This is a genomic window from Microbacterium sp. Nx66 (assembly GCF_904066215.1).
GTDB lineage: Bacteria > Actinomycetota > Actinomycetes > Actinomycetales > Microbacteriaceae > Microbacterium > Microbacterium meiriae.
This window is the reverse complement of sequence record NZ_LR880474.1, coordinates 1,471,459-1,920,006: the sequence shown is the minus strand read 5'-3', so window position 1 is coordinate 1,920,006 and position 448,548 is coordinate 1,471,459. Positions and strand designations below refer to the sequence as shown.

The window sequence follows — 448,548 nt, the reverse complement described above, 5'->3', positions numbered from 1 at the left end:
GCTCCGCCGACCACCGCGTCGTGTGTCCGCTCGCGTAGCTCGACTCGTGGAACGCGTAGTACAGCGGATTGCGTGCGCCGAAGGGCATGGCGTGCTGGAGGTCGTAGCGGAAGGCGTTGGAAGAGGGATCGCGCTCGAGGAGGGACCAGAGCGTCTGCCAACCGTCGTCGGTGCCGAGAGCGGAGCCCACCGAGCGGAGGCGGGAACGCGATACGACCTCGCCGTCGGGGAGGACGAGTTCACCGGCGTCCGCGAGATCGATCAGGCGTCGCATGACGTCGCGGTGCTCCGGGAAGCGCCGGTAGTACCGCTCGGACGCCGTGCGCATCTTGTCGTAGCAGAGGGCGTAGACCTCGTCCGGGTCGCGCTCGACCGTGCTGAGGCCTCCGGTGATGAAGACGTCGTCGAGCGAATCCGCGTGGGTCGACAGGTAGGCCAGCGTCGTGAACCCGCCGAAGGACTGCCCGAGGACGCTCCACGTCGGCACCCCCAGGTGCTCCCGCAGCGCCTCGCAGTCGCGCACGATGGCATCGGCGCGCAGGTGGGTCAGATGCTCGGCGACGGCTTCGGCGCCCCGCACGAGGTCGCCGTCGCCGACCGGGGAGGAGAGGCCGGTGCCGCGCTGGTCCAGGAGGACGAGTCGGTAGTGCGCGAGGGCCTGGTCCAGCCACGCGGGCGCTGTGGAGGAGTGGAAGGGACGCGGGGCTTCGTAGCCGGGCCCGCCCTGCAGGAACACCAGATAGGGGAGCGTCTCGCCCCCGTCGCGTGTCACCACGCGGGCGAACACGTCGATCGTACGGGTGTCTGCCGGGTCGCCCCAGACGAGGGGCACCGTGAGCGTGTGCTCCTCGACGGCGAGGTCGAGCAGGCGGCGGCGGATGACAGTGGTCATGGTCACATCACATTCCCGATGTAGGAGTACTTCACGAAGACCTCGGCGGCGATGCCGGACTCATCGAGGACCCCCTGGACGGCCGTCATCATGTAGTTCGAGTCCCAGCCCATGTAGAGGTAGTGCGTGTCGTCGAGGTCATCCCAGTGCCCCTTCCACGCCTTGTCGCGGTAGATCGGGCCGCCGTGGGTCGCGCAGTAGGCGAGAGCGGCCTCGGTGGTGTCCGTCCAGGCGCGGCGGAACACGCGGTTGAACAGATGCTTGACGTCGTAGACCTCCCATCGCTCGCCGCGGTACTCGACGTAGTCGAACTCGCGCTCCCACCCCGCCGGCCAGCCGCGGCGTCGGACCGCGTCGAGGATCGGGGTGAGTCCGTCGTCGTCGATCTCGGGCAGCGCGGGTCGTGCCCACACGCGGACGAGGTCGGCTGTCAGGCCCACCGTGCGTGCGGTGATGGCCGCCGTGCCCCAGGACTCCTGCGCGGCCAGAGCGCGAGTGGCCGGCACCGCGCTGCGTGCATAGGCCTCATCGCGCTTGACCGGGAACGAGGCGCCGAACACCCGCTCCGTGAGCCCCTGCTCCAGCAGTGTGAGGTTGCCGAGGGTCGGCGCGAGGGCGCGGTGGCTGTTCTGCTCGTCTTCCGAATACTCGCTCCACGGGCGCACGCCGTCGCCGGACCAGGCGTCGCCGGGCACGGCGGGCACGATGTGCTCGACGTCGTAGCCGTCCACGTCATCGACGCCTTCGAGCCGGCCGAGCACGTAGGCCGGATACGGCAGCTCGCTGTACTTGAGCACCGCACTGACCCGTTCGTCCGACGGGGTGATGCGCGCGATGGCGCGGGCGAGGGCGTCGTGTCCGTCGCGACGCGCACGGCAGAGACGGGCGATGAGCCGCTCGGCGGGAAGGTTCACGAGCGCGCGACGAAGGAACATCGCCTGCAGCCACTCGAGCGTCTCGAGGAGCTGGGCCCGGTCGATGAGCCCGCGTGCGTGATCGCTGTACGCGCTCATGACGAGCGGGTACGAGGAACGTCCGAACGTGTTCACGTGCCGCAGCTGACGCGCGATCTCGGGGTCCGGTTCCTTCGTCGGATCGAGGAGGAGGCCGTAGATCTCCGCGTAGTGCCGCCAGGTCTCGGCGTCGGCCTGGAGGTGCGCGACGTCGACGCGCGGGAACGACTGGCGGAACGCGCTGTACACCCCGTGCTCCCCGTTCGCCGCCACCTCTCGCCCCGTCACGAGCACGAGGTAGTGGCGCCAGAACGCTCCGATCGCCTCGCCCGTGTGCTGCTCGATCGGTAGCCAGAACCGCGCCTCCACGTCCATCTGCTCGGCGTGGTTCAGGCCCATGAGGATGTAGTTGTGGATCAGCTCATGGTCCCGCAGCGGTTCGCCGGTGGAGTTCAGGCTCTCGAAGATCTGCTGCGCGTTGGCCTGCGCACCGAGCGTGATCGAGACGTGCTCCAGTCGCTGCAGCCCCTGCCAGATGAGCGGCACCTCGTCGGCATGGATCTGGCTGCGGAAGAAGGCGTAGTTGTCGTCGAAGCGCGACTCGCGATCGAGGTCGTCACGGCGGTCGAGCACGACCGACTCGTAGAGATCGGCCCAGGCATCGTGCGGCCGAAGCTTCGTGCGCTCCGGGTCGTCGGTGCGCACCAGCACGCGGGCGAGGTCGGCGGCGAGCTCCGGGTCCCGGTCGCGCACCGAGTGATGCAGCGCGGCGACGAGGAGCATGAGAGTGGTGAGGCGCTGCTGCCCGTCGATGAGGATGAGGTCGGCGTCCGGGCCGGAGCCGTCCTCGGCGGAGAGGATCGAGCCGATGAAGTGGCGATGCGCGTCGTCTTCCGCGGCCACCGCCCTGACGTCGGAGAGGAGCCGCTCGCAGCCGCCGATGTCCCAGCGGTACTGCCGCTGGTAGACGGGGACGACGATGGTCGTGCGTCCCGCCGCGAGCCATTCGATCGTGTTGACTGCCGTCGCCTCGACGTTGGTCGCGGTGCTCATGCTGGTGTCTCGTCCTCCCGTAGCGACAGGCGCCACGGACGCGCCGGGTGCCCCGCCCAGTCTATTCGCTTATCCACGGTGACCCTCCGGGGGAGGGCCAGGTCCCGCTGTTAGCCTTGCCTTATCAGGGCCTGTTAAAACGTGCTGGCCCCCGATGAAAGGAACATGACTCGATCATGGGATACATCAAGTCCGCAGCGCTGGAGGAGAAGGGCTTCGTCGTCCTCGACAGCTACGACCAGGAGGCCGACCCCAAGGAGTGGCTCGACATCGAGTACGTCGACTGGAAGTCGTCGGGCGACACCCGGTTCGCGCCCCTCGCCAGCGCCTTCGGTGACATCGAGTGCAACGGCTTCTGGAACCACAAGCCGCCGCGCACCGACAAGGACGGCGTCTGGATCGACGAGCAGACCGCCAAGGCCCCGAACCTCACGCGTCGCGCGCAGGAGCCGGGCGCGAACGTCGGTCGCTGCCGCGTCATCGAGCTGCAGCCGACCCCGTACGGCGACTGCCTCTACAACCTGCACCAGGACGACAACAACCGTCTGAACCCGGACGGCACCGGCTGGGTCGTGCGCGGGTTCTTCAACCTGACCGACGACAAGGACAGCTACTTCGTCCTGCGCGAGAACCGCACGGACCCCAGCATCGAGTACCGCATCGCCCTGCCGGCCGGTGCGCAGCTCATCGTCGACACCCAGCGTCTGTGGCACGCGGCCACGCACAACGGCACCGACCCGCGCTACTGCCTCATCACCTCGTGGACGTCCGGTCCCGAGCTCGACGCGTACATCGAGAAGTACCACGGCACCGACGACGTCCCGAACGTCGAGGTTCCGCAGGACGTGCTCGAGTTCGGCTATGCCGAGCAGGCCCGCAAGGACGCCGCCCGCGCGGCCTACTACGCCGCCAAGGGCCAGCAGGTCAAGCAGGCCATGAGCGAGGCCTGAGCCTCCGCACGGTGGGTCGCTGAGCGTCCCCACGGTGGGTCGCTGAGCGTCCCCACGGTGGGTCGCTGAGCGTCCCCACGGTGGGTCGCTGAGCGTCCCCACGGTGGGTCGCTGAGCTCGTCGAAGCGCCCGAAGGCCCCGGTCCGCGGACCGGGGCCTTCGTCGTCGAATCACACGCTTGTGATTTTGCGGGAACTCGGCGAGAATGGGCGCACAACCGCATACTCTCGCCACTTCGTGGTTCAGGTCGTAGGGGAAGACGCACCTGATGAAACGGAGAGATCATGGCGACGGCTTACGCACGCGGAGTGGTGTTCATCCACTCGGCGCCTCGCGCGCTCTGCCCGCACCTGGAATGGGCGGTGGGTCGCGCTATCGGGCGTGCGGTGAACTTCGATTGGACCGAGCAGCCCGTGCTGACCGGCGCCCGCCGCGCCGAGTTCTACTGGGACGGCCCCGTCGGAACCGGCGCTGCCCTCGCGACCGCGATCCGCGGCTGGGAGCACCTGCGGTTCGAAGTGACCGAGGATCCCACTCCGCGCAGTGACGGCGGTCGGTGGCTGCACACCCCCGACCTCGGGATCCACTACGCCCAGACCGACGCCGCCGGCAACATCGTCATCGGCGAGGACCGCATCCGCTACGCGATGGAGATCGCCGCGGGAAACGCCGTCGAGCTGCAGCGTGAGCTCGACGTCGCCCTGGGCTCCGCCTGGGACGAGGAGCTGGAACCCTTCCGTCACGCCAGCGACGACGCGCGTGTCGTCTGGCTCCACAAGGTCGGCTGACCGGCCGCTGAGACCAGGAGCGCGGAGGCGTGAGTATCGGATGCCGGTGAGTGATCCCGGACGCTGAGAAGACGAATCCCCGCTCCGCTCGACGAGGACCCCGCCCCGGGTGACCGGGCGGGGTCCTCGTCTGTGCCGGTCAGATCACTGCGGCGTGAGCAAGGTCGGCGGTGGCGTCCACTCCACCGCCGCGCACGTCCGCCCAGGCCTGCGCCAGGCGCGTCATCGCCTCCGCCGTCCGCTCGGGGGGAAGCGTGATCGGGACCCGGAGGCGGCGCTCCAGCACGCCGCCGGTCGTGAAGCGCGGCCCGGGTGGGAGGATGAGATCCCGTTCCCGTGCGGCGAGGGAGAGCGTGGTCGACAAGGGGGCACCGAGGTCGATCCAGGCGGAGAGGCCGCCGGGCGTCTCCGGCATGCGCATCCCCGGGATATCCGCGATCCCCGCAGCCACCGCGTCCCGCCCCGCCGTGAGGCGGCGTCGGACATGATGGGTGAGCGCCGGGACGTCGTCGAGAAGCTCCACGGCGATGCACTGCTCCAGGAGCGCTGTGCCGAGTTCGAACGAGGGACGGACGGCCAGCAGTCGAGCGATGACCGAGCGCTCGGCGCGCACCCAGCCGATGCGCATGCCTCCCCAGGCGATCTTCGACATCGACCCGACCGTGATGACGTTCGGCCCCTCGGCCGCCATGGGCACCGGAGCCCATCCGCGGTCGATGTCGAGTTCCGCCGTCGTCTCGTCCACGATCAGATGGGTGCCGGTGTTCCGGGCCGTCGTGGCGATCCGGGACCGCTCCTCCTGCGGCAGCGTCGCGCCGGTGGGGTTGTGGAAGTCCGGGATGAGGTAGGCGACGTGCGGCCGAGCGGTCAGCAGCGTGTCGGTGAGGTGCCGGGTGTCCCAGCCGTCGGTGTCGACCGGTGTGGGGACCAGACGGTAGCCGTGACGGTGCAACGCCTCGAGCGCGTGCGGAAAGGTCGGCTGCTCCACGAGGGCGCGTTCGCCCCGGCGGCCGATCGCCGTGAGGATGAGGTTGACGGCGTTCAGGGCGCCGGAGGTGATCATGATCTCGTCCGGCGTGGTGACCGCGCCGCGTTCGGTGAACCGGCCGGCCACGGCCTCACGCAGCTCGGGAAGACCCTGCAGCGAGTAGCCGCTCGTACCGCGCAGAGCAGCGAGTCGGGGGAGGGAGCGCACGGTGGCGTCGTACAGACCGGGGGTCGAGTCCATGGAGGCGATCGAGAGGTCGATCGCCTCGTCGTCCCGGCCCGGGGTGGCTGTCGACGGGCCGTGCGGGAGCGCGACGCGGGTGCTGCCGCCGTGATGCCGGGACACGTAGCCGGCGGCCTCCAGCACGCCGTACGCGCGGGTGATGGTCGACCGGGACCGTCGCAGCTCGAGGGCGCGCTCGCTCGGCAGTCGCTCGCCGACGGTGAGGCGACCGTCGAGGATGAGCGCTCTGATGCGGTCGGCGAGACCGGACGCCGAGGCGTCGTCGAGGTCCTGGATGCCGAGCTGCGTGACGAGACGGGATGCCATGCCTCCAGACTGCCGCAAAGTGGCCTTCCATGTGCAGGCCACTTTTCGCTCAGTGGTCGTCCTCGGAGGTCTTCGCACGGGCCACGATGGAGAGATGCTCTTCCGTGCCGTCTTCCTGCCTTTCACCGCGACCAGCCGTCGGGACCTGGTCGAGCGGCTCGCGCAGCTCGTGGGCGGGCTCTTCCTCTACGGTGTCGCCCTCGGCTTCATGGTGCGGGGCGGCATCGGCGTCGCGCCCTGGGACGTCCTGTCGCTGGGCGTCGGGGGCTGGACGGGACTCGGGTACGGGGTCGTCACGGTGCTCATCTCGATCGTCGTCCTGCTGCTGTGGATCCCGCTCCGTCAGCGGGTGGGCCTCGGCACCCTGCTCAACGCGTTGCTCATCGGCCCGTTCGCGGATCTCACGCTCCTCGTGCTGCCTGCTCCGCCGTCCGTGTGGGTCGGGGCCCCCATGTTCGTGTTCGGACTCGTACTGCTGGCGTTCGCCACCGGTCTCTACATCGCGGCCGACTTCGGTCCCGGACCGCGCGACGGACTCATGACCGGCCTCGTGCGAGTGACCAGGTGGCCGGTCTGGCTGGCCCGGACGGTCATCGAGGGCTCCGTGCTGCTGGTCGGCTTCCTGCTCGGCGGCCCCGTCGGCGTCGGCACCGTGCTGTTCGCATTCGGCGTCGGTCCGCTGATCGGCTGGTTCCTCCCACGCATCGAGCGCCGACGTCGGGAGCGTTCGCAGCGCCTTGCCGTCCGGGCGAGCGCGCCCCTGGGTCCCTGAGCCTGTCGACGGGCCAGAGCGGACCGCGCACGACGAAGGCCCCCGGTTCACATCCCGGGGGCCTTCGTCGTGCATGCGGAAGCGGTCAGTCGACGCCGCCCAGCACGAGCACGGCGTTGTGTCCGCCGAAGCCGAACGAGTTGCTGATGGCGATCTGCGGGCCGTCACCGAGCGGAGCCGCCTCTCCGGACAGACGGAAGGGGACCTCCGGGTCCGGCTCGGTCATGTTGATCGTCGGCGGGGCCACGCGGTCCCGCAGCGCGAGGAGGGAGAAGATCGCCTCCAGCGCTCCTGTGCCGCCCAGCAGGTGTCCGGTCGACGCCTTGGTCGCCGACACCGGGATCTCGTCGATCCGGTCGCCGAAGACGTTCTTCAGCGCGACGTACTCGTTGGGGTCCCCGACCGGGGTCGAGGTCGCGTGGGCGTTGATGTGCGTCACCTGGTCGGGGGTGATGCCGGCCTCCTCGAGTGCCTGGACGACGGCACGCGCCGCACCCTTGCCCTCGGGGTCGTTGCCGGTGATGTGGTAGGCGTCGGCGGTCACACCGCCTCCGAGGATGTAGCCGTAGATCTTCGCGCCGCGGGCCTTGGCATGCTCCTCGGTCTCGAGGATGAGGGCGGCGGCACCCTCGCCCATCACGAAGCCGTCGCGGTCGATCGCGCCGGGTCGCGAGGCGTGGGCCGGGTCGTCGTTACGACGCGACAGCGCCTGCGCGGAGGCGAAGGCGGCCATCGTGATCGGGTGGATCGCCGACTCGGTGCCACCGGCGATGACGACGTCGGCCAGGCCCTCCTGAAGGTGGTGGAACGCGTGGATGATCGACTCGGTGCTGGAGGCGCAGGCACTGACCACGGTCTGCGCGTAGGCCCGGGCTTCGAACTGCAGCGACAGGTTGCCGGCGGCCGCGTTCGGCATCAGCATCGGCACGGTCAGCGGCATGACCCGGCGCGGGCCCTTCTCACGCAACGTGTCCCAGGCGTCCAGCAGCGTCCACAGGCCGCCGATGCCCGTCGCGAAGTCGACGCCGAGGCGCTCGGGAGCGACCTCTGGCGAGCCCGCGTCCGCCCAGGCCTCGCGCGCCGCGATGAGGGCGAACTGCGAAGACGGGTCGAGACGCTTCGCCTCGTGGCGGGGCAGCACCTCTTCCGGACGGACGCTCGCAGAGGCGGCGAACGTGACGGGGAGGTCGTACTCCTGCACCCAGTCGTGCTCGATCGTGCGGGCGCCGGAGGCACCGGCGAGGAGGTTGTCCCAGTTCTCCGGGGCCGTCCCGCCGATGGCGGAGGTGGCGCCGATGCCGGTGACGACGATGCGCTTGGTCATGAGGTGTGGTTCCTTGTCGAAACGAGTTCGTGCGGGGGATGGGCAGGGCCGGAGGATGCCACGCCTCGCGCGGGGCGAGGGTGGCATCCTGCCGGGATTACTCCTGGCCCGCGACGATGAAGTTGACGGCGTCGCCGACGGTCTTCAGGTTCTTGACCTCGTCGTCGGGGATGGTGACGCCGAACTTCTCCTCGGCGTTGACGACGATCGTCATCATCGAGATCGAGTCGATGTCGAGGTCGTCCGTGAACGACTTCTCCAGGGCGACCTCGCTGGCGTTGATGCCGGTCTCGTCGGTGATCAGCTCTGCGAGGCCGGCGAGGACCTCATCGTTGGTGAAAGCCATGGTGGTCTTCCTCTTTCTTACGGGTTGTATTCGGAACCGTGGAACAGTCTAGGGAAGGTCGGCGCGTCTTCAGGGGAGGACGACGACCTGGGCCGCGAAGACGAGGCCGGCGCCGAAGCCGATCTGCAGGGCGAGGCCGCCGGAGAGCTCCGGGTGCTCGGCCATGAGGCGGTGGCTGGCGAGGGGGATCGAGGCGGCCGACGTGTTGCCGGTGGTCTCGATGTCACGGGCGATGACGGTGGTCTCCGGAAGGCCGAGCTGCTTGGCGAACTCGTCGATGATGCGCATGTTCGCCTGGTGCGGGATGAAGGCGGCGAGGTCGGAGGCCTCGATCCCGGCCTTCTCCAGCGCCTCGCGGGCGACCTTCGCCATCTCCCAGACCGCCCAGCGGAAGACCGTCGGACCTTCCTGGCGGAGCGTCGGCCACGGCACCACGCCGTCGCGGAAGTCGGTGAGGGTGCCGTTCATGCCGACGGCGTCGGCCTTGGAGCCGTCGCTGCCCCAGACGGCAGGGGCGATGCCCGGCGTGTCGCTCGGGCCGATGAGAGCCGCGCCAGCGCCGTCGCCGAGGAGGAACGAGATGCTGCGGTCCGTGGGGTCGACGACGTCGGACAGCTTCTCCGTGCCGATCACGAGGGCGTGGCGGGCGGCACCGGCCTTGATGAGCGCGTCGGCCTGCGCCACCGCGTACGCGTAGCCGGCGCAGGCCGCGTTGATGTCGTACGCCGCAGCGGGGTTGGCGCCGACGCGGTCCGCCACGATCGCGGAGACCGACGGCGTCTGCTTCGGGTTGCTGATGGTCGCGACGATGACGAGGTCTACCTGGTCGGCCGGCACACCCGACTTCTCGATGGCCTCGGCCGCCGCCTCGGTCGCGAGGTCGATGGCGTCCGTCGCCTTGTCGGCCCGGACGCGCGTGATGATGCCGGTGCGCTGCCGGATCCACTCGTCACTCGAGTCGATGGGCCCGATGAGGTCTTCGTTGGGCACCGCGTTCTCGCCGCGAGCCGCGCCGAAGGCGTAGATGCGGGTGTAGGCGGGCCCGGCGATCTGGGCGAGGGAGGCGGTCATGCGGCTTCTCCGTTCAGCAGCGCGACGGCGGCTTCGAGGTCTTCGGGGGTCTTCACGGCGACCGTCGGCACGCCGCGCAGGCCGCGCTTGGCGAGACCGACCAGGGCGCCGGCGGGGGCGAGCTCGATGACGCCGGTCACGCCGGCGTCGGCGAAGGAGGTCATGCAGAGGTCCCACCGCACGGGGGAGGAGACCTGATCGACGAGGTAGTCCAGCGCCGTCGCTCCGTCGGTCACGACGGAGCCGTCGCGGTTGGTCCAGAGCGTGATCTCGGGGTCGGCCGGCTGGACATCGGCCACAGCGTCGCGCAGAACCGAGACGGCGGAGGACATGTAGTCGGTGTGGAACGCGCCGGCGACCTGGAGCGGCACCACGCGCGTGCCCTTGACCGGCTCCTCGGCGAGGGCCGCCAGGGCCGGAAGAGGGCCGGCGACGACGATCTGCCCGCCGCCGTTGAAGTTCGCCGGCGCGAGGCCGAGCTCGGCGAGTCGGGCGAGGAGCGTCTCCTCGTCGCCGCCGAGGACCGCGCTCATCCCGGTCGGGGTCTGTGCCGCGGCATCCGCCATCGCCCGCCCACGGATGCCGACGAGGCGCATGCCGGTCGTGGCGTCCAGGACACCGCTGCCGACGAGAGCGGCGATCTCCCCGACGGAGTGCCCGGCGATGCCGTCCGCGCGGCGACCGGCGGCGGCCACGAGAGCGTCACCGGCGACGAGGGAGGCGGCCACGATCAGCGGCTGGGCGACGCGCGTGTCGCGGATGGCGTCCGCGTCCGATTCGGTGCCGTGCATGCGGAGATCCACCTGCGCGGCCTCGGAGTAGGCGGCGAGCCGCTCCTCCACTCCGTCGAGCTCGAGCCAGGGGGCGAGGAATCCGGGGGTCTGCGAGCCCTGTCCAGGGCAGACGACGACAATCACCCACCCAGTCTGCCAACGATCGCGGCAGAACGGTGGATGATCCATCACAAGATTGCGCGGATCCCTTGTGTGTGGCGCACAGGTTCGCCGTCTCGGTCAGCGCGGAGGGCGACGCAGCGGCGAACGGCGCCGGACCTGCTCCGCGGCTCCGATGGAGCCGAGGATGAGCGCGGTCTGCAGGATGAGCGCCTCGCGGGGCCCGGTCGCGTCCCACCCGATGACCTCGCTCACCCGCTTGAGGCGGTAGCGCACGGTATTGGGATGCACGAAGAGCTCGCGGGCCGTCGCCTCGAGGGACCGGCCGTTGTCCAGGTAGCTCCAGAGCGTCGTGACGAGGTCGGTCGAGTGCGCCTGCAACGGGCGGTAGATGCGCTCGATGAGGGTCTGCTTCGCGAGCGGATCGCCGGCGAGGGCGCGCTCGGGGAGCAGGTCGTCGGCCTCGACGGGCCGCGGTGCGCCGCGCCAGGCCCGGGCGACGGCGAATCCGGCCAGGGCCGCACGAGCACTCTGGCTGGCGTCGACGAGGGCGGCGACCGCCGGGCCCAGCACGACGAAGCCCGGGCCGAACGAGGGCTCCAGACGCGTGGCGATCTCCTGGAACCCGAGCTCCTCGTCCTCGCCCTCCTGACCCTCGACGCGCGCGCGTCCGAGCACGAGGACGAGTCGCGAGCCCTGTACCCCGATGAGCACGTCGACCGCGAGCTTGCGCGCGGTGCGGCGCACCAGATCGACGTCGAACTGCGGGGGCGTGGTCCCGACGAGGACAGCGACCTCCCCGTGACCGTGCCACCCGAGCGCGGCGATCCGGCTGGGCAGCTCCTCGTCGGCCTCGCCGGTGAGGATCGAGTCGACGACGAGCGCTTCGAGCCGTGCGTCCCAGAGGCCGCGGGCCTCGGCGGCGCGGGCGTAGACGTCGGCCGCCGCGAACGCCACGTCCCGCGAGTAGAGCAGGATGGCCTCTCGGAGATCCGCGCCCTTGCCCGCGACCCGCTCCTCGGTCACCTCGACGGTGACGCGGATGAGCTGGAGCGTCTGCTGCAGACTCACACTCCGCAGCAGTTCACGGGGAGCGGCGGCGAAGATGTCCGCGGCGATCCATGGGGTGGACGTGGGGTCGTCGTACCACTGGATGAATGACGTGATGCCCGCCTGCGCCACCAGCCCGACCGCGGAGCGGCGGGCCGGTGGCATGTCGGCGTACCAGGGGAGGGTGTCCTCCAGCCGCTTGATCGTCACCGTGGCGATGTCACCGGAGATCCGGCGGAGCCAGGTGAGCGTGGCGGCCTTGTCCATGCCGGCGGCGGAGGCAGCTGTCACCGAGGGCTCAGCTTTCGCCGCCTGCGTTGCCGCTCGTGCCGGCGTTCACGTCGTGCAGGCGGTACTTCTCGATGGCCTGAGCGGAGAGGCCGCGGTCGACCTTGCCCTCCTCAGCCAGTGCCTGCAGCGTGCGCACGACGATCGACGGTCCGTCGATCTTGAAGAAGCGGCGTGCCGCGGCACGGGTGTCCGAGAACCCGAAGCCGTCGGCGCCGAGCGTGGCGAAGCGGTTCGGAACCCACGGGCGGATCTGGTCCTGCACGGCGTGCATGAAGTCGCTGACCGCGACGACGGGACCCTCGGCGCCCTGGAGCTTCTGCGTGAGGTACGCGGTGCGCGGCTCCTGCTCCGGGTGGAGGAAGTTGTGCTCGTCGGCGGCGAGGCCGTCACGGCGCAGCTCGGTCCACGAGGTGACCGACCACACGTCGGCGACGACGCCCCAGTCCTTCTTCAGCAGCTCCTGCGCCTCGAGCGCCCACGGCAGACCGACGCCGGAGGCGAAGAGCTGCGCACGGGGGCCGTCGCCCTCGCCGATGGAGACGCGGTGGATACCGCGGACGATGCCGTCCACGTCCACGTCGGCCGGCTCGGCGGGCTGCACCATCGGCTCGTTGTACACGGTGAGGTAGTACATGACGTTCGGGTCCTCGTGCTGCCCGCCGTACATCCGCTCGAGACCGGAGCGCATGATGTGCGCGATCTCGTAGCCGTACGCGGGGTCGTAGGACACCGTCGCCGGGTTGGTGGAGGAGAGCAGGTGCGAGTGGCCGTCGGCGTGCTGGAGGCCCTCACCCGTCAGGGTCGTGCGTCCGGCGGTGGCGCCGATGATGAAGCCGCGGGCCATCTGGTCGCCGGCCGCCCACTGGGCGTCGCCGGTGCGCTGGAAACCGAACATCGAGTAGAAGATGTAGATCGGGATCAGCGGCTCGCCGTGCGTGGCGTACGAGGTGCCCGCTGCGGTGAACGCCGCGACGGCGCCGGCCTCGTTGATGCCGACGTGGACGATCTGGCCCTGCGGGCTCTCCTTGTAGGCGAGCAGCAGCTCCCGGTCGACCGAGGTGTAGTGCTGGCCGTTGGGGTTGTAGATCTTCGCGGTCGGGAAGTACGCGTCCATGCCGAACGTGCGCGCCTCGTCGGGGATGATCGGCACGATCCGGTGGCCGAACTCCTTCGAGCGCAGCAGGTCCTTCAGCAGGCGGACGAACGCCATGGTCGTGGCGATCTCCTGCGTGCCGGAGCCCTTCTTCGGCAGCGCGTAGGCGTTGTCCTCGGGCAGGGAGAGGCCCACGTGGGTCGAACGGCGCTCCGGGAGGAAGCCGCCGAGGGCCTTACGGCGCTCGAGCATGTACTGGATCGTCTCGTCCTGCGGTCCCGGGTTGTAGTACGGGGGCAGGTAGGGGTTCTCCTCGAGCTGCGCGTCCGTGATCGGGATGTGCATCGCGTCGCGGAACGTCTTGAGGTTGTCCAGCGTCATCTTCTTCATCTGGTGGGTCGCGTTGCGGCCCTCGAACTGCGGGCCGAGCCCGTAGCCCTTGACGGTCTTCGCGAGGATGACGGTCGGCTTGCCCTTGTGCTCGGTCGCGGCCTTGAAGGCGGCGTAGACCTTGCGGTAGTCGTGGCCACCGCGCTTCAGGTTCCAGATGTCGTCGTCGGAGTAGTCCTTGACCAGGGCGGCGGTGCGCTCGTCGCGGCCGAAGAAGTGCTCACGGATGTAGGCGCCGGACTCGGCCTTGTACGTCTGGTAGTCCCCGTCGGGGGTGACGTTCATGAGGTTGAGCAGCGCGCCCTCGGTGTCGCGGGCGAGCAGGTCGTCCCACTCCCGGCCCCAGACGACCTTGATGACGTTCCAGCCCGCGCCGCGGAAGAACGACTCGAGCTCCTGGACGATCTTGCCGTTGCCGCGCACCGGGCCGTCGAGGCGCTGCAGGTTGCAGTTGACGACGAAGGTGAGGTTGTCGAGACCCTCGTTCGCGGCGACCTGGAGCTGACCCCGGCTCTCGACCTCGTCCATCTCGCCGTCGCCGAGGAAGGCCCAGACGTGCGACTGCGAGGTGTCCTTGATGCCCCGGTTCTCGAGGTACTTGTTCGACATCGCCTGGTAGATGGCGTTGATCGGGCCGAGACCCATCGACACCGTCGGGAACTGCCAGTACTCCGGCATGAGGCGCGGGTGCGGGTACGAAGGGATGCCGTTCGGCGCGTGCGACTTCTCCTGGCGGAAGCCGTCGAGCTGGTCCTCGGTCAGGCGACCCTCGAGGAACGAGCGGGCATAGGTGCCGGGGGAGGCGTGGCCCTGGATGAAGATCTGGTCGGCACCACCGGGGTGGTCCGCGCCCTTGAAGAAGTGGTTGAAGCCCACTTCGTACAGCGCCGCGGAGGACGCGTAGGTCGAGATGTGACCGCCGACGCCGATGCCGGGGCGCTGGGCGCGGTGCACCGTGATGGCGGCGTTCCAGCGGATCCAGGCGCGGTAGCGGCGCTCGATCTCCTCGTCGCCGGGGAACTCGGGCTCGTTCTCCGGGGCGATGGTGTTGATGTAGTCGGTGGTCGGAACCATCGGCACGTTCAGGTGCAGTTCCTTGGAGCGCTTGAGCAGGCTGAGCATGATCTCGCGCCCGCGGCCGTGGCCCTTGGCGTCCACCAGCTCGTCGAGCGACTGCTGCCACTCACCGGTCTCTTCCGGATCGCTGTCGAGGGGGCCCTGAGAGTACGGATCCTGGTCGTGGACGGTCACGGGGGAACCTTTCGTCAAGCTGGCAGGTCATGCCAAGGAAACGGGAAGCGACACGGGCAGCCTTGTCGGCCGTGCACAACGCGCGCCGACCTCAGCCTAGCCCTCTTCCACGACACGGGTGCGCATCCGCGCCCGGATAGACTGAGCGCACCAGGGCCTTTAGCTCAGCTGGTAGAGCGCCACGTTTACACCGTGGATGTCGTCGGTTCGATCCCGGCAGGGCCCACCCGTATCGTTTGCAGCGGGGAGCGGCAATGGAGCGACGCATCGTCATCAGTGGGGCATCGGGCCTCATCGGATCCGCGCTCACCGCCGCGCTCCGCGCCGACGGGATCGACGTGAGCACCTTGGTGCGACGGGCCCCGCAGGCGGAGGGCGAGGTCGAGTGGGCGCCGGGCGACGCAGCCCTCGACCCGGATGTTCTCGCCGGCGCCGAGGCCGTCGTGGCCCTCGGCGGTGCGAGCGTCGGACGCCTGCCGTGGACGCGCGGGTATCGACGTCAACTCGTCGAATCGCGGCTCGACGCGACGAACACCCTCACCACCGCGCTGCGCGCCCTGCGCACCGACGCGCCGGCATTCCTCTCCGCCTCGGCCGTGGGGTACTACGGATCGGCGCCGGGCGAGGTGCTCACCGAGCACTCCGGACCCGGCAGCACCTTCCTCGCCGACCTCACCGTGCGGTGGGAGACCGCGGCGCGGCGCGCCGAGGACCACACGCGGGTCGCCCTGCTGCGGACGGCACCGGTGATCCATCGCCGGGGTGTGCTCCGTCCGATGATCACGCTCACGAAGCTCGGCGTCGCCGGCCCTCTGGGGACGGGCACGCAGATCTGGCCGTGGATCTCCTTGGAGGACGAGGTGCGCGGCATCCGCCATGTCCTCGATGAGAAGCTCGCGGGGCCCGTCAATCTCGCCGGACCCACGAGGGCATCAGCCAATGAGATCGGCCGCGCGCTCGCGCAGCGGATGCACCGGCCGTTCTGGCTGCCCGCTCCCCGGTGGGCGTTGCGCCTCGCCCTCGGCGATGCCGCCGAGTCGTTGCTGCTTCCCGACGCCAATGTGCGGCCGGAAGTGCTGGAGCAGTCCGGCTTCCGGTTCACCCATCGGACCGCAGCAGAGGCGGTCGCCGCGGCGGTGTGATGACGCTGCGATTCTCCCGGCGAGACCCCTGCCGTCACAGCGCCCGCGCTGTCAGGATGGGCGCATGGAGATCATCGAGAACTCGAAGCTCACCGTCGTCGGCGCGGGAAGCGTGGGGTCCAGCGTCGCCTACGCCGCGCTCATCCGTGGCTCGGCACGCCACGTCGCCCTGTACGACATCGCGACCGAGAAGGTCGAGGCCGAGGTGCTGGACCTCGCGCACGGCACGCAGTTCACGGGCAGCAGCGACATCATCGGCGGAAGTGACATCTCCGTGGCCGCAGGTTCCCATGTCGTGGTCATCACCGCGGGAGCGAAACAGAACCCTGGACAGACGCGCACCGAGCTCGCCGGGGTGAACGCCGGCATCATCCGGCGCATGATGCCGGAGCTGCTCGCCGTCGCGCCGAACGCCGTCTACGTCATCGTCACGAACCCGTGCGACGTGCTCACGGTCATCGCGCAGCAGGAGACCGGACTGCCGCCGGAGCGCATCTTCGCGTCGGGCACCGTGCTCGACACGTCTCGGCTGCGCTGGAAGCTGGGGGAGCGGGCGGGAGTGTCCACGGCGAGCGTGCACGCCCACATCATCGGAGAGCACGGCGACACCGAGTTCCCGCTCTGGTCGCGGGCGACGATCGGCACGGTCCCGATCCTCGACTGGGAGACCCCGGACCACCCGCGCTTCACCCTGGAGGAGCTGGACGAGATCGCCGTCGACGTCCGCGACGCCGCCTACAAGGTGATCCAGGGGAAGGGCGCCACGAACTATGCGATCGGACTCTCCAGCGCGCGCATCGTGGAGGCGATCCTCCGGGACGAGCATGCGGTGATGCCGGTGAGCACAGTGCTCCACGACTTCCACGGGATCGACGGCGTCGCCCTGTCCGTTCCGTCGATCGTCAGCGCCGCCGGCGCCGTGCCGATCCGCACGACCGCGTTCTCGGATCGGGAGCTCGGACTGCTGCGGGAGTCCGCCGACGCGCTCACCGCGGTCGCCGCATCCCTGCAGGCGTGACGGCGGTGGGGCGGCCGGCCATCCACCGCGTTCACCGACCGTGCGGATCGGTGCGGTTGAGCACCGCGACGACCTCGTCGTAGTCGCCACGAGCCTCGCCGTAGCGGAGGAACTTCACCCGCTCGACCTGGATCTCGGTCGCGTCGGGCTGGGTCTCGATGAGGGACATGACCTCGTCGATGAACGCGTCGAGGGGCAGAGCAGCATCGTTCTCCGCGTGCCCGGGCATGAGATCCGTGCGCACCGCCGGCGGTTCGAGCTCCTGCACCGCGACGGTCGTCCCCGCGAGCTGGAGCCGGAGCGACTCGCTGAGCATGTGGATCGCCGCCTTGCTCGCGTTGTACGTGGGCGTGACCTTCAGGGGCGCGAAGGCGAGACCGGAGGAGACGGTCATGATGGTCGCCGCGGGCTGGGCTCGCAGGTGCTCGATGAAGGCGGCGATGAGACGGATCGGGCCGAGGATGTTCGTCGTGACGGTCTCCTCGGCGGTGGACAGGAAGCCGGCCGGCGTGGTCCAGTCCTCCGCGCGCATGATGCCCGCCATCGTGATGAGCACGTTCAGCGTCGGGTGCGCGACGAGGACCGCGGCCGCGGCCTCGTCGATGCTTCCCGGGTCCGTGGTGTCGATGCGGACGGTGCGGAGTCCGGGATGCTCGGCGGCGATCGCGGCCAGCCGGTCCTCTCGTCGCCCTCCCACGATCACGGTGTTGCCGCGCTCCTGCAGTCGGAGTGCCAGCGCCAGACCGATCCCGCTCGTCGCGCCGGGGATGAAGATGGTGTTTCCGGTGATGTCCATGACCTCAGCCTCGGCGCTGCACCGGCGCCGTTCCAGAGAGGGCTGATCGGGGGATCGGCGGTCCCTGGATCCCGTCCGGTGTCCGGGGGATACTGCACGGATGGATCGCGATGCCCTGGCCGACTTCCTCCTGCGCCGTCGGGAGGCGCTCCGTCCCGCCGATGTGGGGCTGCCTGAGGGGCCGCGTCGGCGGACGGCGGGACTGCGGCGGGAGGAGGTCGCGCAGCTGGCGACCATGTCGACGGACTACTACACACGTCTCGAGCAGCGTCGGGGCCCGCAGCCGAGCGCGCAGATCCTCGCCGCCCTCGCTCGTGCCCTGCGTCTGTCATCCGACGAGCGCGACTACCTGTATCGACTGAGCGGGCTCAGCGCACCCGATCGGACGGTGGTCACCGATTACGTCCGCCCCGGCATCCTCCGCGTGCTCGATCGTCTGCACGACACCCCGGCGTTCGTGGTCTCGCCTCTCGACGAGGTGCTGGTGCAGAACGACGCCTCGCGGGCGTTGATCGGTGACGCGAGCGCCCTGACCGGCCTTGACCGGAGCGGCATCCATCGCTGGTTCGCGCGACCGGACGAGGAGCGACGCCGGTACCGGGAGGTCGATCACCCCCGGCAGTCCCGGGCACTGGTGGCGGCGCTGCGCGCGGCGTACGGAACGATGGGCGCGCGGTCGCGGGCCGGGGAGATCGTGGCCGACCTGTCGGAGCGCAGCCCCGAGTTCGTGCAGCTCTGGGCGGCCCACGAGGTCGCCCGTCGCTTCGAGCAGCACAAGGTGATCGTCCACCCGGAGCTGGGGGAGATCGAGGTGGACTGTCAGGCGCTGTTCACGGAGGACGAGTCACAGGCGCTCATCGTCCTGACGGCGCAGCCGGGCAGCGAGGCCGCCGGAAAGCTGGAGTTCCTGCGCGTCCTCGGCACGCAGAGCGTCTGAGCGGTCGTGACTCAGGATTCTTCGTGCACCGCGGGGTCACCGTCGAACAGGCGCCCGTCTGCGCGTCCGAGCGCCGTGATCGCAGCGACCTCCGCGTCATCGAGCACCACGGCGGCCGCGGCGAGGTTCGCGGCCTGATGCGCCGCGGAGGATGCCTTTGGAATCGCGACGGTCTCTCTGGCCACGTGCCAGGCGAGGACGGCCTGCGCCGGGGTGATGTCGTGAGCGGCGGCCACCTCGCGGACGACATCCTCGTCGAGGAGAGCCTGCGCGCGACCCAGCGGGCTCCAGGCCTCGGTGAGGATGCCGCGTTCGCTGTGATACGCCAGCTGCTCCTCCTGCGGGAAGTACGGGTGCACCTCGATCTGGTTCACGACCGGTCGGACCCCTGTCTCCCGCTCGATGCGCTCGAGATGCTCAGGGAGGAAGTTCGAGACGCCGATCTGGCGGACGACGCCGCGCGCCTGAGCGTCCACGAGAGCCGTCCATGCCTCGACGTACTCGTCCTGGCTCGGGTTCGGCCAGTGGATGAGGTGCAGGTCGGTCGCATCGAGGCCGAGGCGTGAGCGGCTCTCCTCGATGCTGGCTGTCGCCGTCGCGCGGGCGTGGTGCCGTCCGGGGAGCTTCGTCGTCACGATGACCTCGGAGCGGGGGATGCCTGCGGATGCGACGCCGCGCCCGACAGAGCCCTCGTTCTCGTAGTTGAAGGCCGAGTCAACGAGCCGGTATCCGGCACGGAGGGCCTGGGCGACGGCATCCGCTCCGGCGTCGCCGTTCAGGCGGTACGTCCCGAGGCCGAGAGCCGGCAGGGTGAAGCCGTTGTGGGCGCGGAAGGTGGGGACAGTGGTCATCGTTGCTCCTCCGTTGGCGTGCCTCCAGCGTAGAGCGAGTTGGCGGGTCGCGGCCCTCCGCGCGATGCTGGCAGGCATGACCCTGATCGTCGCGCTCTCATGACGGAGTCCGCCCGCTGCCCCTGTGCCTCCGGCGACACCTTCGCCGCCTGTTGCGGACCCCTCCTCGACGGTGCCCCGGCGCCGACCGCCGAGCGGCTGATGCGCTCGCGGTACACGGCGTTCGTACGGGAGGACGGGCCGTACCTGCTCCGCACCTGGCACCCGGATACGCGTCCGGAGGCGATCACCTTCGAGGCGGCCCTGAAATGGCGGCGGCTGGTGATCGTGGATCGCGTGGCGGGCGGCCCTTTCGACACTGTGGGCGTGGTCGAGTTCGAGGCCTTCTGGCGTCAGGGCGGCACGCGCGGATCGCTGCACGAGCGCAGCCGCTTCGTCCGGGAGGACCGGACGTGGTTCTACGTGGACGGCGACATCCGGTGATGCGGCGCTCGGCCCGGCAGCGACTAGATTTGAGAGCGTGAACGCCACCCCGGAGAACCAGCGCACCCTGCTCGACATCGCGGACCTCGACCGGCGCATCGCGCAGGCGGAACGAGCCCGCACCCGGCCGAGCCAGGCGGGCCGGATCGCCGAACTCGTCGCCATCCGGCAGGAGCAGCTCCGTGAGCTCACGGTTCTGACCGGTGCCAGGGATGACGCCCGCACGGAGCTTTCGCGGCTGGAGTCCGATGTCGCGCTCGCCGAGCAGCGCCGCGACCGCGATGCCCAGCGCCTCGCGGCAGCCACCAATCCGAAGGAGGCGCAGGCCCTGGAGCACGAGCTCGCCAGCCTCGCCAAGCGCCTGAGCGACCTCGAGGATGCCGAGCTCGACATCATGGGCCGGGTCGAGGAGGCCGACGCCGCCGTGGCCGCGCAGCAGGCCCTGTTGGACGCGACGACCGCGGAGGGCAGCGCTCTCACCGCCCAGGGCAAGGCCGACGTCGCTGCGGCGACCGAGCTCGGCGCCCAGCTCGCGCGCGACCGGGAGGCCGTCGCCGCCACGGTTCCCGCGCCCCTGCTCGCGGAGTATGATCGCCGCGCCGTGAACAGCGCCGGAGCCGCGCTCCTCACCCGCGGTACGTGCGAGGGGTGCCGGATGATGCTCCCCGGCACCGATCTCAACGACATCCGTCGCGCGCCAGAGGACGAGGTGGTCTCGTGCCCCGAGTGCGGCTGCATCCTCGTGCGCGCTGAGGAGTCGGGACTCTCGTCGTGAGCGCATCCGGCGCGCACCGCCCGTGACGGTGCCGGCGTCGGGCCCGGAGCGACGTCTCGCGCTGATCGGCCTCGGTGCGGGGGAGTACGCCGCGATCGAGCTGGACGAGCATGACGAGGAGCAGCAGCGCACCCTCCTCCCCGCGTCCGAACTCGCCGGCTGGGTGGCTGAGGTCGAAGCCGCCGACACGCCGCGATGGATCATCCGCAGTGCGGCGGAGATCTACGCGCTGCTGCTGAACGCCGGGGTCCGGATCACGCGCAGCCACGACCTCGTCCTCTGCCATGCGATCCTGCGCGACACCGCCATGGTGAACACCCCGCTGCCCCCGGCCGCGGGCTGGGAGCGTCGCGACCCGGTCGACACCACCCCCTCCCTGTTCGACGTCCTCGATGAGGAGTCGGGCGAAGACGCGATCACGGCGGCGCTCGAGCAGTACCGCGCGCAGCGGAACGTGATGGCGGAGGCAACGGACGGCCGCCTGACGTTGCTCTGCGCTGCGGAGTCGGCCGGCGGGCTGATCGCCGAGGAGATGCGCGTCGCGGGGCTGCCCTGGGACGCGGGGGTGCATGACGCGATCCTCACCGAGACGCTGGGTGCGCGTCCGGCAGCGGGCGGGCTGCCCCGACGGATGGTGGAACGCGGCGACGAGGTGCGGGCCCTGCTCGACGACCCCACGCTGCATCTGGACAGTCAGCCGAAGCTGCTGCGGGCCCTGCACCGTGTCGGCGTGTCGGTGGAGTCCACGAGCAAGTGGGAGCTGTCCGCCCACGAGCACCCGGTGATCGAACCGCTCCTCGCCTACAAGAAGCTGTCTCGCCTGCTCAGCGCGAACGGCTGGACCTGGTTGTCGGAATGGGTCCAGGACGGCCGCTTCCGTCCGGTGTACATCCCCGGGGGCGTCGTCACCGGACGGTGGGCATCGGCCGGCGGCGGTGCGCTGCAGCTGCCGCGCAACCTCCGCCCCGCCGTACGCGCGGATCCGGGCTGGGCACTCGTCGTCGCGGACGTCGCCCAGCTCGAGCCGCGGATGCTCGCGGCCATGGCGTCCGACGAGGCGATGGCGGACGCGGCGCGTGGTGGCGACCTCTACGCCGGCGTCGTCGCGTCCGGTGCCGTCGCGACGCGCGAGGAGGCGAAGTACGCGGTGCTGGGAGCGATGTACGGCGCCACCAGCGGCGACAGCGGGCGACTCGTTCCCCGGCTGCGGAAGGTGTACCCGCGCGCGATGGCGCTCGTCGACGACGCGGCGCGCGTGGGGGAGGACGGCGGCATCGTCTCGACCTGGCTCGGTCGCTCCTCGCCGCGTCCGTCCACGGAGTGGATGCGGCTGCAGGCCGACGCCACCGGCGCCGATGCCGACCCCGCCGTGGTCTCCCTCGCCCGCCGCCGCGCGCGGGAGTGGGGGCGCTTCACCCGGAACTTCATCGTCCAGGGCACCGCGGCCGAGTGGTCGCTCATCTGGCTCGCGGAGATCCGCCACCGCCTGGCGCAGCTCCCCGAGGTCTTCGGCGCCGCGGAGGCGTCAGGGCCGTTCGCCCGGGAACCGCACCTGGCGTTCTTCCTGCACGACGAGGTCATCCTGCACACGCCGCAGGAGCACGCGGAGGCCGCGGCCGACGCCGTCCGCGAGGCCGCCGCCGTCGCGACGACCCGCCTGTTCGGCACCTTTCCGATCGACGTGCCCCTCGACCTGCGCATCGCGGACTCCGCGGAGAAGTGAGGCCCCGTAGACTGGAGGGGCGAATGGGTCGACTGGACGGTCGCGTGGCGGGCAACCGCACCGAGGAACGTCCGGGCTCCACAGGGCAGGGCGGTGGGTAACACCCACCCGGAGTGATCCGCGAGATAGTGCCACAGAGAGCAGACCGCCCCGCGAGGGGTAAGGGTGAAAGGGTGGTGTAAGAGACCACCGGGGACCGTGGTGACACGGCCCGCCAGGTAAACCTCGCCCGGAGCAAGGTCAGACAGAGGATGATGACGCGGCTCGCCGAGTCCTCGGGTAGACCGCTGGAGCGGCACGGCAACGTGTCGCCGAGAGAGATGGCCGTCGAAGGGGCGAAGAACCCCGGAACAGAACCCGGCGTACAGGTCGGCCCATTCGCCCCGAACACAGAAGGCCCCGATGACTCCCGTCATCGGGGCCTTCTCTCGTTGGGTCCCTGAGCCCGTCGAAGGGTCAGTCGCCGGCGAGCGAGGCCGCGCCGATGATGCCGGAGTTGTTGCGGTGGATCGCGGGGACGATCGGCGTCTTCAGGTCGAGCAGCGGCAGGAAGTCGCCCGCGTTCTTCGACACGCCGCCGCCGACCACGAACAGGTCGGGGCTGAACAGGAACTCGATGTGGGAGTAGAACGCCTGCAGGCGCTCGGCCCACTCCTCCCAGCTCAGGCCCTCGCGCTCGCGCGCCGAGGTGGCCGCATACGTCTCGACGGACTCGTACTCGCGGAAGTTCAGGTGTCCGAGCTCCGTGTTCGGCAGCAGGACGCCGTCGTACAGGAACGCGGAGCCGATCCCGGTGCCGAGTGTGGTCAGCAGCGTGAAGCCGAGCACGTCGCGCGCCGCGCCGTGGCGGGCCTCCGCGACGCCGGCGGCGTCGGCGTCGTTCACGAAGACGATGTTCCGGCCGAGGCCGTCGCGGAAGAAGCGCTCGGCATCGAAGTCGATCCACTCCTTCGAGACGTTGGCGGCGGACAGCGTCTTCCCGCGCTTGACGATCGCGGGGAACGCCACTCCGAGCGGAAGGGTCGACTCGTGCACGTCCAGCGTCTTCAGGACGGTCTGGACCGCGACCAGGACGTCTTCCGGCGCCGCGCCGGCCGGAGTGGGCACACGTACCCGATCCGAGGCCATGGTGCCGTGTTCGAGGTCGACGATTCCCGCTTTGATGCCCGTGCCGCCGATGTCGACGCCGATCGCTTTTGCCATGGCCGATAGCTTAGCGACCACGGTGCACGCCAGTAGGATCGATGACATCACCCCAACCGCTCGCGGGAAGAAGGAGCAGCCATGACCGACGGCGATCACAAGTACTGGTACAACTCCGCCACGGGCGAGGTCGAGTTCGGCATGCTCTCGCCGTCCATCGACCGCATCGGTCCGTTCGACACGGAGGCCGAGGCGCACCGCGCCCCCGAGGTGCTCAAGGAGCGGTCGCGCGCCTGGGCCGAGGAAGAGGCCGCGGAGCAGGGCTGGGACGCGAAGCCCACCAGCGGCTTCGGTGCGGAGAAGGGCCAGGGCGCAGAGTAGCCATGGACAAGCAGAGGGACTTCGTCCTCCGGACGATCGAGGAGCGCGGCGTCAAGTTCGTGCGCCTGTGGTTCACCGACGTGATCGGCACGCTCAAGTCCGTCGCCATCGCGCCGGCCGAGGTCGAGGGCGCCTTCGCCGAGGGCATCGGTTTCGACGGCTCCGCCATCGAGGGGCTGACCCGCACCTACGAGTCCGATCTGCTCGCCCAGCCCGACCCGACGACCTTCCAGACGCTGCCGTGGCGGGGGGAGATCGACCCGACCGCCCGCATGTTCTGCGACCTCACCACGCCCGACGGGCAGCCCGCGGTGGCCGACCCCCGTCACGTGCTGAAGCGCACGCTCGCGAAGGCCGCCGATGCGGGCTTCACGTTCTACACGCACCCGGAGATCGAGTTCTACCTGCTCAAGTCGTCGTCTTTCGGCCCCGAGGGGCCCGTGCCCGTCGACTCCGCGGGCTACTTCGACAACGTCCCCGGTGGCACCGCGCACGACTTCCGTCGGCGCTCCGTCCGCATGCTGGAGGACCTCGGCATCTCCGTGGAGTTCAGCCACCACGAAGGCGGCCCCGGCCAGAACGAGATCGACCTGCGCTACGCCGACGCCCTCACCACCGCGGACAACGTGATGACCTTCCGGACGGTCATCAAGGAGGTCGCGATCGAGCAGGGCGTGTACGCCACGTTCATGCCGAAGCCGCTCAGCGGTCAGCCCGGCAGCGGCATGCACACGCATATGTCGCTGTTCGAGGGCGACCAGAACGCCTTCTACGAGGAGGGTGCGAAGTACCAGCTCTCCAAGACCGGTCGGCACTTCATCGCGGGTCTGCTCAAGCACGCCAATGAGATCTCCGCGGTGACGAACCAGTTCGTCAACTCCTACAAGCGGCTCTGGGGCGGCGACGAGGCCCCGAGCTTCATCACCTGGGGCCACAACAACCGCTCCGCGCTCGTCCGCGTCCCGATGTACAAGCCCAACAAGGGCCAGTCCTCGCGCGTCGAGTACCGCGCCCTCGACTCCGCGGCGAATCCTTACCTCGCTTACGCGCTCATGCTCGCCGCCGGCCTCAAGGGCATCGAGGAGGGCTACGAGCTTCCGCCGGAGGCGGAGGACAATGTCTGGGCGCTGAGCGACGCCGAGCGTCGGGCGCTGGGATACTCGGCGCTTCCGGCCAGCCTCGACCACGCCCTGGAGTACATGGAGGCCTCCGAGCTGGTCGCGGAGACGCTCGGGGAACAGGTCTTCAACTACGTGCTCCTCAACAAGCGCAAGGAGTGGGAGGCGTATCGCGGTCAGGTCACGCCGCTGGAGCTGAAGAACAACCTCGAGCTCCTCTGAGCACGGCATGGCTCGCCCCGACGCCTCCGTCTCCCTTTCGGCCCTCGCTCGACTCGGATTCGCCGAGCTGAGCGAGGCCGCGGCGTCACTGGCAGAGCTCGAGAGCCTGCTCGACGTACCGCGGACGATGCTGCTCGAGGCGTCTGTCGCTGCAGATCCCGACGCGGCTGTCCGTGGGATGTTGCGGGTGGCACGACGCGACCCGTCCCCGCTGCGGGCCCTTGTCACCGACGAGGAGACGCGCCAACGTGTCTGGCGCGTCTTCGGTGCCTCCGTGGGGCTGGCCGAGTTCTTCCTGCGCCATCCTGAGGAGCTCGACGTGCTTGCGGCGCCCGTCGACGCGCTGCCCGCCGCGGACGTCTGGCGCGATCGGCTGCTCGCCGCCGTCGGGGCCGAGGACGGCTTCGCCGAATCCGCGGAGGACGAGACGATCGTGGCCCTCCGCGTCGCGTATCGGCGGAACCTCGCGGAGATCGCGGCGTTCGACCTCGGCCACCCGCGACCCGAAGACGTCGTCGCCGAGGTCGCCGCCTCCCTTGCGGACCTCGCCGGCGCCGCCCTCGAGACGTCGCTCGCGATCGCCCGCACGCGCCAGGCGCCGTCGGCGGGTCGCGATGCCGTCGCCACGACACAGCTGGCTGTGATCGGCATGGGCAAGGCGGGTGCCAGGGAGCTCAACTACGTCAGCGATGTCGATGTCATCTTCGTCGGGGGCACGTCCGACGAGGAGACGCTGTCCGAGCCGCAGGCGATCGACATCGCGACGCGTCTGGCCAGGGACACCATGCGCTTCCTCAGCGCCATCGAGGTCGAACCGCCACTCTGGGAGGTCGACGCGGCACTGCGCCCCGAGGGCAAGCAGGGAGCGCTCGTGCGCTCCCTCGCCTCCCACGTCGCGTACTACGACCGATGGGCGAAGAGCTGGGAGTTCCAGGCGCTGCTGAAGGCTCGTCCCCTCGCCGGCGATCCTGCACTGGGCGCCGCCTACATCGATGCCGTGCAGCCGCGCGTGTGGTCGAGCGCCGCCAGGGAGGAGTTCGTCGAGAGCGTCCAGCGGATGCGCGAGCGGGTCATGGAGCACATCGACCCGGAGGACGCCCCGTATCAGCTCAAGCTCGGGGCGGGCGGGCTGCGCGACATCGAGTTCACGGTGCAGCTCCTGCAGCTCGTGCACGGTCTCACCGATGCCTCCCTCCGCACCCGCGGCACACTCGAGAGCCTGGACGCGCTGGTCGCGGGCGGCTACATCGGCCGTGCGGATGCGGGCGCCTTCGCGCACGACTACCGCGTGCTGCGGCTCATGGAACACCGTCTCCAGCTGCGTGATCTCAGCCGCACCCACCTCATGCCGAAGACGCCCGCTGGTCTGCGCATCCTGGCGCGCAGCACGAAGCTGGCGGACACGGGGGAGGGCGTCTGGGCCCGGTGGGAGAGTGTCCGGCGCGAGGTGCGCGACATCCACACCCGCCTCTTCTACCGCCCGCTGCTGAGCGCGGTGGCCGGGCTGCCCGAGGAAGAGCGCACCCTTTCCGCGGAGCAGGCCCATGACCGGCTCGCGGCCATCGGCTTCCGCGATCCCGCCGGAGCCCTCCGACACATCGGGGCACTGACGCGCGGGATCAGTCGCAAGGCGACGATCCAGCGACACCTGATGCCCGTGATGGTGCGCTGGTTCGCCGATGGCAGCGACCCCGACTACGGTCTCCTGGCCTTCCGCCGCATCAGCGAGCGGCTGGGCGACACATCGTGGTTCCTGCGCATGCTGCGGGATTCGTCCGGCGCCGCAGAGAGCCTCACCCGGCTGCTGTCGTCGTCGCGCTACATCGGCGAGCTGCTGGAGTGGATCCCGGAGTCGGTGGCCTGGCTGGACAGCGCCGAGCGGCTGCGTCCGCGGAGCGCGCAGGCGCTGGACGAGGAGGCGCGGGCGATCCAGACGCGTCACGAGACGGTCGCCGACGCGCTGCGGGCCGTCCGCGCCCTGCGGCGTCGCGAGCTCCTGCGCACCGCCATGGCCGCGGTGCTCGACGTCGTCACCATCGAGGAGGTGGCCACCGCGCTCACCGACATCACGGATGCGACGATCCAGGCCGGCCTCCGCGCCGTTCTCCGAGAGGTCGTCCCGCCGGAGGACGCAGCGCTCGACTTCGCCGTCATCGGCATGGGGAGGTTCGGCGGTGCGGAGCTCGGCTTCGGGTCCGACGCGGACGTCCTGTACGTGCACGACGCGAACGGTGTCGACTCGGGCAGAGCGGAGAAGCTGGCGACGAGAATCGTGGCGGGGCTCCGCGAGCATCTGACCGACCATCGCCTCCCGCTCGACCTGGACGCGGGTCTGCGGCCGGAGGGGCGCAACGGTCCGATCGTGCGGTCCATCGACGCCTACGCGGCCTACTACCGTCGCTGGTCGCTGTCGTGGGAGGCTCAGGCGCTGCTGCGGGCTCGCGGTGTCGCCGGCAGCGCGAAGCTCATCGGGCGGTTCATGGAACTCGCGGACAGCATCCGGTACCCGGAGGCGGTCGATCTCCAGGGGCTCCGGGAGATCAAGCGGATCAAGGCCAGGGTCGAGGGGGAGCGGCTGCCGCAGGGGACCGACCCGCGTCGTCATCTCAAGCTCGGACCGGGGACTCTCAGCGACGTGGAGTGGCTCGTGCAGCTTCTCCAGCTGCAGCACGCGACCGATGTCCCCGGCCTGCGCACCACGTCGACCCTGCAGGCACTCGACGCCGCGGTCGGCGCCGGGCTCGTCGAGGAGGACGACGCGGAGCGCCTCCGGGCGGCGTGGCTGCTGTCGAGCCGACTCCGTTCAGGCATCACGTTGCTCACGGGTCAGACGAGCGACGTCCTGCCCGCTGACCGCCGTCAGCTGGATGCCCTGGCCCGTCTGCTCGGCTATCCACCCCGGTCGGCGACACCGCTCGAAGAGGACTATCTCGCCGTCACCCGGCGTGCCCGGAGAACCTTCGAGCAGCTCTTCTACGGCTAGACGGCCGGTCGAGTTGCACGATCGTCGTCCGTCGCTCAGAGTGAGCGTATGACCTCTCCTCGCATCGGCGTGATCTGGAACCCGACGAAGTCCGACCGGGATGTCCTCGGCGAGGCCGTCACCATCGCCTTCGGTGAGGAAGCCGACGTGCGCTGGGGCGAGACGACTCCGGATGACCCCGGCCGTGGCGTCGCGGCGAAAGCGGTGGAGGAGGGCTGTGCCCTCGTCATCGCGGTCGGCGGTGACGGCACGATCCGCGCGGTCGCGGAGGCTCTGGTCGGCACCGATGTCGCTCTCGGGATCGTCCCGCAGGGCACAGGCAATCTGCTCGCGCGCAACCTCGGCGTGCCGCTCGAGGGCGTGCTGCCGGCGCTCGAGCACATCCGCGATTCCGAGCCGCACCGCATCGACCTCGGCTGGGTGGAGTTCGACGGCGAGGAGCATGCCTTCTCCGTCATGGTCGGCTTCGGGGTCGACGCGCAGATGCTCGTGGAGACCAACGACGACCTCAAGGATCGCGCCGGCTGGCTCGCCTACGTCGAGGCGATGGGGCGCGCACTGGCCGGTACCGAGATGACGGACATCACGCTGCAGCTCGACGACCACGAGCCGGAGGAGGTGCGCGGTCACACGCTGCTCGTCGGCAACTGCGGCATGCTCCAGGGTGGCATCCGTCTGCTGCCCGATGCCGTCCTCGACGACGGGCTCCTCGACATGTTGCTCATCAGCTCCGACGGCGCGCTGCAGTGGCTCGACACCGTCCGCTCGGTCGTCTGGGACAACGGCATCCGTCGCATGATCGGGAACGTCGATCAGGCGGTCAGCACGGACTCCACCACCCACGTCTCGGCGGAGCGGATCCGCGTGCAGCTCTCCGCGCCGCAGATGTTCGAGATCGACGGCGAGGAGATCGGCGAGATCGACGCGTTCACCGTGCGGGTGCAGCCGGGCGCCGTCCTGGTCCGCTGATCAGGCGACGGTCACCGCCGGCGGCGTTCTCTTCCTGTCCTGATTGGGGAAGACGACCTTCTGCACGATGATGATGATGCTCGCGGCCACCGGGATGGCGACGAGAGCGCCCAGGATTCCGCCGAGCGCTCCACCGGCCACCGCGGCGATGACCACCAGTGCGCCGGGGACGGCGACGGCCTTGTTCATGATCCGCGGGGAGAGCACGTACGCCTCGATCTGCATGTAGATCAGGTAGTAGATGATCGCGATCAGCGCGGTCGTCGGCGAGACGAACAGGCAGATGAGCGAGATGATGATCGATGCCGAGAGCGTTCCGACGAGCGGGATCATCGAGCCGATGAACGCGATCAGTGCGAGCAGCGCCGGCACCGGCGCTCCGATGATGGTGAGGAAGATGAGGCTCAGGACGCCGTTGGTGAGCGCGAGGCTCGCCTGACCGATGACGTAGCGCCCGACAGCACTGGAGACGTCCTCCAGGAGCTCGCTGAAGGTGTCGCGCTGGTAGGCGGGGACGAACCGCGCGGCCACCCGCTTCATGCTGCGCAGCGATGCCATGAAGTAGAGGGTGAGGATGAGCACGATCGTGACGCCCGTCAGGCCGCCGGCGATCCCTGCGCCGACGGCGAAGACGCCGCCACCGATGTCGAGGAAGTTGTCCGGGTTCTGCACGAAGCCGAGCACGCCGTCGACCGCATCCTGGATCGTGCTGCCGAACTGTCCGCTGACGTCCTGGAACCAGGCGCTCTTCGTGAACTCCTTGATCATCTCCGGACCGTCTTTGATGAGGTTCCCGATCTGCTCCACGAGAGTGGGGACGATGGCGAGGATGATCCCGGCGAAGGCGAGGAGCACGCCGATCACGACCACGGCGACCGCCGCCGGGCGCGGGAGCTTGCGTTCGATGAACCGCACGATCGGATCGAGGCCGAGCGCGAGGAACAGGGCGACGCCGATGTAGACCAGCACGGTGGCGAGCTGGCCGACGATGCCGCCGATCATGAGCGCGACGAGCACCCCGAGGGCGCCGAGGAGACCGAACATGAACGGGTTCGCCCTGGCGCCGGCGACCACGCTCGACGGCGACCGTCGCTGTGCGGACACGCTGGGTGCCGGATCCGGCGGTGCGATCAACTTCCTGCGACGCATGGTCCCCTCCCTCTGTCGATAGTCGACACTCGATCTTCCTCCACCAGGTCCCGTGCGCTGCTCAGCGACACCCGTCGGCTCGGCGGGCGTCGGGGGCGTCGGGTCAGTGGCTGCTGTTGCCCTTGCCGTTGTTGCCGTCGCGGCCAGGGCTCTTGCCTCGGTTCTCCTGCGCCTGCGGTGCGGCGTTCTCGGGCAGGCTTCCGTCGATCACCGACTCGGAGACAGGCGTCGTCGGCGCCACCGGGGTCGCAGCCACCGGCTCCACGACGACGGTCTCCGTCGGCGCCGGGTCGGCGACGGTGTCGGCGGGAGCCGGTTCGACGGACACGAGCTCCTCGATGCTCTCGAGCATCCTCGATGCACCGTCGGAGACGGCACCCGAGCTGGCGAGGGCCTGCTCGCCGTGCCCGACCAGTGCTGCGGAGGCGGTGGTCACCGCGCCGAGCACGACCACCGCGGCGATGAGGAGAGACTCGCGACGACGGCGCGTGCGCCGGGCCGGGGACGCCGCGGGGTGCGCCGACGCGACGCGACGACGGGCGCGGGCCTCGGCGCGGGTGCGGGGGAGGGGGAGGGCGCCTGCCGCCGGCGCCGGAAGCGGCACGGTGACATCCGTTGCCACCTCTTCGGTAACGGGGAAATCGAGCAATCGGCGCAGTTCGCTCTCGACCTCCAGAGCGTGTGGCCGCGCTTCGGGGTCGATCGCCGTCATCGCGGTGAGCAGGCCGACCCACTCCGACCCCAGCTCCGCGGGGATCTCGGGGGCGATGTGGAGGCGGGCGAGGGCGGATTCGACGCTGAGGGTGGGAGCGAAGCCGGGCTTGCCGGTGAGCGCCTCCAACAGGACGAGCCCGAGCGCGTAGACGTCGACCGCGGGACGGATGTCGCCGTTGCGCAACTGCTCCGGTGCCATGTAGGTCAGTGTCCCGAGGACGATGCCGGGAGTGGTGACACGCGACATGTCGATGGCGCAGGCGATCCCGAAGTCGGCGAGTTTCGCGCTCCACCGGCCGTTCGTGTCGAGAGGCGGGGTGAGCAGGACGTTCGAGGGCTTGATGTCGCGGTGCACGATGCCGGCGCTGTGCACGGCGTGGAGGGCGGAGGCGATGTCCGCCCCGATCATGGCGATCTCGCGCGCTGGGACCGTCGCGCGTGCCATGCGCTTGCTCAGAGTCGGTCCGGGCACGTACTCCATCACGAGGTACTTCGGTCGTCCGGGCTCGAGGTGCGCGTCGAGGAGGGTGACCAGGCCAGGGTGGTTGAGACCCGCGAGGAGCGCCTTCTCCGAGTGCACCCGCTCCACCGGCACGACGGCGTCGTCGGACTCGCGGAACATCTTCACCGCGACGGTGCGTTCGAGGGTGATGTCCTCCGCGCGGTACACGGTCGCCATCCCGCCCATACCGACGGCCTCTGCCAGACGGTAGCGGCCGTCCAGAAGCGCGGCGGTCGGCGGGGCTTCCTGGGTGATCACGGCGTCCTCCACTGGCGGGACCGGGTATCCCGACGATGTCTTCACCGTATCCGCGCAGAGAAAACGCTGCGTTGGGGTTGACGTGGAGGCCGACACCTGCAACGGGGGATCCATGGGGAGCTGGGAGACTGGACGGATGGCAGGGATTCACCACGTGGAGATCTGGGTCGCCGACCTCGCGTCGTCGCGAGCGGAGTGGGGGTGGCTGCTCGGTGCGGTGGGTTTCGTCCGGGCCGGCGCATGGCCCGAGGGCGAGTCCTGGGAGGCGGGTGGCGCGTATGTCACCCTCACGATATCCCCGAACCTCAGCGGCAGCGCACACGATCGTCGCGCCCCTGGCGTGAACCATCTCGCCTTCGCTGCGGGCCCGCCGAGCCGAGTGGACGCGATCATCGCGGCGGCCCCCGAGCACGGCTGGCGGCCTTTGTACGCGGAGCGCTACCCGCACGCCGGTGGGCCCGATCACTACGCCGGATGGCTGGAGAACTCCGCGGGGTTCAAGGCCGAGATCGTCGCCGACGAGTTCTGACGCGGGCCATGCCCAGCGCCGTTACCGCCAGAGGCGGGCGGCGGTGCTGGCGGTCTCCATGGAGATGGCATTGGCGGTGATGAGTCGGCGGTTGGCTTCGGCGAGGGCGGCCTTCATGCGGCGGATGGCGGTGTCCCAGTCGTGGTGGGCGCGGTCGTATGCCGCCTGCGCCTCACCGGACCATGAGGATCGAAGCCGAGCGGCCTCCGCGTCGAGGGTGTCGAGCGCGTCTTCGAATTGCCGAAGGGTGAGAGCGAGACGCGCGACCGTGTCGCTGACGGCGTCGTGACGGACCGTGACTCTCATCGTTGCTCCGACAGCTCCTGGCCGAGGTCGAGCTCACGGAGGACGTACGTCTGAGCGACGGCGTCGGTGAGGTAGTACGTGAAGAAGATGCCCGCGGCTTCGTCAGCAGTGAACGCCTCGTTCGAGAACACGCGCACCGCACGCGTCTGACTGATCGGGATCAGCGTCGTCCCGTCGGCAGGCTCGGGACGCCTTACCGTGTACAGGTGGGTCTCGCCGTCAGGCGCGGCGAGGCGCACTTCCACGGTCATCTGATCGGCTGAACCGGCCGCCTGGATGAAGGAGTCGGTCAGAGGCTTCTGGATCCGATGATGCTAGACGGGTCCGCGCCACGCCAGATGCTGTACGTGAACTCGCTCACGCCGTCCAAGCGGCCGAGCATGAGGCGCAAGTGATCTGCGACGGGGCGCCTGTTCTCTGTGATCCACCCCATCTGACCGCTCGTGAACTGCTGGCCGTGCGTCCTGCTTGAGGTCACCGCAGTCTCCTCTCTCCCCGAGAACGCAGCGAGCTGTGCGACCGTGTCGGCGATCGCGTCGTGACGGACCGCGACTCTCATGGCGCCTCGTCCTCGGTGGGGTCGGGGACGCTCATGTCAATCTCGCGGAGCGTGTAGGGCTGGGCGACTTTATCGGTGAGGAAGTAGGTGTAGAAGATCACCGCTGCTTCGTCGGCCGTGAACACCTCGTTGGGATACACGGTGGTGGAATGGCGTCCGTCATCCCAGTGGATGACCTCGGTGGGCTCGCCGGACATGTCCGCGCCCGGACGCCCGACGACATACTGATGCGCGATGCCGTCCGGGTCGACATAGCGGACCTCGATCACAAGGGCTTCCGCTGTCCCGGCACACTGGATGTACTCCTCGCTGAAGGGGATGCTGTCCAGAAGGTCCGCGCCCTCCGGGGCGCGCCACAGGCTCCATGCCCATGTTGAGGACCCGTTGAGCTGACGCAGCGAGAACTGGATCTGTTCCTGGTACGGCCGGAAGTAATCGACCAGTGCGCCGCGAGTATCGTCATTGATCTGACGGATATGTGTCGGTTGACTCATTTCACGGTCTCCAGAATTACTCGAGTGATTGTGATTCTCTCCCCATTCAGGGTGGCGGTCGCTGGTCGTTCGGGGCTCACGGTGGCATCGAAGCCACGTTGGGCTGCATCGCGGCTGCCCGTGCCGCCCTTGATCTCGATGCCGGTGTACGTCCCGTCGGCGTTCTCGATGAAGCCATCGTAATAGCGAGCTTGGTCTGAGGTCGCTTGGGGATTGTGGTGATACCCCTGGATGGTCGCGCGGATCTTGTTGCGGATAACGTCCTTGCCGGTGTCCTCGGCGACACGATCGAGTCCGATCTTTTCTGTGTCGACCCAGGGGCGTTGGCCGTCGCCGTTGTACTGGCCGAGCACGTTCCGTCCGCCGTGCGTGGGGTGTGGGGCGGGGCGCTCAGGAGCATTCTGAGCGGACTCGTTCGCCCACCCGGCAGCGTGTCCGGCTGCGGTCAGGCCGGCCGCGGCTACGCGGGCGCCAGCCCAGGCCAGACCACCCCCAGGGACGGTGCCGACGCCGGTTACGGCGACCGCTCCGCTGCCGCCCATCATGGCCCCGCCGCCGATGACCAGGGCGGCTCCGCCGAGGAGTTCGAGGACGATGTCCAGGTGCTCCCGCAGCGTCCGCGCGGAGGCGGCGAGCATGTCCATCGTGGCCTGGAACGGCTGCACGACAGCGAGCGTGAACACCGCCTCGGTGACGGCATGCTGGGCTGCGGTCGCGGCCTCAGCCTCGGTGAGCGGCATGCGCGCGGCCTCTGCGGCCTGGTCCAACCGGACTGCGCAGTCTCGGGCGAAGACATCCAGCGTCGCCCGGGCGTTGAACAGCACCGCTCTGGCCTGTTCATGCGCGGGACCGGACGGGTCGACGAATGGCACCTCCACCTCCGGGTGCCGAAGGCCCTGCCCGACCCGAAGCTCGCGGACGTAAGCGCGGTGCGCGGCCAGTGCCGTGGCGGCCTGCTGCTCGGCCTCGTCCCAGAGAGTGATGGCGCGCGCGGCTTCCTCCTGCGCCCACTCCAGCGCATCCGCCCAGGTGAACAGGGCGTGAGCGCCCTCGCGGAGCCCGTCGCCGGCGTTCGACCAGTGCAGCAACTGACGATCGAAGCGCGTCAGGTACGCGTCGTAGGCCTCGCCCGTCCAGGTGCCCTCATCGGCGAGCGACGCGAGCTGGTCGTGCACCCGTGCCGCAGCCACGCCGTGTGCCTTCCACCCCTCGGCCGTCTGCCTGACCTCGCCGGGTGAGCCAGGGATGAGGGCGGTGGCGGAGCGGGTCTGCCCGAGCCCGATCACTCTTCCCAGATCATCGCGTCGACCTCGGCCTTCGCGGCATCCGTCCCCTCATCGAAGACCCGGGCCGTCGTCGCCAGACGTTCGGTGAAATCGTCGGAGTCCGTCACCCGCGCTGCGAGGCCCGCAGACCAGGTTTCGGCGAACCGCTCAGAGGCTGCGACCACCCACTCGTGGCCGGCGCTCGTCGGCGGGGTGAGGTCGGTCGCCCCGACGTCTGCGATGATGCGCCGCGTCTTCGCCGCCATCGCCCGCAACACATCCGTGTCGACCTCATAATCCTGCGACATGCCGCCCTCTTCCTGCGAGCCCCCCCGGCTGCGGGATCGAGCGTAGGTCAAGACAGGGTCAGAGGATGGCGAAATGTCTGAATATGCGTAGGAAGTAACCCCAAATGAGTACGTGGGGGGGGTAGGGCTGCCGTAGCCGCACGGTCCCCATGCAGCGAAAGAGCCCGCCCCCGGATGGGGACGGACTCTTTCGCGATCTGCGTTCGGCTCAGACTCCGAAGTACAGCTCGTACTCGAACGGGTGCGGGCGCTGAGCGATCGGCAGGATCTCGTTCTCGTACTTGTAGGAGATCCAGGTCTCGATGAGCTCCTCGGTGAACACGCCGCCCTCGAGGAGGAACTGGTGGTCGGCGCGGAGCGCCTCGAGCGAGTCCAGCAGGGAGTTCGGCACCTGCGGGATGTTCTTGGCCTCCTCAGGCGGAAGCTCGTAGAGGTCCTTGTCGACGGGCTCGTGCGGCTCGATGCGGTTCTTGATGCCGTCGAGGCCCGCCATGAGCTGCGCAGCGAAGGCAAGGTACGGGTTGCCCGAGGCGTCGGGCGCGCGGAACTCGATGCGCTTGGCCTTCGGGTTCGAGCCCGTGATCGGGATGCGGATCGCGGCGGAGCGGTTTCCGGCCGAGTAGACCAGGTTGACCGGAGCCTCGAAGCCCTTGACCAGACGGTGGTAGCTGTTCAGCGTCGGGTTGGTGAAGGCGAGCAGCGCCGGCGCGTGGGCCAGGATGCCGCCGATGTACCACCGCGCGATGTCGCTGAGCTGACCGTAGCCGGCCTCGTCGTAGAAGAGCGGCTTGCCGTCGCTCCACAGCGACTGGTGGGTGTGCATGCCCGAGCCGTTGTCGCCGTACAGCGGCTTCGGCATGAAGGTGGCGACCTTGCCCCACTCCTCGGCGGTGTTCTTGACGATGTACTTGAACTTCAGGATGTCGTCGGCCGCGTGCACCATGGTGTCGAAGCGGTAGTTGATCTCCTGCTGGCCGGCCGTTCCCACCTCGTGGTGGGAGCGCTCGAGGATGAAGCCCGCATCGATGAGCTTGAGGGTGATGTCGTCGCGCAGGTCGGCCGTCTTGTCGACCGGGCTGACGGGGAAGTAGCCGCCCTTGTACGGGGTCTTGTTGGCGAGGTTCCCGCCCTCCTCCTCGCGGCCGGTGTTCCACGCGGCCTCCTCGGAGTCGACCTTGTAGAAGCTCTCGCCGGCAGTGACGGAGTAGCGCACGTCGTCGAAGATGTAGAACTCGGCCTCGGGGGCGAAGAACGCGGTGTCGGCGATGCCGGTGGAGGTGAGGTACTTCTCCGCCTTCTTCGCGACCTGACGCGGGTCCTTCGAGTAGATCTCGCCGGTGCGCGGGTTGTAGATGTCGAAGATCATCACGAGGGTGCTCGCCTCGCGGAAGGGGTCGATGTACGCCGTCGTCACATCCGGGATCAGCTGCATGTCCGACTCGTGGATGCTGGCGAAGCCACGGATGGAGGAGCCGTCGAACAGCTGTCCGTCCGTGAAGAAGGCCTCGTCGACCGTCGCCGCAGGGATGTTGAAGTGCTGCTGCACACCAGGGAGGTCGGTGAAACGGATGTCAAGGAATTTGACGTCGTTCTCCTTGATGTAGGCCAGTACCTCGGACGAATCTTTGAACATGTACGACTCCTGTGATGCGGATCGATGGCTTCGGGGCCACTTTGCACAGTACGGACGGGGGATTTCTCCACGGTATCCGCTTTGTTTCGTCCGTGTTACAGCGTGAGCAGGATCGGAGGGCATCCACAGCCTCGGTAGGCTGGAGGGGTGACGGATGCTGTGAACACGTACCCCGGTGAGCGACTCGGACTCCCGGAGTCCGGACCGGGGAGCATCGGTCGCCCTGGACGTCGCATCGGGGCCCTCGCGATCGACTGGACGGCAGCCGTCATCCTCTCCGTCGCGTTCTTCCAGTACGACCCGTTCGCCACGCTGCTCATCTTCGGCGTCGTGCAGATCCTCTTCATCCCGACCGCCGGCGGCAGCCCAGGGCACCGCATCCTCGGCATGCGCGTCGTCCGTCTCGACGGCGGATGGGTCGGTCTGTGGCGCCCGATCGTGCGCACGCTGCTTCTCCTCGTCGTGATCCCGGCCGTCGTGTGGGACCCGGATCAGCGCGGTCTCCACGACAAGGCTGTGGGCACGGTCCTCATCCGCGCCTGAGGCTCAGTCGCGGCCGCGGTTGCGACGGCGTGCTTCGCGGGGTGCCCTGCCGCCGAGGAACGAGCGCGCGGGGTCGACGACGTACCCGCGACGCAACGCTTCGCGGCCGATCAGCATCCGGAAACCCATCTCGTCCCGGTTGCTCAGCGTGACCTCGGCGAGCACCTCTCGGTCGACGAGACGGATCATCAGCTGCACGACGAGACGTTCCTGCGCGTGGCCGGAGGAGCTCCGGACGGCCCGCCGGTCGTGGATGGGGGACTCGACGACGACGGCATCCTCCTGGCTGTCCTGCCAGGGCTTCACACGGAACCGCACCCAGGGCTCGTCATCGCGCTCGAACTCCTGGATGTCGAACGCGTGCAGGGACGAAGTGCGGGCGCCGGTGTCGATCTTGGCTTTGATCCAGTCGACTCCGAGATCGGGCAGGCTCACCCACTCGCGCCACCCCGTAAGGGTGTTTGAATGGGTAGACCTACTCACCTGATACATCCTGGCAGGAAATCCCCCGTGAAGATCGCAGTGCTGTCCCGTGCGCCGCAGGCGTACTCCACCCAACGCCTCCGCGCGGCCGCACTGCAGCGAGGGCACAACGTGAAGGTGCTGAATACCCTGCGCTTCGCGATCGACCTGACCTCCGACGAACCCGACCTGCACTACCGTGGTCGGCAGCTCAGCGACTACGACGCGATCCTGCCACGCATCGGCAACTCGATCACGTACTTCGGTACCGCGGTGGTGCGACAGTTCGAGCAGATGGATGTCTACACCCCGAACACGGCGAACGGCATCTCGAGCGCGCGCGACAAGCTCCGGGCGAACCAGATCCTCTCCCGGCACAACATCGCGATGCCGCCGACGGCCTTCGTCCGCAACCGCGCCGACGTGCGGCCGGCGATCGAGCGCGTCGGCGGCGCTCCCGTGGTGATCAAGCTGCTCGAGGGCACCCAGGGCATCGGCGTCATCCTCGCGCCGCAGGTGAAGGTGGCTGAGGCCATCATCGAGACGCTCCACTCGACCAAGCAGAACGTGCTCATCCAGAAGTTCATCGCCGAGAGCCGGGGCCGCGACATCCGCGCGCTCGTCGTCGGGGACCGCGTCGTCGCCGCGATGCGCCGATCGGCAGCGGGGGACGAGTTCCGTTCCAACGTGCACCGTGGCGGCTCGGTCGAGGCGATCGAGCTCGACCCGGTCTACGAGCGGGCTGCCGTGCGGTCGGCCCAGATCATGGGACTCCGCGTCGCCGGCGTGGACATGCTGGAGGGGGACGAGGGACCCCTGGTGATGGAGGTCAACTCCTCCCCGGGCCTGCAGGGTATCGAGACCGCGACCAAGCTCGACGTCGCGGGCGCGATCATCGACTACATCGCCGGTCAGGTCGCCTTCCCGGAGATCGACGTCCGGCAGCGCCTCACCGTCTCCACCGGCTACGGCGTCGCCGAACTCATGGTCCACGGCGCCGCCGACCTGGTCGGCAAGACGCTGGGGGAGGCGGGCCTGTGGGAGCGCGACATCACGGTGCTCACCCTGCACCGCGGGGTCAGTGTCATCCCGAACCCGCGCAAGCATGTGGTCCTCGAGCCCGACGACCGCCTGTTCTGCTTCGGCAAGCTCGATGAGATGCGCTCGATGATCCCCGAGCGTCGTCGTCGCCGCGCGAAGGTGCGCCGCCTGCCCAAGCAGCCGCTCTCGGAATGAGAGAAGCGCGTCCGCCCTGACCGAGGGCGGCCGCGCTTCGCGGTCCGGGGGAGCGAGTCAGCGCGGACGCTGCGCCCGCACCTTCGTCGGGTCGATCCCCTTCGGGATGGGAAGCGACGACAGCGACTGCGAGACCGAGTCGATGCGGCGGATGACGGCCGCCATCGTGGCCTTGTCGATGGCCTTCGGGAGCTTCTTGATGGTCTTCGCGAGGTCGGCGATGGGCACCTCGTCTTCGCCGTGCCCGACGTAGAGCACCGTGATCGGCACGCCGTGAGCGACGCGCTGCGCACGGCTGCGCTCCTCGTTCACGAGTCGGGTGAGGCGTCCGCGGGCGCCCTCGCCGACGACGACGATGCCGCCGCGGCCGACCGTCCGGTACACCGCCTCCTGCGTCTTCGGGTTGATGCCCACCGGGGTCTCGGAGGCCTGCCACCGGCGACCGAGGCTCGTGCTGAGCACGTGGCCGGTCGCACCGGGCATGCCGTCGATCTTCGTGTACATGGCCGAGGTCGACAGCCGGGTCATGAGGAACAGCGCGCCGAGGACGCCGAGCATCAAGCCCGTGATGGCCCAGAGGACGAGCGTCCACACCTGGAACGGCGGAATCAGGTAGCCGGCCAGGAGGCCGAGCAGCACGCCGCCGATGAGGATCGCGGCCTGCGCCCAGGGGAGCCAGGCATAGGCCTCGCGCGTGAACCGGAAGAGGGACTTGATCTGGGAGAAGAACCCAGGACGCTTCTCGGGTTCAGGAGCACGCTTTGCCATGGAGACCAGCCTACCGAGTCCGAAGGCCGTGCGATGCCGCCGTTCGCGTGCAGCGGAGAGCGTGTGCGCGATCTCTCCTGCACAATCCGACCCGCCACGGGATCTCGTCCCCGAGCAACGAGTTCGGACGGAGCGTCCCGCGGGTCGGGTGGGATGGATCGCATGACACCAGCGCGTGAGAGTGCCCCCCGCGAGCAGGCCGTGCTTCCCCAGGCACACCGTACGATCCGACTCCTCGACTCTGCTGAGGGGCCCTTTCGCGGTGCGCTCGTCACCTCGCCGGACGGTCCGGTCGTGCGCGTCGAGGCCGAGAGCCTCGCTGGTTGGGCGGGCTGTCGATATGCGGGCACCCAGCACATCGCCGCGCCGGTGGACATGATCCGCCGCGCGGACGGACACGACGTCCTTCTGCCCTGGTGCACCGAGCGCCTGGAGGCCTACGTGGATCGGCGGCTCCGGCGGGGCGGGTTGCCATCGGGGGAGGTCAGCACGGTGGTCGTGAGTCTTCTGCGCGGACTGGCGGAGCTGGGGCCCGCGTCGGCGGTGGACATGCACGGGACATGGTGGCTCACCGACGGGGGCCGGCCGGTCTTCGTGCTGGGGCCCGGTCAGGACGCGCCGACCGCCGTCCTGGTGATCGTGGACCGGCTACGCGCGGAGTGCACCGATAAGACGATGGCCCGGGTCCTCGACCGCACCCGCGATCGCGTTCGCTCGGCCGCAGCACAGCGCCGGGTGCCCCGGCGATTGCTCGAGGACGCAGAGAGCGACCTCTTGGAGATCGCAGCACCACGACCACTGGAAGAGGCTGCCGAGGACCGGGCGGCGCCCACGGAAGCCGGTGTCTCCGGTGCGGTGCGACGAGTCCGCACCGAACCCGTCACCCGCGCACGGCTGCGGGAGCGTCGGATGCGGGAAGAGAGTGCGGTCAAAGGGGGCTCGGTACGGGCGTTCGCCGGCCTGCTCGCCCTCCGCGATCGAGTCGTCAGCGGGGCGCGACCTCTCCTCGATCGGCGGACCATCAGGGTACGGCCGCCGGCGGGCGGAGGGGAGACGGGTTCCCGGCGCAGGCGGGTTCTCATCGTGGCCGGCGCGTGCGCGGCGGCGGTGCTCCTCGCGGGGCTGCTGTGGCCGAGCGACGGAGACGATCCCGCGGTCGGGGCAGCGGGGAGCACTCCTCCGTCCGCTGACCGTCCTGAGGGAGCGGGCCCTGCCAGGCGGACTGCGCCGACACCTGCTCCTTCACCGTCCGCGTCCGCGGCGCCGCCGAAGGCCGACGATCCGACAGGCGCTCTCCCGGCACTCCTCGCGCAGATCGTCGAGTGCGAGGCACGCGACGACGCGGTGTGCGCCGCTGCCGTCGCGGCCGGTTCCGCGGGGATCACGCCCGTCGCTGCCGAGATGGCCGGTCGGAAGGATGCGGTTCTCGTGGATCGCTATGGAGACATGGCCGTGATGGAGCTGCCGTCATCGCCCGAGAGCGGCGAAGCGAAGACCGAGGAGGCAGCCATCCTCGTGCTGGTGTGGGCAGATGAAAAATGGCTGGTCCGCGACGCATATCGCGTCGCGGACCAGCCGAAGTGAGGCGAGCCGTCGGTCAGGCGCCGAGCTGGCCGCTGAACTGCGCAGCCTCGAGGCGAGCCTTCACCGCACCGAGGAAGCGTGCCGCGTCGGCACCGTCGATGATGCGGTGGTCGTACGACAGAGCCAGGTACACGTAGGAGCGGACCGCGATCGCGTCCGTGCCGCCGACCTTGACCAGACCCGGGCGCTTGACGACCGTGCCCGTGCCGAGGATCGCCGACTGCGGCAGGAACACCACGGGCGTGTCGAACAGCGCGCCGCGCGAACCGGTGTTGGTCAGCGTGAACGTGCCGCCGGCGAGCTCGTCGGGCTTCAGCTTGTTGTCGCGGGTGCGCGCCGCGAGATCGGCGATCTCGTGGGCGATCTCGGCGATGTTCTTCGACGCAGCGTCGCGGAGCACCGGCGTGAGCAGACCGCGCTCGGTGTCGACCGCGATCGAGACGTTCTCGGACGCCGGGTAGACGATCTGCTCGCCGTCGACCGTCGCGTTGATGATCGGGAAGGCCTGCAGGGCCTCCGCCGCGGCGAGGGCGAAGAACGGCAGGAAGGACAGCTTGTCGCCGGTCTTCTCGAGGAACGACGCCTTGACGCTGTCGCGGTACTCGGCGAGAGCGGTGACGTCCACCTCGACCACCGTGGTGAGCTGGGCCGTCTGCTGCATCGACTCGACCGCACGCTTGGCGAGGACCTTGCGCAGGCGCGACATCGGCTGGGTGGTCCCGCGCAGCGGCGACACCTCCAGGGGGGCCGGAGCCGGCGTTGCAGCGGCTGCCGGTGCGGCGGTGGCGGTCTCTGCGGCCTTGAGGACGTCCTCCTTGCGGATTCGGCCTCCGACGCCGGTGCCCTTGACCGTGGCCAGGTCCACACCCTGCTGCGCAGCCAGACGGCGCACGAGCGGGGTCACGTAGAGGTTGTCGCTCTCGGTCGGCAGCGACAGCTTGGGGGCCTCCGCCTGCGCGGGCTGTGCCGGAGCAGCGGCCTGTGCGGGCGCTGCGGGGGCCTCGGCCTGCGGAGCGGGAGCAGCGGGCGCCTCGGGCTGTGCAGCCGGAGCCTCGGCCTGCGGAGCCGGAGCGGCGGGCGCCTCGGCCTGCGGAGCGGCAGGGGCTTCGGCCTGCGGAGCAGCGGGAGCCTCGGGCTGGGGTGCGGGAGCAGCACCGGATCCGACGCGTGCCAGCACGGCGCCGACCTCGACGGTCTCGTCCTCGCCGGCGACGATCTCCTGCAGCACCCCGGCGACCGGCGACGGGATCTCGGTGTCGACCTTGTCGGTGGAGATCTCGAGGAGCGCCTCGTCGACCTCGACCGAGTCGCCGACCTGCTTGAGCCAGCGGGTGACCGTGCCTTCGGTGACGCTCTCACCGAGCTCGGGGAGCACGATGTCGGTGGCGTCGCCGGAGGGAGCCGCAGGCGCGGACTCGGCGGGAGCGGAGTCGGCTGGTGCCGGCTGCTCGGCCGCGGGAGCCGTGGCGGGCTCCGGAGCGGCGGGGGCGGCGGCCTCAGCCGGGGCGGCTTCAGCCGCAGCAGGGGCATCGTCGGCCGGTGCCGCACCGCTGCCGTCGCCGATGCGGGCCAGCAGAGCACCGACCTCGACGGTCTCGTCCTCGGCCACGAGGATCTCCTCGATCACGCCGGTGACGGGGGAGGGGATCTCGGTGTCGACCTTGTCGGTCGAGATCTCGAGCAGGCCCTCGTCCGCCTGGACGGTGTCTCCCACCTGCTTGAGCCAGCGGGTGACCGTACCCTCTGTGACGCTCTCACCGAGAGCGGGGAGGACCACGGATGTGCTCATGACTGAGTCTCCTTCAGAAGTTGTATGACGCTTGTCTAGCTTAGTGACTCGGGCACCGGTTGGTGCTCAGAGGGCGTGCAGGGGCTTTCCGGCCAGCGCGAGGAAGGCTTCGCCGAGGGCCTCGCTCTGGGTCGGGTGGGCATGGATGAGCGGCGCGATGTCCTCGGGATGGGCCTCCCACGCGACCGCGAGCTGGCCCTCGGTGATGAGCTCGCCGACGCGATCGCCGAGGAGATGCACACCGAGGACGGGACCGTCCTTGAGGCGGACGACCTTGACGAGGCCGCCCGTGCCGATGATCTCGCTCTTCCCGTTCCCCGCGAGGTTGTACTCGTAGGAGTGGACGGCGTCGGCACCGTGCGCGGTGACCGCCGCCTCCTCCGTGAGACCGACCGAGGCGACCTCCGGGCTCGAGTAGGTGACCTTCGGGATCTGCACGTCAGGGACGTTCACGGGGGAGAGGCCCGCGATGCGCTCGGCGACCGCTATGCCCTGCTGGAACCCGCGGTGGGCGAGCTGGAGGCCGGGGACGATGTCGCCGACCGCCCACACGCCGGGGACGCCGGTGCGGAGGTCGCCGTCCACCGTCACGAACCCGCGGTCCAGGCGCACGCCGGCTTCCTCGAATCCCAGGTCGGCGGTGGCGGGGCCGCGGCCGACGGCGACGAGGAGGTAGTCGGCGGTGAACTCCTTGCCGTCCTCAAGCGTGACCGTGACGGACGAGTCGTCCTGGGTGGCGGTCTGGAAGCGCACGCCCAGGGAGTACTGGATGCCCCGGCGGCGGAACGCACGCTCGAGGCCCTTGCTCATCGCGATGTCCTCGTTCGGGACGAGGTGGGGCAGCGCCTCCACGATCGTCACCTCAGCTCCGAAGGAGCGCCACACGCTCGCGAACTCGACGCCGATCACGCCGCCGCCCAGGATGAGCACCCGCTCCGGGATCACGTCCAGGGCGAGTGCCTGCTCGCTGGTCAGGATCCGTCCGCCGATCTCCAGACCAGGCAGGGAGCGGCTGTACGAGCCGGTGGCGAGGATGACGTCGGTGCCGACATAGACATCGTCGCCGACGGTGACGCTCCGGTCCGCGTTCAGGCGGCCGAGCCCGGCGACCGTCGTGATCCCGCGCGCCTTGACGAGCCCCTCGAGGCCCTTGTACTTCTTCGCGACGATGCCCTCGCGATACGTGCGCACGCCCGCCGGGTCGATCCCGCCGAACGAAGCCGTGACGCCGACCGAGGCGGCGTCACGCACGTGGTCCGCCACCTCGGCGGCGTGCAGCAGCGCCTTCGTCGGGATGCACCCGCGGTGGAGGCACGTGCCTCCCACCTTGTCCTTCTCGATCAGTGCGACGGACTTGCCGAGCTCGCTGGCTCGCAGTGCCGCGGCGTACCCGCCGCTGCCGCCGCCCAGGACGACGATGTCGAAGGTGTGGGTTGTCATGGGTGTCATGCCTCCGGGTGGGATGCTGCTTCGGCGAAGGCGATGATCGATCGGACCATCGCCCCCGTGGGGCCCTTCTCTGTGAAGCCGTAGGGGGCGCCGGCGTGTTCACCGGATCCCGCGATGTCGAGGTGCACCCAGGGGATGCGCGGCGCGTCGTCCGCGTCCGAGGTGCGGCCGACGAAGCGCCGGAGGAAGAGACCGGCGAAGGACGCGCCGCCCATCCGATCTCCCATGTTGGCGTTGATCATGTCGGCGATGGGGGAGTCGAGCGTCTCCTCCATGTAGGCGGGCAGCGGCATGTGCCACGCGGGCTCTCCCGTGCGGGCGGCCGCGGCGAGGAACTCCGCGACCGTCTCGTCGTCGCCGAAGACGCCGGTGTGACGGTGGCCGAGGGCTGCGACGATCGCGCCGGTCAGAGTCGCGACGTCGATGATGACGTCGGGGTTCTCCCGGCTCGCGGCGACCAGACCGTCGGCGAGGACGAGGCGCCCCTCCGCGTCGGTGTTCAGCACCTCGACGGTGGTGCCGTCGAGGATGCGGATGACGTCCCCGGGGCGGAGAGCACGACCGGACGGCATGTTGTCGGTGATGCAGAGCCAGGCGGTCACGCGCACGGGGAGGCGGAGGGCCGCGATGGCGCGGAGGGCGGCGAGGGAGGTCGCGGCACCGGCCATGTCGAACTTCATGCCGACCATCGAAGCCGCCGGCTTCAGGGAGAGTCCGCCGGTGTCGAAGGTGATGCCCTTGCCGACGAGGGCGATGTGCCGCTGCGCGTCCGCCGGCGCGTAGTCGAGGCGGACGAGGCGCGGCGGCCGGTCGGATCCCTGGCCGACGCCGAGGATGCCACCGAAACCCTGTTCCGCGAGAGCACCCTCGTCGAGGATCTCCACGGTGACGTCGAGGTCCGCGACGCTGTCGGCGGCGCTCTGCGCCAGCTGCGCGGGGCTCTGCCACTCGGCGGGCACGTTCACGAGGTCCTTGATGAGAGCGACGGCCTCGCCCGTGGCGTGAGCGCGGGCGATCGTCTCGTCGTCGAGCGGGGCGTGGACGACGACCGCCGTCGCCCGCTTCTTCCTGCCGTTCTCGGCGCGGTAGTCGTCGAAGCGGTAGCCGCCGAGGACGGCACCCTCTGCGGCCGCGGCGGCGTGCTCCTCGAGACCGGCGGCGAGGCCGAGCGCGACGGTGTCGAAGCCGGTCAGGGAGCGGAGAGCCGCGCCGGCTGCGCTCCGTACGGAGGCGTCGTCGACGGTGGAGCCGACGCCGACGACGGCGAACGGGAGGGGCGTCACCTCGGGGGCGTAGACCCGAGCGAACGCACCGGCGGCGCCGGTGAAGCCGATGCCCGCCAGAGCGTCGGCGAGACCGGGGTGAGCCGCCAGCGACTCGGCCGACTCGGAGAGATCGGGGACGACGAGCACTGCGGCATCGGCAGCGCTTCCGGGGAACTGATCGGTGGTGTGCGAGAGCACGGGAAGCGTCATGCTCTCCATCCTAGGATCTCCGCCCCGGGGTCGTCGGTCCGCCGGCCGGGGTGTGTTCGCTCTCAGCGAGACACGTCAGAGCCCGGCTCCGGGTGCGGCTCGTAGCATGGAGACATGCCCTTCTCCGGAGAGATCCACGAACGCGTCGCGAACGCCCCCACGGTGCCCCACGGCCTGCCTCTCGTGATGCTGCTCACCGGTTTCACCGACGCGGGCAGTGCGGTGTCGGGGCTCATCGATCATCTGCGGGAGACGACGTCGCCGCAGCCGCTCGCGGTCTTCGACAACGATGTGCTCCTGGACTACCGCGCACGCCGCCCGGTCATCTCCTTCGACCAGGACCACCTTGCCGAGTTCCGCCCGCCCCGTCTGGAGCTCTCCCTCGCCACGGACGCGCTGGGACGCCCGTTCCTGCTGCTCACGGGCTACGAGCCCGACTTCGCGTGGAACGCCTTCGCGGAGACCGTCCTGGATCTCGCTGCGGAGTTCGAGGCCTCGGGGCTGCACTGGGTCCACTCGATCGCGATGCCCGTGCCGCACACGCGCCCCATCGGGACGACGGTGAGCGGGAACCGGCGCGACCTCGTCGTGTCGCACTCCGTGTGGCGTCCGCGCACGCAGGTCCCGGCGACCGCGGGTCACCTGCTCGAGTACCGGTTCGCGGAGCGCGGGGAGCGCGTCGTCGGCTTCGTGCTCCTCGTGCCGCACTACCTCGCGGAGACGGAGAATCCGGAGGCGGTCAGTGCAGCGGCGGAGAAGCTCATGGCCTCGACCGGCCTCGTGCTCATGCTCGACGCAGTGCAGGAGCGCCGTGAGGACTACCTCGCCCGAGTCGACGAGCAGGTCGCAGCGAACGACGAACTGCAGCAGATGGTGCACAACCTCGAGCGCCGGTACGACGCCTACATGGCCGGTCGTGACCCCGAGGACGACTCGTACGACGAGGGCGGATTCAGCGAACGCGACCTGCCCAGCGCCGACGAACTCGCGGCCGAGCTCGAGCGCTACCTCGCATCTCGGCCGTCGGGTGACGAGGACAAGCCGGGACGCGGCTGAATCTCTCGCAGCGGATCGGGCGGGAATGCGTCCTCATCGCCATACGTGTGCGATACTAGGAGTCCGACCCGTTGTCAATCAGTGTTTTCGAGCACTGGACTTGACAAGGGTCTTACTAGTGTCCGAAATGTCCCGGGGTCTCCCAGCGGCCCCGTGAAAGGCGAAACGTGACTCCTGCCACGACGAAGAACACGCGGACGAAGAAGGCCGATCAGATCACCGCGGATCCCGAGGTCGAGGACGTCGAAACGACCGAAGCGGCTCCTGCGCCCAAGCGCGCCGCGGCCAAGCGCGCCCCCGCGAAGAAGAAGAAGTCGGACGACGTCGTCGAGGAAGACGACGCCGCCGCAGCCGAGGGCTCCGAGGACGCCGCGGGCGACGAGGAGGAGGACGACGCGAAGCCGGCCTTCACCGAGCCGCTGCCGACCGGCGCGATCGTCATCTCCTCCAAGGACGACGAAGAGGTCCCGGTCTACTCGACCCAGATCACCGGTGCCACGGCCGACCCGGTCAAGGACTACCTGAAGCAGATCGGAAAGGTCGCGCTGCTGAACGCGGCCGAAGAGGTCGAGCTCGCGATGCGCATCGAGGCGGGTCTGTTCGCGGAGGAGAAGCTCTCCGCGATGTCCCCCGCCGAGAAGACGAGCCAGCTCGGACTCGACCTGCAGTGGGTCGCCCGTGACGGCCAGCGCGCGAAGAGCCACCTCCTCGGCGCGAACCTCCGTCTCGTCGTCTCCCTCGCCAAGCGCTACACCGGTCGCGGCATGCAGTTCCTGGACCTGATCCAGGAGGGCAACCTCGGTCTCATCCGCGCGGTGGAGAAGTTCGACTACACCAAGGGCTTCAAGTTCTCGACCTACGCGACCTGGTGGATCCGTCAGGCCATCACCCGCGCCATGGCCGACCAGGCCCGCACCATCCGCATCCCGGTGCACATGGTCGAGGTCATCAACAAGCTCGCCCGCGTGCAGCGGCAGATGCTGCAGGACCTCGGTCGCGAACCCACCCCGGAAGAGCTGAGCCGCGAGCTCGACATGACTCCGGAGAAGGTCGTCGAGGTGCAGAAGTACGGTCGCGAGCCGATCTCCCTGCACACCCCGCTCGGCGAAGACGGAGACAGCGAGTTCGGTGACCTCATCGAGGACACCGAGGCCGTGGTCCCCGCTGACGCCGTGGGCTTCACGATGCTGCAGCGTCAGCTCGAGCAGCTCCTCGACTCCCTCTCCGAGCGCGAAGCCGGCGTGATCCGGATGCGCTTCGGTCTGGGCGACGGTCAGCCGAAGACGCTCGACCAGATCGGTGACACGTTCGGCGTGACGCGTGAGCGCATCCGTCAGATCGAGTCCAAGACGATGGCCAAGCTGCGCCACCCGAGCCGCTCGCAGTCGCTGCGGGACTACCTCGAGTGATGCAGGCGAACGAGGGCAAGGCGCTCGAGACGAGCGTCGACGGAAAGAGCTACGCGCGGATCCCGCTGCGCACCCGCGTCGTGATGCCGGATGACGACCTCGACGCCATCATCACGGAGTACGCGAAGGATGCCGTCCAGCCGGGCGACCTGCTCTTCGTGACCGAGAAGATCGTCGCGATCACCCAGGGCCGGTCGTACCGCTTGGACGAGATCCAGCCGCGGAAGCTCGCGCTGTTCCTGTCGAAGTACGTCACCCGCACGCCATACGGCATCGGTCTCGGCATGCCCGAGACGATGGAGATGGCGTTGCGGGAGTGCGGTACGCCGCGCATCCTCTTCGCTGCCGCCGTCTCGGCGGTCACCAAGGCCTTCGGGCGCAAGGGCGACTTCTACCGCATCGCGGGGGACAAGGCCCGCGCGATCGACGGACCGACGAAGCACACCATCCCGCCGTACAACGAGGCTGTGGTGCTCGGCCCGAAGGACCCGGACCGCGTCGCGGCGCACCTGAAGACGCTGATCGGAGGCCAGGCCGAGGTGGCGGTGGTCGACATCAACGATCTCGGCGGCAACATCCTCGGCTCCACGCTCGACAAGGCGGGGGAGTTGCGGCTGGTGAAGATCCTCGGTGACAACCCGCTCGGTCAGGGCCTCGAGTCCACGCCGCTCGGCATCGTCCGCGCGGTCTGAACAGCTCGAGCCACCCCTTCACGACCGAACCGGCCCCTTGCGTGTGAACGCAAGGGGCCGGTTCGCATGTAAAGGGGTGGCCCGGCGCTTCGACGGGCTCAGCGACCCATGCGGGGTCCCTGAGCCTGTCGAAGGGTGAGCTGTCGAAAGGTCAGAAGCCGATGACCTCGCGGTAGCGCGGCTTGTGCCCGGTACGGATGCCGGTGACGCTGGGCTTGTTCTCGTAGACGCCCGCGCCCCAGTTCCCCTCGACGAGCACGGGGCCGTCCGGGGTCACGACGACGTCCCATCCGACGTACTGCACCTGCGGCACGACCCGGGCGACCTGATCGATGAAAGCGCGCACCTCGTCCATGTAGGGCAGCTGGAAGTCGGCGATGCGGAAGCCCGAGTCCGGGTGGGTCTCGTGCACGTGCCCGTGCGAGTCATAGCCGGCCCCCACGGCGTGCCCGTTCTCATCGAGCATCGTGTAGAAGCCGCCGAAGGTCATCTGATCGCTCACCGCGCCGCGGCCGAACTTCTGCGCCATTGCGAGGATGTGCGCCTTCTCCCCGTCGAAGAAGGCGGTGATGCGGGTGGTGTTCACGGTTCCGGGGCACACGGCCGCCAGGTCGTCATGCTGGCGGATGACCTCTTCGATCAGCAGCTCGCCGCGGTCGAGGAGACCGCGGTGGAACTCGGTCCAGTCCGTGATGTCGGCGGCGTGATATCGGTGCACACCGGTCCCGGCCTGGCCGACCGGCTCCTTCGTGACGATCGTTCCGAGGCGCTCCGTGAGGGCACGGACCTCGTCGGCGTTGCCCTCCTCGACCACCATCCACTCGCGATGCAGATGTGCGGAGAACTTCCGGTTGAACTCGATCTTGTCCTGGAAGATCCAGCGGAAGTCGGGGTGGTCGTACTTCTGGGAGAGCTGGTTGGACACCGGGTGCGTCATGTACGTCTCGCGCTCGGCACGGTTGAGCATCGCGAAGTCGTAGTCGATGTAGTCCTGGAAGCCCACGTTGTGGCGGGCCGCCGACCAGAGCATGTCGGCGACGATCGTGGGAACGGGACGGTGGTGCTGTGCCGAGGCCTCCTTCGCCCGTTCGAACACCGAACCGACGTCGATGCGGCGGGCACGGCCGAGGAGATAGCGGATGCGGGGCGCGAGAGAAAGACGAGACATGGAGCTCCGGGTCTAGGGATCGACGTCCCAGTCTACGCGGGGAGCCCCCAGGCTCCTGGGAGCGCGGAAGCTAGGCTGGAGGACGTGTGTGACACGAGTTCGAGTGCGCTTCCGCAGGCGATGATCTCGCGTTCGGCCCTTGCTGCCGGCGCGTCCGCGGCGATCCGGGCCGGGGGCCGCCGTGCCGATCTCCGCCGCGACGCATGGGGGCATGGACTGCTCGCCGTGGCCCACGCGGTGACAGCCGCGGGCGTCGAGGAGGTCCTCGTGGACTCGCCAGGCGAAGTCGAGGCCCTGCGCCTCGAAGGCATCAGCGCCACGACCGTCGGTACGCCCGACGTCGACCCCGTCCTCCTCTACGGGCTGCCGTCCGCGGAGGGAATCCCGGCGACACCTCCGGTCATGCGCCTGGTCGGCCGGGTCATGTCCACCAAGCGCCTGCGCGCGGGGGAGGCTGTCTCCTACGGCTACACCTTCCGGGCCGCAGCGGACACGGAGGTCGCGCTCGTGACGGGCGGCTACGCGCAGGGTGTCGTCCGCTCTCTCGGCAATCACGCCGACGTGGAGATCGCCGGCGCGCTGCGTCCCATCGTCGGACGAGTCGCCATGGACGTCTGTGTGATCGACCTCCAGGGCGCCGCGGCCGAGGTGGGAGACACGGTGACGTTCTTCGGCGGGACCGGCCCCGCATCCGACGCGATCGCCCGCTGGGCCGAGGTCACCGGGATGACGCCCGCGGAGCTCGTGGCCGTCCCCGGTGCTCACGCCGTGCGCGGATGGGAGGCATGATGGGTGGGCCGATGCGACCCGAACTCCGCCTGGACAGCGCCGTCTTCCGCGCGAACATCGCGGCCGTGCGCGACCGACTGGGCGACTCCACGTTGATGCTGGTGCTCAAGGACGACGCGTACGGCCACGGACTCCGCTGGGCGGTGGAGACCGCGCTCGAGGCGGGGGTGACGACGTTCGGCAGCTACGACGTGCGCGGGGGCCTCGACGTCCGGCGCCTCGCAGGCGGGACCGCGTCCGTGTTCGCCTGGGCGACCTCGACCGACGAGGAGATCGACGAGGCGCTCGTGCAGGACATCGAGCTCGGCGTCGGCACGATCGAGTACCTGCGCCGCATCGTCACGCGGGCCGATGTGCTCGGTGTGCGTGCCCGGGTGCACCTCAAGATCGACACCGGCCTCCATCGCAATGGCGTGCGTCCGGAGGACTGGGCGGCGGCCGTTGCCGAGGCGAGGGCGGCCGAGAGCGCGGGCACCCTCGCGCTCGTGGGCGTGTGGAGTCACATCGCGGAGGCGAGCGACGCCGAGGACGACGAGGCCCAGTCCGTGTTCCTCGATGCCGTGCAGCACACCGGTCTGTCCGGAGCTGTGCCGGCGGCCCTGCACCTCACAGCGTCGGCGGCATCCTGGTGGCGTCCGGAACTGCGCGGCACGGTGTCACGGATCGGGGCGTTCTGCTACGGCATCCGTTCGGCGGACGGCCCGGATCTCGACGGTGTGCAGCCGGCGGCACGTCTCGTGGCCCCGGTCGTCCGGGTCGACGGCGACGCCGCGGTCGTGGCCGTCGGCAGTCTCGACGGCCTGCCCTCGACGCTGGCCGGCATGACGGTCGGTACCCCGGCAGGCCCCCGCGTGGCGCCCGAGATCGACCTGGCGACGACGACCGTCGAGGGCTGGCCGGGGATGGCTGTCGGCGACGAGGTGACGATCTTCGGGCCGGGCACGCAGGGGGAGGAGACAGCGACGACCCTCGCCGAGCGGATCGCGACGGTGGGCGAGGAGATCCTCACCCGCCTCGGTCCGCGGATTCGGCGGAGGGTCGTGGAGTGAACCGGCTCGGCCGGTTCAGGCGCTGATCAGACCGTCTCGACGAGACGAGCGGTCTCGTCGTGCCAGCTCGTGGCCACGCTGCGCAGCTTCTCTTCGTACTTGCGGCCGTGGTGGGCGCAGAAGAGCAGCTCGGAGCCGTTGACCTCGGCGGCGATGTAGGCCTGCGCTCCACACGAGTCACACCGGTCCATCGCAGTCAGGCGGTACTCGACAGCGGAGGTCTCACGTTCGGTCGTTGCATTCATCTCGGGGCCTCCTCGGGTGTCGGCGTCCTTGTTGGTCGTGCTCAATACAACCACGCTGCACCTGGGGGCATGCCCGGTCGACGGCGTGTTTCGCTCAGCGCGTACGCGCACACGCGCGAAGGCGGTGCCGCGGGGAGTGTCTGCGGGGGGCGGGACCGTCCCGCGAATAGACTCGGAGATTGTGAATGCCGAGTACTCCGCCCATCATCTCCAGGTGCTCGAAGGACTCGAAGCGGTCCGCAAGCGCCCCGGCATGTACATCGGCTCGAACGGTTCGCCCGGGCTCATGCACTGCCTCTGGGAGATCATCGACAACTCCGTCGACGAGGCGGTCGCCGGCAACGGCTCCCGCATCGACGTCATCCTCCACGATGACGGCAGCGTCGAGGTGCACGACCGCGGTCGCGGCATCCCCGTCGACGTGGAGCCACGGACCGGTCTGACCGGCGTCGAGGTCGTCTACACCAAGCTGCACGCCGGAGGGAAGTTCGGCGGCGGCTCCTACGCGGCGTCGGGCGGTCTCCACGGCGTCGGCGCCTCGGTGGTGAACGCGCTCTCCGAGCGCCTCGACGTCGAGGTCGACCGCGGCGGCAAGACCTACGCGATGTCCTTCCACCGCGGCGAGCCCGGCATCTTCCAGGACTCGGGGGAGAAGCGGCCCGATGCGCCCTTCACCCCGTTCGAGGAGAACAGCGAGCTGCGCGTCGTCGGCAAGGCGCCGCGTGGCGTCACCGGCACCCGGGTGCGGTACTGGGCCGACCGCCAGATCTTCACCAAGGACGCCGCGTTCCAGCTCGCCGAGCTCGAGACGCGGGCGCGTCAGACGGCCTTCCTGGTCCCCGGGCTCGAGATCGTGGTGCGCGACGAGCGCGCCGCGAGCGCCGCGGTGGGGGAGGACGGCACTCCGACCGGCCCCGTGGAGACCTCGTACCTCTACGAGGGCGGCATCTCCGAGTTCGTGGAGTACCTGGCGGTCGACCCGCCGGTGACCGACACCTGGCGCATCCAGGGAGAGGGCACGTTCACCGAGACCGTCCCGGTCCTGCAGCCCGACGGCCACATGGTGGCGACCGAGGTCGAGCGCGTATGCGCCGTCGACATCGCCCTCCGCTGGGGCACCGGCTATGACACCCGCATCCGCTCCTTCGTGAACATCATCTCCACGCCGAAGGGCGGCACGCATCAGCAGGGCTTCGAGCAGGAGCTGCTGAAGGTGCTCCGCAGCCAGGTCGAGCAGAACGCGCGTCGGCTCAAGGTCGGCAACGACAAGCTCGAGAAGGACGACGTCCTCGCCGGCCTCACCGCCGTCCTCACGGTCAACGTGCCGGAGCCGCAATTCGAGGGTCAGACGAAGGAGGTGCTCGGCACGCCCGCGGTCCGCCAGATCGTCGCGCAGGTGATGCGCAAGGACCTCCAGCAGCGTTTCACCTCCACCAAGCGCGACGACAAGAGCCAGGCCACGCAGCTGCTCGACAAGATCGTCTCCGAGATGAAGGCGCGTGTGTCCGCACGCGCCCACAAGGAGACGCAGCGCCGCAAGAACGCGCTCGAATCGTCCACCCTGCCGACCAAGCTCGTCGACTGCCGGACGAACGACGTGGAGCGCAGCGAGCTCTTCATCGTCGAGGGCGACTCGGCGCTGGGCACGGCCAAGAACGCCCGCAACAGCGAGTTCCAGGCGCTGCTGCCCATCCGCGGGAAGATCCTCAACGTGCAGAAGGCGTCGGTCGGCGACATGCTGTCCAACGCCGAGTGCGCGTCCATCATCCAGGTGATCGGCGCGGGCTCCGGGCGGACCTTCGACATCGACGCGGCGCGCTACGGGAAGATCATCCTCATGAGCGACGCCGATGTCGACGGAGCGCACATCCGCACGCTCCTGCTCACGCTGTTCTTCCGCTACATGCGGCCGCTCATCGAGCATGGACGCGTGTTCGCCGCCGTGCCGCCGCTGCACCGGATCATCGTCATCAACCCGGGCTCGAAGCCGAACGAGACCATCTACACCTACAGCGAGCAGGAGCTGCACGCCCTGCTCGCCAAGCTCCGCAAGGCCGGCAAGCGCTGGCACGAGCCGATCCAGCGGTACAAGGGTCTCGGGGAGATGGACGCGGAGCAGCTCGCGAACACGACGATGGACCGTTCCGGTCGCCTGCTCCGCCGGGTACGGATGGAGGATGCCGAGGCCGCGGGCCGCGTCTTCGAGCTGCTCATGGGCAACGAGGTCGCCCCGCGGCGGGAGTTCATCATCGACTCCGCGGACCAGCTCTCGCGCGAAGCCATCGACGCCTGAGGGCGGCGGGGACGAAGAAGGGGACCCGGCGAGGCCGGGTCCCCTTTCTTGGCGGACGGGTCAGACGAGGGTCCGGCCGATGCTGCCGATGACGCCGTCGATCGGCTGGCCGGAGGCATCGCGGCGCGCTCCGGGCTCGGGGAGCTTGCGCACCGCGCCGGTGGGGTCTACGGCCAGAGCCGGGCGGGGGCCGACCCAGGCGACCGTGAGGCGGTCCTCGCCCTTCAGGAAGGCGTGGGCGCGGACGCCACCGGTCGCGCGGCCCTTGGACGGGTACTCGGTGAACGCCGAGACCTTCGCGCGGCCCGGATCGGTGCCGGGCAGGATGCTCTCCGCGCCGGAGACCGTGGCGACGACAGCGTCGGTGTCCGGGCTGACGGCACCGAAGAAGAGGACCGCGGCGCCGGAGCCGAGCTTGATGCCCGCCATGCCGCCGGCGGGTGCTCCTTGCGGGCGGACCGCCGTGGCCGAGAACCGCAGAAGCTGGGCGTCGGTCGTCAGGAACACGAGGTCGGCGTCGTCCGCCGCGTCGGCCGCACCGACGACCGAGTCTCCGCTCTTGAGGCCGATGACCTCCAGGTCCGGGCGCACCGGCAGGGTCGACGGCACGATCCGCTTGACGATGCCCTGCGCGGTGCCGAGGGCGACCGGGGTGTCGCTGTCGAATCGGATGAACCCGACGATGCGCTCGCCCTTGGTCGTGACCCCCAGGTAGTCGCGCAGCGGAGTCCCCGCGGCGAGCTGTACGGAGGTGCCGGGCACCGAGGGCAGATCGACGGGGGAGAAGCGGACGACGCGTCCCGTGCTCGTGAGCGCACCGACCTCACCGCGGACCGTCGTCTCGACGGTCGCGAGGATGGCGTCGTGCTTGCTCCGCCGGGCAGGGGCGGTGAGCTCCTGTCCTTCGCCGAGGTCCACGCGCACGGCGCGCCCCGTCGTCGAGAGGACCACGGTGGTCGGAGCGTCGGCGATCTGCAGATCCACCGCGCCCTTCGTCGCGCGGGGCTTCGGCGGGGCCGCGTTCATCAGCAGGGTGCGACGCGGCGTCCCGTAGGCCTCGGCCACGGCGTCCAGCTCCTGGGCGACGGCGGCACGCAGCAGCGCCGGGCTGGCGAGCAGCTCCCGCAGCGACGCGATCTCCGCGAGGAGGGCGTCCCGCTCCGCCTCGAGCTCGATGCGCGAGAACTTCGTCAGGCGGCGCAGCCGCAGCTCGAGGATGTACTCGGCCTGCGGCTCGCTGAGGTCGAACACGGACCGGAGCCGGGTGCGTGCCTGCTCGGTGTCGTCGGACGACCGGATGACCTGGATGACCTCGTCGATGTCGAGGATCGCGATGAGAAGCCCCTCCACCAGGTGCAGGCGCTCCTCCCGACGGGCGAGACGGTGCCGGCTGCGGCGCGTGATGACCTCGATGCGGTGGCCGACGTAGACGCTGAGCATCTCCTTGAGGCCGAGCGTTCGGGGCTGGCCGTCGACGAGCGCGACGTTGTTGATGCTGAAGGAATCCTCCAGCGGCGTGAGCCGGTAGAGCTGCTCCAGGACGGCGTTGGGGTCGAATCCGGTCTTGATGCCGATGGCGACGCGGAGGCCATGGTTGCGGTCGGTGAGGTCGGTGACGTCGCTGATGCCCTGGAGCTTCTTCGCCTGCACCGCGTCGCGGATCTTCTCGATCAGACGCTCCGGGCCGACCATGTACGGGAGCTCGGAGACGATGATGCCCGTACGTCGGGGACCCAGCGGCTCGATCGACGTGCGTCCGCGGACCTTGAGGGCGCCGCGACCGGTCGTGTAGGCGTCCTTGACGCCGTCGAGTCCCATGAGGATCCCGCCCGACGGGAAGTCGGGGCCGGGGACGTACTCCATGAGGTCCTCGGTGGTGGCGTCCGGGTGCTCGAGGAGGTGGGTCGCCGCGGCGACGACCTCGATGAGGTTGTGCGGCGCCATGTTGGTCGCCATGCCCACGGCGATGCCGCTGGCGCCGTTGACGAGCAGGTTCGGGAAGGCCGCAGGCAGCACTGCGGGCTGCTGGAACTGTCCGTCGTAGTTCGGGATGAAGTCGACGACGTCCTCGTCGAGGTTCTCGGTGAGCGACAGCGCGGGGGCGGCGAGGCGCGCCTCCGTGTATCGCGCGGCAGCCGGACCGTCGTCCAGGGATCCGAAGTTGCCGTGACCGTCGACGAGCGGCACCCGCAGCGCCCACTCCTGGGCGAGGCGGACGAGGGCATCGTAGATCGCGGAGTCGCCGTGCGGATGCAGCTTCCCCATGACCTCGCCCACGACGCGGGCGCTCTTGACGTGGCCGCGGTCCGGTCGCAATCCCATCTCCGCCATCTGGAAGAGGATGCGGCGCTGCACCGGCTTCAGGCCGTCCCTGGCATCGGGGAGCGCACGCGAGTAGATGACGGAATACGCGTACTCGAGGAAGGAGCCCTGCATCTCGTGGGAGAGATCGATGTCCTGGATGCGTTCCTCGACAGGCTCGGGCGGCGGGGTTTTCGGCATGGACTTCCTGAGGGCGTACGGGAGCCTGTGTCAGACTGGCTCGGATGTCCTTCATGCTACCGTCCGCGCCGCCGGGCGCCCGGAGCGTCGTCGGGGTGGCGGACGACCTGTGCGCCGCTCTCCGCGGCGAATCCGCCACGCTGCCCCGCGCCGACGCGGTGGTGCTGGTCGTGATCGACGGCCTCGGTGCGATCAGCCTCCGCGGGCATGCCGGTCACGCGCGGTCGCTGACCGCGTCGATGACGAAGAAGGACATCGCGCAAACGGTCTTCCCGACGACGACGGCCGCCGCGCTGACGAGCCTCACCACCGGCGTGTGGCCGGGAGAACACGGCCTCGTCGGGTACCGGGTCAGGGACCCGAAACGGGATGTCCTCGTGAACCAGCTCAGCGGGTGGGAGACGGACGGCCTCGACCCGCTCACCTGGCAGGCGGCGCCCACCGTCTTCGAGCGCGCGGCAGTCGCCGGGCGGGAGACCTTCGCGGTCGGACTCGCGACCTACGCGCACAGCGGCTTCACCCGCGCCACGCTGAGGGGGGCGACGTTCGTGCCCGCTGCGACGCCGGAGGAACGCGTCGAGGTCGCGTACACGCTGGCCGAGGAGCATCCGGGATCGCTCGTCTACTGCTACCTCCCCGAGGTCGACAAGGCGGGGCACAAGCACGGTGTCGCCTCTGCCGAGTGGGTGGCGGCGCTGGAGCGGATCGACGGCGCGCTGTCGCTTCGCGTCCCCCCGCGGGTCGGCGTGGTCGTGACCTCTGACCACGGCATGGTCGACGTCCCGTTCCACCGGCAGGTGGTGCTCGAGGAGCAGCATCTCGGGGGCATCCGTCATGTCGGTGGGGAACCCCGCATGCTGCACCTCTACCGCGAGCCGGACGCCGATGCGGCGCTGGTGACGACGCGTCTGCGCAGCGATCTCGAGGGCGCGGCCGATGTCGTCACCCGAGAGGAGGCGGTCCGGGCGGGCCTCTTCGGTCCGGTCGTGCGCGATGAGGTCCTCGATCGCATCGGCGACGTGCTGGTCATCGCCACCGGAGTGCGCGCGCTCTACGACGGCACCGCCGAGGACCAGCGCAACCGAGGGATGGTGGGACAGCACGGAGCGCTCACGCCTGACGAGACCCGGGTACCGTTCCTGCGGTTCGGGGCCTTCGCCTCCTGACGGGGCCCCGGAACGATCACTCGTCGGTGCGCGCTCCGAAGACGATCTCGTCCCACGACGGCATCGCGTTGCGGCGCCGTCGGCGTCCGCTGCCCTCGCTGTCGCCCGACCCGGGCTGACGCGGTGCGGGTTCCGGAGCCTCGGGCTCGTCGTCCGGCTCCTCGAGCGCGGCGAACAGGGCGATCGGGTCGGAATCCTCCTGGATCTCCTCGACCTCGTGCTCGATCGGCGACGGCTCCCGCTGTCCGCGGCGACGACGCAGGGCCTCGAGGAGGTCCGCGGTCTCCGGGCTCGTCGAGGCGGAGTCGGGAGCGCGGTTGATCGCCGCGTCCTGGACCGCCGGTGCCGAACGCTCGGGCTGCGCCGGCTCCTCCGCCTCCGCGGCGGGCGTCGGCACGAGGCGGGGACCGAAGGCACCCGAATCGAAACGGCTGTCGTCCTTATAGGGCGAGGCGGCACGGTCGGCCTCCACCGCGCGCAGGCGGGGGATGAGTCCCTCCGGGAGTGAACCCTGGCGGGAGAGCTGCGTGGCATCGGCGTTCAGGGGCGAGAGGGCGCTGCGTCGCGGGTCGAAGCTCCAGCGCGCGTCGTGCTCGACGTCGTTGGCGGAGAACTCGAGCTTGATGATCCAGCCGGACTCCTCCTTCCAGCTGGCCCAGCGCTCGGACGATGCGGACACCTCGGCGAGCTTGGCGCGGACCGCAGCTCCGAAGGTGGGCTGCGCGTCCGGCTCGACCTCGCTGCCGATGAGGACGGGCACGGCGAGGGCCTGGCCGATGATGTGCTCGCGCTCGGCGAGGACGGGGCCCTCGAACCGGGCGACGTCGTCGACGCTGATCCCGAGGAGCTCGGCGACCTCCGCGGCGGTGAGACCGGCGCGGATCTGCGCCTGGATATCCCGCGGGCTCGCGGCGAGTTTCTGTGCGGCCGGCTCGGCCTGGCGGGTCGCGCGGCGGATCTCCCGCTGCAGCACCGCGTCGATGGGCAGCGCGAACCGCTCGCCCGCCTCGGTCGCGAGGACGAGCACTCCTGCTTCTGTGCCGACGATGGTGACGTTTTCCATGCGAATGCCCCTCTGATGGGTGTGCGTTCATGGTGTCACGCCGGACGGGCCGGGACAGGGAATACGGCGGGCGTGCCGTGAGTTTGCCCTGTCGCATGGGAGGGCATTTGCGAAACGCCCGCCGGTCATGCAAACTATGGCCGCCGATTACCCGACGGCGCACCCGCCCACTCGCACCATGAAAGTGGAGATTCACCGCATGGCAACCGATTACGACGCTCCCCGAAAGAGTGAAGACGACTCCGAGTCGATCGAAGCCCTCAAGGAGCGTGTGCCGGACAAGCTGTCCGGCACGACCGGAGACGAGGACTCCGACAACCCGTCGAGCTTCGACCTCCCTGGCGCGGACCTCTCCGACCTCGAGCTGGATGTCGTCGTGCTGCCCGCGCAGCAGGACGAGTTCACCTGCATGAGCTGCTTCCTCGTGAAGCACCGCTCGCAGCTCGACCACGAGGGACCCGACGGCCCCATCTGCAAGGAGTGCGCTGCCTGAGCAGCCCTCCGAGCGACGCCCCACGCGCCCCCGACCATCCCGGTCAGGGGCGCGCTGTCGTCTGCGGGGCGGTCAGTCCCGTGCGGCGCGGATGGCCGCGGCGAGGCGGTCGGGGGTGCGGGTCGAGATCGTCCAGGCCACGACGGGGTCGGCCTCATCGGTGTTCGGCACCACGACGACTCCGTCGATGCCGCCGCGGATGAGGTGCCACCCGCGAGCCGGGAGCTCGGGTCCTCTGGCGCTGCGCGCCTCCTCGCCGGTCAGTGCCGTCGGCTCGCCGAGATAGCGCACGTCGATGTGGGCGCGTCCGGCTCGGAGGACGCCGTCCTGCACCGACACCACCGGAGCGAGGGCGAGGGCCGCCACCACGAGGAGCGCCGAGACCGCCGCTCCGAGGAGCAGCGCGAAGGTCGAGCCGACCGGCACGAAGATCAGGGACACCATCGGTCCCGCCAGGGCGATCGTGACCAGCAGCCACAGGCTGGGGGCCAGTCGTTCGTGGTAGCGGGGACGTGCGTCCGTTGCGGGGTTCTGCATTAGCCTCATGGGGTGACCGATTCCGTTGATGTCCCCATTATCGCCGCAGTGGTCCCCGGCTATGCGCATCCGGGCGACGCCGGAGCCGATCTCGTCGCCGCCGAGGCCGTGCGGTTGGAGCCGGGGGATCGGGCTCTCGTGCCCACGGGCGTGCGTATCGCGCTGCCCGACGGCTATGCGGCCTTCGTGGTGCCCCGCAGCGGTCTCGCGGCGAAGCACGGCATCTCGATCGTGAACTCGCCCGGCACCGTCGACGCCGGCTACCGGGGAGAGATCAAGGTGAGCCTGATCAACACGGACATCCACAGCGCGTACGATGTCGCCGTCGGCGATCGCATCGCGCAGCTCATCGTGATGCCCGTCACTCGGGCCCGGTTCCTTCCGGTGGACGAGCTGCCGGACAGCGTTCGCGGCGCCGGCGGGTTCGGATCGACCGGCTATCAGGCACAGACCCCCGAGAACGAAGCAGGACAGGCGAAATGACCGACAGCAACGACACCCCCTCCAAGTCGGCGCCGGAGAACCGCGCCACCGAGGGCCCGTTCGACGACTCCGAGGCGAACCCCGTCCGCCCCTACATCGACCTCGGCGGGATCAAGATCCTGCCGCGCGAGGGCCTGAACCTGCGGCTCGAGGTGGAGGAGCAGAGCAAGCGCATCGTGGCGGTCGGGCTCGACTACGCCGAGTCCTCTCTCCAGGTGCAGCCGTTCGCGGCTCCGCGCAGCGGCGGTCTCTGGGATGAGACGCGGGTCCAGCTGCGCGACCAGGTCAAGGCGCAGGGCGGCCGCGTCGAGGAGCGGGAAGGACCGCTCGGCAAGGAGCTCCTCGCCGAGGTCCCCGCGACGGCCAGCGAGGGCTCCGGCCTGCGTCTCGCGCGCTTCATCGGCATCGACGGTCCCCGTTGGTTCCTGCGCGGCGTGATCAGCGGCGCGGCGGCGTCCGACCCCGAGGCCGCGGCGAAGGTCGAGGACCTGTTCCGCTCGATCGTCGTCGTGCGCGGGGGAGCGCCCATGCCGCCGCGCGACCTCATCCCGCTGAAGATGCCGGCGACGCCGGGCTCCGCGTGACCACGCCGGACCCCGAGGAGCCGCGCACGCAGAGCGCGTCGGAGATCCTCGGAGCAGCCCTCGGCGGTGCGGCGCGCAAGGCTGGGCTCGATCCGTCCGAGAACGCGCAGACGCACAAGGTCGTCTGGTCGGCCATGGGCGGCTGGCGCGGGATCCTGGAGTCGGTGCTGCCGAGCCTCGCGTTCGTGATCCTGTTCACCCTCCGGCCGGAACCCCTGCTGCTGCCCCTCGGAGTGTCGGTCGGTCTGGCCGCCGTGTTCACCCTCGTCCGGCTGGTGCAGAAGTCGCCGCCGTCGGCCGCCCTCGGCGGACTGATCGCCGCCGTGGCCGCCGCCGGGCTCGCGCTTTGGACCGGGCGCGCACAGGACAACTTCGTGCCCGGCTTGATAACGAACGCTGCCTACGGCACTGCGATCCTCGTGTCTGCGCTCATCGGCTGGTCTTTGATCGGTCTTGCCGTCGGATTCCTCATGGGGGAGGGGACGGCATGGCGCGCAGACAGGCGGAAGCGCCGCGCGTTCTTCTGGCTCGCAATTGCTTGGGCCGCCTTGTTCTTCGCCCGTCTTGCGGTGCAGCTTCCGTTGTACCTGGCCGAGCAGACGACGGCGCTCGGAACCCTCAAGCTCGTTATGGGGCTGCCGTTGTTCGCGCCGCTGATCGCCGTGACCTGGCTGGTCGTCCGTGCGCTCTATCCCCGCGAGTCGTCGCACGACGACCCCGCGGCGGCGTGATAGATTTATCTCGACATCAAGATAAATCACGGGCTTTCGCCGGTGACCTGCGCGGAGCAGACTGGTTAGGTCCCCCTTGCTAGCCGCGCGGCCGCACCGGCGAGCAAGATGGAGGCGCCTGTCGCTCCCATCCGAATAGAAGGAGACGGATTCGTGTCCACGGTGAACAGCTTCGGTGCCAAGAGCACCCTGACGGTCGGCAGCACCGACTACGAGATCTTCCGCATCGACACGGTGCCCGGTTTCGACAAGCTCCCCTTCAGCCTCAAGGTCCTCCTGGAGAACCTGCTTCGCACCGAGGACGGCGCGAACGTCACGAAGGCGCAGATCGAGGCGCTCGGGTCGTGGGACGCCAACGCGGAGCCCAACACCGAGATCCAGTTCACGCCGGCGCGCGTGGTCATGCAGGACTTCACCGGTGTGCCCTGCATCGTCGACCTCGCCACCATGCGCGAGGCCGTGACGGCGCTCGGGGGAGACCCGAACAAGATCAACCCGCTCTCGCCGGCCGAGATGGTCATCGACCACTCCGTCATCGCCGACCTGTTCGGCACCGAGAACGCGCTCGAGCGCAACGTCGAGATCGAGTACGAGCGCAACGGCGAGCGGTACCAGTTCCTCCGCTGGGGCCAGACCGCGTTCCAGGACTTCAAGGTCGTACCCCCCGGCACCGGCATCGTCCACCAGGTGAACATCGAGCACCTCGCGAAGGTCATCTACGACCGCACCAACGGCGGCGTCCTCCAGGCCTACCCCGACACCTGTGTCGGCACCGACTCGCACACCACGATGGTCAACGGCCTGGGCGTGCTCGGCTGGGGCGTCGGCGGCATCGAGGCCGAGGCCGCGATGCTCGGCCAGCCCGTGTCGATGCTCATCCCGCGCGTCGTCGGCTTCAAGCTCTCCGGTGAGATCCCCGCCGGTGTGACGGCGACCGACGTCGTGCTCACCATCACCGACATGCTGCGCAAGCACGGCGTCGTCGGCAAGTTCGTCGAGTTCTACGGCGAGGGCGTCGCCTCCGTGCCGCTCGCGAACCGCGCGACGATCGGCAACATGTCGCCCGAATTCGGCTCGACCGCCGCGATCTTCCCGATCGACGACGTCACCCTCGACTACCTGCGTCTCACCGGCCGCAGCGACGAGGCCGTCGCGCTCGTCGAGGCCTACGCCAAGGAGCAGAAGCTCTGGCACGACGCCTCTCACGAGCCCGTCTTCAGCGAGTACATGGAGCTCGACCTCAGCACGGTCGTCCCGTCCATCGCCGGTCCGAAGCGCCCGCAGGACCGCATCCTCCTCTCCGAGGCGAAGACGCAGTTCGAGCAGGACATCCTGAACTACGCCACGGCCTCGACCAGCGACGACATCGTCGACCTCGAGTCCAAGCACTCCTTCCCGGCGTCCGACCCCGGACAGGTCCCGGGGGAGGAGGAGCCGACCACGCGTCCGGTGCACATCAGCAGCGGTGCGCCGGCCAACGTGTCGAACCCCGTGCCGGTCACGACTCCCGAGGGCGAGCAGTACACCCTCGACAACGGCGCCGTCACGCTGGCCGCCATCACGTCGTGCACCAACACGTCCAACCCGTCGGTCATGATCGCCGCCGGTCTCCTCGCCCGCAAGGCGCGGGAGAAGGGCCTCAAGCAGAAGCCGTGGGTGAAGACCACGCTCGGCCCGGGGTCGAAGGTCGTCACGGACTACTACGAGAAGTCCGGCCTGGACAAGGACCTCGAGGGCCTCGGCTTCTACACGGTCGGCTACGGCTGCACCATCTGCATCGGAAACTCCGGTCCGCTGATCGAAGAGGTCTCCGAGGCGATCAACTCGCACGACCTCGCCGTGACGGCCGTCCTCTCGGGCAACCGCAACTTCGAGGGCCGCATCAGCCCGGACGTGAAGATGAACTACCTGGCGAGCCCGCCGCTGGTCATCGCGTACGCCCTCGCCGGCTCGATGCACTTCGACTTCGAGACCGACGCGCTCGGCACGGACGCGGACGGCAACGACGTGTTCCTCAAGGACATCTGGCCCTCGCCGGACGAGGTGCAGGAGATCGTCGACTCGTCGATCTCGCGCGACCAGTTCATCAAGCAGTACGCCACCGTGTTCGACGGTGACGAGCGCTGGCGCAACCTGCCCACGCCGGACGACGACACGTTCCAGTGGGACGAGGACTCGACCTACGTGCGCAAGGCCCCGTACTTCGACGGCATGACGATGGAGCTCACCCCGGTGAAGGACATCGAGGGTGCGCGCGTCATGGCGACGCTGGGCGACTCGGTCACCACCGACCACATCTCGCCCGCCGGAAACATCAAGCCGGGCACGCCCGCGGCCCAGTACCTCACGGAGCACGGCGTCGACCGCAAGGACTTCAACTCCTTCGGCTCGCGTCGCGGCAACCACGAGGTCATGATCCGCGGCACCTTCGCGAACATCCGCCTGAAGAACCTCATGGTCTCGGCCGTGAACGACGGACAGGTCGTCGAGGGCGGTTACACCCGCGACTTCACCCAGCCCGACGGCCCGCAGTCGTACATCTACGACGCGTGCATGAACTACGCCGAGCAGGGCACCCCGCTCGTCGTGTTCGGCGGCAAGGAGTACGGCTCCGGCTCGTCGCGTGACTGGGCGGCCAAGGGCACGAGCCTCCTGGGCGTCAAGGCCGTGATCACGGAGAGCTTCGAGCGCATCCACCGCTCCAACCTCATCGGCATGGGCGTCGTCCCGCTGCAGTTCCCCGCCGGGGAGAGCTGGGAGTCGCTGGGCCTCGACGGCACCGAGATCGTCTCGATCACGGGGCTCGAGGAGCTCAACAACGGCGTCACCCCGAAGACGGTCAAGGTCACCGCCACCCCGAGCGAGCACTCGCCCGAGGGCAAGCAGCCGGTCGAGTTCGACGCGGTCGTCCGCATCGACACCCCCGGTGAGGCGGACTACTACCGCAACGGCGGCATCCTGCAGTACGTGCTGCGCTCGCTCGTCTGAGGCGCATCGATGAAGGGGCCCGTGTCCACCGACACGGGCCCCTTCGGCATGTCAAGGGTCCCCCGCCCTCGGGGGATTCCCGGCTCCGAGCGGTAGGATCGGGAAGACGTCCGCACCCGTTCGGACGCTCCGTCGAGGCCTGTGAGGAGGCGCAGATGCCCATTCTTCCGAGCATCTCTGGACCGCGCGATCTTGATCGGCTCTCTCCGGAGCAACTGGAAGAACTCGCCTCGGAGATCCGCGCGTTCCTCGTCGAGAACGTCTCGCAGACGGGCGGTCACCTCGGGCCGAACCTCGGCGTGGTGGAGCTGACGATCGCCCTGCACCGCGTGTTCTCCTCTCCGGACGACCCCTTCATCTTCGACACCGGCCACCAGTCGTACGTCCACAAGATCCTCACCGGTCGCCAGGACTTCTCGAAGCTGCGCGTCCGGGAGGGGCTTGCCGGCTACCCGCAGCGCGCGGAGAGCCCGCACGACGTCGTCGAGTCGTCTCACGCCTCCAGCTCCCTGAGCTGGGCCGACGGCGTGTCGCGGGCACTCACCGCCACCGGCCGCGCGGACCGACACGTCGTCGCGGTCGTCGGCGACGGCGCGCTGACCGGCGGTATGACATGGGAGGCGCTGAACAACATCTCCGACGACAACGACCGCAACCTCGTCATCGTCGTGAACGACAACGGCCGCTCGTACGCGCCGACCATCGGCGGCATGTCGCGCTTCCTCAACCGGGTCCGCACCGCCGCGGCCTACAAGGACCTCCACCACAAGTCCGATCGCCTCTTCCGTGCGTTCGGGCCGGTGGGACGCGCAGTGTTCCGCGGTGTGCGCGGCGGCACGCACGGCTTCCTCTCGCGGTTCACGAACAACGAGGCGCTGTACTCCAACCTCGACATCAAGTACCTCGGCCCGGTCGACGGTCACGATCTGCCGGCGCTGCTGGAGACGCTGGAGCTCGCGAAGTCCTACGGTGCGCCGGTCATCGTGCACGCGATCACCGAGAAGGGTCGCGGCTACCAGCCGGCCCGCGACGACGAGGCCGACCAGTTCCACGCGGTCGGCAAGATCGACCCGACGACGGGGGAGACCCTGTCCTCAGGCGGCCGAGGGTGGACCGATGTCTTCTCCGACGCTCTCGTGAAGGTCGGGGAGCGACGCTCGGACGTGATCGCCATCACCGCCGCCATGCTCCGGCCCACCGGCCTCGCCCCCTTCGCGGAGCGCTTCCCCGACCGGGTCTACGACGTCGGCATCGCTGAGCAGCACGCGGTGGCCTCGGCTGCCGGACTCGCGTACGGCGGGCTGCACCCGGTCGTCGCCGTCTACGCCACGTTCATGGGACGCGCGTTCGATCAGGTGCTCATGGACGTCGCGTTGCACCGGGCGGGCGTCACGTTCGTGCTCGATCGCGCCGGCGTCACCGGCCCGGACGGACCGAGTCACCACGGCATGTGGGATCTGGCGATGCTGCAGATCGTCCCGCACATCCGCATCGCCGCCCCCCGCGACGGCGCGCGGCTGACCGAGGCACTGGACGAAGCGGTCGCCGTGGAGGACGCCCCGACCGTCATCCGCTTCCCGAAGGGCGATGTCTCCGCCGACCTCCCGGCGCTCGAGCGCCTCGAGGACGGCGTGGACGTGCTCGCACGGGGCGAGGGCGAGGACGTCCTCATCGTCGCGATCGGTCCCTTCGCCGCCCTTGCCGTCGACGTGGCTGAGCGGCTGCGCGCCCAGGGCATCGGCGCCACCGTGATCGACCCGCGCTGGGCGATCCCCGTGCAACCGTCGGTCGTCGAGCTCGCGGCGCAGCATCGACTGGTGATCACGCTGGAGGACGGCATCCGCGTGGGCGGCATCGGCACGCGCGTGCGGCAGGTGCTCCGCGAGGCGGGCATCGACACGGCCGTCGACGAGCTGGGTCTTCCCGACGAGTTCATCGACCACGCGTCGCGCGACCAGATCCTCGCCGATGCCGGTCTCACGGCCTCGAAGATCGCTCAGGACGTCGTGGCGCAGGTGCTCGGTACGCGCATCCCGAAGGCCCGCCACGCCGGGGAGACCGGAGCGATCGAGCTCCCACTCCACGAGCGCCACTGACGGACGTTCCCTGGAGCGGGCTTCCGTCGGTCAGGGGATGTCGACGAGGGTCTCGGCGACGATCCTTTCCACCGCTGGGAGGGCTCTGGCCCGTTCGTCGGGGACCAGCCCGATCCGCGTACGCCGGTCGAGGACATCGGCCGCGGTGAGAGCGCCCTGCGACCGGACAGCGTGCTCGACGACCGGTCGGGAGAGGGCGATGCCGTCCGCAACGGCGTCCTGCGAGCCGTTGTCCGGGGCGGGATCGTCGATCAGTCGCAGGGTCGCGGTGCCGCTGGGTCCGACCCGGAGGCCGCGCTGTCGCACCGCCAGATCCACCGCGTCCTCCGCCATGCGTCGGTAGGTCGTGAGCTTGCCGCCGAGCACGGAGACGACCCCGGACTCGGAGGTGCGGACGAGATGCCGGCGGGAGACGTCCGCCGTCTCGGCCGCTCCGGTGTCGACCAGTGGACGCAGCCCCGCGAACGCGCCGCGGACGCGGTCCCGCGCCAGCGGCACCGCGAGCAGGCGGTTCAGTGTCTCCAGGAGGAAGTCGATCTCGGTCTCGGTGGGCTCGGCGACGGAGGGGATGGGTCCGGGCGCGTCCACGTCGGTGAGTCCGACGATGACACGCCCACCGCGCTGCGGCAGGGCGAACACGTAGCGGCTGATGGAGCCTTCGAGCGGGATGGTGAGCGCAGCGGTCGGATGCCCGAGGTCGGCGGCGTCGAGGACGATGTGGGTGCCGCGGCTCGGGCGCAGCGTGAGGCCGTCGTCCAGAGTCGCCGCCCAGACTCCGGTGGCGTTGACGACCGCCCGTGCACGGATCTCGATGCGTTCCCCGGTGAGCATGTCCGTCGCCGTGGCCCCGTCGGCATGCAGCCGCTCGGCGCGCACCCTGGTCAGGATCCGCGCGCCGAGACCGGCCGCCGTCCGGGCGACGGTCACGACGAGGGCGGCGTCATCGGACAGCTGGCCGTCATACGTGACCATGCCCCCGCGGAGTCCCCAGGGGTTGAGCGCGGGGAACAGGCGCAGCGCCCTCGCCGTCCCGACGGCGTGCGGTCCCGGCAGCACCTTCCCGCTCGTGCGCGCTTGCAGGCGGAGGAGGTCACCCATGGCCATCCCCGCCGCTCCGGCCCCGCGCTGGCGGCCGCTGACGCCGGGCGCGAACGGGAGAAGCTGCCCGAGCGGACGGATGAGGTGGGGCGCGATCACCGTCATCAGCAGATGCCGTTCACGTGCGCTCTCGCGTGCCGTCGCCACGTCCCCCGTCGCGAGATACCGCAGCCCGCCGTGGACGAGTTTCGAGCTGAACCGGCTCGTCCCGAACGCGAGGTCCTCCGCCTCGATCAGGGTCACGCGGAGCCCGCGCGATGCGGCGTCCAGGGCCACGCCCGTTCCGGTGATCCCTCCGCCGACGACGAGGAGGTCGCAGATGTCATCGGCCGCGGCGTCGAGTTCGCGTCGACGGCGGCCCGCGTGGAGGGCGGTCGAGGCAGGGGTCATGGCCGCAGGTGGCCGTCCAGCGCGGCGCGGAGCTCGCGCTCCCAGGCCCGCTCGTCGATGAGGTCGGCCACCGTCGCGTGCGACAGCACAGCGGACTGGGCGATCAGGAGCAGCATGACGGCGATCTCGCCCGGGGCGCCCCCGCGCACCGATCCGTCGGCCTGGCCGGCTGCGATAGCGTCGGACAGCCACCGCAGGATGAGTCGCTGGCTGGACCCCACGCGGTGCAGGGTGTAGCGGGTGAACGCTTCGGGCTCCTCGTCGAGGAGATGGGCGTACACCGGGTCGCCGCGGAACAGCGAGGTGAACCGCAGCACGTCCTCGACGAGAGCGTCTCGCGAGTTGGCTCGCTCGGGGAACCCGTCGAGGAGGTCGGCGACCCGCCGCAGGAGCGCGGAACGGACGACGTCGTCGGCATCCCGCCACGTCCGGTAGATGGTGGGCCGGCTGAGGCCGGAACGCCGCGCGAGGGCGGCGATCGTCACCCCGTGCACGCCGCCGCGGACGAGCAGGTCATCGGCCGCGTCGAGCACGCGCCGCTGCGTGGCGTCCCACGCCGGGGCGAGGGAGTCCGAGGGAAGAGTGGGAGATTGACGTTCTTCCATGATGTGTCACACTGTAACGCATGGAGCAGCGGAACGGCAGCGGAGCCGACAGACCCGAGATGCGCTGGAACGGGTGGGGCGACCCGAGTCGGGCGAAGGATCTCCCGCTCGCCGTCCGCGGGCTGCTGCCGTTGCTGTTGGGCCGCGTGCGGCGCCCTCCGCAGCCGCCCGCGCTGGAGGACGTGCGCGTCCGGCCCTCCCGGCTGACGGCGGACGATGTCGCTGCACTCGAAGATTCCGTGGGCGCCGATGCGGTCGACGTCTCGACCGCGGGACGGCTCCGGCATGCGGGAGGACGTTCCACGCCCGATCTCCTGCGTCGACGGGCTCTCGAGCAGGATGCGCCCGATGCCGTCGTGTCTCCTGCGGACCATGACGCCGTCCGTGCGTGTCTCGCTCTGGCGGGGGAGCGGGGGCTCGCCGTGATCCCCTTCGGCGGGGGAACGAGCGTCGTGGGGGCGCTGGACCCGGAGCCCGGCCCGCATCGCGCCGTGCTCAGCCTGGATCTGCGCCGGCTCTCCGGCCTGCTCCACCTCGACACGCTCAGCGGCGAGGCGACCCTTGCGGCGGGGACGACCGGACCCGATGCCGAAGCGCAGCTCTCCGCACACGGCTTGGAGTTGGGCCACTTCCCGCAGAGCTTCCGGTACGCCACGATCGGAGGGTTCGCGGCTGCACGGTCGTCCGGACAGAACTCCGCGGGCAACGGGCGGTTCGAGGCGATGGTGACGGGGATCCGGGTCGCGACACCGACGGGAGACCTCGACCTCGGACGCGCGCCGGGGTCGGCGGCCGGCCCCGATCTCCTCCGCCTCTTCCTCGGCTCCGAGGGGATCTTCGGCGTCATCACCGAGGTCCGGGTCCGCGTGCACCCGGTGCCGACGGTGCGAATCTTCGAGTCGTGGACCTTCCCCGACTTCGCCGGCGGTGCCGATGCGCTCCGCCGCGTCGTGCAGCAGGGGGCGGGTCCCACGGTCATCCGTCTCTCCGACGAGGCCGAGACCGCCGTGAGCCTCGCCCAGGTCGGCCGGATCGGGAAGGCCCTCGCGAAGGGGGCGAGCGTCGTGACGGTGTTCGAGGGCGACGAGGCCGCGGCGCGCCGGGACCGGACCGCGGCGATCCTCGCCGCGGCGGGCGGTCGCTCTGCGGGCACCGGCGATGCGGAGGAGTGGGCGGCGGGACGATTCGACGGACCCTACCTGCGCGATGCGCTGCTCGACGCCGGGGTGTTCTGCGAGACGCTGGAGACGGCGACGACCTGGTCGAACCTCCGCACTCTGAAAGAGGCCGTCGAGGGGGCGCTGCGGGACGGTTTCGACGCGGTCGACGCGCGTTCGTACGTCATGTGCCACGTCTCGCACGTGTATCCGACGGGCGCCTCCCTCTACTTCACGGTGCTCGCCGGACTGCGACGCGAACCGTTGGGCGCGTGGGCCGAGGTGAAGGGCAGGGTGAACGACACGATCCTCGCGAACGGCGGGACGATCAGCCATCATCACGCCGTGGGTCGCGATCACGCCCCCTGGCTCGCGCAGGAGATCGGTGAGACCGGCGTGCGGATCCTCACCGCCGTCAAGCGGGAGCTGGACCCTCGCGGCATCATGAATCCGGGTGCCGTACTCGTCGATGTCCCGACGAGGGCGACCGTCTGAGATGGGGCACATCGCGGTGCTGTCGAATCCGCTCTCCGGCAAGGGCCGCGGGCAGCGGGTCACCGAGGAGGCGCTCGATCACCTGCGACAGCGGGGCGCGGATGTCCGTGTCTACGCCGGAGGGTCGCCCGCGGAGACGAGGCGGCTCGCGATGCTCGCGCTGGACGCGGCACCGGACGGGCTCGTCCTGGTGGGCGGTGACGGCACCCTCTCGGGCATCCTCGACGTGGTGTGCGCCGCAGGCGTCCCGGTCACGGTGGTCCCCGCCGGCACCGGGAACGACCTGGCGCGAGCGCTCGGGCTGCCGCGCACGGACGTGGCTGCGGCTGTCGAGCTCGCCCTGACCGGTCTGCCCCGCCCCATCGACATCGGCGAGGTGCGGACGTCGACGGGCACGTCGCTGTTCCTCACCGTGGCGGCGCTGGGGTTCGACGCCCGCGTGAGCGATCGCACCAATCGCCTCCGCTGGCCGTCCGGCGCACTGCGGTACTACCTCGCGCTGCTCATCGAGCTCGTCCGGCTGCGTCCGCTCGACTTCACGATCCGCGCCGATGACGGCCCGGTGATCCCCGCCCGCGGCACTCTGGTGGCGGTCGGGAACACGGCCAGCTACGGCGGGGGGATGCCGGTCTGCGTGGGCGCCGTTCCGGATGACGGAACCCTCGACGTGGTCGCCGTGGGGCCCCTGGGCCGCCTCCGCCTGGTGCGCCTGTTCCCCGTGCTCCTGCGCGGGACGCATCTCGCGCGCCCGGAGGTGCACCACCTCCGGGCGCGCACGGTCACCGTCGCCGCGCCCGGTCTCGTGGCCTACGCGGACGGCGAGCGCGTGGGGGAGGAGACCTGCACGATCTCGGTCCGCGCGGCGGCGCTGACCGTCATGACCGACGCGGAGCGGGGGGACGCACATGTTCGATGAGGACGTCGTGATCGTCGGGTCGGGGTTCGGCGGCTCAGTCGCCGCCCTCCGGCTCACCGAGAAGGGTTACCGCGTCCGCGTGTTCGAGGCCGGGCGACGATTCGCCGACGAGGACTTCGCGAAGACGAGCTGGGACGTGCGTCGCTATCTCTGGGCCCCGGCGCTCCGGTGCTTCGGAGTGCAGCGCATCCATCGGCTTCCGCACGTGATGATCCTCGCCGGCGCCGGCGTCGGCGGCGGGTCGCTCAACTACGCGAACACGCTGTACGAGCCGGGCGCGGCGTTCTTCGCCGACCCGCAGTGGTCGTCGATCCGGGACTGGAGCGCGGCTCTGGCCCCGCACTACGCCACGGCCAAGCGCATGCTCGGCGTGGTGGAGCACTATCCTCACGACGGACCCGTCGAGCGGATCATGGCCGGTGCCGCCGAGGACCTCGGGGTGGGCGCCACCTTCCGCCGGGCACCCGTCGGCGTGTGGTTCGGCGTACCCGGTGAGCGAGTCGCTGACCCGTTCTTCGGCGGTGAGGGCCCCGAGCGCACGGGCTGTACGCTCTGCGGCAACTGCATGGTCGGCTGCCGCGTCGGTGCCAAGAACACCCTGATGAAGAACTACCTCGCCCTCGCCGAGCGCCGCGGAGCGGTCATCGAGCCGCTGCGTACCGTGACCGAGGTGCGGGAGCTCCCGAACGGCGGATTCTCCGTCACGACGCGACGCAGCGGCTCCTGGTTCCGACGGCGTCCTCAGACCGTCACGGCACGGGAGGTCGTCCTGGCGGCGGGCACCTGGGGCACCCAGCAGCTCCTCCATCGGATGAAGGCCGCCGGCGCGCTGCCGCACGTCTCCGACGCCGTCGGCCGGCTCACCCGCACCAACTCAGAGGCCCTGGACGGCGCCGTCGCCGTCCGGGTGCCCGAGCGGGTGGAGCTGGCGCGGGGCGTGGCGATCACCACATCGTTCCACGTGGATGACCGCACCCATGTCGAGAACGTCCGCTACGGTCCCGGGTCGAATCTCATGGGAGCACTCGCCACCGTGCTGGTCCCGGGCGACCGCGCGCTTCCGGGCCGCCTGGTCGCGCTCGTGGGCCAGGTGCTGCGCCGCCCCGCCCGGGCCCTGCGCCTCGCGTCCCTCCGGCGGTGGAGCGAGCGCGGGATCATCGCACTCGTCATGCAGACCGCCGACAACTCGCTCACGCTGTCGCTGCGGCGCCGCTTCGGACGGACGAGACTGACGAGCGCGCAGGGTCACGGCGCGCCGAACCCCAGCCACCTCCCCGAGGCGCATCGCGCGGCCCGTGCCATCGCCGCGCGTCTGGAGCGCGAGGGTGGGGTTCCCGCCGAGGCGCGCGGTTCGTGGCCGGAGGTCTTCGGGATCCCGCTCACGGCACACTTCCTCGGCGGAGCCGTGATCTCCGGATCACCGGAGGAGGGTGTCGTGGACGAGTACCAGCGCGTCTGGGGACACCCGGGGTTGCACGTCGTCGACGGGGCCGCTGTGCCCGCCAATCCGGGGGTGAACCCGTCCCTGACCATCACCGCGCTCGCGGAGCATGCCCTGTCGCACTGGCCGCGCCGCGGCGAGCCGGATGCCCGTCCGGCACCGGGGACGACACAGGGGGCCACGCCTACGGCGCGACCCCCTGCGGAGACGTGATCAGCGGCTTTCGATGCCGCGGATCTGCGGGGTGTGGAAGGAACCGCCGAACGCGCGCTCGGACGCCCCCTCGCGATCGAGATACGGCGAGGCCCCACCGTCGATGAACGGCCAGCCTGCCCCGAGGATGAGGCACAGGTCGATGTCCTCGACCTCCGGGACCACGCCCTCGTCGAGCATCAGCTTGATCTCGGTCGCGAGCCCGTCCTGCACGCGCTGCAGGATCGTGGCCGCCGATGCCGGGCTCTTGCCGACGGCGGGCGCCAGGACCTTCTCGGCCTGCTTCGTCCAGCCGACCACACGGCCGCCCTTGTCCTTCTCGACGACCTGGTCGAGCTCGGCGAGGGCGTGGAAGTTCTCGTTGGCGTAGAACCGGTCGGGGAATGCGCGCACCATCGTGTCCTGCACGTGCGCGGCCACCTTCCAGCCGACGAGGTCGATGAGCTGGAAGGGCCCCATCGGCAGGCCGAGCGGCGCGAACGCCTTCTCGACGTCGGCGATCGGAGTGCCCTCGTAGACGGCGCGCGCCGCCTCGCCCATGACCTTCGCGAGCAGGCGGTTCACCACGAAGCCCGGGGCGTCGGCGGTGAGCACCGCGTTCTTGCCCAGGTTCTTGGCGACGACGAATGCGGTGGACAGTGCGGTGTCCGCGGTCATCGGCGTCTTCACGATCTCGATCAGCGGCATGACCGCGACCGGGTTGAAGAAGTGGAAGCCGACGAGCCGTTCGGGGTGGGCGAGCTTCGCGCCGATCTCCTCGACCGACAGCGACGAGGTGTTCGTGGCGAGCACCGCGTCCTCCGCGATGATCTTCTCGATCTCACCGAAGACCTGCTGCTTGACGCCGACCTCCTCGAAGACCGCCTCGATCACGAAGTCGCAGTCCGCGTAGAGAGCCTTGTCGGTGGTGCCCGTGACGAGCCCGCGCAGCTTGTTCGCGGTGTCCGCGTCCACGCGGCCCTTGGCCTCCAGCTTGCCGATCTCCTCGTGGATGTAGGCGACGCCCTTGTCCACGCGTGCCTGGTCCAGGTCGGTGATCAGCACCGGCACCTGGAGCTTGCGCACGAACAGCAGCGCGAACTGGCTGGCCATGAGACCCGCGCCGATGATACCGACCTTGGTGACCTTCTTCGCGAGCTGCTTGTCCGGTGCGCCGACCGGACGCTTCGCACGCTTCTGCACGAGGTCGAAGGCGTACATCGACGCGGCGAACTGGTCCCCGGTCACGAGTTCCGCCAGTGCCTCGTCCTCGCGGGCGAAGCCCTCCGCCTTGGTGCCGCTCTTCGCCTTGTCGAGCAGCTCGAGAGCCGCGTAGGGCGACTTCGGCACGGTGCCGATCTTCGACTCCAGCATGCCGCGTGCCATCTTGATGGCGATCGGCCACTTGGTGAGCCGCTCGATCTTGCCCGGCTCGTTCTTGCGCACGACCTTCTTGCCGCCGAGGACCGCGTCGGCCCACGCGAGCGAGTTCTCGAGGTAGTTCGCGGCGGGGAAGATGGCGTCGAAGATGCCGAGGTCGAAGGCCTGCTGCGGCTTCAGCATGCGGTTCTGCTTGAGCGGGTTGGAGATGACCACCTCGAGGGCGTTCTCGATGCCGATGAGGTTCGGCAGCAGGTACGCCCCGCCCCAGCCGGGGATGATGCCGAGGAAGACCTCGGGCAGCGCCACGGCCGCCGCCGATGCGTCGACCGTGCGGTACGTGGAGTTCAGCGCGATCTCCAGGCCACCGCCCAGTGCGAGTCCGTTCACGAACGCGAACGACGGCACGCCGAGCTCGCTCAGCTTCCCGAGCACCTTGTGGCCGAGCTGGGCGATCAGACGCGCGTTGTCCCGCGAGCCGACCTTGCTGATGTCCGAGAGGTCGGCACCGGCGGCCATGATGTACTGCTTGCCGGTGATGCCGACCGCCTGGATCTCGCCGGCCGCCGCGCGGCTCTTCAGGCCGTCGAGTGTCGCGCCGAGTTCGGTGAGGGTGGCCGGACCGAGGGTGTTCGGGCGGGTGTGGTCCCGACCGTTGTCCAGCGTGATCAGGGCGAGGACCTTGCCCGACGCGAGGCGGATGTCACGCACGGGGGAGTGCGTGATGACCTCTCCCTCGGTGAGCGCCTGGATGGGCGAGAAGTCGACGTCGTCGTAGCTCACTTCTTCTTCTTTCCGTCGTAGTGCGGGTTCTCCCAGATGACCGATCCGCCCTGACCGAGACCGACGCACATCGCCGTCAGGCCGTAGCGCACGTCGGGGCGCTCGGCGAACTGCGCCGCGAGCTGGATCATGAGGCGGACGCCGGATGCGGCCAGCGGGTGGCCCACGGCGATCGCGCCGCCCCACGGGTTCACGCGGGGGTCGTCGTCGTCGATGCCGAAGTGGTCGAGCAGGGAGATGACCTGGATGGCGAACGCCTCGTTGAGCTCGAAGAGTCCGATGTCGGAGATGTCGAGGCCGGCCTTCTTGAGCGCCTTCTCGGTCGACGGGATCGGGCCGATGCCCATGATCTCCGGCTGCACACCGGCGAAGGCGAACGAGACCATGCGCATCTTGGGCGCGAGTCCGAGCTCCTTGACGGCGCCGCCGCCGGCGAGCAGCGACATCGTCGCGCCGTCGGTGAGCGGCGAGGACGTCCCTGCGGTCACGCGACCGTGCGGACGGAACGGCGTCTTGAGGCCGGCGAGGTCCTCCATCGTGGTCTGCGGACGGCGGCCCTCGTCCTCGGTGGCCAGACCCCAGGCGCCGTCGGCGCCCTTGATCGCGACCGACACGAGGTCCGGCTGGATCTTGCCGGCGTCGTAGGCGGCCTGCACCTTCTGCTGGCTGCGCATGCCGTAGCGGTCGGAGCGCTCCTTGGTGAGGTGCGGGAAGCGGTCGAAGATGCGCTCGGCGGTGACGCCCATGTTGAGCGCCCCGGGGTCGACCATCTTCTCCGCCACGAAGCGCGGGTTGGGGTCGGCGTTCGCGCCGATCGGGTGGTGGCCCATGTGCTCGACGCCGCCCGCGAGGGCGAGGTCGTACATGCCCACACCGATCGAGGCGCCCATGGTCGTCACGCTCGTCATCGCGCCGGCGCACATGCGCTCGACCGCGAGTCCGGGGACGGTCTGGGGCAGTCCGGCGAGGATCGCCACCGACCGTCCGAGGGTGAGCCCCTGGTCTCCGGTCTGGCTCGTCGCGGCGATCGCGACATCGTCGATGCGGTCCGCCGGCACGGCCGCGTTGCGCTCCATCAGGCCGATGGTCGCCTTGACGGCGAGGTCATCCGCGCGGGTGTTCCAGTACATGCCCTTTTCGCCGGCGCGCCCGAAGGGGGTGCGCACTCCATCGACGAAGAAGACGTCCGAGATCTCGGCCACTCTGCCTCCAAGTTAGTGCGGTGGCCTCAGTCTATGAACGGCCGGAAACCGGGAGGAATCGGTTGGATCGAACCTACGAAGCGGTCGCGGGCGTGGTGTCGGGCGATTGCGTCGCCTCTACAAAGGCGTCGGCGATCTTCTGTGCAGTCTGTTCAATCTGCCAGGGGCGTGCCCCGAGTGCGGAGAGGGCGGCGCCGATCTCTTCCGCGGTGGCGCCCGGGCCGTCCCACGCGACCCGGCGCAGGTACTCGGGCGTGAGGAGGTTCTCGGTGGGCATGCCCAGCTCCTCCGCGACCGCCTCGACGGCGGGACGGGCGGCCTTCAAGCGGGCGTCGGCCTCCGGGTTGCGGTCGCCCCAGGCGCGGGGCGGGGGGAGCGCGTCGCTCGGCACGCGTTCGCGCGGCAGCGTCTCCGCGGCACGGCCGTCGACGATCGCCTGCCACCAGCGGTCGAGCTGGGTGCGGCTCGCGCGGCCCTGGAACTCCTTGACTCCCGCGAGGGCCTGCTTGGAGGCGGGGTTGGCGAGGACCGCGGCGACGAGGGAACGGTCGGGCACGAGGCGCCCGGGGGAGATGTCCTGCTGCTGCGCGTACATCTCGCGGGCCTCCCACAGGGCGCGGGCGACGGCGAGGTTGCGGGCACCACGGACCTGGTGGAGTCCGCTCAGTCGCCGCCAGGGGTCTTCGCGCGGGGCCTTCGGGGCGCGCGCCAGGGTGGCGGCGAACTCCTGAGCGGCGAAGGCGGTCTTGCCCTGTTCCTCGAGCTCGGCGACGAGGGCGTCGCGGACGTCGACGAGGTGCAGCACGTCGAGCGCGGCATAGTCCAGCCAGGAGTCGGGCAGCGGACGGGTCGACCAGTCGGCGGCCGAGTGCTCCTTCTTCAGGGTGATGCCGAGCGTGTCCTCGACGACGGCGGCCAGACCCACCCGGTCATGACCGAGCAGGCGGGAGGCGAGCTCGGTGTCGAAGATCTCCTTCGGCTCCAGGTGCAACTCGCGCAGAGAGGGCAGATCCTGGCTGGCGGCATGGAGCACCCACTCGACGTCGCCGATGGCCTCCTGCAGCGGGGCGAAGTCGCCGATCGCGGGCGGGTCGAACAGGAACACCCCGGCCTCGCGCCGGAAGACCTGCACCAGATAGGCCCGCTGCGAGTAGCGGAAGCCGGACGCCCGCTCGACATCGACGGCGACCGGGCCGGTGCCGGCGGCGAGCGCAGCACAGGCTGCACGGAACTCCTCGGTTTCGGAGATCACGGAGTATTCAGTCACGTACAGCCTTTCGCGCGCCGATCACGGCGATGCCCTCGGAACCCGGCGGAAGCCCCGCCAGCATTCCGACCAGCTCGGCCCATGCTTCGACGTGCGGTCGGAACGGGCCCTCCGGAGTCCAGGACGCCCGCAATTCTATCTGTGCGCCGTCTCCCTCGTCGGCGAGGCCGCCGAATCCCTTCGACAGCGTCTTCGTCGACGTGCCGGACGGCGAGTGGTAGATCGCCTCCCGGGAGTCCAGGGCGTCCACGAGCCACGACCACGTGACGTCGGCGAGCAGCGGATCCGTGCCGATCTCGGTCTCGAGCGGAGCCTGGGCGAAGATCACGATGCGCCAGGCGCCTCCCCAGGCGTCCGGCTCGTCCGGATCGTGCAGCAGGATGAACCGTCCGGTCCCGTATATCGAGTCGCCGTCCTCGCCCGGGCGGACGTCGGCGGAGAGCGCGATCGCGAAGGGCGCGAGGTTCTGCGGCGTGGGGATCTCGCGGACCGCGATGTCGTCGCGGAACGCGGTCGCGCGCAGTTCGGCGACGGCGGCGTCGAAGGGCGTCCCGGCCTCGGGGTGTGCGGTCACGGCAACAGGCTAGAGTCGGAAGGCGATGAAGAGTCTCAGGCACGCCGTTGCGATCGTTGTCCCCGCGCTCCTCGCCCTGGGCGCCACCGTCGGGATCCTCGTGATCGCGGTGGCGCGTCGGGTCGTCACCCCGTTGCGAAGCCGCGTCCAGGACACGGAGATCCTCGCGATCGACACCGGGGCGCAGACCATCGAACTCCGCCGCACCCTCGACACCGAGCTGCCAGGGCGATACGGCCTCTTCACCACGGGCACGTACGGCTACGTCAAACTCGGGGCGGTTCTCAGCGCGGACAGCACGACGGTGCGGCGCAAGCTCCTCACGAAGATCGAACCCGGTGCCAGGGTGGACCGAGGCGCGTCCTTCAGCGGCAGCTACTACATGTCGCCGAGTGAGCTGCACCTGCGATGGGAGAACGTGCTCATCGGCTCGCCGGCCGGGCCGTGCCCCGCGTGGTTCTTCCCGGGGGACTCCTCTACCTGGGTCATCCAGGTGCACGGTCGCGGCACGACCCGCGCCGAGTGCCTCCGTGCCGTGCCGGTGATGCACGCGGCGGGGCTGCCCACGCTCGTCGTGTCGTACCGCAACGACGGCGAGGCGCCGCGGACCAAGGCGGGCGCCTATGCGCTCGGCGCATCCGAGTGGCGCGATGTCGACGCCGGGATCGCCTATGCGCTGCGTCACGGGGCCGAGCGGATCGTGCTGATGGGCTGGTCCATGGGCGGGGCGGTATCCTTGCAGGCTGCGGTCAACTCCGGCCATCGGGATCGCATCGCTGGCATCATCCTGGAGTCGCCGGTCGTCGACTGGCGCACGGTCCTCCGTTTCCAGGCTCAGGTCGCCCGGGTGCGCGCACCGCTGCCCGCGCTGGCGATGGGAGCGCTGCAGCTGCCGCTCACGGCGAAGCTCAGCGGTGCGGACGAGCCCATCCTGTTCGACCGTCTGGACATGGTCGCTCGGGCTGATGAGCTACGGGCGCCGATTCTCATCCTGCACAGCGACGACGACGGCTTCGTCCCGGCGGACGCCTCGCACGCACTGCAGGAGGCGCGGCCGGACCTGGTCACCATGCCGCGCTTCACCGTCGCCCGGCACACCAAGCTCTGGAACTACGACGAGAAGGGCTGGACCACGGCCATCTCGGAATGGCTCGCGGCACAGGGGCTCAGCGCTTCTGCCTGACCTGGTTCTTGGCCCGCATCAGCATGCCGGTCATGCCGCCGATCCGCAGCGGTGACACGGCCTTGGTGAGCCCGATCGACTGCGGGTAGTCCTCGGGGATCGCCAGCACCTCGTCCGCCGTCAGCCCGGTGAGGCCCTGGACGAGGATGCTCGCGAAGCCCCGGGTCGTCGGTGCCTCCTCAGGGGCCGTGGCGTGCATGGTCACGACGTCGTCGTGGACTTCCACGTAGATGTAGACCGGCGACTGGCATTCCGCGACGCGCTCGCCCATCTCCGGATGCGCCGCGACCTCATCGGAAACGGCGGGCAGCTCGTCGGCGTACTCCAGGAGCAGCAGCAGGCGATCAGATTCCGGGGTCTCCAGGAATCCGTCGCGGATCTCGGCGAGGGTCTCGGGCAGGGCGGAGGCGTTCATCCCCGCCATTCTCCCACCTCAGACGGTGCCGGGCTCCGTGCCCGTGACGATCGGGACGCGCACCGCGCTGCCCCACTCCGTCCACGAGCCGTCGTAGTTGCGGACGTCCTCGAAGCCGAGGAGGTGCTTGAGCACGAACCACGTGTGGCTCGAGCGCTCCCCGATGCGGCAGTAGGCCACGACGTCGTCACCGTCCTGCAGCCCGGCGCCGTCCCGGTAGATGGCGTCGAGCTCGGCGCGGCTCTTGAAGCCGCCGTCCTCGGCGACCGCCTTCGCCCACGGCACGCTCTGCGCGGTGGGGATGTGGCCGGCTCGCAGAGTCCCCTCCTCCGGGTAGGCGGGAGCGGTGGTCCGCTCTCCGCTGTACTCCTCCGGGGAACGGACGTCGATGAGCGGGTTGCCGAGGTGCGCGAGCACGTCTTCCTTGTACGCGCGGATGGCCGTGTCGTCCCGCTCCACCACCGGGTACTCCGTGGCGGGACGGTTCGTCGCCTCGCGGGTCAGCTCGCGGCCCTCCGCGATCCAGCGATCACGGCCGCCGTCGAGGAGGCGGACGTCCTCGTGACCGAAGAGGGAGAAGACCCACAGCGCGTACGCCGCCCACCAGTTGTTCTTGTCGCCGTAGATCACGACCGTGTCGTCGCGGGCGATGCCCTTGCGGCTCAGCAGCTCGGCGAAGCCCTCGCCGTCGACGTAGTCCCGCACGACCGGGTCGTTGAGCTCCGTGTGCCAGTCCACCTTCACCGCTCCGGGAATGTGGCCCGTCTCGTAGAGGAGCACGTCCTCGTCCGACTCGACGACCACGAGGCCGGGCTCTCCCAGGTGGGCGGCGAGCCACTCGGTCGTCACCAGGCGGCCGGGCTCGGCGTACTCGGCGAACTTGGGGGAGGAGGAGTCGAACTCGATGGCCATGGGGTCTCCGTAGCGGTGAGCGGGCGAGCGGGCGGTGCGGACGGCGTAGTGTGGATCCGTCCCTTCGACGATAGATCCTCCGCGCGCCCCCGGGACCCGATCCGTAAGACTTCGACACAGGCCCTTGCCTGATTCAGGACCGTGATGACCGACCCGACCACCCGCACCGGAACCGTCCACCTCACCGAGCGCACGCCGACGGTCAGCGGACCCGAGATGCTCGCGAGCCTGGTGCCGCCGCCGCAGTTCGACGACGCCACGTTCGACAGCTACCGGGCGGATCCCGCCTACCCGTCGCAGGAGGAGGCGAAGCAGACGCTGCTGCGTTTCGCGGGACGCGGTGCTCCCGTCAAGCGGGGCGGTCTGTTCAGTCGGGCGAAGAAGGAGCCGGAACTGAAGCCCGGGGTCTACCTCGACGGCGGCTTCGGCGTGGGCAAGACCCACCTGCTCGCGTCGATCTACCACGCGATGCCCGCCCGGCGGAAGTACTTCGGCTCGTTCATCGAGTACACCGCTCTGGTGGGGGCACTCGGCTACAAGAACACCGTGGACCTCCTCAAGGGCGCCGATCTGCTCTGCATCGACGAGTTCGAGCTCGACGATCCGGGCGACACGATGGTCATGACGCGCCTTCTGGGTGAACTCGTGCCCACCGGCACCCGGCTCGCGGCCACCTCGAACACGCCGCCGAACGCGCTCGGCGAGGGACGCTTCGCCGCGCAGGACTTCCTCCGCGAGATCCACGCGATGTCGGACAGCTTCCAGACGCTGCGCATCGACGGCGTCGACTTCCGGCAGCGGGCGATCGACGGTCACGCCGTGGCGCTGGAAGACGCGGCGTACGAGGCCGCGGTCGAGGCGGCCGCGGCGGACGGCGCTGTGTCGGACGATGCGTTCGACAACCTCATCCGGCATCTCGCCCAGGTGCACCCCTCGCGCTACATCAGGCTCATCGACGGGCTGCACCGCGTGGGGCTGCGCGGCGTGCGCCAGCTCACCGACCAGTCGGAGGCGTTGCGGTTCGTGGCCTTCGTCGACCGGGTCTACGACGCGCAGATCCCGATCCTCGCGACGGGTGTCGGGCTCGACGCCGTGTTCTCCGACGAGATGCTCGCCGGCGGCTACCGCAAGAAGTACCTGCGCGCCATCTCCCGGCTGAACGCGCTCACGCATTCTGCGTAAGCCTGCAGGCCTGCGTAACGCGATGTTCACACCCGGAGCCGTGCTGTAACAGCGGAGAAACAAACCTCACGCATGGGCGAAATCGCCCATGGTCACACTGAAGCTCTCAATTACTTCGGATGTGAGGTTTTCCTATGGATGCTCCCGGCAACATCTCGTGGGCGATCACCGCGACGGCACTGGTGCTGCTCATGACGCCCGGCGTCGCCTTCTTCTACGGCGGTCTCGTCAAGGCGAAGAGCGTCGTCAGCATGATGATGATGAGCTTCGGCTCGATCGGACTCGTCGCCGTGCTGTGGATTCTCTTCGGCTTCTCCATGAGCGCCGTCGACAGCCCCACGGCCTTCGCGGGCAACCCGTTCGCGGACATCGGGCTGTCCAGCCTCGCCTCGGGTGAGGGCTCGAACGTCGCCCTGCTCAGCGTCGCGTACGGCGCCACCTTCGCGATCATCACCGTCGCCCTGATCTCCGGGGCGATCGCCGATCGGGCGAAGTTCGGCAGCTGGCTGATCTTCGCCGGCGTCTTCGCCACGGTCGGCTACTTCCCGGTCGCGGCCTGGGTCTGGGGCGGCGGTTGGATCATGAACCTCGGCACGACCCTGTTCGGCGAGGACAGCGGCATCGGCGTGATCGACTATGCGGGCGGCACGGCGGTGCACATCAACGCGGGTGCCGCGGCGCTGGCCCTCGCCCTCGTGCTCGGCAAGCGCATCGGCTTCCAGAAGGGCATCCTCAAGCCGCACAACGTGCCGCTGACGCTGCTCGGCGCCGCACTGCTGTGGTTCGGCTGGTTCGGCTTCAACGCCGGTGCGGAGTGGCTCGCCGAGGACATGGGCGGCGTCGGCCTCATCGGCCTGAACACGCTCGGTGCGACCGCGGCCGCGATCCTCGGCTGGATCCTCATCGAGCGCATCAAGGACGGCAAGCCCACGTCCGTCGGCGCCGCCTCCGGCGCGGTGGCGGGTCTCGTGGCGATCACCCCTGCATGCGCCAACCTCACCCCCGGATGGTCCCTCCTGCTCGGCGCGGTGGCCGGCATCGTCTGCGCCCTCGCGGTGGAGCTGAAGTTCCGCCTCGGCTTCGACGACTCGCTCGACGTGGTCGGCATCCACCTCGTCGGCGGACTCATCGGCACCGTGTACCTCGGCTTCTTCGCCACCGGCACCGGCCTCTTCGTCGGCGGCGACGCCCGTCAGCTCGCCGTGCAGGTGATCGCCGCCGCCGGCGTGCTGATCTACTCCTTCGTGGTCGCGTGGGTCATCGGCTTCGTGATCCAGAAGACGATCGGGTTCCGCATCACGAACGAGGACGAGATCGCCGGTGTCGACCAGGTCGTGCACGGCGAGGAGGGCTACGCTCTCGCGAACGCGTGACGACGGTTAGGGTGACCGTGTGGGCACGACCAGCAACGGCATCCTGAAGGCACTCGCGGACCTGCTGCGCCGAGCAGTGGGCTCCCCCCGGGCGCCGCGGACCTCTCCCGGTCCGCGGCGCCCGGACGCGCGTCTGCGGACGGCCGAGGAGCGCGAGCGGCGATCCGCGAAAACGCCGGACGCCGGAGTCGAGCCGGGGCAGGTCCGCGGTACCGAGACCGTGCGGCTCGACCCCGGGCGTATGCCGGCCGTCCGCGTGGCCTACGCGCCGCACCGGGACGGCGCTCCCGACGCCGGCGAGGTCGTCTGGACCTGGGTGCCGTACGAGGAGAACGACGGCCGAGGCAAGGACCGGCCGGTGCTGGTGATCGGGCGGCAGTCCTCCGAGCGGGTCTACGCGGTACGGATGACCAGCAGGCCCCACGACGGCGAGCGCGACTACCTCTCGATCGGGAGCGGCGAGTGGGACGGGCAGGGCCGCGAATCGTGGGTGGACATCGAACAGCTCTACAGCGTCCATGAGCGTGGTCTGCGCCGTGAGGCGGCGGCCCTGGATCGTGGCCGGTACGCACGGGTCGCGGCAGCGCTCCAGCGGCGGTACGGATGGGCGCAGAGCTGACCCGGCAGCCGCCTCCCATCCGATGGGCGCAGGGCTCCGAACCTTCTGATGAGTCGCCGCCGGCGGCACCCAAGGAGGAATCATGCGTTTCATCCCGACCAAGGTCCACGGAATTCTCGACTACGTCGTCGGGATCGCTCTGATCGCCGCGCCCTGGCTGTTCGGCTTCGCCGGTATGGGCGGAGCCCCGGTCGTCATCCCGATCGTGCTCGGCGTGGGCCTCATCGTCTACAGCCTCTTCACGAAGTACGAGTGGGGTCCGTTCGGTCTGATCCCCATGCCCGTGCACCTCGTCTTCGACATCGTCGCCAGCCTCTTCCTCGCGCTGTCGCCGTGGCTGTTCGGGTTCGCAGGCGAGGCGCTGAACGTCTGGCTGCCGCACGTCGTGGTGGGTGCTGCCGTCATCGTCGTCGTGCTGTTCTCGCAGCCGCAGCCGCAGAGCACCCGCGGACGGGCTGCGACCGCCTGATCCGCACACGACGAGGGGCGACCGGATATCGATCCGGTCGCCCCTCGTCGTCCGCGCGGACTAGGCCTCGTCGTCGGACTCGGCCTGATGCTCCTGCTGCTGCTCGGTGTCGACCTGTGCGGGAGGCAGGTCCTGCAGGAACTGGCGGTCGCTGTTCGGGTCGCCGCTCCCGTCTCCGGCGAGCGGATCCTGCGCGCTGACGTCGTCGGCGGGGATGTTCTCTCGTCCGATCATGTCCGGTCCTCTCACGCGGGGCGCCGGGTGCGCCCGTTCACAGGTGAGTCTGCCTCCTGCCGGCGCAGCGGGGGATCCCCTGGTGCGATCCTGTGCGCAGTGATAGGCGCGTTCACCCTCGGAGCGCGGCGCTGAGCCAGCGCGCGTATTGATGCCAGGGGTCGCCGTGCCGCTGCAGCGCCGCGATGTGGGCGCGGATCTCCGGTGTCAGGGTGAACCACTCACCGCCTTCGCGAGCGGAGGCGAACTGCCGATGCCGCTGCTGTTCGCGCACCCGATCGCCGTGCTCGAAGGCGAGGAGCTCGTCGTGACGGATGCTCGCGAGACGGCGCCGCGGCTGTCTGCTCGTGCCGATCTTCACGCGGCTGTCGTAGCGGAGGTAGTACACGACGTCGATCCGCGGGAACGGCAGATCGGGGTCGGGGGAGTCCCCGTAGCGCCAGCCGCAGAGCGCGCAGTGCCACGCGTCGTCCGCTCGCAGCCCAGCGAGACCACCGCAGAGGGGACAGGGGCCGGGGAGAAGTCGGGGTTTCGGCACCCGGGCAGGCTACGTCCGCCCTCGGACATCGGCCGCCACCTGCCAGCACCCGGCGCTCCTGTCAACCACTGCCGCCGGGCGTCGTCCCTTGCCAGACTCGGCCTATGGTCTTCATCGGATTCCACGCCTCCCATGAGCAGATCCCACCCAGCGCGCTGCTGGACGCGGTCGTCAGCGCGGAGTGGGCAGGCTTCGACGGGGCGATGTGCTCCGACCACCTGGCCCCGTGGCTCCCCGATCAGGGGGAGTCGGGATTCGCGTTCAGCTGGATCGCTGCGGCGCTGGCCCGTACGAGGTTCCCCATCGGCATGGTCAACGCGCCAGGACAGCGGTACCACCCCGCGATCGTCGCGCAGGCCTTCGGAACGCTGGAGGAGATGTTCCCCGGACGGTTCTGGGCCGCGCTCGGCAGCGGCGAGGCGATGAACGAGCACGTGACCGGCGACGTCTGGCCGGCCAAGGACGTCCGCAACGCGCGGTTGCACGAGAGCGTGGATGTGATCCGACGGCTGCTCGCCGGCGAGGAGGTCGATCACGACGGTCTCGTGCGCGTGCACCGCGCCCGCGTCTGGACCCGGCCGGCGCAGCCGCCGCCGCTCTTCGCCACCGCCGTCAGTCCGGAGACGGCGGAGTGGGCGGCCGGCTGGGCGGACGGCCTCGCGACCGTCGCCCAGGAGCCGTCCGCGCTGCGGAGGGTGGTGGAGGCCTACCGCTCGGCCGGGGGAGAAGGGCCGTGCATCCTGCAGACGCACGTGAGCTGGGGCGAGGACGACGCCGAGGCGTACGCGATCGCGAAGGAGCAGTGGCGGCAGGGCGTGGTCACTCCGCCGCTCGCGTGGAACATCGAGCAGCCGGAGGATTTCGACGCCGCGGTGGGCGAGGTCGATGAAGCAAGGCTGCGCGCGGCCGTCCTCGTCGACCACGACGCCCGGTCGCTCGCGGGACGGTTGGCGGAGCTCGTCGACATCGGCTTCGACCGGATCTACCTGCATCACGTCGGACGAGAGCAGACCCGGTTCCTGAAGGCGGCCGCCGCCGAGATCCTGCCCGCTCTGAGGGAGCGCACATGAAGATCACCGATACGAGCGACCTCTGGTGGAAGACGGCCGTCGTCTACTGCCTCGATGTGGAGACCTTCCTGGACTCGGACGGCGACGGCGTCGGCGACCTCCGCGGCCTCGCGCAGCGGATCGACTACCTCTCACAGGTGGGCGTGACGTGCCTGTGGCTCATGCCCTTCTACCCTTCGCCGGACCTCGACGACGGGTACGACGTCAGCGACTTCTACGGCGTGGACCCGCGTCTCGGCACCCACGGCGACCTCGTGGAGGTGATACGCACGGCCCGTGACCGCGGCATCCGCGTGATCGTCGACCTCGTCGTCAATCACACCTCGGACCGTCATCCGTGGTTCCGCGCGGCGCTCCGCAGCGTCGACTCGCCCTATCGCGACTACTACGTGTGGCGCGACGACGCGCCTCCGAAGGGACAGAAGAACCCGGTCTTCCCCGGGCAGGCCGACGGGATCTGGACCAAGGACGAGAAGTCCGGGCAGTGGTACCAGCACAGTTTCTACGAGCACCAACCCGACCTCAACATCGCCAACCCCGTGGTCCGGGACGAGATCGCGAAGGTCATCGGGTTCTGGCTGCAGCTCGGCGTCTCGGGCTTCCGGGTGGATGCCGTGCCGTTCCTCCTCGAGGTTCCGAAGACGGCGGACATCCCCGATCCGCACGAGCTGCTACGCGACATGCGGCGTTTCCTGCAGCGTCGTTCCAGCGAGGCGATCCTGCTCGGCGAGGTCAATCTGCCGTACGAGGAGCAGCGCGCGTACTTCGGGGGCACCGACGGCGACGAGCTGACCATGCAGTTCGACTTCGTGGCGATGCAGTCGCTGTATCTGTCCCTCGCCCGTCGTGATCCCGCGCCGCTCGTCGCCGCACTCACCGCGCGCCCGGTCCTCGGACCGGAGGTGCAATGGGCGAACTTCCTCCGGAACCACGATGAGCTCACTCTCGACAAGCTGACCGATGCCGAGCGTCAGGAGGTCTTCGAGGCGTTCGCGCCAGACGAGCGGCAGCGCGTGTTCGGCCGCGGGATCACGCGGCGCCTGCCGCCGATGCTGGAAGGCGACCCGCGGAGGATCCGGATGGCGTACAGCCTGCTCTTCACGCTCCCCGGCACCCCCGTTCTGTTCTACGGCGAAGAGATCGGGATGGGCGAGAACATCGCCGTCGAGGGGCGGCAGGCCGTGCGTACGCCGATGCAGTGGTCGGCGGATCGCAACGGGGGCTTCTCCGACGCGCGCCCCTCCCGGCTCGTCGCGCCGCCGCCGACCGACGGGTATGCGCCCACGCACGTGAATGCCGCCGCCCAGCTCGAGGACCACGGCTCGCTGCTGCACTTCCTCCGCGAACTGACCGCGCTCTACCGGGTATCGCCGGAGCTCGGGTGGGGGTCGTTCACCGTCATCGAGCAGCCGCAGGACGCCCTGCTGGTGCACTCCCTGGAGGCCGACGTCGGGCGCACGATCGCCGTGCACAACTTCGCGGAACGTCCGGCGACGACGCGGTTCCGACTGGGGGAGGAGCCCGCGGGCACGACCCTGGTCGACCTCCTCGACGCGCGGCGCGTGCCCCTCGACGACGACGGAGAGGTGGAGTTGGAGCTTCCGGCCTACGGCTACCGGTGGCTGCGGGTCTCCCGCCCGGGAGACGGCAGGATCCTGTGACGGGCGGAAACGCCGAAGGCCCCGGATGACCGGGGCCTTCGGAGGGGATTCGGTGGGCGATACCGGACTCGAACCGATGACCTCTTCCGTGTGAAGGAAGCGCGCTACCAACTGCGCCAATCGCCCATACCCGTGGGGTACGTCAACCGATACTACCCGACCGTCAGGCGCTCCGATGACCAGTCCGGGAGACACGCGCGAGATTCGCTGCGGGTTTGGCGGAGCGCGGATCATCGGCTAATGTTTCATAAGTGCCCGGGACAACCGGGAACGAAATGCGGATGTAGCGCAGTTGGTAGCGCACAACCTTGCCAAGGTTGGGGTCGCGAGTTCGAGTCTCGTCATCCGCTCGAGTGCAGTAGATCTTCTCGAAGATCGGCGGCACGTGGGGTCAATCCACACGGTGGCGTGGCCGAGCGGCTAGGCACCGGCCTGCAAAGCCGTTTACACGGGTTCGAATCCCGTCGCCACCTCACGGGAAAACTGAATAGCCCCAACGGGCGCGATTGGCGCAGCGGTAGCGCGCTTCCCTGACACGGAAGAGGTCACTGGTTCGATCCCAGTATCGCGCACCACCTGAAACCCCCGGTTCGCCGGGGGTTTTTTGTTGCCCCCAGCTCTCCTCCCTGCGCGCGAGGTCGCATATCCGCGCGAGGTCGCAGCCCGATCGCGGAGCTCCGCGACCTCGGTGCGAATCTGCGTGTCGATGCCGTCGACATCGACTTCGAAGATGTGTTCGAATATCGATATCCTGGGCGGGGCCGGAGGAAGGAGCCGGTGTGGGGAACTCGGGTCGCGCGCTCTCTGCGTACAACGACATGCGGTCGCAGCATCAGGCCATCGAGGCCGCCGCGCGCCGGGGCCCCCTGCAGTCCCTGTCCGATCGCGAGCTCGCCTTGCGGGAGTCCGCCGTCACCGTCTATCCGCACGCGCTCCAGCGGCGGGTGCGGGCGTGGGTGCGGTTCGGCCCGGAGGCGATCCGCGTGGAGGCGAAGGTCGTCCGCTCCACCCCGCTCGCAGCGGGCATCGAGTTCCGTGCCGGTGACCGCACGTACCGCTGCTGGGTCTGGGGGAACGCCGTGCAACCCGTGGACGGGTGACCGGGCCGCGGACACCGCTCGCACTCCGGCTCCACGCCGGACGCGACAGACGGGACGCCCCCTCCGTCATGCGAGGAGGGGACGTCCCGACCGGGTGGGGTGAGCGTCAGACGCGCGCCGTGCCCGCGCCGTTCTGCGGGACGCGCGGCTCTCGACTGACGAAGATGCCCAGCAGCACCATGCCGATCGCGAGACCGAGGTGGAGCCAGTTGTCGGCGTTGTTCACCGGCAGGAAGTTCAGCTGCTCGTTGCCGACCGCGATGAGGCCGTACAGCCAGACGACGAGGTACGCGAGCCCGCCGATGATGAGGTAGAGACGGGACGCGCGCGGCGACGCGGCGAGCGCGATGCCCGCGACCGCGAACAGCAGGTGCACGACGTTGTGCAGCACGGACACCTGGAACACGCCGAGGAGCAGGGCCTCGGACGCTGCTCCGGCGCCGCGCAGGTGCTCGGCCGAGTGGGTGACGCCCGGGATGAAACCGGCGATGCCCACGATGAGGAAGACGATGCCGATGATCAGCGCCGTCTTCTGGATCGGTGTGCCGGCGTAGCGGGTGGTGCGGGTGGTGTCGCTCATGATCCCCTCCAGGGTGTGGTGCGGTTGCCCGACCGTAGGACTTCCTGTGCGCGCGCTGAGAGGGCATTGACGCATCAGGAGTCACGCGGTAGCTTCATGCGCCCGTTCCCGGACGCCGCTGCGACGTGGGCGAGAACCGCGGATTGTCAATCCCCCTCGGCAGGAGGGGACCGCTTCGTACGCTCAGGCCATGACCGATGCCGCTCTGGACCGCACCTGCGGCCTCGCCTCGACATCCGATCGCGACGCCGCGACCGGATTGCGACGCATCGACCATCTGGCGCAACTGGCCGCCGTCGTCCGTGCATGCCCCGGTCTGCACGTCCGTTACTCCGAGGGCCCGGATGCGGATGCCCGTCGTTCCAGCGTCGACACGGAGAGCGGCCTCGAGCTGCCCGGTCTCTCCGTGAACCCGCTGGACGCCGAACGCTGGTGGACGCGTCCGCTGGAGGACTGGCTCGCGCGCCAGCTCTGTCAGTACCGGCACCTCGCCGATAAGGACCCGCAGCGCATCGCCTGGATCCTCCGTGGCGAGCACTGCGGCCGGGGGCCCGACTGCGAGCCGCTGCTCCGAGAGGTGGAGCCCATCGCCGTCATCGGCGAACACGTCCTGCTCGAGGCCAGGGAACGGTACGAGCGCAATTTCGATGCGGGGCGCGGACCCGCCGACGACGAGGAGGACCGGGAATGAGCAGAGGGCGGCAGTGGACGGAGGTGGTTCCCGGCTTCTTCGGCATCAGTGTGGCGGACGTGAACTGCTACCTCGTGCAGACCGCGGACGGGCTCACGCTATTCGACGCGGGACTGCCGCGCAGCAGGGGCGTGCTGCGCGACCTGCTCGGCCACCTCGGGGCGAAGGAGACCGACATCGATGCGGTCGTCCTGACGCACGGGCACTTCGACCACGTCGGTGTCGCGCGCGGGCTCCACGAGGAGGGGGTCTCGGTGTTCGTCCACCCTCGCGACGCACAACTGGCCCGTCACCCCTACAGCTACCGTCCGGCCTCACCTCGCGTCCCCTACGTGCTCACCCATCCGCGGGGGATCCCCACCATCACCCGGATGGCTCTTGCCGGAGCGCTCAACGTCCGCGGCGTCGACGCGCAGCCTCGCGTGACGCACGAGCATCCGATCGACGCCCCCGGGACCCCGATCGCCCTGTGGACTCCGGGGCACACGGAAGGGCACTGCGCGTACCTGTTCGAGGAGTCCGGGGTGCTCATCGCCGGCGACGCCCTCGTGACGCTCGACCCGTACACCGGCGAGACCGGTCCGCAGATCGTCGCCAGGGCGGCCACGGCCGATACCGCGGAGGCGATGGAGTCGCTGGATACCCTGGCACGGACGAGCGCGCGGGTCGTCCTGACGGGCCACGGAGACCCCGTCCTGGATGGCGTGGGGCCCGCCGTCGCCGCCGCGCGGCGACGCGGACCCCACTGACTCCTCGGCCTCAGTCGAGGAGCGTCTCCCCGATGTAGCCGCCTTCCGCACATCCCGGAGGGACAGCGAACACGGCGGATCCGATCGGGACCGTCCACTCGTTGAGCAGGTCGAGCTCGTCGAGCCGCTGCTGCATCGGGACGAACTGCCGCGCGACGTCGGCCTGGAACGCGGCGAAGAGCAGCCCGGATTCGGACACGCCGTCTCCGGCCGGGCGCTCGTCGTAGTTATACGCCCGTCGGAAGATGCGCTCCGTCCCGTCTCCGCGAGCGCGCCGGATGTGCGCGAACGCCGGGATGACGGGGAACCCGATGGCCGTCGTCGCGTCGAAGTCCGGCTCGTCGAACTCCGACGTCCCCGTGAGCGGCGCGCCCTCGCGCAGGGTCCTCCCGACGGAGGCCTCGCGGCCCCCGCGATCCAGGCGGTCCCAGGCGTCGAGGTCCATGCGGATGCGGCGCAGGACCATGCCCGTGCCGCCGGCCAGCCAGCCGTCATCACTCCAGACCACGCGCTCGAAGTCGTCGGTCCCCGGCTGCGGGTTGCTCGTGCCGTCGACCTGTCCGAAGAGATTGCGCATGGTCGTCCCCGGTCGCTCGGTGCCGTGTGCGCGGCGGAAGCCCTGCTGGATCCACCGGACGGTCGCGAAGCCGCGCGCGTCCTTCAGGAGCATGCGCTGCGCGTGTGCGACGGTCAGGGGGTCGTCAGCGGCGATCTGGAGGAGCAGGTCTCCGTCCGAGAACTCCGGCTGCAGGCGGTCCACCCGGAAGGCGGGAAGCGGCGCGAGCCACGAGGGCGTGCTGCCGCCGGCCCGTGCCACGAGCGCCGGACCGAAGCCGAATGTGATCGTCAACCGGGCCGGGGCGACGGCGAGCTCCGGCTCCGAGTCCGCGAGCGCCGACCGTCCCTGGGTGAGCCTCGCCGCATCGTCCGTGAGGATCCGTAGGAGCCGGCGGAGCGCGTCGCGGTCGACCTCCGGGCGCAGATCGAGCGCCACGAACGAGCCGTGCGCCTGCGCCGCGGTGTCGATCCCGGCTTGATGGACGCCGTGGAACGGGACGGTGAGGGAGCCGTTGAGCGGTGCGGGGGCCGCGGGAGCCTCCGTGTCCGCTCGCGTGAGGGCGAGATCCGCCCCGACCGCGACGGCGGCCCCGACACCGGCGACAGCCCCTCCGAGGAGGAACTGCCGCCGGGTCGAGCCGGTGCGGCCGGCGCGCGCGCCCGAGACGCGCGGGGACATCAGTGGTCCATGCCCTCGTGGTCGTCGGCGCCGTCGTAGTTCTCGTTCGCGCCGGAGTAGTCCTTCACCGGCGCGGCGAACTCGAACGTGGAGTCGTCCGACAGGGTGACGGTGAACGCGACCTCGTCACCGGCTTTCAGAGGCTCGGAGAGGTCCATCATCATGATGTGATTCCCCCCGGGCTCGAGGGCGAGGGTGCCGCCGGCGGGGACGACGAAGCCCCCGGCGATCTCCCGCATGACCATCTCCCCGGCCTCGTTCTCCACGGTCTCGTGCAGTTCGATCATCGGCGAGGCGGCGGAGGTGACCGACGTCACCGTCACGTCCGCCGCGCCCTCGTTGACGAGTACGCCGAAGCCCGCGGACATGCCGTCATCGGCCGACTTGACCCAGGCGTCGTCGATCCGGAGGACCTCACCGGCGGCGGCGCTGGTCGGCGTCTCGGCTGTGGGTGCGGTGCACCCGGTGAGCGCGACGAGCGAGAGGACGATCGCCGCGCCGAGGCGGGGAAGAGAAGTGCGAGTGTTCATGATGATGCCTTTCAGGAGTTCTCTGCCGTGTCGTCGCCGGATTCCGGCGGCACGGCGGCCGCGCGGCGGCGGCGGAGGATGAGGAGGAGAGTGAAAGCAGCGACGGCGAGTGCCGCGCCCGCCCCGCCGACGAGCAGGACCCGGATCGGGTCGCCCGTCTCGTCTGCGTTCTGATCCGATGCGGTCGACGAGTTTTCCGGGGCGGAGGAGGTCGGCTCCGGGTTCTGTGTCGACTCCAGCGGGACGGCGTCTCCGACGGCGAAGGGGATGACCCCCGCGATCGGGTGCCCGTCCTCGGAGACGACCTGCCAACGCACCTGGTACCCGCCGTCCGGCATGTCCGTCCTGAGAGCGGCCGTGACATTCCGGCCGCGCACCTCCACCTCGCCGGTCGCCCAGTCCTCGCCCTCCGCGTCGACGACGAGGACGACGGCCCCGGCGGTCGACTCGTCGAGGACGAGGAGCTCGCCCGAGAACGTCATGGTGACGCTCGAGGGCGCAGCATCGAGATGCTCACCGTCGCCGGGGTCGCTCTCGAGGAGTTGGTCATGGGCGGTCGCCGGCGCTGCCGTCGCGAGGATCGCGACAGCCGCCAGCACCGCCCCGGCCGCGAATCTGCGGACAGGGGACATGGAAGAGCCTCTCTTCAGACGTCGCCGAGCGACGTGGGTACCTGCGTTCGGACGCGCGTCACCGGGACAGCGCGAGGACGCACCGCACGGCGCGAAGCCGTGGGCGCGGATCAGAGCGCGGGAAGAGAGGGCGGTGCGCGCCCGAGAAGCGGGGTGAGGAGCCGAAGATCATGGGCCGTCCGGACGAGGAAGACCCCGGCCAGGCGACACGGAGAGGTGGCGGAGCGCGGGGCGAGCGTCACGTCCGCACGCCGACGCACCCAGCGGATCAATCGGACGGCGAGATCACGCACGGTGAGGAGCAGCCGCTCGCCGCGGTGGAGCGCCGTCACCGTGAGGAGGGCGGCGAGGGCGTGCCCGAGCCACATCGCGGCGTCCGCGGTCGCGACGACCGCAGCGCCCTCGGCTGCGGGGAGCACGAGCGGTGCGCCGTGCACGTGCCGGATCGCCACGCCGGACGGAGTGACCGTGCCGAGCACGAAGAGCACGTGGAAGAGGAACTGGCTCACAGTCACCGAGAGGGTGAGTCGGGTGAGGGAGAGCTTCCGTCCGGCGAGCAGCACGCTCACCATGAAGGCGAACAGCCAGGGCACGAGGATACCCAAGGTGCCGGGCATCTCTCCGCCGCCGCTCACGTGACCCGCGAGAGCCACGAAGATCGCGAGCGACGAGGTCGCGAAGCCCCGCACGACGGCGGGCTTGCGGGACGGGCTCACGGCCACCAGTCTGCCATGTGCCGGAGTCCGTGACGGGCCGGGGCGCGCGTCAGCCCCGTGGTGCTCCGGTGCGCTTCACGACGTCGTAGGCGGCGAGCGCAGCCTTGCGCGTCTCGCCGAGGTCGACGATCGGCTCAGTGGGGGCGTCCGCAGCCCAGCGCCCGATGTAGTGCCCCTCGCCGTCGAACTTCCTGGCCTGCAGCTCCGGGTTGAACACGCGGAAGTACGGGGCAGCGTCGGCGCCGGAACCCGCGACCCACTGCCAGTTGAACGGATTGCTCGCGTCATCGGCGTCCACCAACGTGTCCCAGAACCACTCCTCGCCGAGGCGCCAGTCGATGAGGAGGTTCTTGACGAGGAACGATGCCGTGACCATCCGCACCCGGTTGTGCATGTACCCGGTGTGCCAGAGCTCGCGCATGCCCGCGTCGACGAGGGGAACTCCGGTTTCGCCGTGCTGCCAGAGCTCCAGACGTGCGGGATCCAGCGGAGGCCACGGGAACGCGTCGAACTCCCGCCGCAGGTTCTTCGTCGCGAGGTCGGGGAAGTGGAACAGCGTGTGCCAGGCGAACTCGCGCCAGCCCAGCTCCGAGAGGAATCCGCCCGCCCCGTCGACCTCGATCGCCTCATGCCACACGGTGAACGGACTGAGCTCGCCCCAGCGCAGTCGCGGAGACAGCCGGGAAGTGGCACCGGCAGCCGGGGCGTCGCGAGCGTGGTCGTACGTGCGGATGTCGTCGGCGAGGAAGTGCTGCAACCGGCGGCGCGCGGCGGGCTCCCCGGGCTCCCATGTCTCGCGGAGCCCGCCCGCCCAGTCCGGGGCGGTGGGCAGCAGCCCCCAGTCGTCCAGCGCGTCGGAGGGGAGCCGCCTGCCGGAGCCACGGAGCTCGCGGGGTTCGGGGAGCGGAGCGCGCGGGGCCGGAAGGGCCAGGCAGGCCCGCCAGAACGGCGTGAAGACCGAATAGTGCGTGCCGCTCCCGGTGGTGACCGTCCACGGCTCGTGCAGGAGCGACCCCGCGAAAGACGCCACCTGGAGACCGTCGTCGCGCAGCGTCGCCTTCAGCCCCGCGTCGATCTCGCGCCCGGCCGCCTCGTAGCGGCGGTTCCAGAAGACCGCTCCGGCGCCCGACTCGGCGACCAGCTCCCGCACGATCCGGTCGGCGGGCCCGCGCCGCAGCACCAGCGTCGTCCCCTTCTCCTGCAGCCGCGCGGCGAGCGAGGCCAGCGAATGGTGCAGCCACCAACGCGCGGCACCGCCCAGCCGACGGATGCCGGGGGACTCCTCATCGAGGACGAAGAGCGCGATGATCGGTTCGTCGCGGTCGACGGCGGCACGCAGCGCGGGGTTGTCGGCCAGGCGGAGATCGTCGCGGAACCAGACGATCGAGGGCGAGGTCATCGGGTCGCCCACAGGGCCCAGGCGATCAGCAGGGGCTGCAGGAACAGGCGGCCGAACCGCCGCCGGTCCGTGTCGAGACCCGGGGTCGATCGGCCGGTGCGCCACTGGTGCCAGTTGCCGGGGAACACCGCGGCGAAGAATCCCGCCGTCGCCCACCCCATCTTGCGGCGTTCCCGCGGCAGTGCCACCAGTCCCGCGGCGAGCGCGACCTCGGCCGCACCCGACGCCAGGACGATCGTGTCCTTGTCCATCCGGGTGAAGCGGGTCGCCCAGTCGGGCACGACGACCCGGAACCCGCGTGTCTGCGTGAAGTGCAGCACGCCCATCGCGCCGAGGGCGAGAGCGAGGAGCCAGCGGGCGATCGTCCGTGTCATGCGCCCACGCTACCGTCCCCGTCGGACGCCGCGGCTGTCACACTGAGGCGATGACCGTGCTGCGCATCACCGTCCTCTTCCTCCTCGCCGCCATCGCCGAGATCGGCGGTGCCTGGCTCATCTGGCAGGCGGTGAAGGAGGACAGGGGGTGGCTGTTCGCCGTCCTCGGGGTGATGGCCCTCGGTGCCTACGGGTTCATCGCGGCGCTGCAGCCGGACGCGAACTTCGGCCGCGTCCTGGCCGCCTACGGCGGGATCTTCATCGCAGGCTCCCTCGCGTGGGGCGTCATCGTCGACGGATTCCGCCCCACCTCGTGGGACGTGATCGGCTCCGTGGTGGCGCTGGCCGGGGCGGCGATCATCATCTTCGCGCCGACGGCCGCGGATCCGCTGTCGGAGACCGCCGCGTGACGGTCGGCGACCGGCGAGCGGACGAGTAGCCTAGATCCAGACCCAGATGGAGTGATCAGTGCCTGAAAACGCCCAGCCGACCGACGGCTTCGCCCTGTTCTCTGACCGAAACGTCGTCGCCATGCGCGTCGGCGGCGTCCTGAAGGACCTCGCTGCGACGGTCACCGAGACCGACGACGTCGAGCCCGTCACGATCGACAGCCCCGACGGCCTGAACATCCTGCGTCACTCGACCGCACATGTGCTCGCGCAGGCGGTGCAGCGGATCAACCCGCAGGCGAACCTCGGCATCGGCCCGCCCATCACCGACGGCTTCTACTACGACTTCGGCGTCGACACCCCGTTCACGCCGGAGGACATGAAAGCGATCTCGAAGGAGATGCAGCGCATCGTCCGCGAGGGACAGCGCTTCGTCCGTCGTGTCGTGACCGACGAGGAGGCTCGTGCGGAGCTCGCGGACGAGCCGTTCAAGCTCGAGCTCATCGGGCTCAAGGGCCCGTCGACGGCCTCCGAGGGCGAGATCGCCGAGGGGGCATCCGTCGAGGTGGGCGAGGGTGAGCTCACGATCTACGACAACACCACCCGCGATGGCGAGGTCGTCTGGAAGGACCTCTGCCGCGGTCCGCACCTGCCCAACACACGCATGATCGGCAATGGCTGGGACCTCACCCGCATCGCCGCCGCGTACTGGCGGGGGAGCGAGAAGAACCCGCAGCTCCAGCGCATCTACGGCACCGCATGGCCGACGAAGGACGAGCTGCGCGCCTACCAGGAGCGCATCGCCGAGGCCGAGCGTCGCGACCACCGCAAGCTCGGCGCCGAGATGGACCTCTTCTCGTTCCCGGACGAGATCGGCTCGGGACTGGCCGTGTTCCATCCCAAGGGCGGCATCATCCGCTACGAGATCGAGGAGAACCTGCGCAAGCACCTGCTGCGCAACGGCTACGACCTCGTCAACAGCCCGCACATCACGAAGAAGGATCTCTTCATGACGTCCGGGCACCTGCAGACCTATGCGGACGGCATGTTCCCCCCGATGCACCTCGACGAGGTCGTCGACGACGAGGGCAACGTCACCCGCCAGGGCCAGGACTACTACCTGAAGCCGATGAACTGCCCGTTCCACAACCTCATCTTCCGTTCGCGCGGGCGCTCCTACCGGGAGCTGCCGCTGCGTCTGGCCGAGTTCGGCACGGTCTACCGCTACGAGAAGTCCGGCACGCTGTCGGGGCTCACCCGCGTGCGCGGTCTGACCCAGGACGACGCGCACATCTACGTCGCCCAGGACCAGGTGAAGGAGGAGCTCACCACCAACCTGAACCTCGTGCTCGACCTGCTCCGGGACTACGGCCTCAACGACTTCTACCTCGAGCTCTCGACGAACGAGGAGGGCAACCCGAAGTTCCTCGGCGAGCCCGAGCAGTGGGCGACGGCGATCGACACGCTGCGCGAGGTCGCGATCGAATCCGGTCTCGAGCTCGTCGCCGACCCGGGTGGCGCGGCCTTCTACGGCCCGAAGATCTCGGTGCAGGCCCGCGACGCCATCGGCCGCACCTGGCAGATGTCGACCATCCAGCTCGACTTCAACCAGCCCGACCGGTTCGAGCTGGAGTACACCGGTCCCGACGGGCAGAAGCACCGGCCTGTGATGATCCACCGGGCGCTCCTCGGCTCCGTCGAGCGCTTCTTCGCGATCCTCCTCGAGCACTACGCCGGCGACTTCCCGCTCTGGCTCGCGCCCAGCCAGGTGGTGGGTGTGCCGGTGGCCGAGCAGTACGGCGACTACCTGGACGACGTCATCGCGCAGCTCCGGGCGGCGGGCGTGCGGGCCGACGTCGACCACTCCGACGACCGGATGCAGAAGAAGATCCGGAATCACACCACCGCGAAGGTGCCGCTGATCCTCATCGTGGGGGAGCAGGATCGTGCCGCGGGGACGGTGTCGTTCCGCTTCCGCGACGGCACGCAGGAGAACGGCGTGCCGGTCGCCGACGCGGTGCGCCGGATCAGCGCCGCCATCGCCTCGCACGCGCTGGTGTTGAAGGCGGGAGACCTCGCATGACGGACGGTGAGGCGGACCTCGAGGACGCCTCCCGTCTCGTCGGGGTGCCCGACGAGTTCCAGCGGCTGTGGACCCCGCACCGGATGGCGTACATCCAGGCCGGGCCGGAGCCGCTGCGCGAGGAATGCCCGTTCTGCGAGGCACCGAAGTACCCGGATGCCGAGCGGCTCATCGTGGCGCGCGGGGAGACCGCGTACGTGCTGCTGAACCTCTTCCCGTACAACTCGGGGCACCTGCTCGTCTGCCCGTACCGGCACATCGCCACCTACGACCAGGCGACGGCCGAGGAGGTCGCCGAGATCGGCGCTCTCACCCAGACCGCGATGCGCGTGCTCCGCGAGGTCTCCGGCTGCGACGGCTTCAACCTCGGCATGAACCAGGGAGCGGTGGCCGGAGCGGGCGTGGACGCGCATCTGCACCAGCACGTGGTGCCGCGGTGGCGCTCGGACGCGAACTTCTTCCCGATCATCGCCAAGACGAAGGCGCTCCCGCAGCTCCTCGGCGAGGTGCGGGAGGCCGTCGCCGAGGCGTGGCCCCCCGCCGACCGCTGAGCCGTCGCGTCGGGGTCCCCGTTCCGGGGACTCAGCGCACCTGGCGTGCGGTGAACTGCATCCGCGGGTTCGCGTAGAACTCCTGCGCCTCGACGAGCTGCAGCTCGCGCTCGCCCGAGTCGAGCGTGGCCTGCAGCAGGTCGTAGACGCTGGAGGCGGTGCGCTCCAGAGCGGTCTGCGCGCTGCCGGTCGCGACGTAGTGCGCGGTGAACAGCGCCGCCGTCACGTCGCCGGAGCCGTTCGCCTTCATCGGCAGGTGCGGGGTCTGCACGAGCCACGCGCCCGCGTCGTCCACGGCGAGCATCTCGATCGTGCCCTCTTCGCGGTCCGGCCGCTCGACGCTCGTGACGAGCACCGTGCGCGGCCCCATCGCCCGCGCGAGGTCGACCGACGCGAGGGTCGACTCGAGCGTGTCGGGCTCGGTCTCGGTGAGGAAGCCCAGCTCGAACTGGTTCGGCGTGATGATGTCGGCCACCGGCACCACGCGTTCGCGGAGCAGGATCGGGATGGCCGGAGCCACGAAGCAGCCGGACTTCGCGTTGCCCATGACCGGGTCGCACGCGTACAGCGCCGTGGGGTTCGCGGCCTTCACCCGGGCGACCGCGTCGATGATGACGTCGCCGATGCCCTCGCTGCCCTGGTAGCCGCTGAGCACGGCGTCGATGGAACCGAACACGCCGCGCTCCTCGATGCCGGTGATGACCTCGCCCACATCGGCGGGGTCGATCAGCGGGCCGCGCCAGGCGCCGTACCCGGTGTGGTTCGAGAAGGTGACGGTGTAGACCGGCAGCACCTCGACGCCGATGCGCTGGAGCGGGAAGACAGCCGCGGAATTGCCGACGTGACCGTATGCGACGGCGGACTGGATGGACAGGATCTTCATACCCGGTCCCTTTCATTCTGGGCGGGCCGGTGCCCGCGTCGGGTGGTCATCGTCCGGCGGCGATGAGGTCGGCGATGAGGGTCTCCGTGTCGTCCTCGGAGAGGTCGTGCACGGTGAGGCGGAGGTGGCGCGAAGGCTCGGCGCGCTCGTCCAGCGCGAAGTCGTCGCCGGTGCGCGCGAGCCAGCCCCGGCGCATGAGGTGGTCGGCGATGGCGCGCGCCGGCTTGGCGAAGCCGACCCACAGGCTCAGGCCGTCCGGGTCCGCGGCGTCGATCCCCTCCGCGCGCAGGCGTTCCGCGAAGGCGGCGTTCCGCGCGGCATAGTGCCGACCTGCTTCCGCGATCTCCTCGCGCACGGCGGGGTCGGTGAGCTGGGCGAGCGTGAGGCGCTGCAGCAGGTGGCTCACCCAGGTGGTGCCGGGGCTGAGCCGCATCGCCAGGCGCTCAGCGGTCTCGGGATCGGTCGCCGCGAGGGCCAGGCACATGTCAGGGCCCAGGAACTTCGACACCGAGCGCACCAGGGCGAACCGTCGGTGCTCCGGGCCGATCAGCGACTCGTAGGGGCGCTGCGAGAGCAGAGAGAAGTGGTCGTCCTCGATCACGAGCACGTACGGGTGGTCGGCGAGCACGGCCCGCAGCGCCTTCGCCCGGGCGGGGGAGAGGCTGACGCCCGTCGGGTTCTGTGCCCGCGGGGTGCAGATGACGGCGCGGACACCCGCGTCCAGAGCGGCACGGAGGCCGTCGACCGTCATGCCCTCCTCGTCCACCGGCACCGTGACGGCCCGGTACCCGCCGAGCCGCACGGTATGGATGCTCGCGAGGAAGCAGGGGTCCTCGAGGGCCACCGCGTCGTCCCGCATCAGGGCCTGGGCGAGCAGCCGTTCGACGGCATCCACGGCCCCGCTGGTGACGGTGACGCGGAAGTCCTGCCCTGGAAGGTCGGCGCCCATCCACTCCCTCGCCCACGCTTCAAGACCGCGGTCGATCACCGGCTCGCCGTAGAGCACGGGGCGGCGGCCGATCGTGCCGAGCGCCTGCGACGGGTCGGGGATCCGAGAAGCGTCGGGGTTTCCCGTCCCGATGTCGCGGAGCACGGTGTCCGGCGCGTAGCCCTCCTGCGGCACGACGTCGACGCCGGCGAGCACGGTGCCCGCGCGCCCTCGCGAATGCACGAGTCCCGCCTGCGCGAGCTGGCGGTAGGCGGCGACCGCGGTGTTCCGGTTGACACCGAGTGTCGCCGCGAGCTCGCGCACCGGAGGAAGGACCTCGCCGGGGCGGAGCGTGCCGCGGTCCCGGAGGGCGCGCACGCTGTCCGCGATCTCGGCCGCGGTGGTTCCCCTGATCTGCTCGCTCATGATCCTCCTCCGAGATTCTAGGCGGAGCGGACAGTGCTACCTTTGATCTAGATCAAAAACCATTTCGGATCATCCGACAGGAGACCCCCATGACCGAGCAGCCCACCACCGGATCCGCAGGCGTGAAGCGCGGTCTCGCCGAGATGCTCAAGGGCGGCGTCATCATGGACGTCGTCACCGCCGAGCAGGCGAAGATCGCCGAGGACGCCGGCGCCGTCGCCGTGATGGCACTGGAGCGGGTCCCCGCGGACATCCGCGCGCAGGGCGGCGTCTCGCGGATGAGCGACCCGGACATGATCGACAGCATCATCGACGCGGTGTCCATCCCCGTCATGGCGAAGGCGCGGATCGGGCACTTCGTAGAGGCGCAGGTGCTGCAGGAGCTCGGCGTCGACTACATCGACGAGTCCGAGGTGCTCTCGCCCGCCGACTACGTGAACCACATCGACAAGTTCGGCTTCACCGTGCCGTTCGTCTGTGGGGCCACGAACCTGGGGGAGGCGCTGCGCCGCATCAACGAGGGCGCGGCGATGATCCGCTCCAAGGGCGAGGCCGGCACGGGTGACGTCTCTGAGGCGATGAAGCACATCCGGAAGATCCGGGGAGAGATCGCCGCGCTGACCGCGCTGCCGAAGGACGAACTGTTCGTGGCGGCGAAGGAGTTGCAGGCGCCCTATGAGCTCGTCGCGGAGATCGCCGAGACCGGGAAGCTCCCCGTGGTGCTGTTCGTCGCCGGTGGGGTCGCGACCCCGGCCGACGCGGCGATGATGATGCAGCTCGGCGCCGACGGCGTGTTCGTCGGCTCCGGCATCTTCAAGTCCGGCAATCCCGCCGAGCGGGCGAAGGCCATCGTCAAGGCCACCACGTTCTTCGACGACCCGAAGGTGATCGCCGAGGTGTCCCGCGGGCTGGGCGAGGCGATGGTCGGCATCAATGTGAGCGACCTGCCCGCGCCGCACCGCCTCGCCGAGCGTGGCTGGTAGTCCGCGCGTCGGCGTCCTCGCGCTCCAGGGGGACGTGCGGGAGCATGCCGCGCTCCTCGAGGCCCTCGGCGCCGACGTCGCTCTGGTCCGTCGGCCCGAGGAACTCGCCCGGGTCGACGGCCTCGTGATCCCTGGCGGCGAATCGACCGTGATCGACAAGCTGGCGCGGCTGTTCGGGCTGCAGCAGCCGATCCGCGACGCGATCGCCGGCGGGATGCCGGTGCTCGGCACCTGCGCGGGGCTGATCCTGCTGGCCGATGAGGTCATCGACGCGATCGATGGGCAGCAGAGCTTCGGCGGACTCGATGCGGTCGTGCGGCGTAACGCGTTCGGGCGGCAGGCCGAGTCGTTCGAGGCCGAGCTGACGGTGCCCGCGTTCGACGAGCCGGTGACGGCGGCGTTCATCCGCGGACCCGTCGTGGAGGCGGTGGGGCCGCGGGCCTCGGTGCTCGCGACGCTGCCGGACGGCCGTGTGGTCGCCGTGGAGCAGGACGGGCTGCTCGGTCTGAGCTTCCACCCGGAGATCTCGAACGAGACGCGGTTCCACCGGCGCTTCCTGGATCGGGTCTCCCGCCGTTGACTTCGCGACTGCGAGTGCAGGCGTGCGCGCGCGAACAGGCGCCTCCGTGCGCAGATGCCTGAACTCGCGCGAACGCCTGTGCCAGCGGAGCCGGAGCGGTGCCGCGGCACGTTTCGATAGACTGGACGACGCCCTGGGCGGCGTTCCGGGGCGCAGACGACGAGCGGAGACTTATGTCCGGGCATTCCAAGTGGGCCACGACCAAGCACAAGAAGGCCGTCATCGACGCGCGCCGTGCGAAGTCCTGGGCCAAGCTCATCAAGAACATCGAGGTCGCGGCCAAGCTGGGCGGCGCCGATCTGCAGGGCAACCCGACGCTCTTCGACGCGGTGCTCAAGGCGAAGAAGACCTCCGTCCCCAAGGACAACATCGACCGTGCCATCAAGCGCGGTGCCGGCATCGGCGGCGAGGCCGTCGAGTACACCTCGATCATGTACGAGGGCTATGGGCCCAACGGCGTCGCGCTCATGATCGAGTGTCTGACCGACAACAAGAACCGCGCCGCGGCCGAGGTGCGCACGGCACTCAGCCGCAACGGCGGCACCCTCGCCGACCCGGGCAGTGTCGCGTACAACTTCAGCCGCAAGGGCGTCATCGTCGTCGGTTCCGAGGGCACCACCGAGGATGACGTGATGATGGCGGCGCTGGAGGCCGGCGCCGAGGAGATCGAGCCGCACGCCGAGGGCTTCGAGGTCATCACCGAGGCGAGCGATCTCGTGGCCGTCCGTTCCGCGTTGCAGGACGCCGGGATCGACTACGAGTCGGCCGACGTCGAGTTCGTGCCGAACCTCAAGGTCGAGATCGACGCCGAGACCGCCCGCAAGGTGTTCCGCCTCATCGATGCGCTCGAAGACAGCGAGGACGTGCAGAACGTCTTCAGCAACTTCGACCTGTCCGCCGAAGTCCAGGCGGAGCTCGAGAACGACGACGCCTAGGCGCGGCGCGAGTCGACGACGGCGCACGCGGCCTAGCCTGATCGGGTGACCACTTCGCTGCGCGTGCTCGGCATCGACCCCGGACTCACCCGGTGCGGTGTCGGGATCGTCGATGTCGACCGTGCCCGCCGCGGCACGCTGGTCCACGTGGGGGTGATCCGCTCCGCCCCGGATGCGGAGATCGGCGACCGCCTCGCCGTCGTCGCGGCGGGCATCCGCGCCGCGATCGCCGAGCACCGCCCCGATGCGGTCGCGGTCGAGAGGGTGTTCGCGCAGCAGAACACGCATACGGTCATGGGCACCGCGCAGGCGAGCGGTGTCGCGCTCCTGATCGCCGCAGAGGCGGGCCTGCCGGCGGCGACCCACACGCCGAGCGAGGTCAAGGCCGCCGTCACCGGGTACGGCTCCGCCGACAAGCGTCAGGTCCAGGCGATGATCGCGCGGATCCTGCGGTTGGATGCCCCTCCGCAGCCGGCCGACGCCGCCGATGCCCTGGCGATCGCCCTGTGTCACGCCTGGCGCCGCGGCGCCCCGGTATCGAGCCGCGCGGGCGGCGGCCTGACCCCCGCGCAGCGCGCATGGGCCGACGCGGAGCGTGTCGCTCGAACATATCTACGAGCCGGCTCCTAGACTGAGAGGATGATCTCCTCTCTGCACGGCACCGTGCTGCACACGACGCCGGACCAGGTCATCATCGACGTCGGCGGCGTGGGCTTCGCGGTCGCGGTCCCGGCCGATGTCGCCCACACCGCGACGGTGGGGGAGAAGCTCCTGCTGCACACGAGCCTCATCGTGCGGGAGGACTCGCTGTCCCTGTTCGGGTTCGCCGACCGCGGAGAGCTGGAGATCTTCAGCCTGCTGCTCAGCGTCACCGGGGTCGGTCCGAAGTCGGCGCTCGGCGTGCTGTCGCACCTCACCGCCGACCAGATCGCCGAGGCGGTGACCGCGGAGGACGACGCTCCGTTCCGTCGGGTCTCCGGCATCGGCCCGAAGACGGCCAAGCTCATCGTCGTGCAGCTCGCCGGCAAGGTGCAGCCCGTGGCTGCGCCGTCGGCTCCTGCGGCGGCCGGAGGCGGGGACGTCGTCACCCAGGTGACGGTGGCGCTCGTCGGGCTCGGCTGGTCGGAGAAGGTCGCAGCCGAGGCGGCGACCCAGACGGCGACGGATGCGACGGACACCGAGCGCGCGTCGGTCGCCCTCCTCCTGCGGCGTACGCTCGCGCTGCTCGGACCCGCGCAGGCAGGCCAGGGCCGTGGCTGACGCCCTCGATCCGACCGAGCCGACGGACGAGTCCGAACTCGCCATCGAGGGCGCCCTCCGCCCCTCGAGCCTCGACGAGTTCGTGGGGCAGCAGAAGGTGCGGGGACAGCTGCAGCTCCTCCTGGAGGCGGCCCGCATCCAATCGCGCCCTGCGGACCACATCCTGCTCGCCGGCCCTCCCGGACTCGGCAAGACGACGCTGGCGATGATCGTGGCGCACGAGAGCGAGCGTCCGCTGCGCATGTCCAGCGGGCCTGCGATCCAGCACGCCGGGGATCTGGCGGCGCTGCTGTCGAGCCTCGTGCCCGGCGAGGTCCTCTTCATCGACGAGATCCATCGCATGGCCCGGTCGGCGGAGGAGATGCTGTACCTCGCCATGGAGGACTACCGGATCGACATCATGGTCGGGAAGGGCGCGGGGGCGACCAGCATCCCGCTGGAGCTGTCTCCGTTCACCCTGGTCGGTGCCACCACGCGTTCCGGGCTGCTGCCCAATCCGCTGCGGGACCGGTTCGGTTTCACCGGGCACCTCGAGTTCTACGATGAGGGGGAGCTGGAGCGGGTGATCGGCCGTTCCGCTGCGGTGCTCGGCGTCGACCTCCCGACGGACTCGCTCTCCGAGATCGCGCGACGCTCCCGCGGGACCCCGCGCATCGCGAACCGGCTGCTGCGCCGCGTGCGCGACTATGCGCTCGTGCACGGTGGCGGCGAGGCGACGCTCAGCGGCGTGCGGGCGGCCCTCGACCTCTACGACGTGGACGCGATCGGACTGGACCGTCTGGACCGCGCGGTGCTGGAGGCCCTGGTGCGTCGGTTCCGCGGCGGACCGGTCGGCCTGAGCACGCTCGCGGTGGCGGTGGGAGAGGAGCCGGAGACGGTCGAGAGCGTGGTCGAGCCCTATCTCGTCCGGATCGGCTTCCTGGGCAGGACGCCCCGAGGGCGGGTCGCGACGCCGGAGGCCTACGACCACCTCGGTGTGGTGCACCCGGACGGGATGCTGAAGTTGGATGACCTATAATCGCTGAAGACTTCCCCGATACCGCTGTGCGCCCAAAGGCTGGTGCGTGCACCTGAGAAAGGCGCCATCCCCATGCCCATGGAATTTGTCCTCTTCGGACTCCTCGCCGTCCTGCTGATCTTCATGATCTTCAACACGCGCAAGCGCACCCGGCAGATGAAGGCCGAGCAGGAGGAGAAGGCGACCAAGACGGTGCCCGGCGCCAAGGTCCTGCTGCAGGGCGGCATCTACGGCACCATCGTCGCGTACGACGCCGAAGACCTCGATTCCCCGGCCCTCGTGGAGATCGCTCCCGGCACCGTCATCGAGGTGCACAGCCAGGCCATCCTCCGTGTCGTGGAGCCCAAGGACGCCATCGTCGACGCGCCTCTCGCCGGCGCGGACGACCACATCGTCGACGAGACCGCCGCTCCCGCGCTGGAGACGCCGGAGGAGACCCGCGCCCGCCTCGAGCGGGACGCCGACGACAAGTAGCACGCGGGCCGTCACGGCCTCCCGGATCACCGTCCTTCCAGAAAGCTGAACACACGTGGCTTCATCCTCTCCCGTCCGCCACGCCTGGCGGGTCCTCCTCGGCCTGCTCCTCGTGACGGGCGTGCTCTTCGGCATCAACGCGCTGGGTGTGTACGTCTTCAAGCAGAGCTCGTGGACACCCGAGCTCGCGCTCGATCTGCAGGGCGGCACCCAGATCGTCCTGAGCGCCGAGACCGAGGACGGAGCCGCGCCGACGCAGGAGCAGCTCGATCAGGCCGCGGCGATCATCCGTCAGCGTGTCGACGCCTCCGGCGTCGCCGAGGCCGACATCACCACCGAGGGCGGGCGCAACATCGTCGTCCAGATCCCCGGCGAGGCTGACGAGCAGACGCGGCAGCGCATCCAGTCCAGCGCTCAGCTCGAGTTCCGTCCGGTGCTCTACACCACGGCGGCGAGCACCGAGTTCGTCGGCGAGGACGGCAACTCCACGCCGTACCCGAGCCCGGACCCGTCGCTGAATGCGGAGCCCACGGCGGAGCCCACGGACGCCAGCGACCTCTCGTGGGTCACCGACAAGCTCGCGGCGGAGTTCCAGGCGTACGACTGCGCCAACCCCGCCAACGACCCGTCGAAGGCCCCGAAGGACGAGCCGGTGATCGCCTGCTCGCCCGATGACACGGCCAAGTTCATCCTGGGCCCGGCTGAGCTGGACGGCCGCGCGATCACCGACGCCACCGCGGGACGCGACCCGCGCTCCGGTGCCTGGATCGTGCAGCTCACCATGAACGGCGAGGGCGCGGACGCCTTCGGCCAGGTCAGCACCCGCCTCAACCAGAACCGCATCGACGGACTGTCGCCGCGCGACCAGTTCGCATTCGTGCTCGACGGCGAGGTCATCAGCGCACCGCGCATGAACGGCGTCATCCTCGACGGCCGTCCCAGCATCTCGGGCAGCTTCACGCAGGAGAGCGCGACGACCCTGGCCGACCAGCTCAAGTTCGGAGCCCTTCCGCTCAGCTTCGAGGTGCAGAGCTCGGACACGATCTCCGCGACCCTCGGCACCCAGCAGCTCCAGATCGGTCTGATCGCGGGCCTCATCGGTCTCGCGCTCGTGGCGGTGTACTCACTGCTGTCGTACCGGGCGCTCGGGACGGTGATCATCGCGTCGATCGCGGTGATGGCGGTGCTCACGTACATCGTCATCTGCATCCTGGCGTGGCGGATCGGCTTCCGGCTGTCGCTCGCCGGCGTCGCCGGCCTGATCGTGTCGATCGGCTTCACCGCGGACTCCTTCATCGTCTACTTCGAGCGCATCCGAGACGAACTGCGCGACGGCAAGTCCATCACCGGTGCCGTCGAGGACGGCTGGGGTCGGGCGAAGCGGACGATCTACATCTCCAAGTCCATCAACGTCCTGGCCGCCGTGGTGCTGTACATCCTCGCCGACTCGACGGTCAAGGGCTTCGCGTTCACCCTCGGCCTCACGACGGTCATCGACGTGCTGATCTTCGTCATCTTCACCCACCCGGTCATGCAGCTGCTCGCTCGTACGCGGTTCTTCGGCGGCGGGCACAAGCTCTCCGGCCTCGACCCCGAGGCCCTGGGTGCCGTGTACCGGAGCCGCTCGCAGTACCGCGAGGTCGCCACGGCGTCCGCGGGGCGCGGGGCGAAGAACGCGCGCTCGCGCGGAGAGGCGGACCGCCGGCAGACCATCGCCGAGCGCAAGCGGGCGGAGGCCCTCGCCGCCGAGAGACAGACCACGGCCGGAAGAGAGGGAGACAACTGATGCCTTCCATGAATGAGTTCGGCAACAACCTCTACACGGGCAAGACCTCCTTCCCGTTCGTCGGCCGCCGCCGCCTCTGGTTCATCATCGCGATCGCTCTGGTCGTCGGCTCGGCCCTCGTGCCGCTGTTCCGCCCGATCCAGTTCTCGATCGAGTTCACCGGCGGCTCGCAGTTCACGGTCGCCGCGCCCGACACCACGGATCAGGACACCGCGACCGAAGCGGTGCAGTCGGTGGTCCCCGGCGCCGCCACCAAGGTCGTCATCGTCAACGACCAGGACGTCCGGGTGCAGACCGATCAGATGACGGAGGCGGAGACACAGCAGGTGGCGGGCGCCCTCGCCGACGCCTACGGCGTCGAGCCCGATGCGGTCGCCTCCTCGTTCATCGGCCCGGCCTGGGGCGAGAGCGTCACCCGGCAGTCGCTGTGGGGCCTGGCGATCTTCCTCGCGCTGACCTTCCTCATCCTCGCCATCTACTTCCGCACCTGGAAGATGTCGGCGGCGGCGATCATCGGTCTGCTCGACGTGCTCGTGATCACGGTCGGCGTGTACGCCCTCGCCGGGTTCGAGATCTCGCCGGCGGCCGTCATCGGCTTCCTGACGATCCTCGCGTACTCCCTGTACGACACCACTGTCGTGTTCGACAAGATCAGGGAGAACACCACGGAGGACGGGGAGAAGACGTCGCGGCTGTTCGGGGAGTCGGTCAACCTCGCGGTGAACCAGACCCTCATCCGGTCGATCAACACCTCCGTGGTGGCGGCGCTGCCGGTCGGTGCGATCCTCTTCATCGGCGCCTTCTGGCTCGGTGCCGAGACGCTGACCGACATCTCGCTGTCGATCTTCGTGGGCATCCTCGTGGCGACGTACTCGACGCTCTTCGTGGCCGCGCCGCTGTACTCGCTGTTCCGCGAGAACGAGCCGCAGATCAAGGAGCGCGACGCCCGCATCCGTGCCGCACGGACCAAAGCGGCTGTCGACGCCTGACGCCCCCGCCGCGGGGCCGACCCCCGCTCAGCGCGCGTAGGATTGTCTGATTCGGAGGTGAGTGGATGGCGGAGCCGCAGACGGCATCGCAGGGTTCGAGTCTGCGACGGCTGGTGCCCCGCATCTTCTCGCGCGCGTCCCGGATCAACGATCTCGACAATCTGATCCGCACCGTCAGGGCCAACCACCCGAAGGGCGACTTCGCTGTCATCTCCCGCGCCTATGCCGTGGCGAAGGAGAAGCACGAGGGTCAGAAGCGGCAGAGCGGTGAGCCGTACATCACGCACCCGCTCGCCGTCGCGCAGATCCTCGCGGAGCTCGGTCTCGGACCGCGCGCGATCGCCGCCGCCCTGCTGCACGACACCGTCGAGGACACCGGTTACGCGCTCACCGATCTGACCGCCGAGTTCGGCGACGAGGTCGCGATGCTCGTCGACGGCGTCACCAAGCTCGACAAGGTCAAGTACGGCGAGAGCGCGCAGGCCGAGACCGTCCGCAAGATGATCGTCGCGATGTCGAAGGACATCCGGGTCCTGCTCATCAAGCTCGCCGACCGGCTTCACAACGCCCGCACCTGGGGCTTCGTCCCGCCGGAGAAGGCGGCGAAGAAGGCCAAGGAGACGCTGGAGATCTACGCGCCGCTGGCCAATCGCCTCGGCATCCAGGCGATCAAGTCGGAGCTCGAAGACCTGTCCTTCGCGGTCCTCCACCCGAAGATCTACAACGAGATCCACAGCCTCATCGCCCAGCGCACCCCGCAGCGCGAGAAGTACCTGAGCCAGGTCATCGAGGAGATCGACGAAGACCTCCGCGACCTGCGCATCCGCGGCAAGGTCGTCGGCCGGCCCAAGCAGCTGTACTCGGTGTATCAGAAGATGGTCATCCGCGGTCGCGAGTTCGACGACATCTACGATCTGATCGGGATCCGCGTCCTCGTCTCGTCCGTGCGCGACTGCTACGCCGTGCTCGGGGCCATCCACGCCCGCTGGACGCCGCTGCCCGGCCGGTTCAAGGACTACATCGCCACCCCGAAGTTCAACCTCTACCAATCGCTGCACACGACCGTGATCGGCCCGGCCGGTCGCACGGTCGAGATCCAGATCCGCACGCACGAGATGCACCACCAGGCGGAGTACGGCGTCGCCGCGCACTGGATGTACAAGGAGCGGATGAACGGCGGAGGCAAGGCCGAGGTCCGCGCCTCCGACACCGACATGGCGTGGCTCGCGCACATCTCCGACTGGCAGGCCGAGACGGCAGACCCCGGGGAGTTCCTCGACTCCCTGCGGTTCGAGATCGGCGCCAAGGAGGTCTACGTCTTCACGCCGAAGGGGCGCGTGATCGGTCTCCCGGCCGGCGCCACCCCGGTCGACTTCGCCTATGCCGTGCACACCGAGATCGGGCACCGCACCATGGGCGCCAAGGTCAACGGACGCCTGGTGCCGCTGGAGTCGGAGCTGAAGAGCGGCGACGTCGTCGAGGTCTTCACCTCCAAGAACCCCGACGCGGGGCCGAGCCAGGACTGGCTCGGGTTCGTCAAGAGCACCCGTGCCAGGAACAAGATCCGCGGCTGGTTCACCAAGGAGCGCCGCGAAGAGGCCATCGAGCAGGGCAAGGAGGCGATCGCCCGCGCGATGCGCCGGCAGAACCTCCCGCTGCAGCGTCTGATGAGCCAGGACTCGTTCACCGAGGTCGCTCACCAGATGCACTACGAGGACGTCTCGGGTCTCTACGCCGCTGTCGGCGAGGGCCACGTCTCGACCCAGTCGGTGCTGGAGAAGGTCACCGCGCTCGTCGCCACCGACGAGCCGACCACCGGGGCGATCGACCTTCCGGGAAGCGTCCAGACGCGAGAGTCGCGGGGCGGCGACTCCGGCGTGCTGGTGCGCGGTGCGAACGACATCCTCGTCAAGCTCGCGAAGTGCTGCACTCCGGTGCCCGGTGATCCCATCGTCGGCTTCGTCACCCGAGGGAGCGGTGTCTCCGTGCACCGGGCGGACTGCGTGAACGTGAAGGCTCTCAGCGGCGAGCAGGACCGCTTCGTCGAGGTCTCCTGGGCGCCGACGAAGAAGAGCGTGTTCCGTGTGCAGATCCAGGTGGAGGCCCTGGACCGCTCCGGCCTCCTCTCGGACGTCACGCGGGTGCTCAGCGAGCATCACGTGAACATCCTGTCGGCGACCGTGTCGACGACGGATGAGCGCCTGGCACTCAGTCGGTTCGTGTTCGAGATGGGTGACGCCGTGCACCTGGACCGCGTCCTGAACGCGGTGCGCCGGATCGACGCCGTCTACGACGTGTACCGCGTCACGTCCTCCTGACGAGCCGCTCCAACGCCGCGACACCACTGACGCTGCCGGGCACTCGGTGCCGGGCCCGGAGGTCGGCGATGGCGCCGTCGAGCGCGGTCGGGTCGACCTGGGCGAGGGCCTGCATCCACGGGAGCACACGGGGATCGCGGTGCAGCGCCGTGGCGAGGTCGCCCATCGTGCGCACCGGCGACGTCACGAAGATCCCGCCGAGGCGAGCCAGGTCCGCCGCGGGGACCAAGGTGTCGTGGAACGACACTCTGGTCTGCACCCGCGGGCGCACCCGGCGCTCCACGCAGCGTCGCACGTGGTGGATCGACGGCGGGGCATCGCGGGCGCCGTGGATCCAGGCGGCACTGGGCCCGCAGGCCGCTGCGCCCTCCTGGACGAGCGCGGCGATGCTCTGCGCCCGCACATCGGGGGACTCCGGCAGATCAGCCGGGATGTAGGCGTCACCGACCTCGACGACATGGCCGTCGAGCCGGGCGGCACTGAGCTCGCCCACGCTCAGGCGCGCGCCGGGCAGATACAGCAGAGCGGGGTGCATACCGCCAGTGTGGCGTGATGCACCCCGCTCATGCGGAGATCAGTGAACCTGTGGAGAGCTCAGCCGCCGAGGGCGTTGAGCCAGGCGCGACGGGCCTCGAGGGCGTCCGCTGCCTCCTTGGCGGCCTTGCTGTCCCCGGCCTTCTCGGCGGCGGCCAGTTCGGCCTCGAGCTTCTCGATGGCCTCGTGGAGCTGCGAGCTCATGTCGTTCGCCCGCGCCTTGGTCTCGGGGTTGTTCTTCTTCCAGTCGACGTCCTCGCGCGCCTTGAGTGCCTGCTCGATGACGCGGAGCTTGTCGTCGAGTGCGCGCTCCTTGTCGCGCGGGAAGATGCGTCCGACCTCGTCCCACTCGCGCTGGATACGCGTGAGCAGGGCGCGGGCGCGCTTGATGTTCGGCTCGTCGGCGACCGCCTTCGCCTGCTCGAGCAGCGCCTGCCGGGCCTCGATCTTCGGAGCCGAGTCGGCCTCCTCCACAGCGGCCTGCTCGGCACGGGCGGCGTAGAGCGCGTCTCCGGCGGCCTTGAACCGTGCCCACAGGGCGTCGTCGGCCTTGCGTCCGGCGCGACCGGCCGTCTTCCACTCGTCCAGGAGGGAGCGGTAGGCGGGGATGCCGTCGACCCCGCGCGGGGCCAGGGCCTCGGCGCGCTCGACCAGTCGGGACTTCGCGTCGCGCGCCGCCTTGTGCGCATCGTCGAGCTCGGAGTAGAACGCCCGGCGGTGCTTGTCGACGACGGCCCTGGCATCGCGGAACCGCTTCCAGAGCTGCTGCGAGACGCCCTTCGACAGGCGCGGACCGTTCTGCTGCTGCGCCTGCCAGGACTCGAACAGCTCGTTGAGCTCGGCGGTCACCTGCTTCCACTGGACCTTGCTCAGGTCGCGGGCGGCGATGGCTTCGGCACGCTCGACGAGGGCGGTGCGCTCGGCGACGGCCTGCTCGACGAGCTCCTTCGCCTGCTGCGCCTCCTGAGCGGTGGCCTCGGACAGCGACGCGGTCAGTGCGGTGAGGCGGTCGCGGAGGCCGGCGAGGTCGCCGACGGCCGCGGCATCCGTAGCTTCGTCGATGAGGTGGGCGGCCTGCTTGGACAGGTCGCTCGCCGAGGCGCCGCCGGCCTGGTGACGCTGCTCGAGGGCGACGACCTTGAAGGCGATGTCGTCGTACTTGCGGACGAAGTAGGCCAGGGCCTCGTCGGGAGTGCCGTCCGGGTACTGACCGACGACGCGCCAGGACTCGCCCTCGCGCACCTCGACAGTGCCGTCTTCGGAGACCCGGCCCCATTCGCCGGCGGAGGAGACCGGGGTCGGCTTCGCCGCGGCCGGCGCGACGGCGGCCGGTGTCGGCGCCTTTCGCGGCAGCGGCACGGCGGGCGGGGTGGGAACGGGCGGGGTCGGCTTCGCGGGCTCGTTGGCAGACACGGTGATTCTCCTTGCGCGGTCACGCCGCGGGAGGCGGAAAGGACGAGGCTCAGCCTAGTACGCCCTCTTCGATCCGCGAGACCCCGTCTTCCCGCCGAGACCCCGTGCTTCGTGCGCGAACGAGGCGGGGTCTCGACGGCGACCCGGGGTCTCGACGAAGTGGGACGTTACCGTTTCGTGAGCAGAACGTTCGACGCAGGAAACACTCCGCGTCATCTCCGGGTAACACGGCGCTCCTATCGTCGCGACCACGACAGTCCCCAGGTCGACAGGAGTTCCATGGACGACAACGCAGCGCGCACAGCGGAGATCGTCGTCGTGGGGGCGGGCGTTGCGGCGCACCGCTTCGTCGCGCGGATGCTGGAGGATCCGGAGCGGGACGTGCGGATCACGGTGTTCGGAGACGAGGGGCGGCTGCCTTATGACCGCTCCGGGCTGGCGCGGGTGGTCGCGGGCGCCGCGGCATCGGGCATCGATCTCGACCGGGCGCCGTTCCGCGACGATCGGGTGCGGTTGATCGACGACGACCGGGTGCTGCGTATCGACAGGGCGGGACGCCGCGTGCGGACCCGTTCGCGCCGCTGGTACGACTACGACGCGCTCGTCCTGGCGACCGGGACCCACGCCCGCCCGCTCGAGGTGCCAGGCATCCGCGCTCGTGGGGCCTTCACCTTCCGCGCGATGGAAGACGCACAGACCCTGCGCGCGTTCCTGGCCATCCGCAGGACGGAGCTGCCACGTGCCCTCCGAGCGGTGGTGGTCGGCGGAGACGAGTCCGGGGTCGACGTTGCGCTCGCTCTGGACGAGGCCGGAGTGCAGACGACCCTCGTCGCCACCGCGGATCGGCTGCTTCCCTCCGTGCTGTCGGCGCCGGCTGCGGCGGCGCTGCGGCGGGTCATGGAGGCACGCGGGATCACCGTGCGGACCCGGACGCGGCTGACGCGCGTCGATCCCGACGAGGCCGGTGCCGTCACCGCGGTCGAGTTCCAGGACGGGACCTTCGCCCGGGCGGACCTCGTCGTGACGACCGGTGCACGGGCCAGAGACGAACTCGCGCGCAACGCCGGTCTCCCGGTGCGCCAGGGCGGAGGCGTGATCGTGGATGCCGCCGGACAGACAGAGGATGAGCGGATCCTCGCCATCGGGGACGTCGCGGTGGGAGTCGGTCAGCTCGAGCGGGGCGTCGAAGCCGCATGCTCCTCCGCGGACCGTGCGGTCGCCGCCCTGTGCGGTGCTCCGCTCACGGACCGAGGACCGCGGCGCTGGTACGGACGGCCCGGTGGCATCGACCTCGCCGTCCTGCGGATCGACGACGTCCGTGGGTCGGCCTTCGCCGTCCCGCTGTCCGCCCTCGACGGACGCCGTTTCGGAGAGATCCTGCTCTCCGCAGATGCGCGTCAGGTGTACGGAACGACGACGATCGGCGAACAGGGTGAGGCATGGCTGGCGCGGTTCTCGCGCGATGACACCGATCGGCGCGCGGAGGTTCGCGTGCTTCTGGCTTCGGCAGCGTCCGACGACCGCGCGGACGAATGCGGCCACGGTCTCCTGACGCTCCCGCTGGACGCGCTGAGTGTCGAGCTGGATCGCCGGGGGATCCGGACGTTCGCCGATGCCCTGGCCGCAGCGGGGGAGAGCCGTGACTGCGGACCCTGCCTCCGCCGTCTGGCGGTTGCGCTGCTGCAGCGTGACCCCGCCCCTGCCGACACCCCCGACCGCCGACCGGGCGTCCGCCTCCGTGGTTCGGCCGCCGCTTCCGTCGTCGACGTCGAGGTCGAGGTCGGGAGGGAGATCGACGCTGCGCTCCTCCTCGTGATCGGCCGCCTGGCCCAGCGTCACGACGCCACGATCGGTCTCGGCGAGGGGACGATCACCGTCGGGGGGATCCGGGGCGGCGACCTCCCGCGAGTGCTGGCGGGCCTCCGGGCCGCAGGCGCGGTGATCCGGACCTCGGAGCCGGAAGCCGGCGGGCGCCACCCGATGACGCCGTTGGTCGGACCCGCGGACGGGGGAACCCGCCGGCGTCGAGACCTGGACCGCAGCGGCACAGGGACGGCGGCGGGAGTGCGGTCCGCAGAGGGGGCGAGATGAGCGCGCCCACCCGCGTGGCCCCGGCACTCGTGGGTTCCCGCATCGCGGTCGCCGAGGTGGCACGGCCGGTGCGGCCCGAGCCCGTCGACGCCGACGCGCTCCTGCACGCCCTCACCGGCAGCGGGGCGGAGGTCGTGCGGATCGTGTCACTGCGGGACGATCAGGCGATCCCCGCCGGCACGAAGCGAACGGCGCACCGCATCGCGACCGGCCAGGTCGACGCTGTGCTGTTCCCCGCCGCCGAAGGCGTGCCAGGCCTCCTGACGATCTTCGAGCGCCTCGGCATGCTCGATGCGGTGCGTGCTCGCGCGCGGGCTTCGCGGTTGCTCCTGGCGACCGCCGACCTCACAGCGACGGCTCAGCTGGCGGAGCTCGGACTGGCCGCGTCCACAGCGTGCGGGCCGACGGCGGAAGACCTCGCCCGCACGGTCATCGATCACTTCGCCCGCGCGGGGCGCGAACGGCGGACGGACGTCGGCGACGTGGCGGTACGCAGCGGGGGCATTCTCATCGACGGCGTGTTCGTCCCGCTCTCCCGCGGAGCCGTGAGCGTCATGGAAGCGCTGTTCGTGGCCGACGGGCGGGTGCTCAGCCGGACGGAGATCGGGCAGGTGCTCCCGGGCGGGCGGCGGAGTCCTCGAGCCGTCGAGGTCGCTGTGGCGCGGCTCCGCGAGGCCCTCGGCGACGTCGACCTCGTGCAGACCGTGGTCAAGCGCGGCTATCGACTCGCGGTGCTCGACGACTGATCCCGCCGGATCGGTTCACTCCGAGGGAGTGGCGGGCGCGGTCGGAGCCTCCGTCGGGGTATCGGTCGGCGCCGGGGACGGTTCGATCGAGGAGGTGGGCGAGGGCGACGGCGTCGGTTCCGGAGCGGTCACCTGCGCATGCACGACCTGGCTGACGATCGCGCCCACGACGATGAGGGCGCCGACGGTGATCGCGATGGCGTTGTCGCGGGTACGTCGGCGGATCTGGTCCTGGTGCCAGCGGGTGCGAGCGGTGTGCAGCCGAGCGCGCTCCGCCTCGGTGCGTGTCTGCGCCTTCTTGGAACCGCGTGCGGCCATGCCCTGCTTCTCCCGTCCGACGCCGGTCCACGACGTCGCCTGAGAGCCTACCGGGGCGCCGGCCTCGCCTCGTGTCCCCGGCCGCCGTTAGCCTGGAGGAATGTCCTCTCCCTCCGCCCTGCTCTCCGGGCAGACACCGCTCGCCGTGCGCATGCGTCCGGTGTCGCTGGAAGAGGTCGCGGGACAGCGCCACCTGCTGCGGGCCGGGTCGCCCATCGTCGCCCTCGCCGATCCGGAGGCCAGCTCGCCCGGTGCGGTGTCGATCATCCTCTGGGGCCCGCCCGGCACCGGGAAGACCACGCTCGCCCAGGCCATCGCCCGGTCCTCCGGCCGCCGGTTCGTCGAGCTCTCGGCCATCACCGCCGGCGTGAAGGACGTGCGGGAGGTCATGCAGGAGGCGATCACCCAGCGCGACCTCTACGGGCAGACGACGATCCTCTTCCTCGACGAGATCCACCGCTTCACCAAGGCCCAGCAGGACGCCCTGCTGCCCGGCGTGGAGAACGGCTGGGTCATCCTCATCGCCGCCACCACGGAGAACCCCTCGTTCTCGGTGATCTCGCCTCTGCTGTCCCGGTCGCTGCTGCTCACCCTGCAGCCGCTCACCGATGACGACATCGGCATGCTCGTGGATCGGGCGGTGTCGGACGCCCGCGGACTCGGAGGCGCGGTCGCGCTCACCGACGAGGCGCGGTCGGCCCTCATCCGCCTCGCGTCGGGGGACGCCCGTCGCGCCCTCACGGGGCTGGAGGCCGCCGCCGCGGTGGCGCTCTCGCACGCGGCGACGGCCGACGACGACAGCGAGGACCAGGAGTCGACCGTCCCCGAGGTCACCGCCGACGATGTGGCGCAGGCCGTCGACAAGGCTCTGCTCCGCTACGACCGGCAGGGCGACGAGCACTATGACGTCATCAGCGCCTTCATCAAGTCGATCCGAGGCTCCGACCCGGACGCCGCGCTGCACTACCTCGCCCGCATGATCGAGGCGGGGGAGGACCCGCGGTTCATCGCCCGGCGGCTCGTCATCTCCGCGTCCGAGGACGTCGGGCTCGCCGACCCCCAGGCGCTCGGCATCGCCGTGGCCGCCGCCGACGCCGTGGCCTTCATCGGGATGCCGGAGGGACGCATCCCGCTCGCGGAGGCCACCGTGTACCTGGCCACGACCGCGAAGTCGAACGCGGCGTATGTCGGCATCGACGCGGCCATCGCCGACATCCGGGCCGGAGGGTTCGGGCGCGTGCCGCTGCACCTCCGCGACGCCCACTACCCGGGGGCCAAGCGCCTGGGCCACGGCCGCGGCTATCGCTACGCGCACGACAGCGAGTTCGGGATCGTGCCGCAGCAGTACCTGCCGGACGAGCTCGACGGACGCCACTACTACGAGCCGAAGAACCTGGGCGCGGAGCGCGACATCAGTGCACGGCTGGAGCGCATCCGCCGGATCCTCGGCGACCGGTGATCCGCGGGCCTCGGGTGTCTGCCGTCGTCTGTTATACTTGAGCGGCTCGAAACCGTGTTTTCGGGCATCTCCTCGTTCACACCCCACCTCGACGGCACCCCGGCGTGCGCCCCGAGGAAGAACGCGGTGATACGTCCGTCGGACGTGAAATCCACGTCCACGTCATCGGAAGGATAACTTCGTGGTCACGAAGTCCCAGGACCGCCGCAAGGTGCGTCTCAGCCGCGCCCTCGGCGTGGCACTCACCCCCAAGGCCGCCCGCTACCTCGAGAAGCGTCCCTACGCTCCGGGCGAGCACGGCCGCACCAAGCGCAAGGCCGACAGCGACTACGCCGTCCGTCTGCGTGAGAAGCAGCGTCTGCGCGAGCAGTACGGCATCCGCGAGAAGCAGCTGCGTATCGCGTTCAACGAGGCCCGTCGCCAGGACGGTCTGACCGGTGAGAACCTCGTCGAGCTCCTCGAGATGCGTCTCGACGCGCTCGTGGTCCGTTCGGGCTTCGCCCGCACCACGGCGCAGGCTCGCCAGCTCGTCGTGCACCGTCACATCCTCGTCGACGGCCAGCTCGTCGACCGCCCGTCGTTCCGTGTGAAGCCGGGTCAGCTCATCCACGTCAAGCCCAAGAGCGAGGGCCTCGAGCCCTTCCAGGTGGCAGCCGCCGGCGGTCACGCCGAGGTCCTGCCCGCCGTTCCGGGTTACCTCGAGGTCGAGCTCGACAAGCTCCAGGCCCGCCTGGTCCGTCGCCCGAAGCGCGCCGAGGTCCCCGTGACCTGTGAAGTGCAGCTCGTCGTCGAGTACTACGCGGCTCGCTGATCCAGCGGAAGAGCATCAGGCAGGAGGCGTCGGGGTTCCCGACGCCTCCTGTCGTTTCCGCCTACGATGGAGAGACCGCGCCTTCGCGGCTCTAGGGCAAGGATGACGACATGAAGAACGTGCTGTGGTTCCTGATCGGCGTGATCGGCGGCTTCGTCGCGGCTCACTTCATGAACAAGGACCCGCGGGGCCACGACATCCTGGCCGACGTCGACGCCCGCCTCAACGGCCTCGCCGCGATCCTCAGCGACGCGTATCGCGCGCAGGAGGCTCGGTTGACCGAGCCGGGCGAGAACTGACCCCCCGCATCTGCGCCTCGGCGCGCCCCCTCACGCAAGGACATCCGGCACTCCTATGAAAACTGCGGAAATCGCGCAGCGCTACCTCTCCTACTTCGAGAAGAACGACCACCTCATCGTCCCCTCGGCATCCCTGGTCAGCGACGACCCCTCGCTGCTGTTCACGGTCGCCGGCATGGTCCCGATGATCCCGTACCTCACGGGCGTGGTCCCGGCGCCGCATCCGCGCATCGCCGACCTGCAGAAGTGCATCCGGACCAACGACATCGAGGAGGTCGGGCGCACCGCGCGTCACGGCACGTTCTTCCAGATGCTCGGCAACTGGTCGTTCGGCGACTACTTCAAGGAAGGCGCGATCCGCTACGCCTGGGAGCTGCTCACGAGCTCGGAGGCCGACGGCGGCCTCGGCTTCGACGAGAAGGATCTCTGGGTCACCGTGTACGAGACCGACGACGAGGCCGAGGCGATCTGGCGCGACATCATCGGACTCAAGCCGGAGCGCATCCAGCGCCTCGGCCGCGCGGACAACTACTGGAACACCGGGCAGCCCGGTCCCGGTGGCCCTGACTCCGAGATCTTCTTCGACCGCGGCCCGGCCTACGGCAAGGACGGCGGCCCCGCTGTCGACGACTCGCGGTTCCTCGAGATCTGGAACCTCGTGTTCATGCAGGACTTCATCGAGAACATCCGCGGCAAGACCGAGTTCGACATCGTCGGCGAACTGCCGATGAAGAACATCGACACCGGCATGGGACTGGAGCGCGTCGCGTTCCTCAAGCAGGGCGTCGAGAACATGTACGAGACCGACCAGGTGCGTCCGGTGCTCGACCGCGCCGTCGAGCTCTCCGGCCGCCGCTATGGTGCGGTCCACGAGGATGACGTCCGCTTCCGGGTGATCGCGGATCACGTGCGCTCCTCGCTCATGCTCCTTTCCGATGGCGTGCGTCCGTCGAACGAGGGCCGCGGCTACATCCTGCGGCGCCTCATGCGCCGGACCGTGCGCGCCATGCGGCTCCTCGGTGTCGACGACCCCGCGTTCCCCGAGCTGTTCGCCGCCTCCCGCGACGCGATGAAGTCGGCGTACCCGGAGCTGGAGCGGGACTGGTCCGTGCTCTCCTCGGCGGCCTTCGCCGAGGAGGAGACCTTCCGGCGCACCCTGGCGCAGGGATCGACCATCCTCGACCTCGCGCTCGACGAGACGAAGAAGGGCGGCGGGAAGACCCTCAGCGGTTCCGAGGCGTTCCTGCTGCACGACACCTACGGCTTCCCGATCGACCTCACCCTGGAGGTCGCCGAAGAGGCCGGGCTGGACGTGGACCGTGCCGCGTTCGACTCCCTCATGCAGGAGCAGCGTCAGCGCGCGAAGGACGACGCCCGCAACCGCAAGCGCCAGCTCGCGGATGTCTCGGTGTACCGCGACCTGCGCGCGCTGGGCGAGACGGGCTTCGACGGCTACACGGCCCTCGAGGTGGAGTCCCGTGTGCTCGGCCTGCTCGTCGACGGCGCGCCGGTGCGCAGCGCCGCCGAGGGCCAGATCGCCGAGGTCGTGCTCGCCGAGACGACGCTGTACGCCGAGTCCGGCGGTCAGGTCGCCGACAAGGGCACCATCGTGGGCCCGGGCTACGAGCTCGAGGTGCTCGACGTCCAGCGTCCGGTCCCCGGGCTGATCAGCCACACGGTCGAAGTCTCCCGCGGCACGGTCGCGGTCGACGACATCGCGACGACGATCGTCGACGCCGCCAACCGCCGCGCCGCCCGCCAGGCGCATTCCGCCACCCACCTCGTGCATGCCGCCCTCCGCGACACGCTCGGCCCGACCGCCACGCAGTCGGGCTCGCTCAACCGCGCCGGCTACATGCGGTTCGACTTCGCCTGGTCGCAGGCACTGTCGACGGACACCCGCACGGAGATCGAGGAGATCACGAACCGCGCCGTGCAGGACGCCCTCGAGGTGACCACCCGCATCGTGACGCTCGACGAGGCCAAGGAAGCGGGCGCCATGGCACTCTTCGGCGAGAAGTACGGCGACGTCGTGCGGATGGTCGACATCGGCGGCCCGTGGTCGCGCGAGCTCTGCGCCGGCACGCACGTGTCGACCAGTGCGGAGATCGGTCTGGTCAGCGTGGTGGGGGAGTCGTCGGTCGGCGCCTCCAACCGCCGGATCGAGGCTCTCGTCGGCGCGGATGCGTTCCGGGAGCTCGCGGCAGAGCGCGCTCTCGTCTCGCAGCTCACCGCCTCTCTGAAGACCCCGCGTGAGCAGCTCCCCGAGCGGATCGCCGATCTCGCCGCGAGCCTCAAGGCCGCGGAGAAGCGCATCGCGCAGTTCGAGGCGAAGGAGCGGGCGGGGCGCATCCCCGCCATCGCCGAGGCCGCGACGCGCGTCGGGGACTTCCGCGTGGCGGCGCAGACGCTGGGCGATGTGGCCTCCGCGGACGATGTGCGCGAGCTCGTCAACGGCGTGCGCGACCGGCTGGGCTCCGACCCCGTGGTCGTCGCGCTCGGTGCGGTCGTCAACGGTCGCCCCGTCGTCGTCGTCGCCACGAACGAGGCCGCGCGCGGTGCCGGTGCGAAGGCGGGTGCGCTCGCGAAGCGCGCCGCCGGTGTGCTCGGCGGAGGCGGCGGCGGTCGGGACGACGTCGCCCAGGGTGGCGGTACCGACGCAGCGGCACTGCCCGCCGCGCTTGAGGCCGTCTCCCAGGGGCTGCGCGGCGCGTGAGCGGTTATCGTCGCGGGGTCCGGCTCGGCATCGACGTCGGCCGGGCCCGCGTGGGCGTGGCGCGGTCCGATCCGGACGGTATGCTGGCCGTCCCCGTCGAGACCGTACCCCGCGATGAGCACTCGCTGACGCGCATCGCGGAGCTGGCTGCGGAGTACGAGCCGCTGGAGATCGTGGTCGGACTTCCGGTGAACATGCAGGGCGCGGACACGCCGTCGACGGTCGATGCGCGGGAGTTCGCGGCCGCACTCCAGGGACGCAGCGGCGTGCCGGTCCGCCTCGTGGACGAGCGTCTGAGCACCGTCTCCGCGCATGCGGCGTTGCGGAGTTCTGGGCGATCACAGAAGAACTCTCGTAGCATTGTGGATCAGGTCGCCGCCGTGGTGCTGCTGCAGCAGGCGATCGACACGGAGAAGAGCACCGGAAACCCGGCCGGTGCCCCGGTCCCCGTTGACGAGGAGCCCGCCTGAACATGTCCGAACGCGAGAGCCGTGCGCCCGAGCACGAGCAGAGCACCCGGTTGGGGGATCTGTTCGAGAACCTCCCCGCTCCGTCCCCGCAGGTCCCGACCGCCGCGGATGACACGCCGGCACCCGGATCCCGCCGCGCGGCGAGGGAGGCCGCGGCCCGCGAGCAGGAGGCTCCGGCCGCCCGGGACGCGACGGCTGCGCCCGATGCCGACGTGCCGGCCCGCCCGGTCTCGGCGTCGGCGGCGAGCATCGCGAATGCGGCCGTGACCGACCACCGGCCGCAGGCGAATGCCGCAGACGCCGAACCGGTCGTGACCCGCGCGATGCCCGTCGCCGCGACGAGCGCGGACGAGGCCCCCGCCCCGGGCCCGCGCCGGTCGACCGGCACCGAAGACCCCGCACCGGCGCTGGGCGGAGGACTCGACGAGATCTTCGCCGCTCAGGACGACGGCCGCGATCACGGCGCTCCGACCAAGAAGAAGCGCCGCAAGGGCTGCCTCACCGCCCTGATCATCGTCCTGGTGATCCTCGGCGGCATCGCCGCCGGCGGCGTCTGGGTCGCGAACACCTTCGGCGACCGCATCGCCGACGCCATGGGGTGGGGCGAGCCGAAGGACTGGGAGCCCGGCCAGGCGACCGGTGAGGTACTCGTCACGATCAAGGAGGGCGATACCGGCGGCCCCGTGTCGACCGCGCTCTACGAGGCGGGCGTCACCAAGACCGAGGACGTCTTCTACGACTACCTCATCGACGAGAACATCGCGGTGACCTTCTATCCCGGCGTCTACCGTCTCCAGGAGAAGATGACCGCCGAGGACGCCCTCGCCGCTCTCCGCAACGAGGAGAACAAGTTGGAGAACTCGGCATCCGTCCCCGAGGGCGCCACCATCGAGTACTTCCTCCCGCAGGTGGCCGAGACGATGGGCATGCCACTCGAGGAGCTCCAAGCGGCTGTGAAGGACCCGTCGGTCTACGGAGTCGAAGCGGACAGCCTGGAGGGATGGCTCTTCCCGGCTGTCTACACGTTCGATCCGGAGACCACGGCAACGCAGGTCATCCAGCGGATGGTCGACCGGACACGCGAGTCGCTGGCAAAGGCCGGTGTTCCGTCCGGCGATGAGCAGCGCATCCTCACCATTGCCTCGATCATCCAGCGCGAAGGTCGCACAGACGACTTCCCCAAGGTCTCTCGCGTGATCGAGAACCGTCTCGCTCCTGGAAACAGCGAGACGAACGGGCTTCTGCAGATGGACTCGACGGCGCAGTACGGTGTCGGAGAGCTGCACGCCGGTGCCGCGGGTTCGTCTGAGAAGGCGCTCACGGACCCGAATCCGTGGAACACGTACATCCACCCGGGGCTGCCGAAGGGGCCGATCGCGACCGCGACCGATGCGGCGATCGACGCGGCGATGCACCCTGCCGACGGTCCTTGGTTCTACTTCGTCACGGTCAACCTCGATACGGGGGAGACGGTGTTCTCGGCGACGTACGCCGAGCAGCAGGAAGCCGAGAAGAGGCTGCACGCATGGTGCAAGGAGAACCCGGATTCCGGGTGCTACGCGGAGTGACGCGTGTGGCTGACGCGGTGAACCGGAGACGGCTGGCGGTCTGGGGCGACCCGATCGGGCACTCCCGTTCGCCGGAGCTGCACGCTGCGGCCTACGCGGTGCTCGGGCTGGACTGGGAGTACGGGCGCCGCCAGGTCGGCGCGGAGGGCTTCGCGGACGCGGTCGAGGCGCTCGACGACACCTGGCGCGGCCTGTCCCTGACGATGCCACTCAAGGAAGAGGCCTACCGATACGCCGCCAGCCGGGATGCCCACGCGGAGCTGACCGGCGCGGTCAACACGCTCCTGCTCTCGGAGACCCCGGCGGGATTCAACACCGACGTCGGCGGGATCGTCGATGCCCTCGGTGATGCCGGGATCCGCGAGATCGGAACGGCACGGATCCTGGGCGCCGGAGCGACGGCAGCCTCGGCCCTCGTCGCCCTCGCCGACCTCGGGGCGACGCGGATCGAGGTCGCCGCCCGTCGGCCGGAACGCGCCGCGGGGCTCGTCCGGATCGGGGAGCGACGCGGCGTCGTGGTCACCCCGCGATCGCTCGACGAGGCGGACGGCGCCGTCGACCTCACGGTGGCGACGCTGCCCTCCGGTACAACGTTGCCGCCGGAGAGTGCCGCCCGCCTGGCCGAGACCGGCGGCACGCTGTTCGACGCCGCCTACGCGCCCTGGCCGTCCACCCTGGCGGCGGCATGGGGCGCAGCGCCGGCGGTCTCCGGACTCGGAATGCTGCTGCATCAGGCGGTCCGGCAGATCCGGATCTTCCTGCACGGCGACCCGGTTTCGCCGCTGCCGGACGAGGACGCGGTCCTCGCCGCGATGCGCGCCACCCTCTGAGCGCCGCCCGACGAAACGCGGCACGGCGCGGGGGGAAACGCATGGGAGACTAGAGCACATGCTCCGCGTGCTCACGGCCGGCGAATCGCACGGCCCAGAACTCATCGCCGTCATGGAGGGTCTGCCCTCCGGCGTCCCGGTGTCGTCCGAGGCCATCCAGGCCGACCTCGCCCGCCGCAAGCTCGGCTATGGACGCGGCTCCCGGATGAAGTTCGAACAGGACGAGCTCACCATCTCCGGCGGTGTCCGGCACGGGAAGACGCTGGGCAGCCCCATCGCCCTGCGCATCGGCAACACCGAGTGGCCGAAGTGGATCGAGGTCATGAACCCGGAGCCCGTGGAGCTCACCGACCGCTCGCGCGGTCGTGGCGCGCCGCTGACCCGGCCGCGTCCGGGCCACGCTGATCTCGTGGGCATGCAGAAGTACGACTTCGACGAGGCCCGTCCGATCCTCGAGCGCGCGAGCGCCCGGGAGACCGCGGCCCGCGTGGCGCTCGGTGCCGTCGCCCGCTCCTTCCTCGGTGAGCTCGGCATCCGGCTCGTCAGCCACACGCTCTCCATCGGCCCGGTGCGCGTGCCGGATGGCGCGGCGCTGCCGACCCCGGACGACGTCGACGCGCTGGACGCCGACCCGCTGCGGTGCTTCGACCCCGCGACCTCGGCACTCATGGTCGCGGAGGTGGACGACGCCAAGAAGGACGGCGACACGCTCGGCGGCATCGTCGAGGTCCTCGCCTATGGCCTGCCCCCGGGCCTCGGGTCCCACGTGCATTGGGACCGTCGCCTGGACGCCCGATTGGCCCAGGCGCTCATGAGCATCCAGGCGATCAAGGGCGTGGAGGTCGGCGACGGCTTCGAGACCACACGTCGCCGGGGTTCGGCCGCCCATGACGAGCTCTTCGCCACCGCCGACGGCATCGCCCGCGGTACGGACCGCGCCGGCGGCACCGAGGGTGGCATGTCCACGGGGACCGTCCTGCGCGTGCGGGCGGGCATGAAGCCGATCGCGACCGTGCCGCACGCGCTGCGCACGATCGACATCGCGACCGGCGACCAGGCGACCGCGCACCACCAGCGTTCCGACGTCTGCGCCGTGCCCGCGGCGGGCGTCGTCGCGGAGGCCATGGTCGCCATCGAGCTGGCCCGCGCCGTGTTGGAGAAGTTCGGCGGCGACAGCATCCGTGAGACGCGCCGCAACCTGGAGGGATACCTCGACGGCATCCCCGCGGAGCTGCGCACGGCCCCCGCGTCCGAGGCGGCGCTCATCGCGCATGACGAACGAGGCTGAGCCGCTGACGCTGGTCCTCGTCGGACCGATGGCGGCAGGCAAGACCAGTGTCGGGCGACGGGTCGCGCGGCGTCTGGGGGTCGCCTTCATCGACACCGACAAGCGCATCGTCGCCGCGCACGGCCCGATCCCGGAGATCTTCGCCACGCACGGCGAGGCGCACTTCCGGGAGCTCGAGCGCACGGCGGTCCGTGAGGCTATCGCCGAGGGCGGCGTGATCTCCCTCGGCGGCGGCGCGGTCACTGACCCGGAGACGCGCGCGCTGCTGCGTGCGCACCCCGTGGTCTTCCTCACCGTGAGCGAGGCCGCGGTGGCCGATCGACTGCGCGGCGGGACGCGCCCGCTGCTGGCGGGCGAGGACCCGGTCGAGAAGTGGAAGCGCATCTTCGCGGAACGGCGAGGATGGTATGACGAGGTGGCGTCGACCACGTTCGACACCTCACGGCGTCCGATGCAGCGCATCGCGGACGAGATCGTGGCATGGAGGAGAGAACAGCGATGAGCACGACGACCATCAGCGTCACCGGGAACGACGCCTACGACATCACGATCGGACGGGGGATCCTCGACCAGGTGTCGGCGGCTCTCGCGCCGGGCGTCCGCAAGATCCTCGTCGTGCACCCGCCGACTCTCGCGGCCCGCGCCGCCGAACTCCGCGACCGACTCCTCGCCGACACCGCCGATGGCCCGCGGGAAGTGCTGCTCGCCGAGATCCCGGATGCCGAGCAGGGCAAGCGCATCGAGGTGGCCGCGTTCTGCTGGCAGGTCATGGGTCAGGCGGACTTCACGCGCACGGACGCCGTCGTCGGCTACGGCGGGGGAGCGGTGACCGACCTCGCCGGCTTCGTCGCGGCGACCTGGCTGCGCGGAATCCAGATCGTCCAGGTGCCCACCACGGTGCTCGGCCTCGTGGACGCCGCCGTGGGCGGAAAGACCGGCGTCAACACCGCGGAGGGCAAGAACCTCGTGGGCGCCTTCTGGGCGCCGCGCGCGGTGATCGGCGACCTCGACGAACTGGGCAGCCTGAGTCCGAACGAGGCCACCGCGGGGTTCGCGGAGGTCGTCAAGGCCGGCTTCATCTGGGCACCGGAGATCCTCGACATCATCGAGGCCGATCCCGCCCGCGCGGTCGACACCACGACGGAGGAGTTCCGGCGGTCCGTCGAACTCGCGATCGACATGAAGGCGCAGGTCGTCTCGGATGACTTCCGCGAGGCCGGACAGCGCGAGATCCTGAACTACGGCCACACCCTCGGCCACGCGATCGAGCATGCCGAGCGGTATCGCTGGCGGCACGGGGCGGCCATCTCGATCGGCATGCTGTATGCCGCGGAGCTGTCCCGGCTGGCGGGGCGCCTCTCGGACGCCGCGGCGGAGCGCCACCGCACGATCCTCGAGTCGCTGGGCCTGCCCACCTCGTACCGTGCCGGAGCCTGGCCGCAGCTGCTCGCCACGATGCAGCGCGACAAGAAGAGCCGCGGCGGCATGCTCCGCTTCATCCTGCTGGACGACATCGCCAAGCCCACCGTGCTCCAGGCGCCGGACGAGTCGCTGCTCTTCGCCGCGTATCAGGAGATCGGCGCATGAGCATCGCCGTCCGGCGCATCACGCCGGAGGACTGGCGGGAGGTGAAGGCGCTGCGGCTGCAGGCCCTCGCCGACCCCGCCGCGCCGATGGCCTTCCTCGACACCGTCGAGCACGCCGCCGCACAGCCCGACCGCTTCTGGCAGGAGCGCGCGGCGAACGCCTCGGGTGACGCGGCCGCGGCGCAGTTCGTCGCGATCGCCGACGACGGCACCTGGACCGGGACGATCACGCTGCTCCCGCATCGCGAGCAGCATGACGCCGGCCTGGTCGTGGGGGTCTACGTGGCGGATGCGCACCGCGGTGCGGGCGTCATCGATGCGCTCCTCGACGCCGCGGCCGCCTGGGCACGTGATCGTGGGCTGCGTGCGCTCGTGCTCGAGGTGCACGTGGACAACTCCCGGGCGCAGGCCGTCTACCGTCGAGCCGGCTTCGTCCCTACCGGCGAGATCGAGACCTCGGGTTTCGGTCGGGAGTGGGTCATGCGCCGCGAACTGGCCGACACGGGGAGCGTGCCCGCATGACCGCTCCGCGTCGGCTGCTGCTCGTCAACGGCCCCAACCTGAACCTCCTCGGCACTCGCGAACCCGAGGTGTACGGCACGGCGACCCTCGCCGACGTCGAGCGGATCACCGCCCAGGCCGCCGCGGCGTTCGGGTTCGAGGTACGGGCGCTGCAGAGCAACCACGAGGGCGTGCTCATCGACGCGATCCACGACGCGCGGGCGGACTGCGCGGGCATCGTCATCAACCCGGGCGGCCTCACCCATACGTCGGTGGCCCTGCGCGACGCGCTCACCGGCGTCGCGTTGCCCTTCGCCGAGGTGCACATCTCCGACGTGTACGCCCGCGAGGAGTTCCGTCACCACTCGTACCTGCACGACGTCGCCGCGGTCCGTGTCGTCGGACACGGCGTCGACGGCTACCCGGAGGCCGTGCGGGAGCTCGTCGCGCACCTCTGACCAGGCGGGATCAGGGTAGGCCGACGAGCAGGACGCAGACGGTGATGCCCACGAGCGTCAGCAGAGCCATGGCGAGGAAGCAGCCGGCGAGCGCACGGAGCCGAGGACGCACAGGCGCCACGGTGAGGCGGATGACCACCATCGCCACCAGGCCCAGCACCAGGACGATCGCCGTGATGAGGCCGACCGTTCCCGCCGCCCCGCCGCTGCGGACGATCCCGATCAGGGGCACGAGGCTGACCGCGGTGAAGATCGCGGCGACGATGAGCCACACCGCCCCGGACGACGTCCGCAGTGCCGGCTGATTCGCCATCCTGGTCGGGTCGCGGTCGCGGTCGTTCTCACTCATGTCGATTCCTCCTGTCCCGCTCCAGGCTGCCGGGGGCGGTCGTCGTCGTCACGGGGCTTCCCCTCGCACCCAGGAGCGTCTATCGTGCCCACGCGGCGGCTGGCGCCGGGCATCCCGTAGAATCGACTGTCGGCCGACCCCGGCCCCCACGGACTCAGGAACGGAACTCCTCGCACATGGCATCCACCGCAGACATCAAGAACGGCGTCGTCCTCAGCATCGACGGGCAGCTCTGGAGCGTCATCGAGTTCCAGCACGTCAAGCCCGGCAAGGGCGGCGCGTTCGTCCGCACGAAGCTGAAGAACGTCGTCTCGGGCAAGACCGTGGACCGCACGTACAACGCCGGTGCGAAGATCGACATCGAGAACGTCGACCGTCGCGACTACACCTACCTCTACACCGACGGTGACGGGTTCGTGTTCATGGACCAGACCGACTTCGACCAGATCACGCTGCCGGCCGCCACGGTCGGCGACGCGAAGAACTTCCTGCTCGAGAACCAGCAGGTCACCATCGCCCTCAACAACGGCAACCCCCTCTACATCGACCTCCCGGCGTCGGTCATCCTCGAGGTGACCTACACCGAGCCCGGCCTGCAGGGCGACCGCTCGTCCGCCGGCACCAAGCCCGCGACGCTCGAGACCGGCTACGAGATCCAGGTCCCGCTGTTCCTGGAGACCGGCACCAAGGTCAAGGTCGACACCCGCACGGGCGAGTACCTCGGCCGCGAGAAGTAAGGCGTGAGCGCCCGCACGAAGGCGCGCAAGCGCGCGCTCGACATCCTGTTCTCCGCCGACGTCCGCGGCGACGACGTCGCGGTGGCCCTCGCCGCCGAGGCGAAGCGTGCCGCGAACGAGCCCGCGCGCGAGGCGTCGTGGCTGTACGCCCGCGAGATCGTCGACGGCATCATCGACCAGCGCGACGAGATCGATGAGCAGATCACGACGCACAGCCGTGACTGGAAGCTCGAGCGGATGCCCGCCGTCGACCGCGCCCTGCTGCGCATCGGCGCGTGGGAGATCCTCTACAACGACGAGGTGCCGACCGCGGTCGCGATCGACGAGGCGGTGGAGCTCGCGAAGGAGTTCTCCACCGATGAGTCGGGCGCGTTCGTGCACGGCGTGCTCGCCCGCGTCGCCCGCTCGGCCTGAGCGCCGCAGCGGCGGTGTCGGCGATGGCGGGCAGGATCATCCCATGATCCGCCCGCCCGTCTCCGCCTCGGGTGCCCCGGGAGACGGGGCGCGGGACTGGCGCGCGCTGTTCGAGGGCGGCGCCGCTCCGGCGGCGACGACCCCGCTGGCCCTCGGGTTCGAGCTGCGCGTCCGCGACGCCCGAGGAGCGAATCCGTGGGCGTCCCGGCCGCAGCGCACCGCGACTCCGCGTGATGTCGCGAAGGCGACCGGAGAGATCCTCCTCGGCATCCGTCCGCTGGAGCGGAGCGCGGCGACGGGGTCCTGGGTGCTCGGCTCCGCCACCTGGGACGCGGTCCGCCGCGCGCCGGACCAGTACGGTCGGGAGCAGTCGCGGTGGTTCGCCGATCTGCTGAGCATCGCGCGCGACGCGCTGCTCTCCGGCACGGCGGGGGACTGGCTCGTCGCCGACCTGATCGAGTCGCGGCTCCTCTGGGGGCATCTGCGGTCGGCGACCGACCTTGGCATCCCGCTCGTGGCGGCCCAGCGGTCGACGACGCTCGTCCTCGCTGACAGCGCAGAACTGGCGGCGACCGTGTCCCGTGACGACGACGGCGGCCTCGTCGTCCGTCCGGTCGTGACCCTGGACGGGCGCGAGACGCTGCCGGGCAGCATCCGCGCCCTCGGGCGCTCCGGCGTGTACGAGGTCGCGCAGAGCGGGTCGCGCCTGCAGGTGACGCTCGCGGAGCTTCCGCTCGCGGGGCCCGCGCCGTCGCTGCTCCGGGCCGGGATGCTCGTCGTCCCCGCAGCGGAGGAGGCGGCCTTCCTCCAGGACGCCTATCCGCTCCTCGCGCGTCGCCTCTCCGTCCGCGCGGTCGGCCGCGTCTCGCTGCCGGACCTCCCGCCGCCCCGTGCCGTGCTGCGGGTGGCGTTCCGTCGCGGCGACACCGTGGAGTACGCCGTCGAGTGGGACTATCGCGGCTTCGGGCGGGTGCCGTTCACGCCGGGTCCGGAGGCCGTGCGCGATCCGGAGGCCGAGGCCGGGGTGACGGAGCGGATCCGGAACGTCTGGCAGGAGCACGGTGTCGCGTTCGCCCCCGCGGGCGCGTTCCACGACGTGGAAGCCGCGGAGTTCATGACCCGCGTCGTCCCCGCCGTGGAGGCGGAGGGCGTCGAGGTGGAGGTGTCGGGCCGCCGCAAGACGTATCGCGAGCTCGCCGGGGAGCCGGAGATCACGGTCTCGACCGTGGAGAGCACCGACCCGGACTGGTTCGACCTCGGCGTCATCGTCCGCATCGACGGTCGGAGCATCCCGTTCGAGCCGCTCTTCACCGCCCTGAGCGCGGGGAGACGGAAGCTCCTGCTCGTCGACGGCAGCTACTTCTCCCTGAACCACCCGGCGCTCGACCGTCTGCGTGACCTGCTCGACGAGGCCGGAGACCTCGACGAGTGGGAGACGGGCCCACGGATCAGTCGTCATCAGACGGATCTGTGGGAGGAGTTCGAGGATCTGGCGGACGAAGCCCTTCCCGCGGTGAGCTGGCGCGCCACGGCCGAGGGACTGCGCAGCGCCACTGCGGTGCCGTCGGTGCCGATCCCGCCGGGGCTCACCGCACACCTTCGGCCGTACCAGAAGGAGGGCCTCGACTGGCTCGCGTTCCTCTGGACGCACCGCCTCGGCGGCATCCTCGCCGATGACATGGGGCTCGGGAAGACCGTCCAGTTGCTCGCGCTCATCCTGCATGCCAGGGCGGCGGGGGAGGAGCGCCCCTTCCTCGTCGTGGTCCCGACGTCCGTGCTGGCCACGTGGCGCACCGAAGCCGCGCGATTCGCTCCCGGCCTCCGCGTGGTCACCCGGGACTCCACGGCCGGACCGTCGGCGAGTGTCGCGGCTCGCGAGGCCGACGTCGTGCTGACGACCTACGCCGTCGCCCGGCTCGATGAAGAGGGGTTCGCAGGCGTCACCTGGGCCGGATTGTTCCTCGACGAGGCCCAGTTCGTGAAGAATCCGGCGACGAAGCTGCACCGTGCCGTCGCCCGCTTCCCAGCCGACGTCACCATCGCGGTCACGGGCACGCCGCTGGAGAACAGCCTGGAGGAGCTCTGGGCGCTGCTGAAGCTCACGGCGCCCGGCCTGTTCGCCTCGGCGCGGAAGTTCCGCGAGCACTACATCCAGCCGATCGAGCAGGGGAAGGTCCCGGAGAACGCGGAGGGCGGACCCTACCGGCAGCGCCGCCTCGCGCAGCTTCGACGGCGCATCCGTCCCCTCGTGCTCCGCCGCACCAAGGAGCTCGTCGCCCCCGATCTTCCGCCGAAGCAGGAGCAGGTGCTGGAGGTCGAGCTGAGCGCGGGGCATCGCGAGCTCTACGAGACGGTGCTGCAACGCGAGCGGCAGAAGGTGCTCGGCCTGCTGGAGGATCTCGATCGGAACCGCTTCATCGTGTTCCGGTCGCTGACTCTGCTGCGCATGCTGAGCCTCGCTCCGGCGCTGATCGACCCGGCCGATGCGCGCCTCGGCTCCCGCAAGCTCGACGAGCTCCTGGAACGGATCGTCGAGCTGCAGGCGGAGGGGCACCGCGCGCTCGTGTTCAGCCAGTTCACGTCCTTCCTCGACATGGCGGCCGCGCGTCTGGACGCCGCCGGCATCCCGTACGCGCACCTCGACGGCTCGACGCGGCATCGCGAGCGGGTGGTCACGGACTTCGCGGAGGGGGAGCAGCCCGTCTTCCTCATCAGCCTGAAGGCCGGCGGATTCGGACTCACCCTGACCGAGGCCGACTACGTCTTCCTCCTCGACCCGTGGTGGAACCCCGCCGCCGAGGCGCAGGCCGTCGACCGCACGCACCGCATCGGCCAGCGCAGCCAGGTGTTCGTGTACCGCATGATCGCGACCGGCACGATCGAGGAGAAGGTCCTCGCGCTGCAACGCCGCAAGGCGCGGCTGTTCACGGCCGTGCTCGACGACGACGCGCTCTTCGCCCAGGCGCTCACCGCCGACGACATCCGCGGTCTCTTCGACGACTAGACCGTTTTCCCCGGCCCGTCCCGCCGGCTGCTCAGGGAGCCGTCGGTACAATCGAACGGTTCATCTTCGAGAGGAATGCAATGCGGATCACGGGACTCGGCCACGCCGGCATGTTCATCGAGACGGTGGGCGGCAACATCATCTGCGACCCGGTGCTCGGCCCGTCCTTCTTCGGGTCCTGGTTCCCGTTCCCGGACAACCGCGCGCTCGACTGGGAGCGGTACGGACGGGAAGCCGACTTCCTCTACATCTCGCACCGGCACCGCGACCACTTCGACCCGGCGCTGCTGGAGCGGTACATCCGCAAGGACATCGAGGTGCTCCTCCCGGAGTACCCGATCGACGACCTGGAGCAGGACATCCGGGCGCTCGGCTACACGAACATCACCTACGCGCCCGCCGGTGAGATCATCGAGCGCGGGGCGCTCAAGATGATGATCACCCCGCTGCGCGCTCCGAGCGACGGCCCGATCGGCGATTCGTCGCTCAGCGTGGACGACGGCACGGGGTCGATGCTGAACCAGAACGACTCGCACCCGCTCGATCTCGACAAGCTGCTGCACTTCGGGAAGCCCGACGCCTACTTCACCCAGGTCTCCGGAGCGATCTGGTGGCCCATGGTCTACGACCTGCCGCTGGACGCCAAGCAGAACTTCGCCCGTCTCAAGCGCGAGGCGCAGAACAAGCGGGCGATGTACTACATCGAGAAGGTCGACGCGCCGCACGTCTTCCCGATGGCGGGGCCGCCCATGTTCCTCCGCGACGACCTCTTCGACTTCAACGGGATGGGCCGCAACGGCGAGTCCATCTTCACGGACCAGAAGCAGTTCATCGCGCACATGAAGGAGCTGGCGCCGAAGTACGACGGGCAGCTCTTCGTCCCCGGCACGCTCGTCACGATCGACGGCGGTGCGGTGACCACCGAGCAGACGCTCTACACCGAGGCCGAGCTCGCCCACATCTTCGACGAGAAGTGGGAGTACCTGGAGGAGCAGCGCGCGACCCGCCAGCAGGAGATCCGCGACGAGGAGGCGTCTCGCGCCGAGATCATCCCGCCCGACGAGATGCTGGCGGCGATCAAGGAGTGGTGGGAGCCGCTGCTGAAGAAGTCGCGCACCATCCGCCTCGGTGTCGGCGGGCACGTCCGCTTCCGGATCGGGGAGCTGGACATGGTGGTCGACTTCCCGCGCGCCAAGGTCCGCGAGTACGCGGGCGAGGAGTGCGTGTACTGGTACACGATCCCGGCCGACCTCGTGTCGACGAACATCCGCGACCACGAGATCGACTGGTCGAACTCGATCTTCCTGTCGATGCAGTTCTCGGTCGGGCGCAGCGGCAAGTTCAACGAGTTCCTCACCACCTTCCTCAAGTGCCTCTCGGTCGACCGGATCGAGTACGTCGAGAACTGGTACCAGGAGCAGACCGACCAGACCGAGGATGCGGAGATCGGCGACTGGGTCGTCCAGCGCCGCTGCCCGCACCTTCGTGCCGACCTCACCAAGACGGGGAAGGTCGACGAGGACGGCATCCTGACGTGCAGCATGCACGACTGGAAGTGGGACCTGAAGACCGGGCGCTGCCTCTCCACGAGCGGCCACCCGATCCGGTCGTCCAAGATCGACGATGTGACGGATCCCGTGCTCCGCGAGGCGAGCTGACCGGGCGGACCATCGCGGGTCCGATAGACTGGGCGCACTAGCAACCTTTAACACCGTCCTGTGAGGCGGAGAAGGGAGCGGCTGATGAGTGTGCGCACTGTGCTGCACCAAGCCGACATCTCACGAGCGCTGACCCGGATCGCGCACGAGATCCTCGAGTCCAATCGCGGGGCCGACGACCTCGTCCTGCTGGGTATCCCGACCCGCGGCGTCACGCTGGGTCACCGGCTCGCCGCCCTGATCAGCGAGATCGCCCAGGTCTCCGTCCCGGTCGGCTCCCTCGACGTGACGCTGTTCCGCGACGACCTCGCCAAGCACCCGACGCGGTCGCCGCAGCCGACGGAGATCCCCCCGGGCGGCATCGACGGGAAGACGGTCGTCCTCGTCGACGACGTCCTGTTCTCCGGCCGGAGCATCCGCGCCGCGCTCGACGCCCTGCAGTCGATCGGCCGTCCCGCCGTCGTGCGGCTCGCGATCCTCATCGACCGCGGACACCGGGAGCTTCCCATCCGCCCGGACTTCGTGGGCAAGAACATCCCCTCCGCGCGCACCGAGCGCGTCAACGTGCGTCTGTTCGAGAACGACGGCGCCGAGGAGGTGACGATCGGCGAATGAGGCACCTCCTCGACACCCGCACGCTCGACAGAGCCACCGCCCTGCGCATCCTCGACGTCGCCGAGGACATGGCTGACACGCAGTCCCGCGAGGTCAAGAAGCTCCCCACGCTCCGTGGCAAGACGGTCGTGAACCTCTTCTTCGAGGACTCCACGCGCACCCGTATCTCCTTCGAGGCCGCGGCGAAGCGTTTGTCCGCCGACGTCATCAACTTCGCCGCGAAGGGCTCCAGCGTCTCGAAGGGCGAGAGCCTGAAGGACACCGCGCAGACGCTCGAGGCCATTGGCGCCGACGCGGTCGTCGTGCGTCACCCCGGCTCCGGCGCCCCGCAGACCCTGGCCACGAGTGGCTGGATCTCCGCCGGGGTCGTGAACGCCGGCGACGGGACGCACGAGCATCCCACCCAGGCACTTCTCGACGCCTTCACCATCCGCAAGCGCCGGTTCGGAGCGGACAGCCGCGGACGCGATCTGTCCGGTCTCCGAGTGACGATCGTCGGCGACGTGCTGCACTCGCGGGTGGCGCGCTCCAACGTCTGGCTGCTCACGACGCTCGGCGCCGAGGTCACGCTCGTCTCGCCGCCGACCCTGGTTCCGCAGAACGTGTCCCTGTGGCCGGTCCGCGTGGTCTACGACCTGGACGAAGCCCTCGCGGAGGGGCCGGACGCCGTGATGATGCTGCGCATCCAGCTCGAGCGGATGAACGCGGCGTATTTCCCGACTGAGCGGGAGTATTCGCGGAGGTGGGGCCTGGACGCACGGCGCGTGGCGGCGCTGCCGGGCGGTAGCATTGTCCTGCACCCCGGACCCATGAACCGGGGACTGGAGATCTCCTCCGAAGCTGCCGATTCCCCCCGTTCGACGGTGCTGGAACAGGTGTCGAACGGGGTCTCCGTGCGCATGGCGGTGCTGTACCTGCTGCTGGCAGGGGAACGAGACGACGAACGAGGGGGAGACCTGTGAGCGAGACCCTCGTCATCACCGGTGCACAGCTGCTCGGCGCGACGAGCGCCGACATCATCATCGAGGACGGCGTGATCGCCCAGGTTGGGACGGGGCTCACCCGCACCGGCGCGCGCGTGATCGACGCCGCGGGCCTGGTCGCGCTGCCGGGTCTCGTCGATCTGCACACCCATCTGCGCGAACCCGGGTTCGAGGCCTCCGAGACGATCCTCACCGGCACCAGAGCGGCCGCCGCCGGCGGGTTCACCGCCGTGTTCGCGATGCCGAACACCTCCCCGGTCGCCGACACGGCGGGCGTGGTCGAGCAGGAGCTCGCCCTCGGCGAGGCGGCCGGCTACGCGACCGTGCAGCCGATCGGCGCCGTCACCGTGGGCCAGAAGGGCGAGCGCCTCGCGGAACTCGGCGCCATGGCCACCTCGCGTGCCCAGGTGCGGGTCTTCAGCGACGACGGCTTCTGCGTCTGGGACCCGCTGATCATGCGCCGGGCTCTGGAGTACGTGAAGTCCTTCGACGGCGTCATCGCCCAGCATGCGCAGGACCCGCGGCTCACCGAGGGCGCCCAGATGAACGAGGGCACCGTCTCGGCCGAGCTCGGGCTGGCCGGGTGGCCGGCGGTCGCCGAGGAATCGATCATCGCCCGTGACGTGCTCCTCGCCGAGCACGTCGGCTCGCGGCTGCACGTGTGTCATCTCTCGACGGCCGGCTCGGTCGACATCATCCGCTGGGCCAAGAAGCGAGGCGTCGACGTCACGGCGGAGGTCACGCCGCACCACCTACTGCTCACCGACGAACTCGTCCGCGGCTACGACGCGCGGTTCAAGGTCAACCCGCCGCTGCGCCGCGAGGAGGACGTCCTCGCGGTCCGGGAGGGTCTCGCCGACGGCACGATCGACATCGTCGCGACCGACCACGCACCGCACCCCAGCGAGCACAAGGCGTGCGAGTGGCAGGCCGCCGCGAACGGCATGGTCGGTCTGGAGAGCGCCCTGCGCGTCGTGCACCAGTCGATGGTGCAGACCGGTCTGCTCGGCTGGGCCGACGTCGCCCGCGTCATGAGCTCGACGCCCGCCCGCATCGGCCGGCTCTCCGGCCACGGCACGCCGCTCGCAGCCGGGCAGCCCGCGCACATCACGCTGTACGACCCCGCGGTCGACGGTGTGTTCACCGCCGCGGACCTGCACGGGCGCAGCGTGAACTCGCCCTACCTGGGCCGCGCCCTGCCCGGGCGCGTGGAGTACACGGTGCACGGCGGCGTCCTCACGGTCGACGGCGGCACCGTCGTCGAGGAGCTCGGCGCATGAGCGCACGGGACCTCGCGGTCGCGATCATCATCGCCGTCGCGCTGCTCATCCTGCTGTCGATGCTGTTCGCCTGGCGACGACGAGTGCGGCGCGATGCCGCGTACACGGCCCCGCTCGGGGTGCCGGAGCACGCGGAGGTGACGCGCCGCGACGAGGTGCTCTACGTGTCCACCACTCGGCACGAGCAGCCCCTCGAACGGCTCGCGATCACCCCGCTGGCGTTCCGTGCACGCGGCGAGCTGGCCGTGACCGACCGCGGCATCGCGCTGGCCCTGGACGGTGCCCCCACCGTCTTCCTCGCCGCCGACCGCCTGGTCTCCGTCGACCGCGCGACCGTCACCATCGATCGCGTCGTGGAGCCCGGCGGGCTCGTGCGCATCGCGTGGCACGTCGACGACGCGACCGTCGTCGACAGCTATGTGCGCCTCACCGGCGGCGACCTCCCGACCCTCATCTCCGACCTGCAGCGGCTCATCCCCGCCGCCCCTGACACAGGAGCCACGTCATGACCCTCTCGACTTCCTCCCCGCAGGCCTCCGCGGCCCGCCTCCCCGATCCCGCCGTCCTCGTGCTCGAGGACGGCACCCGACACCGCGGACGCGCCTACGGCGCGCGCGGACGCACCCTCGGCGAGGTCGTGTTCGCCACCGGCATGTCGGGATACCAGGAGACCATCACCGACCCGTCCTACGCCGGACAGATCGTCCTGCAGACGGCCCCGCACATCGGCAACACCGGCATGAACGACGAGGACACCGAATCCCGCCGCATCTGGGTCGCCGGCTACATCGTGCGCGACCCCTCGCGCGTCGTCTCGAACTGGCGTGCGACCGCGTCCCTCGACGAGGTCCTCGTCGAGGACGGCATCGTCGGCATCAGTGGCATCGACACGCGTGCGGTCACCCGTCACATCCGCTCCGCCGGCTCCATGCGCGGCGGCATCTTCTCGGGTGCGGACGCGGAGCTCGACCCGGAGGAGCAGCTGCGCATCGTCCGCGAGGCTCCGGAGATGACCGGCCTCAACCTCTCTGCCCAGGTGTCCGTCGAGAACGCGACCGTGACCCCGGCGGTGGGGGAGCGCATCGGCAACCTCGCCGTGCTCGACCTGGGTGTGAAGCAGGCCACGATCGACAACCTCGCCGCCCGCGGCTTCGACGTGCACGTCCTCCCGCAGGACGTGAGCATCGACGAGATCCGGGCGATCGAGCCTGTCGCCGTCTTCTACTCGAACGGCCCCGGGGACCCCGCGGCGTCGGGCGACCACGTCGAACTGCTGCGCGCGGTCCTCGACGACGGGCTGCCCTTCTTCGGTATCTGCTTCGGCAACCAGCTCCTCGGCCGCGCCCTGGGTCTCGGCACGTACAAGCTGCCGTTCGGCCACCGCGGCATCAACCAGCCGGTGCTGGACAAGCAGACGGGCAAGGTGGAGATCACCGCGCACAACCACGGCTTCGCCGTCGAGGCGCCCCTGGAGGGCTCGTTCGACAGCCCGCACGGCTACGGCAAGGTCGAGGTCAGCCACGTCGGCCTCAACGACAACGTCGTGGAGGGCCTGCGCGCCCTCGACATCCCCGCCTTCTCGGTGCAGTACCACCCCGAGGCCGCGGCGGGACCGCACGACGCCAACTACCTCTTCGACCGCTTCCGCGACATGGTCATCGCGACCCTTCGACCCGCTCAGGGACCCACCCAGGGAGATGCAAAGTAATGCCCAAGCGCGACGACATCCACTCCGTCCTCGTCATCGGCTCCGGCCCGATCGTCATCGGCCAGGCCTGCGAGTTCGACTACTCCGGCACCCAGGCGTGCCGCGTCCTCCGCGAGGAGGGCGTCCGGGTCATCCTCGTCAACTCGAACCCGGCGACGATCATGACCGACCCCGACTTCGCCGACGCGACGTACATCGAGCCGATCACCCCCGCGGTGATCGAGACGATCATCGCGAAGGAGAAGCCCGACGCGATCCTGCCGACGCTCGGCGGTCAGACGGCGCTGAACGCCGCGATGGCGCTGCACGAGCAGGGCATCCTCGAGAAGTACGACGTCGAGCTCATCGGCGCGAAGGTGGACGCCATCAAGAAGGGCGAGGACCGTCAGGTCTTCAAGGAGCTCGTCCTCGAAGCGGGCGCGGACGTCGCCAAGAGCGTCATCGCGCACACCATGGACGACCTCCTCGCCGGTGCCGAGCAGCTCGGCTACCCGCTCGTGGTGCGCCCCTCCTTCACGATGGGTGGGCTGGGCTCCGGCTTCGCCTACGACGAGGAGGACCTGCGCCGTATCGGCGGTGCCGGCCTGCGCGACTCGCCGACGACCGAGGTGCTCCTGGAGGAGTCGATCCTCGGCTGGAAGGAGTACGAGCTCGAGCTCATGCGCGACACCGCCGACAACACGGTCGTCGTCTGCTCCATCGAGAACGTCGACCCGGTCGGCGTGCACACGGGCGACTCGATCACCGTGGCCCCGGCGCTGACCCTCACCGACCGCGAGTACCAGAAGCTCCGCGACATCGGCATCGACATCATCCGTGCGGTGGGCGTGGACACGGGTGGCTGCAACATCCAGTTCGCGGTCAACCCGGAGAACGGGCGCATCATCGTCATCGAGATGAACCCGCGCGTGTCCCGGTCGAGCGCCCTGGCGTCGAAGGCCACCGGCTTCCCGATCGCCAAGCTCGCGGCCAAGCTCGCCCTCGGGTACCGCCTCGACGAGATCCCGAACGACATCACCGGCGTGACCCCGGCGAGCTTCGAGCCGACGCTCGACTACGTCGTCGTCAAGGTCCCGCGGTTCGCGTTCGAGAAGTTCCCGGCCGCCGACGCCACGCTCACCACGACCATGAAGTCGGTCGGCGAGGCGATGGCGATCGGCCGCAACTACGCCACCGCACTGCAGAAGGCGCTGCGGTCGCTCGAGAAGCGGGGCTCCAGCTTCCACTGGGGCGAGGAGTCGCGCAGCGTCGAGGAACTGCTCGAGATCGCGAAGACGCCGACCGACGGCCGGATCGTCACCCTGCAGCAGGCGCTGCGCAAGGGCGCGACCATCGAGCAGGCGTTCGAGGCCACGGCCATCGACCCCTGGTTCCTCGACCAGATCGTCCTCATCAACGAGGTCGCCGAGGTCGTGCGCACCGCCGGCGAGCTGGACGACGCGACGCTGCGCTACGCCAAGGAGCACGGCTTCTCCGACGCGCAGATCGCCCAGCTCCGCGGCGAGAGCGAGGCCGAGATCCGCGGCGTGCGCCACGGCCTGGGAATCCGCCCCGTCTACAAGACGGTCGACACCTGCGCGGGGGAGTTCCCCGCGCTGACGCCGTACCACTACTCGAGCTACGACGCCGAGACCGAGGTCGCGCCGTCGGACCGCACCAAGGTCGTCATCATCGGCTCCGGCCCGAACCGCATCGGTCAGGGCGTCGAGTTCGACTACTCCTGCGTGCACGCCTCGTTCGCGCTGTCGGACGCGGGCTTCGAGACCGTGATGATCAACTGCAACCCGGAGACCGTGTCGACCGACTACGACACGTCCGACCGGCTGTACTTCGAGCCGCTGACGCTCGAGGACGTCCTGGAGGTCCTGGACGCGGAGGCGGCGAGCGGCACCATCCTCGGCGTCGTCTGCCAGCTCGGTGGCCAGACCCCGCTCGGGCTCGCGAAGGGCATCGAGGCGGCCGGCTACACGGTCCTGGGGACGAGCCCGGAGGCCATCGACCTGGCCGAGGAGCGCGAGCTGTTCTCGCGACTGCTCGACGAGGCCGGGCTGCTGGCGCCGCGCAACGGCACGGCGATCGACGTGGAGGGCGCGGTGCGCATCGCCGAGGAGATCGGCTACCCCGTGCTCGTGCGCCCGAGCTTCGTGCTCGGCGGTCGCGGCATGGAGATCGTCTACGGCACCGATGCGCTGCGCGACTACTTCGTGCGGACGGCCGGCGAGGTCGTGATCGAGGAGGGCAAGCCGCTCCTGGTCGACCGGTTCCTCGACGACGCGATCGAGCTCGATGTGGACGCCCTGTACGACGGCACCGACCTCTTCATCGGCGGCGTCATGGAGCACCTGGAGGAAGCCGGCATCCACTCCGGCGACTCGAGCTGCACGCTGCCGCCGGTCTCGCTCGGTCGCAGCGACGTGGACCGCGTCCGCGAGGCCACCCTCGCCATCGCACAGGGCGTCGGCGTGCGTGGTCTGCTGAACGTGCAGTTCGCGATCAGCGCCGGCGTGCTCTACGTCATCGAGGCGAATCCCCGGGCGAGCCGCACGGTACCGTTCGTCTCGAAGGCGCTGGGCATCCCGATGGCGAAGGCCGCCAGCCGCATCATGGCCGGCTCGACGATCGCCGAGCTCCGCGCCGAGGGGATGCTGCCCGAACAGGACGGCTCGCGCGTCCCGCTGGACGCCCCGGTCTCGGTCAAGGAGGCCGTGCTGCCCTTCAAGCGGTTCCGCACCGCCGACGGCAAGACCGTCGACTCGGTCCTCGGCCCGGAGATGCGCTCGACCGGCGAGGTCATGGGCATCGACCGGGACTTCCCGACCGCGTTCGCGAAGTCCCAGGCCGCGGCCTACGGCGGCATGCCGACGTCGGGAACCGTGTTCATCTCGGTCGCCGACTCCGACAAGCGTGCGGTGATCCTCCCGGCGCACCGCCTCCAGCAGCTCGGCTTCACGATCGTGGCGACCGAGGGCACGGCGGAGATCCTGTCGCGCAACGGCATCGCCGTCACGGTGGTCGAGAAGTACAGCGAGACGCAGGAGTCCGGAGCCCGGAACATCGTCGACCTCATCAACGACGGGGAGATCGACATCGTCGTGAACACCCCGTCGGGTGGTGCCGCTCGCGCGGACGGCTACGAGATCCGCGCCGCCGCGGTGGCCGCGGACAAGGCGCTCTTCACGACCATCGCCGTGCTCGGTGCGGCGGTGAGCGGGATGGACGCGGCGCACGAGGGCTTCCAGGTCAAGAGCCTGCAGGAGTACGCGCAGGACCGGATGGCCGCGGTATGACGGAACGCTTCGGCGAGCGGGCCCGTGTCGCCCTGGAGGCGCACGGCCCGCTCTGTGTCGGCATCGACCCCCACGCCGCTCTGCTGGCGGCGTGGGGGCTGACCGCCGATGCTGCGGGAGTCCGGGAGTTCGGGCTCCGTACCGTCGAGGCGGCCGCCGGTCGCGCCGGTCTCGTGAAGCCGCAGGTGTCGTTCTTCGAGCGGTACGGCGCGGCCGGGTTCGCCGCCCTCGAGGAGGTGCTGGCGGCCGCGCGCGCGGCCGGACTGCTGGTGATCGCCGACGCCAAGCGCGGCGACATCGGGTCGACGATGGCGGATTACGCCCAGGCCTGGCTCCCCGCGGGCGCGCCGCTGGAGGCGGACGCCCTGACGGTGAACCCGTACCTCGGCGTCGGTGCGCTGGAGGGTGCGTTCGCCCTCGCGGAGGAGCACGGCAAGGGGCTCTTCGTCCTCGCCGCGACCAGCAACCCGGAGGCGACCGTGCTGCAGCGGGCGAGGACCGCGGACGGCGAGACCGTATCCGCGGCCGTGGTCGCCGAGGTGTCGCGCCGGAACGCCACCACGACGCCCGAGGGGGAGTGGGGCAGCTTCGGCTTCGTCATCGGCGCCACAGTGGACGCGGTGGAAGCGGGGCTGACTCCGTTCGCGCCCGTCGCCCCGATCCTCGCCCCCGGCTTCGGCGCACAGGGCGCCACTCCCGTGGATCTCGTCCGCCGCTTCGGCTCCCAGGCCGGCTCGGTGATCGCGAGCGAGAGCCGCAGCCTCCTCTCCGCGGGCCCGGCGGCCCTCGCCGAGACGATCGCCGACCGTGCCGCCCAGTATCGAGAGGTCAGCCGTGGCTGAGGAACGCCGCACCGTCCCCGAGGTCGACAGGGCCGCCGCCGCACGTCGAGCGGTCGAGCGACGACGCGCCAGGGCCTCGCTCAAGCGCGACCTCACCATGCGCGTCGTCACCCCGCAGGCCGTGCTGCATCGCGCGACGGAGGACCCCGACTCGGTCGAGGGCTCCATGCGCATCACCGACTTCCTCCTCGCCCTCCCCGCGATCGGCGCGGGCAAGCGCGACCGGGTGCTGGAGCAGCTCCACATCTCGCCGGTCAAGCGCCTCGGCGGACTCGGCGCCCGTCAACGCCGAGTGCTGGAGGAGTGGCTCGACGAGCGCTTCCCCGTTCCGACCCCCCGTGGGACACGCAGCCGGCTCCTCGTCCTCGCCGGCCCCACGGCGGTGGGCAAGGGGACCGTCGCCGCGCACATCCGCGAGAACAACCCGGAGATCCACCTGTCCGTCTCGGCGACCACCCGGCCGCCGCGCCCGGGCGAGATCGACGGTGTGCACTACTACTTCGTGGACGACGCCGAGTTCGACCGCCTGGTCGCCGACGGCGAGCTGCTGGAGTATGCGGTGGTCCACAACCGCTCGCGCTACGGCACCCCGCGCGCCCCGATCGACGCCGCACTGGCGGAGGGGAAGACCGTCCTGCTGGAGATCGACCTGCAGGGCGCGCGCCAGGTGCGCGATGCGGAGCCGTCCGCGACGCTGATCTTCCTCCTGCCGCCGAGCTGGGACGAGCTGGTGCACAGGCTGGTCGGCCGCGGCACCGAGGACGCCGAGGAACGGGCCCGGCGGCTGCGCACCGCGAAGGTCGAGCTGGCGGCGCAGAACGAGTTCGACCACCTCATCGTGAACGAGGACGTCGCCACCGCCGCCCGCGAGGTCGTAGACTTGTCTACAAGCTCTGCGCGCTGACCTGATTCCAGGGTCGAGCACCACGCCGGTCCCTGAGCTCGTCGAAGGGTCGCGCGCCCGCAGCATCGTCTTCGCGGCGAATCCCGTCGCCTGATCAGGAGGTCCACCCATGGCCGGACGCAACAACGGCATCATCGATCCCCCCATCGACAACCTGCTGGAGCGCGTCGACTCCAAGTACGAGCTCGTCATCTACGCCGCCAAGCGCGCCCGTCAGATCAACGACTACTACTCCGACCTGCACGAGGGCAACCTCTTCGACAACGTGGGCCCGCTCGTCGACTCCTCGGTCGAGGACAAGCCGCTCACCATCGCCCTGCACGAGATCAACGAGGACAAGCTCCGCCTGCGTCACGCGGAGTGACTCGACGACCGCGCCGCCGCGACGTCGGTGGCGCGGTCCAGAATGGGTGCCACACCCTCCCACCGTCCGTCCCCGTTCTGGAGCATCGATGAGCGCGCTGCGTCTGTTCACGTCCGAGTCCGTCACCGAAGGGCATCCGGACAAGATCTGCGACCAGATCTCGGACAGCATCCTCGATGGACTGCTCGCGAAGGACCCGGGCTCCCGGGTCGCGGTCGAGACGCTCGTCACGACCGGGCTCGTGCACGTCGCCGGGGAGATCCGCACGGACGCCTACGTCGACATCCCGACGATCGTCCGGCAGGTCGTGAACGGCATCGGCTACACGTCCTCCGACACCGGCTTCGACGGCGACTCGTGCGGCGTCAGCGTCTCGGTGGGGGAGCAGTCCACCGACATCGCCCACGGTGTCGACAACGCGCAGGAGCACCGCGACGGCTCGTCCGTGGATCCGCTCGACGGTCTCGGCGCCGGAGACCAGGGCATCATGTTCGGGTTCGCCACCAACGAGACCCCGCAGCTCATGCCGATGGCCGCATGGACCGCGCACCGCATCGCCGAACGGCTGACGGAGGTGCGCCGCAGCGGGCTGCTGCCCTTCCTGCGCCCCGACGGCAAGACGCAGGTCACCCTCGGCTATGACGGCTTCACCCCGAAGACCGTCGACGCCGTCGTGCTGTCCACGCAGCACAACCCGGACATCGCCCAGGACGACCTGAAGGCGCAGATCCGCGAGCACGTCATCGATCCGGTCCTCGCCACGACCGGCCTCGACCTCCACGACGTCACCTACTACATCAACCCCGCGGGGCCCTTCGTCACGGGCGGCCCGAAGGGGGATGCCGGGCTCACCGGACGCAAGATCATCATCGACACCTACGGGGGAGCCGCACGGCACGGGGGCGGTGCCTTCAGCGGCAAGGACCCGTCGAAGGTCGACCGCTCGGGTGCGTACGCGACCCGCTGGGTCGCCAAGAACGCGGTCGCCGCGGGCCTCGCCGACCGCCTCGAGGTGCAGGTCGCCTACGCGATCGGTGTCGCGCGCCCCGTCGGCCTGTATGTGGAGACCTTCGGCACGGGGCGCGTGTCCGACGAGGTCATCACGCGGGCCATCGACGAGGTGTTCGATCTGCGGCCGCAGGCCATCATCGAGCAGCTCGACCTGCTGCGGCCGATCTACGCCCAGACGGCGGCCTACGGGCACTTCGGTCGGGAGCTGCCGGACTTCACGTGGGAGCGGACGGACCGGGCCGAGGAGCTGCGGCGCGCTGCCGGGCTCTGACGAGGCCGCGGTGCTGATCTCTCCGGAGAGCCGGCGCATCGCCCGGGTGCTCCTGGAATCCCCGCTGCCGCAGCTCGACCGCCTGTTCGACTACGCCCTTCCTCCCGAGCTCGGTGACGTCGAGCCCGGGGTCCGGGTGCGTGTCCCCCTGCGGACCGCCGGCCGCGTGGTCGACGGGTTCGTGGTGGAACTGGACGTCGAGGACGACGCCGATCGGCCGCTCTCCGAGGTCGAGAGCATCGTGTCGAGCGTCCCCGTGCTGCCGGATCGTCTGTACCGACTGGCTCGGCGGGTCGCCGATCGCGCGGCGGGGTCGGCGTCCGACGTGCTGCGGCTGGTCATCCCGAAGCGGCAGGTGCGCGTCGAGAAGGCCTGGACCGCCGATTCTCCGATCCCGCAGCCGGAGCCCGACGCCCGAGACGCGGCTGCGTCCGTCGTCGGGCTGTACGACGGGCTGCAGGCGGTGCTCGACGAGAGCGGTCGTGCGGCGGTCGAGGCCATCCCGCAGCTGACCGACGACGCACCCGGTTGGGCGCGCATGCTGGCTGCAGCCGCCGCGACGACGCTCGCGGCGGGGAAGTCGAGCATCCTCGTCGTCCCGGACCACCGCGACCTCGATCGGCTTCTGGCGGCCCTCGACGGGTTCGTCCCCCCGGAGGCGATCGCGCGGCATGACTCCCGACAGACCAACCCGGACCGCTACCGCTCCTTCCTCCGCACGCTCGAGGACGCGCCCTGCATCGTCGTCGGGAACAGGTCCGCGGTGTACGCCCCCGTCGTCGCCGGTCTCGTGGTGGTGTGGGACGACGGCGACAGCCTGCTGGGCGAGCCGCTCGCTCCCTACGTCCACGCCCGGGATGCGGCGCTGCTGCGGCAGGAGGCGGAGGGATCGGCACTGCTCTTCGCCGGTCATACGCGGACGACCGAGGTGGAGCGGCTCGTGGCGCGCGGCTGGCTGCAGGACATCCGCGCGGCCCGGCGCGTGCTGCCGCGTGTGGTGCTCAGCACGCCCCAGGAGATGGAGCAGCCGACGCCGCAGCGCATGCCGTCGTCGGCCTTCCTCGCCGCCCGGAACGCGGCCGCGGAGGGGCCCGTGCTCATCCAGGTCTCGCGGCCCGGCTTCGCGCCGTCCCTCGTCTGCGCCGACTGCCGAGCCCCCGCCCGATGCCCGCACTGCGGCGGCCCCCTCGGCGCCCGCCATCGCGGCGCGGTCCCGGTATGCGGGTGGTGCGGGCGCGGTGCCAGGGCATGGACGTGCCCGGCGTGTTCCTCGACCCGTCTCCGGCTCGCCTCGTCGGGAAGCGAACGGACCGCCGATGAGCTGGGCCGCGCGTTCCCCGGCGTCCGCGTCATCGTCGCGGACGGCAGCCACCCCGTCGAGCGCGTCGACGCGCGTCCGGCGCTGGTGGTGGCCACCCGCGGCGCCGAGCCGCTCGCGGAGGGCGGCTACCGTGCCGTCGTCCTGCTCGACGGGCCGCGCATGCTGCAGGCGCCGGATCTGCGCATCGGCGAAGCCTGCCTGCGGTGGTGGTCGAACGCGGCCGCTCTGGCCGCTCCCGGCGCTCCCGTCCACCTCGTCGGTGTGGACGGCGCCGTCGCCAAGGCCCTGGCGACCTGGAACCACGTTGCCTACGCGCGCACCGAGCTGGAGCAGCGAGCGCCGCTGCACATGCCGCCGACCGCCCGCGTCGCGCTCGTGGAGGGATCCGCCGCCGCGGTCGCCCGTGCTCTGGAGGCGCTCTCCGAGCTCTCGCTGCCCGGGGACGCGGTCCTCGGTCCCGTCCCCGTCGAATCGGACGACGTCCCCCCGCGGGTCCGGGCTCTCGTACGCTTCGACTACGGCGCGGGAAGCCGCGTCGCGACCACCCTCCGTGCGGCCGTCGTGGCCGAGGCGGTGAGCGGTCGCCGCGGTCGGACCAAGGCCGCCCGCAGCACGCTCTCGGTCCGCCTCGATATCCTCGATCCAGAACTCTGACCCTTCCGGAGACCCTTCATGCGCCTCGTCTTCGCCGGCACTCCCGCCGCCGCGGTCCCCACTCTGCGTCGCCTCGCCGCCGAGCACGACATCGCCGCCGTCGTGACGCGCCCCGACGCTCCCCTCGGGCGCAAGCGTGTGCTCACTCCCTCGCCCGTCGCCCAGGCCGCGGCCGAACTCGGCCTGCCCGTCATCCACGCCGCGCGCCTCGACGAGGCGGTGACGGAGGAGATCGCTGCCCTGCGCCCCGAGCTCGGCGTGATCGTCGCGTACGGCGGGCTCGTCCGCGAGCCTCTGCTGTCCACGCCGGAGGCCGGGTGGATCAACCTGCACTTCTCGCTCCTGCCGGCCTGGCGCGGCGCCGCGCCGGTGCAGCGCGCCCTGATCGCCGGAGATCCGGTCCTCGGCGCGAGCGTCTTCCAGCTCGTCCCGGAGCTCGATGCCGGCGACGTGTTCGCGACGCGCGCCGTCGAACTGCCGGGCACATCGACGGCGGGGGAGGCACTGGAGGCCCTGGCCCTCGACGGCGCGGCTCTCACCGCGGACGTGGTCGCGGCGATCGCGGACGGGACTGCCCACGCGGTGCCGCAGGAGGGCGAGCCGACGTTCGCCGCCAAGCTGACGCTCGAGGACGGTCTCCTCGACTTCCGCGAGCCGTTCGACGTCGTGTACGCCCGGTTCCGCGGGGTCACTCCGGAGCCGGGGGCGCACACGACGATCGACGGCCAGCGGCTCAAGATCCTCGAGGCACGACCCGCCGATTCCGGGGCGGAGGACCTGCCTCCGGGTGCCATGGCGGGCACGCGAGCGGAGGTCCTGATCGGGACGGCCACGTCTCCGCTGGCCGTCACGCGTCTGCAGCCGGCGGGTAAGGGCCCCATGAACGCTGCCGACTGGTGGCGCGGCCTGCAGGGCACGACCCCGGTGGCCGGCTCGTGAACGACCGGCGACGCCCCGGCAACGGCCCGCAGCGCGAGGACCGGACGCGGAACGGCCGCGGCCCCGACCGGACGGTACAGCCGGCGCGCCGCGTGGCCTACGACGTGATCAGGGCGGTGTCGGACTCCGACGCCTACGCGAACCTGCTGCTGCCGACCGCGATCGCCGAGGCCAGGCTGGACCCGCAGGACGCGGCCTTGGCGACGGAACTGACCTACGGCACACTCCGTCGCCGCGGCACGTACGACGCGATCATCGCCGCGGCCGCGGATCGCCCGGCCGACGCGATCGACCCCGCGGTGCTCGACGCGCTCCGGCTCGCCGTGCACCAGCTCCTCGCGACGCGGGTGGCCCCGCACGCGGCCGTGAACGAGTCGGTGAACCTCGTCGCGCTCGACGCCGGTCGCGGGGCGTCCAGCTTCGCGAACGCGGTGCTCCGGCGGATCGCCCGGGAGTCGCCCCAGGAGTGGCTCGCGCGCATCGAGGCGGCGGCACGGTCGGACGACGAACGGCTGGCGCTCCGTGCTGCGCACCCGGTGTGGATCATCCGGGCGCTGCGTCGCGCCCTCGCCGCCGAGGGGCGTGTCGAGGAACTGGACGCCCTGCTGGAGGCCGACAACGTCTCGCCCGAGGTCACGCTCGTCGCCCTCCCCGGGCTCGCGGAGCCGCAGGAGCCTCGTCGGCCCTACGCCGCCACGGCATTCGCGTCTCCGGGGGGCGATCCGCGTCTCGCGCTGACCGCCTCCGAGGGCGCGGTCCGCGTGCAGGACGAAGGGTCGCAGCTCGTCGCGCTCGCGCTGACCGCGGCGACCCCGGTCCGTCAGGGGGAGCGGTGGCTCGACCTGTGCGCGGGCCCCGGCGGGAAGACCGCTCTGCTCGCCGCCGTCGCCCGGGAGAACGACGCCGTGCTGGAGGCCAACGAGGTCGTGCCCACCAGGGCCCGACTCGTGCGCAACGCCCTGCGAGCCGTCCCGGGCGACGTCACCGTCCACGAGCGCGACGGCCGGGAGCTGGCCGCCGAGCGACCCGGCGCGTTCGACCGGATCCTGGTCGACGCCCCCTGCACCGGCCTCGGCGCCCTCCGTCGGCGCCCGGAGGCCCGGTGGCGCAAGTCCCCGGCGGACGTCGCCGAGCTCGTGCCGCTGCAGGTCGGTCTGCTGACGGCGGCCGTGGAGGCTCTGGCTCCCGGAGGCATCGTCGCGTACGTCACCTGCTCGCCCCACCTCGCGGAGACGACGGCGGTGGTCGAGGAGGTGCGGCGCCTGCGTCCTGAGCTCGTCGAACTCGACGCCCGCGCCGTGCTGCGCGGCGTGGCCCGGTCGCCGATCGACCTCGCCGACGACGGCCGCTCGCAGACCGGCAGCGCACAGCTCTGGCCGCATCGCCACGGCACCGACGCGATGTTCCTCGCACTCCTGCAGCGCCCCGGCGATGCGACAGAAGCCCCGAAGGAAGGTTGAGACCATGGATCTGCCCCGCGCCCCGCGCATCAACCCCAGCATCCTCGCCGCGGACTTCGTCAACATGCAGGCGGAACTCGCGCGCATCGCGACGGCCGACTTCGCGCACGTCGATGTCATGGACAACCACTTCGTCCCGAACCTCACGTTCGGTCCGCAGATGGTCCAGCGCATCCAGGAGACCAGCCCGGTCCCGCTGGACGTGCATCTCATGATCACGGATCCGGATCGTTGGGCCCCCGGCTACGCCGAACTCGGTGCCGCGAGCGTGACCTTCCACCTGGAGGCGGCGGGGGAGCCGGTGGCGCTCGCGCGTCGACTGCGCGACATCGGCGCCCGTGCGGGGGTGGCGGTCAAGCCCGCGACGCCCGTCGAGGGACTCTTCGAGCTGCTGGACGAGTTCGACCAGATCCTCGTGATGACCGTGGAGCCCGGCTTCGGAGGCCAGGGATTCATGCCGGAGACCATGCCGAAGCTGCAGGCGCTGTCCGCGGAGGCCCGGCGGCGCGGTTCGTCCGTCTGGCTCCAGGTCGACGGCGGGATCTCCGACGCGACGATCGCCCAGGCTGCCGAAGCGGGGGCGGACACCTTCGTCGCCGGCTCCGCGGTCTACGGTGCGGACGACGTGGAGGCGGCCGTCACCCGGCTCAGGGACCTCGCGCGAGCCGGTAGCCTGGAGGGGTGAAGACTTTCGACGAGCTGTTCGCCGAGCTCAGCGTCAAGGCCGAGACCCGCCCCGAGGGATCGGGCACCGTCGCGGAGCTCGACGGCGGCGTGCATGCGATCGGCAAGAAGATCGTCGAAGAGGCCGCCGAGGTCTGGATGGCGGCGGAGTACGAGTCGGACGCCGCCGCAGCCGAGGAGATCTCGCAGCTCCTCTACCACCTGCAGGTGATGATGCTCGCGAAGGGCCTCACGCTGCAGGACGTCTATCGACATCTGTGATGCGCTCCGGTCCCACTCCTTCGAACTGAAAGCCGTTCATGCTGCGCATCGCCGTTCCCAACAAGGGCTCGCTCTCCGAGACCGCCGCCGAGATGCTCGCGGAGGCGGGCTACGCCGGCCGCCGCGACCCCAAGACCCTGCATGTCATCGACGCCGAGAACGACGTCGAGTTCTTCTTCCTCCGCCCCCGTGACATCGCCACGTACGTGGCCTCCGGTGCCCTCGACGTCGGCATCACCGGTCGCGACCTCCTCCTGGATGTGCAGCAGCCGGCGCGCGAGATCGAGCAGCTCGGATTCGGGGCGTCCACGTTCCGCTTCGCCGGTCCTCCCGGACGCTTCACCTCGGTCCAGGACCTCGACGGCGTCCGCGTCGCCTCCGCCTACCCGGGTCTGGTGGGCTCCTTCCTCCGCGACCAGGGTGTGAACGCCGAGCTCGTGCAGCTCGACGGCGCGGTCGAGTCCGCGGTGCGCCTCGGCGTCGCCGATGCGGTCGCCGACGTCGTGTCCACCGGCACCACCCTGCGGCAGGCGGGGCTGGAGATCTTCGGCCCCGTGATCCTGGAGTCCGAGGCCGTGCTCATCAGCCGTCCCGGCGAGGCCGACGGCGTGGACACGCTGCTGCGCCGGCTCCGCGGCGTGATGGTCGCGCGCCGTTACGTGCTCCTCGACTACGACCTCCCCACCGAACTCGTCGATCAGGCCGTGGCCATCGCCCCCGGTCGGGAGTCCGCGACCATCTCGCCGCTCCGCGACCCGTCCTGGGTGGCCGTCCGCGTGATGATCCCGCGGCGCCGCGTCAACCAGGTGATGGACGATCTCTACGCCCTCGGTGCCCGGGCCATCCTCGTCACGGCGATCCACGCGGCGAGGCTCTGATGACCCTCGCGAGTCGCGTCATCCCGTGCCTGGACGTCGCCGACGGCCGCGTCGTCAAGGGCGTCAACTTCGAGAACCTCCGCGACATGGGTGATCCGGTGGAGCTCGCCCGTCACTACGCGGCCCAGGGCGCCGACGAGATCACGTTCCTCGACGTCACCGCGACGGTGGATGCGCGGGCGACGACCTACGACGTCGTGCAGCGCACCGCAGAGCAGGTCTTCGTTCCGCTGACGGTGGGCGGCGGCGTGCGCAGCGTCGACGACGTCGCGCGGCTCCTCTCGGTCGGTGCGGACAAGGTCGGCGTGAACTCCGCGGCGATCGCCCGTCCCGAGCTCATCGGCGAGATCGCGGATCGCTTCGGCGCCCAGGTGCTCGTGCTCTCGCTCGACGTCAAGCGCACCGACACCACCCGTTCCGGCTTCGTTGTGACCACGCACGGCGGTCGTACGCAGACCACGCTGGACGCGCTCGACTGGGCGCGCGAGGCCGCGGAGCGCGGGGCGGGGGAGCTGCTCGTGAACTCGATCGACGCCGACGGCACGCGCGACGGCTTCGATCTCGAGCTCGTCCGCCTCATGCGCGAAGTGGCGCCGATCCCGGTGATCGCCTCCGGCGGTGCGGGGCGGGCGACCGACTTCGCGCCGGCCATCAAGGCGGGGGCGGACGCGGTGCTCGCGGCCAGCGTGTTCCACACCGGAGCCCTGACCGTCGGTGACGTGAAGGATGCGCTGCGCGCGGAAGGAGTGCTCGTCCGATGACCGACACGCCGAAGCAGGACGAGGTCTCCATCGACGACCGCATCGCCCAGGTCGCGTTCAACGCGGACGGGCTCGCCCCGATCATCGTGCAGCAGTGGGATTCGCTCGAGGTGCTCATGCTCGCCTGGGTCGACGCCGAGGCCCTGCGCCGCACGCTCACCTCGGGCCGCGCGACCTACTGGTCCCGCTCCCGCCAGGAGTACTGGCGCAAGGGTGACACCTCCGGGCATATCCAGGTCGTGCGGGAGGCCCGCCTCGACTGCGACGGTGACGCGCTCCTGCTCCTCGTCGACCAGACCGGCCCCGCGTGCCACACCGGGACGCGGACGTGCTTCGACACCACCGACCTGGACGCCGTCGACGGGGCGGCGGCCTCGTGAGCATCGCGCAGCGCGGCCGATCCCTCTCCGTGACGGGCTTCCTGCTGGCCGGCGCCATCGGGATCATCTCCTCCACGCAGACCTGGTTCACCGTGCAGCGGGCGGACGCGGGGGAGGACATCCTCGTCCCCGGCGCCTCCGCTCTCGTGCTGCTCGCGCCGCTGAGCCTCGCCGTGCTCGCGCTGGGTGCGGCTCTCGCGATCGCCGGCCGGGCCGTGCGTCTCGTCTTCGGGGTGCTGGCCGCCGCGGCCGCCGTGTTCCTGGGCTGGTCCACGCTGCAGGTCCTCCTCGGCGACGCGTACGGTGCGGTGGCCGCGACCGTCACCGAGACGACGGGACTCGCCGGAAGCGGAGCGGTCCACGAGGTCGCGGCGAGCATCATCCCGTCCGTCTGGCCGTACCTCGCCCTCGGCGGCTGGGTGATCCTGCTCGCCGCCGCCGTCCTCGTGCTGACCACCTGGCGGCGCTGGAAGGTCGGCGGCCGTCGCTACCGCACCGACGCGCCGACCGATGCGCCGCACGACGGCCCCGTCGACGCGGTCGATTCCTGGGACGAGCTGTCCCGGGGGTCCGACCCGACGCGCTGACCCCGATAGACTGAACCCAGATCCCCACGTCGTCCCCGGAGGAGAACATGACCAACCCGATCGCTGACCCCGGCCACGGACACTCGCCTGCGGCCTGGACCGCCGTCGTGATCATGCTCGTCGGCTTCGCCGCCGCGACCGTCGCGTTCTGCTTCGAGCAGCCGACCCTGGTGTGGATCTCCGCCGCGCTGATCCCGATCGGGGCGATCGTCGGCTGGGTGCTCGCGAAGGCGGGCTACGGCGTGAAGGGTCCCAAGTACGCTCCGAAGGCGCACTAGTGGTCCTCGCCGACCTGACGGCCGGCGCTGTCGCAGACGCCGAGCGTCGTTCTGAGTCCCGCCCGCTCGCGGTCGTCGAGCGTGACGCTCTTTCGCGCCCCGCGGCGAAGGACGCACTGTCGTTCCTCGCTCCCGCCGATCGGGTGAAGATCATCGCCGAGGTGAAGCGGGCGAGCCCGTCCCGCGGCCCCCTCGCCGAGATCCCGGATCCCGCGCACCAGGCCGCGCTCTACGAGACCGGCGGCGCCTCCGCGATCAGCGTCCTCACCGAGGAACGTCGTTTCGGAGGCAGCCTCGCCGATCTGGAGGCGGTCACCGCCCGGGTCTCGCTTCCCGTGCTGCGCAAGGACTTCATCGCCACGCGTTACCAGGTGCTGGAGGCCCGCGCCGCCGGTGCCGACCTCGTCCTGCTCATCGTCGCCGGCCTGGAGCCGGACATCCTGCGCGACCTGTACGGGTTCATCCTCGAGCTCGGAATGACTCCGCTCGTCGAGACCCACTCGGCGGAGGAGCTGGAGGCCGCGATCGACCTCGGCGCCGATCTGATCGGCGTGAACGCCCGCAACCTGAAGACCCTCGAACTCGATCGCGATCTGTTCGGTCGGCTCGTGGACCGCATCCCGGATTCGGCGATCAAGATCGCGGAGTCCGCGGTGCTCACGCCCGCCGACGTCGCGCACTACCGTTCGGCCGGCGCCGACGTCGTGCTGATCGGCGAGGCCCTGGTGACCGGAGACCCGGTGGCCACTCTCGAGAGCTTCCTGGAGGCGAAGTGAGTCTGCGCGACCAGCACGGTCCGTTCTTCGGCGATTTCGGCGGGCGGTACATGCCGGAATCCCTGGTCGCCGCGATCGACGAGCTGACGGTCGCCTACGAGGAGGCCATCGCCGACCCGGAGTTCCGAGCCGAGCTGGCCCATCTGCTGTCCTCCTACGCCGGGCGCCCCTCCGCGCTCACCGAGGTGCCGCGGTTCGCCGAGCACGCGGGCGGCGCGCGGGTCTTCCTCAAGCGCGAGGACCTCAACCACACGGGTTCGCACAAGATCAACAACGTGCTGGGCCAGGCCCTGCTCACCAAGCGCCTCGGCAAGACACGGGTCATCGCCGAGACCGGGGCCGGGCAGCACGGCGTCGCGACGGCGACGGCCGCCGCCCTGTTCGGGCTCGACTGCACCATCTACATGGGCGAGGTCGACACCGAGCGTCAGGCGCTCAACGTCGCCCGGATGCGCCTGCTGGGCGCCGAGGTCGTCGCGGTGACCTCGGGGTCGCGCACGTTGAAGGACGCGATCAACGACGCCTACCGCGACTGGGTCGCCTCGGTCGAGACGACCAACTACATCTTCGGCACGGCTGCGGGACCGCATCCGTTCCCGGCGATGGTGCGCGACTTCCAGAAGATCATCGGCGAAGAGGCCCGTGCCCAGATCCTCGACGAGGTCGGCCGGCTCCCTGATGCCGTGGTCGCCTGCGTCGGCGGCGGGTCCAACGCGATCGGCATGTTCGACGCGTTCCTGGACGACGAGGGCGTGCGGCTGTACGGCGTGGAGGCTGCCGGCGACGGTGTCGACACCGACAAGCACGCGGCGTCGATCGAGCGCGGCCGCCCCGGCGTGCTGCACGGCGCGAAGACGTACGTGCTGCAGGACGAGGACGGCCAGACCGTCGAATCGCACTCCATCTCCGCCGGTCTCGACTACCCCGGCGTGGGTCCAGAGCACTCCTGGCTGGCCGACATCGGTCGGGCCGAGTACATCCCGGCGACGGACGACGAGGCGATGCAGGCTCTGCGGCTGCTGAGCCGGACCGAGGGGATCATCCCCGCGATCGAGTCGGCGCATGCCCTCGCCGGTGCGCTGCGGATCGGCCGCGAGCTCGGCCCCGACGGCCTGATCGCGATCTGCCTCTCGGGCCGTGGCGACAAGGACATGGACACCGCCGCCCGGTACTTCGAGCTCTACGACGAGGACGCCCTCGCGCACGACGTGTCCGAGGAGAGCGCCGCCGAGGACGCGGCCTCGAAGGGAGAGCCGCAGCTGTGAGCCGCGTCGAACAGGCCATCCAGCGCGCGCACGACGCCGGCCGCAGCGCCTTCGTCGGCTACCTGCCCGTCGGTTTCCCCGACCTGGAGACGAGCATCCAGGCGGCGATCGCCCTCGCCGAGAACGGCGTGGACATCATCGAGCTCGGGCCTCCCTACAGCGATCCCGTCATGGACGGCGCGATCATCCAGGAGGCGACGACCAAGGCCCTCGCCGCGGGCTTCCGGATGAAGGACCTCTTCACCGCCATCCGCGCGATCACCGCCGCGACCGACGTCCCGGTCCTCGTGATGACCTACTGGAACCCGGTGCTGCAGTACGGGGTGGACCGCTATGCCGAGGACCTGCTCGCCGCGGGCGGCGCCGGCCTCATCACTCCGGACATCACCCCGGAAGCGGCCGGCGAGTGGATCGCAGCCAGCGAGCGCCTCGGTCTCGACCGGGTCTTCCTCGCGGCTCCGACCTCGTCGGACGAGCGTCTCGATCTCGTCGTGCGGTCCTCGACGGGCTTCGTCTACACCGTCTCCACCATGGGCATCACGGGGGAGCGGGCCGAGCTCGACCGCGCAGCCCGTACCCTCGTGTCGCGACTGCGCGACCACGGCGCCCGCCGCGCCTGCGTGGGCATCGGCATCTCGACCCCGGAGCAGATCGCCGGCGTCTCCGAGTACGCCGACGGCGCCATCGTCGGCACCGCCCTTGTCCGCGCCCTCCGCGACGGCGGTGTCCCCGCCCTCGCCGAAGTCACCCGAACCCTGGCCGCCGGCACCGCGTCGGCGCGCTTCGTCTCAGAGAAGTAGGATCGCACTCATGTCCTCCGCGCTCCACAGCACCGCCGCCGGCGTGCTCGCCAGCATCCCGAGCCCGCCCGTGTCGTACTTCGATCTCGGCCCGCTCCGGATCCACTTCTACGCGCTCTGCATCATCGCCGGCATCATCGTCGCCGTGCTGATGACGAACCACCGCCTCACCAAGCGCGGGGCGGAGCCGTGGGTGGTCATCGACATCGCGATCCTGGCGGTGCCGCTCGCGATCATCGGCGCGCGCATCTTCCACGTGCTCACCCACCCGAATTTCTACTTCGGCGAAGGCAAGAACACCTGGAACCCCTTCGAGCCCGGTTCCGTCTGGGCGATCTGGGAGGGTGGCATCGCCATCTTCGGTGCACTCATCGGCGGCGCCGTCGGGGCGTACCTCGGCTGCCGGTGGACCGGCATCCGCTTCTGGACGTTCGCGGACGCGCTGGCTCCCGGCCTGCTGCTCGCCCAGGCGATGGGCCGGTTCGGCAACTGGTTCAACCACGAGCTCTTCGGCCTGCCCACCTCGCTGCCGTGGGGCCTGGAGATCGAGTCGACGAACTCGGCCTTCCCTCCCGGGCTTCCCGAGGGCACCCTGTTCCACCCGACGTTCCTCTACGAGGTCATCTGGAACGGGCTCGGCGTCCTCGTGCTCCTGTGGCTCGGTCGCAAGCTGTTCTTCCAGTGGGGTCGCCTCTTCGCGATCTACCTGATCTGGTACAGCGCCGGACGCATCCTGTGGGAGTCGATCCGGATCGACCCGAGCGAGATCATCCTCGGCCTGCGCAGCAACGTCTGGGCCGCCATCATCGGCGTCGTCGTCGGACTCGTCATCCTGGTCGTGCAGACCCGCCGTCACCCCGGTCTCGAGCCCTCGCCGTACCAGCCGGGCCGCGGACGGAAGGACGAGGACGCTGATGTACAATCGCAGGACAATCCCTCTGATTTCGTGGACGTGAGCGAGCCTCCGGCCGAAGAAGTCGCCGCCGGAGCCACTGCCACAAGCGCTGCTCCCTCGAGCGGGGACGGCTCCCGATAACGCCGACTCGCGGCGGGAGAACCATTGCACTGAACGAGCGGGCCGACGACGTCCCCGGGTTTCACTGAAGATCTGAGGACGGTAACTGGTGTACTTCCAGCCCCCTTACGGCGCCTCCGGCGCATACCCCCCGAAGCAGGGCATGTACAACCCGGCGTTCGAGAAGGACGCCTGCGGCCTGGCCATGGTCGCAACGCTGCGCGGCGAAGCCGGGCACGACATCATCGCGCTGGCCCTCGAGGCCCTGCGCAACCTGGAGCACCGCGGGGCCATCGGGTCCGACGCGGGCACCGGGGACGGAGCCGGCATCCTCACCCAGATGCCGGACGACTTCCTCCGCGCGGTCACCGGCTTCGAACTGCCGCCCGTGGGGGAGTACGCGGCCGGGCTGGCCTTCCTGCCTCGCGATTCGAGCGAGCGCCGCCAGCAGAAGGCCGGGATCGAGAAGATCGCCCGCGCGGAGGGCCTCCGCGTCCTCGGCTGGCGCGAGGTCCCCACCGCCAACGAGAACCTCGGCAAGCTCGCCGACGAGGCCCGCCCCGCGTTCGAGCAGCTCTTCGTGAGCGCCGGCGGCGCCACCCTGGCCGATGCGCCGCTGACCGGCATCGCGCTCGACCGCGTCGCCTATCGCCTGCGCAAGCGCGCGGGCCACGAGCTCGGCGCCTACTTCGTCTCCCTGTCCAGCCGCACGCTCGGCTACAAGGGCATGGTCACCACGCTGCAGCTCGAGCCGTTCTACCCGGATCTGCAGGACGAGCGCTTCGCCTCCGAGCTCGCCGTCGTGCACTCACGGTATTCCACCAACACCTTCCCGTCCTGGCCGCTCGCGCAGCCGCTGCGGATGCTCGCCCACAACGGCGAGATCAACACGGTCGGCGGCAACCGCAACTGGATGCGCGCCCGCCAGTCGCAGCTCGAGTCCGAGCTCCTCGGCGACATCTCGCCCCTGCTGCCTATCTGCACCGACGGCGCCAGCGACTCGGCGTCGTTCGACGAGGTGCTGGAGCTGCTGACCCTCACGGGCCGCAGCCTTCCGCACGCGATCATGATGATGGTGCCGGAGGCCTACGAGAAGCAGGCCGACATCTCGCCGGAGCTGCGCGCGTTCTACGAGTACCACTCCAACCAGATGGAGCCGTGGGACGGCCCGGCCGCCCTCATCTTCACCGACGGCACCCTGGTCGGCGCGACGCTGGACCGCAACGGCCTGCGCCCCGGCCGCTGGACGGAGACCACCGACGGCCTCGTGGTCATCGGCTCCGAGACCGGCGTCCTGCACTTCGAGCCGGAGCGCATCAAGCGCCGCGGCCGGCTCCAGCCCGGCAAGATGTTCCTCGTCGACACCGCCCAGCGTCGGATCGTCGAAGACGAGGAGATCAAGCACGACCTCGCGACGATGCACCCCTGGCAGGAGTGGCTCGACGCGGGTTCCGTCCGTCTGGCCGACCTTCCGGAACGCGAGCACATCGTGCACCCGCCGGCCTCCATCACGCGCCGGCAGCGCACCTTCGGGTACACCGAGGAGGAGGTCCGCATCCTCCTCACCCCGATGGGCCAGACGGGAGTCGAGCCGCTGGGTGCCATGGGGTCGGACACGCCGATCGCCGTCCTCAGCAAGCGCCCGCGCCTGCTCTTCGACTACTTCACGCAGCAGTTCGCGCAGGTGACCAACCCGCCGCTGGACTCGATCCGCGAAGAGGTCGTCACGAGCCTCAAGCTCGGCCTCGGTCCCGAGGTCAACCTCCTGACCTGGGGGCCCGAGCACACCCGCACGGTGTCGCTCGACTTCCCGGTCATCGACAACGACGAGCTCGCGAAGATCCGTCACATCGACAAGGCCCTGCCCGGGCGCTCGAGTGCCACCATCCGCGGCCTCTACCACTTCGACGCCGGACCCCACACCCTCGCGGAGCGTCTCACCGAGATGTGCGCCGAGGTGGATCAGGCCATCGAGGACGGCGCGGAGTTCATCATCCTGTCCGACCGGGACTCGAACAAGGACCTCGTCCCGATCCCCTCGCTGCTCATGGTGTCGGCGATCCATCACCACCTCATCCGGCGCGAGAACCGGATGAAGGTCGGTCTGATCGTCGAGGCCGGCGATGTGCGCGAGGTGCACCACGTCGCGACCCTCATCGGCTACGGTGCCTCCGCGATCAACCCGTACCTCGCCATGGAGACGGTCGAGCACCTCGTGCGCACCGGCTACATCACGGGCATCTCCCCGGAGAAGGCGGTCAAGAACCTCATCTACGCGCTCGGCAAGGGCGTGCTGAAGATCATGTCGAAGATGGGCATCTCCACGGTGTCGTCCTACGCGGGCGCGCAGGTGTTCGAGGCCGTGGGCCTCAGCCCGGAGTTCATCGACGCCTACTTCACGCGCACCGAGTCGAAGCTGGGCGGTATCGGGATCGAGGAGATCTTCGCCGAGAACCAGGCCCGCCACGACTACGCCTACCCGGAGGACGCCGCGGCACGCGCCCACGAGCGACTGTGGACCGGAGGCGAGTACCAGTGGCGTCGCGACGGCTCTCCGCACCTCTTCAACCCGGAGACGGTGTTCAAGCTGCAGCACTCCACGCGGACCCGCCGCTACGACATCTTCCGCGAGTACACCAAGCTCGTCGACGACCAGGCGGCCGAGCTGAAGACCCTGCGCGGCCTCTTCTCGCTGCGGACCGGGACGCGCAAGCCCGTGCCGCTGGACGAGGTCGAGCCCGTCTCCGCCATCGTCAAGCGCTTCTCCACCGGCGCGATGAGCTACGGCTCCATCTCCAAGGAGGCGCACGAGACCCTCGCCGTCGCGATGAACCGCATCGGCGGCAAGTCGAACACGGGCGAGGGCGGGGAGGACCCTGACCGGCTCGTCGATCCCGAACGGCGCAGCGCCATCAAGCAGGTGGCGTCCGGCCGGTTCGGTGTCACGAGCCTCTACCTCACCGAGGCCGACGACATCCAGATCAAGCTCGCCCAGGGTGCCAAGCCCGGTGAGGGCGGTCAGCTCCCGCCGACCAAGGTGTACCCGTGGGTCGCGCGCACCCGACACGCCACGGCGGGCGTCGGGCTCATCTCGCCGCCTCCGCATCACGACATCTACTCGATCGAAGACCTCAAGCAGCTCATCTTCGACCTGAAGCGGGCGAACCCCGAGGCGCGCATCCACACGAAGCTCGTCAGCCAGTCCGGCATCGGCGCGGTCTCGGCCGGTGTCGCCAAGGCGCTCAGCGACGTCATCCTCGTGTCCGGTCACGACGGCGGCACGGGCGCGAGCCCGCTGAACTCGCTGAAGCACGCCGGAACACCGTGGGAGCTCGGCCTCGCCGAGACGCAGCAGACGCTCATGCTCAACGGCATGCGCGACCGCGTGGTCGTGCAGGTCGACGGTCAGCTCAAGACCGGTCGAGATGTCATCATCGGCGCCCTGCTCGGTGCCGAGGAGTTCGGCTTCGCCACCGCGCCCCTCGTCGTCAGCGGCTGCATCATGATGCGCGTCTGCCACCTCGACACCTGCCCGGTGGGCGTCGCGACGCAGAACCCCGTCCTGCGCGACCGCTTCACTGGCAAGCCCGAGTTCGTCGTCAACTTCATGGAGTTCATCGCGGAGGAGGTGCGCGAGCTGCTCGCGGAGCTCGGCTACCGCTCGATCGACGAGATCGTGGGCCGCACCGAGCTGCTGGAGACCAACGCGGCGATCGCGCACTGGAAGGCCGAAGGGCTCGACCTCAGCCCCGTGCTGGAGGGCCCGGCGTTCCCGGCCGGCGAACCGCGTCGCAGCGGGCGCGCCCAGGACCACGAGCTCGACAAGCACTTCGACGTGCAGCTCATCGACATCGCGAAGGCGGCGCTGCTGAACGGCGACCCCGTCGTGGTGGAGCTTCCGATCGCCAACACGGAGCGCGCGGTCGGCACGATGCTCGGGCATCAGGTGACCTCGCGTCACGGCGCCACCGGCCTGCCGAAGGAGACGATCGACGTCACCCTCACCGGCACCGCGGGGCAGTCGCTCGGCGCGTTCCTGCCGCCGGGGATCATCCTCCGGCTGGAGGGCGACGCCAACGATTACGTGGGCAAGGGCCTCTCTGGTGGGGACATCACGATCCGGCCGCCGCGCGGCTCCGCGATCGCCCCGCACGAGAACGTCATCGCGGGCAACGTGATCGGCTACGGCGCCACATCGGGGACCATGTTCATCTCGGGCGTGGTGGGCGAGCGCTTCCTCGTCCGCAACTCCGGCGCGACCGCTGTGGTCGAGGGCGTCGGCGACCACGCTCTCGAGTACATGACCGGTGGCCTCGCGGTCATCCTCGGGTCGACCGGCCGGAACTTCGGCGCCGGGATGTCCGGGGGAGTGGCCTACGTGCACGCCCTGGACACCGGCAAGGTCAACGCGCAGTCGCTCGGCAGCGGCGAGCTCCGGCTCGAGCCGCTGGACCGCGCCGACCTCGAAGTGCTCCGCGGCCTGCTCGTGGAACACGTGGAGCGCACGGCGTCTCCGCGTGCCGCCGCTCTGCTGGAGGACTTCGACGCGAGCGCGGCGGAGTTCGTGAAGGTGCTCCCGCGGGACTACGCTGCCGTGCGCAGCATGCGCGAGGAGGCACTGGCCGAGGGGATCGACCCCGACGGCGACATCGTCTGGAACCGCATCCTGGAGGTGACCGGTGGCTGACCCCAAAGGCTTTCTGAAGGTGACCGAGCGGGAACTTCCCGCTCGCCGCCCCGTCCCTGTCCGGATCATGGACTGGAAAGAGGTGTACGAGCCCGGTGACAAGGCCGTGCTGCGTCGTCAGGCCGGCCGCTGCATGGATTGCGGTGTGCCGTTCTGCCACTCCGGCTGCCCGCTGGGCAACCTCATCCCGGAATGGAACGACCTCACCTGGCGCGGGGAGGGTCGCGCGGCGATCGAGCGCCTGCACGCGACGAACAACTTCCCGGAGTTCACCGGGCGGCTCTGCCCTGCCCCGTGCGAGAGCTCTTGCGTGCTCGGCATCAACCAGCCCGCCGTCACGATCAAGCAGGTCGAGGTCTCCATCATCGACGAGGCGTTCGCCAAGGGCTGGGTCGAGCCGGAGCCGCCGGAGCGTCTGACGGGCAAGACCGTGGCCGTCGTGGGCTCGGGTCCCGCCGGTCTCGCGGCCGCCCAGCAGCTGACCCGGGCGGGGCACACCGTCGCCGTGTTCGAGCGCGACGACCGCATCGGCGGCCTGCTCCGCTACGGCATCCCGGACTTCAAGATGGAGAAGAGCCAGCTCGAGGCCCGCCTCCGCCAGATGCAGGAGGAGGGCACGCGCTTCCGCGCCGGCGTCGAGATCGGCAAGGACATCTCGTGGGCCGACCTGCGCGCCCGGTACGACGCGGTCGTGATCGCCACCGGCGCCACCGTCCCGCGCGACCTGCCGATCCCCGGTCGCGACCTCGACGGCGTGCACTTCGCGATGGAGTACCTCGTCGAGTCGAACCACGCGGTGGCCGGCGACTCCGTCCCCGGCCAGATCACCGCCGAGGGCAAGCACGTCATCGTCATCGGCGGCGGCGACACCGGGGCCGACTGCATCGGCACCGCGCACCGCCAGGGCGCCCTGAGCGTGACCAACCTCGCCATCGGCAAGCAGCCGAGCGAGACGCGGCCGGATCATCAGCCCTGGCCGATGATGCCGACGATCTTCGAGGTGGCCTCGGCTCACGAGGAGGGTGGGGAGCGGATGTTCCTCGCGTCGACCGTGGAGTTCCTGTCCAACGACGTCGGCGAGGTCCGCGCGCTGCGCGTGGCCGAGACCGAGTACATCGACGGCCGCCGCGTGCCCAAGAGCGGCACGGAGCGCGAGATCCCCGCGGACCTGGTGCTCATCGCGATGGGCTTCACCGGGCCGGAGCAGGACGGCTACACCGAGGACACCCGGCCGGAGGTCACCGAGCGCGGCGCCTTCCGTCGTGCCGCGAGCTACGAGTCGTCGATCCCCGGTGTGTTCGTGGCGGGTGACGCGGGTCGCGGTCAGTCGCTCATCGTCTGGGCGATCGCGGAGGGCCGGGCGGCGGCGGCGAACGTCGACCGCTTCCTCATGGGCACCACCGTGCTGCCGGAGCCGGTGCGCCCCAGCGATGTCGCGATCGGCCTCCAGCCCGCGTAGGCTGAGGCCGGCAGTGTCGCCTGTACGTAATCCCCCACTTCTACCCTGGAGACATGTTGAGACGCGCGAAAATCGTCGCCACCCTGGGCCCCGCCACTTCCACGTATGAGACGGTGCGCGCACTGATCGATGCGGGTGTGGACGTCGCCCGACTGAACCTCAGCCACGGTGACTACTCCGTGCACGAGAACAACTACGCGAACGTGCGTCGCGCGGCGGAGGACTCCGGTCGCGCCGTCGCCATCCTCGTCGACCTCCAGGGCCCGAAGATCCGTCTGGGCCGCTTCGAGGACGGACCGTACGAGCTCGCCAAGGGCGACATCTTCAAGATCACCACCGAGGACATCATCGGCAACAAGGAGATCTGCGGCACGACGTTCAAGGGCCTTCCCCAGGACGTCAAGCCCGGCGACTTCCTGTTGATCGACGACGGCAAGGTCCGGGTCGAGGTCGTCGAGACCGACGGCGTCACCGTCACCACGCGCGTCGTCGTCGCGGGCGCCGTCTCGAACAACAAGGGCATCAACCTGCCCGGTGTCGCCGTGAACGTCCCCGCGCTGAGCGAGAAGGACGAGGACGACCTCCGCTGGGGCCTCCGGACGGGTGCCGACCTCATCGCGCTCTCGTTCGTCCGCAACGCCTCCGACGTGACCCGCGTGCACGAGATCATGGCCGAGGAGGGCGTCCGCGTCCCCGTCATCGCCAAGATCGAGAAGCCGCAGGCCGTGGATGCGCTCGAGGAGATCGTCGACGCGTTCGACGGCATCATGGTCGCCCGCGGCGACCTCGGCGTGGAGCTGCCCCTCGAGGCCGTCCCGATCGTGCAGAAGCGCGCCGTCGAGCTGGCCCGCCGCAACGCCAAGCCCGTCATCGTGGCGACGCAGATGCTCGAGTCGATGATCAACAGCCCGGTGCCGACCCGCGCCGAGACCTCCGACGTCGCCAACGCCGTCCTCGACGGCGCCGACGCGGTCATGCTCTCCGGCGAGACCAGCGTGGGCGACTACCCGGTCGTCGTCGTCGAGACGATGGCCCGGATCATCGAGTCGACGGAGGAGCACGGTCTGGAGCGCATCCTGCCGCTCACCACGAAGCCCCGCACGCAGGGCGGTGCCATCACCCTCGCCGCCCTCGAGGTCGCGGAGTTCGTGGACGCCAAGTTCCTCTGCGTCTTCACGCAGTCGGGCGACTCGGCGCGCCGCCTGTCCCGCCTGCGCTCCCGCATCCCGATGCTGGCCTTCACGCCGGAGCCCGGCATCCGTCGTCGCATGGCGCTGACCTGGGGTCTGCGCTCCACGCTCGTCGACATGGTGCAGCACACCGACCTCATGTACCACCAGGTGGACGAGTACCTCCTCGAGAACGGCCTGGCCGTCGAGGGGGACAAGGTCGTCGTCATCTCCGGTTCCCCTCCCGGGATCATCGGTTCCACGAACGACCTGCGCGTGCACAAGGTCGGCGACGCGCTCCGTGGCGCGGCACCGATCTACAAGGCCGGCGTCTGACGCAGACGTTCCGAGAGGGGCGGGGCTTCGGCCTCGCCCCTCTCTGTCATCTCCGGGCCGGGGCGTCAAGCCTCTCGGCCGTGACCGCGGCCTCGGCTAGCGTGCTGCCATGGTCTTCCGTCGCCTCCTCGTCACCTCCGGGCTGACGTTCCGCATCCTGGAGAGTCCGCGGCCGGCCGGCAGCACGGCCCCGACCGTGGTCCTCGTGCACGGGATCGGGATGTCGCACCGGTATCTGTCGCGGCTGCACGCCGTGCTCGCCGACACGACTCGGGTGGTCTCCGTCGACCTTCCGGGCTTCGGCGGCCTGCCCAAACCGCGGTTCGACGTCTCCATCCCGCAGATGGCCGCGGGTCTCGCCCAGGTAGTGGCGAGCCTCGACGACGACCGGGTCGTGCTCGTCGGACACTCGATGGGCGTGCAGTGGGCGGTGGAGACGGCGCTCCGGCATCCCGAGTACGTCCGTACGGTCGTCACGATCGGCCCCGTCGCGGACGACGCCCACCGGACGCTCGGTGCACAGGCGCGCGCACTGGCCATCGACACGTTCGGCGAGACCCCCGCGATCAACACCGTCGTCTTCACCGACTACCTGCGCTGCGGCGTGCGGTGGTATCTCCGTCAGGTCCGGCACATGCTCGCGTATCCCCTGGAGGAGAAGATCGCCGCGCTCTCCATGCCGGTGCTTGTCGTGCGGGGGAGTGAGGATCCCATCGCAGGACGCGCGTGGTGCCGGCGCCTGCGCGACGCGGCGGCCGTCTCGCGACTGGTGGAGATCCCCGGTCACCACCATGTCGCGCAGCAGTCCGCGCCCCGGGCGGTGGCTTCCGCGATCCTGGCCCACACGACGGGAGCATGGCCGACGGCGGTGCCGGCCGCAGCCAGCCGGCGGGGGAGGGCCCCATCGACGTCCTGAGGATGCTGGGCTGGTGGGCTGCGGACTACGCGTACGCCGGGTTCTGGCAGGTCCGCTCGTTCTTCGGCCGCGACCAGGCGGACGACTTCGCCACCGGAGACCGCGCCCCGATCGTCGTCCTCGCCGGCGTCTACGAGACCTGGCGCTTCCTGGAGCCGCTCATCGTCGCGCTGCACGAGCGGGGCCATCCGGTGCACGTCGTGGACGCGCTGCGCCGCAACCAGTTCCCGGTGCAGGATGAGGCCGACCAGGTGGCCGACTACCTGCGAGCGCACGACCTCTCCGGCGTCTTCCTCGTCGCCCACAGCAAGGGCGGTCTCGCCGGGAAGCTGGTGATGACCGGCCCCGAGGGCGGACGGATCCGCGGGATGCTCGCCATCGCGACGCCCTTCGGGGGCTCACGATATGCGCGGTTGCTGCCCGGTCGGGTGCTGCGCGCGTTCTCGCCGGACGACCCCTCTATCGTCGCCCTGGGGCGGGAGCTCGACGTCAACGCCCGCATCGTCTCGATCTACGCCGCGTTCGATCCGCATATCCCCGAGGGGAGCGAGCTCGCCGGGGCCAAGAACGTGGTGCTGGAGACGGGAGGGCACTTCCGGATCCTCGCCCACCCCCGCGTGATGGCCGAACTCGCCGCCCTCGCCGAGTGACGGGACGAGCGGTTCGCGATGCTGGTGCCGGCGGTGGGACTCGAACCCACACGCCCTTTCGGACAAAGCATTTTGAGTGCTCCGCGTCTGCCATTCCGCCACGCCGGCCCGTGTCTCGCGACTTCGACTGTAGCGCAGACGGCGGACGCTTCCTCGCGTGCCCGCTGTCTTCAGCCGGTGGTGAGGACCTCTCCGTTAGGATGGAGGGGTGACCGAGCAAGAACAGGCTGAGCAGCCCACGGCATCCGCACCCCGACGCGTCGTCGTCGCCGAAGACGAATCGCTGATCCGTCTCGACATCGTCGAGATCCTCCGCGACAACGGCTTCGATGTCGTCGGCGAGGCCGGCGACGGCGAGACGGCGGTGGCCCTCGCCACCGAGCTGCGTCCCGACCTCGTCATCATGGACGTGAAGATGCCCCAGCTCGACGGCATCAGCGCCGCCGAGAAGCTGCACAAGGGCAACATCGCCCCCGTCGTGCTGCTGACCGCGTTCAGCCAGAAGGAGCTCGTGGAGCGGGCGAGCGAGGCCGGAGCCCTGGCCTACGTCGTGAAGCCCTTCACCCCGAACGACCTCCTTCCCGCGATCGAGATCGCTCTGGCCCGCCACGAGCAGATCATCACTCTCGAGGCCGAGGTCGCCGACATGGTCGAGCGCTTCGAGACCCGCAAGCTCGTCGACCGGGCCAAGGGGCTCCTCAACGAGAAGATGGGCCTGAGCGAGCCCGAGGCGTTCCGCTGGATCCAGAAGGCGTCGATGGATCGCCGGCTGACGATGCAGGACGTCGCCAAGGCGATCATCGAGCAGCTCGCTCCCAAGAAGTAAGGCACTCCGGTGCTCCGGCTGGACGCAGAGCATGTTCTGCGGCCGGTCCGTGCCGGGGACGGAGCCGCACTCGCGCGTGCGTACCGGGCGAACAGGGAGCATCTCGCCCCCTGGGAGCCGGTGCGCTCCGAGGCGTTCTTCACCGAGGAGTGGCAGGAGCAGAACGCCCAGCAGTGCGTCGCCGAAGCCGCGCTCGGCCGGAGCTCCCGGTTCGTGATCCTCTCGGACGACGGCGAGATCCGCGGCCGGATGAACCTGAACACCATCGTGCGCGGCGCGTTCTGGAGCGCTGATCTCGGCTACTGGATCGATTCCACCCGGCTGCGCCGCGGCCTCGCAGGTCGCGCGGTGGCCCTCATCGCGGAGCACGCGCGGGACGAGCTGCGGCTGCACCGGCTCCAGGCCTCGACGCTGCTGCACAACGTGGCCTCCCAGCGGGTGCTCGCCGCCAACGGCTTCGAGCGCATCGGCATCGCCCCGAAGTACCTGCGGATCGCGGGGGAGTGGCAGGACCACATCCTCTTCCAGCTGCTGCTGGAGGAGCCGCTCAGCGCCCGGCGGGAGCGTCCTTGATCATGTTGGTGATGCGGATCGTGGAGCAGCGCCGGCCCTGATCGTCGGTCACGACGATCTCGTGCACCGTGATGCTCCGGCCCAGGTGCACGGGCGTGCAGACCCCGGTGACCACGCCCGAGGTGGCCGACCGGGTGTGCGTGGCGTTGATGTCGACCCCGACCGCCAGGCGGCCCGCTCCCGCATGCAGATTGGCCGCCATCGAGCCGAGCGATTCGCCTAGCACGACGTAGGCGCCGCCGTGCATGAGACCGACCGGCTGGGTGTTGCCCTCCACCGGCATCGTCGCCACGCACCGGTCGACGCCGAACTCGACGAACTCCATGCCCATCTTCTCGGCCAGGGCTCCCATGCCGCGGGCGGCCGCCCACTCGAGTCCTTCGCTGGTGGCGACCTCGCTCATGCATCCTCCTCTGCGGGTGTCCGTGCTCCTCGTTAGGCTGACAGGGTGACGGACTCCGCAAAGCCTACCCTCATGGTCGTCGACGGCCACTCGCTCGCCTACCGGGCCTTCTTCGCCCTCCCGGTGGACAACTTCACCACCAAGGACAACCAGCACACGAACGCCATCTACGGGTTCCTGTCCATGCTGGTCAACCTCATCAAGGCCGAGCAGCCCACCCACCTCGCGATCGCGTTCGACACCTCCCGCCACTCGTTCCGCACCGACGAGTACCCGGAGTACAAGGCCACCCGATCCGAGACGCCGCAGGAGTTCAAGGGCCAGATCCCGCTGCTGCAGGACTGCCTCGCCGCGATGTCGATCCCGGTGCTGACGCAGGAGGGCATCGAGGCCGACGACATCCTCGCCACCCTCTCCACCCAGGGCGCCGCCCAGGGCTACGACGTGCTCGTGGTCTCCGGAGACCGCGACACCATCCAGCTCGTCACCGACGACGTCACGCTGCTGTATCCGTCCGTGCAGGGTGTCTCGCAGCTCAAGCGCTACGACCCGACGACGGTGCAGGAGCGCTACGGCGTCCGTCCCGAGCAGTACCCCGACATCGCCGCCCTCGTCGGTGAGACCAGCGACAACCTCCCCGGTGTGCCGAAGGTGGGGGAGAAGACGGCCGTCAAGTGGCTCACGCAGTTCGGCTCCCTCGACGAGCTGCTCGAGCGTGCCGGCGAGATCAAGGGCGTGGTCGGCGGCAACCTCCGCGATCACATCGAAGACGTCCGCCGCAACCGCAAGCTCAACCGCCTGCTCACCGACGTGGAGCTGCCGGTGGCACCGGCCGATCTCGCGGTCGCCCCGATCGATGCCGAGGCCGTCCGCGACATCTTCGCCCGACTCGAGTTCCGCACGCTGCTGCCGCGAGTCTTCGAGGCCGTCGGTGCGGGCGAGGTGGCCGACGACCCGGCCTCCGTCGTCGAGATGCCGGCGCCGGCACAGGTGTCCGCCTCCGATCTGGCCACCTGGGCCGCGGCTCAGAGCGGAGATATCGCTCTCCGGGTCGTGGTGCAGTCCGGCGCCCCCGTGCGCGTCGGCGTCGCCACCGGGAGCGAGCTGCGCGAGCTCGACTGGTCGGAGGAGGCGGCCGCGGCGCTGCGCACGTGGCTGGAGTCCGACGCGCCGAAGGTGCTGCACGACGCCAAGCCGCAGGTGAAGGCGCTGCTCCGTCACGGGATCCGTCTCTGCGGGCTCGCCTACGACACGAGCCTCGCCGGCTGGCTGCTGCGTCCGAGCTTCCCGGACAAGACGCTGTCCGACCTCGTCCAGCGCTACCTGGGGGAGAAGCTCCCCGAGGCCGATCCGTCGCAGCTCGTGCCGGAGACCGAGGGTGCCACCCCGTCGCAGGAGGCGTGGTTCATCCTCCGCGTGGCCGAGGCCCTGCGAAACGATCTGCCCGAGCCGGTCGACGCCGTGCTCCGCGACATCGAGCTGCCGACGCTCCGCACCCTCGCCGACATGGAGCTCGCCGGCGTCGCCGTCTCGCACGAGGTTCTGTCGACGTTCTCGGCCGAGCTCGCGACACGCGCGGATGCGCTGGCCCAGGAGGCGTTCTCGGTTGTCGGCCGCGAGTTCAACCTCGGGTCGCCGAAGCAGCTCCAGGAGGTGCTGTTCGAAGACCTGCAGCTTCCGAAGACGCGCAAGACGAAGACCGGGTACTCGACCGATGCGGCCGTGCTCGCCGACCTCCAGGAGTCGCACCCGCACCCCTTCCTGAGCCTGCTGCTGCAGCACCGAGAGGCGACGAAGCTGCGGCAGATCATCGAGTCCCTCGACACCGCGATCCGCGAGGACAATCGGGTGCACACGACCTATGTGCAGACCGGCAGTCAGACCGGGCGCCTGTCCAGCACCGACCCGAACCTCCAGAACATCCCGGTCCGCACCGAGGAGTCACGGCGCATCCGCAGCGCCTTCGAGGTCGGCGAGGGGTACGAGACCCTGCTCACCGCCGACTACTCGCAGATCGAGATGCGGATCATGGCGCACCTCTCGGGTGATGAGGGGTTGATCGAGGCCTTCAACAGCGGTGAAGACCTGCACCGTTTCGTCGGCGCCCGCGTGTTCGGCGTCGATCCGTCCGAGGTCACGCCGGCGATGCGCACCAAGGTGAAGGCGATGTCGTACGGCCTCGTCTACGGACTCTCCGCGTTCGGGCTGTCCAAGCAGCTGCGCATCGAGCAGTCGGAGGCCAAGCAGCTCATGGTGGAGTACTTCGCACGGTTCGGTGCGGTCCGCGACTACCTGCGGGCCTCGGTGATGAAGGCCAAGGAGGTCGGCTACACCGAGACGATCTTCGGACGTCGGCGGCCGTTCCCCGATCTCGCGAGCCCCAACCGCGTGCTGCGCGAGAACGCCGAGCGGGCCGCGCTCAACGCCCCGATCCAGGGGAGCGCGGCCGACATCATGAAGATCGCGCTGTTCCACATCCACGACGACCTCCACGCCGCGAAGCTGGAGTCGCGGGTGCTGCTGCAGATCCACGATGAACTCGTCGTCGAGGTCGCTGCGGGGGAGTGGGACGCGGTGGAGCAGATCGTCCGCACGCGGATGGGTGACGCCGCGCAGCTCTCCGTGCCGCTCGACGTGCAGGTCGGCCGCGGTCGGGACTGGAACGAAGCCGCGCACTGATCCCGGTGGCCGGAGGGGGCGGGGATTAGGCTGGAAGGTATGACTTCCGCACCCCGCACCCCCTCCGCCATCGACAGGGTCGCCGATGAATGGGTCGACACGATCGCCGTGCTGGCGCCGACTCTCGGCACGTACATCGGCCGCTCCGAGGTCAACGACCGATTCGGCGACCTGAGTCCGGAAGGTCACGAGGAGATCGCCGCGGCGACGCGGGCCACACTGGACAAGCTGGCCGCGCTGGAGCCGGTCGACGCGATCGACGAGGTCACCAAGACCGATCTCAGCGCCGAGCTGCGCCTCGACCTCGAGTTGCACGACGCGAAGTGGCACCTGCGTGATCTGAACGTCATCGCATCCGCCGCGCAGGACGTCCGCTCCGCCTTCGACCTGATGCCCACCGCGACGGTCGAGGACTGGGAGGTCGTCTCCACCCGACTCTCTGCCGTGCCGGGGGCGCTGCGCGGGTACATCGAGACGCTCCGTCTGGGCATCGCCGAGGGCGTCACTCCCGCCCGTCGCCAGGTCGCGGAGGTCGCGACGCAGATCGACCGCTACATCGCCGACGACGGCTTCTTCGCGGCGTTCGTCGCGCACGCCGATCCCGAGGAAGGTCAGCTTCCCGCCTCGCTCGCCCGCACGCTGGCGGACAACTCCGCGGCTGCCCGGGTCGCCTACGGCGAGCTGCGGCGCTTCCTGGGCGAGGAGCTGGCCCCCGAAGCCGGTGAGACGGACGCCGTGGGGCGCGAGCTCTACGCCCTCAACTCCCGGCGTTTCCTCGGCGCGACCATCGACCTCGACGAGACCTACGAGTGGGGCCGGGAAGAGCTCGCCCGCATGGTGGCCGAGCAGACGGCGATCGCGAACGAGATCCTTCCCGGAGCCTCCGTCGAGGAGGCCGTCGCGCATCTGGAGTCGGACCCCGCCCGTAAGCTCGTCGGCGCCGAGGCGCTCCAGCGGTGGATGCAGGAGACCAGCGATCGAGCGGTCGCCGAGCTGGGTGCCTCGCACTTCGACATCCCGGAGGCGATCCGCACGCTGGAGTGCATGATCGCGCCGACGCAGGAGGGCGGGATCTACTACACCGGTCCCACCGACGACTTCTCGCGCCCCGGTCGCATGTGGTGGTCGGTCCCCGAGGGCGTCACCGAGTTCGACACGTGGCGCGAGCTCACCACCGTGTACCACGAGGGTGTGCCGGGGCATCACCTGCAGATCGCCCAGGCCGTCTACAACCGCGCCGAGCTGAACTCGTGGCGACGACTGCTCGCCGGAACGTCCGGCCACGCGGAGGGCTGGGCGCTGTATGCGGAGCGACTGATGGAGCAGCTCGGTTACCTCGATGACCCGGCGGATCGTCTCGGCATGCTGGATGGGCAGCGGATGCGGGCGGCGCGCGTGGTCCTCGACATCGGCGTGCACCTCGGCAAGCCCCGACTCGAGGGCGAGGGCGTCTGGGATGCCGAGTACGCGCTCGACTTCCTCCGCCGCAACGTGAACATGTCGGACCAGTTCGTGCAGTTCGAGGTCAACCGGTACCTCGGCTGGCCGGGTCAGGCTCCGTCGTACAAGGTCGGTCAACGCATCTGGGAGCAGGTCCGCGACGCCGTGCAGCAGGCGGAGGGCGACGCGTTCAGCTTCAAGGGCTTCCACAAGCGCGCCCTCGATCTCGGCGGCGTCGGACTCGACACGCTGCGCAGCGCGCTGCTCCCTCGGTGACGGGAATGCCGGCCCGAGTCCGCGTGTTCCATTCACCTGAATAGGAAGGTGTGACATGGGCATCGAATTCGGGCTGGACACGTTCGGCGACATCACCCGGGATCAGGACGGCGAGCTGCTCAGCGGCGCGCAGACCATCCGGAACGTCGTCGCGCAGGCGGAGCTGGCCGACACCGTCGGCGTCGACTTCTTCGGGGTGGGGGAGCACCACCGGCGCGAGTTCGCGGTCTCGTCCCCGGAGATGGTGCTCGCGGCGATCGCGGCGCGCACCGAGCGCATCCGGCTGGGCACCGCCGTGACCGTGCTGTCCTCGGACGACCCGGTGCGTGTGTTCGAACGCTTCTCCACCCTCGACGCCCTGTCCGGCGGCCGGGCGGAGGTCGTCCTCGGGCGCGGTTCGTTCATCGAGTCCTTCCCGCTGTTCGGCTACGACCTGCGCGACTACGACCGGCTCTTCGAGGAGAAGCTCGAGCTGTTCGTCGAGCTCCTCAAGGAAGAGCCCGTCACGTGGTCCGGCTCGCTGCGGCCGTCTCTCGACAACGCGGACGTCTTCCCGAAGACCGAGAAGGGCCTGCGCACGTGGGTCGGCGTGGGGGGCAGCCCGGAGTCCGTCGTGCGTGTCGCGCGTCACGGTCTCGGCCTGATGCTGGCGATCATCGGCGGCCCGGCCGGGCGGTTCAAGCCGTTCGTCGACCTCTACCACCGCTCGGTCGCCTCCTTCGGGACGACCGCCCACCCGGTGGCCGTGCACTCACCCGGTCACATCGCGCCCACCGACGCGGAGGCGTGGGACGAGGCCTACCCGGGCTTCGAGGCGATGAACAACACCATCGGTCGCGAGCGCGGCTGGCCGCCTTACAGCCGCGCGCGCTTTCAGAACGACATCGGTCCGGAGGGCTCGCTCTATGCCGGTTCGCCGGAGCGCGTCGCGGCGAAGATCGCCGACACGATCACGACCCTCGGGCTCGGCCGCTTCGACCTCAAGTACGCGACCGGCACCCTGTCGCACGAGTCGATGATGCGCAGCATCGAGCTGTACGGCACCGAGGTGATCCCTCGGGTGCGGAAGCTCCTCGCCGACCGCGACTGAGCCGGCGTCATCTCGCGGCTCGGCGGGACGGGCGGCCCTACGATGAGAATCATGGCCGATACCGCCCTGCCGAGCCGCACCTCGCTCGCCGAGCGCCTCGACGTCCTCCCGTTCACCCGCCGGCACCTGCGCCTGCTCACGGGCTCCGGCGTCGGCTGGGCGCTCGACGCGATGGACGTCGGACTCATCTCCTTCATCATCGCGGCGCTCTCACAGCAGTGGGATCTCACGAAGGGGGAGGCCGGCTGGATCGCCTCGCTCGGCTTCGTCGGCATGGCGGTCGGCGCGACCCTCGGCGGTCTTCTCGCTGACCGCTTCGGCCGCCGGCAGGTGTTCGCCCTCACGCTGCTCATCTATGGCGTGGCCACCGGAGCGAGTGCGCTGGTCGGATCAGTGGCGGCGCTGCTCGTGCTGCGGTTCTTCGTCGGCCTCGGCCTGGGAGCGGAGCTGCCGGTCGCCTCGACCTACGTGAGCGAGTTCGCGCCCGCGCGCATCCGGGGACGGCTGATCGTCATCCTCGAAGCCTTCTGGGCTGTGGGCTGGACGGCGTCTGCCGTCATCGGGTTCTTCGTCATCCCCGCCTCTGAGGCAGGCTGGCGGTGGGCCTTCGCGCTCGGCGCGATCCCCGCGGTCTACGCCCTCGTCGTGCGGTGGGGTCTGCCGGAATCGCCGCGGTGGCTGGCGTCCCGCGGACGAATCGCGGAAGCCGACCGCATCGTCGCCGCGTTCGAGGCCGATGCCGGTGTCGAGCACACCCCGCAGATCCGGAAGGAGCCGGCGTCGCGGGCGATCGCGATGACGGCGCGTGCCCGGCTCGCTGCGCTCTGGAGCGTCGAGTTCCGGATGCGGACCGCCTGCCTCTGGCTGGTGTGGCTTGCCGTCAACTTCGCCTACTACGGGGCGTTCATCTGGATCCCGAGCATCCTCGTCGACGCGGGATTCGACCTCGTCCGCTCGTTCGGCTTCACCCTCATCATCACGCTCGCGCAACTCCCGGGCTATGCCGTGGCCGCCTGGCTCATCGAAGTGTGGGGCCGCCGGGTCACGCTCTCCGTCTTCCTGCTGGGGGCGACCGCCTCGGCCGTGGTCTTCGGCACCGCCACGACCGTGCCGATGATCATCGGCGCAGGCATGGCCCTGTCGTTCTTCACCCTCGGTGCGTGGGGCGCGCTGTACGCGGTGACGCCGGAGATCTACCCGACCTCGCTGCGAGGCACGGGGGCCGGCTGGGCCGCCGGGGTGGGCCGCATCGCCTCCATCGTGGCGCCCCTCGCCGTTCCCGTCCTCCTCGGGGCCGGCGGCGCGCCCCTGCTGTTCGTCGTGTTCGCGGCCTGCTTCCTCCTCGCCGCCGCGGCGGCCTGGGGTCTCGTCGATCGGAGCGGAGCGGCGCTGGACGACCGGTGACGTCCGGGACCGGGAATAGGCTGGGCGCGTGGCTGATGTACGTTTCGTCGCGATAGGCGACTCCTTCACCGAAGGCGTGGGCGATGTGCTCCCCGATGGGCGCGAGCGCGGCTGGGCCGACATCGCCGCGCAGGGATGGGCGGATGCTGCGGGGCACCCCATCCAGTACGCGAACCTCGCGATCCGGGGGAAGCTGGCGTGGCCGATCGTCGAGGAGCAGCTCGAGCCCGCGTTGGCTCTGCGTCCCACGCACCTGTCGTTCAACGGCGGGGGCAACGACATGCTGCGGCCGCGGACAGACGTCGAGCACATCGCCGACGCGTTCAGCCGCGTGCTGCGGCGGTGCGACGAGGAGGGTGTGACGATGATCCTGCTCTCCGGTGCCAACCCCAGCGGGCAGCTTCCGATGGGATCGCTCGTGCAACGCCGCGGCGATCTGCTCTCCGAGGCGGTCCTGCGGCGCATCGAGGACCGGCCCGACGTCATCCGTGCCCTCAACTGGCCGGACACGGAGCTGTCGAAACCCGCGTACTGGTCGGAGGACCGGCTGCACATGAACGCGGCGGGCCACCACCGCGTCGCGGCCCGCGTGCTGCACGGGCTCGGCTTCGAGCCGCCAGCAGCCTGGTGGGCGCCGCTCGACCGCTGGACTGCAGGGCCCGGGGGCCTGGCGTACTACCGGGAGTTCGTCGGCCCGTGGGTGCGACGGCGCGTGACGAGGACCTCATCCGGGGACGGCCGCGCAGCGAAGTATCCGACCTGGGTCGAGCGGACCCCGGCATGAGCGCCGCCACGCCCCGCGGATGAGCGACATCGAACTCGTCCGTCTCCCCGCCGGGACTGTCACGCTGCACGACGCCCGGCGCCGCACCCGCCGGACCGTCGAACTCGAGCCGTTCTCCCTCGCCGCCTTCCCGGTGACGGAGGAACAGGTCACCGAAGTCCTGGGCACACCATCACGGCATCCTCGTCGCCCGGTCGCCGACGTGAGCTGGCTGCGGGCCATCCACTTCTGCAACGCCGCCTCGGAGTGGGAGGGACTCGATCCCGTGTACCACTTCGAGGGTGAGGACGTGGCCTGGGACACCACAGCGGACGGCTACCGCCTTCCGACCGAGGCCGAGTGGGAGTACGCCTGCCGAGCAGGCTCCACCGGGCCACACTATGCGCCGCTGGCGGAGGCCGCCTGGACCGCGGCCGACGGAGTGGGCACGCCGCAGGACGTGGGCGGGAAGCTCCCGAACCTGCACGGGCTCTTCGACACGCTCGGCAACGTGTGGGAGTGGTGCTGGGATCTCCTCGACCCCGCGCGGTACGACGACTATCGGGTCTTTCGCGGCGGAGGATTCGCCGACGACGCCTGGAGCGTGCGCGCGTCCGTTCGCCGCGGGGGAGCGCCGCGCATGCACCATGAGGACGTCGGTTTCCGCGTTGCTCGGGGCGCCTTCGACACCGAGGAGGAGGCGCAGGGCTGGTCGGCGGCCGCGGACCGGGAGCGGGCCTTCGTCGACGGCGGTCTGCCCTCGGGCTGGACCCCACGCCGACGGTAGCCCGCGCCGGGCGGTTTTGGTCGCCCACTCTGCGCGGTGGGAGACTGAAGGGATGACCACGCCGTTCGCGCTCATCCTCAACCAGGGTCGCGTCGCCGACCGCACGGACGGAGCCCTCGTCGGGGCACGCCGCGTCGCCGACGCGCTGTCCGCGCTCCTGCAGCGGGAGCCCGTCGTGGTCGGTACCCCGGAGCCGGGCCGGATGGACGACTGGTCGGTCGCGCTGCCTGAAGCTGCGGAGACGCTCACGGGCCTGCGTGACGCGGTGCAGGAGGCGATCGCCGCGGATGCGACGCCGCTCCTCGTGACGAACACCTGTGCGGCGAGCCTCGGAACGCTGCCGAGTGTCGCCGAGCACCACCCCGACGCAGTGGTGCTGTGGATCGACGCGCACGGCGACTTCAACACGCCAGACACCACCGACTCCGGCTACCTCGGCGGCATGGTCCTCGCCGCCGCCTGCGGGCTGTGGGACAGCGGCCACGGGGCGGGCATCGACCCCAAGCAGGTCATCGTCGTGGGCGGTCGCGACATCGATCCCGCCGAGGGGGAGCTGCTCGCCGGTGCAGGAGTGACCGTCCTCAGCCCCGCGGAGAGCACCCCGGAGCGGCTCAGCGCGCTCATCGCCGGGCGACCGGTGTGGATCCATGTCGACTGGGACGTCTTGGAGCCCGGTTACATCCCTGCGGCCTATCGCGTCGGCGACGGTCTGCTCCCGCACCACGTGGCCGCGCTGTTCGCCGCGATCCCGTCGGCGGACGTCCGCGGCGTGGAACTCGCCGAGTTCGAGGCGGGCGACGCGGAGGTGCCCGAGCGCGTCAGCGTCGAGTTGATCGTGGAGACCGTCCAGCACCTGCTGCGCTGACGGGCGCTCAGCGACGCCGGTCGGGCTCCAGCCCCATGCGGATCCGCGTCCGCTTGCGTTCGATCAGGATGAACACGACTCCGATGACCCAGAGCGGGATCAGGGTGAGGAACGCGACACGGAACGCGTCGAGCGTGTAGGTGTCCGGGGTGCCGGCGCCCTGGGCGTCGAGGAGGAGACCGATCACGAACACGGCGATCAGGGCAGCGATGAAGCCGCCCGCGTTCGTCACGCCGGTCGCCGTGCTGAGGCGATGCACGGGGTTGTGCGTGCGGGCGTGGTCGAAGGCGATCATCGACGCGGGGCCGCCGGTCGCCAGAGCGACCGCCAGGACCCAGAGCAGCCAGTCCGGGGCGGGGCCGGGGAGGGCGATGACCGCGATCCAGGCCGCCATCTGCACGCCGACCGCGGGGAGGACGAGGGCGAGCGAGCGGTGGTTCGGCAGGCGGCGGGAGAGATCGCCGATGATCGGGCCGAGGATCATGCCCGCGACCACGTAGATCGAGATGATCCCCGCCGCGTGGGCGGTGGTCAGGCCCTCGCCGGCCGTGAGGAACGGCATGCCCCACAGCAGCACGAACACCGTGCCGGCGAACGGTGTGGTGAAGTGCGACCAGAACGCGAGCCGTGTGCCGGGATGTGCCCAGGCCGCCCGGATGCCGACGCCCGTGTCGATAGCCGACGTCACGACACGCACGACTCCGGTGTCCGTGTTCACCGAGACGTCCGGACCGCTCTCGGCGGGGTTGTTGCGCACGATGAGCCACACGAGGATCGTGAAGAGCAGGCCGAGACCGGCGATGCTGCCGAACGTGATCGACCAGGTGGTGGCGTGCAGCAGGGCGGCGACCGGCACCAGCGCGATCAGCTGCCCCGCCTGCCCGATGATCCCGGTGAACTGGACCATGACGGGGCCGCGCTGCGCGGGGAACCATGTGGCCACCAGCCGCAGCACGGCGGGGAACACGGCGGCGTCGCCGGCTCCGAGGAGGACACGCGCGACGATCGCGATGCCGATGCTGGGGGAGAGGGCCATGGTGAGCTGTCCGGCCGCCATGAGCAGCATCCCCGCCGTGATGATCGGACGGGATCCGTAGCGATCGAGGAGGACGCCGACCGGAATCTGCATCCCGCCGTACACCGCGAGCTGCACGACGGCGAACAATGCGAGCGTCGAGGCGTCCGCCTGGAAGCGGTCGGCGGCCTCGACACCGACGGCACCCAGCGATGTGCGGTTCGTGATGGCGAGCACGTAGGCCGCGACGCCGACGGACCAGATCGCCCAGGCCCGCCACCCCGGCGTGGAGACGGGGGAGTGGGAGACCTGAGGCACCCTTCCACGCTACTCCTGCGTGGAGCGCGGGCACGCACAGCGGTTGGAGCGAACTTTTCGCGGAATCGTCGCCCTCACGCGGGTGCGGCGAACCGGACGATCTCCTCGGCCACGGCCTGTGGCATGGAAATGTACGGTGAGTGGCTCGCCGACAGTGTGCGCGAGTCGCTGGCGGCCGGATCCTACAGGAGCCGTATGCGTTCCCCGGTGGCCGGCGCCTCCACTTCGCCGACCCGCGCGGCAACGAGCTCGGCGTCTGGTCCTCCCACTAGGCGCTGCAGATCATAGCGCGGGGGCGGAGGAGTGCCAGACTGCGAGGATGAGTCACGTGCCCCGCATCCCGGAGATGGACACCTCGCGCCTCCGCCTGCGCAGGCAGGCGATCGAGGACGCGGTCGTGTTCCGCCACCTGTGGACCGAACGCGACGAACGGGTCCCCGCGCACCGGCGGCTCGACGCGGACGGCCGCCCCGATCTGGACGACATCCGAGCGCATATCCGCGATGCCGAGGAGTCGTCGCTGCTCACCGTGGAACGCATCGACACCGGGGATCCGATCGGGTACTGCGGTCTCGTCTACGGCGGCGAGGGGGTGGCCACCGAACCGGAGCTCGCGTTCGAGCTGCTGCGCGCCGAGCACAACCGGGGGCATGCCACCGAAGCTGCTCAAGCCGTCCTTGCATGGGCAGACGGGGCGGGCTTCGACCGCGTCTGGGCCGGCGTCTGGGAATGGAACCTCCCGTCCCGGCGGGTGCTCGAGAAGCTCGGCTTCGTCGAGTCCGGACGGGAACGCCCGTCCTCCGCCCACGGTCGAAACATCCTGACCGTCAGGACTCTCTTCGCCGAGTGAGAGGGCGGGCTCCGAGCCGGCGCTCTGCCTCACGTGACTGAGGACCCCACCGGCAGCGCCTCACCGTCACCCGGGGGCTCCTGCACGAGGTGAAGGGCATCCGATTTCGTCAGATGGTTGGGGTACAGCATCCGTGAGAACCTTCCCCGCGGATCGTCTTTGTCGCGGGGGAGATCGATGTGGGTTCGCTCGATCGCCGCGATGAGGACTTCCGTCTGCTCATCGGTCAACACGAGGAGCCCTCGTTCTCGCAAGCCCACCACTGCTCGCGAGTCATCCGATGCCGTGAGGACGACCGCGATACTCCGGGCTGTGGCGTCCGGCTCCCAGGGGTGCGCGATAACCATGGCCGTCGTGATGGTCGCGGTCGGGATCTCCTTCGTGCCGACGAGCAGACGGGTGGCGTCGCGTGAGATGCGCGGCGGTCGCGAACGTCGCCGCACGACGGCGCTGACGATGATCGCCACGACCGCCAGCAGCACAGCCCCGAGCGGCCACGTCCATGCGCCGAGCGGTCCCGCCGCCACGGGGATGAGGAACGCGCCGATCATCATCGCAAGGAGAAGCGGCTGTCCGGAGAAGACGTGAAGAGCCCACCAGGGGAAGAGAGCCCGCGAACGAGAGGGCCCCAACGGCATCCACTCCTGCACGTCGACGTTCGGCTCGCTCTCCGGGCGATCGGACGAGTGCACCGGTTGAGGCTGCCGCCGCACTCCTCTGATGATCAGCGTCATGCCCACCACACCGAACACGGTGGACAGCACCCATCCGCGCAGCGGGTCGTCGGTCTCGTTCTGATCCGTCCCCGCCAGTGTGACAACCCCACCCACGGAGATGAGGAGAAGGAAGACTCCGTAGAGCAAGACGACCCGACGGGAGCGGCGGGCCGTCCAGGGCTTCGGCTCCGTGCCTGGAGGCCACGAGGGGTCGCCCCAGGTCCTTCGCCTGGTGAGCAGGAGGCCGGCCGCCGCTCCGACGCATCCGAAAGACAGCGTCATTGCCGCCAGAACGCCGATTCGAGGATCCGCGATCAGGAATGTCGAAGCCACCGCCACCGCTGCGCTGAACATCGCCAGCGCCACGCCCACCACGATGGGCGTCAGCAGCCCTTCGCCCTTCTCATCGCCAGCGCCCATCCGCTCGCCCCACCTCTCCCCAGACTGCAGGCGGAGGATCAGGCCCCATCGATCCAGCCGCGGCCCAAATGTGCCTGTCCCTGAGGATGAGAGTAGCGCGAGTGCGCTCCCAGCGAAGGCGTGCACCTCGTAGGATCGCGATATGACCTCCCCTCGCCGTGTCCCTGCAGACCTGCGGAAACGCGGGGGCTTTCGAGGAGCGGATGAATCGACCGCCTCGCTCATCCTCGGCCAGTTCTTCGTCGGTGGCTTTTTCCTGTTCATCGTGGCTTTCTTCCTCGCACTCGGTGCTGCGGATGAGTACGACGGGGTGACGTCCTTCATCGGGGCGAGCATCATGGCCGTCGTGCTGTCCGTCGTGTCGATGATCACCGCCCTGGTGGTCGGCCTGCCCCTTCGCCTCGTCTCGGCGCTGCGCGCGCGGTGGCTCGCCCATGGCGAGATCACCGTCCTCGGGGTCGTCGTCGGACTCGGCGCCTGCATCGTGTCGGTCGTGCTGGCGGGCGGAAGCGGGGGAGCGGCGTCCCCATGGTGGGCGTTCGTCATCTCGTGGACGGTCCTCGCCTTCTCGGTCGCGCATTTCGTCTGGCCAGGGCGACGCCGGCCGCGAGAGTCCCGAGCACCCCGAGACGACGACCAGGCCGCGTGAGCACACGCGGGGAGGGTCAGCATCCGGAGGACCCGGGAGCACGGGACGCCGATGAGCACGTCCCGACGCAGACGCGGCGGGGATTCCTCATCGCTGCCGGAACCGGCGTCGCGGTGACCGGCGTCGGCATCTGGCTCTCCGCGAACTCCGGGGGAGAGGCAGACGACACCGGACGCCGCCCGGACAATCCCCGAGGGTTGCCCGAGTATGAGCCGGTCTACGACCGCGCGGTCACGGGTCTCGAGGTACCGCTCGGTTTCGAGGACTGTGCCGATCCCACGGTTCGCGCCGACCGCAGCATCGCGGGGAGTGATCGCCGAACCGTGAGCCCTGTCATCGACCGCTTCATCATCCACCACACCGGCACGACTTCCGACCAGTTGGAGTTCTTCTCCCGCTGCAACCGGAGATCATCGGCTCCCACCTTCTATCTGCGACACGACGGATCGGTCATCGAGACCATCCGCCCGGGAGCGAAGCCGTCGTCCACCGGCGCGGACTGGAACTGGCGGTCCGTGGCGGTGGAGACGCTGGATTTCACCGGAGCCCCGGAGTACACGGTGACCACCGCGCAGGTGGAGGAGATCGCGCAGATGATCGCGTGGCTCGCAGGCTTCGACGGCCGGACCCTGGACGGCGTTCCGGTGCGCTTCCGGATCGACCGAGAGCACGTCATCACCCACCAGGAGACATGGTCGGGAACGGAGTGTCCCGGTCCGTTCCTCCAATCGCGAGTGGATGACATCGTGGCGCGGGCGGAGGAGATCCGGAGGGAGTCACGGTGACGGCACGGGAGCGGGCTAGTTGTAGTTGAAGCACCGACTCGAGTCCGGCGTCGACTCCGGCTCACCCTTGTAGAGGATGAACCAGTTTGCCGCCGTCGCCTCGTCGACGTGCACATCCAGGAGCATGCAGGTATAGAGGACGCTGTCTTCGCTTCGGAAACCGGCGTAGATCCAGGTCGTCCCGCACGGTGAATCCGGATCCGTGGCCAGCGTGATCTCATTCAGAGCGCCGCCTGAACCCTCTTCCCAGGTCCCGGAGAAGTCAACGGCATCTGCCCCGCGCAGCTCCACCGCGGTGCGCGGCGGACTCCCACCGCACCCCACATCCCGTGGCCACGCAGTCGCCTGGAAGGTACCGTCCTCAGCGAGCTCGAGCGTCGTCGGCAGGTCGCTTCCCGCCCGCCATGTCCCGTACGCATCGGCCTCCGTCAGGCTGTAGTCCGACGTCCCGCACGCCGCCAACGAGAGCGTGAATGCGGTCAAGAACGCGAGCGCACCGACGCGGCCGCGATTCCGAGGGGATGGACGGGTGGGCACAGGCCCATCATGCAGCATCCACCCGTGTCACCGCGGCCGGCGACTCAGGAGAGGGCCACTTTCCTCTACTGGTTACACGGCTTATTCGAGACCGGCGTAATCGTTGTCTGACGTCAGCGTTTGCGAAGCCGAGCGCTGCCACTCGAGTCGCCATGACCTTCCCTCCTGCCCGGACACACCGCCATAGCCTTGCACTCGCGTCCCCAGTTCCCCGCTCATCGGGTACTCGAGAACCGAGTAAACTGCCGAGCGGAGCGACGCGCCCCCTCGCTCAGATATGGACCGCAGAGCGGCGGCTGACCCTAGGTTGGAGAATGGAGCTGCGGCTCGCAGCGTTGAAACTCGCTAGCATCAGCACCATGTTGGACAGCAACTCTCTGCGGCCGTCACTGGAGTCACTATGCATAGGTCACATCACGGACTCTGCGCTACGTCGGCGGGTTCAAGACTCGGCCACCAGAACCGAGTGCTCATTCTGTGGCCTCGTTGGATCCGCCAGAGATGCGCCATTCGCCGTGCCGATCGATGCTGTCGTTCAGCAGGTGTATCGGGCCGCCCTAAATCACTTCCAGAGTTTCGACGGGGCTTCATTTTTTGAAGGCGAGGCGTACGAAACTGAGCTGGAGACCTCGGAGGTTGTCGCCGATATCGCTGACGGTGCGTTCGAACACTCGGTAAGCGAGCGGGCTCTGGCGGCGATTAGCAGAGCAATCGTCTGGCCAGAGTCCTGGTTCGAGAAAGACGCCCAGACGCAGTTCGCGTACTCGTGGGAGCAGTTCACAGAAACCGTTCGTCACGAAGCGCGATTCGTCTTCGTTGCCAACGCCCGGGATGGTGGCGAGCACGAGCCGCCCGCTCGTCTCTCTAGGTTCTTGGATGGGTTGCTTGCCTACGCAGACAAGAGCACGCGAATGCTGCACGTGTTGGAGGTCGGTTCGAAACTATATCGGGGTCGGATGACGGCCGATCTAGACAAGCTGGTGGCCGAGGCCGTCGCGGCCCCCAGCAAAGTATTGGGATCCGCGCCGCCCGACCGCGCCGCTGCTGGCCGAATGAGCGGCGAAGGAGTACCACTGTTCTACGGCGCAGACGACCTTCATACTGCGGTGGCGGAGATTGCGCTGCATTCGCCGTATGACGTGGCAGTCATCGGAGAGTTCGTCGTTCAGCGTCCGCTGACTATCCTCGATTTCACCCGCACCCCGCGGCTACCTAGCGTGTTCGACATTATGCGACAGGAGCGTCGAGCCTTCGCTGAGTTCGCCGACGATTTCGTGAAAGCCTTGACCCGGCCGATAGCTCTTGACGGGAGAGAGCGAGTGGACTATATACCGACACAGGTCGTCACCGAGTACCTACGCTGGGTTCCTGACCGACGGATTGACGGAATTGCATTTCCATCCCGTGCCAGCAAAGGCGGCAAGAATGTCGTTCTTTTTGTTCCTCCGGGTGCTGACGTGGTGTCCTCGCCTCCCACGCCAGACGAACGTCGGGACCTCGCCATGTCAGCCAAGCTTGGCGGTAGCCAACGCGCGACACTCACCATCACCCCGGAGGCTGTGTCGGCGCACGCCGTGGTGCGTAGCGTTCGGGTGCAGCAAATCAGGCTCCAGCCGCGATAGTCGGTAGATCGCACCAGCAGGGCACGAGCGCCCGCGCAGCTCGAACTTGCCAGCAGGGACCGAGGCAATGGGGCCGTCAAACAGCGTTCGACGAGTCGCGACGCCGCCACCAGCCCGGGCCCTGCGGAAATGAGTTCCGGCGCGTTCTTGGGCGGGCGCCACGCGAGCGAGTTGAGCTCTGCCGACGACGAGTCGGCAACATGCTCCAGCTCTGCGGTTCGGCATCTCGTCGCCTGAACAATGTGGACGACGACTTCACCCGCGTTGTGTGTCAGCGAGGGAACGGTGCACCAGTTCGTCAGCGATAACCGCGTCGACTCTCTTGCCGACTTCTCGAATGTTCCCCGCATGCTCAGCAAGAGAGCGGAGCATGTCCTCGAAATCGACGCCGGCGACAAGGGCCAGTTCGTCAGGCTCCAACTCGCCCAGCCGCCGGGTGATCTGGCGCTCCACCACCGTGATCGCCTCATGTCTGGACAGGTGCGTGAACTGAATCATTGCATCGAAACGCGAAGACAGCGCCTCCCCAAGGGCCCGGCGGATTTCCGCCTCTGAATCATAGTTCGACGTGCAGATGATGATAGCCCGACCGACGTCAGCTCGATAGTTTTTATCCGTAAAGACACCTTCATCGAACAACTCGTAGAAGGCGCTGTGGAACACGCTTGCCGCTTTGTCGAACTCGTCGATAAGGATGACACCAGAATCTCGATCGATGAGTTCGTGGGCAAATGAGCGTTCGGAGTGCTTACCCCCAAACAGGTAGGAGGCGAATGAGTCGTTCTGGAACATTGAGAACTGAGTCCGCATCAGAGAACCTTGCAGCAGGTCGTTGATAAACTTTGCCGTCTCTGTCTTGCCGACACCGGACGGGCCGTAGAACATCACGACAACCGGCCTGTTGCGCCTCGCTCTAGTCAGAGGGTACATCGCGCGGAGCATTGCGTCCCGGACCTGCGCTTGACCGACCAGGTGTTCTCCGAAGTGGTCCCGGAAAGCGCGCAGGGTCTCCAATGTCACCATGGGGTAGGAGTACCGCTCTACGCGGAAGGAGTTCGGGAATGTTTTTTCGAGTTGCGCTTTGACTTGTTCAGGCGGGTTGTGGAGATGTAACTCTTTCGGGTTCAGTGCTCTAGCCAGCCACGAGAAATTTGTTATGACATGCTCGTTGAGACTGGCGTAGTCACCTGAGTCCGCTACGAGCCGCTGGGGTCGCTTCCTCTTCTTCGGCTTGACCCGCGGAGGCTCCTGACCAGGTACGTGGTGGATGTGAACAGTTTGATTCCTCTCGTCGTCATGAGCGTTAACTGCCTCCCGCAAGCTCTCTTTGCGTGTTGGCTTGACCCGTTCGCCAAACCACTCGCTCGGTCCGTAATAGGCCGTCACCGCCACGTCAGCTCCCATGCATGACCCCCGCGAGGATGACGTCGTAGACGTCCAGCTCGGCCGTGTCGTTGATCTCGGCTCTACCCACGAGTCGTTCAACGGATGGCAGCGTTGAGGCATCGCTAGGCGCCATCTCGGCTTCCATCGTGAGACTTCCCTCGCTGGCGCTGCCGACCCGCACTGCGTCGAAGACAAGATTCATTCGGGCCAGATCGACGAGTCCATAACTGTTGCGGAACGCGTTGATGTTGAAGCGGAGGATTCGCGCCGTCCCATGGTTGTCTCGAGCGAGCAGCTCATAGTAGCCTTTGGCCGTCGCCAGCATCTCGCTTAGTCCGTTGAGGCTAATCGGTGCGTCCTCTAGCTTGAGCATGGACATGTAGGGGGCGTACATCTTCATGTACGCCGCTGACTTGTTGCTCGCCGTTACGCGCAGTCCCTCGAGACGCGCGACACCCTCGATGTCGACACTCTTGTCGAGGTAGTCGGTAAGAATGGTGTTCGAGATTGTCTTGTTCAAGATGTTTCGCCCGACTGCCGACCCCTTCACGCCAGCCGCGACCTCGGCAGATGCACCGAAGAACGAGAGCCATTTCAACCTCGCCGATAGCGCCGCATCCGCATTTGCGTGTGCTTCCTTTGCACGTTCCTGGATGTGCTCGGTTGAGGAGACCTCCCGGCCGCCTGCTGTGATGTCAAGCAGGTCAGATGCTGACTCTTCGTCGAAGTAGACGATCTTCACGAGGCGTGCGGGTCGCAGACTCTTCGACATAGTTTCCTCTCGATGCGTGATGTAGCGCGGATACCCGGCCGCAGGCAGTCGAATGCGAGACGATCACCGCATCCGGCCCTTGCCACCTACCTTGCCAGGTGTTGCGGCCTCCTGGTTCTGTACGATGCTTGTTCTTCGTTGTGCACACTTCTGCTCACTCCGATTGCGCAGCGACGGCACTCGGAGGAGGGCTTCCCACCGATGGTGGCTGAACGCGTCCGTTGGCAATCCCGCCGCGCCGAATTTCGCTCGTCGTTGTGGTGCGCTCCTAGATCGGGCGTCGTGAGCCCGCATCCACACCTCCGTCTGCCGCCGCTCCGACCATCGAGATCGCCAGCCGTCCGCCACCGGCACCTGCGAGTTCCGCTAGATTTCGGTCTATGAAGACTGATGAGCCCGGTGCTGACGTCAACCCCGACACCGTAGATGCAGCTACACGGGAAGAGCGGGTGCGGTCACTCGATCAGCGCTTCTGGGTCACGGGAACTGAGTTCACTGACAGATTCGACGCACTGCGGGAGACTCACACCGAGCTTTCGAAAGCTGCTGCCAATCTCGACCACTTTGGCTCAATCTGGGACAACCTGCCGGCTGGCGTCGAGATCAGCAGTGAAGACAAGCAACGCGTTGTAGCCCGTATCCGCTCGATACCCAAGGATGCGTTCACCGCTCGCAAGTTGCTCGACGCACTTTGGGACGTCACCTCTGATGATGCCTGGGGGCCCGCCTTTGCCACCGCAACGATGGCTAAGTTCTACCGGCCTCGACGAGAACCGATCTTCCATGGCGCGCTGCTGATCAGCGCCGTTGCCAGCCTGGAAGCTCATCTCGGGCAGCTAGCCGAGAACTACTACCGCGCGGCGCCAGCAGCGCTGCATGACGTCCCTAAAGAGGCGCTCAAAGAGTTTTCTTTGAAGGACCTTCAGACGCTGGGTTCGATCGATCAGGCGATCGAAGCCGCTATCGACTCACGAGTTAACAAGCTCAGCTTCGGCAGCCTCTCCGACTGGCGAAAATTCTTCAAAGACCGGATGAGCATAGATCTGGCCGATCAAGGCACCACATGGGAGCAGTTGTTGGAGATCTTTGAGCGACGCCACTGCCTTGTGCACAGCGAAGGCCAAGCGTCGCACCGATACGTCAAGGTCACGGGCTCCTCTGAAATCAAGTCGGACTTGCGGCCGGATCGCGACTATGTAACACACGCCATCGATGCTCTGGAAGTCATGGGGACACTTCTGCAAGCGTCGGTCTGGCACAAGTTCACCAAGAACGCGGATGACATATTCACACAGCTTCAGAGGGTCGCGTTCGGAGCACTCAGCACAGGGCGGTGGGCCTTCGCGTTGCCGCTCTTCGAACGGTGTGGAGAATTGCCTCTGTCGAACGAGAAGCGCCTAATCACCCTCGTCAACACTTGGCTCGCTCAGAAAGGCCTGTTCGGTCTGGACGCAATTCGCCGAGACGTGGAGGAGTGGGACGTCACTGGTGTCGACGAGCTCTATGTTTTTGCGAAAGCATGCATCCTCGGAGACCTAGATGCCGCGTTCGCTCAGCTTCCAGGTCTCGTAGAACGTGACAAGTTGTCTGGTGCCGCGCTGGCGACATGGCCGCTGACCGCTCCCTTGAGGACTGACCCGCGTATCCGAGAGTACGGCGACCTGGTTCGCGGCTTCTTGTCCACCGAGATCGAGGAATCTGAGCTCGAAGCCGAGATCGAAGACTCGGACCCAGCAGCATGATGCCGGCGTTGTTGACCAGGACACCAGCCCCTCCGAGCTCATCCTGGACGCGGGCGGCAGCCGCGACGATGGAGTCGCGGTCGGTGACGTCGGCTTCGATCGCGATCGCGCCGCAGCTGAGTTCCTCCGCGAGGGCGGTGATGCGGTTCAGGCGGCGGGCGACGAGGGCGACGGTGTAGCCGGCTGCAGCGAGTTCGCATAATCCGCGATGTAACGCAACTCAGGACCATCTGATCACTCGTTTATGAGTAAACCTTGCCTTCTCATGGAGTCCGCGTAGCATGACGACTGCAACCTCACCCTGTGGTCGTCGACGTGGTCGATCCCGTGCTGGCTCCGGACTCGCGGGGAGTGTGATGAGACCGGCCAGTTCGCGTATTGCGAGAATATGTCGTCCTCAATCTGACATAATGTGCATTATCGGATAATCCGTATACGGGATCTGGCAGGACGAGAGAGGGTGGGAAAGGCGCCCCCGTGGCCCTCGATCATGCGTTGACGTACGCCGCGAGATGTTCGCCCGTCAACGTCGACCCGTCAGCGACGGGCTCGGACGGCGTTCCCAGGACACGCGGGCCTCGGACACCGGAAGGTAGAGCACCTCGGTGATGTCCTTGCCGCCGAGCTTGGGCTCAGCCGCTCAGCTCGAATCCGCTTCTGTGGTCGAGAGGTCACGACCAGACGCTTCTCGGAACGCGCGAGCGATAACCCACGCAGCACGGGCTGCGCGGCCGACGCCACCGTATGTCATACGAGAGGCGCCGCAGTGAACGGCGCTCGATCCGCGAACTGGAACGCCCGTCCGAAGAGCGTGGAGCCACTCGTGGGAGAGCCGGGATCTCGGGGCACCACGCCTGTAGCGGCCCAGAGCATTTCGCGCAGCCACTGCGCGCCTCCATAGACTCGAAAGTTACCGACGCGTTCAGCCGTGTGGTCAGCGCGCTCCAGCACGACGTGGATGCGTGACAACTCCTCGATCTCGTGGGAGTACACGGTCCACTCTTCGTTGGCTTCTCCGTACTCGAGCGGGTCGAACTCTGAGGATGAGTCCGAGGCGAAGTTCTCGAGTTCTTCGGAGCTCGCACGCTGACGCAGCAGCTGCGGTGCGCGCAGCGTGAAGGCGACGATCGCGAGTTCGGGATCCACGAACTCATCGATCAGATCCTCGCCGTACCGATCAAGATCCAGTGGCGTAGCGCCTAGTGAGACGAGGAAGGAGGCTACGTCGTCCACCAGAGGCATGGCGGGCACGTTGTAGTGTTCGCGCGCTGACTCCAGAAGCTGGTCGTAGGTCGTCATGTGTTCTCCAGCAGTGCTTGGGTCGGCGCCTGAGTTCTTTCGAGAGAGGATGGAGATTCCGCCACCGCGGCCCTCGATCATGCGTTGACGTACGCCGCGAGATGCTCACCCGTCAGCGTCGACCCGTCTGCGACGAGCTCGGCAGGCGTTCCCTGGAACACGATGCGACCACCGTCGTGGCCGGCTCCCGGTCCGACGTCGATGATCCAATCGGCGTGCGCCATGACCGCCTGATGATGCTCGATCACCACCACCGTCTTGCCCGCGTCGACAAGTCGATCCAACAGACCGAGGATCGTGTCCACGTCGGCGAGATGCAGGCCGGTCGTCGGCTCGTCCAACACGTAGACGTCGCCCTTCTCGCCCATCTGGATCGCGAGTTTGATGCGCTGGCGCTCACCGCCCGACAGGGTCGACAACGGCTGTCCGAGCGACAGGTAGCCGAGCCCCACGTCCTCCAGGCGTCCGAGGATGGCCGCCGCGGCCGGGAGCTTCGCCTCGCCCTCGCTGAAGAACACGCGGGCCTCGGACACCGGAAGGTCGAGCACCTCGGTGATGTCCTTGCCGCCGAGCTTGTACTCCAGCACCGCCGCCTGGAAGCGCTTACCGCCGCAGTCCTCACAGGGGGTCTCGATCGTGTCCATGAACCCGAGCTCGGTGATGATGACACCGGCGCCCTTGCACGTGGGACACGCGCCCTCGGAGTTCGCGCTGAACAGGGCGGGCTTCACTCCGTTCGCCTTCGCGAAGGCCTTGCGGATGGGCTCGAGCAGCCCCGTGTAGGTCGCGGGATTGCTGCGACGCGAGCCCTTGATGGCGGACTGGTCGATCGCGACCACGCCCTCGCGTCCGGTCACTGAACCGTGGATGAGCGAGCTCTTCCCGGATCCCGCGACGCCGGTGACCACGGTCAGGACACCGGTCGGAATGTCGACGTCCACGTTCTGGAGGTTGTTCGTGGAGGCGCCGCGGACTTCGATCGCGCCGGTGCGGTCACGCACGGCGTCCTTGAGCTGCGCGCGGTCGTCGAGGTGCTGCCCCGTCAGCGTTCCGCTGGCCGTGAGGCCTTCGACGCTCCCCTGATAGCAGATCTCTCCCCCGGCGCTTCCGGCACCCGGCCCCAGATCCACGACATGATCGCCGATCGCGATGGTCTCCGGCTTGTGCTCGACGACGAGCACCGTGTTCCCCTTGTCGCGGAGTCGGAGCAGCAGGCCATTCATCCGCTGGATGTCGTGCGGGTGCAACCCGATCGTCGGCTCGTCGAACACGTACGTGACGTCGGTCAGCGAGGAGCCGAGGTGCCGCAGCATCTTGATCCGCTGCGCCTCTCCCCCGGACAGCGTCCCTGAGGGCCGATCCAGGCTCAGGTACCCCAGGCCGAGGGTCACGAAGGCGTCGAGGTTGGCGCTCAGCGCCTGGAGCAGGGGCCCCGCACCGGGGAGGTCGAGACCCCTGACCCACGCGGCGAGGTCCGTCACCTGCATGCGGCAGGCATCGGCGATGCTCACACCGTCGATCTTGGACGATCGTGCGCCTTCGGTGAGGCGCGAGCCGTAGCACTCCGGGCACACCGCGAAGGTGGCCACCCGCTCGACGAACGCGCGGATGTGCGGCTGCAGCGCGTCGAGGTCTTTCGAGAGCATGGACTTCGTGATCTTCGGGATCAGGCCCTCGTAGGTCATGTTGATACCGGAGATCTTGACCTTCGTGACCTCGCCGTAGAGGAAGAGGTGACGCTGCTTGTCGGTGAACGACGCGATGGGCTTGTCCGGCGGGTAGAACCCGGACTGCGAGAACCCCTTCACCATCCAGCCGTCGGCGGTGTATCCGGGCACCATGATCGCGCCCTCGTCGAGGGACTTCGACTCATCGACGATCTGCGAGAGGTCGAGATCGGACACCACTCCCCTGCCCTCACATCGCGGGCACATGCCGCCGAGGTAGATCGCGTCCTTCACGATCTTCTTCTCCCCGCCCGGCCCGGTCATCACTCCGCTGGCCTTCTGCGTCGGGATGTTGAACGAGAACGCCGTCGGCCCGCCGATGTAGGGCTGTCCGAGCTTGCTGAACAGGATGCGGAGCATCGCATTGGCATCCGTCACCGTGCCGACGGTGGACCGCGGATTCGCGCCGAGGCGCTCCTGGTCCACGATGATCGCCGTGGTGAGGCCTTCCAGCACGTCGACGTCGGGTCGAGGGACGGACGGCATGAAGCCCTGCACGAAGGCGCTGTACGTCTCGTCGATCATCCGGCGCGATTCGGCGGCGATCGTGTCGAAGACGAGAGAGCTCTTTCCGGAACCCGAGACCCCGGTGAACACCGTGAGGCGTCGTTTCGGGATGTCGACGCTCACGTCCTTGAGGTTGTTCTCGCGCGCGCCCTGCACACGGATGAGATCGTGGGTGTCCGCGGGGTGCTCGGCAGCGGTCATGCGGCGTCCTTCGTGGTGGTGGGGCCGTCAGGCGGCCTGGTTGATGCGGAGCAGGTTGCCCGCGGGGTCGCGGAACGCGCAGTCGCGCACACCGTAGGGCTGATCCATGGGTTCCTGGACCACGTCCGCCCCCTCCGCGACCAGACGGTCGAACAGGGCGTCCAGGTCGTCGCTCGCGAGTGTCAGAGCGCCATAGCTGCCCTTCGCGATGAGCTCCAGGATCGTCTGCCGTTCGGCGTCGGTGATGCCGGGGTCCGTGGCCGGCGGGTGGAGCACGATCGAGGTCTCCGGCTGGCTTGCGGGGCCGACCGTGAGCCAGCGGAGACCGTCATAGCCGACGTCGTTGCGCACCTCGAAGCCGAGGGCGTCGCGGTAGAAGCCGAGCGCCGCTTCGGCGTCGGTGTGCGGGAGGAAGGCGTAGTGGATGCTGATGTTCATGATGCTCACGTTAGGTGCGCCTCGGGGCGCGGCGCTTCTCGATTCCTGATCGGTCGGGTGACCTGCTTCGCCTGGAACGAGGGGATGCCCTCGACGTTCGCGGCGCGTTCACGGTACACGCTGGGTGGGACACCGACCAGCTCGGAGAACCGCGTGCTGAAGGTTCCCAGCGAGGAACAGCCCACGGCGAAGCACACCTCGGTGACGCTGAGGTCGCCGCGACGCAGCAGCGCCATGGCGCGTTCCATGCGGCGGGTCATGAGATAGGAGTACGGGGATTCGCCGTAGGTCTCGCGGAACCGCCGACTGAGGTGGCCGGCGGACATGTGCACGTCCCGCGCCAGGGCCTCGACGTCCAGGGGCTTCGCGTACTCCCGATCGATGCGGTCGCGTACCTTCCGCATCACGACCAGCTCCCGCAGTCGAGCGTCATCCACCGGTATCACGTGATGATCCTGCCATGACGCCGGAAGACGGGGAATGACCATCCGCGACGCGCGGAACCACTCCTCCCCCGCTGTCGGACTTCCGGCGCTACCCTGGGGGCATCCTCACAGGATTCTCTCAGAAGGGGTTCCCCGTCATGTCTGAAGCAGTCGCAGAAACGAAGTCTTTCTTCAAGTCCATCCGCGTCGCTCTCGCGGTCTCCGGCGTGCTCGCGCTGCTCGCGGGTATCGCGTTGCTCGTCTGGCCGGTGAAGTCCGCCGTCATCGTGACGGCGATCTTCGCGTCGTATCTGATCGTCGCGGGAGTCGTCTACATCGGCCTCGGCATCTTCTCCCGCGCCAAGGGCGGCTGGTCTCGCGTCGGCCACATCGTCCTCGGCCTGCTCTACATCGTCGCCGGCGTCATCGCGTTCTTCAACCTGAACGTCGCCGCCGCCACCCTCGCGCTGGTCGTCGTGATCTTCATCGGCGTGAGCTGGATCGTCGACGGCGTCGTGGCGCTCTCGCTGCTCGGCAGCGATGGGTCGCGAGTGTGGACCGTGATCTACGCCATCCTCAGCATCATCGCCGGAATCATCGTCCTCTTCTCGCCGGTCATCGCCGGATTCGCGCTATGGCTGCTCCTGGGCATGTCGCTCGTCGTGCTCGGTATCGTGCAGATCATCCGCGCGATCACGCTGGGCAAGGATGAGAAAGCGTTCACCACCGGCGCTGCCGCCGTCTGATCTCGGATACGCACGACGCCCCGGACCTGCCGAGCAGGTCCGGGGCGTCGTGGCGTCGGACGACTATTCCGCGGCGAAGGCGCTCACGTCGCCGACGAGGCGGGTGTTGTCCGCGGGGACGGGGTCGATGACCGCCTTGGCGACCTCGGCGGCGAACTCGGACACGTTGTAGAGACGGCCGGCGGATTCGCGGCGCTCGGCGATCGCCCCGGGGTTCGCGCGCTCGAGCAGCGTCGCGGTGATCGTGCCCTCGATCATGTCGCCGGAGACGACGGTGAAGCCGATCCCCTTCTCTGCGAGGCCGGGGATCAGTTCCCGCAGCGCGTCCTCGCCGGCCCGCTTGGACAGCGCGACGGGCTCGTACTCCGGCATCGTCGGCGTCGTGCGGATGAAGTGCGCCTGGTGGCTGGTGACGAACACGACGCGTGCGCCGTCCGACAGCAACGGGGTCGCGGCGTTGAGGACGTTGAGCTGCGCGTCCCGGTTGAGCGTCAGGGCGTAGTCCTCGGCCATCCCCGACTCCATGCCACCCGAGGCGTTGAGGACGAGGACGTCGAGACGCCCGTACTCGGCGCGGACGGCGGCGAACATCTCGGCGATCGACGCCGGGTCGGTGAGGTCCGCGCCGACGACGAGCGCCCGGCGGCCCAGCTCGCGCAGCTGCGCTGCGAGCTTCTCCGCGCGCGGCGCCTTGTTCCGGTAGTTGATGACGACGTCGGCGCCGGCCTCGGCGAGGTACCGCACGGTGTCGGCGCCGATCCCCCGCGATGAGCCGGTGACGAGGGCCACCTTGCCGTCGAGGGATCCTGCGGGAAGAACGTCGGTCACGGGTGACTCCTCATGGTGCGTGGAACGCCGTGAGCGCACGGCCCTCACAGATTACCAAGGGGGCGCGGTGGCGGCCGGTCGGGCGTCGCCACGCGTGGTACGTTGACGGCAAAGGAGGCCGCATGGACAACTTCTCGACGTTCGTCACGTTCATCGACCACTGGGCATGGATCGGGTGGCTCGTCCTCATCGCCGTCTTCCTCGTCATCGAGATGCTCTCCCTCGACTTCACCTTCCTGATGCTGAGCTTCGGCAGCGTGATCGGTCTCGTCACCGACTTCGTCGGGCTCCCGGTCTGGATCCAGATCCTCATCGCCGCTTTGGCATCCGCCCTCTTCATCCTCTTCCTGCGGCCGCCCCTCTTGCGCCGACTGCACCGCGGTGCCGACCCCACCCGCTCGAACGTCGAGGCCCTCGTCGACCTCCGCGGCATCGCGCTCAGCGAGATCACGCAGATCTCCGGCCAGGCGAAGCTCGCGAACGGCGACACCTGGACCGCCCGAACCACCACCCCGATGGCGATCCCCGCGGGGGCGCCTGTCGCCGTCAGCGCGATCAACGGCGCGACCGCCATCGTCCGACCCCTCAACGACTAGGAGCACGCGTGGACGACGCATCGATCATCCCGACCGTGATCATCTGGATCCTGGTGATCGCGGTCATCATCTTCGTGATCGTCACGATCGCGCGGGCGATCCGCATCATCCCGCAGGCGACCGCCGGCGTGGTGGAACGGCTCGGCCGGTATCACAAGACCCTCTCCCCCGGCCTCAACATCCTCGTGCCCTTCATCGACCGTCTGCGGCCGCTGATCGACATGCGCGAGCAGGTGGTCTCCTTCCCGCCGCAGCCCGTGATCACCGAGGACAACCTCGTCGTCTCCATCGACACGGTCGTCTACTTCCAGGTGACCGACGCCCGTGCCGCCACCTACGAGATCGCGAACTACCTCGGCGCCGTGGAGCAGCTCACCACCACGACGCTCCGCAACGTCGTCGGCGGTCTGAACCTCGAAGAGGCGCTCACGAGCCGCGACAACATCAACGGCCAGCTCCGCGTGGTCCTCGACGAGGCGACCGGCAAGTGGGGCATCCGCGTGGGCCGTGTCGAGCTCAAGGCGATCGACCCGCCCGTCTCGATCCAGGACTCGATGGAGAAGCAGATGCGCGCGGAGCGGGACCGCCGTGCGGCGATCCTGACCGCCGAGGGGACGAAGCAGTCCGCGATCCTCGAGGCGGAGGGCCTTCGTCAGGCGGAGATCCTCCGGGCCGAGGGCGACAAGCAGGCAGCGGTCCTTCGCGCCCAGGGTGAGGCGGAGGCGATCCAGAGCGTCTTCACCGCGATCCACCAAGGCGCTCCGGACGACAAGCTCCTCGCCTACCAGTACCTGCAGATGCTCCCGAAGATCAGCGAGAGCCCGTCCAGCAAGCTGTGGATCATCCCGAGCGAGCTGACCGAGGCGCTCAAGGGCATCGGCACCGCCTTCACCCCGAAGGCCGGGCCGGGTTCGACCACTCCCCCCGCTGGCGCGTGACCCACCCGTACTTCGTCAAGGCCGAGCAGCCCCGGATCCTGGCCCATCGGGGTCTCGTGACCGTCGAAGGGCGGGAGTCCGGGGTCTGGGAGAACACGGCGGCCGCCTTCGCCGCTGCTCATGCCGCCGGGGCCGAGTACATCGAGACGGACTGCCAGGTCACCGCAGACGGCGACGTCGTGCTCTTCCACGATCACGACCTCCGGCGTCTGGTGGACGATCCGCGCGCCGTCCACGAGGTCCGGACCAGGGAGCTGAGCGCGCTCTTCGCGGAGCACGGCGGTCTGCTCACCGTGGCCGAGGCGCTCTCCTCGTTTCCGGAGACGCGCTTCAACATCGACGTGAAGACGCCGACCGCTGCGGCTCCCCTGGGGCCCGTCCTGGCCGCGCACACGCACCGTGTCCTGGTCACCAGCTTCTCGGACGCCAACCGGCGCGCGACGGTGGAGGCCGTGCGACAGACCGGCACCGGGCTCCGGCCCGCCACCTCGGGCGGGAGCCGGACGATCGCGGCGCTCCGGACGCTGTCCGCGATGCGCCTCTCCCCCGGCCGGCTGCTGCGGGAGATCGATGCCGTGCAGATCCCGGAGCGCCACGGGGCGCTCACAGTGCTGACGCCGGCCCTCCTCCGCGCCGCCCACCGCGTCGGCACCGAGGTCCACGTGTGGACGGTGAACGAGGCGGAGGACATGCGCCGCCTCGTCGACGCCGGTGTGGACGGCGTCGTGACCGACCGCGCCGACCTCGCCGTCGCCACGCTCCGGAAGCCCTGAGCGCCCTTTATCCTCCGGCGCTGGGATTCCGCTGTGAATACCGGGCAGAACGCCCCCACGTGGATGAAGCGCACAGGCTCGAACGTTATACCTGACAGCGACGAGAGGACCACACAATGGCAGATCGCAGCCTGCGCGGCATCCGACTCGGCGCCCAGAGCCTACAGAGCGAAGAGGGCGTCGTTTTCATGGAGCGCCGTGAGACCACCTACACCTGTGACACCTGCGGACACGACACCACGCTCATGTTCGCAGCCGATGCCGAACCGCCTCAGACCTGGGAGTGCCGTTCCTGCGGAGCGGAAGCCCGCCTGAAGGTCGACGGCGAAGCCGTCACCCTCGAGGTCACCGACGAGAAGGCCGCCCGCACCCACTGGGACATGCTCATGGAGCGTCGTACCCGCGCGGAGCTGGAGGAGCTTCTCGAAGAGCGCCTCGCCTACATCCGAGCCCGGCGCGGTGCCGGCGAGGACCCCACCCGAGAGAAGATCGGCGCCTAGCGCCGACGGGCGCGCCACCACCCGAGACCGAGCGCACCCAGACTGCCCCAGAGCAGCACCTGCTGCAGCCAGGGGCCCAGGACGATTCCCGCCGTGAGGCCGGAGCGGAGTTCGACATCTTCGAGCATCGCTCCGGCCTCATCCGCGTCCAGGCTGGTGACCGTGCGCCCGTCCGGGAGGATGACCTGGCTCGTGCCGACCGTGGAGATGTTGACGACGCTCCGGCCCGTCTCGATGGCGCGCATCCGAGCGAAGGCGAGCTGCTGCAGATTCTCGTCCGTGCCGCGGAAGTCGGCGTTGTTCGTCTGGAAGACCAGGACCTCGGCGCCGTCGTACAGCCCCTCCGTGATCACGTCGTCGTAGATCACGTCGAAGCAGATCGCGAGCCCCACCCGGACGTCGTCGACCTCGACGATCGGCGGGTTGGTCCCCGGCGTGTACTCGCGCTGGATCAGCCCGATGAGGTCGGGGACGAGGGCATTGAAGAACGCACGATCCGGCACATACTCGCCGAAGGGCACGGGATGCCGCTTGTCGTGCTTCTGAGGCGCCGTGCCGTCCGGCAGCCACAGCATCGACGTGTTGTAGAAGAGGTTGCCCCGACCGGTGGCGGCATTGGCGAGCAGCGGCGCATCGATGCGGTTCGCCACGAGGGTCATCCGCCGCGCGATCGCGGAGTTCGCGAACGGATCCGTGTCCAGCCCGCCCTCCGGCCAGACGAGAAGATCGACGTCCTCGCCGTAGAGGGGCTCGGTCGCCTCCGTCTGCGCCTGGACGACGGCGAAGGGTTCGCGCTCGTCGAAGTAGCCGGTCGGCCCGTTCCCCTGCACCGCAGCGATGCGCATCGATCCGGACGGCGTGGTCGGGAAGAGCGGGGTGAAGAAGAGGATCAGGACCAGTGCGACCGGCGCGAGGAGGGTGACCGGCCGCCGCCACAGCCCCGTGCGGACGATCTCGATCACCATGGCCACGAGGAAGACCATGAGGAAGCTCAGCCCGCTCACACCCAGCCAGGACGAGATGGCGGCGAGGGGGCTCTCCGCCTGGCTCATCCCGAGACGAGCCCACGGGAAGCCGCCGTATGGCCACCAGCCGAGGAACAGCTCCCTCCCTACCCACAGCGCCGCAACGACCGACGGGAGGGTCAGCAGGCGACCCGCGGTGCCCGGCCAGGCCCGGGGCAGCCACCGGTAGGCAAGGGACAGCGGGATCAGCGCCACGGCCGTGAGCGCGCCCTCGACCACGCTCAGGGCAGCCCAGGGCAGCGGCCCCAGATATCGAGACGTCCAGGACACGAGCAGGGCGAAGAACACGATGCCGTAGACCAGTCCCACGAGCAGTGCGCCACCGGCCCGTCGGCCGATCAGCGCGAGCAGCAGCAGCCCCGTGGCGGGGAAAGCCAGGATCCAGATCGCCGCTTCGGGAAACGCGAGGTCCATGAGCAGCGCAGCCAGGGCGGCGACGGGTACGGCGGCCCACAGGGGCAGGAGGGCGCGTCGGCGAACGGGAGCTTCGGTCATGCGGGCGGATCTCACATCGAGGAGTAGGCGACGATGCCACGGCGCACACCGTCGAGGGCTGCCCGGGCGGTGCGTGCGAGTGCGGCGTCCTCCGCGACGATGGACAGCTGATCGAGGAGGTCGATGGTCTGCTTCGCCCATCGCACGAAATCACCGGCCGCCATGTCCGCGTCGATGAGCACGCGATCGAGCATGCCGCCCCGCGCCCACGCGTGCATCGCACCCGCGAGTCCCGCGGCCAGCGGCTCGCTTCCCGGCAGCTGGTGGTCCTGCTCCAGGTCGTCGAGCTCGGCCCACAACGCGGTCGTCTTCTCGTATGCCGCTCGGAAGGCACCCCGCGGGAGGCCCCGCTCCCCCGCGTTGGCTTCGTCCCGACGCGGCTCGTACACGAGGGAGCACGCCATCGCCGCGAGTGACGGGGCGTCCAGTCCCTTCCAGAGCCCCTGACGCAGCGACTCGGCCACGAGTAGATCGCGCTCACCGTAGATCCGCCGCATCGTGCGGCCGGCGTCGGTCAGGTGCATCCCGTCCTCATCGCGACGCACATAGTCCAGCGTCTCCAGCACCTCGACGACACGGTCGAAGACGCGAGCCACCGTTCCCGTCCTGGTCTCGATCTGACGCCGCGTACGGTCTGTCTGTCGCTTGAGCTTCCAGTAGCGCTCGGCCCAGCGAGCGTGCTTCTCGCGGTCGGGGCACCGATGGCACGGGTGGCGCTGCATCCGCGTGCGGAGCGTCTGGATGCGCTTCATCCGCTTGTCCCGGGCGGCACGGGGAGCCTGGGTGTCCTGTCGATTCTTCTTCTCGAGATCGCTCAGCTCGCGGCGGATGGCGGCGTACTCCGGGAAGTCGCCGTGCTCGCACGCCATCGCCGACTGGTAGCCGGCCAGCGACTCCTCGGCCTCCCGCACCTGTCGGGCCAGGCCGACCACGGCGCGGTCGGCCTGGAACTGGGCGAACGACGACTCCAGGATCTGCCGCGCCCTGGCCTGCCCGAACAGATCGATCAGGTTGACGGCCATGTTGTACGTCGGCCGGAAGCTGGAGTTGAGCGGATAGGTCCGCCGCGATGCGAGGGCGGCGACGGCCTGCGGGTCCATGCCCTCGGTCCACTGCACGACCGCGTGCCCCTCGACATCGATGCCGCGGCGCCCGGCGCGGCCCGTGAGCTGCGTGTATTCGCCGGAGGTGATCGCGACGCGCGCCTCTCCGTTGAACTTCTCCATCTTCTCCAGCACGACCGTGCGCGCCGGCATGTTGATGCCGAGGGCCAGCGTCTCGGTCGCGAAGACGACTTTGAGCAGTTTGCGCCGGAACAGCTCTTCGACGACCTCCTTGAAGGCAGGGAGGAGGCCGGCATGGTGGGCGGCCACGCCCCGTTCGAGGTTGTCCAGCCACTCCCAGTAGCCGAGCACCCCGAGATCCTCGTCCTGCAGCGTGCGGGTGCGTTCCTCGACGAGGGCCCGGATCTCCGCGCGCTCCTCCGACGAGGTCAGGCGCAGGCCGGAGCGCCGCACCTGCTGCACCGCGGCATCGCAGCCCACGCGGCTGAAGATGAAGAAGATGGCGGGAAGGAGATTCGACCGTTCCAGCAGCTCGACCACGTCAGGGCGGTCCATACGCTCGATCCGGTGCGCGTTCGCGGCGCGCACGGGGCGGCGGCCACCCCGGGGCGGTCGCGCGGCCTGGCGCCCGGCGTGGCGATTGCTGCGATACGACTGCGCCTGGCGGTTGCTCTCGTAGGTGGAACCCGTGAACGAACGGATGCGCATGAGCTCCTGGTTCACCTGGGCCGTGGCGATGCCCGCCCGGTCGTCGAAGAGCGGCAGCAGGTCGTCGCGTACGAGCACGTGCTGCTCCAGCGGCACCGGACGGATCTCGGAGACGATGACCTCGGTGTCTCCGCGCACGGTGTCGAGCCAGTCGCCGAACTCCTCGGCGTTCGACACGGTCGCGCTCAGCGAGACCAGCCGCACGCGGGGCGGGAGGTGGATGATGACCTCTTCCCACACGGCACCACGGAAGCGGTCGGCCAGATAGTGGACCTCGTCCATCACGACGTAGCGCAGGTCGCGCAGCGCCGCGGAGTCGGCATAGATCATGTTCCGCAGCACCTCGGTCGTCATGACCACGATGCGGGCGTTGCCGTTGATGTTCGTGTCGCCCGTCAGCAGACCGACGTCGTCCGCGCCGTAGACGTCGACGAGCTCACGGAACTTCTGATTCGAGAGCGCCTTCATCGGCGTGGTGTAGAAGGCTTTGTCCGTCGCGGTCTGCATCGCCAGGTGGATGGCGAACTCCCCCACGATCGTCTTCCCGGCACCCGTGGGGGCTGCCACGAGAACGCTGCGTCCGTTCTCCAGCGCGTGGCATCCGGCGAGCTGGAACGGGTCGAGCTGGAAGCGCTGGCGCGAGGCGAATGCTGCGGTCTCCGGGTGCGCCGCGCTCTCCTGCGCCTGCGCGTATCGCTCGGACGGCGAACTCATGGGGCGTCCGGGATGAGTCCGGCGGCGGTGTCCTGCTTGCGCTTGCGCCGGTCGAAGAGGAGGGAGAGCCCTGCCGCTGCGAAGAAGAGGACGATGAGGATGCCGGCCAGCATCAGCATGCTCACGACGTCCGCCGCGGGCGTGGCCAGTGCGGCGAAGATCGTCGCGATGAGGATGGCCACCCGCCACCCCTTCAGGATCGCTCGGCCCGACATCACCCCTGCGAGGTTGAGCGCGACGAGGAAGACGGGGAGGACGAACGAGATGCCGATGACGATCATCAGCTTGAACACGAAGTCGTAGTACTCCTGAGCGGAGTAGAAGTTCGTGGCGCCCTCCGGCGTGAAGCCCCACATGAGCTCGATGACGTGCGGCATGATCTGCACCCCGAGGTAGCACCCCGCGAAGAACAGCGGCACGGCGGCGACCACGAAGCCGACCGTGTAGCGGATCTCCTTGCGGGTGAGCCCGGGCATGATGAAGGCCCAGATCTGCCAGAGCCACACCGGTGCGGACAGGAACAGCCCGATGGTCAGGGCGATGCGCATGCGCATGTCGAACGCGGACGTCACTGTCCCGAAGTTCAGAGCGCTGAAGTCATCACCACGCTTGTCGGCGATGATGCGGATCGGCTCGGTGATGAAGTGGATCACCGGGTCCGCGATGAGGAACGCCACGATCATGCCGACGACGAGAGCGATCGCCGCGTACATCAGGCGCTTGCGCAGTTCGACGAGATGCGCGCCGAGCGACATCCGCCGATCCCGATCCGCCGTCGGCGTCACGGTCGGTTCGATGGCTGCCACGGCCGGTCAGGCGCGAGGCGGAGTCTCAGGGTCGGTGCCCGAGTCCTTCACCGTCGTCGGCTCTGCGGGCGCCGACTCGGCACGACTCGCGTCCTCTTCCTTCATGGCCTTCATCTCGCCCTTGAACACGCGAGCGGACTGACCCATGCTCTTCGCGAGTGCCGGCAGCTTGGCAGCGCCGAAGAGGAGGAGGATAACGGCCAGCACGATGAGCAGGTGCCAGCCTTGCATTCCAGCGAACATATCGACATTCCCGTCGTAGGGGGGCTTTCCGCCCCAGTCTACAGATCAAACCTCGGCATCAGGCCGGTGGTAGAGCGCGAGTCCGGCAGCTGCCCACTCGCGGGTCGCGGTGCGCGCGATCCCCGGGTCGGTGACCTCCATCGCCCCGCCGAAGCGCGCGGCGAGACGCTTGATGCCTCGAGGGTCCGCGAGGTGGAGCTGCGTCGTCACCATTCCGTCGCCGATACGGAGGGTCTCGGTCGGCACGAAACCGCTGAGCAGCGGCGCGAGGCGCTCCGGGACGCGGACGGTGACCTCGCGCTCCTCCTCCAGCCCGGCGAACGCCTCGGGCACCCGCTCGCCGCCGTGGGCGCTCGGGATGTCGGTGAGAGTGGGGGCGCTGACGCGGTCGAGGTGGAACGTCCGCATCGCCTCGCGCATGTGGCACCAGCCCTGCAGATACCACTGCCCGTTCGTGATGAGGATCTGCACCGGGTCCACGGTCCTCGTCGTCGGAGCCGCATCGGGGGCCTGGTAGGTGAACGAGACGGCCACGCCCTTCTGCAGGCCGCGCGCGACAACCTCCCGTACTTCGTCGACGGCGCTCGGGGCGACGACGACGTCGGCGGGAGCGTCGGCCGCTCCGCGCGAGAGCTTGGAGATGAGGCCGGCGACGAGGCCGGAATCGGACACGGCGGGTACGGCGGCGACCATCTGCAGGCCGGCGAGCAGGGCCGCGGCCTCACGCGCCGTGAAGCGCGGGACGCGGCGCAGCGCCACGTCGTTCGTGATCTCGATGATGTCCTCGTGGTCGAGGAGATCCCAGTTGATGTCGAACATCTCCTGCGGCTGCTGCCAGTAGCCGGCTTCACCCGGCAGGCCGATCACGGTGAGCTTCTCGACCATCGCCCGCATCTCCCGCGGGGTCACGCCGAACTCCTCGGCGGCCTCGGCGAGGGAGACCTGCCCGTGCTCCAGCAGGTACGGGACGAGCGTGAGGTAGAGACGCACGCGCTCTGCGGCGAGGAGGGGCTTGGGCGCGGCGCTCATGCGGGCACCTCCGTATCCGTGTGGGCCTCGACCACGGCGCGCAGGCGGCTGATCACCGCGTCCCTGAGCGATGCCGGCTCCACGACTCGGACCTCGGGTCCATAAGAGGCGAGCTCATCGGCCAGGATGTGCAGATCGACGAAGGGCACGTGGATGCCCTGGGCGGCGGGGGTCGCCCGTCGGCCCAGGCGCAGTGCGGCTTCGGTTCCGGGTGTGACCTCCAGCAACGCCGAGTTCTCCGCGGCGACGCGCTCGAGACCGCTCAGCGCCCGCTCCCCCGCGCCCTCGCGCAGCGCGGGGTCGAACGTCGTGGCACTGACCACGACCTCGCCGACGATGCGGCTCAGCAGGAACGTCCGGTCCTCTTCGATGTCGACGTCGACGCCGTACACGTGCCAGCGCGCCTCGTAGTCCACCAGCGCGAGCGGGCGGATACGACGCCGACGAGGGGCGTCCTCTCCCGGCTTCAGATAGTCGAAGGTGACCACTCTGCGGCGTTCGATGGCGTCCTGGAGCGGGCCGAAGGCGGCATCGCGTGCGGTAATGCGCGGCGCGAAGCCGATGATCGGCTCGTCGCCGTCGATGCCGAGGGCGCGGATCTTCCGCACTCCGGACTGCGCGTCTCCCGAGACGGACTCCGCGCTCCAGACACTTCCCGCGAGGCGCAGGACAGCCAGCTCCGCCGGGGAGAACTCGATGTCTCCTGGCAGGTCGTATTCCGCCTGCGGGATGCGGTACCTGGCCTCGCGGAGGTCGTTCGGGTCCGCGGCGTCGCCGATCGTCTCGATCGGGACGCCGAGCGCACGGAGCTCGTCCTTGTCCCGTTCGAACATCTTCTCCAGGGCATCCGAGCGTGTCCCGGCATCCGCGCGCTGGCGATAGCCGGAGACGTTGTCGAGGATCTGCTGCTTGGTGAGCCCGATCTCCGTCGCCATCAGCGCCACGACGAGGTTCGTCAGGCGCTCTTCGGCAGGGATCCGGGCAGCCATCAGGGTGCGGAGACCGGGGACACGCCGAGGATGTCGACCACGACGGCCATCGCGGAGGAGGTCTCGGTCTTGGGGAGCACGACGAGGACCTGGGAGCCGACGGGCTGCCCGACGAGCGCGTCAGCCACCGGCGCCGCGATCTGTCGGATGCCGTCGGTGGCGGACTGTCCCCAGGTGCTCTGCAGGACGGACTTGTCGTCCCAGCTCACCGCGGTGAAGTGGACGAGCGGCGTCTGGTCCGCGGTCAGCTTCTCGCCGTCTCCACGGATCAGCGTCTGGACGACCTGCTCGTCCGGGGCGGCGCTGTCGGGGATGATGATGCCCGGGGTGCCGTCGTCGGCGCGCACGACGGTCGGCATCCCCTTCGCGTCGTTGAACTGCAGGGTGCCCTCTGCCTTCGGGAGGAAGGCGTCGACGACGTCGATGACGAACACCGCGATGTCGTCCTGGCCCATGCCGAAGCCGCTGAGGTTCGCCTCGCCGAAGTCTTCCGGGGTCAGACCCGCCACGATGCGGGTGCCGCCGGTCGCGCATTCCATGGCGTCGGCGAGCCCGGGAGACTGCGTGGCCCAGGAGCCGATCGTCGACGCGCGGGTGCTCTCCTCGTCGTACGTCGTCTGGAAGATCTGCTCGCCGGTCGCACCGTTGTAGATGGAGATCTGGGCGATGAGTGGCTGGGCGTCGTCGACGAGCGCATGACCGTCCCCCGTCACGACGTCGGCGTAGGACGTCTCCGTCAGGCGGACGGGCGCGAAGATCTCGACCTCCGGCTCGGACCCGACATCGCCGGTGACGGTGACGGCACTGTCGATGCCGTTGGCGTGCCCGTCGCGATCGCACGAGGCGTCAGCGGACGATGCGGTCACGCTGCACCCCGTCAGGGCGAGGGCGGCGAGGCTGAGAGAGGCCAGAACGGCGGACGTTTTACGCACGCGCTCCAGTCTATTCCGTCGTGTGCTCGGATTCGCGCGATGCCGCGGCCAACCGCGCGCCTTCGGCAGCCTTCCCGGCCTCCCTGGCACGTTTGCGGAGGTTCTTGTCCGTGATCTCGCGATCACCCACCGCGCCCGGCGTCCACAGTTCGACGTCCTCGTCGCCGTAGCTGCTCTTCGAGGCGCGACGCTTCACCGACGGAGCCACGGCGCCGGGAGCGAGCCGGCGAGCCGTGAGCAGGAAGCCGGTGTGCGCGACCATGCGGTGGTCCGGCCGGACGGCGAGCCCCTCCACGTGCCAGCCGCGCACCATCGTCTCGGATGCCTCCGGGTCGGTGAAGAGGCCGGTGCCCCGGATGAACTCGGCAACGCGGGAGAGCTGTGTGGCAGTGGCGATATAGCAGAGCACGACACCGCCGGGGGTCAGCGCGTCCGCGACCGCCTCGATGCACTCCCACGGCGCGAGCATGTCGAGGACGACCCGGTCGACGGTGCCGGACTCGACTTCCTCGGGCAGCGCGGCGACGAGGTCTCCGACGACGACCCGCCAGGAGTCGGGGCGCTCCCCGAAGAAGGTCTCGACGTTCGCCTGGGCGACCTCGGCGAAATCCTCGCGGCGTTCGAAGGAGAGCAGGCGTCCCGCCGAGCCGACGGCTCGCAGCAGCGACAGCGACAGGGCGCCCGAACCGACTCCGGCCTCGACCACGGTGGCGCCGGGGAAGATATCGGCCTGCATGACGATCTGCGCCGCGTCCTTCGGGTAGACGATCGCGGCGCCGCGCGGCATCGACATCGCGAAGTCCCGCAGCAGCGGCCGCAGCGCCAGGTACTCGTGTCCGGAGCTGTTCGCAACGACTGAGCCATCGGGGAGCCCGATGAGGTCTCGGTGCCGGAGGACCCCGTGGTGCGTGTGCAGCTCGCCGTCCTCCCGGAGGGTCACGGTGTGCAGACGGCCTTTCGGGCCCGTGAGCTGCACGCGGTCGCCCTCACGGAAGGGGCCGCTGGGGCGCGGGGCGGGAGTGGTGGTCATCGGGTGGCCTCCGTGATCGCGGCGCGGGAGCCGAAGAGCTCCACGAGGTCGGCGGCACCACGGCCGTCGAGGGTCGGCCACAGCTCATGGGCACCGAGGCCGTCGAGCGGGACGATGTGGGGCACGCCGAGCGTCAGAGCGCCGGAGGCGAGGCCCGCGCGGAGACCGGTCGGGGAATCCTCGATGACCACGACCTCGGCGATGTCTACGTCGAGGAGCGCGGCGGCCTGGAGGTACGGCTCCGGGTGCGGCTTGGGGTTGTCGACGTCGTCTCCGGCGACGACGATGTCGAAGGCCTCGAACTCGATCAGCCCGACCACGTCGAGAGCCATCCGACGCAGCGACATCGTCACCAGCCCGGTCGGGATGCCGGCGGTACGGAGGTCACGGAGAAGCTCCTGGGCGCCGGGCCGGAAGGGCACGCCCTGGGCCCGCAGCGACTCCTGCACGGCACTCGTCAGGTGGGAGACGATCGCCTCCGGGGCCATGTCGACCCCCGCGCCCTGGAGGATGATCGCGCTGTCGATGAGGCCGCTGCCCACGAGCTGCAGGGCGTCCTCATGGGACCACCTGCCGCCGAACGACTCCACCAGCGCGGTCTCGGCCGCCATCCAATACGGCTCGGTGTCGACCAGTGTTCCATCCATGTCCCAGAGGACCGCGCGGGGCTTGTTGCTCACTGAACCCATGCTAGCCGGGCCCGCCCACATCCCCTCGACGCGGGCTAGCCTGGGGGGATCGAATCCTCGACCTCGAAGGGAGCACGGCATGGACGTTCTCGGTTCACGCATCATCATCGCCGCCTTCGACGGCTGGAACGACGCCGGTGAGGCCGCGACCGGAGCCGTCGGCGCGCTACAGGCGGCGGGCGGCTACGACCTCGTGCACTCGGTCGATCCGGAACTCTACTTCGACTACCAGTACACCCGGCCGGCGACCCGACTCGATGCCGAGGGACGCCGTCAGATGACGTGGCCCGAGGCCGGGCTGTGGCGCCCGCGTGATCCGGGCCCCGGCCCCGAGTTCTGGCTGCTCACCGGTGCCGAGCCCGCGCGCACCTGGCAGGCGTTCGCGTCCGAGTTCATCGATGTCGCCCTGCGCGACGACATCACCGGCTTCGTGACCCTCGGCGCCATGCTCTCCGACGTCCCGCACACCCGCCCGATCTCGATCTTCGCGTCGAGCCAGAACGAGCAGGTCCGCGAGGCACACGCCCTGGAGCGGTCGGTGTACGAGGGACCCGTCGGCATCCTCACCGTGCTCGAGCACTTCGCCGAGAACGCGGGGATCCCCTCCGTGAGCCTCTGGGCGAGCGTCCCGCACTACGTCGCCTCGGCCGCCCCGTCGCCGAAGGTCACCCTGGCCCTCCTCGACCGGCTCGAGGAGCTGACCGGTGTGGATGTGGACCGCCGGCACCTCCGTACGGAAGCCGCGGCCTGGGAGGCGTCTATCGATGCCGCCGCGTCCGAGGACGAGGACATGGCGGAGTACATCCGGCAGCTGGAGCGCACGCGCGACACGTGGGACTCCCCCGACGCCTCGGGAGACGCGATCGCCCAGGCCTTCGAGCGCTATCTGCGGCGCCGCGACGACGGCCGCGGCGACCGCAAGCGCTGAACGGCGCGCGCCTCAGGCCGAGGCGGGGATGACGCCCATCGCGAGCAGCACGAGCAGCACGCCGCCGAGCAGGATCCGGTAGATCACGAACGGCAGGAAGCTGCGCTTCGAGATCCAGTTCATGAAGAACGCGATCACACCCAGTGCGACGACGAAGGCGACGCCCGTGGCGGCCACCGTGTCGCCGAGCGAGAAGAAGGACGGCTCGCCCCAGCTCTTGAACAGCTGGTAGAAGCCGCTGCCGAACACGGCAGGGATGGCGAGCAGGAAGGCGTACCGGGCGGCGGCGGCGCGCTCGTAGCCGAGGAAGAGACCCATGGTGATCGTGCCGCCGGACCGCGAGACGCCGGGGATGAGGGCGAGTGCCTGGGCGAGCCCGAAGGCGATGCCGTGCGGGTAGGTCAGGTCGTCGAGCTTGCGGCGCTTGGCCCCGACGTGGTCGGCGATGCCCAGGAGGATGCCGAACACGATGAGCATGATCGCCACGATCCAGAGTGACCGGAAGACGGTCTCGATCTGATCCTGGAAGAGCAGCCCGAGCAGCACGATCGGGATGCTGCCGATGATGATGAGCCAGCCCATGCGCGCGTCCGGATCGTTCCGCGGCACCTTGCCGGCGAGGGATCGGAACCACTGGGAGATGATGCGGACGATGTCCCGCCAGAAGAATACGACGACCGCGGCCTCGGTGCCGATCTGCGTGATGGCGGTGAACGCCGCGCCCGGATCTTCTCCGGACGGCAGGAACGTCCCGACGACACGCAGATGGGCGCTGGAGGAGATCGGCAGGAACTCGGTGAGACCCTGGACGATTCCCAGGATCAGTGCTTCGAGCAGGTGCATGGAGAGGCCTTCGTCTTTCGGGACGGCACGGAGCGCGTGGACGCCGCTCAGTACGTGCGCAGCAGATCGGCCAGCACCCGCTGACCGAAGACAAGTGAGTCTACGGGCACCCGCTCGTCGACTCCGTGGAACATCCCGGTGAAGTCGAGATCGGCCGGCAGACGCAGCGGGGCGAAGCCGTAACCGGTGATGCCGAGAGTGGCCAGCGCCTTGTTGTCGGTCCCGGCTCCCAGGAGGTACGGGATGACCGGTACGCCGGGGTCGTGCCGACCCAGGGCTGCCACCATCGCGTCGACGAGCTCCCCCGCGAACGGCGTCTCCATGCCGATGTCGCGCACCACGGTCTCTATCCGGATGTCGTCGCCGACGATGCGCTGGAGCTCGGCGAGCACGTCGTCCTCGGTCCCGGGGATCACCCGGACGTCGATCAGCGCCTCAGCGCGCTCCGGGATGACGTTGTGCTTGTAGCCGGCGGTGAGGGCCGTCGGGTTGGTCGTCGTGCGGAACGTCGACCGCAGGAAGGCTTCTGCTGGACCGGCCGCGGCGGCGAGGGCATCAGGGTCATCGGCGCTCCGGCCGCTCAACGCGCTCAGACCCTCGAGCAGCGCCTCCGTCGTCGGCGTGAGCCGGACCGGCCACCGCGTGCGGCCGATGGCGGCCACCGCCTCGGCGAGCTTCGTGACGGCGTTGTCGTCGTGCAGGCGACTGCCGTGTCCCGCTCGGCCGGTGGCGACGAGGCGGATCCAGATCAGGGCCTTCTCCCCCACCTGCAGCAGGTACGCCCGGCGGTCGTCCACGGAGATCGAGTAGCCGCCGACCTCGCTGATGGCCGCCGTCGCGCCGACGAACCACTCCGGACGATCCTTCACGACGAGCGCGGAGCCCTCCACGCCGCCGTTCTCCTCATCGGCGAAGAAGGCCAGGATGAGGTCACGCTCCGGCTGCTCCCCCGCGCGCAGGATGTCCGCCACGGCGGTGAGGATCATCGCGTCCATGTTCTTCATGTCGACCGCGCCGCGGCCCCACAGCATGCCGTCCTGCACCGTGCCGGCGAACGGATCCACCGTCCAGTCCTCGGCGACCGCGGGCACGACGTCCAGGTGGCCGTGCACGACGAGAGCCGGCTTGGTGCGATCGCGCCCCGGGACACGTGCCATGACGTTCGTGCGCCGCGGGATGGGCTCGTAGTACTCGACCTCGAGTCCCAGCTCCTCCAGGTACGCGCCGACGTACTCGGCGGCTTCCCGCTCCCCCTTCGCGTTGCCGCCGCCGTAGTTGGAGGTGTCGAAGCGGATGAGGTCGCTCGCGACGCGGGCGACCTCCGGCAGGGAGGATTCGGTCATGGACTCAGGCTATCGAAACCGCATGCCACGCCCGGGCGTCACGCTCGGTTCGAGACGCCTCCGAGAACGTGCTAATCTCATTCTTCGGTCGGCAACGATCAAATCCAACACCTGCGCGGGTGGCGGAATGGTAGACGCGCTAGCTTGAGGTGCTAGTGCCCGATAGGGCGTGGGGGTTCAAGTCCCCCTCCGCGCACAGAGAGCGAAGGCCCCGGATCCACGGATCCGGGGCCTTCGTCGTTTCCCGTGCGTCGCGGTGGGGCGCTGTGGTCCCGCACGCGGCGGGACCACAGCGCCGTCACACCGCGCCGACGCCGAAGAGCAGGCCCAGCGCGTAGGTCACCGCCGCTGCGCCGAACCCGATGGCGAGCTGCCGAAGGGCGCGACGGAGGGGCGGGCCACCGGAGAGCACGCCGACCATCGCTCCCGTGCTGAGCAGAGCGATGCCGACCAGCACGAGCGCGAGGACGATCGCCGCGGTGCCCTCCATGCCGAAGATCCACGGCAGGACGGGGATGATCGCGCCGGAGGCGAAGAGGAGGAAGCTGGAGATCGCGGCCGTCCAGTCGCTGCCGACGACCTCGTGCGCGTCCGCACCCTGGACGCTCACGGGCCCCGTGGCCGCCCGTCTGACACCCTCCTGCGCCGCCTGGACGATGCGGCGGGCCCTGGCCAGCGACTCGCCCTGGTCCATGCCGCGGGCGCGGTACACGAGCGCGAGCTCGTTCTCGTCGATGTCGAGGTCGGCGGCGGCCGCCGCCGCATCCTCGTTCGCCTCGGTCGCGGTGAGGAGTTCCCGCTGCGACCGCACCGACACGAACTCCCCCGCACCCATGGACAGCGCACCGGCGAGGAGCCCGGCGATGCCGCTGAACAGGACGAAGCCCGAGCTCACGCCGGTGGCGCCGATGCCGAGCACGAGCGCGAGGTTGCTGACCAGGCCGTCGTTCGCGCCGAAGACGGCAGCGCGGAAGGAACCGGAGAGGCGCCGACGCCCGCGTGCGGCGAGACCGCGGACGACCTCGTGGTGGACCTTCTCGTCTGCCCGCATGGCAGGGGTGGCCCAGCGCTCGGCGTCGTACGGAGAGCGGGCCTCGGCGCTCTGGGCGAGGGCGAGGACGAAGATCGAGCCGAAGCGTCCGGCCATCCACCCCAGGAGGCGCGAGCGGACCCCCGCCCGCGGCAGGCGGGTCGGTTCTCCGCCCAGCAGATCGAGCCAGTGCTTCTCATGCCGGCGCTCGGCCTCGGCGAGCCCGAGCAGGATCGCCCGCTCCTCCCCCGACCGGCGGGACGCGAGGCGCTGGTACACGGCGCCCTCCGCCCGTTCCTCGACGAGATAGCGAGCCCAGCGCCGTCGATCGGCGGCCGTGGAATCGGCTGCGGCAGGGGCTGTCATGGAACCTCCAGGTGTCACCGTGCCCGGCGTCCGGGCAACCGTTCCACGCTATCCGCGCGGTGTCGCACAGTCCGCGTCCTGGCACGGATTGCCAGCATTTCGGGGATCCGAAGCAGCGACCGGACCTCGCTCAGGAGCGGACGCGTTTGCGCAGCACCTCGATGCGGGACTGCAGCTGCGTCACGGTCGCCTGCGCCACCGCCGGTCCGCCGCAGATGCGACGGAGTTCGGCATGCACAGCACCGTGCGGCTGGCCCGACTGCCGCGCGTAGAGGCCCACCAGGCTGTTCAGGAGCTGGCGCTGTTCGCGCAGGGTGCGATGCAGCGGCGCAGGGAGCGTCGTCGTCTGCGTCGGCTCTGCCTGGGCCTCCCGCACTTCGCGGTGCCGGGACTGCCGCGCCTGCCGCTGCATGAGGAGCTCGTGGACGTGCTCGGGTTCGAGGAGACCCGGGAAGCCGATGAACTCCTCCTCCTCCGGCGTGTTCGGCTCCGCGAGCTGGCCGAACTCCTTGCCGTCGAACACCATGCGATCGAAGTGGGCGACGGAGGAGATCGCCTGGTAGCTGAACTCCTGGGTCAGCGCGTCGGAGGCCTCGTCCTCACGGTTCGCGCTCTCCAGGAGTGAATCCTCGAGACCGTCGTCATCCTTGGACTGCCGATCCAGCGCGTGGTCGCGCTGCTTCTCCATCTCGTTCGCGAGCTTCATCAGCACGGGGACGTGCGGGAGGAAGACGCTCGCCGCCTCACCTCGACGACGGGCGCGGACGAAGCGACCGATGGCCTGGGCGAAGAACAGCGGAGTGGACGAGGAGGTCGCGTAGACGCCCACCGCGAGCCGCGGCACGTCGACGCCCTCCGACACCATGCGCACCGCGACCATCCACCGGGCGGTGCCTTCGGAGAACTTCTCGATCCGCTCGGAGGCGGTGGCGTCGTCGGACAGCACGATCGTCGGCTGCTCGCGCGTGATGCTGTGCAGGATCTTGGCGTAGGCCCTGGCGACGGTCTGATCCGTCGCCAGCACGAGTCCGCCGGCATCCGGGATGTGGTGTCTGATCTCGGTCAGACGGCGGTCGGCCGCCGAGAGCACCGCCGGCATCCAGTCGCCCTCGGGATCCAGCGCCGTGCGCCAGGCCTGCGACGTGACGTCCTTCGTGTTGTCCTGTCCCAGATGGGTCTCGAGCTCGTCGCCGGCACTCGTCCGCCACCGCATCTTCCCCGCGTACATGTGGAAGAGCACGGGGCGGACGACGCCGTCTGCGAGGGCACGCCCGTAACCATAGGCGTAGTCGGTGCTGGAGACCCGTGCCCCGGACTCATCAGGGAGGTACTCCACGAAGGGGATCGGCGCCGTGTCGCTCCGGAACGGGGTCCCGGACAGCAGCAGTCGACGCTTCGCCGGCCCGTAGGCGTCGCGGATCGCGTCACCCCAGCTCAGCGCGTCGCCGCCGTGGTGCACCTCATCGAGGATGACCAGGGTCTTCGCATCCTCCGTGAGGTGGCGGTGCACCGAGGACTTCGCGGCGACCTGCGCGTACGTGACCACGACGCCGTGATAGTGCCGCGCCGGTGCCCAGTCGCTGTTGCGGAAGCGCGGGTCGAGCCGGATGTGCACGCGGGCGGCGGCGTCGGCCCACTGGGTCTTGAGGTGCTCCGTCGGAGCCACGACGATGACCCGGTTCACCTCCCCCATGCGCATCAGCTCGACCGCGAGGGTGAGCGCGAAGGTGGTCTTGCCGGCGCCCGGTGTGGCGGCCACGAGGAAGTCGCGCTGGTCGGCCTGGAAGTACGCATCCAGAGCCTCCTGCTGCCATGCCCGCAGCTTGTTCGCCGTTCCCCACGGGGCGCGCTGAGGGAAGGACGGAGAGAGCATCGACTCCACGATAATCGCTCCCACCGACACCGGGGCATCCGCCGGGGCGCCGCGCGCGTCCTCCCTCGGGAGCGGCGGCACGGGTAGGCTCGGTCACTGCGCGGCGGTCACCACCGTGCGCGCACGCGTTGGCGAAGGAGAGTCGGATGAGCGATCAGGAATCGACCAGGACCCCGTACGTCGCGAACGAGACCCCGCACCCGTGGCGACGGTTCGTCGCGATCGGCGACTCGTTCACGGAGGGCATCGGCGACCCGGACCCGGCGGCCCCGGGTGGACACCGCGGCTGGGCCGACCGCGTCGCGGAGGTGCTCGCCCAGCAGGTGGACGACTTCGCCTACGCCAACCTCGCCGTCCGAGGGAAGCTCATCGCGCAGATCGTCACCGATCAGATCGAACCCGCCGTCGCGCTCCGCCCCGACCTCATCTCGATCTGCGCCGGCGGCAACGACGTCATCCGCCCCGGCACCGACCCGGACGCCATCGCCGCGCAGCTCGAAGACGCGGTGGCACGGCTGTCCTCCACCGGTGCAGCCGTGATCCTCTTCACGGGCATCGACACCGGATTCACGCCGGTGTTCCGTCCGTTCCGCGGCAAGGTCGCGATCTACAACGAGAACATCCGCGCGATCGCGGAGCGGCACGACTGCATCGTCGCGGACCAGTGGGCGCTGAAGGTCGTGCAGGACGCACGCTTCTTCGACGATGACCGCCTGCACTACAACGCCCTCGGCCACCACGAGGTCGCGCGGATGGTGCTCCGCGCCCTCAACGTGCCGAACGACCTCGAGGCCATGCAGCCGGAACCGCTGCCGCTGCGTACCTGGCGTGCCGCCCGCGGCGAAGACCTCGGCTGGGCGCGGGAGCACCTCGTGCCCTGGGTGCTCCGCCGTCTGCGGCACCAGTCGTCGGGGGATCACATCGCGGCGAAGCGCCCAGAGCCCTCTCCGGTCATCTTCCCCGGCAAGGAGTGACACGCGCCCTCACTGCGCGGGAGCGAGGGCCCACAGTGCCACGGCGGCCGCCGAGGCCACGTTGAGCGAATCCACGCCGCCGGCCATCGGGATCGTGACCACGGTGTCCGCGCTGTCGAGAGCAGTCGGCGTGAGTCCGTCTCCTTCGGCGCCGAGGAGCAGCGCCACCTTCTCCGGCCGCTGCGCTGCGTAGACCCGGAGATCCACCGCCGCGTCGCTGAGAGCGAGGGCGGCGATGTCGAAACCCTCGTCACGGAGGGCGCCCACGGCCGCATCCCAGTCGTCGATCCGGGTCCAGGGCACCTGGAAGACCGTGCCCATGCTCACCCGCACGCTCCGCCGGTACAGCGGGTCGGCGCAGCGCGGCGACACCAGCACCGCATCGGCCCCCAACCCGGCGGCGGCACGGAAGGCCGCACCGACGTTGGTGTGATCGCCGAGGTCCTCCAGCATCAGCACCAGACGTGCGTCGCGTACCACCTCCGCGACCGGCGCCAGAGTCGGGCGGTGCATCGCGGCGAGGGCCCCACGGTGCACTTGATAGCCGGTGACCTGTTCCGCGACCTCCTCCGGCACCACGAGCACCGGCACGCCGCGCTTCCCGATGATCCGGCCGACCTCGTCGACGCGCCGGGCCGAGACGAGCACCGATCGGGCTTCGTGTCCGGCGGTCAGCGCGCGCTCGATCACCTTGGCGGTCTCGGCGATGTAGAGTCCCTCCGCGGGCTCTCGCACGGCGCGGAGGGCGGTATCGGTGAGGCCGCGATAATCGTCCAGCCGCGGGTCGTCGATGTCGATCACATGCTGGAGGTCCACCGCTCCACTCTGCCATCCCCGTTCCCCTCCGCCCCACGCCCCGTAGACTCGATCGAGGAGGTCCTGTGAGCGTGACGAACACCGCCGAGCCGTCGGCAGAGCTCTCCCACGCCGCCGACCTGCTGCGCGGCAAGCGGATCGCCCTCCTCACGGGAGCCGGCATCTCCACCGACTCGGGCATCCCCGCCTACCGCGGCGAGGGCGCGCGCACGCGCAGCAACCCCATGACGATCCAGACGTACCTCGGCGACGAAGCCGCCCGACGCCGCTACTGGGTCGGCGGTCATCTCGGCTGGCGGGCGTTCGCGCAGGCGGCGCCCAATCCCGGCCACCGCGCCCTCGCGGAGATGGAGTCCAGAGGCGTCGTCTCGGGCGTCATCACGCAGAACGTCGACGGCCTGCACCTCCGCGCGGGAAGCTCACACGTCATCGAAGTGCACGGCACCATGCGCCGGGTGCTCTGCCTGCACTGCGGCCAGGTGTTCGATCGTCGCGACATCGCCGTGCAGATCGAGGAGCGCAATCCCTGGATCACCGTCCCCGAGAACGTGGCCCTGGCCCCGGACGGCGACGTGCTGCCGGAGAGCACCGAGGGCTTCCTCGTCCCGACCTGCACGGTCTGTGACGGCATGCTCAAGCCCGACGTGGTGTTCTTCGGCGAGTACGTGCCGCAGGACCGCTTCCGCGCCGCGGAGTCGCTGCTCCGCTCCAGCGATGCGCTCATCGTCGCCGGCTCCTCGCTCGTCGTGAATTCCGGCGTGCGCCTCGTGAACCGTGCGCGTCGGCGTGGCATCCCTCTGATCATCGTCAATCGCGAGCCGACCCGCGCGGACGCCTGGGCCGATGTCACCATCGCCGCCGGCACCAGCGACGTGCTCCCCGCCCTCCAGGAGATGCTCTCGTGACCTATCTCACTCTCATCCGCCACGGTCAGACCGACTGGAACCTCGCCCGCCGCATCCAGGGGTCGACCGACATCCCGCTGAACGAGACGGGGCGCGAGGACGCACGGTGGGCGGCGGAGAAGCTCGCCGGCACGACGCACCATGCCGTCTACACGAGCCCGCTCGTGCGAGCGAGCGAGACCGCCGGCATCATCGCGGAGCGCCTGGGGCTGGAGATCGCGGGCGTGGTCCCCGACATCCGGGAACGGGAGTTCGGCGACGGCGAGGGCATGCTCGTTCCCGACTACATCTCGACCTACGGCGACTGGCACGCGGAGGTGCCCGGGGCGGAATCGCTGCACGAGGTCGGCGTCCGTGCCATCGCCGCGCTGCACCGGATCGCACGGGACGCGCGACGGAGGTCGGCGCCGCAGGCCGAGTCCGTGCTCGTCGTGACCCACGGGGGCGTGATCCGCGCCGTCATCGACCACGTCTCCGGCGGCACGCTCCCCCGCGACGGTGAGGTGCTGCGCAACGGCTCCGCGCACCGGTTCGTCGCCGCACCCGGCTACCTCCGCCTGCTGGAGGAGACGCCCGTCCTCTGACGGGACGGTCAGCCGGCGCGGGAGACCACGGCGCGCGCGTGGCGCAGGACGGGCTCGTCCACCATGCGCCCCTGGAAGCGGAACACACCCCGTTCCTCCGCCGCTGCCGCGAGGACCGCATGTGCCCAGGCCACGATCTCGGGGTCCGGTGCGTACGCGGCTCGGATCACCTCGACCTGACTCGGATGGATGCAGGCCGTCGCACGGAACCCCGAGGCTGCAGCGTCCCTCGCCTCCTGCTCCAGCCCTGCCGTGTCGGCGATGTCGACATGCACGGCGTCGATCGCCGCCTTGCCGTACGCGCCGGCCTCCAGCAGCACCCGGGAACGGGCGTAGCGGGCGATGTCCCGGTACCCGCCCTCGTCGTTCCGGGATGACGTGCCGCCGAGCGAGGCCACCAGATCCTCCGCTCCCCACATCAGTCCGGCGACCGCCGGGTGCGCGGCGATGTCGGGCGCCGCATGGATCCCACGCGCCGTCTCGCACAGCGCGAGGAGCGAGTGCTCCGCGCCGAAGGCGTCCAGACTCTCCGCGCTCTCCGTTTTCGCCACCATCACGGTCCGGAAGGGCGACCGTGCCAGGGCTTCGAGGTCGTCCGCGAAGGCCGCGGAGTCCGGGGCGTTCACCCGCACGATGACCCGCGCGGGATCGAGGTCAGCGGCGACGACGTTCTTCCGGGCCTCGGCCTTCGCAGCCGGCAGGACGGCGTCCTCCAGGTCGAGGATCACGGCATCGGCCCGCTCCTGCGCCTTCGCGAAGCGCTCGGGGCGGTCCGCCGGGCAGAAAAGCAGGGCAGGACCGAGCTCGAAGGTCATACCGCCTCCCCTTCCGGTCGGCAGCGCACGAGCACCGTGCGGACGGCCGTCGCGACCACCGTGCCGTCCTGATTGCGTCCGGTGTGCGTGATCTGCACGACACCCTGGCCGGGGCGGGACGACGAGAGCCGCTTGTCGACGACGACGCTCTCGGTCGTGAGCGTGTCACCGGCGAACAGCGGATGCGGGAAGGCGATGTCGCCGAGGCCGAGCTGCGCCACCAGCGTCCCCTGCGTGAGCTGGGCGACGGAGGAGCCCACCATCGTCGACAGCGTCCACATGGAGTTCATGAGGCGCGCGTGGAAGGGGTCCTGAGCTTCGGCGAAGGCCGCGTCCAGATGCAGCGCCTGGGTGTTCATCGTCAGCGTCGTGAAGAGGATGTTGTCCGCCTCCGATGCCGTGCGTCCGGGGCGGTGCACGTACCGGACGTCGGTCTCGAACTCCTCGTAGTACAGGCCGCGCTGCACGATCTCGCGCATGGTCATGCCTCCACGCTACCGGGCGAGTCCGAGCGCCCTGGCGATCACGAGGAGCTGGACCTCGGTGGTCCCCTCGCCGATCTCCAGGATCTTGGAGTCGCGGTAGTGGCGCGCCACCGGGAACTCGTTCATGAAGCCGTTGCCTCCGAAGATCTGCGTGGCGTCGCGGGCGTTGTCCATCGCGGCCTCCCCGGCGACGAGCTTCGCGATCGCCGCCTGCTCGGCGAACGCCTCTCCCGCGTCGCGGAGACGGGCGGCGTGGTGCCAGGCGAGTCGTGCCGTGTGGACGCGGGCTCGCATGCGCGCCAGGGTGAACTGGGCGTTCTGCCGCGTGCTGAGGGCGCTGCCGAAGATGGTGCGGCTCTTGGCGTAGTCGACCGCGGCCTCCAGGCAGCCCTCCGCGGCGCCGGTCGAGAGGGCGGCGATCGCGATGCGCCCCTCGTCCAGGATGCTGAGGAAGTTCCGGAAGCCGCTCCCCCGCTCGCCGAGGAGGTTGCCCGCCGGCACCCGCGCCCCGTCGAACGTCAGCGGATGTGTGTCCGAGGCGTTCCAGCCGACCTTGTCGTAGGGCGGCTCGACCGTGAACCCCGGCGTTCCGTTCGGGACGATGATCGTGGAGATCTCTTTGCGCCCCTCGTTCTGACCGGTGACGGCGGTGACCGTCACGAACCGTGTGATCGGGGTGCCCGAGTTCGTGATGAACTGCTTGGAGCCGTCGATCACCCATTCGTCGCCGTCGAGCCGCGCTGTCGTCCGCGTCGCCCCGGCATCGCTCCCCGCCTCGGGTTCCGTGAGTCCGAACCCGGCGAGGGCACGACCGGCGAGGAGATCCGGCAGCAGCTCGCGCTTCTGCTCCTCGGTGCCGAAGCGGAAGACGGGCATCGCCCCGAGGCTCACGCCGGCCTCGAGGGTGATCGCGATCGACTGGTCGACTCGTCCCAGAGCCTCGATGGCGAGGCCGAGCGCCATGTAGTCGCCGCCCTGCCCGCCGTACTCCTCCGGGAAGGGCAGCCCGAAGAGGCCGAGCTCGCCCATCTGCCGCACGACGTCCATCGAGAGCGTGTGGGTGCGATCCGCCTCGTAGGACTGCGGGGCGACCACCGTGTCGGCGAATTCGCGTGCCATCGCGGCGAGTTCGCGCTCCTCTTCGGTGAGATCGTGCATCATCGGTCCTCCTCCGTCATCGACACGCGGGCGACCGGTTGATCGCGCCGCACCTGATCGCCCACCGCGACCAGCATCCGCACCACGCCGTCGTGCGGCGCGACCACGGGGTGCTCCATCTTCATCGCCTCGATCGATACGAGAGGCTCTCCCGCGCGGACGGCCGCCCCGTCCTCGACATGGACCGCCACGACACCGCCCGGCATGGGGGCGCGCGCCTCGGGCTCGGTGGCGCGGGCCTCCCGCCCCGCGGCGGCGAGTCGCCTCCGCATCCGGCTGCGGCGATCCAGGGGGCGGAGCCGCAGCGTCCGCCCGTCTTCGCAGACCCATATCGCGCCCTCGGCATCGCGGGCAGCGCACACGCGGTCGGACGGGGGCAGCGTCGGTGTCGTGCGTACGATCTCGTCGTCGTCGGTGAGCAGGGTGAACGGTTCGGGCGCGTGCGGTGCTGCCCCCAGACGCCACCCGGGGAGGGACCGCCACAGCGGTCCGGCGCCGCCCGGTGATGCGGCGGTCTCGCGACGAGCGTCCACCAGTCCGGCAGCTGCCGCGACCTGCGCCGCCGACGGGCTCATCGGCTCGAGCGGGAGCAGGGTGTCGATGAGACCGGTGTCGAGGTCGCCCTCGAGCACGCGACGGTCCCGGAGGAGCCGGCGCAGGAACGCGATGTTCGTCTCCACTCCCAGCACCACGGTGCGGGCGAGGGCATCGTCGAGTCGCTGCAGCGCTGTCGCCCTGTCCTCCGCCCACGCGATGATCTTCGCGATCATCGGGTCGTAGAACCCGCTCACCACGCTCCCGGATTCCACGGCCGCGTCCACGCGGACACCGGAAGGCGGGTCGAAGAGCAGCACGGTGCCGGTCGACGGCAGGAACCCGCGCTCCGGCGACTCGGCGTACACACGGGCCTCGACGGCATGCCCGGTCGTCCGGGGTGCGACGTCGAGCGGCTGTCCGTCGGCCATGCGGAGCTGGAGTGCGACGAGGTCGAGTCCGGTGACCTCCTCGGTCACCGGGTGCTCCACCTGCAGCCGGGTGTTCATCTCGATGAAGAAGACGTCGTCGGGAGCATCGGCGTCGACGAGGAACTCCACGGTCCCCGCTCCGACGTAGGCGACGCTCTCCGCGGCGCGCACGGCTGCCGCGAGCAGCCGGTCGCGGGTCGCGGGCGGGATCCCGGCGGACGGCGCCTCCTCGATCACCTTCTGGTGACGACGCTGGAGCGTGCACTCGCGCTCGCCGAGCGCCACGACGGTGCCGTGCGCATCGCCGAACACCTGCACCTCGATGTGTCGCGGTCGGCGGATGAGACGCTCCAGGATGAGCGCATCGTCGCCGAAGGCGGATGCCGCGACGCGTCGGGCTGAGCTGAGCGCGCCGGGAAGACCCGCGCTGTCGACGACGACCTCCATACCCTTCCCACCCCCGCCGGCACTCGGCTTGACGAGGAGCGGGAACCCGACCGCCTCCGCCTCCTCGCGGATCTCCGCATCCGAGAGGCCCCTGGCGTCGAACCCCGGCACCACCGGCACGCCGCTGCGGCTCACATGCTCACGGGCTCGCGCCTTGTCTCCCATGATCTGGAGTGCTTCGACCGTCGGGCCGATGAACACGATGCCGCTCTCCGCACAGGCCTCCGCGAGCCCGACGCTCTCGGAGAGGAATCCGTAGCCGGGATGCACGGCCTCCGCTCCGGAAGCGCGGGCAGCGGCGATGACGGCGTCGATGTCGAGGTAGGACTCCGCCGCCGGCGCGGGCCCGATCCGCACGGCGGCGTCCGCCTCGCGGACGTGCGGCGCGTCGACGTCTGCATCGCTGTAGACCGCGATGCTGCGGATGCCGAGGTCGCGGAGGGTCCGGATGATGCGGCGCGCGATCTCGCCGCGGTTCGCGACGAGGACCGTGGAGAACGAGAGAGACGGCGAAGGAGTCATGGGGCTCACATCCGGAAGACGCCGAAGCGCGGCTCGGGCAGGGGGCTGCGGGCGACGACGTCCAGGGCGAGACCGAGGAGGTCACGGGTCTGCTCCGGGTCGACGATGCCGTCGTCCCACAGCCGTGCGGTCGCGTAGTACGGCTCGCCCTGCTCCTCGTACTGCGCCCGGATCGGCTCCTCGAACGCCGCACGCTCCTCGGCGGTCCATGACTCCCCCCGCGCCGCGAGCTGGTCGTCCTTCACCGTGGCGAGCACCGAGGCGGCCTGAGGCCCGCCCATCACCGAGATCCGGCTCGCCGGCCAGGTCCAGAGGAATCGCGGCGAGTAGGCGCGCCCGCACATCGAGTAGTTGCCCGCACCGAAGGAGCCGCCGATGATGACGGTGAGCTTGGGGACCCGGGTGGTCGCCACCGCCGTGACCATCTTGGCCCCGTCCTTCGCGATCCCTCCCGCCTCCGCATCGGAGCCGACCATGAACCCGGTGATGTTCTGCAGGAAGAGCAGTGGGATGCCGCGCTGATCGCAGAGCTCGATGAAGTGCGCGCCCTTGAGCGCCGACTCGCTGAACAGCACGCCGTTGTTCGCGACGATGCCCACGGGGTGGCCGTGCAGCCGCGCGAAACCCGTCACCAGGGTGGTGCCGTACTCCGCCTTGAACTCGTGGAAGGTGTCGCCGTCGACAAGGCGTGCGATGACCTCGCGCACGTCGTAGGAGGCGTTGACGTCCACCGGTACCACGTCGTACAGGGACCCCGCCTCTGCGGGCGCGCAGCTCTCCCGGACGTCCCAGGAGGGACTGAGCGGCGGTGGAAGGGTGGCGACGATGTCGCGGAGGATCTCCAGCGCGTGCTCGTCGTCGTCGGCGAGGTGATCCACGACGCCGCTGCGCCGGGCGTGCAGCTCCCCTCCGCCGAGCTCCTCCGCCGTGACCACCTCGCCGATCGCCGCCTTCACCAGCGGCGGCCCGCCGAGGAAGATCGTGCCCTGTCCACGGACGATGACGGTCTCGTCGCTCATCGCGGGAACGTAGGCGCCACCCGCCGTACACGATCCGAGGACCGCCGCGAGCTGCGGTATTCCCTGCGCGGACAGCCGGGCCTGGTTGAAGAAGATGCGTCCGAAGTGCTCGCGGTCTGGGAAGACCTCGTCCTGTCGAGGAAGGAAGGCGCCGCCCGAGTCCACGAGGTAGAGGCACGGCAGACGGTTCTCGAGGGCGATCTCCTGCGCCCGCAGGTGCTTCTTCACGGTGAGCGGATAGTACGTTCCGCCTTTCACGGTGGCGTCGTTGCAGACGACCATGACGTGCCGGCCGTGGACCAGGCCGATGCCGGCGATGACACCGGCCCCCGGCGCCTCCCCGCCGTACAGACCGTCGGCCGCGAGCGGGGCGATCTCGAGGAACGGGCTGTCCTCGTCGAGGAGACGGGTGACGCGGTCGCGCGGGAGGAGCTTCCCGCGGGCGACATGTCGCTCGCGGGAAGCCGCGGGGCCACCCTGCGCTGCGGTCGCGAGACGGTCACGGAGCCGCTGGGCGAGCGCTTCCTGGGTTGCCGGCATCGCGACGTCCTCCTCGACCCACGTCGCGCCGGGCGGGGAACCTGGCGCGCTGCATGCATTCTCGGTTAGTGTTCACTAACCCGTTGATTCAGGTTAGCGAGGATTAACTGAGATGACAAGCCCCGCCACCGCCCGTGACCGCGCCAAGGCAGAACGCTCCGACGCCCTTCTGCATGCCGCGGCTCGGCTCTTCGCCGCGCGCGGGTACAGCGGGGTGAGCCTGGAGGACATCGGCGCCGCCGTCGGTGTGTCCGGGCCCGCGGTGTACCGCCACTTCGCCGGGAAGCAGGCCCTTCTCGGAGCGGTCCTGGTGAAGGTCAGCCAGGACCTCGTCGCGGGCGGACGACGCGTGTCCGACGAGACGAGCGCACCCGACGAGCGCATGCGCGGGCTCATCCGCTTCCATGTGGAGTTCGCGCTCGGCAATGCCGAGGTCATCCAGGTGCAGGATCGCGATCTCGCCTTCCTCGACGAGGACGATCGCGCCGAGGTCCGCCGACTGCAACGCGCCTACATCGAGCTCTGGATGGACGCTCTCGCCGCGCTCGAGCGTCCGGAACCGTTCGACCGGGACGAACTCCGGCTCCGCGTGCAGGCGTGCTTCGGTCTCATCAACTCGACCCCGCACAGCACGCGGGCCGCGACGAGACGGCACACGGCCACCGCGACCGTGCTGGTCGCGATGGCCGAGGCTGCACTGCGCGCCGCTAGCTGAGCAGCATCGCCCGTCCCGGATCCTCGAGGATGTCGGCCACGTCCTTGAGGAACGTCGCGCCCTCGGCCCCGTCGACGAGGCGATGATCGAAGGACAGACTCAGCGTCATGAGCTGACGGAGTGCGATCTCACCGCGGTACTCCCACGGCTGCCGCCGCACCGCGCCGACCGCGAGGATCCCGGACTGCCCTGGCGGGAGGATCGGCGTTCCGGCCTCCACCCCGAACACCCCGATGTTCGACAGGGAGAACGTGCCCCCGGCGAGCTCGGCCGGGGAGGTCTTCCCTGCGCGAGCGGTGTCGGCGAGCCGCCTGACCGCGGTCGACAGCTCCACCAGGTTCATCCGCTCCGCATCCCGGATCATCGGCACGATGAGACCCCGATCGGTCGCCGCGGCGATCCCCAGGTCGACATAGCTGTAGTGGACGATCTCGCCGGACTCCTCATCCCAGCGCGCATTCAGGCCGGGCGCCCGGCGCAGAGCGAGACAGACGGCCTTCGCGACGACGGCGAGCGGGCCGATCCGGTGCTCCGCAAGCGCTCGGTCCTCGCGGAGACGTGCCAGCATCTCCATGGTCGCGGTCACATCGACCGTGTGGAAGACCGTGACGTGCGGGGCGGTGAACGCGCTCTGCACCATCGCCGCTGCCGTGTGCTTGCGGACCCCGCGGATCGGGACGCGCGTCTCCCGCGGCCTCCCCTCCGCGCGCGGAAGGGTGCCGGAGGCCGCGGTGGTCTCGCGCTCAGGCGTCCCGGCGGGCCGTGACGGCTCCGCTCCGATACGCTCCGCGTACGCATCCACGTCTGCCCTCGTGATCACTCGGTCACCGACTTCCGCAGCGACGAGGACGAGGTCGACGCCCCGTCGCTTGGCGTAGGCGCGCACCGGAGGGGTGGACCGTGGTCGCTCCAGAACGGGCTCGACCGCGACCGATGGCGTCGCGTCGTGCGGCGCTGCCTCGAGAACGGCGGTGTCGGCCGCCGAGGCCACCTGGGCGGCACTCCGGCGCCGCGCCCGGCGCGCGGGGCGTCCACTCGATGTCGGGGCGGCTCCGTAGCCCACGAGGTTCGGCTGCGCCTTCTCCGCGGAGGCCTCTTCCTCGCCACCGGACGGCGCCGCCGGAGGATCGTCCCCCTCGATGTCGAAGGCGATCAGCGGTGCTCCCACGGCGACGGTCTCTCCCGCGTCCGCGTGCAGGGTCGACACCGTGCCTTCATAGGGCGACGGCAGCTCGACGACGGCCTTCGCCGTCTCGACCTCCGCGAGGGTCTGATTCAGCGCGACGCTGTCGCCGGGCGCGACGAGCCATTGCACGACCTCCGCCTCGGTGAGTCCTTCGCCGAGGTCGGGGAGACGGAATTCGGCGATCATGCGTCCGCTCCCGTCAGGCTGTGCGGGCGATCCATCACGCGATCGACCGCATCGAGGATCCGGTCGAGATCCGGCAGGTGGTACTTCTCGAGCTTGGCGGGCGGGTACGGCACGTCATGCCCGGTGACCCGCAGCGGAGGGGATTCGAGGTACTGGAAGCAGAGCTCGGTCACGCTCGCGATGACCTCCGCGGCGAGGCCGGCTTCCCGGGAGGCCTCATGCGCCACGATCACACGCCCGGTCTTCCGCACCGAGGCGGCGATGGAGTCGTAGTCCACCGGAGAGAGCGATCGCAGGTCGATGACCTCCAGGGCGACGCCCTCGTCTTCCGCGGCCTCCGCCGCCTGCAGCGCGGTGCTCACCATGGCTCCGTAGGTGAGGACCGTGACGTCCGTCCCGGAGCGCACGACCCGGGCGAGTCCCATCGGCGGCGCATCCGCGAGCGGTGCCTCGAGGTCGACCTCGCCCTTGTGGTGATAGAGCCGCTTCGGCTCGAAGAACACGACGGGGTCGTCCGACGCGATCGCCTGCCGGAGGCTCCGATAGGCGTCCTCCGGGTTCGAGACGGCGACGACACGGAGGCCCGCCGTGTGGGCGAAGTAGGCCTCCGGCGACTCCGAATGATGCTCGGCGGCACCGATTCCGCCGGCCCACGGGATCCGGATCGTGATCGGCATCTTCACCCGCCCCTGGGTGCGGTAGTGCAGCTTGGCGACCTGCGAGACGATCTGGTCGAAGGCGGGGTAGACGAACCCGTCGAACTGGATCTCGACGACCGGGCGGTAGCCGCGGAACGCGAGACCGACGGCCGTGCCGACGATCCCGGACTCCGCGAGCGGTGTGTCGATGACCCTGGCCGCCCCGAACTCGTCGAGGAGGCCGTCGGTGATCCGGAAGACGCCGCCGAGCTTGCCGATGTCCTCGCCCAGGAGCACCACCTTCTCGTCGTCGCGCATCGCCTGACGGAGGCCGGCGCCCAGCGCCTTGCCGAGAGTGAGTTCGGTCATGGTCACGCCTCGCCCTCGAACGACGCGAGGTATGCCGCGTACTCGTCGCGCTGCCGCTCCAGGCCCGTGTGCGGCTCGGCATAGACGCCGTCGAACACCGCCAGCGGCGGACGGGTGACCATGCCGAGGCAGGTCGCGCGCATCTCCTTGGCGACCGCGTCCGCAGCCGCCTGCGTCTCGGCGAGATGCTCCTCGGTGAGGTCCCCGGTCGCACGGAGGTACGCCTCCAGTCGCGTGATGGGGTCGCGGCGGCGCCAGGACTCCAGCTCGGCCTCGTCCCGGTACCGGGTGGGGTCGTCCGCGGTGGTGTGCGGGCCCATCCGATATGTCACGGCCTCGATGTAGGCCGGGCCCTTCCCGGAGCGCGCGTGGTCCAACGCCCAGCGCATCGCCGCCAGGCAGGCGAGGACGTCGTTCCCGTCCACACGGAGGCTCGGGATCCCGAACCCGGGCGCGCGCCCGGCGATCGGATACTGCGACTGCACGGCGACCGGCTCGGAGATGGCCCAGTGGTTGTTCTGACAGACGAAGACGACCGGCGCCTGATACGACGCGGCGAAGATCATCGCCTCGTTCACATCCCCCTGGCTGGTCGCCCCATCACCGAAGTAGGTCACGGCGACCTCCGATGCCTTCTCATGCTGGATACCGAGCGCGTACCCGACCGCGTGCAGGGTCTGGGCGCCGATGATGATCTGCAACGGAGCGACGCGGAGGGTGGCGGGATCGTAGGCCGCCCCTTCTTCACCGCGCCACATCCGCACGTAGTCCCCCGGCTGCGCGCCGCGCGCGTAGATCACGCCGGTCTCCCGGTAGCTCGGGAAGACGTAGTCCTGCGGATCGAGCGCTCTGGCCGTACCGATCTGCGTGGCTTCCTGGCCCTGGCACGGCGCCCAGAGTCCCAGCTGCCCCTGGCGCTGCAGGGCCACGCCCTCGGCATCGATGCGGCGGAGGATGACCATGTCGCGGTGCAGTGCCCGCAGCTGCGCGGCGTCGACATCGGTGACGAACGGGTCGAGGCGGTCGTTGACGACACGGGTCCCGTCCGGAGCGAGGATGCGCTCCGACAGCTCCAGATCCTGGGCGGTGTCCGCAATGGGGGTGGTCTGCGGCGACATCATCGTCCTCCTCGTCCCTGGCGGCCCTCGTGGGGCGACGCGCAATGGTGCCGGCGTCATCACCGGCATGGTCTGAGGGTACGTCCGGTGAACACCTCGCTCAAGCAACTCAACCTGGATTGAGCATGTTGCTCATTTTTCTCGGGCCGCGTGCTGCTAGGGTTTGGCACTATGCCTGGACTGGACCGGATCGACCTGGAGCTTCTCGCCGCGCTCGCCGACGACCCGCGCGTGACCATCGTCGCTCTCGCCGAGCGCATGAGCCTGTCGCGGAACACCATCCAGGCGCGGATGGCGCGGTTGGAGCAGAGCGGCGTGTTCCTCTCCTACGAGCGCGCCTTCTCCCCCGATGTCCTGGGGTTCCCGCTGCAGGCGTTCGTCAGCATCGGCGTCCGCCAGACCGAGCTTCCCCGGATCATCAACGAGCTCGCGCGCATCCCGGAGGTCGTCCAGGCGCACGGCCTGAGCGGCTCCATCGACCTGTTGGCGCGCGTGGCATGCCGCGACGCGCGTCACCTGTTCGACACGGACGCCCGGATCCTCTCGATCGAGGGCGTGGAGCGCACGGAGACCTCGCTCGCGATGGGCGAGGTGATCCCGTTCCGGGTGGCCGGACTCATCGGCCTCGCGCGACGGGAATCCTGAGGAACCGACGGACCGCTCCGGCCGCCTCGGCCGGGGTCTCGTAGTGGATCAGGTGACCCACGTGCGCGATCTCGACGAGGGACGCGTCCGGGAAGAGAGTGACCAGCGCGCGCTCCGCCTCGATCGGGGTGATGTCGTCCTTCTGGGCGGCGATCAGGAGCGTGGGAACGTCGATCGACGGCGCGAACTCCCTGACGTCGTGGGAGACGCTCGCGACGAACGCGTCGTGCAGGACCTCCCGGTCGGAGAACCGCGAGAAGTAGGTGTCGTGCTGGTCGTGGATGAAGCGACGCAGCTCCGGATCCCGCGTCTTCGCCATGGTCACGCTCATGACACGGACGATCACCCGGTTGCGCAGGAGCGCGGTGCCGATCCGCGGCGGAAGCTTGGCACCGAGAGCGTAGTACAGCACCGCCAGTCGGGTCATGATGCCCTTCGGTCCCTCCAGCGCGGGCGCGCCGATGGGGTTCACGAGGATCAGCCGCGGGGTCTCCAGCCCCCCGGCGACGGCGGCGGCGGTCACGATGGAACCGAACGAATGGCCAAGGATCACGGCACCAGGTGCCGTGGCCGCCGTGAAGTCGGTGAGCCATCCCGCGTACTCCGCCAGATCGTGGCGGCGACCGGGCAACGGCGCGGACTCCCCGAATCCGGGGAGGTCGGGAGCCAGCACCCGGAGTTCAGGCAGGAAGGCCAGGACCGACTCGAGACCGTGGTGCTCGCCCCGGAAGCCGTGGACCGCGATGACGGTCGTCTCGGCGTCGTCCGGACCGTACGCCCAGTACGCCGTCGATCCGCCGCGGACCTCCACCTCATGGCGCTGCACCGGAATCCGGCTCAATCGCTCCGCATACGGGGAAGGCACACTCATGATCCGAGTCTACGAGGCCCCGACCGCGCGGCCCGCCCGCGGGCCCGCGGAGCATCCCCACCGTGCTGTCAGTGGCATGGGCTACTGTCCAAGAAGCCCCGGCCGCCCGGAAGAGGGCGCAGCAAGGAGTGTCGGTGCAGTTCACATCCACGGACATCGAGCAGGTGGAGACCACCTGGCAGCAGTTCGTGCCCTCGGCGACCCTGCAGGACGTGGACCCGCGCCGGTTCCGCTTCGATTGGCGCTCGGTGGAGGCACCCTCGATGTCGCTGGTCCGTTACCAGCTCGCCGCCCAGGTGCACTCCCGCGCCGAGCCCGAGGATCAGCTGTTGGTGTGCCGCGTGGATGCCGCCGATGCCCGGATCTGGTCGGGGCGCCAGGGACTGGACGCCGCCCAGCCGTGGCTGACGGACGGCGTCCGCGTGGAAGCGAAATGGAATCAGGTGGCCCGGGTCCGGGCCCTCGTGTTCGATCGGACCGCAGCGCGCGACTCGATCAGGCAGATCACCGGCGACGACCGCCTCGAGCTCCGGGCCACCGGGCTCGCTCCGCATACGCGGGAGGACGGAGCGCGGTGGGAGCAGATGTTCTCCTATATCGACGGCTCGTTCGGACCGGACGGCGCCGCCCCTCTCATCGCCGCAGAACTCGAACGCCACGCCCTCCTGCTGACGATGTCGGCGTTCCCCACCACGTTCAGCGAGTCGCTGCACCGTCCCGCGCAGCGCTCTGCGGCACCGGCCTCGGTGCGTCGTGCCCTGGCGTACATCGAGGACAACGCACATCTGCCGATCACGGTCGACGACGTCGCCGCGGCCGCGTACATGTCCACGCGTGGCCTGCAGTATGCGTTCCGCCGCGCACTCGACATCACACCGAACGAGGCCCTGAGGCGTGCTCGGCTCGATGGCGCGCATCGGGATCTGCGACACGGCAAGGGAGCCTCCGTGTCGGCCGTCGCCCGCCGATGGGGTTTCAGCAATGTCTCCCGGTTCGCCACCGCCTATCGCGAGGCGTACGGGAATCGGCCCGTCCTGGCGGCCCTGTGACGCCGGACTGACACCGCGCGCATACTCTGTTCGCGCCCGACGGCGAGTCCCGGCGATGCGCACGATGTCGTGCGCAAATTGGGTAGAGTCCAAGTATCCCCGGGAGCGGTCTGCCGTCTTCCCCCTGCACGTTCCGAAGGAGCGCCATGAACACCCCCGCCTCCCGCGCGAAGGTCGGCTGACGATGGGCAGCCTGTACTACGGCGACACCCAGACGCCGATCCAGATCGAAGACCGCGCACTCGCGCACCTCAAGGTCGTCATCGCCACCAAGCTGCGGCGCAACGAGAGCTTCACCCTCTCCTGGCGCCACCCCGAGGGCGACGCCCCCGGCCGCTCCACGCTGTGGCTGCACCCGTCCATCCCGCTCCGGTTCGTCTTCGACGAGGCCGAGACGCCCGAGCTGAGCCGTCGCTGGATCGAGGAACTCGCGCACTCCGCGAACTCGAGCGGAGGCATCACCCTCGTCGAGGAACATCTCGAAGGCGCAGACGTCGTCTGACGAGAAGGGCCGCGGGTTTCCCCGCGGCCCTTCTCGTTTCCGAATGGGTCAGCTCAGAGGCCCTCGTCCGAACTGGAGCTGACCGAACGCCGGGTCGTGGGCTCCCCCGTCGCCGGGTCGACGTACGTGCGCGACACGGTCTCCGTACGACGTCGGCGGGCGAGCAGCACGATGCCGATGAGGAAGATGATCACGCCGGCACCCATGAGGATGTAGCCGACCATGTCCAGGTTGACCCACGGCACGTCGACGTTGATCGCGAACACGAGGATCGCTCCGATGACGAAGAGCGCGATTCCGCTGCCGATGCTCATTGTCTCTCCCGTTCCGCGGCGCGGTGCCGCTCTCGGGGAGCATGGCAGCACCTCGTGGCGTCGAGGAGGGGCTTGACACGGCCACGCTCAGGTCTCCGGGACTCTCAGGCCGCGCCGGACTCCGGGCGCCGGGCCCAGAGGTCAGGGCCGAAGACCTCGTAGTCGATACGGTCCGGCGCGATCCCGCGGGCCGTCAGTGCGCCCCGAACGGCTTGCATGAACGACAGCGGCCCGCAGAGGAAGACGCGTGCCGTCGGCGGAAGGTCGATGCCGGCGAGATCCATCCGGCCGGACCGCACCGACGGCCCCTCCTCCACGCCCGCCGTGTACCAGGTCAGGGCGCGGACGTCGCTCAGATGCTGCGCACGACCGCGCACGGCAGAGACGAGGGCGTGCGTGTCCGGCTCCCGGTCCACATGGAACAGGTGCACCGGCCGGTCGGGACGCCGCTGTGCGAGGTCGTCCACCATCGCCGCGACGGGAGTGATGCCGATTCCCGCCGAGATCAGGACCAGCGCGTCATCGGAGTCGTCGAGCAGCAGGTCGCCGGCGGGCTGGGAGACATCGAGTACCGTACCGACCTGCGCGTTCTCGTGCAGCCAGGTCGACACCTGACCGTCCGGTGCGCCGTCCACACCACGCACACGCTTCACGGTGACGCGCAGCGCTGCCCCGGGTGCAGACGAGGAGATCGTGTACTGCCGGGGCTGGCGCGTGCCGTCCGGGAGGTCGACGGCGACGGCCACGTACTGCCCGGTCCGATGGGGCGCCCGCTGACCGTCCACCGGCTCCAGGACGAGGGAGATGACGTCGCGGGCCTCCTCCACCCGCTCGATGACGCGGTGCGGCCGCCACGGGTGGTCCGGGTCTGTGCCCGCCTCGGCGTAGAGCCGCGCCTCCTCCGCGATGAGCGAGCAGCCGAAGAGCCAGTACACCTCATCCCACGCGGCGTGCACCGCCGGTGTGACCGCCTCGCCGAGGACCTCATCGACGGCGGCCAGGAGATAGCGGCCCACGATCGTGTACTGACGGGCCGACACCCCCAGCGAGACGTGGCGGTGGGCGATACGTCGCATCACCGGGGAGAAATCCGGCGCGTCGGGATCGATGAGGTGGACGGCGAACGCCACGACGGACGCCGCCAGTGCCTTGGGCTGATCGCCCTGCGCCTGGTGCGCGCGGTTGAAGACGTTCAACAGCTCCGGATGCGCCTCGAACATGCGCCGATAGAACAGGGTGGTGATCTCGTCGGCGTGTGAGGCGACGACGCCGGCGGTGGCGCGGACGATGGCTTCGGAATCCGTGGAGAGCTGCATGGCTGCCTTTCGGTCGGTGTCCGTTCAGCCTCTCGACGACGAGCGCGCCACGTCGCCGCGGATACCGTGGAAAACAGGACTCTGCCCCGCTTTCACCTCACGTAGCCGTAGGACTCGACCCGCGGGAACGCGAGGCCATCGCCTTCGCCCGTCCACACGCCGCTGAAGCGCAGCACGACATCGTCTCCGGCGTCGAGCGGCCCGTTCCACGTGACGGCGTTCTCCGCCGCGGAAGGGCGGCCGGAGGTCGCTTCCAGCGTCGACGCTGCCCAGGTCGAGTCGTCGAGGAGGCCGTCCAGGCGGAACGTGAGCGCGCTCTTCGTGGAGTCCACCTCGCCGTTGTTGAGGAACTGCATGGTGTACGTCACGGTGCCCCCCACCTGGGGATCGGTCGGGCTCATGTTGAACGTGTACTGGAAGAAGAGACAGGCAGGCCCGACGCGCTGCGCGAGCACGCCCGTGCTCAGCGGCTTCGACACGGCCGGGTCCGCAGGTGTCGCCTCCGCGTGAGCGGCGGGAGCGAGCGTCGCTCCACCGAGCGAAAGAGCGGCCGCGACGCCGAGGGCGGCAGAGGCACGGGCAATGAGCGTCTTGTTCATGAGAGATGCCTTTCTCCGACGCGCTGCGGCGTCGGCGTGGTCGTCGAGGGAAACTCCTCGACGACCACTAGACGCCGAATGGCACGATCGATCACGCGACGACGAAGAAGTCGTCGCGCGATCGATCTGCCTGGCCTCTCCTAGTCCTCAATCACCGACGCGACCCGCCACCCGATGGCGGACGCCGAGCGCTGTCAGTCCCGCAAGCAGCAGCAGCGCTCCCAGGGCGAACGGGACGGCGGGTCCCTCGGATCCGGTCAGGGCGAGCTCACCACCCGGAGGGGGCGGCGGAGTGACGGCGGTCTCGTTGGTGAGTACCACCCCGACCGTCGCGCCTTCGGAGATCGTGAGCGTCGCGCCGTCGTCGCCGACGTCGACTCCTGCGCCGGTGAAGCGCGGGCTCTTCCACGTGACGCCCTCCACGGCGCTCGGCGCTTTCTCGCGGAGCGTGACGACAGTACCCACCGGCAGATCCGCGAGCCCCTCGCTCTCCCCGGCGCGGAGCGTGAGTTCACCGCGGACGGGCTGCCCCGCGAGCTCGTACGAGTACGCCACGGTGAAGGTCTGGTGCGCGGGGACGAGGGAGGCCCCCGCCCCCGTGACCTTCTTGGTCACCGTGAAGCCCCCGACCGGCGGCGGCGTGACCGTCGTCGGGTTGGTGAGCGTCACCGCGACCGTCGCGCCCCGTGCGATGGTGATGGTGGCGCCGCCATCGGTGATCGCGACACCGGTGCCGGAGAAGACCGGCGCCTGCCAGGTCACGCCGTCGACGTCCGCCGGCGTGATCTCAGACAGGGTGACGACCGTGCCCGCCGGCAGATCCTTCAGACCATCGGTCTGTCCGGATCGCAAGGCGAGCTCGCCCTCCACCGTCTGTCCTGCGCGCTGATACGAGTAGGCCACCCGGAACTCGCGATCGTCGGGCACCAGAGCCGCCCCCGGACCGCTGAGCGTCTTGGTCACCGTGAACCCGCCGACCGGAATCACCCCCTCGCCGTCTCCCCCACCCTGCGAGTAGATGACCGGCGTGCTCTCGGCGACCCACCGGGAGCCGGTCACGGTGTTGTGGAATGCATCATCGGGACGGACGTCGGCCGGCAGTGCGGTCTTGTACCGGAGCACGTAGATCGCGTCGGCGACGATCGGCGCGTCCACCGTCACAGTGAACGACTCGGAGCTGACCTCCGTGACGGTGAAGTCGCTGCCCGACTGCAGCCCGGTCGACACGGTGTACTTGCCTCCCGCCCAGTCCTTCGCGAGCACGTACGCCACGGTGACGGAGGCGGGATCGAGCACGAGGCCGGCCGTGAACGTGTCGGTGAGCGTCGGGGCCTCCCCGGCCAGCGCGGATGACGGGATGTTCACGCCCCACGCGATGTTCCGACCGTCGAGCGTCACGTCGCCCCACTTGGTCGGGGTCGTCGGCGCCGGGAACTCCGGGACCGGCCCGATCCCGCCGGGAACGTCGACCGGGACGACGGTTCCGCCGCCCGTCGTGAACGGGATCTCCGTCAGTGTGGTCTCCTCGTCCGCCCTGGCGCGGAAGTGCAGGGTGCCGCTGACGTCGGTGTGGCTGTCCACGTAGTCCGTGAGCGTGCACACGAGCTCACCGGTCGACACCTCGCACGTTCCGACGGTCTGGCCATCCGGCGCCGTCAGGGCGAAGGAATCCCGCACCCCGGTCAGGCTCGGGCTCGTCGGGAAGGCGAGGCGGAACGTGTCTCCCGCGGTCGCCGTGTCCGGCACTGCCCAGGTCGCTTCGAACGCGATCCGGTCCCAGACCTTGATCTGGTCGGTGGGTTCGGTGATGGTCAACGAGGTGATCCCCGCGACCTCCGCAGCGCGGGCCGTGGCCGGCGTCGCGATGACGGCCGCCAGGGCCGCCAGACAGATCGCGAGCAGAGCACCCACGAACGTCGTCAGGCGCGTTCCCCGCGCGCCCGATCTGATTGCATGCTGAATGACTGGCACTTTCGACTCCCCAGATGATCGATGAACTCGCGCATTTGGCTTCTTCCGCGCGAGTGATGTCCCCAGGAAGGGATGCAGAACGGCACGTTCTGTTACGCGGTTCGGCCGAACGGGTTTCTCGCGGCACACGCAATATGCCGTGATCCTGCGGAAAAGGCGTCATGAAACGGTCACCTCGTCATCTCTCCTGTGACGGATCGCTTCCCCTTCCGACGCGTCCGTCCGTCTGTAGAGGCATTCGCCGTCTACCTGGTGCCGGGGGCATCGTTGTCTCTCCCCGCTCCCGGCACCTCCTTTCGCAGCGCATCGATGCTCCACCGGTAGCGCTTCAGCCCCGCGAGCAGGATCGCGGCGGCCGTGAAGACGAAGACCGGGTATCGGAACGGCGCAAGCGGTCCGAGGAAGACGAGCATCGTCACGCCGAACGTCACCGTGAGCAGCGCGGCGACTCCCGCCGCGAGCCGGGTCCACAGCCCGACGGCCAGCAGCAGAGCGAGGACGGTCTCCAGAGCCGTCGCCAGCACGGCCGCCGTGTCCACCACCAGGTCGACGGAGACAGGGACGAGCTGCGCCGTGTACGCACGGAAGATCGTCCACGATCCCCACGACACGCCATCAGCCCCCGGGCCGCCGAGGAGCCCGAAGCGGTCGGCGACGGCGAGGGCGAAACTCGCCGCGATCGCGAGACGCAACGCGATCTGCCCCACGTCCTCGATCCGACGACGGGTCTCCGCGTTCGGCACATTCGTGGTCGTCATGGCTCCTGCTCCGATCCGGAGGCTGACGGGCGTCGAGACCTCCAGAGGAGAGACGGGAGAACGCGGCGACGATTACGACGGACGAGACGGGTAGTAGGGCGGGTCGGACTTGAACCGACGATCGTTGGGTTATGAGCCCACTGCCTTAACCAGCTTGGCCACCGCCCCGTACCGCCCAGCCTAGCGGGGCAGGGCCTTACGCTTCCGTTGCGCGGACGTGCGTCGCCGCGTGCTCCAGGTAGATCGCCGCGTTCGCCACCAGAGAGGCACGCTCGTCGTCCGACAGCGCCCTGCGCACCTTCGCGGGAACACCGGCGACCAGGGAACCCGGCGGCACCTCGGTCCCGCCGAGCACCACGGCTCCGCCGGCGATCAGGCAGCCCTCTCCGATCACGGCACCGCTGAGGACGACGGCCCCCATGCCGATGAGAGAGCCGTCACCGATCGTGCAGCCGTGCACCACCGCGTTATGGCCTATGGACACCTGGGAGCCGACGACGACGGGATGCCCGGCGTCGACGTGGATCGACACGTTGTCCTGGACGTTGCTGCCCGGACCGATGATGATGGGCGCCGAGTCACCGCGGAGCACGGCGTTGTACCAGACGCTCGCACCGGGTCCGAGGGAGACCGCGCCCACGATGCGGGCGCCGTCCGCGACGAAGGCCGTGTCGTCGAGCTCGGGGATGCGATCCGGGAGGGCGAGGATGGAAGCTCCGGCAGCGATGCTCATGAGGCGAGACTACCCTCACTCCCCCGGAATCACGCGGAAGTGAGTGGAGCCTCAGCTTCCTTGCGGAATGTCTGAGGCTGAGTAGCGTTGTACTCGTCAGTCAGAGAACTTCATTCGGAGGAGCACAAGATGAGCAAGGCCCAGACCGTTTCCACCACCGCCATCGACCCGACTGTCGCCGCCGGTGCGGCGCAGTTCCTCTCCCCCGTCGTCCTCGGTCTCCAGGCGCTGACCGTCAACGGCAAGCAGGCGCACTGGCACGTCCGCGGTGCCAACTTCGTCGGCGTGCACGAGCTGCTCGACACGATCGTCGCCCACGCCGGTGACTTCGCCGACACCGCCGCCGAGCGCATCGTCGCTCTGGGCCTCCCGATCGACGCGCGTGTGAACGCCGTCGCCGAGAAGGCCGGCGCCACCGGCGTTCCGGCCGGCTTCGCGCAGTCGGACGAGCTGATCCGCGCCGTGATCGCCGACATCGACGCGATCCTCGTCGATGTGAAGGCAGCTGTGGAAGGCCTCGACGAGGTCGACCTCACGAGCCAGGATGTGGCGATCGAGATCCAGCGCGGCCTCGAGAAGGACCGCTGGTTCCTCGTGTCGCACATCGCGGCCTGACACCACGTTCACGACGAAGGGCGGCTCCGATACGGGGCCGCCCTTCGTCGTGTGCGCGCCGCCTCAGGCGACGTGCGTGAGGCGGCCGCCGAGCAGCGTCGTGGTGACGGGCATCGTCCGGAGCCCCGCAGCATCAGCGGTGCGAGGATCCCTCCCGAGGATCACGATGTCGGCGCTCTGACCGGGACGGAGAGATGTGCGGACACTCGCTTCGAGCGCCTGCTCCAGCGTCAGCCGCTCCTCCGGATGCCAGGCAGCACGGTCGTCGTCAGTCCGCCAGACGGCCGCGGAGATCGCGTGCCAGGGGTCGAGCGGGGCGACCGGCGCGTCGGACCCGAAGCGCACCTCCGCGCCTGCCGCCCGCAGCGAAGCGAGCGGATAGCCGATGGCCGTCTGACCGGCCCAGTGGTGCTCGACCAGGTCGCGGTCGTCCACCGCATGCTGGGGTTGGACGCTCGCGCGCACCCCGAGCCGGGCGAATCGAGCCAGATCCGCGTGCCGCACCAGTTGCGCGTGCTCCATCGACCCCGTGGCCCCGGAAGCGCCGAAGGCGTCGAGGGCCGCCGTCACGGCGCGATCGCCGATCGCGTGCACGGCGACCTCGATCCCGGCTCCCGCCGCAGTGGTCAGCAGCGCCGTGAGTTCGTCCGGAGGTACCGTCAGCACCCCGTAGTTCGCGGGGTCGCCGGGGTAGGAATGTGAGCAGGCCGCGGTACGGGTGCCGAGCGAGCCGTCGCTGATGATTTTCAACGACCCGACCCGCACGAGGGATCCGACCAGCCCGGTCGGATCCGACACCCCAAGGCGCTCCCCCGTGCGGAGGCCCGCGGTGATCGCCCGATCGAGATCCGCCCGATAGAACGCGAACTCGACACGGTGCGCGGAGAAGCCCGCGAGGATCCGTCGCGGCCAGGCATCGGCGTTCCACGCCATGTCGAAGTCGACCAGACCGGTCACGCCACGCGCTGCGGCCGCCGCCCCCGCACGGATGACCGCCTCATCGCTGTGGGCAGGGTCGACGGCATTCAGGCGGCGGGAGATCTCGAACGCGTCCTCCTCGCGGAGCAGACCGTCGTCTCCGCGGAAGCCCTCGCGCGCCAAGGCCGCCGAGTTCAGCCAGACGCTGTGCACGTCCGCGTTGATCAGGTAGGTCGGCACGACGCCGGTTTCGGCATCGAGCGCGGCCACGGATGGCCGATCAGGCCACAGCGCGTCCCGGAACCCCGTGCCGATCCGTCTTCCGTCGGGGAGGACCGGAGCGTCGCGCATCAGTCTCGCGGCCGCTGCGGCCGAGTCCGCCTCGTCCAAGGGCACGCGCTCCGCCGCCAGAGCCCACTGCACGGTGTGCACGTGGTTGTCCCACAGCCCGGGGACCGCCCAGGCACCGTCCGCTTCGATGACCTCGCCGCGCGCCGGCAGGGCCCCGGTCGGCGCGATGTCGACGATGCGTCCGTGGGCGAGGTGGAGGTCGACCGGCTCATCGTCCAGCAGGAACTCCCGCCCCGGACCCACGGGGCGGACGGCACGGACCGTTCCGACCTCGACTCCGAGGGCGCTCACGCCCCGCCACCCGTCCGTGCGTCCTGTGCACGACGCATCTCCGCGGCGAGGGCGGCGTTCTCGTACGGCCCTTCGGCGTGCAGCGCCGCGATCACCGCCTCGATGGTCTCCGCCGGCTTGTTCTGGCTCAGCTTCCGCTTGGCGACGACCTTCGTCGGGGTGAGGCGGAAGCCGACCGTTCCGGATTCGAGTCTCTCGATGAAGCCCGCGTCGTTCGGACGCTCCCACATCAGGCGCGGGTCGGGCAGGCGCGACTCGAACCGCGCGACGAGGGCATCGAGCACACGGAGGTTCTCCGCGGTGCTGAGGATCTCGGGAACGCCCGACAGGTGCACCGCGGTGTAGTTCCAGGTGGGGACCGCGGGGGCGTCGCCGTACCAGCCCGGCGAGACGTACCCGTGCGGCCCTTGGAAGGCAAGCAGGATCTCCCTGTGCCCCAGGCCGTGGATGGCGTCGTCCGGGCGGCCCACGTGCCCCACGACCGTCAGATCATCGCGGTCGTCGTCGAGGAGGACGGCATAGTGCGAGGCGACCAGACCATCCTCAGGCGCACTCACCACCGTCGCCCACGGGTTGGCGTCGATGACGCGGCGGATCTCGGCCACATCGGCGAGCGTGAAGCTCGGATTCTGTCGCATGGATCCCAGCCTAGAGCGGCGGAAGCCTCGGGGATCCCGCCCTCAGGCCTGACAGCGCGGGCACCAGTACAGCTTGCGGGCGCCGATCTCCTCCAGGGCGATCTCGGTCCCGCACACCCGGCACGGTAGGCCGGCGCGGTGGTAGACCCAGTGGCGGTCGTCGCGGCTGGCCATCGCGGCGCGGTACTGCTCAGGAGACAGTCCGTCCATGGTCATCATCTGACCGGTCTCCACACCGATGGCCAGCAGCCGCACCCAGTCGTGCCAGAGCGCCCTGACGACATCCTCCGGGACGTCGCGGCCCGGCGTGTGCGGGTTCAGCCGCTGCCGGTAGAGCATCTCGGCGCGGTACACGTTGCCGATGCCGCTGACGACCGCCTGGTCCATCAGCAGCAGCGCGATCGGGGTCGGCTTCTTCCGCACGGCGCGGACGAACCGCTCCTCGTTCTCCGCCGGATCGCCGACGAGCGGATCGGGGCCGAGCTTGGCCACGGTCGCCAGCATCTCCTCCGGCGTCTGCAGCACGCACGCGGTGGGACCGCGCAGGTCGGCCACCGTGATGTCGGTCATGAGGCGCAGCCGCACCTGACCCACCACGGGCGGCGGCCATTCGTCGATCTCGTCGGTCAGGCCCTTGGTCTGCTCGGACATCCGCACGTGGACCCTGGCGCGCCGCGGGGCCCCGATCGAGGCGAGCGAGTTCTCCCCCGCATCGTCGAGGATCGCCTCGTCGAGAGTGGTGCCGCGCTGATTTGTCTGTCCCATCCGGCCGTTGGCCGACGCGATGGTGGGATCGACGAGGATCTCCCCCGCGAAGTCCCACGCGCCGTAGAGGCCGAGGTGCACACGCAGCCAGAGGTCGCCCTCCGCTTCGAGGAACATCTGCTTGCCCACGGCCTGCACGCTCACGGCCTGGCGTCCGTCGAGCACGGCGGCGCCCTCGGCGAATCGTCCCTGCGGGCTGGAGGCGCTCATCGTCTTGCCGACGAAGTTGCGATCGAACTGCCGCGCGATGCGGTGGACGGAATGTCCTTCGGGCATATCAGGCCCGAGGGTCCGGGAGGAGCGAGCCGTCCCGCTCGAAGTCGGCGATCTGGCCGATCCGGCGGACGTGACGCTCGTCGCCCGAGAACGGCGTCGCGATGAACCGGTCGATGAAGGCCGTGACCTCGTCGTAGGTGTGCTGGCGAGCTCCGATGGCGATGACGTTCGCGTCGTTGTGCTCGCGCGCGAGCTCGGCCGTGGACAGGTTCCAGACGAGGGCTGCGCGGACGCCGGCGACCTTGTTCGCCGCGATCTGCTCGCCGTTGCCCGAGCCGCCGAAGACGACGCCGAGCGCCGGCACCCCTGTCGCCTGATCGACGACGACGGCCTGCGCCGCCCGGATGCAGAAGGCGGGGTAGTCGTCGAGCGCGTCGTACTCCACCGGACCGTGGTCGATCACCTCGTGACCCGCGGCGCGGAGGTGCTCCTGCAGCTGGGTCGAGAACTCGAGTCCGGCGTGATCGGTGGCGATGTGGATGCGCATGGTGTCCATCCTAGGATCCGGTGTCCGCGACTCAGGGGGCGATGCCGGCCGCCGCGGGCTTGAACCCCGCGCGCACGTTCTCGCAGCACCCGGGACGGCAGACGTCGAACGCGCCGGGCAGATCGGTGACGTGCGGACGCTCCGCGTTCGGGCGACCCTGCAGGCGCTCCTCGATGAGGTCGACGATGCCCTCCACGAACGCCGCGCGGACACCGGGCGTCGGCGTGCGGACGAAGGCGAGGCCCGCCTCCTCCGCGGCTTCGGCGGCCTCGGTGTCGAGATCCCAGAGGACCTCCATGTGGTCGCTCATGAAGCCGACGGGGACCACGATGACCGCCTTGCGGCCGCGCGCTGGGAGCCCCGCGATCACGTCGCAGACGTCGGGCTCCAGCCAGGGCTGCGACGCGGGGCCGGAACGCGACTGGTAGACGAGCTCCCAGGGCACGTCGGCGGCTCCCGGGATGGCGGCCCGTACCTGCCCCATCGTCCACTCCGACACGGCGAGGTGCTGCGCGGCGTAGGCCCCACCCTCGCCCCACTCGATGTCCCTGGCACCGGAGCGCTCGGCGTCAGCCGTCGGGATGCTGTGCGTGGAGAAGAGGACCTGGATCTCGGTCGGCGCGAAGCCCTGGTCGAGATAGCCCTGCACCGACTCCCGCACGCCCGCCTCGAAGGCCTCGACGAAGCCGGGGTGGTCGTAGAAGGGACGGATCTTGTCGATGGTGACCGTCTCGCCGAGGCCGGTGTCCGTCAGCACGCGAGCGAAGTCCTCGCGGTACTGGCGGCAGCTGGAGAACGAGCTGTACGCGCTCGTGGCGAAGGCGAGGAGGGTGGTGTGACCGTTCGCGGACGCCTCGGGCAGCACGTCCTCCAGGTACGGACCCCAGTTGCGGTTGCCCCAGTACACGGGGAGGTCGATCCCCCGGGCCACGAGCGCCTTCTCCAGCGCGTCCTTGAGCACACGGTTCTGGCCGTTGATCGGGCTCACCCCGCCGAAGTGACGGTAGTGGTGCGCGACCTCCTCCAGACGCTCATCCGGGATGCCCCGACCGCGCGTCACGTTCCGGAGGAAGGGGATCACGTCCTCCTGGCCCTCCGGGCCGCCGAAGCTCGCCAAGAGGATGGCGTCGTAGGCGACGGGCGTGGTCACATAGGGGTCGCCGCCGGCAGCGGCGGGCGAGGCAAAGGGAACGACATTCGGCTCGATCGCGGTCACCCCTCCATCTTCCCACCTCCGCGGACGACGAGCGTCCGCACGACCGTGACTATCCCCGGTCCGTGAGGATCGACGGCGCGCGCGTCGCTCTGGCGTAGGCTGTCATGGTTGCCGTCGGCGCCAACTGCGCCGACCCCCGGTTACATCCCCTCACCCCTGGGAGTACAGCTTTGCCTGGAGAGAACCTCACCCGAATCGAAGCGCAGGAGCGCCGCGACGTCGTCGACACGCACTCCTATGAGGTCGCCCTCGATCTGACCAAGGGCGCCGAGGTCTTCGGCTCCCGGAGCGTCGTGCGCTTCTCCGCGTCCCCCGACAGCTTCACCTTCATCGACCTCATCGCCCGTGACGTGCGCGAGATCTCGCTCAACGGAGAGCAGCTCGACCCGCGCGAGGTCTTCGCAGACTCCCGGATCGCGCTCGCCGGACTGCAGGAGGAGAACGTCCTCGTCGTCGACGCCGACTGCCTCTACACCAACACCGGCGAGGGCCTGCACCGCTTCGTCGACCCGGTGGACGGCGAGGTGTACCTCTACTCGCAGTTCGAGGTGCCCGACTCCCGTCGCGTGTTCGCCGTCTTCGAGCAGCCCGACCTCAAGGCCACCTTCCAGTTCACGGTGACCGCCCCCGCGGAGTGGAAGGTCGTCTCCAACTCCCCCACCCCCGAGCCCATCGTCCACGACGACGGAGTCTCGGCCACCTGGGGCTTCGAGCCCACGCCCCGGATCTCCTCCTACATCACGGCTCTCGTCGCGGGCCCGTACGAGGCCACCTTCTCCGAGCTCACCAGCGCCTCGGGACGCGTGATCCCGCTCGGCGTCTACGGACGCAAGAGCCTCTGGCAGCACCTGGACGCCGACTACATCTTCGACAAGACCCGTGAGGGCTTCGCCTACTTCGAGTCCAAGTTCGGCGTGCCGTACCCGTTCGCCAAGTACGACCAGCTCTTCGTCCCGGAGTTCAATGCGGGCGCGATGGAGAACGCGGGAGCGGTGACCTTCACCGAGACGTACGTCTTCCGCAGCAAGGTCACCGACGCCGTCAAGGAGCGTCGCGTCGTCACGATCCTGCACGAGCTCGCCCACATGTGGTTCGGCGACCTCGTCACCATGAAGTGGTGGAACGACCTCTGGCTCAACGAGTCGTTCGCGGAGTGGGCGTCCACCATCGCGACGGCCGAGGCGACGGAGTGGACCGAGGCCTGGACGACCTTCAACGCGATGGAGAAGACCTGGGCCTACCGCCAGGACCAGCTCCCCTCGACCCACCCGATCGTCGCCGAGATCAACGACCTCGAAGACGTGCAGGTGAACTTCGATGGGATCACCTACGCCAAGGGCGGCTCCGTCCTGAAGCAGCTGGCCGCCTGGGTCGGCATCGAGGCGTTCTTCTCGGGCGTCTCGCAGTACTTCCAGAAGCACTCCTGGGGCAACACCGAGCTCAGCGACCTGCTCACCGAGCTCGAGGCCACCAGCGGTCGCGACCTCGGCACGTGGTCCAAGAAGTGGCTGGAGACGGCCGGCGTCAACACTCTCGAGCCGGTCGTGGCCGAGGACGACAACGGGAAGATCTCGCGTTTCGCCATCACTCAGACGGCTCCGGCCGACTACCCGACCATCCGTCCGCACCGTCTCGGCATCGGCTTCTACTCGCTGCAGGACGGCGCACTCACGCGCACCCACCACATCGAGGTGGACGTGGACGGTGACCGCACCGAGGTGCCCGAGCTCCAGGGCCTGGCTCGCCCCGATCTCATCCTCCTCAACGACGACGACCTCGCGTACGCGAAGATCCGTCTCGACGAGAAGTCGCTCGCGACCGCGATCGCCCACCTCGCCGACATCCACGACCCCCTCGCACGCTCGCTCGTGTGGGGTGCGGCCTGGGACCAGACCCGCGACGCGGAGACGCCCGCATCCGACTACATCGACCTCGTCCTCGGCAACATCGGTCGGGAGACCGAGTCCACCACGGTCCGGACCACGCTCGCGCAGCTGCGGACGGCCGCGACGCTCTACGTCGCTCCGGCGGAGCGCGAAACCGCACGGCTCAAGGTGGCCGACGGTCTCTGGGCGCTCGCCGAGTCGGCGGAGGCCGGCAGCGACAGCCAGCTCCAGTTCGTCACCGCCTTCGCGAACAACCTGGTGACGCCGGAGCACGCCGGCATCGTCGGCCGTCTGCGCTCGGGCGAGGAGACGCTCCCCGGACTCGACGTGGACGCCGACCTGAGCTGGCAGCTCCTCGTCGGCCTTGCGACGATCGGTGCGACCGACGCCGGTGCCATCGACGCCGCGCTGGCCGCCGACAACACGGCCAAGGGCGCGGAGTTCGCCGCGCAGGCGCGCGCGGCTCTTCCGGACGCCGCAGCGAAGCAGCAGGCCTGGGACGCGCTGATCGCGCGCGACGACGCCCCGAACACGATCGTCCGCTCCGCAGCCCTCGGTTTCGTCCACCCGGCGGGTGCCGAGGTGCTCGGTGCCTTCGTGTCGCAGTACTTCGACATGCTCCTGCCGGTGTGGGAGTCGCGGACCTACCAGATCGCCCAGTACCTGGTCGTCGGGCTGTTCCCCACCGCGCTCGCGGACGTCGCCCTGCGCGACGCGACGCGCGGATGGCTCTCCGAGCACCAGGACGCGCCGCCCGCGCTGCGCCGTCTCGTTCTGGAGAACCTCGCGGACGTGGAGCGCGCTCTCGCAGCGCAGTCCCGCGACGCCGAGGACTGACCCTCCGCCACCGACACGACACGGGCCTCTGCCGCCGCTCTTCCAGCCGGCGCAGAGGCCCGCTCGGTACCATCGAGACGATGCTGATTTCCGCCGAGACGACCCCCGCGCCGACGCCCGCCGAACTCCCGCCGTGGGTGCAGGACATGCTCGCCGTGCTGACCACGGTCGGCGGCAAGCTCCTCCAGATCGCGATGATCATCGGCGCCTGCGTCCTCATCGCGCTCGTGCTGCGCCGGGTGATCACCCGCGTCGTGCACCGCATCGTGGACACCGCCAAGAACAAGGCCGCCGTCGACGACACGCAGGCGCTGGAACGCTCCCCGCTCGCGGACATGCGCCTCGTGCAGCGCACCCGAACGCTCGGCACCATCCTGCAGAACATCGTGAACGTGATGCTCGTCATCATCGCGATCATCCTCATCGTCAACGCGATCGACAACGCTCTTCTCGGATCGCTCACCCTCCTCACGGCAGCGGTCGGCGCCGGCCTGGGTTTCGGCGCCCAGAACATCGTCAAGGACGTGCTGAACGGGATCTTCCTCGTCGCCGAGGACCAGATCGGCATCGGAGACGTCGTCGACCTCGGGCTGGCGAGCGGCGTCGTCGAATACGTCAGCGTGCGCGTGACCCAGGTGCGGGACGTGAACGGGACGCTCTGGTACGTCCGCAACGGCGAGGTCACCCGCATCGGGAACATGTCGCAGGGCTGGGCGCGGGCGATCGTCGACATCGGTGTCGCCCCGGATTCCGACCTCGAGCAGGTCGAGCAGATCCTTCTGGAGACCGCGCAGGGACTGGCGAAGGACCCGAAGTGGCGCACGCGCATCGTGGAGAAGCCGGAGCTGTGGGGCCTCGAGTCCATCGACGGGGATGCGCTCGTCGTCCGGGCCGTCATCAAGACCAGGGCGAACGCGCGGGACGACGTGGCACAGGAGCTCCGACGCCGCCTCCGGGCCGCTCTGCTGGAGAAGGAGATCGACGTGCCGCGTCTCGCGGACGTCGTGCCCACAGGACTGGAGGGCGCGCGCCGCGTCCGGGGCGCCAACCCGCCGAAGACGCGCCCCAACGCCGTCACCGGGGTGCCCGTCATCCCCGACCGCGGCATCTGGCGACGCAAGAAGAACACCGGCGGCGACGGGAGTGCAGACAAGTGACGTTCTACGACGAGGTCGGCGGCCGCGAGACGTTCGCGAAGATCGTCTCGGTGTTCTATCGCGAGGTCGCCCTCGATCCCGTGCTCAAGCCCATGTACCCGGAGGAAGACCTCGGTCCGGCGGAGGAGCGGCTGCTGCTGTTCCTCGAGCAGTACTGGGGCGGGCCGACGACCTACGGCGAGACCCGCGGTCACCCCCGCCTGCGGATGCGCCATATGCCGTTCCGGGTCGATCCCGACGCCCGGGATCGTTGGCTTCGTCATATGCGCACCGCCGTGGACGAGGCGCAGCTGTCCCCGTTGCACGAAACCACTCTCTGGGACTACCTGGAGCGCGCCGCCTATGCCATGGTGAACACATTCGAGCCGTCCGGTATCGGTACGGCACCTCAGGGCCGCACGACCCTGGAGACCCGCTCCCGTCAGGAATCAACGGAGAACCCATGACGACGACACCCCCGACCGCAGACGTCCTGGTGATCGGTTGGGGGTTGGCGGGGCTCGTGGCCGCCGCGGAAGCCCTCGAGGCCGGACGTCGCGTCGTCATCGTCGACCAGGAGCCCCGCACGAACCTCGGCGGGCAGGCGTGGTGGTCGTTCGGCGGCCTGTTCCTCGTGGACTCCCCCGAGCAGCGCCGCCTCGGCATCAGCGACTCGCTCGAACTCGCGACCCAGGACTGGTTCGGCACCGCGGGGTTCGATCGGCCGGAGGACGAGTGGCCACGGCGATGGGCAGAGGCCTACCTGCAGTTCGCGGCCGGCGAGAAGCGCTCCTGGCTCCGCGCCCGCGGCGTCGGCTTCTTCCCGGTGGTCGGATGGGCCGAGCGCGGCGGCTACGGGGCCCTCGGGCCCGGGAACTCTGTTCCTCGCTTCCACATCACCTGGGGCACCGGTCCGGGTATCGTCGCCCCGTTCGCGGCCGCCGTCGAGCAGGGTGAGCGCGAGGGACGGCTGACCGTTCTGGCCCGACACCGCGTCGAGGAACTCATCCTCACCGACGGACGTGTGTCCGGTGCTCGCGGGACCGTGCTGGCATCGGACGGCGCCGCCCGTGGCGTCCCCTCCTCGCGCGAGGTCATCGGCGGCTTCGAGATCGACGCGACGGCGACGATCGTGGCCTCGGGGGGCATCGGCGGAAACCACGACCTCGTCCGCGCGGCCTGGCCCCCGCGCCTCGGCACTCCCCCGGCGCACATGCTCTCCGGCGTGCCCGCCTATGTCGACGGCTCGATGCAGGCCGTGAGCGCCACCGCCGGCGCCCGCCTCATCAACGGCGACCGGATGTGGCACTACGTGGAGGGCATCACGAACTGGAACCCGGTGTGGCCGCAGCACGGCATCCGCATCCTGCCAGGGCCGTCGTCGCTGTGGCTCGACGCGACCGGACACCGGCTCCCCGTTCCGCTCTTCCCCGGCTTCGACACCCTCGGCACGCTCGAGCACCTGCGGCGGACGGGCCACGACCACTCCTGGTTCGTGACCTCGCGGCAGATCGTGGAGAAGGAGTTCGCGCTGTCCGGCAGCGAGCAGAACCCCGACCTCACCGGCAAGGATGTGGCGCTGCTGCTCAAGTCCCGCCTCGCGAAGGGGCCGACGGGACCGGTGCAGTCATTCCTCGACGAGGGCGAGGACTTCATCGTCGAGAACGACCTGGAGTCCTTGCTGGAGCAGATGGCGGCTCATCCCGGCGGGGAGCTCCTGGACGTCGATGCCGTGCGCCGGGAAGTGGTCGCTCGCGATCGCGAGATGGCGAACGACTTCAGCAAGGATGCGCAGATCGGCATGCTGCGCTCGATGCGGGCCTATCGCGGGGACAAGCTCATCCGCACCGCGGCGCCGCACCGGCTGCAGGATCCCTCCGCAGGACCGCTGATCGCGGTCAAGCTGCACGTGCTGACCAGGAAGTCCCTCGGCGGAATCAACACGGATCTCGACGGTCGTGCCCTGGACGGAGGCGGCGCACCGATTCCTGGCCTCTTCGCCGCCGGTGAGGCCAGCGGCTTCGGCGGCGGGGGCGCGCACGGCTACCGCGCCCTGGAGGGGACGTTCCTCGGCGGGTGCCTGTTCTCCGGCCGTCAGGCGGGACGCGCGGCGGCTGCCCTCGGCTGAACCGGCACTGTTCCCTGGTCCTGCCTGCGGTCACGTCAGGCGGTGGAGCCGGTGGCCCGCACCCCCGTCAGTCCGGTGGCGACGGGGCCCCGTGCGAGGACGTGGCCGCGGCGGAAGGCGAGCCGCGTCCAGCGGCCGGACCGCGTGACGGTCACGTCCTCTTCACCGGAGATGAAGCCCAGCGCGTCCGCGGCGAACGCCACGCCCCGCGGCAATCCGCCGAGGTCGTCGTCCGGCTCGCCCCAGATGGCCGCACGAAGCGCGCGCACGGCCTCCTCACCCGACCCCGGCCCCGCACCGTGGGCGACCGCGGAGATGCCCCACTGTGCGCGCTGCGCGATGGTGGAGGCGGGCAGGACGGACTCCGCGAGCCAGCCCTGCCGCGGGGGCGCGACGCCGGCCCATGCGGGCGAGAGGGCGGTCTCGGGCAGCCCGAGGCGCTGCGGGTCGTCCGTCGGGCTCAGGGCGTCGATCACGAGGTCGCACTCGAGCTCCGGATCGGCACGGACGATGCGCATGGCGAGGATCGTCGGCGTCTGGTCGAAGAGCCCCTGGGGTGCGAGGACCGCCGTCGTGAGCGCCAGGACGCCGCGATGGGCCTGCAGGCGAACCCCTTCGTCAGACACCCGGGCCGCGCGGCCCGTGAACGTGAGGACATCCTTCGCCGTGTCCGGATCGGCGAGCAGGAGCTGAGGGGTCACGCGTTCTAAACTACCAACGAGCGGCGACCCGGGGCCGCGGAGGGGAACACATGAGCGCCGACGAGCACGCCATCCAGACCGTGGAGCGTCTTCTCGACGTCCTCGACCTCGACGCCACCCAGGCGCGGACCACCGAGGACATCTTCACCGGTTCGTCGCACCCGATGCCGAGCGGCCGCATCTACGGCGGTCAGGTGCTCGCGCAGACCCTCGTGGCCGCGGAGCGCACGCTGCCGCAGGACCGGGCCGTCCACTCGATGCACGGGTACTTCCTCCGCCCGGGCGACGCGAGTCAGGGCATCACCATCGCCGTCGATCGCATCCATGACGGCCGCTCGTTCTCCACCCGTCGGACTCAGGCATACCAGAACGGCGTCCCGATCTTCTCGATGATCGCCTCGTTCCAGGACGCCGACCCCGGAGTGGAGCATGCCGAGCCCATGCCCGCCGGTATCCCTGTCCCGGAGGACCTCGTCCCCGATGAGGACCGGGTGCCGGGCCTCGCCGGCGGTGCACGGCGCATGCTGAGCGAGCGCGCCGCGGACATCCGCCACGTCGACTCCCCGCTCTATCTGCCGAACGATGATGAGAGGGTTCCGCGGCAGGCGGTGTGGATGCGGCTGCGTGCCCCGCTCCCCGACGACCAGCGGCTGCATCGGGCCGCGCTCGCCTACCTCAGCGACATGACGATCCAGGAGTCGATCCTGCGCGCTCACGGAGTGTCATGGTCGCTGCCCGGGTTGAAGGTCGCGAGCCTGGACCACGCGATGTGGTGGCATCGTCCGGCCCGCGTGGACGAATGGCTCCTCTACGTGCAGGAGTCGCCGAGCGCCCGGGGCGGTCGCGGTCTGGCCACGGGGCGGGTGTACACCCGTGAGGGCGCGCTGGTCGCGAGCGTCGCGCAGGAGATCATGATCCGCGTCCCGGAGGATCGCTGACCTGCGCTCAGCGGTGGGCGTACTCGATGGAGGGGCCGACGTACGGCTCCCATGCCTCGCGCATCTCCGCGGTCAGCCGCGTCGGCCGCCCGGTCCCCGCGTCGACGAGCACGATGACGGCCGTGGACCGCGCGTAGAGTTCACGCGGCTCGGCGGCCGGGTCGTTGTGCACCTCGTAGCAGACCTCGACGCTCGATCCACCGAGCTTCCCGAACCACATCTGCACCTCCAACGGGCGGCGCTGATACGGCACCGGAGCGAGGTACTCGATCTCCTGCCGCGCGATGAGCGTCAGGATGCCTTCCTCGATCCCGGAGTCGAGGACGGCCGTGGACGGCGCCTGCTCGCCGGGTCCCGCCCGCCAGAACGCGCGGACGCGCGCCTCCTCGAGCAGCTTCAGCATCGAGGTGTTGTTGACGTGGTTGAACGCATCCAGATCGCCCCAGCGGAGCTGGATCGGGATGTGCAGGCGGGAACCCGGCGAGTCGGTGCTCATGACCGGCTCAGTCGCGCGTGAGCTTGCGGTGGGTCGAGCGGTGGGGCTTGGCCGCGTCCGGCCCGAGGCGCTCGATCTTGTTCTGCTCGTAGGCCTCGAAGTTGCCCTCGAACCAGTACCACTGGTCGGGCTTCTCGTCCGTGCCCTCGTACGCGAGGATGTGCGTCGCGATCCGATCGAGGAACCACCGGTCGTGGGTGATGACCACGGCGCAGCCGGGGAACTCGAGCAGCGCGTTCTCCAGGGAGCTCAGGGTCTCGACGTCGAGGTCGTTGGTCGGCTCGTCGAGGAGGAGCAGGTTGCCGCCCTCCTTGAGGGTGAGCGCGAGGTTCAGACGGTTGCGCTCACCACCGGAGAGCACGCCGGCCTTCTTCTGCTGGTCCGGACCCTTGAACCCGAACTTGGACACGTAGGCACGGGACGGGATCTCGGTCTTGCCGACCGTGATGAAGTCGAGTCCGTCGGACACGACCTCCCACAGGGTCTTGTTCGGGTCGATCGACGAACGCGACTGGTCGACGTAGCTGATCTTGACGGTCTCGCCGATCTTCAGGTCTCCGCCGTCCAGGGGCTCGAGACCGACGATGGTCTTGAACAGGGTCGTCTTTCCGACGCCGTTCGGACCGATGACGCCGACGATGCCGTTCGGCGGGAGGCTGAAGCTCAGGCCGTCGATGAGCGAGCGCCCGTCGAAGCCCTTCTTGAGGTTCTTCGCCTCGATGACCACGTTGCCGAGTCGAGGACCGGCAGGGATCTGGATCTCCTCGAAGTCCAGCTTCCTCGTCCGCTCCGCCTCGGCCGCCATCTCCTCGTACCGGGCCAAACGGGCCTTCGACTTGGTCTGGCGGCCCTTCGCGCTGGAGCGGACCCAGTCGAGCTCGTCCTTGAGGCGCTTCGCGAGCTTGGCGTCCTTCTTGCCCTGGATGTCGAGGCGCTCGGCCTTCTTCTCCAGGTACGTCGAGTAGTTGCCCTCGTAGCCGATGAGGCGGCCGCGGTCGACCTCAGCGATCCACTCGGCCACGTGGTCGAGGAAGTACCGGTCGTGGGTGATCGCGATCACGGCGCCCTTGTACGACTGGAGGTGCTGCTCGAGCCAGAGCACGCTCTCCGCGTCGAGGTGGTTGGTGGGCTCGTCGAGGAGCAGCAGGTCGGGCTTCTGCAGCAGCAGCTTGGCCAGCGCCACACGGCGCTTCTCGCCACCGGAGAGCGGAGCGATGGCCGCGTCGCCGGGCGGGGTGCGCAGGGCGTCCATCGCCTGCTCGAGCTGGGAATCGAGGTCCCAGCCGTCCGCCGCGTCGATCTCCTCCTGCAGCGTACCCATCTCCGCGAGCAGCGCATCGAAGTCGGCGTCCGGGTCGGCCATCAGCGCGGAGATCTCGTTGAACCGGTCGACCTTGGCCTTGATGGCGATGCCGTCCTGGATGTTCTCCAGGACCGTCTTCGACTCGTCGAGCTCGGGCTCCTGCATGAGGATGCCCACGGAGTAGCCCGGCGAGAGCTTGGCCTCACCGTTGGAGGGCGTGTCGAGCCCCGCCATGATCTTGAGGATCGTCGACTTTCCGGCGCCGTTGGGGCCGACCATGCCGATCTTCGCGCCCGGCAGGAACGCCATCGTGACGTCGTCCAGGATGAGCTTCTCACCCACCGCCTTGCGGGCACGAACCATGGAGTAGATGTACTCAGCCACCGAAAACCGCTCCTTCTGTTGGCGTCGAAGATCGACACTCCAGCCTACCGGCCGTGAGCGGGCTTATCTGTGTACGCGGGTCACCAGTCGATCGGCCGCGTCACGCCCACGAGACAGCGCCCGCCGGCGAGCTGCGGCATGACGGTGGTCACGACGGCGCCGGTGGAGGGCCCGACCTGTCCGATCAGGCACTCCTCCTCGCCCCAGCGGACCGAGAACTGGATGCTCTCCGCCGGGTTCCCGACCGTGGACTGGTCCGGCGTGAGCTGCATGGCGTCCCGATCGAACCCCGCCGCGACGAGACCGTCGACGTATGCCCGCCCCTCCGCGCGCTGCTCCGTGCCCCACACCTGTTCGGCCACTGCGGTGAACACGGGAAGGTTGTCTGCGGCGCTCCCGCCCGGCACCAGAGCAGGCGCGGCCGGCGGTGTCGGCGTGGCACTGGCCGTCCCGGTCGGGGTCGGCGTCACCTCCGGCTCCGGGGCGCACCCGGCGAGGACGGCTGCCGAGAGACCGGCGACGAGCACGAGCGTCGCAGCGCGGGAGTTCAGGACCGATCGGAGCACGAGCAGAGTCTAGGCCGCCTCGCCCTCCGCCGGCTGCTCCCACGCATCGCGCCCTTCCTCATCGGTCGTCGGGACGTCCCCGCTCACCTCCACATCCGTGGGAGACGGACGGGTGCTCGGTCGGTACGCGGTGGTCCCCCACCGCAGATCGTGTCCGATCGTGTCGGCGTCGATGTCGACGCTCGTCCCCTGCTTGCCATTGCTCTCCCACGGTCGTACGCGCAGTCGTCCCGAGACGATGACGCTGTCGCCGACCCTGAGCGATGCGCGCGCATGCTCCGCGAGCTGGCGGAAGGCTGCGATCGAGAACCAGTTGGTCCCCGCATCCACCCACGAGCCGCTCGCTGCGTCGAAGCGCCGGTGCGTGCTCGCCAGCCGGAAGTTCGTGACGGGCACCCCCGCACTCGTCCGCCCCGGGGTGGGCTCCGTCGCGACTCTCCCCACGATGGTCACGGTGTCGATCATGCGTTCGTCCTCTCGCTGCCGGCTCAGCGGCCGGATGCCCTCCAGCGTGCACCTCGCGGAGCAGGTTGCAGGGGCACGATCGCGCGATCTGTGGACGGGCTAAGGCAACCGTCATCCGTGCAGAAGAAGCCAGGTCACCGCCGGATATCGATGCGCGGGCCAATGTCGGTGGTCGGTCGTATGTTCGAACCATGGAAGGAGAGACCATGACCGCCACCACCACCGCTTCGATCCCTGCTCCCGGAATCCCCCTCGTGGCCCCGCCGCTCGCGTCCCGGCGAGAGCACCTCGTCCGTGCCGCCGATCACCTGTGGCGCGTACAGGACAGCCGCGAGCACGTCCTCGGCCACCTGCGCGTGGTGGCCGATCCTCTCGGCCTCCGGTACCGGGCGGAGCGGCTCCATCTGGCGACGGGCGGCTTCCGGCTGATCGGCGAGTTCTGGCGCGCGGACGACGCCGTCGACGCGCTGCGACACTGCTGACCTCCGGTCGACGTGACCGGCGATCACTGGCGCCCCCGGCAGGATTCGAACCTGCGACCAAGAGATTAGAAGGCTCCTGCTCTATCCCCTGAGCTACGGAGGCGGACATCTCTACCGTACCGCGCTCCCCCGGCGGATGTCGGGGCCGTCGATAGGATGGCGACATGGTGACTGCTTCCGAGAACGACCGCCTCGTCTGGATCGACTGTGAGATGACGGGACTCGATCTCGCCATCGATGAACTGGTCGAGATCGCGGTGGTGGTCACCGACTTCGAGCTGCGTCCGCTCGACCCCGGCTTCCAGGTCGTCATCCGTCCGAGCGCGGACGCCCTCGCGCACATGAACGACTTCGTCACCGCGATGCACGAGACCTCCGGGCTCATCGAGGAGATCCCGCAGGGGATCAGCCTCGAGGAGGCGGAGGAACAGACGCTGGCCTACATCCGCCGCTTCGTCCCGCTGGAGCGCCGCGCGCCCCTCGCCGGCAACACGATCGGCACCGACCGGATGTTCCTCGCGAAGTACATGCCACAGGTCGACCAGTGGCTGCACTACCGGAACGTCGACGTCTCCAGCATCAAGGAGCTTTCCCGCCGCTGGTACCCGCGGGTGTTCTTCCAGGCACCTGCCAAGGACGGCGGGCACCGCGCGCTGGCGGACATCCTCGAGTCGATCCGCGAGCTGCGTTACTACCGCGAAGCCGTCTTCGTCGACGAACCGGGACCTTCCAGCGATGATGCGAAGGAGATCGCCGCCCGCACGGTGTCGGAGTTCACCTCGAACATGTAATAGACTCGTGGGGTTGCCTGTTTCGGCGGGCGCATGGTGGGTATAGCTCAGCTGGTAGAGCGCCTGGTTGTGGTCCAGGAGGTCGCGGGTTCAAGCCCCGTTACTCACCCCAGCTCGAAGAGGCTCGGACCGTTCGGTCCGAGCCTCTTCGCCTTTCGGCCGGTCCGGCCCCGTGGTCGCGCGGCCCTAGACTGTCCTGGTGTCACTGGCGGTCTGGTTCTCCCTTCTCACCGCATCCGTGGTGATCAGCTTCACGCCGGGAGCCGGCGCGATCAACACGATGTCCAACTCCCTCACCCAGGGCTGGAAGCGCTCGATCTGGGGCATCATCGGCCAACAGATCGCGCTCATCGTCCATGTGGTGATCGTCGCCGCTGGAGTCGGGCTCCTCGTCTCACGCTCGGATCTCCTGTTCAACGTCATCCGGTACGCCGGCGCCGCCTACCTCGTCTACCTCGGGATCCGGTTGATCCTGACCCGGCCCGCGCCGGCACTCGACGACGCGCCGGATCCTGTGGACGCCCGGGAGAGCCACTGGTCGATGATGCGCCGCGGGTTCTGGGTGAACCTGCTGAACCCGAAGGCGATCGTGTTCTTCCTCGCGTTCATCCCGCAGTTCATCCGACTGGACCAGCCACCGCTCCCCCAGTACCTGGCACTCGTCGCGACGGTCGTGGTCGTCGACGTCCTGGTGATGTGGGGGTTCTTCGCCACGGCGGCGCGTCCCTTCCGGCGTCTCACGCGCTCCCCGCAGGGACAGCGGATCCTCAATACGGTGTTCGGAACCCTCTTCATCGGCGTGGCAGCCCTCCTCGTCCTTCTGCACTGAGCACCCGGCCGTCGCCGTAGGCTGGAGGCGATGGACATGGACGCCGCGGCCTTCGAGGCCCTCGTGATCGACGAGCTCGACCAGCTGCCTGACGAGATGGTCGAGCAGCTCGAGAACGTCGTCTTCGTCGTGGAGGACCGTCCGGAGGACGGCGGTCTCGACCTGCTCGGCCTCTACGACGGCCTGGCGCTGACGGAGCGCACGCAATACGGGATGGGCGAGCTGCCCGACCGCATCATCGTCTACCGGGAGCCGCACCTCGCACAGTGCGACGACATCGACCAACTCCGTGACGAGATTCACACCACGCTCGTCCATGAGATCGCGCACTTCCACGGCATCGACGACGCGCAGTTGCATGAGCTCGGGTGGGCATGATCATGTCGACCGCTCTTCCCGAGGTCGAGGAGACCACAGACCTGTTCGCTGCTCCGCTGGAGCCCTGGGAGGTCGTCGTATGGAACGACCCCGTGAATCTGATGAGCTACGTCGTGCGCGTCTTCCGCACCTACTTCGGCTACACGACCGAACACGCCACCCGCCTCATGCTCGCCGTTCATCACGACGGCCACGCGATCGTCGCCACCGGCCCGCGAGAGACCATGGAGGTGCACGCTCAGGCGATGCACGACTACGGACTCTGGGCGACCGTCAGGAAGGCCGCATGAACACCACGCCGATCACCGTCTCCGTCGCCACGATCGAGGGGATGCACCTGGCCCGACTCGTCGATGACTTCATGGAGGTGCTGCGGGACTCCGAACAGGACGACCCGGGGGTGGCCCGGCTGACCCCGAACGCCTACCCGGACGACGACGATGCGTCGGCCGCATTCGCCTCCGCCACGCGCGCGGACCTCCTCGACCGGCGGTTGCACGACGCCCGCACGGTTCGCGCATCGCTGCAGATGTTCGACCCCGACGCCGAGGTGACCGATGCCGATGCCCGGATCCCTCGCGATGTCGTGGTGCGCCGTGACCACGTGGACGCCTGGCTGCGCACCCTCACCGCCATCCGCCTCGTGATCGCGACGCGCCTCGGCATCACCGACGACGAGCCCGACGTCGGGGGCGATGGCCAAGCGGTGTACGACTGGCTGGGATACCGCCTCGAACTCCTCATCGAAGCCGTGGACGAGAGCGACGCCGACGCCCTCCGCTGAGTGAGCTCAGGGAACCTCGACGACTCGGGTGGCGAGTTCGCGGGGGTGGTCCCGCTCGACGTGACGGCGCTCCTGCGCCGCCCAGCGGTCCCAGTGCGGGCGGTAGGTGTCTCCGTCCCGGGCGAGCGCCCGTGACTTGCGTGACTGTTCCCCGGACTCCACCCAGACGCGGACATCCGCCAGCCGTGCCGTGGACGGACGCAGGATCCCGCTGCCCTCGACGATGACCCCGAGTGCGGGATCCACGGCGTGGGTCTCCGCCTCCTCGCCGCGCTCCCAATCCCAGCGACGCCAGGCGCCGAGCAGGCCGCGTCCGTGCGGGCGGAGGATGCCCTCCAGCGCCTTCTCCGCGCCCCCGTCGAGTCCGTCCCAGCCCGGGTACAGCGAATCCAGCGCGATGACCTGCACGCGGCCGGCAACCGGCCAGGCATGTGCCACACGCGCAGCCAGAGAGGTCTTGCCGGCGCCGCTTCCCCCGTCGATGATCACGACAGGATTGGACGCCGCGAGTGCGCGGACGTCCTCGACGATCAGTGTCGCGGCGTGCGAGAGAGCAGCTGCGACCGCGTCGTCACTTCTTGAGGGCACGGATGATGCGCGTGAGTGCCCGACCTGTGACCCAGACGAAGGGCACGGCCACGACCAGGAGCGTCACGATGTTCGGCTCGAAGCGCAGTCCCTCTTCGCGACGGACGTAGACGCCGACCGGGACCGACACGCCGCCGCCCCCGCCGCCTTCTCCTCCGTCGCCGCTGGCGCCGCCGAAGCCCGCGTAGGTGAACGCCACCGGAGTGACGGTGACACCGTCGATCTCCTGCGGCTCCCCGTATGCGCTCTTCACGCCGAAGGACGCGACCTGATTCCCGAGTTCCAGTGCAATGTTCGGCATGTTCCCACGGTAGCCGACGGCGGCCTCCGGCGCGCGGTCAATCGACGCCGTGATCCTTCGGATGGCGAGCGGCACCTCGTCCTTCACCTCGTCCGATGTGGCGCGCTCTGCTGATCGTCGCCGAACCGAACCGTGCCATGGCCTCGTCGACCGCCCCCTCGACCTTGCGCCAGCCCTCGTCGTCATCCCAGAGCGCCAGCGCGCTACCTCCCGCAGGCCGGAGGTTCTCGGCGCGGACTCCCACGAGGCGGATCGGGTCGCGACGCTCGATGAGCGCGAACAGACCCTGCGCCGCCTCGCCGATGCGCTGTCCGACCGCGGTGGGTTCGCTCAGCGTCTGCGATCGGTTGACGGTCCGGAAGTCGTCGAAGCGGATCTTGATCGCGACCGTGGAGGTCTCCCACCCGGCCCGACGCAGGCGGGCGCCCACGCGATCGGCGAGCCGGAGCAGTTCGGCGCGGAGGAACGCTCGATCCGTGATGTCCTGGTCGAACGTCTCCTCGTGGCCGATGCTCTTCTCCACGCGCTCGGTGTCGACGGCGCGGGGGTCCTCTCCCCGGGCGAGCTGCGCGAGCCGCGTGCTGAGCGCCGGCCCGACAGCCCGGTCCAGCATCTCCGGCGGCGCCGTGCGCAGGTCGTCGATCGTGCGGAGGCCGCGGGCTTCCAGAGCTTCCGCCGCCTTCGGCCCCACTCCCCACAGCGCCCGTACCGGGCGCGGCGCGAGGAACGCGAGAGTGTCGTGCTCGGCGACTACGAGCATTCCGTCGGGCTTTGCCATGGTCGATGCCATCTTCGCGACGTGCTTGGTCGCGGCCACGCCGACGCTGCAGGTGATGCCGACCTCCGCGAGGACGCGCTCGCGGATCTGGGCGGCGATCCGGGCGGGACTCCCCCAGAGCCGGCGCACACCCTGCACGTCGAGGAAGGCCTCGTCCACCGACAAGGGTTCCACGAGCGGCGTGAACGACTCGAAGATCGCCATCACCTGCCGCGAGACCTCTTGATACCGAGAGAAGTGCGGCGGGACGATACGTGCGGTGGGACACAACCGCAGAGCCTGCGACACGGGCATGGCGGAGCGCACGCCGTAGCGCCGTGCTTCGTAGGAAGCACTGGAGACGACCGATCGTCCGTCCGGGGATCCGATGATCAGCGGCAGCCCGCGAAGACCCGGATCATCCAGCACCTCGACGGCGGCGTAGAACGCATCCATGTCGACGTGGAGGATCCGCGTCCCGGAATCGTCGGCGTCGGCGGAGGACACCATGCGGCCTCTGCCATCACCGTGTCCCATGAGTCCATTGTCCCCCGGGCCTCCGACACGGAGGCCCGGGGGCGAGAATCACTGCGCGGCGCGCTCGAGGATGAGTTCGCGGACGCGTGCGGCGTCGGCCTGGCCCTTCATGGCCTTCATGACCGCGCCGATGATGGCACCGGCCGCCTGGACCTTGCCATCCTGGATCTTGGCCATCACGTCGGGCTGCGCGGCGAGAGCCTCGTCGATCGCCGCGATGAGGGCGCCGTCGTCCGAGACCACGGCGAGACCACGGGCGTCGACGACCTCTTGCGGCGTGCCTTCCCCGGCGATCACGCCCTCCAGCACCTGGCGCGCGAGCTTGTCGGTCAGCGTGCCGGCATCGACGAGCTGCTGCAGTGCGGCGACGCTCTCCGGGCTGACCAGGTCGACCGCGTCCTTCTCCTGCGCGTTGGCGAGGCGGGTGATCTCCCCCGTCCACCACTTCCGTGCCGCGGCGGGCGTGGCCCCGGCGGCGATCGTGGCCTCGACGACGTCGAGCAGACCGCCGTTGCGCACGTCCTGGAACTCCAGCGGGGTGAAGCCCCACTCGTCCATGAGCCGGCGACGGCGGGCGACGGGCTGCTCGGGCAGCGTCGCACGCAGCTCCTCGATCAGCTCGCGGGGAGGCTGCACCGGAAGCAGGTCGGGCTCGGGGAAGTACCGGTAGTCGTCGGCATCCGACTTCGGACGGCCGGGAGAGGTGGTCCCGGTGTCCTCGTGCCAGTGCCGCGTCTCCTGGGTGATGGTGCCGCCGTCGGCGAGGATCTGCGCCTGGCGCTGGATCTCGTACCGCACCGCACGCTCCACCGAGCGCATCGAGTTGACGTTCTTCGTCTCCGTGCGCGTGCCGAGCTTCTCCTCGCCACGAGGACGGAGAGACACGTTGGCGTCGCAACGGAGGTTGCCGCGCTCGAGGCGAGCCTCGGAGATCCCGAGCCCGCGGACGATGTCGCGGATCGCGGCGACGTAGGCCTTGGCGACCTCGGGGGCCCGGTGATCGGTGCCGAAGATGGTCTTCGTCACGATCTCGACGAGCGGGACACCGGCACGGTTGTAGTCGACGAGCGAGTACTCGGCACCCTGGATACGCCCGGTCGAGCCGCCCATGTGCGTGAGCTTGCCGGCGTCCTCCTCCATGTGCGCGCGCTCGATCGGGATCGTCACCATCGTGCCGTCCTCGAGCTCCACCTCCACCGAGCCCTCGAAGGCGATCGGCTCGTCGTACTGGGAGATCTGATAGTTCTTGCCGAGGTCCGGGTAGAAGTAGTTCTTCCGGGCGAAACGGCTGGACTCGGCGATCGAGCAGCCGAGCGCGAGGCCGAGGCTGATCGAGGATCGGATGGCCGTCTCGTTGACGACCGGCAGCGAACCGGGCAGACCCAGGTCGACCGGCGCGATCAGGGTGTTCGGCTCCGCCGCGTGGTACGCCTCGTTCGCGGGGTTGGGCGCGTCGGAGAACATCTTCGTGTTCGTGTTGAGCTCGACGTGCACCTCGAATCCGAGGACCGGCTCGAACATCTCGAGCGCCTTGTCGAAGTCCATGAGCTTGGCAGCGGCCATCAGCGCGCGCCTCCTTCCAGCTGGGGGGCACGGGACAGCAGCGGCGCGCCCCAGGAGTCCACGAGCAGCGTCTCGAGGGCGGCGCCCACGCGGTACAGACGAGCGTCCTCCCGCGCCGGGGCGAGGAACTGGATGCCGACGGGCAGGCCGTCGTCGTCCGCAAGACCACTCGGGATCGAGATGCCGGGGACACCGGCGAGGTTCGCCGGGATCGTCGTGATGTCGTTGAGGTACATCTGCAGCGGGTCGTCGATCTTCTCACCGAGCTTGAACGCGGTGGTCGGGGCCGACGGGGTCGCGATGACGTCGACATCGGCGAAGGCCGCGGCGAAGTCCTGCTGGATCAGCGTGCGGACCTTCTGCGCGCTGCCGTAGTACGCGTCGTAGTAGCCCGCCGACAGCGCGTAGGTGCCGAGGATGATGCGGCGCTTGACCTCGTCGCCGAAGCCGGCGTCGCGCGTGGCGGACATCACGTCCTCGACGGTGGGGTTCCCGGCCGGGGTGACGCGGAGACCGAAGCGCACCGAGTCGAACTTGGCCAGGTTGCTCGAGGCCTCCGCCGGCAGGATCAGGTAGTAGGCGGCCACGCCGTACTCGAAGTGCGGCGCACCGATCTCCACGATCTCCGCGCCCTGCGCCTCGAGCAGCGCCAGCGCGCTGCGGAACGACGCCGCGACGCCCGGCTGGAAACCGCTGTCGGGGAGCTCGCGGATGACGCCGACGCGCAGACCCTTGAGGCCGTCGCCGCGCGCACCCTCGCGTGCGGCCGCCGCGAAGGACGGCCACTGCTCGTCGAGCGACGTGGAGTCCTTCGGGTCATGGCCGCCGATCGCGTCGTGCAGCAGACCGGCATCGAGCACCGTGCGGGTGACCGGGCCGACCTGGTCGAGGCTCGACGCCAACGCGATGGCGCCGTATCGGCTGACACCGCCGTACGTCGGCTTCACGCCGACCGTGCCGGTCACGTGCGCAGGCTGACGGATCGATCCGCCGGTGTCGGAGCCGAGGGCGAGCGGGGCCTCGAAGGCGGCGACGGCGGCGGCAGAGCCCCCACCCGAGCCCCCGGGGATCCGGTCGAGATCCCAGGGGTTGCGGGTCGGGCCGTAGGCGGAGTGCTCCGTCGACGAGCCCATCGCGAACTCGTCCATGTTCGTCTTGCCGAGCGGGATGAGTCCGGCGGAACGGGAGCGGGCCACGACCGTCGCGTCATACGGCGAGCGGTAGCCCTCGAGGATCCGCGAGCCGCTCGTGGTCGGCTGATCGGTCGTGACGAGGACGTCCTTGATCGCGAGCGGGACACCGGCGATCGGCCCGAGGTCCTCCCCCGCGGCACGGCGGGCGTCGATGTCGGCCGCGGCCTCGAGCGCGTGCTCGTTGACGTGCAGGAACGCGTGCACGGCGCCGTCGACCTGGGCGATGCGGTCGAGGTGCGCCTGCGTGGCCTCGACGCTGGAGACCTCGCGCGTCGTGAGCTTGTCGGCGAGCTCCGCCGCCGTCAGTCGGATGATGTCGCTCACTGCTCTTCTCCCAGGATCGCGGTGACGCGGAACCGGCCGTCGGCCTGGTCCGGGGCGTTCTGCAGCACCTGCTCGTGCGTCAGCGTCTCGCCGACCACGTCGGGACGGAACACGTTACTCAGCGGGATCGGGTGGCTGGTCGCGGCGACATCGGCGGTCGCGACCTCGGACACCTTGGCGATGTTGTCGACGATGGCGTCGAGCTGGCCGGTGAGCCGCGTCACCTCGTCGTCGTTCAGCTGGATGCGCGCGAGCACGCCGAGATGGCGCACAAGATCAGGGGTGATTTCAGACACGCTCCCCAGTCTAGTTGGCGAGCCGCCCGCCGCTCGGTGCGGCGCGGCCCGCCTAAGCTGGGCGCGTGAGCACGTTCCAGCCCCCTCGCCCGTGGATCGCCAGCTACGCCGACGGCGTTCCGGAGGACCTCGCCCCCGTCAGCGGCTCCCTCGTGGACATCGTCGCCGCGTCGGCGCGGGACTATCCCGATGCCCCGGCCCTGCAGTTCTTCGGCAGGGAGACCACCTACGCACAGCTGCAGGAGGCGATCGATCGCGCCGCCGCGGGTCTCCGGGATCTCGGCGTGCGCGCCGGCGACCCGGTCGCCATCGTCCTGCCGAACTGCCCCCAGCACATCGTGGCGTTCTACGCCGTGCTGCGACTCGGAGCGGTCGTGGTCGAGCACAACCCGCTCTACACCCCCCGCGAGCTGCGCAAGCAGTTCGAGGACCACGGCGCCAAGCACGCGATCGTCTGGAACAAGGTCGTGGCGACGGTTCAGGAGTTCCCGAGCGACCTGGCCGTCTCGACGCTCGTGTCCGTCGACGTCACTCGCGCCATGCCCGCACTCACCCGCTTCGCGCTCCGGCTGCCGGTGGCGAAGGCGAGGGAATCGCGGGCGGCGCTGACCGAGCGCGTCCGCGGCACCGTCCTCTGGGAGTCGGTGGTCGCCGGTGCCCCGATCCCCGCCTCGCATCCGCAGCCCGGCACGGACGACCTGGCGATCATCCAGTACACGTCGGGGACCACGGGCACGCCGAAGGGCGCCGCCCTCACCCACCGCAACCTCCTCGCCAATGCGGCACAGTCCCAGGCCTGGGTCCCATCCATCCAGCGCGGCAAGGGCTGCGTCGTGTACGCCGTGCTGCCCATGTTCCACGCCTACGGCCTGACCCTCTGCCTCACCTTCGCGATGTCGATGGGGGCGCGCCTCGTGCTGTTCCCGAAGTTCGATCCCGATCTCGTGCTGGACGTGGTCAAGAAGCACCCGGCGACGTTCCTGCCGCTCGTGCCGCCCATCGCCGACCGGCTGCTCGCGGCCGCCAACGCCAAGGGCGTCTCCCTCGACGGCATCGAAGTGGCGATCTCCGGCGCCATGGCGCTGCCGCACGAACTCGTCGTCCCGTTCGAAGCCGCGACGCACGGCTATCTCGTCGAGGGCTACGGTCTGAGCGAGTGCTCCCCCGTCCTCATGGCGAACCCGGTGGCCGACAACCGTGTCCCCGGCACGGTGGGCCTCCCGCTCCCCGGGACGGAGTGCCGCGTCGTCGATCCGGAGAACCCCACCGAGGACGTCCCGGCCGGTTCCGCCGGCGAGCTCGTCGTGCGCGGCCCTCAGGTCTTCTCCGGGTATTACGGAAAGCCCGAGGAGACGGAGGCCGTGTTCGTCGACGGCTGGTACCGGACGGGCGACATCGTCACGATCGACGACGCCGGATTCGTGCGGATCGTCGACCGGATCAAGGAGCTCATCATCACGGGCGGCTTCAACGTCGCCCCCACCGAGGTCGAGAACGCGCTGCGCCAGCATCCGTCGGTCGTCGACGCTGCGGTCGTCGGACTGCCCAGCGACCACTCGGGCGAGGAGGTCGTGGCGGCGATCGTCGTCGACCCCGGGGCCGATGTCGATGTCGAGGCGATCCGCGAGTACGCCCGCAGCATCCTCACGCCGTACAAGGTGCCGCGCCGCGTCTTCGTCGTCGACGAGCTGCCGACGTCGCTGATCGGCAAGGTGCTCCGCCGGCAGGTTAAGGAGAAGCTGCTCGCCCTCACCTCGGGCGTCTGACCCGGTCGCACAGGAAGCGGGTCGCCGGGCGCGCTACCCTTGGGAAGTGACCCCTGAAGAAGTGACCCCCACCGACGCCCCTGACGAGTCCCCCGCAACCCCCGGATTCGAGGACCTCGGCATCACCGGGCCGGTCCTCAAGGCCATCAAGGATCTCGGTTACGAGACCCCCTCGCCCATCCAGGCCGCGACCATCCCGACGCTGCTCGCCGGCCGCGATGTGGTCGGCATGGCGCAGACCGGCACCGGCAAGACCGCCGCCTTCGCCCTCCCCGTGCTGGAGCGGCTCGACGTCACGCAGAAGACGCCGCAGGCCCTCGTCCTCGCCCCGACCCGCGAGCTCGCGCTGCAGGTCTGCGAGGCTTTCGAGTCCTACGCGTCGCGCATGAAGGGCGTGCACGTGCTCCCCGTCTACGGCGGTCAGGGCTACGGGGTGCAGTTGTCCGCGCTCCGCCGTGGCGTGCACGTCGTCGTGGGAACCCCCGGCCGCATCATGGACCACCTCGCCAAGGGCACGCTCGACCTCTCCGAGCTGCAGTACCTCGTGCTGGACGAAGCCGACGAGATGCTGAAGATGGGCTTCGCCGAAGACGTCGAGCAGATCCTCGCGCAGACGCCGGAGGAGAAGCAGGTCGCCCTGTTCTCGGCGACGATGCCCGCGCAGATCCGCCGCCTCGCGCAGCAGTACCTCCGCGACCCGGAGGAGATCACGGTCAAGTCCAAGACCGCGACCAACACGAACATCACCCAGCGCTACCTCGTCGTCTCCTACGCGCAGAAGGTGGACGCTCTGACCCGCATCCTCGAGGTGGAGAACTTCGACGGGATGATCGTCTTCGTCCGCACGAAGAACGAGACCGAGACCCTGGCCGAGAAGCTCCGCGCCCGCGGATACTCCGCCGCCGCGATCAACGGCGACGTGCCGCAGGTGCAGCGCGAGCGCAGCGTCAACCAGCTCAAGGACGGCAAGCTCGACATCCTCGTCGCCACGGACGTCGCCGCCCGCGGCCTCGACGTCGAGCGCATCAGCCACGTGGTCAACTTCGACATCCCCACCGACACCGAGTCGTACGTCCACCGCATCGGACGGACCGGGCGGGCCGGCCGGACGGGTGACGCGATCAGCTTCATCACCCCGCGCGAGCGCTACCTGCTCAAGCACATCGAGAAGGCCACGCGTCAGCAGCCCACGCAGATGCAGCTCCCGAGCACCGAGGACGTGAACACGACGCGGCTCGCCCGCTTCGACGACGCCATCACGACCGCGCTCTCGGAGACGACGCGCATCGACGCGTTCCGCGACATCATCGCCCACTACGTGCGGCATCACGATGTGCCGGAAGGCGACGTCGCGGCCGCTCTCGCCGTGGTCGCCCAGGGCGCCACGCCGCTGCTCCTCGACCCCGCCCAGGACGCCCTGTCGCAGGCGGTGGCCGCCGACAACCGCCCGCCGCGCGAGCGGCAGACGCGGGAGCCGCGCGAACCCCGGGAGCGTCGCGGCCGCGGCGACTACACGCCGTACCGCATCGAGGTGGGTCGCCGGCACCGCGTCGAGCCGCGACAGATCGTGGGCGCGCTCGCGAACGAGGGCGGTCTGGGCCGCGACGACTTCGGGGCGATCAACATCCGTCCCGACTTCTCGATCGTCGAGCTTCCGGCGAACCTCGACCCCGCCGTCCTCGACAAGCTCCGCAACACCCGTATCTCGGGACGACTGATCGAGATCGCTCCCGACCGTGGCCCCGGGGCGCGACGCGGGTCGTCCTCGCGCGACGGCGACGGCCGTGGTCGCCCGACCCGCTACGACAAGCGCGACCGCGACGAGCGCCCGGCGCACGGCGACCGCGAGGAGAAGCCCTTCCGGAAGCCCCGTCACAAGGCCTGAGCGGACCGACGATGCGCATCGACCGCGCCGGCAGGGAGGATCTCCCCGCGCTCGCCCAGCTCAAGTGGCAGGACGTGCCGAGGGACTTGACGGCCGGTCGATCGCTCGACACGTACACCGCGGAACTCGGCGACTGGTGGCAGGCGCACGCCCGCACCCACGTCGCCTTCGTCGCGCGCGCCGAGGAGGATGACCGTATCGTCGGTGCCGCCTGGGTCGCCCTCGTGCCGCGTGTGCCGCGGCCCGGGGCGGTCGATCGCATCTCCGCGGACATCCAGAGCGTCTTCGTCCTCCCGGAGCATCGAGGGCGCGGAGCGGGCCGCGGCCTCGTCGCCGCCGCCTGCGCGCACGCCGTGTCCGTCGGTGCCGAGCGGATCACCGTGCATTCGAGCGAGGCCGCCGTGGGTCTCTACCAGAAGCTGGGATTCGCGGACTCACCGCGGCTGCGACAGTTCCTCGCGCCCACCACGGCGGCCCCGGAGAGCGCCTGAGCCTCACTCCAGCGCCGCAGGGCCCTCCGTGACCAGCACGTGGAACTGCGCGGCGTCGAGGATGCGGACGCCGAGCTCCTCCGCCTTCGCGAGCTTGGAGCCGGCGCCGGGACCCGCGGCCACGAAGTCGGTCTTCTTGGAGACGCTCGAGGCCGCCTTGCCGCCGGCCTTGATGATCGCCTCCTGCGCGCCCTCACGGGTGTAGCCGTCGAGAGATCCCGTCGCGACCACCGTGAGGCCTTCCAGCACTCCCCCGGCGGCGACAGCTGCTCCCGGCCCGGGGTGGCCCGGCGTCGCCCACTGCACGCCCGCATCCGTCCACTGCCGGACGATGTCCTGGTGCCAGTCGACGTCGAACCACGCGAGCAAGGAGTCGGCGATGATGCCGCCCACGCCCTCGACCGCGGCGAGCTCTTCCCGCGATGCCTCCCGGATCGCGTCGAGCGACCCGAACCACTGCGCGAGCGCCCGCGCCGCGACCGGTCCGACGTGGCGGATGTTGAGGGCGACGAGCAGCCGCCAGAGGTCTTTGGTCTTCGCCTTCTCCAGCTCCGCGAGCAGTGTCAGCGCCTGCGAGGACGGCTGCGGACCTTCCAGACCCGACTTCTTCTCGGCGGCGGTCGGGTTCCGTCGGAACGGCGCGCGCGTCTTCACGAGGCCGTCCTCGTCCTCGCGCGGCAGACCCGTCTCCGCATCACGTACGACGACCTCGATCGGCACGAGCTGCTCCAGCGTGAGGGCGAACAGCCCCGCCTCCGTGCTCAGAGGGGGCTCGGCCGGAGTCGTGGGCTGGGTCAGGGCCGCCGCGGTGACCTCGCCCAGGGCCTCGACATCGAGGGCGCCGCGGGAACCGATGTGCTCGACGCGTCCGCGCACCTGCGCAGGGCACGACCGCGCGTTCGGGCAGCGGAGGTCGATGTCGCCCTCCTTCATGGCGCGCAACGGCGTGCCGCACTCGGGGCAGTCGGCCGGCATGACGAACTCCCGCTCCGTCCCGTCCCGCTTCTCGACCACGGGGCCGAGCACCTCGGGGATCACGTCGCCCGCCTTCCGGAGCACCACGGTGTCGCCGATGAGCACGCCCTTGGCCTTGACCACGTCCTTGTTGTGGAGCGTGGCCTGACGGACCACGGATCCGGCGACGTGAGCCGGTGCCATGACCGCGAAGGGAGTGGCGCGACCGGTGCGCCCGACGGAGACGACGATGTCGAGGAGCTTCGTCTGCACCTCCTCCGGCGGGTACTTGTAGGCGATCGCCCAGCGGGGGGCCCGGCTCGTGGCCCCGAGCTCGTCGTGCAGGTCGAGCTCGTCGACCTTGACCACGATGCCGTCCAGTTCGTGCTCGATGTCGTGCCGATGCTCCCCGTAGTGCTCGACGAAGGCGACGACGTCGTCGATGCTGCGGCACACCTTGGTGTGCGGGCTCGTCGGCAGCCCCCAGGCGGCCAGCAGCTCGTAGACCTGGCTCTGCGCCGCGACCGGCGGGTTCGTCCAGGCGCCGATGCCGTGCACGTAGAGCGCGAGCGACTCGATGCGCAGCAGGCCCGCTTCGAGCTCCAGGCCGTCCTTCTTGTCGATCTGCTGACGCAGGCCGCCGCTGGCGGCGTTGCGGGGATTGGCGAAGGCCGGGAAGCGCCGCGCCGCCGCGGTGCGCGCCTTCTCCTCATCGAACGGCCTCTTCGCGCCGCCCCTGGCCTCCCACCGCGCGAGGGCGTCGGCATACGCGCGGTCGCGGAAAGCCGCCTGCGCCGCGTTCAGGCGCTCGAACGCGGCGACGGGGATGAAGACCTCTCCGCGGACCTCGACGATCGGCGGGTGTCCCTCCCCGGCGAGCCGCTCCGGGATCTCGGGGAGCCGGAGCGCGTTCTCGGTGACGATCTCGCCGACCCGCCCGTCGCCGCGGGTCGCGGCCGACGTCAGGACGCCGTGCTCGTATCGCAGATTGATCGCGAGCCCGTCGATCTTGAGTTCGGTCAGCCAATCGACGTCGCGCCCTGCGGCCGCTCGCGTCTTCTGCGCCCACTCCCGCAGCTCCTCGATCGAGAAGACGTTGTCGAGGCTGAGCATGCGCTCGGCGTGCTCGATGGTCGCGAGCCCTGTCGCCTCTGCCGCGCCGACCATCTGCGTCGGCGAGTCCTGACCCTGGAGCTCGGGGTGCAGACGCTCGAGCTCTTCGAGACGCCGCATCCAGCCGTCGTACGTCGCGTCGTCGACGAGCGACGTATCGCGCCCGTAGTACGCCTCCTTCGCCGCGAGGATGCGGGTGGTCAGCTCCTCCGCCTCGCTGCGGGCGTCTTCCAGTGAGATGTTCTCCGGCACCCCGCCAGTCTAGGAGCGGGGACCGACATCCACCCGGATCAGACGCCGACCGGAACGGCGGAGACGGTCGTATCGATCGTGAACTGCCCGAGCACACGTGTGCCGACGTAGAGCACGGCGGTCTGTCCCGGGGCGACGCCGTCGAGCGGAGTCTGCGGCACCACCCGGACGCCCTCCGCGGTCACGGTGGCCGTGGCGGGCACCGGCTCGGCGTGCGCGCGGATCTGCACATCGCACGCGAACGTCGACGCGGCAGGTGCGGCGCCGGCCCAGCTGAAACGCTCCCCCGCGATCTCGGCGATCGCCAGGGCCTCCTTGGGGCCGACGACCACCGTGTTCGACACGGGGCGCACCTCGAGGACGAAGCGGGGCTTGCCGTCCGCCGCCGGGACACCGAGCTTGAGCCCGCGCCGCTGGCCGACGGTGAACGCGTGCGCGCCCTCGTGCGCGCCGACGACCGCGCCCGTGCGATCGACGATCTCGCCGGTGGCCGTGCCGACCTTCTCGGCCAGCCACCCCCGGGTGTCGCCGTCGGGGATGAAGCAGATGTCGTGACTGTCCGGCTTCTGGGCCACGCTGAGACCGCGCTGCTCCGCCTCCGCCCGCACGAGGGCCTTCGACGGCGTGGTCCCGAGCGGGAAATAGGTGTGCGCGAGCTGGTCGGCCGTCAGGACACCGAGCACGTAGGACTGGTCCTTCGCGTTGTCCGAGGCCCGGTGCAGCTCGAGACCCTCAGGACCATCCACCAGGGTCGCGTAGTGTCCGGTGCAGACGGCGTCGAAGCCGAGCTCCAGGGCGCGCTCCAGCAGGGCCGCGAACTTGATCTTCTCGTTGCACCGCATGCACGGGTTCGGAGTACGACCGGCGCGGTACTCCGCGACGAAGTCGTCGATCACGTCATCCCGGAAACGCTCGGAGAAGTCCCACACGTAGAAGGGGATGCCCAGGAGGTCGGCGGCCCGGCGGGCGTCCAGCGCGTCCTCGATCGTGCAGCAGCCTCGACTGCCGGTGCGCAGGGTCCCCCCGGCGCGGGAGAGCGCCAGGTGCACGCCCACCACATCGTGCCCCGCCTCGACGGCCCTGGCGGCCGCGACGGCGGAGTCCACACCGCCGCTCATGGCCGCAAGGATTCGCATGGGTCCAGTCTACGAGCGCTCGGCTGCACGGGCCCCGGATGCCCGGGCATAGGCATCGCCGATCGCCCCGAGCACCGCGTCGACGTCGGCGTCCGTCGAGGTCCGGCCGAGAGAGAATCGCAGCACGCTCCTGGCGTCCGACTCGCTGCGCCCCATCGCCATCACGACGTGCGAGGGCTCGGCGACCCCCGCCTGACAGGCGGATCCCGTGGAGGCCGAGACCCCGGCCACGTCCAGCAGGAACAGCAGGCTCTCCCCCACGGCACCGGGGAAGAGCAGATGCGCGGTCCCGGGAAGACGGTGATCGGGGTCGCCCAGGAGCTCCGCCGCCGGCACCCGCGCACGGACCCCCTCGACGAGACGGTCGCGCAAGCGGCCCACCCGGACGGTCTCGGCGGCCCGCTCCCGTTCGGCGAGCTCGAGCGCGGTCGCCAGTGCCGCGGCTCCCGGCACATCCTGCGTACCCGCACGCAGACCCCGCTGCTGGCCCCCGCCCCGCAGAAGCGGGGTCAGTCGGGCGGACCGAGCGACCACCAGCGCACCGACGCCCACGGGCGCGCCGACCTTGTGACCGGCGACGCTGAGCGCCACCAGGCCCGCCCCCTCGTCCGCACCGCCCCTCAGCTCCCGGAACGACAGCGGGAGGTGCCCGAGCGCGGCGACCGCGTCGAGGTGCAGCGGCACTCCGGCATCGGCGGCGGCCGCGGTCAGAGCCGCCGCGTCGTTGACCGTCCCGGTCTCGTTGTTCGCGACGAGCGCGGTCGCGAACGCCGCACCGGGCAGGGCCGACGCGAAGCGGCTTCCGTCGATGCGCGCCTGGGCAGAGAGAGGAACAGCGCGCACCTCGGCTCCGTCGGAGACGAGGGCGGCGACCGTGTCCATCGTCGCGTGATGCTCACCGTCCGGCACGACGACCGCCGAAGAGCCCGGACGACGCGAGCGCCACAGGCCCTGGAGAGCGAGGTTGATGGACTCGGTCCCGCCGGAGGTCAGCACCACCTCGATCGGGTCGGCCCCGAGAACCGCGGCCACGCGTTCCCTGGACTCCTCCAGCACCCGGCGCGCATCCTGCCCCGCCCCGTGCGTCGACGAGGCGTTGCCGACGATGACGGACGCCTCCAGCCACGCGTCCCTGGCCTCCGGGCGCAGCGGGGTCGTCGCCGCGTGGTCGAGATAGTGCCGCATACGTCGATTCTCCCCGATCCGCGCGGCGGACGCTCCGTCTGCGCGTGAGACCGGGTGCGTCCTGTCATGAGACTGAAATGCAACACGTTTAGGGTGTATCCATGCCTTCGTCCCCCGCCTCCGTCGTGCCCGGTGGGGCGACCCTCGACGATCTCGGCGTTCGCCTGCACGACGGCGTCGGCACGATCCGGGTCTGGTCGCAGAACGCCTCGGCCGTCGAGCTCGTCGTGTTCGACGCCACGGACCTCGACTGGGTGGTCGACCAGGCAGCGCTGGAAAGGCGGCCCGGAGGGGTCTGGGAGGTCACGACGCCGTTGCTCCAGCCGGGCGTGCGGTATGCCCTCCGGGTCGAGGGACCGCACGGCCCCGGCAACACGTTCAACCCGGAGACGCTGCTCCTCGACCCGTACGCGCGTGGTCTCGCCCAGGGCCACGGCTACCAGGAGTGGCGCGGCGTGGTCATCGAGGACGGCTTCGACTGGGGCGACTCCACCAAGCCGCGGGTCCCGGCCGACCGGACCGTGATCTACGAGGGCCACCTGAAAGGGCTGACCAAGCGTCACCCCGACATCCCGCCGGCGCTGCACGGGACGTATGCAGGCCTCGCGCATCCCGCCATGATCGCGCACCTCCGCACGCTCGGGGTGACCTCGGTGGAGCTGCTCCCCGTCCACGCATTCGTCCCGGAACCCCGACTCCTCGAGCGTGGTCTGACCAACTACTGGGGCTACAACACCCTGAACTTCTTCACACCGCACGCCGCGTACGCCACCGAGGGCGCGCGCAAGGCCGGGCCCGAGGCGATCATCGCCGAGTTCAAGGGCATGGTGCGGCTGCTGCACGAAGCGGGTCTCGAGGTGATCCTCGACGTCGTGTACAACCACACATCCGAGGAGGGGATCGGCGGCCCGCGCTCCAGCCTCCGCGGCCTCGACAACGCCCGGTACTACCGGCAGGACGACGCGGGCGTCTACATCGACACCACCGGATGCGGCAACACGCTCAACACCGCCACCGAGGCCGGGGCGCGCCTCGTCGTGGACTCCCTCCGGTACTGGGCCGAGGAGATGCAGATCGACGGATTCCGTTTCGATCTGGCCACGGCGATCGCCCGCGACGGCGCGCACACCTACACCCCCGACCATCCCCTTCTGCAGGCGATCGCCGCCGACCCCGTGCTCGCGGAGACCAAGCTCATCGCGGAACCCTGGGACGTCGGTCTGGGCGGCTGGCAGACCGGGAACTTCCCCTCGGGCTGGCATGAGTGGAACGACCGTTACCGCGACCGGGTGCGCAACTTCTGGCTCAGCGACATCGACTACGCCCGGCGGGCCTCGGCACCGGTGGGGATCGGCGGTTTCGCGACACGTCTGGCCGGCTCGTCCAACACCTTCAGCGAGGATCGGGGACCGCTCGCGAGCATCAATTTCGTCACCGCGCACGATGGCTTCACACTCCACGACCTCGTGTCGTACGACGTGAAGCACAACGAGGCCAACGGCGAGCAGAACCGCGACGGCGCGGATCTGAACCGGTCCTTCAACCACGGCGTGGAGGGCCCCACCGACGATCCGATGATCCTCGCCGCCAGGCGGAAGGCGATGCGCAACCTGCTCGGCACCCTGCTGCTCTCGGCCGGCATCCCGATGCTCACCGCCGGGGATGAAGTGGGACGGACGCAGCGGGGCAACAACAACGCCTACGCGCAGGACTCTCCGTTGTCCTGGCTCTCCTGGGAGTTCGAGCCGTGGCAGGAGGACCTCCGCGCCCACGTCGCGCGCCTCCTCCGGCTCCGTGAGGAGAACCCCGCGCTGCGCCCGAGCCGGTACGCGCGCCTCGGCGAGCACATCCCGAACGCGTCGGTCATGGACTGGTACGACCAGGACGGCGCGACGATGGAGCCGGCCCAGTGGACGGACCCCGGCAACCGCACCCTGCAGTACGTCGCCGCGTCCACGCCGGACAAGGAAGCCGCGAACCGGATCCTGCTGATCGTGCACGGCACGGAGGCTCCGATCGACGTCCGGCTCCCGGAGGACATCGACGGCGCCACCCGGTTCGTCTCGCTCTGGTCGAGCGCGGATGAGCGGCCGTCGGACGCCGAGGAGACCTTCGTACCGGGCGAGGTGCTGCCGATCCCCGGCACCTCGATGCGCCTGTTCCGCGTCGAGTGATAGCACGGTTCGCCGCCCTGGTCGAGCGGTAGGTTCCCGCACGCCCGACCGGTAGATTCGGCATGTGACTGCTCGTGCTGGAACCCGGCCCACGGCTCTGCGGAGCCCCGTTCAGATCCCGACGCGCGCCGCCGACGCGGACCGCCCCGGAGCGCTGCGCACGACGCGGATCCCGCTGCTCGACGGGAGCCCCGCGGTCCCCGGTGGCTTCCCGGCCAAGGCCTTCGCCGGCGAGGTCGTGCCGTTCCGCGTGGTCGCCTTCCGGGAAGGTCACGACCTCATCGGCGTGCACGTGCGGCTGACGTCCCCGACCGGCGAGGAGAGCCTGCACCGGCTCACCGCCCTCGCGGACGGCACCGACCGCTGGGAGGCGGAGATCGCCCTCGACGCGGAGGGCGTCTGGCACTTCCACTTCGAGGCGTTCTCCGACGACTTCGCCACCTGGGCGCACGCCGCGCACGTCAAGGTCGCCGCAGGCGTCGATGTGGAGGTGATGGCCGCGCTCGGCGCGGAGCTGCTGCGGCGGGCCGCGGCGGAGAAGGATCGCCCCGCGGCACAGCGCACGCGCCTGCGCGTCCGAGCCGATGAGCTCCAGGCCGGCGACGCCACCACCACTGCGGCGATGGCCGTCGACCCCGAACTCGCAACGATCTTCCGCGACCGCCCGATCGCGACCCTCCGCTCCCTCTCCGCGGAGCAGGTCCTCCGCGTCGAGCGCACCCGTGCGGGCGTGGGCGCCTGGTACGAGTTCTTCCCACGCTCCGAAGGTGCCAGACGGCTCAAGGACGGCACGGTGCGCAGCGGCACGTTCCGCACGGCGGCGAAGCGCCTGCCCGAGGTCGCCGGGATGGGCTTCGATGTGATCTACCTCGTCCCGATCCACCCCATCGGCAGCACCAATCGCAAGGGGCGCAACAACACGCTCGTCGCCGAGGCGGGAGACCCGGGCTCGCCGTACGCGATCGGCGCCACTGAAGGAGGGCACGACGCCATCCATCCCGACCTCGGCACCCCGCAGGACTTCCGCGCGTTCGTGCGCGCCGCGCGGAAGGAGGGGCTGGAGGTCGCCCTGGATCTCGCGCTGCAGGCATCCCCCGACCACCCGTGGGTCCGCGAACACCCCGAGTGGTTCACCACCCTCCCGGACGGCAGCATCGCGTACGCGGAGAACCCGCCCAAGAAGTATCAGGACATCTATCCGCTGAACTTCGACAACGACCCGGAGGGCATCGCGGCCGAGATGCTCCGGATCGTCCGGCACTGGGTGGCCGAGGGTGTGCGGATCTTCCGCGTGGACAACCCGCACACCAAGCCGCTCCAGTTCTGGGAGTGGCTGATCGCGACGGTCAACGCGACGGATCCCGACGTCATCTTCCTCGCCGAGGCCTTCACCCGGCCCGCCGTGATGCGCGCGCTCGCCGCCGTGGGCTTCCAGCAGAGCTACAGCTACTTCACCTGGCGCAACACCAAATCCGAGCTGGAGGAGTTCCTCACCTCCATCTCCCACGAGACGGCCGACTACATGCGTCCGAACCTCTTCGTGAACACCCACGACATCCTCACCGAGTACCTCCAGTTCGGCGGACGCGCGGCGTATCGCATCCGCGCCTGCATCGCCGCGACGGCAGGGCCCGTGTACGGGGTCTACGCGGGGTACGAGCTCGTCGAGAACGTGGCTCGCCCGGGTTCCGAGGAGAACATCGACAACGAGAAGTACGAGTACAAGTTCCGCGACTGGGCGGGAGCCGAGGAACGCGGGGAGTCGCTGGCCCCGCTGCTCCGGCGGCTCAACGAGATCCGTGCGGCGCATCCCGCGCTGCGCCAGCTCCGCAACCTCGAGCTGCACTGGAGCGACGACGACGCCATCCTCGTGTTCAGCAAGCATCTCGACGCCGCCTTCACCGGTACCGGGAGACCGGACACCCTCATCGTCGTCGCGAACGTCGACCCGCACTCGGTGCGCGAGACCACCGTCCACCTCGACACCACGCGCTGGGGAGTCCCCCTGGGCGAGACCTTCGAGGTGGAGGATCTCCTGACCGGCGCTGTCTGGACCTGGAGCGATCACAACTACGTCCGGCTCGACGCCTTCGCCGAGCCCGTCCACATCCTGAAGGTGAGGGAGCGCGCATGAGCCGCATCGAGGACACCCCGAACGCCGAGTGGGAGGCCGTCGCGGCCGGTCAGCATCACGACCCGCATTCCCTGCTCGGCGCGCACCCCGCCAAGGATGCCGCCGACCGTACCGTCACCGCCATCCGCGTCCGCCGACCGCTCGCCGAGAGCGTCGAGGCCGTGTTCAGCGATGGAAGCCGACTCGCCCTGTCCCACGTCGCGCACGGCCTCTGGGAGGGCACGCACCCAGGGCCGCCGCTCCCCTACCGCATCGCGACGCGCTACCGCGGCGAGGAGGAGATCGTCTCCGGCGACCCGTACCGGCATGCACCGACACTGGGCGAACTCGACCTGCACCTCATCGCCGAGGGGCGGCACGAGCGTCTGTGGGAGGCGCTGGGGGCGCATCCCCGTACGCAGGGCGACGAACAGGGCGTGTCCTTCGCGGTCTGGGCCCCCGATGCCTCGGCCGTCCGGGTCGTGGGCGATCACAACGGCTGGAACGGCGAGAGCCACGCCATGCGCTCGCTCGGCGCCAGCGGCGTCTGGGAGATCTTCATCCCCGACCTGCCCGTCGGCACCCGCTACAAGTACCAGATCCGCACCCGGAGCGGCGCCTGGATCCTCAAGGCCGACCCGATGGCGCTGGCGGCGCAGGTGCCGCCGGAGACCGCGTCGGTCGTCACCGCCTCGTCCTACGCCTGGCAGGACGGCGCGTGGATGACCCGTCGCGCCGCCACCCATGCCGTCGCGCAGCCGCTGTCGGTGTACGAGGTGCACGTCGGCTCCTGGCGCGAGGGGCTGGGCTACCGCGAGATGGCCGATCCGCTGATCGCACACGTGCAGGAGACGGGGTTCACCCACGTCGAGTTCATGCCGCTGGCCGAGCATCCGTTCGGCGGCTCGTGGGGCTACCAGGTCAGTGGATACTACGCACCGACGAGCCGGTACGGCTCCCCCGACGACCTGCGCTACCTCATCGACCGCCTGCACCAGGCCGGCATCGGCGTCATCATGGACTGGGTCCCCGGGCACTTCCCCAAGGACGCCTTCGCGCTGGCCCGCTTCGACGGCCAGCCGCTGTACGAGCACCCCGATCCCCGCCGCGGCGAGCATCAGGACTGGGGCACACTCATCTTCGACTACGGCCGGCCCGAGGTACGCGGCTTCCTCGTCGCCAACGCCCTCTACTGGCTGGACGAGTTCCACGTCGACGGCCTGCGGGTCGACGCCGTGGCGTCGATGCTCTACCTCGACTACTCGCGCCGGGAGGGCGAGTGGGAGCCGAACATCCACGGCGGACGCGAGAACCTCGAGGCGATCCGCTTCCTCCAGGAGGTCAACGCCACCGCCTACCGGCTCCACCCCGGCATCCTGATGATCGCCGAGGAGTCCACGAGCTTCCCCGGCGTCACGGCACCGACGGATCACGCCGGCCTCGGGTTCGGTTTCAAGTGGAACATGGGCTGGATGAACGACTCGCTCCAGTACATCGGACGCGATCCGATGTACCGCGCGCACCACGAGGGCGAGATGACGTTCTCGTTCGTGTACGCGTTCGGCGAGAACTACGTCCTGCCCATCAGTCACGACGAGGTGGTGCACGGCAAGGGCAGCCTGTTGTCCAAGATGCCGGGCGACCACTGGCACAAGCTGGCGAACGTCCGTGCCTACCTCGCCTACATGTGGGGGCATCCCGGGAAGAAGCTGCTGTTCATGGGACAGGAGTTTGGTCAGCTCGCGGAGTGGTCGGAGGGTCGGGAGCTGGACTGGTGGCTCCGTGACCAGCCCTCCCACGCCCAGCTGCAGGACTTCGTCGCCGCGATGAACGGGGTGTACCGGTCGCAAGCCCCCCTCTGGGAGCGCGACAACGACGGCTCCGGGTTCACCCGCCTCGGCGCCCCGAGTTGGGACCCGTCGGTCATCGCCTTCGAACGACGGGACGCGCACGGCGGGCGCCTCGTCGTCGTCAGCAACTTCGCCGGAGTGGAACGCACCGGCTACCGTCTCGGGCTGCCCAGAGAGGGCGTGTGGCAGGAGATCCTGAACTCCGATGCCGTCGCCTACGGCGGACGGGGGTCGGGCAACCTCGGGATGGTGATCGCCGAGCCCGCGGACGCCGGCGCCCCCACGGCGTCGATCACGCTGCCCGCGCTGTCGACGCTCTGGCTCCGCCACCAGCCCGAGCCGCACGTGCCGACGGTGAACAACGGCTGACGGACGGCCGGCGACGATCGGTCTGCGCGGAGGAACGATCCCCGCGCAGGCCGATCAGAAGAGCAGCGAGGAGAGTCGGTTCCGAGCCGCGATCACGCGCGGGTCGCTGGCGCCGATGAGGCCGAAGAGCTCGACGAGACGCTCCCGGACGGGAGTGCGCTGGTCGGACGGCAGCTGAGCGAACAGGTCGAGGAGCCGGCCGAAGGCGTCGTCGACATGTCCACCGGCGAGGTCGAGGTCCGCGACGTCGAACTGGGCCTGCACGTCCAGCGGAGCCGCTGCGGCCGCGGCTCGGGCGGTCTGGAGGTCGAGCCCCTGCACACGGTCGAGCAGGCGGACCTGGCCCAGGCCGGCGATGGCGTCCTCGTCGCGCGGGTTCTCCGCGAGTGCCTTCTCATAGGCGGTGATGGCCGCACGGTAGTCGCCGCGCTCGATGGCGGCGAACGCCTCCGCGTGCAGCGGCGGCAGCTCGGGCTCGGCAGCGGCTTCGGCTTCCCCGGTCTCGGCGTCGCCGACGGGGAGCGTTCCCGAGACGCCGTTCTGCGCCGCCACCTGGAGCAGCTGCGCGAAGACCTCACGCACCTGCTGCTCCGGTACGGCGCCCGTGAACATCGGCACCGGCTGGCCGGCGATGAGGGCGACGACCATCGGGATGGACTGCGCGCGGAAGCTCTGCGCGAGCTGCGGGTTCGCATCCACGTCGACCTTCGCCAGGAGCACGCGGCCGCCGAGCTCCCGAGTGACCTTCTCGATGATCGGGCTCAGCTGCTTGCACGGCCCGCACCACTCGGCCCACAGGTCGACGACCACCGGGACGGTGCGCGACAGCTCCAGGACCTGACCGAAGTTCTCGTCGGTCGCGTCGACGACGACGTCAGCCACCGGTGCGGTCGCGGGCGCCGCTGCACCACCCGCCGGCGGGGACGGACGGTTGCGCAGGCTGGACAGATCGACGGCGCCACGCAGGGCCGCGGGAGACATCTCACTCACTTGATCACCTTCACGGACACGAGATCCTGACGGGACGCCAGGAGACGGATCGGTTCGCTCGACCCCTGGGACGGGACGGCGAAGAACAGCTGGAACTCATAGGTCGTCTGGGCGCCCTTCGCGGACTCGTTGGCCCCGGTGAGCGCCTTGGCCTCCTTGTTGTCACCGAAGCGGATGACGACATCGGAGGACGTGGGCGTGATGGTCTCGACATCGAGGACGGAGACGGCGACGATGGCGCCGCTGTCCAGCGTCGTCATCGAGACGGGCTCCGCCGTCGTCGGCTTCATGTCGAACGCGGCCTTGGAGGTCTTCGCAGCCCCGGCGTCGGCGAGTCCCTTCACCAGGCTCTGTCGGCTGTCCCTGATCGATGTGGCCAGGTTCAGCGCCAGATCGTCGAACTGCCCGTAGGAGGCGCTCTTCTCACCGTTGTCGACGACGTCGGCGAAAGCCGCGGCGACCTCGTTCGGCGGCACCGACAGGAAGGCCGAATCCGCCGGGACCAGCGAGGTCCCCAGCCAGCTGGCCGCCACCTCGGGGAACGCCGCGTCCGCCGACATCTCCGCCATGTTCGTGACCTTGTAGTTGGACCAGGGGTCCGCCTGCGTCATGGTCAGCACCACCGGCGGCACGGTGTCGTCGCCGGTGCTCTTCGAGAGCATGAGGACGGTGCGTGGCCAGCGGTCCGTCGCCTCGGGGAGGACCACCTCGACGTCGTCCGTCGGGATCGCGGCGGGCGCGGCCCGATCCGGCAGCTTCGCGCGCAGGGCGTAGTCGGTGGTCCTCGTCGTGAGAGGTGCGCCGTCGAGACGGGTGGCCGCGAGGTCCAGATCCTTCGCCTCATCGGCCTGCACCAGGGTCTCGGAGACCTCCCGGAGGATCCGCTCGGCCTGCGTCTCGGTGACCGCCGGCGGCTTCTGGTTCTCGGGGGCGATCACGGTCGGGGTCGGAGACGGCGATGCGGAGGGGGCCCCGAATTCCGGCCAGGACTCCGCCGTGCAGCCGGAGGCCAGCAGGGCGGTCAGGCCTAGGGCGGGGAGGGCGAGCAGGCGCCGACGACGCCTCGGGCGCTCAGCGCGCATCGTGCTCTTCCCGTCCTGCTCCTTCTCGTCGACGATCTCCGCGTCCTCCACGTCGTCCTTCCTCGCCGGTGTCGGCGCCTGCTCGCCGTCCGTGGCCTCCAGGGCCTCGCGCTCGGACGGCGGAAGGGCCGCCACGTCGATCGGCTGCGTCGTGGGAAGCGGCCCGGGCCCCTTCCGGCGCGGGCCGCGGCCACGGCGCTGGTGACGGATCGCGAGCACGTACAGGACCAGGCCCACGAGGAGCACCAACCCGCCTGCCGCCATGAGCGGGCCCGCCAGCGGCGTCCGCGTGTCCAGCGGCCAGGAGACCACGATGTCGTCCGGCGCGTCCTTGGTGCCGTCGTAGGCGATCAGCACGCTGGTCCCTTCCGGGAGCTGCATCTTGTCAGTGGCGAGGAAGTTCTCCTCGCTGAAGGAGTCGAGCCACAGATCGGAGCCGGCAGGGTTCCGGCCCGCGGGCGCCTCGCCGTCCTCCTCCGGCGCCGGGGTCGCGGTCGTCTCGGGCGCCGGCGTCTCGGCGGACCCCTCGTCGTCCGCTGCGGCGACATGCTCGACGACGAGCTCGTCCTCGTCCCCGACGGTCACGTGGTTGTACTCGGAGTCGGAGAGCCAGGCCTCCATGTCGGCCGTGCGCCCGTAGCTGGTGAAGATCTCCCCTTCGCCGCGGATGAGCAGCTTCTGCGCGCCGGCGTTGATCCGCAGGACGTCGCCGTCCAGGAGAACGAAGGGCGCGGGCTCCTCGATGTCGACGCGGGCCTCCTCGGACGAAGGGCCGACGAAGATGGTGCGTTGGGCGATCCCCGCACCGATCAGCACGGCAGCCAGCACGAAGGCCACCACGGCCCATACGAAACGCACGAATAGTCTCCTCACGCATCGCGGCTTCCCGCCCACGACGCCACACTCGACATTCCAGACTAGCGAACCCACCTGTGTGTTGACCACGAGGGCCCTCCCTCGTCCGTCGCCCGGCACGTCGGCGGCGCGTCGAGCCGCGGCATGGGTAGCCTTGCTGCAGCCGTACCGAGGAGTCTGCATGAAGATCCACAACCCGTTCCGCACCGCCCTCGTGGCGACACTCGGCGTGGGGCTCGGGATCGTCCTGATCAGCAGCGTCCAGACGCTGTCGACCGTGCTGCTCTACATCGGCACCGCCCTCTTCCTCAGCCTCGGCCTCGACCCTCTCGTCACCTTCCTCGAGCGTCGACGCCTGCCCCGCTGGCTCGCGGTCCTCGTGACGATCGTCGCCGTGCTGGCCGTCTTCGTCGGGATCATCCTCATCGTGCTGCCCGTGCTGGTCGACCAGATCTCGCAGCTCATCGCCCAGATCACGGCGATCGTGCAGCGCGGAACCGCCATCGAGGATCTGAGGAGCTGGATCCAGGAGACATTCCCGAACCTCCTCGTCGACGACGTCTTCGCGTATGTGGAGGACTGGCTGACGACCAATCTCGCGGAGATCGGCGGGTCTATCGGTCAGGGCGTGCTGATCGCCAGCGGCGCCGTGCTCAGCGGCGTGTTCGGCGCCTTCATCGTCCTCATCCTGACCATCTATCTCACGGCTTCGACGCCCTCGCTCAAGCGCGCGGTGTACCAGCTCGTCCCGGCGTCCAAGCGGGATCGCTTCATCGATCTGTCCGAGCAGATCACCGACTCGGTCGGCTACTACGTCATGGGCCAGGTCAGCCAGGGCGTCATCAACGGCGTCCTCAGCGCGATCTACCTGACGATCATCGACGCGCCGTTCCCCGCCGTTCTCGCGGTCGTCGCGTTCTTCTTCTCGCTCATCCCGCTGGTGGGCACCCTGACCGGCTCGACGATCATCGTCCTCGTCTGCCTCATCCCGGGCCTCGGCTCCCCCGGCACGGCTCTCGCGGCGGCGATCTACTACCTGATCTACATGCAGATCGAGGCGTACGTCATCTCGCCGCGCATCATGAGCCGCGCCGTCTCCGTGCCCGGCGCCGTCGTCGTGGTGGCAGCCCTCGCGGGAGGAAGCCTGCTGGGCCTGCTCGGGGCGCTCATCGCGATCCCCGTGGCGGCCAGCATCCTGATCCTCTACCGGCAGGTGCTCATCCCGCGCATGAACGAGCGGTGACCGGGGCGGGCCTCGCCGTCAGTCCGCTGCCGGCCAGTGGGTCGGCAGCGGCAGCGCCGACGGATTGACGGCGGCGACGATCTCGGTGAGCACCCGGCGCGTCTGCGTCTCCCCCACCCACAGGTGCTTGCCCCCTTCGACGGCGATCAGCTGCGCCTGCGGGATCGTCGCGAAGCGCTCCCGCGCTTCCGCCGGGCGCAGGTAGTCGTCGAACTCGGGCACGAGGATGACCACGCGGTGGCCGGTCTCCCCCCAGGCGGCAACCTCCTCCGCCGTCGCGCGGTGCAGCGGCGGCGAGAGGAGGATGATGCCCTCGATGTCGTGGTCGGCACCGTACTTGAGGGCGAGTTCCGTCCCGAACGACCACCCGACGAGCCAGGGGCGCGGCAGCGCGCGGTCGCGGACGACGTGCATGGCGGCCGCGACGTCCAACTGCTCTGCAGCGCCGCCGTCGAACGTCCCTTCACTGGTGCCGCGCGGCGAGGTGGTGCCACGGGTGTTGAACCGCAGCACCGCGAGATCGGCCAGGGCGGGAAGACGCGCGGACGCCTTGCGGATGATGTGCGAATCCATGAAGCCACCGGCGGTCGGCAACGGGTGCAGCGTGACCAGCGTCGCCACCGGGACTGCGGCTTCCGGCGTCGCGAGCTCGCCGACGAGCGTCAGGCCGTCCGCGGTGTGCAGCTCGATGTCCTCGCGGCGCGCCGGGAGCTCCAGCGGTCCCCGGATCTCCATGGTCATGCGATCCTCCAACAGTGGTTGTGCCAGTGTCTGCGGTCAGCCAGGGCTGCGGCATCGCCGAGCACGCCGTCGGCGCGCCAGGCCACGAGATGGGCGGTACCCGGTTCGACGGATCGTCCGCAGCCCGGGCAGATGTACGCCTTCTGCGCCTGGAGCGCGGAGACGGGCTGCACCGTCCACTCCACGCCCCGGCGGACCTCGGTGCGCTTCCAGCCGGCGAGGAGACGGTCGAACGAGTCCTCGCCCTCAGGGCGCGCGGAAGGACGTCGGCGTGAGCGGGGCATGGTGCCGGCTCACCACCAGTGGTTGGTGACCCAGAAGTTGTACGCGCCGGCCCAGCTGCCGTAGCGACCCGTGGCGTATCCGGTCGCCCAGCGGAGGTTGTCGACCGGGTTGTAGCCGTTCCCCGGCACCTTGCTGCAGGGCAGGGCCTGGACGAGGCCGCAGGCACCGGAGGAGGAGTTCGTCGCGTTGGGGTTCCAGCCGCTCTCCCGCGAGACGATGTAGTCGACGTACTGCCAGTCGCCCTGCGCGATCCCGGCGGCCGCCATCCACTCCGCAGGTGCGCCTCCGCCGCTGTACGGCGGGAGTCCGCCGCCCCCGGACGACCCGCCCTGCGAGCCCTCGGACGACGACGAGGAGGTGGTCACCGGGGCCGGCTTCGGCTTGGGCTTCGGCTTGGGTTTGACGTAGACGTCGAAGGAGCCGCGCTCGACGGGAGTGATCGCCGCGCCCTCCACCGTGACCGTGAGGTTCTGGGTGTCCGCCAGGGCCACCGCATACACGGAGTCCGGGGCCTCCGTGGCGACGGGCTGAGCGAGCGCGACGCCGGTGGGCGCGACCATCGCGGCCGCGAATGCGACGACCGCGAGCGAGCTGAAGACGCCCACGACACCGCGGCGGCGCGACCAGCGGCGCGTGCCGCGGGAGGCTGATGCAGCCGTGGCTGCGGGTACCAGCACGGCGTCGCTTCGTTCGGGAATCATGTCGTTTCGGGAGTTCACGATGGAGGACAGTTTACGCATACCTGCCTGAAGAGGCCATCAGACGGCTCAGCGGACCGCCAGGATCACGTCGATGGTGGCATCCAGGAGCGCGTCGACCTGCTCCTCGCGGTAGCCGCCACGCTGCATGCGGAACGCTGCGGACCGCAGCTGCTCAGCGGACAGCGCGTCGCCGTCCCGCAGGTAGCGGACGATCCGGGAGGTGACGTGGTCGACCTCGTCGACGCGGTACCCGAACGTGAGGAAGCCGGTACGGGCGAACCGGTGGCGACGCGGACGCGCCAGATGGTCCAGGATGACCTGCGCGTCGGCTCTGGCCTGCTCCACCCAGGCGCCCGCTCCGAGAGACCGCACGGCGCGTTCCCGCTCTCGGGCGGCGAAAGCGTCCTCGACCCGTCCGAGGGCCGCGTCGACGTCAGCCACCACGTACCCCTCCTTGACGAGGGGGAAGGAGACGGTGCGGACGTCATCGGCCGTGAGATCGTCAGCGCCGCTCTCGAACGCCCGCCGCGCCGAGGCGAGGAATCCGTCCACCGCCGCACGGTGGTACCCCTTCGTGCGTCCGGTCGTGAGCGCGAAGGCCGGCGTGGCCGCGCGTTGCGTGGCGACCTCGCGACGGTCGTCGTTCATCACAGCACCACTGTCGTTCATCACAGCACCAACCAGGGAGAGAGGAGGAAGTACAGGCAGAGGGCCGGGACGGTCGACGGCAGGATGCTGTCCAGCCGATCGAGGAGCCCACCGTGCCCGGGGAGCCAGGAGCTCATGTCCTTGATCCCGAGATCCCGCTTCAGCATCGACTCGCCGAGGTCTCCGAGCGTGGCGGACAGCAGGATCGCGGCCCCGAAGATCACACCGCCCCACCAGGGCAGGTCGAGCAGGAACATCGCCAGGAGGACGCCCGCCGCGAGCGACGCCACCACCGCACCGCCGAAGCCCTCCCAGGTCTTCTTGGGGCTGATCCGCGGCGCCATCGGGTGTCGCCCGAACGCGAGCCCCGCGGCGTAAGCGCCGGTGTCGGCCGCCACGGCGATCGCGATGAAGCTGAGCACCCACCACTGGCCACCCTCCTGCTCGAGCAGGATGAGGGCCACACCCGCGAGGAATGGCACGTACACCTGCACGAACCCGCCGATCACGGCGTCGGTGAGCACATCGCCGTACGTGCGCCCATCCTTCGCGACCATCTGGGCGAGCAGGCGCCAGACGATGACGAACGCCACGGAGACGAACAGCATGACCCAGCTCAGCCAGGGCTCCGCGAAGTACGCGGAGAGCACGAGGAAGGTCGCCGCTATCAACTGCGGGATCACGTCGACGCGACGCCCGGCGGCGCGCAGCGCGCGCGAGAGCTCGTAGACGCCGAGGAGCGCCGCGGCCAACGCGAACGGGACGAACAGCGCCTTGATGAAGAGCAGCGAGCCGAGGAGCGCCGCACCGAAGGCGAGGCCGATCAGGATCGCGAGGACGAGGTCACGTCCGGTGCGCTGCTTGATGCGTTCGTTCGCCTGGTCGAGCTGATCCCGCGCATGCGACACGTGCGTGCCGAACTCGTCCCGCGCCTGGCGCCACTGCTCGCGGATCGCATTGTGATCCGCGGTGTCCAGCCGGTCGGCGGTCACCGGCGCTGCACCCGGCGTCGCCGGAAGCGGCGGTCGCGGGGGCACGCGGTCGGCGTCGAAGGCCGGGAAGGCCGCGTCGCCGAGCGGCACGCCGCCGTCGGGGCCGACCTCCGGCCGCGCCACCGGAGCGCCCTCGTCGGTGCCTCGCGATTCGTCGGACATGCGGACTACACCTCGAGGAGTTCTGCCTCTTTGCGCTTCAGCGCGTCGTCGATGAGGTCGACGTGCTGACGGGTCAGCGCGTCGAGTTCCTTCTCACCACGGGAGATCTCGTCCTCGCCGAGCTCGCTCTTCAGCCCGTCGAGCTCGTCCTTCGCCTTCCGGCGGATGCCGCGGACGTGGACCTTGGCGTCCTCCGCCTTCGACTTCACGAGCTTGACGTACTCCTTACGGCGCTCCGCCGTGAGCTCCGGCATCGTGACGCGCACGAGGTTGCCGTCGTTCGTCGGGTTCGCGCCGAGGTTCGGCATGTCGCGGATGGCCTGCTCGATCGCCTTCAGCGCCGACTTGTCGTACGGCGTGATGATGAGCGTGCGCGCCTCCTGGTTCGCGAGCGACGCGAGCTGAGCGAGCGGCGTCGGCGTGCCGTAGTAGTCGACCAGCACCTTCTGGAAGAGCTGCGGGTTCGCACGACCCGTGCGCACCGTGGAGAAGTCCTCCTTGGCAGCCTCGACGGCCCGGGACATGCGGGTGGTGGTTTCAGCGAGGACGTCCGCGATCACGGTGGCTCCTATCGTCGGGGTGTTCTGGAAATTCTATCGGGAGCGGGCCCCCGTCCCGTGCAGGCGCTCAGGCGGTGACGAGCGTGCCGATGGGCTCGCCCAGGAGAGCGCGGGTGACGTTGCCCGCCGGCTCCATGCCGAAGACGCGCATGTCCATGTTGTTGTCCATGCACAGGCTGAACGCCGTCGAGTCGACGACCTTGAGGCCCTGCTGGAGCGCATCGCGGTAGGTCACGCGCTCGATGCGCTCGGCGTCGGCGTGCTTGTTCGGGTCGGCGGTGTAGATCGCGTCGACGCCGTTCTTGGCGACGAGGACCTCCTGCGCACCGATCTCCAGTGCGCGCTGCGCGGCGACCGTGTCGGTGGAGAAGTACGGCAGGCCCGCACCGGCACCGAAGATGACCACGCGGCCCTTCTCCATGTGCCGCTCCGCGCGACGCGGGATGTAGGGCTCGGCGACCTGGGTCATCGAGATCGCCGACTGCACGCGCGTCGCCGCGCCCGCCTGCTCCAGGAAGTCCTGCAGCGCGAGCGCGTTCATCACGGTGCCGAGCATGCCCATGTAGTCGGCCCGCCCCCGGTCCATGCCCCGCTGGCTGAGTTCGGCCCCGCGGAAGAAGTTGCCGCCGCCGACGACGACCGCCACCTCGACCCGGTCGACCGCAGCGGCGATCTCGCGCGCCATCTGGCTGACCACGTCGGGGTTGACGCCGAGCTGCCCGGCGCCGAACGCCTCTCCGGAGAGCTTGAGGAGGACGCGACGGCGTCCGGTGCGTTCAGTCATGGGGGATGTCCTCTCGTCCCGATTCAAGATAGTGCCTGGTGGGCATGAAGAAGGGGTTCGGATCGAGCGATCCGAACCCCTTCGACAGTGCTACGCGCCGACCTTGAAGCGCGCGAAGTCCGTCACGGTGATACCGGCGTCCTTCGCCACCTGGGCGACGGAGAGCTTGTTGTCCTTCGCGTAGTCCTGCTCGAGCAGGGCGACCTGCTTGATGAACGCGGAGACACGGCCCTCGACGATCTTCGGCAGAGCGGCCTCGGGCTTGCCCTCGTTGCGGGAGATCTCGGTGACGATCTCGCGCTCCTTCTCGACCGCATCCGCCGGCACGTCCTCGCGGGACAGGTACGACGGGTTGGCGAACGAGATGTGCTGGGCGATGCTGCGCGCAGTCTCGGCGTCGTCACCCGTGTAGGCGACGACGACACCGATCTGCGGCGGCAGGTCCTTGCTCGTGCGGTGCAGGTAGACCTCGACGCTGTCACCGGTGACGGTGCGCACGCGACGGAGCTCGACCTTCTCGCCGATGATGGCGGCCTCTTCCGAGATGAGCTGCTCGACGGTCTTGTCGCCCGCCGGAGCGGCCAGAGCGGCCTCGACCGAGTCGGCCTTCACGGCGGCGACGGCGTCGGCGACCTTGTCGGCCAGCGCGATGAAGCGCTCGTTCTTCGCGACGAAGTCGGTCTCGCAGGCGAGCTCGACGAGCGTCACGGCGCCGTCCTGCTCGCGAGCGACGACGAGGCCCTCGCTGGTCGAACGGTCGGCGCGCTTGGCGTTGCCCTTCGCACCCTTCAGGCGCAGGATCTCGGTGGCCTTCTCGACGTCGCCGTCGGCCTCCTCGAGTGCCTTCTTGGTGTCGACCATTCCCGTGCCGAGCTGCTCACGCAGCGCCTTGAGGTCGGCGATGGTGAAGTTGGCCATGTGTGGTGGCTCCTTGCTTCGTTGTGTGGGTGTACGAGGGATTACTTGGCGTCTGCGGCCTCGGTGGCGGCGACCTCGGCGGTCTCCTCACCGGAAGCGGCGGCGATCGCCTCGTCGTGCGCCTCGGCACCGGCCTCGTCGGCGGCGGTGGCGTCGGCGGCAGGGGTCTCGACGACAGCGGCCTCGTCGTCGGCGGTCACGACCTCGGCGGCGTCAGCGGACTCCTGGACGGGAGCCTCGAGGAGCTCCTTCTCCCACTCGGCCAGCGGCTCGGCGTCGCCCGACTCCGGGTTGTGCTTCTGCTGCAGGCCCTCGGCGGCGGCGTCGGCGATGATGCGCGTCAGCAGCGACACCGAACGGATGGCGTCGTCGTTGCCGGGGATCGGGTACTGGAAGTCGTCCGGGTCGGCGTTGGTGTCGAGGATGCCGATCACCGGGATGCCGAGCTTCTTGGCCTCGTCGATGGCGAGGTGCTCACGCTTGGCGTCGACCACCCAGAGGGCGGACGGCGTCTTGGTGAGGTTACGGATACCGCCGAGCGACTTGTGGAGCTTGTCCAGCTCGCGCTTCTTGAGCAGCAGCTCCTTCTTCGTGAAGCCGGAGGCGGAGGGGTTCTCGTAGTCGAGCTCCTCGAGCTCCTTCATGCGGGCGAGACGCTTCGCGATGGTGGAGAAGTTGGTGAGGAGGCCGCCGAGCCAGCGCTGGTTCACGTAGGGCTGGCCGACGCGCGTGGCCTGCTCCGCGAGGATCTCCTGCGCCTGCTTCTTGGTGCCGACGAAGAGGATCGTGCCGCCGTGCGCCACGGTCTCCTTGACGAAGTCGTACGCCTTGTCGATGTAGCCGAGCGACTGCTGGAGGTCGATGATGTGGATGCCGCTGCGCTCGGTGAGGATGAAGCGCTTCACCTTCGGGTTCCACCGACGGGTCTGGTGTCCGAAGTGCACGCCGCTGTCGAGCAGCTGGCGGATGGTGACCACAGCCATGGTCGTCTCCTGATTCTGGCGCGGAGCGCCGTTGAGGTTGTCATGCCGACCGGACGGTCGGACATCCTGGTGCCCGGCTCACGCCCACCCGTTCGGAACGGGACCTGCGGGAGTGGATGCCACGACGGAGTCGCTCTGGGCACGCGTAGTCACCCCGAGATCGAGGTGCTCGTCCAGCATACAGGATCATGCGCCGCCGGCTCGTCCTGCACAGGAGCGCGATCCTCGCCCTTCTCCCCCGCTACAGGGTTCTTCCCCCGGGCGTCCGGTCCGCGCGATCGCCCCCGGCGCACACTCACCGCATGACTTCTCCCTCCGGTTCCCCTCACCTTGTCCGTTCACACTCGTCTCGTGCCGCTCGCGTCGCGATCACGGCGGCGCTCGCCTGTCTCGTGCTTCTGGGCGGCGGCGGCGCCCCACTCGCCGCCCCTGCGTCCGTACACACGGCGACGGCACCCCGCTCCGGCCCGTCCCCGGCCGACAGTTCCGCCTCGGAGGGTGCATGGCGATGGCCCGTCGACGGTGGCCGCCATGTGAGCGCCGCGTATCGCGCACCGGCGCACGCCTACGGTCCCGGACACCGGGGCATGGACGTCACCGCCGCCGTCGGTACCGCTGTCGGCGCTCCGGCGGACGGAGTGGTCGCGTTCCAGGGCGTGGTCGTCGATCGTCCCGTGCTGACCATCCGACACGCAGACGGCCTGGTGAGCTCGTTCGAGCCGCTGGAGTCGACGCTCCGGGCGGGCGACACGGTCAGCCGGGGTCAGGAGATCGGTCGGGTTTCCACAGGTGGGCACACGGCTCCTGGCGCGCTGCATGTCGGTGTGCGGCGCGATGGGGAGTACATCAACCCGATGCTGCTGTTCGGCGCCGTCCTGCGGGCCCGTCTCCTGCCCTGCTGCGGGACCTGATCTCCGACCGAGCGGCAGCCGCTCAGGCGCGAGGATGCGCCAGCCGGTACGTCGTCGTCAGCCGCTCCGCCGAGACATGCGTATAGATCTGCGTCGTGCCGAGGCTCGCGTGCCCCAGGATCTCCTGCACGGCGCGCAGGTCGGCGCCGCCGTCGAGCAGATGCGTCGCCGCCGTGTGGCGGACGGCGTGCGGCCCGACGGTCTCCGCGCCGACGACGGGTGCGAGCGCACGGGCGACCACCTCGTAGACCGTCCGCGGTCCCAGCCGGGCGCCGCGGCTCCCGAGGAAGACGGCAGGCGATGCACCCGCAGCCCTGCTGAGGAGAGCCGGGCGAGCGCGGCGCAGGTACGCACCGAGCGCATCCCTGGCCGGGGCACCGAATGGCACGACGCGCTCCTTGTCGCCCTTGCCCCGCACAAGAGCCGTCCCGCGGTCGAGATCGAGGTCGTCGATGTCGAGACCGCAGAGCTCGGAGACGCGGACCGCGGCGCCGTAGAGAAGCTCCAGGACGGCGTGGTCACGGAGGGCGACGGGCTCGCCCGAGGATGCGGCCTGCCGATGGCGTTCCAACAGCTCGGACATCGCGTCCTTCGAAGCCACGGTCGGCAGCGTCTTGGCCCGTTTCGGCGCCACGAGCCGAAGACTCGGGTCGATGGGGATGATGTCCTGCTCGCGCGCCCAGCCGAAGAACGCTCGCGCGGTGGCCGCACGTCGGGCCAGCGTCGCTCGCGCGTCGCCGCGCTGGGTCGCCTGCCACAGCCATTCGCGCAGCATCTCCAGGTCGATCCGGTCCACCGGACCGCCCGCCACGCTCGCCCCGAGGTCCCGCAGGTCGGAGCGATACGCCTTCACGGTCGCGGGCGACAGCCGGCGCACCTTCTCCAGGTGGTCGGCGAACGCCTCGACAGCGACCGCGAAGTCCATAGCTCCACCCTGGCCCTCCCCCGCCCCCCGAGCCGCGCGCCCCGCCGCGAGCCGTCCTATGACGTACGTGCCGCGCCGATCCCGCGCCAGCCGTCCTCGTCCCGCCGCGCAAGGCCGTCGAGATCGAGGAGGCCGAGCAGTGCCCTGGTCCGCTCGACGGTGAGATCCGCGCGCTGCGCGAGCTCCGCCTCCGTCCGAGCGGTCCGGGTGCTCAGGGCACGGAGGAGCAGGACCCGCCCCTCCTCCGTGGCATCGTGTGCGTGCGGCGACCGCGCGTCGGTCGGGAGCATCTCCGCCACCTCCGCCGCGGAAGTGACGCACACCGCGTCGTACTCGCGGAGCAACCGATGACAGCCGGCCGACGAGGCGGAGGTGACGGGACCGGGCACCGCGCCGAGTGGCCTGCCCAGCGTTGCCGCGTGTCCCGCCGTGTTGAGGGAGCCACTGCGCCACCCGGCCTCGACGACCACCGTCGCCTGCCCCAGGGCCGCGATCAGTCGGTTGCGGGCGAGGAATCGCCACCGGGTCGGCGCCGTCCCGCAGGGCACCTCGCTGACCACGACCCCGTCGACCGCGATCCGCGTGAGAAGGTTGCGGTGCCCGGCGGGGTACGGGCGGTCCACGCCTCCGGCGAGAACCGCGATCGTCCCCCCACCGACAGTCAACGCGGCGCGGTGGGCTGCCCCGTCGATGCCGTACGCGCCGCCCGACACGACAGCCGTCCCCGCGGCGGCCAGGTCGCCGGAGAGGTCGGCGGCGACGCGCTCCCCGTAGGCGGTGGCCGCCCTGGCGCCCACGATGGCGACGCGTGCCGCGCTGGTCAGGAGCTCCGGGCGCCCGCGCGCCCACAGCACCACCGGAGCCTCCGTATCGAGATCGTCGACGGCGAGCGGCCAGTCGGGATCTCCCGGAAGGAGCAGATGGGCGCCCGCCGTCTGCGCCCGCCGGAGGGCATCGATCACAGCCGCCGGATCGGCACGCTGTCGCCACCGCACCCGCGCCTCGTCGAGCGCCCGTCGTGCGCCCGCGGCGCGGACCATCGGCCATGACCGTCCCCGCGCGTCGAGAGCGAAACGCATGCCGTCGGCCGGTCCGAACTCGCGCACGAGGGTCGCGGCGACGGCGTCCCCGGGATCGGCGATGACGGACCAGGCGACACGTGCGAGCGCCTCCGCCACGTCGTCGGTGCCGCGCAGTCTCCGAGCGGCGTCGAGCGCATCCTGCTGAGAGACGAGTTCGTCGATCACCGCGCCACCCCCGTCCGCAGAAGGAGCGCGCGGCCGATCTCGTCCGTTCCGGGGAGGTCGAGTCCGGCGAGGTCGGCCATGGTCCAGGCCACCCGGAGGACGCGGTCGTATCCGCGGAGCGTCAACGCCCCTCGTTCCAGTGCCCGATCGAGACCGGCCCGCGCGTCTGGCGGGAGGCGGAATCCGCCGTGCCGGAGCAGGGTCCCGGGAACCTCCGCATTGCGTCGCCAGGGCGTGCCACGCCATCGCCGCTCCGCTCGAGCGCGCGCCTCGCCGACGCGGCGCCGGGCCTCGACGGTGGTCACCCCGGAGCGCTCCCCCGCGAGCGAGCGTGAGGCGGCGACGCGCGAGACCGGCAGATCGATGTCGAGACGATCGCGTAATGGCCCGGAGAGGCGAGTCGCGTAGCGTCGCAGCGCCTGCGGTGGGCAGATGCAGTCGCCGTCACGCACCCCCCGGTTCCCGCACGGACACGGGTTCATCGCCAGGAGCAGCTGGAACCGCGCCGGGAACCGCACGACGAAGCCGGATCGATGCACGTCGACGAAGCCGGTCTCGAGTGGCTGACGGAGCGCGTCCAAGGCCACCCGGGGGAACTCGGCCGCTTCGTCGAGGAAGAGCACGCCCCGATGAGCCCGTGCGACCGCGCCGGGGCGCGCCGTCCGCGACCCGCCTCCGACCATCGCCGCCACCGAGGCGCTGTGGTGCGGAGCGACCAGCGGAGGCTGGTGGTCGAGCCCGGTCACGGCCTCGCCGCAGAGGGAGCGCACGGAAGCGACCTCGATGGCCTCCTGCTCGGTCAGCGGCGGCATGATCCCGGGCAGTCGCCCGGCGAGCATCGTCTTGCCTGCTCCCGGCGGACCGCTCAGGAGCATGTTGTGGCCGCCCGCGGCCGCGACGATGAGGGCCTCGACGGCTTCCTCCTGCCCGAGGACATCGCTCAAGTCGCGGTCGTCCGACCCTTCCTCCGGCGGTTGCGGTCCCGGGACCGGCTCGACATCCGGCACCTCCACCTCGGCCCCGTGCCAGACTGCCACCTCGGCGAGCGACGCGGCGGCACGCACCTCGACGCCGGCGACGAGACCGGCTTCCGTCGCGTTGCCGTGCGGCACGATCACGCGCTCGAAGCCGGCGCGTGCAGCGGCGAAGACCGCGGGAAGCACACCGGGGACGGGCCGCAGACGGCCATCCAGCCCGACCTCCCCCAGGTGCACCGTCTGCCGCACGGCACGACGAGCGAGCATGTCGCTCGCGGCGAGGGAGGCGACCGCGATCGCGAGGTCGAAGGCGGACCCGTGCTTGGGCAGACTCGCCGGCGAGAGGTTCACCGTCAGACGCCGCCGGGGCAGCGAGAGCCCGGAGTTCACGCAGGCGTTGTGCACGCGCTGCACCGCCTCGCCCAGAGACTTGTCGGGGAGGCCGATGATGCGGAACTCCGGCGTCTGCGGCGAGAGGTCGGCCTCGACCTCGACGACATGCCCCTCCGCCCCGGTGAGGGCCACCGACCACGTCCGAGCGGTGCTCACGCGATGTCCTCGAGGTGCTCGATGGACGCGGTCTCCGGAACCGCCCCCACGATGCCGACCGCCTCCACCCGCAGCACCCGTCCCCTTGCCAGATCCGGATGCGCAGCCCGCCACGCATAGGCGAGCTGCCACAGCCGCCGGCGCTTCCGGTCGTCGATGGCGTCGAACGGGTGCCCGAAGGACGCCGACCGCCGTGTCTTCACCTCGACCACGGACAGATGCCGACCGACGACGGCGACGATGTCCAGTTCGCCCTGCGGACACCGCCAGTTTCGATCGACGATGCGATACCCGCGCTTCGTCAGGTAGTCCGCTGCCTGCTGTTCCCCGGCTCGCCCGAGGTCGTCTTTCGCTGCCATCCCCACAGGATTCCCGGGACCACCCCGTGACCTCCGCGGTCCGGAGCAGACGGCCCGGCCGCTGTGGAAACAGTGGAGAACGTGACTGTTGTGCAGGAACGGCGGCTGGAGTCACTCCCCGTCGAGCGAGAGCTCCTGCGGCAGTTCGAACTCGCGGCGTTGCAGCTCCTCGACGTTCACGTCCTTGAACGTGAGCACCCGAACGGCCTTCACGAACCGGTCCGCACGGTAGATGTCCCACACCCACACATCGCTCATGGAGATCTCGAAGTAGAAGTCGTGCTCGGTGTCCCGGCGCACGACGTTGACCTCGTTGGCCAGGTAGAAGCGACGCTCGGTCTCCACGACGTACTGGAACTGAGAGACGACGTCGCGGTACTCGCGGAACAGCGCGAGCTCGAGCTCACGGTCGTAGTCGTCGAAGGCTTCCTCATCCATGATGAGTCCATCCTATGGTCGGCGGGCGCCGGTCGCGGCATCCCGGCCGCGACCGCTCAGAAGAGCGTCGGTGCGTCGGCGATCGCCCACGACGAACGGTGGAACGGTGAGAGGCCGAACGACCGGATGGCCTCCCTGTGCTCCGGACTCGCGTACCCCTTGTTGCGGTCCCACTGGTAATCGCGGTGATCCTCGTGGAGCTCGGCCATGTAGCCGTCCCTGGCGACCTTCGCGATCACCGACGCCGCCGACACCGAGGCGCAGTCGCGGTCCGCTTTGACGACCGGCCGGACGTTCAAGGGCCCAGGATGCACGCGCGAGACGTAGTCGTGGTTGCCGTCGAGGAGGACCAGAGCGTTCTCGACCGTGGCACCCTGCGCCACCACCGCCAGCACGGCGCGGGAGGCGGCAAGGCCCAGCGCCCGCATGATCCCGACCTCGTCGACCTCCGCGGCGGTCGCCCAGCCGACGCCCGAGGCCTGCACCCACGCAGCCGCGCGGGCGGCGACGTCGGGGCGCCGGCGCTCGGGGACGAGCTTCGAGTCGCGCAGCCCCTCCGGCACGCGGCGACGAGCCCCCTTGGCGTCCATCACCGCCGCCCCGACGGCCACCGGCCCGGCCAGCGCCCCGCGACCGACCTCGTCGAGGGCGATGATCAGGTCGCACTCCCCCAGGAGCTTCCGCTCCAGGGTCAGTCGAGGCGTGATGACAGTCATTCGGGGTCCGGCACTCCGTTGAAGATCTCGTGGTGGCCGTCGATCGGTCCGAAGCGGTCGAGCGGCCAGGTCGTCAGGAACGCCTTGCCCACGATGTTGGACACCGGGACGAAACCGCCGCTGGGCAGCTCCTGGTGTGCACGGGCGTCGCGGGAGCGGTCCCGGTTGTCGCCGAGGAGCCACACGGAGTCCTCGGGCACGACGACGTCGAAAGGTTCGTTGGAGGCCGCGGTGTCGCCCTCGGGGAGGTTCAGGTAGCTCAGCTCATCGATCGGGGCACCGTTGATCGTGATCTGCCCCAGCGCGTTGCAGCACACCACATGGTCACCTTCGACGCCGATCACCCGCTTGACCAGATGGTCCTGGGTGTCGGTTGCCGAGATGCCGACAAATGTGAGCACCCAGTCGATGGCCTGGACCAGCGGCGGCTGTGCAGGTGTCTGCGGCATCGGGTCGAGCCAGCCGCCCGGATCCTTGAAGACGACGATGTCACCGCGCTCATAGCCGGTCCAGCGCGGGGTGAGCTCGTCGACGAGGATGCGGTCGTCGATCAGCAGCGTGCGCTCCATGGAGGCCGACGGGATGTAGAACGATCGGACCACGAACGTCTTGATGACGAAGGACACCAGCGCGGCGATGACGACGATGACCAGCACGTCACGGAGGAAGACCAGGAACCCGCGCCGCCGTCGTGTCGGGCGTGCGGACGGAGAGTCAGTCATCTGGTTCCTTCTCGAAGAATGCACCGTGAGCGCACGGCAATAACAAGGTTCGCACACCGGGGACAGAACGAAAGCACCCCGGGACATCGTGTCCCGGGGTGCTGTGAAGAAGCTTCGCGTCAGTTGTTGACGCGCTTCTCCTTGATCTTCGCCTTCTTGCCGCGCAGCTCGCGCAGGTAGTAGAGCTTGGCGCGACGCACGTCACCGCGGGTGACGACCTCGATGTGGTCGATCACCGGGGAGTGCACGGGGAAAGTACGCTCGACACCCACCTGGAAGCTGATCTTCCGGACGGTGAAGGTCTCGCGGACGCTGTCACCCTGGCGGCCGATGACGACGCCCTGGAAGACCTGGATACGAGAACGGTTGCCCTCGGTGATGTTCACGTGCACCTTGACGGTGTCACCGGGGAAGAACTCGGGGATGTCGGAACGGAGCGAAGCCGCGTCGACGGCGTCGAGGATCTGCATGATCGTCTCTCTCTGCACTCGCCTCAGGTCGGATGCACGGATTAGGAAGGAACAAGAATGGGAGTGTGCCGAACGGCGCTGACGCGTCCGCGGGCTCCCCTGGGGCAGAGCCGGTCACGGCACAAAGAACCATTCTGCCACGGATGGCATGTCCCACCAAAACGAGCGGTCAGGGCCGGTCGTCGGTCTCCCGCACCACGATCACCTCGTGCACGCTGGTCTGCGTCGTCTCCGCACGGGGCGGGGTCATCGTCGACCAGGAGATGGTCTCGCGAATCCGCGCTCCACTCCCCCGCGCTTCGTTCCAGAGCTGCCACAGCTGCAGCCACACCAGTCCGATGCCCACCACGATGGCGGCGGCGAGGAGCCAACCGAAAGCGCCATCGATGAAGAAGCCGACCGCGATCGTCAGCGCGTGCCAGAGACCGAACCCGGCGACGTCCCACCACGACAGGGCGCGCTCGGCGCGGACAGACGGCCGGGAACGCGTCAGCAGCGTGAGCAGGAGCTGTCCCACGAAGACCGAGGGCATCGCGATGAGCAGCACCCAGAGGATGGACCAGCCACCCTGGAAGACGGCCCAGCCGATGAGAAGCCACAGCGGCAGGAGGAACGCCGACGGCAGCAGCCAGCGGAAGAAGGCCTGTCGGATCCACATGCTCCGATGCTACGGCGAGGTCGGGCCTCCGTCACGGGTGTTCGCTGAGAGCGGCAGGCGCCGGGCACCCCGTCCGATCAGGGAGAATGGTCGGGACGAGAGGACACTGATGATCGAACTGCGCACCCCTGCCGAGATCGATGAGATGCGCGCGGCAGGCCGGTTCGTCGCCGAGACGCTGGCGACCCTGCGCGACGAGACGAAGGTCGGCACCAACCTCCTGGCGATCGACCGCCGGGCCCACGACATGATCCGCAAGGCGGGCGCCGAGTCCTGCTACATCGACTACCACCCGTCGTTCGGCGCGAGCCCGTTCGGCAAGGTCATCTGCACCTCGGTGAACGACGCGGTGCTGCACGGTCTCCCCCATGACTACACACTCAAGGACGGCGACCTCGTCACCCTCGACTTCGCCGTCTCGGTCGACGGCTGGGTCGCGGATTCCGCGGTCTCCTTCGTCGTGGGCACGCCGCGGGATGAGGACCTGCGTCTCATCGACACCACCGAGCGCGCGCTGACCGCGGCGATCGAGACCTCGGTGGTCGGGCACCGCATCGGTGACATCTCCGCTGCCATCGCAGAGATCGCGCACGGCGAGGGGTACTCCATCAACACCGACTTCGGCGGGCATGGCGTGGGCCGCACGATGCACGGCGACCCTCACGTCGCGAACGACGGCCGCGCGGGCCGCGGGTTCCCGCTCCGCGCCGGCCTCGTGCTCGCGCTGGAGCCCTGGTTCCTCGCGACCACGGACGAGCTGGTCACCGACCCCGACGGGTGGACGCTGCGCAGCGCGGACGGGTCCCGAGGGGCGCACTCCGAGCACACCATCGCGATCACCGATGACGGGCCGATCATCCTGACGGATCGCTCGTTCCTCGGGGTGGACTGACCTCGGCCGCCGGGTCGGCGCGTTCCCAGGATGCGACCGGCCCCGGCACGACGGTGAACAGCGGGTGCGCCTTCGGGAGCGCCACATCCCCGTGCCGCTGAAGCACCTCAGGACTGCGCTCGGCGAGCTTCGCACGCAGGTGCTCCCATTCCCGCGCGAGCTGCCCCGCGGTGACCGGCATCGTCGGAACGGCAGGCTCCCGGCGCCGAATGCGCGTGCGGTCGAAACGGTAGCCGCGGGCGTCCGCCTCGTCGGCGACAGCGACGAGGTACGCGCCCACCGCGGCCAGCGGATCCGCTGCCTCCCGGAAGCGCTCGAGCTGCGGGTGTCGCTGATACCCCTTCGTGGCGTCGGCGAGCACCGCCTGCGCGAGCAGCGTCTCCCGCCAGCAGGCGACGAGACCCTGACGGTCGAGGTACTCAGGGTGCAGCGACCAGATCCTCATACGCGGCGGTAGCGGAACACATCGGTGAGATGGGGGAGGTCGAACTCCGCCTTCCCGCGCGTCTCGTCCGCGCCGTCCAGCACCGCCTCCAGGGCCGCCACCATCCCTGCACGCTCCGCGTCGTCAGCCACGAGGAGACTGCTCACCGTGCCCCAGCGTCGGAGGTAGACCTCGCGGCTGATCCGCTCCGTCCAGCGCACCTCCTCGTGGGCTTCCAGGACGAAGCCGGGGATGTCGGTCGCCGATGCGGAGGTATCGTCGTCCGCGCCGACCGCGGGATGCGCCACCCGATGGCAGGCGAGATCCCACGCACAGGCGGGGTCGGCGCGATTCCAGAGCAGCCCGAGCGTCCCGTCGGCGACGAGTGCGCGGGCGATCTCGGCCGCCGCCGTATCCCGGTCGAACCAGTGGAACGCCTGCGCGACGCTGACGACATCGACGGAACCGTCCGGCACGGGGATGCTCTCCGCGGTCCCCGGCCGCGCCTCGACCGTCGGCAGCGTCCGGGCGAGGACGGCGAGCATCGGCGCGGAAGGCTCGACGGCGATCACCCGCGCCGCACGCTCGACGAGCAGGCTGGTGAACTTCCCGGTGCCGGCGCCGAGGTCGAGCGCCGTGGCCACCGGCGCCGGAACGATGATGTCGGCCGCACGCTCCGGGAAGCCCGGTCGGTAGCGGTCGTACTCCTCGCCGATGCCTTCGAACGATCGCGCGCGTGTCACATCCACCATGTCTCGACGCTAACAGCAGTCGTTGCCGCAGACGGTCGCGGTGCGGTCAGTCGTCGGTCGGCGCGTCCGGAAGCAGATCGGGGCGGCGCAGCCGCGTGCGGACGAGCTGCTGCTCGCGCCGCCATGCCGCGATCGCCCCGTGGTTGCCGCTGAGGAGCACATCCGGTACCGCACGCTCACGCCAGACGGAGGGCTTCGTGTACGACGGGTACTCGAGGAGGCCGTCCTCGTGCGACTCCTCGACCAGGCTCTCCGGATTGCCGACGACCCCGGGGATGAGACGGCCGATGGCCTCGATCATCGCCATCGTCGCGACCTCGCCGCCGTTGAGCACGTAGTCGCCGAGGCTCAGCAGCCGGACCTCGCCACGCTCGGCGGCGTACTCGAAGACGCGCTCGTCGATGCCCTCGTAGCGCCCGCAGCCGAACACGAGGTGGTCGCGCCCCGCGAGCTCCCGCGCGGTCGCCTGGGTGAAGACCTCGCCCGCCGGCGACGGGAAGATGATGGTCGGCGGCGCGGCGGTATCCGCGGTGAGCTCGTCGAGGGCGAGCCCCCACGGCTCGGGCTTCATGACCATGCCCGCTCCTCCGCCGTACGGAGTGTCGTCGACGGTGCGATGGCGGTCGTGCGTCCAGTCGCGAAGATCATGCACCTGGAGGTCGAGCAGACCCGAGCCGCGGGCCTTGCCGAGCAGGGAGAGCGTCAGTCCGTCGAAGTACGAGGGGAAGATGGAGACGACGTCGATGCGCACGGGGGAACCGTATCAGCGGTCACTCGGCAGCGTCGGAGGCGGTGGTCTCGTCCTCCGACTCGGGAAGCTCCTCGAAGAGCCCGGCGGGAGGGGTGACGATGACCCGTCCGGCCGCGACGTCGACGGTGGGGACGATGGCCTCGACGAACGGGACCATCACCTCGTCCGTGCTCCCGCCCGACGACGGCTTCACGATCAGGAGGTCATGCGCCGGCAGGTGCTCGACGCGGACCACGCGGCCGACGACGACCTCGTCCCGCACGACGTCCAGGCCGACGAGCTGGTGGTCGAACCAGGCGTTGTCCTCGGTCTCGTCCTCGTCCTGGTCCATCCAGAGGATGGCGCGGACGAGGCTCTCGGCGGCGGTGCGATCGTCCACGTCCTCGAAGAAGACGACGGGGTTGCCGTTCATCACGCGGTACTCGCGGACGACGATCTCCTTGCCGTGCCACGGAGATGCCTCTGGCACCTGCAACGTGAACGCGGCCCCGGGGACGAAGCGCCGCTCCGGATTGTCGGTGTAGAGCTCGAGCTTCAGCGCGCCCTTGAGCCCATGAGCCTTGACCAGGCGCCCGACGCGCAGCTGGTTACGGCCTTGGGTGCGGTCCTGCGACACCACGTCAGTCGTCCGCGACATCGACGCGGACACGACGCCCGTCGGCGAGTGCACTCACGAGGGTGCGCAGGGCCTTGGCCGTGCGGCCGCCGCGCCCGATCACGCGTCCACGGTCGTCGGGGTGCACACGCACCTCGAGCAGGTCGCCACGGGGCGACGAGGATTCGTGGATGCGCACATCTTCGGGGTGATCGACGATCCCCTTGACGATGTGTTCGAGCGCGGCGGCGAGCACGATGGATTACTCGGCGTCGGCGGCGGGAGCCTCAGCGGCCTCCGCGTCGGCGTCAGCGGCGGGGGCCTCCGCAGCGGGGGCCTCCTCCTTCTTCTCCGCCTTGGGCTTCACGACGGACTTCTTGGAGGCGTCGACCTCGAAGGCGGCCTTCGGCTCGGCGACCTTGAGGGTGGACTTGGCGTCCTTGTCGCCCTTGAAGGTGCCCCAGTCGCCCGTGATCTTGAGGATGGCGGTGACCTGCTCGGTCGGCTGCGCGCCGACGGAGAGCCAGTACTGCGCACGCTCGGAGTCGACCTCGATGAAGGAGGGCTCCTCGGTGGGGTGGTACTTGCCGATCTCCTCGATCACGCGACCGTCGCGCTTGGTGCGCGAGTCGGCGACGACGATGCGGTAGTACGGCGCGCGGATCTTGCCCATGCGCTTGAGACGAATCTTGACAGCCACGATTCTCCTGAATGGTGTGGAAGGAAACGAACCGGTCGCCTGGAGCGTGGGGTGCACACCCGGCGGAAGCTCAAATGAGGAGGACGAGTGCTGGATAGAGGGTCGAGCACGTCGTCCGACCCTCTATTCTGCCAGATGCGCGCGCCGGGCGCGAAACCCGGCGACACGGCGTTGCGGAGTCGGCCCCGGGCCGTGTCAGACTGTCCCCGTGCAGCTCGACTTCGCCGCTTCGGCCCGCTCCACCGTCGGTCTCGAGTGGGAGATCATGCTCGCCGATCCCGAGACCGGTGATCTCGTCGGTCGCGCACCGGAGCTCCTCGCCGCGCTGGAGGCGGAGAGCGAGGACGAGCGCCACACCGTCACCGGCGAGCTGCTCACGAACACCATCGAGGTGACCAGCGGGATCGGCGATTCCGTCGCGCACGCCGTCGATGACATCGCGAACGCGATCGCGGCGGTGCGGTCGGCCACCGATCCGGCCGGTATCGAGCTGCTCTCCGCCGGAAGCCACCCCTTCGCCCAGTGGTACGACCAGTCGGTGACAGACAAGACCCGCTATCACAGCCTCATCGAGCGCACCCAGTGGTGGGGGCGCAACATGATGATCTGGGGCATCCACGTGCACGTGGGCGTCGACGAGCAGCGCAAGGTCTTCCCCATCATCAACGCGCTGTCGGCGTATCTTCCCCATCTCCAGGCGCTGTCGGCGTCCAGTCCGTTCTGGGCCGGGGAGCGCACGGGGTACGCCTCCAACCGCGCGCTCGTCTTCCAGCAGCTGCCGACGGCGGGCTTGCCCTGGCCGCTCCGGGACTGGTCGGAGTTCGAGCGGTATCTGGACGACATGGTCCGCACCGGCGTGATGGCCGATGCCACCGAGGTGCGCTGGGACATCCGCCCCGCTCCGCGCTGGGGCACGATCGAGGTCCGCGCGTGCGACGGCCTCTCGACGCTCTCCGAGATGGCCGCGGTGGCCGCGCTCGTACAGGTCCTCGTCGAGCACTTCTCCCGACTTCTCGACGAAGGCGCGGCGCTGCCCGATCTTCCGGCCTGGTTCCACCGCGAGAACAAGTGGCGCGCGGCCCGATACGGCCTGGACGCGCGCGTCATCGTCGACACGATCGGCACGCAGCGCCCCGTTCGCGAGCACCTGACCGAGAAGATCGAGGAACTGGCCCCGGTCGCCGTCGAGCTCGGGTGCGTCCGGGAGTTCGGCAGCATCGCGTCGATCCTCGACGGCGGGGCGAGCTATGCGCGTCAGCTCGCGGTCGCCGACGCCACGGACGGCGATCTCCGCGCCGTGGTCCAGCACCTCATCCGGGAGTTCCGGACCGGACCGCAGTCCTCGATCGAAGGCGAGTGACGCGGACGCGACTCAGTCCTCGACGAGTCGACGTGCGAGACCCTCGTCGAGCACCACATCCGTGATCAGCTCGGCGGCTATCGCCGCCCGCAGACTCGCGAGCTTGGGCACACCCGAGACGACGCACACGCGACGCGGCACCCGCCGCAGCCGGTCGAGTCCCGGCCCCGTCGCCCGCGCGTTGAGCCGGATGTCGCGCCAGGAGCCGTCGGCACGGAAGAAGACCGTCGCCACGTCGCCGATCGCATGGTCCTCCCGCAGACTGCGGTAGTCCTCCCGCCCGAGGTAACCGCCGACGTAGACGCGGCTGGGCACCTCCGCCGCCGGAGACCCGAGGCTGAACACGGCGATGTCCATCTTCGCCTGCAGATCGAGCACGCGGCGGGTGCTGCGCTCGCGCCACATAGCCTCCCGGGTGGCGGGGTCGTCGAAGAAGGCGGGCACGGGGAACTGCTGCACCTGCGCACCGAACGCGCTCCCGAAGCGCTGCAGGATGTCGCTGGAGTACTCCACACCGCTGGTCTGGGTGTTCCCGGCGCCGTTGAGCTGCACGAACGTCGTGTTGTGCGTCTCCTTCTGGGTGAGACCGCGACTGACCGCGCTGATCGTCGATCCCCACGCCACGCCGACGATCATGTTGGAGTCGACGAACTGGGACAGGAGGCGTCCTGCGGTCAGCGCCACGCGCTCCAGTCGCTCGACCTCGCTCACGATCTCCGCCATCGGCACGACGTGCGCCACCACGCGGTGCCGATCCCTGATGCGCTGCTCGAGCATTCCCAGACGCTCCAGGGGGGAGTTGATCCGGATGTCGACGAGGCCGCTCTCCCGCGCGAAGCTGAGCAACCGTGACACGGACGACCGGGAGGTGCCGAGCTCCTGCGCGATGACCTCCATGGTCTTGTCCTGCATGTAGTACAGCTGCGCGGCCGTGAGCGCGGCGATCAGCTTCCCGTCGCGCGACGGTGCTCCGGATCCCGCCATGATGACCTCCTCTCCCTCGATCCTTGCACATATGTGCAGCCAGCTTGCGCGCGGCGTCACGGAGGTCGATGCTGGTGGCAAGCAAGGAAGAGAGGGTCGAGGATGATCGATTCCACCCACACGTCCCCGGAGCGGGACGCGGTCCGCGCGCTCCGGGAGTCCGGGCGCACCAGCGTCCTCGTCATCGGCGGCGGCATCAACGGCATCTCGACGTTCCGTGATCTGGCCCTGCAGGGTGTGGACGTCGTCCTGGTCGAACGCGGCGACTTCGCCTCCGGTGCCTCCGCGGCCTCGAGCCACATGATCCACGGCGGCATCCGCTACCTCGAGAACGGCGAGTTCCGCCTCGTCCGGGAGTCGGTGGAAGAGCGCAACGGCCTGCTCAAGATCGCCCCGCACTACGTCAAGCCGCTGCAGACGACGATCCCGATCTACTCCACGTTCTCGGGGATCCTCTCCGCTCCCCTCCGGTTCCTCACCCACAAGAGCGGGAAGCCGAAGGAGCGCGGCGCCTTCCTCATCAAGGTCGGCCTCACCATCTACGACACGTTCTCCCGCGACGGCGGCACCGTGCCCCGCCACCGCTTCCTCGGACGCAAGAAGTCCCTTGCCGAGCTGCCGTCGATGGACCCGAAGATCAAGTACACGGCCACGTACTACGACGCCTCGATGCACGATCCGGAGCGCCTGGCGCTCGACGTGCTGCAGGACGGCCGCGCGAGCCACCCGGGTGCGGTGGCTCTCAACTACGTCGAGGCGATCGGCCGCGACGGCGAGCAGATCACCCTCCGTGACCGCGAGAGCGGCACCGAGTTCACCGTGACCGCGGATGTCGTCGTGAACGCCTCCGGCCCGTGGACCGACCTCACGAACGACGCGCTCGGCACCGACACCCATTTCATGGGCGGCACCAAGGGCTCGCACATCGTGCTCGACCACCCGGAGCTGCTCGAGGCGACGCGAGGTCGCGAGATCTTCTTCGAGCACTCCGACGGCCGTATCGTGCTGATCTACCCGCTCAAGGGGCGCGTCCTCGTGGGCACCACCGACATCGACGCCGACCCGCGCGAGGTGCCGGTGTGCACGGAGGAGGAGATCGACTACTTCTTCGACCTCATCCACCACGTGTTCCCGTCGATCTCGGTGACCCGCGAGCAGATCGTCTACAACTTCTCCGGCATCCGGCCGCTCCCCCGCCACGAGGACACCGCTCCCGGATTCGTCTCGCGCGACTACCGCGTCGAGGTCGACCGCAAGGGCGCCGTCCCGCTGGTGAGCCTCGTGGGCGGCAAGTGGACCACGTTCCGCGCCCTGGGAGAGTCGCTCTCCGACACCGTGCTCGGCCTCCTCGGCCGCACGCGCACCGTCTCCACCGCCGGACGCGCGATCGGCGGCGGACGCGAGTTCCCGCGCACCGAGAAGGCGAAGCGGATCTGGATCCAGGAGAACCTCGCCGGCGCGGGCGCTCGGGCCGATCAGCTCCTCGCCCGTTACGGCACCGGAGCGGCGGCCGTCTGGGCGTTCGTCGAGCAGGGAGACGACGCCCCCCTCGCCGGCGGCGACCTGTCGACCCGTGAGCTGGAGTGGATGGTCAACGAGGAGATGGTCGCCCGTCTCGAGGACGTCATCCTCCGCCGCACCAGCATCGCCTTCACCGGTGGAGCGCAGGCAGAAGTCCTCGACGAGATCGCCGACGCCCTGGCACCGCTCCTCGGATGGGACCGAGAGCGTCACGACGCCGAGGTGGAGCAGACGCGCCTGCTGCTGAACGAGCGACACGGACTCGACATCCCGTCCCGCACCCGCGGCTGACGGGGCCCCGACCACCGCGCCCTCCTCGCGGTGCTACCCCATAAGGGGTCGGGGCAGAGGGGCCCCGACCCGCAAGAAAGGTCAACGAAGACATGACTGACGTCAATCTCGGTCTCTACTTCCTCTCGGAGCTCGTCGGCACAGCGATGCTGGTCCTGCTCGGCTGCGGTGTGGTGGCGAACGTCGCCCTGGCGAAGAACAAGGGCTTCGGCGGCGGCTTCCTGATGGTCAACTGGGGATGGGGTCTCGCGGTGTTCGCGGGTGTGCTCGTCTCGGCGTACTCCGGTGCCATCCTGAACCCGGCCGTCGGTATCGGCCTCTGGGTGCAGAACCTGCTGGATCCCGCCAAGGGCATCGACTTCACGATGTTCCTCACCGCGACCGGGGCGGAACTCCTCGGCGCGATCATCGGTGCCATCGTCGTCTGGCTCGCCTACAAGCAGCACTTCGACCAGGAGCCGGAGGCCGCCAACAAGCTCGGCGTCTTCTCCACCGGCCCCGCCATCCGCTCGTACGGCTGGAACCTCGTCACGGAGATCATCGGCACCTTCGTCCTCGTCTTCGTCATCTTCGCGTTCGCGGACTACGGCGACATCGAGGTCGGCACGCCCGGTGGCCTCGGCCCGCTCACCGCTCTTCCGGTCGCCCTGCTGGTGGTCGCGATCGGTGCATCGCTCGGTGGTCCGACCGGATACGCCATCAACCCGGCGCGTGACCTCGGTCCCCGCATCGCCCACGCGATCCTCCCGATCCAGGGCAAGGGTTCCAGCGACTGGTCCTACTCGTGGGTGCCCGTCGTCGGTCCGCTCATCGGTGGTGTCATCGCCGCCCTCGCCGCCCCCGGCCTTCTCAGCCTCGCCGGCTGATCCCCCTCAACCGCTCGGGAATTCAAAGGAGAACACATGGCTGACTACATCATCGCGATCGACCAGGGCACCACGTCGAGCCGCGCGATCATCTTCGACAAGAAGGGCAGCATCGTCGCCACCGGTCAGAAGGAGCACGAGCAGATCCTTCCCAAGGCCGGATGGGTCGAGCACGACGCCGCCGAGATCTGGCGCAATGTCCAGGAGGTGATCGGTCTGGCCCTCGGTCGCGCCGATCTCACCCGCCACGACATCGCCGCCGTGGGCATCACGAATCAGCGCGAGACCGCGGTCGTGTGGGACAAGACCACGGGCAAGCCGGTCTACAACGCCATCGTCTGGCAGGACACCCGCACGCAGGAGATCGTCAACCGCCTCGCGGGCGACGAGGGCGTCGACCGGTTCAAGTCGATCGTCGGGCTCCCCCTGGCGACGTACTTCTCCGGCACCAAGATCACCTGGATCCTGGAGAACGTCGAAGGCGCCCGCGAGAAGGCCGAGGCCGGAGACCTGCTCTTCGGCACGACCGACTCCTGGGTCCTGTGGAACCTCACGGGCGGCATCGACGGCGGCGTGCACGCGACCGACGTCACCAACGCCTCGCGCACGATGTTCATGGACCTCGAGACGCTGGAATGGCGCGACGACATCCTCGAGGCGTTCGGCGTGCCGCGCTCGATGATGCCGGAGATCCGCTCCTCCTCCGAGGTCTACGGTGCCGCCGAGAGCTCGTCGCTGTTGCGCGAGACGCCGATCGCCGGCATCCTCGGCGACCAGCAGGCGGCGACGTTCGGGCAGGCCGCCTTCCAGAAGGGCGAGAGCAAGAACACCTACGGCACGGGCTGCTTCCTCATCTTCAACACGGGCGAGGAGATCGTCCGCTCGAAGAACGGACTGCTCACCACCGTCGGCTACAAGCTCGGCGACCAGCCCACGCACTACGCGCTGGAGGGGTCGATCGCCGTCACCGGCTCGCTCATCCAGTGGCTGCGCGACCAGCTCGGCATCATCTCCTCCGCCCCTGAGGTCGAGGAGCTGGCCGAGAAGGTCGAGGACAACGGCGGCGTGTACATCGTCCCCGCGTTCTCGGGTCTCTTCGCGCCGTACTGGCGTCCGGACGCCCGCGGCGCGATCGTCGGCCTCACCCGCTACGCGAACAAGAACCACATCGCGCGCGCCGCCCTGGAGGCCGTGGCCTTCCAGACCCGTGACGTGCTCGACGCGGTCAACGCGGACGCCGGAGTGGATCTCAGCGAGCTCAAGGTCGACGGCGGCATGGTCGCCAACGACGCGCTCATGCAGTTCCAGGCCGACATCCTCGGTGTCCCGGTCGTGCGTCCGGTCGTGGCGGAGACCACGGCGCTCGGTGCGGCCTACGCGGCCGGTCTCGCGGTCGGCTTCTGGAGCGGTCTCGACGACCTGTCCGCGAACTGGCAGGAGGACCGCCGCTGGGAGCCCTCGCTCGACGCGGATGAGCGCGACCGTCAGCTGCGCCTGTGGCGCAAGGCCGTCACCAAGTCGATGGACTGGGTCGACGACGACGTGCGCTGATCACCGCATGACGAGGCGGGTCCGGGTTCTTCCCGGGCCCGCTTCGTCGTCTCCGGGCCGCCATCCGCCCGTTCACCTGCACGATCCGAATACGGTTGCCCACCCGTTCCGGCGGTTCCGTCGTGCATCCGTTCCGGGGTCGTGCAGCCGGAACAGGGTCTCAGGAGGCTGCCGCGACGATGTCGAGGAAGGCGCGTGCGGCGCTGCGGGGTGCGGCAGCGTCCCAGGCCAGATGTTCGACGCGGACCGGCCCGTCGCGGAGCGGCACCGTGTCGACGGCCTCCCGGGACCCCCGGACCACCCCGGGCGCGAGCAGGGTGACGGCGAGGCCCGCAGCGACCAGACCGATCAGACTCGCGGCCGTGTCGGATTCGAAAGCCACATCACGCCGCACCCGCGCGGCCAGGAAAGCGGCGTCGCTCTGCGCACGCCCCGACGTACCCGCGGGGAAGTCGGCGAACGCGGTGTCCGCGAGGTCGCTCAGCTGCACCTCCCTCGCCCGGCCCAGCTCATGCCCGCGGGGCACCACGGCCACCAGCGGTTCCCGGGACAGCGCGCGGGAGGCGACCCCCTCGGGCTCGACGCCCTCCCGGAGCCCGAGGAATGCGGCGTCGAGATCGCCCTGACGAATCGTCGCCACGAGCGCATCGCTGTTCCCCTCACGGAGCTCCACGCGGGCGGCTGGATGCGCGGCGCGATAGGCCACGAGGAGCGCCGGGACGTCGACAGCGCTCACCGTGGGGATGACGCCCAGTCGCAGCGTGCCCACCACCTTCCCGCTCGCCGCCGCCGCATCCTCCCGGGCCTGGTCTGCGGCGCGGACCGCCAGACGCGCGGGGCGGAGGAACGCCTCTCCGGCCTCGGTCGCGCGGACGCTGCGACTGGTGCGCGCGAACAGCCGCACGCCCAACTCGCGTTCGAGAGCGGCGACCTGGTGGCTGAGCGCCGACTGCGTGACATGACAGCGCTCCGCCGCGCGGGTGAACGAACCGGTGTCCGCCACCGCGACGACATACCGCAGATGCTGGAGCTCCATCCACTCATGATCTCGCTTCATAGATCATGTGACAAGAATGCGTTGGACTCATACCCCGGATGCGCGCACCCTGGAGACATGAACCGCCTCACCCTCACCCTCGTCACGGCTCTCGCCCCTGCGTCGTGGGGTACGACGTACCTGGTGACGACGGAGCTGCTCCCCGCCGGACATCCGCTCCTCGCCGGCCTCCTCCGCTCGCTTCCTGCGGGTCTCCTCGCGGTGCTGCTGGCCCGCCGTCTGCCGCACGGGTCCTGGTGGGGCAAGGTGCTCGTGCTCGGGGCCCTGAACATCGGCGCGTTCTTCCCGCTGCTGTTCCTTGCGGCCGAACGCCTCCCCGGTGGGGTTGCCGCCGCCGTCGCCGGAGCGCAGCCGCTGATCGTGCTAGGTCTCGGAGCGCTCGTGCTCGGGGAACGTGTCCGACCGGTATCCGCCGCCGCCGCCGTCGCCGGGGCAGCGGGGGTCGCCCTCGTCGTCCTCGGCCCTGCCGCCGCGCTGGACTTCTGGGGCGTCGTCGCGGCTCTCGGCGGCGTGACCGCCACCGGCCTCGGGATGATCCTCACCAAGCGCTGGGGCCGCCCCTCCGGCGTCGGTCCCGTGGCCTACGCGGGGTGGCAGCTCACGGCGGGAGGGCTGTTGCTCCTCCCCCTCACCTTCGTGGTCGAGGGCCCGCCTCCTGCCCTCGACGCGGGTGCGCTCCTCGGCTACCTCTGGCTCACGACAGCGGGAGGGATCATCGCCTACACGCTCTGGTTCCGCGGTATCCAGCGCCTGCCCGTGATCGTGCCGGGCCTCCTCGCACTGCTCTCGCCGATCGTCGCGACGCTGCTCGGCGTGCTCATCGCCGGCGAGAGCTTCACCATGGTCCAGGTGGCGGGCATCCTGATCACGCTCGCCGCCCTCGTCGGCGGGCAGTTCGCGGCGCGGCCGCGAGGAACGCCGGCGACCGCGGTCGAGCAATCGGCCGCGCCCGTCGCCGTGCGCTGAGGTCCCGGCCGCTCAGCCCTTGCCGAACAGCTTCTGGATCTCGGCGAGGTCGGCCTCCGACGGTGCCTCCGCTCCCCCGCCGAGGCCGAAGCCCGAGCCGGTGGGTGCCGTGGAAGCCGCGAGGCCGGCGTTCTCCGCAGCGCGCTTCGCCGGGTTGCCGGAGCGGGAGCGGTTTCCGCCGCCGCCCTTGCCCTTCTTGCCGCGCTTCGACGAGGCCCCGGGCTTGCCCATTCCGGGCACCGGACCCATGCCCGGGATGTTCGGCGTGCCGCCACGAGCGACGGTCTTCATCATCTTCGCGGCCTGCTCGAAGCGCTGCACGAGCTGGTTGACGTCGGTGACGGTCATGCCGGAGCCGCGCGCGATGCGCAGACGACGGGAACCGTTGAGGATCTTGGGGTTGCGACGCTCGACCGGCGTCATGGAGCGGATGATGGCCTCGGTACGGTCGATCTCGCGCTCGTCGAAGTCCTCGAGCTGCTGCTTCATCTGCCCCATGCCCGGGAGCATCCCGAGCATCTTCTTCATCGAGCCCATCTTCTTCATCTGCTGAAGCTGCTCGAGGAAGTCCTCCAGGGTGAAGGCCTCGTTCGCGAGCTTCTCGGCGACCTTGCGCGCCTCGTCCTCGTCGAAAGCCTGCTGCGCCTGCTCGATGAGGGTGAGGATGTCACCGAGGTCGAGGATGCGGCTGGCCATACGATCGGGGTGGAACGGCTCGAGGTCCTCCAGCCGCTCGCCCGTCGAGGCGAAGATGATCGGACGCCCCGTGACCGAGGCGACCGAGAGCGCCGCTCCGCCTCGGGCGTCGCCGTCGAGCTTCGAGAGGACGACGCCGGTGAAGTCCACTCCCTCCTGGAAGGCCTTAGCGGTGTTGACCGCGTCCTGACCGATCATCGCGTCGATGACGAAGAGCACCTCGTCCGGGTCGACGGCCTTGCGGATGTCGGCGGCCTGCTTCATGAGCTCGGCGTCGACGCCGAGGCGGCCGGCGGTGTCGATGATGACCACGTCATGCTGCTGACGGCGGGCGTGCTCGACGCCGTCGCGCGACACCTTGACGGGGTCGCCGACGCCGTTGCCCGGCTCGGGCGCGTACACGGTGGCTCCGGCCTGCTCGGCGACCACCTGGAGCTGGTTCACCGCGTTCGGGCGCTGGAGGTCGGCGGCGACGAGCAGAGGCGTGTGCCCTTCTCCTTCGAGCTGCTTGGCCAGCTTGCCGGCGAACGTCGTCTTTCCCGAGCCCTGAAGGCCCGCGAGCATGATCACGGTCGGCGCGGTCTTGGCGAACTGCAGGCGCCGCTGCTCCCCGCCGAGGATCTGGACCAGCTCCTCGTTGACGATCTGCACCACCTGCTGCGCGGGGTTCAGCGCCTTGTTGACCTCGTCGCCGAGAGCACGCTCGCGCACCTTGGCGGTGAAGTCCTTGACGACCGCGAGCGCGACGTCGGCGTCGAGCAGAGCACGACGGATCTCGCGCACCGTGCCGTCGACGTCGGCGGCGGTGAGCTTTCCCTTCGTGCGCAGGTTGCGGAAGGTGTCGGTGAGCCGATCGGAGAGCGTGCCAAAGGTAGCCATGGTGCCTACGATTCTACGCGAGCGGAGCCTCCACGCTCAGCGCGGCACGGAGCAGTGTCTTGGCCCGCTGGTGACGCCCCCGGACCGTGGACGCGGGGACCCCGAGCAGTGCGGCCGCATCGGTCAGGCTGAATCCGTCCCAGTGCACCAGGCGGATGACCTCCGCGAGGTCGGGATCCAGGCGGGCGATGGCGTCGCGCACCTCCGCGCCCCCGTCCGCCGGCGGTGCCTGCAGCCGGGATCCCTCTCCCTCTCCCCGCACCCGTTCGTGCAGGGCGCGCCGACGCCTCTCACCGCGGGCGTGGTTGAGCAGGGTCTTGCGAGCGACTCCGAACAGCCACATCCGCGCCCGTTCGGGGTCGTCGGGCAGATGCCGGACGCGCCGCCAGGCGACGACCATCGTCTCGCCGAGCAGGTCGCCGGCGTCATCCGCCCCGACCCGACGCGCGAGGTAGGCCAGGAGATCCGGGGCGCACGCCTCGAACGCGCCGATCAGCGCCGCGTCGTCGGCACGGCTGCTCACTCGCCGCTCCAGGCTTCGTCGTCGCAATGCACCTGGGAGTGGGAGTCGGCTCCGGGGATCGGACCGAACCCGTGCTCCTCGAGTTCGGCGTGGAGCGCCTCGTTCAACGCGCCCTCATGAGCCATCCAGGCGCGGGTGTCCGCCGCATTCTGATCCGTCGTCGGAACACCCGCGGCCTCGTCGCCCTGCTCGAGCATCCGCAGTTGGCCGTCCACGTAGGGCGCGGCCTCCGCCTCCACATCCGCCGAGGCGAACCATTGATCGATCACACGATCGACATCGGCCTGGATCAGCGGGTTGTGCGTGTCCAGGCGGCTGAAGCGGATCTCGCACTCTCCCCAGGTCGGCGCGGTGAACCGGTAGCTCCGCGCGGGATCCTCGAGGCCGTCGCCCCAGAGCCAGTCGGAGGAGGCGGTGGCCACCCCGGCGCCGCCCACCAGGACCACCGCCGTGACCGCGGCGATCACACCGCGCGACCGGAGGCGGGGCCGAGCGCGCCCACGGGACGCGTCGATCATCGCCCGCAGCTCGTGTCCAGCGACGGCGGGGGTGGGCGGCGCCGAGCCGTCCAGCAGGTCGTCCAGCGGATCCGTGGTCATGGTGTCCTCCTCGTCAGGGATGCCTTCATCACTGACGTGTCCGGCCGACACCGATCCGTCCGCGCGTCACTCCCCCAGGGCAGATCGTGCACGCGGGCGAGCGCCTCGCGGAGCACGGACTCCGGTGTGCCGCGGCCTGCCCCCTCCTCGGCCCAGACGCGCAGGGCGGACAGGACGGCGGCCGCCTGCGCCGCTCCCAGCACGTCCGCACGCATCACATCGATACCCGCCGCGCACGCCGCACGGGAGACCGCGGCGGCGAGGCGGGCCAGACGGACACCCGTCTCCCGCACCAGCTCCACCTCGAGCGCCATGGCCTCCGCATTCCGCAGCGCCAACGCCAACGGATCCGGGGCGAAATCGTCCACGATCCCCTGCAGGATCCCGCGCACCCGCGCCCCCGTGGCCTCGCGGCCGAGGTCGTCCAGCGCGGCGATCGCGACGCCGATGCGCTCGTCGATGCCGGACCACAGCACGTCGCTCTTCGACGTGAAGTAGTTGAAGAAGCTCGAACGGCTGACCCCCGCCCGCTGGGTAATGTCGGCGATGGAGGTGGCCTCGTACCCGCGCTCCAGGAAGAGCTCGCAGGCGGCCTCTGCGAGGGTCTCGCGCGAGGAAGCCTTCGGGCGGCCGGCGCGACCAGTCCGGTTCATGACTTCACGGTACCGCGCGGGACGCCGCGGCCCGGACGAGGATGTATTGTTGGACGCAATCCATGTATTCGAGGGAAGCGACGACGCATGCTCGACATCCTCACTCCCGGCTTCATGCCGACCCCCGTCCCCTATGAAGAGGGCTGGGCCCTGCAGCGCCGCGTGCACGCGGACGTGGTCTCCGGCGCCCGCCCGGACACCCTCATCCTGCTCGAGCACGCGGCCGTGTACACCGCGGGGAAGCGCACGGAGGATCACGAGCGCCCCCAGGACGGGACCCCGGTCATCGACGTCGACCGCGGCGGGAAGATCACCTGGCATGGGCCGGGGCAACTCGTCGGCTACCCGATCTTCCGGCTGCCGGAGCCGATGGACGTGGTCGCGCACGTGCGGCGGCTGGAGCGGATCCTCATCGAGGTGCTGCGCCCGTTCGGGGTCGACGGTCACCAGGTCGAGGGGCGGAGCGGGGTGTGGGTGCGTCGACCGCTGTCGGAGGACAAGGTGGCCGCGATCGGCGTGCGCGTGCAGCAGGGCGTCACCATGCACGGCTTCGCCATCAACTGCGACAACAGCCTCGCGCCCTTCCGCGACATCATCCCCTGCGGCATCACCGACGCCGGCGTCACCACGGTGAGCGAGGTGTCCGGCCGCGTGGTCGGCCCGCTCGACCTCGTCGACGCCGTGCAGGACGCCTTCCGCACCGCCCACGCACCCGACCTGACAGGAGTCCCGGCATGACCGCCGCACCCGAGGGGCGCAAGCTCCTCCGCCTCGAGATCCGCAACGCCGAGACCCCGATCGAGCGCAAGCCCGAGTGGATCAAGACCAAGGCCAAGATGGGACCGGAGTACTCGGCGCTGCATTCCCTCGTGAAGAGCGAGGACCTGCACACGGTGTGCCAGGAGGCCGGCTGCCCGAACATCTACGAGTGCTGGGAAGACCGCGAGGCGACCTTCCTCATCGGCGGGTCGCAGTGCACGCGCCGCTGCGACTTCTGCCAGATCGACACCGGCAAGCCCGCGGACTACGACACCGACGAGCCACGACGCGTCGCCGAGAGCGTGCAGCGGATGAACCTCCGCTACGCGACCGTGACGAGCGTGGCCCGCGACGACCTCCCCGACACCGGAGCCTGGCTCAATGCCGAGACGGTGCGGAAGATCCACGAGCTCAACCCGAACACCGGAGTGGAGCTGCTGGCGAACGAGCACAACGCCGACCCCGCCTTCCTCGGCCAGATCTTCGATGCACGCCCCGAGGTGTTCGCGCACAACGTGGAGACCGTGCCCCGCATCTTCAAGCGCATCCGCCCCGCGTTCCGCTACGAGCGCTCGCTGAACGTGCTCACGCAGGCTCGCGATGCCGGACTCATCACGAAGTCGAACCTCATCCTCGGCATGGGCGAGGAGCCGGAGGAGGTCGTCCAGGCGCTGCAGGACCTCCACGACGCCGGCTGCGACATCATCACCATCACCCAGTACCTCCGCCCGACGCCGCGGCACCTTCCGGTCTCCCGGTGGGTGAAGCCCGCCGAGTTCGTCGAGTTCAAGGAGGAGGCGGAGCGGATCGGCTTCCTCGGGGTGCTCGCCGGTCCTCTCGTGCGCTCCTCGTACCGCGCCGGGCGGCTCTGGGCGCAGTCGATGACCTCGAAGGGACGGGAGATCCCCGCTCATCTCGCGCACATCGCGGACAGCGCCGACCTCGGGTTCGCGCAGGCCGTCTGACGGGCGGCGGTCAGTCGGCGCTCATCACCGACTGCACGCTGCCGTCGGAACCGAGGTTCACGAGCAGCACGTCGTCGGTGGCGCTGTCATCGAGCGCGTACTCCAGGACGGCGAACGGCTCGGAGCCGCCGTGCTCGTCGGCGAGGATCGTCATGCTCATCAGGCGCAGCGACCGGATGATGTCCACGGCCGCGTCCCCGGACACGTCGATGAGGACGTCGGGGAGGTCGTCGCCGAACACCTCCTGCTGCTGCAGGATGTACTCGGTCACCTCACTCGTGCGGTCGTCCACCTCGGCGAGCATTCCGCGGCGCGCGGTCGCGTCCACGTTCTCCAGACCGGCGATGAGTCCGGCGGCGATGTCGAGGGCGTCGGCGGAGACGTCGTCCTGGTCCGGAGCCGTCAGGTCCACGGTCACGCTCTGGTCGCCGAGTTCGACCGTCTCCGACCAGAAGATCGAGCCGTCGGGGCCCGACGACAGCAGTCCGAAGTAGTCGTGTTCGATCGCCATAACGCTATGAAACCAGCCTGGTGCTCGGGGCGGAAGCCCTGTGTCAGCCGACCAGCGCCTGCACGAACACGTGCGGCGTGAAACCGGTCAGATCGTCGATGCCCTCGCCCTGTCCGAGGAGTTTGACCGGGATGCCCGTCCGCTCCTGCACGGCGAGCACGAAGCCGCCCTTGGCCGAGCCGTCGAGCTTGGTGAGCACGAGCCCCGTCACGCCCGCGTGCTGCAGGAAGGTCTCCGCCTGCATCACCCCGTTCTGTCCCGTCGTGGCGTCGAGGACGAGGAGCACCTCGCTGATCGGGGCCTGCTTCTCGACGACGCGGCGGATCTTGCCCAGCTCGTCCATGAGACCGCCCTTGGTGTGCAGCCGCCCCGCCGTGTCGATGATCGCGATCTCCATGCCCTCGCGCTTGGCGTATTCGACGGTCTGGAAGGCGACGGATGCCGGGTCCTGCCCCTCCTGCTGCGGGCGGACGATCGCCGCTCCCCCGCGCTGGGCCCAGGTGGCGAGCTGGTCGACGGCGGCCGCACGGAAGGTGTCGGCAGCCCCCACCACCACGCTCCGCTGGTAGCCGCGAAGGAACTTCGTGAACTTCCCGATCGTCGTCGTCTTGCCCACGCCGTTCACACCCACGACGAGGACCACGGCGGGCCGCTCGGTGAGCTTCAGAGTGGTGTCGAACTTCGCGAAGTGCTCCTCCAGGGTCTCCCGCAACATGCGCTGGAGGTCCTTGGGGTCGGTGGTGCGGTACTTCGCGACCTTGTCGCGCAGCTCTTCGACGATGCGTTCGCTGATGTCGGGGCCGAAGTCCGCCGTGATGAGCGCCGTCTCCAGGTCTTCCCACGTCGTCTCGTCGATGGTGGGCTTCACGAACATGCCGCGCAGCGCGCGACCGAGAGACCAGGACTTCTCTGCCATGCGTCCAGCCTACGGGTAGCATCCAGGGATGCACCGCGCGCCGCTCCCGCACCGGGTGTTCCTGCACGGTGCCGGGAGACGCGGCACCACCGCGTGGCCCTCGCAGGATCCGGAGTCGGGGACCTTCCTCAGCTTCCCGCCGGAGTCGTCCGTCGAAGCGCAGGCGGGCGCTCTCGTCGAGGGAGAGCGTGACCGGACGCCGCTCGTGTTCGCGCACTCGATCGGCGCGGTGACCGCCGTGCGCGCCATCGCCGACGGCCTGCGGGTGTCCGGCCTCGTCCTCGTCGAGCCCGCCCTGTACGACATCGCCCGCGGTGAAGCTCCGATCGAGCGGCATATCGCGGTGGTGACGGAGGCACGGGCGAGGGTGACGCAGGGCGACCTCTTCGGCTTCTGGTCCATCCTGCGCCCGCTCATGTTCCGAGGCCCGTCCACCCGGGAGCGCTGGGAGGACGAGCGCGCGGTCGCGCAGCGGTGGGCGACCACGAACCTCCCCTGGGGTCACGGCATCCGGGAGCGTTGTCTCGCCGGCGTGCCGACCCTCGTGGTCACCGGCGGATGGAACGAGGAGTACGAGATCATCGCCAGCAGGCTCGTCGACGTCGGAGCCGACCACATGATGCTCCCCGGCTACGCTCACCGCCCGCAGGACCATCCCGACTTCCCGACTGTGATCACGGGCTTCGAACGCTCCCTCGCGATCTGACCCGGCCCCGTCCGTCCGGTCACAGCTTCGGAGACCGCGGGCGACACGCCGGATCCGACCATCGACACGCCGGATGAGGGCCATGATCTCCGAAGCTGTGCGCGCCGAGGGAGGGCGGCAGGACTCAGACGGCGGCGGCGGCGCGGTCGCCGACGCGCTGACCCACCACGGCCGAGACGCCGTCCTGACGCATCGACACGCCGTAGAGCGCGTCGGCGATCTCCATCGTCCGCTTCTGGTGCGTGATGACGAGGAGCTGGGAGCTCTCCCGCAGCTGCTCGAAGACGGTGAGGAGCCGGCCCAGGTTCGCGTCATCAAGGGCGGCCTCGACCTCGTCGAGGATGTAGAACGGGCTGGGACGCGCCTTGAAGATCGCCACCAGGAGCGCCACCGCGGCCAGCGACCGTTCTCCGCCGGACAGCAACGAGAGCCGCTCGATCTTCTTCCCGACGGGACGGACCGAGACCTCGATGCCCGTCGTCAGCATGTTGTCCGGATCGGTCAGCGAGATGCTGCCGGTGCCGCCGGGGAACAGCAGCGGGAAGACCTGGCCGAACGCCTCCTTGGTGTCCTCGAACGCGCTGGCGAAGATCGTCTGCATGCGCTCGTCGAGGTCGGCGATGATGGTCAGCAGATCCTGCCGGGTCTGCGTCAGGTCCGTGAGCTGCGTGGTGAGGAACGCGTGACGCTGCTCCAGGGCGGCGAACTCCTCCAGTGCCAGCGGGTTGACCCGCCCGAGCTGCGCGAGCTTCCGCTCCGCGTCCGCGAGACGCCGCTGCTGGATGCGGCGGTCGAACGGGATCGCGGTGTCGTCGAGCAGCTCGCCATCGGCCGGCTCCGCCCCGGGATCCCGCGGCACGAGCTGGTCCGGCCCATACTCGGCGACGAGCACGTCCTCGTCGAGCGCGAGTTCCGAGGAGACGCGCTCCAACAGGCTGTTCAGGTGGAGCTTCTTCTCGTGGATCTGCAGTTCCAGGCCGTGAACGCTCTCCGTGAGCCCGGCCAGACGCTCCCGCAGCGACGACTCCTGGGCGCGCAGCGCGACGAGCTCCTCGTTCTGCGCCGACCGGGCGGCTTCCGCCTCCGCGAGAGCGACGCGGGCTTCGGTCACGGAGCGGTCGAGGGAGTCGAGGATGCGCGGCAGCTCGTCCACGACTCCGGATGCCGCCTCGCGCTGCGCCCGGCGGATGACGGCGCGTCGGGCGGCCTCTGCCGCGGCGTCCCGCTCCTGCTCGCGCTGCCGCTCCAATGCGGTCACCCGGGACTGCGCCGCCCGGACCCGCTCCCGCAGGGTCTCGACCTCCAGACGAGCCCGGACCTCGCCCTCGCGGGCGCTCTCCAGTGCCTCCAACAGACCGTCGCGCGCCGAGGCGTCGAGCACCGGACGCGGCGCGGCGACCGCGGCATCGAGCTCCGCCTTCGCCGCCTCCGCCTTCGCCTCCGCGTCGGCCACGGCGGCCTGCGCCTGGGCGAGTCCGGTCTCCAGGCGATCGCATTCGGCGACAGCGGCCTCGTGACGCACGGTCACCTTGTTGAGCTGCTCCGCGTGCGTCGCGAGGGCGGCGTCGTGCTCGCGCAACGCGCGCAGCGCGTCCTTCGCCTGACGCCGCGTCTCCTCCACGGCCTCGTCGGCGTCGATACGCGCCTCGCGGAGGGAGTCGACGACGACCTGGATCTCGGTGAGCCGCTCGGTCGCGGTGTCCCGCTCCGCCGCGAGTTCGAGGCGCGAACGCTCCCCTCCGGAACCCGTGCGCAGGGTCTGAGCGGTGATGACGTCGCCGCCGGTGGTCACGATCGTGGTCGAGGTGTCGCCTCTCGCGTCGAGAACGCGCCGCGCGGCACGCGCCGCATCGAGGTCGTCGGCGATGAGAACGTGCGCCAGGATGCCGAGGATCCCGTCCGGCGCGGTCACCGTCTCCGTCGCGGCGATCACGCCGTCGACGGCCGGGGGTGTCGGCTGCTCCCTCGGGGCATCGGCGACCACGAAGTCGACCACGCCCCGGCGGCGCTCTGCGGCCTCCGCCGCGAGGATGAACGCATCCTCCGCGGAACCGACCAGCACACCCTCGGCCAGCGGACCGAGGACGGCCGCGATCGCGGCTTCGTATCCCGCCCGCACCTGCACGGCATCACCGACGAGACCGCGGACCCCTGGACCCCCCTCGGCGACGATCTCGGCGGCGCCTCCCGACAGCGACAGGGCACTGCTCAGGGCGGCAGCCTTCGCGGTGAGGGCGTCGACCTCGCGCTCGGCGGCATGCAGCCGTTCGCGCAGGCTCTCCCGTTCCGCCTCCGCCGCCGTCGCCGCACGCTGAGCGCTCTCGTAGGCCGCGGCGTACTCGACGGCCGTGCCCTCGGGGGCCTCGGCGTCGTCGATCGCCTCCAGGGCTTCTTCGGCCTCTCGTCGCCGGGCGTGCGCGGCTTCGAGGGCGTTCTCCTGGCGGAGCACGGCGCCGCGGACGGCGGCCAGGGCCGACGCCGCCGCATCGGCGTTCCCGCGGAGCGAGGACAGTCGCATGTCGTACTCGGAGACGAGCGCGCTCTGCTCCGCGATGTCCACGTCGAGCGTGTCGAGCTCGGCGCGGGCGTTCACGACCTCGCGACTCGCCGCAGCCGCGGCGTCCTGCGCATCGCCGAGGCCGGACGAGATCGTCTCGATGTCCTCCTTCGCCTCGTCGATCGTCGCCTGTGTGACGGTCACCGCGGTCACGGCCGCGTCGTCCTCCTCGGACCCGAGAAGCGCGAGGCGCTGGTTGGCGAGCGTGTAGAGCCCGCGCACCCGCTCCTGCACCTGCTCGAGCCCGAAGGCGACGCTGCGCGCCTCGTCGACGGCGATCGAGTTCTGGTTCTTCTCCAGCCGAGCGATCCCGGCGCGCACGGTCTCGGCCTGGTCGGACAGCACCAGGCGCTCGGTGTGCCGCTCCTGCTCGGTCCGGGTGTGGTCGGCGAGGGCTGTGCGCAGCGCAACGACGTCGTCGGCGAACAGTCGGGCCTTGGCATCGCGGACGACGGCGGCGATGGTCTGCGCCTCGCGCGCGATCTCGGCCTGGCGGCCGAGCGGCTTGAGCTGGCGGCGGATCTCCCCCGCGAGATCGCTCAGACGCGTGAGGTTGGCCTCCATCGCGTCGAGCTTGCGCAGCGTCTTCTCCTTGCGCCGACGGTGCTTGAGGATGCCCGCCGCCTCCTCGATGAAGCCGCGTCGATCCTCCGGCGAGGCCTGGAGCACCGTGTCGAGCCGTCCTTGACCCACGATGACGTGCATCTCGCGGCCGAGGCCGGAGTCGCTGAGCAGCTCTTGCACATCGAGGAGACGGCAGCCCTCCCCATTGATCGCGTATTCGCTGGAGCCGTTGCGGAACAGCGTGCGGCTGATGGTCACCTCGGCGTATTCGATGGGCAGCGCGCCGTCCGCATTGTCGATGGTGAGCTGCACCTCGGCACGCCCGAGGGGGCCGCGGGTCGACGTGCCGGCGAAGATGACGTCCTCCATCTTCCCGCCGCGGAGCGTCTTCGCTCCCTGCTCCCCCATCACCCAGGCGAGGGCGTCGACGACGTTGGACTTGCCGGAGCCGTTCGGTCCGACGATGCACGTGACGCCGGGCTCGAACACGAAGGTCGTCGGCTGTGCGAACGACTTGAACCCCTTGAGCGTCAGGCTCTTCAGGTGCATGGGGCGACCGCTCGTCCGGGGAGATTCACGCCGCTACGCTACCGGAATCCCGCGGAACGGCCGGTATCCCGCGCGGTCGTCACGGACCCCGGCTCGATCGCGACACGCCGGTGCTAGCACGAAATGCTTGACGATCTCCTGTGAGTTTCGCTACGGTGGCCTCCGGATCGCCACACGAAAGGAGGTTACCGATGATGATCACTCAGCACACCGCAGAGGTCTTTGGCCTCGCCGCGCCTGCGCACTCTGCGCCGCGCCACGCGGCATCGGTGACCGCCGGCGTCCGTCACGGCTCGCTCGGCTAGAACCGCAGCCTGGGAACGCAGACCCGATCCGGGTCTTCTCCCGCCTGTTCTGTCGCGTCCCACCCTCTGATCCCCTCGGATCATGGATCCCCGCCTCCGGCCTCCGCATTCCGCGGCTCCACAGGCGCTGCTCTCGTCCGCACCCGTCGCGGCCGACGACTCGGTCCTGACGTGGTGCTTCCGCACCCCATCCATCCCTTTCGAAGGAACCATCGTGAACATCACGCTGTCACGCAGCACCACCCATCCGCCCGATACCGAGGACCGCGAGGTCCTCCAGATCCCCCGCGACGACGAGCTGCGTCAGCTCGGCATCGCGGACCGCCTCTCGCTCCGGATCGGCCTCTGGCTGTTCCAGCGGGCGCAGCGGCCCCGGCGTCCGCGCCGGTCGTGGACCGTCGATCCCGGCGACCTGTTCCTCGTCGGAGAGCAGCGTCACCGCTCGGCTGCGGAGGCGCACGCCCTCCTCATGCACGACATGCAGCGCGGAATGCGCTGACAGACGATGACGACCGCATCGACGCCGACCCGGCGTCCGTCCGTACAGCTGCGGACGGACGCCGGGCCACCCGGCACCTCCTCCTCCCTCCGACACGAAGGACCCGACATGACGACCGCCGCACTGACGATCACGCCGCTGATCGTCCCGGCCACCCTCGCCGATGCGAACGCCGCGGACTTCCGCGCCTACGGCGCCCTCAATCGACAGATCTGCGACGAGCAGGTCGGCCTCCCCGACCTCGCCCCGGACGCCGCGCAGATGCTGCCCAACTGGCAGGACGACTCCGATGCGCTGGACCTCGGATTCGTGGCGCGCGAGGGGGACGACATCATCGGCATGGTGACGGTGTCCTTCGCACAGGAGGAGGACGCGCACGCCGCCGAGCTCGACCTCCTCGTCCCGGCCGCCCACACCGGGCGTGGTGTCGAGGACGCGCTGCTCGACCGCGCCGAGACCGAGGCCAGGGAGCGCGGCCGGAGCGTCCTGCAGATCTGGACCCTCCACCGCCCCGAGGAGGCCGACCGCATGCTCCAACCGCGCACGGGATGGGGGCGCATCCCGGCGACAGCGCTGAGCGACGTGGTCGAAGCCCGCGGCTTCACGCTGGAGCAGGTGGAGCGCAACAGCGAGCTCGACCTGCGTGCCGACCCGGAGCCCCTGCGCCGCGCGTTGGGCGCGGCGCTCACGGCGGCGGGTCCGGACTACCGCGTGGTCGAGTGGGAGCTGCCCACCCCGCCGGAGTTCCGCGACGGATACGCCGCGGTGCTCGCCCGACTGTCGACCGACGCCCCCAGTGGCGACATGGACTTCGTCGCCGAGGTCTACGACGCCGATCGGGTCGTCCGCCGCGATGCTCGTCTCACGGGCGCCGGCCAGACGGTGTCCGTGGTCGCCGTGGAGCATGTCCCGTCCGGCACCCTCGTCGCGTACAACGAGCTGCTGATCGGTGCGGAGAAGACCGGGACCACCCACCAGTTCGGGACGCTGGTCGCCAAGGACCACCGCGGCCATCGCCTCGGAACGATCGTGAAGTGCGCCAACCTCCTGCGGTGGCGGGAGCTCGTCCCGGATTCGGACGTGGTCTCCACGTTCAACGCCGAGGAGAACCGGCCGATGCTCGACATCAACGAGGCGATCGGCTTCGTCCCCGTGTCGTACGCGGGCGCGTGGCAGAAGAAGATCTGAGGACGAGCGGTAGCCGTCATCCTCTCGGATGACGGCTACCGCTCAGCTTCATCCGCCTGACCGACGACACCGGCACAGGTCTCCGGCGAGGCTGGGAACATGAACACTCCCGTGATCGAAGCCCACGCCCTCGTGAAGACCTACGGCGTCACACACGCCCTCGCCGGAGTCGACCTCACCGTGCACCGCGGCGAGTCCGTCGCCATCATGGGAGCGTCGGGGTCGGGCAAGACCACACTCCTGCACGTGCTGGCGGGCATCACCGCCCCGGACAGCGGGCGCGTGGTCTTCCACCCGTCCACCGGAACGCCCATCGAGGTGACCGCGCTCGGCGAGGCGGCGCGCTCCCGGCTGCGTCGCGAGCGATTCGGGTTCGTCTTCCAGCAGGGACTGCTGATCCCCGAGCTGACGGCAGTGGAGAACGTCGCCCTCGCCTCGATGATCAACGGTGTCGCGAAGAAGGACGCACTCCCCCACGCGGCGTCGTGGCTCGCGGCACTGGGTCTCGGCGGCATGGAGGAACGGCGCATCGGCGAGCTGTCGGGAGGACAGGCCCAGCGCGTGGCCATCGCCAGAGCCCAGGCCACGGGTGCGGACCTCGTCTTCGCCGACGAGCCGACCGGCGCCCTGGACTCGCACACCTCCGCCGAGGTCATGGACGCGCTCCTGTGGTCCACGACCGGACAGGGCCGCACCCTCATCGTCGTCACGCACGACGCCGACGTCGCCGCCCGCTGCACCCGCACGGTCGCTGTCCGGGACGGCCGCATCCTCGGTTCGGCGGTGAACGCGTGAACCTCTCCGTCCTCGGCCTGCTCCTGCGTCCCGCTCCCGGACAGCGGAGCGTCCTCGCGCTCCCGATCGTCGCCTTCGCGGTCGTCACGACCCTCGTCCTCACCGTCGTCGGCGGGGCCCAGGCCTTCTGGACCTGGACCGACGACGAGGCCGTCCTGTACCAGGCGCTCGCCGCCATCGCCCTGGTCCTCCTGGTCGTGCCGCTGGCCTCGCTCGGCGGCGCCGCCGCCCGCTTGTCCGCCCGACGCCGCGACGAACGTCTCTCCACTCTGCGTCTGCTCGGGGTGACTCCGGGCGGGGTGACGACGGCGACCGTCGTCGAGTCCGTCCTCGTCGCCGCCACCGGCGCGATCATCGGTGTCGGCGGCCATCTGGCCCTGAGCCCGCTCATCGGTCTGATCCCGTTCCGTGGCGAGCCGCTCGGCCTGCCTGCGGTCGTGCTCCCTCCGGTGATGATCGCCGCTGTCGTGGCCGGCGTGCTCGTGCTCGCCGCCGGAAGTGCCGTCGTGGGGCTGCGCCGCGTCGTCATCTCGCCACTCGGAGTCCGAACGCGCACGGCGCCGACGAACGTGCACTGGGTCCGGGCCGTCATCGCGGTGGTGGGCATCGCCTTCGCGTTCGTGCTCGTCAAGGTCTTCCCGATGATCGGCGGGATCGTGGCGACGATCGCGGTGCTCGCGGCGACGTTCGCGCTCGCCCTCACGGTCCTGAACGTGCTCGGCCCATGGGTGCTGAAGGTGTCGGCGGGACGTCAGCTTCGGCGGGCGGAGCGTCCCGAACGGCTGCTGGCCGCACGCCTCGTGCTCGACGCTCCGAAGGCGGCCTGGCGTCAGGTCGGCGGGATCGCGATGGCGAGCTTCATGGCCGTCTTCGCCGGCACAGGCGTCGCCCTCCTCGACACGATCGGGGCCGGTGACGATCCCTCCAGCATCGCGCTCGCGGAGGACATCCGCACCGGGCTCATCATCACCCTCGTCGGCTCGTTCCTCATGGTTGCCGCCTCCGTCGGTGTGAATCAGGCCTCGGACGTGCTCGACAAGAGCGACCTGCACCGGAGCCTGCACCACCTGGGTATGCCCGTCGAGACCGTGGACCGCGCGCGCCGTCGCGCGATCATGTCGCCGCTGCTCGTCACGGCGGTGGGATCCGCGCTGTGCGCTGCGGTGCTCGTGTTCCCGCTGGTGGGGATCGCGCTGATCGTCGCGCCCCTCTCGCTGATGACGATCGCGACCGTCGTCGCCGTCGGCATCGGAGTCGTGTGGGCGAGCACCTGGGCGACCCGTCCGCTGCTGGATCGTGCTTTCGCTCCGGCGTGATGCGGTCGCGGGCCGGGGATACCGGCCCGGGTCAGCGCCTCCGCTGGCAGCGCGGGCAGAAGTGCGAGGAGCGGTTCATGAAGGCGGCACGGGTGATCGGCGTGCCGCAGCGCGGGCAGGGCTTCCCACCACGACCGTAGGCGTTCAAGGAGTGCGCGAAGTAGCCGGCCTGCCCGTTGACGTTGACGTACTGGGCATCGAAGCTCGTGCCGCCCTCGGCGAGAGCCTTCTGCAGCACGGATCGCACTTCGGCGAGCAGGCGATTCACCGCCCGGGTCGGCAGGGCGTCGGCCGGTGTCTCCGGATGGATGCGGGCCGCCCACAGCGACTCGTCGGCGTAGATGTTGCCGATGCCGCTCACGACACCCTGGTCCAGCAGCACCCGCTTGATCGCGCTGTGCCGCCGGGCGAGGGCGGCCCGGAAGACCGCGTCGTCGAAGAACGGGTCGAGCGGGTCGCGTGCGATGTGCGCGACCTGTGTCGGGATGCGGGAGGGGCCGTCGGGGACGAGGGCGTCGACGGCCAGCGATCCGAAGGTGCGCTGATCGGCGAACACGATCGCGAGCTCGCCGTGTCGCGGGTGCTCGATACTCAGACGGATCCGCTCGTGCCGCTCGGATGGAGCGTCCGGCGCGCGGAGCAGCATCTGGCCGCTCATGCCCAGATGCGCGATCAGAGCGGAGTCGTCGGAATCGAGCGGCAACCAGAGGAACTTGCCCCGCCGCGCGGCCGCGGTGAAGCGGCGACCCTCCAGACGCTGGACGAAGTCCGCGGCTCCGGCAGTGTGCCGGGTGAGCGCGCGTTCGTCGAAGACGCTGACGCCGGTGATGACGGCGTCCACCGCGGCCGGGGCGAGGCCCGAGCGGACGACCTCGACCTCGGGGAGCTCAGGCACGTTCGCTGAGGGTGCGCCAGGCGCTGAGTGCCGCCGCCATCTCCGCCGTCTTCTTGCTGCTGCCGGCACCCGTCATGCGAACGTCGCCCACGGCCACGGTCGCGGTGAAGCGCCGGTCGTGGTCGGGGCCGCTGGCCTCGACCGAGTACTGCGGCGGCGTGGCGCCGAGGCGTGCCGCGAGCTCCTGCAGGCTGGTCTTCGGGTCCATCGCCGCGCCGTACCGCTCGGGATCGGCGAGCAACGGCTCGGTCAGACGCAGGACGAGCGCCGTCGCGGCCTCGGGCCCGGCGGACAGGTAGGTGGCGCCGATGACGGCCTCCATGGTGTCCGCGAGGATCGAGTCCTTGTCGCGACCACCGGTCTGCTCCTCACCGCGTCCGAGCAGCAGGTGACTGCCCAGATCGATGCCGCGAGCGACCTCCGCCAGGGCGACCGTCGACACGACGCTCGCCCGACGCTTCGCCAGCTCCCCCTCGTCGAGCTCGGGGTGCCGTGTGAACAGCATGACCGTGACGGCCTGCCCCAGCACCGAGTCGCCGAGGAACTCGAGACGCTCGTTGTGCGGGATGCCGCCGTGCTCGTACGCGTAGGAGCGGTGGGTGAGGGCCAACTCCAGAAGCTCCGCGTCGATATCGACGCGGAGCTTGTCTGGGAGAGGCCTCGTCCCCCCGGGGACCTCCGTCACGGTTCGCGACTCAGACGTCGGCGACCTTGCGGCCCTTGTACTCGAGGAAGAGCTCGGTGCCCTGCGAGTCGGTGACGACCTTCGCCTGGTGCGGACGGCTGTAGACGACCTTGCCGTTCTCGATGGTCTTGACGAGCGCGGGGGCCTCCGCCTTCCACTGCGCGCGGCGCGAGCGGGTGTTCGAACGGGAGACCTTGCGCTTCGGGGGGTTACCAGCCATGACTAGCTCTCTTCTTTCTCGGCGGCACCGCGTTCTGCCGTGCCGTCCTGGTCTGTGATCTGCTGGAGCGCGCTCCACCGAGGATCGATGGGAGCGGCCTGCTCCGTTCCGGTGCTCTCGGTCAGCCTCTCGCCTGTGACCGGGTCGAGCCCGAGGCAATCCGGCTGACACACCGGCTGAAAAGGAAGGGCCAAAACGGCCGCATCCCTGACGAGAGTTTCAAGATCCACGTGGTCGTCTTGAACCTCGAAGTCAGTTTCTTCCTCACCAGGATACGCGAAAAGCTCCTGGAACTCGACTTCGACGGGCCGGGCGATGTCGGTGAGGCATCGACCGCACACGCCGACGTACTCGCCCTCCGCCTCTCCGGTGACGAGGATGCCCTCGTGGACGGACTCCAGGCGCACGTCGAGATCGAGCTCCGAGCCCGCTTCGAAGGAGACGATCCCCTCCCCCCACTGCTCCGTCAGGGGCACCGAGAAGGAGTGCTCGCGCATCTCCCCCGGGCGCCGGACGATGTCACGGACGGGGAGGACGAAAGGGCTGTTGAGTCGGGAACGCACCCCGCCATGCTACCCGGGTCACCGGAGAGGAGGGCCGGGAGACCGCCGGGAGCGGGACGCGGATCAGATCCCGCGCGCGCCGGTGTCGAGGAACGAGGCGACCGCCGGCGGCACGAACGGCGACACGTCTCCACCGAGGCTCGCGACCTGCCGCACCAGGGAGCTCGAGACCATCGCATGCGCGGGGTCGGGGAGCAGGAAGACGGTCTCGATGTCGGCGAGGTGCCGGTTGACGATCGCCATCGGCGACTCGTACGCCACGTCGACCTGCGAGCGGATCCCCTTCACGAGCACGCCGGCGTTCACATCGCGCGCGTAGTCGACGAGCAGACCCATGCTCCAGGACCCGATGACGATGTCGCCCGCCATGCCGTCCTCGGCGATCGAGCGCTCCAGGAGTGCCAGCCGCTGCGCGATCGGCAGCATCGCCTCTTTGCCCGGGTTGTGCACGACGAGCACGTGCAGCTCGTCGTAGAGGGCGGCCGCACGCCGGATCACGTCGAGGTGACCCAGGGTCGGCGGATCGAAGGAACCCGGGACGACGGCGATCCGGCTGCTCATGGCATCCAGCCTAGGGCACCCGGAACGGCGATCAGTTCTTCGCGAGCGCCGCGCGATCCTCGTCGGTGACGCGCCGTCCGATGGCCTCCCGGAGCCCGGGATGCGCCGCCAGCTCGGGGTCGATGGCGAGGATGTCCTCCGCGAGCTCGCGAGCCCGCGTGATGAGGGCGGCGTCCTTGACGACGCGCAGCAGCTTGAGGGACGACCGCACGCCGGCCTGTGCCGCGCCCAGCACGTCGCCCTCGCCGCGGAGTTCGAGGTCGACCTCGGCCAGCGCGAAGCCGTCGAGGGTGGCGGCGACCGCGTCGACACGCTCACGGGCCACCGATCCGGCCTCGGCCTCGGTCACAAGCAGGCAGAGTCCCGGGACGCCGCCTCGCCCCACCCGACCGCGGAGCTGGTGCAGCTGGGAGACCCCGAAGCGGTCCGCGTCCAGCACGATCATCGTCGAGGCGTTGGGGACGTCCACGCCCACCTCGATCACGGTCGTCGCGAGGAGGAGGTCGATCTCCCCGCGAGCGAAGGCCTGCATGACGGCGTCCTTCTCCTCGGAGGGCATCTTCCCGTGGAGCACCGCCCGCCGGAGCCCGCCGAGGGTCGGATGGGTGGCCAAGGCCTCGTCGAGCTGGACCACGCCCCAGCGGGGGCCCTTGCCGCCCTCGGGGGCGAGCAGCGCCTGCTCCCCCGCCTCGGCCGTCTTCGCTGCGGTGTCGATGGCCGCGCAGACGGCGAACACCTGCCGGCCCTGCGCGATCTCCTCCGCTGCCCGTTCCCACACCCGGTTGAACCAGCCGGGATGCTCGGCCAACGGCGCGACGTACGACTCGATGCCGGCGCGGCCGGCCGGCATCGTGCGGATGACCGAGGTGTCGAGGTCGCCGAAGACCGTCATCGCGACCGTCCGCGGGATGGGCGTCGCGGTGAGGACGAGCGCGTGCGGGCTGGATCCCTTCGCACGCAGCGCCTCCCGCTGCTCGACCCCGAACCGATGCTGCTCGTCGACCACGACCAGCCCGAGGTCGGCGAACGTGGTCTTCTCCCCGAGGAGCGCATGGGTGCCGACCACGATCAGCGCCTGGCCGGAGGCGACGCGCAGCGCGGCCTTGCGACGGTCGGCAGCCGGCATCTGCCCGGTGAGCAGGGTCGGCATCAGCAGGGGGGCGAGCTGCGGACCGAGCATCTTCGTGATCGAACGCAGATGCTGCCCCGCGAGGACCTCCGTCGGCGCGATCAGAGCCGCCTGTCCCCCGCTCTCGGCGACCTGCAGCATCGCCCGCAGGGCCACCAGCGTCTTTCCCGAACCGACCTCGCCCTGCACCAGTCGGTTCATCGGCCAGGAGCCGACGAGGTCGTCTGCGATCTGCGCACCGACCGTCTCCTGGTCGGGCGTGAGCGTATAGGGCAGGGCGGCGTCGAAGCGTTCCAGGAGGCCGCCTGGGGTCGCCGGCCGCGAGGTGGCGGCCAGAGCCCGCACCGCGTCACGCTGCTGGAGCAGGGCCGTCTGCAGGGTCAGCGCCTCGTGCATGCGCAATGTGCGCACCGCGGGATCGATGTCGTTGCGGGAGCGCGGGCGGTGGATCGCCTCCAGCGCCTCCCGCGCCGTCAGCAGCTCCTCGCGGGTGCGGATCTCCGGGGTCAGCGGGTCCGGCACGGTCGGGAGGTCGTCCAGGACACGACCGACGAGCCGGGCGATCTGCCACGTCTGGATCGCGGAGGTGGCCGGGTAGATCGGGATCGGCACGGCCGCCCTGGCATCGGCACGCCGCCGCGCCGCGTCCTCGTCGTCGAACAGTTCGTACTCCGGGTGGGCGAACTGGGTCATCCCGTTGAATTCGCCGACCTTGCCGGAGAACACGCCACGGCGTCCGACCGCCAGATCCTTGGAGCGCCATTCCGCTGCGCCGACGTTCTTCGCGAAGAAGGTCAACGACATGCGACCGACGCCGTCGCCGATGACGACGTCGACCATGGCTCCCGGCCGGTTGCGCATCCGACGGAAGCTCGACGAGAGGACCTCCGCGACGATGGTGACGGTCTCTCCGATGGGGAGGTCGCGGATGGGGGTGAGCTCGCCGGGGTCGGCGTACCGACGCGGATAGTGCGCGAGCAGATCGCCGACGGTCTTCATGCCGAAGGCGCGGTCGAGCGTCTTGGCCGACGCCGCACCGAGGGCCTCCTCCAGCGAGGATTCGAGCGTGAGCGACATGCTCCGAGTCTAGGGAACCGCACGGACACGACCGCCCGCGCCCTGTCGTATCGTGAACGGGTGACGAGGATCATCGCCGGAACGGCACGCGGCACCCGGCTCGACGTCCCCGGTGCCGGGACACGGCCGACGAGCGATCGCGTGCGCGAGTCGCTGTTCGGCGCCCTGGAGTCGCTCGACGCGATCGCGGGTGCCAGGGTGCTCGACCTCTACGCGGGCTCCGGCGCGCTCGGGCTCGAGGCCCTGAGCCGCGGCGCCCGAAGCGCCGACCTCGTGGAGCGCAACCGGCAGGCGGCAGCCGTCGTACGCCGCAACGTCGCGGCAGTGACGAAGGCGTCCGGCGCCGCGTCCGCGCAGGTCCAGGAGGCGACCGTCCGGGCGTTCCTCGGCCGAGCGTCCGGGTCGTACGACCTCGTGTTCACGGATCCGCCGTACGACATCGACGACGAGGCGATGGACGGTGACCTGGCCGCCCTCGCTCCACTGCTCAGCGACGACGCCGTCGTGGTCGTCGAGCGTGCCCGCCGTTCCCCGACCCCCGACTTCACGGCGGCCGGGCTCCGCGTGTTCCGGGAGAAGACCTACGGCGACACCACCCTCTGGTGGGCCGAGCCGGACCGCGACGAGCCGGCGTCCGCGACCGTTCAGCCGGAGACGGAGTCCCAGTCCCGGTAGGGATCCCAGCCGCTCACATCCACAGGACGGTCGTCGCAGAGCAGGTCCTCGTCGCCGCGCGACCGCACGACACCGATCGCGCGGAACCCCGGCGGCAGCACGCCGTCCGGGAACGTCGCGAGCAGCGCATGGTCCTCACCGCCCGCGAGCGCCCGCTCCGGGTTCGCACCGAGCGCCGCGCCGTCCAGCGCGAGGGTGACGCCGGAGGCCTCCGCAAGGCGACGCGCATCGAGGGCGAGGCCGTCCGAGACGTCCATCATCGCGGTCGCGCCGGCGGCCGCCGCGGCGACGCCGAGGCCGATGGGCGGGGATGGTCGCAGCTGCGCGGCGACCGCGGCGCTCTCCCCCGCCGCGAGGGCCGGAGGATCGACCGGCACCGGCGTCTCGCCGTCCCGGAAGCGTCCGAACAGCACCGCCAGTCCGTGCGCGGCATGGCCCAGCTCCCCCGCCACGGCGACGACGTCGCCCGGTCGCGCCCCCGCCCTGGTCACCGGAGGGCGGCCTTCGAGGTCGCCCAGTGCCGTCACGGCGACCGTGAGCACCTCGGACACCGTGAGGTCGCCGCCGACGACCGCGCACCCGGGGGCGAGCGCCGCGCAGGCCTCGCGGAAGCCGTCAGCCAGGCGCTCCACGAAGGACAACCGGAGCTCACGCGGCACGGCGAGAGCCACGAGCAGGGCGGTGGGACGCGCGCCCATGGCGGCGATGTCGGCGAGGTTGACCGCCGCCGCCTTCCACCCGAGGTCGTAGCCGCTCGTCCAGGCGAGGCGGAAGTCCGGCCCGTGCACGAGGGTGTCGGTCGTCGCGACGACGGAGGCGGAGGGAGCCGCGATGACGGCGGCGTCGTCACCCGGCCCGAGGAGCGTGTGCGCGGCGGGCGCGGTGCGCTGGAGGATGGCGCGGAGGATGCGGCCCTCCGAGAGATCTCCCAGGCGCGGATCGTCGGAGTCGGGTCGGGAGGGCATGTCGTCAAAGGTAGCCTGGATGCATGCTTCGTTCCCGCCGCCTCGCTGCCGTCGCGGGGTCGATCGCCCTCGCCGCCGGACTCGCCGGATGCTCCACCACCGTGCACCTCGAGCCTGCGGAGGACGCGAACGACCCGGCCTGCGCGAACGTCTCCGTGCTCCTGCCGGACACCGTCGGCGGCTACGAGCGGGTGTGGACCGACGCGCAGGCGACAGGCGCGTGGGGCGATCCCACGGTCGTCCTGCGTTGCGGCGTGGAGCCCCCCGCCCCGTCCGACCTCGTCTGCACCACCCTCGGTGGCGTCGACTGGTTGGTCCTGGAGCAGGAAGACGAGCGCCAGCGCCTCGTCACCTACGGTCGGGAGCCGGCCATCGAGGTCATCATCCGCCGCGGCGAGCAGGTCGACTTCCAGTCGATCGTCGACAGCCTCTCGTCGAACATCCAGTCCGGACTCGCACCGGCCACCGCGCAGTGCACGGACCGGGTGGAGTTCCCCGCGAGCTGAGCGCCCGCAGGGAACGCCGATGTCAGCGGCGCAGACCCGCCTCGACCAGTTCGGTGATGAGATCGCCGTAGCTCAGCCCTGACGCGACCCAGCACTTCGGGAACATCGAGATGGGCGTGAATCCGGGCATGGTGTTGAGCTCGTTGACGACGAGCTCGCCGTCCGGGGTGAGGAACATGTCGACGCGGGCGAGGCCACGACCGTCCACCGCCTGGAAGGCACGCACGCCGGCTTCCTGGACGGCCGCCACCTCCGCCTCGCTCAGCTCCGCGGGGCACACCACATCGACGCCGTCGCCACCGAGGTACTTGCCCTCGAAGTCGTAGAAGCCGCGGTCGGTCAGCACGATCTCCCCCGGAAGGGAGGCGCGGACGCCGTCGGCGGTCTCCAGGACCGCGACCTCGATCTCCCGCCCGGTGATCCCGGCCTCGATGAGGACCTTGTCGTCCTCGGCGAAGGCGATGGCGAGGGCGGCATCGAGTTCCTCCGGAGCCGTCACCTTCGAGACGCCGACGCTCGATCCGGCGCGCGCCGGCTTGACGAAGACGGGCAGGCCGAGCTCGACAGCACGGCGGCGCACGGCCGCAGGGTCGACGTCCCACTCGCGGCGGCGCACGGTCACGCCCGGTGCCACCGAGATGCCGGCGGCCCGCAGCGCGATCTTCATGAAGTGCTTGTCCATGCACAGCGCCGAGTCGAGCACGCCGCCGCCGGCATAGGGCACTTCGAGCGTGTCGAAGTAGCCCTGGATGGTGCCGTCCTCGCCGTGGGGTCCGTGCAGGATCGGCAGGACCACGTCGATCTCGCCCAGCCCCTCGGTCGCGCCGCTGGGGTGCACGACGCGCAGAGTGCGGTCGCCGCCGGGCTCCGGCCAGAGCACCCGGGTGCCGTTGTCCACGACCTCGGGCAGGTGCGCGGCGTCCAGCGGGAACTTCGCCGGATCGTCGTCCTCCAGGACGAAGGCGCCCTCGCGGGTGATCCCCACCGGGATCACGGCATACCGGTCACGATCGATCGCGCCCAGCACTCCCCCCGCCGTTGCGGAACTGATCGAATGCTCGCTGGAGCGCCCTCCGAAGAGCACCACCACCGTCTGCTTGTCCATGGTTGGTCCTCTCCCCCTGCGGGGTGTCGTCGTCCGTCGTCAGATGCGGGGCGATGTCCCGGGGATCCATCTTGCCGTCGAGCACCATCTTCACCTGCTCCACGATCGGCATGTGCACATCGGCTTCGCGGGCGAGCTGCAGCACGGGGGCGACCGAGGCCAGACCCTCCGCGGTCTGCTGCATCTGCTTCACCACATCCTGGAAGCTGTATCCCTGTCCGAGCAGCCGCCCGGCGGTGTTGTTGCGGCTCAGCGGCGACTGACACGTCGCGATGAGGTCGCCGAGCCCCGCCAGTCCCTGCAGGGTCTCCGGCTGGGCACCGTTCGCCACCGCGAAGTCGGTCATCTCGACGAGGCCGCGGGTGATGATCGAGGCCTTCGTGTTCTCGCCGTAGCCCACGCCGTCGACGATCCCGATGGCGACGGCGATGAGGTTCTTGAGCACCCCGCCGAACTCCGTGCCGATGACGTCGGTGTTCACGAACGTGCGGAAGTAGGAGTTGCGCGCGGCGCGGGCCACGACGTCCGCCGTCTCCTGGCTGCGCGACGAGATCACGGCCGCGGTCGGTTGCTCCCGCGCGATCTCCAGCGCGAGGTTGGGACCGGAGGCGACGGCGACCCGGTCGGGATCGCACTGCAGCTCCTGCTGGATCACCTGGCTCATGCGCAGTCCGGTGCCACGCTCGACGCCCTTCATGAGGCTGACGATCTTCGCGTCGCCCGAAGCGATCAGCGGGCGCAGCGCCTTGAGGTTCTCCCGCAGCGACTGACTCGGCACGGACAGGTAGACCTGGTCGACGCCCTCGAGGGCGGTCGCCAGCTCATGCGTGGCCGCCATCGTGCGGGGCAGGTTGATGCCGGGCAGGTAGCGCGAGTTGCGCTTCGCCTCATGGATCTCGTGCGCCAGCTCCGCACGGCGCGCCCACATCGTCACGTGAGCGCCGCCGTCGGCGAGGATCTTGCCGAACGTGGTGCCCCAGCTGCCGGCGCCGATCACGGCGACGCGGGGTCCGGCCGGCGCGGTTCTCTTAGGGGTCAAGGCGTCCGGTCTCCTTCTGGCCGTGGCTCGCCGGATTCCAGCGCTCCGCGGGGGCCTTCTCGCCGCGCACCTGCTCCAGCAGCGCGGTGATCGCGTTCATGAGGCGGTTGGTGGCCTCCGTCAGCGCCGCCGGCTCGCCGGCGCGACCGCGGAGGTCGGACACGTCGACGGGGTCGCCGATGATCACGGTGACGGGCTTCCGGAGCGGCCAGAGGCTGAGCCCCTTCTGGTAGCGGCCCATGATCGCCTGAGTCCCCCACTGGGCCATCGGGATCAGCGGGATGCCGTCGGCGAGGGCGAGCCGCACCGCTCCCGACTTGCCGCGCATCGGCCACATGTCGGGGTCTCGGGTGAGCGTGCCCTCCGGGTACACGATGACACCGCGACCGTGCTCCACGAGAGCCGCCGACTGGGCCATCGTCTGCTTCGCGGAGGACGCCGAGGACGTGCGCGCGACCGGGATCATCCCCGTCTTGCGCAGGAACCATCCGAGCACGGGCACCCGGAAGAGGCTCTCCTTGGCCATGAACCGCGGGGCGCGCCCGATCCGCCAGACCGCCATGGCGACGATCAGCGGATCGAACTCCGAGTAGTGGTTCGGCGCGAGGACGAATGAGCCCTCGCGCGGCAGCTTCTCCGCACCGACGATCCGGATCTTCGCGATCAGCGACACCACCGGGACGACGATCGCCGCGAGCGGCCAGAAGACGCTCGGACGCGTCTTCTCCGGAGACCGGGACGCCATCGGGCTCACCGGATGACGTCGAAGTCGGCGCCGAGCGCGTCGAGCTTGGCGAGGAACTTCTCGTATCCGCGGCTCAGGATGTCGACCCCCGACACCTTCGACTCGCCCGTGGCCGTCAGCGCCGCGATCACGTGGCTGTAGCCGCCGCGCAGATCGGGGACGACGATGTCGGCGCCGTGGAGCGGCGTCGGGCCCGTGATGACGGCGGCCTGCTCCAGGTCACGACGCGGCACGCGCCGCGGGCCGTCCTGCAGCCCGCGCGGGTGCACGACGATGTCGGCGCCCATCTTGACGAGCGCCTCGGTGAAGCCCATGCGGTTCTCGTACACGGTCTCGTGCACGACGGAGCGGCCGTGCGCCTGGGTGAGCGCGACCACGAGCGGCTGCTGCCAGTCGGTCATGAAGCCGGGGTGCACGTCGGTCTCGATCACGACCGGCTTGATGTCGCCGTCGCGACGGAAGAGGATGCCGTCCTCCTGGATGTCGAACCAGCCGCCCGCCTTCCGGAAGACGTTGAGGAAGGTGAGCATCTCCTGCTGCTTCGCGCCGCCGACGAAGATCTCGCCGTCGGTGGCCAGAGCGGCCGAGGCCCACGAGGCCGCCTCGTTGCGATCGAAGATCGACCGGTGGTCGTAGCCGCGGAGCTTCTCGACGCCCTCGATGAGGATGACGCGGTTGGGCTCGTAGGAGATGATCGCGCCCATCTTCTGCAGGACGGCGATGAGGTCCATGATCTCGGGCTCGATCGCCGCGTTGCGCAGCTCGGTGATGCCCTCCGCCCGTACAGCGGTGAGGAGCACCTGCTCCGTGGCGCCGACGCTCGGGTACGGGAGGTGGATGTTGGCACCGTGCAGACGGGCCCCGCCGGTCGAGAGGCGGATGCCGCTGGGGAGCTTCTCGACGACCGCGCCGAACTTCCGCAGCGCGTCCAGGTGGAAGTCGATCGGCCGGTCGCCGATGCGGCAGCCGCCGAGGTCGGGGATGAACGCCTGGCCGAGGCGGTGCAGGAGCGGACCGCAGAACAGGATCGGGATCCGGGAGGCGCCCGCATGCGCGTCGATCTCCTCGAAGTGGGCCGACTCGACGTCGCTGGGGTCGAACACCAGGGAGCCGGGCTCGTCACCCTCCGACACGCGGACGCCGTGCACCTCGAGCAGCGAGCGCACCACGGCGACGTCGCTGATGGCCGGCACGTCGCGCAGGACGCTCGTGGTCTCCCCGAGCAGAGACGCGACCATCGCCTTGGTGGCGAGGTTCTTCGCGCCCTTGACGTCGACGCGTCCGCGCAGCGGACGGCCTCCGCGGATGGCGAGGACGTCTCCGGTCAGCGCGGGGACGTCGTCGGAGAGAGCGTCGCGCACGGGTGTCGTCATTCGGGGCCTCACTTCATTCATCGGGGGCGGGGTTACCCCTGGCTCCCCCGCCCCTTCCGTCTCACTGGACGGGAAGGGTCCGCGGCCGCCACGACTCGCGACGGGCCTCGAACTGCGCGATCTTGTCTTCGTTGCGCAGCGTGAGCCCGATGTCATCGAGCCCTTCGAGGAGCCGCCATCTAGTGTAATCGTCGATCCCGATGTCGGCCTGGAAGCCGGCCTCCGCGCCCCCGGTCGGGTCGCCGATGGAGGCGGTGCGCGCGTCGAGGTCGACCGTCATCCGCGCGCCGGGATCGGCGTCCATGACGGCCCAGAACCGCTCCAGATCCGCCTCCGAGATTGTCGCGGCGAGGAGTCCCTGCTTGCCCGCGTTCCCGCGGAAGATGTCGGCGAAGCGGGGGCTCAGCACGACCTTGAAGCCGAAGTCGCGAAGGGCCCAGACGGCGTGCTCACGGCTGGAACCGGTACCGAAGTCCGGCCCGGCGACGAGGACGGAGGCCCCCTGATACGGCGCCTGGTTGAGCACGAACTCCGGGTCCTGCCGCCAGCCGTGGAACAGCGCGTCCTCGAAGCCCGTCTTGGTGACGCGCTTGAGGAACACCGCGGGGATGATCTGGTCGGTGTCGACGTTCGACCGCTTCAGCGGCGCGGCGATGCCCGTGTGGGTGATGAACTTCTCCATGGTCAGGCCTCCAGGTCGCTCGGGCTGGACAGGGTGCCGCGGATGGCGGTCGCCGCGGCGACGAGCGGGGACACGAGGTGCGTGCGGCCCCCCTTGCCCTGGCGTCCTTCGAAGTTGCGGTTCGAGGTGGAAGCGCAGCGCTCCCCCGGGGCGAGCTGATCGGGGTTCATGCCCAGGCACATCGAGCACCCCGCGAAGCGCCACTCCGCCCCGAAGTCCTTGATGATCCGGTCCAGGCCCTCGGCCTCGGCCTCCAGTCGCACGCGGGCTGAGCCGGGAACGACCATCACCCGCACACCGTCGGCCTTCTTCTTGCCCTGGATGATGGAGGCGAAGGCGCGGAGGTCCTCGATGCGGCTGTTCGTGCACGAGCCCATGAACACCGCGTCGACCGGGACCTCCTTGAGGGGGGTACCCGGCGTCAGGTCCATGTATTCCAGCGCACGCTCGGCGGCTGCCCGCTCGTTGGGGTCGGCGATCTCCGCGGGGTTCGGCACCGCGGCGGAGAGCGAGCTGCCCTGCCCGGGGTTCGTCCCCCACGTCACGAACGGCTCCAGCTCGTCGGCGTCGATGAAGACCTCGGCGTCGAAGGTGGCACCTTCATCGGTCGGCAGGGTGCGCCAGTAGGCGACCGCGTCGTCCCAGTCCTGCCCCTTCGGCGCGTGCGGACGCCCCTCGAGGTAGGCGAAGGTCGTCTCGTCCGGAGCCACCATGCCCGCGCGGGCCCCCGCCTCGATCGACATGTTGCAGATCGTCATGCGGCCCTCCATGGAGAGCGCGCGGATCGCGCTGCCGCGGTACTCGAGCACGTAGCCCTGACCGCCGCCGGTCCCGATCTTGGCGATCACGGCGAGGATGATGTCCTTCGCGGTGACGCCGGGACGCAGCGTGCCCTCGACGGTGATCGCCATCGTCTTGAACGGCTTCAACGGCAGGGTCTGGGTCGCCATGACGTGCTCGACCTCGCTGGTGCCGATGCCGAACGCCATCGCGCCGAACGCGCCGTGCGTCGAGGTGTGCGAGTCGCCGCAGACCACGGTGATCCCGGGCATGGTGAGGCCGAGCTGCGGGCCGACGACGTGGACGATCCCCTGCTCCGCGTCCCCCAGCGAGTGCAGGCGCACGCCGAACTCGGCGGCGTTGCGGCGCAGCGTCTCGATCTGCGTGCGGCTGGTGAGATCGGCGATGGGTTTGTCGATCTCCCACGTGGGCGTGTTGTGGTCCTCCGTGGCGATCGTCAGGTCGAGCCGCCGGAGCGGCCGCCCCTCGCTGCGGAGGCCGTCGAAGGCCTGCGGGCTGGTGACCTCATGCACGAGATGCAGGTCGATGTAGATGAGGTCGGGCTGGCCGTCCTCGCCCTTGACGACGAGGTGGTCGTCCCAGACCTTCTCGGCGAGCGTCCTGGGGCGTGCGGAATCCGCACCGGCGGTGGTGGTCATGGCGTGTCTCCTGTGGATGGCGGTTCGGCCCACGATGGACTCCGCGACGAGGAGGGGCTCAGATCGAGGTCTCGCCGCGGCCGCTAAGAAGGAGCACGGTCCGCATGACGTCAGGTTACCACCGCTCGGACACGCCGAGACACGCCGTGACACTCTGTTGCTCACCCGCCGACCGAGAGGCCCCGCATGACCGTCGACACCGCCCGCTTCGCCACCCGCGCCGTCCACGCCGCGAGAGGCCGGGCCGCTGCCGCCTCCCGCGTGACGCCGATCTACCTGACGGCCGGTTTCGAGTTCGACGACTTCGATCACGCCGCCGACCACTTCGGCACCGGTACCGGATTCGGGTACACGCGCACCGGCAATCCGACGGTGCACGCGGTGGAGCGGCAGCTGGCGAGCCTGGAATCCGGTGCGGACGCCGTACTCGTGGCCAGCGGACAGGCCGCCGTGACGACCGCCCTGCTCTCGGTCGTGGGGGCGGGCGATCACATCGTCTCCTCGACCCACATCTACGAGGGCACCCGCGGGCTGTTCCTGGACAACCTCGCCAGACTCGGCATCGAGACGACGTTCGTGGACGACATCGCGGACCCGGATGCCTGGCGCAACGCCGTGCGCCCGACGACCAGGGCGCTGTTCGCGGAATCGCTCGCGAACGCGCGGAACGACATCCTCGACGTCGCGGCGGTGAGCGCGGTGGCCGACGAGATCGCCGTTCCGCTGATCGTCGACAACACCCTGGCCACCCCGGCTCTCCTCCGGCCGCTGGAGCACGGCGCGGCCATCGTGGTGCACTCGGCGTCGAAGTTCCTCGCGGGTCAGGGCGCGGTTCTCGGCGGCGTGGTGATCGATGACGGCCGATTCGATGCCGACCGCGCCGGGCACAACGCCCCGCACCTCGTGCTGCCGGGACGGGGCGGCGCCCCCAGCGTCTTCGCCCGGCACGGCGGCCGCGCGCGCATCGGGTACGCCAGAGAGTCGGTGGCTCCGCGGTTCGGTGCCTCGCCCTCGCCCCTCAACGCGTTCCTGATCGGCCAGGGCACCGAGACGCTCGGCCTGCGCGTGGAGCGGCAGTCGCAGAACGCCCTCGCCGTCGCACGCTGGCTCGCCGCGCATGACGCCGTGGAGAGCGTGGACTACGTCGGCCTGCCCACGCACCCGCACCACGAGACCGCGGTGCGTTACCTCGACGGCGGCTTCGGTTCGATCTTCACCTTCACGTTGCGCGGGGGTCTCCCCGCGGCCCGTCGCTTCGTGGAGGAGGTGTCCGTCTTCACGCACATGACCCACATCGGCGACGTGCGGTCGCTCGTGCTGCACCCGGGCACCACCAGCCATGCGCAGCGCACCGACGAGGAGCGCCGGATCCTCGGTGTGGGCCCCGGCACCCTCCGACTGTCGATCGGCATCGAGGACGTGGACGACCTGATCGGCGATCTGGCGCGGGTGCTCGAGAGCGTCCGGGAGACGGTGGCATGAGCCGCCTGCAGCACTTCGGGTGGTTCCTCGCCCGGGGCTTCGGCCCTCAGGGGTGGGGCTATCCATCCCTGGACTGGGACTACGACTGGACACGACCGGAGATCTACCAGGAGGCCGCGCGCACCCTCGAGCAGGCCGGATTCGACCTCGTGATCGTCGAGGACAGCCCCTCCCTCGGCTCAGCGGACACGATCGATCTGCGCGTGCGTCACGCGTTCGGCGGCCCGAAGCACGATCCCCTGCTGCTCGCGCCGTACCTCTTCCAGGCGACCCGTCACCTCGGGGTCGTGCCGACCGTGAATCCGGCGGCCTCGCTGCCGTACACGTCGGCGCGCCAGTTCGCGACGCTGCAGCATCTGAGCGGGCACCGGCTCGGCCTCAACGTGGTCACCGACACCGGCAGCGCCCGTCACTTCTCCGCGGCCCCGCAGCTCGGCCACGACGAGGCGTACGACCGTGCCGAGGAATGGCTCGCCGGCATCCGCGCGCTCTGGCGGAGCTGGGACGAGGGCGCCCTGGTCGCCGACCCCGCCTCCGGCGTCTATGCGGACGGCACCCGCATGCGCCCGGTGCAGCACCGCGGGGCGCACTACGACTTCGACGGCCCCTTGAACGCCCTGCCCTTCACGGACGGGGAGCCGACCATCGTCTCCCCCGGCGGCTCGGGGCGCGGCCTGGCGTTCGCGGGTGCCAACTCGGACGTCCAGCTCGCGCTCGCACCGCTGCACGAGAAGGCGGTACGGGAGTATCGGCAGCGCGTGCACGACGCCGCGATCGCCCGGGGACGCCGTGCCGAGGACGTCAAGATCCTCTTCGCGATCCAGCCCGTGATCACGGCGTCCGCCGAGGAGGCCGACCGGATCGTGGCCGCCTCCGCACGCCCGGACGACGCCGCACTCGCGCAGATCGCCCGGAAGCAGTCGAGTGATCTGGAGACCGATCTCACGGCCCTCGATCTGGACCGTCCCCTCGCCCCTTCGGTCTTCGGAGCCCATGTCTCCCGCGGGAGCATCCAGCGGCTGATCGGCGACCGCGGAGAGGATGCCCCGCTCCGCGCGCACCTCACCGCACTCGCCCGCACCGGCCGGCTGCACGACCGCAGCGGTTTCGTGGGCACCGCAGAGGAGTTCGCCGATCTCGTCGAGGAGCTCGGTGAGTGGGGCAACGACGGCGTGCTGCTCTGGGGCGACTTCCACCCCGTGACCCTGCACCGCACGCTCGACGAGCTGGTGCCGATCCTCCGCCGCCGCGGGCTGCTCCGGCGCGAGTACGCGGACGGCGGCCTGCAGGCCAACCTGCAGGCGTTCTGACCCGCTCCGCGCGGACTCAGTCTCCGACGTGAGCGACGCGCTTCTCCGCTCGCTTCTCCCTGGACGACGCGATCAGGCTCGCGATCGTCGCGACCGTCATCGACACGAGGATCACGCCGAGCGACACCATGTTGTCGATGTCGGGCACCCACTCCACGTGCTCGCCGCCGTTGATGAACGGGAGCTCGTTGACGTGCAGCGCGTGCAGGATCAGCTTGATGCCGATGAACCCGAGGATGACGGCGATGCCGTAGTGCAGGTAGCGGAGGCGGTCCAGGAGGTCGCCGAGGAGGAAGTAGAGCTGGCGCAGCCCCATGAGGGCGAAGATGTTCGCGGCGAAGACGAGGAAGCCGTTGGTCGTGATCTCGAAGATCGCGGGGATCGAGTCGATCGCGAAGATGAGGTCCGTGACGCCGATCGTGATGAACACGATGATCATGGGCGTCCACATGCGCGTCCCGTCGACGGTCGTGCGGATCTTCGAGCCGTCGTAGGTCTCGCTGATGTCGATCCGACGGCGGAGCAGCCGGACGATGAAGTTCTCGCGCTTGACGTCGTCCTCGTGCTCGCCCTCCGGCATCGCCTGCCGGATGGCGGTGTAGACGAGGAAGGCGCCGAACAGGTAGAAGATCGGCGAGAAGTTCTCGATGATCGTCACGCCCACGAGGATGAAGAGCCCGCGCAGGACCAGCGCGATGATGATCCCGACCATCAGCACCTGCTGCTGCAGACGTCGCGGCACCGCGAACTGCGCCATGATCAGCACGAAGACGAACAGGTTGTCGACGGAGAGGCTGTACTCCAGCGCCCACCCGGTGATGAAGTCCCCGGCGTTCTGCCATCCGCCCACATTGCCCAGCAGCACCGCGAAGAGCAGCGCGAGGCCCACGTAGAACACGACCCACAGCGTCGACTCCTTGGTGGAGGGGATGTGCGGGCGCAGCCGGATGAGGAGCAGGTCGCCGATCAGGATGATCGTGAGGACGACCATCGACGTGATCTCGAACCAGACGGGGATGTCCACGGGCGCTGTGCACCTTTCGCGAGGGGTCGGGAATGAGTCGAAAGTCTCTCCCCCGCAGATGTGCGGCGCGCGCCCGGAGCAGCGGTGTCGATGCTCGTGATGACGTTACGCGCGGATTCGGGATACTCCCTCTCGCCCGGGCCATGCTACCGGAGGTGGGAGCCGCGCGGACGAGGAAGTCGACGCACGCTGCGGATCCGATGCCGTGCTGAGACGATGGGTCATCCGCCGACACTCTCCAGGGAGAGACACCGAACGGAATCAGGATGCCCGCGCAGACGAGTGACCAGCGATGGGCCGCCCAGGCGGCGGCCGGCGATCAGAGCGCCTTCCGCGCGCTGTACCGCGCCCACGTGCGCCCCGTGTACTGGATCGCCCACGGGATCCTGGGCTCCCCCGCCGACGCGGAGGACGTGGCGCAGGAGACCTTCGTGGTCGCCTGGCGGAAGCTTCCGGATCTGGAGCTGCAGGGAGAGTCGATCCTCCCCTGGCTCGCGACGATCTGCCGCTTCCAGTCCGCGAACCGGCTGCGCCAGCGCCGTCGCGACCAGGCGCACACGACGGACGCGGCGGACGATCAGCTCCCGGACGTCGTCAGCGTCGAGGAGCAGGTGATCACGGCGGCGCTCGCCGCGAGGATCGCCGCGGAGGTGGGCACCCTGAGCGAGCTCGACCGGGAGATCTTCCGGCTGTGCGCGTCCGAGGGCTACGCGTACCAGGCCGCCGCCGACGAGCTCGGCGTGACGCACGCCGTCGTCCGGAACCGTCTCTCACGCGTGCGCACCCAGCTGCGCGGCGCCGTCAAGGAAGTGAGGGACGCATGAACCACCAGACCCCGCAGGAGAGCCTCCCGCCGCTGTCGGACGCGACCGTCGCCCGGATCGAGGAGGCCGTCTTCACCGAGATCCGCAGCGAGCGGCGCCCGCTGTCTCCGCGAACCGAACGCGCCCGGAACCGTCGACGCCGATGGCTCACCGCCGGAGGGATCGCGGCGGCCTTCGTCGTCGGGGTCCTGGTGACCCCGCCGATCCTCGGCGCCGTCGGAGGCGGCGGCTCGTCCGTATCCACAGCGGACGGCACCGCGGGCTGGTCGACCGACGAGGCGGGCTCGGCCGTGCCGGACCGCGCCGTCGAAGGGGCGACCCTTCCCGGCACCGTCGGATCGGACGCCGCGGCGTCTGCCGAGGACGCCCGTGACATCGTCGCCACCGCCCAGGCGTCGGTGCAGGTGCGGGACGTCGCCGACGCCGCATCCGCCATCGGCGATCTCGCCGTCGAGCACGGCGGCTACGTTGAGAGCACCGAGGTCGGCCGAGCGGTCTCGTCGGATGCCCCCGCCGAAGCGGCTCCCGCGGATTCCGGGTACGGCTGGATCACGATCCGCATCCCCGCCGACGATCTGACCACGGTGATCGCCGCCCTCGGCGACACCGGTGAGGTGTTGTCGTCCTCCGTCACGAAGCAGGACGTCACCGCCACGGCGATCGACCTCCGCGCCCGCGTGGAGTCGACCCGTGCGTCGGTGCAGCGGCTCACGGAACTCATGGGGCAGTCGGGCACTGTCGCCGATCTCATCGAGGCCGAAGTCGCGCTCACCGATCGCCAGGCGCAGCTCGAGTCGTACGAACAGCAGCTCGCCGCGCTGGAGGACCAGGTGGCCCTGTCGTCGCTCACCGTGGAGCTGTCCCGCAGCGGCACCGCGGCGTCGGCAGACCCCGCCGGCTTCGGCGACGGTCTGCTGGCCGGGTGGAACGGGCTCGTGGTCTCACTCAACGCCCTGGTGATCGCGGTCGGCTTCCTCCTCCCCTGGCTCGCGGTGGTCGCTGTCGTCGTGCTGGTCGTCTGGCTCGTCCGCCGCAGCCGCCGGCGCCGGGAAGCGGCGTCCGCTTCGCCTCGCACGGAGGAATAGCGCGCAGTTCCGGGGTATACAAGAAGTCTTGTGCGTCTCCGCACCGCTGCATAGCCTTCGGAGCGTGGAAGACATCTCCGTGATCACCGCCGTGCATCACCCGCTGCGGCGCCGCATCTACGACTATCTGCTGCTGTACGGCACCTCGCAGGTGACCGCCCTCGCCCGTGCGCTCGACAGCCAGGTCGGCAGCATCAGCCACCACCTCAGGATGCTCGAGCGGGCCGGGATCGTCGAGCGTGCCGCCGATCCGACCGGTGACCGGCGCACGAGCTGGTGGACCGTCGCCCGGCGCAGCCTCACCTGGTCGGTGGAGGACTTCGTCGACTCCCCCGCCGATGCCCTTCTCGCCCGGGAAGCACAGCGGCAGGGCATCCGCATGCAGATCGACCGCCTCCAGCGCTGGCACCGACGCCGAGGGGAGCCCGCCGTCGCGGCCTACGACGCCTCCAACACGGAGACCACCGCGTGGGCGACCCCGGAGGAACTGCGCGACCTCTCCGCGCGCGTGCTGGACGTGGTGCGGGACTGGCAGGCCTCGATCGACGAAGGCGACGGCCAGGCGCGCACGCCCGTCTTCTTCTTCGCTCACGCGTTCCCCACGGAGCCGTGATGACCGCGCTCACCCCGCCCCTCGAGCTCACCAGTCCTCCTCCGTTCCGGCGTGACCGGATGGTGCACGCGTGGATCGGCGTGAAGGCTCTGTCCGACGCCGGCGACGCCGTGTGGACGATCGCGTTGGCGTGGACGGCCGTGCAGATCGCCTCCCCCGCCGTCGCCGGACTCATCGTCGCCGCCGGCACGGTTCCGCGCGCGATGGTGCTGCTCTTCGGCGGGGTCATCGCGGATCGTGCCGACGCCCGCCGGGTGATGATCGTCTGCAATGCGGTGCGTGTGGGGGTGCTCGTCGCCGCCGCCGTGTGGACGGTCTCGCATGCGCCCACCGTGCCCGTCCTTCTCGCCGCCGCCGTGGCGTTCGGGGTGTGCGACGCGTTCTACGAACCCTCCGCCGGCACCATCGGGCGACAGCTGGTACGCACCGACGATCTCCCCTCCTACGCGGCCGTCATCCAGACGGCGTCGCGCCTCGGCACGATGGGGGGCGCCGCGCTGGGCGGCCTGCTCGTCGCCCAAGCCGGTCTCGCGGGGAGCGCATCCGCGAACGCGGTGACCTTCGCCCTGGTCGTCGGGTTCCTGGCGATCGTCCTGCGCCCGCGGTTCCGGCTCGCCCGGGCCCCGCGCACCTCGTCCCTGCGCGCGATCGGCGCGGCGTTCGCCCACCTCGGAGCGAACCACACGACGCGCACTCTCGTCATCGCCCTCTCCGGACTCAATCTCGCCGTGGGCCCCGCCATCGGCATCGGCCTGGCTCTGCGGGCGCACCACGAGGGTTGGGGGGCTCCCGCGGTCGGCCTCTTCGAGGGCCTCCTCGGCCTCGGCGCCGCCGTGGGGGCTGCCGCGGTCGCGAGATGGCGGCCGCGCCACGAGGCGCGGAGCGGGTTCGGCGCGCTCCTCGTCCAGGGAGCGGGAATCGTCGCGCTCGGGTTCGGCCCCGTCTGGACGGTGGCCGTCGCCGCCACCGTCGTCGGCGCCACCGCGGGCTACGCCTCCGTGCTGCTGAGCGCGACCTTCGCCGCGACGGTGGACACCGCCTTCCTCGGTCGGATGGGGTCCCTCACCCGGCTCGGCGACGACTGCCTGATGCCGCTCGCGATGGCGGGCTTCGGCGCGCTCGCGACCGTCACCGCCGTCTGGGTGCCGTTCGTCGTGGCCGGTGGAGCGATGATGGCGCTCATGCTCGTACCGCTCCGGGCTCGTGCGTTCCGGACCCTGTCGCTGGGCGCGGACGACTGACGCGCACGCTCGGGAACGGCGAAAGCCCCCCGGAGAACCGGAGGGCTTTCGTCGTGTTGTGTGACCCCAGCGGGATTCGAACCCGCGTTACCGCCGTGAGAGGGCGGCGTACTAGGCCGCTATACGATGGGGCCGTCTTGCGGAGCTTTTCCGTTCCGCGACAACCGTTCAAGTATGCCACGGCGATTCTCACTGCGCCAAATCGAGGCCAGTCCACCCGAGATCCCGGGCGTGGCGCGCCGATTTCCGTTTGCCGCAGACCCCGGGAAGGAGTTGACTCGTCTCATGCGCGTCACCAAGTTCGAACATGCCACCCTCCGCCTGGACCAGAACGACGACACCCTCCTGATCGATCCGGGATCCTTCACAGCCCCGCTGCACGACCTCAGCGGACTGGTCGCCATCGTGCTCACGCACGAGCACCCCGACCACTGGACGCCGGAGCACCTCGACCGGATCCTCCGCGCGGCCCCCGGGACCCCGATCTTCGGGCCGGAGGGCGTGGCGAAGGCGGCGGAGGGCTACGAGGTCACGGTCGTCTCCCCCGGCGACACCGTGGAGGTCGGCGCCTTCACTCTGCGCTTCTTCGGTGGCACGCACGCAGTGATCCACTCCTCGATCCCGACGATCGACAACGTGGGCGTGCTCGTCAACGACACGTTCTACTACCCCGGCGACTCGTATGCGGTGCCGGAAGGCGTCGAGGTCGGCACCCTCGCCGCGCCGCTCGGAGCCCCGTGGCTCAAGATCGGGGACGCCATCGACTACGTCCTGGCCGTGAAGCCCCGACGGGCGTTCGGCACGCACGACATGACCCTGTCCGTGATCGGCAAGAACATGCACCGGCAGCGGCTGCAGTGGGCGACCGAGCAGGGCGGCGGCGAGTTCCTCGTGCTCGAGCCCGGCGACACCATCGATCTGTGAGCGGACCACGCCGCCTCCTGCCCGCCCCGACCCCGCGACTCGCCTTCCGGGAGATGATCGCGGACGATCTCGACGACATGGCGGCGCTCCTGGGTGATCCGGAGGTCATGGCGTATTACCCCGCGCCCAAGTCGCGAGCGGAAGCCGCCGAGTGGATCGCGCGGATGCAGCAGCGCTACCGCGAGGACGGCCACGGTCTCTGGATCATCGAGACGCACGACGGCGAGTTCCTCGGCGACTGCGGCCTCACCTGGCAGTCGGTGAACGGCGCTCCCGTGCGCGAAGTCGGCTACCACGTCCGCGCCGATCGCCAGCGCCGAGGCTATGCCACCGAGGCCGCACGCGCCTGTGTCGACCTCGTCGCGCGGACCTTCGCTCCCACGCTCCTCACCGCCATCATCCACCCCGCGAACGAGGCGTCCCGCGGTGTGGCGGAGAAGCTCGGCATGACCCACATCGATGACGATCGCGCCCATCCGTGGATCGTGCGCACGGTGATGGGGATGACCGTGGAGGCCGCGACCTAGCCCTGAGCGCCACGCACCCGCAGGTCACGCGCGAGGTGGTCGCGCTGCTCGATGAGGAGTCGTCGCAGCGCCGCCGGGGCCTCGGGGCTGGCCGACAGCCAGGAATCGACGAGATCCAGCGACGAACGGGCGGGGAACAGCCCGATCACCAGCCGACGAGCGATCTCGATGCTCCGGTCCGTCCACGCGGTCCCGATCCGCGCGAAGTACTCCTCGTCGTAGGACTCGATGAGGTCACGGCGGCCACCGGCGCGGAAGCCGCCGATCTCGGCATCGAGGTGATCGTTCGTCAGCGACTGGTCTTCCCACGCGGCGGTCCAGGCGGCCGCGCGTACCGCCGCGTCGGGGACGGAGGCGCGGGCGCGGCGGGCGGCGGTGCGTCCGTCGCCGGTGTCGTCCCTCTCCTCCTCGGCCGCGATGTCCGAGGCGTCGGCGTGACCGGTCGTGACGAGGGCTGTGAGGAGCTGCCAGCGCAGATCGGGATCCACGACGAGGCCCTCCGGCACGTCGCCGTCGAGCAGGGCCCGGACCTCCGCGTGGTGGACGTCATCGAACGCCGAGGCGGCTGCCAGCGCACGCGCCCAGGAGAGCTGGGCGTCGCTGCCGGCGTCCGCCTGCTGCAGTGCCGCCCACGTCGTCTCGGTCCAGGCGCGCTGCTCCGCGGCGCGTCGGTCATCGGGGACGAAGTGCCGCAGCGCGAACGCGGCGTCGAGGAGGGCCGCAGCCAGCAGACCGCCGTTCGACTCCCGCGGTGCGTGCGCGCGCACGATCGCGACGAAACGGGCGGCATCGAGCTCGCCGTCCCGGGTGGCGTTCCACAACGACGACCACACGAGCGCCCGGGCGAGCGGGTCCTCGATGTCCGAGAGGGATTCCTCGACGGTGCGGAGCGACCGCTCGTCCAGGCGCGCCTTCGCGTAGGTGAGGTCGTCGTCGTTGAGCAGCACGAGATCGGCCTCGGGGAGCTCGATCTCGACCCGCTCCCCGATCAGGTCCAGCTCCCGCTGCTCCCGACGCACGATCCGGTCGTCCACGCGGTCGTACAGTCCGATCCGCAGGCGGTGCGGACGGACGTCGTCCTGGACGAGGTGCTGTGCGCCGTCGGCGTCGGTCTCCACCCAGATGGTCGAGACGCCCGTCGTCTGCAGCCAGGCGCCCGCCCAATCGGTCATGTCCCTGCCGGACACCGCGCTGAGCTCGACGAGGAAGTCGTCGAGGGTGGTGTTGCCGAACGCGTTGGCCGCGAAGTACCGCCGGGCGCCTTCGAAGAACGCCTCGTCGCCCACGAACGCGACGAGCTGCTTCAGCACCGAGGCGCCCTTGGCGTAGGTGATGCCGTCGAAGTTCAGCTTCGCGGCCTCCAGGTCGGGGATGTCGGCGACGATGGGGTGCGTCGTCGGCAGCTGGTCCTGCTGATAGGCCCAGGCCTTGCGCCGCATGGCGAACGTCACCCACGCGTCGTGGAACCGGGTGGCCACCGCCGAGGCGTGCGATCCCATGTAGTCGGCGAAGGACTCCTTGAGCCAGAGGTCGTCCCACCACGTCATCGTGACGAGGTCGCCGAACCACATGTGCGCCATCTCGTGCAGGATCGTGTTGGCCCTGCCGGCCCGCTGCGCCTCGGTGGCAGCACCACGCGAGAGGTAGCCTTCCGTGAAGGTGACCAGGCCGGGGTTCTCCATCGCGCCGAGGTTGTACTCGGGGACGAAGATCTGGTCGTACTTGCCCCACGGGTAGGGATAGGCGAAGGCGTCGGTGAAGAAGTCGAGCCCCTGCCGGGTGACCTCGAGGATCTCGTCGGCCTCGAGGTGCTCGACGAGCGAGCGGCGGACGAGCACGCCGAGGGCCACTCGCTGCTCGTCTCTGGTCCACTCCCCGTCGACACGGGCGTACGGGCCGGCCGCGACCGCCGTGATGTAGCTGGAGATCGGCAGCGTGGGGGCGAACTGCACGCGCTGGACGCCGACGCCGAGGTCGACGTGGGCCGGCGACTGGTTCGAGAGCACCTCCCACCCGGACGGCGCGTCAATGACGAAGGTGTACTCCGCCTTCATGTCCGGCTGCTCGAAGCAGGCCATCACGCGACGGGAGTCCGCGGGCTCGTACTGCGTGTAGAGGTAGGTGCGGTCGTCAGCCGGGTCGTGGAACCGGTGCAGGCCCTCCCCCGACCGGCTGTAGGCGCCGACCGCTTCGATGCGCACGACGTTCGACGCCGCGAGGTCGTCGATCGTGAGGCGCGCCCCGTCGTAGACGACGTCCCGCTCCTCCCCGTTCACCTCGACGCGCCGGACCTCCTCGCCGATGAAGTCCAGCCACGTGCTCTGGACCGTCGCATCGAACTCCAGGACCGTCGTCGTCGGGAAGCCCGTGCGCGCCCGCTCCGGGGCCCCGGTCAGGTCCAGCTCGACGCGGATGCGGTGCAGGGTGATCGCGGCGGATCGCGCCGCGGTCTCCTCACGGGTCAGGTTCGCGGTGTGCATCCCTCCATCCTGGCATCTTCCCGAGGTCAGCCGGGGAGCTCCCGCGGCCTCATCCGCGCCGCCCGGCACCGCGCCGGTTGACCTTCCGCGACGTTTCGGGCCCGCCCAGCAGCCGCCGGATCGCCGTCTCCGGGGTCACGTCGAGGTCGAGCGTCCTCCCCCGGCCGTACTGCCGGAACACCCGAGGGTCGATGTAGCTGTTGCGGGCGACGGCAGTCGTGTTGCCCAGGGCGGTCGCCGCCGCCTGCACCGCGAGGCGCTCGGCCTGGTTCCGCTGTCCGCGGCGGTCGAGGACGCCGATGCGGGCCAGGGCGTCTGCGGCGATGATCGTGCCGTGGAGGGTGCGGAAGTCCTTGGCGGAGAAGCTGGCCCCCAGCACGTCCTTGAGGTACGTGTTGACCTCGGCGGGCGTGATCTTCACCCGCCGCCGGCCTTTCCGGTAGGCCAGGAGGAAGGCGGTGGAGGCGCCGCTCGCGAAATCCGTGAGGGCTTCGGCGAGGGGTTCGTCGGTGATCTCGATCGCGGCGGTCTGTCCGCTCTTCGCCGGGAAGGACAGGGCGACGTCGCCGCCGTCGATGCGGACGTCGCGGCGGCGGAGCGTGGTCAGGCCGCGGCTGCCGTGGCGCGCCAGGTAGCGTTCCGAACCGATCCGCAGCGCGGCGTCGTCGAGCATGCGGAAGGCGATCGCGAGGGCTCGCTCCTTCGTCTGGCCGTCCTCCTTGAGAGCCTTGGTGACCTGCGCGCGGGCGCTGGGCAGGGCCGCGGCGAGGTCCAGTGCGCGGACGAACTTGCGACGGTCGCGGGAGACCCGCCAGAGCGGGTGGTAGAGGTACTGCTTGCGACCGGCGGTGTCGATCCCCACGGCCTGGATGTGCGCGAGCGGGTCGGCCGCGATCCACACGTCCTGCCACGCCGGCGGGATCACCAGGTCGCTGATGCGTTCGCGATCCGCCTCGGGCGCAGGCTCCCCCATCGGATCGACGTACCGGAATCCCGAGCTCGTCCGCTTCCGCGTGAAGCCCGGGTCCTGACCGGGTACCACTCGCACCAGTCGCGCCATGCGTCTCTCCTCCCGCCGTGCAGCTCCTCCGAGTGTGGAGTGACCCCGGTCTCGGCGGGAAGGGAGTGGCGTCTCACCCCGCCGGCGTGCTATCCGCGTCGGCGTCCTTCGCGAAGACCGCCCGCATGTGGTCGCTGGTGAGGAAGTCAGCGATGCCGATCATGATCAGGCTGAAGACGATCTGCTCGGTGACCATCCAGACCGGATAGAGACCGGGGATCGCCGCCATGACGAGCGTGATGACCGGGAAGATCTGCGCGAACAGCCGCAGTCGGAGGTAGGCCCAACGCCATCCGCGGCGCGCACGCCACGCGAAGTAGAACAGCGTCGCGGTCATCGCCAGCACCACGAGCGTGCGCATCCACACGGCGAAGGGCACGCTGTCCCCGTCCGCGGCGAGCACGAGCGCGACCACGACAGCGCCCACCCCGAGCACCAGCTCGGCGACGAGGAGCCAGAGGATCCAGGTGAAGGCACGGACCGTCCTGGGGTGAGTGCGGCCGGCGTCGCTGATCAGCACGCCGGCCTGCCGCCCACCCGCGATCCGGTCGAGACGGAGGAAGAGCGGTTCGAGGGCCATGCTCGGAGCCTAGACCGGCGGCGTCCGCTCGACCTCGTCCGTTCGATGGACCTCGACGCCGCCGTTGGCCGCTTCCGGGAGCACCCGCTCCAGCACCATCGCCAGCACGCCGACGGCGAGACTGCCCGCCACCATGACCGCGATGAACCACCCGCTGACGCCGACGCCGAGGAGCACCCCCGCGACGAGCGGGCCGAGGATCGCTCCGCCCTGGAAAGCGGCGGAGTTGAGGGCGTTGTAGCGGCCGCGAGTGCGGTCGGTCGCGAGATCGTTGTAGATGGCGGGGATCGTCGGCTGCATCATGGTCTCCCCGAACGCGAAGACGCCCATGAACGCGATCACCGCGATCGCGGCCGTGACCGAGTCGGGGAGCAGACCCGCGGCACCGAGCATGACCCAGGAGACGGCCCAGATGAGCGCCATGACCTGCATGACCCTGGTGCGGCGGCGACCGTTGATGAGGCGGAGGACGGCGAACTGCAGCAGCACGATGACAGCCGTGTTCACCGCGAACGAGATGCCGACCACGGCGGTCGACACCTGGGCGATCTGACGGGCGTAGGCGGGGAAGCCCGCCTCGATCTGTCCGTACCCGATGAAGACGGAGAAGAAGGTCAACAGCGTCATCCACAGCACCGCCGGTCGACGGAGGATCTCCCGGTAGCCGCCCTCGGTGGTCACCGCCGGGTCGGGCTCCGCCTGCGTGCGCACGTGCCGGAGCGGACCCAGGAGCAGTGCCAGCGGGATGAGGCTCGTGGCCGCGTCGATGAGGAAGATCGTGGTGAAGGTCGACGGCTCCGTCACGTCGACGAAGAAGCCGCCGATGATGCCGCCCACGCCGATGCCGAGGTTGACGAGGGCGAAGTTCACGCCGAAGTACTGCTGGCGGACCTCGCCGTCGACCACCGAGGCGATGAGCGCGTTGAAGCCGGGCCAGGACACCCCGAAGTTGACCCCGATGAGCACGACCGCGACGGTCGCGACGGCGGGATGCGTGGCGTAGGCGAGGAGCGTGCACCCCGCGATCATCGAGAGCAGGCCCACGATCAGCACACGGCGGGCGCCGAAGCGGTCGATGAGCGTACCGCCGGGGCCCGTGACGAAGAGCCCCGTGATCGCGATGAGGCTCATGAGCGCCCCGGAGAACCCGAGGTCGAAGCCGCGGACCTCGTGGAGGTAGATGATGGTGAACGGCAGCGTCATCCCCCGCCCGAGCGTCTGGATCGCCACGGTCGACAGCAGCCAGCGCCCCTCGGTGGGCAACGCGTTCCAGAAAGACCTCATACCGATCACCTCGTCATTGTTCCAGGAGCCGCGGACATCGGATGACCGCCGGGCTCCCGGGAACAAAGCCGATATTCTGCGAACATGCCCGTGTCGTTCGAAGACTTCCGCTCCGCCCTGCTCCACGCACCGACCCGTGAGGCCTGGGGCCTCGTGCTCACCGATGCCGAGGCGCAGCAGGTCGCCGCGGACGAGCAGGCGAGCCGGGCCTGGTACGACTACTGGCTCGCCACCACGGCGCCGGCGACGCCCGCCCCCGCGGCGGCAGGGCTCGGCGGACACGAACTCCCCATCGCCGCAGCGCCCGGGTTCGCTGCGGCGCCGCCGCCTGCACCGGCCGCGCAGGGACCCGTCTCCTCCGGTGGGCCGGAGATCGCGTTCCCCGCTTCGGAGAGCACCGGGAGGAAGAGCCGGGTCGGCCTCTGGGTGACGCTGGGCATCGTGGGCGCGCTGCTGCTGATCGCCGCGATCGTCACGGTGTTCGCGTTCACGACCGCACGCCACTGGACCAAGGTCGACGTGCCGGAGAAGCCCGAGACCTTCCACAGCGAGGAGTACGAGACCGGCAAGTACCTCGTCGCCGACGACGGCGTGAGCCCGTGCGCGGTGGACCAGGACTGGACGGACTGCATCGGCCTCATGGAGGCCGAGTACGCGGGCGCCTGCGCCGGGGTCGACCTCGTCCCCGCCGCCGCGGACCTGTGCGCCCAGCACCGCGCCGAGATCGACCGGATGATCGCGGAGGACGCGGACGGGATGTACGTGGCCTCCCTCGGCGATTTCGGACACCTCACCCGGACGCCCGAGACGGCGACGCGCCAGGTCTCGAACGACGATGCTGAGCCGGCCGTCACCCACGAGGCCGTGTGCTATCTGGGGTTCCTCGGGGAGTGCGAGTAGCCGGTTCACCATCCGCGGGTCTCGCCGGGGAGGCCGACCGAGCGTATCGTCGGGCACAGACCTGATCGGGTCGGGGACGAGGTGTCGACATGTGTCGGTGGCTGGCGTATGTGGGAGAACCGCTGCACCCGTCGGAGGTGATCCTCGACGCGCGACATTCGCTCGTGGCGCAGTCCCTGGACTCGCCACTCGGTGCGGAGACCGTGAACGGAGACGGCTTCGGCCTCGGCTGGTATCCGGTGTCGAACCGTGAGGACTCGGGGCAGCCGCCGGGGCCCGCGCTGTTCCGGAGCATGGAGCCCGCCTGGAACGATCTGAACCTGCGCGAGATCTCCCGCATGATCCGCAGCCCGCTGTTCTTCAGCCATGTGAGAGCCGCCGCCGGGCCGCCGGTCCAGCAGACCAACTGCCACCCGTTCCGGCACGCGAACTGGCTCTTCATGCACAACGGCGGCCTGACGGACTTCCTGACGGTGAAACGCGACCTCACTCTCGCCGTCGATCCCTCCCTCTACCCGGAGATCCAGGGCACCACCGACTCCGAGGTGCTGTTCCACCTCGCCCTGACACTCGGCCTGCAGGACGATCCGATCGCGGGGATGCGGGCGGCCATCCGGGAGGCCGAGCGAGTGGGCCACGAGCATGGCATCCGCTTCCCGGTGCAGGGCACCTTCGCGGTCTCCGACGGCGCCACCGTGTGGGCGATCCGCTATTCGACCGCCGGACGCTCCCGCTCCCTCTTCCACTCCACCGACATCGAGACTCTTCGTCGGATGTACCCCGATGCGGAACGTCTTCGCGTCTTCGGTCGCCGGGCGCACGTGATCGTCTCCGAGCCGCTGAACGATCTGCCCGGTGCGTTCGAAGAGGTCCCCGAATCCACGGTCTCGATCCTCGACGAGGCGGGCTACCGGTACGAGCCCTTCCTCGAAGCTGCGTGAGCACTGACGTTCCTGCCGGGGGAACGAGAAAACCCCCGCCGGAGCGGGGGTTTTCGAAGTGCTGGGGTACCTGGACTCGAACCAAGAACAACTGAACCAGAATCAGCCGTGTTGCCAATTACACCATACCCCAAGGGCGAAACCGGAGCCTCGCACCGAGAGTCAAGCTTACCCGAGCGGCGACCGATCACCAAAACCACCGGTGCCGTGTCGCCGCTCGGGCGCGTCGCGGATCAGTTCGCGAGGAACGCCGAGAGCGCGCGCAGGCGGCGCAGCGACTCGTCCTTGCCCAGCAGCTCCATCGACTCGAACAGGGGCGGCGAGACGCGGCGGCCGGTGATGGCCACGCGCGGCGGCCCGTAGGCCACGCGCGGCTTGAGCTCGAGGTTCTCCACGAGCGCCGTCGAGAGCGCCTCCTGGATCTTCTCCGGGGTGAAGTCGGCGACCGGCTCCAGCGCGGTGACGCAGGCGTCCAGCACCGCGGCGGCGTTGGCCGGCAGCCCCTTGAGCGCATCCGCGTCGTACGACACCTCGTCGCGGAACAGGAAGCCGAGCATGCCCGGCACCTCGCCCAGCAGCTGCACGCGCTCCTGCACCAGCGGCGCCGCGCGGAAGGCGAGGACGAGCTGCTCGTGGGTCGGCTCGTCGAACAGACCGGCCGCGGCGAGGTACGGCACCGTGCGCTCGGCGAAGTCCTTCACGTCGAGCATGCGGATGTGGTCGCCGTTGATCGACTCGGCCTTCTTCTGGTCGAAGCGGGCCGGGTTGGGGTTCACGTTCTCGATGTCGAACGCGGCGATGAACTCGTCGAGCGAGAACACGTCGCGGTCCGGGCCGATCGACCAGCCCAGGAGCGCGAGGTAGTTCAGGAGGCCCTCATGGATGAAGCCGCGCTCCCGGTGCAGGAACAGATCGGCCTGGGGGTCACGCTTGGAGAGCTTCTTGTTGCCGGTCTCCCCCAGCACGAGCGGCATGTGGGCGAACCGCGGCACGAACGTCGTCACACCCGCGTCGATGAGAGCGGCGTAGAGCGAGAGCTGGCGCGCGGTGGAGGGCATGAGGTCTTCGCCGCGGAGCACGTGCGTGATGCCCATCAGCGCGTCGTCGACGGGGTTCACGAAGGTGTACAGCGGCACCCCGTTCGGGCGCACGACGACGAAGTCCGGGAAGGAGCCCGCGGGGAAGGTGACCTCGCCGCGGATGAGGTCGACGTACGTGAGGTCCTCGTCCGGCACCCGCAGGCGGAGGGCGGGCTGCCGGCCCTCGGCGCGGAAGGCGGCCTTCTGCTCGTCGGTGAGGTCACGGTCGAAGTTGTCGTAGCCGAGCTGCTTCGCGCGGCCGTTGGTCTCGTTGCGGGCGTCGATCTCCTCGGCCGTCGAGTAGCTCTCGTAGAGCGCGCCCGTCGCGAGGAGCTTGTCGATCACCTCGCGGTAGATGTCGTGCCGCTCGGACTGCCGGTACGAGGCGTGCGGGCCGCCGACCTCGACACCCTCGTCCCAGTCGATCTTCAGCCACGTGAGCGCGTCGACGAGCTGGCGGAAGCTCTCCTCGCTGTCGCGCGCGGCGTCGGTGTCCTCGATGCGGAACACCATCTTCCCGCCGTTGTGACGGGCATAGGCCCAGTTGTACAGAGCCGTGCGGACCATGCCGACGTGCGGCAGCCCCGTCGGAGAGGGGCAGAAGCGGACGCGGACGTCGGCGCCGCTGGCGGTCGTGGTGAGGGGATGCGGAGTAGCCATAGCCCTTCGATTCTACGGGTGCGGGCGGGTCAGCCCCGGCGCGAGACCGCCACCGCCGCGCGGTGCTCCAGGGGCAGCACTGTTCCCACCCGATGCGCCGCGACCGTCTCCTCGAACCCCGCGCGGAACCGGCGGCGCTCGGCCGTGGAGAGCAGGGCGTACTGGGCGCCGGCGCCGGCCACACCCCCTTCGACGGAGGTCCACAGCGCGCCGGGGTCGGCCTCCCACGTCCAGGTGTGCTCGGTGACCACGACCTCCGGGAGCCCGGCGTCGGTGAGCACGTCCGCGAAGCCGTCCGGGGTGCGTGCGAAGTCCTCTTCGGCGGGGAGCCTCTCCCCCGCGTACGGCGGCAACCCCGCGCGTTCGACGACCTCCGCCCAGAACCACGACGGCGAACGGGTCCAGATCGTCGCGGCGACCGGACCACGCGCGACCCGACCCAGCTCGCGGGCGGCGGTCCGCGGGGAGGAGACGTGGTTCAGCACGAAGTTCGCCACGGCGGCATCGAAGGACCCGTCGCCGAAGGGCAGCGTCGGCAGCCCGCCCTCGACGATGCGCAGCGTCGGGTGCTCCCGGTGGGCGACGGCACGCATCGTCGGCTCGGGCTCGCAGGCTGTGACGTCCCATCCCCGGCGTGCGAAGCGGGACGTGAGACGGCCTTCCCCCGCGCCGACGTCCAGCAGGCCACGACCCTCCGCCGGGCCGAGTGCGGCGGTGAGAGGCTCGAAGGTCCCGGCGCACAGGGCGGCGTACGAAGCGGCATAGGCCTCTCCGACGCCGTCCCAGGCCTTCACCGCGCGCTGCTCCGGGCGAGCGGTGACAGCGCGACGATCGCGAGGACGAGCACCGAGGCCGCGATGCCGAGCCCGGCGTACTGGAAGTTCGACAGCACGATGCCGGCGAGGACGGACCCGGCGGCGGCGGACAGGCTCATCAGCGAGTCGCTGCGTCCCTGACGACGAGTGCGCACCTCGGGCGCGGAGGCTTCGGTGAGCAGCGCGGCACCGGCGACCGTCGCGGCACTCCAGCCGAGGCCGAGGAGGATGAGGGCGACCATGACGCCCCACGCCTCGGTGCCCGCGAAGACGGCGAAGGCCAGGGCGCCGCCGAGCAGAGCCTGCCCGAGCAGCACCACGCGCAGCCGCCCCCAGCGGTCGGCCAGCACGCCGAACACCGGCGAGAGCGCGTACATGCCGCCGACGTGCAGCGCGATGGTGATGCCGACGAGCGCTGAGACGTCCGCCGGTGTCGCCGCCGCACCGTGAGCGCCGTGGGCCATGTGCGAGAGATGCACCGGGGTCATCGCCATGACCGACGCCATCACCACGTGCGACCCCGCGATGGCGAAGATCGCGTAGCGGGCCACGCGCGGGCGGTCCGCCACGACGGCGCTCGTCGTCGCGGCGGCGGCCTGAGCGAGTCGCTGCGCGGCCAGCAGCGGATCGGGGCGGAGGGCGACGAGGTAGAGCGCGAGCGCCGCGCACTGCGCGACGAACGAGAAGACGTAGGAACCCGTCTGCGGAGGCATCCCGATCGCCTGTCCGACGATCTCCCCCGGGCCGAGCAGCAGCGGTCCCGCCACGCCGCCGATCGTGGTGGACCAGACGACGATCGAGAGGTCACGCCCGCGGTGCTGCGGCGCCGCGAGGTCCGTGGCCGCGAACCGGGATTGCAGGTTGCCCGCGTTCCCCGCACCGATCAGCAGGATGCCGACGAGCAGGAGCGGGAAGACGCGCACCGACGCCGCGAGGATCACCACGGCGATGCCGACGAGGGCGAAGAGATTGCCGAGGGTGAGGGCGCGGCGGCGTCCGAGCCGTGCGGCCATCCGGGCGAGCGGGATCGCGCAGAGCGCGGCGCCCAGGGTCACCGATGCCGTCGCGAGCCCGGAGAGCGCGTCGCTGCCGGAGATGTCCGCGGCGAGCAGCGCACCGAGCGACACGGTGGCGCCGAAGGCGATGCCGCCCAGCACCTGCCCCAGCGACAGCACGAGCACGGTGCGGCGCTGGACCGCCTGCTGCTGCGTCGCCGTGAGGGCGACGTCGGTCATGACGCGGGAGCGGCGTCGCGCACGGGGTTGCGCAGGATGCCGAGTCCGGAGATCTCCACCTCGACGGTGTCGCCCGCCTCGAACGTGCCGACGCCCGCGGGTGTCCCCGTCATGATGACGTCGCCCGGAAGGAGCGTGAACACCGCGGAGGCGTACTCGATGATCGCGGCGACCGAGTGGATCATGTCGGTGAGCGGCGCGTGCTGGCGGACCTCGCCGTTGACCCGCGTCTCGATCGTGGCCTGCGCGGGGTCGAAGTCCGTCTCGATCACGGGTCCGAGCGGGCAGAACGTGTCGAAGCCCTTCGCCCGCGACCACTGCCCGTCCTTGCGCTGCAGGTCGCGTGCGGTGACGTCGTTGCCGATCGTGTAGCCGAGCACGTGGTCGAGGGCGTTCTCCGCCTTCACGTTCTTCGCGATCCGTCCGATCACGACCACGAGCTCGCCCTCGTACTCCGTGCGCTCGGACAGCGCGGTGGGACGCACGATCGCGTCATCCGGGCCGATCACGGCGGTGTTCGGCTTGAGGAACAGCAGCGGCTCCTCGGGGGCCACTCCGCCCATCTCGGCGGCGTGATCGTGGTAGTTCTTGCCGACGCACACGACCTTGGAGCGCGGGATGACGGGCGCGAGCAGCGTGACCTCGGTCAGCGGGACGCGGGCGCCGGTGGTCTCATACCCCGAGAACATCGGGTCCCCGGCGAGGACCACGAGCTCGCGGTCGTCGATGATCCCGTACATGATGGCGTCGTCGTGGCTGAACCGGGCGATCTTCATGCCTCCAGCCTAGATCCCCCTCTTTGTCGTCGAGACCCCGGTTTGTCGTCGAGACCCCGGTTCGCTTGCGCGGGAGAGGCGGGGTCTCGACGGAAGCCCGGGGCCTCGGCGGAACTCATCCGGGAGGACGGACGCCGAACGCGCCCAGCCGTCGTCCGAGGTCCTCGGGGGTGCGGATGTGCCGGGAGCCCCAGCGCACCACCCGCCAGCCGGTCACCCCGCGGATCTCGTCCTCGCGGTGCTTCTCCGCCATCACCGCATCGGCCGCCGTGGGCATCGTCCGCAGCTCCGCATCCCGGTACTTGTCCTCCCCGTCGAACTCCCCGAGGGCCTGCGACCGCGGGAACCCGAAGTCGGCGAAGTACCGAGCACCGTCGGAGCCCACGAGGGGGACCTGCAGATCGATGTCTCGGAACCCGAGTCGATGCAACTGGAGGCGACTCACGCTCTCGCCCGGGAGCTGCGCCCGTCCATCCGCGAAGGCTCCGATCCATCGCGCGCGCCGCACACCCCGGAGTCCCGCCGCGCACAGGCCTTCGACTTCGGCCCGCCAGGCGGCGACGGCATCCTGGTCCACCTCGTGCCCGTCGACCGAGACCAGCCGCAGTGCCGCATCCCCCGCGGCGACGACGGCCTCCGGTCGCAGCAGTCGGGCGAGATCGAACACGGTGCGGGCCAGCGACGTGCACCGGAGCCCGTGCCGCCGGACGACATCGCCCTCGTCGAGCATCATCTGGTGTCGGACGACCCCGGCCTCGGTCCTGGTGTGCCGACGGCTGCGGATCGCGGTGTGCACGTCGTCCCGGATCGGCCCCACGAGCGGCAGCCCCCAGAGCGCGGCGGCGGAGAGGTGCGAGAACACGGGACCCCCGCCCGGACTGGCCCTGCGGACGGCGCACACCCGCACGAGCTGCCGCCCCTCCGGCCACAGCTCGTCCCAGACATCCGCGTCGACGTACGCCCCGCGGTGCACGCGCCGTAGCCTGCCGTGCGCGACCGCCGCCGCCAGCTCCCGTTCCGTGACGCCCGCATCGAGGACCTCCTCCCGCGACCGCACGAGATCCCAGGCATCGGAGAACGAGAGGCGCCGCGACATCCCCCCACTCTCCCCCGCTCACCCTCTCCTCCCCCCGTTCTCCACACCCCCCACCCCTCATCCCCCACTCCCCCCGCACTGTGCAGGAACGACCCCGGCGCGCGAGACCCCGGGTACACGACGAGACCCCGCCTACCACGCGTCGACACGGCGGGGTGTCGGCGGGAAGACGGGGTCTCGGGGAATGGAATCAGGCGTCGAGGCGGAGGAGCCAGCCGTGCTTGTCCTCGCGGCGGCCGTACTGGATGTCGGTGAGCTCCTCGCGGAGCGACAGCGCCAGCTCGCCCAGCGGCTGCGGCTCGTCGAAACCCTCGCCCACGAGCGCGCCGATCGGCGTCACGACCGCGGCCGTGCCACAGGCGAACACCTCGACGATGTCGCCGGAGGCCACGCCCTCGCGCCACTCGTCGATCGAGATCGGTCGCTTCTCGACCGTGTAGCCGCGGTCCTCGGCGAGCTGCAGCAGCGAATCCCGCGTGATGCCCTCGAGGATGCTGTCGGACTCCGGCGTGACGACACGACCGTCCTTGAAGACGAACACAACGTTCATGCCACCGAGCTCCTCGACGTCGCGGTTCTCGTTGAGGAACACGACCTGGTCGCAGCCCTTCGCGCTGGCCTCGGCCTGCGGCAGGAGGCTGGAGGCGTAGTTGCCCCCCGTCTTCGCCTTGCCGGTGCCACCGCGGCCGGCGCGGGCGTAGTCCTCGGAGAGCCAGATGCGCACCGGCTTCACGCCTCCGGTGAAGTAGGCGCCCGCGGGGCTGGCGATCACGTAGTAGGCGACCTTCTGCGCCGCTCGCACGCCGAGGAAGGCCTCCTTGGCGAACATGAACGGTCGCAGGTACAGGCTCTGGTCGGCACCGGACGGCACCCACCGGCCGTCGACGGCGATGAGCTCCCGCAGCGACTGGATGAAGTACTCCGTCGGCAGCTCCGGCAGCGCCAGGCGGCGGGCGCTCGCCTGCAGGCGCGCGGCGTTGCGGTCGGGACGGAAGGTGTGGATCGAGCCGTCGGCGTGCCGGTAGGCCTTGATGCCCTCGAAGATCTCCTGTGCGTAGTGCAGCACGGACGCCGCGGGGTCGAGCGGGATCGGGCCGTAGGGCTGCACACGCGGACGGTGCCAGCCGCCCTTGACCGACCAGCAGATGTCGACCATGTGGTCGGTGAAGACGACCCCGAAACCGGGGTTCTCCAGCACTTCGGCGACGCGTGCCGGCGAGGCCGCGTTCAGGTTCTTCGTCACGGCGAACTCCAGGGGAGCCACGCTCGTCTCGGCGTCGATCGTCGTCATGTCGTCATCCAATCCTCGTGGGGTGGGCGCATCCTCGCGCCCTGTCAGCCTACGCCCGCCGTTCAGAGACGGGCAGTGATCGCGGAGCCGATCTCCGCGGTGGTGCGGGCACCGCTGCGGGCGGCGATGTCCGCCTCGACCGCGGCGCTCACACGCGCCGACTCGGCCGTCAGGCCGAGGTGGTCGAGCAGCAGCGCGATGGAGAGGATCGCGGCGGTCGGGTCGGCCTTCTGCTGACCCGCGATGTCCGGAGCCGAGCCGTGCACGGGCTCGAACATCGACGGGAAGTTGCCATCGGGATTGATGTTCCCGGAGGCGGCGAGGCCGATGCCGCCCGTGACGGCGCCGGCGAGGTCGGTGAGGATGTCACCGAAGAGATTGTCCGTCACGATCACGTCGAAGCGCGAGGGATCGGTGACGAGGAAGATGGTGGCGGCGTCGACGTGCAGATAGTCGACGGCGACGTCGGGGTGCTCGGCGGCGACCTCGTTCACGATGCGCTGCCAGATCGCGCCGGCGTGCACGAGCACGTTGGTCTTGTGCACCAGGGTGAGCTTCTGACGGCGGCGCTCCGCGAGGGCGAACGCATAGCGGACGACCCGCTCGACACCGAACGCCGTGTTCACGGAGGTCTCGTTCGCCACCTCCTGCGGCGTCCCCTTCCGGATCGCTCCGCCGTTGCCGACGTAGGGACCTTCCGTCCCCTCGCGGACGACGACGAAGTCGACCTCGCCCGGGTCCGACAGCGGACCGGGAGCTCCGGTGAAGAGCTTCGAGGGACGCAGGTTCACGTAGTGGTCGAGCGTGAACCGGAGCTTCAGCAGCAGCCCGCGCTCGATGTTCGCGTCCTTCAGCCGCGGGTCGCCCGGCGTCCCGCCGACCGCGCCGAGGAGGATCGCGTCGTGTGCGGCGATCGCGGCGAGGTCGTCGTCCGTGAGCGTGTCGCCCGTCTCGAGGTACCGGCCGGCACCGAGCGAGAAGCGGGTCTTGTCGAACGTCACGTCGCTGTCGGCCGTGACGGTGTCGAGCACCTTCTCCGCCTCGGCGATGACCTCGGGACCGATGCCGTCACCCGGGATGACGGCCAGCTTCACGACACGCGACATGAGACTCCTTGCGCACTGCACGGGGGTGGACCGGCCGCGGCGCGACCGCGGGTCGAACGGGCCGGTCCCCCCAGCGTAGTGGTCAGTGCGTGGGTGCCTTGCGCAGTGTGACGGCCGCGATGACCGCCGCGACGACGACGAGGCCCGCGCCGATGAGCGAGGTCACGGTGACGCCGGAGCCGAACGCGTCGGCCGCTGCCTGCCACAGGGCGTCGCCGAGCGCGGCCGGGAGCTCGTGGGCGGCGGTGTACGCGCCGGCCAGCGTCTCCTGCGCAGCGCGGGCCACCTCGGCCGGAAGCCCCTCGGGCAGCACCAGCGCGCCGCGGTAGAACGCGGTGATGATGCCGCCCAGGATCGCGGTCCCCAGCACGGCACCGAGCTCGTACGCCGTCTCGGACACCGCGCTCGCGGCACCGGCCTTCGCCGCGGGGGCGCTGGAGAGGATGAGCTCGTTCGAGATGGTCTCGGCCGCGCCGATGCCGATGCCGAGGACGACGAAGGCGAGGATGAGCGGTGCCACGCCGTGCTCGTGCGTCGTGAAGGCGACGATGAGGTACCCCGCGACGGAGAACACCAGCGCCGCCGGGATGAGCACGTGCGGCGGCACCCGCCGCGAGATCGGCACCACCGTGAGTCCGGCGACGATCATCGCCGCCATCCCCGGCACGAGCGCGAGGCCCGCGACCATCGGCGAGAGCCCCAGCACGAGCTGCAGGTGCTGCGAGACGAAGTACAGGAACCCGACGAGGGCCACGACGCTGAGCAGGTTCACCAGGATCGCCCCCGAGAACGACCCGCGGCGGAACAGGGCCATGTCGAGCATCGGGGTGTCGGCACGGAGCTGACGGCGCACGAACAACGTCCCCATCACGAGGCCGAGCAGCGCCCATCCCCCGGCGTACAGCGACGGGCCGTCGACCGCGAAGGACTTGATGGCGTAGACGACCGGGATCATCGCGGCCATCGAGAGCACGATGCTGAGCGGGTCGATGCGGCCGGGATTCGGGTCACGGCTCTCCGGCACGAGCAGCGGCGCGGCGATGAGCAGCGGGATGAGGACGGGGACGGCGATGAGGAACACCGAGCCCCACGCGAAGTGCTCGAGGAGGAAGCCGCCGACGATGGGGCCGAGCGCGGATCCGGCGGAGAACGCAGACGCCCAGACCGCGATGGCCATGCGGCGCTGGTCGCGGTTCTGGAAGATCGACCGCAGCAGCGAGAGAGTCGAGGGCATGAGCATGGCGCCGAAGAAGCCGAGCAGGGCGCGCGCCGCGATGAGAAGGCCCGCGGTCGGCGCGAAGGCGGCCAGAGCGGAGACCACGGCGAACCCCGTGGCTCCGATGAGGAGCAGGCGGCGGCGCCCGAAGCGGTCGCCCAGCGTCCCCATGGTCACCAGGAGTCCGGCGAGCACGAGCGGATAGACGTCGATGATCCACAGCTGCTCGGCCCCGCTCGGCGCGAGCGAGATCGAGATCTCGGGCAGCGCGAAGCTCAGCACCGTGTTGTCCACCGACACCAGCAGCACCGGGAGCATGAGGACGACGAGCGCCGCCCACCCCCGAGCCCCGACGCGGGGAGCTTCCGTCTCTGTCGTCGGGATCGACGCAGTACGGGTCATGGAACACCTTTCCTTCCTGTGGACCGCTCGTTACTAAACCGTCCGGCTGGTATAGTAACAGATGCAGCCCTCCCGATCCCGCTCAGAGGATGACCGATGCCCCGCCCTCCCCTCGCCCGTGAGAAGGTCCTCGACGCCTTCGAGGCGATCCTCATCGACGACGGCGAACGCGCCGCGACGCTCGAGGCCACGGCGAAGGCCGCCGGCGTGTCGAAGGGCGGCCTGCTCTACCACTTCCGCTCCAAGGACGACCTGGAGACCGGGCTCCTGGAGCGCCTGGACCACCTGACCACCCTCGACCTGGAGCGCATGCGCGCCGCCGAGGAGGGCCCCGTCGCGTACTACGTGCGGACCTCGGTGATGGAGGACGACGCCCTCGATCGGGCGCTCATCGCCACGACCCGGCTGGCCCAGGGCGGCTCGACCGCCGCGTCCGACATGCTCCGGGATACCCGGCGTCGCTGGGCGGAGACGATCCGTCCGCACGTCCGCGACACCGCCAGCCTCGACCTCGTGATGCTCGTGAGCGACGGCCTCTACTTCAACAACTCGCTCGACGTGCACGGGCCGGAGCGCCTGGTCCCGCGCAGCGACGAGCTCGCCGATCTCATCGCCCTCGTGCTGCGCGCCACCGCCTGACGCCGGACAAGGCTGCGGGTACGGAGAAGGGCGGGAGCCTCGCGCTCCCGCCCTTCTCCCCCGCTCTGCGGTGTCAGACCTCGGTGATCTCGATCTGACGGAAGAGGTCGGCGTCGATGGCACCGCGCACGTCGTCCAGCAGCTCCTCGGACACGGGCGAGTCGAGCGTCAGCACGCTGAGCGCCTGATCGCCCGCCGCGAGCCGCGAGATCTGCATGCCGGCGATGTTGATCCCGGCCTCGCCGAACTTCTGCCCGTAGACGGCGACGATGCCGGGACGGTCGGTGTAGAGCATCACGACGTGGTGCTTCTCGATCGGCAGCTCCAGGGCGTGGTCGTTGATGCCGACGAGCTTCTCGGCCTGCTTCGGTCCGGTCAGCGTGCCCGACACCGAGAGCTGCGTTCCGTCGGACAGCGCCCCCGTGAGGGTGATGACGTTCCGGTACTCCTCGCTCACGTCGTCCTTGAGCAGGCGCACCGCGATGCCGCGCTGCTCCGCCAGGAGGGGCGCGTTCACGTACGACACGGTCTCGCTCACGATGTTCGTGAAGACACCCTTGAGGGCGGCGAGCTTGAGCACGCTCACGTCGTAGTCGTTGAGCTCGCCGTGCACCTCGACGTCGAGGCTCGTGAGCGGCGACGTGGCCAGTGCGGCGAAGATCTGACCGAGCTTCTCCACGAGCGAGATGCCGGGACGCACGTACGGGTCGATGACGCCGCCCGCGACGTTGACCGCATCCGGGACGAGGTCACCGCCGAGCGCGAGCCGCACCGAGCGCGCGACCGAGACGCCGGCCTTCTCCTGTGCCTCTTCCGTGCTCGCACCGAGGTGCGGCGTGACGACGACGTTCGGGAGGTCGAGCAGGGCACGGGCGCTGCCTCCCTCGGCCGGGGGCTCGGAAGTGAAGACGTCCAGACCCGCACCGGCGATCTCACCGGCGACGAGAGCTTCGTGCAGCGCCTCCTCGTCGATGAGCCCGCCGCGGGCGACGTTCACGACGAAGGCGGTCGGCTTCATGGCGGCGAACTGCTCGGCGCCGATCATGCCCGTCGTCTCCGGGGTCTTGGGCATGTGGATCGTGAGGAAGTCGGCTTCGGCGACGAGCTCGTCCAGCGAGAGGAGCTGCACGCCGAGCTGCTGGGCGCGCGCCGAGGTGACGTAGGGGTCGTACGCGACGACGCGCATGTCGAAGGCGGCCAGGCGAGCGGCGACGAGGGCGCCGATCCGGCCGAGTCCGACGATGCCGACGGTCTTCTCGAAGAGCTCGGCACCGGTGAAGGAGCTGCGCTTCCACTGGCCGGCGGAGAGCGAGGCGTGCGCGGCCGGGATCCGGCGGGCGAGGCTGAGGATGTGGCCGACCGTCAGCTCGGCGGCGGAGACGATGTTCGACGTCGGGGCGTTGACGACCATGACGCCGGCCGCGGTCGCAGCCTTGATGTCGACGTTGTCGAGGCCGACACCGGCCCGCGCGACGACCTTGAGCTTCGGCGCGTGCGACAGCGCCTCCTCGTCGATGCGGGTCGCGGAGCGGATGAGCACCGCGTCCGACTCCGCGAGGGCGGCGAAGAGCGCCTCGCGATCGGTGCCGTCGACGTGGCGGACGTCGAAGTCGGGGCCGAGCGCCTCGATCGTGGCGGGAGAGAGTACTTCGGCGATGAGCACGACAGGCTTCGGCACAGTGGATCCTTCGGGGCAGCGCGACAGGCGGGAGGGGCCGATGCGCCGCACACCGTCGGGGGCGCGATCGCGACAACTCTACCGGAGCCCCGGGGGCGCTCCGTGCCGTGTGACGGCGCGACGGATCCGGCTCAGGCGCTGGGCAGCGTCAGACTCAGCGCGAGCAGGCTCATCCAGAACACCGCGACGATGCCGAGTCCGGCGAGGAAGGTCAGGGCGAGCTCCCCCACACGACGGCGTCGGCCGATGGCGAAGGCGAACCCGAACACGATCACGGGGAACACCACGCCGAACAGCAGCGTCGCCCATCCGGCGCCGGTGAGGCCGGTCTGGGCCATGGTGATGAGGTGCGCGACCGCGTTCCACACCGCATACGCGTAGAAGAGCCCGGCGAGGGCGATGACGGTCCACACGAGCCAGCGCGGCGAACCGGTCGCCACGGCGGACGGTGCCTTCGGAGCGGTCATGAGCCGATCACCCCCACGGTCACGAACGGCCACGGCACGAGCAGCACGACGCCGGCCAGGAGCACGGCGGCGCGGATCCAGGAGGCCCGGCCCCGCGTCAGCACCCACGTCGCGAGGAACCAGAGCGCGGGGGCGGCGATCGCCAGCACGAACCAGGGCAGGAACATGAAATCCGCGACGAGGAACGAGGCGAGCGGCTGCAGGCGGAGACCGCCGGCGATCCACCCCACGGTGTAGAGCAGATAGACGCCCCCGACGACGCCGACGAGGACCAGCATCGCATTGCTGAGACCGGAGGGCGCTGCGGTCTCCTCGTCCACCGACGCGGGTGCGGACGCCGAGGGTGCGACGGCCTCGGCCGGCATCGGTTCCGGAGCAGGCGTGGAACGCCGTGCGGCGTCCCGGGGGCGCTGCTCCGCGCTGTCGTCGCCGTCCCAGCTCAGGGCGTCGTCCGAATCGGATGTCATCTCTCCAGAGTAGGACACCCCGACCACTAGGCTCGGGGATGCCTCGGCGGGGTCGCCGGGGACTTTCGGGGGAAAGGACAACCATGGCCGAGAACGAGCCCACGTCGTCTGCTGCGCCGCGTCGTTCCACGGCCGGCGCCACGACCGGCGAACCGCCCGCGGGCTGGACGCCGAGCCCGGAGGCCAAGGCCTCCGCGACGCGCTTCCGCATCATCGCCGCGGTCCTCTGGGCGCTCGTGATCGCGGGCGAGGCCGTCGGCATCTTCTGGCTCCTGCGCCAGCGCGAGTTCGTCGACGAGGGCGGCGCGCTGCTCCGCGATCCGGACACCGGCCTCCTGGAAGAGCAGGGAGCGACGGCGCAGTTCCCCCAGTGGGCGTTCGTCGCCCTGCTCGTCCTGCTGGTCGTGATCGCGGCGCTGTCGATCATCGGCTCGATCCTGTGGAAGAAGGCCAACACTCTCGACCCCGCGCGCCGCGCCGACAAGACGCGGTTCTTCATCCAGAACCAGCTCGGCGCGATCATCGCGGTCGTGGCCTTCCTCCCCCTGGTCATCCTCATCTTCCTGAACAAGGACATGGACAAGGGGCAGAAGGCGACCGCCGGCATCGTCGGCATCGTCCTGGCCGTCCTCGCCGCGATCGTCGGGACGAGCTTCGCCCCGCCGTCCGTCGAGCAGTACACCGCGGATCAGTCGGCCGTGATCCAGCTCCTCGGGGCCGATGAGGTCGTGTGGGTCGACGGCGGCAAGGTCTATCACGTCTGCGACGAGGTGCCCGCGATCCAGACCGGCAGCGAGATCCGCACCGGCACCACCTCCGAGGCCATCGAGGCGGGGAAGATCCGGCTCACCCTGCAGTTCGCGTCCGAGCTGCGCACCTGCGGCCTGGCGGTACCCGAGAACGCCGACGAGATCACCGAGGCCCTCCGCGCGATCCAGGCCGGCCAGGTCGACACGCCTCTCCCCGCTCCTGTCTGGGCCGACCCGACGGATGCCCCGACCCAGATCGAGGACGCCCCGGCCGACGAAGGCTGACGTCAGGAGGCGCTCAGGGCCTCGACGAGACGGTCCTCCGCCGAGGCGAGGTGGGCATGCAGCACCGCGGCCGCGCGCTCCGCGTCGCCGGCGGCGACGGCCTCGAGCATCTCGGCGTGCTGGGCGGCGATGAGGTCGGCATCCAGGAGACGCCGACCCTGCACCTGCGCCATGCACAGCCGCACCTCGTCCAGCACGCTCCGGTACATGCGGCTGGTCCGCTCGCTGCCCAGGGCGTCGATGAGCGCCATGTGGAAACGGAGGTCGGGATCGACCGTCGCGGGATCGGGGCCAGGTGCCATCGCCTGCAGCTCGGCGTTCGCCGCCACGGCGGCCGCCGGCACGGCGGCGCTCTCCGCCAGCTCGCGTAGTGCCGCGCTCTCCAGCCGGATCCGCGTGCGGTAGACGTCGCGGACGGTCTCCGCCTCGATGCCGACCACGCGCGCCGTGCGATGCGCCGTCCGCACGAGCAGCCCGCTGGCCACGAGCTGCTCGATGGCCGCTTTGGCGCTGGGACGGGCGACGCCGTAGGTCTGGGAGACGGCCGCCTCGGTCAGAGGCTCCCCCGAGCGGATCTCGCCGGAGAGGATCCGGCTGCGCAGCTGTCCGGTCACGGCGTCGACCACGCCGACCACGCCGAGGGGGCGCTCCGCGATCGAGGTCATGCGGAACAGTCTAGTGAGGCGTCCGTCGTTCAGTACACTTGTCTGACAATCTTCGAGCGGAGCAGAGGAGCACCGTGCCCACCACCCTCGACCACCCCCTCGATCCCGCACTGCTGGGGCCCGAGACGCAGGTCCACGCCCGATCCATCGACCGCTTCGCCCGCGCCCACGACGCCTCGCATTACCTGCTCGTCCCGGACGCGGTGCTGTCCCCCGCGGACGCCGAGGGCGTCGCCCGCGCGTTCTCGGCGGTCCGGGCGGCCGGACGCACGCTCACGTTCCGCTCCGGCGGCACCAGCCTCTCCGGACAGGGCATCAGCGGCGATATCCTCGTCGACACGCGCAGCCACTTCCGCGACATCCACATCGAGGACGACGGCGCCGCGGTCAGGGTCGGCCCCGGGGCCACCGTCCGGCAGGTGAACACGCGGCTGGCCCGGTATCGCCGCAAGCTCGGGCCGGATCCGGCCAGCGAGATCGCCTGCACGATCGGCGGCGTCGTCGCGAACAACTCCAGCGGCATGGCCTGCGGCATCACGGAGAACTCGTACCAGACGATCACGTCGATGGTCGTCGTACTGCCCAGCGGCACCGTCCTGGACACCGGACGCGCGGACGCCGCGGACGTGCTCCGCGCCGCGGAACCCGCCCTGTTCGCCGGACTGTCGTCGCTCCGGGAGCGTCTGCTCGCCTCGCCCGGGAACGTCGCCTTCCTGCGGCAGCAGTTCTCGATGAAGAACACGATGGGCTACGGCCTGAACGCCCTGCTCGACTTCGACGACCCGGTGCGGATCCTGGAGCACCTCCTCATCGGATCGGAAGGGACCCTCGGCTTCGTCGCGGAGGCCCGTTTCCGCACCATCGAGGTGCGCCCCGCGATCGCCACCGGTCTGCTCGTCTTCGAGACGCTGTCGGCGGCGATGACCGCGCTCCCCGCTCTCACGGAGCTCGGACTCGCGACGATCGAGCTCCTGGACGCCGCCTCACTGCGCGTCGCCCAGGGCCTGAGCGACGTCCCCGCCGCGATCTCCGAGATCGACGTCCAGGGCCACGCCGCCCTCCTGGTCGAGGTGCACGCCGTGGATGACGACGCCCTCGCCGTCGCGAGCGCATCAGCGCAGGCGCACTTCGATGCCCTCCCCCTCGCCGTCGCCCCACGCCTGACGACCGATGCCGCCGAGCGCGCCGCACTGTGGCACGTCCGCAAGGGCCTCTACACCGCTGTCGCCGGGGCGCGGCCGTCCGGGACGACCGCGCTCCTCGAAGACATCGTCGTCCCCGTCCCCCGGCTGCTGGCCACCTGCGAGCGACTGATCGAGCTGTTCGCGGAGCACGGCTACGAGGGCTCCGTGATCTTCGGGCACGCGAAGGACGGCAACGTCCACTTCCTGCTGAACGAGCGCTTCGACGACCCCGAGAGCGTGGCGCGGTACCGCCGCTTCACGGACGACCTCGTCGAGCTCGTCCTCGCACAGGAGGGATCCCTCAAGGCCGAGCACGGTACCGGACGCATCATGGCGCCGTTCGTGCGGCGTCAGTACGGCGACGAGCTCACCGACATGATGTGGGAGATCAAGCGGCTGTTCGATCCGGACGGGATCCTCAACCCCGGCGTCGTGCTGTCCGACGACCCGGACTCGTACCTCCGGGATCTCAAGCGCGTGCCCACGGTGGAGCGCGAGGTGGACCGCTGCGTGGAGTGCGGCTACTGCGAGCCGACCTGCCCGAGCAAGAGCATCACGCTCACCCCGCGGCAGCGCATCGTGCTGCGCCGGGACATGGCCTGGGCCGAGGAGCAGGGCGACACGGCGCTGCTGCGGGACCTGCGCGCGGACTACGACTACGACGGCGTGCAGACCTGCGCGGTCGACGGCATGTGCGGCGTCGCGTGTCCGGTGGACATCAACACCGGCGACCTCGTCCGCCGCCTCCGGGCCGAGCAGGAGAACGCGGTGGAGGGTGCGGCCTGGGGGACGGCGGCGAAGCACTGGAGCACCGTCACTCGCGCCGGCGGCGTCGCCCTCACGGTCGCCGATGCTCTCCCCGTCCCGCTCGTGCGCGGCGCGACGCGGGTCGGACGGGCGGTGCTCGGCGCCGATACCGTCCCCCTCTACGACGGGGGTCTCCCCCGCGGCGGCACCGCGCCGCCTCGACCGGTCTCGCCTCCCGACGCCCAGGCCGTCTTCTTCGGCGCCTGCATCGGCACGATGTTCGGTCCGGAGGACGAGGGTCCCGGCTCCCGCGACGCCCTGCGCGCCCTGCTCGACCGCGCCGGGATCCCCGTCGTGGTCCCGGAGGAGAACGGCGGGCTCTGCTGCGGGACACCGTGGAAGTCCAAGGGGCACCTCGACGGCTATCGCCTCATGTCCGACCGGGTGCTGGCCTCGCTCTGGGACGCCAGCCGCCACGGGGAGCTCCCGGTCGTCTGCGACGCGGCCTCCTGCACCGAGGGCCTCGACGTCATGCTCACCCAGGCCGTCGCCGCCCATCCGGAGTACGCCGGTCTGCGCATCGAGGACGCCACCACGTTCGTCGCGCGGGAGGTGCTGCCGCGCCTCTCCGTCGATGCGAAGCTCCCCTCGATCGCCGTGCACCCGACCTGTTCGACGACCGCGCTCGGCGCGACCGGGGCGCTGACAGCGATCGCCGCCGCCGTCGCTGACGAGGTCTTCGTGCCCGACGGCTGGGGCTGCTGCGCGTTCGCCGGTGACCGCGGCATGCTGCACCCCGAGCTCACCGCGAGCGCGACAGCCCAGGAATCGGCCGAAGTCTCCGCGGCCGATACGGCCCGCGGCGGCTTCGACGCCTTCGTGTCGGCCAACCGCACGTGCGAGATCGGCATGACCCGCGCCACCGGCCGCCCGTACCGCCACGTGATCGAGGTTCTCGAGGAGCGCACGCGCCCCTAGCTCAGCGACGAAGGGCCCCCGTCGGATCCGACGGGGGCCCTTCTGCGGAGCCTGTGTCAGGCGCCGTGCGCGGTGAGCACGGCGACCGGAGCCTCGCGGAGACCGGCCGGGATCACGATGCGGGTCGAACCGCCGTCTGCGGACACCTCCGCCGGGGTCCCGTCGGCCCACGACAGCGCAGCGGCCGTGAGCTCGGACGGCAGCTCGAACTCGCCGTCCGCCGGGTCGAGCGCATGCACGTGCACCGCGTCGGTGGACGTGGTGTAGCGGCGAGGAGCCCCCGTGCGCTCCCCCATCCGCGTCCAGGGCCGCGTGCCGTAGATCGCCGCACCGTTCACGGCCAGCCAGCTGCCGAGCTCCTGCATCGCCTTCCGCTGCAGCGCCGGAATGGATCCGTCCGCCGCGGGGCCGACGTTGATGAGCAGGTTGCCGTTCTTCGCGACGACGTCGACGAGGAGCCGGATCAGGGCCGCCCCGGACAGCGAGTGGCGCTCGTCCTCCGCCTGGTTGAACCCGAACGAGTAGCCGAGCCCGCGGGTCGACTCCCACGGCTCGGGGATGATGTCCGGGATGTCCGTGTATTCGCGGGTGAGGAACCCGTGGTACGGCACACCCCAGCGGTCGTTGACCACACCGTCCGGGACGGCGTCGAAGTACCGCTGCAGGAGTGCGGCCACGGCGTACTCCTCCGTGCCCTTGCCGCCGTCCGGCCACTCGATGTCGTTCCAGAGCACGTCGGGCGCGAACCGCTCCACGAGCTCCTCGAGCTGCGCGGCGGCGTAGCGGGAGAAGTGGGCGTCGTTGCGACGGAACCGGAACAGGTCGGTGTCCGACTCGATCGGCGGGAAGTCGCTGACGTGCCAGTCGAGCGCTCCGGAGTAGTACACGCCGAACTTGGCTCCCGCCCGCCGCGTGGCGTCGTGGAACTCGGAGATGAGGTCACGGCGAGGGCCGCGCGCGACGGCGTTGAATCCGGTCGTGGCGGTGTCCCACAGACAGAACCCCTCGTGGTGCTTGGTCGTGGGCACGACATAGCGCGCTCCGGCCGCGACGAGTTCACCGACGAAGGCCTCGGCATCGAAGGCGTCGGCGTCCCACTGGTCGGCGAGGTCCTCGTACGAGGTCCCAGGACCGTAGGTGCGCTGGTGGCGCTCCCACGTCGGGCTGCCCGGGATGCGCACCGTGTTGCCGTACCACTCCGCGTACTGGTGCCACGCATAGGCATCCTCGGTGGGGATGTTCACGCCCTCCCCGTGCTGCACGGCCCACGCCGGCACGGAGTACAGCCCCCAGTGCACGAAGAAGCCGAGCTTGGCGTCGCGGTACCAGTCCGGCACGCCGTTCGCGGGGTAGACCGGGGACGCCGCACCGAAGTCGGGGCCGGTGCGCTTCTCGAAGTTCATCATGATGCCGTGTCCTCCTCGTCGGCCCCGCGGCGCACGACCACCGCGGTCAGATCGGGGTCGCCTGTCGTGTCGAACGGGAACACCCCGGGGCGCAGGCGATGGTGTCCGAGGCGGAGCAGGTCCTGGTCCACCCCGCCCGGGGTGAGCGCCAGCGTCCATCCCGCTGCCAGCTCGTACAGCTCCGGCTCCAGGTAGCCGATCTTCACGACCACGATGTCGGCCGTCGTCGGCTCGAGCCCCAGCATCCGGAAGTCGGAGAGGTGGTGGAAGGGCTTGCGGCGCTCGGTCACGATGGCGTGCAGCCCGCCGACCGCGAGCACCACCTGGGTGCCGGCGTCCGGGTCGCCGTCGGTGACGGAGAACACCGTTCCGGTGATCTCGACCGGTCCGTGGGGCCCGGAATCGACCGCGGCTCCGGCTGACAGCGTGACCGTCGCACCGACGCCCGCCTCCACGGCTTCGGCGACGGCCCGCGGATCGAAGATCGAGGCGACCAGCGTCGTGTGCGTGCCGTCGGTGAGCTCGGGTCGCTGCAGCAGGTGGGCGAGGGACCAGGTCACATCGCCCGCTCCCCCGGCCGTCGGGTTGTCCCCGGAGTCGGAGATCACGTACGGACGCGGGGCACCGAGGGCCAGCGCCTCCTCCAGCGCGTCGTCGAGGCTTCCCGTCTTCGCGACGAAGACGAAGTCCTCCCGTGCCTCCCAGAACATCCGGGCCACGCGCTCCGCCTCACGGGCGATGACCTCCCTGTCGTCCCCGGTGACCACGACGTACGCCTGGCAGCGCGGCTCGTCGGCCCATGCGTAGCCGATCCACACCGACGCGTCCACGACGCCCGGCAGCGCCTCGATCTCGGGGAGCTCGGCATAGATGCTCCGCGCGGGTTCCAACCGCGTGCTGGTCTTCTCCCCCGGCAGCAGCACGGGTACGGGCACCCAGGCGGTGAAGGGCCGCCGCGCCTGCACGTCGCCGCCGTGCGGTCCACGGAGACGGTCGAGCAGGTTCCACACCGCCCGCTCCTTCGTGTTCAGCCAGTCCTCATGCGGCGCCATCCGGTAGCAGGTGAGCAGATCCACCGCGTCGCGCAGAGTCTCCGAGACGTTGCCGTGCAGGTCCATCGATGTGGAGACGAGGGTGTCCGGGCCCAGGGCGTCCCGCACCGCGAGAGCGAGGTCGCCCTCGGCATCGTCCATCCCGACGACGCTCATCGCGCCGTGGATGTCGAAGAAGAATCCGTCGAACGGCCCCTGCGTGCGGATCCCCTCGACGATCGCGTCCTTCATCCGGCGGTAGGTGTCCGGGTCCACGGCACCGCCGGGCAGCGAACGGCCGTGCGTGAGCGGGACCCACTCCGCGGCCTCGGCGAGCTCGCGTCCGGCGTCGAGGAACGGGTAGTACGCCCGCAGTGCATCGCCGGTGCGGATCGTGAAGGCCTCGTCCCCGGAGATATGCGGGGAGAAGGTGCTCGACTCGATGGAGATGCCGCCGATGCCGATCCGGGGCCGCGCGAGCCCGCCCTCGGCGAGCGGCGGCAGCGGACCCATCCAGATCTCGTGGGCTTCCGGGCGTGCGGTCACGGTGGTGTTCTCCTCTGCGGTCGCAGTCGTGGTCAGGAAACGGGGGCGAGGGCGCGTCGTGCGCTCTCGATGGCGCCGAGCGCGACGGCGTCGGCTCCGAGGACGGCGGGGACGACGCGCAGCGCGATGCCCGACACCGGGGCATCGGTACCGAGCGTCCGCTCGATCGACGGCTCCAGGAGGTCCCAGGCGGCCGTGACCCCGCCGCCGACGATGGCGATCGGCAGGTCGAGGAGCGTCGCGGCACTGGCGCAGGCGAGAGCGAGCGCCCGTCCGGCGGCGTCGAACACGGCGCGGGCGTCGGCGTCGCCGGCCCGTGCGGCCTCCGCGACCTCCCTGGCATCGTTCACCGGACGACCGGTGCGCTCCTCGAACCGCCGGGCGATCGACGTCCCGGACGCCAGGGTCTCCAGGTGACCGGTCTGCCCGCAGGTGCAGACGAGGTCGCTGTAACCGGGCGTGTGCCCGATCTCGCCGGCCGCGCCGTGGGGGCCGTGGTGCAGCTCCCCGCCGATGACCAGCGCGCCGCCGACGCCCGTGCCGAGCATCACACCGAGCACATCGGGAACGCTCGGACCCGCCGCGGCGGCTTCTCCGAGGAGGAAGGCGTTCACGTCGTTCTCCACCCGCACCGGGACGCCGACGCGCTGCGCCAGCTCCGGGCCGAGCGGAAAGCCCGCCCAGTCTGCGAACAGGGCGGATGCGGCACGGATGGTGCCGCTCTCATGGTCGATGACGCCTGCGGCACCCACCCCCACCGCAGCGACGGCGACACCGGCCTCGGCCGCCAGCCGCGCGACGAGGCCGGCCGCGGCGTCCGCCATCGCCGAGCCGCCGACGCTCGCGGGCGCCGGGACGCTTCCGCGTGCGAGGACGTCTCCGAAGGCGTCCACGACGAGGGCCGCGATCTTCGTGCCCCCGATGTCCACCCCCGCCAGAGCGAAGTCGGACCCGGGGCCCGTGGTCGTTCGTCGAGGGTCGTCCGTCTGCTGCCCGACCGCGTTCATCGTCCGCCCAGTCCGGCCATCGCGATGCCCTTGACCAGGTGCTTCTGCAGCACGATCACGAGCAGGGTGGTCGGAATCATCGAGATGATGGCGGCGGCCATCTGCAGGTCCCACCGGGTGCCGGTGAGACCGGCGAAGCTCGCCAGACCGACCGGCAGCGTGCCGTGCGCGTTGTAGTCGACCGTGACGATGAGGGGCCAGAGGTAGCTGTTCCAGAAGGACAGGAACGTGAAGACCGCGAGTACCGCGACCGCGGACTTCGACAGCGGCAGGATGATCTGCAGGAAGGACCGGACAGGGCCGGCGCCGTCGACACGGGCCGCCTCCTCCAGCTCGTAGGGGATGCCGCGGAAGAACTGCCGCATCAGGAACGTGCCGAAGGCGCCGAACGCGAAGGGCAGGATGAGCGCTTGATAGGTGTCGACCCAGTTGAACCACTGCATGACCTGGAACATGGGGATGACGAGCACCTCGGCGGGCACCATCAGCGTGGCCAGGAAGAGGACGAAGACCGCGTCGCGGCCCTTCCAGCGCAGGCGCCCGAACGCGTATCCGGCGGTCGTGGACACCACGAGCACGACCAGGGTGCCGCCGATCGCCACGATGAACGAGTTCATGATGTACGTGAGGAACGGTCCGTAGGCGAAGACGTCGACGAAGTTGCTCCAGCGGAGCTCGGAGCCCACGAGCGTCGGCGGCATCGAGAACATCTCGGAGTTCGGCTTGAGGGCCGAGAAGAACGCGTAGACGAGCGGCGCGATGAAGATGAGCGCCGCGACGTAGATGGTGACGTGCGCGAGGATCAGCCGGGCGCGCGCGCCCGGCGTGGTCGCCGCACCACGCGCCTTCTCCCGCTCGCGCTGACGCCGCGGGGCGGTGCCGGTGGGCCGGACGAGGGTCTCAGTGCTCATAGTGCACCCACTTCTTCTGTGCGGCGAACTGGATGCCCGTGATCGCGATGATGATCGCGAACAGGATCCACGCGGCGGCGGCGGCGAGTCCGAGATCGCCGAAGGTGAAGCCCTGCTCCCAGATGTACATCACGAGGGGCTTGGTGGCGTTGCCGGGGCCGCCTCCGGTGAGCATCTGCGGCTGGACGAAGACCTGGAGCGAGGTGATCATCGTCATGATCGTCGCGAAGAAGATCGACGGGGAGATCATCGGGATGATGATGCTCCACACACGCCGGATGCCCTGTGCGCCATCGATACTGGCCGCTTCCAGGACGCTCTCCGGGAGCTGCTCGAGGGCGGCGGAGAAGATCAGCATGTTGTAGCCGAGTCCCTGCCAGACGCTCATCACGACGACCATGATCATCGCCCAGTTGGGGTCGGCGAGGAAGTTCGGCAGCTCGATGCCGAACCAGGTGACCGAGAGGCCGTTGAAGAGCCCCTGGGGCTGCAGCATCATCTTCCACACCAGGACGTTCGCGACCATCGGGGTCACGACGGGGATGAAGAAGAGGACGCGCAGGGCACCGCGGCCGCGGATGCGGGGGCCGAGGCCGAGGGCGAGCACGAGCGAGAGAGCGACGCTCAACGGCACGTACAGCAGCGTGTACACCGCCGAGTTGCGCAGCGCGGGCCAGAAGTCCGGGCTGCTGGTGAACAGCTTGACGTAGTTGTCCACCCCGTTGAAGGTGCGTTCGCCGAAGGTCGGCCAGTCGAAGACGCTCATCACGATCGAGAGCCCCACGGGCACGATCGTGAACAGGGCGAGGCCCACCAGGGCTGGGCTTGCGAAACCCAGCGCCTGGCGGCCCTCGACCTTGGCGAGCGATCCTCGACGTCTCGTCGTGATCGTCATCTCGTTGTCTTTCTCTGTTACTGCTGTGCGGGCCGGATCCGGCTCACTCGCCGAACTGCGCCTGGGCGTTCGACAGCAGCTCCTCCATCGTCATCTGGCCGTTGTAGACGCTGACGAGGTTGGGCTGGATGTAGCTGTCGAGCTTCTGCCAGTTCTTGGTCATGTACAGCGGCACCGTGTCGCCGAACGCGGCCTCGAACACCGACTGGACCTGGTCGCGGTACTGCTCGTCGATCGACTCGAAGTACAGCGGCTGCGACGAGATGCGGGCCGGGTAGGAGCGGCCGGACGACGCGATGTAGTCCTGCGCGTCCTCGCCGACGAGGGAGCCGAGCACCTTCAGCGCGGCCTCCGGGTTCTTGCAGTTCTCGGCGATGCCGTAGCCGGAACCGAGGATGGGACCGGGGTTGCCGTCCACGCCCGCGGGCAGCGGCACCATGCCGGCGGCGAAGCCGGACTCGTTGTTGAGGTAGCTGACGGCGTTCCAGGTGCCGTCGACGGCCATGGCCGCGTTGCCACCCGTGTACTGGTTCTCGCCCCAGCCGGTGTCGGAGGCGGAGGCGACCGGAGCCGCGACCTTCTTCTCCGTGACCAGGCCGGCGTACCAGGACGCGGCGTCGACGAAGTCCTCGTCGTCGATGTGCAGCGTGCCGTCCTCGGAGGCGGGCTGCGTGGCGGAGTACGCGATCGGCATCGACATCCACTGGTAGCCGCCCATGCCCATGCCGAAGCCGTACTTGCCGTCCTTCGTGGCGTCGGCGGCGATCGTGTCGAAGTCGTCGAACGTCCAGCCGATCTCCGGCGTGGCGGCACCGGCGGCGCTGAGCATGTCCTGGTTGTAGTAGACGAGCATCGTGGCGACGTCGAACGGCACGCCGTAGACCTTGCCCTCGAAGCTGAGGATGCCGTCGGCGCTCGGGTTGAACTCCGACCAGTCGATGCCCGCGGTCTTGAGATCCTCGTCGCTGAGCTCGCGGAAGCCGGCCGTGTAGCCGCCGAGCTGCGCGCCGCTCATGCCGGTGATGCACGCCATGTTGCCGCTGGCCATGTTGGTCGTGAGCTTGGTGAAGAAGTCACTCCACGGCGACGTCTGCAGCTTGATCTTGATGTCCGGGTTCTGCTTCTGCGCGAACTCGATCTGCGCCTCCAGCGCATCGACGTCCGACTCGCTGCCGGCCCACATGTCCACCACGATGGTGTCGCCGTCGGCCGAGCCCCCGGATCCCCCGCTGCTCGCACAGCCGGTCATCGCCACGGCCACGCCCGCGACAGCGGCGACAGCCCCCACACGCAACTTCTTCATTGAATGCCTCCTGAGAAGGGATAGGTTATTTCGACGCTCGAACTAACCAATTAGGATTTCGTATGAAGTTACGCTGTCATAGTTCGCAAGGTGCCGCAAGCTGAACATCCGATGTTTATAGGGTGGTGATACTTCGTCACTCGCCTGAAACACGCGGCACCCCCGCTACGCTGACGATGCCTCGAGACGAAGGGCCTTCATGACGAACCCCGCCGACACCACCGTCGACGACCCGCACACGCGGCGCATCCTCGACTTCGTCGCCCGCGGACAGGCGCGCTCCCGCTCCGAACTCGCCTCCGCCCTCGGCGTGGCCGCGTCGACCGTCGGCCTGCGCGTACAGGCGCTCCTCGATGCCGGCGTGCTGGAGGAGGCGGGGGCCGGCACCTCCCGCGGCGGACGACGGCCGCGCGTGCTGCGGATCGCCGGCGACGGCATCGTGCTGTCCGCCGATCTCGGCGGACGCCATGCCCGCATCGGACGGCACGACCTCAGCGGCGGCCTGCTCCACTCGGAGACCATCGCGATCGACGTCGCGGACGGCCCGGAAGCGACGCTGGAGAGAGTGTCGGAGGTCTTCGAGCGCCTGCTCGCCGAGACACGGGTCCACGCGATCGGCGTGAGCCTGCCCGGCCCCGTCGACGTCGCGACCGGCTCCGTGGATCAGCCCTCGCGGATGCCGGGGTGGCCCGGATTCCGCGTCGGCGAGCACCTCGCGGAGCGCCACGGCGTCCCCGTCGTCGTCGACAACGACGCCAACCTCGCCGCGCTCGGCGAGCACCGTCGCCAGCTCGGGCACACCCAGCACAGCATCACCGTCAAGGCGGGCACCGCGATCGGCAGCGGGATCATCGTGGACGGGCACATCCATCGGGGAGCGACCGCCGCAGCCGGCGACATCACGCATACGCGGATCGACGGCAGCGGCGACATCCCCTGCTCCTGCGGCAACACCGGCTGCCTGGAGACCGTGGCCAGCGGCGCGAGCCTCGTCCGCCAGATGCGCGAGCGCGGCAACACCGAGGTCCGCACCACGGCCGACGTCCTCACGCTGGCGCGGGACGCGGACCCCCTCGCCACGACCCTCGTCCGCACCGCGGGGACCCACCTGGGTCAGGCACTGTCCGGCGTCGTGAACTTCTTCAACCCGCACGCCCTGTTCCTCACCGGGAGCATGAGCGCCTCCGAGCCGTTCATCGCCGCGGTGCGCAGCCGGGTCTACGAGGCCTGCCACCCGCTCGCGACCCAGCGCCTGCGGATCGAGGCCGCGGCCACCGGCGCGGACGCGATCCTGCACGGCGCCGCCCGCCTCGCGCTCGAGGGCATGGACATCCCGGTGGCGACGGCCTGAGCCGCCGCCACCGTCAGCCTCACTCCCCCGTGAGGCGCAGTTCGATGACCGGCATCAGCACGTCGGGACGCCGTACCGGAAGATGCACCGTGAGCGTCCCCTCGGCCTCGCCCGCCGGCGTCATCAGGTCGGCCTGCTGGTCCGGGTCGCTGACGCTCGTACGCAGCCAGGAGCCGTCGTTCAGCAGCCGCGCATACGAGACCTTGCCCGCAAGACCGGGCAGATGCACGAAGCCCAGCGGCCAGCTGAACAGGCTCAGGTAGAGCCGGTCGCCGCGGAGCGTGTACACGCCCTCACGGGGCGGCGTGAACGGCGCGTGACCGGCCCCGATCACGGCGCGGTCGTGCAGGCGCATCCACTCCCCGATCTCGGCGAGGGTCTCCGCATCCCGGGGCGCGATCGCCCCACGCCCGTCCGGGCCGATGTTCAGGAGCATGTTGCCGCCCATCGACACCGAGTCGACGAGCATCTGCGCGAGCAGCACCGGCGACTTCTGGTCGGTGTTGTCCCGGTGGTACCCCCAGGAGCCGTTGAGCGTCTGGCATGCCTCCCACACGAGGGGCACGCCGTCGCGGACGATGGGAGCCGTCGGCTGATACTGCTCGGGCGTCACGAAGTCCGCGGGGATGCCGAGCCGGTCGTTGACGAGCATCTCCGGCTGCAGCTCCCGACACAGCGCGAGCAGCGCCTCGGCGTCCCAGTCCTGCGGCCCCTTCCCCTCCCAGCCGTCCTTGGACTCCGGGTAGGTGAAGTCGAAGAACAGGTAGTCGATGTCGCCGTACCCGGTGAGCAGCTCGCGGACCTGACCGTGCAGGTACTCGCGGTAGCGGGCCATGTCGCGCCCCTCGTTCAGGGCGTGCGCGTTCTCGTCGTCGCGTCGCGGGTGGTTCCAGTCCACCGTGAAGTCGGGGTGATGCCAGTCGATGACCGAGTGGTAGAGGCCGACCCGGATCCCCTCGGCACGGAGGGCGTCGACGTACTCGCGCACCAGGTCGCGCCCGACCGCCGCGACGGAGGTGAAGTCGGTCAGCTTCGAGTCCCAGAGGCAGAAGCCGTCGTGGTGCTTCGTCGTGAGCACGACGTAGCCCATCCCCGTCTCCTTGGCGGTCTTCGCCAGGGCCGCGGCATCGAAGAGGTCGGGATCGAAGTTGTCGAAGTACGGGCGGTACTCCTCGTCGGTGAGGCGTTCGTAGTTCTGCACCCACTCGTGCCGCGCGGCCCCGCTGTAGAGGCCGAAGTGGACGAACATGCCGAAGCGGGCGTCATCAAACCATTCCTGTCGCATGCGTCCATCCTGGCACAGACATCGGATGTCTGCGCCGCGGAATGCCGTACGGAACGCCGAACGGGCGCCCCCGGAGGGACGCCCGTTCGTTCGCGAGTCGAATCAGCGCGCGGCGCTACCGTCGACGTAGTCCTCGTCCTGCTGCTTCCAGGCGAAGAGCGAACGCAGCTCCTTGCCGGTCGCCTCGATCGGGTGCTGCTCCTCCTTGGCGCGGAGGGCGAGGAATTCCTCGGCCCCGTTGTCCTGGTCCTCGATGAAGCGCTTCGCGAACGCGCCGGACTGGATGTCGGACAGGACGCCCTTCATGCTCTCCTTGACGCGCTCGTCGATCACGCGCGGGCCGGACACGTAGTCACCGAACTCGGCGGTGTCGGAGATCGACCAGCGCTGCTTGGCGATGCCGCCCTCCCACATGAGGTCGACGATGAGCTTGAGCTCGTGCAGCACCTCGAAGTAGGCGATCTGCGGCTGGTAGCCCGCCTCGACGAGGGTCTCGAAGCCCGCCTGGACGAGGTGGCTCATGCCGCCGCAGAGCACGGCCTGCTCGCCGAACAGGTCGGTCTCGGTCTCCTCGGTGAAGGTCGTCTTGATGACGCCGGCACGGGTGCCGCCGATGGCCTTCGCGTACGACAGCGCGAGGTCCCAGGCCTGGCCGGAGGCGTCACGCTCGACGGCGATGATGTCGGGGATGCCGCGGCCGGCGACGAACTCGCGACGCACGGTGTGGCCGGGAGCCTTCGGCGCGACGAGGATCACGTCGACGCCCTCGGGCGCGTCGATGTAGCCGAAGCGGATGTTGAAGCCGTGCGCGAAGGCCAGGGTCTTGCCCGCCGTCAGGTTCGGGGCGATGGACTCGCTGTAGATCGTGCGCTGGTGCTGGTCCGGCGCGAGGATCATGATGACGTCGGCCCACTCGGTCGCCTCGGCGACGGTCTTCACGGGGAAGCCGGCCTCCTCGGCCTTCGCGGCGGACTTCGAGCCCTCCTTGAGGGCGATCGCGACCTCGACACCCGAGTCGCGCAGGTTCTGGGCGTGGGCGTGGCCCTGCGAGCCGTAGCCGACGATCGCGACCTTCTTGCCCTGGATCAGGGACAGGTCGGCGTCGTCGTCGTAGAAGATCTCGGTGCTCACTGGTTTCTCTCCTTGGTTGTGGTTGTGCGGGACGCGCGGTCCCAGAGTCTGTCGAAGGGTCAGCCGCGCAGGACGCGCTCGGTGATGCTCTTGCCGCCGCGGCCGATCGCGAGGAGGCCGGACTGGGCGATCTCCTTGATGCCGAAGGGCTCCAGAGCGCGCAGCAGCGCCTCGACCTTGCCCTTGTCGCCGGTGACCTCGATGACGAGGGCGTCGGCGGCGTAGTCGACGACCGACGCGCGGAAGAGGTTGACGACCTCGATCACGTTCGAGCGGCTGGCGTTGTCCGTGCGCACCTTCACGAGCATGTGCTCGCGCTGCACGGACGACGCCGGGTCGAGCTCGACGATCTTGATGACGTTGATCAGCTTGTTGAGCTGCTTGGTCACCTGCTCGAGCGGCAGTTCCTCCACATCGACGACGACCGTGATGCGGGAGATCCCCGGCACCTCGGTCACGCCGACGGCGAGGGAGTCGATGTTGAAGCCGCGGCGCGCGAACAGGCCGGCGACGCGGGTCAGAAGGCCGGGGGTGTTCTCCACCAGCAGGCTCAGGACGTGGGTCGACATGGCTCAGTCCTCCTCGTCGAACGCGGGCGCGTGGTCGCGCGCGTACTGGACATAGCTGTTGCTGACCCCCTGCGGCACCATCGGCCACACCATGGAGTCGGCGCTCACCACGAAGTCGATCACCACGGGGCGGTCGTTCGTCTCCAGCGCGAGCTGGATGGCGGCGTCGACCTCCTCCTCCTTCTCCACGCGGATCGCGAGACAGCCGTACGCCTCCGCGAGCTTCACGAAGTCGGGGATGCGGATCGTGCCGTGTCCGGTGTTCAGGTCGGTGTTGGAGTGGCGGCCGTCGTAGAACAGCGTCTGCCACTGCCGGACCATGCCCAGCGACGAGTTGTTGATGATCGCGACCTTGATCGGGATGTTGTTGATCGCGCAGGTGGCGAGCTCCTGATTGGTCATCTGGAAGCAGCCGTCGCCGTCGATCGCCCAGACCTGGCGCTCCGGCTCGGCGACCTTCGCTCCCATGGCCGCCGGCACCGAGTAGCCCATCGTGCCCGCACCGCCGGAGTTCAGCCAGGCGTTCGGACGCTCGTACTTGATGAACTGCGCGGCCCACATCTGGTGCTGCCCCACACCGGAGGCGAAGATGCCCTCCGGTCCGGTCAGCTCGCCGATGCGCTGGATCACGTACTGGGGCGCGAGCAGGCCGTCGGTCGTCGGCGCGTACCCGAGGGGGAACTCGTTCCGGAGGCCGTCGAGGTACGACCACCACTCCTCGATGTCGGGCTTCGTGTCGGCCGTCGCTCCGCGGAAGGCCGCGTCGAGATCGGTGAGCACGTCGCGCACGTCTCCGACGATCGGCACGTCGGCCGTGCGGATCTTGGAGATCTCCGCCGGGTCGATGTCGACGTGCACCACCTTCGCGTGCGGCGCGAACAGTGCCGCCTTGCCCGTGACGCGGTCGTCGAACCGTGCGCCCAGCGAGACGAGAAGGTCGGCCTCCTGCAGCGCCAGCACGGCGGGGACCGTGCCGTGCATGCCCGGCATTCCCAGGTGCTGCGGATGCGAGTCGGGGAAAGCACCTCGCGCCATCAGCGTCGTCACGACGGGCGCACCGGTCGACTCGGCCAGTTCGAGCAGCTCGGCCGCGGCCCGGCCGCGGATGACGCCTCCGCCCACGTACAGCACCGGCTTCTTCGCCTCCGCGAGGAGGGCGGCCGCCGCCTGGATCTGCTTGCCGTGCGCCTTCGTCACCGGGCGGTACCCGGGGAGCTCGATCTTCGGCGGCCACACGAAGGGCGCGGTCGCCTGCTGCGCATCCTTGGTGATGTCCACCAGCACCGGACCGGGGCGACCGGTGCCGGCGATCTCGTAGGCCGCCGCGATGGCGCCGGGGATGTCCGCGGCGTCCTTCACGAGGAACGAGTGCTTCGTGATCGGCATCGTGATCCCCACGATGTCGGCCTCCTGGAACGCGTCCGTCCCCATCAGCGTCGAGAACACCTGGCCGGTGATCGCGAGCAGCGGCACCGAGTCCATGTAGGCGTCGGCGATCGCCGTGACGAGGTTGGTCGCTCCGGGACCGGAGGTGGCGATGCACACGCCGACCTTGCCGGATGCGGACGCGTAGCCCTCGGCCGCGTGACCCGCGCCCTGCTCGTGCCGCACGAGGATGTGGCGCAGCTGCGAGGCGTCCATGAGCGGGTCGTAGACCGGGAGGATCGCTCCGCCGGGAAGGCCGAAGACGTCCGTGACACCGAGAAGCTCGAGCGAGCGGACGACGGCCTCCGCACCGGTGATCTCCGGAGCGGATGGGCGGGCGGGCGGCCTCGGCACGGCCGAGACGGAGTCAGCAGTCATGACTTTCCTTCTGATGAACTGTGCGGGACACCGGCGCTCCGATCGAGCGGTTCCTGAGCCGGTCGATGGATCAGCCGGTCGTCGCTCCCTCGGCGGCGGACCGCACGAGGCGCGAGTACTTGGCAAGAACGCCTCGGGTGTAGCGCGGGGGAAGCGGCTCCCAGCCAGAGCGGCGGGAGGCGAGCTCCGCCTCGTCGACGAGTAGGTCGAGAGAGCGAGCTGCGATATCGACCCGTATCAGATCACCATCGCGCACGAAGGCGATAGGACCTGCGTCCACCGCTTCGGGTGCTATATGTCCGATGCACAGGCCGGTTGTGCCGCCTGAGAATCGTCCGTCCGTCAAGAGTAGTACATCTTTTCCGAGCCCCGCGCCCTTGATGGCCGCGGTGATGGCGAGCATCTCGCGCATACCCGGTCCGCCCTTGGGGCCCTCGTACCGGATGACGATGACCGTCCCCGGCTCGATGGTCCCCTCGGCGACCGCGTCCATGGCGGCGCGCTCGCGCTCGAAGACCCGCGCGGGACCCTCGAAGACGGCCGCGTCGAAGCCGGCGGTCTTGACCACGGCACCCTCCGGAGCGAGCGACCCGTGCAGGATCGTCAGGCCGCCGGTGGCGTGGATGGGGTTGTCGAAGGTGTGGATGACCTCGCCGTCGATCGGCTGCGGGTCGAGCTCGGCGAGGTTCTCGGCGAGCGTCTTGCCCGTGACGGTGAGCGCGTCGCCGTGCAGGAGGCCCTCGTCGAGCATCGCCTTCATGATGACGGGGATGCCGCCGTGCCGGTCGACGTCGTTCATGACGTACTTGCCGAACGGCTTCATGTCGGCCACGTGCGGGACCTTGTCGCCGATGCGGTTGAAGTCGTGCAAGCTCAGCTCGACCTCGGCCTCCCGGGCGATCGCGAGGAGGTGGAGCACGACGTTGGTCGAGCCGCCGAGGGCCATCGCGAGAGCGATCGCGTTCTCGAACGCCTCCTTGGTGAGGATGTCGCGCGTCGTGATGCCCTGACGGAGCAGGTTGACGACGGCCTCGCCCGACCGGTGCGCGAAATAGTCGCGGCGGCGGTCGGCAGCGGGCGGCGCGGCGGAGCCCGGCAGGCTGAGCCCGAGCGCCTCGGCGACGGAGGCCATGGTGTTGGCGGTGTACATGCCGCCGCACGCGCCCTCACCGGGAGCGATGGCGCACTCGATGCGCTTGAGGTCCTCCTCGCTCATGAGGCCGGCACGGCAGGCGCCGACCGCCTCGAACGAGTCGATGATCGTGACGTCCTTCTCGGTGCCGTCGGAGAGCTTGACCCAGCCCGGCGCGATCGACCCGGCGTAGAGGAAGACGCTCGACAGGTCGAGGCGCGCGCTGGCCATGAGCATGCCGGGGATCGACTTGTCGCAGCCCGCGAGCAGGACGGAGCCGTCGAGGCGCTCGGCCATCATCACAGTCTCGACCGAGTCGGCGATGACCTCGCGCGACACGAGCGAGAAGTGCATCCCCTCATGGCCCATCGAGATGCCGTCCGAGACGGAGATGGTGCCGAACTGCAGCGGGTAGCCACCGCCGGAGTGCACGCCCTCCTTCGCCCCCTGCGCCAACCGGTCGAGGCTCAGGTTGCAGGGTGTGATCTCGTTCCAGCTGGACGCGATGCCGATCTGCGGCTTGTCCCAGTCGGCGTCCCCCATCCCGACCGCGCGGAGCATGCCGCGGGAGGTCGTGGCCTCGATGCCGTCGGTGACGACGCGACTGCGGGGCTTGATGTCGATGGGCGCGCTGGTGGAGGGATCATGCGAGGACATGACGAGAGTCTATTCCTGCGCGACGGCCCTCTCGTTCGCGAGCGTCTCCAGAAGCGCGGCGATCTGTTGTGGAGAGTCCACACGGAGGGTCGCGGCGCTCTCCCCCGGTCCGACGCGCACACCGAGGTCGCCCTCCTGCAGCACACGCATCGCATCCTCGTCGGTCACGTCGTCACCGGCGAAGAGGATGCCCGTCGCGTCGAAGCGCTCCCGAAGGGCGATCATCGCGGCGTCCTTGCCCTCGTTCCGCGACGAGAACTCCAGCACCCGATGGCCGGCGCGCCGGCGCCACTGCGGGAAGCGCTCGGCGACGAGGGCGTCGATCTCGGCGAAGACCCTCTCCTCCGTCTCCCGATCCGCGCGACGGGTGTGCACGCCCATGCCGAAGGTCTTCGGCTCCAGCTCCGCGCCCTCGTAGCGGTCGATGATCGGCTGCGCGGCGGCCCACAGCTCCTCGCGCGCCCCGAGCTCGGTCGTGTCCCCCGGGGCGTCGGCGGCACCCTCACCGGGGAACCAGTACTGCGCGCCGTGGGAGCCGGCGAGGACGACCACGGAGTCGTCGGTGTGCTCGGTGATCTCTCTGAGGTCGTGCATGCTGCGACCGGAGACGTAGGCGACGATCGTGTCGGGCATCGCCGCGAGACGGGCCATCTGCACGGCGACCTCCGGCAGCGCCCGCGCGGCCATCGGGTCCGCGACGAGCGGGGACGCGGTGCCGTCGAAGTCGAGGGCCACGACCAGGCGCGGCGTCGTCGCGAGGGCGGTGAGGTCGGCGTCGGCGGTTCCGGGGATCCAGGGGCGCGTCACGGTGTCTCCGATCGAGAAGAAGAAGGGTGTGCAGGGAGTGCGGTCAGCGGCGGCGGACGTCGGCCAGAGCGTCGAGGAAGGATGACGACCAGGCGTTCACATCGTTGTCCAGCACCCGGCGGCGGAGGGAGCGCATGCGCCGCGCCTGCTCGGCGGGGGACATCTCCACCGCCTCCATGATCGCGTCCTTGAGGCCCGCGATGTCGTGCGGGTTGACGCGCACGGCCTGGCGGAGCTCGTCCGCCGCGCCGGTGAACTCGCTGAGCACGAGGACGCCGCGGTTGTCGGTCCGGGTGGCCACGTACTCCTTCGCCACCAGGTTCATGCCGTCACGCAGCGCTGTCACGAGCATGACGTCGGCCGCGAGGTACAGGGCGACCATCTCCTCGCGCGGGTACCCCTGGTGGAGGTAGCGGATGGCGGAGTGACCGACCGTGTCGTGGTCGCCGTTGATGCGGGCCACCGCGAGCTCGATCTCGTCCCGGAGGTGCGCGTAGGCGTCCACCCGCTCCCGGCTCGGGCTCGCCACCTGGATGAGGGTGACGTCCTCCACGTCCAGGCGGCCGTCTTCGAGGAGCTCGCCGTATGCCTTGATCCGGTGCCCGATGCCCTTGGTGTAGTCCAGGCGGTCGACGCCGAGGAGGATGCGCTTGGGGTTGCCGAGGCTGGCGCGGATCTCCGCGGCCCGCGCCCTGACGTCTTCGCGGGCGGCGAGTTCGAGGTACGGGGCGGTGTCGATGGAGATCGGGAAGGCCTTGGCGATGGCCGTCCGCGAGCCCCCCTCATCCGGGACCGCGATACTCGACCCCTTCACCTCGTAGCGCAGCCGGCGCCGGACCGCGGTGAGGAAGTAGGTCGCGTCCTGCGCCCGCTGGAAGCCGATGACGTCGGCGCCGAGCAGTCCGCGCAGCACCTGGTCCCGCCAGGGAAGCTGGGCATAGAGGCCGTGGGCCGGGAAGGGGATGTGGTGGAAGTAGCCGATGGTGACGTCGGGGCGCAGCTCGCGGACCATCTGGGGCACCAGCTGGAGTTGATAGTCGTGCACCCAGACGGTGCCGTCCTGCGCGGCCGCGGCCGCGGCCGCCTCCGCGAAGCGACGGTTCACCCGCACGTACGCGTCCCACCACTCGCGGTGATACTGCGGCGGCGCGATGACGTCGTGGTACAGCGGCCAGATCGTGTCGTTGGCGAAGCCCTCGTAGTAGTCCGCGACCTCGTCGGAGCTCAACGCCACCGGGATCAGGTGGATGCCGTCGGCATCGAAGGCCTCGAGCTCCACGTCGGGCTGGCCCGGCCAGCCGACCCAGGCACCGTGTACACGGCGCATCATGGGCTCGAGGGCGGCGACGAGGCCGCCGGGCGACGTCCGCCAGGTCTCCTCGCCGTCGGGGCCCACGACCCGGTCCACCGGGAGGCGGTTGGCGACGACGACGAAATCAGCAGCGGTCACAGGGGCACTCCTCGGTCCAGTAGCTTCCAACCTATCGAGGATGCGCGCCGACCGCCGGTCCTCCCTCAGGCCTTGACAGCGGACGCCGCGCGGTGCACACCGCTGAGAGCCCAGTTCCCGAGGCCCGCCGCGAACGCGATGCCGGCCGCGATCATCGGGAGGACGAGCGCAGCGGAGGTGCCGAGGCTCTCCGCGATCTCCCCCGCCACCGCGGCGCCGATCGACTGACCGACGATCACGCCGGAGCCGAGCATCGTCATCACCGTCGCCGACCGGCCACGGGGGCTTCGAGCGGCTCCGAAGCTGTACTGGGTGACGAGGGTCGGACCGATGCCGATGCCCATGATGGCCAGGGCCAGCATCATGCCCCCCGGGGAGTCGACGATGCCGAGGAGCAGCGATCCGGCGAGCAGGATCCCCGAGAACACGAGCCAGCGCGCGCGCAGGGAGAACCGGACGGGGAGCCAGGCGACGCCGAGGGCCAACAGCGCGGAGCCGACGCCCATCACGCCGTACAGCAGCCCCGCCTGCTCCGGGGCTCCGAGGTCGGCCATGAACGAGGTGAGCGAGGTGAGCATGGTGCCGAAGAAGATCCCGACGCCGAGGATGCCGAGGACGACGATGAGGAGCTGCGGACGGAACAGCTCGGACACGGCGGACGGTGCCCGACCGTCGTCAGTGCGGTCCTGGGAGACGTGCCGCCCGCTCGGGTGCAGGGCGAAGGCTCCGACGAACACCAGGGTCAGCGCGGCGGCCCCGACCAGCGGGGCCCACGGCGCGAGCGCCGAGGCGAGCACACCCACGAGGAAGGGCCCGAAGACGAAGACGGTCTCGTCCGCGGCCGACTCGTACGCCATCGTGCCGGAGACGGTGCGCGCGCGGCGCTCCGCGGGCATCCGCTCGCCGATGATCGTCACCAGCCGGGAGCGCGAGAGCGGCGCCACCTGGGGCGCGGTCGCGCCGATGCCGATCGCGGCGAGGAGCACGAACCCATCAGCGGCCGGGCCGTAGACGACCGCCGTGAAGAGCAGGAGCATCGCCGCGTTGCCCACGGCGAGCGCGAGGAGGACCGTGCGCTGACCGAAGCGGTCGGCGGCGGCGCCCAGGAGCGGTCCGAAGCAGGCGGTACCGAGACCGACCGCAGCCGAAGTGAGTCCGCCGAGGGAGAGCGACCCCCGCGCCGACACGACGACGGTGAGGACGCCGACCACCATCATGGCGAACGGCAGTCGCGCGATGAACGCGATGAGGAAGTACGGCAGGCCGGCGAGGCGGAAGAGGCTCGGCTCGGCGGTGTCAGGCGTGGTGCTGGTGTGTGTCATGGCTCTCGCGCGTCGATGACGCGTGTCGGGTGCCGCCGCTGTCCGCCGGAGACGCCGACGGCCGGTAGATACACGGTTTCTGCGGCCGCGGGTGAACCGCGACCCTCCCATGATATCCGGTGGCCCTGGACGGACGCCCTGCCAGCCTCTCCCCCGGCTTGTCAAGGCTCCGGCCCCCGCGCCCCGGCTGCGGGTACCGTAGGGGCATGCGCTACCTCTTCAGCACCGGACTCGTCGCCGCGATCTCGGCTGGGATCTCGCTGCTGCGCGGCACCCGCAATGAACCCATCACCTGGCGCTCGCTCCTGTCGTGGGTGAGCTGGGGCATCACGATGGCGCTCGCGGTCGGCGCGGTCGTCGACATGCGCCGCGAACGCCACGGCGTGCCGGTGGACGCCGACTCCCCGCAGTCGGTGAAGAAGTCCAAGAAGGCGCAGCGTCTGCAGTTCCGTTCGCAGAAGGCCCTCGCCGATGCGCAGGGGCACGCCCAGGACAAGCGGTCCTGACGCACCCCCGCGCCTCCCGCGTCAACGGGTGAGGATCAGCGCCTCGCCCTGACCGCCGCCGCCGCACAGGCCGACCGCCGCGGTTCCGCCACCCCGGCGGGCCAGCTCGTGCGCGACGTGCACCACGAGACGGTTGCCGGAGGCGCCGATCGGATGACCGATCGCGATGCCGCCGCCGTGCACGTTGACGATGTCGCCGTGCAGCCCGAGCTCGGTCTGCGAGCGCGCGACTACGGCCCCGAACGCCTCGTTGATCTCCACGAGATCCAGATCCTGCGGCGTGATGCCCTGTTTCCGGCACGCCTGCTCGATCGCCCGCGCCGGCTGCGCCTGGAGCGAGTTGTCCGGGCCGGCGGTCTGGCCGCTCGCCCCGACGGTCACGAGCACCGGCCAGCCTTTGGCCTCGGCCGTCCCGCGCGTCGTGACGACGACGGCGGAGGCGCCGTCCGAGATCTGGGACGAGTTGCCTGCGGTGATCGACCCACCCTCGGCGAAGGCGGCACGCAGTCCCGCGAGGGTCTCCACGGTGGTCTCGGGGCGCACCCCCTCGTCTCGGGTCACCCGCACGGGCTCGCCCCGGCGCTGCGGCACCTCGACGGCGACGATCTCCGCGTCCAGCACCCCGCTCTCCTGGGCGGCGGCGGCCCGCTGATGCGAGAGCGCCGCCACCTGGTCCTGCATCTCTCTGGTGAGCTCGTATCGCGCGTTGTGCCGTTCCGTCGACGCGCCCATGCTCTCCCGGTCGTAGGCGTCCGTCAGCCCGTCGTAGGCCATGTGGTCGAGGACCTCGACGGTGCCGTAGGTCCAGCCGTCGCGCGATCCCATGAGCAGGTGCGGCGCGCGGGTCATGGACTCCATGCCGGCGGCGACGACCACCTCGGCGTCCCCGGTCCGGATCATGCGCGCCGCATCGATCACCGCGGTGAGCCCGGACAGGCACACCTTGTTCACGGAGTGCGCGGGCACGTCCCAGCCGATCCCTGCGCCGATCGCCGCCTGACGGGCGGCGTTCTGCCCGGATCCGGCGGCGAGCACCTGTCCCACGATCACCGCGTCGACGTCTGCCGGATCCACTCCCCCCTGCTCCAGGGCGCCGCGGATCGCGAACGATCCGAGCTGCGGCGCGGTGAAGGCGGCGAGCTGTCCTTTCAGCCGGCCCTGCGGGGTGCGCGCCGCGGCGACGATGACGACATCGTTCTCACTCATTGCTCGGTCCTTCCATTCTCCAGTTCCGGGGCGAGGCGGAGGGGCGGCTCCGTGGCCTCCCGTACCTGCTGCACCGTGACATCGGGCGCGACCTCGACCAGCACGAGGCCCTCCCGCGTCACGTCGATCACCGCGAGGTCCGTGATGATCCGGTCCACGACGCCGCGACCGGTCAGCGGCAGCGTACAGGCGTCGACGATCTTCGCCGAGCCGTCCTTGGCGACGTGCTCCATCAGCACGATCACCCGTCCGGCGCCGTGCACGAGGTCCATGGCGCCCCCGGGGCCCTTGACCATCTTGCCCGGGATCATCCAGTTCGCGAGGTCGCCGGAGGCGGAGACCTGCATCGCCCCGAGGATGGCGGCATCGATCTTCCCGCCGCGGATCATGCCGAAGCTGAGGGCGGAGTCGAAGAACGCCGCTCCGGGGAGCGTGGTCACCGTCTCCTTCCCCGCGTTGATGAGATCCGGGTCGACCTCGTCCTCCCGCGGGTAGGGCCCGACCCCGAGGATGCCGTTCTCCGACTGCAGCACCACGGTCACGTCGGACGGGACGTGGTTCGGGACGAGCGTGGGCAGGCCGATGCCGAGGTTCACGTACGCGCCGTCCGGGAGCTCGACCGCAGCGCGCGCGGCCATCTGATCTCTGGTGAGCGCCATGTCAGGCTCCTTCCGCGGCGACGGTCCGCCGCTCGATGCGCTTGGGGATGTCCTCGCCGACCTCGACGATCCGGTGCACGAAGACCCCGGGCAGGTGGATCGTGTCCGGATCCAGCTCCCCCGGTTCCACGAGCCGCTCCACCTGCGCGATGCACACGCGTCCGGCCATCGCGGCGAGCGGGTTGAAGTTCCGGGCTGCCTTCCGGAACACGAGGTTGCCGTGCCGGTCGCCGCGCGCCGCATGCACCAGGGCGAAGTCGGTGGTGATGGCCTCCTCCAGCACGAACTCGCGGGGCTCGCCGTGCACCGCGAACGTGCGCACGTCCTTGGGCGGTGAGCCCACCGCGATCGATCCGTCGGGGTGATACCGGCGGGGCAGGCCCCCGTCGGCCACCTGGGTGCCCACGCCCGTCTGGGTGTAGAACGCGGCGATCCCGGATCCTCCCGCTCGCAGCTTCTCGGCGAGCGTGCCCTGCGGCGTCAGCTCCAGCTCGAGCTCCCCGGACAGGAACTGCCGCTCGAACTCCTTGTTCTCCCCCACGTACGACGAGGTCATCTTGCGGATGCGCTGCGCGGCGAGCAGCACGCCGAGCCCCCAGCCGTCCACCCCGCAGTTGTTGCTCACTACGCTCAGGTCGGTCGTGCCCTGCGCGAGGAGCGCTTCGATGAGCGCGATCGGGTTCCCGGAGAGTCCGAAGCCTCCGACGGCGAGCGAAGCGCCGTCCGGGATGTCGGCGACGGCGGCCTCCGCGGATTCCCACTGCTTGTCGATCACGTCTGCTCCTTCGGTTCCGTGTCCCCACCAGCCTCCCGCCCCGGCGGAGTCACGGCCAGCACCCTCTTGCGATGTGGACGCCCGCGCCACTAGCGTCCACGATGTGGACACTGCGACGAACCCCGTCCCCGGCACTCAGGCTGTCGCGCGGGCGGCGCGGCTCCTGCGACTGGTGACGGCCGCCGGCACCGACGGCGCCACCCTGCAGGAACTCGCCGGCAGCGCCGGTCTCTCCCGCCCCACGACGCATCGCCTGCTCAGCGCCCTGCGCGTGGAGGGGCTCGTGGACCGGGACGGCGACAGCAGCCGCTGGATGCCGGGACCCGAGCTCTTCCTCATGGGATCCGTGGCCGCCGCTCGATACGACGTGACGGCCCTGGCCCGGGACATCGTGCGGTCGCTCGCCGTGAAGACCGAGGAGAGCGCCTTCTTCTCCGTCCGGCGCGCGGACGAGACGGTCTGCCTGCTGCGCGAGGAGGGCTCGTTCCCCATCCGCTCCTTCGTGCTGAGCGAGGGGGTGCGCTTCCCGCTCGGAGTGGCGAGCGCCGGCCTCGCGATCCTCGCGTTCCTCCCCGACCATGATGTGGATGCCTATCTGGAGCGCCATCCTGAGCTCGTCGAGAGCTGGGGGCGTGCTCATGGCGAGCGCCCGCTGCGGAAGCGCCTCGCCGAGACGAAGGAACGCGGATTCGCCGTCAACCCCGGCCTGATCGTCGAGGGGAGCTGGGGCCTCGGCGCGGCGGTGTTCGACCGTGCAGGGCGCCCGGAATGGGCGCTCAGCCTCACCGGCGTCGCCTTCCGCTTCAGCCCGGAGCGTCAGGCCGAGCTGGGCCGGATCCTCCTCGCCCACGCCCATCAGCTCTCGGCGAGGATCGCCCACGCTCGGCGGTGACCTCGATACATATCAGTAGGTATATACTTTCTGGTATGAATCGCTCGGAGGTCATCCCGTCGCTCGTCCTGTCGGGGTACGCGCTGGGTCGCATCGCCGCCCAGGACGCGGGGAACGACGCCCCCGCGGCGCAGTGGCGGGTGCTCAGCCTGCTCGATCAGTCCGGTCCCCGCCGTGTCGGCGAGCTCGCCGCAGCAGCTCGCACCACGCAGCCCGGGATGACCCGGCTGCTCGGCACGCTCGAACGCGAGGGTCTCGTGCATCGCTCCCCCGATGCCGACGACTCCCGTGCCACCGTCGTCGCCGTGACCCCGGACGGGACGGCGGCCCTGACTGCCTGGCGCTCCGAGTTCCGGGAGACGATCGCGCCGCGGTTCACCGGCCTCGACGACGATGACTGGCACGCCCTCACCCGTGCGGCAGAGATCCTCGCCGCCCGCACCTCCGCAGACCGGACAGGAGAGATCCGTTGAACACCGCCCCCGCATCCCGCACCCCGTCGGTCTGGAAGCAGCCCGCCCAGGTGTGGGCCGTCGCCTTCGCGTGCGTCGTCGCCTTCATGGGCATCGGCCTCGTCGATCCGATCCTCCCGGCGATCGCGGAGTCCCTCGAAGCGACGCCGGTCGAGACGGAGCTCCTCTTCACCAGCTACCTCCTGGTCACCGGCCTCGCGATGCTCGTCACGAGCTGGATCTCCAGCCGGATCGGCGCCAAGGCCACGCTGCTGGTCGGACTCGGACTGATCGTGGTGTTCGCCTTCCTCTGCGCGATCAGCGGCAGCGTCGACGCCGTCATCGGATTCCGGGCCGGCTGGGGTCTGGGCAACGCGCTGTTCATCTCGACCGCGCTGGCCACCATCGTCGGCGCGGCATCCGGCGGCAGCAGCGCGGCGATCGTGCTGTATGAGGCTGCTCTCGGCCTCGGCATCGCCGTGGGCCCGCTGCTCGGCGGCATCCTCGGCGAGCAGAGCTGGCGCGGACCGTTCTTTGGCGTCGTCGCCCTGATGGCCATCGCGTTCATCGCCGTCCTGGTGCTGCTGCGAGGGCCGGGCGAGAAGCGCACCCCCGTGAAGTTCTCCGCCCCCTTCACCGCTCTGCGCCGTCCCGCTCTCGCGATCCTCGCCGTGGCCGCCCTGTTCTACAACATCGGCTTCTTCGTGCTGCTGGCGTTCTCGCCGTTCCCCCTGGGCTTCGGGGCCATGGGCATCGGCCTGACGTTCTTCGGCTGGGGCGTCGCCCTCGCGGTCACCAGCGTGTGGGTCGCGCCCGTGCTGATGCGCCGGATGCCGAGGACCCACGTCATCCTCGCCGTGCTGCCGCTGCTCGCCGTCGACCTCGTCGTCGCGGGGCTGGTGGTCGCCGAACCTGCCGCTCTCGTCGTGTGCATCATCGTGGGCGGCCTGCTGCTCGGCGTCATGAACACCGTGCTGACCGAAGCCGTGATGGAGGCGACCGACCTCCCCCGCTCCGTCGCCTCCTCGGCCTACTCCGCGGTCCGCTTCCTCGGCGGCGCGATGGCCCCGCCGATCGCGGCGCTCCTGTGGCACCTGTTCAGCGCGACCGTGCCGTACCTCTTCGCCGCCGCCGCCGTCCTTCTGGCAGCACTGACGATCCTCCTCGGCCGGAAGGTCCTCGCGCACATCGACGACGAACCTGCCGACGCGACCGCGGAGGACGCGGCGGCGATCCTCGTCGGTGACGCCGGCTGACACGCTCGACTACCGTGGGGGCATGAGCGACCCCTCTTCCCTCCCCGAGCGCAGCCGACGGGTGCAGGAGCACCTCCTTGCGGCCGGTGTCGAGACCGAGATCCGGGTCCTGCCGGACTCGGCACGCACCGCTGCGGAGGCGGCCGCCGCCATCGACTGCGACGTCGCCGCGATCGCCAACAGTCTCGTCTTCCTCGCCGACGGCCGCCCCGTCCTCGTCATGACCAGCGGCGGGCACCGGGCGGATCTCGCCGTTCTCGCGCGGAGCATCGGGGCGCGTGCGGTGGCCATGGCGCCACCCGCCGTCGTCCGTGAGGCCACAGGACAGGCGATCGGCGGAGTGGCGCCCGTCGGCCATCCCGCACCCCTCCCCACCTTCATCGACCGCGCCCTGCAGCAGCACGACGCGATCTGGGCCGCGGCGGGCCATCCGCACACCGTCATGCCGCTGACCTTCGCCCAGCTGTCGAGCCTCACCGCCGGCACGGTGATCGAGGTCGTCTGACCGGATGTCCGCGCCATGCCCCATGATGGAGGCGATACCGGCCGCGGTCGGGTGACCGACGACAGGGAGGCGACGACATGTGCGGACGATTCGCGAACGACGCGACGACGGACGAGCTGATCCGGGAGTTCGTCGCCGAGGGCGGCCGACCGGAGGACTGGTGGAAGTCCTGGCACGGCGCCTACTCGATCGCGCCCACCGAGAGCGCCCCCATCGTCCGGGACCGGGGTGAGGGCCGCATCCTCGAACTCGTGCGGTGGGACTGGCAGAGTCCCCCCAACCGTCCCCAGCGCGCCCCGCTGATCAATGCACGGATGGAGAAGCTCGCCGCCGGATTCTGGGCGCCGGCGTTTTCTGCGGCCCGCTGCCTCGTCCCGATGCGCGGGTACTTCGAGTGGACAGGTGAGAAGGGGCACAAGACGCCGCATTTCCTCCACGGGGACGGCCTGCTCGCCGCCGCCGGCCTCACCTGGTCGATGGATCACGAGGGCGAGAAGGTGCGCTGCTTCGTCGTCGTCACCAGGGAGGCGCGCGACGCCGGCGGCGAGGTGCACGACCGGATGCCCGCCTTCCTGACCCCCGACACGTGGGACGCCTGGCTCACACCGGAGAAGCTCACCGGGCAGACCAAGTTGGACACGCTGGCAATGCTCGATCACACCTCCGCCGACGTCGCGGCGACGCTCCGCGGCCACGTCGTGGACCGCAAGGTGAGCAACACCCGCACCGTCGACCCGTCCGATCCCACGCTTCTCGATCCGGTGGCCTGAAACGGGGAGACACGCGACGACGCACGACACCCCGGTCGGGTAGGAGAACGGGCAGAAGTGTGAAACGCTGAGCACACCCCACACCAGCGGTCATCGCGTCCGCGCCTCTTGGCACAGGTTCCCGTGGCGAGAAGGGAATCTTGCAATGGGCAAGTTCATCTACGAGAACAGCGTCAAGGTCGATATCGAAGACCGCGCTCTCACTCACATCCAGCTGGTCATGACCGCGAAGCTCCGCCGTGGCGAGCCCTTCGGCTTCACGTGGAAGGACGACGTCAGCATGGGCGGCGGCCGGACGACGGTCTGGATCCATGCCGGCAGCTCGCTCGTGTACAAGTACCACGGCAGCCGTCAGCCCAGCGTGAACCGCGCCTGGATCGAGGCTCTCGCATTCACGGCGAACGCCCCGAGCGGGCTGTATCTCGTCCCCGAGCCCGCGGAGCAGCAGCAGCCGGATGAGCGCGAGAGCGCTCTCACGCGCTCCTAACACGCCGACGGAGCGGGTTCAACCCCCCTTCGTATCGGTCCTGTCCCTTCGTACCGTGGAGCCATGGGGAACCATACGGGAATGACGACGACGCACATCGAGATCGATGGGCACGACTTCCTCCTGCCTCGCAGCACGGACGTCGCGGACCTCATGTCTCGGATCGAAGCGGCCGCCCGCTCGCAACCGACCTTCGTCGACTTGGCGACGGGCGATGCGCTGACGAGCGTGCTCATCACCGCCCAATCCCGGGTGGTCGTCTACCTCATCCGCGAGGACACGGGGCAGGATGCCCCCATCGACGCCCGTTCGACGCTCGACTGGGATCTCTGAGGAGCACGGCCCGCTCGTAGACTGGACCGATGCTCGTCGCTCTCATCCGCCCCCGAGGATCCATGACCATCGACGTCACCGGGACATCCCTCGAAGACGTCCACACGCAGCTCGATGCTCATCGCGAGCCGGGCTACGCGCTCACGTCCGCCCCGGTGCGCATGCTCAAGGGCGAGGCGAAGATGGAGGCGACGGGAACGTTCCATCGCATCGACGGCGTCGAGCAGATCGAGGCCGACGACATGGCAGGCATCGAGGCCAAAGTGCCCGAGGGCTGGCAGTTGCTGTCGGTCCGTCGCGCCTGACGCGCGACCCGCCCACCCGAGCGCACGTTTCCCACCCTCTCGCGCAGGTCGACCCGCACGCACCGTGCGGGCTCGAAAAGGCTCCTGCCCTAGCCTGCAGAGGTGCGGTTTCGATCCCGCTAAGAGCACCCTGGCGGCCGGCATGGACGCGACCGTGGATGCAGCGAGCGTCTCGTTCGTACAGACAAAAGAAAAAGCCTCGGAGATGGCGAGATCTCTGAGGCTTGTTCCGTGCACCCCCAGGGACTTGAACCCTGAACCCACTGATTAAGAGTCAGTTGCTCTGCCGATTGAGCTAGAGGTGCGTGGCTCGGGATAACCCCGACCGAGGAATTACATTACCAGCGGTTGGCGCCGAGACGAAATCCACGGCGACCCGGGCGTGGCTCGGGCGTTTCGCCCGCCGATCCTGGCCGATGGTCTCTGCGGCTGCGTCGATGACGGCGACTATTCTGAGAGCGTGACCGCCACTTCCGACGCCGCTGACCTGCGCGCCGATCTCCAGCTCGCCCTTCGCCTCGCCGACGCCGCGGACGCGCAGTCGCTCCCCCGGTTCGACGCTGCCGATCTGGTGATCTCCACGAAGGCGGATCACTCCCACGTGACCGACGCCGACCTCGCCACGGAGCGCGCGATCCGCCGACTCCTCGAGGAGGAACGTCCCGACGACGGCATCTTCGGCGAGGAGTTCGGCGCCCAGGGCAGCACCGCGCGGCAGTGGATCATCGATCCGATCGACGGCACGGCGAACTTCCTCCGGGGCGTCCCGCTGTGGGGCACGATGATCGCTCTCGCGATCGACGGTGTGCCACGGGTCGGCGTGGTCAGCATGCCGGCGCTCGGTCGACGGTGGTGGGCGGCGACGGGACACGGCGCCTGGACCGTCGATGACCGCACGGAGCGACGCCTCGCCACCTCCTCCGTCTCGGCGCTGGATGAGGCCAGCGTGAGTTTCCAGAGCATCGCCCAGTGGCGCGACGCCGGGCAGCTGGACGCCCTGCTGCGTCTGAGCGAGCACGTCTGGCGCGATCGGGCGTACGGCGATGTCTATGCGTACATGCTCCTGGCGGAGGGACGATTGGAAGCCGTCGCCGAGTTCGATGTGAAGGAATACGACATCGCCGCCGCCGTGGCCATCGTCAACGAGGCGGGTGGGCGCATGACGGCTTTCGACGGTTCCGAGACGATCTCGGCGCGCTCGACGCTCGCCACCAACGGCATCCTTCACGACGACTTCCTCCGTCTTCTACACGACTGATACCTCCGAGGCACCATGAACTCCCGACGACTCGCGGCTCTGACCGGCCTCGTACTGATCGGGGCGCTCCTCACGGCGTGTACTGACGGCGGCACACCCGACCCGTCGCCCTCGCCGGAGCCCACATCCGCCGCGGGTGACGCCGCGGCGACGCCGGCGGCCACGGATGAGCTGACGTGCGAGTCGATGATCTCGGAGGGCACGGTCGCCGCCCTCACCGAAGCCGGGTGGACCGCCGAGCCGCGGGAATTCCGCGTCGGCGGCGTCGAGCTCTCGGAGGGACTCCTGTGCTTCTGGGCGGACTTCACCGTCCCGTCCGATCACGGTCAGATGTACGGCTGGTCTGCGCTCTCCCCCGCCGACGCCGAACGGGCGCGGGAGGGCCTCGAGGACGAGGGCTGGCGGAGCGAGGAGAGCGCCCAGGGCGTCTACGTCACGGAGGATCCTCAGTACGCGATGAGCACCGACGAGGACGGCTACGGCATGACGTACCTCTTCGGCGACGGCTGGGTGAAGGTCGCCGACACCAAACAGGGGCTGCTTCTGGTCGAAGGCCGGGACTGAGCAGCGCATCATCCCGACGACGTTGTCAAGCGTCTGGGCTCCTCTCCGCGGAGAGAGCATGCTGGAGGTATTCGTCGAGGAAAGGAACGCGCATGGCTAACGACAGCGACCGCAACGACATCAGCACCGAGCCCTCCCCCGGCCCGGAGGAGAACGACAACCTCGGCGCCGAGGACAACAAGGGCGAGCCGCGAACGGTTCCGCCCACGGATGGGTCCGACGATGACGGGGACGACGTCCTCGCGGAGGATCCGGACCGCTCGCACTGAGCCTGTCGAACACAGGAGCCCCGCCTCATGACGAGGCGGGGCTCCTGTCGTCTCGTCCGGGCGTCGACCCCTGGACGATCTCGTCGACGAGGTGGATCCCCCCAGTCGAGTTGGCCGACTGCATCAGATCCTCGATCCACTGCGGATTCAGTTTCGGCGGCTCCCGACCTTCGAACGTGAAGCGCAGCGGGATCGCCGGATGCAGCCAGATCGTAGAGCGACCGTAGGCCTCTCCCTCGGGGTGGGTCCAGGACACCGTGAAGCTCTCGTTGCGTCGGAGCTTCGTCGCGATCACGACCTTGAGGTGCGCGAGCGCTCGGTCTTCGATGTGGAGCTGGCTCGTGCCGTCGTACATGATGAACCCCATGTGCGAATCGTAGGCCCGCGTTCCATCCGTCACCAGAGGCAGTCAGGTCCTCTGGAGTTCATGGCCGCCGGGATCTGAGCGCGAGCATGTCTGTATGAGCGCCCACCGCTGAGTGACGTCCCCCGAAGAGGGGACAGACGGCTCCTGGCATACGTCGATACTCTGGCCGGATCAGGGGACTCGTGCGAGATGCGAGAGGTGCGAGCGTCGATGGCCGGTCACGCCGATCATCGCCCGGCGCTCATGATCGGAAGGACTTCTCATGACGATCGATGTCGTTGCGGAGCCGCTGGTGGCAGCAGTCCGCGAGGCGTGGGCCAGGGCGCGGGGAACGATCCTCATGCCCTCGGGATTCCAGCTGACGGAGGTGACGGTCGATGCCGGATCGTTGACTGCTCAGGTGGCCGACCCCGCCGGCTCGCGATTCGGCATGCGCGTGGCGCTTCCGAATGCCGCGCGGTGGGAGGGTCGTGTCCAGGGCGGAGAGGGGACATCAGAGCACTGGGCGCTGTGGAGCGTCATCGTCCCCCTCATGGAGGAGCTGGAGACGGACGCCGCGCACCGCTTCCCTCCGGACGCCGACGGCGTCCGCTGGGTGGCCTCATAGGAGAAGCCCCGGTGTCCCGGACGAGAGTCCGAGCCACCGGGGCTCCTTTCTGGTGACAGCGACCTGGTGGAGCTGGGGGGAATCGAACCCCCGTCCAACGCTGAGTCTCCACGCCTTCTCCGGGCGCAGTCTGTGGAAGCGTTCTGCTCGGCTCCGACCTTTGTCACAGACACCTAAGTCGACGAGCCCAGCCTGGGAAGAGTCCCACGTGACGTCCAGACGCCGTCACGCAGCAAGATTCCTAGATGACGCCAGGATCCGTATCGGAATCACATACGGTCTGACGGACTATCGGGCTCGCTTAGGCAGCGAGGGCGAAGTCGTTGCGCTTGGTTTCGGCAACTATTGTTTTGCAGAGAGCGTTTACGAGATAACTCTGCATCCTCGGCCCGCTTCTCGTGGATTCACAGGCGCTGTCGAAACCGATCAGCCCCGTGGTCCTTCTCTCGAAGGAGCCGCTGTCACACTGTGGAATTGTCACTCCCGGGCGACGAGCACCCGAGCATCTCAGACTACAACGTTCGCGCCTCGGCCGCCATTCCCCGCCGCCGATACCCGTCGCGTAGAGTCGGCCCATGAGCGATGTGACAGTCACCGTCCGCGGCGAACACGAGGCGCGTCTGTCGCCGGAACGGGCGACCATCCGCGTCACGGTGCGCGCAGAGGGTCCGGAGCGCGCGACCGTCGTCGACCACGTTCTGCGTCTGACCGAACCCGTCCGCAGCAGCATCGTGGGACGTGTGGATGCCGGCACCGCCCTCGACTGGAGCAGCACGCGACTCTCGGTGCGTGCCGAGCGCCCGTGGAACGCCGAGGGGAAGCGTCTCGCCCCGGTGTACTACGCGAGCATCGACGTGACCGCGACCTTCGCGGAGGCCTCGGAGCTTTCCCTCTGGATCTCCGACATCTCCGCGTGGGACGGTGTCGAGATCGGTTGGGTCGACTGGCATCTCACCCCGGAGACCCGCGTCCGCGTGGAACGAGAGGTCGCCGCACAGGCCGTCGGCGTGGCCGTGACGAGGGCCGAGGCCTACGCCGCTGCTCTCGGTCTCGCCCAGGTGACTCCCGTGGAGATCGCTGACACCGGCCTGCTCTCCTCCACGACGCCGGCGCCGGGCGCTCCGCTCGGGAAGGCACGCGGCGCCGTCGCCTTCGCGGCCGATGCCGCCCCCGCCATGGAGTACGAGCCGCAGGATATCGTGCTCACGGCAACCGTCGAGGCGCGGTTCCTCGCTCGCTGACCCGCGCCCTCAGTCGGCGACGACGAAGGGGGCGAGGTCGGCGGCGAGGCGCTCCGACACGTGCGCGTGGACGGCGGTACCCGCCTCCTCGTGCTCGACCGACAGCAGCATCCCGGTCTCGTGGATCGCGGCGACAAGGTCTCCACGGTCGTAAGGGATCACGGCGTGGAGCTCGACCGCGGGCTTCGGCAGGGCCTCCTCGATCGCTGCACGGAGTTCGGCGATGCCCTCACCCGACCGCGACGACACGAAGTGCGCCCGCGGCTCCAGGCCGCGGAGAACCAGCCGCTCGTCTTCGGGGATCAGATCGGCCTTGTTGAAGACGACGAGCTCCGGCATGTCACGCACACCGACGTCGCCCATCACGTCACGCACGGTCTGCAGCTGTCCGGCCGGATCGGGGTGCGAGCCGTCGACCACGTGGAGGACGACGTCTGCGTCCCCGACCTCCTCCAGCGTCGAACGGAAGGCTTCGACGAGCTGGTGCGGCAGGTTGCGCACGAAGCCGACGGTGTCGGTCAGCGTGTACACGCGGCCGTCCTCGGTCTCCGAGCGCCGCACGGTCGCGTCGAGGGTGGCGAACAGCGCGTTCTCCACGAGGACGCCCGCGCTCGTCAGCGCATTGAGCAGACTGGACTTTCCGGCGTTCGTGTATCCGGCGATGGCGACAGACGGGATCGTGTTCCGCTTGCGCTCGGCGCGCTTCGCCTCACGTGCCGGGGCGAAGTCGCGGATCTGCTTGCGCAGCAGCGCCATCTTCGTCCGGATGCGTCGACGGTCGAGCTCGATCTTCGTCTCACCAGGACCGCGCGAACCCATACCGGCGCCGCCGGCGCCGACCTGTCCACCGGCCTGACGGCTCATCGATTCACCCCAACCACGCAGGCGCGGCAGCAGGTACTCGAGCTGTGCGAGCTCGACCTGGGCCTTGCCCTCCCGGCTTTTGGCATGCTGGCTGAAGATGTCGAGGATCACAGTGGTCCGGTCGATCACCTTGACCTTCACGACGTCCTCGAGCGCTCGTCGCTGGCTGGGCGCCAGCTCGGTGTCGGCGATGACCGTGTCGGCGCCGACCGCCGCGACGATGTCCTTCAGCTCCTGGGCCTTGCCTCGCCCGAGGTAGGTGGCGGCATCCGGGTGCGGGCGGCGCTGCAGCACGCCGTCGAGCACGACCGCGCCCGCTGTCTCCGCGAGCGCCGCGAGTTCGCGCAGCGAATTCTCCGCGTCCTCCTGGGCACCCTGCGGGTACACCCCGACGAGCACGACGTTCTCCAGCCGGAGCTGGCGGTACTCGACCTCGGTGACGTCCTCGAGTTCGGTGGACAGACCACCCACGCGCCGCAGCGCGTGCCGATCTTCGAGGTCCCACTGTTCGCCGTCGGCCGTCGAATGCGCGGCCGTCGCTTCGTCCTGGAGTGCCTGCGCGGCGCCGAACGTGCGCACCTCGGAGCGCTTCTCTGCGTTCGCCAGCACGCGGTCGACCGTCTGGTCGTCGGTGGAGGGTGTCTTCGTCTCCGTCATCCGTTCCTGTCTCTGGTTTCCTCGCGAGCCTTAACCTTAGCCCGCGCTGTCCGGTACGCTCACCGTATGGGGTCCGACCACTATTTCACTGCGGCCCCGGCTAGCCCCGAGAACCTGCGCAAGATCCGCGTATCCCTTGCAGGCCGTGAGCTCGAAGTGACCACCGCGGGTGGTGTCTTCAGCCCGGATCGACTCGACGCCGGCACCGCAGTGCTCCTCGCCAACATGCCTCCCGTTCCTCCCGGAGGTCATCTTCTCGACCTCGGGAGCGGTTGGGGGCCGATCTCCCTGTCGATGGCACTGGCCTCGCCGCACGCGACCGTCTGGGCGGTGGACGTGAACGAGCGGGCCTTGGATCTCGTACGTCGCAACGCGGCTGCCCTTGGCCTCACCAATATCAACACCTCCCTGCCCGAAGATGTTCCCGACGACGTGACCTTCCGCACGATCCGGTCCAATCCGCCGATCCGCGTCGGGAAGAACGAACTGCACGGGCTGCTGGAGAAGTGGATCCCGCGGCTCGACGAACGCAGCGACGCGTGGCTCGTCGTCCAGCGCAATCTCGGCGCCGACTCTCTGCAGCGCTGGATCGCTGCGACCTTCCACCCCGGTTTCAGCGTCTTCCGCACGGCGACGGGCAAGGGCTACCGCATCCTCAAGGTGAGGAAGCACGGGACGCCGCCGACGGAACCGATCGACGTCGTCTGAGCCCCCCTCACCCCTCAGACCAGATCGACTTCGCCCTGGTAGACGAGCTGAGCAGGTCCGGACAGCGCGACGTGCTCCCCGTCCTCGGCGGGGAACATCCGGACTCCGAGCGTGCCACCCGGAACCTCGACCTTCCAGTTGTCAGGCGCCTGGGCACCGGCCCAGTAGCGCACGGCGAGTGCGGTGGCGGCCACGCCCGTGCCGCAGCTCAGGGTCTCGCCGACGCCGCGTTCGAACACACGCATCCGCACGTGGCCGACGCCGTCGCGCACGAGGGGCTCGCCGGGCACCACGAACTCGACGTTCGCCCCGGCGGGCGGAGCCGGTTCCAACTCGGGCGCGCGCGTGAGTTCCAGCAGGCCGAGCTCGGCGTCGGAGGCGAGCGCCACCACGACGTGCGGGTTCCCGACGTCGATGCCCAGTCCGGGCCGGGTCACGGTCAGCCCGTCCGCGCGCACCAGCGGGTCGACGCCCGACAGGCGCCACGCGCCCAGGTCGACCTGGTAACCGCTCACGCCGCGCGTGACGTCACGGACGCCAGCCCTGGTGCCGATGGGGAGAGTACTGCCGGCCTCGATGTCGGCGAGACCGGAGCGCACGAGGTAGTGTGCGAAGACTCGGATCCCGTTGCCGCACATCTCGGCGACCGAGCCGTCCGCGTTGCGGTAGTCCATGAACCACTCGGCATCCGGCTCCTCCGCCAGGGCCGCTGCCCCCTCCGCGATCGCGGACGAACGCACGACTCGGAGAACGCCGTCGGCCCCGATGCCGAAATGGCGATCGCAGAGCACCGCGACCTGCTCCGCGGTCAGCTCCAGCTGGCCGTCGGGATCGGCGATGATGATGAAGTCGTTGCCGGTACCGTGCCCCTTGGTGAATGCGACCATGGGACCAGTCTAGGGAGCCGTCGAGCCGGCGCTCCGCCCCGCGACGCGGTAACGCCCGCAGAGGAAGCTGCGGTTGCGGGCCACCTCGATCAGATCCAGGTCGAGACGCCGGGGCAACAGTGGGGCACCGCCCCCGAGGGTCACCGGGGCGTATTGGACCCAGACCTCGTCCAGGAGGCCCGCGTCTGCGAACTGTGCTGCCACGTCTCCCCCGCCGACGACCCAGAGGTCCTTTCCTTCCGCCGCCTCGTGCATCGCGGCATGGACGTCGGGGATCGCCGCGCTCGTCACACGGACGTCCGCCCCGGTCGGCACGGCGAGCTCACGATGCGAGAGCACCCACGTGGGCTGCTCATACGCCCACCGGCCCTCCTCGTGGCGCATGACCCATTCGTACGTCGATGACCCCATCACGAGCGCCCCGATACTCTTCTCGAACGCCGGATAGGCCATGGGACCTTCCATGTCGATGTCCTGCGTCAGAAGCCAATCCAACGAATGCTCCGTCGTGGCGATGTACCCGTCAAGGCTGGACGCGGTGAAGTAATGAGTGGCCATGCGCGCATCGTCGCACGGGCCACCGACATCAGGTCAGGGCGCCAGCAGGTCGGCGACGGCCACCGGCGGCGCCATCCATTCGAGCTCCGGATAGCGCTTGAACCACGACACCTGACGACGCGCGTAGCGCCGGGTGAGTGCCTGCGTCTCCGCGATCGCCTCCTCGGCGGTGGAGCGTCCCTCCAGCTGTGCGAGCGCCTGCGCGTACCCGATGGCCCGGGGAGCCGTCGTCCCGCGCTCCAGACCCTCGTCGCGCAGCCGCGCGACCTCGGCCACGAGGCCGTGCTCCCACATCCGCCGGACACGAGCATCCAGCCGGGCGACGAGATCGGAGCGATCCACGTGCAGACCGATCAGCCGGGTGCGCGGATGCCAGAGCGTCGGCTTCACGGGCAGTGTCGCGCCGTGCGTCGCGCTCCCCTGTTCGACGACTTCGAGAGCACGGATCACTCGTCTGCCGTTGCGCGGGTCCACCCTGGCTGCGGCTTCCGGATCGCGCACACGCAGCCGCTGCAGGAGAGACTCGACGCCGTCCCGATCCAGCTCCTGCTCGAGACGTTCGCGGATCACGGGGTCTCGAGGCGGGAAGTGGAACTCGTAGACGACACCGGACACGTAGAGTCCGGATCCGCCGACGAGGATGGCGTCGCCGCCCCCCGCGTGAATCCTCTGCACGGCCTCGCGTGCGAGCGGCTGATACCAGGCCACAGCGGCATCCTGCGTCACCTCTCGCACGTCGAAGAGATGGTGCGGAATGCCGCGTCGTTCGGAGACGGGCAGCTTGGCCGTTCCGATGTCCATGCCGCGGTAGAGCTGCATCGCATCCGCGTTGACGATCTCCGCCGGGTTGCCGCGACGCCGGAGCTCCTCCGCGAGATCGAGCGCCAGATCGCTCTTCCCGGTACCTGTCGCGCCGACGACGGCCCAGAGCCGAGGTGTGGTCACACTCCGACGCGGAGGGTCGGCAGGCCGAGGGAGACGGCGCGCGATGCCCCGTCGCTCGGAGCCGGCACGGCGCACGACTCCGCCTGTCCCCGATCCCAGGCATCTCCACCGCGCGTACGGCGGATGCGCAGCGGCGCGCCGGTCGGATCGTCGGCGAGGAGGTGGAACGGTGCGGCGTGGGTCACCCTCACGGTGACGACGTCACCCGGACGCGGCAGCTCCGAACCCGGGGTCACCTCGAAGTGCACGAGCCGGTTGTCCTGAGCTCGTCCGGTCAGTCGACGGGTCTCCGTGTCCTTCTTGCCTTCACCCGTGGAGACGAGCACCTCGACCTCCCGGCCGACCTGCTTCCGGTTCTCCTCCAACGAGATGCGCTCCTGGAGCGCGATCAGCCGGTCGTAGCGGGCCTGCACGACCTCCTTGGGCACCTGATCCGGCATGGTGGCCGCGGGGGTCCCTTCGCGGATCGAGTACTGGAAGGTGAAGGCTCCGGAGAATCGGGACTGCTCGACGACGCGCATCGTGTCCTCGAAGTCCTCCTCGGTCTCGCCGGGGAAGCCCACGATGATGTCGGTCGTGATGGCCGCGTGCGGGATGCGTTCCCGAACGCGGTCCAGGATGCCGAGGAAGCGCTCGCTGCGGTACGAGCGCCGCATCGCCTTGAGGATCCGATCGCTTCCGGACTGCAGCGGCATGTGGAGCTGCGGCATGACCGCGGGGGTCTCCGCCATCGCGTCGATCACGTCGTCGGTGAAGGCAGCGGGGTGCGGGCTCGTGAAGCGGATGCGCTCGAGGCCCTCGATCTCACCGGCCGCACGGAGAAGCTTGCCGAACGCCTGACGGTCCCCGAACTCCACCCCGTAGGAGTTGACGTTCTGCCCGAGGAGTGTGACCTCGATGGCGCCGTCCTCGACGAGAAGACGGATCTCGTTGAGGATGTCGCCCGGTCGACGGTCCTTCTCCTTGCCGCGGAGACTGGGGACGATGCAGAACGTGCAGGTGTTGTTGCAGCCGACGGAGATCGACACCCAGCCGCTGTGCGCGGAGTCGCGCTTGGTGGGGAGCGTCGAGGGGAACACCTCGAGGGATTCGAGGATCTCGAGCTCCGCGTCGCCGTTGTGACGGGCGCGCTCGAGCAGACCGGGCAAGGAGCCCATGTTGTGGGTACCGAAGACCACGTCGACCCAGGGCGCCTTGTCGAGCACGGCCTGCTTGTCCATCTGCGCGAGGCAGCCGCCGACCGCGATCTGCATACCGGCCTTGCGCCGCTTCACGGCAGCTAGATGGCCGAGCGTTCCGTAGAGTTTGCCGGCAGCGTTGTCCCGCACGGCGCAGGTGTTGATGATCACCACATCGGCCTCGGTCCCGGCGTCGGCACGGATGTAGCCGGCACTCTCCAGAGACCCTGACAGGCGCTCGGAGTCGTGCACGTTCATCTGACAACCGAACGTGCGCACTTCGTACGATCGCTGGCGCCCGTCATCGTCGACGGCCGCTGACGACGCGCTGATGATCGTCGGTTCGCTGCGGGGGATAGTCATGATGTTCCCATTGTACGAGCGTCACCGAGAGGCGACCGCGTGCGGCTGTCAGTCGGAATCCACGAACCGGACGCCGGAGACGCCGCTACCGAAAGACGCCTCCCGCAGCGCCGTCTTCGCGGCGTTCATGGCGACGGAACCGGCGTACCCGCGGCGCGACAGCTGCCCGACCAATCGCCGTAGTGCCGCGTCGGGATCGAGGCGGCTCATCGAGCGCGCTTTGGTCCGTGCGAACTCCAGCGCCCGCTCCGCGTCATCGTCCGGGAGCTCGTCGAGAGCGGCATCGATGACCTCACGAGGAATGCCCCGCTGTGCCAGCGCCCGGGACAGCGCGACCCGGCCCTGGCCCTTGCGCTCGACCCCGGCCGTGACGAGGAGCTCGGCGAGTACCGCATCGTCGAGATAGCCTCGCCGCATGAAGTCGTCGATGACGTCTTCGATCGCGTCTGCGGCGAGCCCATGGCCCTTCAGCACCAGCCGCGCTTCGGAGACGGACAGCGATCGCGTACGGAGCTTCCGCACCAACGACTCCTCCGCCGTGGTGCGGACCTCCTCCGCGGAGGGCGCGCTCTCGCCGGCCTCTCCCCCACCGTCCGACCGGGACGTGTCACCCACTGCACGCAGCCTGGTCTTCTTCGCACCCGCGGTCCCGCGTGCGGGATGACGTGCGCTGGGAGAACCGTCGTCGTCAGCAGTCCGCTTCCCGGCTGTCGCGGGATCGTCCCAGGTCGACCGCCAGAGTCCCGCAGCGTCCGTAGACGGCGCCGACCGGCCGTGCCGACCGGGCGACGCGCCGCTCGCACCGCCATCCGCCGGGCGCTCGGCACGCGCGGGGCCGCCGAAGAGAGGGATGATGGGGGCGATCCGCTCGGAATCGCCCCCACGCTGATCACTCATCAGGCCGGGCGACGCTCGGCCAGCTCATCAGCACCCGGAGCCGCGGCCGGGCCGCCGATACCGAGCTTCTGCTTGATCTGGCTCTCGATCGCCAACGCGATGTCCGCGTTGTTGAGCAGGAACGTCCGCGCGTTCTCCTTGCCCTGGCCCAGCTGATCGCCGTCGTAGGTGTACCACGACCCGGACTTCTTGACGATGCCGTGCTCGACGCCGAAGTCGATCAGACTGCCCTCGCGGGAGATGCCGACGCCGTAGAGGATGTCGAACTCCGCCTGCTTGAAGGGCGGGGCCATCTTGTTCTTCACGACCTTGACCCTGGTGCGGTTTCCGACGGCGTCGGTTCCGTCCTTCAGCGTCTCGATACGACGGATGTCCATGCGGACCGACGCGTAGAACTTCAGCGCCTTACCACCGGCGGTGGTCTCGGGAGAACCGAAGAAGACGCCGATCTTCTCGCGCAGCTGGTTGATGAAGATCATGGTGGTGTTGGTCTGGTTCAGCCCACCGGTGAGCTTACGAAGGGCCTGCGACATGAGTCGCGCCTGCAGACCCACGTGCGAGTCACCCATCTCGCCCTCGATCTCGGCACGGGGCACGAGCGCTGCCACCGAGTCGATGACGATGAGGTCGATGGCTCCGGAGCGCACCAGCATGTCGGCGATCTCCAGCGCCTGCTCACCCGTGTCGGGCTGCGAGACGAGAAGGGCGTCGATGTCGACGCCGAGCTTCGCGGCGTAGTCGGGGTCGAGGGCGTGCTCGGCGTCGATGAACGCCGCGATGCCGCCGGCCCGCTGGGCGTTCGCGATGGCGTGCAGCGTCAGCGTCGTCTTACCCGAGGACTCCGGGCCGTAGATCTCGACGATGCGTCCACGCGGCAGACCTCCCACGCCGAGAGCGACGTCGAGGGCGATGGAGCCGGTGGGGATGACGGCCACAGGGGCGCGCTCATCGCTGCCCAGCCGCATGACCGAGCCCTTTCCGAACTGGCGGTCGATCTGAGCGAGGGCTGTCTCGAGGGACTTCTCGCGGTCGGCGGGTGATGGCATGGTGTGCTCCTTCTGCGCGTGTGCTGCCGCCTGTAGGCTGTCGCGGCTCTTCCGGCTGGAAGGAACTCTCCGACAAGGCGTATGGCTTTTCAGCCTGGCCCTCACGGTACGGCGGGCCTCCGACATTCGGTCGCAGGAGCCGGGGATCGTGGGGATCAGATCCGTCTGACCACTTGTGCAGAAGACTACGCCCGCTTCGAACAGATTTTCGACACCACGCCGGGACCGGCGTGTCGGACATCCGCACACCGGGACGTGACCGTCATCGCCCTCGCGGCTCCAGGCGCCCGACGCCGTGACGGCGCGACTCCGGGACGTCCATGTCCGCGCAGAGCGCCAACCAGATGTCCCGCGGCGGCACCCCGGCGTCGAGCGCTTCGAGCGCGGTGCGCCCGTCCATCCCGGACAGCACGAGGTCGTTCACCAGAGACGATGCTCGGGCGTGGAACTCGGCGTCGACGGCGCGCAGGAACTCACTGCGTCGCATAGAGGGGATCTCCGGGACTCAGCGGAGCGAGAGCTCGGGTTCCACGGACGCGACCAGGTCGTCCGGAACGACGTCCGGGAAGACCTGGATACCCTCGAGGACCGAGATGCGGTCCCCGACCTCGCGCATGATCGTGGAGATGGGGACGTCGAGCGCCTCCGCCACCGAGGCGAGGATCTCGCTCGAGGCCTCCTTCTGACCGCGCTCGACCTCACTGAGGTAACCGAGAGCGACCGAAGCCTTGCTCGCGACCTGGCGGAGCGTCCGCCCCTTCTGCAGACGGAAGTCCCTCAGCACGTCGCCGATCTCCTGTCGTACAAGAATCATCGGAACCTCCTCCGCAGTTCATGGATCGGGGTCTCCCCCGAAGAGACGGCCAGTCTAGTCCTCCTGGCTTGCACAGAATCTACCCTTGCACTCTGTGGTTTGAATGTGAGCACATCCGTATCAACATGACGCTGCACGTCCCTATTCCCGCAGTGCGGCGGCCATCACGTCGAGGACGGCCGCGACCGTCTGCGCCCGCACCGCGTCGCGGTCGCCTCCGAAGCGGAACTGCTCGGTGCGGCTCATGGTCGGCGTCACCACTCCGATGTGGACGGTACCCACAGGTTGGCCGTCCGGGGACTCCGGCCCCGCGATCCCGGTGGTGGACACTCCGACGTCGGCAGGGCGCCCGTCGACCGCGACGGCCTCTCGCACACCGGCGGCCATCTGCCGCGCGACCTCCGCGTGCACCGGCCCGTATCGTTCCAGAAGCTCGGCATCGACCGCGAGCAGGGTGTGCTTGACCGGGGTCGCGTAGGCGACGACGCCGCCGAGAAGCACCGCCGAGGCGCCGGGGACCGCGACGAGCGCCGCAGACACCGCACCGCCGGTGAGGGACTCCGCGACGCCGAGCGTCCAGCCCCGCCCCCGCAGAGCGGTCAGCGCCTCGGTCGGCGTCGTCCCGCTCATCGGCTCTGACGGGCGCCGCGGACCTGCGCGACGATGTAGTCGATGCCGCTGACCACGGTGAGCACCAGAACGATGAACATCAGAACGGTGGTCACGACGGTCCAGGGCCCGAGACCGATGAACACATGCAACGGCAGGAGGGCCCACCCGAGAGCGACGCCCTGGAACGCTGTCTTGATCTTGCCCATCCAGGCGGCCGCCACCACGTGCTCGCTCGCGACGACCAGGCGATGGATGGTGATCCCCCACTCGCGGACGAGGATGACCGCGACGATCCACCAGGAGACCTCGCCGAGGATCGCCAGCCCTACGAATCCCGCGCCGGTGAGGAGCTTGTCCGCGATCGGATCCCACAGCTTCCCGAAGTCGCTGACGATGTCGTACCGGCGGGCGAGATAGCCGTCGACCCAGTCGGTGGAGATGGCCACGATGAAGAGGACGGCGGCGATCCAGCGCACGGTGAGGTCGGTGAGACCGTATGTCCCGCCGACGAGCAGGAGGACGAAGAACACCACGGCGAGCGGGATGCGCGCCACGGTGATCGCGTTGGGGAGCTGTCGGGGAATCGCCATCAGTCGCGTCCCGTCAGGCCCCAGGCGTCTTCGTCGCCCTCTGCTTCGACGACCGGCAGGCCGTCGTACTGCGCCTCCAGCGGATCGCGTTCGGCCGGTGGCGCCGCGGCGGCGGGCGCAGCCGGTGCCGCGGGAGCCGACGGCACGTCCTCGCCACGGAGCTTCGCCATGACCTGCGGCAGCTGCTCGGGGGTCGCGAGCACATCCCGGGCCTTCGATCCCTCCGAGGGGCCGACGACCTCTCGCGACTCGAGGAGATCCATCAGGCGTCCGGCCTTGGCGAACCCGACCCGCAGTTTGCGCTGGAGCATGGACGTCGATCCGAACTGCGAGGAGACGATGAGCTCGGCCGCCGCGAGCAGGAGCTCGAGGTCGTCGCCGATGTCCTCGTCGACCTCCTTCTTCTTCGCCGGCTCCATCGCCTCCTGGACGTCCGCGCGGTACTCGGGACGCGCCTGACGCGTGACGTGCTTGACGACCGCGTCGATCTCCTTCTCGTCGACCCACGCGCCCTGCAGGCGGAACGGCTTCGACGATCCCATGGGCGAGAACAGGGCATCACCCTGGCCGATGAGCTTGTCGGCGCCGGGGCTGTCGAGGATCACGCGGCTGTCCGTGACGCTCGTCACCGCGAACGCGAGGCGGGACGGCACGTTCGCCTTGATGAGGCCGGTGACCACGTCGACGCTCGGGCGCTGCGTGGCGAGCACCAGGTGGATGCCGGAGGCACGGGCGAGCTGCGTGATGCGGACGATCGAGTCCTCGACGTCCCGCGGCGCGACCATCATGAGGTCCGCGAGCTCGTCGACCACGACGAGGAGGTACGGGTACGGCTTGAGCACGCGCTCGCTGCCCGGGGGCACCTCCACCTCCCCCGCTCGCACGGCGCGGTTGAAGTCGTCGATGTGGCGGAAGCCGAACGACGCGAGGTCGTCGTACCGCATGTCCATCTCCTTCACGACCCACTGCAGCGCCTCTGCGGCCTTCTTCGGGTTCGTGATGATGGGGGTGATCAGGTGCGGGACACCCGCGTAGCTGGTGAGCTCCACGCGCTTCGGGTCGATGAGGACCATGCGCACGTCCGAGGGGCGGGCCCGCATGAGGAGGCTCGTGATCATCGAGTTCACGAAGCTCGACTTACCGGACCCCGTCGAGCCCGCCACCAGGAGGTGCGGCATCTTCGCGAGGTTGGCGACGACGAAGTTACCGCCCACGTCCTTGCCGACGCCGATCGTGAGCGGGTGCGTGCTCTTCTGCGCTGCACCCGAGCGCAGCACATCGCCGAGGGCGACCGTCTCGCGGTCGGTGTTCGGGATCTCGATGCCGATCGCACTCTTGCCGGGGATCGGCGAGAGGATGCGCACGTCGTTGGAGGCGACGGCATAGGCGAAGTTGTTGCTCAGCTGCAGGATCTTCTCGACCTTGACGCCGTGGCCGACCTCCACCTCGTACTGCGTGACCGTCGGGCCGCGGGAGAAGCCGGTGACCTTGGCATCGACCTTGAACTGGTCCAGGACGCTGGTGATCTGCTCGACGATGCGGTCGTTCGCCTCGGACCGCGCGACCGATGGCGGACCCTCGGACAGCACTCCCGGCGACGGGAGGATGTACGGGGCCACCGGCGCCTGCGGACCGCGGTCGCCGGGTCCCTCAGTGCCGAATCCGTCGAGCCCGGGGAGCTCCGGCATCTCGCCGGTGTCGGACTCATCGTCCAGCAGCGCGGTCGTCTGCTGCTCCGCGAGCGTGTCGGTGACGGAGCGGACGTCGCTCAGCACCTCGGTCGCGGCATCGTACGGGTTCGCCACCGTCACCGCCTGGTCGTACGCCGGGGTGGCCTCCGTGGTGGACAGGAGCGCCGTGATGTCGTCGGACGCGAGCGTGCCCTCGTCAGGATCTTCCTCGCGGCCGGTCTTGTTGCGCCGCCACCAGGGCAGCACGTCGGGGTCGTCGACCTTGTCGGCCTCGTCGACCGTGGCCGAGGCGTCCTTCGCCGGCTTCTCCGGGCGCTCGGCGTCGAACATCCAGGCGTAGAGGTCTCCGAGCCGCGCACCGATGCGGTTCGGCGGTGTCTTCGTGAGGATCAGGATGCTGAGGGCGGCGAGGAGCCCGAGGACGATGTAGGCGGGGATGTCGGTGAGGTACGTGAGCGGCTGCCCCACAAGCCAGCCGAGCAGACCGCCGGACTCGCTCAGCGCGGGCATGCCCTGGTTGGGGTGGGGACGGGGACCGGCGACGTGGAAGATCCCCGCGAGGGCGAGGACGAACATGCCGAAGCCGATCCCGATGCGGCCGTTGTCGTGCACCGACGACGGGTGCCGGAACAGCCAGCCCGCCAAGAGCAGCAGAAGCACGGGCATGATGAACGCCACGCGGCCCACGAAGAGGCCCACGGAGTAGGCACTGATGTTCGACGCGACCTCGTTGCCGATGAAGAACCACTCGTTGACGGCACCGAGGGCCGCCAGGATGACCAGGAGCAACGGGAATCCGTCCCTCCGGTCGTCCTTCTGCAGCGTCTCCGGTCCGAATGCGCGGAAGAGTCCGCCGACGCCGTGCGCGAGCCCGGTCCAGGCGCGCGCGGCGACAGACGGCTTGTCCGCCTCATCGATGTACTTCTTGGGGGCGGGCTGCGCCTTGGGAGCCGCCTGCCGCTTGGGGCGCGACGGCGCGCTCGTCGAGGCGCGCTCGGTCTTGGTGCTGCTCCTGGCCATGCCTCCACGGTACGACCCGCGACCGACATCTCCGCGTCACCACGCGGAATTCGCCGATACGGCGCGCGACAGCACGCCGTATCGGAGGGTCAGGCCTCGATGACGAGAGGTACGATCATCGGACGGCGGCGCAGCTTCTGGTTCACCCAACGACCGATCGTCCGGCGGACGACCTGGGACAGCGCATGCGTGTCACGCACCCCGTTGCCCGACGCCTCCTTGAGCGCGGCGACGATCTTCGGCGCGACGTCGTCGAAGACCGCGTCGTCCTCCGCCACACCTCGGGCGTGGATCTCGGGACCCGAGATGATGCGTCCGGTCGTGGCATCCACGACGACGATGACCGAGATGAAGCCCTCTTCTCCGAGGATGCGGCGGTCCTTGAGGTCGGCATCGGTGATCTCGCCGACGGTCGAGCCGTCGACGTAGACGAAGCCGAGGTCGAGCTGGCCCGCGACCTTCGCGATGCCGCCTTTGAGGTCGATCACGGTGCCGTTCGAGGCGATGATCGTGTTGTCCTCCGGCACCCCGGTGTCCTGTGCAAGCTTGGCATTGGCGATGAGGTGCCGGTACTCGCCGTGGACCGGCAGGACGTTCTTCGGCTTGAGGATGTTGTAGCAGTAGATGAGCTCACCCGCGGCGGCGTGTCCGGAGACATGCACCTTCGCGTTCGCCTTGTGCACGACGTTGGCGCCGAGCTTGGTCAAGCCGTCGATGACGCGGTAGACCGCGTTCTCGTTGCCCGGGATGAGGCTGGAGGCGAGGATGACGGTGTCGCCCTCGCTGATCTCGATCGCGTGGTCCATGTTCGCCATCCGGCTCAGCACGGCCATCGGCTCGCCCTGCGACCCTGTCGACATGTAGACGATCTGCTCGTCCGGGAGGTCGCGTGCCTTCTTGAAGTCGATCAGCACGCCCGACGGCACCTTCAGATAGCCGAGCTGCTCGGCGATCGTCATGTTCCGCACCATGCTGCGTCCGAGGAACGCGACGCGGCGCCCGTTGGCGTGTGCGGCATCGATCACCTGCTGCACGCGATGGACGTGGCTGGAGAAGCTCGCGACGATGACGCGACGCGGCGCCTTCGCGATGACCTGGTCGAGCACGGGGCCGATGGAGCGTTCCGTCGGGGTGAAACCGGGAACGTCGGCGTTGGTCGAGTCGACGAGGAACAGGTCGACGCCCTCTTCCCCGAGGCGGGCGAACGCGCGCAGGTCGGTGATCCGACCGTCCAGCGGCAGCTGGTCCATCTTGAAGTCGCCGGTGGCGAGGACCATGCCGGCAGGGCTGCGGATGGCCACCGCCAAGGCGTCCGGGATGGAGTGGTTGACCGCGACGAACTCCAGGTCGAACGGACCGACCCGCTCCTCCTGACCCTCCTTCACGGTGAGGGTGAAGGCCTTGATGCGGTGCTCCTTGAGCTTCGCCTCGACCAGCGCGAGCGTGAGCCCGGAGCCGATCAGGGGGATGTCGCTCTTCAGACGCAGGAGGTAGGGCACGGCACCGATGTGGTCCTCGTGACCGTGTGTGAGCACCACGCCGACGATGTCATCGAGGCGATCACGGATCGGCTCGAAGTCCGGGAGGATCAGGTCGACCCCCGGCTGGTGCTCCTCCGGGAAGAGCACGCCGCAGTCGACGATCAGGATCTTCCCGTCGTACTCGAACATGGTCATGTTGCGACCGATCTCCCCCAGGCCGCCGATCGGGATGACCCGGAGCGTCCCTTCGTCGAGAGCGGACGGTTCGGCCAGGGGAATGGACATGCTGTCTCCTCAGTCGGACACTCCACGCGTCCGTTCGTTCATGGTGACGCGGCTCAGCGCGTCGTGCCGTGCACCTTCGGCAGGGCGCCGCCCGCGGCCGCGTTGCGGTCGGGCCGGAAGTTCGAGAAGTCCGCCCCCGGCACGCCGCTGACGAGGTCGAGCTCGTCCTCGATGAGGGCGGCCTCCCACTCTTCCGGGCCGACGAGGGGAAGGCGGACGCGCGGGCTGGAGATGCGACCCAGCCCGTGCAGGATGTACTTCGCGGCGACGGTGCCGGGGACGTGCGTCATGACAGCGCGGACCAGCGGCTCCAGGCGCTTGTGCTCCGCAGTCGCCGTGGCGAGGTCGCCGCGGTTCACGGCGTCGATGATCGTGCGGTAGGGCGCGGACGCCACGTTCGCGGTCACGCCGATGAGGCCGGTCGCACCGATCGACAGGTGCGGAAGCACATTCGCGTCATCACCGGAGAAGTACATGAGGTCGGTCTGATTGAGCACGCGGCTCACCTCGGAGAAGTCGCCCTTGGCGTCCTTCACCGCGAGGATGTTCGGGTGCTTGGCGAGCCGGAGGATCGTCTCGTACTTGATCGGCACACCGGTGCGCCCGGGGATGTCGTACAGGATGACCGGCAGATCGGTCGCGTCGGCGACGAGCCGGAAGTGGGTGAGGATGCCGGCCTGCGTCGGCTTGTTGTAGTACGGCGTGACGATCATGATGCCGTCGGCGCCGGCCTTCTCGCTGGCCTTGTACAGCTCGATGGCGTGCGCGGTCTCGTTCGATCCGCCGCCCGTGATGATCTTCGCCCGGCCGGCGGAGACGGACTTCCCGACCTCGACGAGCTTGAGCTTCTCGGGGTCCGTCAGGGTCGAGGTCTCGCCGGTCGTTCCCGTCACGACGATGCCGTCCGCGCCTGCGGTGATCACGTCATCGATGTGCTTCTCGACGGCGGGCCAGTCGACTTCGCCGTCGGCCGTCATCGGAGTGACGAGCGCGACGAGAACCTGTCCGAAAGGGTTGCCCGAGTGCGTCATGCGTCCAGCGTATCGGGTCGGATGCCGCTGCCGCGGACGGTGACGGGAACCGTCAGACCCGACCCCGACGCGCGACCGCCGCGGTGAGGGATCGGGGCAGCACCTTCGTCACGGCGACGACGGCCTTGTAACGCAGCGAGGGGATGGACACGGACTTCCCGCGCGCGGCGTCCCGGAGGCCTTCGCGCACGACGTCTCGGGCATCGAGCCACAGGAACGACGGCACGCCCTCCTCGCCGACCGCGAGACCCATCCGCTCGTGGAACGACGTGTGCGTGAAGCCGGGGCAGAGCGCGGTGACGCTCACGCCGTCCGGACCGTAGGCCGTGTTCGCCCAGCGGCTGAAGTCGATGAGCCAGGCCTTGCACGCGGAGTACGTCGATCGAGAGATGAAACCTGCGACCGAGGCGACGTTGATGATCCGGCCGCCCCGCCCCCGCATGGTCTGCAGGGCCGCGTGCATGAGGCGCATGGAGGCCTCGACGTGCAGGCGCAGATGCCGCACCTCGTCCTCGATGTCATTGTCGGCGAACTGCAGCGGCAGCCCGAAGCCGGCGTTGTTCACGAGCAGGTCGATCGGGTCGTCCCGGTCGCGGAGCCGTGCCGCGACGCGTTCGACGCCGTCCTCCTCGGACAGGTCGGCCGGAAGCACCTCGACGGCCACTCCCCACTCGCCGCGCAGCTCCGTCGCAAGAGCCGACAGCGACTCCTCCGAGCGGGCCACGAGCACGAGATCGGCGCGCCGACGAGCCAGCTGACGGGCGAACTCGGCTCCCAGCCCGGCGCTGGCTCCGGTGATCAGTGCGGTGGGCATCAGCGCTCGTACCTCACGAAGCGATACCGGACGCCGGTACGGGACGTCAGCCAGTCCCCCTCGTCGACCACGCGCCACCCGGTCTTGGGCGGAGCGAACGTGTCGCCGGCGACCTCGAGGTCGAGCTCGGTGACCTCGAGCCGGTCAGCGTCGGCGATCACCTGACGGAAGATCTCCGCCCCGCCGATGATCCACACCTTCTCCTGGCCGCGGACGGCCTCGGACACCGTGGCCGCACGGCGGGCGCCGTCGGCCGCCCAGTCCTGCTGGCGGGTCACGACGATGTTGTCGCGCCCGGGGAGCGGCCGGAACCGTTCCGGCAGCGAATCCCAGGTCTTCCGTCCCATGACGACAGGTGCGCCCTGCGTGGTCTCCTTGAAGTGCGCCAGGTCCTCCGGCACATACCAGGGCATACCGCCCTCAGCACCGATGACGCCTCCGGCGGCCTCGGCCCAGATGAGTCCCACCCAGGTCATACCGCCACCGCCGCCCGGATCGGTGCATGGTGCTGGTAGTCCTCGACGACGAAGTCCTCGAACCGGTAGTCGAAGATCGAGTCCGGCTTCCGCGCGAACCGCAGCGTCGGGTACGGGTAGGCCTCTCGCGTGAGCTGCTCACGCACCTGCTCGACGTGGTTGTCGTAGACGTGGCAGTCCCCGCCGGTCCAGACGAAGTCGCCCGGCTCCAGCCCCACCTGCTGCGCGATCATCATCGTCAGCAACGCGTAGGAGGCGATGTTGAAGGGCACGCCGAGGAACATGTCCGCGCTGCGCTGGTAGAGCTGACAGGAGAGCTTGCCGTCGGCGACGTAGAACTGGAACAGCGCGTGGCACGGTGCGAGGGCCATGTCCGGGATGTCCGCGGGGTTCCAGGCGGACACGAGAAGGCGCCGCGAGTCCGGCGACGTCCGGATCTGCTCGATGACCTCGGCCAGCTGATCGATGCTGCCGCCGTCGGGAGTCGGCCAGGATCGCCACTGGACGCCGTACACGGGGCCGAGGTCGCCGTCCTCGTCCGCCCACTCGTCCCAGATCGAGACGCCGTTCTCCTGCAGCCAGCGGACATTGGAATCGCCGCGCAGGAACCAGAGCAGCTCATACGCGATGGACTTGAAGTGGACGCGCTTCGTGGTGATGAGCGGGAAGCCCTCCGCGAGATCGAAGCGGATCTGCCGCCCGAACACGCTCGTGGTCCCGGTCCCTGTGCGATCGCTCTTGTGCGTGCCCGTCTCGAGCACGTCGCGGAGCAGGTCTTCGTACGGAGTCGGGACAGCGGCGCTCATGGTTGTCAGGATACCCGCCTCGGTCGCCCCGAAGGCGGTGTCATCGGCGCGATGTTCTCGTCACGGATGGACACATCGCGGCACCCCTGGTCCTCCGGCCGTACGCTCGACGTGTGTCCCCCGCACTCGCCCTCGCCGCCGTGGCCGCGCTTCTCGCACTCGCCACCCTCGTCGGTCTCGCGCTTCGTCGGCGTGAGGGTCGTCGACGCAACGGCGGCGACCTGAGGTTCGAGCCGGCGGATGCGGCGGGCGCAGCCTTCGGCGCGAGCGCGACCCTCGTGCAGTTCAGCACCGAGATGTGCACCCGGTGTCCGCAGGTGCGCCGGCTGCTCGGCGCGTACGCTGCCGAGACGACAGGGCTCGCACACATCGAGGTCGACCTCACGCACCGACCCGACCTCTCCGCCCGGTACCGGGTGTTGCAGACCCCCACCACGTTCCTCGTCGACGCCTCGGGTGTCGTCCGAGCCCGATTCGGGGGCGTGCCCGCCCGGGATGCCCTGGCCACAGCCGTCGCCACCCTCGTCTGAAGCGCAGTCTGGAGAACCCGATGACGACATCCGCTGGGATCGACCCGCGAGGCCCCCGTTTCGCCGCCGCGATCACCGCATTCCTCCTCGCCGTTGCGACGTTCCTCGCACTCATCGGCATCTCCACGACTCCCGCCGGCGCAGAGCGCGCCGGCTGGTTCGCCGTCCAGCCGCAGAGCGGCTCCGTCTTCGTACCGGGGGGCGCGTGGGCACTGCCCTCAGTAGAGCCCGTCGCGCGCGTGCTCGACCCGGGCTTCCTCCTTGCGACGCTGATCGCGCTGCTGTTCCTCTGGGGAGTGGTCTCGCCGGCCACCGCACCGTGGGGCGTGCTCTACCGCCGCCTCGTCCGTCCGCGCCTGGCGCCGCCCGTCGAACTGGAGGATCCCCGCCCCCCGCGGTTCGCCCAAGGCGTGGGCCTCGTCGTGGTGGGGCTCGGCCTCCTGCTCCACCTCGCCGGCGTGCCGTGGGCCCTTCCGATCGCCACAGCCGCGGCGTTCCTCGCCGCTTTCCTCAACGCCGTGTTCGCATTCTGTCTCGGCTGCCAGCTCTACCTCCTGCTGCAGCGCGTCGGGCTGACCGGGAGAACGCGCCGCACCGCGTGATCCCGGTTCCCGGCGGCCGTCTCGCTCGGTAGGCTGGCGACCAAGCGACGCCGCTCCCCCGGTGGCGTCAGAACCGGAGGAATCATGCCCGTCACCAGTGAAGCCGCCGCCACCTGGACCGGATCCCTCACGGAAGGCTCCGGCACGGTCGCCTTCTCCTCCTCGCATCTGGGGACGTTCCCGATCGACTGGAAGTCCCGCAGCGAGGGCAGCGACACCACCACGACGCCGGAAGAGCTCATCGCCGCGGCCCACGCCTCCTGCTTCAGCATGGCGCTCTCGCACGCCCTGGCCGAGTACGGCACCCCGCCGGAGCGCGTCGACACCAGCGCCTCGGTCACTTTCAAGCCAGGTGTCGGCATCACCGGCAGCCACCTCAACGTCAACGCCACGGTTCCGGGCCTGACTCCGGAGAAGTTCCAGGAGATCGCCGAGGGCGCCAAGACCGGGTGCCCGGTGTCCCAGGCTCTCGCAGGCATCGAGATCACCCTCGAGGCGACGCTCGCCTGAGCTCCGTGGACGTCAGGCGCGGGACAGGCTGATCGCCTGCCGGATGCTCGCCCTGGCGTCCTTCCTGCGCCCCGCGGCATCCTGCACGACGCCGAGCCGGTAGCGCGCACGCCAGTCCGTGGGTGCCGCCTCCGCTTCCGCCGTGTAGCGCGCGACGAGCGCGTCCGCGTCCTTCCTGGCGATGCGGCCACTGGGCGTGAGCTCGGTCTCGACCGGCGGCATTCCGCCTTCGGCGTCGAGCAGACGCCCCAGACGATCCGCTCCGAAACCGAAGAGCATCTCGCGAACCAGGGCCCATCCGCCGACGGGGGCGAGCACGAGGAGGGTGACGCCCATCCCGATGGAGACCGGCGTCCCGACGGCCAGGAACATGACCGCGAGCCAGCCCGCGACCGCGAGGTACAGCAGGAGGGCCGCCGCCATCAGTGCGACCCCGATCCGCGACATCACGAGCGGATGCCGATGTCGAGCATGTTCTCCAGACCGACCACGACTCCGGACGCGGTGGCCGCATACGGCACAGCCAGCCGGATCCCCGGCGCGTAGGCCAGCGCCGGGTCGGTGGTGTCATGCGTGAACGTGAGCGACTCCCCCGGCCCGGACAGGATCACCTCCTGCTTCGCGATCACCCCGGGCCGCCGGAGGGAGTGGATGGGCACGCTGCCGACCTGCTGCCCCCGCGCGCGCTGATCCGCATGCGGGGCGCTGACGGGGCCCTGGGACGCCCTCGCGGCGGCGATCAACTCCGCCGTGCGGACGGCGGTACCGCTCGGGGAGTCGACCTTGGTCTCCCGATGCGCCTCGACGATCTCCGCGGAGCCGAAGTACGGCGCGGCGGCCGCGGCGAGGGCCGAACCGAGCACGGAGCCGAGGGAGAAGTTGGGGATGAAGACCGCTCCGGTGTCAGCGGCCTCGACCAGCGGCCGCACGAGCGCGATCCGCTCGGCCGACCAGCCGGAGGTGGCGACGAGGATGTTGAGGCCGTGCTCGACGGCGGTGCGGACCACATCGATGCTGATCTGCGGAGTGGACGCGTCGATCACGAGGTCCGCTCCCGCGAGCTCCGAAAGGTCACTCGCCGAGGTCAGCACCCGGCTCACCTCGAAGCCTTCCAGCTCGCCGATCACCGCGCCGATGATCGTTCCGAGCTTTCCGGTCCCGCCGACGAGGGCTACCTTCGTGGTCATGCGTCCAGTCTATTTTCCGGGCGTCGAGCGGAGGCCGCGGCGCGCGGATACGGTGATCACACCAACAGCGCGTCGGGAATCCCCGTCCGCAACTCCATCGGCAGGTGGCCGGTGTCGTTGTGCGTGAGCAGGGTCCACGGCCGACCCTGCTTCTGGGCGATCACCGTCAGTCCGCAGTGCGACTGGTTCAGCGTCATCCACCGCCAGTCGGGTGCGGCGAGCACCTCGCGCACGAACCACGAGATCACGAAGTTGTGTGTGATGAGCACCTCGTGCACGTCTCCGGTCTTCCGCACGAGGAACTCGTTGACGGCGTCGGACATCTGGGCGCGACCGGCCTCGATCTCGGCTTCGGTCACCGAGCCGAAGAAGGGTTCGAACACCGCCGGGGTCTCCTCTGTCATCCCCGTGGGGACGCAGTCGAACAGCAGAGCGGACGGCGCGGGGTCCACGGACGGGAGGCGACCGGCGATCGATCGCGCCGTCTCGGCCGCGCGGAGCAGCGGCGAATGCCACACGGCGTCGAGCGGGAGCCCGGACAGCCGATCCGCGATCAGCTCCGCCTGCCGCTGGCCGCGCGGCGAAAGGGGTCCGTCGGCGAGACCGTGCTCGGCATCCTGATGTTCACCGTGTCTGACCAGATATATGTAGTGCGTCACAACTCGCTCGCTCGCCTCATCGCCAGCATCCGCCGGTCTTCCTCTTCCACCCTATGTCACGGGCAGCGGAAGCTCAGGCGCCCGCGCGGGTGAGGTCGGCCACCTGCGCCCGGGACAGCGTCACACCGGCGCCCTGCATGAGCTCGTCGACATGGTCGGTCGCGAATGTGTTCACGATCGGCGCGGCGACCGTGCGCTGCGCGAGCAGCCAGGCGATGGACACAGCGGCCACCGGCACTGCCAGTTCGGCGGCCACCTGATCCAGCGCGCGCAGCACCTTCGTACCGCGGCGGTTGAGATTCCCTCGCAACTGCTCTCCGCGGACGCCTCGTGACGCGAGCGCCTTGGTGCGGTGGCGCCCGGACAGGAACCCGTGCTCCAGCGCATGGGACGGCGTGACCGCGAGGTTCTGCGCGCCGGCCACGAGCCGCAGATCGCCTTCGAACGGCTGCCGCCGCACGAGGTTGTAGGGCGTGTCGATCACAGTGATCCGCGGGTACCCTGCGGACGCGAGGATGCGGGCCTCCACCAGCCGCTCCGGGGTGAAGCCGTACGCGCCGAGCGCGCCGATCTTCCCGGCCTCGACGAGCCACTCGACCGTGGCCAGCGTGTCTTCGAGGTTGGTGGTCGCATCCAGCGTGGCGTCCAGGTACAGCACGTCGATGCGCTCGACGCCGAGCCGGGTGAGCGACCCCTCGACGGCGCGGACGAGGTTGACCGACCCCAGACCGGGGTTGTCGGCATGCGCTCCGATGCGGACGCTGAGGACGACGCGCTCCCGTTGGTCGCGCGACCGCAGCCACTGCCCGAGGATGTGCTCGCTCCGACCGCCGGAGAATCCGTCCGCCGTATGGATGGCGTTGCCGCCGAACTCCACGTAGCGATCGAGGATGCCGTGGCTCGTCTCGAGATCGACGTTCCACCCGAACTCCGCGGCGCCGAGCATCAACGGGAACGTCTCGTATCCGGTCTCGCCGATGGCGGTGCGGATGGACTCCCCCACACCGGGGCCGACGATGGGGATCGGGGCGGAGGGATGATCCTCGTGCTCGAGCGCGACGCGTTCCGCGTCGGGACCTGCGCCTACGCCGAACAACCGCATACTCTCACCCCCGCTGCGATCGGCTGGACCGATCGACATCACTGCTTCTCCGGCACCCCCCGGTGCGTACTTCGAGGGTATGCGACGTGCGCGAGCGTCCCGGCCAATCCGGGGAACGGCGCGCAAACTTCCCATAACGTTTCGATCACGGATCAAACGACGGAACCCGGGCCCCTCCCGACGGAGGGACCCGGGTTCCGTGCCGACCGTGTCCTACTCGGCGGCGGCGTCCTCGGCCGGAGCCTCGTCCGCGGCGGGTGCGTCGTCGAGCACGGGCTCGAGCGACAGCTTGCCGCGGTCGTCGATCTTCGTGATCTTGACGAGGATCTTCTGGCCGACGGAGAGCACGTCCTCGACGTTCTCCACACGCTTGCCACCGGCGAGCTTGCGCACCTCGGTGACGTGCAGCAGGCCGTCCTTGCCCGGCAGCAGCGAGATGAAGGCGCCGAAGGTGGCGATCTTCACGACGGTGCCGAGGAACTGCTCGCCGACCTCCGGGTTGGTCGGGTTGGCGATCGCGTTGACCTGGGCGCGGGCGGCCTCGGCCGAGGGGCCGTCGGTCGCGCCGATGTAGACGGTGCCGTCCTCCTCGATGGAGATCTGCGCACCGGTCTCGTCCTGGATCGCGTTGATCGTCTTGCCCTTCGGGCCGATCAGCTCACCGATCTTGTCGACCGGGATCTGGACGCTGATGACGCGCGGCGCGGTGGGCGCCATCTCGTCAGGCGCGTCGATCGCGGCGTTGAGGACGTTGAGGATGGTCAGACGAGCATCCTTGGCCTGGGTCAGCGCGCCCGCGAGCACCGACGACGGGATGCCGTCGAGCTTCGTGTCGAGCTGGATGGCGGTGACGAACTCGCTGGTACCGGCGACCTTGAAGTCCATGTCACCCAGCGCGTCCTCGGCACCCAGGATGTCGGTCAGCGCCGCGTAACGGGTCTCGCCGTTCACCTCGTCGGAGACCAGACCCATCGCGATGCCGGCGACGGGAGCGCGCAGCGGCACACCCGCGTTCAGCAGCGACAGGGTCGAGGCGCACACCGAACCCATCGACGTGGAGCCGTTGGAGCTGAGCGCCTCGGACACCTGACGGATCGCGTACGGGAACTCCTCGCGGCTCGGCAGCACCGGCACGAGCGCGCGCTCGGCGAGGAAGCCGTGCCCGATCTCGCGACGCTTCGGCGAACCCACGCGGCCGGTCTCACCGGTCGAGTAGGGCGGGAAGTTGTAGTGGTGCATGTAGCGCTTGCTCGTCGTGGGCGACAGCGAGTCGATCTGCTGCTCCATCTTGAGCATGTTCAGCGTGGTGACGCCCAGGATCTGGGTCTCGCCGCGCTGGAAGATCGCGGAGCCGTGCACGCGCGGGATGACCTGCACCTCGGCGTCGAGCGGACGGATGTCCGCCAGGCCGCGGCCGTCGATGCGGGTGCCCTCGGTGAGGATGCGACCGCGGACGATCTTCTTCGTGACGGACTTGTACGCCGCGGAGAACTCCAGCGGTGCCGCAGCCGGGAGCGAGCCCGCCTCGGTGGCCTCGATGAGCTCGGCCTTGACGCGATCCTTGATCGCGTCGTCGGCGTTCTGACGCTCGGTCTTGTCGGCGATCTGGTACACGTCGCTCAGCTCGGCGAAAGCACGCTCGGACACGAAGTCATAGACCTCGTCGCTGTACGCGGGGAAGACCGGGTAGACGCCCGGCTCCTTCGACGCGGTGGCGGCGAGCTCGGCCTGCGCCTTGACGAGCTGGGCGATGAACGGCTTCGAGGCCTCGAGGCCCTGGGCCACGATGGTCTCGTCGGGCTTGGTGGCGCCGGCCTTGATCAGGTTCCAGCTGCCCTCGGTCGCCTCGGCCTCGACCATCATGATCGCGACGTCTTCGGAGCCGTCGGCCTTGGTGACCACGCGACCGGCGACGATCAGGTCGAACACGGCCTCGGAGACCTGCTCGGCGGTCGGGAACGCGACCCACTGGTCCTCGTGCTGGCCGTGACCGGGGATGAACGCGAGGCGCACACCGGCGACGGGGCCCGAGAACGGCAGACCCGAGATCTGCGTCGATGCGGAGGCGGCGTTGATCGCGAGGGCGTCGTAGAACTCGCCCGGGGCGATCGAGAGGACCGTGATGACGATCTGGACCTCGTTGCGCAGACCGTCGACGAACGACGGACGCAGCGGACGGTCGATCAGACGGCAGACCAGGATCGCCTCGGTCGAGGGGCGACCCTCACGACGGAAGAACGAGCCGGGGATCTTGCCGGCGGCGTAGGAGCGCTCCTCGACGTCGACCGTCAGCGGGAAGAAGTCGAAGCCCTCACGCGGGTGCTTGCCCGCGCTCGTGGCCGAGAGCAGCATGGTCTCGCCGTCCAGGTAGGCGGCGACGGCGCCCTGAGCCTGCTGCGCGAGGCGGCCGGTCTCGAAGCGGATGGTGCGGGTGCCGAAGCGGCCGTTGTCGAGAACGGCCTCGGTGGCGGTGATTTCAGGACCTTCCAAGAGGTCTCTCCTTCTTTGTTTAGACTCGCGAATCCGTGTGACGCGCGAGCATGTTCAAAGGAGCGGAACGGAAGGGTTCGGGCGCGCGGGCACTCCCGCGAATCTCGCCTGCGCTGGCCACCAGTAGAAAGCCACCCGACGTGTGCCGAGGAACCCACCACAGGGGACCAGCTTCTCCGCCGATCGCTCCATGAGTCGATATGAAATTGTCGGATGACCGGGGTCACCCTCGACCACACTACCAGCGTGCGCCCTCAGTCCCGAGGGTTCCCCACGCGGTTCGGTCACGACACCGCACCGTCACCCGACGTTCACCGCCCGTCCGCCGGGGCGAGGGACGGGTCGGCTGTGCTGGGCGCATGCGGATGTCGGTGATCGGTTGCGGGTATCTGGGAGCGGTGCACGCTGCGGCGATGGCCTCGCTCGGTCACGACGTCGTGGGCATCGACGTGGACGAGCGCAAGGTGGCCGACCTCGCCGCAGGCGCCGCGCCCTTCTTCGAGCCGGGCCTCGACGAGCTCCTCGACGCGGGGCTGCGATCCGGGCGGTTGCGCTTCGCCTCGGATGCCGCGGCCGCTTCCGGGGCGGATGTGCACTTCCTCGCCGTCGGCACCCCGCAGTCCGCCTCCGGTCCCGCGGCCGACCTCCGCTACATCGACGCGGCGATCGACGGGCTGCTCCCCCACCTGCGGCCGGGCGCGGTGGTGGCCGGGAAGTCGACGGTCCCCGTGGGCACGGCCGCGCGCCTCGCCCGTCGGATCGAGCAGACCGGGGCGACGCTCGCCTGGAACCCCGAGTTCCTCCGGGAAGGCTGGGCCGTCCACGACACGCTCACCCCCGACCGCCTGGTGGTGGGGGCCGATGACACCCCGGAGGGCGCCGCCGCCGTCGACCTGCTCCGCCGCGTATACGCCGCGGCGATCGATGCGGGCTCCCCGTTCCTGGTCACGGACCTCGCCACCGCGGAGCTCGTCAAGGGCGCCGCCAACGCCTTCCTCGCGACGAAGATCTCCTTCATCAACGCCATGGCCGAGGTCGCCGAAGCCGCCGGTGCCGACGTCACCCTCCTCGCCGAAGCCCTCGGCCACGACTCACGCATCGGCCGCCGCTATCTCGGCTCCGGGATCGGGTTCGGAGGCGGCTGCCTCCCGAAGGACATCCGCGCGTTCGCCGCCCGCGCCGAGGAGCTCGGCCGCGGCGAGGCCGTCGCCTTCCTGCACGAGGTGGACGCCATCAATCTCCGCCGGCGTGATCGCGCCGTGCGTCTGGTCGTCGATGCCCTGGACGGCCTGGTCTCCGGACGGAGGATCGCCGTCCTCGGCGCGGCCTTCAAACCCTTCAGCGACGACGTCCGCGATTCTCCCGCGCTGGAGGTGGCCGTGCGGCTGCGCGGACTCGGCGCGGATGTCGTCGTGACGGACCCGGCGGCGATCGAGAACGCCCGTGCGCGGCATCCGCAGCTCGGATACACGTCGTCCAGGGATGAGGCCCTGCGGGACGCGGACGCTGTCGTCGTCGTCACGGAGTGGGACGAGTACCGCCGCGAGCTCAGTCCGCAGCACGCCGGCGGGCTCGTGCGGGGCCGGATCGTGATCGACGGACGGAACTGTCTGGACGCCGCCGCCTGGCGAGCCGCCGGCTGGACGTACCGCGGTATGGGGCGACGCTGAGGGCTGCCGTCCCTCAGACCACGCTGGCGTCACGCTCGACGGAGGAGCGTCCCACGTAGACGTAGTCGTCGTGCTTCGCCCGACGGCCGTCTCCCGCGGCACGGCCGTGGAGTCGCCGCCACACCCACGGCAGCGCGTGCCGCCGCCACCAGGCCGCGCGGCCGATCGGCTCGTTCTCGTGCAGGGCCGCATCCAGCAGCCCGAGCGCGTCCGCGTGCGGCACCCCGAGCACCTCGGCGACCCGATAGGCGAGGAAGCGGTGTCCGCGACTGCTGAGGTGCACCAGGTCCTCGCCCCAGTGCTGCCGCTCCGCCAGCACCGGATGCAGATCCGTGTCGATGAGGATCGCACCGGTCCGCGCCGCGATCCCCGCGAGGGCCGTGGCGAAGGCGGAGAAGCGCCGGGTGTACAGCGCCGCCGCGCGTCGGTCCGGGAGGAACGGGGTGACCAGGACCACGTCGGCGCCGGTCGCGCGCACTCGCCGCACGGCGGCCTCCAGACTCGCGGCGAGCGCCGGCACGGCGGCACGGTGCTTCACGAGATCGTTGGCGCCCACCAGCACGGTGACCAGATCGGGTCGGAGCTCCAGTGCGCGCTCCAGTTGCGGGCCGCACACGTCGGCCACGCGCTTCGAGCGGACCGCGAGGTTGGCGTAGTGGAGGCCGCCCCGCGCGGCGAGGAGCAGGGCGAGCCGGTCCGCCCACCCGCGGAGTGCACCGTCCGGCCCTGGGTCGCACAGTCCCTCGGTCAAGGAGTCGCCGAGCGCGACCACCCGCCGCCACCGTCGCGACGGGGCGGGCGCGGCCGGTTCCGGTCGGACGAGGCGGCGAGCGCGCAGACGGCTGTCCACGGCGTGCAGCGCCCGCGCCTCCTCGAAGTGCCCCAGGAGCTGATCCCCGAGGTGCTCCCAGCTTCGTCCCTGCACAGCGCTCCAGCCTGCTTGCCCGAACGCTCGGCGGGTCTGCTCGTCCCCGGCGAGAGCGGTCACGCGTCGCCGGAGGTCGGCGAGGTCCCCGGGGCGGTAGAGCCAGCCGTCCACGCCGGCCCTCACCAGATCGAGCGGCCCTCCGCGACCGGTGGCGACCACGGGCACCCCGCTCGCGTGGGCCTCCTGCAGCGTCTGGCCGAACGTCTCGCTCTCTCCCGGATGCACGAACACGTCGAAGGAGGCCAGCACGGTGGCGAGCGCATCCCCGTCGAGCCTCCCGAGGAACAGAGCGTCGGGAAGCTGTTCCTGCAGCCGGTCCCGCCGTGGCCCGTCGCCGACGATGACCAGACGGGCGCCGGGGATGCCGTGCAGCGCGGCGAGATCCTCCACCTGCTTCTCCGCGGCGAGGCGTCCGACGTAGCCGATGACGATCTCCGCTCCCCATTCCGCTCGGAGCGCGTCGCTGCGCCGGGAGGGGTGGAAGCGCTCCGCGTCCACCCCTCTCCCCCAGGATCGGAGTCGGTCGACGCCGAGGCGACCGAGCTGGTGCGCGGATTCGGAGGACGGCGTGAGTGTGAGGGTCGCTCGCCGGTGGAGCCGTGCGATATGGGCGTGGGCCATGCCGGTCGTCGCGGCGACGCGATACCTCTCCGTGTATGCGGCCACATCGGTCTGGTAGGCCGCGACCGTCCCGATGCCGCCGCGTTCTGCGGCGAGCAGCCCGCGCCACCCGAGGGCGAACGGCGACGCCAGGTGGACGACATCGGGGCGGAAGCGGCCGAGCTCGGTTCCGATCCGACGGGTCGTCGCCGCGCCGACGCGGACATCCCGGTATCCGGGGAGCGGCACGCTGCGGATCGCCGTGACGGGGGCACCGTGCAACCGCTCCGGGATGCCCGTGGCGGCGGGAGCGAGCACACAGGCCTCGTGCCCTCGCCGCTCCAGATGGCGGAGGATCTGCATCACGGATCCGGTCACGCCGTTCATGTGCGGAAGGAAGGACTCGGTGACGATCGCGACTCTCACCCCCTCAGGATGACGGTGCACCTCGCCCCCGCTGCGAGAAACCGGCGTCGAGCACCGGATGTTCACCGGATGCTGGATCACGGGTCACCGGCTATCCGCGCGTTGGTTCCCGTTCACCGTCCCAGGGCAGGGTGGCGGTGTGTCGACAGACCTGCTCGCTGACGTCCTCGCCGGTCCCTGGAGCCTGGCCGCGATGAGCCTGCTCGTGCTCGGGGACGCGTTCTTCGTCGTCGTCCCCGGGGAGATCGCCGTGACAGCCCTCGGCGCGGTCGCGATGACGACCGGAACGCCCGCGCTCTGGGCGGTGGTGCTCTGCGCGGCGGGGGCGGCAGCGCTCGGTGACGCCTGCTGCTATCTGATCGGGTGCGTCGTCGGCACCGAGCGCTGGGGCTGGATGAGAGGCCGCCGCATGCGGCAGGCCCTCGGCTGGGCACGCGACCGGCTGGACCGCGGCACGGCCACGGTGCTGTTCACCGCTCGTTTCGTCCCGTTCGCCCGGCTCGCCGTGAACCTCGTGGCGGGCGCCTCCCGGATCCACCCGCCCCGCTATCTGGCTCTCGTGACGCTCGCCGCGACCGGGTGGGCGGCATACCAGGCCGCGATCGGCGCGCTCGTCGGCGCGGTGCTGGCCGGCGGCCCCCTCGTCGCGGTCCCGGTGTCGGTCGCCCTGGCCGTCGGTATCGGGCTCGGGGTCGACCGGCTCACGCGAGGGCGGGAGCGGTGACACTCGCCGCTGCTCCTGCCGTGCCCTAGGCTCGGGAGCATGAGCACCGAAGAAGGCGCCGGCTCCTCCTCGGAGGACATGAAGCGCAAGTTCAAGGAAGCGCTCGAGAAGAAGAACGCGCACCACCGGCAGGGCGAGGCCCACCTCGACGGCGATTCCGCCGTGCACGCCGCCAACGCCCCGCAGACGCGGCGCGAGTTCCGACGCAAGAGCGGTTGACCGTGCGGATGCGGGAGCCGGTCCACGGCTCCCGCATCCCTCTCCGCAGACACGGACACGCCCCGCGCCGAAAGGCACGGGGCATGTCGCTCTCGAGAGGCCCCCTGTCACCCTCCGGCGAGACCGCCGAGCATGTGGCCGAACGAGCGCCCCTCACCCAGGTAGGTCGCGGGATCGAAAGGGTCGACGACGGTGGCAGCCTCCCGGCGCGCGACCGCATCGGCGAGTTCCCTCGCCCCCTTCTCGACGCGCTTCGCCAACGGTGCGACATCGTCTCCGGCGCCGCCCCAGTCGCTCGACGCCGCGAAGACCCCTGTGGAGACGGCCTCGGCGTGCAGGTAGGCGAACAGCGGACGGATCGCGTAGTCGATCGCGAGCGAGTGCCGCGGTGTCCCCGCGTTCGCCCCGATCAGCACGGGCTTCCCCGTGAGCGCGTCCGGGTCGAGCACATCGATGAACGACTTGAACAACCCGGAGTAGCTCGTGGAGAAGATCGGCGTCACCGCGATCAGCGCGTCGGCCGAGACGACGGTGTTGATCGCCGTCTCGAGTGCAGGCGGCGCGAAGCCGGTCAGCATGTTGTTCGTGATGTCGTGCGCGTGGTCGCGCAGCTCGATCACGTCGACCGTGGCCTCGATGTCGCGCTCCGCGAGCGCCTTCACGGTCTCCGCCGCCAGTCGGTCGGCGAGCATCCGGGTGGACGACGGGTTGGAGAGACCCGCCGAGACGACGGCGATGCGACGCGTGGTCATGTCAGGCCTCCTTCCGGCCGAGTCCGAACGCGGCTCCCGCGGGAGCCGGCGTGTCCTGGTAGGGCGAGTCCCCGGTGAGGTTGTCGCCGCGGTTCGCGCCGGGACGCGCCTGCCGGGTGGGTCCGTCTCCGTAGGTCGCCTGCACGCGCGCGGCGTGGGTCGGCGCGTCGGGCACCGTGGACGGGCGGTCCTTCGCCAGCTCCTTGCGGAGCACCGGCACGACCTCGGAACCGAGGATGTCCAGCTGCTCGAGCACCGTCTTCAGAGGCAGGCCGGCGTGGTCGATGAGGAACAGCTGACGCTGGTAGTCGCCGTAGTGCTCCCGCATCGCCGCATAGCGGTCGATCACCTGCTGCGGCGATCCCACGGTGAGCGGGGTCATCTCGGTGAAGTCCTCCATGCTGGGACCGTGACCGTAGACCGGGGCGTTGTCGAAGTACGGGCGGAACTGGTTCACCGCGTCCTGCGACTTCGCCGCCATGAACACCTGGCCGCCGAGACCGACGATCGCCTGCTCCCGCGTGCCGTGACCGTAGTGCTCGAAGCGCTGACGGTACAGCTCGATGAGGCGCTGGTAGTGCTCCTTCGGCCAGAAGATGTTGTTCGCGAAGAACCCGTCACCGTAGTAGGCGGCCTGCTCGGCGATCTCGGGTGTGCGGATGGAGCCGTGCCACACGAACGGCGCGATGCCGTCGAGGGGACGCGGGGTCGAGGTGAAGCCCTGCAGCGGGGTGCGGAACTTGCCCTCCCAGTCCACGACGTCCTCGCGCCACAGCTTGTGCAGGAGCGCGTAGTTCTCGATCGCCAGCGGAAGCCCCTGGCGGATGTCCTGGCCGAACCAGGGGTACACCGGGCCGGTGTTGCCGCGACCGAGCATGAGGTCCATGCGGCCGTCCGAGACGTGCTGCAGCATCGCGTACTCCTCCGCGATGCGCACCGGGTCGTTCGTCGTGATCAGCGTCGTCGAGGTCGAGACGATGAGCCGCTCGGTCTGTGCGGCGAGCGCGGCGAGGAACGTGGTGGGACTGGACGACCAGAACGGCGGGTTGTGGTGCTCGCCGATCGCGAAGACGTCGAGTCCGACCTCCTCGGCATGCGTCGCGATGGCCAGCGTCGCCTTGATCCGCTCCTGCTCGCTGGGGGTGACTCCCGTGGTGGGGTCGCGGGTGATGTCGCTGACCGACATGATGCCGAACTGCATCGCCTGCGCGCCTGACTGCTCGCTCATGATTGCTCCGTGTTCTCCGAATCGGATGCTCGACATCCGGTTCTATTCATTTGAATGTAATTGGGTCAACGCGTGCAGGGCAACTTTATTCCCGGCCGGTAGCCTCGGAGAATGAGCACCACCGGAGTCGGGACGACGGGGTCCAGCACAGGGCCGGTCGACCGCAAACGCCGACGCGTGCCCTTCTGGGACAACGCGCGGTACGCCTGCATCGTCCTCGTGGTCCTGGGGCACGCGATCCAGCGCCTCATCTACGACTCGGACATCGCCTTCGCCCTCTACCTGGCGCTGTACGCCTTCCACATGCCGGCGTTCGCCATCATCTCGGGTTACTTCTCCAAGTCGGGCTCCCCCACCCGGACGCAGATGGCCCGCGTCATCACCGACATCATCCTCCCCTACGTCATCTTCGAGGCGCTCTGGACGCTCACCAAGTGGCTCGTGGAGGGAGAGACCACCCCGAACCCGACGCAGCCCAGCTGGACGCTCTGGTTCCTGCTCGCGCTCGGGATCTTCCGCCTCGTCCTCCCCTACCTCGCCCTGCTGCGCTGGCCGTTGCTGTGGACGGTGGTCATCTCCGTCGGCGCGGGCTATCTCCCGAACGTCGACAGCACCTTCTCGCTCTCGCGCACCCTGGGCCTGCTGCCCTTCTTCGCCCTCGGCTGGTGGCTCAGGGAGCGGAACATCGTCGACCGCCTGCGTCTCCTCGACTTCCGCCCGTGGTGGGTCCGGATCACCGCCGTCGCCGTCCTCGGCACCGCCGGGTGGGCTGCGTGGAACTGGCTCCCCGTCTGGCAGGCCACGGATCTGCGGCATTGGCTGTTCTACGAGGCCTCCTACTCCGACCTCGTCGGGGACCAGTGGTGGGCCGGCGGCATCCGTTTCGCGCTCCTGCTCCTCGCCGTCGTCCTCTGCGCCGCGTTCTTCGTCCTCATCCCCCGCAGGTCCTACTGGTGGACCACCTTCGGCCAGTACACGATGTACGTCTATCTGCTGCACTCGTTCGTGCTCTACCCGTTCCGGGAGAGCGGCGTGCTGCGCGACCTCGAGCCGACCTGGTTCTGGCTCCCTGCGGTCACGGCGCTCTCGGTGGTCCTCGCACTGCTGCTCGCGACCACGCCCGTGCGGCGGGTGTTCCGTCCGCTCGTGGAGCCGCGGCCGCGGTGGCTGTTCGCCGATCCCGAGCTCGCGTCGCGGGAAGGCCGCCGCAACGATCCGACCGGATCCCGGCGTCCGCGATGACAGCCGCCCACCCCGCGTCCGAGGTCAGGGATCGGCTCGTCGCCATCGCCGACTCCCAGGGTTTCGCCGCGCACGGGCTCCACGTGCGCATCGGCGAGGACACCGCAGGTCACCGCTGGGCACCCGACGTCCGGGAGGACGTGCACTCGATCGCGAAGGGCGTCTGCGTGCTGGCCACGGCCCTCGCCGCCGACGACGGACTGATCCGCCTGGACGACACCGTCGCCACCCTCCTCCCGGACCACGAGCTCGGCGACGGTGTCGCTCAGGTCACCCTGCGTCACCTGCTGTCGATGTCGAGCGGCATCGACCTTCCGTGGTCCGAGACGCTGATGACGGACTGGCCGGATCTGGCCCGCGAGTTCCTGCGACGGCCCTCGCGCGGGCGTGTGTTCCAGTACTCCAACGCGAGCACCTATACCGCGATGACCGCCCTCGCGACCCGCGTGGGCGACATCGGCGACTACCTCTCGACGCGCCTCTTCGCCCCGCTCGGCATCGAGGACGTGGTCTGGTCGCGATGCCCGAACGGACGCATCGAGGCGGGTGGCGGCCTGCCGCTCCGCACCGAGGAGGTCGCGCGCCTGGGGCTGCTCATCCGCGATCGCGGCTCCTGGCAGGGTCGTCGACTGGTCGCCCCGGAGTGGATCGACGCCATGCACGAGGACGGCGTCGTCGCGGGCGTCAACCCGGGCTACGACCGCTATGCGCTCGCGGGCTGGCAGGGTCCGGGGCGGGCGTGGCGGCTGCACGGGGCTCACGGCCAGCTGCTGCTGTTCCTCGGCGACGCGGTGGTGACGGTGACCGCTCACGATCACGCCGGAGCGGATGCGTTCGCCGCGGACGCCGTCGCCGTCCTCGAAGACGTCGCCGCCGGCTGAGTCCTGCTCAGGCGAACAGCTCCGCCCCCACGTACGAACCCGGTCGCGCGCCCGGCGGGATCGCCCAGATGCCTGAGCCCACGTGACGGATGTACTCGTTGAGACGGTCGGTCGACAGTCGGCGCTGCAGACTGATGAACTGGGCGGGATCACGCTGGTAGGACAGGAACAACAGCCCGGCGTCGAGTCGCCCGAGGGCGTTGTTGCCGTCGACGTAGTTGTACCCACGGCGCAGGATGCGGATGCCGTCGTTCTGCTCGGGATGCGCGAGCCGGACGTGACTGTTCGCATCGATCTTCGTGCCGCGGAAGTCCGGGGCCGTGAACTCGTCACCGCCGGAGAGCGGCGCCCCCACGCCCTTGTCCCGTCCGATGATCGTGTCCTGCTCGGCCAGCCGCACCCGGTCCCAGGTCTCGATGAGCATGGCGATCTTCCGCGCGACGAGGTACGAACCGCCGGCCATCCAGGACGGCTCGTCGTCGGTCGAGACCCAGACGTGGTCCGCGAGCGCCGTGGCGTCGTCGGCGAGGATGTTGGCCGTGCCGTCCTTGAAGCCGAAGAGGTTGCGCGGCGTCGCCTGGCCGGCCGTGGTACGAGAGGTCTTGCCGAATCCGAGCTGCGACCAGCGCAGGCGCGCCCGCCCGAACGCGATGCGGCTGAGGTTGCGGATCGCGTGGACCGCGACCTGGGGGTCGTCGGCACAGGCCTGGATGCACAGGTCGCCGTGCGACGCCTCGGGATCGAGGTCGTCCCCGAGGAAGGCCGGAAGCCGCTCGAGACCGGGTGGCCGCTGGGCGGCGAGACCGTAGCGATCGCCGTCCTCGTTCTCGAACAGTCCAGGACCGAACCCGAACGTGAGGGTCAGACCCGCGGCGGGGAGCCCCAGCGCCTCCCCCGTGTCATCCGGGGGCGCTTCGGCGGGACCGTTCACCGCGCCGCTCGCACTCACCTCCAGGCCCTGCGTCATCCGCGCCGCGGCGTACGACCAGTCCTGCAACAGGGAGATGAGGTCGTCCCGGTCGGTGCGGGGCATCATGTCGAAGCTCGCGAAGTGCAGGTGGTCCTGCACGGGCGTCGTGATGCCCGCCTGGTGCGCACCGAAGAACTCGTACCGCGACTCGGCGTCTTCCGCGGCTCGCGCCCGTCCGAGCGCCACGCCGCCGGCCGTCCCGGCCCCGAGGCCGACGGCCAGGCCCGCGACCCCGCCGCCGACGGCCAGCCCGAGCAGCCCGCGGCGGCTGAGACCGCCGCCGGAGGGCGCAGTAGGCACCCCCGCCGATGCCTCGTGGGCCTCCGGTTCCGACTCGTTCACGTCCATGCCTGCCCGTGCACCGTCGTCAGTCGAGCACCGTGCCGGTGAGCTGCGAGAGCGGCTCCGCCAGGGCGTTGATGAGATCGGTGAACTCCCGCTTGTCCGCTTCGGTCAGCTCGCCGTACCCCACGAAGCCCTCTGCGAGCGAGCCGTGCGCGGCGAGGGACTCCTCGAGGGCGGTGTATCCGGTCTCGATCTCGGAGACGAGGGCCTCGCCGTCGTCTCCCTGCGCCGCGGCGAAGTCCTGCACCAGCGAGAAGGCCATCTTGGAGCCCTCGACGTTCGCGGCGAAGTCGAAGAGATCCGTGCCGGACCACCAGTCCTCCTCGCCGGAGATCTTGCCGGTGGCCACCTCGTCGAGCAGGGCGATCGCGCCGTTGGAGATGCCGCCGATCCCCTGGTCGTCCAGTGCGGTGGTGAAGTCGTCCGAGTGCACGTAGTCGTACAGCTCCTGCACGTCGGCCAGGAGCAGGTCGCCGTAATCGGCGCGCTCCGCGGGCGTGGACGGCGCCCAGTCCTGCCATGCCGGGGTCTCTCCGTCGGCGTTCAACGCGTCCTTCGCCGGCACCCAGAGGTCCTTCTCGATGCGGTGGAAGCCGGTCCAGTCCAGGCCCTCGGCCACCGCATCGACCTCTCGATAGTCGATCCGCGGGTCGAGGTCCCCGAGCGCCTCGGCGACGGGCTCGATGCGCTCGTAGAACGCCCTCGTCTGTGGGAAGAGCGTGCGGGCGGTCTCGTCGTCGCCGGACTCGTAGGCGGCCACGAGGTCTTCCACGGCCGGCACGAGCTGCCCGACCTGATCCTTCACGAACGCCCCGTAGAGATCGACGGCCTTCTGCTTCTGCTCGGCGTCGGGGCCGTCCACCGCCACGCGGTCTCCGGTCACCGTGAACGAGGCCCGGCCGACACCGTCGCCGACCATGCCCGGCTTGCAGAGCGTGAAGTACTCGCCCGGCTGGGCGACCACCGTGAGGGTGCGGGACGCAGCCGGGGCGATGTTCTCGACCTCGCCGACGATCCGCAGACCGTCCTCGGCCAGCAGGTAGAACTCGGAGACCTGGTCGGTGTCGTTCTTCACATCGAACGTCAGCGTCCCGCTCTTCGCGGTGGACGCGGAGACGGCGCAGTCCGTGGCGGTGGATGAGACGTCGAACGCCGCGGTCGCCTGGGCATCGCTCTTCGCGACGCAGCCGCTCAGGAGGAGGACGGCGGTGCCCGCGGCGGCTGCCGCGGCGAGGACCCGGTGCGAGGTGATCATGCTGCTCCTTGCTGTGTGAGGGAGGACGTCGAGGTGGCGGCGGAGGCGCCGCGCGTCGAAGGGCGTGCCGAGCGGAGGCCGCGGAGGTAGAGCCCGCCCACGACGAGGATGTAGAGGCCCCAGGCGAGCACCTGCAGCCAGGTCATGGCGGGCATGAAGCCGACCGTGGCCTGCAGGACGGAGGCCAGCGCGCCGCCGGGAGCGATCGCCGCCGACACGTCGAACGCCCAGCCGAACGGGAAGCCGGCCGCGCCCACGGCGACGGCGCCGGTGACCGGGTCGAGCGGAGCGGCGGCGGTGAAGGGACCGGGAAGTGCTCCCGCCTCCTGCAGATCCATCAGGGCGTAGGCGAGGACACCGGCCGCGACGATCACGAGGAAGCCACCCGTCCAGGCGAAGAAGCGCCGCAGGTCCAGGCGCAGCGCCCCGCGGGAGATGAGCCAGCCGAGCAGGACGGCCACGGAGAGTCCCAGGAGCGCGCCGAGGAGGGCCGAGGGGGCATCGCCGAAGGACTGCACCATCGACCACAGCAGCAGCGTCGTCTCGATCCCCTCCCGGGCGACGGAGACGAAGCCGATCGCGATGAGCGCCCAGAGACCGCCCACCGTCAGCGCGCGGTCGATGCCGCCCTCGAGGGTCGCCTTCATGGTGCGGCCGGCACGCTGCATCCAGAAGATCATCCACGTCACCATCGCCACCGCGACGAGGGACAGCCCGCCGCCGATCAGCTCCTGCGCCTGGAACGTGAGTTCGTAGGCCCCGAAGGTGAGGATCGCGCCGATGCCCAGAGCGAGTGCGACCGCAAGGCCGACCCCGGCCCACATCTTCGGCAGCGCGTCACGGCGACCGAGACGGCGGAGGTAAGCGACGAGGATGCCGACGACGAGCGCGGCTTCGAGACCCTCGCGGAGTCCGATGAGGAAGGTGGCGAGCACGGGAGACACTCTCTGGCAGGCGACTGAGGTAAGGCATCCCTTACCGACGAGACTCTAGCACCGTGCTCGGCGCCCGCCCGACACCGGCCACCGAAGTAATGGAGTGCAACAGAGCATCCTCGGGCCTCATCCGCGACATAGCCTCGGTCCATGGCTGAACTCTCGCTCCCCATCCTCGACCTGTCCCAGCTCGACGACGGCCCCGAGGCCGCGGCGCGTTTCCGCGACGACCTCCGCGCGGCCACGCACGATGTCGGCTTCTTCTACCTGACCGGCACCGGCATCTCTCCCGAACTGGAAGCGCGGCTGCATCAGGCCGCCCTCGACTTCTTCGCTCTGCCGGAGGAGGACAAGCTCGCGATCGAGAACGTCAACAGCCCGCACTTCCGCGGCTACACCCGGGTCGGCGGGGAGCGGACGCAGGGCAAGGTCGACTGGCGCGAGCAGATCGACATCGGCCCCGAACGCGAGCCGGTCGAAGGGGGCCCCGCCTTCAACCGCCTCACCGGACCGAACCTCTGGCCCGCCGCGCAGCCGGAGCTCAAGGAGGTCGTCACGGAGTGGCACGACACCCTCACGGAGATCGCCCGCAAGCTCCTGCGCGCCTGGGCCCTCACCCTCGGTGCGGAGGAGAACTACTTCGACGAGCCGTTCCGCGATCCGTCCACCCTGATCAAGATCGTGCGATACCCGGGAACGAACGAGCCGGAACCGCAGCAGGGCGTCGGTGCGCACAAGGACTCCGGTGTGCTCACACTGCTCTGGGTGGAGCCGGGCAAGGGCGGACTCCAGGTCGAGCGTGACGGCGAGTGGGTGTCGGCTCCCCCGGTGCCGGGCGCCTTCGTCGTCAACATCGGCGAGCTGCTCGAGTACGCCACCGGCGGCTACCTCAAGGCGACGAACCACCGGGTGATCTCGCCGCGGGCGCCCGAGGAGCGCATCTCGATTCCGTTCTTCTTCAACCCGGCGCTCGATCAGCAGCTCCCGTTGCTCGAACTCCCTGCCGACCTCGCCGCCGAGGCGACCGGAGTCACCGAGGACCCGAGCAATCCGATCCACGCGACCTACGGCGAGAACGCCATGAAGTCCCGACTGCGCGCACACCCCGACGTGGCGGCCATCCACCACCCTGATCTCGTGGGTGCCACCGCCTGACGGGGTCTCAGAACGACGTCTTGCCGCCCAGGGCGACGATCTCCCGCAGCGCCTGGAGGTGCGCAGCGAAGGCGTCTCGGCCCGTGCTCGTCGACCGCACCCACGTGCGCGAGCGCCCGCCGACGGTCCCCTTGCGCGCGGTCACGTATCCCGCCGCCTGCAGATGGGTGATCGCCTTGCTCAGGGGCGAGTCGCCACACTGCAGCATCTCGCGCAGCGCCGCGAAGTCGAGTTCCATCCAGTCTCCCAAGCCCGCCATGAGCGAGAAGCGGATCGGGGACGCGAAGTTGTCATCCAACCGCGTTCGCGGGTGCGGGACGGCATGGGAGTCAGTCACGTTCCGCACGCCCCGGGATGCAGGTGACCACCGCGAAGCACACGATCACGGCAACCCCACCCCAGACTCCGGCCCGCCCCGCATCGCCGAGCACTCCCGCACCCAAGACGAGTGCCACCGGAACGCACGCGGCGAGCAAGAAGACGAGCACATGCGGCCACCGCCACGACGCGCCGATCGCCGGCAGCCCGACCTCCGAGGTCGAGGCCGCTATCCACGCCACCAGGCAGAGCATCACGAGCAGCGAGATCGCGCTTCGCAGCACATCGTCCGGCGATCCCGCCAGCATGGTCAGCACTCCGATCGCGATGCCGACCAGGGCGGTGCCCCAACGACGTGTGCCCGTAAGAGCGACGGGACCCGGGCGGGAACGGTGCGAGTCGTTCGACGCTCGGAGGAGCTGCACGACTCCGTGCCCCCCGATGCCGACGAGCACCACGGCGGCGGGAAGGAGTACCACGGCTTCGGGGAGCCGCGTGTCCAGGGCGGCGAAGCCGAACACCACGAGTGCGCCGATGAGAACCGCTCCCCCTCCGAGCAGGAACGGCAATCGTGAACGCGTCATCCGCCACTGCAGCCCGGTGCGCTGCGCCATCCCGCTGGACAACTGCCCCCACACGAGGAAGGTGAACAGGACGATCTGCGACGCCAGCACATCGCCGCGCCGGAGAACGAGTGCGAAGGCGACGAGGTAGGCGGCCGTCACCACCGCGTTGCCGATCTCCAGCCGCGCGAGGGCACGCCGGTCGACCGCGCGATCGCGGCGCTCGACCACCGCCTGGGCCGCTGCCAGGTACTGACTGGCGGTCTCGGAGTCCGGCGGGGCCAGAGGGCCCTGACCGGCGATCGGCTTCTGCTCCATCGTGGCCTCCCCGACTTTCCTGGTGGAAAGCTCTAGAACTTTCCTACCGGAAAGTGATGGCCAGGACAAGCCCGGACATGACGAAGGCCGCCCCACACCGTGGGGCGGCCTTCTCAAGAATGTTCTGCGCGATTGAACGCGGGGTCCGTGGTGCCTTATCGGCGAAGACCAAGGCGTGCGATCAGCGAGCGGTAACGCTCGATGTCGACGCTCTGGAGGTAGCCGAGCAGACGACGGCGCTGACCCACGAGCAGGAACAGACCACGACGCGAGTGGTGGTCGTGCTTGTGCTCCTTCAGGTGCTCGGTGAGGTCCTTGATGCGCTGCGTCAGCATCGCGGCCTGCACCTCGGGGGATCCGGTGTCACCGGGGTGCGTCGCGTACTCTTCGATGATCGCCTTCTTGACGTCTGCTTCCAGTGCCATAGATTCGATCCCCTCTCTGCTTGTTGCGCGGCGCCCGACGCCTGATGCGTGAGCTCTCTTTATCCGCGGCCGATCGAACGGCAACCTGACGAGTCTACCAGCCCGGACGACCACGGCGGGACACGGCGCCGGGGACGAGGCGCGTGGGGTCAACTAGGCTCGGGATGTGCAGAAGAAGACCGCCCTGTGAGCTCCCGACGCGGCCATCTGATCGACCTGACTCCGCTGAAGGCGAGCCCGGCCTTCGCCCGGATGTGGATCGGCTCGACACTCGCCGGCATCGGCGGTCAGCTCACCATCGTGACCGTGATGCTGCATGTGTTCGATCTGACCGCGAGCACGTTCGCCGTCTCGATGATCGCCGTCGCGGGCCTCCTCCCGATGATCCTCGCCGGCCTCTACGGCGGGATGCTCGCCGACGCGTTCGACCGGCGGCGGGTCGCGCTCATCGCCGCCACCGTGACCTTCGCCTCCACGGGGCTGCTCGCGGCGCTCACCTGGACCGGCACGGAGACGATCTGGTGGCTGTACGCGCTGAGCATCGTGAACTCGGCGGCGAACTCCGTCGGCATGGCCACGCGGACCGCGATCGTCCCCCGGCTCATCCCCCGCAGCATGCTCGCGGCCGCGTCCGCGCTCAACGGCGTCGCGTTCGGGCTCACGGTCATGGCGGGTCCGGCCCTCGCCGGGCTCCTGGTGGCGCTCACCGGATACGGCTGGACGTACACGATCGACGTCGTGCTCATGCTGTCGATGTTCCTCGGCCTGTGGACGCTCCCCGCCCTGCGACCCGAAGGCGACATCGTGCGCCCCGGCCTCGCCTCGCTCGTCGACGGCTGGCGCTTCCTCCGCCGCGCGGGCAACATCCGGATGCAGTACGTCATGGACATCATCGCGATGACGTTCGGACAGCCGCTCGTGCTCTTCCCGGCACTCGGCACGGTCATCCTCGGCGGCGGGGCCTTCACCACCGGCATCCTCACGGCGGCGGTCGCCGTCGGCACCTTCTCCTCGAGCCTGTTCTCCGGGCGCGTGGTGCAGTACCGGTGGCACGGCCGCGGCATCGCCCGCGCGGTGGAGGCCTACGGCGCCGCCATCGCCTTGTTCGGCCTCGTCCTCCTGATCGGCGCGTTCTCCGCGACGCCTGCCGGAGAGGACCGGCCGCACGTCGCACTGATCGTCGCCGCCTGCGTGGCGCTGGCCCTCTCCGGCGCGTCGGACAACGTCAGCTCGATCTACCGCAACACCATGATGCAGGCGGCGGTGCCGGACGCCATGCGCGGACGCCTGCAGGGCCTGTTCGTCGTGGTGGTGACCGGCGGTCCCCGTGTCGGCGCCCTCTACGCCGGGACGCTCGCGACGCTGACGTCACTGTGGTTCCCGCCGCTGCTCGGCGGGATCATCGTGATCGCCCTCGTCGCGGTCCTCGCCCGGCGGCATCCTCGTTTCCGCGATTACGACGCAGAGAACCCCGAGCCCTGACGGGCCCGGGGTTCACAGGGTCTGCGCGTCAGTCCTGCTGCAGCGCACCCTGGAGGTCGAGCGTGATCGTGACGTCCTTGCCGACGAGCACGCCGCCGGTCTCCAGCGCGGCGTTCCAGGTGAGGCCGAAGTCCTCGCGGTTGATGACGGTCTTGGCGGAGGCGCCGGCCTTGTAGTTGCCCCACGGGTCGCTGCCGAAGCCGCCGAAGTCGAGTTCGAAGGTGACCGGCTTCGTGATGCCGCGGATGGTGAGGTCGCCGTCGACGAGGAAGTCGCCGCCCTCGACGCGGGCGCCGGTCGAGACGAACTCCATGGTCGGGAAGTTCTCAGTGTCGAAGAAGTCGGCGGAGCGGAGGTGCTGGTCGCGACCCTCGTCCTTAGTGTCGACGGAGGTCACGTCGACGGAGGCCTCGACCTTGGCTTCGAGGGGGTTCTCCGGAGCCACGAGCGTCGCGCTCTTCACACCGAAGGTGCCGCGCACCTTCGAGATCATCATGTGGCGGACACTGAACGTCACCTCGCTGTGGGACGGGTCGAGGACCCAGGTGCCGGGGCGGTAACCGGGGATGTCGATGCTGCTCATGATTGCTCCTCAGGAGACGTCGGCCGCGGCGGCGGCGAAGGGATGGCACCGCGATCGTCCGCGGCACCCTTCCGACAACATACATTCACTCGCATGTATTCCCGTGACGAACAGAAATGTCTCGACATGCAGAAGCGCCCCGCACCACGGGGTGCAGGGCGCTTCGGAGCGACGATGTCAGCCGACGGCGACGAGATCGATGATGAAGATCAGCGTCTTGCCGGAGAGGAAGTGTCCTCCCCCGGCCGGGCCGTACGCGAGGTGCGGCGGGATGATCAGCTCGCGGCGGCCACCGACCTTCATTCCGGGGATGCCGTCCTGCCAGCCCTGGATCAGGCCGCGGAGCGGGAACTGGATGGTCTCCCCGCGACCCCACGACGAGTCGAACTCCTCGCCGGACTCGAACTCCACACCGGCGTAGTGGACGGTCACGGTGTCGCCGGGCTTGGCCTCGGCGCCGTCACCCTCGATGATGTCGCGGATGACCAGTTCTGCGGGGGCAGGGCCGGTCGGGGCGTCGAACTCGGGCTTTGTGCGATCAGTCATGGCTCCATCCAACCCGACCGTCGCGCGGCCGGTCAACGCGACGGCACCTGCTCACAGCGAACACCTCACCGAGCGACTCCGCTCCGAAGTCCCTCGGGGCTCTTGACAGTTCGCGGGACGCGGGTGCACCCTGGTGGCAGATCAACTCAGCGCCCGGGAGACATGCAGGCATCGCCGCAGCACCGGGCGCTGAGTCTGTCTGCGGGGGCGCCGCTCAGTAGGCCAGCAGCGCGGCGCGTGCCGCCCTGGTCCGGATCAACAGGGCACGCTCGTCCTCGATGGCGAGCGGGTCTCGTCCGGTGATCGCCCGCTGACGGACCGCGGCCAGAGCCGTCGCATCCTTGATGAACTCGCGCATCAGCGGCCGGCGGTCGCCGCGCAGCTGCGCGGCCCAGGCGAGCCCCACCTTGCGCCCGGCCGGCGTGGCCAGCATCGTGACCTCCTCCGGCGTGAACCAGCCGGCGGCCGCATACTCGGCCAGGCGGGCCCGGGTGAGCCGCGCCTCCTCCCTGCGCAAGGCGATGATCCCGAGGATGAAGCCGATGAACAGCGGCACCTGCAGGGTGAAGTAGAGGCCGAAGAAGTCCGCGAATGTGGCCGATCCGTTCCACAGCGCGTGCAGGAGGATCGCCCCGACCATGCCGAGCAGGCCGGCCCCGGCGGCCGCTCCGGCGGAGGCGTGCCGGCGTGCCACGAGGCCGATCGCGAATCCGGTCAGCGAGGTGAACATCGCGTGCGCGAACGGCGACAGCACCGCCCGCACGATGAATGTGACGCCGAGCTGCTCTCCGCCGCCCTCGATGAGGCTGATGGCGAAGTACTGGATGTTCTCGGTGAACGCGAAGCCTGCACCGACGAGCGCCCCGTAGACGACGCCGTCGACCGGCCCGTCGAAGGACCGCCGCGCGAGCAGGAAGATGAGGAAGACCCCGAGGCCCTTCCAGAACTCCTCGACGATGGGGGCCTGGACCACCGCCGAGAACTCCTCGGACCGGATGCCCAGCAGCATCGTGAGCCCGATGTCGACGAGGAGCGTGAGGCCGACGGCGGCGACCGCACCCCAGGCGATGGCGAACGCGACGAGGCGCTTGGGCTCGGGCTCCCAACGGTCGATCATGCGCACTCCGAGGAAGACGATCGTGAGCGGGATCACAGCCAGGACGAGACCGATCACCGAGGCGGTCGGGCCGAGGGTCCAGCCGAAGTAGCCGATGAGTGCGAGCAGCAGGAAGCCGAGGAAGCCGAAGAGCCACAGCGAGATCGTGCGGCCCTTCTTGTTCGGCACCGGGAGAGCCGGCAGCGACTCCGCGGGCGACGGCGCGACCGGCGCCGGCGGTGTGTAGGGCGTGGGTTGCGCGAGAGCCGACGCATAGCCCGGCTGCTGTCCGTAGGACGGTGGCAGGTAGGGCGATTTCGCGTACTGCGCGGCGGAGTACGCCGAGGGCTGTGGTGGTGTCCCCGCCGGGGGCGTGTATCGCGCGGGCTGCTGGGGGTCGGACGGTCCTCCGAAGGTCATGGTCAAAGCTTATGGGGCACAAGCATCCGCGCCGGGCTCTGGGGGCTTCCTCCACCCGACCGGCCGCAGGCACCCGGTAGCGTAGAACCATGCGGTTCGCTCACCTGCGCCGTCCAGACTCCTCCCGTGCGGTTCTCGCCGTGGTGGAGGGCTCGGACGCCATCCTCGTCTCCGATCTCCTGTCCGACGCGCCTGCCACCGTGCAGCAGCTGATCGAGCGAGGGGACGCCGGACTCGACGAGCTCCGCGCCGCCCTCCGCGACGGCACGGCCCCGCGCCACCCGCTGACCGGCTGGGGTTTCGCCTCCGCGGTCATCGCGCCGCCGGCGGTGCTCGCCGTCGGGCTCAACTATGCCGCCCACTCCAGCGAGCTCGGCCTCAAGACCGACGCCGCGCCGACCGTGTTCACCCTGTGGCCCAACTCGCTCACCGGTCACGATCAGACGACCTCCTGGCCGCGGAGCCTCAGCGAGGCCGTCGACTACGAGGCCGAGCTGGGCGTGCTCATCGGCACCCCCGCGAAGGACGTCCCGGAGGCGGACGCCCTCGCGCACGTCTGGGGTTACACCGTGGTCAACGACATCACCGCCCGGAACATCCAGTTCTCCGAGGCGCAGTGGTCCCGTTGCAAGTCGTTCGACGGCTTCACCCCCACCGGCCCGTTCGCGGTGACCGCCGACGAGATCGCCGACCCGCAGGACCTCCACATCTGGACCGTCGTCGACGGGCACACCGTGCAGGACGCCAGCACCGACCAGATGGTGCGTTCGGTGGCGAAGCTCATCGCGCACCTCTCCCAGTCGCTCACGCTGCTGCCCGGCACCCTGATCTCGACGGGCAGCCCGGGTGGCGCCGGCTACTCCCGCGACCCGCAGATCTTCCTCCGCGACCGCTCGACCGTCACGGTCGGCATCGACGGGATCGGCGAGCTCACGACGCACTGCCGCATTCTGGACTGACACCAGGACGCGACGAAGGGGACGGGAGCTCGAGCTCCCGTCCCCTTCCCGTATCCGGTCGACGCTCAGATCTGGATGAGGTCGTCCGGGGTGACGATCGGGATGGCCGCGGTGACCGCCTCCAGGCCCGACAGGCGGGCAGGAGAGAGCTGCTTGGTCACCTCGTCGCGGGACATGAGCCCGGCCTCGACCACCAGGTCGGCGACGTTGCGGTTGGTCAGCAGAGCCGTCTTGGCCAGAGCCGCGGCCGCCGCGTAGCCGATGAAGGGCGTGAGCGCCGTGATGACGCCGACCGACGCGCCGACCATCGCGCCCAGACGGTCGCGGTTGGCGGTGATGCCCTCGACGCAGTTCACGCGCAGCGTCCACATGGCCTGACGCATCCAGGTGATCGACTGGAAGATCGAGTGCGCGATGACGGGTTCGAAGGCGTTGAGCTGGAGCTGCCCGCCCTCGACGGCCATGGTCACCGTCATGTCGGCGCCGACGACCGCGAAGGCCACCTGGTTCACGACCTCCGGGATCACCGGGTTGACCTTCCCGGGCATGATGCTGGAACCGGCCTGCCGTGCGGGCAGGTTGATCTCGCCGAGGCCCGCCTGCGGACCGGACGACAGCAGCCGCAGGTCGTTGCAGATCTTCGAGAGCTTGATGGCGTTGCGCTTGAGCGACGACGAGAACGACATGAAGGCGCCCGTGTCGCTCGTGGACTCGACGAGGTCGGTGGCCGTCTCGAGGTCG

436 protein-coding genes, 13 tRNA genes, 2 other RNA genes and 2 pseudogenes (2 of these 453 cut by a window edge) are annotated in these 448,548 nt (G+C 69.9%); 212 read left to right on the top strand and 241 right to left on the bottom strand.

What is annotated here, in order from left to right:
* Both MICNX66_RS09110 and MICNX66_RS09105 read right to left on the bottom strand, forming a co-directional pair.
* On the bottom strand, nt 1-898 hold the 5' portion of the coding sequence (locus tag MICNX66_RS09110; RefSeq protein ID WP_197971838.1) for an alpha/beta fold hydrolase. It extends 359 nt beyond the left edge of the window; 898 of the gene's 1,257 nt are visible here — the first part of the coding sequence; its start codon is at nt 896-898; the stop codon falls past the left edge of the window.
* Nucleotides 895-2,898 (bottom strand): DUF262 domain-containing protein, encoded by a 2,004-nt coding sequence (locus tag MICNX66_RS09105; protein WP_187661608.1) that lies wholly within the window; start codon nt 2,896-2,898, stop codon nt 895-897. Before MICNX66_RS09105 ends, MICNX66_RS09110 begins: the two co-directional genes overlap by 4 nt.
* A gap of 176 nt (nt 2,899-3,074) precedes the next feature.
* Between MICNX66_RS09105 and MICNX66_RS09100 the strand changes: the two genes are divergently transcribed.
* Entirely contained in the window at nt 3,075-3,848 is a 774-nt protein-coding gene (locus MICNX66_RS09100; RefSeq protein WP_025103622.1) for a hypothetical protein, read from the top strand.
* A gap of 284 nt (nt 3,849-4,132) precedes the next feature.
* On the top strand, nt 4,133-4,636 hold the full coding sequence (locus tag MICNX66_RS09095; RefSeq protein WP_187661607.1) for a DUF3145 domain-containing protein: 504 nt from the start codon (nt 4,133-4,135) through the stop codon (nt 4,634-4,636).
* A gap of 139 nt (nt 4,637-4,775) precedes the next feature.
* Here MICNX66_RS09095 and yczR read toward each other — a convergent pair whose 3' ends face one another.
* Nucleotides 4,776-6,173, bottom strand: a complete 1,398-nt coding sequence (yczR, locus tag MICNX66_RS09090; protein ID WP_187661606.1) for a MocR-like transcription factor YczR — start codon at nt 6,171-6,173, stop codon at nt 4,776-4,778.
* 94 nt (nt 6,174-6,267) lie between these two features.
* Here yczR and yczE point away from each other — a divergent pair, with 94 nt between their 5' ends.
* Nucleotides 6,268-6,945 carry a membrane protein YczE gene (gene yczE, locus MICNX66_RS09085; RefSeq protein ID WP_187661605.1) on the top strand — a complete coding sequence of 226 codons (678 nt, stop codon included), beginning with the start codon at nt 6,268-6,270 and terminating at the stop codon, nt 6,943-6,945.
* 85 nt (nt 6,946-7,030) lie between these two features.
* Here yczE and MICNX66_RS09080 read toward each other — a convergent pair whose 3' ends face one another.
* The 6 genes from MICNX66_RS09080 to aceE form a co-directional block, all read right to left on the bottom strand.
* Nucleotides 7,031-8,269, bottom strand: a complete 1,239-nt coding sequence (locus MICNX66_RS09080; RefSeq protein ID WP_187661604.1) for a beta-ketoacyl-[acyl-carrier-protein] synthase family protein — start codon at nt 8,267-8,269, stop codon at nt 7,031-7,033.
* 97 nt (nt 8,270-8,366) lie between these two features.
* The gene (locus MICNX66_RS09075; protein ID WP_017202249.1) at nt 8,367-8,615 is read right to left on the bottom strand and encodes an acyl carrier protein; all 249 of its coding nucleotides are present in this window, start codon (nt 8,613-8,615) and stop codon (nt 8,367-8,369) included.
* Between the two features lie 69 nt (nt 8,616-8,684).
* The gene (locus MICNX66_RS09070) at nt 8,685-9,686 is read right to left on the bottom strand and encodes a beta-ketoacyl-ACP synthase III (protein ID WP_187661603.1); all 1,002 of its coding nucleotides are present in this window, start codon (nt 9,684-9,686) and stop codon (nt 8,685-8,687) included.
* On the bottom strand, nt 9,683-10,603 hold the full coding sequence (locus tag MICNX66_RS09065) for an ACP S-malonyltransferase (protein WP_187661602.1): 921 nt from the start codon (nt 10,601-10,603) through the stop codon (nt 9,683-9,685). Before MICNX66_RS09065 ends, MICNX66_RS09070 begins: the two co-directional genes overlap by 4 nt.
* 96 nt (nt 10,604-10,699) lie before the next feature.
* Nucleotides 10,700-11,896: a PucR family transcriptional regulator gene (locus MICNX66_RS09060; RefSeq protein ID WP_187664166.1), complete on the bottom strand. Its 1,197-nt coding sequence runs from the start codon at nt 11,894-11,896 to the stop codon at nt 10,700-10,702.
* A gap of 31 nt (nt 11,897-11,927) precedes the next feature.
* A complete protein-coding gene (gene aceE, locus MICNX66_RS09055; RefSeq protein WP_187661601.1) occupies nt 11,928-14,654 on the bottom strand; it encodes a pyruvate dehydrogenase (acetyl-transferring), homodimeric type in 2,727 nt (908 codons plus the stop codon).
* Nucleotides 14,655-14,807: 153 nt separating this feature from the next.
* Here aceE and MICNX66_RS09050 point away from each other — a divergent pair.
* From MICNX66_RS09050 to MICNX66_RS09040, 3 genes are all read left to right on the top strand, one after another.
* Nucleotides 14,808-14,880, top strand: a tRNA-Val gene (locus MICNX66_RS09050).
* A gap of 28 nt (nt 14,881-14,908) precedes the next feature.
* Nucleotides 14,909-15,796 carry a TIGR01777 family oxidoreductase gene (locus tag MICNX66_RS09045; protein WP_187661600.1) on the top strand — a complete coding sequence of 296 codons (888 nt, stop codon included), beginning with the start codon at nt 14,909-14,911 and terminating at the stop codon, nt 15,794-15,796.
* Between the two features lie 64 nt (nt 15,797-15,860).
* Complete coding sequence (locus MICNX66_RS09040; RefSeq protein WP_187661599.1) at nt 15,861-16,814, top strand: L-lactate dehydrogenase; 954 nt, start codon at nt 15,861-15,863, stop codon at nt 16,812-16,814.
* A gap of 31 nt (nt 16,815-16,845) precedes the next feature.
* On the opposite strand, the gene MICNX66_RS09035 is transcribed toward MICNX66_RS09040, so the two are convergent.
* Nucleotides 16,846-17,610, bottom strand: a complete 765-nt coding sequence (locus MICNX66_RS09035; protein ID WP_187661598.1) for an SDR family oxidoreductase — start codon at nt 17,608-17,610, stop codon at nt 16,846-16,848.
* Nucleotides 17,611-17,710: 100 nt separating this feature from the next.
* Here MICNX66_RS09035 and MICNX66_RS09030 point away from each other — a divergent pair, with 100 nt between their 5' ends.
* The gene (locus tag MICNX66_RS09030) at nt 17,711-18,547 is read left to right on the top strand and encodes a helix-turn-helix transcriptional regulator (RefSeq protein WP_187661597.1); all 837 of its coding nucleotides are present in this window, start codon (nt 17,711-17,713) and stop codon (nt 18,545-18,547) included.
* Between the two features lie 11 nt (nt 18,548-18,558).
* Here MICNX66_RS09030 and MICNX66_RS09025 read toward each other — a convergent pair whose 3' ends face one another.
* Entirely contained in the window at nt 18,559-19,398 is an 840-nt protein-coding gene (locus MICNX66_RS09025; protein ID WP_187661596.1) for an aldo/keto reductase, read from the bottom strand.
* A 99-nt stretch (nt 19,399-19,497) separates the two neighbouring features.
* On the opposite strand from MICNX66_RS09025, the gene MICNX66_RS09020 reads away from it, so the two are divergent.
* The 4 genes from MICNX66_RS09020 to rnpB all read left to right on the top strand — a co-directional run bounded on the left by MICNX66_RS09020 (nt 19,498) and on the right by rnpB (nt 22,760).
* A complete protein-coding gene (locus MICNX66_RS09020; RefSeq protein ID WP_187661595.1) occupies nt 19,498-19,881 on the top strand; it encodes a YchJ family protein in 384 nt (127 codons plus the stop codon).
* Between the two features lie 37 nt (nt 19,882-19,918).
* Entirely contained in the window at nt 19,919-20,656 is a 738-nt protein-coding gene (locus MICNX66_RS09015; protein ID WP_187661594.1) for a zinc ribbon domain-containing protein, read from the top strand.
* Between the two features lie 22 nt (nt 20,657-20,678).
* Nucleotides 20,679-22,379, top strand: coding sequence for a bifunctional 3'-5' exonuclease/DNA polymerase (locus MICNX66_RS09010; RefSeq protein ID WP_187661593.1), 1,701 nt, complete (start codon nt 20,679-20,681; stop codon nt 22,377-22,379).
* A 24-nt stretch (nt 22,380-22,403) separates the two neighbouring features.
* An RNA gene (rnpB, locus tag MICNX66_RS09005) (RNase P RNA component class A) lies at nt 22,404-22,760 on the top strand.
* 75 nt (nt 22,761-22,835) lie between these two features.
* Here rnpB and ppgK read toward each other — a convergent pair.
* Entirely contained in the window at nt 22,836-23,582 is a 747-nt protein-coding gene (gene ppgK / locus MICNX66_RS09000) for a polyphosphate--glucose phosphotransferase (protein WP_025103605.1), read from the bottom strand.
* Nucleotides 23,583-23,663: 81 nt separating this feature from the next.
* Here ppgK and MICNX66_RS08995 point away from each other — a divergent pair, with 81 nt between their 5' ends.
* The 4 genes from MICNX66_RS08995 to MICNX66_RS08980 are packed head-to-tail and all read left to right on the top strand — an operon-like array spanning nt 23,664 to nt 29,195.
* Nucleotides 23,664-23,903 (top strand): SPOR domain-containing protein, encoded by a 240-nt coding sequence (locus MICNX66_RS08995; protein WP_187661592.1) that lies wholly within the window; start codon nt 23,664-23,666, stop codon nt 23,901-23,903.
* Nucleotides 23,904-23,905: 2 nt separating this feature from the next.
* On the top strand, nt 23,906-25,243 hold the full coding sequence (gene glnA / locus MICNX66_RS08990; protein ID WP_071329447.1) for a type I glutamate--ammonia ligase: 1,338 nt from the start codon (nt 23,906-23,908) through the stop codon (nt 25,241-25,243).
* A 7-nt stretch (nt 25,244-25,250) separates the two neighbouring features.
* Complete coding sequence (locus MICNX66_RS08985; protein ID WP_187661591.1) at nt 25,251-28,226, top strand: bifunctional [glutamine synthetase] adenylyltransferase/[glutamine synthetase]-adenylyl-L-tyrosine phosphorylase; 2,976 nt, start codon at nt 25,251-25,253, stop codon at nt 28,224-28,226.
* 48 nt (nt 28,227-28,274) lie between these two features.
* Complete coding sequence (locus MICNX66_RS08980) at nt 28,275-29,195, top strand: diacylglycerol/lipid kinase family protein (RefSeq protein WP_187661590.1); 921 nt, start codon at nt 28,275-28,277, stop codon at nt 29,193-29,195.
* Here MICNX66_RS08980 and MICNX66_RS08975 read toward each other — a convergent pair whose 3' ends face one another.
* Both MICNX66_RS08975 and MICNX66_RS08970 read right to left on the bottom strand, forming a co-directional pair.
* A complete protein-coding gene (locus MICNX66_RS08975) occupies nt 29,196-30,344 on the bottom strand; it encodes an AI-2E family transporter (protein WP_187661589.1) in 1,149 nt (382 codons plus the stop codon).
* Between the two features lie 103 nt (nt 30,345-30,447).
* Nucleotides 30,448-31,818 carry a serine/threonine-protein kinase gene (locus MICNX66_RS08970; RefSeq protein WP_187661588.1) on the bottom strand — a complete coding sequence of 457 codons (1,371 nt, stop codon included), beginning with the start codon at nt 31,816-31,818 and terminating at the stop codon, nt 30,448-30,450.
* 136 nt (nt 31,819-31,954) lie between these two features.
* Here MICNX66_RS08970 and MICNX66_RS08965 point away from each other — a divergent pair, with 136 nt between their 5' ends.
* Nucleotides 31,955-32,347 carry a VOC family protein gene (locus MICNX66_RS08965; protein WP_187661587.1) on the top strand — a complete coding sequence of 131 codons (393 nt, stop codon included), beginning with the start codon at nt 31,955-31,957 and terminating at the stop codon, nt 32,345-32,347.
* 21 nt (nt 32,348-32,368) lie between these two features.
* Here MICNX66_RS08965 and MICNX66_RS08960 read toward each other — a convergent pair whose 3' ends face one another.
* The 7 genes from MICNX66_RS08960 to glnA (MICNX66_RS08930) form a co-directional block, all read right to left on the bottom strand.
* Complete coding sequence (locus tag MICNX66_RS08960; protein WP_187661586.1) at nt 32,369-32,653, bottom strand: WXG100 family type VII secretion target; 285 nt, start codon at nt 32,651-32,653, stop codon at nt 32,369-32,371.
* Complete coding sequence (locus tag MICNX66_RS08955; RefSeq protein ID WP_187661585.1) at nt 32,650-32,904, bottom strand: hypothetical protein; 255 nt, start codon at nt 32,902-32,904, stop codon at nt 32,650-32,652. Before MICNX66_RS08955 ends, MICNX66_RS08960 begins: the two co-directional genes overlap by 4 nt.
* 38 nt (nt 32,905-32,942) lie before the next feature.
* A complete protein-coding gene (locus tag MICNX66_RS08950; protein WP_187661584.1) occupies nt 32,943-33,212 on the bottom strand; it encodes a hypothetical protein in 270 nt (89 codons plus the stop codon).
* Nucleotides 33,209-33,706: a hypothetical protein gene (locus MICNX66_RS08945; protein ID WP_187661583.1), complete on the bottom strand. Its 498-nt coding sequence runs from the start codon at nt 33,704-33,706 to the stop codon at nt 33,209-33,211. The genes MICNX66_RS08950 and MICNX66_RS08945 overlap by 4 nt, the downstream gene beginning before the upstream one ends.
* Complete coding sequence (locus MICNX66_RS08940) at nt 33,703-34,992, bottom strand: putative T7SS-secreted protein (protein WP_332107621.1); 1,290 nt, start codon at nt 34,990-34,992, stop codon at nt 33,703-33,705. Before MICNX66_RS08940 ends, MICNX66_RS08945 begins: the two co-directional genes overlap by 4 nt.
* On the bottom strand, nt 34,989-35,279 hold the full coding sequence (locus MICNX66_RS08935) for a hypothetical protein (RefSeq protein WP_187661581.1): 291 nt from the start codon (nt 35,277-35,279) through the stop codon (nt 34,989-34,991). The genes MICNX66_RS08940 and MICNX66_RS08935 overlap by 4 nt, the downstream gene beginning before the upstream one ends.
* A gap of 208 nt (nt 35,280-35,487) precedes the next feature.
* Nucleotides 35,488-36,912, bottom strand: a complete 1,425-nt coding sequence (glnA, locus tag MICNX66_RS08930) for a type I glutamate--ammonia ligase (protein ID WP_187661580.1) — start codon at nt 36,910-36,912, stop codon at nt 35,488-35,490.
* 147 nt (nt 36,913-37,059) lie between these two features.
* On the opposite strand from glnA (MICNX66_RS08930), the gene MICNX66_RS08925 reads away from it, so the two are divergent.
* Nucleotides 37,060-37,455 (top strand): RDD family protein, encoded by a 396-nt coding sequence (locus MICNX66_RS08925; protein ID WP_232089029.1) that lies wholly within the window; start codon nt 37,060-37,062, stop codon nt 37,453-37,455.
* 3 nt (nt 37,456-37,458) lie between these two features.
* Here the strand turns inward: MICNX66_RS08925 and MICNX66_RS08920 are convergent, their stop codons facing one another.
* The gene (locus MICNX66_RS08920) at nt 37,459-37,947 is read right to left on the bottom strand and encodes an ATP-dependent zinc protease family protein (RefSeq protein ID WP_187661579.1); all 489 of its coding nucleotides are present in this window, start codon (nt 37,945-37,947) and stop codon (nt 37,459-37,461) included.
* 18 nt (nt 37,948-37,965) lie between these two features.
* Between MICNX66_RS08920 and MICNX66_RS08915 the strand changes: the two genes are divergently transcribed.
* Nucleotides 37,966-39,153, top strand: a complete 1,188-nt coding sequence (locus tag MICNX66_RS08915; protein WP_060923121.1) for a RimK family alpha-L-glutamate ligase — start codon at nt 37,966-37,968, stop codon at nt 39,151-39,153.
* A gap of 57 nt (nt 39,154-39,210) precedes the next feature.
* Here the strand turns inward: MICNX66_RS08915 and MICNX66_RS08910 are convergent, their stop codons facing one another.
* Nucleotides 39,211-39,921 (bottom strand): DUF4191 family protein, encoded by a 711-nt coding sequence (locus tag MICNX66_RS08910; RefSeq protein ID WP_187661578.1) that lies wholly within the window; start codon nt 39,919-39,921, stop codon nt 39,211-39,213.
* 294 nt (nt 39,922-40,215) lie between these two features.
* Between MICNX66_RS08910 and MICNX66_RS08905 the strand changes: the two genes are divergently transcribed.
* Nucleotides 40,216-41,505: a hypothetical protein gene (locus MICNX66_RS08905; RefSeq protein WP_187661577.1), complete on the top strand. Its 1,290-nt coding sequence runs from the start codon at nt 40,216-40,218 to the stop codon at nt 41,503-41,505.
* Nucleotides 41,506-41,518: 13 nt separating this feature from the next.
* Here MICNX66_RS08905 and sucB read toward each other — a convergent pair whose 3' ends face one another.
* The 3 genes from sucB to MICNX66_RS08890 form a co-directional block, all read right to left on the bottom strand.
* The gene (gene sucB, locus MICNX66_RS08900; RefSeq protein WP_187661576.1) at nt 41,519-43,294 is read right to left on the bottom strand and encodes a 2-oxoglutarate dehydrogenase, E2 component, dihydrolipoamide succinyltransferase; all 1,776 of its coding nucleotides are present in this window, start codon (nt 43,292-43,294) and stop codon (nt 41,519-41,521) included.
* Nucleotides 43,295-43,360: 66 nt separating this feature from the next.
* Nucleotides 43,361-44,734, bottom strand: coding sequence for a dihydrolipoyl dehydrogenase (gene lpdA, locus MICNX66_RS08895; RefSeq protein WP_187661575.1), 1,374 nt, complete (start codon nt 44,732-44,734; stop codon nt 43,361-43,363).
* A 5-nt stretch (nt 44,735-44,739) separates the two neighbouring features.
* A complete protein-coding gene (locus MICNX66_RS08890; protein WP_187661574.1) occupies nt 44,740-46,218 on the bottom strand; it encodes a leucyl aminopeptidase in 1,479 nt (492 codons plus the stop codon).
* A 114-nt stretch (nt 46,219-46,332) separates the two neighbouring features.
* Between MICNX66_RS08890 and MICNX66_RS08885 the strand changes: the two genes are divergently transcribed.
* The 3 genes from MICNX66_RS08885 to MICNX66_RS08875 all read left to right on the top strand — a co-directional run bounded on the left by MICNX66_RS08885 (nt 46,333) and on the right by MICNX66_RS08875 (nt 49,375).
* Nucleotides 46,333-47,274: a proteasome assembly chaperone family protein gene (locus MICNX66_RS08885; RefSeq protein WP_187661573.1), complete on the top strand. Its 942-nt coding sequence runs from the start codon at nt 46,333-46,335 to the stop codon at nt 47,272-47,274.
* Between the two features lie 167 nt (nt 47,275-47,441).
* On the top strand, nt 47,442-48,683 hold the full coding sequence (locus tag MICNX66_RS08880) for an RNA polymerase sigma factor (protein WP_187661572.1): 1,242 nt from the start codon (nt 47,442-47,444) through the stop codon (nt 48,681-48,683).
* Nucleotides 48,683-49,375 carry a coenzyme F420-0:L-glutamate ligase gene (locus tag MICNX66_RS08875; RefSeq protein WP_187661571.1) on the top strand — a complete coding sequence of 231 codons (693 nt, stop codon included), beginning with the start codon at nt 48,683-48,685 and terminating at the stop codon, nt 49,373-49,375. Before MICNX66_RS08880 ends, MICNX66_RS08875 begins: the two co-directional genes overlap by 1 nt.
* A 151-nt stretch (nt 49,376-49,526) precedes the next feature.
* On the opposite strand, the gene MICNX66_RS08870 is transcribed toward MICNX66_RS08875, so the two are convergent.
* Complete coding sequence (locus MICNX66_RS08870; RefSeq protein WP_025103580.1) at nt 49,527-50,543, bottom strand: sugar-transfer associated ATP-grasp domain-containing protein; 1,017 nt, start codon at nt 50,541-50,543, stop codon at nt 49,527-49,529.
* Nucleotides 50,544-50,627: 84 nt separating this feature from the next.
* Here MICNX66_RS08870 and MICNX66_RS08865 point away from each other — a divergent pair, with 84 nt between their 5' ends.
* Together MICNX66_RS08865 and MICNX66_RS08860 are read left to right on the top strand one after the other, a co-directional pair.
* Entirely contained in the window at nt 50,628-51,332 is a 705-nt protein-coding gene (locus tag MICNX66_RS08865) for an alanine racemase (protein ID WP_232089028.1), read from the top strand.
* Nucleotides 51,333-51,343: 11 nt separating this feature from the next.
* Nucleotides 51,344-52,381 (top strand): alanine racemase, encoded by a 1,038-nt coding sequence (locus MICNX66_RS08860; protein WP_187661570.1) that lies wholly within the window; start codon nt 51,344-51,346, stop codon nt 52,379-52,381.
* 26 nt (nt 52,382-52,407) lie between these two features.
* Here the strand turns inward: MICNX66_RS08860 and MICNX66_RS08855 are convergent, their stop codons facing one another.
* Nucleotides 52,408-52,626: a DUF7455 domain-containing protein gene (locus MICNX66_RS08855; protein WP_187661569.1), complete on the bottom strand. Its 219-nt coding sequence runs from the start codon at nt 52,624-52,626 to the stop codon at nt 52,408-52,410.
* 181 nt (nt 52,627-52,807) lie between these two features.
* Here MICNX66_RS08855 and MICNX66_RS08850 point away from each other — a divergent pair, with 181 nt between their 5' ends.
* On the top strand, nt 52,808-54,919 hold the full coding sequence (locus MICNX66_RS08850) for a DNA gyrase/topoisomerase IV subunit B (RefSeq protein WP_442922882.1): 2,112 nt from the start codon (nt 52,808-52,810) through the stop codon (nt 54,917-54,919).
* A gap of 60 nt (nt 54,920-54,979) precedes the next feature.
* On the opposite strand, the gene MICNX66_RS08845 is transcribed toward MICNX66_RS08850, so the two are convergent.
* Nucleotides 54,980-57,421 (bottom strand): DNA gyrase/topoisomerase IV subunit A, encoded by a 2,442-nt coding sequence (locus MICNX66_RS08845; RefSeq protein ID WP_187661568.1) that lies wholly within the window; start codon nt 57,419-57,421, stop codon nt 54,980-54,982.
* Nucleotides 57,422-57,465: 44 nt separating this feature from the next.
* Here MICNX66_RS08845 and MICNX66_RS08840 point away from each other — a divergent pair, with 44 nt between their 5' ends.
* Nucleotides 57,466-58,587, top strand: a complete 1,122-nt coding sequence (locus MICNX66_RS08840) for an alkaline phosphatase family protein (protein ID WP_187661567.1) — start codon at nt 57,466-57,468, stop codon at nt 58,585-58,587.
* 16 nt (nt 58,588-58,603) lie between these two features.
* Here the strand turns inward: MICNX66_RS08840 and sepH are convergent, their stop codons facing one another.
* Entirely contained in the window at nt 58,604-59,650 is a 1,047-nt protein-coding gene (sepH, locus tag MICNX66_RS08835) for a septation protein SepH (protein WP_187661566.1), read from the bottom strand.
* 199 nt (nt 59,651-59,849) lie between these two features.
* On the opposite strand from sepH, the gene MICNX66_RS08830 reads away from it, so the two are divergent.
* Nucleotides 59,850-60,143, top strand: a complete 294-nt coding sequence (locus MICNX66_RS08830) for a DUF4193 domain-containing protein (RefSeq protein WP_060921810.1) — start codon at nt 59,850-59,852, stop codon at nt 60,141-60,143.
* 72 nt (nt 60,144-60,215) lie between these two features.
* Here the strand turns inward: MICNX66_RS08830 and MICNX66_RS08825 are convergent, their stop codons facing one another.
* Nucleotides 60,216-60,680: a DUF3093 family protein gene (locus MICNX66_RS08825; RefSeq protein WP_187661565.1), complete on the bottom strand. Its 465-nt coding sequence runs from the start codon at nt 60,678-60,680 to the stop codon at nt 60,216-60,218.
* A gap of 12 nt (nt 60,681-60,692) precedes the next feature.
* Between MICNX66_RS08825 and dut the strand changes: the two genes are divergently transcribed.
* The 5 genes from dut (at nt 60,693) to dxs (ending at nt 67,562) form a co-directional block, all read left to right on the top strand.
* On the top strand, nt 60,693-61,163 hold the full coding sequence (gene dut, locus MICNX66_RS08820) for a dUTP diphosphatase (RefSeq protein WP_187661564.1): 471 nt from the start codon (nt 60,693-60,695) through the stop codon (nt 61,161-61,163).
* Nucleotides 61,160-61,747, top strand: a complete 588-nt coding sequence (locus MICNX66_RS08815) for a DUF3710 domain-containing protein (RefSeq protein WP_187661563.1) — start codon at nt 61,160-61,162, stop codon at nt 61,745-61,747. Before dut ends, MICNX66_RS08815 begins: the two co-directional genes overlap by 4 nt.
* On the top strand, nt 61,744-62,478 hold the full coding sequence (locus tag MICNX66_RS08810) for a DUF3159 domain-containing protein (RefSeq protein ID WP_187661562.1): 735 nt from the start codon (nt 61,744-61,746) through the stop codon (nt 62,476-62,478). Before MICNX66_RS08815 ends, MICNX66_RS08810 begins: the two co-directional genes overlap by 4 nt.
* Before the next feature lie 108 nt (nt 62,479-62,586).
* Complete coding sequence (locus tag MICNX66_RS08805) at nt 62,587-65,466, top strand: aconitate hydratase (RefSeq protein ID WP_187661561.1); 2,880 nt, start codon at nt 62,587-62,589, stop codon at nt 65,464-65,466.
* Between the two features lie 155 nt (nt 65,467-65,621).
* On the top strand, nt 65,622-67,562 hold the full coding sequence (gene dxs / locus MICNX66_RS08800) for a 1-deoxy-D-xylulose-5-phosphate synthase (protein WP_187661560.1): 1,941 nt from the start codon (nt 65,622-65,624) through the stop codon (nt 67,560-67,562).
* Between the two features lie 30 nt (nt 67,563-67,592).
* On the opposite strand, the gene MICNX66_RS08795 is transcribed toward dxs, so the two are convergent.
* A complete protein-coding gene (locus MICNX66_RS08795) occupies nt 67,593-69,050 on the bottom strand; it encodes a glycerol-3-phosphate dehydrogenase/oxidase (protein ID WP_187661559.1) in 1,458 nt (485 codons plus the stop codon).
* On the bottom strand, nt 69,047-69,655 hold the full coding sequence (locus MICNX66_RS08790) for a TetR/AcrR family transcriptional regulator (RefSeq protein ID WP_187661558.1): 609 nt from the start codon (nt 69,653-69,655) through the stop codon (nt 69,047-69,049). Before MICNX66_RS08790 ends, MICNX66_RS08795 begins: the two co-directional genes overlap by 4 nt.
* Before the next feature lie 20 nt (nt 69,656-69,675).
* Between MICNX66_RS08790 and MICNX66_RS08785 the strand changes: the two genes are divergently transcribed.
* The 3 genes from MICNX66_RS08785 to MICNX66_RS08775 are packed head-to-tail and all read left to right on the top strand — an operon-like array spanning nt 69,676 to nt 73,877.
* Nucleotides 69,676-71,307, top strand: a complete 1,632-nt coding sequence (locus MICNX66_RS08785) for an FAD-binding oxidoreductase (RefSeq protein ID WP_232089027.1) — start codon at nt 69,676-69,678, stop codon at nt 71,305-71,307.
* 1 nt (nt 71,308) lies between these two features.
* Nucleotides 71,309-72,223: a YegS/Rv2252/BmrU family lipid kinase gene (locus MICNX66_RS08780; RefSeq protein WP_187661557.1), complete on the top strand. Its 915-nt coding sequence runs from the start codon at nt 71,309-71,311 to the stop codon at nt 72,221-72,223.
* Complete coding sequence (locus MICNX66_RS08775; RefSeq protein ID WP_187661556.1) at nt 72,213-73,877, top strand: GMC oxidoreductase; 1,665 nt, start codon at nt 72,213-72,215, stop codon at nt 73,875-73,877. Before MICNX66_RS08780 ends, MICNX66_RS08775 begins: the two co-directional genes overlap by 11 nt.
* Here MICNX66_RS08775 and MICNX66_RS08770 read toward each other — a convergent pair whose 3' ends face one another.
* From MICNX66_RS08770 to MICNX66_RS08755, 4 genes are all read right to left on the bottom strand, one after another.
* Nucleotides 73,878-76,019, bottom strand: coding sequence for a 3-hydroxyacyl-CoA dehydrogenase NAD-binding domain-containing protein (locus MICNX66_RS08770; protein ID WP_187661555.1), 2,142 nt, complete (start codon nt 76,017-76,019; stop codon nt 73,878-73,880).
* Nucleotides 76,016-77,221: a thiolase family protein gene (locus MICNX66_RS08765; RefSeq protein WP_187661554.1), complete on the bottom strand. Its 1,206-nt coding sequence runs from the start codon at nt 77,219-77,221 to the stop codon at nt 76,016-76,018. Before MICNX66_RS08765 ends, MICNX66_RS08770 begins: the two co-directional genes overlap by 4 nt.
* A 73-nt stretch (nt 77,222-77,294) precedes the next feature.
* Complete coding sequence (locus MICNX66_RS08760; protein WP_187661553.1) at nt 77,295-78,488, bottom strand: ribonuclease D; 1,194 nt, start codon at nt 78,486-78,488, stop codon at nt 77,295-77,297.
* A complete protein-coding gene (locus tag MICNX66_RS08755) occupies nt 78,481-79,062 on the bottom strand; it encodes a DUF3000 domain-containing protein (protein ID WP_187661552.1) in 582 nt (193 codons plus the stop codon). The genes MICNX66_RS08760 and MICNX66_RS08755 overlap by 8 nt, the downstream gene beginning before the upstream one ends.
* Nucleotides 79,063-79,087: 25 nt before the next feature.
* Between MICNX66_RS08755 and MICNX66_RS08750 the strand changes: the two genes are divergently transcribed.
* Nucleotides 79,088-80,245 carry an alpha/beta hydrolase family protein gene (locus MICNX66_RS08750; RefSeq protein ID WP_187661551.1) on the top strand — a complete coding sequence of 386 codons (1,158 nt, stop codon included), beginning with the start codon at nt 79,088-79,090 and terminating at the stop codon, nt 80,243-80,245.
* Here MICNX66_RS08750 and MICNX66_RS08745 read toward each other — a convergent pair.
* Both MICNX66_RS08745 and MICNX66_RS08740 read right to left on the bottom strand, forming a co-directional pair.
* Nucleotides 80,229-80,660, bottom strand: a complete 432-nt coding sequence (locus MICNX66_RS08745) for a SufE family protein (RefSeq protein ID WP_187661550.1) — start codon at nt 80,658-80,660, stop codon at nt 80,229-80,231. The two genes, MICNX66_RS08750 and MICNX66_RS08745, sit on opposite strands and share 17 nt — an antisense overlap.
* A gap of 18 nt (nt 80,661-80,678) precedes the next feature.
* Nucleotides 80,679-81,572: a sulfurtransferase gene (locus MICNX66_RS08740; protein ID WP_187661549.1), complete on the bottom strand. Its 894-nt coding sequence runs from the start codon at nt 81,570-81,572 to the stop codon at nt 80,679-80,681.
* A gap of 144 nt (nt 81,573-81,716) precedes the next feature.
* Between MICNX66_RS08740 and zapE the strand changes: the two genes are divergently transcribed.
* The 4 genes from zapE (at nt 81,717) to MICNX66_RS08720 (ending at nt 85,215) form a co-directional block, all read left to right on the top strand.
* Nucleotides 81,717-82,754 (top strand): cell division protein ZapE, encoded by a 1,038-nt coding sequence (gene zapE / locus MICNX66_RS08735; RefSeq protein ID WP_187661548.1) that lies wholly within the window; start codon nt 81,717-81,719, stop codon nt 82,752-82,754.
* Between the two features lie 134 nt (nt 82,755-82,888).
* A complete protein-coding gene (locus MICNX66_RS08730) occupies nt 82,889-84,127 on the top strand; it encodes an ammonium transporter (RefSeq protein WP_025103552.1) in 1,239 nt (412 codons plus the stop codon).
* 19 nt (nt 84,128-84,146) lie between these two features.
* Entirely contained in the window at nt 84,147-84,746 is a 600-nt protein-coding gene (locus MICNX66_RS08725; RefSeq protein WP_187661547.1) for a type II toxin-antitoxin system PemK/MazF family toxin, read from the top strand.
* An 82-nt stretch (nt 84,747-84,828) separates the two neighbouring features.
* Complete coding sequence (locus MICNX66_RS08720) at nt 84,829-85,215, top strand: SPW repeat domain-containing protein (protein WP_187661546.1); 387 nt, start codon at nt 84,829-84,831, stop codon at nt 85,213-85,215.
* A 60-nt stretch (nt 85,216-85,275) separates the two neighbouring features.
* Here the strand turns inward: MICNX66_RS08720 and MICNX66_RS08715 are convergent, their stop codons facing one another.
* Nucleotides 85,276-85,449, bottom strand: a complete 174-nt coding sequence (locus tag MICNX66_RS08715) for a hypothetical protein (RefSeq protein ID WP_187661545.1) — start codon at nt 85,447-85,449, stop codon at nt 85,276-85,278.
* Between the two features lie 112 nt (nt 85,450-85,561).
* Nucleotides 85,562-85,837, bottom strand: a complete 276-nt coding sequence (locus tag MICNX66_RS16890; RefSeq protein WP_232089026.1) for a GIY-YIG nuclease family protein — start codon at nt 85,835-85,837, stop codon at nt 85,562-85,564.
* A 254-nt stretch (nt 85,838-86,091) separates the two neighbouring features.
* Between MICNX66_RS16890 and MICNX66_RS08705 the strand changes: the two genes are divergently transcribed.
* Nucleotides 86,092-87,057, top strand: coding sequence for a TIGR03885 family FMN-dependent LLM class oxidoreductase (locus MICNX66_RS08705; protein ID WP_187661543.1), 966 nt, complete (start codon nt 86,092-86,094; stop codon nt 87,055-87,057).
* On the top strand, nt 87,054-88,718 hold the full coding sequence (locus tag MICNX66_RS08700) for an alpha-amylase family protein (RefSeq protein ID WP_187661542.1): 1,665 nt from the start codon (nt 87,054-87,056) through the stop codon (nt 88,716-88,718). The genes MICNX66_RS08705 and MICNX66_RS08700 overlap by 4 nt, the downstream gene beginning before the upstream one ends.
* 53 nt (nt 88,719-88,771) lie before the next feature.
* Here MICNX66_RS08700 and MICNX66_RS08695 read toward each other — a convergent pair.
* Nucleotides 88,772-88,844, bottom strand: a tRNA-Val gene (locus MICNX66_RS08695).
* 151 nt (nt 88,845-88,995) lie between these two features.
* On the opposite strand from MICNX66_RS08695, the gene MICNX66_RS08690 reads away from it, so the two are divergent.
* The 4 genes from MICNX66_RS08690 (at nt 88,996) to MICNX66_RS08675 (ending at nt 89,818) form a co-directional block, all read left to right on the top strand.
* Nucleotides 88,996-89,068 (top strand) — tRNA-Gly (locus MICNX66_RS08690).
* 52 nt (nt 89,069-89,120) lie between these two features.
* Nucleotides 89,121-89,191 (top strand) — tRNA-Cys (locus MICNX66_RS08685).
* A 27-nt stretch (nt 89,192-89,218) separates the two neighbouring features.
* A tRNA-Val gene (locus MICNX66_RS08680) sits at nt 89,219-89,293 on the top strand.
* 204 nt (nt 89,294-89,497) lie between these two features.
* Nucleotides 89,498-89,818: a hypothetical protein gene (locus MICNX66_RS08675; RefSeq protein ID WP_232089025.1), complete on the top strand. Its 321-nt coding sequence runs from the start codon at nt 89,498-89,500 to the stop codon at nt 89,816-89,818.
* 106 nt (nt 89,819-89,924) lie between these two features.
* Here MICNX66_RS08675 and MICNX66_RS08670 read toward each other — a convergent pair whose 3' ends face one another.
* A complete protein-coding gene (locus MICNX66_RS08670) occupies nt 89,925-90,398 on the bottom strand; it encodes a DUF4383 domain-containing protein (RefSeq protein WP_187661541.1) in 474 nt (157 codons plus the stop codon).
* 190 nt (nt 90,399-90,588) lie between these two features.
* Between MICNX66_RS08670 and MICNX66_RS08665 the strand changes: the two genes are divergently transcribed.
* Nucleotides 90,589-91,089, top strand: coding sequence for a DUF6098 family protein (locus MICNX66_RS08665; RefSeq protein ID WP_232089024.1), 501 nt, complete (start codon nt 90,589-90,591; stop codon nt 91,087-91,089).
* Nucleotides 91,086-91,838 carry an MBL fold metallo-hydrolase gene (locus MICNX66_RS08660; protein ID WP_187661540.1) on the top strand — a complete coding sequence of 251 codons (753 nt, stop codon included), beginning with the start codon at nt 91,086-91,088 and terminating at the stop codon, nt 91,836-91,838. The genes MICNX66_RS08665 and MICNX66_RS08660 overlap by 4 nt, the downstream gene beginning before the upstream one ends.
* Nucleotides 91,839-91,848: 10 nt before the next feature.
* On the opposite strand, the gene MICNX66_RS08655 is transcribed toward MICNX66_RS08660, so the two are convergent.
* From MICNX66_RS08655 to MICNX66_RS08630, 6 genes are all read right to left on the bottom strand, one after another.
* Nucleotides 91,849-93,075, bottom strand: coding sequence for a Dyp-type peroxidase (locus MICNX66_RS08655; protein ID WP_187661539.1), 1,227 nt, complete (start codon nt 93,073-93,075; stop codon nt 91,849-91,851).
* Entirely contained in the window at nt 93,075-93,605 is a 531-nt protein-coding gene (locus tag MICNX66_RS08650) for a copper chaperone PCu(A)C (protein ID WP_187661538.1), read from the bottom strand. Before MICNX66_RS08650 ends, MICNX66_RS08655 begins: the two co-directional genes overlap by 1 nt.
* An 11-nt stretch (nt 93,606-93,616) precedes the next feature.
* Nucleotides 93,617-94,237: a copper resistance CopC family protein gene (locus MICNX66_RS08645; RefSeq protein WP_232089023.1), complete on the bottom strand. Its 621-nt coding sequence runs from the start codon at nt 94,235-94,237 to the stop codon at nt 93,617-93,619.
* Between the two features lie 110 nt (nt 94,238-94,347).
* A complete protein-coding gene (locus MICNX66_RS08640; RefSeq protein ID WP_187661537.1) occupies nt 94,348-94,953 on the bottom strand; it encodes a hypothetical protein in 606 nt (201 codons plus the stop codon).
* 49 nt (nt 94,954-95,002) lie between these two features.
* Nucleotides 95,003-96,352, bottom strand: coding sequence for a cryptochrome/photolyase family protein (locus tag MICNX66_RS08635; RefSeq protein ID WP_187661536.1), 1,350 nt, complete (start codon nt 96,350-96,352; stop codon nt 95,003-95,005).
* Entirely contained in the window at nt 96,349-96,726 is a 378-nt protein-coding gene (locus MICNX66_RS08630) for a DoxX family protein (RefSeq protein WP_187661535.1), read from the bottom strand. The genes MICNX66_RS08635 and MICNX66_RS08630 overlap by 4 nt, the downstream gene beginning before the upstream one ends.
* Before the next feature lie 50 nt (nt 96,727-96,776).
* Between MICNX66_RS08630 and MICNX66_RS08625 the strand changes: the two genes are divergently transcribed.
* The 3 genes from MICNX66_RS08625 (at nt 96,777) to MICNX66_RS08615 (ending at nt 99,749) form a co-directional block, all read left to right on the top strand.
* Nucleotides 96,777-97,136, top strand: a complete 360-nt coding sequence (locus tag MICNX66_RS08625) for a YnfA family protein (RefSeq protein ID WP_187661534.1) — start codon at nt 96,777-96,779, stop codon at nt 97,134-97,136.
* Nucleotides 97,137-97,257: 121 nt separating this feature from the next.
* Entirely contained in the window at nt 97,258-99,198 is a 1,941-nt protein-coding gene (gene thrS, locus MICNX66_RS08620) for a threonine--tRNA ligase (RefSeq protein ID WP_232089239.1), read from the top strand.
* Nucleotides 99,195-99,749, top strand: coding sequence for an HIT family protein (locus tag MICNX66_RS08615; protein WP_187661532.1), 555 nt, complete (start codon nt 99,195-99,197; stop codon nt 99,747-99,749). The genes thrS and MICNX66_RS08615 overlap by 4 nt, the downstream gene beginning before the upstream one ends.
* A gap of 31 nt (nt 99,750-99,780) precedes the next feature.
* On the opposite strand, the gene pdxY is transcribed toward MICNX66_RS08615, so the two are convergent.
* Both pdxY and MICNX66_RS08605 read right to left on the bottom strand, forming a co-directional pair.
* Nucleotides 99,781-100,632 carry a pyridoxal kinase PdxY gene (pdxY, locus tag MICNX66_RS08610; protein ID WP_187661531.1) on the bottom strand — a complete coding sequence of 284 codons (852 nt, stop codon included), beginning with the start codon at nt 100,630-100,632 and terminating at the stop codon, nt 99,781-99,783.
* A gap of 46 nt (nt 100,633-100,678) precedes the next feature.
* Nucleotides 100,679-101,986, bottom strand: coding sequence for an aminotransferase class I/II-fold pyridoxal phosphate-dependent enzyme (locus MICNX66_RS08605; protein ID WP_187661530.1), 1,308 nt, complete (start codon nt 101,984-101,986; stop codon nt 100,679-100,681).
* 89 nt (nt 101,987-102,075) lie between these two features.
* On the opposite strand from MICNX66_RS08605, the gene pdxS reads away from it, so the two are divergent.
* From pdxS to MICNX66_RS08555, 10 genes are all read left to right on the top strand, one after another.
* Nucleotides 102,076-102,969: a pyridoxal 5'-phosphate synthase lyase subunit PdxS gene (pdxS, locus tag MICNX66_RS08600; RefSeq protein ID WP_187661529.1), complete on the top strand. Its 894-nt coding sequence runs from the start codon at nt 102,076-102,078 to the stop codon at nt 102,967-102,969.
* Complete coding sequence (pdxT, locus tag MICNX66_RS08595) at nt 102,959-103,549, top strand: pyridoxal 5'-phosphate synthase glutaminase subunit PdxT (RefSeq protein WP_187661528.1); 591 nt, start codon at nt 102,959-102,961, stop codon at nt 103,547-103,549. Before pdxS ends, pdxT begins: the two co-directional genes overlap by 11 nt.
* Before the next feature lie 173 nt (nt 103,550-103,722).
* Nucleotides 103,723-104,484, top strand: coding sequence for a YebC/PmpR family DNA-binding transcriptional regulator (locus tag MICNX66_RS08590; RefSeq protein ID WP_187661527.1), 762 nt, complete (start codon nt 103,723-103,725; stop codon nt 104,482-104,484).
* Between the two features lie 45 nt (nt 104,485-104,529).
* Nucleotides 104,530-105,114 carry a crossover junction endodeoxyribonuclease RuvC gene (ruvC, locus tag MICNX66_RS08585; protein WP_187661526.1) on the top strand — a complete coding sequence of 195 codons (585 nt, stop codon included), beginning with the start codon at nt 104,530-104,532 and terminating at the stop codon, nt 105,112-105,114.
* Nucleotides 105,115-105,123: 9 nt separating this feature from the next.
* On the top strand, nt 105,124-105,744 hold the full coding sequence (gene ruvA / locus MICNX66_RS08580) for a Holliday junction branch migration protein RuvA (protein WP_187661525.1): 621 nt from the start codon (nt 105,124-105,126) through the stop codon (nt 105,742-105,744).
* Nucleotides 105,737-106,762 carry a Holliday junction branch migration DNA helicase RuvB gene (gene ruvB / locus MICNX66_RS08575; RefSeq protein ID WP_187661524.1) on the top strand — a complete coding sequence of 342 codons (1,026 nt, stop codon included), beginning with the start codon at nt 105,737-105,739 and terminating at the stop codon, nt 106,760-106,762. The genes ruvA and ruvB overlap by 8 nt, the downstream gene beginning before the upstream one ends.
* Nucleotides 106,763-106,834: 72 nt before the next feature.
* Complete coding sequence (locus MICNX66_RS08570; RefSeq protein ID WP_327036709.1) at nt 106,835-107,236, top strand: preprotein translocase subunit YajC; 402 nt, start codon at nt 106,835-106,837, stop codon at nt 107,234-107,236.
* 55 nt (nt 107,237-107,291) lie between these two features.
* A complete protein-coding gene (gene secD, locus MICNX66_RS08565; RefSeq protein WP_187661523.1) occupies nt 107,292-109,022 on the top strand; it encodes a protein translocase subunit SecD in 1,731 nt (576 codons plus the stop codon).
* Nucleotides 109,022-110,011 (top strand): protein translocase subunit SecF, encoded by a 990-nt coding sequence (gene secF / locus MICNX66_RS08560; RefSeq protein ID WP_187661522.1) that lies wholly within the window; start codon nt 109,022-109,024, stop codon nt 110,009-110,011. The genes secD and secF overlap by 1 nt, the downstream gene beginning before the upstream one ends.
* Nucleotides 110,012-110,076: 65 nt before the next feature.
* Complete coding sequence (locus tag MICNX66_RS08555; protein WP_187661521.1) at nt 110,077-112,329, top strand: RelA/SpoT family protein; 2,253 nt, start codon at nt 110,077-110,079, stop codon at nt 112,327-112,329.
* Here MICNX66_RS08555 and MICNX66_RS08550 read toward each other — a convergent pair.
* Both MICNX66_RS08550 and MICNX66_RS08545 read right to left on the bottom strand, forming a co-directional pair.
* A complete protein-coding gene (locus MICNX66_RS08550) occupies nt 112,316-112,864 on the bottom strand; it encodes a type IV toxin-antitoxin system AbiEi family antitoxin (protein ID WP_187661520.1) in 549 nt (182 codons plus the stop codon). The two genes, MICNX66_RS08555 and MICNX66_RS08550, sit on opposite strands and share 14 nt — an antisense overlap.
* 59 nt (nt 112,865-112,923) lie before the next feature.
* A complete protein-coding gene (locus MICNX66_RS08545) occupies nt 112,924-114,276 on the bottom strand; it encodes a DUF349 domain-containing protein (RefSeq protein ID WP_187661519.1) in 1,353 nt (450 codons plus the stop codon).
* Between the two features lie 279 nt (nt 114,277-114,555).
* On the opposite strand from MICNX66_RS08545, the gene MICNX66_RS08540 reads away from it, so the two are divergent.
* Both MICNX66_RS08540 and MICNX66_RS08535 read left to right on the top strand, forming a co-directional pair.
* Nucleotides 114,556-116,367: an NAD(P)/FAD-dependent oxidoreductase gene (locus MICNX66_RS08540; RefSeq protein ID WP_187661518.1), complete on the top strand. Its 1,812-nt coding sequence runs from the start codon at nt 114,556-114,558 to the stop codon at nt 116,365-116,367.
* Entirely contained in the window at nt 116,364-117,113 is a 750-nt protein-coding gene (locus MICNX66_RS08535; protein ID WP_187661517.1) for a winged helix-turn-helix domain-containing protein, read from the top strand. Before MICNX66_RS08540 ends, MICNX66_RS08535 begins: the two co-directional genes overlap by 4 nt.
* A gap of 15 nt (nt 117,114-117,128) precedes the next feature.
* Here MICNX66_RS08535 and MICNX66_RS08530 read toward each other — a convergent pair whose 3' ends face one another.
* Nucleotides 117,129-117,431 carry a hypothetical protein gene (locus MICNX66_RS08530; RefSeq protein ID WP_187661516.1) on the bottom strand — a complete coding sequence of 101 codons (303 nt, stop codon included), beginning with the start codon at nt 117,429-117,431 and terminating at the stop codon, nt 117,129-117,131.
* 100 nt (nt 117,432-117,531) lie between these two features.
* Between MICNX66_RS08530 and MICNX66_RS08525 the strand changes: the two genes are divergently transcribed.
* From MICNX66_RS08525 to aroQ, 12 genes are all read left to right on the top strand, one after another.
* A complete protein-coding gene (locus MICNX66_RS08525; protein WP_187661515.1) occupies nt 117,532-118,890 on the top strand; it encodes a replication-associated recombination protein A in 1,359 nt (452 codons plus the stop codon).
* 181 nt (nt 118,891-119,071) lie between these two features.
* Nucleotides 119,072-119,701: a 30S ribosomal protein S4 gene (gene rpsD, locus MICNX66_RS08520; protein ID WP_187661514.1), complete on the top strand. Its 630-nt coding sequence runs from the start codon at nt 119,072-119,074 to the stop codon at nt 119,699-119,701.
* A gap of 110 nt (nt 119,702-119,811) precedes the next feature.
* Nucleotides 119,812-120,000 carry a hypothetical protein gene (locus tag MICNX66_RS08515; protein ID WP_025103513.1) on the top strand — a complete coding sequence of 63 codons (189 nt, stop codon included), beginning with the start codon at nt 119,812-119,814 and terminating at the stop codon, nt 119,998-120,000.
* 55 nt (nt 120,001-120,055) lie between these two features.
* Nucleotides 120,056-122,716 carry an alanine--tRNA ligase gene (gene alaS / locus MICNX66_RS08510; protein WP_187661513.1) on the top strand — a complete coding sequence of 887 codons (2,661 nt, stop codon included), beginning with the start codon at nt 120,056-120,058 and terminating at the stop codon, nt 122,714-122,716.
* Nucleotides 122,713-123,186, top strand: coding sequence for a Holliday junction resolvase RuvX (ruvX, locus tag MICNX66_RS08505; RefSeq protein ID WP_187661512.1), 474 nt, complete (start codon nt 122,713-122,715; stop codon nt 123,184-123,186). Before alaS ends, ruvX begins: the two co-directional genes overlap by 4 nt.
* Before the next feature lie 2 nt (nt 123,187-123,188).
* A complete protein-coding gene (mltG, locus tag MICNX66_RS08500; protein WP_187661511.1) occupies nt 123,189-124,754 on the top strand; it encodes an endolytic transglycosylase MltG in 1,566 nt (521 codons plus the stop codon).
* A gap of 5 nt (nt 124,755-124,759) precedes the next feature.
* On the top strand, nt 124,760-125,584 hold the full coding sequence (locus MICNX66_RS08495; protein ID WP_232089022.1) for a shikimate dehydrogenase: 825 nt from the start codon (nt 124,760-124,762) through the stop codon (nt 125,582-125,584).
* A gap of 58 nt (nt 125,585-125,642) precedes the next feature.
* A complete protein-coding gene (gene aroC / locus MICNX66_RS08490) occupies nt 125,643-126,872 on the top strand; it encodes a chorismate synthase (RefSeq protein ID WP_187661509.1) in 1,230 nt (409 codons plus the stop codon).
* Complete coding sequence (locus MICNX66_RS08485; protein WP_187661508.1) at nt 126,856-127,374, top strand: shikimate kinase; 519 nt, start codon at nt 126,856-126,858, stop codon at nt 127,372-127,374. Before aroC ends, MICNX66_RS08485 begins: the two co-directional genes overlap by 17 nt.
* Complete coding sequence (gene aroB, locus MICNX66_RS08480; RefSeq protein WP_101845666.1) at nt 127,371-128,459, top strand: 3-dehydroquinate synthase; 1,089 nt, start codon at nt 127,371-127,373, stop codon at nt 128,457-128,459. Before MICNX66_RS08485 ends, aroB begins: the two co-directional genes overlap by 4 nt.
* Nucleotides 128,456-128,980 (top strand): GNAT family N-acetyltransferase, encoded by a 525-nt coding sequence (locus MICNX66_RS08475; RefSeq protein WP_187661507.1) that lies wholly within the window; start codon nt 128,456-128,458, stop codon nt 128,978-128,980. The genes aroB and MICNX66_RS08475 overlap by 4 nt, the downstream gene beginning before the upstream one ends.
* Nucleotides 128,977-129,417, top strand: coding sequence for a type II 3-dehydroquinate dehydratase (gene aroQ / locus MICNX66_RS08470; protein WP_187661506.1), 441 nt, complete (start codon nt 128,977-128,979; stop codon nt 129,415-129,417). Before MICNX66_RS08475 ends, aroQ begins: the two co-directional genes overlap by 4 nt.
* A 10-nt stretch (nt 129,418-129,427) precedes the next feature.
* On the opposite strand, the gene MICNX66_RS08465 is transcribed toward aroQ, so the two are convergent.
* Nucleotides 129,428-129,766, bottom strand: a complete 339-nt coding sequence (locus MICNX66_RS08465) for a hypothetical protein (protein WP_187661505.1) — start codon at nt 129,764-129,766, stop codon at nt 129,428-129,430.
* Nucleotides 129,767-129,942: 176 nt separating this feature from the next.
* Between MICNX66_RS08465 and efp the strand changes: the two genes are divergently transcribed.
* From efp to MICNX66_RS08300, 33 genes are all read left to right on the top strand, one after another.
* On the top strand, nt 129,943-130,503 hold the full coding sequence (efp, locus tag MICNX66_RS08460) for an elongation factor P (RefSeq protein WP_025103502.1): 561 nt from the start codon (nt 129,943-129,945) through the stop codon (nt 130,501-130,503).
* A gap of 3 nt (nt 130,504-130,506) precedes the next feature.
* On the top strand, nt 130,507-130,917 hold the full coding sequence (nusB, locus tag MICNX66_RS08455) for a transcription antitermination factor NusB (protein ID WP_101845674.1): 411 nt from the start codon (nt 130,507-130,509) through the stop codon (nt 130,915-130,917).
* 43 nt (nt 130,918-130,960) lie between these two features.
* A complete protein-coding gene (locus tag MICNX66_RS08450; RefSeq protein WP_187661504.1) occupies nt 130,961-133,921 on the top strand; it encodes a DEAD/DEAH box helicase in 2,961 nt (986 codons plus the stop codon).
* Nucleotides 133,922-134,001: 80 nt separating this feature from the next.
* The gene (locus MICNX66_RS08445; protein WP_025103499.1) at nt 134,002-135,579 is read left to right on the top strand and encodes a Rieske 2Fe-2S domain-containing protein; all 1,578 of its coding nucleotides are present in this window, start codon (nt 134,002-134,004) and stop codon (nt 135,577-135,579) included.
* 84 nt (nt 135,580-135,663) lie between these two features.
* Nucleotides 135,664-136,194 carry a bifunctional pyr operon transcriptional regulator/uracil phosphoribosyltransferase PyrR gene (gene pyrR / locus MICNX66_RS08440; RefSeq protein WP_071328635.1) on the top strand — a complete coding sequence of 177 codons (531 nt, stop codon included), beginning with the start codon at nt 135,664-135,666 and terminating at the stop codon, nt 136,192-136,194.
* Nucleotides 136,191-137,156 (top strand): aspartate carbamoyltransferase catalytic subunit, encoded by a 966-nt coding sequence (locus MICNX66_RS08435; protein WP_062634500.1) that lies wholly within the window; start codon nt 136,191-136,193, stop codon nt 137,154-137,156. Before pyrR ends, MICNX66_RS08435 begins: the two co-directional genes overlap by 4 nt.
* A complete protein-coding gene (locus MICNX66_RS08430) occupies nt 137,153-138,457 on the top strand; it encodes a dihydroorotase (protein WP_187661503.1) in 1,305 nt (434 codons plus the stop codon). Before MICNX66_RS08435 ends, MICNX66_RS08430 begins: the two co-directional genes overlap by 4 nt.
* Nucleotides 138,454-138,966, top strand: a complete 513-nt coding sequence (locus tag MICNX66_RS08425; protein WP_187661502.1) for a PH-like domain-containing protein — start codon at nt 138,454-138,456, stop codon at nt 138,964-138,966. The genes MICNX66_RS08430 and MICNX66_RS08425 overlap by 4 nt, the downstream gene beginning before the upstream one ends.
* Entirely contained in the window at nt 138,963-140,165 is a 1,203-nt protein-coding gene (gene carA / locus MICNX66_RS08420) for a glutamine-hydrolyzing carbamoyl-phosphate synthase small subunit (protein WP_187661501.1), read from the top strand. The genes MICNX66_RS08425 and carA overlap by 4 nt, the downstream gene beginning before the upstream one ends.
* The gene (gene carB, locus MICNX66_RS08415; RefSeq protein WP_187661500.1) at nt 140,165-143,452 is read left to right on the top strand and encodes a carbamoyl-phosphate synthase large subunit; all 3,288 of its coding nucleotides are present in this window, start codon (nt 140,165-140,167) and stop codon (nt 143,450-143,452) included. The genes carA and carB overlap by 1 nt, the downstream gene beginning before the upstream one ends.
* Nucleotides 143,449-144,294 (top strand): orotidine-5'-phosphate decarboxylase, encoded by an 846-nt coding sequence (pyrF, locus tag MICNX66_RS08410; protein ID WP_187661499.1) that lies wholly within the window; start codon nt 143,449-143,451, stop codon nt 144,292-144,294. The genes carB and pyrF overlap by 4 nt, the downstream gene beginning before the upstream one ends.
* A complete protein-coding gene (gene gmk / locus MICNX66_RS08405) occupies nt 144,287-145,198 on the top strand; it encodes a guanylate kinase (protein WP_187661498.1) in 912 nt (303 codons plus the stop codon). The genes pyrF and gmk overlap by 8 nt, the downstream gene beginning before the upstream one ends.
* Before the next feature lie 109 nt (nt 145,199-145,307).
* Nucleotides 145,308-145,562 (top strand): DNA-directed RNA polymerase subunit omega, encoded by a 255-nt coding sequence (gene rpoZ / locus MICNX66_RS08400; RefSeq protein WP_025103490.1) that lies wholly within the window; start codon nt 145,308-145,310, stop codon nt 145,560-145,562.
* Between the two features lie 88 nt (nt 145,563-145,650).
* On the top strand, nt 145,651-146,844 hold the full coding sequence (gene metK, locus MICNX66_RS08395) for a methionine adenosyltransferase (protein ID WP_187661497.1): 1,194 nt from the start codon (nt 145,651-145,653) through the stop codon (nt 146,842-146,844).
* A 16-nt stretch (nt 146,845-146,860) separates the two neighbouring features.
* Complete coding sequence (locus MICNX66_RS08390; protein ID WP_187664157.1) at nt 146,861-148,819, top strand: primosomal protein N'; 1,959 nt, start codon at nt 146,861-146,863, stop codon at nt 148,817-148,819.
* 18 nt (nt 148,820-148,837) lie between these two features.
* Nucleotides 148,838-149,758 carry a methionyl-tRNA formyltransferase gene (locus tag MICNX66_RS08385; RefSeq protein WP_187661496.1) on the top strand — a complete coding sequence of 307 codons (921 nt, stop codon included), beginning with the start codon at nt 148,838-148,840 and terminating at the stop codon, nt 149,756-149,758.
* A 92-nt stretch (nt 149,759-149,850) separates the two neighbouring features.
* Nucleotides 149,851-151,218, top strand: coding sequence for an RsmB/NOP family class I SAM-dependent RNA methyltransferase (locus tag MICNX66_RS08380; RefSeq protein WP_232089238.1), 1,368 nt, complete (start codon nt 149,851-149,853; stop codon nt 151,216-151,218).
* Nucleotides 151,219-151,222: 4 nt separating this feature from the next.
* Nucleotides 151,223-151,903, top strand: coding sequence for a ribulose-phosphate 3-epimerase (rpe, locus tag MICNX66_RS08375; RefSeq protein ID WP_187661495.1), 681 nt, complete (start codon nt 151,223-151,225; stop codon nt 151,901-151,903).
* The gene (locus MICNX66_RS08370; RefSeq protein WP_025103484.1) at nt 151,900-152,163 is read left to right on the top strand and encodes a phosphoribosyl-ATP diphosphatase; all 264 of its coding nucleotides are present in this window, start codon (nt 151,900-151,902) and stop codon (nt 152,161-152,163) included. Before rpe ends, MICNX66_RS08370 begins: the two co-directional genes overlap by 4 nt.
* Before the next feature lie 38 nt (nt 152,164-152,201).
* On the top strand, nt 152,202-153,041 hold the full coding sequence (gene hisG / locus MICNX66_RS08365) for an ATP phosphoribosyltransferase (protein WP_187661494.1): 840 nt from the start codon (nt 152,202-152,204) through the stop codon (nt 153,039-153,041).
* On the top strand, nt 153,041-153,802 hold the full coding sequence (hisF, locus tag MICNX66_RS08360; protein ID WP_187661493.1) for an imidazole glycerol phosphate synthase subunit HisF: 762 nt from the start codon (nt 153,041-153,043) through the stop codon (nt 153,800-153,802). The genes hisG and hisF overlap by 1 nt, the downstream gene beginning before the upstream one ends.
* Nucleotides 153,799-154,182, top strand: coding sequence for a phosphoribosyl-AMP cyclohydrolase (hisI, locus tag MICNX66_RS08355; protein WP_187661492.1), 384 nt, complete (start codon nt 153,799-153,801; stop codon nt 154,180-154,182). The genes hisF and hisI overlap by 4 nt, the downstream gene beginning before the upstream one ends.
* Nucleotides 154,179-154,769 carry a Trp biosynthesis-associated membrane protein gene (locus MICNX66_RS08350; protein ID WP_187661491.1) on the top strand — a complete coding sequence of 197 codons (591 nt, stop codon included), beginning with the start codon at nt 154,179-154,181 and terminating at the stop codon, nt 154,767-154,769. Before hisI ends, MICNX66_RS08350 begins: the two co-directional genes overlap by 4 nt.
* A gap of 47 nt (nt 154,770-154,816) precedes the next feature.
* A complete protein-coding gene (locus MICNX66_RS08345; protein WP_071328620.1) occupies nt 154,817-155,047 on the top strand; it encodes an HGxxPAAW family protein in 231 nt (76 codons plus the stop codon).
* Nucleotides 155,047-155,823, top strand: coding sequence for an indole-3-glycerol phosphate synthase TrpC (trpC, locus tag MICNX66_RS08340; protein ID WP_187661490.1), 777 nt, complete (start codon nt 155,047-155,049; stop codon nt 155,821-155,823). Before MICNX66_RS08345 ends, trpC begins: the two co-directional genes overlap by 1 nt.
* Nucleotides 155,820-157,088 carry a tryptophan synthase subunit beta gene (trpB, locus tag MICNX66_RS08335; protein WP_062634529.1) on the top strand — a complete coding sequence of 423 codons (1,269 nt, stop codon included), beginning with the start codon at nt 155,820-155,822 and terminating at the stop codon, nt 157,086-157,088. Before trpC ends, trpB begins: the two co-directional genes overlap by 4 nt.
* Nucleotides 157,085-157,888 carry a tryptophan synthase subunit alpha gene (trpA, locus tag MICNX66_RS08330; RefSeq protein WP_083370860.1) on the top strand — a complete coding sequence of 268 codons (804 nt, stop codon included), beginning with the start codon at nt 157,085-157,087 and terminating at the stop codon, nt 157,886-157,888. Before trpB ends, trpA begins: the two co-directional genes overlap by 4 nt.
* A 10-nt stretch (nt 157,889-157,898) precedes the next feature.
* Complete coding sequence (lgt, locus tag MICNX66_RS08325; RefSeq protein WP_187661489.1) at nt 157,899-158,924, top strand: prolipoprotein diacylglyceryl transferase; 1,026 nt, start codon at nt 157,899-157,901, stop codon at nt 158,922-158,924.
* A 142-nt stretch (nt 158,925-159,066) separates the two neighbouring features.
* The gene (gltB, locus tag MICNX66_RS08320) at nt 159,067-163,590 is read left to right on the top strand and encodes a glutamate synthase large subunit (RefSeq protein ID WP_187664155.1); all 4,524 of its coding nucleotides are present in this window, start codon (nt 159,067-159,069) and stop codon (nt 163,588-163,590) included.
* Nucleotides 163,583-165,049, top strand: a complete 1,467-nt coding sequence (locus tag MICNX66_RS08315) for a glutamate synthase subunit beta (protein WP_187661488.1) — start codon at nt 163,583-163,585, stop codon at nt 165,047-165,049. The genes gltB and MICNX66_RS08315 overlap by 8 nt, the downstream gene beginning before the upstream one ends.
* Nucleotides 165,050-165,105: 56 nt before the next feature.
* The gene (gene pyk / locus MICNX66_RS08310) at nt 165,106-166,554 is read left to right on the top strand and encodes a pyruvate kinase (protein ID WP_136052871.1); all 1,449 of its coding nucleotides are present in this window, start codon (nt 165,106-165,108) and stop codon (nt 166,552-166,554) included.
* 109 nt (nt 166,555-166,663) lie between these two features.
* The gene (locus MICNX66_RS08305) at nt 166,664-167,470 is read left to right on the top strand and encodes an alpha/beta fold hydrolase (protein WP_187661487.1); all 807 of its coding nucleotides are present in this window, start codon (nt 166,664-166,666) and stop codon (nt 167,468-167,470) included.
* The gene (locus MICNX66_RS08300) at nt 167,410-168,120 is read left to right on the top strand and encodes an esterase/lipase family protein (RefSeq protein ID WP_232089021.1); all 711 of its coding nucleotides are present in this window, start codon (nt 167,410-167,412) and stop codon (nt 168,118-168,120) included. The genes MICNX66_RS08305 and MICNX66_RS08300 overlap by 61 nt, the downstream gene beginning before the upstream one ends.
* A gap of 22 nt (nt 168,121-168,142) precedes the next feature.
* On the opposite strand, the gene MICNX66_RS08295 is transcribed toward MICNX66_RS08300, so the two are convergent.
* Nucleotides 168,143-168,228 (bottom strand) — tRNA-Leu (locus MICNX66_RS08295).
* Nucleotides 168,229-168,328: 100 nt separating this feature from the next.
* Between MICNX66_RS08295 and MICNX66_RS08290 the strand changes: the two genes are divergently transcribed.
* Together MICNX66_RS08290 and MICNX66_RS08285 are read left to right on the top strand one after the other, a co-directional pair.
* Nucleotides 168,329-168,946: an ANTAR domain-containing response regulator gene (locus tag MICNX66_RS08290; RefSeq protein ID WP_025103469.1), complete on the top strand. Its 618-nt coding sequence runs from the start codon at nt 168,329-168,331 to the stop codon at nt 168,944-168,946.
* Nucleotides 168,947-168,955: 9 nt separating this feature from the next.
* Nucleotides 168,956-169,519, top strand: coding sequence for a GNAT family N-acetyltransferase (locus MICNX66_RS08285; RefSeq protein ID WP_187661486.1), 564 nt, complete (start codon nt 168,956-168,958; stop codon nt 169,517-169,519).
* On the opposite strand, the gene MICNX66_RS08280 is transcribed toward MICNX66_RS08285, so the two are convergent.
* A complete protein-coding gene (locus tag MICNX66_RS08280; protein WP_060921657.1) occupies nt 169,494-169,922 on the bottom strand; it encodes a hotdog fold thioesterase in 429 nt (142 codons plus the stop codon). The two genes, MICNX66_RS08285 and MICNX66_RS08280, sit on opposite strands and share 26 nt — an antisense overlap.
* Before the next feature lie 45 nt (nt 169,923-169,967).
* On the opposite strand from MICNX66_RS08280, the gene polA reads away from it, so the two are divergent.
* From polA to MICNX66_RS08245, 7 genes are read left to right on the top strand one after another with little or no spacing between them, the layout of a single operon-like run.
* The gene (gene polA, locus MICNX66_RS08275) at nt 169,968-172,601 is read left to right on the top strand and encodes a DNA polymerase I (protein WP_187661485.1); all 2,634 of its coding nucleotides are present in this window, start codon (nt 169,968-169,970) and stop codon (nt 172,599-172,601) included.
* 39 nt (nt 172,602-172,640) lie between these two features.
* Entirely contained in the window at nt 172,641-174,317 is a 1,677-nt protein-coding gene (locus MICNX66_RS08270) for a DUF885 domain-containing protein (RefSeq protein ID WP_187661484.1), read from the top strand.
* Nucleotides 174,318-174,372: 55 nt separating this feature from the next.
* The gene (locus tag MICNX66_RS08265) at nt 174,373-175,407 is read left to right on the top strand and encodes an LLM class flavin-dependent oxidoreductase (RefSeq protein WP_187661483.1); all 1,035 of its coding nucleotides are present in this window, start codon (nt 174,373-174,375) and stop codon (nt 175,405-175,407) included.
* A gap of 51 nt (nt 175,408-175,458) precedes the next feature.
* Complete coding sequence (locus tag MICNX66_RS08260) at nt 175,459-176,811, top strand: MFS transporter (protein WP_187661482.1); 1,353 nt, start codon at nt 175,459-175,461, stop codon at nt 176,809-176,811.
* Nucleotides 176,812-176,839: 28 nt separating this feature from the next.
* A complete protein-coding gene (locus tag MICNX66_RS08255; protein WP_101845740.1) occupies nt 176,840-177,595 on the top strand; it encodes an SGNH/GDSL hydrolase family protein in 756 nt (251 codons plus the stop codon).
* 19 nt (nt 177,596-177,614) lie between these two features.
* Nucleotides 177,615-178,361 (top strand): formylglycine-generating enzyme family protein, encoded by a 747-nt coding sequence (locus MICNX66_RS08250; protein ID WP_187661481.1) that lies wholly within the window; start codon nt 177,615-177,617, stop codon nt 178,359-178,361.
* Nucleotides 178,362-178,413: 52 nt separating this feature from the next.
* A complete protein-coding gene (locus tag MICNX66_RS08245; protein ID WP_187661480.1) occupies nt 178,414-179,226 on the top strand; it encodes an arginase family protein in 813 nt (270 codons plus the stop codon).
* A 7-nt stretch (nt 179,227-179,233) separates the two neighbouring features.
* On the opposite strand, the gene MICNX66_RS08240 is transcribed toward MICNX66_RS08245, so the two are convergent.
* Nucleotides 179,234-180,559, bottom strand: coding sequence for an MFS transporter (locus tag MICNX66_RS08240; RefSeq protein WP_187661479.1), 1,326 nt, complete (start codon nt 180,557-180,559; stop codon nt 179,234-179,236).
* A gap of 319 nt (nt 180,560-180,878) precedes the next feature.
* Here MICNX66_RS08240 and MICNX66_RS08235 point away from each other — a divergent pair, with 319 nt between their 5' ends.
* Nucleotides 180,879-181,409, top strand: coding sequence for a GNAT family N-acetyltransferase (locus MICNX66_RS08235; RefSeq protein ID WP_232089020.1), 531 nt, complete (start codon nt 180,879-180,881; stop codon nt 181,407-181,409).
* A gap of 29 nt (nt 181,410-181,438) precedes the next feature.
* Here MICNX66_RS08235 and MICNX66_RS08230 read toward each other — a convergent pair whose 3' ends face one another.
* Nucleotides 181,439-182,545, bottom strand: coding sequence for a hypothetical protein (locus tag MICNX66_RS08230; protein WP_187661478.1), 1,107 nt, complete (start codon nt 182,543-182,545; stop codon nt 181,439-181,441).
* Nucleotides 182,546-182,687: 142 nt separating this feature from the next.
* On the opposite strand from MICNX66_RS08230, the gene MICNX66_RS08225 reads away from it, so the two are divergent.
* Nucleotides 182,688-183,194: a hypothetical protein gene (locus tag MICNX66_RS08225; protein WP_187661477.1), complete on the top strand. Its 507-nt coding sequence runs from the start codon at nt 182,688-182,690 to the stop codon at nt 183,192-183,194.
* Nucleotides 183,191-183,979 carry a peptidoglycan recognition protein family protein gene (locus tag MICNX66_RS08220; RefSeq protein WP_187661476.1) on the top strand — a complete coding sequence of 263 codons (789 nt, stop codon included), beginning with the start codon at nt 183,191-183,193 and terminating at the stop codon, nt 183,977-183,979. The genes MICNX66_RS08225 and MICNX66_RS08220 overlap by 4 nt, the downstream gene beginning before the upstream one ends.
* Nucleotides 183,980-183,994: 15 nt before the next feature.
* Here the strand turns inward: MICNX66_RS08220 and MICNX66_RS08215 are convergent, their stop codons facing one another.
* Nucleotides 183,995-184,462, bottom strand: coding sequence for a hypothetical protein (locus tag MICNX66_RS08215; protein WP_187661475.1), 468 nt, complete (start codon nt 184,460-184,462; stop codon nt 183,995-183,997).
* Between MICNX66_RS08215 and MICNX66_RS08210 the strand changes: the two genes are divergently transcribed.
* On the top strand, nt 184,453-186,138 hold the full coding sequence (locus MICNX66_RS08210) for an RES domain-containing protein (RefSeq protein ID WP_332107620.1): 1,686 nt from the start codon (nt 184,453-184,455) through the stop codon (nt 186,136-186,138). The genes MICNX66_RS08215 and MICNX66_RS08210 overlap by 10 nt on opposite strands.
* Nucleotides 186,139-186,393: 255 nt before the next feature.
* Here MICNX66_RS08210 and MICNX66_RS08205 read toward each other — a convergent pair whose 3' ends face one another.
* Together MICNX66_RS08205 and MICNX66_RS08200 are read right to left on the bottom strand one after the other, a co-directional pair.
* Entirely contained in the window at nt 186,394-187,530 is a 1,137-nt protein-coding gene (locus tag MICNX66_RS08205) for an AAA family ATPase (RefSeq protein WP_197971837.1), read from the bottom strand.
* Between the two features lies 1 nt (nt 187,531).
* A complete protein-coding gene (locus MICNX66_RS08200; RefSeq protein WP_187661472.1) occupies nt 187,532-188,296 on the bottom strand; it encodes a DUF6414 family protein in 765 nt (254 codons plus the stop codon).
* Between the two features lie 380 nt (nt 188,297-188,676).
* Between MICNX66_RS08200 and MICNX66_RS16885 the strand changes: the two genes are divergently transcribed.
* Nucleotides 188,677-190,038, top strand: coding sequence for a hypothetical protein (locus MICNX66_RS16885; RefSeq protein ID WP_232089019.1), 1,362 nt, complete (start codon nt 188,677-188,679; stop codon nt 190,036-190,038).
* A 43-nt stretch (nt 190,039-190,081) separates the two neighbouring features.
* On the opposite strand, the pseudogene MICNX66_RS16880 reads toward MICNX66_RS16885, so the two are convergent.
* The 5 genes and pseudogenes from MICNX66_RS16880 to MICNX66_RS08175 form a co-directional block, all read right to left on the bottom strand.
* Nucleotides 190,082-190,180 (bottom strand): annotated as a pseudogene (locus MICNX66_RS16880) (SDR family oxidoreductase); the annotation flags it as partial.
* Between the two features lie 605 nt (nt 190,181-190,785).
* Nucleotides 190,786-191,337 carry a hypothetical protein gene (locus tag MICNX66_RS08190; RefSeq protein ID WP_187661471.1) on the bottom strand — a complete coding sequence of 184 codons (552 nt, stop codon included), beginning with the start codon at nt 191,335-191,337 and terminating at the stop codon, nt 190,786-190,788.
* 77 nt (nt 191,338-191,414) lie between these two features.
* Nucleotides 191,415-193,772 (bottom strand): ATP-binding cassette domain-containing protein, encoded by a 2,358-nt coding sequence (locus MICNX66_RS08185; RefSeq protein WP_187661470.1) that lies wholly within the window; start codon nt 193,770-193,772, stop codon nt 191,415-191,417.
* Nucleotides 193,773-193,799: 27 nt separating this feature from the next.
* Complete coding sequence (locus tag MICNX66_RS08180; RefSeq protein ID WP_187661469.1) at nt 193,800-194,210, bottom strand: VOC family protein; 411 nt, start codon at nt 194,208-194,210, stop codon at nt 193,800-193,802.
* A gap of 5 nt (nt 194,211-194,215) precedes the next feature.
* Nucleotides 194,216-194,614, bottom strand: coding sequence for a helix-turn-helix transcriptional regulator (locus MICNX66_RS08175; protein ID WP_187664151.1), 399 nt, complete (start codon nt 194,612-194,614; stop codon nt 194,216-194,218).
* A gap of 179 nt (nt 194,615-194,793) precedes the next feature.
* On the opposite strand from MICNX66_RS08175, the gene MICNX66_RS08170 reads away from it, so the two are divergent.
* Nucleotides 194,794-195,381 carry an HdeD family acid-resistance protein gene (locus MICNX66_RS08170; RefSeq protein WP_187661468.1) on the top strand — a complete coding sequence of 196 codons (588 nt, stop codon included), beginning with the start codon at nt 194,794-194,796 and terminating at the stop codon, nt 195,379-195,381.
* A gap of 63 nt (nt 195,382-195,444) precedes the next feature.
* On the opposite strand, the gene MICNX66_RS08165 is transcribed toward MICNX66_RS08170, so the two are convergent.
* A complete protein-coding gene (locus MICNX66_RS08165) occupies nt 195,445-196,209 on the bottom strand; it encodes an SDR family oxidoreductase (protein ID WP_187661467.1) in 765 nt (254 codons plus the stop codon).
* Between the two features lie 122 nt (nt 196,210-196,331).
* Here MICNX66_RS08165 and MICNX66_RS08160 point away from each other — a divergent pair, with 122 nt between their 5' ends.
* The 4 genes from MICNX66_RS08160 (at nt 196,332) to MICNX66_RS08145 (ending at nt 199,016) form a co-directional block, all read left to right on the top strand.
* Nucleotides 196,332-196,805 carry an NfeD family protein gene (locus MICNX66_RS08160; RefSeq protein ID WP_025103445.1) on the top strand — a complete coding sequence of 158 codons (474 nt, stop codon included), beginning with the start codon at nt 196,332-196,334 and terminating at the stop codon, nt 196,803-196,805.
* An 8-nt stretch (nt 196,806-196,813) separates the two neighbouring features.
* The gene (locus tag MICNX66_RS08155; RefSeq protein ID WP_187661466.1) at nt 196,814-197,743 is read left to right on the top strand and encodes an SPFH domain-containing protein; all 930 of its coding nucleotides are present in this window, start codon (nt 196,814-196,816) and stop codon (nt 197,741-197,743) included.
* A complete protein-coding gene (locus MICNX66_RS08150; RefSeq protein ID WP_187661465.1) occupies nt 197,740-198,516 on the top strand; it encodes a glycerophosphodiester phosphodiesterase family protein in 777 nt (258 codons plus the stop codon). The genes MICNX66_RS08155 and MICNX66_RS08150 overlap by 4 nt, the downstream gene beginning before the upstream one ends.
* A gap of 116 nt (nt 198,517-198,632) precedes the next feature.
* Nucleotides 198,633-199,016 carry an RNA polymerase-binding protein RbpA gene (locus MICNX66_RS08145; RefSeq protein ID WP_025103442.1) on the top strand — a complete coding sequence of 128 codons (384 nt, stop codon included), beginning with the start codon at nt 198,633-198,635 and terminating at the stop codon, nt 199,014-199,016.
* Here the strand turns inward: MICNX66_RS08145 and lnt are convergent.
* From lnt to MICNX66_RS08100, 9 genes are read right to left on the bottom strand one after another with little or no spacing between them, the layout of a single operon-like run.
* Nucleotides 199,013-200,536, bottom strand: a complete 1,524-nt coding sequence (gene lnt / locus MICNX66_RS08140) for an apolipoprotein N-acyltransferase (protein WP_187661464.1) — start codon at nt 200,534-200,536, stop codon at nt 199,013-199,015. The genes MICNX66_RS08145 and lnt overlap by 4 nt on opposite strands.
* Nucleotides 200,537-200,547: 11 nt before the next feature.
* Complete coding sequence (locus tag MICNX66_RS08135; protein WP_187661463.1) at nt 200,548-203,022, bottom strand: DEAD/DEAH box helicase; 2,475 nt, start codon at nt 203,020-203,022, stop codon at nt 200,548-200,550.
* Nucleotides 203,019-203,777 (bottom strand): twin-arginine translocase subunit TatC, encoded by a 759-nt coding sequence (tatC, locus tag MICNX66_RS08130; protein WP_187664150.1) that lies wholly within the window; start codon nt 203,775-203,777, stop codon nt 203,019-203,021. The genes MICNX66_RS08135 and tatC overlap by 4 nt, the downstream gene beginning before the upstream one ends.
* Nucleotides 203,778-203,834: 57 nt before the next feature.
* Nucleotides 203,835-204,071 (bottom strand): Sec-independent protein translocase subunit TatA, encoded by a 237-nt coding sequence (gene tatA / locus MICNX66_RS08125; RefSeq protein ID WP_101845779.1) that lies wholly within the window; start codon nt 204,069-204,071, stop codon nt 203,835-203,837.
* Between the two features lie 45 nt (nt 204,072-204,116).
* On the bottom strand, nt 204,117-205,100 hold the full coding sequence (locus MICNX66_RS08120) for a helix-turn-helix transcriptional regulator (protein ID WP_187661462.1): 984 nt from the start codon (nt 205,098-205,100) through the stop codon (nt 204,117-204,119).
* Entirely contained in the window at nt 205,097-206,089 is a 993-nt protein-coding gene (locus MICNX66_RS08115; protein ID WP_187661461.1) for a helix-turn-helix transcriptional regulator, read from the bottom strand. Before MICNX66_RS08115 ends, MICNX66_RS08120 begins: the two co-directional genes overlap by 4 nt.
* Nucleotides 206,089-207,021 (bottom strand): hypothetical protein, encoded by a 933-nt coding sequence (locus tag MICNX66_RS08110; RefSeq protein ID WP_187661460.1) that lies wholly within the window; start codon nt 207,019-207,021, stop codon nt 206,089-206,091. The genes MICNX66_RS08115 and MICNX66_RS08110 overlap by 1 nt, the downstream gene beginning before the upstream one ends.
* A gap of 10 nt (nt 207,022-207,031) precedes the next feature.
* On the bottom strand, nt 207,032-208,051 hold the full coding sequence (locus tag MICNX66_RS08105) for a tRNA (adenine-N1)-methyltransferase (protein WP_187661459.1): 1,020 nt from the start codon (nt 208,049-208,051) through the stop codon (nt 207,032-207,034).
* Entirely contained in the window at nt 208,048-208,731 is a 684-nt protein-coding gene (locus MICNX66_RS08100; RefSeq protein ID WP_269474819.1) for an HAD family hydrolase, read from the bottom strand. The genes MICNX66_RS08105 and MICNX66_RS08100 overlap by 4 nt, the downstream gene beginning before the upstream one ends.
* A gap of 88 nt (nt 208,732-208,819) precedes the next feature.
* Here MICNX66_RS08100 and MICNX66_RS08095 point away from each other — a divergent pair, with 88 nt between their 5' ends.
* A complete protein-coding gene (locus tag MICNX66_RS08095; RefSeq protein WP_060922601.1) occupies nt 208,820-209,668 on the top strand; it encodes a PAC2 family protein in 849 nt (282 codons plus the stop codon).
* Between the two features lie 12 nt (nt 209,669-209,680).
* On the opposite strand, the gene MICNX66_RS08090 is transcribed toward MICNX66_RS08095, so the two are convergent.
* Together MICNX66_RS08090 and MICNX66_RS08085 are read right to left on the bottom strand one after the other, a co-directional pair.
* The gene (locus MICNX66_RS08090) at nt 209,681-210,511 is read right to left on the bottom strand and encodes an undecaprenyl-diphosphate phosphatase (protein ID WP_136052801.1); all 831 of its coding nucleotides are present in this window, start codon (nt 210,509-210,511) and stop codon (nt 209,681-209,683) included.
* A gap of 47 nt (nt 210,512-210,558) precedes the next feature.
* On the bottom strand, nt 210,559-211,854 hold the full coding sequence (locus MICNX66_RS08085) for a M20/M25/M40 family metallo-hydrolase (protein WP_187664056.1): 1,296 nt from the start codon (nt 211,852-211,854) through the stop codon (nt 210,559-210,561).
* A gap of 113 nt (nt 211,855-211,967) precedes the next feature.
* Between MICNX66_RS08085 and MICNX66_RS08080 the strand changes: the two genes are divergently transcribed.
* Nucleotides 211,968-212,050, top strand: a tRNA-Leu gene (locus MICNX66_RS08080).
* A gap of 102 nt (nt 212,051-212,152) precedes the next feature.
* Here MICNX66_RS08080 and MICNX66_RS08075 read toward each other — a convergent pair.
* A complete protein-coding gene (locus MICNX66_RS08075) occupies nt 212,153-213,250 on the bottom strand; it encodes a VIT1/CCC1 transporter family protein (protein WP_187664055.1) in 1,098 nt (365 codons plus the stop codon).
* Nucleotides 213,251-213,380: 130 nt separating this feature from the next.
* Complete coding sequence (locus MICNX66_RS08070) at nt 213,381-215,123, bottom strand: DEAD/DEAH box helicase (RefSeq protein ID WP_187664054.1); 1,743 nt, start codon at nt 215,121-215,123, stop codon at nt 213,381-213,383.
* A 146-nt stretch (nt 215,124-215,269) separates the two neighbouring features.
* On the opposite strand from MICNX66_RS08070, the gene MICNX66_RS08065 reads away from it, so the two are divergent.
* Nucleotides 215,270-216,097 carry an SGNH/GDSL hydrolase family protein gene (locus tag MICNX66_RS08065; protein WP_187664053.1) on the top strand — a complete coding sequence of 276 codons (828 nt, stop codon included), beginning with the start codon at nt 215,270-215,272 and terminating at the stop codon, nt 216,095-216,097.
* A 9-nt stretch (nt 216,098-216,106) separates the two neighbouring features.
* Here MICNX66_RS08065 and MICNX66_RS08060 read toward each other — a convergent pair whose 3' ends face one another.
* On the bottom strand, nt 216,107-216,913 hold the full coding sequence (locus MICNX66_RS08060) for a TrmH family RNA methyltransferase (RefSeq protein WP_187664052.1): 807 nt from the start codon (nt 216,911-216,913) through the stop codon (nt 216,107-216,109).
* 65 nt (nt 216,914-216,978) lie between these two features.
* On the opposite strand from MICNX66_RS08060, the gene MICNX66_RS08055 reads away from it, so the two are divergent.
* Both MICNX66_RS08055 and MICNX66_RS08050 read left to right on the top strand, forming a co-directional pair.
* Nucleotides 216,979-217,818 carry a Sir2 family NAD-dependent protein deacetylase gene (locus tag MICNX66_RS08055; RefSeq protein ID WP_187664051.1) on the top strand — a complete coding sequence of 280 codons (840 nt, stop codon included), beginning with the start codon at nt 216,979-216,981 and terminating at the stop codon, nt 217,816-217,818.
* Nucleotides 217,815-218,402: a histidine phosphatase family protein gene (locus MICNX66_RS08050; RefSeq protein ID WP_060922608.1), complete on the top strand. Its 588-nt coding sequence runs from the start codon at nt 217,815-217,817 to the stop codon at nt 218,400-218,402. Before MICNX66_RS08055 ends, MICNX66_RS08050 begins: the two co-directional genes overlap by 4 nt.
* A gap of 8 nt (nt 218,403-218,410) precedes the next feature.
* Here the strand turns inward: MICNX66_RS08050 and MICNX66_RS08045 are convergent, their stop codons facing one another.
* Genes MICNX66_RS08045 through MICNX66_RS08025 form a run of 5 tightly spaced genes read right to left on the bottom strand, consistent with a single transcriptional unit; the run spans nt 218,411 to nt 224,353 of the window.
* A complete protein-coding gene (locus MICNX66_RS08045; protein WP_187664050.1) occupies nt 218,411-219,217 on the bottom strand; it encodes an HpcH/HpaI aldolase/citrate lyase family protein in 807 nt (268 codons plus the stop codon).
* Complete coding sequence (locus MICNX66_RS08040; protein ID WP_187664049.1) at nt 219,214-219,702, bottom strand: MaoC family dehydratase; 489 nt, start codon at nt 219,700-219,702, stop codon at nt 219,214-219,216. The genes MICNX66_RS08045 and MICNX66_RS08040 overlap by 4 nt, the downstream gene beginning before the upstream one ends.
* A 9-nt stretch (nt 219,703-219,711) precedes the next feature.
* Entirely contained in the window at nt 219,712-220,860 is a 1,149-nt protein-coding gene (locus MICNX66_RS08035; RefSeq protein WP_187664149.1) for an acyl-CoA dehydrogenase family protein, read from the bottom strand.
* Nucleotides 220,860-222,794, bottom strand: a complete 1,935-nt coding sequence (locus MICNX66_RS08030) for an acetyl/propionyl/methylcrotonyl-CoA carboxylase subunit alpha (RefSeq protein ID WP_187664048.1) — start codon at nt 222,792-222,794, stop codon at nt 220,860-220,862. The genes MICNX66_RS08035 and MICNX66_RS08030 overlap by 1 nt, the downstream gene beginning before the upstream one ends.
* A gap of 5 nt (nt 222,795-222,799) precedes the next feature.
* Nucleotides 222,800-224,353: a carboxyl transferase domain-containing protein gene (locus MICNX66_RS08025; protein ID WP_187664047.1), complete on the bottom strand. Its 1,554-nt coding sequence runs from the start codon at nt 224,351-224,353 to the stop codon at nt 222,800-222,802.
* 112 nt (nt 224,354-224,465) lie between these two features.
* On the opposite strand from MICNX66_RS08025, the gene MICNX66_RS08020 reads away from it, so the two are divergent.
* Complete coding sequence (locus MICNX66_RS08020; protein ID WP_187664046.1) at nt 224,466-225,068, top strand: TetR/AcrR family transcriptional regulator; 603 nt, start codon at nt 224,466-224,468, stop codon at nt 225,066-225,068.
* On the opposite strand, the gene MICNX66_RS08015 is transcribed toward MICNX66_RS08020, so the two are convergent.
* The 3 genes from MICNX66_RS08015 to pdhA are packed head-to-tail and all read right to left on the bottom strand — an operon-like array spanning nt 225,061 to nt 228,565.
* Nucleotides 225,061-226,440: a dihydrolipoamide acetyltransferase family protein gene (locus MICNX66_RS08015; RefSeq protein ID WP_187664045.1), complete on the bottom strand. Its 1,380-nt coding sequence runs from the start codon at nt 226,438-226,440 to the stop codon at nt 225,061-225,063. The genes MICNX66_RS08020 and MICNX66_RS08015 overlap by 8 nt on opposite strands.
* Entirely contained in the window at nt 226,437-227,447 is a 1,011-nt protein-coding gene (locus tag MICNX66_RS08010; RefSeq protein WP_187664044.1) for an alpha-ketoacid dehydrogenase subunit beta, read from the bottom strand. Before MICNX66_RS08010 ends, MICNX66_RS08015 begins: the two co-directional genes overlap by 4 nt.
* A 2-nt stretch (nt 227,448-227,449) precedes the next feature.
* Nucleotides 227,450-228,565, bottom strand: a complete 1,116-nt coding sequence (gene pdhA, locus MICNX66_RS08005; RefSeq protein WP_187664148.1) for a pyruvate dehydrogenase (acetyl-transferring) E1 component subunit alpha — start codon at nt 228,563-228,565, stop codon at nt 227,450-227,452.
* A 171-nt stretch (nt 228,566-228,736) separates the two neighbouring features.
* Between pdhA and MICNX66_RS08000 the strand changes: the two genes are divergently transcribed.
* Nucleotides 228,737-229,210, top strand: a complete 474-nt coding sequence (locus MICNX66_RS08000) for an Lrp/AsnC family transcriptional regulator (protein ID WP_025103414.1) — start codon at nt 228,737-228,739, stop codon at nt 229,208-229,210.
* On the opposite strand, the gene MICNX66_RS07995 is transcribed toward MICNX66_RS08000, so the two are convergent.
* Nucleotides 229,182-230,081 (bottom strand): alpha/beta fold hydrolase, encoded by a 900-nt coding sequence (locus MICNX66_RS07995; RefSeq protein WP_187664043.1) that lies wholly within the window; start codon nt 230,079-230,081, stop codon nt 229,182-229,184. The genes MICNX66_RS08000 and MICNX66_RS07995 overlap by 29 nt on opposite strands.
* A 134-nt stretch (nt 230,082-230,215) precedes the next feature.
* Between MICNX66_RS07995 and MICNX66_RS07990 the strand changes: the two genes are divergently transcribed.
* Nucleotides 230,216-231,130, top strand: coding sequence for a helix-turn-helix transcriptional regulator (locus MICNX66_RS07990; RefSeq protein ID WP_187664042.1), 915 nt, complete (start codon nt 230,216-230,218; stop codon nt 231,128-231,130).
* 184 nt (nt 231,131-231,314) lie between these two features.
* A complete protein-coding gene (locus MICNX66_RS07985; protein ID WP_060921991.1) occupies nt 231,315-231,632 on the top strand; it encodes a DUF7882 family protein in 318 nt (105 codons plus the stop codon).
* 53 nt (nt 231,633-231,685) lie between these two features.
* Here MICNX66_RS07985 and MICNX66_RS07980 read toward each other — a convergent pair whose 3' ends face one another.
* From MICNX66_RS07980 to MICNX66_RS07950, 8 genes and pseudogenes are all read right to left on the bottom strand, one after another.
* The gene (locus MICNX66_RS07980) at nt 231,686-231,946 is read right to left on the bottom strand and encodes a DUF6458 family protein (protein ID WP_187664041.1); all 261 of its coding nucleotides are present in this window, start codon (nt 231,944-231,946) and stop codon (nt 231,686-231,688) included.
* Nucleotides 231,947-232,050: 104 nt separating this feature from the next.
* Nucleotides 232,051-232,557, bottom strand: a complete 507-nt coding sequence (locus MICNX66_RS17020) for a hypothetical protein (protein WP_332107629.1) — start codon at nt 232,555-232,557, stop codon at nt 232,051-232,053.
* A gap of 330 nt (nt 232,558-232,887) precedes the next feature.
* A pseudogene (locus MICNX66_RS17015) lies at nt 232,888-233,265 on the bottom strand (globin domain-containing protein); the annotation flags it as partial.
* 89 nt (nt 233,266-233,354) lie between these two features.
* On the bottom strand, nt 233,355-233,861 hold the full coding sequence (locus tag MICNX66_RS07970; RefSeq protein WP_187664039.1) for a hypothetical protein: 507 nt from the start codon (nt 233,859-233,861) through the stop codon (nt 233,355-233,357).
* A 147-nt stretch (nt 233,862-234,008) separates the two neighbouring features.
* Complete coding sequence (locus tag MICNX66_RS07965; protein ID WP_187664038.1) at nt 234,009-235,772, bottom strand: DUF5979 domain-containing protein; 1,764 nt, start codon at nt 235,770-235,772, stop codon at nt 234,009-234,011.
* 305 nt (nt 235,773-236,077) lie between these two features.
* On the bottom strand, nt 236,078-236,590 hold the full coding sequence (locus MICNX66_RS07960; RefSeq protein WP_187664037.1) for a DoxX family membrane protein: 513 nt from the start codon (nt 236,588-236,590) through the stop codon (nt 236,078-236,080).
* A 94-nt stretch (nt 236,591-236,684) separates the two neighbouring features.
* Nucleotides 236,685-236,758 (bottom strand) — tRNA-Ile (locus MICNX66_RS07955).
* Between the two features lie 28 nt (nt 236,759-236,786).
* Nucleotides 236,787-237,323: a gamma carbonic anhydrase family protein gene (locus tag MICNX66_RS07950; protein ID WP_187664036.1), complete on the bottom strand. Its 537-nt coding sequence runs from the start codon at nt 237,321-237,323 to the stop codon at nt 236,787-236,789.
* A gap of 129 nt (nt 237,324-237,452) precedes the next feature.
* Here MICNX66_RS07950 and MICNX66_RS07945 point away from each other — a divergent pair, with 129 nt between their 5' ends.
* The gene (locus MICNX66_RS07945) at nt 237,453-237,938 is read left to right on the top strand and encodes a Dps family protein (RefSeq protein ID WP_025103404.1); all 486 of its coding nucleotides are present in this window, start codon (nt 237,453-237,455) and stop codon (nt 237,936-237,938) included.
* A gap of 63 nt (nt 237,939-238,001) precedes the next feature.
* Here the strand turns inward: MICNX66_RS07945 and MICNX66_RS07940 are convergent, their stop codons facing one another.
* From MICNX66_RS07940 to MICNX66_RS07920, 5 genes are read right to left on the bottom strand one after another with little or no spacing between them, the layout of a single operon-like run.
* Nucleotides 238,002-239,498 carry an amidohydrolase gene (locus tag MICNX66_RS07940; protein ID WP_187664035.1) on the bottom strand — a complete coding sequence of 499 codons (1,497 nt, stop codon included), beginning with the start codon at nt 239,496-239,498 and terminating at the stop codon, nt 238,002-238,004.
* Nucleotides 239,495-240,136, bottom strand: a complete 642-nt coding sequence (locus MICNX66_RS07935; protein WP_187664034.1) for an FMN-binding negative transcriptional regulator — start codon at nt 240,134-240,136, stop codon at nt 239,495-239,497. Before MICNX66_RS07935 ends, MICNX66_RS07940 begins: the two co-directional genes overlap by 4 nt.
* 42 nt (nt 240,137-240,178) lie before the next feature.
* Nucleotides 240,179-241,177 (bottom strand): Fpg/Nei family DNA glycosylase, encoded by a 999-nt coding sequence (locus MICNX66_RS07930; protein WP_136052821.1) that lies wholly within the window; start codon nt 241,175-241,177, stop codon nt 240,179-240,181.
* A gap of 1 nt (nt 241,178) precedes the next feature.
* On the bottom strand, nt 241,179-241,664 hold the full coding sequence (locus MICNX66_RS07925; protein ID WP_187664033.1) for a ribose-5-phosphate isomerase: 486 nt from the start codon (nt 241,662-241,664) through the stop codon (nt 241,179-241,181).
* Between the two features lie 31 nt (nt 241,665-241,695).
* On the bottom strand, nt 241,696-242,880 hold the full coding sequence (locus MICNX66_RS07920; RefSeq protein WP_187664032.1) for a ferrochelatase: 1,185 nt from the start codon (nt 242,878-242,880) through the stop codon (nt 241,696-241,698).
* 170 nt (nt 242,881-243,050) lie between these two features.
* Between MICNX66_RS07920 and pepN (MICNX66_RS07915) the strand changes: the two genes are divergently transcribed.
* The 4 genes from pepN (MICNX66_RS07915) (at nt 243,051) to MICNX66_RS07900 (ending at nt 248,867) form a co-directional block, all read left to right on the top strand.
* Entirely contained in the window at nt 243,051-245,603 is a 2,553-nt protein-coding gene (gene pepN / locus MICNX66_RS07915) for an aminopeptidase N (RefSeq protein WP_187664031.1), read from the top strand.
* An 80-nt stretch (nt 245,604-245,683) separates the two neighbouring features.
* Entirely contained in the window at nt 245,684-246,760 is a 1,077-nt protein-coding gene (locus MICNX66_RS07910) for a mechanosensitive ion channel family protein (protein WP_187664030.1), read from the top strand.
* Entirely contained in the window at nt 246,757-247,206 is a 450-nt protein-coding gene (locus MICNX66_RS07905; protein ID WP_187664029.1) for a globin, read from the top strand. Before MICNX66_RS07910 ends, MICNX66_RS07905 begins: the two co-directional genes overlap by 4 nt.
* Nucleotides 247,203-248,867 carry an FAD-binding dehydrogenase gene (locus tag MICNX66_RS07900; protein WP_187664028.1) on the top strand — a complete coding sequence of 555 codons (1,665 nt, stop codon included), beginning with the start codon at nt 247,203-247,205 and terminating at the stop codon, nt 248,865-248,867. Before MICNX66_RS07905 ends, MICNX66_RS07900 begins: the two co-directional genes overlap by 4 nt.
* A 35-nt stretch (nt 248,868-248,902) precedes the next feature.
* Here MICNX66_RS07900 and MICNX66_RS07895 read toward each other — a convergent pair whose 3' ends face one another.
* Nucleotides 248,903-249,568 carry a hypothetical protein gene (locus MICNX66_RS07895; protein WP_187664027.1) on the bottom strand — a complete coding sequence of 222 codons (666 nt, stop codon included), beginning with the start codon at nt 249,566-249,568 and terminating at the stop codon, nt 248,903-248,905.
* 50 nt (nt 249,569-249,618) lie between these two features.
* Here MICNX66_RS07895 and MICNX66_RS07890 point away from each other — a divergent pair, with 50 nt between their 5' ends.
* Complete coding sequence (locus MICNX66_RS07890) at nt 249,619-250,506, top strand: acyl-CoA thioesterase (protein ID WP_187664026.1); 888 nt, start codon at nt 249,619-249,621, stop codon at nt 250,504-250,506.
* A gap of 7 nt (nt 250,507-250,513) precedes the next feature.
* On the opposite strand, the gene MICNX66_RS07885 is transcribed toward MICNX66_RS07890, so the two are convergent.
* The 4 genes from MICNX66_RS07885 to MICNX66_RS07870 form a co-directional block, all read right to left on the bottom strand.
* Nucleotides 250,514-251,002, bottom strand: coding sequence for an acyl-CoA thioesterase (locus MICNX66_RS07885; RefSeq protein WP_187664025.1), 489 nt, complete (start codon nt 251,000-251,002; stop codon nt 250,514-250,516).
* Nucleotides 251,003-251,009: 7 nt separating this feature from the next.
* Complete coding sequence (gene ettA, locus MICNX66_RS07880; protein ID WP_025103391.1) at nt 251,010-252,689, bottom strand: energy-dependent translational throttle protein EttA; 1,680 nt, start codon at nt 252,687-252,689, stop codon at nt 251,010-251,012.
* Between the two features lie 80 nt (nt 252,690-252,769).
* Nucleotides 252,770-253,255, bottom strand: a complete 486-nt coding sequence (locus MICNX66_RS07875) for a DUF6993 domain-containing protein (RefSeq protein ID WP_232089227.1) — start codon at nt 253,253-253,255, stop codon at nt 252,770-252,772.
* A gap of 9 nt (nt 253,256-253,264) precedes the next feature.
* Nucleotides 253,265-253,720 carry a single-stranded DNA-binding protein gene (locus tag MICNX66_RS07870; protein WP_187664024.1) on the bottom strand — a complete coding sequence of 152 codons (456 nt, stop codon included), beginning with the start codon at nt 253,718-253,720 and terminating at the stop codon, nt 253,265-253,267.
* A 206-nt stretch (nt 253,721-253,926) separates the two neighbouring features.
* Between MICNX66_RS07870 and MICNX66_RS07865 the strand changes: the two genes are divergently transcribed.
* Entirely contained in the window at nt 253,927-254,202 is a 276-nt protein-coding gene (locus tag MICNX66_RS07865; protein WP_187664023.1) for a hypothetical protein, read from the top strand.
* 27 nt (nt 254,203-254,229) lie between these two features.
* Here the strand turns inward: MICNX66_RS07865 and MICNX66_RS07860 are convergent.
* Nucleotides 254,230-254,305: transfer RNA gene (locus MICNX66_RS07860), tRNA-Arg, on the bottom strand.
* A gap of 61 nt (nt 254,306-254,366) precedes the next feature.
* On the opposite strand from MICNX66_RS07860, the gene orn reads away from it, so the two are divergent.
* From orn to MICNX66_RS07830, 6 genes are all read left to right on the top strand, one after another.
* Nucleotides 254,367-254,993, top strand: a complete 627-nt coding sequence (gene orn, locus MICNX66_RS07855) for an oligoribonuclease (RefSeq protein WP_187664022.1) — start codon at nt 254,367-254,369, stop codon at nt 254,991-254,993.
* Between the two features lie 36 nt (nt 254,994-255,029).
* Nucleotides 255,030-255,105: transfer RNA gene (locus MICNX66_RS07850), tRNA-His, on the top strand.
* 87 nt (nt 255,106-255,192) lie between these two features.
* Nucleotides 255,193-255,822 carry a LysE family transporter gene (locus tag MICNX66_RS07845; RefSeq protein ID WP_187664021.1) on the top strand — a complete coding sequence of 210 codons (630 nt, stop codon included), beginning with the start codon at nt 255,193-255,195 and terminating at the stop codon, nt 255,820-255,822.
* A 30-nt stretch (nt 255,823-255,852) separates the two neighbouring features.
* A complete protein-coding gene (locus tag MICNX66_RS07840; RefSeq protein WP_187664020.1) occupies nt 255,853-256,200 on the top strand; it encodes a metallopeptidase family protein in 348 nt (115 codons plus the stop codon).
* A gap of 2 nt (nt 256,201-256,202) precedes the next feature.
* Entirely contained in the window at nt 256,203-256,490 is a 288-nt protein-coding gene (gene clpS, locus MICNX66_RS07835; protein WP_232089236.1) for an ATP-dependent Clp protease adapter ClpS, read from the top strand.
* Nucleotides 256,487-256,984, top strand: a complete 498-nt coding sequence (locus tag MICNX66_RS07830; RefSeq protein WP_187664018.1) for a DUF2017 family protein — start codon at nt 256,487-256,489, stop codon at nt 256,982-256,984. Before clpS ends, MICNX66_RS07830 begins: the two co-directional genes overlap by 4 nt.
* 6 nt (nt 256,985-256,990) lie before the next feature.
* Here the strand turns inward: MICNX66_RS07830 and MICNX66_RS07825 are convergent, their stop codons facing one another.
* From MICNX66_RS07825 to gatC, 6 genes are read right to left on the bottom strand one after another with little or no spacing between them, the layout of a single operon-like run.
* Complete coding sequence (locus tag MICNX66_RS07825; RefSeq protein ID WP_187664017.1) at nt 256,991-257,572, bottom strand: hypothetical protein; 582 nt, start codon at nt 257,570-257,572, stop codon at nt 256,991-256,993.
* On the bottom strand, nt 257,556-257,873 hold the full coding sequence (locus MICNX66_RS07820) for a hypothetical protein (RefSeq protein ID WP_071328758.1): 318 nt from the start codon (nt 257,871-257,873) through the stop codon (nt 257,556-257,558). Before MICNX66_RS07820 ends, MICNX66_RS07825 begins: the two co-directional genes overlap by 17 nt.
* Nucleotides 257,874-257,910: 37 nt before the next feature.
* A complete protein-coding gene (gene dinB, locus MICNX66_RS07815; RefSeq protein WP_187664016.1) occupies nt 257,911-259,167 on the bottom strand; it encodes a DNA polymerase IV in 1,257 nt (418 codons plus the stop codon).
* A gap of 48 nt (nt 259,168-259,215) precedes the next feature.
* Nucleotides 259,216-260,730: an Asp-tRNA(Asn)/Glu-tRNA(Gln) amidotransferase subunit GatB gene (gene gatB, locus MICNX66_RS07810; protein WP_187664015.1), complete on the bottom strand. Its 1,515-nt coding sequence runs from the start codon at nt 260,728-260,730 to the stop codon at nt 259,216-259,218.
* On the bottom strand, nt 260,730-262,247 hold the full coding sequence (gatA, locus tag MICNX66_RS07805) for an Asp-tRNA(Asn)/Glu-tRNA(Gln) amidotransferase subunit GatA (protein WP_187664014.1): 1,518 nt from the start codon (nt 262,245-262,247) through the stop codon (nt 260,730-260,732). The genes gatB and gatA overlap by 1 nt, the downstream gene beginning before the upstream one ends.
* Nucleotides 262,244-262,543 (bottom strand): Asp-tRNA(Asn)/Glu-tRNA(Gln) amidotransferase subunit GatC, encoded by a 300-nt coding sequence (gene gatC / locus MICNX66_RS07800; protein WP_025103377.1) that lies wholly within the window; start codon nt 262,541-262,543, stop codon nt 262,244-262,246. Before gatC ends, gatA begins: the two co-directional genes overlap by 4 nt.
* 65 nt (nt 262,544-262,608) lie before the next feature.
* Between gatC and MICNX66_RS07795 the strand changes: the two genes are divergently transcribed.
* The 3 genes from MICNX66_RS07795 to MICNX66_RS07785 are packed head-to-tail and all read left to right on the top strand — an operon-like array spanning nt 262,609 to nt 266,685.
* Nucleotides 262,609-264,309: a long-chain-fatty-acid--CoA ligase gene (locus tag MICNX66_RS07795; protein ID WP_187664013.1), complete on the top strand. Its 1,701-nt coding sequence runs from the start codon at nt 262,609-262,611 to the stop codon at nt 264,307-264,309.
* A 46-nt stretch (nt 264,310-264,355) separates the two neighbouring features.
* Nucleotides 264,356-266,194 carry a DEAD/DEAH box helicase gene (locus tag MICNX66_RS07790; RefSeq protein WP_442922892.1) on the top strand — a complete coding sequence of 613 codons (1,839 nt, stop codon included), beginning with the start codon at nt 264,356-264,358 and terminating at the stop codon, nt 266,192-266,194.
* 11 nt (nt 266,195-266,205) lie between these two features.
* The gene (locus MICNX66_RS07785) at nt 266,206-266,685 is read left to right on the top strand and encodes a GNAT family N-acetyltransferase (protein ID WP_187664012.1); all 480 of its coding nucleotides are present in this window, start codon (nt 266,206-266,208) and stop codon (nt 266,683-266,685) included.
* Nucleotides 266,686-266,688: 3 nt separating this feature from the next.
* Here the strand turns inward: MICNX66_RS07785 and ligA are convergent, their stop codons facing one another.
* The 3 genes from ligA to MICNX66_RS07770 are packed head-to-tail and all read right to left on the bottom strand — an operon-like array spanning nt 266,689 to nt 271,325.
* Nucleotides 266,689-269,004, bottom strand: coding sequence for an NAD-dependent DNA ligase LigA (gene ligA, locus MICNX66_RS07780; protein ID WP_187664011.1), 2,316 nt, complete (start codon nt 269,002-269,004; stop codon nt 266,689-266,691).
* 38 nt (nt 269,005-269,042) lie between these two features.
* Complete coding sequence (gene mnmA, locus MICNX66_RS07775) at nt 269,043-270,140, bottom strand: tRNA 2-thiouridine(34) synthase MnmA (RefSeq protein ID WP_187664010.1); 1,098 nt, start codon at nt 270,138-270,140, stop codon at nt 269,043-269,045.
* Between the two features lie 9 nt (nt 270,141-270,149).
* Nucleotides 270,150-271,325 carry a cysteine desulfurase family protein gene (locus MICNX66_RS07770; protein ID WP_187664009.1) on the bottom strand — a complete coding sequence of 392 codons (1,176 nt, stop codon included), beginning with the start codon at nt 271,323-271,325 and terminating at the stop codon, nt 270,150-270,152.
* A 101-nt stretch (nt 271,326-271,426) separates the two neighbouring features.
* Here MICNX66_RS07770 and glgX point away from each other — a divergent pair, with 101 nt between their 5' ends.
* The 3 genes from glgX to glgB all read left to right on the top strand — a co-directional run bounded on the left by glgX (nt 271,427) and on the right by glgB (nt 277,831).
* Nucleotides 271,427-273,499 (top strand): glycogen debranching protein GlgX, encoded by a 2,073-nt coding sequence (glgX, locus tag MICNX66_RS07765; protein ID WP_187664008.1) that lies wholly within the window; start codon nt 271,427-271,429, stop codon nt 273,497-273,499.
* Between the two features lie 64 nt (nt 273,500-273,563).
* A complete protein-coding gene (locus MICNX66_RS07760) occupies nt 273,564-275,633 on the top strand; it encodes an alpha-1,4-glucan--maltose-1-phosphate maltosyltransferase (protein ID WP_187664007.1) in 2,070 nt (689 codons plus the stop codon).
* Nucleotides 275,630-277,831 carry a 1,4-alpha-glucan branching protein GlgB gene (glgB, locus tag MICNX66_RS07755; protein ID WP_187664006.1) on the top strand — a complete coding sequence of 734 codons (2,202 nt, stop codon included), beginning with the start codon at nt 275,630-275,632 and terminating at the stop codon, nt 277,829-277,831. The genes MICNX66_RS07760 and glgB overlap by 4 nt, the downstream gene beginning before the upstream one ends.
* A 54-nt stretch (nt 277,832-277,885) precedes the next feature.
* Here glgB and MICNX66_RS07750 read toward each other — a convergent pair whose 3' ends face one another.
* Nucleotides 277,886-278,812, bottom strand: coding sequence for a tetratricopeptide repeat protein (locus tag MICNX66_RS07750; protein WP_396654931.1), 927 nt, complete (start codon nt 278,810-278,812; stop codon nt 277,886-277,888).
* A gap of 5 nt (nt 278,813-278,817) precedes the next feature.
* A complete protein-coding gene (locus MICNX66_RS07745; protein WP_187664004.1) occupies nt 278,818-280,761 on the bottom strand; it encodes a glycosyl transferase in 1,944 nt (647 codons plus the stop codon).
* A gap of 178 nt (nt 280,762-280,939) precedes the next feature.
* On the opposite strand from MICNX66_RS07745, the gene MICNX66_RS07740 reads away from it, so the two are divergent.
* Nucleotides 280,940-282,001 (top strand): AI-2E family transporter, encoded by a 1,062-nt coding sequence (locus MICNX66_RS07740; RefSeq protein ID WP_060922797.1) that lies wholly within the window; start codon nt 280,940-280,942, stop codon nt 281,999-282,001.
* Between the two features lie 18 nt (nt 282,002-282,019).
* On the opposite strand, the gene MICNX66_RS07735 is transcribed toward MICNX66_RS07740, so the two are convergent.
* The 9 genes from MICNX66_RS07735 to rpsB all read right to left on the bottom strand — a co-directional run bounded on the left by MICNX66_RS07735 (nt 282,020) and on the right by rpsB (nt 288,775).
* Nucleotides 282,020-282,736, bottom strand: a complete 717-nt coding sequence (locus MICNX66_RS07735; RefSeq protein ID WP_187664145.1) for an alpha/beta hydrolase — start codon at nt 282,734-282,736, stop codon at nt 282,020-282,022.
* Nucleotides 282,737-282,738: 2 nt separating this feature from the next.
* Nucleotides 282,739-283,026 carry a hypothetical protein gene (locus tag MICNX66_RS16875; RefSeq protein WP_232089226.1) on the bottom strand — a complete coding sequence of 96 codons (288 nt, stop codon included), beginning with the start codon at nt 283,024-283,026 and terminating at the stop codon, nt 282,739-282,741.
* 9 nt (nt 283,027-283,035) lie between these two features.
* Nucleotides 283,036-283,728: a transglycosylase SLT domain-containing protein gene (locus MICNX66_RS07730; protein ID WP_187664003.1), complete on the bottom strand. Its 693-nt coding sequence runs from the start codon at nt 283,726-283,728 to the stop codon at nt 283,036-283,038.
* Nucleotides 283,729-283,794: 66 nt separating this feature from the next.
* Nucleotides 283,795-284,376 carry a DivIVA domain-containing protein gene (locus tag MICNX66_RS07725; protein WP_187664144.1) on the bottom strand — a complete coding sequence of 194 codons (582 nt, stop codon included), beginning with the start codon at nt 284,374-284,376 and terminating at the stop codon, nt 283,795-283,797.
* Nucleotides 284,377-284,396: 20 nt separating this feature from the next.
* Nucleotides 284,397-285,530: a phosphatidate cytidylyltransferase gene (locus MICNX66_RS07720; protein WP_187664002.1), complete on the bottom strand. Its 1,134-nt coding sequence runs from the start codon at nt 285,528-285,530 to the stop codon at nt 284,397-284,399.
* Nucleotides 285,531-285,535: 5 nt separating this feature from the next.
* Nucleotides 285,536-286,090, bottom strand: coding sequence for a ribosome recycling factor (gene frr, locus MICNX66_RS07715; RefSeq protein ID WP_187664001.1), 555 nt, complete (start codon nt 286,088-286,090; stop codon nt 285,536-285,538).
* A gap of 67 nt (nt 286,091-286,157) precedes the next feature.
* On the bottom strand, nt 286,158-286,874 hold the full coding sequence (gene pyrH, locus MICNX66_RS07710) for a UMP kinase (RefSeq protein ID WP_025103358.1): 717 nt from the start codon (nt 286,872-286,874) through the stop codon (nt 286,158-286,160).
* A 90-nt stretch (nt 286,875-286,964) separates the two neighbouring features.
* Nucleotides 286,965-287,792, bottom strand: coding sequence for a translation elongation factor Ts (gene tsf / locus MICNX66_RS07705; RefSeq protein ID WP_187664000.1), 828 nt, complete (start codon nt 287,790-287,792; stop codon nt 286,965-286,967).
* A 41-nt stretch (nt 287,793-287,833) separates the two neighbouring features.
* On the bottom strand, nt 287,834-288,775 hold the full coding sequence (rpsB, locus tag MICNX66_RS07700; RefSeq protein ID WP_187663999.1) for a 30S ribosomal protein S2: 942 nt from the start codon (nt 288,773-288,775) through the stop codon (nt 287,834-287,836).
* A gap of 302 nt (nt 288,776-289,077) precedes the next feature.
* On the opposite strand from rpsB, the gene MICNX66_RS07695 reads away from it, so the two are divergent.
* Complete coding sequence (locus tag MICNX66_RS07695) at nt 289,078-289,686, top strand: murein hydrolase activator EnvC family protein (RefSeq protein WP_187663998.1); 609 nt, start codon at nt 289,078-289,080, stop codon at nt 289,684-289,686.
* A 22-nt stretch (nt 289,687-289,708) separates the two neighbouring features.
* Here the strand turns inward: MICNX66_RS07695 and MICNX66_RS07690 are convergent, their stop codons facing one another.
* The 9 genes from MICNX66_RS07690 to MICNX66_RS07650 form a co-directional block, all read right to left on the bottom strand.
* On the bottom strand, nt 289,709-290,611 hold the full coding sequence (locus MICNX66_RS07690; RefSeq protein ID WP_187663997.1) for a tyrosine-type recombinase/integrase: 903 nt from the start codon (nt 290,609-290,611) through the stop codon (nt 289,709-289,711).
* A gap of 56 nt (nt 290,612-290,667) precedes the next feature.
* A complete protein-coding gene (gene dprA, locus MICNX66_RS07685) occupies nt 290,668-291,858 on the bottom strand; it encodes a DNA-processing protein DprA (protein WP_187663996.1) in 1,191 nt (396 codons plus the stop codon).
* Complete coding sequence (locus tag MICNX66_RS07680) at nt 291,855-293,384, bottom strand: YifB family Mg chelatase-like AAA ATPase (protein ID WP_187663995.1); 1,530 nt, start codon at nt 293,382-293,384, stop codon at nt 291,855-291,857. Before MICNX66_RS07680 ends, dprA begins: the two co-directional genes overlap by 4 nt.
* Complete coding sequence (locus MICNX66_RS07675; protein ID WP_187663994.1) at nt 293,381-293,743, bottom strand: YraN family protein; 363 nt, start codon at nt 293,741-293,743, stop codon at nt 293,381-293,383. The genes MICNX66_RS07680 and MICNX66_RS07675 overlap by 4 nt, the downstream gene beginning before the upstream one ends.
* Nucleotides 293,744-293,854: 111 nt before the next feature.
* Entirely contained in the window at nt 293,855-294,181 is a 327-nt protein-coding gene (locus MICNX66_RS07670) for a DUF2469 family protein (protein ID WP_017204525.1), read from the bottom strand.
* 56 nt (nt 294,182-294,237) lie between these two features.
* The gene (locus MICNX66_RS07665; RefSeq protein WP_187663993.1) at nt 294,238-294,897 is read right to left on the bottom strand and encodes a ribonuclease HII; all 660 of its coding nucleotides are present in this window, start codon (nt 294,895-294,897) and stop codon (nt 294,238-294,240) included.
* On the bottom strand, nt 294,894-295,619 hold the full coding sequence (gene lepB, locus MICNX66_RS07660) for a signal peptidase I (RefSeq protein ID WP_187663992.1): 726 nt from the start codon (nt 295,617-295,619) through the stop codon (nt 294,894-294,896). Before lepB ends, MICNX66_RS07665 begins: the two co-directional genes overlap by 4 nt.
* Nucleotides 295,620-295,738: 119 nt before the next feature.
* On the bottom strand, nt 295,739-296,089 hold the full coding sequence (rplS, locus tag MICNX66_RS07655) for a 50S ribosomal protein L19 (protein WP_025103348.1): 351 nt from the start codon (nt 296,087-296,089) through the stop codon (nt 295,739-295,741).
* A 169-nt stretch (nt 296,090-296,258) separates the two neighbouring features.
* Nucleotides 296,259-296,747 carry an MFS transporter permease gene (locus tag MICNX66_RS07650; protein WP_187663991.1) on the bottom strand — a complete coding sequence of 163 codons (489 nt, stop codon included), beginning with the start codon at nt 296,745-296,747 and terminating at the stop codon, nt 296,259-296,261.
* A 109-nt stretch (nt 296,748-296,856) separates the two neighbouring features.
* Here MICNX66_RS07650 and map point away from each other — a divergent pair, with 109 nt between their 5' ends.
* Nucleotides 296,857-297,639: a type I methionyl aminopeptidase gene (map, locus tag MICNX66_RS07645; protein WP_187663990.1), complete on the top strand. Its 783-nt coding sequence runs from the start codon at nt 296,857-296,859 to the stop codon at nt 297,637-297,639.
* On the opposite strand, the gene MICNX66_RS07640 is transcribed toward map, so the two are convergent.
* From MICNX66_RS07640 to rpsP, 6 genes are read right to left on the bottom strand one after another with little or no spacing between them, the layout of a single operon-like run.
* A complete protein-coding gene (locus tag MICNX66_RS07640) occupies nt 297,602-298,084 on the bottom strand; it encodes a pyrimidine dimer DNA glycosylase/endonuclease V (protein ID WP_187663989.1) in 483 nt (160 codons plus the stop codon). The two genes, map and MICNX66_RS07640, sit on opposite strands and share 38 nt — an antisense overlap.
* Nucleotides 298,081-298,815 carry a class I SAM-dependent methyltransferase gene (locus MICNX66_RS07635; RefSeq protein WP_187663988.1) on the bottom strand — a complete coding sequence of 245 codons (735 nt, stop codon included), beginning with the start codon at nt 298,813-298,815 and terminating at the stop codon, nt 298,081-298,083. Before MICNX66_RS07635 ends, MICNX66_RS07640 begins: the two co-directional genes overlap by 4 nt.
* Before the next feature lie 46 nt (nt 298,816-298,861).
* Entirely contained in the window at nt 298,862-299,566 is a 705-nt protein-coding gene (trmD, locus tag MICNX66_RS07630; RefSeq protein ID WP_187663987.1) for a tRNA (guanosine(37)-N1)-methyltransferase TrmD, read from the bottom strand.
* 19 nt (nt 299,567-299,585) lie between these two features.
* Entirely contained in the window at nt 299,586-300,203 is a 618-nt protein-coding gene (rimM, locus tag MICNX66_RS07625) for a ribosome maturation factor RimM (RefSeq protein WP_187663986.1), read from the bottom strand.
* Nucleotides 300,187-300,417, bottom strand: a complete 231-nt coding sequence (locus tag MICNX66_RS07620; RefSeq protein WP_025103341.1) for an RNA-binding protein — start codon at nt 300,415-300,417, stop codon at nt 300,187-300,189. The genes rimM and MICNX66_RS07620 overlap by 17 nt, the downstream gene beginning before the upstream one ends.
* Nucleotides 300,418-300,423: 6 nt before the next feature.
* On the bottom strand, nt 300,424-300,861 hold the full coding sequence (gene rpsP, locus MICNX66_RS07615) for a 30S ribosomal protein S16 (RefSeq protein WP_187663985.1): 438 nt from the start codon (nt 300,859-300,861) through the stop codon (nt 300,424-300,426).
* Nucleotides 300,862-301,069: 208 nt separating this feature from the next.
* On the opposite strand from rpsP, the gene MICNX66_RS07610 reads away from it, so the two are divergent.
* Nucleotides 301,070-302,221 (top strand): glutamate--cysteine ligase, encoded by a 1,152-nt coding sequence (locus MICNX66_RS07610; RefSeq protein ID WP_187663984.1) that lies wholly within the window; start codon nt 301,070-301,072, stop codon nt 302,219-302,221.
* Nucleotides 302,222-302,233: 12 nt separating this feature from the next.
* Here the strand turns inward: MICNX66_RS07610 and MICNX66_RS07605 are convergent, their stop codons facing one another.
* A complete protein-coding gene (locus tag MICNX66_RS07605) occupies nt 302,234-303,205 on the bottom strand; it encodes a sugar-binding transcriptional regulator (protein WP_187663983.1) in 972 nt (323 codons plus the stop codon).
* A 102-nt stretch (nt 303,206-303,307) separates the two neighbouring features.
* Between MICNX66_RS07605 and MICNX66_RS07600 the strand changes: the two genes are divergently transcribed.
* The 3 genes from MICNX66_RS07600 (at nt 303,308) to glpK (ending at nt 307,434) form a co-directional block, all read left to right on the top strand.
* Nucleotides 303,308-305,017 (top strand): glycerol-3-phosphate dehydrogenase/oxidase, encoded by a 1,710-nt coding sequence (locus MICNX66_RS07600; RefSeq protein WP_187663982.1) that lies wholly within the window; start codon nt 303,308-303,310, stop codon nt 305,015-305,017.
* A 92-nt stretch (nt 305,018-305,109) separates the two neighbouring features.
* Nucleotides 305,110-305,883, top strand: coding sequence for an MIP/aquaporin family protein (locus tag MICNX66_RS07595; protein WP_187663981.1), 774 nt, complete (start codon nt 305,110-305,112; stop codon nt 305,881-305,883).
* Between the two features lie 36 nt (nt 305,884-305,919).
* Nucleotides 305,920-307,434, top strand: coding sequence for a glycerol kinase GlpK (gene glpK, locus MICNX66_RS07590; protein ID WP_187663980.1), 1,515 nt, complete (start codon nt 305,920-305,922; stop codon nt 307,432-307,434).
* A gap of 160 nt (nt 307,435-307,594) precedes the next feature.
* On the opposite strand, the gene MICNX66_RS07585 is transcribed toward glpK, so the two are convergent.
* Complete coding sequence (locus tag MICNX66_RS07585; protein WP_187663979.1) at nt 307,595-308,470, bottom strand: LysR family transcriptional regulator; 876 nt, start codon at nt 308,468-308,470, stop codon at nt 307,595-307,597.
* 78 nt (nt 308,471-308,548) lie between these two features.
* On the opposite strand from MICNX66_RS07585, the gene MICNX66_RS07580 reads away from it, so the two are divergent.
* Nucleotides 308,549-309,457, top strand: coding sequence for an EamA family transporter (locus MICNX66_RS07580; RefSeq protein ID WP_187663978.1), 909 nt, complete (start codon nt 308,549-308,551; stop codon nt 309,455-309,457).
* Between the two features lie 12 nt (nt 309,458-309,469).
* Here MICNX66_RS07580 and ffh read toward each other — a convergent pair whose 3' ends face one another.
* The 4 genes from ffh to MICNX66_RS07560 are packed head-to-tail and all read right to left on the bottom strand — an operon-like array spanning nt 309,470 to nt 312,807.
* Nucleotides 309,470-311,032: a signal recognition particle protein gene (ffh, locus tag MICNX66_RS07575; RefSeq protein WP_187663977.1), complete on the bottom strand. Its 1,563-nt coding sequence runs from the start codon at nt 311,030-311,032 to the stop codon at nt 309,470-309,472.
* Nucleotides 311,033-311,045: 13 nt separating this feature from the next.
* Complete coding sequence (locus MICNX66_RS07570; RefSeq protein WP_232089225.1) at nt 311,046-311,555, bottom strand: RNA polymerase sigma factor; 510 nt, start codon at nt 311,553-311,555, stop codon at nt 311,046-311,048.
* Nucleotides 311,552-312,154 (bottom strand): hypothetical protein, encoded by a 603-nt coding sequence (locus MICNX66_RS07565; protein ID WP_187663976.1) that lies wholly within the window; start codon nt 312,152-312,154, stop codon nt 311,552-311,554. The genes MICNX66_RS07570 and MICNX66_RS07565 overlap by 4 nt, the downstream gene beginning before the upstream one ends.
* A complete protein-coding gene (locus MICNX66_RS07560; RefSeq protein ID WP_187663975.1) occupies nt 312,151-312,807 on the bottom strand; it encodes a TetR/AcrR family transcriptional regulator in 657 nt (218 codons plus the stop codon). The genes MICNX66_RS07565 and MICNX66_RS07560 overlap by 4 nt, the downstream gene beginning before the upstream one ends.
* An 87-nt stretch (nt 312,808-312,894) precedes the next feature.
* On the opposite strand from MICNX66_RS07560, the gene lipB reads away from it, so the two are divergent.
* Together lipB and lipA are read left to right on the top strand one after the other, a co-directional pair.
* The gene (gene lipB / locus MICNX66_RS07555; RefSeq protein ID WP_187663974.1) at nt 312,895-313,545 is read left to right on the top strand and encodes a lipoyl(octanoyl) transferase LipB; all 651 of its coding nucleotides are present in this window, start codon (nt 312,895-312,897) and stop codon (nt 313,543-313,545) included.
* Nucleotides 313,542-314,531, top strand: coding sequence for a lipoyl synthase (gene lipA, locus MICNX66_RS07550; RefSeq protein WP_187663973.1), 990 nt, complete (start codon nt 313,542-313,544; stop codon nt 314,529-314,531). The genes lipB and lipA overlap by 4 nt, the downstream gene beginning before the upstream one ends.
* Before the next feature lie 10 nt (nt 314,532-314,541).
* Here lipA and MICNX66_RS07545 read toward each other — a convergent pair whose 3' ends face one another.
* Complete coding sequence (locus MICNX66_RS07545) at nt 314,542-315,042, bottom strand: DUF2004 domain-containing protein (protein ID WP_060922216.1); 501 nt, start codon at nt 315,040-315,042, stop codon at nt 314,542-314,544.
* A 43-nt stretch (nt 315,043-315,085) separates the two neighbouring features.
* Nucleotides 315,086-315,958 carry a signal recognition particle-docking protein FtsY gene (gene ftsY, locus MICNX66_RS07540; RefSeq protein ID WP_025103328.1) on the bottom strand — a complete coding sequence of 291 codons (873 nt, stop codon included), beginning with the start codon at nt 315,956-315,958 and terminating at the stop codon, nt 315,086-315,088.
* Nucleotides 315,959-315,986: 28 nt separating this feature from the next.
* On the opposite strand from ftsY, the gene MICNX66_RS07535 reads away from it, so the two are divergent.
* A complete protein-coding gene (locus tag MICNX66_RS07535; protein ID WP_187663972.1) occupies nt 315,987-316,664 on the top strand; it encodes an alpha/beta hydrolase in 678 nt (225 codons plus the stop codon).
* Nucleotides 316,665-316,788: 124 nt separating this feature from the next.
* Here MICNX66_RS07535 and smc read toward each other — a convergent pair whose 3' ends face one another.
* Nucleotides 316,789-320,334 carry a chromosome segregation protein SMC gene (gene smc / locus MICNX66_RS07530; RefSeq protein WP_187663971.1) on the bottom strand — a complete coding sequence of 1,182 codons (3,546 nt, stop codon included), beginning with the start codon at nt 320,332-320,334 and terminating at the stop codon, nt 316,789-316,791.
* 519 nt (nt 320,335-320,853) lie between these two features.
* Between smc and MICNX66_RS07525 the strand changes: the two genes are divergently transcribed.
* The 4 genes from MICNX66_RS07525 to MICNX66_RS07510 all read left to right on the top strand — a co-directional run bounded on the left by MICNX66_RS07525 (nt 320,854) and on the right by MICNX66_RS07510 (nt 324,437).
* The gene (locus tag MICNX66_RS07525) at nt 320,854-321,138 is read left to right on the top strand and encodes a hypothetical protein (protein WP_187663970.1); all 285 of its coding nucleotides are present in this window, start codon (nt 320,854-320,856) and stop codon (nt 321,136-321,138) included.
* A 108-nt stretch (nt 321,139-321,246) separates the two neighbouring features.
* Complete coding sequence (locus tag MICNX66_RS07520) at nt 321,247-322,326, top strand: GNAT family N-acetyltransferase (RefSeq protein ID WP_187663969.1); 1,080 nt, start codon at nt 321,247-321,249, stop codon at nt 322,324-322,326.
* Nucleotides 322,327-322,425: 99 nt separating this feature from the next.
* Entirely contained in the window at nt 322,426-323,121 is a 696-nt protein-coding gene (locus MICNX66_RS07515; RefSeq protein WP_187663968.1) for an ABC transporter ATP-binding protein, read from the top strand.
* Nucleotides 323,118-324,437 (top strand): FtsX-like permease family protein, encoded by a 1,320-nt coding sequence (locus MICNX66_RS07510; protein ID WP_187663967.1) that lies wholly within the window; start codon nt 323,118-323,120, stop codon nt 324,435-324,437. The genes MICNX66_RS07515 and MICNX66_RS07510 overlap by 4 nt, the downstream gene beginning before the upstream one ends.
* Nucleotides 324,438-324,468: 31 nt before the next feature.
* Here MICNX66_RS07510 and mutM read toward each other — a convergent pair whose 3' ends face one another.
* The 6 genes from mutM to MICNX66_RS07480 form a co-directional block, all read right to left on the bottom strand.
* Entirely contained in the window at nt 324,469-325,332 is an 864-nt protein-coding gene (gene mutM / locus MICNX66_RS07505; protein ID WP_187663966.1) for a bifunctional DNA-formamidopyrimidine glycosylase/DNA-(apurinic or apyrimidinic site) lyase, read from the bottom strand.
* Nucleotides 325,325-326,017: a ribonuclease III gene (gene rnc, locus MICNX66_RS07500; RefSeq protein ID WP_060923098.1), complete on the bottom strand. Its 693-nt coding sequence runs from the start codon at nt 326,015-326,017 to the stop codon at nt 325,325-325,327. Before rnc ends, mutM begins: the two co-directional genes overlap by 8 nt.
* 10 nt (nt 326,018-326,027) lie before the next feature.
* Nucleotides 326,028-326,237, bottom strand: coding sequence for a 50S ribosomal protein L32 (rpmF, locus tag MICNX66_RS07495; RefSeq protein ID WP_013586329.1), 210 nt, complete (start codon nt 326,235-326,237; stop codon nt 326,028-326,030).
* A 2-nt stretch (nt 326,238-326,239) separates the two neighbouring features.
* Nucleotides 326,240-326,734, bottom strand: coding sequence for a YceD family protein (locus tag MICNX66_RS07490; protein ID WP_025103319.1), 495 nt, complete (start codon nt 326,732-326,734; stop codon nt 326,240-326,242).
* A gap of 129 nt (nt 326,735-326,863) precedes the next feature.
* A complete protein-coding gene (gene coaD / locus MICNX66_RS07485) occupies nt 326,864-327,361 on the bottom strand; it encodes a pantetheine-phosphate adenylyltransferase (RefSeq protein WP_187663965.1) in 498 nt (165 codons plus the stop codon).
* Between the two features lie 31 nt (nt 327,362-327,392).
* A complete protein-coding gene (locus tag MICNX66_RS07480; protein ID WP_187663964.1) occupies nt 327,393-329,567 on the bottom strand; it encodes an ATP-dependent DNA helicase RecG in 2,175 nt (724 codons plus the stop codon).
* 60 nt (nt 329,568-329,627) lie between these two features.
* Here MICNX66_RS07480 and rsmD point away from each other — a divergent pair, with 60 nt between their 5' ends.
* On the top strand, nt 329,628-330,242 hold the full coding sequence (rsmD, locus tag MICNX66_RS07475) for a 16S rRNA (guanine(966)-N(2))-methyltransferase RsmD (protein ID WP_187663963.1): 615 nt from the start codon (nt 329,628-329,630) through the stop codon (nt 330,240-330,242).
* Here rsmD and thiL read toward each other — a convergent pair.
* Nucleotides 330,212-331,207, bottom strand: a complete 996-nt coding sequence (gene thiL / locus MICNX66_RS07470; protein WP_187663962.1) for a thiamine-phosphate kinase — start codon at nt 331,205-331,207, stop codon at nt 330,212-330,214. The genes rsmD and thiL overlap by 31 nt on opposite strands.
* 23 nt (nt 331,208-331,230) lie before the next feature.
* On the opposite strand from thiL, the gene MICNX66_RS07465 reads away from it, so the two are divergent.
* Entirely contained in the window at nt 331,231-331,713 is a 483-nt protein-coding gene (locus tag MICNX66_RS07465; RefSeq protein WP_187663961.1) for a DUF3515 family protein, read from the top strand.
* 22 nt (nt 331,714-331,735) lie between these two features.
* Here the strand turns inward: MICNX66_RS07465 and MICNX66_RS07460 are convergent, their stop codons facing one another.
* The 6 genes from MICNX66_RS07460 to leuC all read right to left on the bottom strand — a co-directional run bounded on the left by MICNX66_RS07460 (nt 331,736) and on the right by leuC (nt 338,096).
* The gene (locus tag MICNX66_RS07460) at nt 331,736-332,818 is read right to left on the bottom strand and encodes a D-alanine--D-alanine ligase family protein (RefSeq protein WP_187663960.1); all 1,083 of its coding nucleotides are present in this window, start codon (nt 332,816-332,818) and stop codon (nt 331,736-331,738) included.
* Nucleotides 332,718-333,857: an NAD(P)H-dependent glycerol-3-phosphate dehydrogenase gene (locus MICNX66_RS07455; RefSeq protein ID WP_187663959.1), complete on the bottom strand. Its 1,140-nt coding sequence runs from the start codon at nt 333,855-333,857 to the stop codon at nt 332,718-332,720. The genes MICNX66_RS07460 and MICNX66_RS07455 overlap by 101 nt, the downstream gene beginning before the upstream one ends.
* The gene (locus tag MICNX66_RS07450; RefSeq protein WP_187663958.1) at nt 333,847-334,602 is read right to left on the bottom strand and encodes a lysophospholipid acyltransferase family protein; all 756 of its coding nucleotides are present in this window, start codon (nt 334,600-334,602) and stop codon (nt 333,847-333,849) included. The genes MICNX66_RS07455 and MICNX66_RS07450 overlap by 11 nt, the downstream gene beginning before the upstream one ends.
* 5 nt (nt 334,603-334,607) lie before the next feature.
* Nucleotides 334,608-335,975, bottom strand: coding sequence for a UDP-N-acetylglucosamine 1-carboxyvinyltransferase (murA, locus tag MICNX66_RS07445; RefSeq protein WP_187663957.1), 1,368 nt, complete (start codon nt 335,973-335,975; stop codon nt 334,608-334,610).
* Between the two features lie 61 nt (nt 335,976-336,036).
* Nucleotides 336,037-336,657, bottom strand: coding sequence for a 3-isopropylmalate dehydratase small subunit (gene leuD / locus MICNX66_RS07440; RefSeq protein ID WP_187663956.1), 621 nt, complete (start codon nt 336,655-336,657; stop codon nt 336,037-336,039).
* Between the two features lie 2 nt (nt 336,658-336,659).
* On the bottom strand, nt 336,660-338,096 hold the full coding sequence (gene leuC, locus MICNX66_RS07435; RefSeq protein ID WP_187663955.1) for a 3-isopropylmalate dehydratase large subunit: 1,437 nt from the start codon (nt 338,094-338,096) through the stop codon (nt 336,660-336,662).
* 186 nt (nt 338,097-338,282) lie between these two features.
* On the opposite strand from leuC, the gene MICNX66_RS07430 reads away from it, so the two are divergent.
* Nucleotides 338,283-339,578 carry an O-acetylhomoserine aminocarboxypropyltransferase/cysteine synthase family protein gene (locus MICNX66_RS07430; protein ID WP_187663954.1) on the top strand — a complete coding sequence of 432 codons (1,296 nt, stop codon included), beginning with the start codon at nt 338,283-338,285 and terminating at the stop codon, nt 339,576-339,578.
* Nucleotides 339,575-340,888, top strand: coding sequence for an LLM class flavin-dependent oxidoreductase (locus MICNX66_RS07425; RefSeq protein WP_187663953.1), 1,314 nt, complete (start codon nt 339,575-339,577; stop codon nt 340,886-340,888). The genes MICNX66_RS07430 and MICNX66_RS07425 overlap by 4 nt, the downstream gene beginning before the upstream one ends.
* 16 nt (nt 340,889-340,904) lie before the next feature.
* Here MICNX66_RS07425 and MICNX66_RS07420 read toward each other — a convergent pair whose 3' ends face one another.
* A complete protein-coding gene (locus tag MICNX66_RS07420) occupies nt 340,905-341,912 on the bottom strand; it encodes a TerC/Alx family metal homeostasis membrane protein (protein WP_187663952.1) in 1,008 nt (335 codons plus the stop codon).
* Between the two features lie 266 nt (nt 341,913-342,178).
* Between MICNX66_RS07420 and MICNX66_RS07415 the strand changes: the two genes are divergently transcribed.
* The 4 genes from MICNX66_RS07415 (at nt 342,179) to MICNX66_RS07400 (ending at nt 345,675) form a co-directional block, all read left to right on the top strand.
* Complete coding sequence (locus MICNX66_RS07415) at nt 342,179-342,736, top strand: RNA polymerase sigma factor (RefSeq protein WP_187663951.1); 558 nt, start codon at nt 342,179-342,181, stop codon at nt 342,734-342,736.
* Complete coding sequence (locus MICNX66_RS07410; protein WP_187663950.1) at nt 342,733-343,821, top strand: DUF4349 domain-containing protein; 1,089 nt, start codon at nt 342,733-342,735, stop codon at nt 343,819-343,821. The genes MICNX66_RS07415 and MICNX66_RS07410 overlap by 4 nt, the downstream gene beginning before the upstream one ends.
* A 64-nt stretch (nt 343,822-343,885) precedes the next feature.
* Nucleotides 343,886-344,434, top strand: a complete 549-nt coding sequence (locus MICNX66_RS07405) for a helix-turn-helix domain-containing protein (protein ID WP_187663949.1) — start codon at nt 343,886-343,888, stop codon at nt 344,432-344,434.
* Nucleotides 344,434-345,675, top strand: coding sequence for an MFS transporter (locus MICNX66_RS07400; RefSeq protein ID WP_187663948.1), 1,242 nt, complete (start codon nt 344,434-344,436; stop codon nt 345,673-345,675). The genes MICNX66_RS07405 and MICNX66_RS07400 overlap by 1 nt, the downstream gene beginning before the upstream one ends.
* Nucleotides 345,676-345,736: 61 nt before the next feature.
* Here MICNX66_RS07400 and MICNX66_RS07395 read toward each other — a convergent pair.
* Nucleotides 345,737-345,809, bottom strand: a tRNA-Glu gene (locus MICNX66_RS07395).
* Nucleotides 345,810-345,960: 151 nt separating this feature from the next.
* Between MICNX66_RS07395 and MICNX66_RS07390 the strand changes: the two genes are divergently transcribed.
* Entirely contained in the window at nt 345,961-346,599 is a 639-nt protein-coding gene (locus tag MICNX66_RS07390) for an MBL fold metallo-hydrolase (RefSeq protein ID WP_187663947.1), read from the top strand.
* Nucleotides 346,596-347,126, top strand: coding sequence for a GNAT family N-acetyltransferase (locus MICNX66_RS07385; RefSeq protein WP_269474818.1), 531 nt, complete (start codon nt 346,596-346,598; stop codon nt 347,124-347,126). Before MICNX66_RS07390 ends, MICNX66_RS07385 begins: the two co-directional genes overlap by 4 nt.
* On the opposite strand, the gene pepN (MICNX66_RS07380) is transcribed toward MICNX66_RS07385, so the two are convergent.
* The 4 genes from pepN (MICNX66_RS07380) to MICNX66_RS07365 all read right to left on the bottom strand — a co-directional run bounded on the left by pepN (MICNX66_RS07380) (nt 347,123) and on the right by MICNX66_RS07365 (nt 352,530).
* Entirely contained in the window at nt 347,123-349,606 is a 2,484-nt protein-coding gene (gene pepN / locus MICNX66_RS07380) for an aminopeptidase N (protein ID WP_187663946.1), read from the bottom strand. The genes MICNX66_RS07385 and pepN (MICNX66_RS07380) overlap by 4 nt on opposite strands.
* Before the next feature lie 49 nt (nt 349,607-349,655).
* Nucleotides 349,656-350,666 (bottom strand): DNA topoisomerase IB, encoded by a 1,011-nt coding sequence (locus MICNX66_RS07375; protein ID WP_187663945.1) that lies wholly within the window; start codon nt 350,664-350,666, stop codon nt 349,656-349,658.
* Between the two features lie 73 nt (nt 350,667-350,739).
* Nucleotides 350,740-351,246, bottom strand: a complete 507-nt coding sequence (locus MICNX66_RS07370; protein WP_071328486.1) for a hypothetical protein — start codon at nt 351,244-351,246, stop codon at nt 350,740-350,742.
* A gap of 9 nt (nt 351,247-351,255) precedes the next feature.
* Nucleotides 351,256-352,530, bottom strand: coding sequence for an MFS transporter (locus MICNX66_RS07365; protein WP_187663944.1), 1,275 nt, complete (start codon nt 352,528-352,530; stop codon nt 351,256-351,258).
* An 84-nt stretch (nt 352,531-352,614) separates the two neighbouring features.
* Here MICNX66_RS07365 and MICNX66_RS07360 point away from each other — a divergent pair, with 84 nt between their 5' ends.
* Together MICNX66_RS07360 and MICNX66_RS07355 are read left to right on the top strand one after the other, a co-directional pair.
* The gene (locus MICNX66_RS07360; RefSeq protein ID WP_187663943.1) at nt 352,615-353,430 is read left to right on the top strand and encodes a hypothetical protein; all 816 of its coding nucleotides are present in this window, start codon (nt 352,615-352,617) and stop codon (nt 353,428-353,430) included.
* 89 nt (nt 353,431-353,519) lie between these two features.
* Nucleotides 353,520-354,371, top strand: coding sequence for a class II glutamine amidotransferase (locus MICNX66_RS07355; protein ID WP_187663942.1), 852 nt, complete (start codon nt 353,520-353,522; stop codon nt 354,369-354,371).
* A 61-nt stretch (nt 354,372-354,432) separates the two neighbouring features.
* On the opposite strand, the gene MICNX66_RS07350 is transcribed toward MICNX66_RS07355, so the two are convergent.
* The 9 genes from MICNX66_RS07350 to MICNX66_RS07310 all read right to left on the bottom strand — a co-directional run bounded on the left by MICNX66_RS07350 (nt 354,433) and on the right by MICNX66_RS07310 (nt 364,047).
* Nucleotides 354,433-354,504, bottom strand: a tRNA-Gln gene (locus tag MICNX66_RS07350).
* Nucleotides 354,505-354,604: 100 nt separating this feature from the next.
* Nucleotides 354,605-356,110 carry a glutamate--tRNA ligase gene (gene gltX, locus MICNX66_RS07345; RefSeq protein WP_187663941.1) on the bottom strand — a complete coding sequence of 502 codons (1,506 nt, stop codon included), beginning with the start codon at nt 356,108-356,110 and terminating at the stop codon, nt 354,605-354,607.
* A 29-nt stretch (nt 356,111-356,139) separates the two neighbouring features.
* Nucleotides 356,140-356,904, bottom strand: a complete 765-nt coding sequence (locus MICNX66_RS07340; RefSeq protein ID WP_187663940.1) for a class I SAM-dependent methyltransferase — start codon at nt 356,902-356,904, stop codon at nt 356,140-356,142.
* Nucleotides 356,901-358,160, bottom strand: coding sequence for an MFS transporter (locus tag MICNX66_RS07335; RefSeq protein WP_187663939.1), 1,260 nt, complete (start codon nt 358,158-358,160; stop codon nt 356,901-356,903). The genes MICNX66_RS07340 and MICNX66_RS07335 overlap by 4 nt, the downstream gene beginning before the upstream one ends.
* Entirely contained in the window at nt 358,157-358,936 is a 780-nt protein-coding gene (locus MICNX66_RS07330; protein WP_187663938.1) for a fumarylacetoacetate hydrolase family protein, read from the bottom strand. Before MICNX66_RS07330 ends, MICNX66_RS07335 begins: the two co-directional genes overlap by 4 nt.
* Nucleotides 358,937-359,051: 115 nt before the next feature.
* Nucleotides 359,052-360,032: a type IV toxin-antitoxin system AbiEi family antitoxin domain-containing protein gene (locus MICNX66_RS07325; RefSeq protein WP_187663937.1), complete on the bottom strand. Its 981-nt coding sequence runs from the start codon at nt 360,030-360,032 to the stop codon at nt 359,052-359,054.
* Nucleotides 360,033-360,222: 190 nt separating this feature from the next.
* Entirely contained in the window at nt 360,223-361,323 is a 1,101-nt protein-coding gene (locus MICNX66_RS07320) for a branched-chain amino acid aminotransferase (RefSeq protein ID WP_187663936.1), read from the bottom strand.
* 62 nt (nt 361,324-361,385) lie between these two features.
* Complete coding sequence (locus tag MICNX66_RS07315) at nt 361,386-362,429, bottom strand: 3-isopropylmalate dehydrogenase (RefSeq protein ID WP_187663935.1); 1,044 nt, start codon at nt 362,427-362,429, stop codon at nt 361,386-361,388.
* 82 nt (nt 362,430-362,511) lie between these two features.
* A complete protein-coding gene (locus MICNX66_RS07310) occupies nt 362,512-364,047 on the bottom strand; it encodes an MFS transporter (RefSeq protein WP_187663934.1) in 1,536 nt (511 codons plus the stop codon).
* Between the two features lie 96 nt (nt 364,048-364,143).
* Between MICNX66_RS07310 and MICNX66_RS07305 the strand changes: the two genes are divergently transcribed.
* On the top strand, nt 364,144-364,686 hold the full coding sequence (locus MICNX66_RS07305; RefSeq protein WP_187663933.1) for a TetR/AcrR family transcriptional regulator: 543 nt from the start codon (nt 364,144-364,146) through the stop codon (nt 364,684-364,686).
* Between the two features lie 73 nt (nt 364,687-364,759).
* Here MICNX66_RS07305 and serA read toward each other — a convergent pair whose 3' ends face one another.
* The 3 genes from serA to MICNX66_RS07290 form a co-directional block, all read right to left on the bottom strand.
* Nucleotides 364,760-366,364 (bottom strand): phosphoglycerate dehydrogenase, encoded by a 1,605-nt coding sequence (serA, locus tag MICNX66_RS07300; RefSeq protein ID WP_187663932.1) that lies wholly within the window; start codon nt 366,362-366,364, stop codon nt 364,760-364,762.
* 131 nt (nt 366,365-366,495) lie between these two features.
* Nucleotides 366,496-366,831 (bottom strand): hypothetical protein, encoded by a 336-nt coding sequence (locus MICNX66_RS07295; RefSeq protein WP_187663931.1) that lies wholly within the window; start codon nt 366,829-366,831, stop codon nt 366,496-366,498.
* Complete coding sequence (locus MICNX66_RS07290; RefSeq protein WP_187663930.1) at nt 366,828-367,298, bottom strand: hypothetical protein; 471 nt, start codon at nt 367,296-367,298, stop codon at nt 366,828-366,830. Before MICNX66_RS07290 ends, MICNX66_RS07295 begins: the two co-directional genes overlap by 4 nt.
* An 83-nt stretch (nt 367,299-367,381) precedes the next feature.
* On the opposite strand from MICNX66_RS07290, the gene MICNX66_RS07285 reads away from it, so the two are divergent.
* On the top strand, nt 367,382-368,332 hold the full coding sequence (locus MICNX66_RS07285) for a hypothetical protein (RefSeq protein WP_187663929.1): 951 nt from the start codon (nt 367,382-367,384) through the stop codon (nt 368,330-368,332).
* Nucleotides 368,333-368,334: 2 nt separating this feature from the next.
* Here the strand turns inward: MICNX66_RS07285 and MICNX66_RS07280 are convergent, their stop codons facing one another.
* A complete protein-coding gene (locus MICNX66_RS07280; RefSeq protein WP_187663928.1) occupies nt 368,335-368,997 on the bottom strand; it encodes a GntR family transcriptional regulator in 663 nt (220 codons plus the stop codon).
* Nucleotides 368,998-369,071: 74 nt separating this feature from the next.
* Here MICNX66_RS07280 and MICNX66_RS07275 point away from each other — a divergent pair, with 74 nt between their 5' ends.
* On the top strand, nt 369,072-371,906 hold the full coding sequence (locus tag MICNX66_RS07275) for an FAD-binding and (Fe-S)-binding domain-containing protein (RefSeq protein ID WP_187663927.1): 2,835 nt from the start codon (nt 369,072-369,074) through the stop codon (nt 371,904-371,906).
* 56 nt (nt 371,907-371,962) lie between these two features.
* Here the strand turns inward: MICNX66_RS07275 and MICNX66_RS07270 are convergent, their stop codons facing one another.
* From MICNX66_RS07270 to MICNX66_RS07245, 6 genes are all read right to left on the bottom strand, one after another.
* Complete coding sequence (locus MICNX66_RS07270) at nt 371,963-373,312, bottom strand: alpha-L-fucosidase (protein ID WP_187663926.1); 1,350 nt, start codon at nt 373,310-373,312, stop codon at nt 371,963-371,965.
* Entirely contained in the window at nt 373,309-374,856 is a 1,548-nt protein-coding gene (locus MICNX66_RS07265) for a M81 family metallopeptidase (protein WP_332107628.1), read from the bottom strand. The genes MICNX66_RS07270 and MICNX66_RS07265 overlap by 4 nt, the downstream gene beginning before the upstream one ends.
* A 65-nt stretch (nt 374,857-374,921) precedes the next feature.
* The gene (locus tag MICNX66_RS07260; protein WP_187663924.1) at nt 374,922-375,896 is read right to left on the bottom strand and encodes an ROK family protein; all 975 of its coding nucleotides are present in this window, start codon (nt 375,894-375,896) and stop codon (nt 374,922-374,924) included.
* Nucleotides 375,893-376,807 carry a carbohydrate ABC transporter permease gene (locus tag MICNX66_RS07255; RefSeq protein ID WP_060920974.1) on the bottom strand — a complete coding sequence of 305 codons (915 nt, stop codon included), beginning with the start codon at nt 376,805-376,807 and terminating at the stop codon, nt 375,893-375,895. Before MICNX66_RS07255 ends, MICNX66_RS07260 begins: the two co-directional genes overlap by 4 nt.
* Nucleotides 376,797-377,702: a carbohydrate ABC transporter permease gene (locus MICNX66_RS07250; RefSeq protein ID WP_060920975.1), complete on the bottom strand. Its 906-nt coding sequence runs from the start codon at nt 377,700-377,702 to the stop codon at nt 376,797-376,799. Before MICNX66_RS07250 ends, MICNX66_RS07255 begins: the two co-directional genes overlap by 11 nt.
* Before the next feature lie 43 nt (nt 377,703-377,745).
* A complete protein-coding gene (locus tag MICNX66_RS07245; protein ID WP_060920976.1) occupies nt 377,746-379,005 on the bottom strand; it encodes an ABC transporter substrate-binding protein in 1,260 nt (419 codons plus the stop codon).
* A gap of 199 nt (nt 379,006-379,204) precedes the next feature.
* Between MICNX66_RS07245 and MICNX66_RS07240 the strand changes: the two genes are divergently transcribed.
* Nucleotides 379,205-380,356: an ROK family transcriptional regulator gene (locus MICNX66_RS07240; protein ID WP_187663923.1), complete on the top strand. Its 1,152-nt coding sequence runs from the start codon at nt 379,205-379,207 to the stop codon at nt 380,354-380,356.
* Between the two features lie 19 nt (nt 380,357-380,375).
* Here MICNX66_RS07240 and MICNX66_RS07235 read toward each other — a convergent pair whose 3' ends face one another.
* From MICNX66_RS07235 to MICNX66_RS07200, 8 genes are all read right to left on the bottom strand, one after another.
* Nucleotides 380,376-381,641: an alpha-L-fucosidase gene (locus MICNX66_RS07235; protein WP_187663922.1), complete on the bottom strand. Its 1,266-nt coding sequence runs from the start codon at nt 381,639-381,641 to the stop codon at nt 380,376-380,378.
* Between the two features lie 102 nt (nt 381,642-381,743).
* Complete coding sequence (gene ilvC, locus MICNX66_RS07230; protein WP_025103269.1) at nt 381,744-382,772, bottom strand: ketol-acid reductoisomerase; 1,029 nt, start codon at nt 382,770-382,772, stop codon at nt 381,744-381,746.
* A gap of 59 nt (nt 382,773-382,831) precedes the next feature.
* A complete protein-coding gene (gene ilvN / locus MICNX66_RS07225; RefSeq protein ID WP_025103268.1) occupies nt 382,832-383,341 on the bottom strand; it encodes an acetolactate synthase small subunit in 510 nt (169 codons plus the stop codon).
* Nucleotides 383,342-383,344: 3 nt separating this feature from the next.
* The gene (locus MICNX66_RS07220) at nt 383,345-385,144 is read right to left on the bottom strand and encodes an acetolactate synthase large subunit (RefSeq protein WP_187663921.1); all 1,800 of its coding nucleotides are present in this window, start codon (nt 385,142-385,144) and stop codon (nt 383,345-383,347) included.
* Nucleotides 385,145-385,214: 70 nt separating this feature from the next.
* Nucleotides 385,215-386,933, bottom strand: a complete 1,719-nt coding sequence (gene ilvD / locus MICNX66_RS07215; RefSeq protein ID WP_187663920.1) for a dihydroxy-acid dehydratase — start codon at nt 386,931-386,933, stop codon at nt 385,215-385,217.
* A 9-nt stretch (nt 386,934-386,942) separates the two neighbouring features.
* Entirely contained in the window at nt 386,943-387,740 is a 798-nt protein-coding gene (gene otsB, locus MICNX66_RS07210) for a trehalose-phosphatase (RefSeq protein WP_187663919.1), read from the bottom strand.
* Between the two features lie 43 nt (nt 387,741-387,783).
* On the bottom strand, nt 387,784-389,190 hold the full coding sequence (locus MICNX66_RS07205) for an alpha,alpha-trehalose-phosphate synthase (UDP-forming) (protein WP_187663918.1): 1,407 nt from the start codon (nt 389,188-389,190) through the stop codon (nt 387,784-387,786).
* Between the two features lie 65 nt (nt 389,191-389,255).
* Nucleotides 389,256-390,512 carry an MFS transporter gene (locus MICNX66_RS07200; protein ID WP_187663917.1) on the bottom strand — a complete coding sequence of 419 codons (1,257 nt, stop codon included), beginning with the start codon at nt 390,510-390,512 and terminating at the stop codon, nt 389,256-389,258.
* A 206-nt stretch (nt 390,513-390,718) separates the two neighbouring features.
* Between MICNX66_RS07200 and MICNX66_RS07195 the strand changes: the two genes are divergently transcribed.
* Entirely contained in the window at nt 390,719-391,018 is a 300-nt protein-coding gene (locus MICNX66_RS07195; protein ID WP_025103262.1) for a hypothetical protein, read from the top strand.
* Between the two features lie 21 nt (nt 391,019-391,039).
* Here the strand turns inward: MICNX66_RS07195 and MICNX66_RS07190 are convergent, their stop codons facing one another.
* Genes MICNX66_RS07190 through MICNX66_RS07180 form a run of 3 tightly spaced genes read right to left on the bottom strand, consistent with a single transcriptional unit; the run spans nt 391,040 to nt 393,658 of the window.
* Nucleotides 391,040-392,224 carry an acetyl-CoA C-acetyltransferase gene (locus tag MICNX66_RS07190; protein ID WP_187663916.1) on the bottom strand — a complete coding sequence of 395 codons (1,185 nt, stop codon included), beginning with the start codon at nt 392,222-392,224 and terminating at the stop codon, nt 391,040-391,042.
* Nucleotides 392,221-392,883: a CoA transferase subunit B gene (locus MICNX66_RS07185; RefSeq protein WP_187663915.1), complete on the bottom strand. Its 663-nt coding sequence runs from the start codon at nt 392,881-392,883 to the stop codon at nt 392,221-392,223. The genes MICNX66_RS07190 and MICNX66_RS07185 overlap by 4 nt, the downstream gene beginning before the upstream one ends.
* A gap of 1 nt (nt 392,884) precedes the next feature.
* Nucleotides 392,885-393,658 (bottom strand): CoA transferase subunit A, encoded by a 774-nt coding sequence (locus tag MICNX66_RS07180; RefSeq protein WP_187663914.1) that lies wholly within the window; start codon nt 393,656-393,658, stop codon nt 392,885-392,887.
* A gap of 103 nt (nt 393,659-393,761) precedes the next feature.
* On the opposite strand from MICNX66_RS07180, the gene MICNX66_RS07175 reads away from it, so the two are divergent.
* The 8 genes from MICNX66_RS07175 (at nt 393,762) to MICNX66_RS07140 (ending at nt 398,658) form a co-directional block, all read left to right on the top strand.
* Complete coding sequence (locus MICNX66_RS07175; RefSeq protein ID WP_232089224.1) at nt 393,762-394,550, top strand: IclR family transcriptional regulator; 789 nt, start codon at nt 393,762-393,764, stop codon at nt 394,548-394,550.
* Nucleotides 394,551-394,585: 35 nt separating this feature from the next.
* Nucleotides 394,586-395,023 carry a MarR family winged helix-turn-helix transcriptional regulator gene (locus MICNX66_RS07170; protein WP_187663912.1) on the top strand — a complete coding sequence of 146 codons (438 nt, stop codon included), beginning with the start codon at nt 394,586-394,588 and terminating at the stop codon, nt 395,021-395,023.
* The gene (locus tag MICNX66_RS07165) at nt 395,020-396,258 is read left to right on the top strand and encodes an MFS transporter (protein ID WP_187663911.1); all 1,239 of its coding nucleotides are present in this window, start codon (nt 395,020-395,022) and stop codon (nt 396,256-396,258) included. Before MICNX66_RS07170 ends, MICNX66_RS07165 begins: the two co-directional genes overlap by 4 nt.
* Nucleotides 396,259-396,280: 22 nt before the next feature.
* Nucleotides 396,281-396,763 (top strand): YbaK/EbsC family protein, encoded by a 483-nt coding sequence (locus tag MICNX66_RS07160; RefSeq protein WP_187663910.1) that lies wholly within the window; start codon nt 396,281-396,283, stop codon nt 396,761-396,763.
* A 77-nt stretch (nt 396,764-396,840) separates the two neighbouring features.
* Nucleotides 396,841-397,533: an SOS response-associated peptidase gene (locus MICNX66_RS07155; protein WP_187663909.1), complete on the top strand. Its 693-nt coding sequence runs from the start codon at nt 396,841-396,843 to the stop codon at nt 397,531-397,533.
* A 145-nt stretch (nt 397,534-397,678) separates the two neighbouring features.
* Nucleotides 397,679-398,020: a DUF7882 family protein gene (locus tag MICNX66_RS07150; RefSeq protein ID WP_187663908.1), complete on the top strand. Its 342-nt coding sequence runs from the start codon at nt 397,679-397,681 to the stop codon at nt 398,018-398,020.
* 81 nt (nt 398,021-398,101) lie between these two features.
* Nucleotides 398,102-398,353 carry a hypothetical protein gene (locus MICNX66_RS07145; RefSeq protein WP_187663907.1) on the top strand — a complete coding sequence of 84 codons (252 nt, stop codon included), beginning with the start codon at nt 398,102-398,104 and terminating at the stop codon, nt 398,351-398,353.
* Nucleotides 398,354-398,382: 29 nt separating this feature from the next.
* Nucleotides 398,383-398,658, top strand: coding sequence for a hypothetical protein (locus tag MICNX66_RS07140; RefSeq protein ID WP_187663906.1), 276 nt, complete (start codon nt 398,383-398,385; stop codon nt 398,656-398,658).
* Between the two features lie 232 nt (nt 398,659-398,890).
* Here the strand turns inward: MICNX66_RS07140 and MICNX66_RS07135 are convergent.
* Nucleotides 398,891-398,963 (bottom strand) — tRNA-Lys (locus tag MICNX66_RS07135).
* Between the two features lie 155 nt (nt 398,964-399,118).
* Between MICNX66_RS07135 and MICNX66_RS07130 the strand changes: the two genes are divergently transcribed.
* From MICNX66_RS07130 to MICNX66_RS07120, 3 genes are all read left to right on the top strand, one after another.
* Nucleotides 399,119-399,916 carry an inositol monophosphatase family protein gene (locus MICNX66_RS07130; RefSeq protein ID WP_187663905.1) on the top strand — a complete coding sequence of 266 codons (798 nt, stop codon included), beginning with the start codon at nt 399,119-399,121 and terminating at the stop codon, nt 399,914-399,916.
* A 15-nt stretch (nt 399,917-399,931) separates the two neighbouring features.
* Nucleotides 399,932-400,480 (top strand): hypothetical protein, encoded by a 549-nt coding sequence (locus MICNX66_RS07125; RefSeq protein ID WP_187663904.1) that lies wholly within the window; start codon nt 399,932-399,934, stop codon nt 400,478-400,480.
* Between the two features lie 92 nt (nt 400,481-400,572).
* Nucleotides 400,573-400,749, top strand: a complete 177-nt coding sequence (locus tag MICNX66_RS07120) for a hypothetical protein (RefSeq protein WP_187663903.1) — start codon at nt 400,573-400,575, stop codon at nt 400,747-400,749.
* Between the two features lie 25 nt (nt 400,750-400,774).
* On the opposite strand, the gene MICNX66_RS07115 is transcribed toward MICNX66_RS07120, so the two are convergent.
* Nucleotides 400,775-401,116, bottom strand: a complete 342-nt coding sequence (locus MICNX66_RS07115; RefSeq protein ID WP_187663902.1) for a DUF7882 family protein — start codon at nt 401,114-401,116, stop codon at nt 400,775-400,777.
* Between the two features lie 262 nt (nt 401,117-401,378).
* Between MICNX66_RS07115 and MICNX66_RS07110 the strand changes: the two genes are divergently transcribed.
* Nucleotides 401,379-401,723, top strand: coding sequence for a hypothetical protein (locus MICNX66_RS07110; RefSeq protein WP_187663901.1), 345 nt, complete (start codon nt 401,379-401,381; stop codon nt 401,721-401,723).
* Between the two features lie 64 nt (nt 401,724-401,787).
* Here MICNX66_RS07110 and ssrA read toward each other — a convergent pair.
* Nucleotides 401,788-402,157, bottom strand: a transfer-messenger RNA (tmRNA) gene (gene ssrA, locus MICNX66_RS07105).
* Between the two features lie 141 nt (nt 402,158-402,298).
* Here ssrA and MICNX66_RS07100 point away from each other — a divergent pair.
* The gene (locus tag MICNX66_RS07100) at nt 402,299-402,964 is read left to right on the top strand and encodes an SIMPL domain-containing protein (protein WP_187663900.1); all 666 of its coding nucleotides are present in this window, start codon (nt 402,299-402,301) and stop codon (nt 402,962-402,964) included.
* A 9-nt stretch (nt 402,965-402,973) separates the two neighbouring features.
* On the opposite strand, the gene hflX is transcribed toward MICNX66_RS07100, so the two are convergent.
* Nucleotides 402,974-404,485, bottom strand: coding sequence for a GTPase HflX (gene hflX / locus MICNX66_RS07095; protein WP_187663899.1), 1,512 nt, complete (start codon nt 404,483-404,485; stop codon nt 402,974-402,976).
* 66 nt (nt 404,486-404,551) lie between these two features.
* On the opposite strand from hflX, the gene MICNX66_RS07090 reads away from it, so the two are divergent.
* The gene (locus MICNX66_RS07090; protein WP_187663898.1) at nt 404,552-405,193 is read left to right on the top strand and encodes a class I SAM-dependent methyltransferase; all 642 of its coding nucleotides are present in this window, start codon (nt 404,552-404,554) and stop codon (nt 405,191-405,193) included.
* Between the two features lie 14 nt (nt 405,194-405,207).
* Here the strand turns inward: MICNX66_RS07090 and dapF are convergent, their stop codons facing one another.
* From dapF to MICNX66_RS07010, 16 genes are all read right to left on the bottom strand, one after another.
* Nucleotides 405,208-406,080: a diaminopimelate epimerase gene (gene dapF / locus MICNX66_RS07085; protein WP_187663897.1), complete on the bottom strand. Its 873-nt coding sequence runs from the start codon at nt 406,078-406,080 to the stop codon at nt 405,208-405,210.
* Between the two features lie 9 nt (nt 406,081-406,089).
* Nucleotides 406,090-406,638, bottom strand: coding sequence for a dihydrofolate reductase family protein (locus MICNX66_RS07080; protein ID WP_187663896.1), 549 nt, complete (start codon nt 406,636-406,638; stop codon nt 406,090-406,092).
* Between the two features lie 33 nt (nt 406,639-406,671).
* A complete protein-coding gene (gene miaA, locus MICNX66_RS07075; RefSeq protein ID WP_187663895.1) occupies nt 406,672-407,583 on the bottom strand; it encodes a tRNA (adenosine(37)-N6)-dimethylallyltransferase MiaA in 912 nt (303 codons plus the stop codon).
* Entirely contained in the window at nt 407,580-409,124 is a 1,545-nt protein-coding gene (gene miaB / locus MICNX66_RS07070; protein ID WP_187663894.1) for a tRNA (N6-isopentenyl adenosine(37)-C2)-methylthiotransferase MiaB, read from the bottom strand. Before miaB ends, miaA begins: the two co-directional genes overlap by 4 nt.
* Nucleotides 409,125-409,172: 48 nt before the next feature.
* Nucleotides 409,173-409,739: a regulatory protein RecX gene (locus tag MICNX66_RS07065; RefSeq protein WP_232089223.1), complete on the bottom strand. Its 567-nt coding sequence runs from the start codon at nt 409,737-409,739 to the stop codon at nt 409,173-409,175.
* A 281-nt stretch (nt 409,740-410,020) separates the two neighbouring features.
* Nucleotides 410,021-411,067 carry a recombinase RecA gene (gene recA, locus MICNX66_RS07060; RefSeq protein ID WP_187663892.1) on the bottom strand — a complete coding sequence of 349 codons (1,047 nt, stop codon included), beginning with the start codon at nt 411,065-411,067 and terminating at the stop codon, nt 410,021-410,023.
* Nucleotides 411,068-411,329: 262 nt separating this feature from the next.
* A complete protein-coding gene (locus MICNX66_RS07055) occupies nt 411,330-411,554 on the bottom strand; it encodes a DUF3046 domain-containing protein (RefSeq protein WP_187663891.1) in 225 nt (74 codons plus the stop codon).
* An 18-nt stretch (nt 411,555-411,572) separates the two neighbouring features.
* Entirely contained in the window at nt 411,573-411,881 is a 309-nt protein-coding gene (locus tag MICNX66_RS07050; protein WP_025103227.1) for a helix-turn-helix domain-containing protein, read from the bottom strand.
* A gap of 141 nt (nt 411,882-412,022) precedes the next feature.
* Nucleotides 412,023-412,511 (bottom strand): CinA family protein, encoded by a 489-nt coding sequence (locus MICNX66_RS07045; RefSeq protein WP_187663890.1) that lies wholly within the window; start codon nt 412,509-412,511, stop codon nt 412,023-412,025.
* Complete coding sequence (gene pgsA, locus MICNX66_RS07040; RefSeq protein ID WP_187663889.1) at nt 412,508-413,083, bottom strand: CDP-diacylglycerol--glycerol-3-phosphate 3-phosphatidyltransferase; 576 nt, start codon at nt 413,081-413,083, stop codon at nt 412,508-412,510. The genes MICNX66_RS07045 and pgsA overlap by 4 nt, the downstream gene beginning before the upstream one ends.
* Nucleotides 413,083-415,794, bottom strand: a complete 2,712-nt coding sequence (locus MICNX66_RS07035) for an FtsK/SpoIIIE family DNA translocase (RefSeq protein WP_187663888.1) — start codon at nt 415,792-415,794, stop codon at nt 413,083-413,085. Before MICNX66_RS07035 ends, pgsA begins: the two co-directional genes overlap by 1 nt.
* A gap of 89 nt (nt 415,795-415,883) precedes the next feature.
* Nucleotides 415,884-417,560, bottom strand: coding sequence for a ribonuclease J (locus MICNX66_RS07030; RefSeq protein WP_187663887.1), 1,677 nt, complete (start codon nt 417,558-417,560; stop codon nt 415,884-415,886).
* 53 nt (nt 417,561-417,613) lie between these two features.
* Nucleotides 417,614-418,591, bottom strand: coding sequence for a 4-hydroxy-tetrahydrodipicolinate synthase (dapA, locus tag MICNX66_RS07025; protein ID WP_187663886.1), 978 nt, complete (start codon nt 418,589-418,591; stop codon nt 417,614-417,616).
* A 52-nt stretch (nt 418,592-418,643) separates the two neighbouring features.
* Complete coding sequence (locus tag MICNX66_RS07020; protein ID WP_187663885.1) at nt 418,644-419,405, bottom strand: SDR family NAD(P)-dependent oxidoreductase; 762 nt, start codon at nt 419,403-419,405, stop codon at nt 418,644-418,646.
* Complete coding sequence (locus MICNX66_RS07015; protein ID WP_187663884.1) at nt 419,405-419,881, bottom strand: dihydrofolate reductase; 477 nt, start codon at nt 419,879-419,881, stop codon at nt 419,405-419,407. Before MICNX66_RS07015 ends, MICNX66_RS07020 begins: the two co-directional genes overlap by 1 nt.
* Nucleotides 419,878-420,687, bottom strand: coding sequence for a thymidylate synthase (locus MICNX66_RS07010; protein ID WP_187663883.1), 810 nt, complete (start codon nt 420,685-420,687; stop codon nt 419,878-419,880). Before MICNX66_RS07010 ends, MICNX66_RS07015 begins: the two co-directional genes overlap by 4 nt.
* A gap of 113 nt (nt 420,688-420,800) precedes the next feature.
* On the opposite strand from MICNX66_RS07010, the gene MICNX66_RS07005 reads away from it, so the two are divergent.
* From MICNX66_RS07005 to MICNX66_RS06995, 3 genes are all read left to right on the top strand, one after another.
* The gene (locus MICNX66_RS07005) at nt 420,801-421,217 is read left to right on the top strand and encodes a TlpA family protein disulfide reductase (protein ID WP_187663882.1); all 417 of its coding nucleotides are present in this window, start codon (nt 420,801-420,803) and stop codon (nt 421,215-421,217) included.
* Nucleotides 421,218-421,237: 20 nt separating this feature from the next.
* Nucleotides 421,238-421,819, top strand: a complete 582-nt coding sequence (locus MICNX66_RS07000; protein ID WP_187663881.1) for a DUF4395 family protein — start codon at nt 421,238-421,240, stop codon at nt 421,817-421,819.
* A gap of 84 nt (nt 421,820-421,903) precedes the next feature.
* Complete coding sequence (locus MICNX66_RS06995) at nt 421,904-422,329, top strand: OsmC family peroxiredoxin (RefSeq protein WP_187663880.1); 426 nt, start codon at nt 421,904-421,906, stop codon at nt 422,327-422,329.
* A 12-nt stretch (nt 422,330-422,341) separates the two neighbouring features.
* Here MICNX66_RS06995 and MICNX66_RS06990 read toward each other — a convergent pair whose 3' ends face one another.
* The 5 genes from MICNX66_RS06990 to MICNX66_RS06970 all read right to left on the bottom strand — a co-directional run bounded on the left by MICNX66_RS06990 (nt 422,342) and on the right by MICNX66_RS06970 (nt 427,767).
* Complete coding sequence (locus MICNX66_RS06990) at nt 422,342-422,776, bottom strand: hypothetical protein (protein WP_187663879.1); 435 nt, start codon at nt 422,774-422,776, stop codon at nt 422,342-422,344.
* Nucleotides 422,776-423,516, bottom strand: a complete 741-nt coding sequence (dapB, locus tag MICNX66_RS06985; RefSeq protein WP_187663878.1) for a 4-hydroxy-tetrahydrodipicolinate reductase — start codon at nt 423,514-423,516, stop codon at nt 422,776-422,778. Before dapB ends, MICNX66_RS06990 begins: the two co-directional genes overlap by 1 nt.
* Before the next feature lie 56 nt (nt 423,517-423,572).
* Complete coding sequence (locus tag MICNX66_RS06980; protein ID WP_187663877.1) at nt 423,573-424,175, bottom strand: histidine phosphatase family protein; 603 nt, start codon at nt 424,173-424,175, stop codon at nt 423,573-423,575.
* A 73-nt stretch (nt 424,176-424,248) separates the two neighbouring features.
* Nucleotides 424,249-425,277, bottom strand: coding sequence for an aldo/keto reductase (locus MICNX66_RS06975; protein WP_187664141.1), 1,029 nt, complete (start codon nt 425,275-425,277; stop codon nt 424,249-424,251).
* A gap of 213 nt (nt 425,278-425,490) precedes the next feature.
* A complete protein-coding gene (locus MICNX66_RS06970; protein WP_187663876.1) occupies nt 425,491-427,767 on the bottom strand; it encodes a polyribonucleotide nucleotidyltransferase in 2,277 nt (758 codons plus the stop codon).
* A gap of 359 nt (nt 427,768-428,126) precedes the next feature.
* On the opposite strand from MICNX66_RS06970, the gene MICNX66_RS06965 reads away from it, so the two are divergent.
* Nucleotides 428,127-429,437, top strand: a complete 1,311-nt coding sequence (locus tag MICNX66_RS06965) for a UDP-glucose dehydrogenase family protein (RefSeq protein WP_187663875.1) — start codon at nt 428,127-428,129, stop codon at nt 429,435-429,437.
* A 13-nt stretch (nt 429,438-429,450) separates the two neighbouring features.
* On the opposite strand, the gene MICNX66_RS06960 is transcribed toward MICNX66_RS06965, so the two are convergent.
* Nucleotides 429,451-431,391, bottom strand: a complete 1,941-nt coding sequence (locus MICNX66_RS06960; RefSeq protein ID WP_187663874.1) for a GDSL-type esterase/lipase family protein — start codon at nt 431,389-431,391, stop codon at nt 429,451-429,453.
* A gap of 139 nt (nt 431,392-431,530) precedes the next feature.
* On the opposite strand from MICNX66_RS06960, the gene MICNX66_RS06955 reads away from it, so the two are divergent.
* Both MICNX66_RS06955 and MICNX66_RS06950 read left to right on the top strand, forming a co-directional pair.
* Nucleotides 431,531-432,115 (top strand): DedA family protein, encoded by a 585-nt coding sequence (locus MICNX66_RS06955; protein WP_232089222.1) that lies wholly within the window; start codon nt 431,531-431,533, stop codon nt 432,113-432,115.
* A 39-nt stretch (nt 432,116-432,154) separates the two neighbouring features.
* Nucleotides 432,155-432,334, top strand: a complete 180-nt coding sequence (locus tag MICNX66_RS06950) for a DUF5302 domain-containing protein (protein WP_136052140.1) — start codon at nt 432,155-432,157, stop codon at nt 432,332-432,334.
* A gap of 107 nt (nt 432,335-432,441) precedes the next feature.
* On the opposite strand, the gene MICNX66_RS06945 is transcribed toward MICNX66_RS06950, so the two are convergent.
* Complete coding sequence (locus tag MICNX66_RS06945; protein WP_187663872.1) at nt 432,442-433,086, bottom strand: FMN reductase; 645 nt, start codon at nt 433,084-433,086, stop codon at nt 432,442-432,444.
* 1 nt (nt 433,087) lies between these two features.
* The gene (locus tag MICNX66_RS06940) at nt 433,088-434,314 is read right to left on the bottom strand and encodes an LLM class flavin-dependent oxidoreductase (RefSeq protein WP_025103205.1); all 1,227 of its coding nucleotides are present in this window, start codon (nt 434,312-434,314) and stop codon (nt 433,088-433,090) included.
* Between the two features lie 111 nt (nt 434,315-434,425).
* Between MICNX66_RS06940 and MICNX66_RS06935 the strand changes: the two genes are divergently transcribed.
* Together MICNX66_RS06935 and MICNX66_RS06930 are read left to right on the top strand one after the other, a co-directional pair.
* Nucleotides 434,426-435,556, top strand: a complete 1,131-nt coding sequence (locus tag MICNX66_RS06935) for an acyltransferase family protein (protein WP_187663871.1) — start codon at nt 434,426-434,428, stop codon at nt 435,554-435,556.
* Nucleotides 435,553-436,437, top strand: a complete 885-nt coding sequence (locus tag MICNX66_RS06930) for a serine hydrolase domain-containing protein (RefSeq protein ID WP_187663870.1) — start codon at nt 435,553-435,555, stop codon at nt 436,435-436,437. Before MICNX66_RS06935 ends, MICNX66_RS06930 begins: the two co-directional genes overlap by 4 nt.
* 7 nt (nt 436,438-436,444) lie before the next feature.
* Here the strand turns inward: MICNX66_RS06930 and efeB are convergent, their stop codons facing one another.
* Genes efeB through efeU form a run of 3 tightly spaced genes read right to left on the bottom strand, consistent with a single transcriptional unit; the run spans nt 436,445 to nt 439,942 of the window.
* Nucleotides 436,445-437,755: an iron uptake transporter deferrochelatase/peroxidase subunit gene (gene efeB / locus MICNX66_RS06925; RefSeq protein ID WP_187663869.1), complete on the bottom strand. Its 1,311-nt coding sequence runs from the start codon at nt 437,753-437,755 to the stop codon at nt 436,445-436,447.
* A 19-nt stretch (nt 437,756-437,774) separates the two neighbouring features.
* Nucleotides 437,775-439,007 (bottom strand): iron uptake system protein EfeO, encoded by a 1,233-nt coding sequence (gene efeO, locus MICNX66_RS06920; protein WP_187663868.1) that lies wholly within the window; start codon nt 439,005-439,007, stop codon nt 437,775-437,777.
* Entirely contained in the window at nt 439,004-439,942 is a 939-nt protein-coding gene (gene efeU, locus MICNX66_RS06915; protein ID WP_187663867.1) for an iron uptake transporter permease EfeU, read from the bottom strand. The genes efeO and efeU overlap by 4 nt, the downstream gene beginning before the upstream one ends.
* A gap of 150 nt (nt 439,943-440,092) precedes the next feature.
* On the opposite strand from efeU, the gene MICNX66_RS06910 reads away from it, so the two are divergent.
* The gene (locus MICNX66_RS06910) at nt 440,093-441,097 is read left to right on the top strand and encodes an isopenicillin N synthase family dioxygenase (RefSeq protein ID WP_187663866.1); all 1,005 of its coding nucleotides are present in this window, start codon (nt 440,093-440,095) and stop codon (nt 441,095-441,097) included.
* Between the two features lie 7 nt (nt 441,098-441,104).
* Here MICNX66_RS06910 and MICNX66_RS06905 read toward each other — a convergent pair whose 3' ends face one another.
* The 3 genes from MICNX66_RS06905 to rpsO all read right to left on the bottom strand — a co-directional run bounded on the left by MICNX66_RS06905 (nt 441,105) and on the right by rpsO (nt 442,721).
* On the bottom strand, nt 441,105-441,434 hold the full coding sequence (locus MICNX66_RS06905; protein WP_187663865.1) for a transcriptional regulator: 330 nt from the start codon (nt 441,432-441,434) through the stop codon (nt 441,105-441,107).
* Complete coding sequence (locus MICNX66_RS06900; RefSeq protein WP_187663864.1) at nt 441,427-442,296, bottom strand: hypothetical protein; 870 nt, start codon at nt 442,294-442,296, stop codon at nt 441,427-441,429. The genes MICNX66_RS06905 and MICNX66_RS06900 overlap by 8 nt, the downstream gene beginning before the upstream one ends.
* Before the next feature lie 155 nt (nt 442,297-442,451).
* Complete coding sequence (gene rpsO, locus MICNX66_RS06895; protein ID WP_017203073.1) at nt 442,452-442,721, bottom strand: 30S ribosomal protein S15; 270 nt, start codon at nt 442,719-442,721, stop codon at nt 442,452-442,454.
* Between the two features lie 186 nt (nt 442,722-442,907).
* Between rpsO and MICNX66_RS06890 the strand changes: the two genes are divergently transcribed.
* Entirely contained in the window at nt 442,908-444,203 is a 1,296-nt protein-coding gene (locus MICNX66_RS06890; protein WP_187663863.1) for an MFS transporter, read from the top strand.
* Between the two features lie 28 nt (nt 444,204-444,231).
* Here the strand turns inward: MICNX66_RS06890 and MICNX66_RS06885 are convergent, their stop codons facing one another.
* The 3 genes from MICNX66_RS06885 to MICNX66_RS06875 all read right to left on the bottom strand — a co-directional run bounded on the left by MICNX66_RS06885 (nt 444,232) and on the right by MICNX66_RS06875 (nt 446,848).
* On the bottom strand, nt 444,232-444,786 hold the full coding sequence (locus tag MICNX66_RS06885) for a YceI family protein (protein WP_187663862.1): 555 nt from the start codon (nt 444,784-444,786) through the stop codon (nt 444,232-444,234).
* A 177-nt stretch (nt 444,787-444,963) separates the two neighbouring features.
* Nucleotides 444,964-445,332, bottom strand: a complete 369-nt coding sequence (locus MICNX66_RS06880) for an FKBP-type peptidyl-prolyl cis-trans isomerase (RefSeq protein WP_025103196.1) — start codon at nt 445,330-445,332, stop codon at nt 444,964-444,966.
* A gap of 214 nt (nt 445,333-445,546) precedes the next feature.
* Complete coding sequence (locus MICNX66_RS06875; RefSeq protein WP_232089221.1) at nt 445,547-446,848, bottom strand: PrsW family intramembrane metalloprotease; 1,302 nt, start codon at nt 446,846-446,848, stop codon at nt 445,547-445,549.
* Nucleotides 446,849-446,937: 89 nt separating this feature from the next.
* Here MICNX66_RS06875 and MICNX66_RS06870 point away from each other — a divergent pair, with 89 nt between their 5' ends.
* Nucleotides 446,938-447,807, top strand: coding sequence for a fumarylacetoacetate hydrolase family protein (locus MICNX66_RS06870; protein WP_187663861.1), 870 nt, complete (start codon nt 446,938-446,940; stop codon nt 447,805-447,807).
* A 65-nt stretch (nt 447,808-447,872) separates the two neighbouring features.
* On the opposite strand, the gene MICNX66_RS06865 is transcribed toward MICNX66_RS06870, so the two are convergent.
* Nucleotides 447,873-448,548, bottom strand: partial view of an aspartate ammonia-lyase gene (locus MICNX66_RS06865; RefSeq protein ID WP_187663860.1) — the end only. The gene runs 785 nt beyond the window's last position; the window shows 676 of its 1,461 coding nt (coding positions 786-1,461); its start codon lies off the right edge, out of view — the gene reads right to left on this strand; it ends in the stop codon at nt 447,873-447,875.

Coding starts and splice junctions, on each gene's coding strand:
- MICNX66_RS09105 (WP_187661608.1), bottom strand. CDS start 2,898: ATGAGCACCGCGACCAACGTCGAGGCGACGGCAGTCAACACGATCGAA.
- MICNX66_RS09100 (WP_025103622.1), top strand. CDS start 3,075: ATGGGATACATCAAGTCCGCAGCGCTGGAGGAGAAGGGCTTCGTCGTC.
- MICNX66_RS09095 (WP_187661607.1), top strand. CDS start 4,133: ATGGCGACGGCTTACGCACGCGGAGTGGTGTTCATCCACTCGGCGCCT.
- yczR (WP_187661606.1), bottom strand. CDS start 6,173: ATGGCATCCCGTCTCGTCACGCAGCTCGGCATCCAGGACCTCGACGAC.
- yczE (WP_187661605.1), top strand. CDS start 6,268: ATGCTCTTCCGTGCCGTCTTCCTGCCTTTCACCGCGACCAGCCGTCGG.
- MICNX66_RS09080 (WP_187661604.1), bottom strand. CDS start 8,269: ATGACCAAGCGCATCGTCGTCACCGGCATCGGCGCCACCTCCGCCATC.
- MICNX66_RS09075 (WP_017202249.1), bottom strand. CDS start 8,615: ATGGCTTTCACCAACGATGAGGTCCTCGCCGGCCTCGCAGAGCTGATC.
- MICNX66_RS09070 (WP_187661603.1), bottom strand. CDS start 9,686: ATGACCGCCTCCCTCGCCCAGATCGCCGGGCCCGCCTACACCCGCATC.
- MICNX66_RS09060 (WP_187664166.1), bottom strand. CDS start 11,896: ATGGACAAGGCCGCCACGCTCACCTGGCTCCGCCGGATCTCCGGTGAC.
- MICNX66_RS09045 (WP_187661600.1), top strand. CDS start 14,909: ATGGAGCGACGCATCGTCATCAGTGGGGCATCGGGCCTCATCGGATCC.
- MICNX66_RS09040 (WP_187661599.1), top strand. CDS start 15,861: ATGGAGATCATCGAGAACTCGAAGCTCACCGTCGTCGGCGCGGGAAGC.
- MICNX66_RS09035 (WP_187661598.1), bottom strand. CDS start 17,610: ATGGACATCACCGGAAACACCATCTTCATCCCCGGCGCGACGAGCGGG.
- MICNX66_RS09030 (WP_187661597.1), top strand. CDS start 17,711: ATGGATCGCGATGCCCTGGCCGACTTCCTCCTGCGCCGTCGGGAGGCG.
- MICNX66_RS09025 (WP_187661596.1), bottom strand. CDS start 19,398: ATGACCACTGTCCCCACCTTCCGCGCCCACAACGGCTTCACCCTGCCG.
- MICNX66_RS09020 (WP_187661595.1), top strand. CDS start 19,498: ATGACGGAGTCCGCCCGCTGCCCCTGTGCCTCCGGCGACACCTTCGCC.
- ppgK (WP_025103605.1), bottom strand. CDS start 23,582: ATGGCAAAAGCGATCGGCGTCGACATCGGCGGCACGGGCATCAAAGCG.
- MICNX66_RS08995 (WP_187661592.1), top strand. CDS start 23,664: ATGACCGACGGCGATCACAAGTACTGGTACAACTCCGCCACGGGCGAG.
- glnA (WP_071329447.1), top strand. CDS start 23,906: ATGGACAAGCAGAGGGACTTCGTCCTCCGGACGATCGAGGAGCGCGGC.
- MICNX66_RS08985 (WP_187661591.1), top strand. CDS start 25,251: ATGGCTCGCCCCGACGCCTCCGTCTCCCTTTCGGCCCTCGCTCGACTC.
- MICNX66_RS08980 (WP_187661590.1), top strand. CDS start 28,275: ATGACCTCTCCTCGCATCGGCGTGATCTGGAACCCGACGAAGTCCGAC.
- MICNX66_RS08975 (WP_187661589.1), bottom strand. CDS start 30,344: ATGCGTCGCAGGAAGTTGATCGCACCGCCGGATCCGGCACCCAGCGTG.
- MICNX66_RS08965 (WP_187661587.1), top strand. CDS start 31,955: ATGGCAGGGATTCACCACGTGGAGATCTGGGTCGCCGACCTCGCGTCG.
- MICNX66_RS08960 (WP_187661586.1), bottom strand. CDS start 32,653: ATGAGAGTCACGGTCCGTCACGACGCCGTCAGCGACACGGTCGCGCGT.
- MICNX66_RS08955 (WP_187661585.1), bottom strand. CDS start 32,904: ATGACCGTGGAAGTGCGCCTCGCCGCGCCTGACGGCGAGACCCACCTG.
- MICNX66_RS08950 (WP_187661584.1), bottom strand. CDS start 33,212: ATGAGAGTCGCGGTCCGTCACGACGCGATCGCCGACACGGTCGCACAG.
- MICNX66_RS08945 (WP_187661583.1), bottom strand. CDS start 33,706: ATGAGTCAACCGACACATATCCGTCAGATCAATGACGATACTCGCGGC.
- MICNX66_RS08935 (WP_187661581.1), bottom strand. CDS start 35,279: ATGTCGCAGGATTATGAGGTCGACACGGATGTGTTGCGGGCGATGGCG.
- glnA (WP_187661580.1), bottom strand. CDS start 36,912: ATGTTCAAAGATTCGTCCGAGGTACTGGCCTACATCAAGGAGAACGAC.
- MICNX66_RS08920 (WP_187661579.1), bottom strand. CDS start 37,947: ATGTATCAGGTGAGTAGGTCTACCCATTCAAACACCCTTACGGGGTGG.
- MICNX66_RS08910 (WP_187661578.1), bottom strand. CDS start 39,921: ATGGCAAAGCGTGCTCCTGAACCCGAGAAGCGTCCTGGGTTCTTCTCC.
- sucB (WP_187661576.1), bottom strand. CDS start 43,294: ATGAGCACATCCGTGGTCCTCCCCGCTCTCGGTGAGAGCGTCACAGAG.
- lpdA (WP_187661575.1), bottom strand. CDS start 44,734: ATGACAACCCACACCTTCGACATCGTCGTCCTGGGCGGCGGCAGCGGC.
- MICNX66_RS08890 (WP_187661574.1), bottom strand. CDS start 46,218: ATGACGCTTCCCGTGCTCTCGCACACCACCGATCAGTTCCCCGGAAGC.
- MICNX66_RS08885 (WP_187661573.1), top strand. CDS start 46,333: ATGCCCTTCTCCGGAGAGATCCACGAACGCGTCGCGAACGCCCCCACG.
- MICNX66_RS08875 (WP_187661571.1), top strand. CDS start 48,683: ATGCAGGCGAACGAGGGCAAGGCGCTCGAGACGAGCGTCGACGGAAAG.
- MICNX66_RS08870 (WP_025103580.1), bottom strand. CDS start 50,543: ATGTCTCGTCTTTCTCTCGCGCCCCGCATCCGCTATCTCCTCGGCCGT.
- MICNX66_RS08860 (WP_187661570.1), top strand. CDS start 51,344: ATGCGACCCGAACTCCGCCTGGACAGCGCCGTCTTCCGCGCGAACATC.
- MICNX66_RS08855 (WP_187661569.1), bottom strand. CDS start 52,626: ATGAATGCAACGACCGAACGTGAGACCTCCGCTGTCGAGTACCGCCTG.
- MICNX66_RS08845 (WP_187661568.1), bottom strand. CDS start 57,421: ATGCCGAAAACCCCGCCGCCCGAGCCTGTCGAGGAACGCATCCAGGAC.
- MICNX66_RS08840 (WP_187661567.1), top strand. CDS start 57,466: ATGTCCTTCATGCTACCGTCCGCGCCGCCGGGCGCCCGGAGCGTCGTC.
- sepH (WP_187661566.1), bottom strand. CDS start 59,650: ATGGAAAACGTCACCATCGTCGGCACAGAAGCAGGAGTGCTCGTCCTC.
- MICNX66_RS08830 (WP_060921810.1), top strand. CDS start 59,850: ATGGCAACCGATTACGACGCTCCCCGAAAGAGTGAAGACGACTCCGAG.
- MICNX66_RS08825 (WP_187661565.1), bottom strand. CDS start 60,680: ATGCAGAACCCCGCAACGGACGCACGTCCCCGCTACCACGAACGACTG.
- MICNX66_RS08815 (WP_187661563.1), top strand. CDS start 61,160: ATGACCGACAGCAACGACACCCCCTCCAAGTCGGCGCCGGAGAACCGC.
- MICNX66_RS08805 (WP_187661561.1), top strand. CDS start 62,587: ATGGAGGCGCCTGTCGCTCCCATCCGAATAGAAGGAGACGGATTCGTG.
- dxs (WP_187661560.1), top strand. CDS start 65,622: ATGCCCATTCTTCCGAGCATCTCTGGACCGCGCGATCTTGATCGGCTC.
- MICNX66_RS08795 (WP_187661559.1), bottom strand. CDS start 69,050: ATGACCCCTGCCTCGACCGCCCTCCACGCGGGCCGCCGTCGACGCGAA.
- MICNX66_RS08790 (WP_187661558.1), bottom strand. CDS start 69,655: ATGGAAGAACGTCAATCTCCCACTCTTCCCTCGGACTCCCTCGCCCCG.
- MICNX66_RS08785 (WP_232089027.1), top strand. CDS start 69,676: ATGGAGCAGCGGAACGGCAGCGGAGCCGACAGACCCGAGATGCGCTGG.
- MICNX66_RS08780 (WP_187661557.1), top strand. CDS start 71,309: ATGGGGCACATCGCGGTGCTGTCGAATCCGCTCTCCGGCAAGGGCCGC.
- MICNX66_RS08775 (WP_187661556.1), top strand. CDS start 72,213: ATGTTCGATGAGGACGTCGTGATCGTCGGGTCGGGGTTCGGCGGCTCA.
- MICNX66_RS08750 (WP_187661551.1), top strand. CDS start 79,088: ATGAAGAGTCTCAGGCACGCCGTTGCGATCGTTGTCCCCGCGCTCCTC.
- MICNX66_RS08745 (WP_187661550.1), bottom strand. CDS start 80,660: ATGAACGCCTCCGCCCTGCCCGAGACCCTCGCCGAGATCCGCGACGGA.
- MICNX66_RS08740 (WP_187661549.1), bottom strand. CDS start 81,572: ATGGCCATCGAGTTCGACTCCTCCTCCCCCAAGTTCGCCGAGTACGCC.
- zapE (WP_187661548.1), top strand. CDS start 81,717: ATGACCGACCCGACCACCCGCACCGGAACCGTCCACCTCACCGAGCGC.
- MICNX66_RS08730 (WP_025103552.1), top strand. CDS start 82,889: ATGGATGCTCCCGGCAACATCTCGTGGGCGATCACCGCGACGGCACTG.
- MICNX66_RS08720 (WP_187661546.1), top strand. CDS start 84,829: ATGCGTTTCATCCCGACCAAGGTCCACGGAATTCTCGACTACGTCGTC.
- MICNX66_RS08715 (WP_187661545.1), bottom strand. CDS start 85,449: ATGATCGGACGAGAGAACATCCCCGCCGACGACGTCAGCGCGCAGGAT.
- MICNX66_RS08705 (WP_187661543.1), top strand. CDS start 86,092: ATGGTCTTCATCGGATTCCACGCCTCCCATGAGCAGATCCCACCCAGC.
- MICNX66_RS08700 (WP_187661542.1), top strand. CDS start 87,054: ATGAAGATCACCGATACGAGCGACCTCTGGTGGAAGACGGCCGTCGTC.
- MICNX66_RS08670 (WP_187661541.1), bottom strand. CDS start 90,398: ATGAGCGACACCACCCGCACCACCCGCTACGCCGGCACACCGATCCAG.
- MICNX66_RS08665 (WP_232089024.1), top strand. CDS start 90,589: ATGACCGATGCCGCTCTGGACCGCACCTGCGGCCTCGCCTCGACATCC.
- MICNX66_RS08660 (WP_187661540.1), top strand. CDS start 91,086: ATGAGCAGAGGGCGGCAGTGGACGGAGGTGGTTCCCGGCTTCTTCGGC.
- MICNX66_RS08655 (WP_187661539.1), bottom strand. CDS start 93,075: ATGTCCCCGCGCGTCTCGGGCGCGCGCGCCGGCCGCACCGGCTCGACC.
- MICNX66_RS08650 (WP_187661538.1), bottom strand. CDS start 93,605: ATGAACACTCGCACTTCTCTTCCCCGCCTCGGCGCGGCGATCGTCCTC.
- MICNX66_RS08645 (WP_232089023.1), bottom strand. CDS start 94,237: ATGTCCCCTGTCCGCAGATTCGCGGCCGGGGCGGTGCTGGCGGCTGTC.
- MICNX66_RS08635 (WP_187661536.1), bottom strand. CDS start 96,352: ATGACCTCGCCCTCGATCGTCTGGTTCCGCGACGATCTCCGCCTGGCC.
- MICNX66_RS08630 (WP_187661535.1), bottom strand. CDS start 96,726: ATGACACGGACGATCGCCCGCTGGCTCCTCGCTCTCGCCCTCGGCGCG.
- MICNX66_RS08625 (WP_187661534.1), top strand. CDS start 96,777: ATGACCGTGCTGCGCATCACCGTCCTCTTCCTCCTCGCCGCCATCGCC.
- thrS (WP_232089239.1), top strand. CDS start 97,258: ATGCGCGTCGGCGGCGTCCTGAAGGACCTCGCTGCGACGGTCACCGAG.
- MICNX66_RS08615 (WP_187661532.1), top strand. CDS start 99,195: ATGACGGACGGTGAGGCGGACCTCGAGGACGCCTCCCGTCTCGTCGGG.
- pdxY (WP_187661531.1), bottom strand. CDS start 100,632: ATGAAGATCCTGTCCATCCAGTCCGCCGTCGCATACGGTCACGTCGGC.
- MICNX66_RS08605 (WP_187661530.1), bottom strand. CDS start 101,986: ATGAGCGAGCAGATCAGGGGAACCACCGCGGCCGAGATCGCGGACAGC.
- pdxS (WP_187661529.1), top strand. CDS start 102,076: ATGACCGAGCAGCCCACCACCGGATCCGCAGGCGTGAAGCGCGGTCTC.
- MICNX66_RS08590 (WP_187661527.1), top strand. CDS start 103,723: ATGTCCGGGCATTCCAAGTGGGCCACGACCAAGCACAAGAAGGCCGTC.
- ruvA (WP_187661525.1), top strand. CDS start 105,124: ATGATCTCCTCTCTGCACGGCACCGTGCTGCACACGACGCCGGACCAG.
- MICNX66_RS08570 (WP_327036709.1), top strand. CDS start 106,835: ATGCCCATGGAATTTGTCCTCTTCGGACTCCTCGCCGTCCTGCTGATC.
- secF (WP_187661522.1), top strand. CDS start 109,022: ATGCCTTCCATGAATGAGTTCGGCAACAACCTCTACACGGGCAAGACC.
- MICNX66_RS08555 (WP_187661521.1), top strand. CDS start 110,077: ATGGCGGAGCCGCAGACGGCATCGCAGGGTTCGAGTCTGCGACGGCTG.
- MICNX66_RS08550 (WP_187661520.1), bottom strand. CDS start 112,864: ATGCACCCCGCTCTGCTGTATCTGCCCGGCGCGCGCCTGAGCGTGGGC.
- MICNX66_RS08540 (WP_187661518.1), top strand. CDS start 114,556: ATGGACGACAACGCAGCGCGCACAGCGGAGATCGTCGTCGTGGGGGCG.
- MICNX66_RS08535 (WP_187661517.1), top strand. CDS start 116,364: ATGAGCGCGCCCACCCGCGTGGCCCCGGCACTCGTGGGTTCCCGCATC.
- MICNX66_RS08530 (WP_187661516.1), bottom strand. CDS start 117,431: ATGGCCGCACGCGGTTCCAAGAAGGCGCAGACACGCACCGAGGCGGAG.
- MICNX66_RS08525 (WP_187661515.1), top strand. CDS start 117,532: ATGTCCTCTCCCTCCGCCCTGCTCTCCGGGCAGACACCGCTCGCCGTG.
- MICNX66_RS08515 (WP_025103513.1), top strand. CDS start 119,812: ATGAAGAACGTGCTGTGGTTCCTGATCGGCGTGATCGGCGGCTTCGTC.
- alaS (WP_187661513.1), top strand. CDS start 120,056: ATGAAAACTGCGGAAATCGCGCAGCGCTACCTCTCCTACTTCGAGAAG.
- mltG (WP_187661511.1), top strand. CDS start 123,189: ATGTCCGAACGCGAGAGCCGTGCGCCCGAGCACGAGCAGAGCACCCGG.
- aroC (WP_187661509.1), top strand. CDS start 125,643: ATGCTCCGCGTGCTCACGGCCGGCGAATCGCACGGCCCAGAACTCATC.
- MICNX66_RS08485 (WP_187661508.1), top strand. CDS start 126,856: ATGACGAACGAGGCTGAGCCGCTGACGCTGGTCCTCGTCGGACCGATG.
- aroB (WP_101845666.1), top strand. CDS start 127,371: ATGAGCACGACGACCATCAGCGTCACCGGGAACGACGCCTACGACATC.
- MICNX66_RS08475 (WP_187661507.1), top strand. CDS start 128,456: ATGAGCATCGCCGTCCGGCGCATCACGCCGGAGGACTGGCGGGAGGTG.
- aroQ (WP_187661506.1), top strand. CDS start 128,977: ATGACCGCTCCGCGTCGGCTGCTGCTCGTCAACGGCCCCAACCTGAAC.
- MICNX66_RS08465 (WP_187661505.1), bottom strand. CDS start 129,766: ATGAGTGAGAACGACCGCGACCGCGACCCGACCAGGATGGCGAATCAG.
- efp (WP_025103502.1), top strand. CDS start 129,943: ATGGCATCCACCGCAGACATCAAGAACGGCGTCGTCCTCAGCATCGAC.
- MICNX66_RS08450 (WP_187661504.1), top strand. CDS start 130,961: ATGATCCGCCCGCCCGTCTCCGCCTCGGGTGCCCCGGGAGACGGGGCG.
- MICNX66_RS08445 (WP_025103499.1), top strand. CDS start 134,002: ATGCGGATCACGGGACTCGGCCACGCCGGCATGTTCATCGAGACGGTG.
- pyrR (WP_071328635.1), top strand. CDS start 135,664: ATGAGTGTGCGCACTGTGCTGCACCAAGCCGACATCTCACGAGCGCTG.
- MICNX66_RS08435 (WP_062634500.1), top strand. CDS start 136,191: ATGAGGCACCTCCTCGACACCCGCACGCTCGACAGAGCCACCGCCCTG.
- MICNX66_RS08425 (WP_187661502.1), top strand. CDS start 138,454: ATGAGCGCACGGGACCTCGCGGTCGCGATCATCATCGCCGTCGCGCTG.
- carA (WP_187661501.1), top strand. CDS start 138,963: ATGACCCTCTCGACTTCCTCCCCGCAGGCCTCCGCGGCCCGCCTCCCC.
- carB (WP_187661500.1), top strand. CDS start 140,165: ATGCCCAAGCGCGACGACATCCACTCCGTCCTCGTCATCGGCTCCGGC.
- pyrF (WP_187661499.1), top strand. CDS start 143,449: ATGACGGAACGCTTCGGCGAGCGGGCCCGTGTCGCCCTGGAGGCGCAC.
- rpoZ (WP_025103490.1), top strand. CDS start 145,308: ATGGCCGGACGCAACAACGGCATCATCGATCCCCCCATCGACAACCTG.
- metK (WP_187661497.1), top strand. CDS start 145,651: ATGAGCGCGCTGCGTCTGTTCACGTCCGAGTCCGTCACCGAAGGGCAT.
- MICNX66_RS08385 (WP_187661496.1), top strand. CDS start 148,838: ATGCGCCTCGTCTTCGCCGGCACTCCCGCCGCCGCGGTCCCCACTCTG.
- rpe (WP_187661495.1), top strand. CDS start 151,223: ATGGATCTGCCCCGCGCCCCGCGCATCAACCCCAGCATCCTCGCCGCG.
- hisG (WP_187661494.1), top strand. CDS start 152,202: ATGCTGCGCATCGCCGTTCCCAACAAGGGCTCGCTCTCCGAGACCGCC.
- hisF (WP_187661493.1), top strand. CDS start 153,041: ATGACCCTCGCGAGTCGCGTCATCCCGTGCCTGGACGTCGCCGACGGC.
- hisI (WP_187661492.1), top strand. CDS start 153,799: ATGACCGACACGCCGAAGCAGGACGAGGTCTCCATCGACGACCGCATC.
- MICNX66_RS08345 (WP_071328620.1), top strand. CDS start 154,817: ATGACCAACCCGATCGCTGACCCCGGCCACGGACACTCGCCTGCGGCC.
- lgt (WP_187661489.1), top strand. CDS start 157,899: ATGTCCTCCGCGCTCCACAGCACCGCCGCCGGCGTGCTCGCCAGCATC.
- gltB (WP_187664155.1), top strand. CDS start 159,067: ATGTACAACCCGGCGTTCGAGAAGGACGCCTGCGGCCTGGCCATGGTC.
- MICNX66_RS08305 (WP_187661487.1), top strand. CDS start 166,664: ATGGTCTTCCGTCGCCTCCTCGTCACCTCCGGGCTGACGTTCCGCATC.
- MICNX66_RS08300 (WP_232089021.1), top strand. CDS start 167,410: ATGGCCGACGGCGGTGCCGGCCGCAGCCAGCCGGCGGGGGAGGGCCCC.
- MICNX66_RS08280 (WP_060921657.1), bottom strand. CDS start 169,922: ATGAGCGAGGTCGCCACCAGCGAAGGACTCGAGTGGGCGGCCGCCCGC.
- MICNX66_RS08270 (WP_187661484.1), top strand. CDS start 172,641: ATGACTTCCGCACCCCGCACCCCCTCCGCCATCGACAGGGTCGCCGAT.
- MICNX66_RS08265 (WP_187661483.1), top strand. CDS start 174,373: ATGGGCATCGAATTCGGGCTGGACACGTTCGGCGACATCACCCGGGAT.
- MICNX66_RS08260 (WP_187661482.1), top strand. CDS start 175,459: ATGGCCGATACCGCCCTGCCGAGCCGCACCTCGCTCGCCGAGCGCCTC.
- MICNX66_RS08250 (WP_187661481.1), top strand. CDS start 177,615: ATGAGCGACATCGAACTCGTCCGTCTCCCCGCCGGGACTGTCACGCTG.
- MICNX66_RS08245 (WP_187661480.1), top strand. CDS start 178,414: ATGACCACGCCGTTCGCGCTCATCCTCAACCAGGGTCGCGTCGCCGAC.
- MICNX66_RS08235 (WP_232089020.1), top strand. CDS start 180,879: ATGAGTCACGTGCCCCGCATCCCGGAGATGGACACCTCGCGCCTCCGC.
- MICNX66_RS08230 (WP_187661478.1), bottom strand. CDS start 182,545: ATGGGCGCTGGCGATGAGAAGGGCGAAGGGCTGCTGACGCCCATCGTG.
- MICNX66_RS08225 (WP_187661477.1), top strand. CDS start 182,688: ATGACCTCCCCTCGCCGTGTCCCTGCAGACCTGCGGAAACGCGGGGGC.
- MICNX66_RS08210 (WP_332107620.1), top strand. CDS start 184,453: ATGCGGTCAAGAACGCGAGCGCACCGACGCGGCCGCGATTCCGAGGGG.
- MICNX66_RS08200 (WP_187661472.1), bottom strand. CDS start 188,296: ATGTCGAAGAGTCTGCGACCCGCACGCCTCGTGAAGATCGTCTACTTC.
- MICNX66_RS16885 (WP_232089019.1), top strand. CDS start 188,677: ATGAAGACTGATGAGCCCGGTGCTGACGTCAACCCCGACACCGTAGAT.
- MICNX66_RS08190 (WP_187661471.1), bottom strand. CDS start 191,337: ATGACGACCTACGACCAGCTTCTGGAGTCAGCGCGCGAACACTACAAC.
- MICNX66_RS08185 (WP_187661470.1), bottom strand. CDS start 193,772: ATGACCGCTGCCGAGCACCCCGCGGACACCCACGATCTCATCCGTGTG.
- MICNX66_RS08180 (WP_187661469.1), bottom strand. CDS start 194,210: ATGAACATCAGCATCCACTACGCCTTCCTCCCGCACACCGACGCCGAA.
- MICNX66_RS08175 (WP_187664151.1), bottom strand. CDS start 194,614: ATGCGGAAGGTACGCGACCGCATCGATCGGGAGTACGCGAAGCCCCTG.
- MICNX66_RS08170 (WP_187661468.1), top strand. CDS start 194,794: ATGTCTGAAGCAGTCGCAGAAACGAAGTCTTTCTTCAAGTCCATCCGC.
- MICNX66_RS08160 (WP_025103445.1), top strand. CDS start 196,332: ATGGACAACTTCTCGACGTTCGTCACGTTCATCGACCACTGGGCATGG.
- MICNX66_RS08145 (WP_025103442.1), top strand. CDS start 198,633: ATGGCAGATCGCAGCCTGCGCGGCATCCGACTCGGCGCCCAGAGCCTA.
- lnt (WP_187661464.1), bottom strand. CDS start 200,536: ATGACCGAAGCTCCCGTTCGCCGACGCGCCCTCCTGCCCCTGTGGGCC.
- MICNX66_RS08135 (WP_187661463.1), bottom strand. CDS start 203,022: ATGAGTTCGCCGTCCGAGCGATACGCGCAGGCGCAGGAGAGCGCGGCG.
- tatC (WP_187664150.1), bottom strand. CDS start 203,777: ATGTCGCTCGGCGCGCATCTCGTCGAACTGCGCAAGCGCCTGATGTAC.
- tatA (WP_101845779.1), bottom strand. CDS start 204,071: ATGTTCGCTGGAATGCAAGGCTGGCACCTGCTCATCGTGCTGGCCGTT.
- MICNX66_RS08120 (WP_187661462.1), bottom strand. CDS start 205,100: ATGAGCGCCGCGCCCAAGCCCCTCCTCGCCGCAGAGCGCGTGCGTCTC.
- MICNX66_RS08115 (WP_187661461.1), bottom strand. CDS start 206,089: ATGGCTGCCCGGATCCCTGCCGAAGAGCGCCTGACGAACCTCGTCGTG.
- MICNX66_RS08105 (WP_187661459.1), bottom strand. CDS start 208,051: ATGACCACCACTCCCGCCCCGCGCCCCAGCGGCCCCTTCCGTGAGGGC.
- MICNX66_RS08095 (WP_060922601.1), top strand. CDS start 208,820: ATGGACGTTCTCGGTTCACGCATCATCATCGCCGCCTTCGACGGCTGG.
- MICNX66_RS08090 (WP_136052801.1), bottom strand. CDS start 210,511: ATGCACCTGCTCGAAGCACTGATCCTGGGAATCGTCCAGGGTCTCACC.
- MICNX66_RS08085 (WP_187664056.1), bottom strand. CDS start 211,854: ATGACCGAATCCTCCCTGCCGGAGGTCGCCCGCGTCGCGAGCGACCTC.
- MICNX66_RS08075 (WP_187664055.1), bottom strand. CDS start 213,250: ATGACAGCCCCTGCCGCAGCCGATTCCACGGCCGCCGATCGACGGCGC.
- MICNX66_RS08070 (WP_187664054.1), bottom strand. CDS start 215,123: ATGCTCTCTCCGTCCTTCCCTCAGCGCGCCCCGTGGGGAACGGCGAAC.
- MICNX66_RS08065 (WP_187664053.1), top strand. CDS start 215,270: ATGAGCGATCAGGAATCGACCAGGACCCCGTACGTCGCGAACGAGACC.
- MICNX66_RS08045 (WP_187664050.1), bottom strand. CDS start 219,217: ATGACCTTCGAGCTCGGTCCTGCCCTGCTTTTCTGCCCGGCGGACCGC.
- MICNX66_RS08040 (WP_187664049.1), bottom strand. CDS start 219,702: ATGACCATGCGCGAGATCGTGCAGCGCGGCCTGTACTACGAGGAGTTC.
- MICNX66_RS08035 (WP_187664149.1), bottom strand. CDS start 220,860: ATGCACGATCTCACCGAAGAGGAGCGCGAACTCGCCGCGATGGCACGC.
- MICNX66_RS08030 (WP_187664048.1), bottom strand. CDS start 222,794: ATGACTCCTTCGCCGTCTCTCTCGTTCTCCACGGTCCTCGTCGCGAAC.
- MICNX66_RS08025 (WP_187664047.1), bottom strand. CDS start 224,353: ATGCCGGCAACCCAGGAAGCGCTCGCCCAGCGGCTCCGTGACCGTCTC.
- MICNX66_RS08020 (WP_187664046.1), top strand. CDS start 224,466: ATGACAAGCCCCGCCACCGCCCGTGACCGCGCCAAGGCAGAACGCTCC.
- MICNX66_RS08015 (WP_187664045.1), bottom strand. CDS start 226,440: ATGATCGCCGAATTCCGTCTCCCCGACCTCGGCGAAGGACTCACCGAG.
- MICNX66_RS08010 (WP_187664044.1), bottom strand. CDS start 227,447: ATGACCGAACTCACTCTCGGCAAGGCGCTGGGCGCCGGCCTCCGTCAG.
- pdhA (WP_187664148.1), bottom strand. CDS start 228,565: ATGTCGCCGCAGACCACCCCCATTGCGGACACCGCCCAGGATCTGGAG.
- MICNX66_RS08000 (WP_025103414.1), top strand. CDS start 228,737: ATGCCTGGACTGGACCGGATCGACCTGGAGCTTCTCGCCGCGCTCGCC.
- MICNX66_RS07995 (WP_187664043.1), bottom strand. CDS start 230,081: ATGAGTGTGCCTTCCCCGTATGCGGAGCGATTGAGCCGGATTCCGGTG.
- MICNX66_RS07985 (WP_060921991.1), top strand. CDS start 231,315: ATGGGCAGCCTGTACTACGGCGACACCCAGACGCCGATCCAGATCGAA.
- MICNX66_RS07980 (WP_187664041.1), bottom strand. CDS start 231,946: ATGAGCATCGGCAGCGGAATCGCGCTCTTCGTCATCGGAGCGATCCTC.
- MICNX66_RS07970 (WP_187664039.1), bottom strand. CDS start 233,861: ATGAACAAGACGCTCATTGCCCGTGCCTCTGCCGCCCTCGGCGTCGCG.
- MICNX66_RS07960 (WP_187664037.1), bottom strand. CDS start 236,590: ATGACGACCACGAATGTGCCGAACGCGGAGACCCGTCGTCGGATCGAG.
- MICNX66_RS07950 (WP_187664036.1), bottom strand. CDS start 237,323: ATGAGCATCGCTGCCGGAGCTTCCATCCTCGCCCTCCCGGATCGCATC.
- MICNX66_RS07945 (WP_025103404.1), top strand. CDS start 237,453: ATGAGCAAGGCCCAGACCGTTTCCACCACCGCCATCGACCCGACTGTC.
- MICNX66_RS07935 (WP_187664034.1), bottom strand. CDS start 240,136: ATGCGACAGAATCCGAGCTTCACGCTCGCCGATGTGGCCGAGATCCGC.
- MICNX66_RS07930 (WP_136052821.1), bottom strand. CDS start 241,177: ATGCCCGAAGGACATTCCGTCCACCGCATCGCGCGGCAGTTCGATCGC.
- MICNX66_RS07925 (WP_187664033.1), bottom strand. CDS start 241,664: ATGCGCATCCACATCGCCACCGATCACGCCGGACTCGAGTTCTCGACC.
- MICNX66_RS07910 (WP_187664030.1), top strand. CDS start 245,684: ATGCTGATTTCCGCCGAGACGACCCCCGCGCCGACGCCCGCCGAACTC.
- MICNX66_RS07900 (WP_187664028.1), top strand. CDS start 247,203: ATGACGACGACACCCCCGACCGCAGACGTCCTGGTGATCGGTTGGGGG.
- MICNX66_RS07890 (WP_187664026.1), top strand. CDS start 249,619: ATGAGCGCCGACGAGCACGCCATCCAGACCGTGGAGCGTCTTCTCGAC.
- MICNX66_RS07885 (WP_187664025.1), bottom strand. CDS start 251,002: ATGAGCACCGACTCGCCGGGTTCCCGCCTGCACATCCCGATCCAGCTC.
- MICNX66_RS07870 (WP_187664024.1), bottom strand. CDS start 253,720: ATGATCGACACCGTGACCATCGTGGGGAGAGTCGCGACGGAGCCCACC.
- MICNX66_RS07865 (WP_187664023.1), top strand. CDS start 253,927: ATGACCGCCACCACCACCGCTTCGATCCCTGCTCCCGGAATCCCCCTC.
- orn (WP_187664022.1), top strand. CDS start 254,367: ATGGTGACTGCTTCCGAGAACGACCGCCTCGTCTGGATCGACTGTGAG.
- MICNX66_RS07840 (WP_187664020.1), top strand. CDS start 255,853: ATGGACATGGACGCCGCGGCCTTCGAGGCCCTCGTGATCGACGAGCTC.
- clpS (WP_232089236.1), top strand. CDS start 256,203: ATGTCGACCGCTCTTCCCGAGGTCGAGGAGACCACAGACCTGTTCGCT.
- MICNX66_RS07830 (WP_187664018.1), top strand. CDS start 256,487: ATGAACACCACGCCGATCACCGTCTCCGTCGCCACGATCGAGGGGATG.
- MICNX66_RS07820 (WP_071328758.1), bottom strand. CDS start 257,873: ATGCCGAACATTGCACTGGAACTCGGGAATCAGGTCGCGTCCTTCGGC.
- dinB (WP_187664016.1), bottom strand. CDS start 259,167: ATGGGACACGGTGATGGCAGAGGCCGCATGGTGTCCTCCGCCGACGCC.
- gatB (WP_187664015.1), bottom strand. CDS start 260,730: ATGGCCGCTGCCAAGCTCATGGACTTCGACAAGGCGCTCGAGATGTTC.
- MICNX66_RS07785 (WP_187664012.1), top strand. CDS start 266,206: ATGCGCATCGACCGCGCCGGCAGGGAGGATCTCCCCGCGCTCGCCCAG.
- mnmA (WP_187664010.1), bottom strand. CDS start 270,140: ATGCGAATCCTTGCGGCCATGAGCGGCGGTGTGGACTCCGCCGTCGCG.
- MICNX66_RS07770 (WP_187664009.1), bottom strand. CDS start 271,325: ATGCGGCACTATCTCGACCACGCGGCGACGACCCCGCTGCGCCCGGAG.
- glgX (WP_187664008.1), top strand. CDS start 271,427: ATGCCTTCGTCCCCCGCCTCCGTCGTGCCCGGTGGGGCGACCCTCGAC.
- glgB (WP_187664006.1), top strand. CDS start 275,630: ATGAGCCGCATCGAGGACACCCCGAACGCCGAGTGGGAGGCCGTCGCG.
- MICNX66_RS07750 (WP_396654931.1), bottom strand. CDS start 278,812: ATGTCTCCCGCGGCCCTGCGTGGCGCCGTCGATCTGTCCAGCCTGCGC.
- MICNX66_RS07740 (WP_060922797.1), top strand. CDS start 280,940: ATGAAGATCCACAACCCGTTCCGCACCGCCCTCGTGGCGACACTCGGC.
- MICNX66_RS07735 (WP_187664145.1), bottom strand. CDS start 282,736: ATGGAGATCCGGGGACCGCTGGAGCTCCCGGCGCGCCGCGAGGACATC.
- MICNX66_RS16875 (WP_232089226.1), bottom strand. CDS start 283,026: ATGCCCCGCTCACGCCGACGTCCTTCCGCGCGCCCTGAGGGCGAGGAC.
- MICNX66_RS07730 (WP_187664003.1), bottom strand. CDS start 283,728: ATGATTCCCGAACGAAGCGACGCCGTGCTGGTACCCGCAGCCACGGCT.
- MICNX66_RS07725 (WP_187664144.1), bottom strand. CDS start 284,376: ATGAACGACGACCGTCGCGAGGTCGCCACGCAACGCGCGGCCACGCCG.
- MICNX66_RS07720 (WP_187664002.1), bottom strand. CDS start 285,530: ATGTCCGACGAATCGCGAGGCACCGACGAGGGCGCTCCGGTGGCGCGG.
- pyrH (WP_025103358.1), bottom strand. CDS start 286,874: ATGACTGAACGCACCGGACGCCGTCGCGTCCTCCTCAAGCTCTCCGGA.
- tsf (WP_187664000.1), bottom strand. CDS start 287,792: ATGGCCAACTTCACCATCGCCGACCTCAAGGCGCTGCGTGAGCAGCTC.
- rpsB (WP_187663999.1), bottom strand. CDS start 288,775: ATGGCTGTGGTCACCATCCGCCAGCTGCTCGACAGCGGCGTGCACTTC.
- MICNX66_RS07695 (WP_187663998.1), top strand. CDS start 289,078: ATGACTTCTCCCTCCGGTTCCCCTCACCTTGTCCGTTCACACTCGTCT.
- MICNX66_RS07690 (WP_187663997.1), bottom strand. CDS start 290,611: ATGGACTTCGCGGTCGCTGTCGAGGCGTTCGCCGACCACCTGGAGAAG.
- MICNX66_RS07675 (WP_187663994.1), bottom strand. CDS start 293,743: ATGGCAGCGAAAGACGACCTCGGGCGAGCCGGGGAACAGCAGGCAGCG.
- MICNX66_RS07670 (WP_017204525.1), bottom strand. CDS start 294,181: ATGGATGAGGAAGCCTTCGACGACTACGACCGTGAGCTCGAGCTCGCG.
- MICNX66_RS07665 (WP_187663993.1), bottom strand. CDS start 294,897: ATGACTGTCATCACGCCTCGACTGACCCTGGAGCGGAAGCTCCTGGGG.
- lepB (WP_187663992.1), bottom strand. CDS start 295,619: ATGACTGACTCTCCGTCCGCACGCCCGACACGACGGCGGCGCGGGTTC.
- rplS (WP_025103348.1), bottom strand. CDS start 296,089: ATGCAGATCCTCGACGCCGTCGACGCGGCTTCGCTCCGTTCCGACATC.
- MICNX66_RS07650 (WP_187663991.1), bottom strand. CDS start 296,747: ATGTGGATCCGACAGGCCTTCTTCCGCTGGCTGCTGCCGTCGGCGTTC.
- map (WP_187663990.1), top strand. CDS start 296,857: ATGATCGAACTGCGCACCCCTGCCGAGATCGATGAGATGCGCGCGGCA.
- MICNX66_RS07640 (WP_187663989.1), bottom strand. CDS start 298,084: ATGAGGATCTGGTCGCTGCACCCTGAGTACCTCGACCGTCAGGGTCTC.
- MICNX66_RS07635 (WP_187663988.1), bottom strand. CDS start 298,815: ATGGTGGATGTGACACGCGCGCGATCGTTCGAAGGCATCGGCGAGGAG.
- rimM (WP_187663986.1), bottom strand. CDS start 300,203: ATGTCGCGGACGACTGACGTGGTGTCGCAGGACCGCACCCAAGGCCGT.
- MICNX66_RS07605 (WP_187663983.1), bottom strand. CDS start 303,205: ATGGCGGGATCCGGAGCACCGTCGCGCGACGGGAAGCTGATCGCCGCG.
- MICNX66_RS07600 (WP_187663982.1), top strand. CDS start 303,308: ATGATCGATTCCACCCACACGTCCCCGGAGCGGGACGCGGTCCGCGCG.
- MICNX66_RS07595 (WP_187663981.1), top strand. CDS start 305,110: ATGACTGACGTCAATCTCGGTCTCTACTTCCTCTCGGAGCTCGTCGGC.
- glpK (WP_187663980.1), top strand. CDS start 305,920: ATGGCTGACTACATCATCGCGATCGACCAGGGCACCACGTCGAGCCGC.
- MICNX66_RS07585 (WP_187663979.1), bottom strand. CDS start 308,470: ATGGAGCTCCAGCATCTGCGGTATGTCGTCGCGGTGGCGGACACCGGT.
- MICNX66_RS07580 (WP_187663978.1), top strand. CDS start 308,549: ATGAACCGCCTCACCCTCACCCTCGTCACGGCTCTCGCCCCTGCGTCG.
- ffh (WP_187663977.1), bottom strand. CDS start 311,032: ATGGCTACCTTTGGCACGCTCTCCGATCGGCTCACCGACACCTTCCGC.
- MICNX66_RS07565 (WP_187663976.1), bottom strand. CDS start 312,154: ATGACCACGGATCCGCTGGACGACCTGCTGGACGGCTCGGCGCCGCCC.
- MICNX66_RS07560 (WP_187663975.1), bottom strand. CDS start 312,807: ATGAACCGGACTGGTCGCGCCGGCCGCCCGAAGGCTTCCTCGCGCGAG.
- lipB (WP_187663974.1), top strand. CDS start 312,895: ATGCTCGACATCCTCACTCCCGGCTTCATGCCGACCCCCGTCCCCTAT.
- lipA (WP_187663973.1), top strand. CDS start 313,542: ATGACCGCCGCACCCGAGGGGCGCAAGCTCCTCCGCCTCGAGATCCGC.
- MICNX66_RS07545 (WP_060922216.1), bottom strand. CDS start 315,042: ATGGCGATCGAACACGACTACTTCGGACTGCTGTCGTCGGGCCCCGAC.
- ftsY (WP_025103328.1), bottom strand. CDS start 315,958: ATGGCAGAGAAGTCCTGGTCTCTCGGTCGCGCGCTGCGCGGCATGTTC.
- MICNX66_RS07535 (WP_187663972.1), top strand. CDS start 315,987: ATGCACCGCGCGCCGCTCCCGCACCGGGTGTTCCTGCACGGTGCCGGG.
- smc (WP_187663971.1), bottom strand. CDS start 320,334: ATGCACCTGAAGAGCCTGACGCTCAAGGGGTTCAAGTCGTTCGCACAG.
- MICNX66_RS07520 (WP_187663969.1), top strand. CDS start 321,247: ATGACGACCGCCGCACTGACGATCACGCCGCTGATCGTCCCGGCCACC.
- MICNX66_RS07515 (WP_187663968.1), top strand. CDS start 322,426: ATGAACACTCCCGTGATCGAAGCCCACGCCCTCGTGAAGACCTACGGC.
- rpmF (WP_013586329.1), bottom strand. CDS start 326,237: ATGGCTGGTAACCCCCCGAAGCGCAAGGTCTCCCGTTCGAACACCCGC.
- MICNX66_RS07490 (WP_025103319.1), bottom strand. CDS start 326,734: ATGCGCGAGCACTCCTTCTCGGTGCCCCTGACGGAGCAGTGGGGGGAG.
- coaD (WP_187663965.1), bottom strand. CDS start 327,361: ATGAGCAGCCGGATCGCCGTCGTCCCGGGTTCCTTCGATCCGCCGACC.
- MICNX66_RS07480 (WP_187663964.1), bottom strand. CDS start 329,567: ATGTCGCTCACGCTCGAATCCTCGCTGGAGGAGGCCCTCGGTGCGGCG.
- thiL (WP_187663962.1), bottom strand. CDS start 331,207: ATGCCCTCCCGACCCGACTCCGACGATCCGCGCCTGGGAGATCTCTCG.
- MICNX66_RS07465 (WP_187663961.1), top strand. CDS start 331,231: ATGCTTCGTTCCCGCCGCCTCGCTGCCGTCGCGGGGTCGATCGCCCTC.
- MICNX66_RS07460 (WP_187663960.1), bottom strand. CDS start 332,818: ATGGACAAGCAGACGGTGGTGGTGCTCTTCGGAGGGCGCTCCAGCGAG.
- MICNX66_RS07450 (WP_187663958.1), bottom strand. CDS start 334,602: ATGGCGTCCCGGTCTCCGGAGAAGACGCGTCCGAGCGTCTTCTGGCCG.
- murA (WP_187663957.1), bottom strand. CDS start 335,975: ATGACGACACCCGTGCGCGACGCTCTCTCCGACGACGTCCCCGCGCTG.
- leuD (WP_187663956.1), bottom strand. CDS start 336,657: ATGGAGAAGTTCATCACCCACACGGGCATCGCCGCGCCGCTGAAGCGG.
- leuC (WP_187663955.1), bottom strand. CDS start 338,096: ATGACCACCACCGCCGGTGCGGATTCCGCACGCCCCAGGACGCTCGCC.
- MICNX66_RS07430 (WP_187663954.1), top strand. CDS start 338,283: ATGACCGTCGACACCGCCCGCTTCGCCACCCGCGCCGTCCACGCCGCG.
- MICNX66_RS07425 (WP_187663953.1), top strand. CDS start 339,575: ATGAGCCGCCTGCAGCACTTCGGGTGGTTCCTCGCCCGGGGCTTCGGC.
- MICNX66_RS07415 (WP_187663951.1), top strand. CDS start 342,179: ATGCCCGCGCAGACGAGTGACCAGCGATGGGCCGCCCAGGCGGCGGCC.
- MICNX66_RS07410 (WP_187663950.1), top strand. CDS start 342,733: ATGAACCACCAGACCCCGCAGGAGAGCCTCCCGCCGCTGTCGGACGCG.
- MICNX66_RS07400 (WP_187663948.1), top strand. CDS start 344,434: ATGACCGCGCTCACCCCGCCCCTCGAGCTCACCAGTCCTCCTCCGTTC.
- MICNX66_RS07390 (WP_187663947.1), top strand. CDS start 345,961: ATGCGCGTCACCAAGTTCGAACATGCCACCCTCCGCCTGGACCAGAAC.
- pepN (WP_187663946.1), bottom strand. CDS start 349,606: ATGCACACCGCGAACCTGACCCGTGAGGAGACCGCGGCGCGATCCGCC.
- MICNX66_RS07375 (WP_187663945.1), bottom strand. CDS start 350,666: ATGGCGCGACTGGTGCGAGTGGTACCCGGTCAGGACCCGGGCTTCACG.
- MICNX66_RS07370 (WP_071328486.1), bottom strand. CDS start 351,246: ATGGCCCTCGAACCGCTCTTCCTCCGTCTCGACCGGATCGCGGGTGGG.
- MICNX66_RS07365 (WP_187663944.1), bottom strand. CDS start 352,530: ATGAGGTCTTTCTGGAACGCGTTGCCCACCGAGGGGCGCTGGCTGCTG.
- MICNX66_RS07360 (WP_187663943.1), top strand. CDS start 352,615: ATGCCCGTGTCGTTCGAAGACTTCCGCTCCGCCCTGCTCCACGCACCG.
- MICNX66_RS07355 (WP_187663942.1), top strand. CDS start 353,520: ATGTGTCGGTGGCTGGCGTATGTGGGAGAACCGCTGCACCCGTCGGAG.
- gltX (WP_187663941.1), bottom strand. CDS start 356,110: ATGGCTACTCCGCATCCCCTCACCACGACCGCCAGCGGCGCCGACGTC.
- MICNX66_RS07335 (WP_187663939.1), bottom strand. CDS start 358,160: ATGACCGACGTCGCCCTCACGGCGACGCAGCAGCAGGCGGTCCAGCGC.
- MICNX66_RS07330 (WP_187663938.1), bottom strand. CDS start 358,936: ATGAAGATCGCCCGGTTCAGCCACGACGACGCCATCATGTACGGGATC.
- MICNX66_RS07325 (WP_187663937.1), bottom strand. CDS start 360,032: ATGTCGCGGCGCCTCTCGTTCTCCGATGCCTGGGATCTCGTGCGGTCG.
- MICNX66_RS07320 (WP_187663936.1), bottom strand. CDS start 361,323: ATGACGACGATCGACGCCGAGACGAGCGTGGCTCCCCTGGAGTTCGCC.
- MICNX66_RS07315 (WP_187663935.1), bottom strand. CDS start 362,429: ATGTCGCGTGTCGTGAAGCTGGCCGTCATCCCGGGTGACGGCATCGGT.
- MICNX66_RS07310 (WP_187663934.1), bottom strand. CDS start 364,047: ATGACCCGTACTGCGTCGATCCCGACGACAGAGACGGAAGCTCCCCGC.
- MICNX66_RS07305 (WP_187663933.1), top strand. CDS start 364,144: ATGCCCCGCCCTCCCCTCGCCCGTGAGAAGGTCCTCGACGCCTTCGAG.
- MICNX66_RS07295 (WP_187663931.1), bottom strand. CDS start 366,831: ATGACCGCTCCGAAGGCACCGTCCGCCGTGGCGACCGGTTCGCCGCGC.
- MICNX66_RS07290 (WP_187663930.1), bottom strand. CDS start 367,298: ATGACATCCGATTCGGACGACGCCCTGAGCTGGGACGGCGACGACAGC.
- MICNX66_RS07285 (WP_187663929.1), top strand. CDS start 367,382: ATGGCCGAGAACGAGCCCACGTCGTCTGCTGCGCCGCGTCGTTCCACG.
- MICNX66_RS07280 (WP_187663928.1), bottom strand. CDS start 368,997: ATGACCTCGATCGCGGAGCGCCCCCTCGGCGTGGTCGGCGTGGTCGAC.
- MICNX66_RS07270 (WP_187663926.1), bottom strand. CDS start 373,312: ATGATGAACTTCGAGAAGCGCACCGGCCCCGACTTCGGTGCGGCGTCC.
- MICNX66_RS07265 (WP_332107628.1), bottom strand. CDS start 374,856: ATGGGTCCGCTGCCGCCGCTCGCCGAGGGCGGGCTCGCGCGGCCCCGG.
- MICNX66_RS07260 (WP_187663924.1), bottom strand. CDS start 375,896: ATGAACGCGGTCGGGCAGCAGACGGACGACCCTCGACGAACGACCACG.
- MICNX66_RS07255 (WP_060920974.1), bottom strand. CDS start 376,807: ATGAGCACTGAGACCCTCGTCCGGCCCACCGGCACCGCCCCGCGGCGT.
- MICNX66_RS07250 (WP_060920975.1), bottom strand. CDS start 377,702: ATGACGATCACGACGAGACGTCGAGGATCGCTCGCCAAGGTCGAGGGC.
- MICNX66_RS07245 (WP_060920976.1), bottom strand. CDS start 379,005: ATGAAGAAGTTGCGTGTGGGGGCTGTCGCCGCTGTCGCGGGCGTGGCC.
- MICNX66_RS07240 (WP_187663923.1), top strand. CDS start 379,205: ATGACGAACCCCGCCGACACCACCGTCGACGACCCGCACACGCGGCGC.
- MICNX66_RS07235 (WP_187663922.1), bottom strand. CDS start 381,641: ATGCGACAGGAATGGTTTGATGACGCCCGCTTCGGCATGTTCGTCCAC.
- ilvN (WP_025103268.1), bottom strand. CDS start 383,341: ATGTCGACCCACGTCCTGAGCCTGCTGGTGGAGAACACCCCCGGCCTT.
- MICNX66_RS07220 (WP_187663921.1), bottom strand. CDS start 385,144: ATGACTGCTGACTCCGTCTCGGCCGTGCCGAGGCCGCCCGCCCGCCCA.
- ilvD (WP_187663920.1), bottom strand. CDS start 386,933: ATGTCCTCGCATGATCCCTCCACCAGCGCGCCCATCGACATCAAGCCC.
- MICNX66_RS07200 (WP_187663917.1), bottom strand. CDS start 390,512: ATGACACACACCAGCACCACGCCTGACACCGCCGAGCCGAGCCTCTTC.
- MICNX66_RS07195 (WP_025103262.1), top strand. CDS start 390,719: ATGCGCTACCTCTTCAGCACCGGACTCGTCGCCGCGATCTCGGCTGGG.
- MICNX66_RS07190 (WP_187663916.1), bottom strand. CDS start 392,224: ATGAGTGAGAACGATGTCGTCATCGTCGCCGCGGCGCGCACCCCGCAG.
- MICNX66_RS07185 (WP_187663915.1), bottom strand. CDS start 392,883: ATGGCGCTCACCAGAGATCAGATGGCCGCGCGCGCTGCGGTCGAGCTC.
- MICNX66_RS07170 (WP_187663912.1), top strand. CDS start 394,586: ATGAATCGCTCGGAGGTCATCCCGTCGCTCGTCCTGTCGGGGTACGCG.
- MICNX66_RS07160 (WP_187663910.1), top strand. CDS start 396,281: ATGAGCGACCCCTCTTCCCTCCCCGAGCGCAGCCGACGGGTGCAGGAG.
- MICNX66_RS07155 (WP_187663909.1), top strand. CDS start 396,841: ATGTGCGGACGATTCGCGAACGACGCGACGACGGACGAGCTGATCCGG.
- MICNX66_RS07150 (WP_187663908.1), top strand. CDS start 397,679: ATGGGCAAGTTCATCTACGAGAACAGCGTCAAGGTCGATATCGAAGAC.
- MICNX66_RS07145 (WP_187663907.1), top strand. CDS start 398,102: ATGACGACGACGCACATCGAGATCGATGGGCACGACTTCCTCCTGCCT.
- MICNX66_RS07140 (WP_187663906.1), top strand. CDS start 398,383: ATGCTCGTCGCTCTCATCCGCCCCCGAGGATCCATGACCATCGACGTC.
- MICNX66_RS07125 (WP_187663904.1), top strand. CDS start 399,932: ATGAACTCCCGACGACTCGCGGCTCTGACCGGCCTCGTACTGATCGGG.
- MICNX66_RS07120 (WP_187663903.1), top strand. CDS start 400,573: ATGGCTAACGACAGCGACCGCAACGACATCAGCACCGAGCCCTCCCCC.
- MICNX66_RS07115 (WP_187663902.1), bottom strand. CDS start 401,116: ATGGGGTTCATCATGTACGACGGCACGAGCCAGCTCCACATCGAAGAC.
- MICNX66_RS07110 (WP_187663901.1), top strand. CDS start 401,379: ATGACGATCGATGTCGTTGCGGAGCCGCTGGTGGCAGCAGTCCGCGAG.
- MICNX66_RS07100 (WP_187663900.1), top strand. CDS start 402,299: ATGAGCGATGTGACAGTCACCGTCCGCGGCGAACACGAGGCGCGTCTG.
- hflX (WP_187663899.1), bottom strand. CDS start 404,485: ATGACGGAGACGAAGACACCCTCCACCGACGACCAGACGGTCGACCGC.
- MICNX66_RS07090 (WP_187663898.1), top strand. CDS start 404,552: ATGGGGTCCGACCACTATTTCACTGCGGCCCCGGCTAGCCCCGAGAAC.
- dapF (WP_187663897.1), bottom strand. CDS start 406,080: ATGGTCGCATTCACCAAGGGGCACGGTACCGGCAACGACTTCATCATC.
- MICNX66_RS07080 (WP_187663896.1), bottom strand. CDS start 406,638: ATGGCCACTCATTACTTCACCGCGTCCAGCCTTGACGGGTACATCGCC.
- miaB (WP_187663894.1), bottom strand. CDS start 409,124: ATGACTATCCCCCGCAGCGAACCGACGATCATCAGCGCGTCGTCAGCG.
- recA (WP_187663892.1), bottom strand. CDS start 411,067: ATGCCATCACCCGCCGACCGCGAGAAGTCCCTCGAGACAGCCCTCGCT.
- MICNX66_RS07055 (WP_187663891.1), bottom strand. CDS start 411,554: ATGCGACGCAGTGAGTTCCTGCGCGCCGTCGACGCCGAGTTCCACGCC.
- MICNX66_RS07050 (WP_025103227.1), bottom strand. CDS start 411,881: ATGATTCTTGTACGACAGGAGATCGGCGACGTGCTGAGGGACTTCCGT.
- MICNX66_RS07045 (WP_187663890.1), bottom strand. CDS start 412,511: ATGAGCGGGACGACGCCGACCGAGGCGCTGACCGCTCTGCGGGGGCGG.
- pgsA (WP_187663889.1), bottom strand. CDS start 413,083: ATGGCGATTCCCCGACAGCTCCCCAACGCGATCACCGTGGCGCGCATC.
- MICNX66_RS07035 (WP_187663888.1), bottom strand. CDS start 415,794: ATGGCCAGGAGCAGCACCAAGACCGAGCGCGCCTCGACGAGCGCGCCG.
- MICNX66_RS07030 (WP_187663887.1), bottom strand. CDS start 417,560: ATGTCCATTCCCCTGGCCGAACCGTCCGCTCTCGACGAAGGGACGCTC.
- dapA (WP_187663886.1), bottom strand. CDS start 418,591: ATGACGCACTCGGGCAACCCTTTCGGACAGGTTCTCGTCGCGCTCGTC.
- MICNX66_RS07020 (WP_187663885.1), bottom strand. CDS start 419,405: ATGCCCACCGCACTGATCACCGGAGCCAGCGCCGGGCTGGGAGCCGAG.
- MICNX66_RS07015 (WP_187663884.1), bottom strand. CDS start 419,881: ATGACCTGGGTGGGACTCATCTGGGCCGAGGCCGCCGGAGGCGTCATC.
- MICNX66_RS07010 (WP_187663883.1), bottom strand. CDS start 420,687: ATGAGCGCCGCTGTCCCGACTCCGTACGAAGACCTGCTCCGCGACGTG.
- MICNX66_RS07000 (WP_187663881.1), top strand. CDS start 421,238: ATGACGACATCCGCTGGGATCGACCCGCGAGGCCCCCGTTTCGCCGCC.
- MICNX66_RS06995 (WP_187663880.1), top strand. CDS start 421,904: ATGCCCGTCACCAGTGAAGCCGCCGCCACCTGGACCGGATCCCTCACG.
- MICNX66_RS06990 (WP_187663879.1), bottom strand. CDS start 422,776: ATGTCGCGGATCGGGGTCGCACTGATGGCGGCGGCCCTCCTGCTGTAC.
- dapB (WP_187663878.1), bottom strand. CDS start 423,516: ATGACCACGAAGGTAGCCCTCGTCGGCGGGACCGGAAAGCTCGGAACG.
- MICNX66_RS06975 (WP_187664141.1), bottom strand. CDS start 425,277: ATGCGGTTGTTCGGCGTAGGCGCAGGTCCCGACGCGGAACGCGTCGCG.
- MICNX66_RS06965 (WP_187663875.1), top strand. CDS start 428,127: ATGCGGATGTCGGTGATCGGTTGCGGGTATCTGGGAGCGGTGCACGCT.
- MICNX66_RS06950 (WP_136052140.1), top strand. CDS start 432,155: ATGAGCACCGAAGAAGGCGCCGGCTCCTCCTCGGAGGACATGAAGCGC.
- MICNX66_RS06945 (WP_187663872.1), bottom strand. CDS start 433,086: ATGACCACGCGTCGCATCGCCGTCGTCTCGGCGGGTCTCTCCAACCCG.
- MICNX66_RS06940 (WP_025103205.1), bottom strand. CDS start 434,314: ATGAGCGAGCAGTCAGGCGCGCAGGCGATGCAGTTCGGCATCATGTCG.
- MICNX66_RS06935 (WP_187663871.1), top strand. CDS start 434,426: ATGAGCACCACCGGAGTCGGGACGACGGGGTCCAGCACAGGGCCGGTC.
- MICNX66_RS06930 (WP_187663870.1), top strand. CDS start 435,553: ATGACAGCCGCCCACCCCGCGTCCGAGGTCAGGGATCGGCTCGTCGCC.
- efeB (WP_187663869.1), bottom strand. CDS start 437,755: ATGGACGTGAACGAGTCGGAACCGGAGGCCCACGAGGCATCGGCGGGG.
- efeO (WP_187663868.1), bottom strand. CDS start 439,007: ATGATCACCTCGCACCGGGTCCTCGCCGCGGCAGCCGCCGCGGGCACC.
- MICNX66_RS06910 (WP_187663866.1), top strand. CDS start 440,093: ATGGCTGAACTCTCGCTCCCCATCCTCGACCTGTCCCAGCTCGACGAC.
- MICNX66_RS06900 (WP_187663864.1), bottom strand. CDS start 442,296: ATGGAGCAGAAGCCGATCGCCGGTCAGGGCCCTCTGGCCCCGCCGGAC.
- rpsO (WP_017203073.1), bottom strand. CDS start 442,721: ATGGCACTGGAAGCAGACGTCAAGAAGGCGATCATCGAAGAGTACGCG.
- MICNX66_RS06885 (WP_187663862.1), bottom strand. CDS start 444,786: ATGAGCAGCATCGACATCCCCGGTTACCGCCCCGGCACCTGGGTCCTC.
- MICNX66_RS06880 (WP_025103196.1), bottom strand. CDS start 445,332: ATGACTGATCGCACAAAGCCCGAGTTCGACGCCCCGACCGGCCCTGCC.
- MICNX66_RS06875 (WP_232089221.1), bottom strand. CDS start 446,848: ATGACCTTCGGAGGACCGTCCGACCCCCAGCAGCCCGCGCGATACACG.
- MICNX66_RS06870 (WP_187663861.1), top strand. CDS start 446,938: ATGCGGTTCGCTCACCTGCGCCGTCCAGACTCCTCCCGTGCGGTTCTC.